This is a genomic window from Lentzea cavernae (assembly GCF_014653695.1).
Classification (GTDB): Bacteria; Actinomycetota; Actinomycetes; order Mycobacteriales; family Pseudonocardiaceae; genus Lentzea; species Lentzea cavernae.
In genome coordinates this window covers 1-455,393 of the sequence record NZ_BNAR01000005.1, presented here as the reverse complement: position 1 = coordinate 455,393, position 455,393 = coordinate 1, and the positions used below count along the sequence as shown (strand labels likewise).

The 455,393-nt window shown below is 69.1% G+C and carries 428 protein-coding genes, 1 tRNA gene and 6 pseudogenes (1 of these 435 running past the window's edge); 214 read left to right on the top strand and 221 right to left on the bottom strand.

Annotated elements, in window-relative coordinates; genetic code table 11:
* Positions 1–348, top strand: partial view of an NAD(P)H-binding protein gene (locus tag IE307_RS19485; protein ID WP_191299447.1) — the final stretch only. The gene continues 489 nt to the left of window position 1, outside the view; the window shows 348 of its 837 coding nt (coding positions 490–837); its start codon lies off the left edge, out of view; the stop codon is at positions 346–348.
* Positions 349–450: 102 nt separating this feature from the next.
* On the top strand, positions 451–1,365 hold the full coding sequence (locus IE307_RS19480) for a CPBP family intramembrane glutamic endopeptidase (protein ID WP_191299445.1): 915 nt from the start codon (positions 451–453) through the stop codon (positions 1,363–1,365).
* Between the two features lie 44 nt (positions 1,366–1,409).
* Here the strand turns inward: IE307_RS19480 and IE307_RS19475 are convergent, their stop codons facing one another.
* The 8 genes from IE307_RS19475 to IE307_RS19440 all read right to left on the bottom strand — a co-directional run bounded on the left by IE307_RS19475 (position 1,410) and on the right by IE307_RS19440 (position 12,645).
* Complete coding sequence (locus IE307_RS19475) at positions 1,410–4,601, bottom strand: ATP-binding protein (RefSeq protein WP_191299443.1); 3,192 nt, start codon at positions 4,599–4,601, stop codon at positions 1,410–1,412.
* A gap of 2 nt (positions 4,602–4,603) precedes the next feature.
* Entirely contained in the window at positions 4,604–5,587 is a 984-nt protein-coding gene (locus IE307_RS19470) for a hypothetical protein (protein ID WP_191299441.1), read from the bottom strand.
* On the bottom strand, positions 5,584–7,293 hold the full coding sequence (locus IE307_RS19465; protein WP_191299439.1) for a dynamin family protein: 1,710 nt from the start codon (positions 7,291–7,293) through the stop codon (positions 5,584–5,586). Before IE307_RS19465 ends, IE307_RS19470 begins: the two co-directional genes overlap by 4 nt.
* A complete protein-coding gene (locus IE307_RS19460) occupies positions 7,290–9,308 on the bottom strand; it encodes a dynamin family protein (RefSeq protein ID WP_191299437.1) in 2,019 nt (672 codons plus the stop codon). The genes IE307_RS19465 and IE307_RS19460 overlap by 4 nt, the downstream gene beginning before the upstream one ends.
* A 2-nt stretch (positions 9,309–9,310) precedes the next feature.
* Positions 9,311–10,615, bottom strand: coding sequence for a hypothetical protein (locus tag IE307_RS19455; RefSeq protein WP_191299435.1), 1,305 nt, complete (start codon positions 10,613–10,615; stop codon positions 9,311–9,313).
* Positions 10,612–11,124 carry a hypothetical protein gene (locus tag IE307_RS19450; RefSeq protein WP_191299433.1) on the bottom strand — a complete coding sequence of 171 codons (513 nt, stop codon included), beginning with the start codon at positions 11,122–11,124 and terminating at the stop codon, positions 10,612–10,614. The genes IE307_RS19455 and IE307_RS19450 overlap by 4 nt, the downstream gene beginning before the upstream one ends.
* Positions 11,121–11,789 carry a hypothetical protein gene (locus tag IE307_RS19445; protein ID WP_191299431.1) on the bottom strand — a complete coding sequence of 223 codons (669 nt, stop codon included), beginning with the start codon at positions 11,787–11,789 and terminating at the stop codon, positions 11,121–11,123. Before IE307_RS19445 ends, IE307_RS19450 begins: the two co-directional genes overlap by 4 nt.
* A 91-nt stretch (positions 11,790–11,880) precedes the next feature.
* Complete coding sequence (locus IE307_RS19440; RefSeq protein ID WP_191299429.1) at positions 11,881–12,645, bottom strand: RNA polymerase sigma factor; 765 nt, start codon at positions 12,643–12,645, stop codon at positions 11,881–11,883.
* 366 nt (positions 12,646–13,011) lie between these two features.
* Between IE307_RS19440 and IE307_RS19435 the strand changes: the two genes are divergently transcribed.
* From IE307_RS19435 to IE307_RS19415, 5 genes are all read left to right on the top strand, one after another.
* Positions 13,012–13,497 (top strand): hypothetical protein, encoded by a 486-nt coding sequence (locus tag IE307_RS19435; RefSeq protein ID WP_191299427.1) that lies wholly within the window; start codon positions 13,012–13,014, stop codon positions 13,495–13,497.
* Positions 13,494–16,064, top strand: coding sequence for a M56 family metallopeptidase (locus IE307_RS19430; protein WP_191299425.1), 2,571 nt, complete (start codon positions 13,494–13,496; stop codon positions 16,062–16,064). The genes IE307_RS19435 and IE307_RS19430 overlap by 4 nt, the downstream gene beginning before the upstream one ends.
* A gap of 30 nt (positions 16,065–16,094) precedes the next feature.
* The gene (locus tag IE307_RS19425; protein ID WP_191299423.1) at positions 16,095–18,245 is read left to right on the top strand and encodes an ATP-binding protein; all 2,151 of its coding nucleotides are present in this window, start codon (positions 16,095–16,097) and stop codon (positions 18,243–18,245) included.
* A 242-nt stretch (positions 18,246–18,487) separates the two neighbouring features.
* Positions 18,488–18,637 carry a hypothetical protein gene (locus tag IE307_RS19420; RefSeq protein WP_191299421.1) on the top strand — a complete coding sequence of 50 codons (150 nt, stop codon included), beginning with the start codon at positions 18,488–18,490 and terminating at the stop codon, positions 18,635–18,637.
* A complete protein-coding gene (locus IE307_RS19415; RefSeq protein WP_191299419.1) occupies positions 18,597–18,752 on the top strand; it encodes a hypothetical protein in 156 nt (51 codons plus the stop codon). The genes IE307_RS19420 and IE307_RS19415 overlap by 41 nt, the downstream gene beginning before the upstream one ends.
* Here the strand turns inward: IE307_RS19415 and IE307_RS19410 are convergent.
* Positions 18,742–19,371 carry a TetR/AcrR family transcriptional regulator gene (locus IE307_RS19410; protein ID WP_229904870.1) on the bottom strand — a complete coding sequence of 210 codons (630 nt, stop codon included), beginning with the start codon at positions 19,369–19,371 and terminating at the stop codon, positions 18,742–18,744. The genes IE307_RS19415 and IE307_RS19410 overlap by 11 nt on opposite strands.
* 133 nt (positions 19,372–19,504) lie before the next feature.
* Here IE307_RS19410 and IE307_RS19405 point away from each other — a divergent pair, with 133 nt between their 5' ends.
* Positions 19,505–19,942 carry an ester cyclase gene (locus tag IE307_RS19405; RefSeq protein WP_191299417.1) on the top strand — a complete coding sequence of 146 codons (438 nt, stop codon included), beginning with the start codon at positions 19,505–19,507 and terminating at the stop codon, positions 19,940–19,942.
* 3 nt (positions 19,943–19,945) lie between these two features.
* Positions 19,946–20,431: a YkgB family protein gene (locus IE307_RS19400; protein ID WP_191299415.1), complete on the top strand. Its 486-nt coding sequence runs from the start codon at positions 19,946–19,948 to the stop codon at positions 20,429–20,431.
* Positions 20,432–20,436: 5 nt separating this feature from the next.
* Here the strand turns inward: IE307_RS19400 and IE307_RS19395 are convergent, their stop codons facing one another.
* Genes IE307_RS19395 through IE307_RS19385 form a run of 3 tightly spaced genes read right to left on the bottom strand, consistent with a single transcriptional unit; the run spans position 20,437 to position 24,017 of the window.
* Positions 20,437–21,615: a serine hydrolase domain-containing protein gene (locus tag IE307_RS19395; RefSeq protein WP_191299414.1), complete on the bottom strand. Its 1,179-nt coding sequence runs from the start codon at positions 21,613–21,615 to the stop codon at positions 20,437–20,439.
* A gap of 40 nt (positions 21,616–21,655) precedes the next feature.
* Positions 21,656–23,128 carry an MFS transporter gene (locus tag IE307_RS19390; protein WP_191299412.1) on the bottom strand — a complete coding sequence of 491 codons (1,473 nt, stop codon included), beginning with the start codon at positions 23,126–23,128 and terminating at the stop codon, positions 21,656–21,658.
* 43 nt (positions 23,129–23,171) lie between these two features.
* The gene (locus IE307_RS19385) at positions 23,172–24,017 is read right to left on the bottom strand and encodes a class I SAM-dependent methyltransferase (RefSeq protein WP_229904869.1); all 846 of its coding nucleotides are present in this window, start codon (positions 24,015–24,017) and stop codon (positions 23,172–23,174) included.
* A gap of 83 nt (positions 24,018–24,100) precedes the next feature.
* On the opposite strand from IE307_RS19385, the gene IE307_RS19380 reads away from it, so the two are divergent.
* Positions 24,101–24,643, top strand: a complete 543-nt coding sequence (locus IE307_RS19380; RefSeq protein WP_229904868.1) for a helix-turn-helix domain-containing protein — start codon at positions 24,101–24,103, stop codon at positions 24,641–24,643.
* 87 nt (positions 24,644–24,730) lie between these two features.
* Here IE307_RS19380 and IE307_RS19375 read toward each other — a convergent pair whose 3' ends face one another.
* From IE307_RS19375 to IE307_RS19345, 7 genes are all read right to left on the bottom strand, one after another.
* The gene (locus tag IE307_RS19375; protein ID WP_191299408.1) at positions 24,731–25,321 is read right to left on the bottom strand and encodes a TetR/AcrR family transcriptional regulator; all 591 of its coding nucleotides are present in this window, start codon (positions 25,319–25,321) and stop codon (positions 24,731–24,733) included.
* Positions 25,322–25,324: 3 nt separating this feature from the next.
* Positions 25,325–26,860 carry an MFS transporter gene (locus IE307_RS19370; protein ID WP_191299406.1) on the bottom strand — a complete coding sequence of 512 codons (1,536 nt, stop codon included), beginning with the start codon at positions 26,858–26,860 and terminating at the stop codon, positions 25,325–25,327.
* A 215-nt stretch (positions 26,861–27,075) separates the two neighbouring features.
* Positions 27,076–28,365 (bottom strand): CE1 family esterase, encoded by a 1,290-nt coding sequence (locus IE307_RS19365; RefSeq protein ID WP_229904867.1) that lies wholly within the window; start codon positions 28,363–28,365, stop codon positions 27,076–27,078.
* A gap of 46 nt (positions 28,366–28,411) precedes the next feature.
* Positions 28,412–31,258: a glycosyl hydrolase family 95 catalytic domain-containing protein gene (locus IE307_RS19360; RefSeq protein WP_191299404.1), complete on the bottom strand. Its 2,847-nt coding sequence runs from the start codon at positions 31,256–31,258 to the stop codon at positions 28,412–28,414.
* A gap of 25 nt (positions 31,259–31,283) precedes the next feature.
* A complete protein-coding gene (locus tag IE307_RS19355) occupies positions 31,284–32,645 on the bottom strand; it encodes a glycoside hydrolase family 43 protein (RefSeq protein WP_191299402.1) in 1,362 nt (453 codons plus the stop codon).
* Between the two features lie 88 nt (positions 32,646–32,733).
* Positions 32,734–34,068: a glycoside hydrolase family 10 protein gene (locus IE307_RS19350; protein ID WP_191299400.1), complete on the bottom strand. Its 1,335-nt coding sequence runs from the start codon at positions 34,066–34,068 to the stop codon at positions 32,734–32,736.
* 429 nt (positions 34,069–34,497) lie between these two features.
* A complete protein-coding gene (locus IE307_RS19345) occupies positions 34,498–35,334 on the bottom strand; it encodes an enoyl-CoA hydratase/isomerase family protein (RefSeq protein WP_191299398.1) in 837 nt (278 codons plus the stop codon).
* A 91-nt stretch (positions 35,335–35,425) separates the two neighbouring features.
* Between IE307_RS19345 and IE307_RS19340 the strand changes: the two genes are divergently transcribed.
* Positions 35,426–35,815 (top strand): winged helix-turn-helix transcriptional regulator, encoded by a 390-nt coding sequence (locus tag IE307_RS19340; RefSeq protein ID WP_191299396.1) that lies wholly within the window; start codon positions 35,426–35,428, stop codon positions 35,813–35,815.
* On the opposite strand, the gene IE307_RS19335 is transcribed toward IE307_RS19340, so the two are convergent.
* Together IE307_RS19335 and IE307_RS19330 are read right to left on the bottom strand one after the other, a co-directional pair.
* On the bottom strand, positions 35,812–36,813 hold the full coding sequence (locus IE307_RS19335; RefSeq protein WP_191299394.1) for a zinc-dependent alcohol dehydrogenase family protein: 1,002 nt from the start codon (positions 36,811–36,813) through the stop codon (positions 35,812–35,814). The two genes, IE307_RS19340 and IE307_RS19335, sit on opposite strands and share 4 nt — an antisense overlap.
* Positions 36,814–36,902: 89 nt before the next feature.
* On the bottom strand, positions 36,903–37,238 hold the full coding sequence (locus IE307_RS19330) for an ArsR/SmtB family transcription factor (protein WP_229904866.1): 336 nt from the start codon (positions 37,236–37,238) through the stop codon (positions 36,903–36,905).
* Between the two features lie 85 nt (positions 37,239–37,323).
* Between IE307_RS19330 and IE307_RS19325 the strand changes: the two genes are divergently transcribed.
* The gene (locus IE307_RS19325) at positions 37,324–37,509 is read left to right on the top strand and encodes a hypothetical protein (protein ID WP_191299392.1); all 186 of its coding nucleotides are present in this window, start codon (positions 37,324–37,326) and stop codon (positions 37,507–37,509) included.
* Positions 37,510–37,561: 52 nt separating this feature from the next.
* Here the strand turns inward: IE307_RS19325 and IE307_RS19320 are convergent, their stop codons facing one another.
* From IE307_RS19320 to IE307_RS19275, 10 genes are all read right to left on the bottom strand, one after another.
* The gene (locus IE307_RS19320; RefSeq protein ID WP_191299390.1) at positions 37,562–37,963 is read right to left on the bottom strand and encodes a DUF6294 family protein; all 402 of its coding nucleotides are present in this window, start codon (positions 37,961–37,963) and stop codon (positions 37,562–37,564) included.
* Between the two features lie 67 nt (positions 37,964–38,030).
* Complete coding sequence (locus IE307_RS19315; RefSeq protein WP_191299388.1) at positions 38,031–39,848, bottom strand: RiPP maturation radical SAM C-methyltransferase; 1,818 nt, start codon at positions 39,846–39,848, stop codon at positions 38,031–38,033.
* Complete coding sequence (locus IE307_RS19310; protein ID WP_191299386.1) at positions 39,845–40,147, bottom strand: hypothetical protein; 303 nt, start codon at positions 40,145–40,147, stop codon at positions 39,845–39,847. Before IE307_RS19310 ends, IE307_RS19315 begins: the two co-directional genes overlap by 4 nt.
* A 108-nt stretch (positions 40,148–40,255) precedes the next feature.
* Entirely contained in the window at positions 40,256–40,894 is a 639-nt protein-coding gene (locus tag IE307_RS19305; protein WP_191299384.1) for an RICIN domain-containing protein, read from the bottom strand.
* 120 nt (positions 40,895–41,014) lie between these two features.
* Positions 41,015–43,792 carry an AfsR/SARP family transcriptional regulator gene (locus IE307_RS19300; RefSeq protein WP_191299382.1) on the bottom strand — a complete coding sequence of 926 codons (2,778 nt, stop codon included), beginning with the start codon at positions 43,790–43,792 and terminating at the stop codon, positions 41,015–41,017.
* A 278-nt stretch (positions 43,793–44,070) separates the two neighbouring features.
* Positions 44,071–44,298 carry a hypothetical protein gene (locus IE307_RS19295; RefSeq protein ID WP_191299380.1) on the bottom strand — a complete coding sequence of 76 codons (228 nt, stop codon included), beginning with the start codon at positions 44,296–44,298 and terminating at the stop codon, positions 44,071–44,073.
* Positions 44,299–44,532: 234 nt separating this feature from the next.
* Positions 44,533–44,736: a cold-shock protein gene (locus IE307_RS19290; RefSeq protein ID WP_191299378.1), complete on the bottom strand. Its 204-nt coding sequence runs from the start codon at positions 44,734–44,736 to the stop codon at positions 44,533–44,535.
* Complete coding sequence (locus IE307_RS19285) at positions 44,733–45,014, bottom strand: hypothetical protein (protein WP_191299925.1); 282 nt, start codon at positions 45,012–45,014, stop codon at positions 44,733–44,735. Before IE307_RS19285 ends, IE307_RS19290 begins: the two co-directional genes overlap by 4 nt.
* 321 nt (positions 45,015–45,335) lie before the next feature.
* On the bottom strand, positions 45,336–46,376 hold the full coding sequence (locus tag IE307_RS19280; protein ID WP_191299376.1) for a fatty acid desaturase family protein: 1,041 nt from the start codon (positions 46,374–46,376) through the stop codon (positions 45,336–45,338).
* Positions 46,373–47,455: an AI-2E family transporter gene (locus IE307_RS19275; RefSeq protein ID WP_373306022.1), complete on the bottom strand. Its 1,083-nt coding sequence runs from the start codon at positions 47,453–47,455 to the stop codon at positions 46,373–46,375. The genes IE307_RS19280 and IE307_RS19275 overlap by 4 nt, the downstream gene beginning before the upstream one ends.
* Before the next feature lie 307 nt (positions 47,456–47,762).
* On the opposite strand from IE307_RS19275, the gene IE307_RS19270 reads away from it, so the two are divergent.
* Positions 47,763–47,939, top strand: a complete 177-nt coding sequence (locus IE307_RS19270; RefSeq protein WP_191299374.1) for a CsbD family protein — start codon at positions 47,763–47,765, stop codon at positions 47,937–47,939.
* 297 nt (positions 47,940–48,236) lie between these two features.
* Positions 48,237–48,704 carry an STAS domain-containing protein gene (locus IE307_RS19265; RefSeq protein ID WP_191299372.1) on the top strand — a complete coding sequence of 156 codons (468 nt, stop codon included), beginning with the start codon at positions 48,237–48,239 and terminating at the stop codon, positions 48,702–48,704.
* On the opposite strand, the gene IE307_RS19260 is transcribed toward IE307_RS19265, so the two are convergent.
* Positions 48,651–49,391 (bottom strand): GAF and ANTAR domain-containing protein, encoded by a 741-nt coding sequence (locus IE307_RS19260; protein WP_191299370.1) that lies wholly within the window; start codon positions 49,389–49,391, stop codon positions 48,651–48,653. The genes IE307_RS19265 and IE307_RS19260 overlap by 54 nt on opposite strands.
* 476 nt (positions 49,392–49,867) lie before the next feature.
* On the opposite strand from IE307_RS19260, the gene IE307_RS19255 reads away from it, so the two are divergent.
* From IE307_RS19255 to IE307_RS19245, 3 genes are all read left to right on the top strand, one after another.
* A complete protein-coding gene (locus IE307_RS19255) occupies positions 49,868–50,407 on the top strand; it encodes a DUF5994 family protein (RefSeq protein ID WP_191299368.1) in 540 nt (179 codons plus the stop codon).
* A gap of 402 nt (positions 50,408–50,809) precedes the next feature.
* The gene (locus tag IE307_RS19250; protein WP_191299366.1) at positions 50,810–50,974 is read left to right on the top strand and encodes an RGCVC family protein; all 165 of its coding nucleotides are present in this window, start codon (positions 50,810–50,812) and stop codon (positions 50,972–50,974) included.
* Positions 50,971–51,543, top strand: a complete 573-nt coding sequence (locus IE307_RS19245) for a GNAT family N-acetyltransferase (RefSeq protein WP_191299364.1) — start codon at positions 50,971–50,973, stop codon at positions 51,541–51,543. The genes IE307_RS19250 and IE307_RS19245 overlap by 4 nt, the downstream gene beginning before the upstream one ends.
* A 197-nt stretch (positions 51,544–51,740) precedes the next feature.
* Here the strand turns inward: IE307_RS19245 and IE307_RS19240 are convergent, their stop codons facing one another.
* From IE307_RS19240 to IE307_RS19220, 5 genes are all read right to left on the bottom strand, one after another.
* Positions 51,741–53,018 carry a glycosyltransferase gene (locus IE307_RS19240; protein ID WP_229904865.1) on the bottom strand — a complete coding sequence of 426 codons (1,278 nt, stop codon included), beginning with the start codon at positions 53,016–53,018 and terminating at the stop codon, positions 51,741–51,743.
* A gap of 149 nt (positions 53,019–53,167) precedes the next feature.
* Complete coding sequence (locus tag IE307_RS19235; protein WP_191299362.1) at positions 53,168–53,935, bottom strand: GAF and ANTAR domain-containing protein; 768 nt, start codon at positions 53,933–53,935, stop codon at positions 53,168–53,170.
* A 66-nt stretch (positions 53,936–54,001) separates the two neighbouring features.
* Complete coding sequence (locus IE307_RS19230; RefSeq protein WP_191299360.1) at positions 54,002–54,703, bottom strand: GAF and ANTAR domain-containing protein; 702 nt, start codon at positions 54,701–54,703, stop codon at positions 54,002–54,004.
* A gap of 137 nt (positions 54,704–54,840) precedes the next feature.
* Positions 54,841–55,071 carry a DUF2188 domain-containing protein gene (locus IE307_RS19225; protein WP_191299358.1) on the bottom strand — a complete coding sequence of 77 codons (231 nt, stop codon included), beginning with the start codon at positions 55,069–55,071 and terminating at the stop codon, positions 54,841–54,843.
* Between the two features lie 118 nt (positions 55,072–55,189).
* Positions 55,190–56,335: an ATP-grasp domain-containing protein gene (locus IE307_RS19220; RefSeq protein WP_505744280.1), complete on the bottom strand. Its 1,146-nt coding sequence runs from the start codon at positions 56,333–56,335 to the stop codon at positions 55,190–55,192.
* Positions 56,336–56,767: 432 nt separating this feature from the next.
* Here IE307_RS19220 and IE307_RS19215 point away from each other — a divergent pair, with 432 nt between their 5' ends.
* Complete coding sequence (locus IE307_RS19215) at positions 56,768–57,160, top strand: STAS domain-containing protein (protein WP_191299354.1); 393 nt, start codon at positions 56,768–56,770, stop codon at positions 57,158–57,160.
* A gap of 332 nt (positions 57,161–57,492) precedes the next feature.
* Positions 57,493–58,824, top strand: a complete 1,332-nt coding sequence (locus IE307_RS19210) for an FAD-dependent oxidoreductase (RefSeq protein ID WP_191299352.1) — start codon at positions 57,493–57,495, stop codon at positions 58,822–58,824.
* A 13-nt stretch (positions 58,825–58,837) separates the two neighbouring features.
* On the opposite strand, the gene IE307_RS19205 is transcribed toward IE307_RS19210, so the two are convergent.
* Positions 58,838–59,239, bottom strand: coding sequence for an arsenate reductase ArsC (locus tag IE307_RS19205; protein WP_191299350.1), 402 nt, complete (start codon positions 59,237–59,239; stop codon positions 58,838–58,840).
* 95 nt (positions 59,240–59,334) lie between these two features.
* Here IE307_RS19205 and IE307_RS19200 point away from each other — a divergent pair, with 95 nt between their 5' ends.
* Together IE307_RS19200 and arsB are read left to right on the top strand one after the other, a co-directional pair.
* Complete coding sequence (locus IE307_RS19200) at positions 59,335–59,664, top strand: ArsR/SmtB family transcription factor (RefSeq protein ID WP_229904864.1); 330 nt, start codon at positions 59,335–59,337, stop codon at positions 59,662–59,664.
* Between the two features lie 25 nt (positions 59,665–59,689).
* Positions 59,690–60,760: an ACR3 family arsenite efflux transporter gene (gene arsB, locus IE307_RS19195; RefSeq protein WP_308436372.1), complete on the top strand. Its 1,071-nt coding sequence runs from the start codon at positions 59,690–59,692 to the stop codon at positions 60,758–60,760.
* A 77-nt stretch (positions 60,761–60,837) separates the two neighbouring features.
* Here arsB and IE307_RS19190 read toward each other — a convergent pair whose 3' ends face one another.
* On the bottom strand, positions 60,838–63,099 hold the full coding sequence (locus IE307_RS19190; RefSeq protein ID WP_191299345.1) for a hypothetical protein: 2,262 nt from the start codon (positions 63,097–63,099) through the stop codon (positions 60,838–60,840).
* Positions 63,100–63,244: 145 nt separating this feature from the next.
* Positions 63,245–64,279 (bottom strand): LacI family DNA-binding transcriptional regulator, encoded by a 1,035-nt coding sequence (locus IE307_RS19185; RefSeq protein WP_191299342.1) that lies wholly within the window; start codon positions 64,277–64,279, stop codon positions 63,245–63,247.
* 282 nt (positions 64,280–64,561) lie between these two features.
* Between IE307_RS19185 and IE307_RS46845 the strand changes: the two genes are divergently transcribed.
* A complete protein-coding gene (locus IE307_RS46845) occupies positions 64,562–66,079 on the top strand; it encodes a serine/threonine-protein kinase (protein WP_229904863.1) in 1,518 nt (505 codons plus the stop codon).
* On the opposite strand, the gene IE307_RS19175 is transcribed toward IE307_RS46845, so the two are convergent.
* Positions 66,057–67,400 (bottom strand): hypothetical protein, encoded by a 1,344-nt coding sequence (locus tag IE307_RS19175; protein ID WP_191299340.1) that lies wholly within the window; start codon positions 67,398–67,400, stop codon positions 66,057–66,059. The two genes, IE307_RS46845 and IE307_RS19175, sit on opposite strands and share 23 nt — an antisense overlap.
* 43 nt (positions 67,401–67,443) lie before the next feature.
* Here IE307_RS19175 and IE307_RS19170 point away from each other — a divergent pair, with 43 nt between their 5' ends.
* The 3 genes from IE307_RS19170 (at position 67,444) to IE307_RS19160 (ending at position 70,296) form a co-directional block, all read left to right on the top strand.
* Positions 67,444–68,217: a helix-turn-helix transcriptional regulator gene (locus IE307_RS19170; protein WP_191299338.1), complete on the top strand. Its 774-nt coding sequence runs from the start codon at positions 67,444–67,446 to the stop codon at positions 68,215–68,217.
* A gap of 72 nt (positions 68,218–68,289) precedes the next feature.
* The gene (gene trpB / locus IE307_RS19165; RefSeq protein WP_191299336.1) at positions 68,290–69,531 is read left to right on the top strand and encodes a tryptophan synthase subunit beta; all 1,242 of its coding nucleotides are present in this window, start codon (positions 68,290–68,292) and stop codon (positions 69,529–69,531) included.
* A 42-nt stretch (positions 69,532–69,573) separates the two neighbouring features.
* On the top strand, positions 69,574–70,296 hold the full coding sequence (locus IE307_RS19160) for a GNAT family N-acetyltransferase (protein WP_191299334.1): 723 nt from the start codon (positions 69,574–69,576) through the stop codon (positions 70,294–70,296).
* On the opposite strand, the gene IE307_RS19155 is transcribed toward IE307_RS19160, so the two are convergent.
* Positions 70,241–71,413: a hypothetical protein gene (locus IE307_RS19155; protein ID WP_191299332.1), complete on the bottom strand. Its 1,173-nt coding sequence runs from the start codon at positions 71,411–71,413 to the stop codon at positions 70,241–70,243. The two genes, IE307_RS19160 and IE307_RS19155, sit on opposite strands and share 56 nt — an antisense overlap.
* A 215-nt stretch (positions 71,414–71,628) precedes the next feature.
* On the opposite strand from IE307_RS19155, the gene IE307_RS19150 reads away from it, so the two are divergent.
* Complete coding sequence (locus tag IE307_RS19150; protein ID WP_191299330.1) at positions 71,629–71,985, top strand: YciI family protein; 357 nt, start codon at positions 71,629–71,631, stop codon at positions 71,983–71,985.
* Positions 71,982–73,223, top strand: coding sequence for an RNA polymerase sigma factor (locus IE307_RS19145; RefSeq protein WP_191299328.1), 1,242 nt, complete (start codon positions 71,982–71,984; stop codon positions 73,221–73,223). The genes IE307_RS19150 and IE307_RS19145 overlap by 4 nt, the downstream gene beginning before the upstream one ends.
* Before the next feature lie 48 nt (positions 73,224–73,271).
* Here the strand turns inward: IE307_RS19145 and car are convergent, their stop codons facing one another.
* The gene (car, locus tag IE307_RS19140) at positions 73,272–76,781 is read right to left on the bottom strand and encodes a carboxylic acid reductase (RefSeq protein WP_229904862.1); all 3,510 of its coding nucleotides are present in this window, start codon (positions 76,779–76,781) and stop codon (positions 73,272–73,274) included.
* Positions 76,782–77,133: 352 nt separating this feature from the next.
* On the opposite strand from car, the gene IE307_RS46840 reads away from it, so the two are divergent.
* The 4 genes from IE307_RS46840 to IE307_RS19125 all read left to right on the top strand — a co-directional run bounded on the left by IE307_RS46840 (position 77,134) and on the right by IE307_RS19125 (position 81,138).
* Positions 77,134–77,301 carry a hypothetical protein gene (locus IE307_RS46840; protein ID WP_229904915.1) on the top strand — a complete coding sequence of 56 codons (168 nt, stop codon included), beginning with the start codon at positions 77,134–77,136 and terminating at the stop codon, positions 77,299–77,301.
* A 7-nt stretch (positions 77,302–77,308) separates the two neighbouring features.
* Positions 77,309–77,572: an integrase core domain-containing protein gene (locus IE307_RS46835; protein ID WP_229904913.1), complete on the top strand. Its 264-nt coding sequence runs from the start codon at positions 77,309–77,311 to the stop codon at positions 77,570–77,572.
* 141 nt (positions 77,573–77,713) lie between these two features.
* Complete coding sequence (locus IE307_RS19130) at positions 77,714–79,507, top strand: toll/interleukin-1 receptor domain-containing protein (protein ID WP_191299326.1); 1,794 nt, start codon at positions 77,714–77,716, stop codon at positions 79,505–79,507.
* The gene (locus IE307_RS19125; protein ID WP_191299324.1) at positions 79,507–81,138 is read left to right on the top strand and encodes a hypothetical protein; all 1,632 of its coding nucleotides are present in this window, start codon (positions 79,507–79,509) and stop codon (positions 81,136–81,138) included. Before IE307_RS19130 ends, IE307_RS19125 begins: the two co-directional genes overlap by 1 nt.
* A gap of 89 nt (positions 81,139–81,227) precedes the next feature.
* Here the strand turns inward: IE307_RS19125 and IE307_RS47285 are convergent, their stop codons facing one another.
* Together IE307_RS47285 and IE307_RS19120 are read right to left on the bottom strand one after the other, a co-directional pair.
* Positions 81,228–81,353, bottom strand: a complete 126-nt coding sequence (locus tag IE307_RS47285; protein ID WP_268250385.1) for a hypothetical protein — start codon at positions 81,351–81,353, stop codon at positions 81,228–81,230.
* Positions 81,344–81,646, bottom strand: a complete 303-nt coding sequence (locus IE307_RS19120) for a restriction endonuclease (protein ID WP_229904861.1) — start codon at positions 81,644–81,646, stop codon at positions 81,344–81,346. The genes IE307_RS47285 and IE307_RS19120 overlap by 10 nt, the downstream gene beginning before the upstream one ends.
* 596 nt (positions 81,647–82,242) lie before the next feature.
* Here IE307_RS19120 and IE307_RS19115 point away from each other — a divergent pair.
* Together IE307_RS19115 and IE307_RS46830 are read left to right on the top strand one after the other, a co-directional pair.
* Entirely contained in the window at positions 82,243–83,127 is an 885-nt protein-coding gene (locus IE307_RS19115) for a YwqG family protein (protein WP_191299320.1), read from the top strand.
* Positions 83,128–83,136: 9 nt separating this feature from the next.
* On the top strand, positions 83,137–83,532 hold the full coding sequence (locus IE307_RS46830) for a hypothetical protein (protein WP_229904860.1): 396 nt from the start codon (positions 83,137–83,139) through the stop codon (positions 83,530–83,532).
* A 217-nt stretch (positions 83,533–83,749) separates the two neighbouring features.
* On the opposite strand, the gene IE307_RS19105 is transcribed toward IE307_RS46830, so the two are convergent.
* Positions 83,750–84,919: an epoxide hydrolase family protein gene (locus IE307_RS19105; RefSeq protein ID WP_191299318.1), complete on the bottom strand. Its 1,170-nt coding sequence runs from the start codon at positions 84,917–84,919 to the stop codon at positions 83,750–83,752.
* Between the two features lie 458 nt (positions 84,920–85,377).
* Here IE307_RS19105 and IE307_RS19100 point away from each other — a divergent pair, with 458 nt between their 5' ends.
* A complete protein-coding gene (locus IE307_RS19100) occupies positions 85,378–86,685 on the top strand; it encodes a protein kinase domain-containing protein (RefSeq protein ID WP_191299317.1) in 1,308 nt (435 codons plus the stop codon).
* 79 nt (positions 86,686–86,764) lie between these two features.
* Here the strand turns inward: IE307_RS19100 and IE307_RS19095 are convergent, their stop codons facing one another.
* From IE307_RS19095 to IE307_RS19075, 5 genes are read right to left on the bottom strand one after another with little or no spacing between them, the layout of a single operon-like run.
* Entirely contained in the window at positions 86,765–87,052 is a 288-nt protein-coding gene (locus IE307_RS19095; RefSeq protein ID WP_191299316.1) for a muconolactone Delta-isomerase, read from the bottom strand.
* 3 nt (positions 87,053–87,055) lie between these two features.
* Positions 87,056–88,174 carry a muconate/chloromuconate family cycloisomerase gene (locus IE307_RS19090; protein ID WP_191299315.1) on the bottom strand — a complete coding sequence of 373 codons (1,119 nt, stop codon included), beginning with the start codon at positions 88,172–88,174 and terminating at the stop codon, positions 87,056–87,058.
* The gene (catA, locus tag IE307_RS19085; protein ID WP_191299314.1) at positions 88,171–88,998 is read right to left on the bottom strand and encodes a catechol 1,2-dioxygenase; all 828 of its coding nucleotides are present in this window, start codon (positions 88,996–88,998) and stop codon (positions 88,171–88,173) included. The genes IE307_RS19090 and catA overlap by 4 nt, the downstream gene beginning before the upstream one ends.
* An 8-nt stretch (positions 88,999–89,006) precedes the next feature.
* Positions 89,007–90,551 (bottom strand): 4-hydroxyphenylacetate 3-hydroxylase family protein, encoded by a 1,545-nt coding sequence (locus tag IE307_RS19080; protein WP_191299313.1) that lies wholly within the window; start codon positions 90,549–90,551, stop codon positions 89,007–89,009.
* 2 nt (positions 90,552–90,553) lie between these two features.
* Positions 90,554–91,120: a flavin reductase family protein gene (locus tag IE307_RS19075; protein WP_191299312.1), complete on the bottom strand. Its 567-nt coding sequence runs from the start codon at positions 91,118–91,120 to the stop codon at positions 90,554–90,556.
* 110 nt (positions 91,121–91,230) lie between these two features.
* On the opposite strand from IE307_RS19075, the gene IE307_RS19070 reads away from it, so the two are divergent.
* Positions 91,231–92,013 (top strand): IclR family transcriptional regulator domain-containing protein, encoded by a 783-nt coding sequence (locus IE307_RS19070; protein ID WP_191299311.1) that lies wholly within the window; start codon positions 91,231–91,233, stop codon positions 92,011–92,013.
* Between the two features lie 35 nt (positions 92,014–92,048).
* On the opposite strand, the gene IE307_RS19065 is transcribed toward IE307_RS19070, so the two are convergent.
* Together IE307_RS19065 and IE307_RS19060 are read right to left on the bottom strand one after the other, a co-directional pair.
* A complete protein-coding gene (locus IE307_RS19065; RefSeq protein WP_229904912.1) occupies positions 92,049–92,915 on the bottom strand; it encodes an SDR family NAD(P)-dependent oxidoreductase in 867 nt (288 codons plus the stop codon).
* Between the two features lie 17 nt (positions 92,916–92,932).
* Positions 92,933–94,129, bottom strand: coding sequence for a zinc-dependent alcohol dehydrogenase (locus IE307_RS19060; protein WP_191299310.1), 1,197 nt, complete (start codon positions 94,127–94,129; stop codon positions 92,933–92,935).
* A gap of 273 nt (positions 94,130–94,402) precedes the next feature.
* Here IE307_RS19060 and IE307_RS19055 point away from each other — a divergent pair, with 273 nt between their 5' ends.
* The 3 genes from IE307_RS19055 (at position 94,403) to IE307_RS19045 (ending at position 98,969) form a co-directional block, all read left to right on the top strand.
* Entirely contained in the window at positions 94,403–95,155 is a 753-nt protein-coding gene (locus IE307_RS19055; RefSeq protein ID WP_191299309.1) for an alpha/beta fold hydrolase, read from the top strand.
* Positions 95,156–95,334: 179 nt separating this feature from the next.
* Positions 95,335–95,487, top strand: coding sequence for a hypothetical protein (locus IE307_RS19050; protein ID WP_191299308.1), 153 nt, complete (start codon positions 95,335–95,337; stop codon positions 95,485–95,487).
* A 29-nt stretch (positions 95,488–95,516) separates the two neighbouring features.
* On the top strand, positions 95,517–98,969 hold the full coding sequence (locus tag IE307_RS19045) for a CHAT domain-containing protein (protein ID WP_191299307.1): 3,453 nt from the start codon (positions 95,517–95,519) through the stop codon (positions 98,967–98,969).
* Positions 98,970–99,602: 633 nt separating this feature from the next.
* Here IE307_RS19045 and IE307_RS19040 read toward each other — a convergent pair.
* From IE307_RS19040 to IE307_RS19000, 9 genes are all read right to left on the bottom strand, one after another.
* Positions 99,603–100,103 (bottom strand): hypothetical protein, encoded by a 501-nt coding sequence (locus IE307_RS19040; RefSeq protein WP_191299306.1) that lies wholly within the window; start codon positions 100,101–100,103, stop codon positions 99,603–99,605.
* Positions 100,104–100,761: 658 nt separating this feature from the next.
* Positions 100,762–101,970, bottom strand: a complete 1,209-nt coding sequence (locus IE307_RS19035) for an FAD-dependent monooxygenase (RefSeq protein ID WP_191299305.1) — start codon at positions 101,968–101,970, stop codon at positions 100,762–100,764.
* Positions 101,967–103,364 carry an MFS transporter gene (locus IE307_RS19030; RefSeq protein ID WP_191299304.1) on the bottom strand — a complete coding sequence of 466 codons (1,398 nt, stop codon included), beginning with the start codon at positions 103,362–103,364 and terminating at the stop codon, positions 101,967–101,969. Before IE307_RS19030 ends, IE307_RS19035 begins: the two co-directional genes overlap by 4 nt.
* The gene (locus IE307_RS19025; RefSeq protein ID WP_191299303.1) at positions 103,361–104,068 is read right to left on the bottom strand and encodes a YoaK family protein; all 708 of its coding nucleotides are present in this window, start codon (positions 104,066–104,068) and stop codon (positions 103,361–103,363) included. Before IE307_RS19025 ends, IE307_RS19030 begins: the two co-directional genes overlap by 4 nt.
* Positions 104,065–105,870, bottom strand: a complete 1,806-nt coding sequence (locus IE307_RS19020) for a gamma-glutamyltransferase family protein (RefSeq protein WP_191299302.1) — start codon at positions 105,868–105,870, stop codon at positions 104,065–104,067. The genes IE307_RS19025 and IE307_RS19020 overlap by 4 nt, the downstream gene beginning before the upstream one ends.
* Before the next feature lie 16 nt (positions 105,871–105,886).
* Positions 105,887–106,996, bottom strand: coding sequence for a DUF3500 domain-containing protein (locus IE307_RS19015; RefSeq protein WP_191299301.1), 1,110 nt, complete (start codon positions 106,994–106,996; stop codon positions 105,887–105,889).
* A 228-nt stretch (positions 106,997–107,224) separates the two neighbouring features.
* Positions 107,225–107,842 (bottom strand): TetR/AcrR family transcriptional regulator, encoded by a 618-nt coding sequence (locus IE307_RS19010; RefSeq protein ID WP_191299300.1) that lies wholly within the window; start codon positions 107,840–107,842, stop codon positions 107,225–107,227.
* A 47-nt stretch (positions 107,843–107,889) separates the two neighbouring features.
* Entirely contained in the window at positions 107,890–109,035 is a 1,146-nt protein-coding gene (locus IE307_RS19005; protein ID WP_191299299.1) for a pyridoxal phosphate-dependent aminotransferase, read from the bottom strand.
* Positions 109,032–109,691, bottom strand: coding sequence for an RraA family protein (locus IE307_RS19000; protein WP_191299298.1), 660 nt, complete (start codon positions 109,689–109,691; stop codon positions 109,032–109,034). Before IE307_RS19000 ends, IE307_RS19005 begins: the two co-directional genes overlap by 4 nt.
* A 752-nt stretch (positions 109,692–110,443) precedes the next feature.
* Between IE307_RS19000 and IE307_RS47745 the strand changes: the two genes are divergently transcribed.
* Together IE307_RS47745 and IE307_RS18995 are read left to right on the top strand one after the other, a co-directional pair.
* A complete protein-coding gene (locus IE307_RS47745; RefSeq protein WP_505744278.1) occupies positions 110,444–110,572 on the top strand; it encodes a hypothetical protein in 129 nt (42 codons plus the stop codon).
* A gap of 210 nt (positions 110,573–110,782) precedes the next feature.
* Positions 110,783–111,874, top strand: coding sequence for a hypothetical protein (locus IE307_RS18995; RefSeq protein ID WP_191299297.1), 1,092 nt, complete (start codon positions 110,783–110,785; stop codon positions 111,872–111,874).
* Between the two features lie 181 nt (positions 111,875–112,055).
* Here the strand turns inward: IE307_RS18995 and IE307_RS18990 are convergent, their stop codons facing one another.
* Positions 112,056–115,190: an AfsR/SARP family transcriptional regulator gene (locus IE307_RS18990; RefSeq protein ID WP_191299296.1), complete on the bottom strand. Its 3,135-nt coding sequence runs from the start codon at positions 115,188–115,190 to the stop codon at positions 112,056–112,058.
* Positions 115,191–115,332: 142 nt separating this feature from the next.
* Between IE307_RS18990 and IE307_RS18985 the strand changes: the two genes are divergently transcribed.
* From IE307_RS18985 to IE307_RS18960, 6 genes are all read left to right on the top strand, one after another.
* The gene (locus tag IE307_RS18985) at positions 115,333–115,515 is read left to right on the top strand and encodes a hypothetical protein (RefSeq protein WP_191299295.1); all 183 of its coding nucleotides are present in this window, start codon (positions 115,333–115,335) and stop codon (positions 115,513–115,515) included.
* A 72-nt stretch (positions 115,516–115,587) separates the two neighbouring features.
* Positions 115,588–116,148: a peroxiredoxin family protein gene (locus tag IE307_RS18980; protein WP_191299294.1), complete on the top strand. Its 561-nt coding sequence runs from the start codon at positions 115,588–115,590 to the stop codon at positions 116,146–116,148.
* Positions 116,145–118,001 carry an ABC transporter ATP-binding protein gene (locus tag IE307_RS18975; RefSeq protein WP_191299293.1) on the top strand — a complete coding sequence of 619 codons (1,857 nt, stop codon included), beginning with the start codon at positions 116,145–116,147 and terminating at the stop codon, positions 117,999–118,001. Before IE307_RS18980 ends, IE307_RS18975 begins: the two co-directional genes overlap by 4 nt.
* A gap of 12 nt (positions 118,002–118,013) precedes the next feature.
* A complete protein-coding gene (locus IE307_RS18970; protein ID WP_191299292.1) occupies positions 118,014–118,532 on the top strand; it encodes a MauE/DoxX family redox-associated membrane protein in 519 nt (172 codons plus the stop codon).
* A complete protein-coding gene (locus tag IE307_RS18965) occupies positions 118,517–118,978 on the top strand; it encodes a S26 family signal peptidase (RefSeq protein ID WP_229904859.1) in 462 nt (153 codons plus the stop codon). The genes IE307_RS18970 and IE307_RS18965 overlap by 16 nt, the downstream gene beginning before the upstream one ends.
* Before the next feature lie 265 nt (positions 118,979–119,243).
* Positions 119,244–120,458 carry a saccharopine dehydrogenase family protein gene (locus tag IE307_RS18960; RefSeq protein WP_229904858.1) on the top strand — a complete coding sequence of 405 codons (1,215 nt, stop codon included), beginning with the start codon at positions 119,244–119,246 and terminating at the stop codon, positions 120,456–120,458.
* Here the strand turns inward: IE307_RS18960 and IE307_RS18955 are convergent.
* On the bottom strand, positions 120,445–121,476 hold the full coding sequence (locus tag IE307_RS18955; RefSeq protein ID WP_191299291.1) for a hypothetical protein: 1,032 nt from the start codon (positions 121,474–121,476) through the stop codon (positions 120,445–120,447). The genes IE307_RS18960 and IE307_RS18955 overlap by 14 nt on opposite strands.
* Before the next feature lie 99 nt (positions 121,477–121,575).
* Here IE307_RS18955 and IE307_RS47640 point away from each other — a divergent pair.
* From IE307_RS47640 to IE307_RS18940, 3 genes and pseudogenes are all read left to right on the top strand, one after another.
* Positions 121,576–122,696: pseudogene (locus IE307_RS47640) on the top strand (class I SAM-dependent methyltransferase).
* Positions 122,585–124,183, top strand: a complete 1,599-nt coding sequence (locus IE307_RS18945; RefSeq protein ID WP_229904910.1) for a hypothetical protein — start codon at positions 122,585–122,587, stop codon at positions 124,181–124,183. Before IE307_RS47640 ends, IE307_RS18945 begins: the two are co-directional and overlap by 112 nt.
* 1,293 nt (positions 124,184–125,476) lie before the next feature.
* Positions 125,477–126,007, top strand: a complete 531-nt coding sequence (locus IE307_RS18940) for an SbtR family transcriptional regulator (protein WP_229904856.1) — start codon at positions 125,477–125,479, stop codon at positions 126,005–126,007.
* 209 nt (positions 126,008–126,216) lie between these two features.
* Here the strand turns inward: IE307_RS18940 and IE307_RS18935 are convergent, their stop codons facing one another.
* Positions 126,217–126,543 (bottom strand): hypothetical protein, encoded by a 327-nt coding sequence (locus tag IE307_RS18935; RefSeq protein WP_191299289.1) that lies wholly within the window; start codon positions 126,541–126,543, stop codon positions 126,217–126,219.
* Positions 126,544–126,956: 413 nt separating this feature from the next.
* Entirely contained in the window at positions 126,957–127,862 is a 906-nt protein-coding gene (locus IE307_RS18930) for an NAD(P)/FAD-dependent oxidoreductase (protein WP_229904855.1), read from the bottom strand.
* Between the two features lie 319 nt (positions 127,863–128,181).
* On the opposite strand from IE307_RS18930, the gene IE307_RS18925 reads away from it, so the two are divergent.
* Positions 128,182–129,090 carry a recombinase family protein gene (locus IE307_RS18925; RefSeq protein WP_229904854.1) on the top strand — a complete coding sequence of 303 codons (909 nt, stop codon included), beginning with the start codon at positions 128,182–128,184 and terminating at the stop codon, positions 129,088–129,090.
* Positions 129,071–129,742: a potassium channel family protein gene (locus tag IE307_RS18920; protein ID WP_191299288.1), complete on the top strand. Its 672-nt coding sequence runs from the start codon at positions 129,071–129,073 to the stop codon at positions 129,740–129,742. Before IE307_RS18925 ends, IE307_RS18920 begins: the two co-directional genes overlap by 20 nt.
* Positions 129,743–130,581: 839 nt before the next feature.
* Here the strand turns inward: IE307_RS18920 and IE307_RS18915 are convergent.
* Complete coding sequence (locus IE307_RS18915) at positions 130,582–130,884, bottom strand: hypothetical protein (protein ID WP_191299287.1); 303 nt, start codon at positions 130,882–130,884, stop codon at positions 130,582–130,584.
* A 185-nt stretch (positions 130,885–131,069) separates the two neighbouring features.
* Entirely contained in the window at positions 131,070–131,561 is a 492-nt protein-coding gene (locus IE307_RS18910; protein ID WP_191299286.1) for a hypothetical protein, read from the bottom strand.
* A gap of 271 nt (positions 131,562–131,832) precedes the next feature.
* Here IE307_RS18910 and IE307_RS18905 point away from each other — a divergent pair, with 271 nt between their 5' ends.
* The 3 genes from IE307_RS18905 to IE307_RS47635 all read left to right on the top strand — a co-directional run bounded on the left by IE307_RS18905 (position 131,833) and on the right by IE307_RS47635 (position 135,797).
* Positions 131,833–134,673 (top strand): AfsR/SARP family transcriptional regulator, encoded by a 2,841-nt coding sequence (locus IE307_RS18905; protein WP_191299285.1) that lies wholly within the window; start codon positions 131,833–131,835, stop codon positions 134,671–134,673.
* A gap of 498 nt (positions 134,674–135,171) precedes the next feature.
* Positions 135,172–135,624: a hypothetical protein gene (locus tag IE307_RS46815; RefSeq protein ID WP_229904853.1), complete on the top strand. Its 453-nt coding sequence runs from the start codon at positions 135,172–135,174 to the stop codon at positions 135,622–135,624.
* Positions 135,585–135,797 (top strand): integrase core domain-containing protein, encoded by a 213-nt coding sequence (locus IE307_RS47635; protein ID WP_373306021.1) that lies wholly within the window; start codon positions 135,585–135,587, stop codon positions 135,795–135,797. Before IE307_RS46815 ends, IE307_RS47635 begins: the two co-directional genes overlap by 40 nt.
* A 953-nt stretch (positions 135,798–136,750) precedes the next feature.
* Here the strand turns inward: IE307_RS47635 and IE307_RS18895 are convergent.
* From IE307_RS18895 to IE307_RS18880, 4 genes are read right to left on the bottom strand one after another with little or no spacing between them, the layout of a single operon-like run.
* Positions 136,751–137,896 (bottom strand): esterase/lipase family protein, encoded by a 1,146-nt coding sequence (locus tag IE307_RS18895; protein ID WP_191299284.1) that lies wholly within the window; start codon positions 137,894–137,896, stop codon positions 136,751–136,753.
* A 2-nt stretch (positions 137,897–137,898) separates the two neighbouring features.
* Positions 137,899–139,569, bottom strand: coding sequence for a CHAT domain-containing protein (locus IE307_RS18890; protein WP_229904852.1), 1,671 nt, complete (start codon positions 139,567–139,569; stop codon positions 137,899–137,901).
* Complete coding sequence (locus tag IE307_RS18885; RefSeq protein WP_191299282.1) at positions 139,566–140,837, bottom strand: CHAT domain-containing protein; 1,272 nt, start codon at positions 140,835–140,837, stop codon at positions 139,566–139,568. Before IE307_RS18885 ends, IE307_RS18890 begins: the two co-directional genes overlap by 4 nt.
* A gap of 21 nt (positions 140,838–140,858) precedes the next feature.
* Positions 140,859–142,523: an NACHT domain-containing protein gene (locus IE307_RS18880; RefSeq protein WP_229904851.1), complete on the bottom strand. Its 1,665-nt coding sequence runs from the start codon at positions 142,521–142,523 to the stop codon at positions 140,859–140,861.
* A 509-nt stretch (positions 142,524–143,032) separates the two neighbouring features.
* Here IE307_RS18880 and IE307_RS18875 point away from each other — a divergent pair.
* The 6 genes from IE307_RS18875 (at position 143,033) to IE307_RS18850 (ending at position 151,778) form a co-directional block, all read left to right on the top strand.
* Complete coding sequence (locus IE307_RS18875; RefSeq protein ID WP_191299280.1) at positions 143,033–145,024, top strand: ATP-binding protein; 1,992 nt, start codon at positions 143,033–143,035, stop codon at positions 145,022–145,024.
* A gap of 13 nt (positions 145,025–145,037) precedes the next feature.
* Entirely contained in the window at positions 145,038–146,204 is a 1,167-nt protein-coding gene (locus tag IE307_RS18870; protein ID WP_191299279.1) for an SEFIR domain-containing protein, read from the top strand.
* 27 nt (positions 146,205–146,231) lie between these two features.
* Positions 146,232–148,922 (top strand): hypothetical protein, encoded by a 2,691-nt coding sequence (locus IE307_RS18865; protein WP_191299278.1) that lies wholly within the window; start codon positions 146,232–146,234, stop codon positions 148,920–148,922.
* Positions 148,923–149,187: 265 nt separating this feature from the next.
* On the top strand, positions 149,188–150,372 hold the full coding sequence (locus IE307_RS18860; RefSeq protein ID WP_191299277.1) for an ATP-binding protein: 1,185 nt from the start codon (positions 149,188–149,190) through the stop codon (positions 150,370–150,372).
* 533 nt (positions 150,373–150,905) lie between these two features.
* On the top strand, positions 150,906–151,313 hold the full coding sequence (locus IE307_RS46810; protein WP_229904850.1) for an integrase core domain-containing protein: 408 nt from the start codon (positions 150,906–150,908) through the stop codon (positions 151,311–151,313).
* A gap of 249 nt (positions 151,314–151,562) precedes the next feature.
* Complete coding sequence (locus tag IE307_RS18850; RefSeq protein ID WP_308436371.1) at positions 151,563–151,778, top strand: hypothetical protein; 216 nt, start codon at positions 151,563–151,565, stop codon at positions 151,776–151,778.
* Between the two features lie 3 nt (positions 151,779–151,781).
* Here IE307_RS18850 and IE307_RS18845 read toward each other — a convergent pair whose 3' ends face one another.
* Positions 151,782–152,132: a VOC family protein gene (locus tag IE307_RS18845; protein WP_229904909.1), complete on the bottom strand. Its 351-nt coding sequence runs from the start codon at positions 152,130–152,132 to the stop codon at positions 151,782–151,784.
* 139 nt (positions 152,133–152,271) lie between these two features.
* Here IE307_RS18845 and IE307_RS18840 point away from each other — a divergent pair.
* A pseudogene (locus IE307_RS18840) lies at positions 152,272–153,234 on the top strand (IS1634 family transposase); the annotation flags it as partial.
* A gap of 94 nt (positions 153,235–153,328) precedes the next feature.
* Positions 153,329–154,441 carry an integrase core domain-containing protein gene (locus IE307_RS18835; protein WP_229904849.1) on the top strand — a complete coding sequence of 371 codons (1,113 nt, stop codon included), beginning with the start codon at positions 153,329–153,331 and terminating at the stop codon, positions 154,439–154,441.
* 196 nt (positions 154,442–154,637) lie between these two features.
* On the opposite strand, the gene IE307_RS18830 is transcribed toward IE307_RS18835, so the two are convergent.
* Positions 154,638–155,450, bottom strand: coding sequence for a hypothetical protein (locus tag IE307_RS18830; protein ID WP_191299275.1), 813 nt, complete (start codon positions 155,448–155,450; stop codon positions 154,638–154,640).
* A gap of 467 nt (positions 155,451–155,917) precedes the next feature.
* Here IE307_RS18830 and IE307_RS18825 point away from each other — a divergent pair, with 467 nt between their 5' ends.
* The 6 genes from IE307_RS18825 to IE307_RS18800 all read left to right on the top strand — a co-directional run bounded on the left by IE307_RS18825 (position 155,918) and on the right by IE307_RS18800 (position 170,701).
* Complete coding sequence (locus IE307_RS18825; RefSeq protein WP_191299274.1) at positions 155,918–158,851, top strand: NACHT domain-containing protein; 2,934 nt, start codon at positions 155,918–155,920, stop codon at positions 158,849–158,851.
* Positions 158,852–158,988: 137 nt separating this feature from the next.
* Positions 158,989–159,933 (top strand): hypothetical protein, encoded by a 945-nt coding sequence (locus IE307_RS18820; protein ID WP_191299273.1) that lies wholly within the window; start codon positions 158,989–158,991, stop codon positions 159,931–159,933.
* A gap of 320 nt (positions 159,934–160,253) precedes the next feature.
* Entirely contained in the window at positions 160,254–165,449 is a 5,196-nt protein-coding gene (locus IE307_RS18815) for a sacsin N-terminal ATP-binding-like domain-containing protein (RefSeq protein WP_191299272.1), read from the top strand.
* Positions 165,450–166,695: 1,246 nt separating this feature from the next.
* On the top strand, positions 166,696–167,121 hold the full coding sequence (locus IE307_RS18810) for a phosphatase PAP2 family protein (protein ID WP_191299271.1): 426 nt from the start codon (positions 166,696–166,698) through the stop codon (positions 167,119–167,121).
* The gene (locus IE307_RS18805) at positions 167,118–167,267 is read left to right on the top strand and encodes a hypothetical protein (protein WP_191299270.1); all 150 of its coding nucleotides are present in this window, start codon (positions 167,118–167,120) and stop codon (positions 167,265–167,267) included. Before IE307_RS18810 ends, IE307_RS18805 begins: the two co-directional genes overlap by 4 nt.
* Positions 167,268–167,494: 227 nt before the next feature.
* Complete coding sequence (locus IE307_RS18800; RefSeq protein WP_191299269.1) at positions 167,495–170,701, top strand: AfsR/SARP family transcriptional regulator; 3,207 nt, start codon at positions 167,495–167,497, stop codon at positions 170,699–170,701.
* Here IE307_RS18800 and IE307_RS18795 read toward each other — a convergent pair.
* Complete coding sequence (locus IE307_RS18795; protein WP_191299268.1) at positions 170,698–171,786, bottom strand: IS630 family transposase; 1,089 nt, start codon at positions 171,784–171,786, stop codon at positions 170,698–170,700. The genes IE307_RS18800 and IE307_RS18795 overlap by 4 nt on opposite strands.
* Positions 171,787–171,909: 123 nt before the next feature.
* Here IE307_RS18795 and IE307_RS18790 point away from each other — a divergent pair, with 123 nt between their 5' ends.
* Positions 171,910–174,027 carry a tetratricopeptide repeat protein gene (locus IE307_RS18790; RefSeq protein WP_191299267.1) on the top strand — a complete coding sequence of 706 codons (2,118 nt, stop codon included), beginning with the start codon at positions 171,910–171,912 and terminating at the stop codon, positions 174,025–174,027.
* Positions 174,028–174,033: 6 nt separating this feature from the next.
* Here IE307_RS18790 and IE307_RS18785 read toward each other — a convergent pair whose 3' ends face one another.
* From IE307_RS18785 to IE307_RS46800, 4 genes are all read right to left on the bottom strand, one after another.
* The gene (locus IE307_RS18785; RefSeq protein WP_229904848.1) at positions 174,034–175,158 is read right to left on the bottom strand and encodes a HesA/MoeB/ThiF family protein; all 1,125 of its coding nucleotides are present in this window, start codon (positions 175,156–175,158) and stop codon (positions 174,034–174,036) included.
* Positions 175,155–175,310, bottom strand: a complete 156-nt coding sequence (locus tag IE307_RS46805) for a hypothetical protein (RefSeq protein ID WP_229904847.1) — start codon at positions 175,308–175,310, stop codon at positions 175,155–175,157. Before IE307_RS46805 ends, IE307_RS18785 begins: the two co-directional genes overlap by 4 nt.
* A 333-nt stretch (positions 175,311–175,643) precedes the next feature.
* On the bottom strand, positions 175,644–178,037 hold the full coding sequence (locus IE307_RS18780) for an SAV_2336 N-terminal domain-related protein (RefSeq protein ID WP_229904846.1): 2,394 nt from the start codon (positions 178,035–178,037) through the stop codon (positions 175,644–175,646).
* Positions 178,038–178,083: 46 nt separating this feature from the next.
* Entirely contained in the window at positions 178,084–178,254 is a 171-nt protein-coding gene (locus IE307_RS46800; protein WP_229904845.1) for a hypothetical protein, read from the bottom strand.
* Positions 178,255–178,281: 27 nt separating this feature from the next.
* Between IE307_RS46800 and IE307_RS46795 the strand changes: the two genes are divergently transcribed.
* From IE307_RS46795 to IE307_RS18750, 7 genes are all read left to right on the top strand, one after another.
* Entirely contained in the window at positions 178,282–178,485 is a 204-nt protein-coding gene (locus IE307_RS46795; protein WP_229904844.1) for a hypothetical protein, read from the top strand.
* 15 nt (positions 178,486–178,500) lie between these two features.
* The gene (locus tag IE307_RS18775; RefSeq protein ID WP_229904843.1) at positions 178,501–179,613 is read left to right on the top strand and encodes an integrase core domain-containing protein; all 1,113 of its coding nucleotides are present in this window, start codon (positions 178,501–178,503) and stop codon (positions 179,611–179,613) included.
* A gap of 98 nt (positions 179,614–179,711) precedes the next feature.
* On the top strand, positions 179,712–180,290 hold the full coding sequence (locus IE307_RS18770; RefSeq protein ID WP_268250387.1) for a Crp/Fnr family transcriptional regulator: 579 nt from the start codon (positions 179,712–179,714) through the stop codon (positions 180,288–180,290).
* 190 nt (positions 180,291–180,480) lie between these two features.
* Complete coding sequence (locus tag IE307_RS18765; RefSeq protein WP_191299264.1) at positions 180,481–180,801, top strand: hypothetical protein; 321 nt, start codon at positions 180,481–180,483, stop codon at positions 180,799–180,801.
* Positions 180,802–181,090: 289 nt separating this feature from the next.
* The gene (locus tag IE307_RS18760; protein ID WP_191299263.1) at positions 181,091–182,038 is read left to right on the top strand and encodes a hypothetical protein; all 948 of its coding nucleotides are present in this window, start codon (positions 181,091–181,093) and stop codon (positions 182,036–182,038) included.
* 86 nt (positions 182,039–182,124) lie between these two features.
* Positions 182,125–182,340: a hypothetical protein gene (locus IE307_RS46790; protein ID WP_229904841.1), complete on the top strand. Its 216-nt coding sequence runs from the start codon at positions 182,125–182,127 to the stop codon at positions 182,338–182,340.
* A 596-nt stretch (positions 182,341–182,936) separates the two neighbouring features.
* Positions 182,937–183,110 (top strand): hypothetical protein, encoded by a 174-nt coding sequence (locus IE307_RS18750; RefSeq protein WP_191299262.1) that lies wholly within the window; start codon positions 182,937–182,939, stop codon positions 183,108–183,110.
* 70 nt (positions 183,111–183,180) lie between these two features.
* Here the strand turns inward: IE307_RS18750 and IE307_RS18745 are convergent, their stop codons facing one another.
* From IE307_RS18745 to IE307_RS18735, 3 genes are all read right to left on the bottom strand, one after another.
* Positions 183,181–183,870: a DUF7822 domain-containing protein gene (locus IE307_RS18745; protein ID WP_191299261.1), complete on the bottom strand. Its 690-nt coding sequence runs from the start codon at positions 183,868–183,870 to the stop codon at positions 183,181–183,183.
* Positions 183,871–184,819: 949 nt separating this feature from the next.
* Positions 184,820–186,550 (bottom strand): pentapeptide repeat-containing protein, encoded by a 1,731-nt coding sequence (locus IE307_RS18740; RefSeq protein WP_191299260.1) that lies wholly within the window; start codon positions 186,548–186,550, stop codon positions 184,820–184,822.
* 658 nt (positions 186,551–187,208) lie between these two features.
* Positions 187,209–187,400 carry a hypothetical protein gene (locus tag IE307_RS18735; protein WP_191299259.1) on the bottom strand — a complete coding sequence of 64 codons (192 nt, stop codon included), beginning with the start codon at positions 187,398–187,400 and terminating at the stop codon, positions 187,209–187,211.
* Positions 187,401–187,847: 447 nt separating this feature from the next.
* Here IE307_RS18735 and IE307_RS18730 point away from each other — a divergent pair, with 447 nt between their 5' ends.
* Together IE307_RS18730 and IE307_RS18725 are read left to right on the top strand one after the other, a co-directional pair.
* Positions 187,848–188,186, top strand: coding sequence for a hypothetical protein (locus IE307_RS18730; protein ID WP_191299258.1), 339 nt, complete (start codon positions 187,848–187,850; stop codon positions 188,184–188,186).
* A 666-nt stretch (positions 188,187–188,852) separates the two neighbouring features.
* Complete coding sequence (locus IE307_RS18725; protein ID WP_191299257.1) at positions 188,853–189,638, top strand: pentapeptide repeat-containing protein; 786 nt, start codon at positions 188,853–188,855, stop codon at positions 189,636–189,638.
* A 381-nt stretch (positions 189,639–190,019) separates the two neighbouring features.
* Here IE307_RS18725 and IE307_RS18720 read toward each other — a convergent pair whose 3' ends face one another.
* A complete protein-coding gene (locus tag IE307_RS18720) occupies positions 190,020–190,712 on the bottom strand; it encodes an AbiV family abortive infection protein (RefSeq protein WP_191299256.1) in 693 nt (230 codons plus the stop codon).
* A 191-nt stretch (positions 190,713–190,903) separates the two neighbouring features.
* Here IE307_RS18720 and IE307_RS18715 point away from each other — a divergent pair, with 191 nt between their 5' ends.
* The 4 genes from IE307_RS18715 (at position 190,904) to IE307_RS18700 (ending at position 196,667) form a co-directional block, all read left to right on the top strand.
* Positions 190,904–192,082, top strand: coding sequence for a hypothetical protein (locus IE307_RS18715; RefSeq protein WP_191299255.1), 1,179 nt, complete (start codon positions 190,904–190,906; stop codon positions 192,080–192,082).
* Positions 192,083–192,219: 137 nt separating this feature from the next.
* Complete coding sequence (locus tag IE307_RS18710; RefSeq protein WP_191299254.1) at positions 192,220–192,585, top strand: hypothetical protein; 366 nt, start codon at positions 192,220–192,222, stop codon at positions 192,583–192,585.
* Positions 192,586–192,817: 232 nt separating this feature from the next.
* Entirely contained in the window at positions 192,818–194,809 is a 1,992-nt protein-coding gene (locus tag IE307_RS18705) for an ATP-dependent nuclease (protein WP_191299253.1), read from the top strand.
* On the top strand, positions 194,796–196,667 hold the full coding sequence (locus tag IE307_RS18700) for an ATP-dependent helicase (protein WP_191299252.1): 1,872 nt from the start codon (positions 194,796–194,798) through the stop codon (positions 196,665–196,667). Before IE307_RS18705 ends, IE307_RS18700 begins: the two co-directional genes overlap by 14 nt.
* Before the next feature lie 60 nt (positions 196,668–196,727).
* On the opposite strand, the gene IE307_RS18695 is transcribed toward IE307_RS18700, so the two are convergent.
* The 10 genes and pseudogenes from IE307_RS18695 to IE307_RS18660 form a co-directional block, all read right to left on the bottom strand.
* Positions 196,728–201,200 carry an NACHT domain-containing protein gene (locus IE307_RS18695; protein ID WP_191299251.1) on the bottom strand — a complete coding sequence of 1,491 codons (4,473 nt, stop codon included), beginning with the start codon at positions 201,198–201,200 and terminating at the stop codon, positions 196,728–196,730.
* Between the two features lie 407 nt (positions 201,201–201,607).
* A complete protein-coding gene (locus IE307_RS18690) occupies positions 201,608–201,760 on the bottom strand; it encodes a hypothetical protein (RefSeq protein ID WP_191299250.1) in 153 nt (50 codons plus the stop codon).
* A 153-nt stretch (positions 201,761–201,913) separates the two neighbouring features.
* Complete coding sequence (locus IE307_RS18685) at positions 201,914–206,947, bottom strand: hypothetical protein (protein WP_191299249.1); 5,034 nt, start codon at positions 206,945–206,947, stop codon at positions 201,914–201,916.
* Positions 206,948–207,124: 177 nt separating this feature from the next.
* Positions 207,125–208,179, bottom strand: a pseudogene (gene ligD / locus IE307_RS47630) (non-homologous end-joining DNA ligase).
* Positions 208,180–209,079, bottom strand: coding sequence for an ATP-dependent DNA ligase (locus IE307_RS46780; protein WP_229904840.1), 900 nt, complete (start codon positions 209,077–209,079; stop codon positions 208,180–208,182).
* Between the two features lie 61 nt (positions 209,080–209,140).
* Positions 209,141–209,470: a hypothetical protein gene (locus IE307_RS18675; RefSeq protein WP_191299248.1), complete on the bottom strand. Its 330-nt coding sequence runs from the start codon at positions 209,468–209,470 to the stop codon at positions 209,141–209,143.
* Between the two features lie 2 nt (positions 209,471–209,472).
* Positions 209,473–209,604, bottom strand: coding sequence for a hypothetical protein (locus tag IE307_RS47280; protein WP_268250383.1), 132 nt, complete (start codon positions 209,602–209,604; stop codon positions 209,473–209,475).
* A gap of 236 nt (positions 209,605–209,840) precedes the next feature.
* A complete protein-coding gene (locus IE307_RS18670; RefSeq protein ID WP_308436368.1) occupies positions 209,841–210,893 on the bottom strand; it encodes a tyrosine-type recombinase/integrase in 1,053 nt (350 codons plus the stop codon).
* Positions 210,890–211,162 (bottom strand): AbrB/MazE/SpoVT family DNA-binding domain-containing protein, encoded by a 273-nt coding sequence (locus tag IE307_RS18665; protein WP_191299247.1) that lies wholly within the window; start codon positions 211,160–211,162, stop codon positions 210,890–210,892. The genes IE307_RS18670 and IE307_RS18665 overlap by 4 nt, the downstream gene beginning before the upstream one ends.
* A 173-nt stretch (positions 211,163–211,335) precedes the next feature.
* Entirely contained in the window at positions 211,336–211,557 is a 222-nt protein-coding gene (locus tag IE307_RS18660) for a hypothetical protein (protein WP_191299246.1), read from the bottom strand.
* 642 nt (positions 211,558–212,199) lie between these two features.
* Here IE307_RS18660 and IE307_RS18655 point away from each other — a divergent pair.
* Entirely contained in the window at positions 212,200–212,838 is a 639-nt protein-coding gene (locus IE307_RS18655; protein ID WP_229904839.1) for an AAA family ATPase, read from the top strand.
* A gap of 159 nt (positions 212,839–212,997) precedes the next feature.
* Here the strand turns inward: IE307_RS18655 and IE307_RS18650 are convergent, their stop codons facing one another.
* Together IE307_RS18650 and IE307_RS18645 are read right to left on the bottom strand one after the other, a co-directional pair.
* Complete coding sequence (locus IE307_RS18650; RefSeq protein ID WP_191299244.1) at positions 212,998–213,840, bottom strand: DUF5753 domain-containing protein; 843 nt, start codon at positions 213,838–213,840, stop codon at positions 212,998–213,000.
* Between the two features lie 32 nt (positions 213,841–213,872).
* Positions 213,873–214,769: a helix-turn-helix domain-containing protein gene (locus IE307_RS18645; RefSeq protein WP_191299243.1), complete on the bottom strand. Its 897-nt coding sequence runs from the start codon at positions 214,767–214,769 to the stop codon at positions 213,873–213,875.
* A gap of 483 nt (positions 214,770–215,252) precedes the next feature.
* On the opposite strand from IE307_RS18645, the gene IE307_RS18640 reads away from it, so the two are divergent.
* On the top strand, positions 215,253–216,803 hold the full coding sequence (locus IE307_RS18640; protein ID WP_191299242.1) for a transcriptional regulator: 1,551 nt from the start codon (positions 215,253–215,255) through the stop codon (positions 216,801–216,803).
* Here IE307_RS18640 and IE307_RS18635 read toward each other — a convergent pair.
* From IE307_RS18635 to IE307_RS18625, 3 genes are all read right to left on the bottom strand, one after another.
* Entirely contained in the window at positions 216,792–217,142 is a 351-nt protein-coding gene (locus IE307_RS18635) for a signal peptidase I (protein WP_229904838.1), read from the bottom strand. The two genes, IE307_RS18640 and IE307_RS18635, sit on opposite strands and share 12 nt — an antisense overlap.
* Positions 217,139–218,710 (bottom strand): helix-turn-helix domain-containing protein, encoded by a 1,572-nt coding sequence (locus IE307_RS18630; protein WP_191299240.1) that lies wholly within the window; start codon positions 218,708–218,710, stop codon positions 217,139–217,141. The genes IE307_RS18635 and IE307_RS18630 overlap by 4 nt, the downstream gene beginning before the upstream one ends.
* Positions 218,711–218,837: 127 nt before the next feature.
* Positions 218,838–219,221, bottom strand: a complete 384-nt coding sequence (locus tag IE307_RS18625; protein ID WP_191299239.1) for a helix-turn-helix domain-containing protein — start codon at positions 219,219–219,221, stop codon at positions 218,838–218,840.
* Positions 219,222–219,386: 165 nt separating this feature from the next.
* Between IE307_RS18625 and IE307_RS18620 the strand changes: the two genes are divergently transcribed.
* From IE307_RS18620 to IE307_RS18600, 5 genes and pseudogenes are all read left to right on the top strand, one after another.
* The gene (locus IE307_RS18620; protein WP_191299238.1) at positions 219,387–219,575 is read left to right on the top strand and encodes a helix-turn-helix domain-containing protein; all 189 of its coding nucleotides are present in this window, start codon (positions 219,387–219,389) and stop codon (positions 219,573–219,575) included.
* Complete coding sequence (locus IE307_RS18615; RefSeq protein WP_308436367.1) at positions 219,568–219,906, top strand: WhiB family transcriptional regulator; 339 nt, start codon at positions 219,568–219,570, stop codon at positions 219,904–219,906. The genes IE307_RS18620 and IE307_RS18615 overlap by 8 nt, the downstream gene beginning before the upstream one ends.
* Positions 219,903–220,235 carry a hypothetical protein gene (locus IE307_RS18610; protein WP_191299237.1) on the top strand — a complete coding sequence of 111 codons (333 nt, stop codon included), beginning with the start codon at positions 219,903–219,905 and terminating at the stop codon, positions 220,233–220,235. The genes IE307_RS18615 and IE307_RS18610 overlap by 4 nt, the downstream gene beginning before the upstream one ends.
* 8 nt (positions 220,236–220,243) lie before the next feature.
* Positions 220,244–220,810 (top strand): annotated as a pseudogene (locus IE307_RS18605) (hypothetical protein); the annotation flags it as partial.
* Positions 220,807–222,846 carry an FtsK/SpoIIIE domain-containing protein gene (locus IE307_RS18600; protein ID WP_191299236.1) on the top strand — a complete coding sequence of 680 codons (2,040 nt, stop codon included), beginning with the start codon at positions 220,807–220,809 and terminating at the stop codon, positions 222,844–222,846. The pseudogene IE307_RS18605 and the gene IE307_RS18600, both read left to right, overlap by 4 nt.
* A 338-nt stretch (positions 222,847–223,184) precedes the next feature.
* Here the strand turns inward: IE307_RS18600 and IE307_RS18595 are convergent.
* From IE307_RS18595 to IE307_RS18575, 5 genes are all read right to left on the bottom strand, one after another.
* Positions 223,185–223,267: transfer RNA gene (locus tag IE307_RS18595), tRNA-Leu, on the bottom strand.
* Between the two features lie 204 nt (positions 223,268–223,471).
* Positions 223,472–224,077 (bottom strand): response regulator transcription factor, encoded by a 606-nt coding sequence (locus IE307_RS18590; RefSeq protein WP_191299235.1) that lies wholly within the window; start codon positions 224,075–224,077, stop codon positions 223,472–223,474.
* On the bottom strand, positions 224,074–225,216 hold the full coding sequence (locus IE307_RS46775) for a sensor histidine kinase (protein ID WP_229904836.1): 1,143 nt from the start codon (positions 225,214–225,216) through the stop codon (positions 224,074–224,076). Before IE307_RS46775 ends, IE307_RS18590 begins: the two co-directional genes overlap by 4 nt.
* On the bottom strand, positions 225,213–225,920 hold the full coding sequence (locus IE307_RS18580; RefSeq protein WP_191299234.1) for an ABC transporter permease: 708 nt from the start codon (positions 225,918–225,920) through the stop codon (positions 225,213–225,215). The genes IE307_RS46775 and IE307_RS18580 overlap by 4 nt, the downstream gene beginning before the upstream one ends.
* A complete protein-coding gene (locus IE307_RS18575; RefSeq protein WP_191299233.1) occupies positions 225,917–226,801 on the bottom strand; it encodes an ABC transporter ATP-binding protein in 885 nt (294 codons plus the stop codon). The genes IE307_RS18580 and IE307_RS18575 overlap by 4 nt, the downstream gene beginning before the upstream one ends.
* Positions 226,802–226,964: 163 nt before the next feature.
* Between IE307_RS18575 and IE307_RS18570 the strand changes: the two genes are divergently transcribed.
* The 10 genes from IE307_RS18570 (at position 226,965) to IE307_RS18525 (ending at position 235,704) form a co-directional block, all read left to right on the top strand.
* Positions 226,965–227,438: an SRPBCC family protein gene (locus IE307_RS18570; RefSeq protein ID WP_191299232.1), complete on the top strand. Its 474-nt coding sequence runs from the start codon at positions 226,965–226,967 to the stop codon at positions 227,436–227,438.
* Positions 227,439–227,461: 23 nt separating this feature from the next.
* Positions 227,462–228,028 carry a TetR/AcrR family transcriptional regulator gene (locus tag IE307_RS18565; protein ID WP_191299231.1) on the top strand — a complete coding sequence of 189 codons (567 nt, stop codon included), beginning with the start codon at positions 227,462–227,464 and terminating at the stop codon, positions 228,026–228,028.
* Complete coding sequence (locus IE307_RS18560) at positions 228,025–228,687, top strand: GAP family protein (protein ID WP_191299230.1); 663 nt, start codon at positions 228,025–228,027, stop codon at positions 228,685–228,687. Before IE307_RS18565 ends, IE307_RS18560 begins: the two co-directional genes overlap by 4 nt.
* A 58-nt stretch (positions 228,688–228,745) precedes the next feature.
* The gene (locus IE307_RS18555) at positions 228,746–229,903 is read left to right on the top strand and encodes a PucR family transcriptional regulator (protein WP_191299229.1); all 1,158 of its coding nucleotides are present in this window, start codon (positions 228,746–228,748) and stop codon (positions 229,901–229,903) included.
* Positions 229,904–230,046: 143 nt separating this feature from the next.
* Positions 230,047–230,640, top strand: coding sequence for a DUF6801 domain-containing protein (locus tag IE307_RS18550; protein ID WP_191299228.1), 594 nt, complete (start codon positions 230,047–230,049; stop codon positions 230,638–230,640).
* Between the two features lie 27 nt (positions 230,641–230,667).
* Positions 230,668–231,558, top strand: coding sequence for a glutaminase (locus IE307_RS18545; RefSeq protein ID WP_191299227.1), 891 nt, complete (start codon positions 230,668–230,670; stop codon positions 231,556–231,558).
* 19 nt (positions 231,559–231,577) lie between these two features.
* The gene (locus IE307_RS18540; RefSeq protein ID WP_191299226.1) at positions 231,578–232,903 is read left to right on the top strand and encodes a M20/M25/M40 family metallo-hydrolase; all 1,326 of its coding nucleotides are present in this window, start codon (positions 231,578–231,580) and stop codon (positions 232,901–232,903) included.
* A gap of 11 nt (positions 232,904–232,914) precedes the next feature.
* A complete protein-coding gene (locus tag IE307_RS18535; protein WP_191299225.1) occupies positions 232,915–233,697 on the top strand; it encodes an SDR family oxidoreductase in 783 nt (260 codons plus the stop codon).
* 62 nt (positions 233,698–233,759) lie between these two features.
* Positions 233,760–234,593, top strand: a complete 834-nt coding sequence (locus IE307_RS18530) for an alpha/beta fold hydrolase (RefSeq protein ID WP_191299224.1) — start codon at positions 233,760–233,762, stop codon at positions 234,591–234,593.
* Between the two features lie 13 nt (positions 234,594–234,606).
* Complete coding sequence (locus IE307_RS18525) at positions 234,607–235,704, top strand: hypothetical protein (RefSeq protein WP_191299223.1); 1,098 nt, start codon at positions 234,607–234,609, stop codon at positions 235,702–235,704.
* Here IE307_RS18525 and IE307_RS18520 read toward each other — a convergent pair.
* The 3 genes from IE307_RS18520 to IE307_RS18510 form a co-directional block, all read right to left on the bottom strand.
* Positions 235,685–236,128 (bottom strand): hypothetical protein, encoded by a 444-nt coding sequence (locus IE307_RS18520; RefSeq protein ID WP_229904835.1) that lies wholly within the window; start codon positions 236,126–236,128, stop codon positions 235,685–235,687. The genes IE307_RS18525 and IE307_RS18520 overlap by 20 nt on opposite strands.
* A 187-nt stretch (positions 236,129–236,315) precedes the next feature.
* Entirely contained in the window at positions 236,316–239,951 is a 3,636-nt protein-coding gene (locus tag IE307_RS18515; protein ID WP_191299221.1) for an nSTAND1 domain-containing NTPase, read from the bottom strand.
* A 45-nt stretch (positions 239,952–239,996) separates the two neighbouring features.
* Positions 239,997–240,719: a helix-turn-helix domain-containing protein gene (locus IE307_RS18510; RefSeq protein WP_191299220.1), complete on the bottom strand. Its 723-nt coding sequence runs from the start codon at positions 240,717–240,719 to the stop codon at positions 239,997–239,999.
* Positions 240,720–240,788: 69 nt separating this feature from the next.
* On the opposite strand from IE307_RS18510, the gene IE307_RS18505 reads away from it, so the two are divergent.
* A complete protein-coding gene (locus IE307_RS18505; protein WP_191299219.1) occupies positions 240,789–241,721 on the top strand; it encodes an aldo/keto reductase in 933 nt (310 codons plus the stop codon).
* Here the strand turns inward: IE307_RS18505 and IE307_RS18500 are convergent.
* The 3 genes from IE307_RS18500 to IE307_RS18490 all read right to left on the bottom strand — a co-directional run bounded on the left by IE307_RS18500 (position 241,714) and on the right by IE307_RS18490 (position 243,742).
* Positions 241,714–241,926: a DUF5703 family protein gene (locus IE307_RS18500; RefSeq protein ID WP_191299218.1), complete on the bottom strand. Its 213-nt coding sequence runs from the start codon at positions 241,924–241,926 to the stop codon at positions 241,714–241,716. The two genes, IE307_RS18505 and IE307_RS18500, sit on opposite strands and share 8 nt — an antisense overlap.
* The gene (locus tag IE307_RS18495) at positions 241,923–242,579 is read right to left on the bottom strand and encodes a YncE family protein (RefSeq protein WP_191299217.1); all 657 of its coding nucleotides are present in this window, start codon (positions 242,577–242,579) and stop codon (positions 241,923–241,925) included. The genes IE307_RS18500 and IE307_RS18495 overlap by 4 nt, the downstream gene beginning before the upstream one ends.
* 197 nt (positions 242,580–242,776) lie before the next feature.
* Entirely contained in the window at positions 242,777–243,742 is a 966-nt protein-coding gene (locus IE307_RS18490) for an aldo/keto reductase (RefSeq protein ID WP_191299216.1), read from the bottom strand.
* Positions 243,743–243,814: 72 nt separating this feature from the next.
* On the opposite strand from IE307_RS18490, the gene IE307_RS18485 reads away from it, so the two are divergent.
* The 3 genes from IE307_RS18485 to IE307_RS18475 are packed head-to-tail and all read left to right on the top strand — an operon-like array spanning position 243,815 to position 246,391.
* Positions 243,815–244,864 carry an LLM class F420-dependent oxidoreductase gene (locus IE307_RS18485; RefSeq protein WP_191299215.1) on the top strand — a complete coding sequence of 350 codons (1,050 nt, stop codon included), beginning with the start codon at positions 243,815–243,817 and terminating at the stop codon, positions 244,862–244,864.
* On the top strand, positions 244,861–245,688 hold the full coding sequence (locus IE307_RS18480; protein WP_191299214.1) for an undecaprenyl-diphosphate phosphatase: 828 nt from the start codon (positions 244,861–244,863) through the stop codon (positions 245,686–245,688). Before IE307_RS18485 ends, IE307_RS18480 begins: the two co-directional genes overlap by 4 nt.
* Positions 245,689–245,698: 10 nt before the next feature.
* Positions 245,699–246,391, top strand: coding sequence for a histidine phosphatase family protein (locus IE307_RS18475; RefSeq protein ID WP_191299213.1), 693 nt, complete (start codon positions 245,699–245,701; stop codon positions 246,389–246,391).
* Here the strand turns inward: IE307_RS18475 and IE307_RS18470 are convergent.
* Entirely contained in the window at positions 246,363–247,541 is a 1,179-nt protein-coding gene (locus IE307_RS18470) for an RNA polymerase sigma factor (protein WP_229904834.1), read from the bottom strand. The genes IE307_RS18475 and IE307_RS18470 overlap by 29 nt on opposite strands.
* Positions 247,538–247,912, bottom strand: coding sequence for a YciI family protein (locus tag IE307_RS46770; RefSeq protein WP_229904833.1), 375 nt, complete (start codon positions 247,910–247,912; stop codon positions 247,538–247,540). The genes IE307_RS18470 and IE307_RS46770 overlap by 4 nt, the downstream gene beginning before the upstream one ends.
* Before the next feature lie 108 nt (positions 247,913–248,020).
* Here IE307_RS46770 and IE307_RS18465 point away from each other — a divergent pair, with 108 nt between their 5' ends.
* The gene (locus IE307_RS18465; RefSeq protein WP_191299211.1) at positions 248,021–248,470 is read left to right on the top strand and encodes a YybH family protein; all 450 of its coding nucleotides are present in this window, start codon (positions 248,021–248,023) and stop codon (positions 248,468–248,470) included.
* A 423-nt stretch (positions 248,471–248,893) separates the two neighbouring features.
* Here IE307_RS18465 and IE307_RS18460 read toward each other — a convergent pair whose 3' ends face one another.
* The 3 genes from IE307_RS18460 to IE307_RS18450 are packed head-to-tail and all read right to left on the bottom strand — an operon-like array spanning position 248,894 to position 251,479.
* Positions 248,894–250,012, bottom strand: coding sequence for a site-specific integrase (locus IE307_RS18460; protein WP_229904832.1), 1,119 nt, complete (start codon positions 250,010–250,012; stop codon positions 248,894–248,896).
* Positions 250,009–251,055: a threonine aldolase family protein gene (locus IE307_RS18455; protein ID WP_191299210.1), complete on the bottom strand. Its 1,047-nt coding sequence runs from the start codon at positions 251,053–251,055 to the stop codon at positions 250,009–250,011. The genes IE307_RS18460 and IE307_RS18455 overlap by 4 nt, the downstream gene beginning before the upstream one ends.
* A 52-nt stretch (positions 251,056–251,107) precedes the next feature.
* On the bottom strand, positions 251,108–251,479 hold the full coding sequence (locus tag IE307_RS18450; protein WP_191299209.1) for a DUF4180 domain-containing protein: 372 nt from the start codon (positions 251,477–251,479) through the stop codon (positions 251,108–251,110).
* A gap of 213 nt (positions 251,480–251,692) precedes the next feature.
* Between IE307_RS18450 and IE307_RS18445 the strand changes: the two genes are divergently transcribed.
* Together IE307_RS18445 and add are read left to right on the top strand one after the other, a co-directional pair.
* Positions 251,693–252,415, top strand: coding sequence for an alpha/beta hydrolase (locus tag IE307_RS18445; protein WP_191299208.1), 723 nt, complete (start codon positions 251,693–251,695; stop codon positions 252,413–252,415).
* Positions 252,416–252,457: 42 nt separating this feature from the next.
* Positions 252,458–253,486: an adenosine deaminase gene (add, locus tag IE307_RS18440; RefSeq protein WP_191299207.1), complete on the top strand. Its 1,029-nt coding sequence runs from the start codon at positions 252,458–252,460 to the stop codon at positions 253,484–253,486.
* Here the strand turns inward: add and IE307_RS18435 are convergent.
* Together IE307_RS18435 and IE307_RS18430 are read right to left on the bottom strand one after the other, a co-directional pair.
* Positions 253,402–253,740 (bottom strand): hypothetical protein, encoded by a 339-nt coding sequence (locus IE307_RS18435; RefSeq protein WP_191299206.1) that lies wholly within the window; start codon positions 253,738–253,740, stop codon positions 253,402–253,404. The genes add and IE307_RS18435 overlap by 85 nt on opposite strands.
* Positions 253,740–254,300 (bottom strand): DUF4240 domain-containing protein, encoded by a 561-nt coding sequence (locus tag IE307_RS18430; RefSeq protein ID WP_191299205.1) that lies wholly within the window; start codon positions 254,298–254,300, stop codon positions 253,740–253,742. Before IE307_RS18430 ends, IE307_RS18435 begins: the two co-directional genes overlap by 1 nt.
* A gap of 716 nt (positions 254,301–255,016) precedes the next feature.
* Here IE307_RS18430 and hrpA point away from each other — a divergent pair.
* Together hrpA and IE307_RS18420 are read left to right on the top strand one after the other, a co-directional pair.
* Positions 255,017–258,883: an ATP-dependent RNA helicase HrpA gene (hrpA, locus tag IE307_RS18425; RefSeq protein WP_191299204.1), complete on the top strand. Its 3,867-nt coding sequence runs from the start codon at positions 255,017–255,019 to the stop codon at positions 258,881–258,883.
* Positions 258,884–258,929: 46 nt separating this feature from the next.
* Entirely contained in the window at positions 258,930–259,451 is a 522-nt protein-coding gene (locus tag IE307_RS18420; protein ID WP_191299203.1) for a hypothetical protein, read from the top strand.
* Here IE307_RS18420 and IE307_RS18415 read toward each other — a convergent pair.
* The gene (locus tag IE307_RS18415) at positions 259,425–259,817 is read right to left on the bottom strand and encodes a winged helix-turn-helix transcriptional regulator (protein ID WP_191299202.1); all 393 of its coding nucleotides are present in this window, start codon (positions 259,815–259,817) and stop codon (positions 259,425–259,427) included. The genes IE307_RS18420 and IE307_RS18415 overlap by 27 nt on opposite strands.
* On the opposite strand from IE307_RS18415, the gene IE307_RS18410 reads away from it, so the two are divergent.
* A complete protein-coding gene (locus tag IE307_RS18410) occupies positions 259,812–260,147 on the top strand; it encodes a YybH family protein (RefSeq protein WP_191299201.1) in 336 nt (111 codons plus the stop codon). The two genes, IE307_RS18415 and IE307_RS18410, sit on opposite strands and share 6 nt — an antisense overlap.
* Here IE307_RS18410 and IE307_RS18405 read toward each other — a convergent pair.
* Genes IE307_RS18405 through IE307_RS18395 form a run of 3 tightly spaced genes read right to left on the bottom strand, consistent with a single transcriptional unit; the run spans position 260,144 to position 262,947 of the window.
* Positions 260,144–260,908, bottom strand: a complete 765-nt coding sequence (locus tag IE307_RS18405) for an ATP-binding cassette domain-containing protein (RefSeq protein ID WP_191299200.1) — start codon at positions 260,906–260,908, stop codon at positions 260,144–260,146. The two genes, IE307_RS18410 and IE307_RS18405, sit on opposite strands and share 4 nt — an antisense overlap.
* Positions 260,905–261,930, bottom strand: coding sequence for an ABC transporter permease (locus IE307_RS18400; protein WP_191299199.1), 1,026 nt, complete (start codon positions 261,928–261,930; stop codon positions 260,905–260,907). The genes IE307_RS18405 and IE307_RS18400 overlap by 4 nt, the downstream gene beginning before the upstream one ends.
* Before the next feature lie 3 nt (positions 261,931–261,933).
* Positions 261,934–262,947, bottom strand: a complete 1,014-nt coding sequence (locus IE307_RS18395; RefSeq protein WP_191299198.1) for a sugar ABC transporter substrate-binding protein — start codon at positions 262,945–262,947, stop codon at positions 261,934–261,936.
* Between the two features lie 136 nt (positions 262,948–263,083).
* Here IE307_RS18395 and IE307_RS18390 point away from each other — a divergent pair, with 136 nt between their 5' ends.
* Positions 263,084–264,112, top strand: coding sequence for a LacI family DNA-binding transcriptional regulator (locus IE307_RS18390; protein WP_191299197.1), 1,029 nt, complete (start codon positions 263,084–263,086; stop codon positions 264,110–264,112).
* Here IE307_RS18390 and IE307_RS18385 read toward each other — a convergent pair.
* The 8 genes from IE307_RS18385 to IE307_RS18350 all read right to left on the bottom strand — a co-directional run bounded on the left by IE307_RS18385 (position 264,105) and on the right by IE307_RS18350 (position 272,130).
* Positions 264,105–264,872: an alpha/beta hydrolase gene (locus IE307_RS18385; protein WP_191299196.1), complete on the bottom strand. Its 768-nt coding sequence runs from the start codon at positions 264,870–264,872 to the stop codon at positions 264,105–264,107. The two genes, IE307_RS18390 and IE307_RS18385, sit on opposite strands and share 8 nt — an antisense overlap.
* A gap of 6 nt (positions 264,873–264,878) precedes the next feature.
* On the bottom strand, positions 264,879–265,625 hold the full coding sequence (locus IE307_RS18380; RefSeq protein WP_191299195.1) for a dienelactone hydrolase family protein: 747 nt from the start codon (positions 265,623–265,625) through the stop codon (positions 264,879–264,881).
* A gap of 22 nt (positions 265,626–265,647) precedes the next feature.
* Positions 265,648–266,616 carry a PP2C family protein-serine/threonine phosphatase gene (locus IE307_RS18375; protein WP_191299194.1) on the bottom strand — a complete coding sequence of 323 codons (969 nt, stop codon included), beginning with the start codon at positions 266,614–266,616 and terminating at the stop codon, positions 265,648–265,650.
* Entirely contained in the window at positions 266,616–268,748 is a 2,133-nt protein-coding gene (locus IE307_RS18370) for a serine/threonine-protein kinase (RefSeq protein ID WP_191299193.1), read from the bottom strand. Before IE307_RS18370 ends, IE307_RS18375 begins: the two co-directional genes overlap by 1 nt.
* Positions 268,749–268,758: 10 nt before the next feature.
* Positions 268,759–269,715, bottom strand: a complete 957-nt coding sequence (locus IE307_RS18365; protein WP_229904831.1) for a glutamate ABC transporter substrate-binding protein — start codon at positions 269,713–269,715, stop codon at positions 268,759–268,761.
* Positions 269,712–270,950 (bottom strand): GlnX family signal transduction membrane protein, encoded by a 1,239-nt coding sequence (locus tag IE307_RS18360; protein ID WP_229904830.1) that lies wholly within the window; start codon positions 270,948–270,950, stop codon positions 269,712–269,714. Before IE307_RS18360 ends, IE307_RS18365 begins: the two co-directional genes overlap by 4 nt.
* 126 nt (positions 270,951–271,076) lie before the next feature.
* Positions 271,077–271,265, bottom strand: coding sequence for a hypothetical protein (locus IE307_RS18355; RefSeq protein ID WP_191299191.1), 189 nt, complete (start codon positions 271,263–271,265; stop codon positions 271,077–271,079).
* 112 nt (positions 271,266–271,377) lie between these two features.
* On the bottom strand, positions 271,378–272,130 hold the full coding sequence (locus IE307_RS18350; RefSeq protein ID WP_229904829.1) for a TetR/AcrR family transcriptional regulator: 753 nt from the start codon (positions 272,128–272,130) through the stop codon (positions 271,378–271,380).
* 41 nt (positions 272,131–272,171) lie between these two features.
* Here IE307_RS18350 and IE307_RS18345 point away from each other — a divergent pair, with 41 nt between their 5' ends.
* Genes IE307_RS18345 through IE307_RS18330 form a run of 4 tightly spaced genes read left to right on the top strand, consistent with a single transcriptional unit; the run spans position 272,172 to position 276,385 of the window.
* Entirely contained in the window at positions 272,172–274,493 is a 2,322-nt protein-coding gene (locus IE307_RS18345) for a DEAD/DEAH box helicase (RefSeq protein ID WP_191299190.1), read from the top strand.
* Positions 274,490–275,245 carry an SWIM zinc finger family protein gene (locus IE307_RS18340; protein WP_191299189.1) on the top strand — a complete coding sequence of 252 codons (756 nt, stop codon included), beginning with the start codon at positions 274,490–274,492 and terminating at the stop codon, positions 275,243–275,245. Before IE307_RS18345 ends, IE307_RS18340 begins: the two co-directional genes overlap by 4 nt.
* A gap of 17 nt (positions 275,246–275,262) precedes the next feature.
* Positions 275,263–275,781, top strand: coding sequence for a sugar O-acetyltransferase (locus tag IE307_RS18335; protein ID WP_191299817.1), 519 nt, complete (start codon positions 275,263–275,265; stop codon positions 275,779–275,781).
* Entirely contained in the window at positions 275,771–276,385 is a 615-nt protein-coding gene (locus IE307_RS18330; protein WP_229904827.1) for a DUF2238 domain-containing protein, read from the top strand. The genes IE307_RS18335 and IE307_RS18330 overlap by 11 nt, the downstream gene beginning before the upstream one ends.
* A gap of 193 nt (positions 276,386–276,578) precedes the next feature.
* Here IE307_RS18330 and IE307_RS18325 read toward each other — a convergent pair whose 3' ends face one another.
* Together IE307_RS18325 and pip are read right to left on the bottom strand one after the other, a co-directional pair.
* Positions 276,579–277,547, bottom strand: a complete 969-nt coding sequence (locus IE307_RS18325; protein ID WP_191299188.1) for a helix-turn-helix transcriptional regulator — start codon at positions 277,545–277,547, stop codon at positions 276,579–276,581.
* Between the two features lie 30 nt (positions 277,548–277,577).
* Positions 277,578–278,543 carry a prolyl aminopeptidase gene (gene pip / locus IE307_RS18320; protein WP_191299187.1) on the bottom strand — a complete coding sequence of 322 codons (966 nt, stop codon included), beginning with the start codon at positions 278,541–278,543 and terminating at the stop codon, positions 277,578–277,580.
* A 64-nt stretch (positions 278,544–278,607) separates the two neighbouring features.
* On the opposite strand from pip, the gene IE307_RS18315 reads away from it, so the two are divergent.
* Positions 278,608–279,084 carry a hypothetical protein gene (locus IE307_RS18315; RefSeq protein WP_191299186.1) on the top strand — a complete coding sequence of 159 codons (477 nt, stop codon included), beginning with the start codon at positions 278,608–278,610 and terminating at the stop codon, positions 279,082–279,084.
* Between the two features lie 65 nt (positions 279,085–279,149).
* A complete protein-coding gene (locus tag IE307_RS18310) occupies positions 279,150–279,653 on the top strand; it encodes a DUF2087 domain-containing protein (RefSeq protein WP_191299185.1) in 504 nt (167 codons plus the stop codon).
* Here IE307_RS18310 and IE307_RS18305 read toward each other — a convergent pair.
* Both IE307_RS18305 and IE307_RS18300 read right to left on the bottom strand, forming a co-directional pair.
* A pseudogene (locus tag IE307_RS18305) lies at positions 279,635–280,365 on the bottom strand (SDR family oxidoreductase). The gene IE307_RS18310 and the pseudogene IE307_RS18305 overlap by 19 nt on opposite strands.
* Before the next feature lie 488 nt (positions 280,366–280,853).
* The gene (locus IE307_RS18300; protein ID WP_191299184.1) at positions 280,854–281,126 is read right to left on the bottom strand and encodes a hypothetical protein; all 273 of its coding nucleotides are present in this window, start codon (positions 281,124–281,126) and stop codon (positions 280,854–280,856) included.
* Between the two features lie 166 nt (positions 281,127–281,292).
* Here IE307_RS18300 and IE307_RS18295 point away from each other — a divergent pair, with 166 nt between their 5' ends.
* The 4 genes from IE307_RS18295 to IE307_RS18280 all read left to right on the top strand — a co-directional run bounded on the left by IE307_RS18295 (position 281,293) and on the right by IE307_RS18280 (position 284,548).
* The gene (locus IE307_RS18295) at positions 281,293–281,871 is read left to right on the top strand and encodes an RNA polymerase sigma factor (protein WP_191299183.1); all 579 of its coding nucleotides are present in this window, start codon (positions 281,293–281,295) and stop codon (positions 281,869–281,871) included.
* On the top strand, positions 281,868–283,109 hold the full coding sequence (locus IE307_RS18290) for a hypothetical protein (protein WP_191299182.1): 1,242 nt from the start codon (positions 281,868–281,870) through the stop codon (positions 283,107–283,109). The genes IE307_RS18295 and IE307_RS18290 overlap by 4 nt, the downstream gene beginning before the upstream one ends.
* 76 nt (positions 283,110–283,185) lie before the next feature.
* Entirely contained in the window at positions 283,186–283,671 is a 486-nt protein-coding gene (locus IE307_RS18285; protein WP_191299181.1) for a GNAT family N-acetyltransferase, read from the top strand.
* 46 nt (positions 283,672–283,717) lie between these two features.
* A complete protein-coding gene (locus IE307_RS18280; RefSeq protein WP_191299180.1) occupies positions 283,718–284,548 on the top strand; it encodes an SDR family oxidoreductase in 831 nt (276 codons plus the stop codon).
* On the opposite strand, the gene IE307_RS18275 is transcribed toward IE307_RS18280, so the two are convergent.
* A complete protein-coding gene (locus tag IE307_RS18275; RefSeq protein WP_191299179.1) occupies positions 284,549–285,409 on the bottom strand; it encodes a helix-turn-helix domain-containing protein in 861 nt (286 codons plus the stop codon). It lies immediately after the preceding gene.
* A gap of 65 nt (positions 285,410–285,474) precedes the next feature.
* Here IE307_RS18275 and IE307_RS18270 point away from each other — a divergent pair, with 65 nt between their 5' ends.
* The 7 genes from IE307_RS18270 to IE307_RS18240 all read left to right on the top strand — a co-directional run bounded on the left by IE307_RS18270 (position 285,475) and on the right by IE307_RS18240 (position 290,315).
* The gene (locus IE307_RS18270; protein WP_191299178.1) at positions 285,475–286,251 is read left to right on the top strand and encodes an arylamine N-acetyltransferase family protein; all 777 of its coding nucleotides are present in this window, start codon (positions 285,475–285,477) and stop codon (positions 286,249–286,251) included.
* Positions 286,252–286,288: 37 nt separating this feature from the next.
* A complete protein-coding gene (locus IE307_RS18265; RefSeq protein ID WP_191299177.1) occupies positions 286,289–286,798 on the top strand; it encodes a YflT domain-containing protein in 510 nt (169 codons plus the stop codon).
* Positions 286,795–287,016, top strand: a complete 222-nt coding sequence (locus IE307_RS18260) for a hypothetical protein (protein WP_191299176.1) — start codon at positions 286,795–286,797, stop codon at positions 287,014–287,016. Before IE307_RS18265 ends, IE307_RS18260 begins: the two co-directional genes overlap by 4 nt.
* 163 nt (positions 287,017–287,179) lie before the next feature.
* Positions 287,180–287,935, top strand: coding sequence for a TetR/AcrR family transcriptional regulator (locus IE307_RS18255; RefSeq protein WP_191299175.1), 756 nt, complete (start codon positions 287,180–287,182; stop codon positions 287,933–287,935).
* Positions 287,932–288,768 (top strand): NAD(P)H-binding protein, encoded by an 837-nt coding sequence (locus IE307_RS18250; protein WP_191299174.1) that lies wholly within the window; start codon positions 287,932–287,934, stop codon positions 288,766–288,768. The genes IE307_RS18255 and IE307_RS18250 overlap by 4 nt, the downstream gene beginning before the upstream one ends.
* 64 nt (positions 288,769–288,832) lie before the next feature.
* Complete coding sequence (locus IE307_RS18245; RefSeq protein WP_191299173.1) at positions 288,833–289,063, top strand: YciI family protein; 231 nt, start codon at positions 288,833–288,835, stop codon at positions 289,061–289,063.
* A gap of 7 nt (positions 289,064–289,070) precedes the next feature.
* Positions 289,071–290,315 carry an RNA polymerase sigma factor gene (locus IE307_RS18240; RefSeq protein ID WP_191299172.1) on the top strand — a complete coding sequence of 415 codons (1,245 nt, stop codon included), beginning with the start codon at positions 289,071–289,073 and terminating at the stop codon, positions 290,313–290,315.
* Between the two features lie 22 nt (positions 290,316–290,337).
* On the opposite strand, the gene IE307_RS18235 is transcribed toward IE307_RS18240, so the two are convergent.
* Complete coding sequence (locus IE307_RS18235) at positions 290,338–291,348, bottom strand: aldo/keto reductase (RefSeq protein ID WP_191299171.1); 1,011 nt, start codon at positions 291,346–291,348, stop codon at positions 290,338–290,340.
* 72 nt (positions 291,349–291,420) lie between these two features.
* Between IE307_RS18235 and IE307_RS18230 the strand changes: the two genes are divergently transcribed.
* Positions 291,421–292,410 carry an AraC family transcriptional regulator gene (locus tag IE307_RS18230; protein ID WP_191299170.1) on the top strand — a complete coding sequence of 330 codons (990 nt, stop codon included), beginning with the start codon at positions 291,421–291,423 and terminating at the stop codon, positions 292,408–292,410.
* Here IE307_RS18230 and IE307_RS18225 read toward each other — a convergent pair.
* A complete protein-coding gene (locus IE307_RS18225; protein ID WP_191299169.1) occupies positions 292,407–292,997 on the bottom strand; it encodes a LysE family translocator in 591 nt (196 codons plus the stop codon). The two genes, IE307_RS18230 and IE307_RS18225, sit on opposite strands and share 4 nt — an antisense overlap.
* A gap of 123 nt (positions 292,998–293,120) precedes the next feature.
* On the opposite strand from IE307_RS18225, the gene IE307_RS18220 reads away from it, so the two are divergent.
* Complete coding sequence (locus IE307_RS18220; protein ID WP_229904826.1) at positions 293,121–293,543, top strand: VOC family protein; 423 nt, start codon at positions 293,121–293,123, stop codon at positions 293,541–293,543.
* On the opposite strand, the gene IE307_RS18215 is transcribed toward IE307_RS18220, so the two are convergent.
* Positions 293,536–294,306: a helix-turn-helix domain-containing protein gene (locus IE307_RS18215; RefSeq protein WP_191299167.1), complete on the bottom strand. Its 771-nt coding sequence runs from the start codon at positions 294,304–294,306 to the stop codon at positions 293,536–293,538. The genes IE307_RS18220 and IE307_RS18215 overlap by 8 nt on opposite strands.
* 67 nt (positions 294,307–294,373) lie before the next feature.
* Here IE307_RS18215 and IE307_RS18210 point away from each other — a divergent pair, with 67 nt between their 5' ends.
* The 3 genes from IE307_RS18210 (at position 294,374) to IE307_RS18200 (ending at position 298,862) form a co-directional block, all read left to right on the top strand.
* On the top strand, positions 294,374–294,928 hold the full coding sequence (locus IE307_RS18210) for a TIGR03086 family metal-binding protein (RefSeq protein ID WP_191299166.1): 555 nt from the start codon (positions 294,374–294,376) through the stop codon (positions 294,926–294,928).
* Positions 294,929–294,936: 8 nt separating this feature from the next.
* Positions 294,937–295,629 (top strand): aspartate/glutamate racemase family protein, encoded by a 693-nt coding sequence (locus IE307_RS18205; protein ID WP_191299165.1) that lies wholly within the window; start codon positions 294,937–294,939, stop codon positions 295,627–295,629.
* A 95-nt stretch (positions 295,630–295,724) separates the two neighbouring features.
* On the top strand, positions 295,725–298,862 hold the full coding sequence (locus tag IE307_RS18200) for a S8 family peptidase (RefSeq protein WP_191299164.1): 3,138 nt from the start codon (positions 295,725–295,727) through the stop codon (positions 298,860–298,862).
* Between the two features lie 39 nt (positions 298,863–298,901).
* On the opposite strand, the gene IE307_RS18195 is transcribed toward IE307_RS18200, so the two are convergent.
* The 5 genes from IE307_RS18195 to IE307_RS18175 are packed head-to-tail and all read right to left on the bottom strand — an operon-like array spanning position 298,902 to position 302,171.
* Positions 298,902–299,312 (bottom strand): YciI family protein, encoded by a 411-nt coding sequence (locus IE307_RS18195; RefSeq protein WP_229904907.1) that lies wholly within the window; start codon positions 299,310–299,312, stop codon positions 298,902–298,904.
* A 5-nt stretch (positions 299,313–299,317) separates the two neighbouring features.
* Positions 299,318–299,716, bottom strand: coding sequence for a VOC family protein (locus IE307_RS18190; RefSeq protein ID WP_191299162.1), 399 nt, complete (start codon positions 299,714–299,716; stop codon positions 299,318–299,320).
* A gap of 44 nt (positions 299,717–299,760) precedes the next feature.
* Positions 299,761–300,327 (bottom strand): TIGR03086 family metal-binding protein, encoded by a 567-nt coding sequence (locus IE307_RS18185; RefSeq protein ID WP_191299161.1) that lies wholly within the window; start codon positions 300,325–300,327, stop codon positions 299,761–299,763.
* Between the two features lie 4 nt (positions 300,328–300,331).
* Positions 300,332–301,003: an RraA family protein gene (locus IE307_RS18180; protein WP_191299160.1), complete on the bottom strand. Its 672-nt coding sequence runs from the start codon at positions 301,001–301,003 to the stop codon at positions 300,332–300,334.
* 10 nt (positions 301,004–301,013) lie between these two features.
* Complete coding sequence (locus IE307_RS18175) at positions 301,014–302,171, bottom strand: MFS transporter (RefSeq protein ID WP_229904825.1); 1,158 nt, start codon at positions 302,169–302,171, stop codon at positions 301,014–301,016.
* Positions 302,172–302,244: 73 nt separating this feature from the next.
* Between IE307_RS18175 and IE307_RS18170 the strand changes: the two genes are divergently transcribed.
* The 3 genes from IE307_RS18170 to IE307_RS18160 all read left to right on the top strand — a co-directional run bounded on the left by IE307_RS18170 (position 302,245) and on the right by IE307_RS18160 (position 306,980).
* On the top strand, positions 302,245–302,982 hold the full coding sequence (locus IE307_RS18170; protein WP_229904824.1) for a DeoR/GlpR family DNA-binding transcription regulator: 738 nt from the start codon (positions 302,245–302,247) through the stop codon (positions 302,980–302,982).
* Positions 302,979–303,524, top strand: coding sequence for an HAD family hydrolase (locus IE307_RS18165; protein WP_191299158.1), 546 nt, complete (start codon positions 302,979–302,981; stop codon positions 303,522–303,524). The genes IE307_RS18170 and IE307_RS18165 overlap by 4 nt, the downstream gene beginning before the upstream one ends.
* Before the next feature lie 618 nt (positions 303,525–304,142).
* Positions 304,143–306,980 carry an NACHT domain-containing protein gene (locus IE307_RS18160; protein ID WP_191299157.1) on the top strand — a complete coding sequence of 946 codons (2,838 nt, stop codon included), beginning with the start codon at positions 304,143–304,145 and terminating at the stop codon, positions 306,978–306,980.
* 1,088 nt (positions 306,981–308,068) lie between these two features.
* Here IE307_RS18160 and IE307_RS18155 read toward each other — a convergent pair.
* The 7 genes from IE307_RS18155 to IE307_RS18125 all read right to left on the bottom strand — a co-directional run bounded on the left by IE307_RS18155 (position 308,069) and on the right by IE307_RS18125 (position 313,604).
* Positions 308,069–308,605 (bottom strand): vitamin K epoxide reductase family protein, encoded by a 537-nt coding sequence (locus IE307_RS18155; RefSeq protein ID WP_191299156.1) that lies wholly within the window; start codon positions 308,603–308,605, stop codon positions 308,069–308,071.
* Positions 308,602–309,195, bottom strand: coding sequence for a DsbA family protein (locus IE307_RS18150; protein WP_191299155.1), 594 nt, complete (start codon positions 309,193–309,195; stop codon positions 308,602–308,604). Before IE307_RS18150 ends, IE307_RS18155 begins: the two co-directional genes overlap by 4 nt.
* A 51-nt stretch (positions 309,196–309,246) precedes the next feature.
* On the bottom strand, positions 309,247–309,624 hold the full coding sequence (locus IE307_RS18145; protein WP_191299154.1) for a hypothetical protein: 378 nt from the start codon (positions 309,622–309,624) through the stop codon (positions 309,247–309,249).
* Positions 309,625–309,654: 30 nt separating this feature from the next.
* Entirely contained in the window at positions 309,655–311,139 is a 1,485-nt protein-coding gene (locus tag IE307_RS18140; RefSeq protein ID WP_191299811.1) for a carboxylesterase/lipase family protein, read from the bottom strand.
* Between the two features lie 5 nt (positions 311,140–311,144).
* Complete coding sequence (locus IE307_RS18135) at positions 311,145–311,711, bottom strand: TetR/AcrR family transcriptional regulator (protein WP_191299153.1); 567 nt, start codon at positions 311,709–311,711, stop codon at positions 311,145–311,147.
* A 157-nt stretch (positions 311,712–311,868) separates the two neighbouring features.
* On the bottom strand, positions 311,869–312,534 hold the full coding sequence (locus tag IE307_RS18130) for an HAD family hydrolase (RefSeq protein WP_191299152.1): 666 nt from the start codon (positions 312,532–312,534) through the stop codon (positions 311,869–311,871).
* 35 nt (positions 312,535–312,569) lie between these two features.
* Positions 312,570–313,604 carry an NAD(P)-dependent alcohol dehydrogenase gene (locus IE307_RS18125; protein ID WP_191299151.1) on the bottom strand — a complete coding sequence of 345 codons (1,035 nt, stop codon included), beginning with the start codon at positions 313,602–313,604 and terminating at the stop codon, positions 312,570–312,572.
* Between the two features lie 91 nt (positions 313,605–313,695).
* Between IE307_RS18125 and IE307_RS18120 the strand changes: the two genes are divergently transcribed.
* The 3 genes from IE307_RS18120 (at position 313,696) to IE307_RS18110 (ending at position 315,377) form a co-directional block, all read left to right on the top strand.
* The gene (locus IE307_RS18120) at positions 313,696–314,280 is read left to right on the top strand and encodes a TetR/AcrR family transcriptional regulator (protein WP_191299150.1); all 585 of its coding nucleotides are present in this window, start codon (positions 313,696–313,698) and stop codon (positions 314,278–314,280) included.
* A gap of 109 nt (positions 314,281–314,389) precedes the next feature.
* On the top strand, positions 314,390–315,229 hold the full coding sequence (locus IE307_RS18115; protein WP_191299149.1) for a Scr1 family TA system antitoxin-like transcriptional regulator: 840 nt from the start codon (positions 314,390–314,392) through the stop codon (positions 315,227–315,229).
* Positions 315,192–315,377: a DUF397 domain-containing protein gene (locus tag IE307_RS18110; RefSeq protein ID WP_308436366.1), complete on the top strand. Its 186-nt coding sequence runs from the start codon at positions 315,192–315,194 to the stop codon at positions 315,375–315,377. Before IE307_RS18115 ends, IE307_RS18110 begins: the two co-directional genes overlap by 38 nt.
* Here IE307_RS18110 and IE307_RS18105 read toward each other — a convergent pair.
* On the bottom strand, positions 315,352–315,702 hold the full coding sequence (locus IE307_RS18105) for a hypothetical protein (protein ID WP_191299147.1): 351 nt from the start codon (positions 315,700–315,702) through the stop codon (positions 315,352–315,354). The two genes, IE307_RS18110 and IE307_RS18105, sit on opposite strands and share 26 nt — an antisense overlap.
* Entirely contained in the window at positions 315,699–316,823 is a 1,125-nt protein-coding gene (locus IE307_RS18100) for a hypothetical protein (RefSeq protein ID WP_191299146.1), read from the bottom strand. The genes IE307_RS18105 and IE307_RS18100 overlap by 4 nt, the downstream gene beginning before the upstream one ends.
* 133 nt (positions 316,824–316,956) lie before the next feature.
* On the opposite strand from IE307_RS18100, the gene IE307_RS18095 reads away from it, so the two are divergent.
* Positions 316,957–317,133 (top strand): hypothetical protein, encoded by a 177-nt coding sequence (locus tag IE307_RS18095; RefSeq protein ID WP_191299145.1) that lies wholly within the window; start codon positions 316,957–316,959, stop codon positions 317,131–317,133.
* A 3-nt stretch (positions 317,134–317,136) separates the two neighbouring features.
* Here the strand turns inward: IE307_RS18095 and IE307_RS18090 are convergent, their stop codons facing one another.
* Positions 317,137–317,628 carry an FBP domain-containing protein gene (locus IE307_RS18090; protein ID WP_191299144.1) on the bottom strand — a complete coding sequence of 164 codons (492 nt, stop codon included), beginning with the start codon at positions 317,626–317,628 and terminating at the stop codon, positions 317,137–317,139.
* Positions 317,629–317,694: 66 nt separating this feature from the next.
* Here IE307_RS18090 and IE307_RS18085 point away from each other — a divergent pair, with 66 nt between their 5' ends.
* Positions 317,695–318,261: a TetR/AcrR family transcriptional regulator gene (locus IE307_RS18085; RefSeq protein WP_191299143.1), complete on the top strand. Its 567-nt coding sequence runs from the start codon at positions 317,695–317,697 to the stop codon at positions 318,259–318,261.
* Here the strand turns inward: IE307_RS18085 and IE307_RS18080 are convergent.
* On the bottom strand, positions 318,212–318,610 hold the full coding sequence (locus IE307_RS18080; protein WP_191299142.1) for a VOC family protein: 399 nt from the start codon (positions 318,608–318,610) through the stop codon (positions 318,212–318,214). The two genes, IE307_RS18085 and IE307_RS18080, sit on opposite strands and share 50 nt — an antisense overlap.
* Before the next feature lie 62 nt (positions 318,611–318,672).
* Here IE307_RS18080 and IE307_RS18075 point away from each other — a divergent pair, with 62 nt between their 5' ends.
* Together IE307_RS18075 and IE307_RS18070 are read left to right on the top strand one after the other, a co-directional pair.
* Positions 318,673–319,632: a helix-turn-helix transcriptional regulator gene (locus IE307_RS18075; RefSeq protein ID WP_191299141.1), complete on the top strand. Its 960-nt coding sequence runs from the start codon at positions 318,673–318,675 to the stop codon at positions 319,630–319,632.
* On the top strand, positions 319,629–320,372 hold the full coding sequence (locus IE307_RS18070) for a M15 family metallopeptidase (protein ID WP_191299140.1): 744 nt from the start codon (positions 319,629–319,631) through the stop codon (positions 320,370–320,372). Before IE307_RS18075 ends, IE307_RS18070 begins: the two co-directional genes overlap by 4 nt.
* Here IE307_RS18070 and IE307_RS18065 read toward each other — a convergent pair.
* Complete coding sequence (locus tag IE307_RS18065; RefSeq protein WP_191299139.1) at positions 320,345–321,535, bottom strand: epoxide hydrolase family protein; 1,191 nt, start codon at positions 321,533–321,535, stop codon at positions 320,345–320,347. The genes IE307_RS18070 and IE307_RS18065 overlap by 28 nt on opposite strands.
* 16 nt (positions 321,536–321,551) lie before the next feature.
* A complete protein-coding gene (locus IE307_RS18060; RefSeq protein ID WP_191299138.1) occupies positions 321,552–322,730 on the bottom strand; it encodes an FAD-dependent monooxygenase in 1,179 nt (392 codons plus the stop codon).
* 57 nt (positions 322,731–322,787) lie between these two features.
* Between IE307_RS18060 and IE307_RS18055 the strand changes: the two genes are divergently transcribed.
* Complete coding sequence (locus IE307_RS18055) at positions 322,788–323,288, top strand: MarR family winged helix-turn-helix transcriptional regulator (RefSeq protein WP_191299137.1); 501 nt, start codon at positions 322,788–322,790, stop codon at positions 323,286–323,288.
* On the opposite strand, the gene IE307_RS18050 is transcribed toward IE307_RS18055, so the two are convergent.
* Positions 323,269–323,706: an Lrp/AsnC family transcriptional regulator gene (locus IE307_RS18050; protein ID WP_191299136.1), complete on the bottom strand. Its 438-nt coding sequence runs from the start codon at positions 323,704–323,706 to the stop codon at positions 323,269–323,271. The genes IE307_RS18055 and IE307_RS18050 overlap by 20 nt on opposite strands.
* Positions 323,707–323,811: 105 nt before the next feature.
* Here IE307_RS18050 and IE307_RS18045 point away from each other — a divergent pair, with 105 nt between their 5' ends.
* A complete protein-coding gene (locus tag IE307_RS18045) occupies positions 323,812–325,071 on the top strand; it encodes an ArgE/DapE family deacylase (protein ID WP_229904822.1) in 1,260 nt (419 codons plus the stop codon).
* A gap of 5 nt (positions 325,072–325,076) precedes the next feature.
* Here IE307_RS18045 and IE307_RS18040 read toward each other — a convergent pair whose 3' ends face one another.
* From IE307_RS18040 to IE307_RS18030, 3 genes are read right to left on the bottom strand one after another with little or no spacing between them, the layout of a single operon-like run.
* Positions 325,077–325,565, bottom strand: a complete 489-nt coding sequence (locus IE307_RS18040) for a hypothetical protein (RefSeq protein WP_191299135.1) — start codon at positions 325,563–325,565, stop codon at positions 325,077–325,079.
* 33 nt (positions 325,566–325,598) lie between these two features.
* Positions 325,599–325,928, bottom strand: coding sequence for a hypothetical protein (locus IE307_RS18035; RefSeq protein ID WP_191299134.1), 330 nt, complete (start codon positions 325,926–325,928; stop codon positions 325,599–325,601).
* 16 nt (positions 325,929–325,944) lie between these two features.
* Entirely contained in the window at positions 325,945–326,490 is a 546-nt protein-coding gene (locus tag IE307_RS18030) for a DUF6232 family protein (RefSeq protein ID WP_191299133.1), read from the bottom strand.
* A 121-nt stretch (positions 326,491–326,611) separates the two neighbouring features.
* Between IE307_RS18030 and IE307_RS18025 the strand changes: the two genes are divergently transcribed.
* Positions 326,612–328,354 (top strand): sensor histidine kinase, encoded by a 1,743-nt coding sequence (locus tag IE307_RS18025; protein WP_229904821.1) that lies wholly within the window; start codon positions 326,612–326,614, stop codon positions 328,352–328,354.
* The gene (locus IE307_RS18020) at positions 328,351–329,004 is read left to right on the top strand and encodes a LuxR C-terminal-related transcriptional regulator (protein ID WP_229904820.1); all 654 of its coding nucleotides are present in this window, start codon (positions 328,351–328,353) and stop codon (positions 329,002–329,004) included. Before IE307_RS18025 ends, IE307_RS18020 begins: the two co-directional genes overlap by 4 nt.
* Here the strand turns inward: IE307_RS18020 and IE307_RS18015 are convergent.
* Complete coding sequence (locus IE307_RS18015; protein ID WP_191299131.1) at positions 328,986–329,399, bottom strand: response regulator; 414 nt, start codon at positions 329,397–329,399, stop codon at positions 328,986–328,988. The two genes, IE307_RS18020 and IE307_RS18015, sit on opposite strands and share 19 nt — an antisense overlap.
* A 309-nt stretch (positions 329,400–329,708) precedes the next feature.
* Here IE307_RS18015 and IE307_RS18010 point away from each other — a divergent pair, with 309 nt between their 5' ends.
* Positions 329,709–330,683 (top strand): hypothetical protein, encoded by a 975-nt coding sequence (locus IE307_RS18010; RefSeq protein ID WP_191299130.1) that lies wholly within the window; start codon positions 329,709–329,711, stop codon positions 330,681–330,683.
* On the opposite strand, the gene def is transcribed toward IE307_RS18010, so the two are convergent.
* A complete protein-coding gene (def, locus tag IE307_RS18005) occupies positions 330,623–331,201 on the bottom strand; it encodes a peptide deformylase (RefSeq protein WP_191299129.1) in 579 nt (192 codons plus the stop codon). The two genes, IE307_RS18010 and def, sit on opposite strands and share 61 nt — an antisense overlap.
* Positions 331,202–331,248: 47 nt before the next feature.
* On the opposite strand from def, the gene IE307_RS18000 reads away from it, so the two are divergent.
* The 4 genes from IE307_RS18000 to IE307_RS17985 all read left to right on the top strand — a co-directional run bounded on the left by IE307_RS18000 (position 331,249) and on the right by IE307_RS17985 (position 334,153).
* On the top strand, positions 331,249–331,653 hold the full coding sequence (locus tag IE307_RS18000; protein WP_191299128.1) for a winged helix-turn-helix domain-containing protein: 405 nt from the start codon (positions 331,249–331,251) through the stop codon (positions 331,651–331,653).
* A gap of 6 nt (positions 331,654–331,659) precedes the next feature.
* Complete coding sequence (locus IE307_RS17995) at positions 331,660–332,448, top strand: pentapeptide repeat-containing protein (protein WP_191299127.1); 789 nt, start codon at positions 331,660–331,662, stop codon at positions 332,446–332,448.
* A gap of 77 nt (positions 332,449–332,525) precedes the next feature.
* Positions 332,526–333,599, top strand: a complete 1,074-nt coding sequence (locus tag IE307_RS17990; RefSeq protein ID WP_229904819.1) for an agmatine deiminase family protein — start codon at positions 332,526–332,528, stop codon at positions 333,597–333,599.
* A gap of 8 nt (positions 333,600–333,607) precedes the next feature.
* A complete protein-coding gene (locus tag IE307_RS17985; protein WP_191299126.1) occupies positions 333,608–334,153 on the top strand; it encodes a TetR/AcrR family transcriptional regulator in 546 nt (181 codons plus the stop codon).
* Here the strand turns inward: IE307_RS17985 and IE307_RS17980 are convergent.
* Together IE307_RS17980 and IE307_RS17975 are read right to left on the bottom strand one after the other, a co-directional pair.
* Positions 334,150–334,914: an alpha/beta fold hydrolase gene (locus IE307_RS17980; protein ID WP_191299125.1), complete on the bottom strand. Its 765-nt coding sequence runs from the start codon at positions 334,912–334,914 to the stop codon at positions 334,150–334,152. The genes IE307_RS17985 and IE307_RS17980 overlap by 4 nt on opposite strands.
* Before the next feature lie 81 nt (positions 334,915–334,995).
* Positions 334,996–335,451: a hypothetical protein gene (locus IE307_RS17975; protein WP_191299124.1), complete on the bottom strand. Its 456-nt coding sequence runs from the start codon at positions 335,449–335,451 to the stop codon at positions 334,996–334,998.
* 174 nt (positions 335,452–335,625) lie between these two features.
* Between IE307_RS17975 and IE307_RS17970 the strand changes: the two genes are divergently transcribed.
* Entirely contained in the window at positions 335,626–336,540 is a 915-nt protein-coding gene (locus IE307_RS17970) for a sulfite exporter TauE/SafE family protein (RefSeq protein WP_191299123.1), read from the top strand.
* A gap of 159 nt (positions 336,541–336,699) precedes the next feature.
* Here the strand turns inward: IE307_RS17970 and IE307_RS17965 are convergent, their stop codons facing one another.
* Positions 336,700–337,236, bottom strand: a complete 537-nt coding sequence (locus tag IE307_RS17965) for a TetR/AcrR family transcriptional regulator (protein ID WP_191299122.1) — start codon at positions 337,234–337,236, stop codon at positions 336,700–336,702.
* 85 nt (positions 337,237–337,321) lie between these two features.
* Here IE307_RS17965 and IE307_RS17960 point away from each other — a divergent pair, with 85 nt between their 5' ends.
* Complete coding sequence (locus IE307_RS17960; RefSeq protein ID WP_191299121.1) at positions 337,322–338,530, top strand: FAD-dependent monooxygenase; 1,209 nt, start codon at positions 337,322–337,324, stop codon at positions 338,528–338,530.
* Between the two features lie 12 nt (positions 338,531–338,542).
* On the opposite strand, the gene IE307_RS17955 is transcribed toward IE307_RS17960, so the two are convergent.
* A complete protein-coding gene (locus tag IE307_RS17955; RefSeq protein ID WP_191299120.1) occupies positions 338,543–340,204 on the bottom strand; it encodes a M14 family metallopeptidase in 1,662 nt (553 codons plus the stop codon).
* Between the two features lie 105 nt (positions 340,205–340,309).
* Between IE307_RS17955 and IE307_RS17950 the strand changes: the two genes are divergently transcribed.
* The 5 genes and pseudogenes from IE307_RS17950 to IE307_RS17930 form a co-directional block, all read left to right on the top strand.
* Complete coding sequence (locus tag IE307_RS17950) at positions 340,310–341,032, top strand: class I SAM-dependent methyltransferase (RefSeq protein ID WP_191299119.1); 723 nt, start codon at positions 340,310–340,312, stop codon at positions 341,030–341,032.
* 13 nt (positions 341,033–341,045) lie between these two features.
* Entirely contained in the window at positions 341,046–341,636 is a 591-nt protein-coding gene (locus IE307_RS17945; RefSeq protein ID WP_191299118.1) for a DinB family protein, read from the top strand.
* Between the two features lie 5 nt (positions 341,637–341,641).
* Positions 341,642–342,220 carry a DinB family protein gene (locus tag IE307_RS17940; RefSeq protein WP_191299117.1) on the top strand — a complete coding sequence of 193 codons (579 nt, stop codon included), beginning with the start codon at positions 341,642–341,644 and terminating at the stop codon, positions 342,218–342,220.
* 64 nt (positions 342,221–342,284) lie between these two features.
* Positions 342,285–342,860, top strand: coding sequence for a pyridoxamine 5'-phosphate oxidase family protein (locus IE307_RS17935; protein WP_191299116.1), 576 nt, complete (start codon positions 342,285–342,287; stop codon positions 342,858–342,860).
* A 61-nt stretch (positions 342,861–342,921) separates the two neighbouring features.
* Positions 342,922–343,407, top strand: a pseudogene (locus IE307_RS17930) (pyridoxamine 5'-phosphate oxidase family protein); the annotation flags it as partial.
* Here IE307_RS17930 and IE307_RS17925 read toward each other — a convergent pair.
* On the bottom strand, positions 343,399–344,685 hold the full coding sequence (locus IE307_RS17925) for a M20/M25/M40 family metallo-hydrolase (RefSeq protein WP_191299115.1): 1,287 nt from the start codon (positions 344,683–344,685) through the stop codon (positions 343,399–343,401). The pseudogene IE307_RS17930 and the gene IE307_RS17925 overlap by 9 nt on opposite strands.
* Positions 344,686–344,730: 45 nt before the next feature.
* Here IE307_RS17925 and IE307_RS17920 point away from each other — a divergent pair, with 45 nt between their 5' ends.
* Positions 344,731–346,143: a hypothetical protein gene (locus IE307_RS17920; RefSeq protein WP_191299114.1), complete on the top strand. Its 1,413-nt coding sequence runs from the start codon at positions 344,731–344,733 to the stop codon at positions 346,141–346,143.
* On the opposite strand, the gene IE307_RS17915 is transcribed toward IE307_RS17920, so the two are convergent.
* Positions 346,144–346,971 (bottom strand): M55 family metallopeptidase, encoded by an 828-nt coding sequence (locus IE307_RS17915; RefSeq protein WP_191299113.1) that lies wholly within the window; start codon positions 346,969–346,971, stop codon positions 346,144–346,146. It lies immediately after the preceding gene.
* 44 nt (positions 346,972–347,015) lie between these two features.
* On the opposite strand from IE307_RS17915, the gene IE307_RS17910 reads away from it, so the two are divergent.
* From IE307_RS17910 to nikE, 4 genes are read left to right on the top strand one after another with little or no spacing between them, the layout of a single operon-like run.
* Positions 347,016–348,773 (top strand): ABC transporter substrate-binding protein, encoded by a 1,758-nt coding sequence (locus IE307_RS17910; RefSeq protein ID WP_229904818.1) that lies wholly within the window; start codon positions 347,016–347,018, stop codon positions 348,771–348,773.
* Entirely contained in the window at positions 348,774–349,724 is a 951-nt protein-coding gene (locus IE307_RS17905) for an ABC transporter permease (RefSeq protein ID WP_373306020.1), read from the top strand.
* Positions 349,721–350,587, top strand: a complete 867-nt coding sequence (locus IE307_RS17900; RefSeq protein WP_191299112.1) for an ABC transporter permease — start codon at positions 349,721–349,723, stop codon at positions 350,585–350,587. The genes IE307_RS17905 and IE307_RS17900 overlap by 4 nt, the downstream gene beginning before the upstream one ends.
* A 4-nt stretch (positions 350,588–350,591) precedes the next feature.
* Complete coding sequence (gene nikE, locus IE307_RS17895; protein ID WP_191299111.1) at positions 350,592–352,115, top strand: nickel ABC transporter ATP-binding protein NikE; 1,524 nt, start codon at positions 350,592–350,594, stop codon at positions 352,113–352,115.
* 685 nt (positions 352,116–352,800) lie between these two features.
* On the opposite strand, the gene IE307_RS17890 is transcribed toward nikE, so the two are convergent.
* Complete coding sequence (locus IE307_RS17890) at positions 352,801–355,524, bottom strand: AfsR/SARP family transcriptional regulator (RefSeq protein ID WP_191299110.1); 2,724 nt, start codon at positions 355,522–355,524, stop codon at positions 352,801–352,803.
* 161 nt (positions 355,525–355,685) lie between these two features.
* Here IE307_RS17890 and IE307_RS17885 point away from each other — a divergent pair, with 161 nt between their 5' ends.
* Positions 355,686–357,806 carry a vWA domain-containing protein gene (locus tag IE307_RS17885; protein WP_191299109.1) on the top strand — a complete coding sequence of 707 codons (2,121 nt, stop codon included), beginning with the start codon at positions 355,686–355,688 and terminating at the stop codon, positions 357,804–357,806.
* 42 nt (positions 357,807–357,848) lie between these two features.
* On the opposite strand, the gene IE307_RS17880 is transcribed toward IE307_RS17885, so the two are convergent.
* Positions 357,849–358,238, bottom strand: coding sequence for a cupin domain-containing protein (locus tag IE307_RS17880; RefSeq protein ID WP_191299108.1), 390 nt, complete (start codon positions 358,236–358,238; stop codon positions 357,849–357,851).
* A 47-nt stretch (positions 358,239–358,285) separates the two neighbouring features.
* Here IE307_RS17880 and IE307_RS17875 point away from each other — a divergent pair, with 47 nt between their 5' ends.
* Positions 358,286–359,257 (top strand): GlxA family transcriptional regulator, encoded by a 972-nt coding sequence (locus tag IE307_RS17875; RefSeq protein ID WP_191299107.1) that lies wholly within the window; start codon positions 358,286–358,288, stop codon positions 359,255–359,257.
* Here IE307_RS17875 and IE307_RS46765 read toward each other — a convergent pair.
* The 5 genes from IE307_RS46765 to IE307_RS17845 form a co-directional block, all read right to left on the bottom strand.
* Positions 359,235–360,272 carry a GrpB family protein gene (locus IE307_RS46765; RefSeq protein ID WP_229904817.1) on the bottom strand — a complete coding sequence of 346 codons (1,038 nt, stop codon included), beginning with the start codon at positions 360,270–360,272 and terminating at the stop codon, positions 359,235–359,237. The genes IE307_RS17875 and IE307_RS46765 overlap by 23 nt on opposite strands.
* Positions 360,273–360,305: 33 nt before the next feature.
* Positions 360,306–361,178 (bottom strand): non-homologous end-joining DNA ligase, encoded by an 873-nt coding sequence (gene ligD / locus IE307_RS17860; protein WP_191299106.1) that lies wholly within the window; start codon positions 361,176–361,178, stop codon positions 360,306–360,308.
* The gene (gene ligD, locus IE307_RS17855) at positions 361,168–362,610 is read right to left on the bottom strand and encodes a non-homologous end-joining DNA ligase (RefSeq protein ID WP_191299105.1); all 1,443 of its coding nucleotides are present in this window, start codon (positions 362,608–362,610) and stop codon (positions 361,168–361,170) included. The genes ligD (IE307_RS17860) and ligD (IE307_RS17855) overlap by 11 nt, the downstream gene beginning before the upstream one ends.
* Positions 362,611–363,435: a non-homologous end joining protein Ku gene (gene ku, locus IE307_RS17850; RefSeq protein ID WP_189155335.1), complete on the bottom strand. Its 825-nt coding sequence runs from the start codon at positions 363,433–363,435 to the stop codon at positions 362,611–362,613.
* A gap of 129 nt (positions 363,436–363,564) precedes the next feature.
* Positions 363,565–364,542 (bottom strand): tyrosine-type recombinase/integrase, encoded by a 978-nt coding sequence (locus IE307_RS17845; RefSeq protein WP_229904816.1) that lies wholly within the window; start codon positions 364,540–364,542, stop codon positions 363,565–363,567.
* A gap of 601 nt (positions 364,543–365,143) precedes the next feature.
* On the opposite strand from IE307_RS17845, the gene IE307_RS17840 reads away from it, so the two are divergent.
* Complete coding sequence (locus tag IE307_RS17840) at positions 365,144–365,638, top strand: DinB family protein (protein ID WP_191299104.1); 495 nt, start codon at positions 365,144–365,146, stop codon at positions 365,636–365,638.
* 67 nt (positions 365,639–365,705) lie between these two features.
* Entirely contained in the window at positions 365,706–366,503 is a 798-nt protein-coding gene (locus IE307_RS17835; RefSeq protein WP_191299103.1) for an LLM class flavin-dependent oxidoreductase, read from the top strand.
* Here IE307_RS17835 and IE307_RS17830 read toward each other — a convergent pair.
* Together IE307_RS17830 and IE307_RS17825 are read right to left on the bottom strand one after the other, a co-directional pair.
* Positions 366,492–367,052 (bottom strand): TetR/AcrR family transcriptional regulator, encoded by a 561-nt coding sequence (locus IE307_RS17830; RefSeq protein ID WP_191299102.1) that lies wholly within the window; start codon positions 367,050–367,052, stop codon positions 366,492–366,494. The genes IE307_RS17835 and IE307_RS17830 overlap by 12 nt on opposite strands.
* A 9-nt stretch (positions 367,053–367,061) precedes the next feature.
* Positions 367,062–367,928 (bottom strand): SDR family NAD(P)-dependent oxidoreductase, encoded by an 867-nt coding sequence (locus IE307_RS17825; protein WP_191299101.1) that lies wholly within the window; start codon positions 367,926–367,928, stop codon positions 367,062–367,064.
* A gap of 96 nt (positions 367,929–368,024) precedes the next feature.
* On the opposite strand from IE307_RS17825, the gene IE307_RS17820 reads away from it, so the two are divergent.
* Both IE307_RS17820 and IE307_RS17815 read left to right on the top strand, forming a co-directional pair.
* Entirely contained in the window at positions 368,025–368,576 is a 552-nt protein-coding gene (locus IE307_RS17820) for a cadmium resistance transporter (RefSeq protein WP_191299100.1), read from the top strand.
* Positions 368,577–368,605: 29 nt separating this feature from the next.
* Positions 368,606–371,503, top strand: a complete 2,898-nt coding sequence (locus IE307_RS17815; protein WP_191299099.1) for an NACHT domain-containing protein — start codon at positions 368,606–368,608, stop codon at positions 371,501–371,503.
* Here IE307_RS17815 and IE307_RS17810 read toward each other — a convergent pair.
* Complete coding sequence (locus tag IE307_RS17810; RefSeq protein WP_191299098.1) at positions 371,451–371,717, bottom strand: hypothetical protein; 267 nt, start codon at positions 371,715–371,717, stop codon at positions 371,451–371,453. The two genes, IE307_RS17815 and IE307_RS17810, sit on opposite strands and share 53 nt — an antisense overlap.
* Positions 371,718–371,719: 2 nt before the next feature.
* On the bottom strand, positions 371,720–372,664 hold the full coding sequence (locus IE307_RS17805) for a helix-turn-helix transcriptional regulator (RefSeq protein WP_191299097.1): 945 nt from the start codon (positions 372,662–372,664) through the stop codon (positions 371,720–371,722).
* A gap of 90 nt (positions 372,665–372,754) precedes the next feature.
* On the opposite strand from IE307_RS17805, the gene IE307_RS17800 reads away from it, so the two are divergent.
* Entirely contained in the window at positions 372,755–373,504 is a 750-nt protein-coding gene (locus IE307_RS17800; protein WP_191299096.1) for a ZIP family metal transporter, read from the top strand.
* Between the two features lie 40 nt (positions 373,505–373,544).
* Here the strand turns inward: IE307_RS17800 and IE307_RS17795 are convergent, their stop codons facing one another.
* Together IE307_RS17795 and IE307_RS17790 are read right to left on the bottom strand one after the other, a co-directional pair.
* Positions 373,545–374,174 carry a class I SAM-dependent methyltransferase gene (locus IE307_RS17795; RefSeq protein ID WP_191299095.1) on the bottom strand — a complete coding sequence of 210 codons (630 nt, stop codon included), beginning with the start codon at positions 374,172–374,174 and terminating at the stop codon, positions 373,545–373,547.
* Between the two features lie 70 nt (positions 374,175–374,244).
* Entirely contained in the window at positions 374,245–374,943 is a 699-nt protein-coding gene (locus tag IE307_RS17790) for an SDR family oxidoreductase (protein ID WP_191299094.1), read from the bottom strand.
* Between the two features lie 49 nt (positions 374,944–374,992).
* Here IE307_RS17790 and IE307_RS17785 point away from each other — a divergent pair, with 49 nt between their 5' ends.
* Positions 374,993–375,580 (top strand): PadR family transcriptional regulator, encoded by a 588-nt coding sequence (locus tag IE307_RS17785; protein ID WP_191299093.1) that lies wholly within the window; start codon positions 374,993–374,995, stop codon positions 375,578–375,580.
* A complete protein-coding gene (locus IE307_RS17780; protein WP_191299092.1) occupies positions 375,577–375,906 on the top strand; it encodes a hypothetical protein in 330 nt (109 codons plus the stop codon). The genes IE307_RS17785 and IE307_RS17780 overlap by 4 nt, the downstream gene beginning before the upstream one ends.
* Here IE307_RS17780 and IE307_RS17775 read toward each other — a convergent pair.
* On the bottom strand, positions 375,903–376,274 hold the full coding sequence (locus IE307_RS17775) for a DoxX family protein (protein WP_191299091.1): 372 nt from the start codon (positions 376,272–376,274) through the stop codon (positions 375,903–375,905). The genes IE307_RS17780 and IE307_RS17775 overlap by 4 nt on opposite strands.
* Positions 376,275–376,375: 101 nt before the next feature.
* Here IE307_RS17775 and IE307_RS17770 point away from each other — a divergent pair, with 101 nt between their 5' ends.
* Together IE307_RS17770 and IE307_RS17765 are read left to right on the top strand one after the other, a co-directional pair.
* A complete protein-coding gene (locus IE307_RS17770; protein WP_191299090.1) occupies positions 376,376–377,239 on the top strand; it encodes a ferredoxin family protein in 864 nt (287 codons plus the stop codon).
* 137 nt (positions 377,240–377,376) lie between these two features.
* The gene (locus tag IE307_RS17765; protein ID WP_191299089.1) at positions 377,377–377,898 is read left to right on the top strand and encodes an AAA family ATPase; all 522 of its coding nucleotides are present in this window, start codon (positions 377,377–377,379) and stop codon (positions 377,896–377,898) included.
* On the opposite strand, the gene IE307_RS17760 is transcribed toward IE307_RS17765, so the two are convergent.
* Both IE307_RS17760 and IE307_RS17755 read right to left on the bottom strand, forming a co-directional pair.
* The gene (locus IE307_RS17760; protein WP_229904815.1) at positions 377,890–378,501 is read right to left on the bottom strand and encodes a TetR/AcrR family transcriptional regulator; all 612 of its coding nucleotides are present in this window, start codon (positions 378,499–378,501) and stop codon (positions 377,890–377,892) included. The two genes, IE307_RS17765 and IE307_RS17760, sit on opposite strands and share 9 nt — an antisense overlap.
* On the bottom strand, positions 378,488–378,694 hold the full coding sequence (locus tag IE307_RS17755) for a hypothetical protein (RefSeq protein WP_191299088.1): 207 nt from the start codon (positions 378,692–378,694) through the stop codon (positions 378,488–378,490). The genes IE307_RS17760 and IE307_RS17755 overlap by 14 nt, the downstream gene beginning before the upstream one ends.
* A 26-nt stretch (positions 378,695–378,720) precedes the next feature.
* Here IE307_RS17755 and IE307_RS17750 point away from each other — a divergent pair, with 26 nt between their 5' ends.
* Positions 378,721–379,245: a CGNR zinc finger domain-containing protein gene (locus tag IE307_RS17750; protein WP_191299087.1), complete on the top strand. Its 525-nt coding sequence runs from the start codon at positions 378,721–378,723 to the stop codon at positions 379,243–379,245.
* Here the strand turns inward: IE307_RS17750 and IE307_RS17745 are convergent.
* Positions 379,209–379,721: a hypothetical protein gene (locus IE307_RS17745; RefSeq protein ID WP_191299086.1), complete on the bottom strand. Its 513-nt coding sequence runs from the start codon at positions 379,719–379,721 to the stop codon at positions 379,209–379,211. The two genes, IE307_RS17750 and IE307_RS17745, sit on opposite strands and share 37 nt — an antisense overlap.
* 50 nt (positions 379,722–379,771) lie before the next feature.
* On the opposite strand from IE307_RS17745, the gene IE307_RS17740 reads away from it, so the two are divergent.
* Complete coding sequence (locus IE307_RS17740; protein ID WP_191299085.1) at positions 379,772–381,190, top strand: amidase; 1,419 nt, start codon at positions 379,772–379,774, stop codon at positions 381,188–381,190.
* Positions 381,191–381,226: 36 nt separating this feature from the next.
* On the opposite strand, the gene IE307_RS17735 is transcribed toward IE307_RS17740, so the two are convergent.
* The 5 genes from IE307_RS17735 to IE307_RS17715 all read right to left on the bottom strand — a co-directional run bounded on the left by IE307_RS17735 (position 381,227) and on the right by IE307_RS17715 (position 385,977).
* Entirely contained in the window at positions 381,227–382,324 is a 1,098-nt protein-coding gene (locus tag IE307_RS17735; RefSeq protein ID WP_191299084.1) for a hypothetical protein, read from the bottom strand.
* Positions 382,325–382,409: 85 nt separating this feature from the next.
* Complete coding sequence (locus tag IE307_RS17730; protein ID WP_191299083.1) at positions 382,410–383,684, bottom strand: RNA polymerase sigma factor; 1,275 nt, start codon at positions 383,682–383,684, stop codon at positions 382,410–382,412.
* A gap of 27 nt (positions 383,685–383,711) precedes the next feature.
* The gene (locus IE307_RS17725; RefSeq protein WP_191299082.1) at positions 383,712–384,134 is read right to left on the bottom strand and encodes a YciI family protein; all 423 of its coding nucleotides are present in this window, start codon (positions 384,132–384,134) and stop codon (positions 383,712–383,714) included.
* Positions 384,135–384,319: 185 nt separating this feature from the next.
* A complete protein-coding gene (locus IE307_RS17720; RefSeq protein ID WP_373306023.1) occupies positions 384,320–385,516 on the bottom strand; it encodes an SPFH domain-containing protein in 1,197 nt (398 codons plus the stop codon).
* Positions 385,517–385,551: 35 nt separating this feature from the next.
* Entirely contained in the window at positions 385,552–385,977 is a 426-nt protein-coding gene (locus tag IE307_RS17715) for an NfeD family protein (protein ID WP_191299081.1), read from the bottom strand.
* 323 nt (positions 385,978–386,300) lie between these two features.
* Between IE307_RS17715 and IE307_RS17710 the strand changes: the two genes are divergently transcribed.
* Positions 386,301–386,882, top strand: a complete 582-nt coding sequence (locus tag IE307_RS17710) for a dihydrofolate reductase family protein (RefSeq protein WP_191299080.1) — start codon at positions 386,301–386,303, stop codon at positions 386,880–386,882.
* Here IE307_RS17710 and IE307_RS17705 read toward each other — a convergent pair.
* The 6 genes from IE307_RS17705 to IE307_RS17680 all read right to left on the bottom strand — a co-directional run bounded on the left by IE307_RS17705 (position 386,863) and on the right by IE307_RS17680 (position 391,419).
* On the bottom strand, positions 386,863–387,669 hold the full coding sequence (locus tag IE307_RS17705) for a DUF3097 domain-containing protein (RefSeq protein WP_191299079.1): 807 nt from the start codon (positions 387,667–387,669) through the stop codon (positions 386,863–386,865). The genes IE307_RS17710 and IE307_RS17705 overlap by 20 nt on opposite strands.
* 9 nt (positions 387,670–387,678) lie before the next feature.
* The gene (locus IE307_RS17700) at positions 387,679–388,380 is read right to left on the bottom strand and encodes an aminoglycoside phosphotransferase family protein (protein WP_191299078.1); all 702 of its coding nucleotides are present in this window, start codon (positions 388,378–388,380) and stop codon (positions 387,679–387,681) included.
* Between the two features lie 5 nt (positions 388,381–388,385).
* Positions 388,386–388,814, bottom strand: coding sequence for a hypothetical protein (locus IE307_RS17695; RefSeq protein WP_191299077.1), 429 nt, complete (start codon positions 388,812–388,814; stop codon positions 388,386–388,388).
* Between the two features lie 145 nt (positions 388,815–388,959).
* Positions 388,960–389,994 (bottom strand): S66 family peptidase, encoded by a 1,035-nt coding sequence (locus IE307_RS17690; RefSeq protein ID WP_191299076.1) that lies wholly within the window; start codon positions 389,992–389,994, stop codon positions 388,960–388,962.
* Positions 389,995–390,065: 71 nt separating this feature from the next.
* The gene (locus tag IE307_RS17685; RefSeq protein ID WP_191299075.1) at positions 390,066–390,851 is read right to left on the bottom strand and encodes an SCO1664 family protein; all 786 of its coding nucleotides are present in this window, start codon (positions 390,849–390,851) and stop codon (positions 390,066–390,068) included.
* A 1-nt stretch (position 390,852) separates the two neighbouring features.
* On the bottom strand, positions 390,853–391,419 hold the full coding sequence (locus IE307_RS17680) for a DUF3090 domain-containing protein (RefSeq protein WP_191299074.1): 567 nt from the start codon (positions 391,417–391,419) through the stop codon (positions 390,853–390,855).
* A gap of 78 nt (positions 391,420–391,497) precedes the next feature.
* Here IE307_RS17680 and IE307_RS17675 point away from each other — a divergent pair, with 78 nt between their 5' ends.
* The gene (locus tag IE307_RS17675) at positions 391,498–393,384 is read left to right on the top strand and encodes a prolyl oligopeptidase family serine peptidase (RefSeq protein ID WP_191299073.1); all 1,887 of its coding nucleotides are present in this window, start codon (positions 391,498–391,500) and stop codon (positions 393,382–393,384) included.
* Positions 393,381–394,229 (top strand): S66 peptidase family protein, encoded by an 849-nt coding sequence (locus IE307_RS17670; RefSeq protein ID WP_191299072.1) that lies wholly within the window; start codon positions 393,381–393,383, stop codon positions 394,227–394,229. The genes IE307_RS17675 and IE307_RS17670 overlap by 4 nt, the downstream gene beginning before the upstream one ends.
* Here IE307_RS17670 and IE307_RS17665 read toward each other — a convergent pair.
* Positions 394,203–394,751, bottom strand: a complete 549-nt coding sequence (locus tag IE307_RS17665; protein WP_229904813.1) for an HSP18 transcriptional regulator — start codon at positions 394,749–394,751, stop codon at positions 394,203–394,205. The two genes, IE307_RS17670 and IE307_RS17665, sit on opposite strands and share 27 nt — an antisense overlap.
* 104 nt (positions 394,752–394,855) lie before the next feature.
* On the opposite strand from IE307_RS17665, the gene IE307_RS17660 reads away from it, so the two are divergent.
* Genes IE307_RS17660 through IE307_RS17650 form a run of 3 tightly spaced genes read left to right on the top strand, consistent with a single transcriptional unit; the run spans position 394,856 to position 396,423 of the window.
* A complete protein-coding gene (locus tag IE307_RS17660) occupies positions 394,856–395,287 on the top strand; it encodes an Hsp20/alpha crystallin family protein (RefSeq protein ID WP_191299071.1) in 432 nt (143 codons plus the stop codon).
* A gap of 54 nt (positions 395,288–395,341) precedes the next feature.
* Complete coding sequence (locus IE307_RS17655) at positions 395,342–396,055, top strand: poly-gamma-glutamate hydrolase family protein (protein WP_191299070.1); 714 nt, start codon at positions 395,342–395,344, stop codon at positions 396,053–396,055.
* Positions 396,056–396,066: 11 nt separating this feature from the next.
* Positions 396,067–396,423 (top strand): VOC family protein, encoded by a 357-nt coding sequence (locus IE307_RS17650; RefSeq protein ID WP_191299069.1) that lies wholly within the window; start codon positions 396,067–396,069, stop codon positions 396,421–396,423.
* A gap of 160 nt (positions 396,424–396,583) precedes the next feature.
* On the opposite strand, the gene IE307_RS17645 is transcribed toward IE307_RS17650, so the two are convergent.
* From IE307_RS17645 to IE307_RS17630, 4 genes are read right to left on the bottom strand one after another with little or no spacing between them, the layout of a single operon-like run.
* The gene (locus IE307_RS17645; RefSeq protein ID WP_191299068.1) at positions 396,584–397,090 is read right to left on the bottom strand and encodes a GNAT family N-acetyltransferase; all 507 of its coding nucleotides are present in this window, start codon (positions 397,088–397,090) and stop codon (positions 396,584–396,586) included.
* A gap of 4 nt (positions 397,091–397,094) precedes the next feature.
* Positions 397,095–398,306 carry an acyl-CoA dehydrogenase family protein gene (locus tag IE307_RS17640; RefSeq protein ID WP_191299067.1) on the bottom strand — a complete coding sequence of 404 codons (1,212 nt, stop codon included), beginning with the start codon at positions 398,304–398,306 and terminating at the stop codon, positions 397,095–397,097.
* Positions 398,306–399,310: a phosphotransferase family protein gene (locus IE307_RS17635; protein ID WP_191299066.1), complete on the bottom strand. Its 1,005-nt coding sequence runs from the start codon at positions 399,308–399,310 to the stop codon at positions 398,306–398,308. The genes IE307_RS17640 and IE307_RS17635 overlap by 1 nt, the downstream gene beginning before the upstream one ends.
* A complete protein-coding gene (locus IE307_RS17630; RefSeq protein ID WP_229904812.1) occupies positions 399,307–399,963 on the bottom strand; it encodes an HAD family hydrolase in 657 nt (218 codons plus the stop codon). The genes IE307_RS17635 and IE307_RS17630 overlap by 4 nt, the downstream gene beginning before the upstream one ends.
* A gap of 144 nt (positions 399,964–400,107) precedes the next feature.
* Here IE307_RS17630 and IE307_RS17625 point away from each other — a divergent pair, with 144 nt between their 5' ends.
* Together IE307_RS17625 and IE307_RS17620 are read left to right on the top strand one after the other, a co-directional pair.
* The gene (locus IE307_RS17625) at positions 400,108–401,601 is read left to right on the top strand and encodes a carboxylesterase/lipase family protein (RefSeq protein ID WP_191299065.1); all 1,494 of its coding nucleotides are present in this window, start codon (positions 400,108–400,110) and stop codon (positions 401,599–401,601) included.
* A 3-nt stretch (positions 401,602–401,604) separates the two neighbouring features.
* Positions 401,605–402,807 (top strand): MFS transporter, encoded by a 1,203-nt coding sequence (locus IE307_RS17620; protein WP_191299064.1) that lies wholly within the window; start codon positions 401,605–401,607, stop codon positions 402,805–402,807.
* Positions 402,808–402,861: 54 nt separating this feature from the next.
* Here IE307_RS17620 and IE307_RS17615 read toward each other — a convergent pair whose 3' ends face one another.
* Positions 402,862–403,017, bottom strand: a complete 156-nt coding sequence (locus IE307_RS17615; protein WP_191299063.1) for a hypothetical protein — start codon at positions 403,015–403,017, stop codon at positions 402,862–402,864.
* A 150-nt stretch (positions 403,018–403,167) separates the two neighbouring features.
* Here IE307_RS17615 and IE307_RS17610 point away from each other — a divergent pair, with 150 nt between their 5' ends.
* On the top strand, positions 403,168–404,424 hold the full coding sequence (locus IE307_RS17610) for a GGDEF domain-containing protein (RefSeq protein ID WP_229904811.1): 1,257 nt from the start codon (positions 403,168–403,170) through the stop codon (positions 404,422–404,424).
* Between the two features lie 128 nt (positions 404,425–404,552).
* On the opposite strand, the gene IE307_RS17605 is transcribed toward IE307_RS17610, so the two are convergent.
* Positions 404,553–405,395, bottom strand: coding sequence for an alpha/beta fold hydrolase (locus tag IE307_RS17605; protein ID WP_191299061.1), 843 nt, complete (start codon positions 405,393–405,395; stop codon positions 404,553–404,555).
* A 10-nt stretch (positions 405,396–405,405) separates the two neighbouring features.
* Here IE307_RS17605 and IE307_RS17600 point away from each other — a divergent pair, with 10 nt between their 5' ends.
* Complete coding sequence (locus IE307_RS17600; protein ID WP_191299788.1) at positions 405,406–405,870, top strand: PPOX class F420-dependent oxidoreductase; 465 nt, start codon at positions 405,406–405,408, stop codon at positions 405,868–405,870.
* Positions 405,871–405,889: 19 nt separating this feature from the next.
* Positions 405,890–406,279 (top strand): hypothetical protein, encoded by a 390-nt coding sequence (locus IE307_RS17595; protein WP_191299060.1) that lies wholly within the window; start codon positions 405,890–405,892, stop codon positions 406,277–406,279.
* Here the strand turns inward: IE307_RS17595 and IE307_RS17590 are convergent.
* The 3 genes from IE307_RS17590 to IE307_RS17580 all read right to left on the bottom strand — a co-directional run bounded on the left by IE307_RS17590 (position 406,272) and on the right by IE307_RS17580 (position 409,346).
* Positions 406,272–406,880: a VOC family protein gene (locus IE307_RS17590; protein ID WP_191299059.1), complete on the bottom strand. Its 609-nt coding sequence runs from the start codon at positions 406,878–406,880 to the stop codon at positions 406,272–406,274. The two genes, IE307_RS17595 and IE307_RS17590, sit on opposite strands and share 8 nt — an antisense overlap.
* 51 nt (positions 406,881–406,931) lie before the next feature.
* Positions 406,932–408,932 (bottom strand): putative bifunctional diguanylate cyclase/phosphodiesterase, encoded by a 2,001-nt coding sequence (locus IE307_RS17585; RefSeq protein WP_229904810.1) that lies wholly within the window; start codon positions 408,930–408,932, stop codon positions 406,932–406,934.
* Between the two features lie 72 nt (positions 408,933–409,004).
* A complete protein-coding gene (locus IE307_RS17580; RefSeq protein ID WP_030475304.1) occupies positions 409,005–409,346 on the bottom strand; it encodes a hypothetical protein in 342 nt (113 codons plus the stop codon).
* 364 nt (positions 409,347–409,710) lie between these two features.
* On the opposite strand from IE307_RS17580, the gene IE307_RS17575 reads away from it, so the two are divergent.
* Entirely contained in the window at positions 409,711–410,472 is a 762-nt protein-coding gene (locus IE307_RS17575; protein WP_229904809.1) for a glycerophosphodiester phosphodiesterase family protein, read from the top strand.
* 54 nt (positions 410,473–410,526) lie between these two features.
* The gene (locus tag IE307_RS17570; RefSeq protein WP_191299057.1) at positions 410,527–411,939 is read left to right on the top strand and encodes an MFS transporter; all 1,413 of its coding nucleotides are present in this window, start codon (positions 410,527–410,529) and stop codon (positions 411,937–411,939) included.
* Here IE307_RS17570 and IE307_RS17565 read toward each other — a convergent pair.
* Positions 411,936–412,832, bottom strand: coding sequence for a hypothetical protein (locus IE307_RS17565; protein ID WP_191299056.1), 897 nt, complete (start codon positions 412,830–412,832; stop codon positions 411,936–411,938). The two genes, IE307_RS17570 and IE307_RS17565, sit on opposite strands and share 4 nt — an antisense overlap.
* Positions 412,829–413,176 (bottom strand): PadR family transcriptional regulator, encoded by a 348-nt coding sequence (locus tag IE307_RS17560; RefSeq protein WP_229904808.1) that lies wholly within the window; start codon positions 413,174–413,176, stop codon positions 412,829–412,831. Before IE307_RS17560 ends, IE307_RS17565 begins: the two co-directional genes overlap by 4 nt.
* Positions 413,177–413,660: 484 nt before the next feature.
* On the opposite strand from IE307_RS17560, the gene IE307_RS17555 reads away from it, so the two are divergent.
* Both IE307_RS17555 and IE307_RS17550 read left to right on the top strand, forming a co-directional pair.
* Positions 413,661–414,416 carry a thymidine kinase gene (locus tag IE307_RS17555; protein WP_191299055.1) on the top strand — a complete coding sequence of 252 codons (756 nt, stop codon included), beginning with the start codon at positions 413,661–413,663 and terminating at the stop codon, positions 414,414–414,416.
* 238 nt (positions 414,417–414,654) lie between these two features.
* A complete protein-coding gene (locus tag IE307_RS17550) occupies positions 414,655–414,999 on the top strand; it encodes an RNA polymerase-binding protein RbpA (protein ID WP_030466135.1) in 345 nt (114 codons plus the stop codon).
* A 70-nt stretch (positions 415,000–415,069) separates the two neighbouring features.
* Here the strand turns inward: IE307_RS17550 and IE307_RS17545 are convergent, their stop codons facing one another.
* Positions 415,070–415,711: a TVP38/TMEM64 family protein gene (locus IE307_RS17545; protein WP_191299054.1), complete on the bottom strand. Its 642-nt coding sequence runs from the start codon at positions 415,709–415,711 to the stop codon at positions 415,070–415,072.
* A 30-nt stretch (positions 415,712–415,741) separates the two neighbouring features.
* Here IE307_RS17545 and IE307_RS17540 point away from each other — a divergent pair, with 30 nt between their 5' ends.
* Both IE307_RS17540 and IE307_RS17535 read left to right on the top strand, forming a co-directional pair.
* A complete protein-coding gene (locus IE307_RS17540; protein WP_191299053.1) occupies positions 415,742–416,566 on the top strand; it encodes an aldo/keto reductase in 825 nt (274 codons plus the stop codon).
* 202 nt (positions 416,567–416,768) lie between these two features.
* On the top strand, positions 416,769–417,194 hold the full coding sequence (locus tag IE307_RS17535) for an MgtC/SapB family protein (RefSeq protein WP_229904807.1): 426 nt from the start codon (positions 416,769–416,771) through the stop codon (positions 417,192–417,194).
* On the opposite strand, the gene IE307_RS17530 is transcribed toward IE307_RS17535, so the two are convergent.
* From IE307_RS17530 to IE307_RS17520, 3 genes are all read right to left on the bottom strand, one after another.
* Entirely contained in the window at positions 417,191–417,499 is a 309-nt protein-coding gene (locus IE307_RS17530) for a DUF1540 domain-containing protein (protein ID WP_191299052.1), read from the bottom strand. The two genes, IE307_RS17535 and IE307_RS17530, sit on opposite strands and share 4 nt — an antisense overlap.
* A 108-nt stretch (positions 417,500–417,607) precedes the next feature.
* A complete protein-coding gene (locus IE307_RS17525) occupies positions 417,608–418,375 on the bottom strand; it encodes an amino acid ABC transporter ATP-binding protein (RefSeq protein WP_191299051.1) in 768 nt (255 codons plus the stop codon).
* Complete coding sequence (locus IE307_RS17520) at positions 418,372–419,841, bottom strand: ABC transporter substrate-binding protein/permease (RefSeq protein WP_191299050.1); 1,470 nt, start codon at positions 419,839–419,841, stop codon at positions 418,372–418,374. The genes IE307_RS17525 and IE307_RS17520 overlap by 4 nt, the downstream gene beginning before the upstream one ends.
* Before the next feature lie 67 nt (positions 419,842–419,908).
* Here IE307_RS17520 and IE307_RS17515 point away from each other — a divergent pair, with 67 nt between their 5' ends.
* Positions 419,909–420,685, top strand: coding sequence for an alpha/beta fold hydrolase (locus IE307_RS17515; RefSeq protein WP_191299049.1), 777 nt, complete (start codon positions 419,909–419,911; stop codon positions 420,683–420,685).
* Here the strand turns inward: IE307_RS17515 and IE307_RS17510 are convergent.
* The gene (locus IE307_RS17510; RefSeq protein WP_191299048.1) at positions 420,669–421,421 is read right to left on the bottom strand and encodes a class I SAM-dependent methyltransferase; all 753 of its coding nucleotides are present in this window, start codon (positions 421,419–421,421) and stop codon (positions 420,669–420,671) included. The two genes, IE307_RS17515 and IE307_RS17510, sit on opposite strands and share 17 nt — an antisense overlap.
* Positions 421,422–421,521: 100 nt before the next feature.
* Here IE307_RS17510 and IE307_RS17505 point away from each other — a divergent pair, with 100 nt between their 5' ends.
* The 5 genes from IE307_RS17505 to IE307_RS17485 all read left to right on the top strand — a co-directional run bounded on the left by IE307_RS17505 (position 421,522) and on the right by IE307_RS17485 (position 426,180).
* The gene (locus IE307_RS17505) at positions 421,522–422,106 is read left to right on the top strand and encodes an NADPH-dependent F420 reductase (protein ID WP_191299047.1); all 585 of its coding nucleotides are present in this window, start codon (positions 421,522–421,524) and stop codon (positions 422,104–422,106) included.
* Entirely contained in the window at positions 422,103–423,128 is a 1,026-nt protein-coding gene (locus tag IE307_RS17500; protein ID WP_191299046.1) for an LLM class flavin-dependent oxidoreductase, read from the top strand. Before IE307_RS17505 ends, IE307_RS17500 begins: the two co-directional genes overlap by 4 nt.
* Before the next feature lie 120 nt (positions 423,129–423,248).
* Positions 423,249–424,040 carry a glycoside hydrolase family 20 zincin-like fold domain-containing protein gene (locus tag IE307_RS17495; RefSeq protein WP_268250381.1) on the top strand — a complete coding sequence of 264 codons (792 nt, stop codon included), beginning with the start codon at positions 423,249–423,251 and terminating at the stop codon, positions 424,038–424,040.
* Between the two features lie 224 nt (positions 424,041–424,264).
* Positions 424,265–424,954, top strand: coding sequence for a response regulator transcription factor (locus tag IE307_RS17490; protein WP_229904806.1), 690 nt, complete (start codon positions 424,265–424,267; stop codon positions 424,952–424,954).
* Positions 424,951–426,180 carry a sensor histidine kinase gene (locus IE307_RS17485; RefSeq protein ID WP_229904805.1) on the top strand — a complete coding sequence of 410 codons (1,230 nt, stop codon included), beginning with the start codon at positions 424,951–424,953 and terminating at the stop codon, positions 426,178–426,180. The genes IE307_RS17490 and IE307_RS17485 overlap by 4 nt, the downstream gene beginning before the upstream one ends.
* Before the next feature lie 9 nt (positions 426,181–426,189).
* On the opposite strand, the gene IE307_RS17480 is transcribed toward IE307_RS17485, so the two are convergent.
* Positions 426,190–427,683 (bottom strand): aromatic amino acid ammonia-lyase, encoded by a 1,494-nt coding sequence (locus tag IE307_RS17480; RefSeq protein ID WP_191299043.1) that lies wholly within the window; start codon positions 427,681–427,683, stop codon positions 426,190–426,192.
* Between the two features lie 63 nt (positions 427,684–427,746).
* Here IE307_RS17480 and IE307_RS17475 point away from each other — a divergent pair, with 63 nt between their 5' ends.
* From IE307_RS17475 to IE307_RS17450, 6 genes are read left to right on the top strand one after another with little or no spacing between them, the layout of a single operon-like run.
* Complete coding sequence (locus IE307_RS17475) at positions 427,747–429,288, top strand: NAD(P)-binding domain-containing protein (RefSeq protein WP_191299042.1); 1,542 nt, start codon at positions 427,747–427,749, stop codon at positions 429,286–429,288.
* Positions 429,275–430,648 (top strand): class I adenylate-forming enzyme family protein, encoded by a 1,374-nt coding sequence (locus IE307_RS17470; RefSeq protein WP_229904804.1) that lies wholly within the window; start codon positions 429,275–429,277, stop codon positions 430,646–430,648. Before IE307_RS17475 ends, IE307_RS17470 begins: the two co-directional genes overlap by 14 nt.
* Positions 430,649–430,659: 11 nt before the next feature.
* A complete protein-coding gene (locus tag IE307_RS17465; protein WP_191299041.1) occupies positions 430,660–432,210 on the top strand; it encodes an NAD(P)-binding domain-containing protein in 1,551 nt (516 codons plus the stop codon).
* A complete protein-coding gene (locus IE307_RS17460; RefSeq protein ID WP_191299040.1) occupies positions 432,207–433,202 on the top strand; it encodes an alpha-hydroxy acid oxidase in 996 nt (331 codons plus the stop codon). Before IE307_RS17465 ends, IE307_RS17460 begins: the two co-directional genes overlap by 4 nt.
* Complete coding sequence (locus tag IE307_RS17455; RefSeq protein ID WP_229904803.1) at positions 433,196–434,491, top strand: cytochrome P450; 1,296 nt, start codon at positions 433,196–433,198, stop codon at positions 434,489–434,491. The genes IE307_RS17460 and IE307_RS17455 overlap by 7 nt, the downstream gene beginning before the upstream one ends.
* A 17-nt stretch (positions 434,492–434,508) precedes the next feature.
* Entirely contained in the window at positions 434,509–435,786 is a 1,278-nt protein-coding gene (locus IE307_RS17450; RefSeq protein ID WP_191299038.1) for a cation:proton antiporter, read from the top strand.
* Here the strand turns inward: IE307_RS17450 and IE307_RS17445 are convergent.
* Positions 435,758–436,870: a glycosyltransferase gene (locus IE307_RS17445; RefSeq protein WP_191299037.1), complete on the bottom strand. Its 1,113-nt coding sequence runs from the start codon at positions 436,868–436,870 to the stop codon at positions 435,758–435,760. The two genes, IE307_RS17450 and IE307_RS17445, sit on opposite strands and share 29 nt — an antisense overlap.
* Positions 436,871–437,005: 135 nt before the next feature.
* Here IE307_RS17445 and IE307_RS17440 point away from each other — a divergent pair, with 135 nt between their 5' ends.
* From IE307_RS17440 to IE307_RS17430, 3 genes are all read left to right on the top strand, one after another.
* Positions 437,006–438,451 carry a phenylacetate--CoA ligase family protein gene (locus IE307_RS17440; protein WP_191299036.1) on the top strand — a complete coding sequence of 482 codons (1,446 nt, stop codon included), beginning with the start codon at positions 437,006–437,008 and terminating at the stop codon, positions 438,449–438,451.
* 132 nt (positions 438,452–438,583) lie between these two features.
* Positions 438,584–439,012 (top strand): peptidase inhibitor family I36 protein, encoded by a 429-nt coding sequence (locus tag IE307_RS17435; protein ID WP_229904802.1) that lies wholly within the window; start codon positions 438,584–438,586, stop codon positions 439,010–439,012.
* Between the two features lie 181 nt (positions 439,013–439,193).
* Positions 439,194–440,117 carry an ArsR/SmtB family transcription factor gene (locus IE307_RS17430; RefSeq protein ID WP_229904801.1) on the top strand — a complete coding sequence of 308 codons (924 nt, stop codon included), beginning with the start codon at positions 439,194–439,196 and terminating at the stop codon, positions 440,115–440,117.
* Here IE307_RS17430 and lnt read toward each other — a convergent pair.
* The 5 genes from lnt to IE307_RS17405 form a co-directional block, all read right to left on the bottom strand.
* Complete coding sequence (gene lnt / locus IE307_RS17425) at positions 440,094–441,563, bottom strand: apolipoprotein N-acyltransferase (RefSeq protein WP_229904800.1); 1,470 nt, start codon at positions 441,561–441,563, stop codon at positions 440,094–440,096. The two genes, IE307_RS17430 and lnt, sit on opposite strands and share 24 nt — an antisense overlap.
* Positions 441,550–442,962, bottom strand: a complete 1,413-nt coding sequence (gene mptB, locus IE307_RS17420) for a polyprenol phosphomannose-dependent alpha 1,6 mannosyltransferase MptB (RefSeq protein ID WP_191299034.1) — start codon at positions 442,960–442,962, stop codon at positions 441,550–441,552. Before mptB ends, lnt begins: the two co-directional genes overlap by 14 nt.
* Positions 442,963–443,062: 100 nt before the next feature.
* Positions 443,063–444,613, bottom strand: a complete 1,551-nt coding sequence (locus IE307_RS17415) for a sigma-70 family RNA polymerase sigma factor (protein WP_191299033.1) — start codon at positions 444,611–444,613, stop codon at positions 443,063–443,065.
* Between the two features lie 545 nt (positions 444,614–445,158).
* Positions 445,159–445,929, bottom strand: coding sequence for an SDR family NAD(P)-dependent oxidoreductase (locus IE307_RS17410; protein ID WP_191299032.1), 771 nt, complete (start codon positions 445,927–445,929; stop codon positions 445,159–445,161).
* Positions 445,930–445,976: 47 nt separating this feature from the next.
* Positions 445,977–446,558: a TetR/AcrR family transcriptional regulator gene (locus IE307_RS17405; protein WP_191299031.1), complete on the bottom strand. Its 582-nt coding sequence runs from the start codon at positions 446,556–446,558 to the stop codon at positions 445,977–445,979.
* Between the two features lie 53 nt (positions 446,559–446,611).
* Between IE307_RS17405 and IE307_RS17400 the strand changes: the two genes are divergently transcribed.
* Positions 446,612–447,634 (top strand): alpha/beta hydrolase, encoded by a 1,023-nt coding sequence (locus IE307_RS17400; RefSeq protein ID WP_191299030.1) that lies wholly within the window; start codon positions 446,612–446,614, stop codon positions 447,632–447,634.
* Complete coding sequence (locus IE307_RS17395) at positions 447,631–448,107, top strand: GNAT family N-acetyltransferase (protein ID WP_229904799.1); 477 nt, start codon at positions 447,631–447,633, stop codon at positions 448,105–448,107. The genes IE307_RS17400 and IE307_RS17395 overlap by 4 nt, the downstream gene beginning before the upstream one ends.
* On the opposite strand, the gene IE307_RS17390 is transcribed toward IE307_RS17395, so the two are convergent.
* Positions 448,100–448,939, bottom strand: a complete 840-nt coding sequence (locus IE307_RS17390; protein WP_191299029.1) for a helix-turn-helix transcriptional regulator — start codon at positions 448,937–448,939, stop codon at positions 448,100–448,102. The genes IE307_RS17395 and IE307_RS17390 overlap by 8 nt on opposite strands.
* A gap of 101 nt (positions 448,940–449,040) precedes the next feature.
* On the opposite strand from IE307_RS17390, the gene IE307_RS17385 reads away from it, so the two are divergent.
* Positions 449,041–449,790, top strand: coding sequence for an SDR family oxidoreductase (locus IE307_RS17385; RefSeq protein ID WP_191299028.1), 750 nt, complete (start codon positions 449,041–449,043; stop codon positions 449,788–449,790).
* 1 nt (position 449,791) lies between these two features.
* Here the strand turns inward: IE307_RS17385 and IE307_RS17380 are convergent, their stop codons facing one another.
* Positions 449,792–451,258, bottom strand: coding sequence for an alpha/beta fold hydrolase (locus IE307_RS17380; RefSeq protein WP_191299027.1), 1,467 nt, complete (start codon positions 451,256–451,258; stop codon positions 449,792–449,794).
* Between the two features lie 116 nt (positions 451,259–451,374).
* A complete protein-coding gene (locus IE307_RS17375) occupies positions 451,375–451,872 on the bottom strand; it encodes a PaaI family thioesterase (RefSeq protein ID WP_191299026.1) in 498 nt (165 codons plus the stop codon).
* 85 nt (positions 451,873–451,957) lie between these two features.
* Between IE307_RS17375 and IE307_RS17370 the strand changes: the two genes are divergently transcribed.
* Genes IE307_RS17370 through IE307_RS17360 form a run of 3 tightly spaced genes read left to right on the top strand, consistent with a single transcriptional unit; the run spans position 451,958 to position 455,339 of the window.
* A complete protein-coding gene (locus tag IE307_RS17370; RefSeq protein ID WP_191299025.1) occupies positions 451,958–452,458 on the top strand; it encodes a winged helix-turn-helix transcriptional regulator in 501 nt (166 codons plus the stop codon).
* A gap of 51 nt (positions 452,459–452,509) precedes the next feature.
* Complete coding sequence (locus IE307_RS17365; protein WP_191299024.1) at positions 452,510–453,364, top strand: helix-turn-helix domain-containing protein; 855 nt, start codon at positions 452,510–452,512, stop codon at positions 453,362–453,364.
* A 28-nt stretch (positions 453,365–453,392) separates the two neighbouring features.
* On the top strand, positions 453,393–455,339 hold the full coding sequence (locus IE307_RS17360) for an ATP-binding protein (RefSeq protein WP_229904798.1): 1,947 nt from the start codon (positions 453,393–453,395) through the stop codon (positions 455,337–455,339).
* Positions 455,340–455,393: the final 54 nt, after the last annotated feature.

Genomic DNA, 455,393 nt, shown 5'->3' with positions numbered 1-455,393 from the left:
GACGCCGTGGTCACCGTCCTGACCGAACCAGGCAAGCACGCCGGCAAGACCTACGAACTGACCGGACCGCGGTCCATCACCTTCAGCGAGGCCGTCGAGCTGATCTCGCGCGCCTCCGGCCTCCCCATCGACTACGAGCAGATCTCCCCGGCCGCCTACACCGCGACCCTCGTCGAGGCAGGACTGGCGGAGGCCGACGCCGGCCACGTGACCGCGATGTTCGTCCTGATGGAACGCGGCCTGCTCGCCTCGACGACCGACGACCTGGCCGCCGTGGTGGGACGACCGCCCAGGACCTTCGAGGACTACGTCGTGCGGACCGCAGCCGCCGGAGCGTGGACCCGCTGACCGCTCCACGAGGACGTCCCAACGGGGGTAGAGCGGCCTCCACCCCTAGAACACCACTTCACTCCACTGACTCCCGCAAGATCCATTTCTAGTGTTCCGACCATGACTTCGATCCCAACCGAGGGCCCCGGCCCCGTCGCCAGCAACCGCTGGCAGGCACTGGTCCAGCGGTACCCGCTGATCACGTTCTTCACCCTCGCCAACACCATCAGCTGGCTGGCCTGGCTGCCCTACATCCTGTCGCTGGACGGCTTCGGCGTCCTGCACTTCCGCTACCCGGACCTGCTGATGGGCAACCAGCTCACCGCCATCCTCCCCGGCGCCTACCTCGGCCCGCTCACCGCCGCGTTCACCGTCACCGCCATCACCGAGGGCAGGGAAGGACTCCGGCGTTGGCGCAAGCGCCTCTTCCAGTTCCGCGCCGGCGTCCTCTGGTACGCGTTCGCACTGTTCGCAGTTCCCATCGCGGTCCTGCTGGGCACGCTGGCGGTGAGCGACGCCGAAGGTTTCCAAGTGCCCTCGCTGATGGTGCTCGCCATCTACGTGCCGGCGTTGGTGCTCCAGTTCTTCACCACCGGCCTCGCCGAGGAACCGGGCTGGCGCGACTTCGCCCTCAGCCGCCTGCAGCAGCGCCACCAGCCCATGGTCGCCACGTTCGTCCTCGGCATCCTGTGGATCATCTGGCACCTGCCCCTGTTCCTCACCCCCTGGGGAGGTCCTGACGTCACCGCCGAGACGATCATCCGCTTCGCCGTGCTGGCCATGGAGATGAGCTTCCTGATCACCCTGGTCTACAACAAGGGACGCCAGAGCCTGCCCCTGGTCATGCTGTTGCACTGCTCCATCAACAACTTCCAGTCCGTTGCCTTCTCCGAGTTCTTCCCCGACGCGAGCGACGAACTGCTCTGGGGTCCCGTGCTCGGCCTGGGCTTGCTGGCCCTCGTCGTTGTCGTCGTCACCAAGGGACGCCTGGGCTACACCGGTGACGTCCGCACCAAGATCAAGGCAACGGCATGAGCCCAGGCAGTCCCGGTGGGCGCGCCCGCGCGGGCAGGTCCCGCTCACACATCAGGATCGCGGCAGTCCAACGCGTCGAGCACCTCGCCGATGTCCGTCGGGACGCACGCGGTGAGCAGGCAGCGCAGGTAGGCGTGCGGATCGACGAGCTCGTCGAGGCAGGGCAGCGCGGCCAGCAGGTTCCTGACCCTGGTCTCCACGCTGACGGCCTGGGTGGCCCTGGCCGCGAGGGCGCGGCGCAGTTCAGGCGGTGCCGCACCGGCGAACGGGGTCATCAGGCACGGCGCCGGGCACGAACCGGGGTGACCTTCGAACAGCTCCGCGAGTGCCTTCTGCGTGTCGGCGAACATCTGCCGCGCGTCGTCGTCCAGGGCGGTGAGGTCGAGCCAGGCGAACAGCAACTTCGCCACTCGCCGGCCCGCCCGGTCCTGCGCCAGCGTCTCTCCCGGCCCGGCGGCGCGGCCGAGCAGCGCGGCCCGGCCGCGGAACGCGGTGCCCAGCCAGCGGTGCGACGACTGCGACACCGTGCAGTAGCGGGCCGGCCGGTCGCCGTTCCAGCCCTCCCGCCAGGAGGTCCACCTGCGCCACGCCGTGTCGGCGTCGCCGAGCAGGATCGCGGTGAGGACCGGCGCGATCGCCGCGTCGACGGCGTCCGGCGCGGTGGTCCCCAGTGAACGGCCGACCAGCCGGCACGGATCCGGGCATGCCACGCACGACCCGTTCCTCCAAAATGGACTGCGTTCGAACTCGCGCACCGGAGCGGCGGTCGAGGTGAACTCCAGCAGCGGAACCTGGATCAGCGCTGCCGCGGAGGCACTGTCGTCGTGGAGCACGGCATGTCCCGGCGGCAGCTCCGCCAAGTGATCGCGTTGCGCGTCGGTCAGGTTCATCGACGCTCCCATCAACGCCCTGTCGTCCGGCGCGCTCAGCCGGTGGACGATCTTCACCGTCGAGTTCTTCACCACGTCCGGCACCAGCTTCGTGGGAATCTGGTCGGAGACGATGAACCCCTCGCCGTAGGAGCGCATCTCGGCGAGCAGGTCGGAGAACATCCGCACGGCCTTGGCCTGGCTGTCCGCCTGGTCGGCGCCGCCGGACGACCTCGGTGCCGCCAGCAGCCGGTGCGCCTCCTCGATCAACGTCAGGTGGCGCAGCCGGCGAGTTCCCTGCGCCCGCGCCTCCCCGTACTCCGACAGCAGCGCGAGCAGGAGCGCCATGACGAAGGCCTTCTCCTCGTCGTCGCCGAGGTTGCGCAACTCGATGACACAGGGGTTCTCGAACAGCTCGTGCGCGGCGAGCGAACCCCTGCCGTCGAGCGTGCGTCCCTTGACCCCGACCATCAGGCTGCGCAACCGCGCGCGCAACGCGGCGCCCATGTTCTGGTGGACCTCGGTGCCGTAGCCCTTCTGCGCGAGGATCTCCTCCACCTTGTCGTGCAGGTCGGTCAGGGTCGGAGTCAGCGCGGCGCGGTCGGACGGCGTCGACTGCGCGCCGAGCAGGTCGTTGGCGGAGGAACGCAGGTCCCAGCCCCGGTCGGCGTAGATCGCGAGCATCGCCTCCTCCAGCACGTACGGCATGCCGGGGAACATCGGGAACGCCGCGTTGAACACCGCGCGGAGCAGGTCGATGTGCCGTTGCAGCGGCACCGAGGCGACTGGCGTGAAAGGGTTGAGGCGCAACGGGATTCCCCGGTCCTCGTCACCGATCGTGTAGACGCGGAGCTGACCGGCGAGCCTCGGGTCGGCGGCCAGCTCGCGGTACTCCGCCTTCACCGGCTCGATCACGAGGAACGGCAGACCCGCCGTCTCGTGCGCGCCGAGCAGGATGTTCCGCGCGGTCGTCGACTTGCCGTACCCGGTCATCCCGGTGATGAAAGTGTGCCGGTTCAACGTCTCCAGGCCCAGCGCCACCGGCCCGAGGTCCGCGCCACGGCTGTCTCGCAGCGAGCCGGCCACGACGGCCTCACCGCCGGCCGGCGCCGGGTTGAGCGAGAACTCGGCGGCGCGCCTGACCGGCACCCCCGCGATCTCCCGCTGCGGCAGGGGAAGCACGCCGGCGAGCTCCGCCGAGGTGTGGCAGGTGCGCAGCCCGTCGAACACGTCCCCCAGCGGGTGCCGCAGCTCGTTCACGATCGTGCCACCGGACAGCATCGCCGCCTTGGTCATCCAGTCCGGTGGGGTGGACACCCTGGGCGGCTCGACACCGCCTCCCGACCACATCGCCCGCAGAGCGCCGGTGAGAACATCCACTGTGGAGGGCCGGTCGGCGGCGAGGTAGACCGAAGTCGTCCACGATCCGGTCGAGCGCGCGAGCTCCAGCCGGGCGATGACCCTCGTCAGCAGCGCCTCGCTCGCCTCCGCGTGCGGTTCGGTCAGCTCGATCGTCGTGCTGGTGCCCGCGGACCGGCCTTCCGACCTCTGTTCGGATCCCGGCGTGCCGAGCTCGTCGGTCAGCAACCTGGCGACGCTCGCCGACACCATCCGCGCCAGGGTCTTCTGGGTGGCGGTCAGGCTGGTCCGCTTCACGAACTCCGCGAGCGCGCGCAGTCCGGCGGGCAGCCCGGGGAGGTCGAGCTCCGGCACCTGCCTGGTCTCGGCGCGGCCCGTGCTCTCCCCGCGCGACGCGGAGACGGTCCGGGTCACGAACCGGCGGATCTCCGCCCGCAGTTCGCGGCAGCGGTCCAGCAGCAGGTCCAGTTCGGCCGCGGGCACCGGTTCCGCGACCACCATCACGACGTGGTCCCGCCCCCCGGCGGCATCGGCGAGACGTTCCAGGCCGCCGGTCTGGAGCAGAGCGGGCACGCCGGTCATCACCGCGGTGGCGTTCGCGCCGGACACCGCGTCCGCCAGACCGGGCAGCTCCGTGCCGGAGAGCCTGTGCGGTCCTGCCGCCTCCAGGCCGGGCACGTGCGCCCGCAGGACCCCGAGCAGCATCGCCAGGTGGTCCTCGGTCGACGGCGCCTCCGGCAGCCGCCGCACGCCGGCGAACACCCTGTTCCGACCGCCGGTGCCCTGCCACACCAGGACGAGGCGGTGCCCCGGCTGGTGCATCGCGCTCACCGCGCCGGCGAGATCACCGGAGACCGCGGACATCCCGGTGATCTCGTACAGCACCGGGCGCGCGGGGTCGTGCACGTCCGGGCCGAGGCGCCACCGGCCGGATGGGAAACCGTCGAGGTGACGGCGTTCGAGCGCGGCCAGGACGACGGGGGACACGACGGTGGCGGGTTCGGTCATGATCAGCCTCGCTGCCAGGGTGGAAGCACTGCGGGACGGGGAGAGGCGTCGGTCTCGGGGAGGTCCAGCGGCGCTTCGAAGCGCGCCGCGAACTTCGGCCACCAGGCGGCGCCGATCGCCAGGTCGTCCGCGGGAGAGGCGCTGCGCCAGGCCCGCCCCGCGAGCGGCCAGACCGCACCGGGTCCTCCGAGCACGATCGCCGGCCGATCGGTCGCGCGGGCCACGGCGGCGACGGCGTCCGCGATCACCTCCCGCTCCGGCCACGAGCGGAGCTCGTCCACGCTCACCAGCAACGGCGGCCGGAGCCGGTCGGCGAACGGTCCGGTCCACGCCACCCTGGCACCGTCGGGAGCGGCGGCGACGCGGGAGGCGAAGTCCGCGACGCCGTCGGCGAACGCCTGCGCCGGAACACGGGTTCCGGGTCGGAGCCGGCCCAGCACGTCGGCGGCCATCCGGCGCGTCAGCGGCAGCGCCCCGTCGGCCCGCGCCGCGTGGGTCAGTCGTCGCACGCGCGGAACCGGCCCGGTGCCGAGCAGTTCGTACGCCTGCACGACCGTCGCCGCATCGCCCACCGCCGCCACCACGACGGACTGGGCGGCGCGTGGACGTGCCGCCAGCCAGCGGCACAGCAGCGCGTCCGCCGGATGCACCTGATCCGCCGACACCAGCCCGGCGCCGGCCAGTTCGGTGGCACCGACACGCGTGACGTCGACTGGACGACAAGCTGAGACGACGAGTCGCACGTCCTCGTCCGCGACAGAACCCGCCAGCCCGAGGTGGCCGCTGATCCTGCGGCGGAGGACGTCGGCGAAGTCGTTGTCCCACGGCGTTTCCGGCCAGTCGAGCACGTCGTCGGCGGTGACGGCCCGGTTGTCGTGGGGCAGGTACCTGCGGACGCCGTCGCCCAGCACCGTCGCCTCGCGGCCGTCCCTGACCGCCGCGGCCGTCCGGTGCGCCTCCGGCCCCAGTCCCACGGTGATCGTCACAGTGCCTCCACGAGCGCGTCCTCGGCCGGCCGCGCCAACTGCTCGTCGAACACCAGCAGCGCGTCGAGCCGAGAACGGTCCGATGCCTGGGGCATCCGAGGCGTGCCGCCGGTCTCGCTGAGCGCCGACGTGAACAGTGCGTCGTCCAGAGCCAGTACCCGCGCGGCTTCCCGCTGTCCCGCCTCCCTGGTGGCGGTGGCGACGAGTGCGAGCCGGTTCGCGGTGCTGTTCCTGCCGAACCTGCCCGCGAGCGTGGCGCCCGCCATCGCCCCCGCGGTCGCGCCCGCCGGCCCCGCCACCGCTCCGAGCACGGCGCCGACCGCGCCTCCGAAGATCCGGGCCGTGGCCTGTGATCCGCTGCCCAGTTCGACCTCGAGCAACTGGAGGTCCGGGGCGGCGAGGTCGTACAGCCGTTCGGCCAGCGAGGAGTGCGGGGGGTGCACACCGAACCGAGCGGCGGTGTCGGCGGCCGCGGCCCGGATCTCCGCGGCGAGCGCGCGGACCCGGTCGTCGACGGACTCCCGGATCCTGGAGTCGAGCGCGCGCTGGTAGGAGGCGTCACCGGTGCGGGGCGCCGCCAGGCCGGCCGCGATCTGGTTCACGGACGCCTCGATGTCGTTCCCCGCCGCCTTGACCAGTTCGCTGACGGACTCCTTCAGCACGCGGCGGAGTTCGGCGTGCACGGAGTACGCGGCCATTGCCTCCGCGTAGGCGTTCCGTGCCTCGGACAGACGTGCTTCCGCCTCCCCGATCCTCTGGGCCACCTCGGCGCGCAGAGCGGTGAGCGCGATCAGGGCACGGCCGGCCCGCGCTCGTCGCACCGTCGGCTTCCCCGCCGTGCTCGCCTTCTCGAGCGCGGCCCGGAACTCGTGTCCTCCGAAGGCATCCGGCCGTTGCGCGGCACCTCTCGCCGACACGAAGACGGGCGGTGGGCACGTGATCCCGGCCTCCTCGGCGAACTCCTCCACCCTGGTCTCGTAGAACGACCGCTGCAGGCCTGACCACTCCGCGTCCGGGTCCTCGTCGAGGAAGACGTTGACCACGAACAGCAGACCCCTGTCACCGCACCGGGCAGCGTGGTCCGCGAGGAACAGCTGTTCAGGCTCGGTCAGCGGGTGGACGCTGCTGAGCACCCACACCAGGACGTCCGCGTCGGCGGCGGTCTCCCTCGCGCGTTCGGTCATCGGCGGCTCGTCGTTGATGCCCGGAGAGTCGATCCACCGCACACCGGCCGGAACCACGCCGTCCGCGAGGGTGACGACGACCCGGTCGATCGCGGCGGCGGAGCCGTGCCGGGCCTTGCCGGCGGCGTCGTGCACCGACACCTGGTCGGCGATGGCGGCGGTGTCGAACGGCAGTTTCACCACCTTGCCGCCGGACACCGCCACCACCCGGTCCTCCGGGCCGGACCGGATCACGCACGGCGCCCCGGTGTCCGGCAACCGCCTCGTGGGCAGCAACGTCCGGCCGATCATCGTGTTCAGCAGCGTCGACTTGCCGAAGTTGAAGTGCCCGCCGAACACGACGTGGACCTCGGGCCGTTCGAGCCGTTCGGCGATCTCCGCCAGCCAGGCTCGCCACCGCTCGCCGTCCGCGCCCAGCGCTCGGGCGCATTCGCGCCACGACCTGAGCCGTTCGACGCCGCCGTCGACGTCGACCGCCGCGGCGAGGCGGCGCAGATCGTCCGATGCCTGGACCGCGGTCATCTGACCCCCTGGCGGACTTTGGTGAGCATGCCCTCGAGCGTGGTGAGCCACCGCTTCAGTTCGGTGCGCGCGTCCTCCATCTGCTCGAGCGTGCGGGCGCGCTCGGCCTGGCTGCCGCGGTTCGCCTGGTGGGTGGCGTGGATCTTCTGCTCCTCCGCGGCCAGTGCGGACGAGATCGACTGCCTCATCGGGTCGAGCTTCGCGAACTGCGCGCGCACCACCTTCTCGACTTCGGAGACCGCGACGGGCTCCTGGTCGCGCAGGTCGTCGATCGCCTTCTTCAACGCGTTCTCCTTGACCCGCCGCTCGAGTCCCGCGGCACCGGCGGCCTGGCCGAGGACCGCGGCGGCGACCAGGGCGGCCGGCGCGATGACGGCCAGTCCCGCTCCGGCCGCGCTCAACGCGACCACCGTGCCGATCGCTCCCGCGGCGCCGCCGACCGCGCCGCGCCACCCGCCCGCGCCGCCCGTGACGGCGCCCGCGGCGTTTCCGAAGACCAGGCCGAGCACGGCCGCCGCGGCTCGTTCGACGTTGCCGATCACCGGCTGGTGCGCAGCGGCGTCCACGTTCCTGCCGACGAGCGCGAACTTGATGTTCTCGAGCTCCCGGTCGATCTCGGCCACCTCGCCGGCGATCGTGTCGAACATCCTCGTCATGATCTCGTGCAGTCGTTCCTCGCAGCGCTTGCTGGCCTTCTCCCTGCGCGCCTTGACGAAGTCGTTGATGGCCTGCTCGGCGGCGGCCGAGGTCTTCTTGAGCCTCAACGTGGCCGTGAGGAGGTTCCCGGACTGGATCCTCACCGTGTCGAGGTGGCCCGGGAGGTCGGCGAGGATGCCCCGCTCGCTGGACTGGACGATCTTCTCGAGCTGGGAGACGCCCTGCTCGGTGGCGTGCTCGACGGCGTCGTCGATCCGCTTCGCCCGCTTGTGCAACTCGGCCAGCTTCGGCAGGACCTGCTCGAAGTCGCGCTGGAACTTCGTCTGGTCGGCCCTCGCCGCCACCTCCACCGCCCGGATCTGCTGCTCGACCGCGGCGCACTCCTCGACGGCCTGCGCGCTGAACCGCTGCACGTGCACCTCGAAGCGTTCGTCCAGCAGGAACTGGGCGAGCCTGTCCTCGAACGCGGAGAGTCCGGACCGTTCCACGCCCGCGGGATCACCGCCGTGCCGTGCCTGAGCGGCCCTGCGCGCGTCCACGGGGAAGATGTCGTGGGTCGTGAGGTCCTCGCCCGCCCACGGCTGCGCGACCTCCTGGTACTCGTTGAGGAACTTGTTCCACACCATCGCGCGCATCGGGTCGTCGAGGTGCTCCGGGTCGAAGACGTTCAGCGCCGCGAACACCTTGGTGCCGCCCTCGATGAGCCTGACCGCGGCCACCACCTCCTGCTCTCCCAGCGGGGAGTGGGTGCCGAAGACCACGATGGCCGCGTCGCACCGCGTAGCCGCCTCCTCGGTGATCGCGGTGCGGCGGGGGTTCTCCTCGGTGCCGGGGGAGTCGTAGAGGACGACGCCGTTCTGGCACAACCGCGCCGGGTACCTCAGCTCGAACTCGCGGATGTTCTCGAACCGCGCGGCGTTCTCACGCGAGGTGACCGTGTTGTCGAGCGTGGAGTTCTCCAGGAACTGGCTGAGAGACCACGGCCGGGAGCTGCCGTCCATGTGCCAGGCGGTCACCGCGGGGGTGGTGTCGTACTCGATGCGGGTCAGCACCGCGGTCGCGGGCAGGCGGCCGACGGGCAGCGGCCCGGCGCGACCGTCCAGCGCGGTGGAGTGGGTGACGCCGCCGGTCAGTGCGTTGAGCAGGGTCGACTTGCCGTTGTTGAACCGGCCCATGACGAGGATCTTGAACTTGTCGTCGCGCAGGTTCGCGGCAGTGGTGCACAGCGCGTCCGAGGACTCCTGCATCCCGATCGTGGCCGCCACCTTCGCGAGCGCGAGGATCGCGCTCTCGATCTCCTCCTTGACCGCGGTCCTGCCCTTGAGCCGATCGCCGATCGTGGGGTCGCCGGTGTTCATGATCAGCCTTCTTCCGTCGTCGTGGTGGCGTGGAGGCGCTCGCGGAGCGCCGCGAGCCGGTCGTCGGTTCCCGGGCCGGCGGGGGGCGCGGGGAGGTCGTTCCTGAGTTGGGCGAAGCGCCGCGCGATCTCAGCGCGCAGCTCGGCGGCGTGCGCGTCGACGTCGCGCGCGAGGTCGCCGCGCAACCGGGTGGACAGCTCGGAAAGCGTGCGGCGGAACGCGATTTCGGCGTCACCGTCCGCCCGGAACCGCCTGAGGTGGTGGACGATCAGTCCGATCACGGCACCGGTGGCTCCGCCGAGCAGCGGCGTGGTGATCCGGCGGAGCACCAGTGTCGTGGCTCCGGCCGTGATCAGTCCCAGCGTCGGATCGCGGGAAGGCGTCGGCGGAGCGACGACCTCCTGGGGGAGGTCGGCCTCCGAGAACGCCGGCCGGGTGTGCAGGGCGGTGAGCAGGCCGGTCGCGCCGGGCAGGCCGTCCAGCGAGCGGGTCGCCTTCAGGACCAGGGCATCGGTGTGGTCGACGGCCAGCTGCCGCAGGTCGCCGGTGAGCTGGTCGAGCACCCTCGAGCGTTCGCCCGGCCTGCTCTTCAGCAGGGTGAGCTCGGCCGCGCGGACGGCCATGTCCGCGTTGTCGCGCAACAGGTTCAGCCGGTCGTCGAGAATGGACGCGAGCGCGCGTTCATGGCTTCCGATCTCGCTGAGGAGGTGGACGTGGTCTGCCGCGGGCCGAGCCGGGAGGGCTTCCGCGCGTTTCTCCATGGTGGTGAGCGCGTGGTGCAAACGCAGTCGTGGCAGGGGATCCGGCCGTGGTTCGGTCAGCCATTCGTCGATCTCGGCCGCGTCGCGATGCCAGGTGAGGCAGCCGTTCTCGCGCAGGTCCTGACCTCGCCAGCGTTCGTTGGGCTGGGCGAAGAGCACCCGCCACAACCCTTTGAGCGCCGCGTCGACGTCCTCGGGGGACATGTCGTCGCGCTGGCGCAGCACGAGACACCGCGCGTCGGCCGGAAGCGCGAGCAGGTTCTCGAGCAGGCGCACCTCGTCCAGCGTGAGCGTGGCGCCGAGCTCGACGAACGCGACGATCCGGCTCGCGCTCAGGACCGTCTCCCAGCGGACCGAGGCGAGGGCGGTGGTCCGCACGGGTGCCCGCATCCGTTCCGCGAACTCGGTGGCGTCGGCTCCTGAACCGGTCAGCAGGAGCACGGTCTGGTCGTCGGAGGGCGGAGCACCGCGGAGGAACTCGGAGATGTCCTTCCAGTGGTGGGCCTCCGCGATGGAGATCATGTCGTCGGTGATCGCCTGGGTCATGACGCCTCGCTCTCGTCGAGCCAGCGGAAGAAGGTGGGTACCGCGGCCCGGTACCAGGGCAGCAGCGCGCGGGGCAGAACGGCGACAAGGCACTCGCGCAGCTCTTCACGTTGCCGCGCGGCGACGTTCGTGCCGGCGAAGAACGCCGGCGTCACCTGGTCGAGCAGTTCGCCGGCCACCCGCAGGTCCTCCTCCAGTTCGTCGCCCTGCCGTTCGGTCGCGACGGAGACGGGTGCCGGGTCGGCCGGACCGGAGAGGGGGATGTGCAGGGTGTGTGCGTAGGCGACGAGCACCGGGCGCTCCGCCGTCACCGCCCACCACCGGTCCGGCGCGCTGACCACGGGAGGGGTGCCGCGCGTGCGCGTGGCGGGGCACGCGAAACCCAGGTAGGACGGGGCCGGCCAGGCCGAGGTGGGCAGCGGCACGCTGATCTGGTGACCGAGCGGCACGTCCACGCGGATCGGCGCGGCGAGGAAGGCCCGGCGGACCGCCGGGTAGGAGGAGCTCATCCGAAGATCCCTTCGAGCAGGTCGCCGACCCAGGTCTTGATCACTTCGGTGAAGACCATCTGCGCGCCGGTTTCGAGCCACGAGCGGGACACGACGGCGGTGTCGCCGTAGACGCCGTCCCGTCCGGAGGCGGGATCGTTGAAGTAGAAGCCGCGCAGATCGCCGCTCGCGGGATCGCGGGCCGACGCCGTGAGCGTCAGCGGCAGGTTGGCGGCACCGAACCCCCAGTGGGCCGGTTCGTTCCACCACACGCCGGCGTCGACCGCGATCACGCACCCCCTGCCCTGCTCGGCGTGCGCGGCGAGGTCCTCCAGCGACAGGCCGACCTCGGCCCTGGCGGACACTCCGTTGAGTTCCAGCACCGCGGCCATGCCCGCGACCGAGAGGTCCGAGGCGTCGCGGTAGGGCGTGTCGGCCAGCCGCGCTTCGAGGTCCGCGAACCCGACCGGCCGGTCGAACGCCCGCAGAACGTCCGCACAGCAGCACAGTGCGCTCCTCGCCTCGAAGTCCTCGAAGAAGTCGGTGCGCTGTGCGGTGATCTCGCCGTACACCAGCAGCTCGGACCCGTCCGGCCGCACTTCCAGCCAGGAGGGCACGTCCGCGCCGGCGTCAGCGGAGGGAGGCTCTCCCGCATCGCCCCCGAAGTCCTGTTGCCACCACGTCATGTCCGGTCTCCTCGGTCGTGGATGTCCTTGTCGTGGTGGAAGACCCCGCCCCCGGCGCTCGCATTGCAGCTTCCGCGAACTCTTCCGGTCATCACGACAGATCCATTCGTTCGGCGACGACCGTGCAGGCCCGCCGCAACGCCACGTGCCAGCCACGCCGCCGGTACGTGGGAGCGCGACGCAGGACGATCGCCTCGAACACGTCCCGTTCCGCCGGTGAAAGCCCTTCCGCCTCGAGATAGGCGGCCTCTATCGCTTCCAGACCACCGATGTCGTCGGCCCGATGGCAGAGGAGGTGGACCCGGATCTTCGGCACGGCACGGCTGTGCAGCACCGCGCACGCGGCACCGGTCAGCCCCAGTGGCAGGCCGATCTCGTCCCACGTGACCCCGTCCGCGGCGAGCCGTGCGAGCACCACCTGACTCTCGGCGGGGCTCACCGCGCCTCGCTCTTCGGCGTCGGAGACCACTTCGCTCCACCACGACCCGTCCGCGAAGGTCGGTGCGGGTTCGGAATGGTCGAGAGGCATGATCTCGTCGACCTCTTCCGGTAGCGGAACCTCGTTCTCCCGCCGCTTCGCCTGCTTTCCGCGATAACGTGTTGTCTCGCGTTCGGCAATCTTCATCACCCACGCGGGAAAGACCTCGGGATTCCGCAGGGAATGGAATCCCCGCCACGCCCGCAGTGCCACCACCTGCACGAGGTCATCGGCATCAGCGCTGTTGTCGGTCACGTGCCGGCAGTAGCGCGTGACGGACGTCAGCATCTCTGACCAGGCACGGAAAAAGTCATCGGAAATGCTGATGCCGCCTTTCGCCCCGATCGTTCGGGTGCATGCCAACGTCTCTTCGTTCAAGGGGGAGAACGCGTTACGGGCGGTTCGCGGTTCACGTGGAAAAGGGTCGGTGGCGAATGAAATTCGGTCGAGGTGGAGAGCTGGGTGCGGATCCGGGCTCACCGGTTCGGTTCACTGGCGGCGGGCCTCGCGCCCGACTCGCCGGTCGGGCGACATCGGGCCGTCACCCGACCGGGTGACGCACTGGCCGGTCGCGGGTGGTCGGCTCGGTAATTGTTGCGGGACAACAGAATCCATCGGGAGTCTTGCCACCTGACGGCGAATCTGGCCCACCGCCCGGGCTGCGTAACGGGCCGGTCGCGCCTCGCGACAGAGGGGGCGCTCGGGCACGTGCCCGGTGATCGGTGACCGATGTGGAGGAAGCGCGTGACTCAGTCCGTCGACCAGGAAAGCGTTCGGGCGCTAGCGGTGCGGATCGTCAGCCGGGTGGCACCCGCCGAGCGGGACACCTTCGGTCCGCAGAGCGCGGCCTACTTCGCCGACCCGCAGCGTGCACTGGCCGGAGACCGCGCCGGCAACGATCGGCTGGGCAGCGGCCTCTCCGACTTCGTCGACGTGGTCGTGCCCGTCATCACGCCCGTGGCGCTGGCCGTCGCCACCGACCTCCTCACCCGCGCGGTGCAGAACCACGCCGGGCCCGGACTGAAGCGGATCGGCGGCGCGGTGGGCAGGATGTTCGGCCGCTCAGCGCCGGAAGAGGACCAGGGCCCGATCGCGGAGGTGCCGGCCGACGAACGCTCCGACGCCTGGCGCGCCGTCCACGACCTCGCTCTGGAGCACGGAAAGGACGAGGACCTCGCCCGGCGCATCGCCGACGCCGTCGTGGGCGACGTCGACGAGGACGGCAGATGACCGCGACCGCGGAGCCCCCTGTGCGGGAGCAACACCGCCGCGACGGGCTGCCTGCCGGTACCACGACGCTGTTCGTCCTGCTCATGGCCGCGGTCCTGGCCACCACCTCCACCGTCTTCTTCGGCTTCAACTACTCGATGTCGCAGGTCCACTGGTCGGCGACCACGTGGATGACGCTGGGGCTGTCGCTGGTCATCGCCGGAGCCGGCGTCCACTACCTGCTGCACCCGTGGTGGATGCGCCGTCGCGCCGCACTCGTGGAACTGTCCGAAGAGGACTCACCGGAGCTCCTCGGGGAACTGCGCGGGTTGTGCGAGGTCGCAGGCGTGGCGCGGCCGAGGTTCATGCTCGCGCCCTATGCCACGGAAACCCCGGGGGGACAGGCGTTCGGGAGGCTGGGCGACCGCATGGTCCGCATCGACGCGGGCCTGGTCGCGTTGAGAGGCCTGTCGGCGCCGGCGTTTCGCGCGATCGTGCTCCACGAGCTCGCGCACCTGCGCAACCGCGACGTCGACCTGACCTACTGGACGGTCGCGATCTGGCGCTCGTTCGTCGTGGTCGCGACGCTGCCCATGGCGTGGCAGGTCGTCACGGACCTGGGAACGTGGTGGCACGACGTCCGGGTCGTGCTGTCCCTCACCGTGCTGACATCGCTGATCCTCCTCACCCGCAACGCCGTGCTGCGCTCACGTGAGCTGCACGCCGACGCCCGGCTCGCGGGCTGGGACGACACCGAAGCCGCACAGGCACTCCACCGCGCCGTCGAGCGCCAGGCCGGCCGCAGCGATCGGGCGACGGTGCTCAAGCGGGCCTGGGACGACCACCCGCATCCACGCCGGCGCCTGGAGGTCCTCGACGACCGGACCCTGCTGGCCGGGCCGAGGTCGTGGGAGCTGTTCGCGCTGGGAGTGCTCGCACCGACCCTGTTGGGCAACTTCTACGCGCTGCTCGGCAGCGCGTTGAAAGGAATTCCCGCCCTGGCACCGTTCCTGGTGATCATCCCGGTGTCCGCGGCCCTCGCCGGAGCGGTGACGCTGAGCGTGGTGGGCACCGGGAAGTCGCGCCGGCTGCTCGTCGTCCCGCTGGTGCTGTGCGGGGGATACCTCGTGGGCGAGGCGACCTCGCTGGTGAACAACGCGGGCAGCACCTTCGCGTTGTTCGGGGAGTGGGAGGGCGCGGCGCCGCGCACCGTCGCCGCCGCCATCGGCTCCCTCGTCGTGATGTTCGGCCTGCTCGTCGTGTGGGCGGCCTCGTCCGCGACGGCTCTCGAGGAGGCCGGTCGCGGCGTTCGCGGAGTGGTGGCCGTGGTGTCGGCTGTGGGCGCCGTGGCGCTGGTGCCGTGGCTGACGATCTGGTGGACCCTGCGCTCGGACCCTGCGATGACGCTCTCCAGCGTCGGCGGACGCGGTGGTCCCGCCATGCCGCCGGGGCCGCTGTCGGTCTACGACGACGTCGTGAGCGTGGTGCTGGACCTGTCGACGTTCTTGCGGGACAGCGTTTTCCTGCGCGGCAGTGTGTACGTGCCGGGTGTGGTGCTGGGCCTGGTGCTGCTGTGGCTGGTGCCGCTGGTGATCGCGTGCGGCGCGAAGGCCAACCCGATCGCCGCGGCGGTCCGCAGGGACGTGTGGCGAGTGCTCGCGCTGTCCGTCGCCGCCGGAGCCCTGTGCCTCGTGCTGTACGGCCTGAACCTGCTGGTGCCGCTGCCGGGGGCGGCAGCCCTCGACACGGCGACGTTGGCGGCACAACTGGTGGTCGCGCTGGTGATCCCGCTGGTCACGACGCAGCTGCGGCCACCCCTGGTGTTGATGGGCGTCACACTGGTGGCGACGGTGTCCGCCGTCGTGGCGTGGACGCTGGTGGGCGTGGGGCCCTGCGACGGCTGTGACGACTCGACACTCGCGTCCATCGCGGTGTACTGGCACCACAAGATCGTCTTCGGCGCCGTGGTGGCCGTCCCGGTGCTGCTCGTCGTGGTGGCGCTCATGACCCTCGCCCGCGTTGCGCCGCGCCCGGCCCCGGAGACACCCGCCGGCAGGCTGGGTCCCATCCCACTTGCCGGCTCGTCCACCCTCGTCCTGTGCCTGCTGGTGGCCTCCGTGCTGCCGGGCGCGGGCAACTGGACGCAGTTCGAGCCCGTCGTCACGACGCGCGAGTGCCTGATCGGCACCTGGCGCGAGGTCGAAGGACACCGCACCACCACGTTGAGGGGTACCCCGGTCCCCATCACCACCAAGGGCCAGGTGTGGACCGTCAACGCGGACGGCACCGCCCGGCAGGACTTCGCCCCCGGAGCCGTCCACACGGGCGTGTACGAGGGCCAGGAGATCAGCCTGGCCTTCACCGGCACGGCGAGCTTCCGCTACGAGATGGAGGACGACAAGATCCACCTGCGCGCGACCAGCATCTCCGGCACCCAGACGGTGCGCATCGGCTCCAGACCGGAGCAGACGCGCCCCCTTGACCAGGTGATGTCACCGATGAGCTCGTTGAGCACGCAGTGCGACAAGGACCAGCTGATCGTGTCGGACGGCAACTGGAAGCAGACGTTCGCGAGGGCTCGGAACTGATTCCGGGAGAGTCGAGGCGTTAGGCCGAGGATGGACGACGCGGAAGACGGCGGACCGGAGATACCGGCCGGCTCGGTCGTCAACTCGATGACCGGTAACGCGACCGTCCTCGTTCAGGTCGGAACGGTCGTGGGAAACGTCGTCGTCACCAGCGGGGTTCCGGTGCGCCCCGCACAACTGCCGCGTGTCCCGAAGTTGTTCGTCGGCAGGGAGAACGAGCTGCGGGCGCTGGACGAGGCGCTGTTGGACGGGCAGGACGCGCCCGGCACGGCGGTGATCTCGGCGGTGAACGGAATCGGTGGAATCGGCAAGACCTGCCTCGCGCTGTGCTGGGCCCACCGCAACATCGACCGCTACCCCGATGGACAGCTGTACATCGATCTTCGAGGGTTCGACGCGGTTGCGGCGCCCATGAAGCCCGCAGTCGCCGTGCGTGCTTTCCTGGACGCCTTCCAGATTCCTCCGCAGAGCATTCCGGTGGATCTTCAGGCGCAGGCAGGGCTGTACCGAAGTCTCGTTGCGGGAAAACGGGTTCTGATCGTGCTCGACAACGCTCGCGACAGCGACCAGATCGTCCCTCTGCTCCCCGGAAGTCCCTCGTCATCGGTCCTGATCACGAGCAGGAACAAGCTGCCGGTCCTGACGACGACGTACGAGGCCCGCCGGCTCGATCTGCGCGCTCTCGCCGTCGGTCACGCTCGCGAGTACTTCTCCCGGCAGTGGGGAACAGCCCGCACGGCCGCGAACAGGAGCTCGGTCGAGGCGCTGATCGACTGCTGCGCGGGACTGCCCCTCGCGTTGCGGATCGTTGCGGCACGAGGGCTGACCGCGCCGTCCCGTTCCCTGGAGCTGCTCGCGGAAGAGCTCAGGGTGGAGCGTGATCGACTGAGCGGCTTCGAGATGGAGGACAGCCGGACGGACATCCGGGCTGTGTTCTCGTGGTCGTACCGGGCCCTGCCGCCCGAGGACGCGGCGGTGCTCCGGCGCACCGCACTGCACACAGGGCGGGAGTTCGGCTTCTCCGCGCTGCTGGCCCTGACCGGTGTGCCTTCGCCGCAGTTGCGCAGAACCCTGGGAAGGCTGGAGTCGAACGGTATGCTCGAGGAGGTCGACGACGGGCGATTCACCTGCCACGACCTGCTGCACAGCTACTTCGTCGAACTGGTGCGCGAAGTCGATGACGAGGAGTGTCGGCGGATGGCCCTGGGGCGCCTCTTGGACCACTACCTCTTCACGAGCCTGAACGCCGACCGGAAGCTCAAACCGTTCCGGGGTGCGATCGAGGCCGGCAGCCCTCCCGAGGGTGCGGCGGTCCGCGAGTTCACCGGGTACGAGGACGCTGTCGAGTGGTTCACGGTGGAGTACCCCAACCTCATCTCGGCCGTCACACGTGCCGCCGAGGAAGGAGATCACGACCGCGCATGGCAGCTGGCGTGGTCACTCACCACCTTCTGCGGCCGGTTCGGGCACTGGCGCGACTGGCTCGCGATCCAGCGCACCGCGGTGGAATCGGCCATCGCCGTGGGCAACGAGTCGGCGCAGGCACGGGCCCACCGCGGCATGGGCAACGCCTACTGCCAGCTCCGCGAGTACGACGAGGCCCTCCGTCATCACGAGAGGTCGATGGAGATCTGGCGGCGGACCGGTGACCTCAACGGCATGGCCGGTACGTGCCTTGCCGTGTCCTGGGTGCACGAACAGACCGACGAGCAGGAGAAGCTGCTGGGCTCCGCGGGCCAGGCCGCCGCCCTGTACGAGCAGGTGGGCAACCGGCTCGGGCGCGCCAGGGCGTACAACTACCTCGGGTGGGCTCTCGCGCACGTCGAGAACTATCCCGAAGCCGTGCGGCACTGCCAGGAGGCTCTGGCCGTGCACCAGGCCGTCGGCGACACCGACGCGGAGGCTCACGCGCTCGACAGCCTCAGCTTCGCGTATCTGATGAGCGGTGATCACGCTCGAGCCGTCGAGCACTACCAGAAGTCGGTGGTGTTGTACCGCGACGTCGGTGACCACTACTACGAGGCCGCCACCCTGATGCGGCTCGGCGACGCCTACCGCGCTGCCGGGAACGCGTCGAAGGCCTTGGAGCACTGGGAGCTCGCTCGAACGATGTTGCGCCAGCTGGAACATCCCGATCAGGCCGAGGTGGAAGCCAAGATCGAGGATCTCGGCCAGTCGTGAGCGTCGGACCTGCTGTGGCGCTGCGCCGGTGACCTCGATCGAGTGATCGGCGGTGCCGAGTCGGTCCGGCACGTGTTCGACACCATGCCGTTGATCGCGAAGGCGGTCGGCTCGGACGGTCACCAGTGTGATCCGCTCGGACCTGCGCGAGGAGCGGTTCGGGGCGGCCGTGGTCCTGTTCGCCCGCAGTGCGAGCGCAGGATCTCGGTCAGCGGAGCCAGGCGCGGCCCCGGCTCAAGCTCGTGATCGCGGGCAACGGATCCGAACTGGACCACCTCCAGGCGATCACCCGGCACGACGACCGGATCCTCTCCACTCACCGCGTGGAGGGCGAGGAGAAGACCGTCGCTGATGAACGGCTGCGCCGTCTACCCGCTCCCGACCAAGCCTGAACCGGACTCCGTCGAGACCTTCGGCATCGCGCTGACCGAGAAGATGCTCGCCGGCGGCGGGCCGGTGATCACGACCACCACCTGCCACGGCGAAGACGGCGCCGTCAGCGGGTGAACGACCGGATGTGGTCGAGGGCGGTGTCGAGTGCCACCTGGATGCTGGTCGCGTCCCGCCGCGCCTGCGCCAGCAGGTAGCCGCCCTGCAGCGCGGCGAGCAGGCCCGTGGCCAGGGTGGCCGGATCCGCCTCCTGGGCGAGCGCGCCTGTCTGCCGCATGTGCTGCAGGCCGGTGCGCAGTGCTCCCTCCCACCGGTCGAACCCCCGCGCGATCGCCTGACGGGTGATCTCGGAGGAGTCGGACAGCGCGCTGGCCAGTGAGCCGAGGGGGCAGCCGTGAGCCCCTTTGAGGCTGCGGTTGTGGGCGACGACGGCGTCGCGCCAGCGGGTCAGGCCGTTCATGGAGTCGGCGTTGCGCAGCAGTTCCTCCTGTGCGCCGAGCACCTGCTCGATCTGGAACTCCACGACGGCGTCCACGATCGCGGCCTTGTCGGCGAAGTAGTGGTAGAGCTGCGACCTGCCGGTCCCGCTCACCGCGATGACGTCGTCCAGGCTCGTGCGCTCGACACCCTGCGTGTGCATCAGCTCCGCGGCGGCGCGGACGATGCGCTCCCGTGTGGCGGCGCCCTTCGCGGTGAGGCGCTGCGGCCGGAGTGGTTTGTGTGTCGGCTCCGCCACGCCGTCCTCCTCGACAAAAGATGTACTCGACAGTCCAGAGGAGAATACCGCATCGCAGCTGGAGGGTTCACATGCTTGCGAAAATGTATCGGCTAGTACATTCTTCGGGCATCGACTCCGGAAGGGGAGTGCCGTGGCAGACATCGCCGCAGTCATGCGCCAGTTCCACACGAACTACAACAACAACGAGATCGACAAGAGCCGGGAGCTCGTCGTCGACGACGTGGTCGCCGACATCAACGGCGGAGCGGGGAACGGCGTCAACGGTGTCACCCACCGGGGTCGCGAGGCGTTCATCGCGTGGCTGAAGAGCGACAAGGTCGTCTTCGGCGCGAACAAGCTGACCCATCAGGATTTGCTGGTCCAGGGCAACACCGGCGCGGTGCGCTTCGTCATGGAGGGCACGCACATCGGCCCGATCGTCACGCCGGACGGAGTGGTCGAGCCGACCGGCCGCCGAGTGGTCCTGGAGGTCACCGAGTTCGCTAGCTTCGACGACGCCGGACGGCTCGTCCACGTCCACACCCTCTACAACACCCTCGGCCTGCTGCTCCAGCTCAAGGGGGCTTGAGCCGTGTCCGCACCGCACACCGTCCGAACAGGACTCGCCACCGCCGTCCGGGACCGCGCGGAAACTGCCGGGCAGGCCGTGACGCGGTACGGCCTCGCGCTCGTCGTGGGCTGGATCGGAGCGCTGAAGTTCACCACGTACGAGGCGGAGGCGATCGTCCCGCTCGTCACGCACCACCCGCTCATGAGCTGGGTCTACGACGTCCTCGGCGTCAGCTCGTTCGCCGCGGTCCTGGGCGTGGTGGAGGTCGGGGCGGCGCTGCTCATCGCGCTCCGTCCACTGTGGCCCTTGGTGTCCGCGGCGGGCAGCGCCCTGGCGGTGCTGCTCTTCCTCGGCACGCTGAGCTTCCTGCTCACCACCCCAGGCGTGACCACCGGCGGGTTTCCCTTCCTCTCCGTCGACGGCGGCCAGTTCCTGATCAAGGACGTGGTGCTGCTCGGGGCCGCGCTGTGGACCTTCGGCGAAGCTGTGCGGGCTTCCCGGCGCTGATGCCTTCAGCGGGTGAGGGACTTCCGGAGTGCCGCGGTGAGGCGGTCGGCTCGCTGATCTACGGGGTTCGCCAGCTGGTTGTTGAGGTAGCCGAAGCCGATCTCGGCCTCGGCGTCGGCGAAGCCGAGACCGCCGTTGCCCCCGTCGTGGCCGAACGAGGAGCCGGAGAGCAGGGGACGGCCGGGGTGTCCGCCGACGAGGAATCCGGTGGAGAAGCGGAGTCCGGGCGGCGTGAGCACGCCGGGCCAGCCGGGGCCGCTGGAGCGCGGAGTCAGCGCGTCGGTGATGCTCTCGTCGGTGAGCAGCCTTGGCGTGCCGTCCACAGTGGACACCGCCGCACTGTAGATCTTGGCCAGGGCGTTGGCGGACATGATGCCGTTGGCGGCGGGGATCTCCGCCGCGTGGAATGCGGACGAGTTGTAGTCGCTGGGGCCGTCGTCGAGGAACCGCGCGGGGAGTACCCCGCCCATCGTCACGGACCTCAGGAAGACCGGCATGTTCATCACCTTCTCGACGAGGGCGAGCGCTTCCGGGTCCGTGACCTCGGGTGCGGGGTGGATGCGGGCGACACGGGACTCGGCGGAGCGAGGCAGGCCGATCCAGGCATCGGCCTTCAACGGTGCGGCGAGGTACTCGTCCAGCAACTCGTGGGGCCGCAGGCCGGTGGCGCGCCGGAGGATCTCGCCCGTCAGCCAGCCGAAGGTCAGGGCGTGGTACCCGAAGTCGGTGCCGGGTTCCCAGTGCGGCCGCTGGGCTTCCACGGCGGTGATGACGGGTGTCCAGCGGGCGAGGTCCTCGAACGTCAGGTCGGTGTCGAGGGCGACCAGGCCGGCGCGGTGGGCGAACACGTCGCGGATCGTGGTGCGCTCCTTGCCGTGAGCGCCGAACTCCGGCCACAGGGACGTGACGGGGGCGTCGAAGTCGAGCAGGCCGCGCTGCTGGGCCAGGTGACCGCACAGGGCCATGAGGCCCTTGGTGACGGAGAACCCGACGGCGACGGTGCCGGTGTTCCAGAGGTGTCCGGTGCTGCTGTCGGTGACGCCGCCGTGCAGGTCGACGACCAGTCGGCCGCGGTGGTAGACGGCGAGGGCGGCACCGGTCTCGGTGCCGCGGGTGAAGTTGTCCCTGAAGACGTCGGCGACGGGCCCGAAGCCTTCGTCGGCGAAGCCGTGGATCTCTGTCATGTGCACTCCCACCTGGGTTCGGTGCGGTAGGGACGGGGTGTCAGCTCGGGGAAGGTGCCGCTTGTCGTGAGGTGGGCGCCGCATGACGGCGGTGGAGGAGTGCGGTGATGACCGCGCCGGCCGCGAAGATCCCGGCGGACCACCAGAAGGCGGTGGTGTAGCTCGTGATGGCAGCGCTCGCGCGCGCCGTGGTGTCGGAGGGGTCCTTGCCGGCGAGGTACGCGGCGGCGGCACTGGCGGCGAGGGTGTTGAGCAGGGCGGTGCCGATGGAGCCGCCGACCTGCTGCACGGCGTTGACCGCCGCCGAGGCCACGCCGGCGTCCGCCGCGTCGACGCCGGTGGTCGCCAGTGACATCGAGGCGGGGACGACCGTGCCCAGTCCCGCGCCGAACAGCAGCAGCGGCGGCAGGACGTCGGTGACGTAGCCGGAGGTGAGGCTGATGTTCGTCAGGCCGATCAGACCGGCGGCGGCGAGGAGGAACCCGGCGGGCAGCACCACCCTCGGCCCCAGCCGGGGGACGAGCTTCATCGTGGCGACCTGGGCCATCACCATCATGACGACGATCATCGGCAGGAACGCCAGGCCGGTCTCGACGGGGCTGAAGCCGAGATCGAGCTGCAGGTAGTAGGTGAGGAAGAGCAGGACCCCGAACAGGCCCGCGCCGGTGAGCAGGAGTGTGGTGAAGGAGGCGGCGCGGTTCCGGTCGGTGAGGATGCGCAGCGGCAGCAGGGGGTGCTTCGCACGCGTCTGCCACCAGGTGAACGCTGCCACCAGCAGCACACCAGAGGTGAAAATTCCCCACGTCAGGGGTGAACTCCAGCTGTGCGACTCGGCGTTGGACAGCCCGTAGACGACGGCGAAGAGGCCGGCCGAGATGAGCACGGTGCCGGGCAGGTCCAGCGCGGAGTTCACGGCGTCGCGGGTGTTGCCCAGCAGCTTCCAGCCGCCGACGAGAGCGACGACGCAGAACAGGACGTTCACGTACATCGTCCAGCGCCAGTCGAGGACTTCGGTGAGCGTGCCACCGACGAGAAGGCCGACGACCGTGCCGGAGGCCCCGATCCCGCCGAAGATCCCGAAGGCCTTGGCCCGCTCCCGGGGATCGGTGAACGTCGTGTTCAGCAGGGACAGGGTGGCTGGTGCGAGCAGCGCGGCGAACACGCCCTGCAGCACGCGGGCGGTGATCAGCACGCTGAGGCTGGTCGCCATGCCGCCGAGGACGGACGCGGCGGCGAAGCCCGCGGCACCGAGGAGGAAGGCGGGTTTGCGGCCGAAGAGGTCGGCGAGCCGGCCGGCGAGCAGCAGCAGTGCGGCGAACGACAGCGCGTAGGCCGTGATGACCCACTGCCGGTTGCCGTCGGAGAAGCCGAGCTCCGCCTGGGCCGAGGGCAGGGCGATGTTCACGACGGTGGAGTCCAGGACCACCATCAGCTGGGCGATGCCGATGATCACGAGGATTCGCCAGCGGTGCGGTGGTGCTGCGGGACCAGGGGGCGAGCCGGAACTGGGCATGACGAGACCGTTTCTGGGCGTGAGGGACGAGCGGTTGTCCGGGTCAGGGACGGCGGGCCGCCCAGGTGGTGCGGGTGGTCCGGACGGTGAGGTCGTCGCGTCGCAAGACGCTGTGCGCGCCGTTGTGGTCGAGGACCGCGGCGAGTGCGGCCAGGTCGTCGGCGGGCAGCCGGCCGTCGAGGGCGGAGCGCAGCCTCGTCAGGCACACCTGCGCGTAGCGGGCAGTGGCGGGCGGCAGCGGAGCCGGCAGGTCGATGACGAACGGCCGGGTGGCCTCGAGGACGAATCCCGCGCGCGTCAGGTGCTCGGACCAGTCGTGGGGCGGGTCCGGGTTCAGCGTGGCGTGCACGCGGGCTTCCAGGCCGTGCCGGCCCACGCCGATGTCGTCGGGCAGGAACCGGGGGAAGAAGTCCATCTCGGTGACGGCCAGCAGGCCACCGGGCCGCAGGTTGTCGAACGCCGCGGCCAGCACCCGGCCGGGATCGGTCACGTGGTGCAGTGACGCGGCCGCCCAGATCAGGTCGCTGGTCCGAAGCCGCGGCCAGTCCTGGTCCAGGTCGGCCCAGACGCCCCGGACCCGGCCGGACAGGCCGAGCGCGGTCGCCTTCGACCGCAGCAGGTGGAGCATCTGGGGAGAGAGGTCCACGGCGGTGACGTCGGCCCGCGTGAACCGCCGCGCGAGGGCGAGGGTGCCGGTCCCGGTCCCGCTGCCCAGGTCGGTGATGTGGTCGGGTTCCCGGTCGGACAGTTCGCCCAGCCAGTCGACCAGCTCGGACAGGTAGGTCCGGAGGACCTCGGCGTCCAGGTCCAGGAGTTCGGCCATCGCGATGGTGGCCACGTCGGCTCCGGAGTGGTCCTGGTCGGACGGGCGAGTCTCGGTGCTGTTCATGTTTCGACCGTAACGGCGACTTGCACGGCTCGCATACACTCTTGCATATGACGCAAGAAGGCGATTTGGACAGGGTGGTCCGCATGCGGATCCGGAGCCTGCGGCAGGCACGGGGCTGGTCCTTGGACAACCTCGCTGAGCGCGCCCACATGAGCCCGTCCGGTCTGAGCCGCATCGAGACAGGGCGCCAGCGCATGACCCTCGAGCAGCTGACCGCACTGGCACACGCTCTGACGACCTCGGTCGACGAGTTGGTCGAGGCCGTCAACGACGACGACGTCGTGATCAGGCCCGAGCGCGACGAGCAACGCGGACTGACCACCTGGCTGCTGAGCCGCGGATCCGCGCCCGCCGGTGTCACCGTCGCCAAGATGCGCATCACCGACGAGGCGCACGGACCGGGAGTCGACCAGCTCGGAGTTCACCCCGGGAAGGAGTGGTTCACCGTTCTGTCGGGCACCGTCGCGCTGATCCTCGGCGAGCGCGCCATCCGCGTGGAGACCGGCCAGGCCGCCGAGTTCTCCACCATGACCCCCCACGCCATCAAGGCGCACGGCGGACCGGCGGAGATCCTCGTCATCCTCGACACCGACGGGAAGCGCAGCCACCTCCACCCCACGGCGTGACGTCGGCCGGCTCGCGAGGGGTCCGGCGGTGCCGGGACCGGCGTTCTGCTGCTGAACCGGTGCCCCGCCGTGGGTGTGGCGCGAAGATCAGCCGCGCGGTGGGGCGAGGTGGTCCCACGCGGGGCCGGGCGTCGTGAGCCCGATCAGGAGGGCTTCGAGATCGGTCAGCGGCTTGCGGTCCGGGTGGTGGTGCCAGGCGGGCATGGCGCTGATGCCGTCGGCCGCGGCCGTGATCAGTGCGGTGACGTGGGGCGGGAGGCCGTCGGCGGCGAGGTCGTCGTGCCAGCGGAGGGTGTCCTCGCGGGCGAGCTCGGTGATCTCCGGGACGGTCGCGAGGTGGCTGAGCAGGGGGACCAGGTCCCGGAACTTGCCGGGGTCGTGGGAGAACTCGGCGCTGACCCGGACGTAGGCGCGGGTCAGGCGCCCCGGTGCGACGTCGTCGAGGTCCGCGGCGGCGAGGACGTCGGCGCGGAACCGGTCGAACAGGTCCTGGGCGAGTGCCCGCACGAGGTCGTCCTTGGTGGCGAAGTGGTGCAGGAGACCACCCTTGGACACGCCCGCTTCCTTGGCGATGTGGTCGAGGGTCGCGGAGGTGCCGCGGGCGCGGATGCACGAGCCCGCGGCGTCCAGCAGCACGCGGCGGGTGTCCTCGGGGGTGCGCCCGGCTACACGCGGCATGGACTACTCCTCGGTCGTGGTGGTGGCGCTCTTCCTACCGGAGGGGATGGTGAACCAGGCGATGAGGGCGGCGATCACGGTGATCGCGGCGGCGACGACGGACGTGACCTGCATGGCGGTCGTGAACGCGTCGCGTGCCGCCTCGATCACGCCGGGGCTGTCGCGAACCGTGTTGACCGCCGCGGCCAGGGAGTCCTCCGTGGCCGCGCGGGCGGGGCCGGGCAGGGTGGCGGGCAGGTCCAGCGACGCCCGGTAGACCAGGGTCACCGTCGAGCCGAGCAGGGCGATGCCGAGCGCGCCGCCGAGCTCGAAGGCAGTCTCGGAGATGGCCGAGGCGGCACCGGCGCGTTCGGACGGCACCGCGGAGACCACGGCGTCGACGGTGAGCGTCATCGCCACGCCGATGCCCAGCCCCAGCGGGAGCAGGGCCGCCGCCAGCCACAGGGTGTCGTCGGCGTTCTCCGCGACCGCGACGAGCACCAGGCCGAGCGCGGCGAGCAGCAGGCCCGCTGCCACGGCACGGCCGGTTCCCAGACGGGCCACGAGCACCCCGACCACGGCGACGGCCAGGATGGACGCCACGGTCGTGGGCAGCTCGACCAGCCCGGCGGCCAACGGGCGCAGGCCGCGCACGAGCTGCAGGTACTGGGAGAAGAAGAACAACACGCCCATCAGCGCGAAGATCGCGACGAAGTTGGCCAGCACCGCCCCGCTGAAAGCCTTGTTGGCGAACAGCTCCACGTCGATCAGCGGCGTCTCCAGCCGGCGCTGACGGCGGACGAACAGCACACCCGCGGCCACGCCGACCGCCGTGGCGAGCACCGTCTGGAAGTCCAGGCCGGCGCTGATGGCGTGTTTGACGGCGTAGACCAGCGGGACGATGGCCGTCATCGACATCGCCGCGGACAGCAGGTCGAACCGGCCCGGTCGCGGATTGCGCGACTCCGGCAGGAGGATCGCGCCCGCCACCAGGAACACCAGCACCACGGGCACGTTGATCAGGAATACCGAGCCCCACCAGAAGTGCTCCAGCAGCAGCCCGCCGACCAGCGGCCCCAGCGCCATGCCGCCGGCAGAGGCGGCTGACCAGATCGCGATCGCCTTCGTGCGTTCGGCCTGGTCGGGGAACATGTTGCGGATGATCGACAGCGTGGACGGCATGATCGTCGCTCCGGCCACACCGAGCAGCAGCCGTGCCGCGATCAGCATCTCCGCGTTCGGCGCGAACGCCGCCAGCGCCGACGCGGCACCGAACGCCGCGGTCCCCACCAGCAGCACGCGCTTGCGGCCGAGCCGGTCGGCGAGCGTGCCCGTGGTCACCAGCAGACCCGCCAGCGCCAGCGCGTAGACGTCGCCGATCCACAGGACCTGCGTCAAGCTCGGCGCGAGGTCCGCGGTCAACGACGGGACCGCCAGGTACAGCACCGTGCCGTCGATGGCCAGCAGCAGCATCGAGCCGACCAGCACCACCAACGCCGCCCACCTGCGTCGATGGAGAGCCGGCACCTCCGCCGACGTTTGTGCGTTCCCACGAGTCATGGAGTTATTGTACCGGCTGGACGGTGCAATAAGACGAGTGTGGTGCACCACGGCGGATCAGCGCGCCGGGTCTGCCCGCACCGGCCGTGCCCGCGAGCACGGCCGGTGCCTGCGCCTGGGCGGTACCGGCACCGGAGAGGACCAGTGCGGCCGCCGCGATCAGCGACGACGCTCGTTGTTGGAGTCGCGTCGCACGGGTTTCTCTTCCGTGGTCCTCACGCGGCCGCGCACGTCTTGCCGTTGAGGGCGAACGAGGCCGGGGCGGAGGCGTTGCCGGTGTGGTTCGCCTGGAAGCCGACCGTGATGGACGCGTTGGGCGCGATGTCGGCGTTGTAGGACACGTTCCTGGCCGTCACCTGGCCCGACGCGGGGGAGTAGGTGGCGCCCCAGCCGGAGGTGATGGTCTGGCCGCCGGGCAGGGTGAAGACGAGCGACCAGCCGCTGATCGGCGTCGAGCTCGTGTTCGTGATGGTGATGTTCGAGGTCAGGCCGGTGTTCCAGGCGTTGATCACGTCGCCTACCCGGCAGTCCGCGCCACCCGGCGGGTTCGAGGTCGTGGTCGTCGTGGTGGTGGTCGTGGTCGGGCCGGGACCGCCGTCGAACTGGGTGATGAACTTCCAGGCCTCCCCGGACGTCCAGGTGCGCCAGCCGTCGCCGCCCGAGTCGATCGGGCCCGGGGTGTGGCCGCCGTCGAACGCGGCCCACACCACCGGGTAGCCGGCGCGGCAGCCGCTGAAGGCCGTGACGACGTGCGTCCTGCTGCCGGCCCGCGGTTCCGGCGCGTTCTGCGCGGTGCAGCCGTTGTTGCGGACGAACCGGTCGCGCAGCCCCCGGCCCAGGCCGATGCCCAGGACGTTGTCGCTGATCCCGTGGATGCCAAGGTAGGCGATGGGGTCGCTGCCCCCGCTGCACCCGCTGAGCTCGGCGCCCGAGTAGACGACGACCGCCCGGAACACCTTGGCGCGGGCGCAGGCGAGCGCGTAGGACATGCCGCCGCCGTAGCTGAAGCCACCGGCGTAGCGCTGGGCCGTGTCGACGCACAGGCTGTTGTCCAGCAACCGGACCAGGTCGTCGATGAACGTCAGGTCCTGCCCGCCGGGGTTGGCCCAGCCGTTGCCGTTGCCCTGTGGTGCCACGAAGATCGTGCCGTTGTTCGCGGTGTCGGAGAGCCGGCGCAGGCCGTAGTAGGACCAGTTGTAGCCGTCACCGCCGCCGGAGTCGACGTCGTTCGCGGTGCCGCCGCGCCAGTGCAGGCCGACGAACAACCGGTACTGGCGGTTGTTGTCGTAGCCGGGCGGCACGCGCAGGACGTACGTGCGGTTCTGGCCGCCGCTCGAGATCGTGTGCTGGCCGCTGGCGAGAGCCGGTGCCTTGCCGCACCCCGCCGTGCCCGCCAGGGCACCGACCTGGCCCGGTGCCGTGCCGCCGACGGCGATGCCCGCCGCGCCCAGGAAGGCCACGGCGCCCGCGACCGCCATGGCGAGCACGACCCTACGCCGGGACATGGCGGAACCCCTTGTGCTGCTGGAACATCGTCGTTCCTCCGGTTCGTCACGCTGGTTGGAGTTGGAATCGCTGGTTCTCGGCCCCTCCGGGGGTCCACTGGGAGATCCGGGCGCCGTCGGCGGCCGAGGCCTGCCACACGTCGAGGGCGAGCCCGCTCAGCCGGTTGACCAGGCTGACGACCCCGCCGCCGTGGTCGGTCACGCGCCACTGCTGGGACGTGGCACCGGTGTCGGTCTGCTGGGTGACGTCGGCACCCGTGGCCGTGCCCGCGACCTGGAGCACCAGGCCGCTGTGCCGGGCCCGGACGCGGTGGTACCCGCCGCCGGAGTCGAGGAACTCGAACTGCTGGTTGAGCCCGCCGGTCGGGGACCACTGCTGCACCAGCGCGCCGGGTGCCGTGGACGCACCGCTGATGTCGGCGTACTTCCCGCTGTGCCGGGCGACGAGCCGGTAGGGCACGCCCGGTCGCACCCCCGAACCGGTGCCCTGGCCGGTCGCGCGGTAGGTGTGTCCACCTTGGACGGTGAACTCCACGACGTCGGCCTCGGGTTTCACAGCCGGGACCACGGTGCCGGTGGTCGTGTCGCGCAGCTCGTGGGTGCCGGTGAAGATCCGGTTGCGGACGCGGACCGTGCCGCTGCGGTCCGCGGTGACGGACAGCGTGATCGCGCCGTCGGCCGCCCACGTCGCGCCGACCGTGTACCCGCCGCGCCCGCGCAACCCCGTGACACTGCCCGCCGGCCACGCCGGAGGCAGGGCGGGGAGCACGTGCAGCTCGCCGTTGTGGCTGTGCAGCAGCATCTCCGCGATGCCGGAGGTCGCGCCGAAGTTGCCGTCGATCTGGAACGGCGGGTGCAGGTCGAACATGTTGGGCGCGAGGCGGTCGGTCGTCACCAGGGACCGCAGCAGGTCGTGCGCCCGTGAGCCCTCCTCCAGCCGCGCCCAGTAGTTGATCTTCCAGGCGAGGGACCACCCCGTGCCCGCGTCACCGCGCAGTTCGAGGGTGCGGCGTGCGGCGGTGTGCAGCGCGGGCGTGCCGCGCTTGGTGATCTGGTTGCTCGGGTGCAGGCCGTACAGGTGCGAGACGTGCCGGTGGTTCGGTTCGGTCTCCACCCAGTCGTGCAGCCACTCCACCACGTTGCCGCGGGACCCGACCTTCGTCGGGGCGAGCCGCTGGCGCGCCGACCGCACCTGCGCGCGGAAGTCGGTGTCGACGCCGAGCACCTCGGACGCGCTCGCGCAGCCGTCGAAGAGGTCGCGCAGGATCTGCATGTCCATCGTCGGCCCGGCGCAGACGGATGCGTTGGCGTGGTGGTTGAGTTCCGGCGAGTTCGACGGGTTGGTGACGAGGTACCCGAGGCTCGGCTCGGTGACGAGCGTGTCGAGGAAGAACTGCGCGCATCCCTTGAGCGCCGGGTAGTACGTGCGCAGGAAGTCCACGTCCCCGGTGAAGCGGTAGTGGTCCCAGATCAGCGTGGACAGCCACGCCCCGCCCGTCTGCCACATGCCCGCCGCCGCGAAGTCGACGACCGACGAGCCGCGCCAGGCGTCGGTGTTGTGGTGGGTGACCCAGCCGCGCGCCCCGTACTGGACCTGGGCGGTGCGCGCGCCGGTGACGGTGAGGTCGCCGACCATGCGGAACACGGGCTGGAAGCACTCGCCGAGGTTGGTGGTGTCCGCCGGCCAGTAGTTCATCGGCAGGTTGGCGTTGATCGTGTACTTGGAGTCCCACGACGGCGCCATCTGGTCGTTCCAGATGCCCTGCAGGTTCGCCGGCTGCGTGCCGGGCCGCGACGACGAGATCAGCAGGTAGCGGCCGTACTGGAAGAGCAGCGCGGCGAACTGCGGGTCGGACGTGCTCGCGTGCCGGGAGATCCGGACGTCGGTCGGCTGGTCGGCCGCCGCAGTCCGCCCCACGTCGAGTGTCACGCGTCCGAACAACGCCTGGTGGTCCGCGACGTGCCGCGAGCGCAGGGTGTCAAAGGAGAGGCCCTGCGCGGCGTTCAGGCGGCTGCGGGCGATGCCCTGGTAGTCGCCGTTGACGGTGCGGAAGTCGACGTAGCTGGTGCCGATGGAGATCAGCACGGTGACCGCGTTGGCACCGCTCACCCGCATCGTCCCCGCCGAGCTGCTGACGGAGCCGCCCTCGGCCACCACCCTGGCCAGCGCGAGGAACCGCACGGTGCCCGCGATTCCCCGCTGAGTGCCGGAGATCCCGTCCAGCGCGATGGTCGTGGCGTCCGGGCTGGACGTCGTCGTCCGCTGGGGTGAGCTGAACGACGCGGTGAAGGAGACCGATCCCGACGTCTCCGAGGTCAGGCGCAGAACGATCACCTGGTCGGGTGCGCTGGCGAACACCTCGCGCCGGTGTCGCACACCGTTCATCACGTAACCGACCGCGGCCGTCGCCGTCGTGAGGTCGAGCGTGCGCTGGTACCCACTCGCGGTGCCCGACGGCAGCGCCAGCCGCAGGTCGCCCACCGGCTGGTAGGCGAGCTGGCCTGCCGGACTGCCCAGCATCGTCTGGTCGATCAGCGACTGCGCCTGCGTCCACTGGTTCGAGAACACGAGCTGCCGGATCTGGGCCAGGGACCCGGCGCCCCGCGGGTTGCTGTAGTCGTGCGGGCCCCCTGCCCAGACCGTGTCCTCGTTGAGCTGCAGGCGTTCGGTGTCGGTGTTGCCGAACACCATCGCGCCGAGCCGCCCGTTGCCCACCGGCAGCGCGCGCAGCCAGTCGCTGCCGGCCGGGCGGTCGTACCAGAGCGCGAGGTCGTTCGCCGCCCGCACCTCCTCGGGCGCCGCTGAGGCGGTACCGGTGGTCGTCCACCCGGCCTGCGTCAGCACCACTCCCGCACCCAGCTTCATGAGCTGCCGCCGGTTCAGGTCGGACATGTCGCTCCTTGCGATGAGTGGGGGATCAGGCGGCGAACTGCCACCAGTTCACGTTGAGCAGGTAACCGCTGCCTCCCGCGAACCTGAGGTAGAGGTCACGGGTGCCGGTCAGACCGCTCACCGCGCAGGAGACGGTGGTCCAGTTCTGCCAGCCACCGGTGTTCGGCACCGAGCAGCTGCCGGCGAGAGCACCGGTCGGGCTGCCGGAACGGACCTCGACGGAGCTTCCCGCGACGGTGGACGCGACACGGGCGGTGAAGGTCCTGGCGCCGTTGCCGAAGGCGACGTTCTTCAGCTTCACGTGGTCGCCGTTGTTGAGGTGGCTCAGGTTCATACCGCCCTCGCTGGACGGCTCGGTCTCGACGCCGCTGCTCCACCCGATGGTCTCGCCTTCCTGGCGGACGTAGGGGTTGAGCGTGTCCGCGGCAGGCGGTCCGGCCGTGGTCATGTTCATGGTCGGGATCGTGCCGTCGGAGTTGTAGGTGAACTTCTCGACGGCGACGGAACGGGTGAAGCCACCCCCGCCGGGCAGGGCACCGTTGTGGTAGAAGAAGTACGAGCCGCCCTTGAAGTCGACGATGCCCGGATGGTTCGTGAAACTGCTGCCCTGGGTGGGCATCACGGTGCCGCGGTAGGTCCACGGCCCGGTCGGGCTCGGCGCGGTGGAGTAGGCGATGAACTCCGAGCAGCACTTGGCCGCGAAGACGTTGTAGTACAGGCCGTTGCGCTTGTAGACCCAGGGGCCCTCCTCGTAGAGGGTGGGCCGGTTCGGGTCACCGGTGCGCGTGCCGAACCCCGCGGTGGTCAGCGGGATGCGGTTGACGCCACCGGAGTAGGAGATCATGTCGGCGTTGAGCCGGACGTAGGACAGGTTCGGGTTGCCCCAGTACAGGTAGGCCTGGCCGCCGTCGTCGATCATGACCGTCGTGTCGATCTCACCGTTCTCGACCAGGGGGCGTCCGATGGCGTCGCGGAACGGGCCCGTGGGGCTGTCGCTGACCCCGACGCCGATGGCCGGTCGGCCGGTGGCCTTGGTGACGGCGGGGACGTACCAGTAGAACTTGCCGTTGCGCTCGACCGCCTGCCCGGCCCAGGCGTCCTGCTTGGCCCAGCTGAAGGTCCCGAGGTTCATGGGGGAGCCGTGGTCGGTCCAGTTCACCATGTCGGCGGACGACCAGACCCGCCATTCCTTCATGGTGAACCAGGTCGAGCCGTCCTCGTCGTGTCCTGTGTAGAGGTAGACCCGTCCGTTGTGGACCAACGGCGCCGGGTCGGCTGTGTGGATGTGTTGCACGATCGGGTTGTCCGCTCTCGCCGGGGCGATCACGGTGAGGACCAGCGCCACCACCGCGGCGGCGGTCGTCCAGAACCTTCGTTTCGTGGCCATCGTCGTCTCCCGAGGGCAGGGAGGCTCCGCGGCCCGGGTCGTGTGCCCGGGCCGCGGGAGCCGTCCTCCGGTGGTGTGTGGCGGAACGTCAGGTGGCGGTGCAGGAGGGGGTGAGCCCGGATCCGCTGCCGGTGCCCTGGAATCCGAACTCGGTGGACTGGCCCGCCGGCACGGCGCCGTTGTAGTCCACGTTGGTGAAGGTGACGGAACCGCTGGTGCCGCTGCGGTTGGAGCTCCAGGAGGAGGTGACCGTCCCGTTCGACAGGGTCGTCGCGACCCGCCAGCCGCGCAGGGCGGTGGATCCGGCGGTGACCTCGACCGTGGCGACGAACCCGCCGTCCCACTGGTTCAGCGAGACCGACGCCGTGCAGCCGCCGGGCACGGGGTCGTTGGTCGTGGTGGTCGTCGTGGGACCGGGGCCTCCCGCGTTCAGCGCGTCGAGCACCGCGGTGTACGCGGCCTTCTTGGCGCCGGAACCGTTGAACAGCAAGGGGTTCTCGCCGGTGCGCCACGAGTCGGTGTCGCGGATGCCCCACACGGTGATTCCGGTGCAGGCGCGCACCGCCATGCAGGCCCTCGTCACGGCCCCGTAGGCGTTCGCCTGGTTGCTCCCGGAGATGTCGAGCTCGGTGATCTGCACCTCGACGCCCAGGTCGGCGAAGCGCTGGAGGTTCGCCTGGTAGTCCGACGGCGCGTTGTTGGACAGGTGGGACTGGAAGCCGACGCAGTCGATCGGCACGCCCCGGGCCTTGAAGTCGCGGACCATGTTGTAGATGCCGGTGGACTTCGCGTTGACGCTGTCGGTGTTGTAGTCGTTGTAGCAGAGCTTCGCGGCGGGATCGGCCGCACGGGCCGCGCGGAACGCCGCCTCGATCCAGTCGTTGCCGGTGCGCTGCAGGTTGGAGTCGCGCCGCCCACCGCTGCCGCCGTCGGCGAACGCCTCGTTGACGACGTCCCAGGCGTAGATCTTGCCCCTGTAGTGGGTGGTGACCTGGGTGACGTGGTTCATCATGGCCTGGCGCAGGTCGGAGCCCTCGAGGCGTTGCGCCCAGCCGGGTTCCTGCTGGTGCCACAGCAGGGCGTGCCCGCGGACCCGCTTGCCGTTGCCCACGGCCTGGTTGAGGACGCGGTCACCTCCGGAGTAGTTGAACTGACCGCGGTTGGGCTCGGTCGCGTCCCACTTCATCTCGTTCTCGGCGGTCACCATGGAGAACTCGGTGTTGAGGATGTTCACGTACGTCTGGTCGTTCAGCTTGCCCGCCGCGACCGCGGTGCCGAAGTAGCGGCCCGACTGCGCGGCGGCCGCGCCGAGGGTGGTCGCCGCGCTGGCGGGAGCGGACACGACGAGCACGGCGCCCAGGGCCGCCGCCGCTGCTGTCGACATGATCGGAACGAGTGACACCGACCTCGATGTCAGTTTCATCTTCCACACTTTCACCGGACGTGCCCGGAATGCGGGCGTGATGGGCGCGGCGATCCTGTTCGCGCTGGTGCGCCTCCGTCACCTGCGGTGCGGAGGGAGACGAGTGCTGGCGCGGAATCGTCTTCGGCGGAAATGCGGCATGGTCTGTCCCCTCCCGCATGCGACGGTGAGTGCGCCGGTCAGGAGTGTTGCAGCTCGGTGTTCACGCTCACAAGAAGGCGAACGCGCAGGTCCGGAGAAATGAGCTGAATGGGGGAGGTAAGTGTGGGTGAGTAATGCGCAATCAAGTCGAATGGTGTCGAATTTCATCGAAAGTATTCGAACAAATCGTGCTCGCGTCTGAAGTGAGCGCTAACACTTTTAGCATTCGCACGCGCGGAAAGGGAGCCGGTGAGGTCTTGCCCCGGCTCCCACTGATGCTCGCGACGGTCACCGCGCCCTGAGTCCACCCATGAGTGTCTCGAGGTCGCGTTCGCCCTCCACGGTCTGAGCGCCCGCGGTGAGCGCCTCGCTCATGAGGCGCTGGGCGGCGGGCCGCCCGACCAGCGACGCCCACGCGTCGTTCTCCACGACGAGCCCGGCGCCGAGGTCGGCGGGCGGCAACGTGCGCTTGGCGGCCGCGACCACGCCGTCGGCGAGCCCGGCGATGGTGCGGGCGACCCGGTCGACGTGCGCGTCCAGTTCGGCGGCGGGGACCGCCCGGTTGATCCAGCCGTAGGCGGCCGCGGTCCGGGCGTCGAGGAGCTCGCCGGCGAGGACCAGTTCCAGCGCGCGGTTCCGGCCTGCCCGTTCCCGCAGGTACTGGGTGGCGCCACCGCCGGGAATGATGCCCATGAGCGCCTCGACCTGCCCGAGCCCCGCGGTCTCCTCGGCGGCGAACACGAGGTCCGCCGCCGCCACGAACTCCGCGCCACCACCGCGCGCCTTGCCGGCGAGCTTCACGATCGTGATCTGCGGCTGGTGCCTCAGCAGCTCGCCGGTGGCCTGGAAGACGTTCACGCCCGGCGGGGCGGACGCGGCGAGCTCTTCGAGGAGTTCCCGCTGGTCGAGGATGTGCATGTCCACGTGGGCGAGGAAGAACTCGGGGTTCGCGCTCTCGAACACGATCACCTTCACCCCGGGGTCGTCCCGCACGCCGGTCAGCAGGTCCCGCACTTCGCGCATGGTCGTGGCACCGAGCACGTTCACCGGCGGGTTGTCGAGGACGACGGTCAGCACCCCGTCCCGCAGGCCGGTGCGCAGCGTGGTGAAGTCGCCGAGGGTCATGAGGTCCAGCTCCGTTCCTAGGTATTCAACGCATACCTAGGGTCAGTTCCGCTGCTAGCCTCGTCAAGAACGCACTCTCGCAGAACCAGGGATGCCGGAGGACACCACCGTGGGCGAGCCCGTCGTCTTCAGCGCCGACTGCCCGAGCCGGCCGATCCTGGACCAGATCGCGGACAAGTGGTCGATGATGGCCATGGCGGTGCTGGTGGAGCCGACCCGGTTCAACGAGCTGAAGCGCCGGCTCGACGGCATCACGCAACGGGTGCTCACGCAGACCCTGCGCCGCCTGGAGCGCAACGGGATGATCGTCCGGACCGTCCTGCCGACCTCACCGGTCGGCGTCGTGTACTCCCTGACGCCGATGGGTGAGTCGCTGCGCGAGCCGTTCTGCCACCTCTACGGCTGGACCGTGGAGCACAGCGCGCGGATCCAGGAGTGCCAGCGCGAGTACGACGAGAAGGTGTCCCCGGTCCAGTCCTAGTCGCCGTCGTGGGACACGGTCACGACGATCTTGCCGATGTGGCCGCTCGCCTCCATGTGACGGTGGGCGTCGGCGATCTCCGTGAGGTCGAACGTCCGGTCCACGACGGGCGTGAACGATCCGGTGACGAGGCCCGCGTTGATGAACGCGACGGCGCGGCGCAGGCGTTCGGGATCCCGGCTGATCGAGTGCATCGAGTACGCGCGGCTGGTGAGCTGCGGGTAGCTGCTCGCGTTCGGCAGGGGAGTGGGCCGCGGGTCGAGGGCGCCGTAGACGACCAGGTGACCGCCGGGCGCGATGGCCCGCGCGATGGTCTCGACGCCGGGGCCCGCGATCGGGTCGAACGCCAGACGCACGCCCTCGCCGCCGGTGATCGCCTTGACGCGTGCGGGCAGGTCCTCCTCCCCGGTGACGACGACGTCCGCCGCGCCCGCGTCGAGGAGCCGTTGCCGCTTCGAGGCGTCGCGGGTGGTGGCGATCGGGACCGCGCCGACGTGGCGGGCGATCTGCACGGCCGCCTGCCCGACGCTGCTCGCGGCGGCGCTGATCAGCACGTGGTCGCCGGGCCGGACCTCGCCGGACTCGAACAGCGGCCCGTACGCGGTGATGTAGGCCATCCAGACGGCCGCGGCCTGGACCGCGTCGACGTTCGCCGGGCGGGCGACGACGGCGGAGGCGGGCACGATCACGTGGTCGCCGTAGGTGCCGTAGCGGGTCAGTGAGAATGCGGGCACGACCGCGATCAAGTCGCCTGCGGCGAGGTGCGCCACCCCCGCGCCGACCGCCTCGACCACGCCGGCGGCCTCGTACCCGAGCGTGGCGGGGAAGACCGGCTGTTCGTAGTAGACACCTTCGCGGAACATGACTTCGGCCCGGTTCAGGCCGATCGCGTCCACCCGGATCCGCACCTCGCCCGCGGAGGGCTCGCCCACCTCGACGTCGTGGAGCGTCAACACCTCGGGACCGCCGAGCCGGTCGAACCGCACATGCCTGGCCATGGTGGAGCCGCCCTCCGGGGTCGGGTGTCGCAGTGCCGCTCACCCTGCCCCAAAGTTTGACGGTCGTCAAACTTTGACCACCATCGAAGTCAGGCCTCGGCCTCCGCGGCGGTCACCACGGCGTCCAGCAGGCCGGGGAACCTGGCCTCCAGTTCGTCGGCGCGCAACGAGTTCAGCTTGGTCGTGCCCCGGTAGTGCTGCCGGATCACGCCCGCCTCGCGCAGCACGTTGAAGTGGTGGGTGAGCGTCGAGTCCGACACCGGCGTGTCGAATGAGCCGCACCCCTTGTCGCCGCCCGCTCGCGCCAGCTGGCTCACGACCATGCGCCTTACCGGGTCCGCCAGCGCCTCCAGGACCTGCTGCAACGTGACCTCGGACAGGTCCGGGTGCTCCACGGTCCGCGGGGTGGTGCGGGGGCGTGCCACGGCGACTCCTCACGACTGCGACGACGTTCATGGTACGACCGCCATCGAACCTTCCGGACGTCCCGTCGCCGGTAGCCTTCCTGCCATGAACAGGAAACTGCTGGTCGGGATCGGGATCGTGCTGCTGGTGGTCGGCGGTGTGTGGACCGCGCAGGGACTGGGATATCTGAAGGGCAGTTTCATGACCGGGCAACAGCTGTGGACGACGATCGGGCTGCTGTGCGCCAGTGCCGGCGTCATGATGCTGATTCCGTGGCCCAAGCGGAGGTGAACCGCGTCGGTGGATCGCGCACCCTCCGCTTGGCCCTGTCCGTCCGCTCCGCTCAGCAACTCGAGTACATCTTCAGCGCGGCGATGTCGTCCCACAGCGCCTTGTCGAACGTGGCCAGCGCGCGGAAGCGGTAGTGCTCGCCGTTGCTGGGCATGGTCTTGACGAACTTGCGCCAGTCGCCCTCGACCGGGTGCTCCCCGGCGAGCGAACCGAGGGTCGTGCCGTCGCGGTCGAGCAGGTCGACGTGCCAGATCACCCACGTGCTGTTGTCGTCGCGGCTGACGACCGTCGCGTCGAAGGTCGCCGTCCCGTTGGGGAACAGGATCCACGTGGCACCCCCGAGCATCCTGCGGCCCCTCCTGTGCAGCGGCCCCCAGGTGAACTCCCGCGGGGTCCACCCGGTGAGCCGCTCGGCGGTCGCGTTCGCCGCCTCCGTGATGATGACCGGGTCCATGTCGATCGCCCTTCTGGCCGGTGGTGCCGAGGTTCTTCCGACGCGCGGCCCAGGCGGTGGGTCTTCGTCAACGTCCGGGCGTGGCAGGCAGTGCGAGTGCGATGGCGAGGTCGTCGTCGAGGAACATGAGCCCTCTGCGGGCGAACTCACCGAAGACGTCCACCACCTCGGACACAGGCGCGTCGAGTCCGAGGTCGCGATGAACCGCCCGGGCGGTGCGGGGGCGGTCGACGCAGGCGAGGTAGATGTCGGCGAGAACGTCGTGGAACGTGTACGTCCCTTGACGTTCCGGACGTCCGTCGTAGATCTGCAGGAATCCGGGTGCCGAGCGGTAGAGCAGCACGGGCGGCTGTTCGTTCCAGGCCTCCTCCCACCGCCTGACGGCGTCCTGAACGCCTGAGTAGGCGTCCGGTGCCAGCGCGCTCTCCAGTTCGTAGTCGAAGAAGTAGGCCATCTTCCCGATGTCCACTGTGGACGGGTAGACGTGCTGGTAGCTTGCCTCGGGGCGTTTCCAGGCCAGTGGGAAGCGGGTGAACAACGGGCTGAACCTCTCCAGCCACACGCGGGCCGCACCGGCCGGCGGCTGCAGGTGGGTCAGGTGCGGGATCGCGGCGGCCTGGTCGGCGTAGTCCTGCCCGGTCTCGCCTGGGAAGCCCCAGAGGACGTTCCAGCCGACGGAGATCCCGTAGTAGCGGGCCCAGCGCAGCAGGTTGACGTTCTGGGAGGCGCGGACACCCTTGTCCATCAACGAGAGAACGTGGGAGCTCAGCGACTCCAGGCCGGGTTGCAGCCGGGTGACCCCGGCCGCGGCCAGGGCTTTGACCTGGGGCCGGGTGAGGTTCGCCTTGACCTCGTAGAAGATCTGGTAGTCGCGGCCGCGTTCGGCGAGTGCGGGGAGCAGCTCCTTGAGATAGCCGGGGGCGAGGATGTTGTCGACGGCGTCGAAGCGGAACGTCCGGTACCGCCGTGACTGCTCGTCCAGTTCCGCGAGCACGTGCTTCGGCGACTTGGACCGGAACCGCATGGTCGATCCGTTGAGCCCGCAGAACGTGCAGTGGTGCTTGGCACCCCACCAGCACCCCCGCGCGGACTCGAACGGAAGGGCGACGTGGTCCGTGGGCAGGTTCAGTCGCGCGGCCCGTTCGAAGTACTCGTCGTAGTCCGGAGCCGGCAGGTCGTCGAGCTGCGCGCGGGGTGCCGCGGGAGGGGTGGCGACGACCTGGTTCCCGTCCCGCCGCGCGACTCCGGGTATGACTGACGGATCGTCGCCCGCCTCGATAGCCGCGAGGAGGGCGGGGAACGCCGTGTCCGCCTCGCCGATCACCGCGAAGTCGACGCAGTCGACCGACCGGACCAGCTCCAGGCCCATCTCACCGTCGAAGTTGGCGCCGCCGAAAACGGTCAGCACGCCGGGAGACCGTTCCTTCAGACGCCGCGCGAGCGCGAACGAGGCCGTGTTCTGCTGGAACGTCGAGGTGAACCCGACCAGTTGGACACCTTCGAGCTCGTCCGCGAGCGCGTCCAGGAACGCGGGCACGTCCTGCTCGCGCGTGGCCAGCAGACGCTCGCGCGCCGAGACATCCGGACCGTCCAGGTAGGACAGTCGGTCGGCGAGTTCGTCGAGCAGGAGGCCGTCGGGATCGGGAGCAGCGGCTCCGAACGCCTCGGCGGAGAACAGCCATTCGCCGATCTGCGGCCCTCGGTGGTCCGCCAGCAGGGAGAAGTAGCCGAGCCCGATCCGCTCGGCGAAGTCGAGGCCGGCGTGCAGGGTGCGCACGGGAAAACCGTGCGCACCCGCGATCGCCTTGAGCAGTCCCAGCTGGATGGACGGCCGATCCACTTGCTGGAACGGCATCGACACCAGGGTGGCCGGCCGCGTGCTCATTTGATCAGGTGGCCGATCACTTTGGCGCTGATGAAGACCGGGCCGTCCGAGACCGCCTGGATCAGCTTCGTCCCGGTGCCGGAGTCACCCAGGTCGTAGGCCAGGAGCAGCCCGGCTTCGTCCGCTGTGAAGCAGCCGTCGAAGCCGGTGGTCAGGGGCTGCTGCTTCGTGGAGAAGGCCCAGGCGAGGCCGAGGATGTTGTCGAGCAGCTTCCGCTGCGGCTCGCTGGTGAGCCTCTCCCTGAGCTCCGCCACCTCCTGGCAGAACTTCGTGAGGTCTTCGGGGCTGATCTCGTTCATGGGAACCACCCTCGGGTCGTCGGCTGTCTGCTGTGGACTTGGGGGAGCGGCGCCGGGGCCATCGGCCGGCGTGGGCGGGCCGGCCGATGGCCAACTCAGCGGAAGGAGTCACGGAGCGGTCAGGTACCAGCGCTGGTTGGTCTGCACGTCGCCCAGGCACTGCCACTGCTGGACGGGGATGCCATTGGTGATCGAGCCGGTGCCGCCGGTCACGTCGAGGCACTTCCCGCTGTGCATCGCCGTCAGCTTGTAGATCGTCATTCCGTTGGCGGAGTAGCTGGACAGGTACCACTTCTGGTTGGTCTGGTAGTACCCCAGGCAACCCCACTGCTGCGCCGGGGCACCGTTGTGCACGGCGGCCGTACCGCCCGCGATGTCCAGGCACTTGTTGCTGTGCCGGGCCACCAGGTTGTACACGAACGGGTCGCCGGTCTCCTGGAAGTACCACTGCTGGTTGGTCTGCGCGGGGCCGTAGCAGTCCCAGATGATCGCGCCGGCGCCGTTGCCGGTGGACCCGGTGCCACCTGAGACGTCCAGGCACTTGTTGCTGTTCTGGGCGCGGACGTTGAAGGGGCCGTACACGGCGGCCACCCCGACCCCGCCCGACTTGCCCTGGACACCGCTGCCGGTGTCCGCGGGCGGCGACTGGGCGACGCCGACCGCGCCCGACGCGGACGCGCCCAGAGCGGGGAGCAGAAGGGCGAGCGCACCGGCGACGCCGATGAGGTGAGCTCGGAGATTTCGCATGACTCTCCTTGAAGGCCTGCGGTGGTGGATGTCCAGATCACTGCGTCTGGAGGTGCCACCATGTCGTGCTGATCTGCTCGGCGACCTTGTGGAAACCTTGCGGGGCCCGGCAGCCCCGGATCAGTGGTCCGCGCCGGACTGCCTGCGGTGCACGTGGGCCAGCCGTGCCCGCACCGCGTCGGCCTCGGGGTGGGCGAGTTGGGTGAGGACGTCCTGCGCGCGTTGCCAACCGGCACGGGCGGACGCGACGTCGCCGCGGCTGTGGTGGAGGTCGGCGAGCTCGATCAGTATCCGTGCCTCGGTGACGGGATATCCGTGCCGGTGCAGCAGGCCGGCTGCGGCGCGGTAGCCGGCGACCGCCTGGTCGTCGTCGCCCAGCTGCGCGTGGATGTAGCCGATGCTGTGCAACGTCTGGGCGGCGGCGAGGTGGTCGCCGAGATGTTCCTGCAGTGCGAGAGCTTCGCGGCAGTAGCCGAGTGCGGCCTGGTGCCGGCCGAGCAGGGTGTGGAACCAGCCGACGGCGTTGAGGGACTTCGCCTGCCCGGCCTGGTGCCCGGCGCCGCGGAACAGGTCCAGTGCCCTCTCGGCGCACTCGAGCGCGTCGTCGACGGCCGTCTGACGGTCGAGCAGCCACGCGAGGGAGTAGTGGGCGTAGGCCTGTCCGACGGTGTCGCCCACCGCCCGGTAGAGCTCCAGCGCGGCCCGGAGGTCCCGGCCGGCGTCGGTGTGCCTGCCGAACCAGATGTGGGTGCGGCCCAGTTGACACAGTGCGAAGGCCTGTTTTCGCCCGTCGCCCAGCCGCAGCGCGGCGTCCAGTGCGGCGGAGAGCACTTCCAGCTCGTCGTGCCAGTGCCCCTGCATCTCCAGGAAGAGCTGCACCCAGCGAACGAGGTCCGTCACCTCGCCGTCGAAGGTGGCGTCCTGGTGGACGGCCGTCACGAGGTTGCGGTGCTCGGCCTTGAACCAGGCGAGGGCCTGCTCGCGGCGCAGCATCGGTTCCGGCTCGGCGCCAGGAGGCAGGGGGGCCAGCGGCGGCGGCACCTCGCGGCGCGGACCGAGGAACCCGTCCGCGTGGTAGGCGGTGTGGGAGTAGTGGGCCAGCAGCCGGCGAACCGCCAGTTCCCGTTCAGCCTCCGTCTCCTCGGACTCGGCCAGCTCAGCCGCGTAGGCGCGCAGCAGGTCGTGGCACGTGTAGCGGCCGGGGGAGGGCTCGGAGACCAGGTGCGCCCTGGTGAGTTCGGCGAGCACCGGGCGGGCCTTGCCGGCGGGCAGCGCGGCGAGACTGGCCGCCGCGGGCGTCCCGATCTCGGGACCGGCGTGCAGGCCCAGCAGGCGGAACAGCCTGCCCGCCACCGGAGTCAGGCGGAGGTAGGACCACGAGAACACCGCACGGGGGTCGGTGGCCGAGTCGGCACTGGCGAACTCGTCGAGGCGACCGCGTGCGTCCCGCAACTGCGCGGCCAGCGCGCCGAGGCGGAAGCGGGGATGCCCCGCCGCGCGGGCCGCGACGACGGCCAGCGCCAAGGGGAGACGCGCGCAGAGACCGATGATCTCGCGCACGGCGTCCGGTTCGGCGGCGACGCTGCCAGTGCCCAGGCGGGCCACGAGCATCGCGTGCGACTCGGTGTCGTCGAACAGGCCGACCTCGACCAGGTGAGCACCGGCCACGGCCAGACCGAGCAACTGGTCGCGGCTGGTCACCAGCACCGTGCAGCCGGGGGTGCCGGGCAGCAGGGGACGGACCTGGCCCGCGTCACGCGCGTTGTCCAGCACCACCAGGACCTCCCGCCCGGACAACAGGCTCCGGTACAGCCCGGCCTGTGCCTCCAGGCTGGAGGGGATCCGGTCCTGGGGAACCTCCAGCGCTTCGAGGAACCCGCGCATCGCTTCGGCGGCGGTGACCGGTGACCCCGCCGGGTCGAAGCCCCTGAGGTTCACGTACAGCCGGCCGTCGGGGAAGTGCCGGCTCGCCGCGTGCGCCCAGTGAACGGCCAGCGTGCTCTTGCCGACACCGGCGGTCCCGGACAGCACCACGACCGAGGTCGCCGCCGACCGGCCGTCGAGCAGGGCGTCCAGCCGGCTCAGATCCGCTTCGCGTCCGGCGAACCCCGGCGTGTCGGCGGGGAGCTGCGCGGGAACCGATCTGGGACGGGGACGGCTGGAGGACGGCCGTTCGCGGCGCAGGATTTCGCCGTGCAGCTCCTGCAGCCGCGGGCCGGGCTCGGTACCGAGCTGGTCGGCGAGCCGCTTGCGCACGGTGGCGTACCGGTCGACGGCTTCAGCGCTTCGGCCGGTCTCGTGCAGCGCCCGGATGAGCAGCACCTCCAACGGCTCTGCCAGCGGGTACACCGCGACGAGCTCGGAGATCGTGTCGATCACCGGTTCCGGGCGGCCGAGCCGCAGCTCCACCTCGCCCCAGTGCACGGCCGCGTCGAGCCTCCTGCGGCCCCAGACCTCGCGGACCTGGTCCGGCCAGTCGCCGCAGACACCCGCGAGCGGCGTGCCGCTCCACAGCCGCAACGCCTCGGTCAGCGCCTCCGACCTCTCGGCGTCCGGCAGCCGGGCGTCCCTGCCCTGAACAGCCAGCCGGACGAACCGGTGCAGGTCGACCGCGTCCGGGTCGACCTGCAGGAGGTAGCCGCTGTTGAGCCGGGGGATGCCGGTGGCACCGGCCTGCCTGACCAGCTGCCGGATCCGGCTCAGGTGCGAGTAGAGGACGTTGCGCGCCTGTTCCGGTGGATCCTCGCCCCAGACCCGGTCCACGAGCGTCTCGATCGGGACGGGGTGTCCGGCGTCGATCACCAGAGCCGCCAGCACAGCCTGCTGACGCGGTGCCCCCACGTCGAGCAGCCGCCCCGCCGCCCACACCTGCATCTCCCCGAACAGGCGAAATTCCATGCCACGTGCCCCCTGGTCGTTCACGGTCGCGCACGCCGGCCGGTGCCGGTTAGTCGTGCGCGCCTGAACACCCCATGTTTCTCGCTTGGCCGCGCCGAGGCCATCAGGGCGAGCACTGAATCCGGCCGCGTTCGTTCCCAGTCGGCGCAACACGGGTGGCGGGTCCGGCTCGGCAGGTCCGGCGTCGCCGACCTCCTGGTCCACTTGCGACAGATCCGGCGCGGCACGTGCCGCAGGCGGTGACCTCGGCCGCCGCGAAGAACATCAGGGCCAGCGGCTCAGCGGTTCGAAGACGGGAAGTGGCCGCCGGCGCTGCCCAGGGCGAGCAGATCGGTGTACTGGTCCTGCCACGACCTCTCGGTGGCGAGCAGGTCCGCGAGTCGCTGCACCCACGTCACGTCGACCGGTGAGCCGGCTGCCGCCAGGTGCCGTTCGGTCTCCTCGCGAGCGCTGATCCACTCGGACAACGTGGGACCGAGGGTGGGGCCGCCTTGCGCATCAGTCATGGGACGACAGTACTGCCGCGTGCCACCTGCGGCTGCGGACCGCACCCGTCGTCCGAGGACACCCTTGTTCGTCACCTGACGGTCTTGCAGGAGACCAGCCTGCCCACTGACGCCGATGTGCACGCTCCCGGCGCGGTTCGACAGATCTGTCCGAAGTGGACTGATCCCGACCGGTCCCGCACACGGAAGAAGCGGGCCACCTGGCGGTGGCCCGCTTCCCGATCCCTTGTCCCGTCAGAGAAGCCGGACCGATTTGGCCTGTGGCCCCCGGTCGCCCTGCTGGATCTCGAACTCCACCGCCTGGTTCTCCGGTATGCCCTGGTAGGCGTACTCGTGGACCTCGGAGTGGTGCACGAAGACGTCCGGTCCGCCGTCCTCAGGGGCGATGAAACCGAACCCCTTGCTGCCGTTGAACCACTTCACGGTTCCCTGAGTCATCGAAGTGCTCCCTCGGTCGTCCGGTGCACGCCGAGCGCCGCCGGGAAGGTCAGGTCGATCGGTTCGTCCCGCATCGGATGCGCGGCACGCGGCTGCAGGCCGGACAGGCCCAGCATCGCCAGCAGGTCGAGGCAGTCCTGCGCGTCGTGGCAGTGCTCCGCGACGCGTTGCGCCGCTTGCCGTTGCTGAACGGCTTCCGCTTCGTCGGCGGCGAGCCGGGCTTGAGCGAAGTCGGCCGCGGCACTGCTCGGCCGGCCGATCTGCGTGGTTCGTGTCATGCGAGCACCCACTCGCTCCAGATGATTCGGGAGGGTGAGGGGAAGAACGGGCGATCCGGCGGCAAGCCGGTGCTCCCATCTCCGACCGGACGCGACAGCGCCGAGCCGAGTTGGATCAGGGCCCGCGGCGGCTGGATGCCGGCAACTGGAACCCCAACTGCCGAGGACAGTACTCCATGCGGAACCGGTCTGGTTCCCACCCGTTTCGTGCGCTGCGCCTCGGGTGGTCACGAGCGTCGGGGATGGTTCAGTGCTCCGGCGGAACGCGAGGTGCGGGTACCGGCTCCAGGAACAGGTTCGTCCAGAGTCTCCTCGTGCCGGTCATCGTGCGGTGCCGCGCAGCGGCGCACCAGCGTCGTGCAGGTGACGCAGAACCTCGGCGTACGAACGAATCATGGTCGTTTTGCTGTACGGGATCCCGTGCCGCTCGCAGAAGTTCTCGACGACGGGCTGCGCGTGGCGCAGGTTGGGGCGGGGCATGTGCGGGTAGAGGTGGTGCTCGATCTGGTGGTTGAGTCCGCCGAGCAGCGCGTCGACCCAGCGGCCGCCCGTGACGTTGCGGGAGGTGAGCACCTGCTTGTGGAGGTGGTCGAGGCGTTGTTCGCCGGTGATGATCGGCATTCCCTTGTGGTTGGGAGCGAACGAGCAGCCGAGGTACACGCCCATCAACCCTTGGTGCACCGCGATGAAGACGACGGCCTTGAGCGGGGAGAGGACCACGAAGACCGCCACCAGGTAGGCCACCAGCGGCACGATCTGCAGCGCGGCCTCGCGCCACGGGTTGCGCAGTTCTTTGCGGCACAGGGCGACGATGCCGGAGATCCGCAGCACGGCGGCTTCGGCGAGCAGCAGCGGGAAGAACAGGAACGCCTGGCGCCGGGTGATCCAGGCGTTCAGGCCGCGCTTGCTCCTGGCCTGGGCGCGGCTGAAGGCGAGGGCGTGGATCTCGATGTCGGGATCGTGGTCCTCGTGGTTGGGGTTGGCGTGGTGGCGGTTGTGCTTGGCGACCCACCACTGGTAGCTGATGCCGGTGAGGCTGCCGTGCAGGTGCCCGACCACGTCGTTGTGGCGGTGGCTGCGGAAGATCTGCCGGTGCCCCGCGTCGTGCCCGATGAACGCCAGCTGCGTCGAGGCGAAGGCCAGGGCGACGGCGAGCAGCACCTGCCACCAGGAGTCGCCGAGCCAGGCGAACGTCACCGCGATCGCGCCGAGCAGGACGCCGTTGATCGTCATGCGCAGCGCGTAGTACCCGCGGCGGCGGTCGAGCAGGCCCGCTGCTTTGAGTTCTTTGGTCAGACGGGCGAAATCACTGCCGCGGGGACGGTCCGCCGTCTCCGTCAGCACGTCGTGGGTCGAGGTCATCTACCTGCTCCGGGTGTGGTGTCGGCTTCGGTGTCCAGTCCGGGTTCGTCCGGTCCGGACTCCTCGGGCTGGCTGGTGTGCACGTCGGCGGGTGCCACGTGCTCGTCGGCATCGCTGAGCAGGGAACGGATCGCGGAGTTGAGCACCGCCAGCAGCGGTACCGCGAGCAACGCGCCGGCGATGCCCGCGACGAGGAGTCCGCCCGCGATGGCCAGCACCACCGCCAGGGGGTGCAGCTTCACCGCGCGTCCCAGCAGGAACGGTTGCAGGACATGGCTTTCCAACTGGTTCACCGCGATCACGATGGCCAGGACGATCACCGCGGTCACCGGTCCGTTCGCGACGAGCGCGACGAGGACGGCAACGCCACCCGCCACCACCGCCCCGAAGATCGGGACGAACGCGCCGATGAACACCAGCGCTGCCAGCGGAACCGCCAGGGGTACGCCGAGCACGGCCAGTCCGATGCCGATGCCGAGCGCGTCGACCACGGCGACAGCTCCGGTCGCCCGGACGTAGCTGACGAGCGCGGCGAGACTGCGCCTGCCCGCGACGTCCACCCTGCGGCGGGGGCCGGTGGGGACGGCGCGGAGGAGGAACTGCCAGATCCGCGGTCCGTCGTAGAGGAAGAACGCGAGTGCGAACAGGACGAGCAGCATCTCGACGAGGGTCGTGCCGACTGTCGCGGCCGTGGTGATCGCACTCGACGTGATGCCGGACTGGTTGTCCTGCAACGTTTTCACGAACCGGTCGGCGAACTCGCGCAGCTGCGTCTCGCTGAGGTGCAGCGGGCCGCTGAGGAGCCAGCTGGACACCTTGTCGACGCTGCGGACCAGTTGCGCCGCCAGGTCCGGCACGCCGTTGACGAACGTCGTCACGACGAACGTGAGCAGGCCACCGAACACGGCGAGGCCACCGACGAGCACGACGACCGTCGCGAGACCTCGCGGAAACCGCTTCGACATGAGGAAACCGACCGCCGGGGCGAGCAAGGCCGCCAGCAGCAACGCGATCGCGAGCGGCACCACCAGTGATGCCAGCCTGCCGAAGATGAAGCCGATCACGTAGAGGGAGGCCACCACGACGAGGAAGCGCCAGCCCAGTGCCGCACTGACGCGCAGTACTTCCGGAATCGCTGTCCGCGTCGAAGACGGGTGCCCGCGTTCGGTGGTGACGACGGCTGCACCTCCGGTGCCGGTTGCCGACGCCGGGGTCTGGGGTCATCGGTGAGAGCGGCGGTCGCCCGCACGCCTCGGCATCGGATTCCCCGTCGTGCGGGCAACAAACCCGGAGCGGTTGTGGCGAGTTCGGTGGTTGGGGTTCGCCGGCGGGGGAAGCCGAGGACCGGCGTCCCGCTCGAGATTCGGGTGGGGAGGAAGGAACACCATGGGCACCGACGACAAGTTCGACGCCAAGGCCGACCAGCTCAAGGGCAAGGTCAAGGAAGGCGTCGGCAACGCGACCGACGACACCAGTCTTGAGACCGAGGGCCAGGCCGACCAGGGCAAGGGCCACCTCAAGGAAGGTGTCGAGAAGGTCAAGGACGCGTTCAAGAAGAGCTGACCGGTCTTCTCGCCTTCACGGGAGCGTGCCTCTCAGCGCACGCTCCCTCCGGGCTGTCAGTGGAGCAGGAGGGCGGTCCTCCCGGCACTGGTGCCACGAACTCCGCTGTGCGCCGGACGACGGCCTCGGAGCGGAACCTCGTCCAGTCGTTCGTCCTTCCCCGAAATGTCGACGCCCCCGCGAGCGGCGGAACGGTGACGTGGCCTCGCGCGTGGTCCCACCCGCGTCCCAGAGGTGTAGCGTCGGCAGCACATGCCCTGGACCCCGGCGTCGCGTCAGCCGACGAGGGAGAGTTCCATGGCGCACATCGATCTCATCCTGCCGGTCGGCTCGCGACCCGATGTGCTGAACCTCTGCTCGACCGAACTCCTCAGCGTGTCGACCGAGTCTTCGGGAGCCGTCGTGGTCGCTTTGAGCGGTGAGGTCGACATGACCAACTGCGCCTCACTTCGCGATCAGACCACCGAGCAGCTGTGGTCCACCCACCACCTGGTCCTGGACCTCAGCGGGGTGACCTTCCTCTGCGCCGCCGGCCTCACCTTCCTGGTCGACGTGAGCGCGGCGGCACGACCGCCGGGCACGAGGTTGTGCGTCGTCGCGCGCACCCGCCAGGTGCGGCTGCCCTTGATGATCACCGGCCTGTCGGGGGTCATGGACCTCCACCTCGACGTCGAGGAGGCGCTGGCGTGCCGGCGCGTGACCCCGGCGACGTCACCAGCGGGGCCGCGGCTTGGAGATCCTCGTCAGCCCGGCGACCTCCGGTGACCGCTCGGTGACCTGCCTCGCGACGTCCGCCAGCAGCTGGCCGGTGTTGCGCGCGTAGTTCCGCATGAGCGACAGGGCATCCGCCACCTCGATCTCCAGGCGCTCCATCAGCACGCCCTTGGCCTGCTCGATCAGCACCCGGTCCGACAACGTGGTCTGCAGCTGTTCGGCGACCGGCTGGGCGCGCGAGGCCGCGCGCGCCTGGAAGAGACTGATCGTCGCCACGTTCGAGAAGGACCGAGCCAGGGCCTCGGCCTCGGCGGGCAGTGCGCCGGGCGACATCCGGAACAGGGTCAGCGAACCGATGACCTCGTTCCGCAACCGCATCGGCACCGCGTCGACCGCGGCGAAACCGAGCGGCACGGCCACGGCGGCGAACCGCGACCACCGCGGCGGTCGCGCGCGCAGATCGGGACAACGCACCATCTGTCCCGAGCGGAAGCACTCCTCGGAGGGTCCGTCCCCGCTCTGCGACAGGAGCTCCTCGAGCGGACGGGCCAGATGCGTGGACGCGGCCACCAGTTCGAGCTTCCCGCCGTCGTTCGCGAGCAGGATGCCCGCCGCGTTCACGGGGAGCAGCTCGACGCTGCGCTCGGCCAAGACGTGCAGGAACTCGACGCTGTCGAACCGCTCCACCAATGTGTCGGCCAGTTGCGCGAACGTCTGTGCCACCCGTCGGTCCGACACTCTCATCACCTCGTCCGCGAGACGAGGCACGACCGCCGACCCGAGTTCTCGGGCAGTTCCGCGACCATGCCGAGGATCTGCCGGTGTCGATCAATGCGCGCGTTGCCCACTGGCGTCTCCTCACGAGAGCAGAACGGCCGCGGGGTCCTGGCGGTTCTGCCAGCTTAACGCCGGAACAGTCCGCCCGAACACTCTTCGGATCATTTCGCACAATCGGCGTCAACGACCGGGCGAACCGAGGTGGAAATTCGGCGTCCGAACGGCCGAACAGCTGTCAGCCACGGCACTCGACCCGCCAGCAGCGCTGACGGCAAAGGAAAAGAGGTGGAAATGGCGTGCGGCCCAATCTGCCGGGGGTGTGAAAAAAGTGTAGTGTCAATTCTGCCGAGAACATTTCGTACCTGCGCGGTCAAGCCCAGGTCGTGCTCGGCAGAACCTGAACCGGCCTTTTTCCGGCCGGAGACGGGAGTCCCGGCATGACGTCGGCTCCGCACCAGTCCATCGCCCCTCCGGTCGCCACGGCCGACGAGCAGCCTCGGCACCAGCCGCGTCTGCGGTTGGAACCGAAGGCGCTCAGCACGGGGTATGTCGACGGTGCCTGGTGGCCGCGTTCCCGGGACCTCGCCGCCGAACTGCCGGCGCTGCTCGCGGTGCTGGCAGTTCGGCTGGGGGAGATCCCGCGGGTGAGCTACAACCTGACGGAGTGGGACACCGCGCCGCGCCAGATCGCCGCCGACGGTGTTCGCGTCCGGCTCAGCGGGTTCTGGTCCAGGCCCGCGCACACCGTCGACCTCGTCGCGGGGGACCGGCGCCGCCTCACGCTGCTGGTCGTCCCGCCGGGGACGGAAGCCTCCGCCGCCCACCGCACGATGATGCGCGCCGCCCGGCGCGGCAACTCCGACACCGTCGAGCAGCTGTTCCACGAAGGCGCCCACGGGTCCGATGAGTCCACTGTGGACAGCACGGAGACAGGGGACGGCCGCGTACCCGGGCAAAGGGCGGGAGAAGCCAGATGACCGAATCGGCCTTCGTGTCCGCCTGCGACCGCCGGCTCGAGCTGGTGGAGGACGTGCGGTAACCGGCTCGTGCGCCTGGTGCTGCCTCCAGGGACTGTCCACAGCGCACTATCTCTCCCGTGTGCGGATGTGCCTGACATTCTCGATGTGCTCGCAGTCCGAGCTACCCGGCGCCACCTCCCGCAACGGCTTCGACACAAGGGAAATCGTTGTGTCACAAGGATGACAGGCGTGCGCCCGAGGCGGTACCGCGTCGCCGGAGGCGGCCGATCGGCCGGGAGCCAGGTAGGATGGGGGTTACCGAGGACACGTCGAGCAGCAGCGGTCGAGCTGATGCCGCCTTGGGCGCACCACGCAGCCCGGCACCACCTCCTTCCCGCCCACGCTCATCGGAGTTCTCGCATGCCCACGTCCACACCACAGCTCCTCGACCTCGACGACCAGGCCGAGACCACCGGCGTCTGCGCCGTCTGCCCGCACCAGTGGGCCGAGCACGACGCGCTCGGTGTGCGTTACTGCACGGCCACCACGGTGTCCGCGCTGCCACGCGGCTGCATCTGCTCATGACCGCGAAGACCCTTGTCAGCGAACGGCTGACGCTGCGTCCCTGGCACGTCGACGACGCGCCGGCCGCGCTGGAGATCTACGGGCACGCGGAGGTGACCCGCTGGCTCAGCCCGGAGATGGACCAGGTCGCGGACAAGGCCGCGATGCGGTTGCTGCTGCAGCAGTGGGCCGCCGAAAGCGCCCGTCTGCCCGCCGCGGCGGGCCGGTGGGCGATCGAGCGCACCGCCGACGGCCTGCTGATCGGTGGCGCCGTCCTCCTGCCGCTGCCACCGGGTGAGGAAGATCTGGAGATCGGCTGGCACCTGCGTCCCGACGTGTGGGGCAACGGTTATGCGACCGAGGCGACCCACGTGCTCGCCCGGTGGGCCTTCCAGCACGACGTGAACGAGGTCTTCGCCGTCATCCGTCCCGCCAACACCCGCGCCGCCACCACGATGCGGAACAACGGAATGCACTGGGTGGGGGAGACGACGAAGTACTTCGGTGTCGAACTGCAGGTGTTCCGCCTGCGCCAGGCGGATCTCGATCCGGCAGCGCCCGCGTCGTCGCGCCCGCCGGGCGACGACTGACCGGTACCGCGGACGCTCGGCTCCGCTGCGGCGGCACACCGGCGCACCGAACCCGGCGGTTTCGTGTCCTGAGCGACCCCCCAGATCAACGCGCGCCTCGGCACTCGACGGGCACCCGCGGCCTCACCGACTCGGGCGCGCGGCCTCCGCCGGGCGGAGGACTGCCCGGACACCGCGCACGTGCGCGAGCCGCGCCGTCACGCCGGAGCCGAACCCGTTCGCGCGCGTGCGGACCGCAGCCCGGCGACGGGAAGCGTCTGCTGGGCGCTCGCCGCGGAGTAGGCGCGCACCAGATCGGAGGCGACGCGGTGCCACGAGTACCGCGCGCGTGCTCTGTCGTGGCCTGCGGCGCTGAGCAACTCCCGGTATGCGCCGTCGGCGAGCAGGGCCCTCAACGCCGTGGCGGCCGCCTGCGGCTTGTCCGGGGGCACCAGCACGCCGGTCAGTCCGTCCACCACGACGTCGACGAGACCACCGACCGCGGTGGCGAGAACCGGGGTACCGCAGGCCATCGCCTCCAGCGCCACCCCGGCGGACGACCGTTGCCTCGGGGTGCACGCCACCACGTCGGCGGACCGCAGCAGCGCGGGCAGCGCGGCGTGCGGCACGTGGCCCGCGAGCACCACACGATCGCCGACACCCACCGAACGAGCCAGCGCGAGCAGCCTCTTCGACTCCGGATCACCGTGCGAGTTCCCGGGCGCGCCACCGGCGATCACCAGCTCCACACCGTCCGCAGTGGACAGCAAGCGGATCAGGTCGTCGAATCCCTTGCGCGGCAAGAGCCTGCCCACCGCCACGATCCTGCGCGGACGACGCCGGCCGGCGGTCTCGGGCCCTGACGAGAACAGGTCGAGGTCGACGCCGGTGGGGACCACGACGAGCTTCGACCGGTCCACGCCCATCCCCATCACGGCGCGCGCTTCCACCGACGAGGTCGCGACGACGCGGGTGGCCTCGTGACCGACGAGCCGCTCCACCGTGCGGCGCTTGGTCGAGTCGGAATCGGTCGCGCGGTGGTCCTGCGGTCGCACCGAACCGAGCGAGTGGAACGTCTGCACGACAGGTGTCCGGCTGCCCCGGACGCTGAGCACGGCCGCGATGCCGGACAGCCAGCCGTGGGCGTGCACGACATCAGGAGGGCGCTCGTTCCAGTCGAGCTCGAGGAACTCGACGAAGTCTCCCGCGTGGGCGAGCACTTCCTCCGGCCCGAGCTTCAAGGCTGGACCGGCCGGCACGTGCACGACGTCGTAACCGTGAGGGGTGTGCACGCGCTGGGGTACGTGGGGGTGGTCGCGCCGGGTGTAGACGACGACCCGGTGACCGAGGGAGGACAACGCGGCGGCGAGTCCTGCGACGTGGCGGCTCAGGCTCCCGGCGGCGGCCACACCCGGTTCGGCCAGGGGACTCGCCTGCTCGGAGATGAGCGCGATCCTCTTGCGCGTGAACGCGATCGACTCGGTGCTGACGCCCACGACGTTCTCCTCACGACGAGGTGACGAGACCGCGGGTCCGGGCGGTTGTTGCCCACCAGCAACCAGATCAGGCTACCCGCACTCCGTCGTTGCGGCACGCGACAGCACCCCTGCGCGCGCCGGCCGGGAAGTCGAAGCGACGGGAGGAGTCACGCGTCAGAAGCAGGACGCCGCACGGCGAGCAGGTCGGCGGGACGCAGTTCTCCGACGACGAGTTCGCGGGCCACATCGGCCAGGCGACGGCCGGCGCTGCGCGCGTAGCTCCGCAAGGCGTTGAACGCCTGCTCCATCTCCAGATCCCCGGCGAACGCCAGCACTCCCTTGGCCTGCTCGATGACGACCCGGCTGTTCAGCGCCGTCTGCAGCTGCTCGGTGACGATCTCACTGCGCCGGATGGCGCGTTCCTGCAGGATGCCGATCGTCGCCGTGTCCGCCAACGCGCGCACGACCAGCATGTCCTCGTCGTTGAGCAACCCGGTGTCGCGGCGGAACAGGTTCAACGTGCCGATGGTCTCGCGGCGCAACCTCATCGGCACCGCGTACACGGAGGCGAACCCCTCCTCGACGGCGAGTGGCGCGAACCTGGGCCAGCGCCTCAGTTCCGTCGACAGGTCCGCGACCAGCACCGGCTCACCGCTGTGCACGCAGTCGAGGCACGGGCCTTCGCTCGCCTGGACCTGGAACAGCTCGAGCATCCGCGTCTGGACGGAGGTGTAGGCCACCACGCGCAAGCCGCCGTGCTGGTCGGACAGCATCAGCCCGGCCGCCGTCGCGTCCAGCAACTGGACGCAGTGCTCGACCAGCCCGTGCAGCAGGTCCACCACGTCGTAGTCGTCGACGAGCGTGTCCGCGAGCTGGACCAGCGCCCGGAGCAACCGCGACTCCCGCTCTGTCGTGGACGGTGCGTTATCGCTCATCACCAGCTCCTGTCATGTTCGTCCGGCGGTCGTGCTGCCAGGACCGTGTTGCCGTCTCGTGCGTGGTCATGTGGCGAGCTCCAGCGGGGACAGCCTGCGGCTCACGATGTCCCTGGCGAGCTCGTCCAGCGACCTGTCCTTTGCGAAGGCGTGGCCCCGCAACCGGGACAGAGCCTCCTCCGCGGAGATGCCGAGGGCTGCGACGAGCATGCCGGTGGCCTGGTGCACCTGTTCACGGCCGGGCGACATCACACCCCGAAGGCCGGCGGTGTCGTCGACCTCGCCCAGGAGCACACCGAGCAGCACGGCCGTCACGACGTCGACCACCTCCAGCGCCACGGTGAGCTCGTCGGCCGAGAGCCAGCCGGGCCGCCTGCGGTAGAGGTCGAGGGCGCCGATGCCGATCGCGCCCGCCTGCAACGGGAACGCGAAGATCGCACCGATGGGCAGCGCGGCGATCGCGGCCGCGAACACCGGCCACTCCAGCACCGACGCCTGCGGCAGGTCGGGAACCAGCACCGGCTTGCGGGTCGAGAACGCCTCGAAGCACGGGCCCTCGCCCAGGGTGAACTGGACGTTCTCGATCTCCGTCGCGATCTCGTCGCTCGCGTACAACGTCTCCCGCTCCCGCGGGCCGCTCATCACCGAGATCGAGGCACCGTCCACCGGCAGCACGTCCACGCACGCGCGGATGACGCGCGCCAGGGCGTCGAGCTCGCTCGTGTTGCCGCGGAGCGCGGCGATCACCGCCGCTCGCGCGGCGCTCACCGACCGAGGCGACCCATCAGGTACGTGCACCTGCGGTCACACCACCGGGCAAAGGCCGGTTGTTCACGGCTGGCACCGGTTTCCTCCACGACATCGGCTGGTTCGACCCGTCCTGGACGGCCGGCCCGGCTGCGGGTTCAGCCCGGGAGAGCGGTGTGGGGGTCGCGGCCACGAGGGTAGACGTCGTGCTCGCTGATCGTGCCGTCACGGTCCCGGATGATGTGGTCCACCGCGTGCACGATCGCCATCTCACGACCATTCGTGGCCGCATCCTTCCTGGTGAGGTGGGTGCTGGACACCTGGTCGCCGCCCTGCACCCTGTTCTTCCACAGGCCGTCTTCGAAGTAGGTCTCGATGTCGCCACGCATGGGCTCGCTCCTGTCGGGTCGCCCGGCCGAGTACCCGTGACGTCGCGCCGCACACCACGTACGACCTCGCGCACTCCGGTGAACCTGTTCGGCAAGGGCTGCCGGGCGTCGCGGCGCCTCAACGGTTGTACATGGCCTCCAGCGCGGAGCGGCGGGTCGTGACGTCGCCGGGATCGTCCCCGAAGACGATCAGGTGCAGGGTGGCCTGCTTGACCGGGTTGTCGGTGCGGCGCGTGTCGTGGCCGCCGGTGACGAGCAGACCTCCGCGGTGCAACGCGGGACGCAGCGCGGCCAGCAGCGCGGCGATCGGCGCCGTGGTGGTGAGTTTGGTGGACTCCGAGGGGCGGTCGAGGGCGTCCGGGCGGACGGTGTGCAGCGCCAGCAACGGGATGGAGCCGCTGGTGATGCGGAAGTTGAGGTCGAGCATGACGAGTCTGCCGTCGTGCGTCTGGGCGCAGTCGAGGCTGCACATGCCGCGGTAACCGACGTCGGCGGCGCGCTGGGCGATCGCGAGGCACTCGGTGAGCAGATCGGCGGGGAGGGGCACGACGAGCCCGAAGCGAGCCCCGGCGTAGACGCCGTGAGCGTCGATGCGCTGGTCGGTGACCGCGAGCAGGCGGGCCTTCCCGTCGGCGGCGACGTAGAGCTGGACGCCCCAGTTGCGGTGGATGTTCAGGTACTCCTCGACGACGACCTCGCTGAGCACGCCGGTGAACGCGGGCAGGGTCACGAGGTCTCCCGCGCGGTGCAGGTAGACGTCGAGGCTGGCGCCGTGGGCGGCGTTGGTGGCGGCTTTGAGGACCCAGGACTTCTCGGCGGGCGTGGCCTCGGCGAGTTCACCGATGGCCACGATCTGGCGGCGTGCCTGGAACCGCGGCTCCACGAAGGTGCTGATGCTGGCCTTGTTGTTGAGGTAGCCGACGAGCTCGGCGCTCTTCACCGAACGTTCGTCGGGGCTCACACCGGCGGGCTGCGGGTATTCCATGGACAGGCGCAGACCGTCGCTGAGGGCTTCGCTGACGCGGGTGGCGAACTCGGCCTCGGTGCGGAACTCCCGCGCGTCGGTGCCCACGGGCAGACCGCCGTCGAGGAGTGTGGCGATCAGGTTGGGCTCGGTACCACCCGCGCTGCTGATGACAGGAGTGCCGGCGGCGACGGCGAGGGGACGGGCGGACAGGACGTCGCGGGTGATCCGGTGCCTGCTCGACGGCACCGCCGGCTCCTGGGCGGGGCGGGCGCAGACGGCGACGTCGGGGCCGTAGATGTCGGTGAGGGTGCGGGGAGCGGCCGTGGCGGGGGTGAGTGCCGGAGCGGTGATGGGAGGTCTCCCTTGTGGGGGTGGTGCAGAGCCCGGTGAAGGGCGTGGGGTGGGCGAACCTTCCGCGAGCGGTGAGACGCCGCCTGGACCAGGCGTCCGCTCTTGGATGAAAAGCGCCTACCGGCATGAACCCGGGGCGATGTGAACCTCAACTGTCTCACGTCTCGCGCATGGGCTGTGTCCGCGACGGTCCCCGGCGGTCCGGCGAGCCTGCGTCGCGGCCGCACGCCCGTTGCCGGACGTGGTTGTGCCCTCGTCCCGTGGCGGGATAGCGTGGGGGACAGGGATTGATCATGCAGAGAGGTTCGTCTACTGGTTCTCCGGGTGGGGCAGCGGCTCGTGTCGGCGCTTTTCACGGTTGGCTGATGGGAGTTCGGAATGGCACACGACTTCGACGAGGCCGCGGACCAACCGGTTCTGCGCACCACTGACCACGACGGCATCGCGGTGGTCGAGATCGCCGGCGAGCTCGACATGAAGACGGCGAAGACCTCGCTCGCGGACGTGCTCCTCGTGCTCGACCAACGCCCCAACGGCATCGTGCTCGACCTCCACTCGGTCACCTTCTTCGGTTCCGCCGGCGTCAGCCTGCTCGTCTCCGTCCAGCAGGAGTCCCGGCGGCAAGGCGTCCCCTTCGGCATCGTCGCGGCGCACAAGGCTGTGACGAGGTCCTTGACCGTGAGCGGCATGGAATCGCGGCTACCGCTGTTTCCTGCCGTGGCCGACGCCGTCGTCGCTCTTCGCGCCTCGTCCGCACCACCGCAGCGCTGACAGGTCCGGCGGGACCGGCCTCCCGACTCGCGTCCACAGTGGACGAAGATCGCGGACTCCCGCCCGGTGGTTCGAGAAGATCGAGGTCTGCAACCTCCAGGGGCCTGCGGCCTCGACCTCCTTGTGCGCCAGGGCTTTGCCGACGCCCCAGGCGCGGAAGTCCGTGCCCGCGTAGGGGAACTTCGGTTTCGAAGGTCGCGTTGCCGGTGGCGACGCCTTCGCCGTGGATGTCATGACTGAAGCATCGACGCGGATCGATGGTTGCATCAATCGATCCCGGTCGATACAGTCCGACCCGTTGATTCGAAATCCTTCGATGCAAGGGGTGTGTCGTGAGCGAGTTGCCGGTCGTCGTGGTGGGTGCCGGACCTGCGGGTTTGTCCGCGGCGGCGCATCTGGTCGAACGAGGGGGGCGGGTGCTCGTTCTGGAGGCAGGTGATCGCGCCGGTGCGGCCGTGTCGCAGTGGAACTACGTCCGGCTCTTCTCGCGGTGGAGCGAGCTCGTCGACCCGGCCGCTGAGCGGATGCTCCTCGCGACGGGGTGGGCACGGCCCGACGGTGACACCTACCCGACGGGTCAGGAGTGGGCCGACCTCTACCTCGCGCCGCTCGCGGAGGTCCTGGGCGACCGGGTGAGGTTCGGTGCTCGGGTTGTCGGTGTCGCTCGGCGCGGGCGCGACCGGGTCGTGGACGCCGGCCGTGAGGACGAGCCGCTGACCGTGCACGTCCGGACCAGCGCGGGTGAGGAGCGCATCGCCGCTCGTGCGGTGATCGACGCCTCCGGCACCTTCGGCTCGCCGAACCCGCTGGGCGGTGACGGTCTGCCGGCGGCGGGGGAGGGCGCCGCGGCCGCGCAGATCAACTACCGCGTGCCCGACCTCGATGCCGAGCGTTCGCGGTACGCGGGCAAGCGGATCGCCGTCGCGGGCAGCGGGCACTCCGCGCTCACCGCGCTGGTCGTGCTGGCGGAGCTGGCCGAGCAGGAGCCCGGCACGAAGGTCGTGTGGTTGTTGCGCCGCGGTGCGGTGGGCAACGTCTTCGGTGGCGGCGAGTCCGACCAGCTGCCCGCGCGCGGTGCTCTGGGGTCGCGGGCCAGGAAGGCGGCCGAGGCCGGGCACATCGACACCGTCACCGGGTTCCGCACCGCCGCGGTCGAACGAGGTGATGGCGGCAAGCTGATCTTGGAGTCGTTCGACGGCCATCGGGTCGGGGACGTGGACGAGATCGTCGTCCTGACCGGGTTCCGGCCGGACCTGTCGTGGCTGTCGGAGGTCCGGCTGGACCTGGACCCGGTGCTGCAGGCCCCGGCGAAGCTCGCGCCGCTGATCGACCCGAACGTCCACTCGTGCGGCACGGTCTACCCGCACGGTGAAACCGAGCTGCGGCACCCGGAACCGGGTGTCTACCTGGTGGGCATGAAGAGCTACGGCCGTGCGCCGACGTTCCTGTCGCTGACGGGCTACGAGCAGGCCCGGTCCGTCGTGGCCGCGATCTCCGGTGACCTCGAGGCGGCCGCGCGGGTCGAGCTCGTGCTGCCCGAGACCGGGGTGTGCGGTGGCGCCGGTGTGTTCGACGCTCCGCAGGAGCAGAAGAACAGTGGTGGCTGCTGCGGAGCTCCGGAGACGGTCGACGTGTCGATCGGTCTCGCGCCCAGCGCACGCTGACACCGCCGGGGCGTCAGTCGAGCAGTTCGGCGACCAGTCCGCGCACGCGGCGGTCGATGTCGTCGCGGATCGGTCGCACGGCGTCGATGCCCTGGCCCGCCGGGTCGTCGAGCTGCCAGTCGAGGTAGCGCTTGCCGGGGAAGACCGGACAGGTGTCGCCGCAGCCCATCGTGATCACGACGTCGGAGGCCTCGACGTCGGCGGTGCTGAGCTTCGAGGGCACCTCGGCGGTGATGTCGAGGCCCCACTCGGCCAGTGCCGCCGCGGCGGCCGGGTTGACCTTCTCAGCCGGTTCGGAACCGGCCGAGCGCACGGCGACGCGGCCCAGGCCGTGGTGCTGCAGCAGTGCGGCGGCCATCTGAGAGCGCCCGGCGTTGTGAACGCAGACGAACAACACCTCGGGGGTCTTGGGCACGGTCATCTCCTGCGCTGTCCCGGATCGGAGTTCTTCGATGCAGATCACACCGCCTGTATCGACATTTGTCAATCCAAGTGGCTATGGTGGTCGTCATGACGAGCCCGGACCAGACGCTGCTCGACGCGACGACGGCCGCACGGCTGTTCAAGGCACTCGGTGACCCGATCCGCGTCGAGCTCGTGGGTCTCGTGCGGCGGACCGAGGGACAGGAGGCGTGCTTCTGCGACCTCGCCGACCAGTTCGACATGCCGCAGTCCTCGCTGAGCCACCACCTCAAGATCCTCGTGCGGGCCGGTGTGCTCAGCCGGGAGCGCCGCGGCACCTGGAGCTGGTACCGCATCGACAACGCCGCCATCGACACCCTCGCGGCCGTCCTCGCGCCGGGCGGCCCGCTGCGCGACGCCAGTGCCTGCTGCGGCTGACGTCCGCCCACGACCAGGAGAACCGTTGAGCACCAAGGAAACCGCGGCACCGGACGTGCTGCACCGACTGTCCTTCCTGGACCGGTTGCTGCCGGTGTGGATCGGTGTCGCCATGGCCGCCGGCCTGCTCCTCGGCCGGTTCGTCCCCGGCCTGCGGGGAGTGCTCGACGCGGTGAAGATCGGTGGGGTGTCGCTGCCGATCGCGCTCGGCCTGCTGCTGATGATGTACCCGGTGCTGGCCAAGGTCCGTTACGACAGGCTCGACACCGTCACCGGCGACCGCCGCACCGTGCTGCTGTCGCTGGTGCTGAACTGGGTGCTCGGCCCCGCGCTGATGTTCGCGCTGGCCTGGATCTTCCTGGCCGACCTGCCCGAGTACCGCACCGGCCTGATCATCGTCGGCCTCGCCCGCTGCATCGCCATGGTCATCATCTGGAACGACCTCGCCTGCGGCGACCGCGAGGCCGCAGCCGTGCTCGTCGCGCTCAACTCCGTCTTCCAGGTCGTGATGTTCGGTGTCCTGGGCTGGTTCTACCTCGAACTGCTGCCCGGCCGGCTCGGCCTGGGCACCGCCTCCGTCGACTTCTCGGCCTGGGAGATCGCCAAGTCGGTGCTCGTCTTCCTCGGCATCCCGCTGCTCGCCGGCTACCTGAGCCGCAGGCTGGGGGAGAGGGCGCGAGGCAGGGACTGGTACGAGACGAGGTTCCTGCCCCGCGTCGGCCCGATCGCGTTGTACGGCCTGCTGTTCACGATCGTCGTCCTGTTCGCGCTGCAGGGCGAGACCATCACGAACCGCCCGCTGGACGTCGTCCGGATCGCACTGCCGCTGCTGGTCTACTTCGCCGTCATGTGGGCCGGTTCGTACGCGCTGGGCAAGGCGTCCGGGCTGTCCTACGAGCGGACCACCACGCTGGCGTTCACCGCGGCGGGCAACAACTTCGAGCTGGCCATCGCCGTCGCGATCGGCGTCTTCGGCGTGACCTCGGGCCAGGCCCTGGCCGGTGTGGTCGGACCGCTGATCGAGGTGCCCGTCCTCGTCGGACTCGTGTACGTCAGCCTCTGGCTGCGCCGCCGCTGGGCCCGCGTCCAGCTCTGACGTTCGTGCTGAACTGAGGCCGCTCACACCTGGCCCGCGGTCTCCGGTGCCGCGAGCCAGGCGCGATCGGTCCAAAGCTAGGCGAGACACCGCCAGCTGTACGGGTCGGCGATCGACGAGGACCGGGCGAAGACGCCCTGCTCGTGCGGGTTCTGACGCTGGCACGCGTCGTCGAGGTCCATCGCCAGCCGCGTGCCGGAACCGGTGACGCAGCGCCAGTCGTGGGCGGTCGTCCCCGCCAGGGTCACGCCGTTCGCGGCGCCGATCGAGGTGCAGTAGCCCTGCAGGTCGAGGCCGCCCTTCTCGGTGAACACCGGTGTCCTGGCAAGGGTCACGGTCACGGAGTTGGTGCCGGCCGGCAGCGAGACGACGCCCTTGGCGCTGTCGACGGTGCCCGCGCTGGCCCCGGCGACGTTGCCCACGAATGCGGGCAGTTCGAACCGCACACCGTTCGCCGGAGCGGAGCCGGTCAGGGTCAGGGTGACGTTCGCCCCGGCGACGCTGATCGACGCGCCCATGCGCCGGGCGCCCGCGATCGGGTAGTTGGCCACGGAGGTGGTGGCCCCGTCGCGCAGCCACTGGTTCGGCACTCCCCGGCCGACGATCACGGTGCCGTCGAGCTTCTCGGCGAGCAACGAGTCGAGCAGCACCTTGGAGGCGTTGGCCTGCCCCCACATGTGCGGGCTGGATCCGCTGCCCGCGGTGCTGTGGGTGCCGGGGGACCAGTTGCTCGTCCCAACGGTCTGGATCCCTTCCCACCAGGAGAACGGAGCGCTCTGGGCGTTCTGGATCAGGTACTGGTAGCCGTGGATCCCCTCGGAGCGGTAGCGGGAGGAGGCCAGACCGGCCGAGCCGTAACCGGCGTTGTAGGAACTGCTCACACCGGGGTAGCCGCCGAAGGTGTGCTTGGGCAGTCCCGAGAGACGGGCGAAGCCGTTGTCGTAGGTGGCGTCGATCAAGTCGATCATCGGCCCGGCCGGGGTGCTGCCCCACAGCTGACCGTCCCACGCCCAGCGGCCGAAGAGGAACATCGAGGCCCAGTTGCCGTTGTTGTTCTGCCCGCAGACGTTGGCGCTGCTGTTGGGAACGTCCATCGCACAAGGCAGATAGGACAGGCCGTTGCTCGAGATCGTGGTGTTCAGCCGTGCGTTGACCGCCCGCAGGAGGGTGTCGTACGTCCGGCCGGCCCACGTCGCCTCGGCGGTCTCGCCGAGGGTGGTGGCGATGTACTTGTAGGTGAGCAGAGCGAGCAACGCCGACTGGTTGTCGACGGTCCAGTAGCCGGTGTGGTCCACCGCGATCGTGGCCTTCATGATCCCGCCGGGGCCGGTGGCGTCGGACTCGATCCGGTGCGCGGTCTGCCTGATCGTCGCGAAGTGGGACCGGACGAAGGCCGCGTCGCCGGTCTTGCGCAGGTACACCGCCCAGGGCCAGTTGTACTTCCATGTGCCGTCCGGGTACATCCGGGTGATGTCGTTCGGATCGTCCTGGGCGATCAGCGTCGGCAGGTAGTCCTTCGCCTTGTTCAGGTCGCCTGCCTCCAGCAGCTGCACCAGCATGCCGACGAGGTCGTGGTTGAAGATGGCGTCGTAGCCGTTCTCGCCCACGTTGAGGCGGTTGCCGTCCTTGACGAGGTTCGTGGTGATGTACCCCGAGCGGTAGGCGTTGGCCAGCTGCGGGTCGGGAACCTGGATCTGCGCGATGTGAGCGAGTTTGCCGTCCCAGTAGGACGTCATGTGCGCGTAGTGCGCGTCGTACCCGCCGGCCGAGGTCAGTTCGGAGGCCGTGGGCCAGGCGTGGCCCTGGCCGAACCGGTCGGCCGCGATCACGAAGTCGAAGTCGGTGGTCTGCCCCGGCTGGACCGTGGTCGACGGCCGCGTGAGCGCGATGGTGCCGCCCGAGGGAGCCGGATCGAGGACGTGGGCGACCGTGTCGTGGTTGACGACCCTGACCCTGGAGTAGATGGCGACGAAGTCCCGGCCGCCGATCGTCACCTTGTCACCGAAGTTGGTGATCGTGACGGTGCTGTTGTCCCGCTCGAACTGCGTGGTCAGGGCGGGGTAGTAGCCCCCGGCGTTGAACCACTGGACACGTCCGGGGTTGTTGTAGATCCCGAACCGGACGGTCGTGTTCGGTCCGGAGTGGACGTCGAAGCTGCCGTCCTTGTGGGTGAGGACGCCGTAGTAGTCGCCCTCCCACCCGATCGAAGCGCTGTCGTGCTGCGTGACCGAGGCCTGGGCCTGTCCCGAGTGCCACGCGGGGGAGCTGCCGGCCAGGGCGAGCGCCACGCTCACGGCTGCGGCCAGCCAGCCGCGCCGCCTTCGACTGTGCCTGTTCATCTCTGGGTTCCTTCCGACGACGCCCTAGCTCGGCGGCGGCCCCAAGGACGTTCTTGGATCGATAAAATCCCGTGTGACGCACACAACCACAGCGTTGTCGGCGGTGTCAATCGAGGAAAGTGGATCGATCCAACCTGGGCGGAGATCAGGCCTGGGGCCGGGAGGAACCACGCACGATCAGCTCCGGCGGGAGCAGCGACGTCACCGGAGTCGTTGTCCCGTCAGGGGAGCAGAGTGCTTCCACGATCCGCCGCCCGACCTCGGGAAGCGGCTGACGGACGCTGGACAGGTCGAGGACCTCCGCTGACGGGGTGTCGTCGTAGCCCACCACCGCCACGTCCTGCCCAGGGGACAGCCCGAGGTCGCGGAAGGCCTGCAGTGCGCCCGCAGCCAACGTGTCCGACGCCGCGACCAGAGCCGTCGGCGCGTCGGGCCTGCCCAGCAGACTGCGCGCCATCCTCGCGCCGCTCAGCCAGGTGTCCTCGCCCCGCACGTCGAGACGGTGGCTGCCCGCCAGCAGGCCGTGCCGGTCCATCGCAGTCACCCACCCCTCGGCGCGATCGTCGCCGACGCGGTGGCCTTCGGGAAAACCGAGGAAACCGATGCTGCGGTGACCGGACTCCGCGAGGTGGTCGACGACCGAGGCGACGCCCCGCGCGTTGTCCACGTCCACCCAGCCGGCATCGGCGGCCCTGCCGAAGCACACGAACGGCACCCGTGCCTCCGTCAAGATCGACGGCCGCGGATCGTCGGGAACCACGTTGTACAGCACGACACCCTCGACCGAACCGGTGCGCACGAGCTGGACGCAGGTGGCCGCCTCGCTCTCCGCGTCGTCCGCCGCGAACAACATCAGATGCCTGCCGGACGCCTGCCCGGCCTCGGCCAGTGCGTGGAGGAAGCGGTCGTGCAGGTGGGCGAGCGAGTGCGAGGAGACGGGCTCGATGCGGCACGCGATCATCCCGGCGGCGCTGGACCGCAACGCCCGCGCCAGCCGGTTCGGCTGGAACCCCAGCTCCGCCACGGCCCGCTGCACGCGTTCCCGCGTCTCCGTGCGCACCTTCGCCGGGGAGTTCATCACGTTGGAGACCGTCTGCTTGGACACCCCCGCCGCCGCGGCGACGTGGGCGATCGTCACCGAGCCGGAACCCTGCCGCGGTGCGGGTCGGTTTCCCGGCATGTCGGTCACCGCAGCACCTCTTCCGCTCGATTTCCCTCATGCTAACGGCCGATCGGATTGGATCGGTAAAACGGAGGGTGAGCAGCGTGTTGTGGCGGATGCGCCAGAGACAACCCTCCGTGGCCAGCGGTCCACGTCAGCTGCGGCGGCTATCACCTGTCAGCAGCAACCGTTCGGTGCGACAAGTACTCGGCGTGGCAATCCGCCGGCCGGCATTCGCCCGACTGGTACGGTACGGCCGGTTGCGCTCCCTCAACGGCGACTCCCCGAAGGACCTGCGAAGTGATCGATCCCGGCAGTGCCACTTCGGCGACGAGGATGTTCGGCCCGTACCGGCTGGAGTCGTTGCTGGGCCGCGGTGGAATGGGCGAGGTCCATCGCGCCTACGACACCGTCAAGGAACGCACTGTCGCCCTGAAGCTCCTGCCGGTCGGCCTGGCCTCCGACACGACCTACCAGGCGCGGTTCCGGCGTGAGTCCCAAGTGGCCGCCCGCTTGCGCGAGCCGCACATCATCCCGATCCACGACTTCGGCGAGATCGACGGCCAGCTGTTCATCGACATGCGCATGGTCGACGGGGTCGACCTGGGCTCCCTGCTCCGCCGCGAGGGGGCACTGGACCCGGCCCGTGCGGTGCACGTAGTCGGGCAGATCGCTGCCGCACTCGACGCCGCGCACGCAGAGAACCTGATCCACCGCGACGTCAAGCCCTCCAACGTGATCGTCGTCGGGACGGGCGCGGACGAGTTCGCCTACCTCATCGACTTCGGCATCGTCCACAACTCACTCGACACCGGCACCGGCGACGCCGCACTCGGCAGCCCCGCGTACACGGCGCCGGAGCGGCTCCAGCCGGTTCCGGCGATGGACGCCTTCCAGCGGGCCGTCGACGTCTACTCCCTGGGCTGCGTGCTCCACGAACTGCTCACCGGACGGCTCGCGTTCCCAGGTGATAACAACATGGCGATGATGTTCGCCCACCTCCAGACCCCGCCGCCGCGGCCGAGCGCCCTGCGCCCGAACCTGCCGCCCGGCCTGGACGACGTCGTGACCCGCGCGCTGGCGAAGAACCCCCGGGACCGCTATCCGAGCGCCGGAGCACTGGCGGCGGCGGCCCGCGCCGCCCTCACGACCTCGCGGCACCCGGCCCCGACCGGCCCCGCGGACGCCACCACGAGGTTGCCGATCCTCGGCCGCCCGGCGGTCGATCCGCGCGGAACCCGAGTGCTGCCGAACGAGGCTCAGCGCCCGCGTCGCGCGCTCGGCGGGTGGCGCGGCTGGGTCGTCACGGCACTCGTCCTGCTGGCCCTGACCGCCTCGGCGATCACCCTGTACCCGTACGTCCGGACCTGGGGACAGCCCGTCTCCTCACCGACCGTCTCGTCGCAGCCCGTCTCGACGTCGTCCGCCGCCACGACGTCCTCCAGCCCGCCGTCGTCCGCCGTGCAGACCACCACGCGCCTGCTGACCATCCCGGCCGGTGGCCCGCTGTTCGGCAACGACGAGGCGCAGGCCAAGGGACCGGCCATCTGCGAGCAGGTGGGCGGCAAGTTCAACGTCGGGTGGTTCACCCCGGGCCAGACCACGGGCGAGTACAGCATGGTGACCTGCGCGTTCGTGTTCGAGCCGACCACTGAGCGCGTGCTCGACGTCGACGCCGGCGGCCTGATCTCGGACGAGGACGACGCCAGGGAGAAGGCGCCGGGCATCTGCGCCAAGGCGGGCGGCACGTGGAACCGCGAGTGGCGCGACGTGGTCGCGGGCAAGTACAGCGTGGTCAACTGCACGTTCGTGTTCTGAGTGCTTCGTTGAGCACGTCGGCGGTGTCCTCCAGCACGGCGACGATCTCGTCGACGCGCAGCCGAACCGCTCCCTCGCGGTCGCCGACCCCGTCGATCCGCGAGCGCAGCCGGTACTGGAGCGTGCCGTCCGGGAGCAGCTCCGCGTCCAGGTCGTTGGTGGTGGGACCCCAGTACGCGAAGTCCGGCGACCGCCCCGCCCGGTAGCGGGCGGCGTCCGTTCGCAGCGAGTGCACGAACTGCGGCACGTACGCCGTGTTGTCGAACGGTGTGACGATGGCGCCGTCCAGCCACACCGTGCAGGTCCGCAGTCGTGCGGCGTCCGGATCGACTGGCCCGATCTCCATCGCGAGGCGCGCCCTGTCGCCGATGAGCAGATCCGTTGCACACCACCGCGACACGTCGGCGTCGAAGTCGAGCGCCGCGGCCACGGCGTCCAACGTGCCCGCGGTCTCGTCCTCCTCCAGCGCGACCGACGCGGGCAGATCGGTGAAGCCCAGGTGTTCCAGCGCGGCACGCAGGTTCTGGTAGTCGGCCGGCAGATCGGGGTGCGTGGTGTACACGCCGATGTTGCGCAGCGCCGGCACGTGCGGCCGGTCCGGGCCGGGCAGCCGGGTGCCGGCCAGGTACACCCGCGCGGCCCTGTGGTGCGGCGCGGCGTAGTCGGCGGGACCCAGTTCCACGGCGAAGCTCTCCCGGTCACCACAGATCCCGGCGGTCCGGACGGCGAAGGCGCCGAGCAGGTCGTCGGCCACGGCACGCCACTGCGCCGGATCCCCGCTGGTGACCCGCGCGAACCCGCTGAGGTCCGCGATGTCGGCCTTCCTGCCGGCCAGGCCCAGCAGGCCGTTGGCGCTGTGGTGGCGCACCAACGACTCCACGTCGAGCATCCCGCGGTGCAACGCCGCCAGCGAGCGTGGAGTGATGGGCAGCCGCCGCAGCGCCAGGGCCGCGTCGATCCGGTCGCCCCAGTGCCCGAAACCTTCGAGCACGGCCGCGACCTCGGACACGTACTCGTCAGAGCCGGTCATCTCACACAGCACCTGCGCGATGCGCACGCGGAAGACACCGTGAGCCGACGGGAGAGCAGACCGCAGCAGGGCGGCCGAGTCCGCCGGCGCACGACCGAGGCGAGCCAGACCGCCCAGCGACTCGACGGCGACGTGGTCGTGCTCGGCGACGCCCGCACGGAGCATCCGTTCCGCGCGCTCCGGCCGGCGCTCGTGCTCGGCTGTCAGAGCGTCGACGTCGGCGCCTTCGTGCCACACCAGGTACGGATCTCCGAACACCTCTCGGCGGAACTCCTGCCACGCATCGCTCACCAGCGTGAGGCTAGCGGCGCGCCGGTGGGGGAGACTCGACGTCGTGACACGAGTCGACTCGATGACGTTCGCGCTCCAGCACGCGGACCTCCTCCGCGCGCGGGCGACGGCGGCGGACTTCGACCCGCACCTGCACGGCACGTACTCGGTCGTGGTCGTCACGAACGGAACAGCGCACATCTGGTCCAGCCGCTGGAACAGGACCGTTCGCGCCGGCGACGTGTTCTTCTTCAACCCGTTCGAGGTGCACGCGGGCAGCGCGGGCGGTCTCGCGCAGTACCACGTCCTCTACCCGTCGGAGGCGTTTCTCGACAGCTGTTCCGCCGCGATCCGGCCGGACGAGATCCGGACCATCCGCACCGAGGTGATGACGCGAAGCCGGACGACCCTCCACCTGGCCGACGCGCTGGCGACGGCCGACGACGCGTCGATCGAGGAGTCCCTCCGCCAGGTGCTGCGGGAATGCGACTTCTCGGTCGAGTCCCCGGTGTCCACCTCGGCGTCGATCGCGCGAACGGTCTGCGACCTCGTCCGGCAGGACGGCCTGCGGTCGACCCGCACGGACGACCTCGCGCGCGAGATCGGGGTCAACCCGAGCCACCTCGTGCGCTCGTTCCGGAAGACGATCGGCATTCCCCCGCAGACCTACGTCCGCCAGGTCCGCGTCGCCCGCGCCCGGGAGCTCATCTGCGCCGGGTTCGAGTTGGACGACGTCGCGCAGATGGCGAACTTCTCCGACCAGCCCCACCTCACCCGCGAGTTCAAGAAGGTGTTCGGCGTGCCGCCGGGGGCGCTCTCCCGTGGCGTGGGCCGCTGAGACGGCGCACATCCTGTTCAAGATTTCGGCGTCCGTCGTGCCTACCGTCGGGTCATCCGAAAGGTGGTCACGATGCCGCACGACACAAGCGCCCACACCGGCCGTTACCCCGACGCCGACGGCTACTACGGAGATTTCGGTGGCAACCACTGGCCCGCACCTCTGGGGCCCGCGTTGGAGGAACTCGCCACCACGTACGAGCAACTGCGGTCGTCACCGGACTTCCGCCACGAGCTGGACACCGTCCGAAGAGGACTGCAGGGCAGGCCGACGCCGGTGCACCACCTGGAGAACCTCTCGGACCAGGTGGGCGGCGCCCAGATCTACGTCAAACGCGAGGACCTCAACCACACCGGCGCGCACAAGATCAACCACTGTGTCGGCTTCGCTCTCCTGGCCAGGAAGATGGGCAAGCGCACGCTGATCGCCGAGACGGGCGCCGGCCAGCACGGCGTCGCACTCGCCAGTGCCGCCGCCCGGTTCGGGCTCGACTGCGAGGTCCACATCGGAGCGATCGACTTCGACAAGGTGAACGCGAACGTGAGCCTCATGCGACTGCTGGGCGCACGGGTGGTTCCGGTTGCGTCCGGCCAGTCGACGCTGAAGGAGGCCAGCGACTCGGCGTTGCAGGCCTACACCGAACAGCACGCCCACGCCCTCTACGCGATCGGTTCGGCCATCGGGCCGCACCCGTTCCCGATGATCGTCCGGGACTTCCAGTCGGTCGTCGGGCAGGAGGCCCGCGCTCAGTTCCTCGCGATCACCGGGGGAGCACTGCCCGACCACGTCGTCGCCTGCGTCGCCGGCGGGTCCAACGCCCTCGGGCTGTACTCCGGTTTCCTGGACGACCCCGAGGTCACCCTGCACGCGGCCGAACCCCTCGGCAAGGGCGCCCGGCTCGGTCAGCACGCGGCCACGCTGACCTTCGGCACCCCGGGAACCCTGCACGGGGCCCGGTCCGTCGTCCTGCAGGAGCACGGCGCGCCCGCCGCGGTGACGTCGATCGCCTCAGGCCTCGCCTACCCCGGTGTCGGCCCCGAGATGGCCATGCTGGCCCAGGCCGGCCGGCTGTCCCTCGACACCGTCTCCGACGACGAAGCGGTCGCCACGTTCCTGCGCGTCGCACGGACGGAGGGCATCATCCCGGCACTGGAGAGCTCGCACGCCCTCGCGTCCGCGATCCGGCTGGCGGCGACGAGGCCGCCTGCCGAGCGCGTGCTGGTCAACCTGTCGGGGCGCGGCGACAAGGACGTCGGCTTCGTGCTGGCCAGGCACGACACGCTCGGGCAGCGTGATCGCGTACCTCCGGTGTGATGTCCTGTTCGGACACCCGACCGCGAGGAGACCTGCCACACCATGAACAGCAGTGGTGACGAACCCACCCCGCCGTCGATCCGGCGACGCGACTGGCGAAGCGTGCCCGAGGCCGAGTACCGGCAGATCAGGCTGCTGTGGGAGGAAGCGTTCCCGCCCGGCGAACGCAGTGCGCACGACACGGTCTCCCGTCGCGACAGCACGTGGCTGTGGACGGCGCACTCCGCCGACGGGCACCTGATCGGGTTCGCCACGGCGCTGCGCCTGTCGTCGTCCGGCGTGGCCTACCTCGAATATCTCGCCGTGTCGCCTTCAGCGCGCGGCACCGGGACAGGTGCCGCGATGCTCTCCGCGATCGCGACCGATCTCCAGGCGGAGCGGACGGTGAACGGGATCGTGCTCGAGGTGGAGGATCCGCTCCGCACACCAGGACGTGATCCACTCTTGGCGCGGCGAGTGGCCTTCTACGAACGGTGGGGCGCGCGGCCGGTGCCGTCGCTGAACGACTACTCCATGCCCGACCTCGCGAACCCCGGTGGACTGGTGCCGATGACCCTGCTGTGGCGAGGAATCCGCGACGAGTCCATGCTCACCCCCGATGGCGTGGCGAAAGTGCTCACTGACCTCTACCGCGGCTATTACGCGCACGCAGCATCGGAAGACCACCTCGAGAACATGCTGGAGCGTGTGACACCTGCTGTCCCGGCCGTCAGCGCAGCAAGGGGGCCAGGTTGCCGATCCGGGCACCGGCCGTCGAGGTCGTGAGGGCACGCAACTGACTGACTACTGTGGACAGTTCGCCGGTGAAGGGATGTGTTGGCCCGTAAAGGACCGGGGCCGGTACTTCGGCGGTCTGGGCGTTGAGATCGGCGACGAGGGCGGCGCTGGTGCTGCCGTTGGGGACGATCCGCAGTGTGTGGTCGAGGATGCTGCCCGGCTCGCCGCCGAAGACGCGGACGCCGGGCAGGACGCCGATCCCGGTGTTCCAGTCCATCGAGTTGCGGACGTTGTCCATTCTCGCGGTGGTGGACTGGGTCACGCCGGCTTTCCTGGAGTGCACGACGGCGACGTTGGGCCGGGTGGTGGTGGCGTTCTCCTTGAACACCATGGCGTACCCACTGGTCTCGGTGGCCGGTGTCCACGGGTACGACGGGATGTTGTAGCCCGCCCGGTACCACTCGGCCGGGCTGCCGTCGCCGTTCAGGCTGAACGCCACGGCGTCGAAGGCGTGGGCCGAGCGCAGGAACGGCAGCCAGTTCTCCAGGTAGAACTCGACGTCGGGCACCACCGAGCCCGACTTCACGATCCTGGGCAGGCGCACGACGCGCCGGATCTGCAGGGCACCCCCGGTGAGCCGGGTGTAGCGGGTGAGCTGGGGCACCGGGTCGGAGCCGGCGAAGTCGGCGTCCAGCTGGGGAAACCACTGCCTGTCGGCGATGGTCCACACGTCCGTGGTGGTGCTGCTGGGCCGTTCGACCGCGACGGTCCGGGAGAACTCCCCGGCGTGGTTGCCGGCCTGGTCGACGTTCCAGCGCTTGTCGGGTGCGGCGGACGTGCCCTGGACGTTCAACGCCCACAGGACGGCCTGCATCACCCGGTCGGTCTCCTCTCCCTGAAAGCTGGGGGAGAGCAGCGCGCGGTAGGTCTCCGGGCAGTACCGCATCTCGCGGACGCAGCCTCCGCCACCGAGGCGGTAGTCGAACTGCTCGGTGTTGTTCCAGTAGGCGCGCTGCCAGATGTCGTTGCCGTAGGTGAAGAACTGCCAGGACCACCCGGACTGGGCGTGGGCACGGCCCAACGGACCGAGGGCGGTCACGGCCAAGGCCGCGGAGGCCGAGGCGAGAAGGTCACGACGGGTGAGAGCGGCTGGACGTCTCGGCACTGGTCCTCCAGGGCACGGGCAGGGATCGACTGCCTGTGACGCTAGGACTGGACCGCGCCACCGGTCGTCAGGAGAACCCCTGACGGACCCCCTGACGTTGTCGGGCAGCGGACCCGACTCCGAATCTCGCCCGGCTGTCGATCCGCCGCCCGCCTCATCCGTCGTAGGGTGGAGGCCACCCGCCGGAGGGGGCCCGTACCCGAGGGACCGAAGACATGGCGAAGTACATGATCCTCATCTACGGCGACGCCGCGCAGTGGGACGCGATGACCGAGGAGCAGTGGCAGGCGCACAACGCGGGCCACGCGGCGTTCGCGGCCAAGGCCGGTACCCGTGTCCTGGACGGCAGGCAGCTCGAGAACACTCCGACGGCCACCTCCCTGCGCGCCGACGTGCACGGCCAGGTCCACACCACGGACGGCCCGTTTCTCGAGACCAAGGAGGGAATCGGCGGCTACTACCTGCTCGAAGCGTCCGACCTCGACGAGGTGCTCGAACTGGCCCAGCTGCTGCCCGAGCTGAACTACACGCACAGCGGTCTCGAGATCCGTCCAGTGGTCGAACGCGGGTGAGCGACACCGGAGATGCCGTGGTCGCGGCGGTGGCCGAGGCCTACCGCCGCGACTGGGCGGTGGTGCTCAGCACGACCGCCCAGCTGACCAGAGACCTCGACCTGGCCGAGGAGCACACCCAGGACGCGTACGCCCAAGCCCTGCAGACGTGGGAGGCGACGGGCATCCCGGACCGGCCGGGCGCCTGGCTGACCACCACCGCCCGCAACCGAGCCCTGGACGCGCTGCGCCGCGACTCGGTGTTCCGCCGCAGAATGCCCCTGCTCGTCACCGACGAGACCACGCGGGGACCGGAAGACGCCCTCGACGACGACCGGCTCCGGCTCATCTTCACCTGCACCCACCCCGCGCTGTCGACCGACGCTCAGGTGGCGCTGACGCTGCGCCTGGTCTGCGGCCTGTCCACCCCCGAGGTGGCCAGGGCGTTCCTGGTACCGCCCGCCACCATGGCGGCTCGCATCACCAGGGCGAAGAAGAAGATTGCCGCCGCCCGCATCCCGTACCGCGTACCGGGCCCCGACCAGCTCGACGAGCGAGTCAGCGCCGTCCTCGAGGTGGTCCACCTCATCTTCACCACCGGCCACACCGCGCCGTTCGGCGCCGACCTGGTGCGCCGCGACCTGACCGACGGCGCCATCGGACTGGCACGCCTGCTGCACCTGCTCATGCCGACCAACGCCGAAACCACCGCACTGCTGGCACTGCTGCTGCTCAACGCGGCGCGCCAGGACACCAGGGAGGCCGACGACGGCCGCCTTCTGCTGCTGTCCGAACAGGACCGGACGCGCTGGGACCGCCGGCTGATCGCCGAAGGCCAGTCGCTGCTGACCGAAGCCCTGCTGCGACGCCCACCCACCCGCTACGCCCTGCAAGCCGCGATCAGCGCCCTGCACGCGGAAGCACCGAGCTGGGCCGACACCGACTGGGAGGAGATCGTCAGCCTCTACGACCTCCTGCTCCAGTTGTGGCCGTCCCCGGTGGTCGAACTCAACCGCGCCGTCGCGATCGGCATGCGCGACGGCCCGCGGGCCGGACTCGACGCGCTGACACCGTTGCTGGCCGACCCGGCGCTCGCCACGTACCACTACCTCAGCGCCACCCGCGCCGACTTCCTGCGCCGGCTGGAGCACTGGCCGCAGGCCGTGACGGCTTACCGGGAGGCGCTGGCCCTCACCGACAACGAGGTCGAACGCACCTTTCTCACCGAGCGTCTGTCCGAAGTGGAACGCAATCTGTGACGCAGCCCATCGCTCCGCAGGCGGGAGGTGTGCGCGGCAGAGCCGGCTCTACAACAGGCGCAGCTGCCGCAGATCGCTGACGTACTTGAGAACCAGCTCTCGGGTGATGTGCGGGATGTCCCCGGACTCGCCCACTTTCTCCTCCCGCACGGCCTCCCGGAACTGGCGGGTGAGTGATGTGCCGTCGCCCGCGGGCTCGGCGGGTGTGCGGTAGGCGTGCAGAAGCGGCAGCAGCGATTGCTGGCGCAGCGCGTCCGGCAGATCGCGCAGCGCGGACTCGAAGCGCTGGCGCCACTCGTCGTAGTCCGCGACCCGCGTGATGGGTTTGCCGGCCTCGACCAGCCAGTCGACGAAGGTGTCCAAGGAGATGCCGTCGTCGTGCGGGTTGAACACGTGATAGGTGCGGTAGCCCTCGGCGTCGCGGGTGCCCAGGACGCCCATTGCCTCTGCGATGAAGTCCACGGGCAGACCGTCGTAGTGCGCTCTGGGCGGTGTGCCGTCCGCGCTGCGGTAGAAGGTCGCCGGGGCGAGACCGGTGGCCAGCAGACTGAGCACCAGCCGGGTGAACATGTCCGGCACGTTCAGCTGACCGGTGAAGCGGCTGTGGGTGAGGATCATGTCCGACCGGAACACCGTCACCGGCAAACCGCACTGTTCGTGCGCCTCCCGCAGCAGCACCTCGCCGGCCCACTTGCTCAGCGAGTAACCGTTGGCGTAGTCGCCGTTGCGGTGGCGCACCGCGCCCATCGTGCGGACGTCGGCGGTTTCCGTGAATTCCCCTGCAGGAACCTGGTTTCCCACACCCACGGTCGACACGTTGACGAACGGCTTGATCCGTTCTGTGAGCGCGAGCCGGATCAGTTCGGCCGTACCGACCACGTTCGGGCCGAACAGGTGCTCGTAGGGCAGCACGTGGTTGACGAGGGCGCCGGGGTGCACGACGGCGTCGACCTCGCCGGCGAGTCGCTGCCAGGTCCTCGCGTCGAGCCCGAGGGAGGGCTCCGCCAGATCACCCGCGAGCACCTCGAGGTGCCCTTCTGCCAGGCCTCGGTAGAGCTCGATCAGCGCGGCGTCGCCCGTGTCGAACGTGGCGTCGAGCCGCTCGCGGGCAGCCTTGTCATCGGCACCGCGCACAACGCACACGAGCTTCCCGCCCGTGCGGGAGAAGCGTTCGAGCCAGTCGAGGCAGAGGAATCGGCCCAGGTACCCCGTCGCTCCGGTGAGCAGCACCACCTGCGGAGGTCCGCTCGGGCGTGGCAGGGCAGGGGCCGCCGCGATCACTTCCCGGTCGAGGAACCGGTCGAGGGTCAGGTCGCCGGCTCGGATCTCGGTCGCCTCCACGCCGTGGATCGACGCGAAGGTGGGCCTCGCAGTGCCGGACGCGCGACGCGCCGCCACGTACGCGGCGATGTCCCGCAAGGTGCCCGACGGACCGAGCAGCATGCCCACCGGGACGTCGATCCGGTAGATCTCGCTGAGCAACGAGGCGAACGAGACGGCGGAGAGCGAGTCGCCTCCGAGATCGGCGAAGCGCGCCTCGCCGTCCAGTTCCGAGCGGCTGTGGCCGAGCATGGCCCGCGCCGCTCTCGCCACCGTCTCGTCGACCGGTTGATCTGGTCCGCCTCGCCGCAACGCGCGCAACTCGTCCGTCTCGCCGCGAGCCAGATCCGCGTAGAGCGCCTCCAGCCTCGCGCCGTAGCGCTCGCGCAGCCGCGGTAGCAGCAGTTTGCGCACATCGGACAGCAGACCGTTCTCCGCGCTGAACGGCTCGGTCTCGACGAGGAAGTCACGGGGGATCTCGTACGGCTCGAGTTCGGCCCTCACCGCGGTCCGCCGCAGTGCCTCGGCGAGGTTCTGCCGCAACGCCTCCGCGTCCCCCGCCTCCCGCACCGCGGCCTCGGCAGGCACGATCACCGCCAGCAGGTACGCCCTGGCACTGCTGCCGTAGACGTAGATCTGCCGGATCAGCGGATCTGCCGTGTACTCCGCTTCGAGCTTGGACAGGGTGACGAACTCGCCCTGCGACAGCTTCTGCACGTTGTTGCGGCGGTCGACGTAGACCAGTTCGTCCGGACCGGTCAGCGCCATGATGTCGCCGGTGCGGTAGAAGCCCTCCGCGTCGAAGACCGACGCGGTCACCTCCGGCCGCTTGAAGTAGCCGGGGAACATCGACTCGGCCTTGAGCAGCAACTCGCCGCGCGGGTGGGGCTGGTCCGTGTGGAAGTAACCGAGTTCGGGGACGTCGACCAGCCGGAAGTCGACCACCGGCGGGCGCAACAGCTTGCCGTTGCGCAGGACCGTGCCGAACTCCGTGGCGCCGTAGCCCAGGGTCAGGGGGCCGCCGAGGCACTCCTCGGCGAACCTCTTCATCTCCGCGGAGATCGGCGCGCTGCCGACCAGCGCTTCGACGACCCGGCCGCCGAGGACTCGGCCGCGCAGGTCCTCTTTAACTGCGGCGTCCAGTTCGCGTTCGTTGGAGAACTCACCCGCGCGCAGCTCCAGCTGACCCTGGTACTCGTGGAAGAGCATGTCGAAGATGCGCGGCACGGCCATCAGTTGCGTCGGCCTGGCCAGGGCGATGTCCTCGAAGAGCGTGGAGAGGTCGCTGCGGGCGGAGAAGTGGACCGTTCCCCCGTTGCCGAAGGTGCCGCTGATGATCGTCCGGCCGAACGCGTGGCTCATCGGCATGTAGCTGACCGTGACCACCGGGAAGGCAGCGGCGGCCCGTTTGCCGCCGGTCCACAGCTTGCGCACCGACTGCTGGGTGTAGATCGCTCCCTTGGGACTGCCCGTGCTGCCCGAGGTGTAGATCAGCGAAGCCAGGGGGTCCTCACCCGGCTCCGGCACGTGCACCGGCAGGGCAGCCCGCTCCCGGTCCCGGCTGAGCACCTGCGCGAAGGTGGTCACCTCGACGCCCGTCCCGGCCAAGCCCTCCTCGAACTCCGCACAGGCGTCGCGTTCGTCGTCGACGCCGGGATCCAGGTCGAAGACCAGAGCGAACCGCGCCCCCTCGGCCTCGCGCAACAGCGCGGCCGCCCTGGGAAGGTGTTCGACGCTCGTGGCGAGGACCAGCGGACGGGTCTCGGCCATGATCTCGTGCAGCTGCGCGATCGCCGAGGTCGGCTGCAGCGGCACCGTCACCGCCCCGAGCCTGATCGCCGCCAGGTCCACCGCCACGTACTCGGCGCTGGTGAACCCGATCGTCGCCACGAAGTCGCCGGCGCCGACGCCTCGAGCCGCCCACTCCGCCGCGAGCGCGCCCGCGTCGGCCCACAACTCACCGTAGCTGCGGGTGACGAAGCCATGCAGCAGCCGCCGGGTGCGGCGGCCGGTCGCTGGATCAGTCACCGTCTCGACCTCCCGCACGGCGACCGCGGGACGGTCGGCGTAGGCGGTCATCAGCCGCTCCACCGTCGTCCCCAGCGCGAGGCCCGGCTCCTGGATCCTCTCCGTGACCGCCGGATCGGGAATGAGGGCGTGCAGTCGCGGATCGTCGGCGAACACCACGTTCCCGAGCTTCGCATTCGCTGATTGCGTGCCCGCGGAATCCACGCTCACTGCTGTCACCACGTCCGTTCGGTAGTCACGAAACCCAGGCGTTCTTCATTCACAGCACCGACAGGTGGTGTAGACGACCACCGCGCGGCGGCCGATGTCAAGATCGATTCGGAGTAAGTCGTGGTCTCACCTCGTGTCCAGTCGACCTGCGGTACCCGACGCCAGCGGTGTGGTGGGGCGGTGGCAGCCCGCGCAACTGCGCGGGCCTTTGCATTTCCTGCGGGCGAATCTGCCGGGCTTGCAGGCGCAACAGCACCGCCCAGCTGTGGAGGACGCGGTGACGACGGCGGTACGCCCTTCCGACACAGGTGGTGTTCCGCCGCCGCATAAGACACCTCCCGGGAAGACCAAGGTGAGCGCCTTCCGCCATAAGACCGGGCAGCAGGACATGCGAAAGAGCACCGAGTTCGGATTCCTGGCTCGTGACAGGGCAGGCCAGTTCACAGCTTCGTTCGATTCCATTCTCGCGGACGTCGGCATCGACGTCCGCGAAGATCCAGCCGCGCCGCCTGTGGGCTAACTGCTACGTGGAACGGTTTGTCGGCACCGTTAGACGCGAGCTCACGGATCGGCTGCTGATCATCGACGAGGTGCACCTGAAGTCGGTGCTCAACCGCTACGTCTCCCACTACAACCATCGGCGACCACACCGAGCCCTGCGCCACGCTGCGCCGCGACCCGATCACCCGGCCGGAGACCCGGGCTGTCGATCCGTGCATCGTCAGCGAGACCGTCTCGGCGTTGATGGCCCTCACGTAATGATTTCGAGTGCGTTTCTCTGCATTTCCTGATGCCCCGGAATAGTGCGCCACTGGTCAAATAGTGGACAGTTCTTGGTGATAGAGGCGATGCGTGGCTTGTTCGCAGTCCCGGTGAGTCATCCTGTCCACCCGCATTCACATCGGTGCGGAGGAATGTGAACAGGAGTCGCGGTGGGTGGAGTGTTCATCAACTACCGCAGCAACGACAGCCGCGTCATGGGCGAGCTGCTCGACCGGGATCTCACCGCGGCGTTCGGCCGGGAGCAGGTCTTCCTGGACTGCTACTCGATCCCGCTCGGCGCGGTGTGGGACCGGGAGCTGCTCTCGCGGGTGCGGGGCTGCCGGGTGCTGCTGGTCGTCATCGACTGCGAATGGCTGACCCTGACGGACCCGACCGGGCTGCGGAGAATCGACGATCCCGCCGACTGGATTCACCGCGAGATCGCCGAGGCATTCGACGCCGGCGTCCGGGTGGTGCCGGTCCTGGTCGACGACACCCCACCTCCGGTCGCGGGAGAGCTGCCCGTCGGCCTGCGCGCACTGGCGAACTGTCAGGGCATGCGGGTCCGTCGCAAGCACACCCGTCAGGACGTCGACGTCCTGATCCAGCGGCTCCGCGAGGTTGAACCCGCACTCGGGGCCAAGCCGGATCCCGTGATCCCGACGATGGTGTCCCACCGCGGCCCAGGGACGACCATCCAGGCGGGCAGGGACATCCGCGACGCGACCGTCGTGCAGGAGGTCGCGCCCGCACACCCGGCAGCCGGGGAGATGGACGGACCGCCGGGAGCAGCGGGCATGAGCTCGCACACGGGCCACGGCACGACGTTCCAAGCGGGCCGGGACATCAAGAAGGTCAGGACGGGGACCTTCCTGAGCGTCCCGATGCCGCGTGCGGTGCGCACCCTGGTAATCACGGTGCTGGTGGCCGTGCTGGCCGCGGGTGCGGTCACCGCCGTGGTGACCTGGGTCCTGCCAGAGCTCGCGCCGACGTACAAGACCATGTTCCTGGTCGACCTGTCCGCGACCGGGGCCGACCCGGCCGCCGTGGCGGAGAGCCGCGACTCGCTGCGGAAGGTGATCGGGAACGCCGGTGACGACGACGCCGTCGCGTTGCGGACCTTCGGCGGCCAGTGCGGGTCCGCCGGCAACACGTCGCAGGTGGTCGGGTTCGGGACGGGTAATGGCACCGACATCAGTGCCGCAATCGACGGTGCCGCGGTGAGTGGGGCGGCGACGCTGGTGCGGGGCCTGATCGGGGCCGCTGAGGACTTCAACGCGCCGTTCTCGCAGAACGCCAAGCAGGTCAACCGGATCGTGGTTGTCACACGCAACGGGATTGACGCCTGCGACGACGACGTCGGCTTCGTCGAGCGGGAGCTCCGCCAGCGGCTGGCCTCCTCCGGCCTCGACGTCGAGTTCCGCTTCGTCGGCTATCGCCTTGCTGACAAGGACAAGTCGGTCTTCGACCGGCTGGCGGCCGGCGCGTCCGCGCCACCACCCGTGCTTGCCCAGGACCCCGCGCAGCTGCAGGCGGCCCTCGACTGGATCGCCAACGTCGAGCCGGTCCTGCGGTCGGCGCGCGACGTCGTGGACACCCTCAATCCGGTGGTCAAGAAGATCGACACCGCGGCCCAGGCCGTCGTCGACGGCAGGCTGGACGTCGCCGACCGCACGCTGTCGGCGATCGAGCCGCCCGCGGCGGACACCGAGTTCGCCAACCTCGAGAGCCGGGCGAAGACGCCGGACGCCGTCGAGGTCCACCGCCGGGCGGCCGAGCTGCGAGACCGGCAGCAGAAAGCGGTGCCTGCCGTGAAGGCACTCCTCGACCTCGCGCGGGTGGGCAAGCCGCTGGGGGCCGAGCTGACGGCGTTCCGCCGCGACGCCGACCTCTACAACAGCGATGTCGACACCCTGAACAAGCTCCTGGCCCGGATGCGGGCCAGCGGTCCTGGAGGGCAGTGATGAAGCGGCGTGCGGTAGCCGTCCCGCTGGTGGTAGTGCTCGTCGTCGCGGCGTGCACAGCGGTGTACTTGGTTCTTTCGGGGCCCGCCCACCGCACCGTGGTGCTGGTCGACACCTCGGAGCCCGGCACCGGGCTCTCCGAACTCGGGGGCGCGGTGCGGTCGGTCGTGGGTAACAGCGGCGACTCCGACGCACTCAGCGTGCGCCGCTTCGGTGGCGAGTGCGGGAGCCCCGACGCCACCGCCGAGATCGCCGACGGCCCGGACCGGGTCGCCCAGGCCGTGGGCGCGCTGTCCCCGTCCGGCAAGGCCACCATGGTCGACGGCGTCAAGGCGGCGATCGACGACTTCCGGGGGCTCCTGACCCGCCGCGGCAGCGTCCGCAACCGGATCATCGTCATCTCCTCGACGGGCGTCGACGCCTGCACGAACGATCCGGACAGCGCGCGGCAGTCCGTTGAGGACCGTCTGACCGAAGCAGGGCTGGACCTGGACATCAGGGTCGTCGGCTTCCGGGTCCCACCGGACCAGAAGGAAGCGCTGGCGAAGTTCGCGTCCGACACCTCGTTCGCCGACAACGCCGACGACCTGGAAATCATCCTCGACCGGCTCGTCGTCCCGAACTCGCCCGACGCGGCCGCGATCAGCGTCAGCGCGCAGCCGGAACCGAGCTACGCGTTCCTGACCGCAACCCGCCTGGGGATCGTGCGCGGGACCGAGGTGGTCGCGGAGACGGCCGTTGCTCTCCCGGAGTCGAGCAGCCTCAGGTATACCGCGGACGGGCGTTTCGTGTTCACCACGACCGAAGCGGGCATCGCCACCCTCGACGTGCTGTCCGGGGTCGCCGGGTCGGTGCCGTGCGGCGGCTGCCGAAACGTGGTGGCCGCAGGCGGAAGCGTCATCAGCTGGCTGGCCGGCAACGTCGTGACCACGCTGAACCTCGCCGACAAGAACGCCAGGCCAGTTCCTGGCACCACCGTCCTGCCCGACCGCAAGGTCGACGACCTCGGTGCGGTCCTGCCACTGCGGATGCTGGCCGGCAAGGACGGGAACAGTCTCGTCGGGGCGCCCGACGGCGTGTCCGCCTATGGTGGACCGGAAACCCTGTACCTCGTCCGCCCGGACGGCCAGGTGGTACCGCTCGGCCTGGCCCGGGGCAACGTTGCCGTCTACAGGTCGGCCTTCTCCTCGGACGGGCGCACCCTGGCATACGTGGCTGCGGCGCACGCGGGCAGCTGTGAGGAGCGGTCATCGGTCCTCCTCGTCGACCTCGCCACGAGCGCCCAGAGCACAACACCCGTCGTGGGTGATCCGAGCGACGACGGATCCGGTGTCGCTGACGTCTGGTACGACAAGGGCGGGACCCTGAACATGATCTACTCGTCGTGGCGCTGCGCGGCCAGCGGTGGCCCGCAGACGACGGTGACCCTTCCCGAGAGTCACTGGCAGCTCGGGAACTCCGAGTGGACAAGGCGAGACGCCCCCAGCAGCGGCCGCCAGGTCGCGCCAGGCTTCCGCGCGGTTCTCGTCCGTCCAACCCCTGACAGCTTCACCCAGCAGCTGTTCTCTGAAGTCAACGGCACCCGGACCAAGATTTCGGACGAAGTGTTCGCCATCGCGGTGCCGAACTGAGGGCGCGGCTTCAGGGCATCGCCGCGGTTCGGTAGGCGCCTGGCGTGTGGCCCATAGTGCGCGCGAACGGCCTTGAAGCCTCACGCGGATCATGGACGGCGGGAGTGGCCGCGGTTCGATGGTGGATTCGGGCGATGCGGGATGCTGATCAACACGTCCTTCCCCAGGTGCTGCTTGATCCGGTGGATCAGCTCTGGACCGTCGATCAGCTCCATGCGGCCATGTTCCATGGCCTTCTTGCGGCAGCCGGATGCGAACCAGGAGGTTTCACGAGAACGCCCCAGCCGGCCTTCTCCTCCATGGCTCCCGCGGGTTCCCGGGCGTGGTTCACGCCGACGACGCGGCTGTACCTCTTGGCCTGGACGATGCTCAGTCCTCCGAAGAGCGGGGTCCTGCGGGCGATGACCGCGTCGTCGCCGTCGTCCTTGCTCTGTTCGGTGGTCCAGCCTTCCGCGCCCCGGGCTTCGAAGATCTGTCGCACCAGGTGCTCGAAGTTGCTCGGTGACATGTCCATCAGGTCGAGGCGGGAGTCCAATGTGGAGACTGCGTCGAGTCCTTCGACGAAGGAGTACTTGCTCAGGTCGAAGTCGAGGATCGTCGGTCAGTTCGCTGCTCAGCGGAGGCGTGACCGTGGTCGACACGGGCGGCAAGCCCGGCATCATGGGCATCGGGCTCATCCCCGTGGGAAAACATGGCTGAAGCTGAACGAAGGAATCCTGCCTCGAACCTCCGCTTCGCGTCGGCCGTCGGGTCGACGCAGATGTCTTCCACGAGGTTCACCTGCCGCGCGGTCATCGAGGACGCTGCGGGGCAACGGGCGCGTGGGCGCTCCGCACGGCCATGAGCGTCGCCAAGCTGACCGGACAGCAGCCGGCATCGCCTACGTCGATCGAGTTCAGGTGACCGATGTGGAGCGGAGTACTGCGGACGGGGCAGCGCGGGCTACTTGGCGAGCCCCTGTCATGAGGCGGCGGAGATCCCGGAAACCGGCATGCGTGTCGGGCCAGATGCGCGGTGAGCATTGCAACCTTGGCCTTGTCTCCAGGCCGACATCGCTTCGGTTCCCGCCAATTTTTTGTCGGTGGTGGATGACACGATGCGGGCATGATCAACGAAAACGAGCGGCTCGGTGTCATCGCTCGACAGGAGTTACCGCACGACATCGCGTCGGCCTGGATTGCCTTGTTCCGTCCCGCCGTCCGGTTCAGGACAGCGGACACGGGTGTACGAGTAGGTCAGCTGGGTGGCGATCCGTCGCTGCCGACCGACATGGAGTGGCCCGCGTGCGAAGCCGGGCCGCTCAACCACATCGCCACGGTGGACTGCGCTGCTCTGCCCCGGCAGTCGCTGGACGTTCCGTTGCCGTCGGCAGGGAGCTTGTTGTTCTTCTACCTCGATGGCAGCTACTCGCCGGACGGGAGTCCTGATCCCCTTGGCCAGGGGGCGCGCCGCGGCCAGCCGGAAGGCGCACGTGTGATCTTCATTCCGGCGGGTGCCGCGGTGCGCGGGCGCCCGACCCCGGCCGGGCTGCGCCGCTACTCCAGCGCCGATCTCACAGCGGAGCCCGTGGTCACGGGGCCCAGCCGTGAACACGTTCTGTTGCACGAGGTCCGGTTGGAGAGCGGCCTGTCCTTGGCCGAAGCCGCCGAGGAGGTCGAGGTCGGCGAAGGAGCGGAGGGCGAGGACGTGTTCACCGAGGTCGTGTACCTGGCCGGCGGGGAAGGACCGCGTCATCAGGTCGGTGGCTACTCCGACCCGATTCAGGGTGCCGCCGAGAGCGAGATCGCGAGTCTGGTGCTGGACGGCGGCTTTCAGAACCCGCGGTTCGCCGCGGAAGCGGCCGAGTGGGTGTTGCTCGCCCAGTTCGGCAGTGATCCCGCCAGGGAGATGCTCTGGGGTGATGTGGGCAGCCTGTACTGGTTGATCCGACGCGACGACCTGGCCGCCGGCCGGTTCGACCTGGCAAGGTTCACGCTGCAGACGGGATGATCGTGGGCCGTGCGCAACCCTGCGGCCGCGTACGGCAGGCGGTCGCGCCAGACGCGGATCATCGCACCGAGCCCGCTCGCGGGTGCCGTCGTCACGATGTTCATCCTGCTTGCCGCAGCACCGGTTGTCCTGTCGCGAAGGTGGTACTGCGTTCCCGCCGTCGAAGCGTTCCTGGCCTGGATCACCATCGGACACACGACGATCACCTTCATCACCGGGGCCAACATGGGCCGCGAGACCGCCCGGCGCCTCGCCGAGCTCGGCCACACCGTCCTGATCGGAGCCCGCGACCGGCAGGGGAGAAGAGGCCGCGGCCGCGCTCGGCGCACGTTACGTCCCATCGACGTGACGGACGACGAGTCAGTTGCCGCAGCTGATATCCCTCGACCGCGAGTGCAGGATTGACGCCGTGGCGGTGTTCGAGACCAACGTCATCGGTGTCGTGCGCACCACGAACCGCGACCGACCTGAACGGCCACAGCGGCTTCCAGGCCGCCACCGAGGGCCCTGGGTGCGGGCTCATGTCCCGCGAAGGCGCGGCCGCCTGGTCCTGAGTCGTCTCCGCGCCGGAAGTTGATCGGCCGCACGCGGGCCGGTCATGTCCTGTGTGGACACCTCACGATCAGGAACTCCGCAGTGACCGGAAGGTCGTCCGAATCTCTTCGGTGAGGACGTCCGGTTGCTCGAGCGCGGCGAAGTGACCGCCGCGTTCGAGCCGGGCGTAGTGCAGCACCGTCTCGTAGCGACGTTCGATCCACCGCCGGGAGGCCTGCACGGCCTCGCCGGGGAAGATGCTGAACCCGGCGGGGACGGGGTTCGGCCGCCCGGCCGGCGAGGCGCCCCCGAAGTCCTCCTCCCAGTACAGCCGGGCGGAGGACGCCGCGGCGTTCGGCAGCCAGTAGAGCATCACGTCGTCGAGGATCTCGTCGCGGTCCAGGACGGCTTCGGGATCGCCACAGCTGTCGGTGACGTCCTGGAAGAGCGTGTAGATCCAGGCGGCGAGCCCGGCCGGTGAGTCCGCGAGCGAGTACCCGATCGTCTGCGGCCGCGTCGCCTGCTCACGGGCGTACGCGCTCTGCCGGTCCTGGTAGTGCTGGGCGCGAGCGATCATCCGGCGCTCTTCCTCGGTCGCCTCGTCCAGTTCCCGCGCGGTGGGGAACACCAGCGGCAGGTTGAAGTGCGCGCCCAGGCACGACTCGGGCGCTGTGCGCGTGATCTGCTCCACGACGGCGGCGCCCCAGTCACCTCCCTGGGCGAAGAAGCTGCCGTAGCCCAGGCGTCGCACGAGGGTGATCCATGCGTGGGCGATGCGCGCGGTGTTCCAGCCGGTCGAGGTCGGCTTGCCGGAGAAACCGAAGCCCGGCATCGAGGGGATCACCAAGTGGAACGCGTCGCGGGCATTGCCTCCGTGTGCGACCGGATCGGTCAACGGGCCCGCGAGGCGGCGGAACTCGAGGATCGAGCCGGGCCAGCCGTGGCACAGCAACAGGGGAACCGCGTGCGGCTCGGCGGACCTGACGTGCAGGAAGTGGATGTCGATCCCGTCGATCGTCGTGCGGAACGAGCCGAGGCCGTTGATGTCCCGCTCGGCGCGCCGCCAGTCGTACCCGCTCGCCCAGTGGTCGCACAGGTCTCTGATCCGGTCCAGCTGCGGCCCCTGGCTGCCATCGGGAACGGTCTCGCGGTCCGGCCACCGGGTCGCGGCGAGGCGGTTCCGCAAGTCCACCAGATCGGCGTCGGGCACGGAGATCGGGAACGGTTGCACCGCGTCGTGGGCAGGCGTGAAGGACACAGGGGTGCTCCGTGGGGCAGGGGGAGGGACGGCACGATCGTAGGCAGAAGTGGAAGAGGAATTCAACTTGGAACTTCTCTTCCACTTGACTGCGGTCGTGTGGCACTACAACGAGCACCGCACCCACCGATCCCTCGCCGCCGCAGCACCCCTTGAGGGCCCGGCCGCAGCCTCCTGAACCCGATCAGATCGAACGCCTCGCCGTGGAACGACGTGACCGTCTTGGGGGAGTCATCCACGAGCACCACCGCGTCGCTCAACCAGCACGGATGCAGTTTCGGCACGCACAGGTGTTCAACGAGCTCGACCACGACCGCGTGCCGCTCGAAAAGTCATCACCGCAGCGTGCTAGCTCATCCCTCCCATGCCGGGAGCGTGCTCGGGTGATCGTGTCCCTGCTGTAGCCCGCGCAAAGTCGAAGGTGGCCGACGGTCGGCTCAGCCAAGTAGCGTCGGCATGTGCCAGAAGAGGGTGAGGTCATCGCCGGGCGGTACCGGCTGGTGTCGTCGATCGGGCAAGGATCCATGGGGGTGGTCTGGCAGGCGCGCGACGAGCAGTTGGACCGCGTGGTCGCGGTCAAGCTGCTCAACACGGACCGGCGGTCCCCGGACGCGGTGGCGCAGATGCTGCGCGAGGGCCGGGTCACCGGTCGGCTGCGGCACCCGCACGCGATCAGCGTGCACGAGGTCGTCGAGCACGACGGCAAGCCCTGTCTGGTGCTGGAATACCTGCCCTCCCGCAGCCTTGCGGCGCTGATCGCCGAACGGGGCGTGCTGTCGCCGGGCGTGGTCGCGGCCGTGGGCAGGCAGGTCGCCGCCGCACTGGCGGCGGCGCACGCAGAGGGCATCGTGCACCGGGACGTCTCGACGTTCAACGTCCTGCTGGCCGAGGACGGCATCGCGAAGATCACCGACTTCGGCATCGCCCGCGCGGTCGGCGAGGGCACGGTGACCGACGCCCGCTTGATCGTCGGCACGCCGGCCTTCCTGGCGCCGGAGGTGGCGGCGGGCGAGGCGGCGACGTTCGCCTCGGACGTGTTCTCCCTCGGCGCGACCCTCTACGCAGCGCTGGAGGGCACGCCGCCGTTCGGTGTGGACGACAACCCCTACGCGCTCCTGCAACGCGTGGTTCGGGGGGAGTTCGAGCCGCCACGGTTGGGAGGCCCGCTCGGCGAGGTGCTCCTGCGCCTCCTGCATCGTGACGCGGCCCAGCGTCCGACGATGGCTGAGGCCCACAAGCTGCTCGCGGCGGTCGCGGAGGGACTGCCGCTGCCCGCTGCGCCCCCGAAGAGCGGGACGCGGATGCTGCTCGCCCGCCGCCACCTGCCACGCCGGGTGATCGCGATGGTCGCCGGTGCGGCCGTCCTGGTCGCCGCCGGTGTTGTGATCGGCACCGTCGTACAGGGCGACCGGCCCAGCAGCAGCGCCCAGACCAACTCCACCACGGTGACGACCACGGTCACGACCGCCTGCGATGCCCGTTACGAGGTGAGCAACTCGTGGCCGGGCGGCTACCAGGTCGAGGTGACCGTGCGCAACACCAGCCCAGGCGGCCTGACCGGCTGGACCATCACGTGGCAGCCGGCTGCGGGCCACACCATCGGCAACCTGTGGAACGGCACCCTGACTCAGAACGAGACCGCGGTGACCGTCACCGACGCCGGACACAACGCCGTGCTCGCTGCCGGGAGAACCACCTCGTTCGGGTTCGTCGCCGCCGGTCCTGAACCCGCTCGCCCGGCCGTGACCTGCTCCACCGCCAACTGAAACATTGGCCTACCGGTCAACGGAAGCGAGGCGCCGGGGCTCCAGGAACGCAGCCACGCCGTGCCTTCGTGAACAACCGTCATGGTTGGGCGGCGAGGTTTGAAGGGTGCGTTGCCAGCGGAGTCACCTGCACCTGCATGAACTCCCACAGCGGTAACGACGACAGGAACGCGTGCAGCTCGTCATGGGTGGGCACGTCGAAGATGCTGATGTTGCTGTACTGCCCGACGACGCGCCACAAGTGCAGCCACACGCCCATCTTCTGCAGCTCCAGCGCCCGGTACTTCTCGGCGCGCACCAACTCTGCACGTCGCTGCGGGTCCAGGTCGTGGGGCAGGGAAACGTCCATCCGCACGTGGAAGAGCACGGGTCACCTCCTGGTGAAGGCCGCGACGGCCGCGGGGTCGAGCTCGATGCCGAGCCCCGGGCCGGTGGGCAGGTGCAGGTCGCCGGCGTCGTAGCGCAGCGGCGTGGCCAGCAGCTCCTCCCGCATGAGCAACGGCCCGAACAGCTCGCTGCCCCACGTCACGGCCGGAGAGGCGCACGCCAGATGCAGCGACGCCGCCGTGCCGACCGGGCTCTCGATCGAGGTGCCGCCGTGACACGGAATGCCCGCCGCGGCGGCGATCGAAGCGATCGCCGCCGTCGCACGCAGCCCACCGGACTTCGTCGTCTTCAACGAGAACACGTCCGCGGCCCGCAAACCCGCCAGCCGCAGCGCATCCGACGGCGTGCGCAGCGACTCGTCCGCCATCACCGGGATCGGCAGCGCGCGGTTGATCTCCGCCAGCCACTCGACCTCGGCACCCGGTACGGGCTGCTCCACCAGCTCGACCCCCGCCTCAGCGAGTGCGGGGAGGTGGCGCAACGAGGTCAGCCGGTCCCAGCGCGCGTTCAGGTCGACCCGCACACCCGCGACACCCCGCAGCTTCTCCGCGATCACGCACACCCTGCGCACGTCGTCCGCCGGGTCCTGCGCGCCCATCTTGAGCTTGAAGCTGCGGTGCCCGGCGTCCAGCTTGGCCATCGCCTCCTCGATGACGACGTCCGCCGGTTCGGTGCCCAGCGCCCACGTCACCGGGATCGACGTCCGCGCGAGCCCGCCGAGCAGCGTGTGCACCGGCACGCCCAGCGACCGGGCCCACGCGTCGTGCAACGCGATCTCGACCGCGGCCTTGGCGTAGAGGTTCGCGTTCACCACGTCGTTGACGGTCTGCAGGATGCCGGCGATGTCGTCGACCCGGCGGCCCAGCAGCAGTGGGGCGATGTACTGGTCGACGACCACCTTCATGGTCTCGACCGACTCACCGCCCCACCAGGGCCCGCCCGGCACGACCCCCTCGCCGAGGCCGACCGCCCCGCCCGCCGTCCGGACGTGGACCAGCAGCACGGGCTGAGCGTCCATCCCGGTGCGGGCGAAGCGGTGCGGCCGGACGAGCGGGACGTCGAGCAGGACGGTGTCCACGCCGTCGATCAGCAGGTCGTTCATGCGGGCTCGAGCACGAAGTCGTACGTCACGCGCTGGTCGGACGGCATGAGCACGAGTTCGGGCTTCACGGCCTCGGCGACATCGCTGTCGACGTACTCACCGCCCGCGAAGTAGAGCTGCGTCGTGATCGGCCGATGTCCCGGCGCCCGCACGATCAGGTGCAGGTGGGCCGGCCGCCACGGGTGCCAGCCGGCCGCGTCGATCAGCTGTCCGGTCGGCCCGTCGGTCGGGATCTGGTACGGCGCGGGCTGCACGGTCGTGATCTCGAACCGGCCCTCGGCGTCGGTGACGACGACCGCGCGCAGGTTGCCGTCCGGGATGCCCGGCGCGAACCCCGAGTAGTAGCCCTCGGAGTCGGCGTGCCAGACGTCGAGTTCCGCACCGGCCAGGGGCTGTCCGGCCAGATCCACCACACGGCCCGAGAACACCAACGGCGAGCCCTGCTCGTCGGCGCGCATCGGCAGAGTCGAGACAGCGGGCAGCGTCACCTGGTCCGGCAGGTAGTACGGCCCGAGGATGCTGCCCTTGGTGCCGTCCTGCGTGCGGGCGGCGACCTCCTCGACGACGTGCTCCACGAACACGTCCAGGAACAACGGCCACTCGCCGCCCTCACCGAGGTCCATCAGCCACTGCTTGGCGGCCTGGAACTCGGGATAGGTCACGTCGTGCTCGCGGATCGCCTCGTGCACGCCTTTAAGTACCGCGGTGGCCACAGTGGACACCCGCTCGGGCGAGACGTCGACAGAAGAACGTGTGGTGGAACGGAAGTTGGCGCTCGCGGACGCGCCGGAATCGGCTGCGGTGGGGGAGTGAACGGCAGTCATCGGGAGGGTCACCTTCCGTTCAGGGAGGTCGCGCCGGGGTTGAACAGGTCGGGAACGGTCCAGCCGTTCAGGTCGTACTCGGCCATGCACTGCTCGGCGAAGCCCTTCATGGAATCGGCCATGCCGGACTGCTGCGCGGCGAACAGCATCTCGGCGCGCACGCCCTCGTGGTTGCCGGAGTAGTTGCGCTCGTAGAGCTCGTGCCGGCCGCCGAACTCGCTGCCGATCGAGTCCCAGATCAGCTTCATCAGCTTCACGCGCTCGACGGCGTCCATGCCGTTCGAGCCGCGCACGTACTTGTCCAGGTACGGCCGCGTCTCGTCGGACATGAAGTCCTTCGCGGACGACGGCAGGTAGATCAGCGCGGAACCCATGTCCTGCATGATGATCTCGCGAATCCGCGGGTAGCCGACCGTCATGAACCACCGGTAGGCGAGGCCGAAGTCCAGGTGCGGCAACACGGCGCCGTCGACCCACTCGTCCGGACGCGCGCACATCGCCTCGGACAGCGCGTGGAACAGGTTGCGCCACCCGATGACCTCGCCGACGCGGGTCTGGATGCCGCGGAAGTCCTTGACACCGGTGGCTTCCACACCCTTCAGCAGCAATCCGGCGATGAAGTCGAGCTTCACCGACAGTCGCGTGACGCCGTGGAACGTGAAGCGGTGCAGGAATCCGGAACCCGGGAAGAACGTGCTGGCCTTCTCGGCATCGCCGTAGATGAACACGTTCTCCCACGGGATCTTCACGCGGTCGAGCACGAAGATCGTGTCGTTCTCGTCGAATCGGGACGACAGCGGGTAGTCGAACGGTCCGGTGGTCTTGTCGACGTTGGCGGCGTAGGAGTTGCGGCAGATCAGCTTCATGCCCGGCGCGCCCATCGGCACCGTGCACACCAACGCGAACTCGCGCTTCTTGATCGGCAGGCCGTAGTGCGCGATGAAGTTGTAGTTCGTGATCGCCGAGCCGGTCGCCACGACCTTCGCGCCCGAGACGATCAGGCCGTCGTCGCGCTCCTCCTCGACGTGCATGAACACGTCGCTGACCTCGTCGGGGTTGCGGTTGCGGTCCACCGGCGGGTTGATGATCGCGTGGTTCCAGTACAGGACCTTCTCCTGCGACTCCTGGTACCAGCGCCGGGCGTTGTCCGCGAACGGGTTGTAGAAGTCCGCGTTGGCGCCCAGCGTGCCGAGGAACGCGGCCTTGTAGTCCGGGCTGCGGCCCATCCAGCCGTAGGTCATCTTCGCCCACTCCGCGATGGCGGCGCGGTCGGCGTAGAGGTCGGCACTGCTGCGGGGCGTGCGGAAGAACGGGTGCGTGAAGCCGCTGCTGCCGGTGTCGGTCGGCGCGGTCAGCACGGCCTGCTTGTCCGGGTCGTGCAGCGCGTCGTAGAGACGCGCGGTCATCCGGACGGAGTTGCGGAACGCCGGGTGCGTGGTGACGTCGCCGACCTTCTCGCCGCCGAGGAAGACCTCGCGTCCGTCCCGGATGGACTCGATGTACTCCTCGCCGGTCATCGGCCGGGTCGTGCGTTGCTGCTGCTGCGTGGTCATGCCTAACCCTTCAGCGTTGAAGTGGTTCGCAGTGGGGCGAAGTCAGTGCCGAACCACCCGATGTCGGGGCAGTCGACCGAGCTCATCCAGTGATCCGCGGTGCGTCCGGCGATCTCGCGGAACGCACCACCGAAGAACAGCAACGGATCGGCGTCGCTGGTGTGCAGGTGCGCGACCTCCCCGATGACGATCAGGTGGTCGCCGCCGTCGTACGTGCGCCAGGGCAGGCACGAGATGGTCGCGGCGGTGCCGAGCAGGACGGGAGCGGTCGGCCCGTCCGCCCAGCGTGGTGCGGGGCGCCCCTGGGGACGGCCCGCGAAGGTCCAGGCCGCGTCGACCTGGTCGGCGGCGAGGACGTTCACGGCGAACGGCTTGCCGTCGAGGAACCGGCAGGCCTTGGACTCGCGGGTCAGCGTGACCTGGCACAGCGCCGGTTCGAGCGAGACGGCCGTGAAGGCGTTGACGGTCGCGCCGTGCGGCTCGCCGTCGTCGTTGCGGCAGGTCACGACCGTGACACCGGTGGCGAACCTGCCGAACCCGTTGCGGATTGTGCGGTGGTCCAAGGCCATCTCCCGCTCCTCCTGTACGCTATGCGTACAGTCTGTACGCTTTGCGGTTACATGAGGGTGCACCGACGTCGCGGAACTGTCAACGGCCGGCGGTGCGGAAGGATGGGGCGATGACGAGCGGGCCGGACGAGCGCGACTTCATCCAGAGCATCGAGCGCGGGTTCGCCGTGCTGCTCGCGTTCGACGAGGAACGAACCACCCCGAACCTGGCCGAACTCGCCGCGGCCACCGGCTTGTCACGCCCTGCCGTGCGCAGGATCCTCCTGACGCTGCAACGGCTCGGGTACGTGCGCAACGAAGGCACGCGGTGGACGCTGACGCCTCGGGTGCTGAGCATCGGGCAGCACTACTCGGCGTCGCACGCGATGATCGAGATCGCGCAGCCGCACCTGCTCGAACTGTCGGCGAAGACCGGCGAGTCGGCATCGCTCGCCGCTCTGGACGGACGGGACGTCGTCTACGTTGCGCGCGTACCGGTGCGACGGATCATGAGCATCAACGTGTCGGTCGGCACCCGCGTCCCGGCCTTCGCGACCTCGATGGGCCGGGTGCTCCTGGCCTGGGCACCGGAGGTCGTGGTCGACGACGTCCTCGCGGCCGGCCTCCCCGCGCTGACCAGGTACACGGTCACCGACGCCGACGCCTTCCGCTCCCGTCTGCGGCAGGTCCGTTCGGACGGGTGGTCCATCGTGGCGGAGGAACTGGAGATCGGCCTGCTCTCGGTGGCCGCACCTGTCCACGACCGCACCGGCGAGGTGGTCGCCGCGCTCGCGTCCTCGACATCCGTGGGGCGGTCATCCGCAGAGGAAGTCCGCGGCGAGGTCGTGCCGCTGCTGCTCGACGCCGCAGAACGGATCAGCGCCGACCTGGGCCACACGACCTCGACGCGGTGACAAGGACGCGTCCCGGCCCACAGTCGCGGAACACGTCACCGCTTGACGGGCCAACGCCCGAAGGCTCTCTCGCCTGTCGCTACCGGTTCGAACACGTTGCCAGTGGTAGGCGAAACGGCCTTCTTCGTCAGTGCGGCAAGACGGAACAGTGGCCCGACCAGCCAGTCGTACAGGCTCGGCAGGCAGCGGAACGCCGAAATGATCAACGGATTGGCCGGGCCGACCGGAACGGAGACGTGTCGTCGAGGCCGGTCGGCCAGGCGGACGATCGCGGCGGCGACTCGGTCGGGACTGAGAACCGGGATCGGTGGCCGTGCCGCGCGACCGGTGTAGTTGGCGGCCTGGTCGTACACCGGCGTGTTGATGCTGCCAGGACTCACGATGCACACGTGCACCCCGCGTTCGTCGCGGGTTTCCTGTTGCAGCGTCCGCAGAATCGCGCGCTGTCCCCATTTGGCGGTGGAGTAGGCGCCCATCTGCGGGACGGTGATCGAGCCGAGCAGGGAGTTCACCGCGATGAACACACCTCTGCGCTGATTGCGCAGGACAGGCAGGACCGCTTGGGCGAGGTGCAGCGTGCCGTGGATCGCGGTGTCGACGACGGTGTTGAACACCTCCGCGGGCATCGACTCCACGGTGCCGTATGCCATCACCGTCGCACTGTGCACCACGACGTCGATGCGGCCGTGCAGGTCCATCGTTTTCGCGACGATCCTGGCGGCACCACCGGAATCGGCGATGTCGTCGACGACGACGTCCACCGCGCCGGCTCCCACCGCGCGGCAAGCCTTCTCGGCGGCGTCCAGAGCCTGGCCGCTGCGGGAGACCAGCACGAGGTACTCCCCGCGAGAGGCGAACGCCGTCGCCGCGGAGAGTCCGATTCCGCTGCTGCCCCCGACCACGAGCACGACCCGCCCGGTCACGGCGTCAACACGACCTTGATGCAGCCATCGCTCTTGGCGCGGAACATCTCGTACCCGCGTGCGGCGTCGGCGAGCGGGAGCCGGTGCGTGGTCAGGTCCAGGGTGCCGAGCGGGTCGGCGGGGTCGAGCACCAGCGGCAGGATGTCGTCGGTCCAGCGGCGCACGTGGGCCTGGCCCATGCGCAGCTGGACGCCGCGGTCGAACATCTCCATCATCGGCATCGCGTCCACCTCGCCGCCGTACACACCGGACACCGACACCGTGCCACCGCGACGCACCCCCTTGATGGCGGCGTGCAGAGCGTCGAGGCGGTCGACGGCCAGCTTGTCGGTCACCTTCTGGGCGAGCGCGTCGGGCAACATCCCGGTGGCCTTCTGCGCCAAGGCGACGAACCCCCCGCCGTGCGCCTCCATGCCGACGGCGTCGATGGTGGCGTCCGGCCCGCGGCCGTCGACCAGCTGGATCAACGCGGCGGCCAGCTCGTCAGGTCCGCCGAACTCGTCGAAGTCGACAGGCTCCGCACCGTGCCGTTCAGCCAGCGCGAGACGCTCGGGAACCCGGTCCACCCCGATGACGCGACCGGCGCCCAGCTGCCGCGCGATCCGGACCGCGAACTGCCCGACCGGTCCGAGACCGAACACGGCGACGGTACCGCCGGGCGGCACGTCGGCGTACCGCACGGCCTGCCACGCCGTCGGCAGGATGTCGGACAGGAACAGGAACTGCTCGTCGGGCGTGCCGTCCGGGACGACGATCGGCCCGAACTGCGCTTGCGGCACCCGGAGGTACTCGGCCTGCCCACCCGGCACCGAACCGTAGAGCGAGGTGTAGCCGAACAGGCTCGCGCCCTTGCCCTCACTGCGAACCTGCGTCGTCTCGCACTGCGCGAACAGGTCGCGCTCGCACATCCAGCAGTGTCCACAGGAGATGTTGAACGGCACCACCACCCGGTCACCCACCTTGAGGTGACCACCGGCCTCGGCACCCACCTCCTCGACGACACCCATCGCCTCGTGACCGAGCACGTCGCCCGGCTTCAGGTAGGGGCCGAGTACCCCGTACAGGTGCAGGTCCGATCCGCAGATGGCGGTCGAGGTGACCCTGACGATCGCGTCGGTCGGTTCCTCGATGCGCGGATCCGGCACATCAACGACCTGGACGTTCTCATTTCCCTGCCACGTCAGCGCTTTCATGACACCCCCTCCGCCGCCGTGGCGGTCAACGCCACACTGCGAACACGTACATCTGCCATTCCGAACGGGACCTGAGGCATGCGGCTGCTCCTGTCGACTGCTCTCTGACAGCAGCGATACCCGGAAAATCGACTCAGAAACGGTTCGGGGGCGTGAACCGACCTGGCATCTCAGGTCCAGCGTCGTTCAGCATGACAGCTGCTCACGTATTCTCCGGTGGTGCAGCTCCTTTTCTGCAATAGCTGAATAGCTAGGGTTCGTATGATGACGGTCATGAAACTCCTGCCCGTCACCGCATCCGGCGCGCAAGTCGCCTACCTCGACGTCGGTGCGACAGACGGACGCGCGAGGGTCTATCTCGGTGGCCTCGGGCTGGCGAGCACCGTCTCGTTCGCGCCGGTCATCGGCCACCCCGTCCTGGCGGGTCGCGGCCGGCACGTGCTGGTCGACCTGCTGGGTAGCGGATGGAGCGACCACGACGACGACTTCTCGTACACGATCGACGAGCACGCAGCCGTTGTCGCAACGGTCATCGAGGCACTCGGCCTCCACAGGACCACGCTGGTCGGACACTCACTCGGCGGATCGATCGCCATCAGCCTGGCGGCACAGCGCCCCGACCTCGTCGGTGAGCTGATCGTGGCCGAGCCGAATCTCGATCCCGGCGTCGGCACCCTGTCAGCGCAGATCGCGAGCTTCGACGAAGACGATTTCGTCGCAAGCGGGATGCACAGCATCATCGACGCGGACGACATGACGACAGGCACGCGGACGTTGCGTCGATGGTCCCCACGCGGCCTGCACCGCACCGCGGTGTCGTTGCTGGCCGAACGGCCAATGACCTTTCGCGCTCAGCTGACCGCGGCATCCATGCCGAAGCGCTACATCTCAGGTGAGCTGAGCGCCGAGAACCTCGACGCTCTGCGCGCGACCGGCAGCGACGTGCGTGTCGTGTCTAACGCCGCACACCTCATGATGGACGACAACCTCGACGGATTCGTGACGCTGCTCGCCGATCCGCTCTGAGACACCCTGCCCAGCCCGTTCGGCGACCGCCGATTGGGCAAACTTGTAGAGCCCACTTTGGTACGGCGACCGCATGTCTGGGTTGCAGAATCACCTGCTGGTGGCACGGCAAGTAGATAAGGCTGGAGAAGTTCATTGGCTTCACCGGCACGCCCTTGAAGTACTTCTCGGCTCTGGGCGTGGCCGACATCAACCTCAACGGCACCGCGGCAACCTGTGACGGCACTACAGCGAGCACCCAGCCCACCGATCGCTTCAACGGTGTGGTGAAGGGTGCCAATTCAAGGCCACTTTCGTTCACACTGGCCGGCGCTACCTGCACGACCGAATAGACGTGTGCGGCCGTCGCTAGTGTGGTGCGGTGGACGACGGTCAAGGCTCGCGTGTGGAGTCCGCGAAGGTTGTCGACACCGTCTCCGGCAACGTGGTGCAGGCCCGCGACGTGGCGGGCAACGTGGTGCAGGCCCGCGACGTGGCGGGCAACCTGGTGCTCAACGTCGGGCAGCAGGCGTCGCCGGTCGCCCGCGTGCCACGGGAACTTCCGCTTGACGTCGCGGACTTCGCTGGCCGCGATGAGGAGCTCGCCGAGCTGGACCGGTTGCGCGAGGATGCTTCCGGCGCGGTGGTGATCTCTGCGGTCTCCGGCACGGCGGGGGTTGGCAAGACCGCTCTCGCTGTGCACTGGGCGCACAGGATCCGAGGCGCGTACCCGGACGGCGACCTCTACATCGACCTGCGGGGATATGACCCGAATCAGCCGGTCAGCCCCGAGGACGCGCTGGGCGAGTTGCTGCGCAGCCTGGTCGGGTCGGCCGAGCCCGTGCCCACGAATCTGTCCGATCGCAGCCGGTTGTTTCGCACGCTGGTGGCCGAACGACGCATGCTGATCGTGCTCGACAATGCGCGCAGTGTCGAGCAGGTGAGGCCGCTGCTGCCGGGGGCGGGCTCGACGTTCGTCGTGGTCACCAGCAGAGACTCGCTCGGTGGGCTGGTGATCCGCGACGGAGCGAGCCGCGTGCACCTCGGGCTGCTCGAACCGGACGAGGCGCTTGGGCTGTTCACATCGCTGGTGGGGGAGCGGGCTCGGTCCGACCCCGAGGCGGCGCAGAGGCTGTGCGAGTGGAGCACGTACCTCCCGCTGGCCCTGCGGATCACCGCAGAGATGGTCAACGCCCGGCCGCACGAGAGCCTGGCCGCGCTGATGGCAGAACTCGCTGGCGCCGATCGCCTCGATCTGATGGAGGCCGGCGACGAGCGGACCGCGGTGCGTACGGTGTTCTCGTGGTCGTACCAGCACCTGAGCCTCGCGGCGGCCAAAGCGTTCCGGTACCTCGCGATCACACCGGGACGAGATGTCGATGCTCGGGCAGTTGCCGCGCTCACCGGCACTGCGGTCGCTGACGCGCGCAAGGCCGTGACGGAGCTGGAGCGCGCGCACTTAGTGCAGCCCGTCGGCAACGGGCGCGTGCGTGCGCACGACCTGTTGCGCTCGTACGCGGCAGATCTGCTGCAACAGATCGATGACGACCGAGATGTGGCTTTGGCTCGGCTGTTCCACTACTACTTGACGGCCGCGTGCCGTGCGGTCGACGCGGCCCTGCCGAACCGCCGGTCGGGCTGGCACATCGATGAGATCGAGACGCCTCGCTTCGCGGACAGCGAGGCCGCCTGGCGCTGGCTGCGTGCCGAGCAGCAGAACCTCGCGGTGATACTCACCTCCGTGGACCCCGTGGCGGAGCCGATCCGGTCGGCTGCCGAACAAGTCCTCGGCCTGCTCGCCCAGCACAGCGGTGACCTTCCCGCTGCGCTCACCCACTTCGAACGAGCCTGGCTGCTGACCCCGGCCGCGGGCCACGCGCTGGTGCTGGATCAGGTCGATACGCTGCTCGCCGCAGGTATGTCGAACAAGGCATCTGTCTATCTCGACAACGTGTTGGACCTCCTGCACGGCGCGCGAACGGCAGACGATCGCCTTATCGCGCAGGTAGAGCACGTGCGTGCTCAGTGCGCGCTCCAGCAGTCAGACTTCAAGCGCGCGAGCGAGGCGGCGCGGGAGGCTGCGATTCGGTTCAGGCGGGTCGGCGACCGGCGGGCGGCCGTGGTCGCGGAGCTGACGGCCTTGCGTGCCGCGATGTCGCTGGCCAGGGCGTGGCCTGATCTGCCTACCGCCAAGCTGCCGGCGTTCGCGGAGAAGCTCGCCTCGCAGCTTCGCGGGGTGGGCCTTGCAGAGGAGTCCGACCACGCGTTGCTGTGGGCAGCCCGGCTTTCAGTGTCGTTCGGGGACGTTGCTGCCGCCCAGCGCTATGTCGAACGCACCGCCGCCCCGCGTGACGGTGCCCCGCTCGACCATGTCGTGTTCCGCTGGCTGGTGAAGGCCGAACTCGCCGCCGAACGGGGCGAGTTCGACGACGCACTGGACTGCGCATCGTGGGGTCTCGACCGTCTGATCGCTGCGTTCGACCGCTACGGCGCAACGGATCTCGTACGCGGCGCAAGGGTGTTCGGCCGTGAGCTGGGCGACCTCGCGGTGCGGATCGCGTTGAAACGAGGTGACAGGCAGGAGCCGGAAGAGGTGCTGACCTGGCTCGAACGCGCCCGCGCGCATCTGCACCGCCATCAGCCGGCGGCCTCACCCGATCCCGCGTTGTCCGAGGCCGTCGACGACTTCATCCGACTCACCCGCACCGTGCAGCAGCAACGGGTGAACGGCCCGGTCGAGGCTGATGCGGTGTTACGGCACGAGATCGCGCTGCAGCGCGTCAGTCACCTCGGGTGGTGGTCAACGACCTGCGTGGGGTCAGATGCGTTGGTCAGTGTGCACGAACTCGCGGATGCTTTGGAGGACAAGGCCTTCGTGTCGTTTGTCGGCACCGGTGACACGCTGGCCGCTCTAGTGGTAGCGGACTGCTCGGAGCACCTGGTCCCCCTCGGATCGTTGTCGGAGATGACCGAGCAGGCCCGCAGGTTGCACTTCGACCTTGCCGCGATGGCGCCAGACCAAGTCCCGAAGCCGGTCGGCAACGTGATCGCCTACTCCGCCCAAAGCCGGTTGGATAGCCTGGACACGCAGTTGGTCCGGCCGTTGCTGCGGATCATCGGTGACCGCGGCCTGGTGGTGGTTCCCATCGGGCCGCTCTACGGAGTTCCGTGGGGCAGCCTTCCGAGCCTGCGCGGGCGTCCCGTCGTGATCGCACCGTCGGCGACGTCGTGGTTCCGCGCTCTGAACAGCGCTCAGGACGTGCGCCTGGGCCCCGCGCTGGTGGTCGTCGGCCCCGGCGTGGGTGCTGCCGCGGAAGATGAACGGCTCGCTCGCCTGCACCCCAGCGCTATCTCGATCGCCAACGACGACGCCTCGCTCGCAACCGTGCGCGATGCCCTGCGAACGTCTGATTTCGTGCACCTCGCATGTCACGGCCGCCACGAGCCCGACAACGCGTTGTTTTCCCGGCTCGAACTGGCCGACGCCCCGCTCCACGCGCACGACTTCGGGCGCCTGGACCGGCCACCCCGGCAGGTCGTGCTTGCCGCGTGCGGATTGGCGTTGAGTGACATCCGGCCCGATGACGAACCCCTCGGGTTCGCCGGAGGACTGCTGAGCGTCGGTACCAGCACCGTCGTGGTGGCGGTGAGCAGTGTTGGTGAACTCGCCGCTCGCGCCGCGATGGAGGAGCTTCACCGCGGCATGCTGGGCGGTCTTGGCGCTGCAGCCGCCTTGGCCGAGGCCGTGGCGGGTGATCCGTTGCGGCGGCCGTTCGTGTGCGTCGGCGCCGACTCGGTGCTCGGTTCGCATCAGGGCAGCATGTTCAGCAGCTAGCCCCGTCTCCGCACATGAGGCCGGGTGGGTTGATCGGGCAGGTCGAGATCCTGTGTGATCGGGGTGGCTTGTTCATCTGGCGACTCGTGCGTTCGAAGCCAAGTTCGTGTTCGTGCGCGGAGAAGTTGCCCGGTCCGGCGAACGTGGTGATCACCGACGTGAGCGTCTATGGCGGGGTGTTGCGGATCGCTGTGCGCTCCATGGTGGGTGGAGCTGAGTGTTCCGGGGGTGTCGCTGGTGAGAGCGGGGTGATGGCAGGTATGCCTGTGGGGTGCCAGAACTCCGCACTCATCCGGTGAGCTGCGGTGATCGGGTTCTTTCGTCCTGAGTGCACGATCGTGGGCATGGCGCTGCGACTGCTGTACCTCGTCTTTGTTCAGCTGGGCGGCTGGGACAGGCCTCATGAGTTGAGCTTCAGACTCTCTGTCGGCGGGGTCGATAGTTGTATTTCTCGGCACCCGCAACCCCGCGGGGCGCCATCACCGCCCGTGGATCGTGCCGCCGGTCGCCGGCGTCGCCGACGACGTGGCGGCCGGACGGCTCGCTGACCGGCTCCTATCGTTGCGCTGGCACAAGTAGAACAGTGCTACGAGTTGAGACGGTTCTATCGTATCGTCGGCTACAGGCCCGACATTAGACGCCGCGGGTCCAAAACTCTTGCGCCGACCCGGTGAACGGCTCCGGATCGCCGGCGAGGAAGAACTCGTCCCACGTCGGACCGTCCGAGAGCTCCCAGTGCTCGACGGCCAGGCCGTCCTTGAAACGCCACGCCCCCATGCCGACGCGGGTCCAGGTCCAGTCGCCGCGCGACGTGCGGAAAGTGCCGTGCACCACGCCGTAGTGGTCGTCGGCGAGGATTTGGTCGAACTGGACGGGTTCCACGTTGGCGTCGGCGAGACCCGCTCGCCGCTTCATGTACCTTCGCATGAAGTCCATTCCGCCGGTCGCCGCCAGGCGAACACCGCCGGTGTGGATCACCATGTCCGGGGACATCTTCTCCATCACCTCGACGGTGTGCTCGTGCAGCCGCTGGATCTTCTCGTCCTCGCTCAGGCCCGGATCGGCCGAGATCGCCGCTCCGCCCCGGTACAGGTCGGCCAGCCACACGGCGTTGGGGTGGGTGTCGGAAAGCAACGTGCGCCTCCTCGGAAGTGAATTATATGAGATAGCCCTATTACTCAGTATCATTTTCTCATTGATGTGATCAGGAGAGCGTCTACAGGCACAATTGGCTCGACACGCCGTGCTCTGCCAGGAAGCCGAGTGGCCCTGCGGCCGTTCGGTGACGTGCTCCCGCCGCCCTTGGCCTGCCTCGGCCGGCAGGACGATGCCGCGGTCCGCCGCCTGCCGCGTGAGTGCGGCTAGCTCGTTGTTCACGTAGCTGGAGCACGCGAAGTGCGCGCCACGCTCCAGACATAGCCGCACCAGCGCGCGGAGCTCCGGCGCGGACACCACGACGTCGTCTTCCCAACGCAGCGGCCAAGGCGCCGTGGCCGAACAGGTGCACGCCTGCGGCGCCGGTGAGGCCGAGCCGTCCCAGGCAGCGTTCGGTCTCCTCCTCGGTGCGTGCCCACAGCCGCATGTCGTGCGACGTCGCCAGCGCCCACAGCCCGCTGCCGGTGGACAGGCCGATGGTCGCGTTCGGCGACAACCCCGCGCAGCATCCGCTCCGGCCCGCGCCCGTGCTCGGTGAGCAGCGCGCCGGTGTCGGCGCCCCCGTGCCACACCATGTACGGGAAAGCCGAACACCTCTCGACGGAACTGTCACCACGTGTCGGCCACCTGCCTGAGGTCAAGATTCTGCCGGGTGTCGCAGGCGTTGTCCGGTCATGGCGAACTCCGGCAACGTGAGAGCCGAGTGGGCGTCGCGTCCCTGCGCCGGAGGCAGGGCGCTGAGACCGCGCAGCCTCTCGTTGCGCCGCTCGAGGTCTTGCGCGGTGGTGGGGAAGAGCGTGGCGCCGCCCTTGCCGACCAGGTCCTGGTTGAGGGTCACGAACTCGCGGGTGCTGTGCTCGTAGCGCCGGAAACCCTCGGCGTGGTCCTGCCCGGCGAGGCTGCCGGCGAGCATGTGCGCGCCGACGAGCGCGAGGCTCGTGCCCTGGCCGGTGAGGAACGACGGCGCGTACGCCGCGTCGCCGACCACCGCGACCCTGCCGGACGACCAGTGCGGCATGCGGATCTGGCTGACCGCGTCGAAGAACAGGTCCTCGGCGCTGCGGAGGGCGGTGAGCATTCCGGGGATCTCCCAGCCCGCGTCCGCGAAGACCGAGCTGACCAGGTCCCGCTGGGCCGCGAGGTCGCCGAACGCGTCGAACGGCGGCTGCGGCAGGGCGAAGTTGAGGAACGCGTGCACCTCGTCGGCGTCCCCGGTGGCGTAGAGCGCGGCCGCCTTGCCTGGCGCGTTCCACATGACGGTCTCGTGGGAGAGGCCGAAGGTGTTGCGCATGGTGAAGATGCCGAAGCAGTAGCCCAGGTACCGGTGGAACTGCTCCTCGGGGCCGAACACCAGCCCGCGGGTGCGGGAGTGCGTGCCGTCCGCGGCCACGACGACGTCGAACGTCCGTGCGGCGCCGCTGTGGAAGGTGACGTCCACGCCGTGGTCGTGCTGGTCGAGGGTCGCGATCGAGTCGTCGAACAGGAACTCCACGTCGTCGCGGACGGCCTCGTGCAGCGCCTCGGTCAGGTCACCGCGCCGCACCTCGAGGTCCCGCCCCTCGACGCCGCCGCTGATGGCGTGGGGGTGCAGCGCGGCGACCCGGCTGCCGTCGCCCTGCAGGAAGGTGATGCGGCGCAGGTCGATGTGGGCCTCCCGCAGCCGGGGCAGGAGCCCCATCCTGCCGAGGACGCCGAGGGCGGTGCCGCGGACGTCGATGGGGTAGCCGCCGCTGCGCGGGGCGCTCGCCTTCTCCACCACGGTGACCGCGTCACCGGCGCGGTGGAGCCAGTACGCGAGGACCGGGCCTGCGACGCTGGCGCCGGAGATCAGGATGGTGCGGGTCATGAGCGGGTTCCTCTTCCAGTGGCGCGGACGACGAGGAGGGACAGTGCGGTGACGGCTCCGGCGAGCACGAAGCCGGTGACGAAGGCGGACTCGGCGGGGACGTCCGAGCCGGGAGGGGTGCCCGCGGTGAGGATCGCGCCGCAGGCCTGGATGCCGACGGCGAAGCCGACCACGCGCGTCACCAGGACCAGGCCGGTGGCGATGCCGGTGTCGCCCTCGTCGACGGACGTGGCGGTGCTGGTCAGCATCGCGGTGATGCACAGGCCGTTGGCGAGCCCGACGAACGCCTTGCCGACGACCAGGTGCCAGACCTCGGTGTGCACGGCGGCCATGGCGAGCAGCCCGACGGTCAGGAACACGGCGCCGGAGGCCACGACGGCACGCGAGCCGAAGCGCCGCGTCGCGAGCCCGCCGAGCGGTCCGGCCAGGGTCGCGGCCACCGCGCCGGGCAGCAGGTAGAAGCCGATCTGGGTGGCGCCGGCGCCGAACCCGTACCCGTCACCGGAGGCGGCGAACAGCTGCGGCACGAGGTAGAGCGCCCCGGAGGTGCCGACGCAGATCACGAACGTCAGCAGGCACGACCTCCACACCGCGGGCTGGGCCAGCATGCCCAGTTCGACCATCGGAGAGGCCGCCCGGCGCTCGACGGCGACCCACCCCGTCGCGAACGCGGCCAGCAGGACGAGCAGTCCGACCAGGACCAGCGGCTGCGACGCCATCTCCGGTGCCAGCGCGAGGACGAGCATGAGCGTGACGAGCGTCAGGCTCAGCAGCGCGAGGCCCGCCCAGTCGATCCCGCCCTCGCGGGGGTGACCCGGCTCGTCGCCCGGCATCAGCTTGCCGAGCAGCGCGGTCGCCGCGATGACGGCGAACGTGGGCAGCGCGAACATCCAGTGCCGGGACAGCTGCTCGGCCACAGGCCCCGCGGACAACATTCCCGCCATCCCGCCGCCCACGAACAGGCCGCTGACGACGCCGATGGCCACTTTGGACCTGTCAGTGGGAAGGTGCTTGCGCACCAGGATGAACGACAGCGGCAGCGCCCCGACCATCGCGCCCTGCAGCACCTGGCCGAGCAGCAGCACGGGCAGGTTGGGTGCCAGCGCCGACACCAGGCCGCCGACGCAGACCACCGCCATCAGCCGGATCAACACGCGTTTGCCGCCGTAGCGGTCGCCGAGCTTGCCCGCGATCGGGGTGACGAGCGCGCCGGTGATCAGCAGCGCGATGCTGAGCAGCGCTCCCTGCGCGGGACTCATGTCCAGTTCGCGTTGCAACAGCGGCAAGGTCGGCGACACCACCGACTCCAGCGCGCCGGTGGCGAGCGCCAGCAGGCCGAGCGCCCAGAGGGCCGACTTCCTCATCGTGGCTGGGGGGACCGGGGTGGTGGTCATGGGCGTCCTCCTGGTCGTTGTGCGGTGACGGGACTTCTCGTCGGGGACGAGGACGATCTGGTGGAGGCGGACACGTGGCCGAACCCGGTGACGGCGAGCACGACCGCCGCCGCCGCGGCGACCGCGAGACTTTCGTGCACGAGGCACAGGGCCGCGCCCGAGGCGGCACCGAGCACGAGGAGCACGACGACGGCCACGCGCCGGCCCGCGCCCTGGCCGCGCGCCGCTCCCAGCCGGGAGTCCGCAGCGAGTCCGGTGAGTGTGGAGGTGACGACCACGGTGGTGACGTCCTTGACGCCCAAGTGGCGGGCCATCGCCGCCTGCGTGCCCATGGCCAGCGCGAGAGAGGACGCCATCACCGCGGAGGCGCTCGTCCCGACGAGGGCCAGGCCGAGCGCGGTGGCGGCCAGCACGATGCCGACGCCGGCCAGCAGTGCCGTGCAGCGGTGGCCCCAGCCCGGCGCGGCGGTCCGCAGCACCCGTCCGCCCGCGGCCGCGCCGGCGAGGAAGAACACGAGCGCCAGGGCCGGACCGAGCACCGGCAGCCCGGTGCCTCCCACGGCCGCCATCCCGAGGATGACCACGTTGCCCGTCATGTTGCCGGCGAAGACCTGGTCCAGGCGCAGGTACCCGACGGCGTCGACGACACCGGTGGAGAAGGTGAGGGCCAGCACCAGGTGCACCGGCGTGACGCGGGCGGTCATCGGCCCGCCGCGTAACCCTGGGCGCCACGGGGGTTCGCCGCCGCTCCGAGGGCGCCGGTGTCCGGATCGCGGGTGACCACCGACAGCCGGCCCTGGCTCCATGGCCCGGACACCGCCACGTCGTGCCCGCGTTCCCGCAGGCCGTCGACGACGGCGGCACCGGCACGCTCCTCGACCACGAGGCTGTCGGGACTCCAGGTCCGTGGCCAGAACGAACTCGGGAACGCCTTGGTGTGAAAGGCGGGCGCGTCGATCGCCTCCTGCGGGCCGAGGCCGAACGCGAGCGTGCGCACCAGGTAGAGCAGTTGCCACTGGTCCTGCTGGTCGCCACCCGGCGTGCCGAGCGCGGCCACCGGGTGCCCGTCGTGCAGCAGCAGCGTCGGGCTCAGCGTCGTGCGGGGCCGCCGTCCCGGCTCCAGGCGCGAGGGGGCGGCGGGGTCGAGCCAGGTCATCTGGAGCCGTGTGCCCAGCGCGAAACCGAGGTCCGGCACCGCGGGCGACGACTGCAGCCAGCCTCCCGACGGCGTCGCGGAGATCATGTTGCCCCACCGGTCGACGACGTCGATGTGGCACGTGTCGCCGCGGGTCTCGCCGGTCTGCTGCACGGTCGGTTCCCCGATCCCGTCCGCGGGCACGGCGTCCTGCGCGGTGACGAGCGGCGGTGTGTACGGCGGGACGCCGATGTCGCCTGACCGGAACGCGGTCGACGCGACCGAGCCGATCAGACCGGCCCGTTCCTCGCTGTAGTCAGGGTGGAGCAGTTGCCGCACAACGGATTGCGCCCGCGCCGGGTCGAGGTGTCCGTAGAACGCCTCGCGGTCCGCCATGGCCAGCTTCACGGCCTCGGTGATCGTGTGGACGCCCTGTGCCGTCGACGGATCGATCTGCTCGTCGTCGAAGTGGTCGAGCAGGCTCAAAGCCTGCAGCAGCACGGGTCCCTGCGACCACAGGCCCGCCTTCGCGACCGTGGTGCCGCGGAACTCCGCGGTGACGGCGGGTTCGAGCGACGGCACGAAGTCGGCGAAGTCGGCGGCGGTGATCACTCCGGCGTGGTCGGTGCCGCTGGAGTGCCGGTGGGGGAGAGCGGCGAACTCGGCCACGGCGTTCGCCACGAAGCCGGTGCGCCAGGCCCTGCGCGTGGAACGGATGCGCGCCGCTCTCGACCCGCCGGTGCCCGCGGCGCACAACCGGCGCAGGGTCCGGGCGTAGGTGGTGTTCACGACGGTCTCGTGCGCACGGGGCACCCGGCCTTCCGGCATCCACAGCGCGTATGAGGTCGGCCAGTGCGTGCGGAAGAGGTTCTCGACGGTCGCCAGGACCCTTGCCAGCTGGGGCACGACCGGAACGCCGTGCTTGGCGTAGTGGATCGCGTAGGCCAGCACCTCGGGCAGGTCCCAGGTGCCGTGCTCGGCGAGCAGCCACAGCCACGAGTCGACGGCGCCCGGAACCGCGGCGGCCAGCGCGCCCGCGCCGGGCACGTGGTCCAGGCCCTCGGCCAGGAAGTGCTCGATCGTCGCCCCGCGCGGTGCGTGGCCCTGGCCCGCCAGCACGACGGGGGACGGGTCGCCCGCGGTGGCGAGCACGGCGACGAGGTCACCGCCCGGCCCGTTGAGGTGCGGTTCGGCCACGTGCAGCACGAAGGCGCCCGCCGTGGCCGCGTCGAAGGCGTTGCCGCCGCGTTCCAGCACGGACTGGGCCGTCGCGGAGGCGAGCCAGTGCGTCGAGGCGCACATGCCGAACGACCCGCGGAGCGTGGGACGCGTGGTGTGCGGGACGGTGTCGGTCTGGTGTGGACCGGCCATGGACGTCGTACTCCGTTCAGGGGTGGTGGGTGGCGTGGTGGGCGGCCAGGACGTCGCCGCCGAAGTCGGCCTCCGGGTCCCGCCACACGGCGTGCGCGTGGTTGGCGCCGCGGTGGACGTTGGTCCACTCGACGAGCAGCCTCGGACCGCGCAGGCGGTAGTAGTGCGGTTCGCCCGCCGCGGTGGAACCGGCCCAGGCGAGGTGCACGGCGTTCAGCGCCGCCGGGTCGTCGTAGCGCGACAGCGGGGAGACGCCGTCCGGGACGCGGCCGAGGTAGGTGCCCAGCAACGCCCGCAGCAGCTCCCGCTGCCCGGTGTCGAGCTCGCTGCCCGGCACGCCCTGAGGCTCCCGCGTGAGGGCCAGCGCCCGCTGGTCGGCGTCGTTCAGGCCGGTGACCGGGTGGTCTGCGCGGTCGGGCACGTGCCCGCCGCGACGCCACAGCTCGCGCCGCCGCAGCACGCGGTCCCCGACCCGGGAGCTGTTGCCCGCCACGACGTCGTTCGGAGCGGTGGGCAGCAACACCGCGCGGGCGGTGAGGTCGGGGTGCAGGGACCGGACCAGCTCACCGGCCAGGTCCTCGGCCGCTCCCAGCGGGCGCAGTGCCGTGCCGCCCAGCAACGGCGACGCGGCCGGGTCGGCGCCGAGGAAGCACGGCGTGGTCGCGACGACCCGCCGGTCCACCACGAGGGTGTTGAGCGAGACGTGGTGGCCGCCGAACCTCCACCCCCACGGCCGCGGCCCGCCGGGCTCGCCGAAGACCCGCAGGTGGTAGAGGCCGGGGTCGCGGGTGCGCTCCCGGCCCCAGTCCACCGAGAAGCCCTCGACGCGGTCGAGGACGTTCTCCAGGCCCAGCACGGTGGCGACGGTGGTGTAACCGGCCTCGGACAGTCCACTCGCGACCAGCCGCATCACCATCCGGTGCTGGGCCGGGCGTTGCTCGTGGAAGGTCAAGCCGCCGTGGTCGGTCGGCGTGTAGAACCACCGAGTCCGTTCGGCCTCGGTCTCGCCGTCGGCGCCCGGTGCCGGCCCGACCGCCACCTCGCGCTGGCCGGGGTCGAGGGAGTCGAGCCACGTGCCGGCCGCCTCCGCCATGCGCTGCGCGACTTCGGCGCTCGCGTCGCTCATGCGTGGGCCACGCGGACGTCCTGGTGGCGTGCGCTCTGCTCGGGAGTGCGCGCGATGAGCGTCCGGAGGGCGAGGTCACTCGCTCGTGTGGTCGCACCGGACATGACGGCTCCTTCGTTCACGGATGGTAACTAGTGTATTGATTGAGATGGTTCTATCAATTGGTGAGCGCGCGGGACTCAAGTCGGGAAACGGATCAGGTGGTGACGTGGGGCCCCGCGGGGACGGTCAGCCGACGCGGGCCCAGCCGCGCAGCGCGCCGCAGAACGCCTCGGTCAGCCGGGTGACGATCTCCCGGCGGGACAGGCTCGTCTCGTTCATGAGGTCCAGGACCTCGCGCGGGTCGTAGATCATGTTGTTGAGGAACAGGGCGTGCTCGAGCATCTTCGTCGGCAGCTCCAGGTCGCCGAGCAACGCCAGCACGGGCTCCGACCAGGCTTTCCGCATGGTCTCGATGATCTCGTTGCCGTTGTGCAGCCGCTCCAGGTAGCCCCGGCGGGACCGCAGCTGCACCAGGGCGGGACCGTGCTCGACCAGCAGGTCCAGCCACTTGTCCACGGTGGCGTCGAAGAGCGGCCTGCCCTGCGCGGTCGACTCGGTGGTGAACTCGTTCAACTCCTCGACGACGCTGAGCACGTACGCCGCGAGCACCTCGTCCAGCGAGGAGTAGTACCTGTAGGCGGTGGCGGGACCGATCTCGGCGCGCGACGCGACGGCTTGCATCGTGAGCTCGTCGGGTGCTTCCCTCGCGAGCTCGCGGACGGCCTCGAAGAGCCGCCGACGGTTGCGCAGGGTGTCGCTGCGCAGCTTGCGCCCGCCTCGCGGGGCGGCCTGCCGATCGGACACGGGCCTCCTGCCCTCGTAGAAGTGCACGCGAAGCCTATCGCCCCCGATCATGGCGGGCCCGGCCGCTCGGGCGCGAGGTGACCGACGATGCGGTTCAGCCCGGTCCGCAGGTCGTCCTCGGAGGCCGCGAACGAGATCCGGATGTGCCCCTCGCCGGACGGCCCGTACTCCGATCCGGCGCGGACCAGCACCTTCCGTGCGGCGAGCGCGCGGGCGACCTCCTCGGACGGGCGGTCGGCGGTGTAGCGGAGGAAGCCGTAGAACGCGCCCTCCGGGGGAACGAGGTGCAGGCCGGGCACTCCCGTGAGGCGCTCGACCACGAGGTCGCGGCGCCGCCGGTACGTCTCGACCATCGCGTCCACGACGCCGTCCGGCAGGGCGAGGGCGGCGAGTGCGGCACGCTGGACGGCGGTGTTCACCGACCCGTTGAGGGTGCGGTGCACGTGCGCCGCCGCGTCCACGACCGCACGCTGCCCGGCCAGGTGGCCGACCCGCCAGCCCGTCATCGCGTACGTCTTGGAGAACGTCTGGACCTGGACCGTCCGGTCCCGCAGCGACTCGACGGCCAGCGCCGACGTCCACTCGTGACCGGGGTAGACCAGCCGGTGATAGGCCTCGTCGCTGACGACCAGCGTGCCGGAGCCGCGGAGCAGCTCGCCGAGCGCCTCCAGCTCCTGCGGGCCGTGCACGACGCCGGTCGGGTTGGACGGGTTCGAGAAGATCATTATGGCGGCACCGGGCAGCGCGGCGGCCAGTGCGCCGAGGTCCCAGTGCAGGTCGGGGCCGAGCGGGACGAAGTCCACGGTGCCGCCCGCGAGGACGACCAGGTCGGCGTAGAGCGAGTAGGCGGGTTCCGGGATGACGACGCGGTCGCCGGGCCCGACCATCGCGAGCACGACCGCCGCCAGCGCGCCGGTGGCGCCGTGGGTGACGACGACGTCGTCCGCGCTCCACGTCCGGCCGGGGTGTTCCGGCAACCGGGACGCGAGCGCGGCACGCAGCTCCGGCAGACCTCTCTGGTCCGCGTAGTGGGTGTCTCCCGCCCGCAGTGCGGCCGCCGCGGCCTCGACGACCGGCGTCGGAGTCGGGAAGTCCGGTTCGCCCATCGCCAGGGACACCGCGCCGGGGGAGGCCTGGCCGAGGGCCGGGCGCCGGGAGAAGCGGCGCAGGTCGTAGACCCGGACGGCGGTCATCGGGCCACCGCCGGGCGACCGGGACGCGCGGCGAGGATGCGCTGCCGCAGCGCCTCTTCCTTCTCGCCGATCCCGTCCAGTGCGTCGACGGCCTCGCGCAGCCGGTGCCGCGGGACGACGACCACGCCGTCGGAGTCGCCGACGACCACGTCACCCGGCGCCACCACCACGCCGCCGACCGCCACCGGGACACCGATCGCGCCGGGTCCGTCCTTGAACGGACCGGCCGGGGTGACCGCCCGCGCGTACACGGCGAGCCCCATGCCGGCCAGCGCCTCGACGTCGCGGACCGCGCCGTCGACCACGGCACCGGTCACCCCGGTGTTCACCATGATCTCGCCGATGAGGTCGCCGACGAGCGCGCGCGTGATGTCGCCGTGGCCGTTGACGACGAGGACGTCGCCGGGCCGCGCCTCGTCGAGCGCCCGGTGGACGGCGAGGTTGTCGCCCGAGCGAACGTCCACCGTCAGGGCGGTGCCGACCAGCGGTGACCGGCCGGCGAACCGTCTGATGCCGCCGTCCAGCACTGTCATCCGCCCGAGCGCGTCCCCGACGTTGGCGGCCGGCACCTCCCCGAGGCGGTGTGTCTCCGCGGCCGCCGGGCGGAGCCAGTCCGGAGCGAGGGACACGCTGTCCGTCGCCGCAGCGATGTACATAGTGGAAGCTCACCTCTTAAATAAGAGAGATCTATCATTCTGGGCGTGACGATAGCGGGTCGGAGGCCGGGGGACAACGGTTCGCGGCGGACTTGTTCGGCGGCGAGCGATCAGGCGGTGGTCGGCGACCGCCGCATCTTGTACCGCCCGAAAAGTCATCGCTTCTCTGAGCGGTGAGGTTGTACTGGCCGCGAGCATGCCTGGGTGATCGGTTCGCTGTTGTGCCAGGTGCTGTGCGGAGCTTCTCGTTCTGCGGCACGAGAATGTTGTGCTTCGTAGGCAGTTGACTGGGCCGGTTTGTTACGAGCCTGCGGACCGGTTCTGGTTCGCGGTGCTGTCGAGATTGGTGCATCGCTCGCGCCGGCAGGAGGTCTTCTCGGTTACCCTGGCACGTTGTTCGGCTGGCACCGCGGGTTCATCGCCCGGAAGTGGGATCACACCGCGCGCCGGCCGTCCCTCAACCGCAGCATCGATCAAGGCGCTCGTGCTCCGACTTGCTGGAGAGAATCCGCGGTGGGGTCATCGGCGGATCCATGGTGAGCTGGTTCGGCTTGGTCATCGCCTGGGGGCCTCGACGGTCTGAGAGATCCTGAACCGCGCGGGCATCGATCCGGCGCCGCGGCGATGCGGCCCGACGTGGCGGGCGTTTCTGACCGCGCAGGCCGAGGGGATCATCGCGGCGGACTTCGGAGCGCGCATTGCGAACGGATCATCGGCAGCATCCGCCGTGAGGTCTCGACCACGTCCTCATCATGGGAGAAGGTCATGCGCGTCAAGTGCTTGCGGCCTACCAGACTCACTACAACGAGCACCGGCCTCACCAGGCCCGACCAGCTACCGCCAGACGTTCACGAACAGACCGGAACGGTGCACGATCTTGACGGCTCTGGCTGTCGCCCCGTCCGCACGCGGATCCTCGGCGGGGTGATCAACGAGTACCGATGTGCAGCTTGAGCTGCAGCGATGACTTTCCGGGCGGTACAAGGTGAACCGGGCCGCGATCTCGTCGGGGGATCGCGGCCCGTTCGGCCATTTGCCCCCGAACAGGCCCGCTGATCGGTAGGCTCGGCCACGCCGGCGAAAGGAGTGTGATGAGCTACTCCACCCCCTTCCTCCGCGACGACGGTTCGTTCCGCAGGAAGCAGAAGGCGGACGAACTCGTCGCCGAGGCCCGTCTCGCCGCCGAGCAGATGCCCGCGCCCGGCAAGGGCAACGAAACCGTTGCCGCACAGCCAGAGCGGCGCGTCGAGAAGTCCGCCACGGTGCCGCCGGTGCTGGAACTCCTGCTCTACCACGAGGAAGGCCGAGCCGCGGCCCGTGCGGCCGGCGACTTCCGGCTGGCGGACCGGGCGTTGGTCGACGTCGTCCACGACCTCGACGTGCTGCTGAACGGCGCGGAGGTCTACCTGGCCCAGCCCGCCGACGCGAGAGCGCGGCAACGCGTGCGCGACGCGGTGCCGCACCTGGTGACGATCTCGGCGGTCGCCGCGATGCCGCTGGGCGAGGTCGCCGGGTTCCTCGGCCTGCCACCGGATCGCGTCGAGACGGTGCTGGACTCGTTGGCCCGGCACGGCGACGTCGATCCCGCGGAACGCCGGGAGGCGCTCCAGCAGCTCCAGTGGTTGCGCGGTCAGTTGCGGCAGGCCGAGCTCACCCACGACCACACGCTGCTGGACCGGATCCTGGCGTTCGTGTCGAAGTTCGTCCTGCTCGGGGTGATCACGCTCGCGGCAGCGGCCGCCGGCGCGTTCGCCGTGAGCGAGTCCGTGGTCAAGGAGGTCGTCAAGACGGCGGTGATCGCGTTGGTCGCGGCGTCGCTGCAGATGAGCTCCGATCACCTGAAAGCCAAACCCGACAAGGGAAAGGAGTTCGTAGCCGCGCGGCAGGCGCACGCCGCGCTGCTCGCGGACCTGAAGTCGGCGGGCGTTCTGTGGGAGGAGCCCGCGTTCGACGGTGAGCACGCGATCATCCGGATCAGACTGGCCGTCCACATGTGCGTCGCGCGCGTCGCGTCGATCCCGCTCGTGTGGAAGGACAAGTGGCACTACTGGGACGCGCTCGACGACGTCACCGCCGCGCTCAAAGCGTCCACTTCGGACGAACTGTCAGTCAAGGTGCGACGCCTCGCCGCGTTGAGGCCGCCCGCACGCGCCCAGAACAAAAGATCAGGGCGCAGGCGCTGACACGAGTTCGTGCGCGATGCCCGCGAGAAGTTCGTAGCTGCCGACGGTCCGCGTGGTCGTGGATCGGCGACGTGATCATCAGCTCGGGCGTCCCGGTCTCGTCGAGCACGGCCTGGAGCTGGCGCCTGACCGCCGCCGGGCCGCCGACGAGCACCCGGCCGTACCGCCCGAGTCCTGACGGTCAGTGCGTGCGGGCATCGCTCAGCCGGGTTGCGATGGTGCGTGCCGTCGTCGCGGCGCGCTCGATGCCTGGACGGTGGCCGGTCGCATTGTGGAGTTCGAGTGCCTCACCCGCGTGCGCCGCGGCCTGTGTGTGGTTGTCCCGCGCCAGTTCGGTCTCGGCGAGGATGATCGCCGCCTTGCCCTGCAGGATCCGGTAGCCGAGCTCCCGCGCCCGGTGGTACGCGCGCTTCGCCGCTTGTGCGGCCTCGTCGTGTTCGGCCAGTGCCAGGTGCGCGTCGGCAAGGCCGACCAGTGCGTCGGTGAGGCCGTAGTGGTACGGCTTCGGGCCGTCGGCCAGGCCGGTGGCCTGCCGGTGGTGCGTGACTGCCGCGCTCGGCTGTCCTGCGCGGACGGCGATCCGGCCGACCGCGTTGAGGATGTCGACCTCGTTCTGGGTGCGGCCCGCGGTGCGCACGAGTGCCAGTGCCTGCTGCCCGAGGTCCTCCGCCCGCGCCAGGCGGCCCTCGGCGGACGCGATTTCGGCCAGCTTGCCGAGGCCCTGCGCCTCGCGGAAGCGCGAGCCCAGCTTCTGCGCCATCGCGAACGTCCGGCTGTACAGCTTCGCCGCGTTGTGGAGGTCACCGTGCAGCCAGGCCGCCCAAGCGAGGCCGGCGAGCGCGTCCAGCTCGCCGAAGACCGAGCCGTTCCGCCTGGCGAGGTCGAGCGCCTCACCGAAGTTGCGCTCCGCCGCGCGGAGGTCGCCCGACTCGCTGTGCATGTGGGCCAGGATCCGCAACGCGTGGACCATCCCCTCCGGTGCCCCTTCGGCACGCCACATCTGAACGGAGCGCTCGCCGTACGCGAGTGCTTCGGCCCGGCGGCCGAGGCCGAGGAGCGCGTGGCTCGCGTTGCCCAGGGCCTTGGCCTCGCCGGGGCGCCAGCCGATGTCGCGGGCGAGCGTGGCCGCTTCCTCGCTGTGGTCGAGGAATCCCTGGTTGTCGCCGGCACTCCAGGACGCCGTGGCGAGGTTGATGTGCATCGCGGCCTGGGCTTGGCGGTCGCCCGCCGCGGTTGCGCCGGAGAGGCCGGCTCGCGCGAACGCCCACCACATGTCGTTGTGGTAGGTGCGGGCGAGGAAGAACCCGCGGGTCGCGTCCGCCAGCCGCCACGCCACCGCCGGCATGCCGTGCGCGGGCGCACTTTCGATGATCGCGCCGAGGTTGGACAGCTCGTTCTCCAGCCAGGTCCACGCGCTCGCGGCCTCCGCGAACACCTCCAGGGCCGCCGGGCCGGACAGCATCGGCACGTGCGGGTAGAGCAGCCGAGCGGCAGCCTCGGTCATCGCCACGTACCAGTCGTACAGGCGCCGCAACGGTTCCCGTCTGTCTGTTTCGGACACCTCGCGGGCGTAGAGCAGGACGAGGTCGTGCAGCCGGTACCGGCCGGGCTCGTGCGACTCCACGAGGTTCGACCGGCCGATGCCGTCGAGCGGCCGGACCACGTCCTCTTGGCGCGCGTCGAGAAGCGCCGCCACGGCGGCCGGCGTGAAGTCCCTGCCGGGGAGGAGGCCGAGGTGTCGGAAGAGGCGGCGTTCGTCGGGCCGCAACGCGTTGTAGGACACGGCGAGGGCGGGCCGGACGGCGGCGCGCGAGTCACCCGCCACCTCGAGCGCCGTGATCGGACCGGCGTCGCGCAGGTCCGCGACGACCGACGCGATGCTCTGGCCTGCGCTTACCCGCAGCTTCCCCGCCGCCAGCCGCAGCGCGAGCGGAAGCCGCCCGCACAGGCCGACGAGCTCGTCCGCCGCCCGCGCCTGCACCGCGACCCGCTCGTGGCCGAGGACGTTCGCCAGCAGCAGCAAGGCCTCCGGCCGGTCGAGCACGTCGAGGCGCAGGCTGTGCGCGCCGTCGACGGCGACGAGACCGGTGAGCTGGTTGCGGCTGGTCACCAACGCCAGACACGAGGGCGTCCCGGGCAACAGCGGCCGGACCTGCTCCTCGTCCGCCGCGTTGTCCAGCAGCACGAGCAGTCGCCGGTCCGCGGTCACCGACCGGTAGAGCGCGGCTTTCTCCTCGTTGTCGACCGGAATGCGCCCCGCCTCGACGTCCAGAGAGCGCAGCAACCGCGCGAGGACCGTGCCGGGATCGGTCGGCGCGTGCCGGGGATCGAAGCCGTGGAGGTCGACGTGGAGCTGACCGTCCGGGAACCGCTCGGCTGCCTGGTGGGACCAGTGCACGGCCAACGCTGTCTTGCCGACACCCGCGGTGCCGTGGATCACCGCCACCACCGCGCCCCGGTTGGCCGTGATCTTGTCCAGCTCGGCGAGATCGGTGTCCCGCCCGGTGAAGGACGCCGCGTCGGCGGGAAGCTGCCGTGGCACCGGGGAGGCCACCGGCACGGACCGGCGCACGGGAAGGGCGTGGTCCTCGCTGGTGAGGATCGTGGCGTGCAGCCGGCGCAGCGCGGGCCCTGGCCGGACACCGAGGTCCTCGTCGAGGCGCGTGCGGATCTCCTGGTAGGCCGCCAGGGCGTCGGCCTGCCGCCCTGCTCCGGACAACGCCCGTATCAGCTGGTGCCAGAACCGCTCGCGGTACGGGTGCTGCGCGGTCAGCGCGGTGAGCTCGCTGATCAGGTCGCCGTGGCCGCCGAGTTCCAGCTCGAGCTCGGTGCGCCGCTCCAGCGCCCGCCACCGCTCCTCGTCGAGCCGGGGCGTCTCGTCGCGCCGCAACGACTCCGACGGCACGTCGGCCAGCGCCGAGCCACGCCACAACGCCAACGCCTGCCGCAGTTCCGCCAGCGCGGCGGCCGGGTCGAGCCGCCCCGCACGATCGACCATGGCACGGAACCGGATCAGGTCGAGCTGGTCGGGTGCGATGTCGATCCGGTAGCCGCTCGGCCGGGTCGTGATCAGGTCCGGGTCACCCAGTGCCTGCCGCAGGCGCATGACGTGCGTCGGCACGGTGGACCGGGCACGGGCCGGCGGCGCGTCTCCCCACAACCGGTCGATGAGCTCGTCCCGCGAGACGGTCTGCCCGGCGCGCAACAACAGCGTCGCGAGCACCACCCGCAGCCGGCCGCTGCCCAGCGGTACTGGCGTCGTCCCGTTGATCGCGGCCAGTTCGCCGAGCAGCCGGAAACTCCACCCTTCGGACAACGTGACCCCCCCGACGCGAGCCTAGCCCCGAGGTCATCGAGATGTCATCGAACTGTGAACGGTGGCCTGGAAGGTGGTCGGCGGCCACGGCGTGACCAGGAAGCGCGCCCTGGTTCCCGTTCCACCAGAAGGGATGTGTCACATGGTTCGTCTGATCGAGAAGCTCGGTGACCGGGTGCTGGCACGAGTGGTGCCGAAGGCGACCGCGGAGGCCGCGCCGCCACCGGGGTGCTGGTGTGACCAGTGCACGGGGGCATGGTCGTTCCGCTGTTGCTGGGTCAGCCCGACCTCGTACGTCTGCACCACCAAGTGCGTGTCCTGCTGATCTGACCCGGCGTCCCCGGCGGTCCGCCCGCCGGGGCGCTGGTCCCACTACCCGAGGACAGGAGGTTCCGCGGTGGCGGTGCTGGTCGTTTCCGTGATGGTGCTGTGCTTTCTCTGCCTGTTCGACCTCGTGCTCACGCTGGGCGTGCTCAGGCGGCTTCGCGACCACGAGACTCGCCTGGAGAAGGCCCCCGACTACGGCGCTCTGGACAACCTGGCGAGCTCGCTCGTGCAGGGTTCACGGCCGGACCCGTTCACCGCGACGACGACCGACGGAGACGTGGTGGCGCTGGACGACCTGGCCGACGGCACTGTGGTGGCGTTCATGTCGCCGCACTGCAAACCGTGTGTCGCCAACCTGCCGAGCTTCGTCGAGCACGTCGGTGTGCTGCCGGAAGGCAGGCGGCAGGTCATCGCGGTGGTGATGGGCGAAGAGGTCGAGGCGAAGCCGATGGCCGCTCGGCTCGAGCCGGTCGCGCAGGTCGTGGTCGAGCACATGAACGGGCCGCTGGCCGCGGCGTTCAAGGTGACCGCGATGCCGGTCATCTTCGTCCTGAAGGGGGACGGGACGGTGGCCGCGACGTCGTACGAGATCAGCCAGCTGCTCGGTCCGATGGCGGCGGTCGTCAAGTGAGCTCGCGGTTCACAGGTGTGGCCGCGGCGGTCGGCCTGGCGTGGCGCGCCGCGCCGGGGCTGTTCGCCGTGTACGTGCCCCTGAACGTGCTCGGCGCGGTCGTCCCGGTTGCCTCCGCGTGGCTGGTCAAGCTCATCCTCGACGCCGTCCTGCGCGGCACGCCGCTGCATCCGCTGCTGTTGCTGGTCGGCATCCTCGCGGTGGTGGGGGTCGTCGCGGGTGTCCTGCCGCAGGTGATCGAGCACGTGCGGGTCGAGGCGGACCGGAGGGTCACGCTGTTGAGCGAGGACCGGCTCTACGGCGCGACCGAGCGGTTCGTCGGGCTCAGCCGGTTCGAGGACCCCCACTTCCAGGACACGCTGCGGGTGGCGCAGGAGTCCGGGCGGTCCGCGCCGAGCAACGTCGTCAACGGGTTCGTCGGAGTCGGCCGGGCGCTGGTGACGATCGCGGGGTTCGTCGGCTCGCTCGCCCTGCTCGACCCGCTCATCACCGCGGTGGTGCTGGCGGCGGGGGTGCCGGCGGTGCTGGCCGAGCGCGCACTCGCTCGCCGGCGCGCGGCGGTGTTCCTCGAGATGAGCCCGTCGATCCGGCGCGAGCTGTTCTACGCCCGGCTGCTCACCGACGTCCGCGCAGCCAAGGAGGTGCGGCTGTTCGGCATCGGCGGGTTCTTCCGGCAGCGGATGCTGGCTGAACGTGTGAGGGCGAACGCGGCGGAACGCCGGGTCGACCGGCACGAGCTGCGGGTGCAGGGCGGGTTGGCGCTGCTGTCCTCGGTGGTGGCCGGCGGGGGTCTCGTGGCGGCGATCGTGGCGGCGAGCCGTGGCCAGCTCTCCGTCGGTGACGTGTCGATGTTCGTCGCGGCCGTCGCCGGGGTGCAGACGTCGCTGTCGATGCTGGTCGGCGCGTACGCGATGGCCAGCAGGTCGCTGGTGATGTTCGAGCACTACCTCGCCCTGCTGCGGTCGGACTCCGACCTGCCGGTCGCGACGTCACCGGTCGAGGTACCCCAGCTACGCGGCGACATAGAGCTCCGTGACGTGTGGTTCCGCTACTCGCCAGCGCATCCGTGGGTGCTGCGTGGGGTGAACATGACCATCCCGGCCGGCGGCGCGGTGGCGGTCGTCGGGCGCAACGGCGCGGGCAAGAGCACCATCGTGAAGCTGCTGTGCCGGTTCTACGACCCGACCCGCGGCTCGGTGCTGTGGGACGGCGTCGACCTGCGCGACATGGCGCCCGCCGACCTGCGGGCGCGGATCGGCGCGGTGTTCCAGGACTTCATGGAGTACGACCTGACCGCCGCCGAGAACGTCGGGGTCGGTGAGGTCGGGTGCCGCGATGACCGTCGCCGGGTCGAGGAGGCGGCGCGGCTGGCCGGCGTGCACGAGACGCTGGCGCGGCTGCCCGCCGGGTACGACACGCTGCTGAGCCGGACGTTCAGCACCGCCGGCTCGGCGTCGGCCGAGTCGGCCGCACTCGCCTGGCTGACCGGCGACGACGAGTCGGGCGTCGGGGTCACGCTGTCGACCGGGCAGTGGCAGCGGCTCGCACTGGCGCGCGGCCTGTTCCGCGGCAGACGGGACCTGCTCATCCTCGACGAGCCGAGCTCGGGTCTCGACCCGGAGGCCGAGCACCAGGTGCACGAGACGCTGCGGTCGTACGCCGCCGACACGACCAGAGTGCTGATCTCGCACCGGCTCGGAGCGACCAGGGACGCCGACCACGTGTTCGTCATCGAGGACGGCGTGGTGTCGGAAGAGGGCTCGCACGCCTCGCTGATCGCGGCCGGTGGCGCGTACGCCCGGCTGTTCGCGTTGCAGGCCAAGGGATATCAGGAGCCGACAGCGGTCGGCTGAGGGGAGTGGGTTGTGTCCGCAGTGGACTTGGCGTGCCGTGGCGTGCTGGTGCTGGTGTTCGCGGCGTCCGCCATCGGGAAGCTGGACGACTTCGGCGGTTTCGTGGCCGCGATCCGAGGGCTGCGGCTGGTGCCCGACGCGTGGCCGCGGCCAGTCGCCCGGCTGGTCGTCGCGGCGGAAGCGACGGCCGCCGGGCTGCTCCTGCTGCCACCTCGTGTCGCGGTCGTCGGCTTCACGCTGGCGATCCTGCTGTGCGCGCTGTTCGCCGTGGTCATCGAGTTGTCGGTGCGCAGGGACATCCGCGTGGCCTGCCCGTGTTTCGGCGCGTCCGCCGACCTGTTGAACCGCAGGCACCTCGCGCGCAACGGTCTCCTGGCGGCCGTGGCAGTCGTCGGGCTGACCGGGGTCGACACCGCGCCGCCGGGGTTCATCGGGGTCCTGGTCGGAGCGGTGACGGCGGTCTTCGTCGCCGCCGTGGTGATCAGGTTCGACGATGTCGCCGAGATCCTCGTGCCTTGGGCGGCGCGATGACCGCCGTGGCGGTGGTGACGGGGATCGTGCTGGGAGGTGTGTTCGGCGTGATCGCACTGAACAGGCGGTTCATGGTGGTCACGGTGGCCGGCCCGAGCATGACCCCCACGCTGCGCGACGGCGACCGGGTGCTGGTACGCCGCTGCGCGATCGACTCGGTGCGGCGCGGCGACATCGTCGTGCTCCTGGGACCGAGGATGCCCGGCCGCGGCGTCGCACCTGCCGACTTCATGGCGGGCGCGACGAACGAAGAACGCACACTGCTGATCAAGCGTGCGGTGGCCGTGCCCGGTGACCCGCTGCCGGGTGACTCGGCCGTCGTCCCCGCAGACGAGATCGTGGTCACCGGCGACAACAAGAACATGAGCTACGACTCCCGGCAGGCCGGCCCGCTGGACGCGCGCGAGGTGCGCGGAGTGGTCGTCCGTCGGCTGACCACGGTCTAGGTGTACTGACCACTGAGGTTGGTGTCTCCGGGCACGGTGTTGCGATGGCATCGGCGCCTGGTCGCCAAGAAGTGGACCTACCCGAATCGGGCTGGTCGACCGCGGGTCGATGAGACCGTCGTGGCGTTGATCGAGCGTATGGCGCGGGAGAGCACGGCCTGCGGTGGGCGCGGCGGTGTGTAGGAGCACGACCGCGTTCCTCCCGAACCGCGCCAAGGCCGACCGACCGGCGCGGTGACCAGAACCTGGGGGCATGCTGACGGTCATGAATCGTGAGCACGACGTCGTCGTCTACGGCGCTACCGGATTCGTTGGGGCGCTGACCGCCGCATACCTGGCCCGGCACGCCCCCGAGGGCGTACGGATCGCGCTGGCCGGACGGTCCGCGGACAAGCTCGCCGCCACCAGGGCCGGGCTGCCTCCGGCGGCGCGGGAGTGGCCGCTGGTCGTCGCTGACTCGGGGGACCCGGTCGCGCTGGCGGCGCTGGCCGCGTCGACGCGGGTGCTCGCCACCACCGTCGGCCCGTATGCGCGTTACGGGCTCCCGGTCGTCGAGGCGTGCGCACGGGCCGGCACGCACTACGCGGATCTGACCGGCGAGGTGTTGTTCGTCCGCGCCGCGATCGACGCCGTGCACGAGCTGGCCCTGGAGTCCGGAGCCCGGATCGTGCATGCCTGCGGCTACGACTCGATCCCGTCCGACCTGGGCATGCTGTTGCTGCACGAGCGGGCCGTGGCCGACGGCGCGGGTCCGCTCACCGACGTGCGGTTGGTGGCCACGGTCCGCGGCGGTTTCAGCGGCGGCACGATCGACTCGCTGCGGGCGCAGATCGAGGCCTACGAGAGCAACCCCGGCCTGCGGCGCGTCGCCGCCGAACCGCATGCGCTCAGTCCCGACCGCGCAGCAGAGCCGACGCCCGCCCAGCCCCGTGACGCGGGGATGCCCTCCCGCGCCGCCGACGGAACCTGGCAGGCGCCGTTCGTCATGGCTCCGTTCAACACCCGCATCGTGCGGCGCAGCAATGCCCTGCTCGATTGGGCCTACGGGCCGGAGCTGCGCTACGGCGAGGTCATGGGCGCGGGGCAGGGCATCACCGGAGCGCTCATGGCGGCCGGTATCACCGGTGGGCTGGCCGGACTGGTCGGCGCTATGTCGGTCAAGCCCGTCCGCGGCCTGCTCGACCGGGTGCTGCCCGCGCCCGGTACCGGGCCCAGCGAACAGGCTCGCGCGAAGGGCTGGTTCCGTTCGGTGCTGCACGCCACCACCAGCTCGGGGCGCCGCTACCGGGCCACAGTCGCCGGACCAGGCGATCCCGGCTACGCCGCCACGGCCGTCATGCTCGGGCAGAGCGCCCTATGCCTGGCCCTCGACGACCTCCTGCAGCGATCCGGCTCGCTCACGCCTGCGACGGCGATGGGCCGGCCTCTGATCGATCGCCTGCGGCTCGCCGGCCACACCTACGACGTCACGGCCGCCTGACCCACGCCACCATGGGGGTTGGATGCTTCTTGCGGCCTCGGGAAGCGTGTCCTAGTCGTGGCACTGAAGCCTCGGACGGATGGTTCTCGGTGTCGATGCGTCTCGCGGGCCTTGAGGGAAGTTGATCAAGGCGGGCACGTCGAGCGTGCTTTGAGTGGCCGTGTGGGAGAACTCTGAGCTGGGGCTGAGGCTGGCGTCCGTCCACTGTGGACGTGGTCGCGTCTTCGCCGAGCACGACCGCTTCGGGCAGGTCCACGAAACCCAGGTGCTCCAACACACCACGCAGGTGGTCGGGAGAAGTGGTGTCCACGCCGATGTTGCGCAGCTTCGGCACGTGCAGCTGGTCCGGTCCGGACAGCCGCACGCCGTTCAGGTGCACCTGAACGGCCCGGAGGTGCGGCGCGGAGTAGTCGGCCGGCCCGAGTTCGACGGCGAAGGTCGCCTGGTCGCAGTGCATTCTGACGGACCGCGCACCGAACGCTCCGAGGAACTCGTCAGCGACCGCACGCCACCGCGCGGGATCCTCGCCGCTGACCGACGCGAAACCCTTGTGCTTCGCGATGTCGCGACCGGGCTTGGTCAGGCCGAGCAGTCCGTTCGCGCAGTGGTAGCGCACCAGGTACTCCTGGTCGAGCACGCCGCGGTGCAACGCCGCCAACGAGCGCGGCGTGCACGGCAGCCGTGGAAGCGCCAGGGCCGTGTCGATCCGTTCGCCCCAGTGCCCGCCACCGCTTTCGAGCACCGCGGCCACCTCGGACACGTACCCGTCGTCACCCGTCATCTCGCACAGCACCTGTGCGGTCCGCACGCGGAAAGTGCCGCTTGCAGACGGAAGTGCGGACCGCAGCACGTCGTCCGCGTCGGACGGTGCACGACCGGCGCGCGCCAGTGCGCCCATCGACTCGACCGCGACGTGATCGCGTTCGGCGACACCGAGGCGCACCATCCGCTCCACCCGCTCCGGTCGGCGCTCGTGCTCGGCGACCAGCGCGCTGACGTCAGCGCCCTCGTGCCGCACCAGGTACGGCTCGCCGAATACCTCAAGACGGAACTCGTGCCACGCTTCGCTCAGCCGCGCGAGGCTAGTGCTTCCCCGATCACCTGACGCCGCCGCGACTTGCTGAGTAGCGTCGCGGACACGGAGAACGGCGGACCCAGCCGGACTGCGCTCATCACCGCGTACGCCCGCGCCTACCACCAGGTCGAAGACCGACCGAAGATCTTCGACTACCCCCTCGCGGCACGTCCGCTCGGCTACGCCCAGGACGAGCTGCCGAGCCTGGGCACGGTCGGGACCGAGCGCCTGAGCGGCGCCATGACGGACCGCCCCCGCCGTCTCTTCTTCGCCTCCAGGACCCGCTTCGCCGAGGACGCCGTCACCGCGGCCGTCGCCGCCGGTGTGCGGCAGGTGGTGGTCCTGAGCGCAGGCCTGGACACCTTCGCCTACCGCAACCCGCACCCAGACCTGCACGTCTTCGAGGTCGACCACCCCGCGACGCAGGCGTGGAAGCGAGAACGCCTTGCCGTGGCGGGAATCGACACCCTCGACACGCTGACGTTCGTGCCGGTCGACTTCGAAACCAGGCGCTGGCACCAGAACCGGATGCCGCCGGGTTCAGCCGGACGCTCCCGGCCACGTTCGTGTGGCTCGGCGTCGTCTACTACCTGACCCCGGAGGCCGCTCACAGCACCCTCGCCTACATCGCGGGCCAGGCGCAGCCGGTCGAGGTGGTCTTCGACTACCTGCGGGCCGCGACCACCGACGCGGAACGTGCTCACCAGCGCCTCCGTGCCGAGCGGCTGGCCGGTGTCGGTGAATCCGTGTTCAGCTACTTCACGCCCGACGGCATCGCCGCGCAGTTGTGGTCACTCGGGTTCACCGGCGTCGAGGACCACCCCGCCGCGGACCTGGTCGTCGGATACCTCGGCGAGTCCGCGGGGGGAACCGTCCCCGGCGCTCGGCCCTCTCCGCATGCTGCGCGCAAGCCGTTGAGGACGGTGTCCATTTTCGGCGCCATTCAGGACATCGTTGAGGATTCGTTCTGCCGCAACGCATCGAGCCGTAGACTCCGACACCCCGATGCCGACGCGGGGGAGGAGAACGGATGCAGGAGCCTTCGGACTCGGTGGAGACCGCAGAGCCTGAGGAGAACGACCCGGCGACGGTCCTGGTGGAGGTACTCCCCGGGGTGGCGGTCTTCGCCGGTGAGGTTCCGCCGGAACTCAAGCTCGACCTGATCGACTTCGGGATCGTGCCGACCGCCGACCGCAGGCAGATCTCCGCGATCCTCGCCTCCATCGGGAACGCGGCGACCGTGACCGACAACGTCGGCACCGCGTTCGCGAGCGTGCAGGGGCTCTACCGGCTGGGCGAGAAGACGCAGGCTCTTCTGAACAACGGTGCAAAGCTCGCCAGCAAGGAGGGCGGTTTCCTCGGCACGGTGATAGGCCGCGGCGGCATGGCTCAGGCCCGCCTCTACCCCGTGACCGCTGTGAGCAAGGCACCGATGCTGGCCTCGGTCGGCCCGGCACTGGCCATGGTGGCGTTGGAGATGATGCTGAACGAGGTCTCGAGCCTCGTCAGGGCCACCCTCGCGGCGACCAACCAGGTCCTCACCACCATCCGCAAAGAGCAGTGGGCCGAGCTGACCGGACTCGTCGCCGCCGTCGACCGCGCGGTCGACCAGGCGCGCGAGATCGAGTCGGTCCCGGCGTCGCTATGGGAGGACGTCGCGGGCAGCGGACCGTTGCTGCGCAAGCAACTAGAGCTCTACCAGGGCAACGTTCGCGACCACGTCCGCCGGGTCGGCCGGGCCGACGCACGCGGCCAGCGCGAGTACCTGCAGGCGAACGCCGAGGCCATCGCCTTCGACGTGCACGCCCTGCTGTCCTCGCTCAACGCGTGGACGGGGTACCACGCGCTCCGCGCCGCACGGGCGAGGGCCGCGGGACGTGAAGACGCCGGCGAGGCGCACTACGCGGAGGTCATCGCCCGCGACACCCAGGCGGAGTTCGACTCGACCCTCGCCGGGATCACGAGCCTCGTCGACGCGCTGGTTCGGGAGCTCCGGATCACCGCCGAACTGCGCGAGCCCGACGCATGGCCGTTGCCAGGCAAGCGGAAGGACGTGAAGGAGGCCCGCGAAGCCTCCGCCCGGCTGCTGCAGTGGATCGAGCCCCTGGCCGACTCCCTGCACCCGCCGGTGGCGCCGCTGGAGACCCCGGACGTCCTCTGCGGACCTCCGTCCCTGGACTCGGGGCCGTACCTGCGCATCCTGCGATGGCTCTTCGAAGACGGCGAGGTCCTGAGCGTCCTCGGTTTCCCCGAGGAATTGGACGACGGTCCGCTGTCGTCGATCGTCGGCGGAGCGATGGGGATGCTGTCCGCGGCGATGGACAAGACCGCGGACAGGACACTGGTCGCCGTCACGGACCGCCGCATCATCCTGGCCAGGACGAACACCTTCCTCGACCAGGCGGAGATCCAGCAGGACATCCCGCTCGACCAGGTGCGCTACGTCCGGGCACCGGCGGCGCAGCCGATGATCGACCTCATCACGCGCGACGAGAACATCCAGTGGCTCTTCCACACCGACGTCGATAGCGCCCAGGTGGACGCGCTTGCCGCCGTGCTCGCCGAGTCGATGACCATCCCGGACACCGAACGCGACGAGCTCCGACAGCGGCGTCCCGCGTCAATCAAGGCGAGCGTGGTCTCGGACTGATCCGCCGCCGGGCTCGAACGCCAGGAGGTAGTGCCGGCCCACGTATCCCGGCATCCGCCGGGTGTTGAGCACGGCGTGCACCAGCGGACCCAGCGTTGTGCGTGCCGAGAAATACGTCCGAGCAGGTCAGTAGACTTCGACGGGTAGCGGTCATCATCCGGCATGATCGCGGCTGTGCTGGTCCGCTTCGCTTACGGTCGTCTTCACGCTTTCGCCGCGCTATGGCTCCTGCGCATGGCCGATCGAGACAAGGACGTCGAGATCCTCGCGCTACGCCACCAGCTTGCGGTCCTGCGACAACAGCACCCTTGCGAGCCCGACTGCAACCCCCTGGGCCTGACCCGGATCGAACGCCTCGCGGTACTCCGACGGAACCGTCTCGGCGGGGGTCCTCCACGAGTATGCGTGGACGTAGTTCTCGGCACGCTCAGCGCTCCCAAGTCGGCTGGAATCGAGGCGTACATTCTGCCTTTGCATTGTCTTTGTGCGCCGTGACCAGGTGCAGGACAACTGCATCCGCATCAAACTCACCTATACCTGCATGACCCAGGTAGGCGCGGCGCGCGCAATCCTGGTCAAGTAGGTATTACTGGCGTAAATGTCTGGAGTAGCGGCTCCGAGGTGAGCCATCAGTTACACCCCTGCGCTCGTTGCGCCGATCGGTCGAAATATCTGTGGTGACCAACCAATGATAGCGGAGGACGAGGATGATTCTGTCGCATCGCATCCACACGGAAGGCTTCAAGATGAGAACCATGCGAACACGAGCGGCTGTCGCGACAAGCTGTGTTCTTGCCGCCGTCTTCGGCTCGATCGTCTTCACAGCGTCGCCGGCGGCAGCTGTTCCTCTGAACTGCGACGCCGCGGTGGCGTCCAACGGAGTTGGCAGTGCCTGGTGCTCGAACGGCACAGGGCAGGTCCGCGTTGCGATCGGATGCGAACGTTGGGGCTGGTGGCAGACGGTCTACGGCCCCTGGGTGGACGTCAACGGCACCTACGCGGCCTCGCACGCGAGCTGCCCGTTCACGTGGGGTATTCGTTGGGCTGGAGTTGGCGGTAGGCGCTGACCGCGTACTGACCGGGGCGCGACTTTGCGTCGGAGGGCCCGTCTCGCTCGGATGATTCCCAGCGGTCGGAATATTTGATGCGGGACTCCGCTTTGCCTGGAAAACGCGCTGGACGATACGTGTCGCAATCTGAGAATCGCTCAGAGTGGCAATCTTCTGTCAGATCAAGCCAGTCGGTACTACGGCCACTCGTGTGCGTAGCCGAGCAAGCCTCGGTGATGAACGATTGAGCGCTGCTGTATGCCGCAGCGGCGCGCTCATCACCGCGGTCTTCGCCGACCGCATGAACATCTACGCCCGCGCTGTCGCCACCGCGCTCGCCGACCCAGACCCCTGGCGTGGCTTCACCGGCTACATCCATGCCGTGTGCGCCATGCAGGCCGCCGGCCGTGGCTTCGCAGAGGTCCTCACCATGACCTTCCCCGCGGCCAAAGCACTCGAAGCCCGCCGCACCGAGGCCTACCACGGCTTCCTCGAGCTCATCACCCGAGCCAAAGCCTCCGGACACCTGCGCGAGGACTTCGACGACCGCGATCTCCCAATCCTGCTCATGGCCAACGCCGGCGTCGTCGCCGCCACCCAGGACGCCGCCCCCGACACTTGGCGCCGCCTCATCGACCACATGCTCCGCTCGTTCGCCGCGCCCACGACCGACATCCCGCCGCTCACCCCACCGCCCGCCGCCGCAGCCCTGTATCGCGCGATGGTCCACCTCGGACGTCCTTCAACCGGGCAACGCGAAAACCCGAACACCTGAGGCAGGCCAGAAGGCGGTCCGAGACTGGAGATGTCTCTGCACATGCCAGCCTCCGGCCAAGCGCAATTCTGTTGACTCAAGCGCTGCCGTCGACAACTTGGATCGGCTGCTTGAACGCTCGCACCAAGAGCATGTGCAACTGCTGCTGGTGAGTGAGCACCTGGTCAAGACGGACTCGATCGGGAAGATCGTGTCCTACGGCCCGGCAGTCATATCGGCATCTCCGACGTTGGCACCGACGCCCGCCGAGCGCGGCTCGTGCTCAACTGCATCGTCGGCACCCTCACCTTCGCCGAGGATCGCGAAGGACTGGAAGCCGCCGGCTTTGAGATCACACCGACCTTCGAGGCCGCAGAAGGCATGTCCTCCGCGATCATGTGCGCCATGAAGCCTTGTACGTGCCGAGAAATATGTTCGTGCAAGTTAACGGGCATCGGTGAGTAGCGCTCATCATCCGGCACGATCGCAGCCGTGCTGGTCCGCTTCGCATGCCTCGCCACCGACTCGCCGTCCTGCGTCGCCAACTCGGCGATCATCGCCCCCGACTGCGAGCTGTGGACAGGGCGTTGCTCGCAACCTTGTTCGTGCCCCTCGCCCGCGCGACGTTATGTCGGCTCCGGTTGCGGTCCCTTGGAAACGTTGCTGAGGTGGCATCGCGACCACATGGCGCGTCGCCACGACCGTGCGAGCGTGAACAGAAGACCTGGACGGCCTCGTGCAGTCGCGTCGGTCCGCCGGGGCGTCCTGCGTTTGGCGGCCGAGAAACCCGTCGTGGGGGTATCGACGTATCCACGGTGAACTTGCGCTCTTGGGGGTCGCGAACGCTACCTCCACCGGTCAGTGCCAGTACATTCTCGCCGCGATCTACCACGCGAGCCGACGCGGATGACTATTACGACAGCCACTGAAGACCGATTCTGGTCGCGGCTGTGCTGGCAGTGGTCACGGCTCACTTGCCGAGCAGGGCGCTGGCCATGGCGCGGCCGGAGAGCCAGGCCGTCTGCACGCGTGGGCGCCCGAACGCATCTCCGCACAGCCACACCTGGCCGTCCCTCGCATACGGGGCGTCGGACGCCTTCTCGGGCTGGGCGTAAGTCCACCGGTGCGTCTCGATCTGCGGGGAGGCGGTGATGCCGAGCAGTTCCCCCACGGCCGCGGCGAGTATCGGACCGGCCTCAGCGGGTGCGTCCAGGTGTTCGGAGGCCAGTTGGGCGGTGGAGTGGGCGACGAGGACCGGTGCGGCGTCGCCGCGGCGGTCACCGTCGTCGCACACGGTGGCGAGTACCGGGTGGTCGTTGACGAACGCACCGTGAAGGCCGTTCCACGAGCGGACCGGATAGGTGAGGACCGCGGCGATCACCGGCTGCCAGCTCTGTGAGGCCGCGGCGGGGACGATCGCCGGCGGCGGCGACAGCTTCAGGGCCTGGGGGCCGGGCATGGCGAGCACCACCGCGTCCGCGCCCTGCGCGACGGATTCGATGGAGACGACCGGAGTAAAGAGGCGGATGTCGAGCCCGTCGGCGAGATCGGCAGCGAGGCTGCGCAGCCCACCGGGAGCTGCCCAACGTACGGGACCGCGCGTGTCCGTGCCCGCGGGGTAGACCCGCAGGGTGTCTGTCCAGGGACGGGCGAGGCCCAGCGCCTGCCAGGACTCGGTCTGCTCTGCGAACGCGGGGTCGTCGGCGACCAGGTAGGCGGCGCCGATGTCCGTGTATCGGCCGTTGATGCGCCGGCTGGCCAACCGCCCGCCCAGGACACGGCCTCGGTCGAGGACACGTACTCGTGCTCCGCCTTCTGTCAGCGCACGTGCGCACGAGAGACCCGCTATATCTGCCCCGACCACGACGACGTCCACGAAAGACACACTAAGTGCCACGCAGTGAGGCCACAGGACGACGGCGCCGCGCCGACCCGCCGCGTCTGCCATCGTCGAAGGCGGCGGTTTCGTCGTCAGCCCGGACGGGTCCCGGCCGGACGTGCAGATCCGCATCGTCCCGGTGACTATGGTCTGCGGCGGCTGGATCCGGTTGTCCAGTAACGGGTTTGCCATCAACTCGACCTTTCTGCGCCCCGAAAGCCGCCAAGGTCGTGTTCGGCTGTTCGGCTGAAGATGGTTCGAGTCGTCGTCACGGCGACGTCGGTCGGAGGTCTCGGTTTGACCGAGGGAGCTGACTGTGGCCACGCTGACGAACGCCGAACTGGTTGCCGCGTTGACCCGGCGTCGTCGTCCAGCGGCACCGCCTGAGGAGCCTGGTCTTCGCTTTGCGTTCTACGGGCGGATGTCGACGAGCGTGTTTCAGGATGTGCAGACGTCTCGTGCGTGGCAGCGCGCCGTGTCGGAGGAGCTGATCGACGGCGTTGGTTCGGTCGTTGCGGAGTTTTTCGACGTGGGTGTGTCGCGACGCTGGCCATGGGAGGACCGTCCCGAAGCGGCGGCGTTGCTGGCCGCAGCAGCGGCCGCAGGTCGTTCCTTCGAAGCAGTGGTTGTGGGGGAGTACGAGAGGGCGTTTCACGGTGATCAGTTCCGAGAGGTTGTGTCAGGGCTGAATGCTTTGGGCGTTGCTGTGTGGTTGCCGAAGGCGGGTGGTCCGGTGGAGTTGGGTAGTCCGGTGCATGAGGCGTTGATGGTGTTGCTGGGCGCTCAGGCACAGCGTGAGGTGGCGCGTGCGCGGCAGCGCGTACTGGCGGCCATGCGGACGCAAGCTCGTGTGCAGGGCCGGTTTCTGGGCGGCCGTCCGCCGTATGGGTATGGGTTTGTTGATGGTGGTCGGCATCCGAATCCGGTGCATGGTCGGTGGGGCCGGCGGGTGCAGGTGTTGGCGCCGGATCTGGTGGCGGCGCCGTGGGTGCGGTGGATGTTCGCCGAGCGTGCTCGTGGTCGGACGGTGGCGTCGTTGGCGCGCGAGCTCAACGAGCGTGGCGTGGTGTGCCCGTCAGGTGCAGACCCCGAGCGAAACGCGCACAGAACGGGGGAACGGTGGATCGTTCGGACCGTGGCGATGATTCTTGAGAATCCGCGCTACACCGGCCGACAAGTATGGAACCGAAGCAGCACGACCGGCCATGGATCTGTTGTCGGATGAACAAGCCTCACGGGTGGTGGTGGTCGGCCTGGGCCGCTTCGGCAGCTCGCTTCCGCTCGAACTCACCGCCCGGGGAACCGAGGTCCTGGGCATCGACTCCAACCCCAAGATCGTCCAGCAGCACGCACACGAGCTCACTCACGCTGTCGTCGCGGACACCACTGACGTGGAGGTGATGAGACAGCTCGGCGTCGACCAGTTCCACCGTGCCGTCGTCGGCATCGGAACGGACCTGGAAGCCAGCATCCTCACCACGTCCTTGCTGGTGGACTTCGAGATTCCTCACATCTGCGCGAAAGCGGTCAGCCGCCAGCACGGCCGCATCCTGGAGCGCATGGGGGCCCATCACGTAGTGCTGCCAGAGCACGAGATGGAGGAGCGTGTCGCTCACCTGGTGACCGGCAGGATGCTGAACTTCATCGAGTTCGAGGACGATTACGCGATGGTCAAGACCCGCGCGCCGGAAGAGGCCGTGGGCATGCCGCTCGATCAGAGCCGTCTGCGATCAAAGTACGGAGCAACGGTGGTCGGCGTGAAACGGCCGGGAGAGGCCTTCACCCACGTCGCCGCCGACACCGTGATCAACCGCGGTGACGTGCTGATCCTGGCCGGCCGGACCTCCGAGGTCGAAAGCGTGGCCGACCTCACCTGAGGTTCTCGGGCTGGTGGGACAGCCAGGCACGCAACCGCGGCAACCACCCCGGCACCTGTACGCGATAAGCCGCGTATCGGTCGCCCAACTGGAGCAGGAGAGAGCTCGGCTGGCTCAGCCCTGGCGAGTACGAGGCCGCCTGGCACGCCGATCAACCCGAGCATCTACCAACCCCGCGTCCCCGACCGGAGCCAGGTATTCACCTCTCCGAGTGCTCGGGGAACCTTAAGCTTCAATCGGCCAGCCTTGGAGCGACTGATGAGCTGCTCGGCGAGCTGCTCGTCCGGACCGGTCTCGGGTTTCGGTCCTCAGCCCTCGCCATGCCCCACATCCTGTCGGCCAACAGGCGCACTCCCTGATCGGGAGTTACACCGTCCGGTTTCCAATCCCGGTTGTAGATCCGTACGTCGGCGGCGAGTGCTTGGCAGCTTGATCAACGAGTATGAACCTGCAGTAGCTTGATTCGCAGGTCAGGCTTTTTAAGCCATGTTTTGACACCCCACAGGCTCGTGAGCGCATTGGAGAAGCCCGCTGGGGTCACGCCTTTGGGAAGAGTTGCCTGCAGAACGACGAGTTGTCGAGTTGGTTCAACGCGAAGGTCGACTTCGTGCGCTTGAGCCAGCTGGAGATGGCGGCCCAGCAATTCTCGCCCATCGGGATGAGGGACTCCCCAACGTGACCAGGGCAGGTCTGAACATCACCGCCCTGCCGTCGATACTGATCGGGCGATTTCGGCACGCGCAGAGCCGTGGCCGTTCACCGATCTCGGCCGACAGCGGCCCAGGTCTCGAGAGTCCCGGACTTCGCTGCCGGCTGGCGGTAGGTGACCGGTGGGGCGGTCAGAAATTGCGCTTTTCCACTGCGACGTTGACGGCCCAATAATCGGGCCTGCAGCCGGCGCTGCTGACATCGAAGAACGGCCTCGCCCAAGGACCGTAGCTCGCGTATGCATTCCCCGAGGACAGCTTGCAGGTCACTTTGACGCGGAAGGCGCCTGTGCCGGACATGCAGTACGCCTGGCCACCATTCGACCATTGCGCGGTCGAGCAGTCTTGCGGATTGGCCTGAGCGCCACCGGCGCTCGCCAGAAGAAGCGCGCTTGTCGCTGTGGCCGTGATGATGCTGGCGGCTATCAATCTCATTTGACCCCCTTTTTTTTTGGATCGCAACGATGTGGCCATCGCCCGATGGGCTTGCACGACTTGGCTGAGGCCGTCGACACGTGCGACATCTGACCGACTCGTGCCGCGCGGTCACCTCGACGTTCGAGGTGACCGGGGGAGCAGGACACGACCAGCCGTCGATTCGCGCTGGCGGGCCAGCCGCATCACGGGTAGTAGACGATGCCTTCGGCGTGGACGTACGGGCCGCCGGTCCCGCGGGTCGGGTTGGCTTCGAACTTGTAGTCCCCGCCGCTGGTGTGCCAGATCAGGTCGTCGGCGCCGTCACAGCCGTTGGCCGTCTTCGTGCCCAGCGTGTACCAGTAGAACCCGTTCCAGCGCCAGAGCGTGAAGTTCATCTTGCTGCACGGGTTGCCTGTGCTTTTGTCGTAGACCTTGTTGACCTTGATATTGGTGTATCCCACCCCCGTAGAGGTCCATTGGCGCGAGAACTGGGAGAAGGACGCCTCGACCCACCAGTCGAACCGGCCAGCCAGGATCCCGACCTCGTCCCCGGTCGTCCGCTCGGTCGAGCCGACGCCGGTCAGCCTGTCTTGGTGCTTGCTGTCGCCTGCGGACGACGACGCAGCCGACGGCGCCGCGAACGCGGTCGTTGCCGAACTCGTCATCCCCAGAACAGTCGCCGCCATCGTGATCATGGCGATCAGGACACGGTGTGCTGTTGGCACGATCTCTCCCTGGACGTGCGTTGTGTTCGGACCGCGAAGGATTCGCTTCCGTGGTCCTGACTGTCGGCTGCCCGTCGTGCGAAAAGCTTGCTTTTTCCTGCTTCGGGCAGGTCAGGCTGGGATGCGGTGCCGCGCTCCCCACCTTGGCGCCGCGAGCGCGCGGCCGATCGTGTGAACTGCCCGTTGATTGCCCGCACCAGGCAGGCCACGCCGCTATCAATGGACGGGGAGGGAGGCGGCCATGGGGGTGGACGTCGGTCTGCTCGGCGAGGTGACCGCACGGGTCGACGGGCGGACGGTAGATCTCGGGCCTGCCAAGAGGCGGTGCGTGCTGGCGGCGCTGGCCGCTGACGCGGGCCGGGTGGTGCCGGCGGATCGGCTGATGGAGCAGGTTTGGGGTGCGGACACGCCGCGGCGCGGGCGGGTGGCCTTGCACAGCCATATCTCGCGGTTGCGACAGGCACTGCTCGGGGCGGCTGGCGTGGAGATCGTCCTGCGCTCCGGCGGCTACGTCTTGATGGTGGACCACGCCGATCAATCGGTGGATCTGCACCGGTTCCGGGATCTGCGCACTCGCGCCCGCGACGCCGACGACGTACAGAGGGTGCGCCTGTTGACCGATGCGGTGGCGTTGTGGCGTGGGGAACCGCTGACCGGCTTGGCCGGACAGTGGGCGGAGGCCGAGCGCGACCGGTTGCGGCAGGAACTGCTGGCAGCCGAGCACGATCTGATCGACGCCCGGCTGCGGATCGGCCAAGGCCAGGAGCTGGTGGTGGAACTCTCGGCGCGCGTCGCGGGATATCCGTTGGACGAGCGGGTGGCTGGGCAGTACCTGCTCGCCTTGCACCATGCCGGGCGGTCGGCGGATGCCTTGGAACACTACCGGCAGCTGCGGGACCGGCTGGTCGAGGAACTCGGTGCCGACCCCGGCGCTCCACTGCAGGAGCTGCATCAGCGGATTCTGACCGCAGACTCCACGCTGTCCATCCGGCCCGGCGGCGGCGTGACCGCGCAGATGGTGGTTCCCCAGCAGTTGCCCGCCGCACCATCGCATTTCACCGGCCGAGAAACCGAGCTCGCCGCGCTGACCGCCAATCTGGACCAGGCAGGGCCGGACCGAACAGTCGTGATCGCGGCGATCGGAGGGACGGGCGGAATCGGCAAGACCTGGTTAGCCCTGGCCTGGGCGCACCTTCACCTGGACCGGTTCTCCGACGGGCAGCTGTTCGTGGACCTGAACGGGTTCAGCCCCGTTCAAGAGCCGATGGCTCCAGAGGTGGCGGTGCGCGGATTCCTCGATGCCCTGGGAGTCGATCCCGGCCGTATTCCGGCCGAACTGCACGCACAAGCGGCCCTATACCGCACCCTGGTCGCGGGCCGACGGGTGTTAGTGGTGTTGGACAACGCCGCCACCGCCGAGCAGGTCATTCCGCTGCTGCCAGGCAGCCCGACCTGCACCGTGCTGGTCACCGGCCGCACCAGGCTCGCCTCGCTGATCGACCGGCATGGCGCCCGCCATCTGCAACTCGACGTGCTCACACCCGACGAGGCCCGTGCCCTCCTGGCTGCGCGCCTCGGTGCCGACCCCGTCGCCGCCGAGCCTGACGCCGTGAACGAGCTGGTCGAGCTGTGCGGAAGTAATCCACTAGCGCTGTCGATCACCGCCCGCGACGCCGCCACCCGCCCCGGTTTCTCACTGGCCGAGGTGGCCGCCGAACTGCGGAAGCTGGGACTGGAGATACTCGACCACGACACCGACCCCGCCGCCAGCCTGCCCGCCGTGTTGTCCTGGTCCCTGCACCGGCTCACCGACGAACACCGCACTGTGTTCGGGTTGCTGGGCATCGCACCCGGCCCCGACATCGCCCTGCCCGGCGTGATCGCCTTGACTGGCCTGTCTCCAGCGCGCGCCCGCAAGGCGCTATCGGCACTGGAGGAGGCATCCCTGTTGGAGCGGCGACCCGGCGACCGGTACGTGATGCACGACCTCGTCCGCGCCTACGCCGCCACCACCGCCAGAGACCTGCCCGACGACATTCCGGACACCGCCCTGGCACGGGTGATGGATTTCTACCTGCACACTGCTTTCACCGCCGACCGCCTCGTGGACCCCGCCCGCCCGCTCATACGACCCGAACCGCCCGCGCCCGGCGTCCACCCGCACCCGCTGCACGACGCCGCCGCCGCGCTGGCCTGGTTGCAGACCGAGCACGCCACCCTACTCGCCACCCAACGCGCCGCCATCGTCCTCGGCCGCCACCAAGTCGTCTGGCACCTCGCCTGGACACTAGACACGTTCCACCTCTGGCGAGGGCATCGGCGCGACACGCTCACCGCGTGGCGGGCCGCGCTGGACGCCGCCCCGCACCTGCCCGACTCCGCTACGCGCAGCTGCGCCCACCGAAACCTGGGCGACGCCTGCTCCCGACTGGGCCTGCACGAGGAGGCCATCGGACACCTGAACCAGGCCCTCACCCTGGCGGTGCACCACAGCGACCCCGCCGAACAGGCACACACCCAGATGGTGCTGGCGCGCGCTTGGGGAGAGCGACGAGAAGACCAGCAGGCTCTAGATCACGCCCGACAAGCCCTCGACCTTCTACGAGCGCTCGGCCAGCCGGTGTGGGAAGCCCACGCGCTCAACGCTGTGGGCTGGTACGCCGCGCGGCTAGGCGAGTTCGACACCGCCCGCGATCACTGCCTTGCCGCCCTCACCCCATTGCGGCACCATCACAATCCTTACGGCGAGGCGACCACTCTGGACAGCCTCGGGCTCATCGCCCACCGCACCGGCGACCACCAGCAGGCCGTCGACAACTATCACCAAGCCCTCGCCCTGTTCCGTACCCTCGACGATGCTTACGAAGTCGCGAACACCCTCGGCAACATCGGCCACCCATACACTGCGCTCGGGCAACACCACCAAGCCCGTCAAGCGTGGCGAGAGGCACTGATGTTGTACCGAGAACAAGGCCGTGACGACGATGCCGAGCGCGTACAACGGCAACTCGACGACCTCGGACCGCACCACGACGCTGCCCAGCCACCACGGTCTCCCGAATCCGTCAACCGACCGAAATGAACTTCAACCGATTCATGGCGTCCTGGCCGGCCGCCCGGTCGATGCGCTGAACCTCTTCTACTCCTGTGCCGCCCGGAAAGTCATCGGTGCTCTGAGCGGTCCGGTTTTCCCAGATGAGAGCATGTCGGGGTGGTCTGTTCGCTGTTATATCGGGTGGTCTGCAAGTTGTTGTCTGTTCCGGCGGTGCTGCTTCGAGGTGAGGCGGCTAAGGATGCGGAGCTTCTTGTGCTGTGGCACGAGAACGAGGTGGTTCGTCGGCAGTTGACCGGGCCCGTTCGTTACGAGCCCGCAGACCGGTTCTGGTTCGCCGCGCTGTAGAGAGTGGTGCTCCGCTCGCGCTGGGAGGAGGTCTTCCCGGTTACCCCTAGCACGTTGCTCGGCTGGTACCGCCGGTTCATCGCCCGGAAGTGGGATCACACCGCGCGCCGGCGTGCCGGACGTCCCTCCCGCAGCAGCGATCAAGACGCTCGTACTCCGACTCGCTAGAGAGAATCCGCGGTGGGGACATCGGCGGATACATGGCGAGCTGCTTCGGCTTGGCCATCGCCTGGGCGCCTCGACGGTCTGGGAGATACTCAACCGCGCGGGCATCGATCCGGCGCCGCGCGGCGATGCGGCCCGACATGGCGCGAGTTTCTGACCGCGCAGGCCGAGGGGATCATCGCGGCGGACTTCTTCCACATCGACACCGCGCTCGGAGCACGCCTGTACGCGCTGGCGTTTCTCGAACACGGCACCAGGCACCTGTACATCACCGGCGTCACCGCGCATCCGACACGGGACTGGACGGTGCAGCAGGCAAGGAACCTGGCCTGCGAGCTCGGGGCGCGGATGGAGTCCCTTCGCTTCCTGCTGCGTGACCGCGACGGCAAGTATGGCGACGCGTTCGACGCCGTATTCGAGGCAGGGAAATGGGGGGTATCGCGAGTGCGCCTCGAGCTCCGCGGATGAACGCGCATTGCGAACGGATCATCGGCAGTATCCGCCGTGAGGTTCTCGACCATATCCTCATCATGGGAGAAGGTCATGCGCATCAAGTCCTCGCGACCTACCAGACTCACTACAACGAGCACCGGCCTCACCAGGCCCGACCAACTACCGCCAGACGTTCAAGGACGCACTAGAACGGTGCACGATTCTCACGGCTCTGGCTGTCGACCTGTCCGCACGCGGGTCCTCGGTGGGGTGATTAACGAGTACCGATATGCGGCTTGAGCTGCAGCGATGACTTTTCGAGCAGCACAGGCCACGACCAGGAGGCCGTCGTGTTCGCGGATGCTCAGCCGCGTGCCCGCGTTCCACTCCAGCGCGGCCGTGACGTGGCGGTCTGCGACTCGGCCGCGCTGGTCGGCGGCGGCCATCCGGTACAAGACGTTGGTCAGCCGGAGTGGTCGCGATACGGGGACAGCGATAAGGGGGAGAGGCTGGCCAGCCGTGCGTGTGGATGTGCCCGGTGTCTTTTCGGAGGTGGTGTCCGGGACGATCGGGCGGATGTAGGAAATCGTCATCGAACGCCACCTGCATGTGGCACGGAAACGCAAAACAGGTGCTCAAGTGGACTTGAGCACCTGCCACGTAGACGTCGCAAATTTGCGACATTTTGGTGTCCGAGGGGGGACTTGACCCCCCACAGGTAGCAAGTGTGCGCAGTTCGTGTGTTCATGCGCTATTGGATAGCTCGAACCCAGTATAGAGGGCCAGTCGGCACTAATCAATCTTTCGGGCTCATCTGTATCGGCTCTAGCAAGAACTTTCGCGGTGACCTGTTCGACCGCGCGCTGATCTGGAACCAGGTCCATCTGCGCCAGGCGTTGCGTGAGTACGAGCGGCACTACAACGAGCACCGCACTACCGATTGCTCGCTGCCGCAGCAGCCTTGCGGGCCCGGCACCAGCCCCTTGGACTTGACCGGATCGAACGCCTCGCGATACTTCGACGGGACCGTCTCGGTGGAGTCCTCCACGAGTATCGGCATGCCGCTTGACTTGAGCGGACATAATTTTCAGCACACACAGAGTGCTCGGCGGCTTGATGAGCAGGTCACGCCTATCAAGCCGTGTTTGGCACCCACAGGCAGTCAGGTGTTGAACAAGCGGTCCATTGCCGTGACCAGTTCGGCCGCATCCCAGTAGTTCGAGTGGGTGTTGGCTCCTTTTGTGTACCTGTGCGGTACCTCGACGTCCACCGGTGGGGTGCCGTCGTGCATCCGGAAGACGTTCGCGGCGAGGAACGACAGCGGATCTGAAGGCTCCCAGAGGTTCGTCCAGCGGTTCACGGTTTCAGGAAGACGCACGACTCCGTCGCCGCCGATCGCTGCGAGTGCCGGACGACGCGGGTCACACAGTTGGAAGAGCGGCCACGGCGAACCGAACGTGATGACGGAGTCCGTCCACAAGGCGGGCGATTCCGGTGCCATGGCGCCGGTGGCGAGGTCGAGCGCGATGGTGGCGCCGAGACTGTGGCCGATGAGGTGTACTCGGTGGGTCGAGTCCGTGCCGAGGAGGGGATCGACCGCTGCGATGACCTCCCGCACCCGGTCGTGGATCTCACGCCACCTCCGTTGGTAGACGATGACGTCGCCGAAGTTGCGTACCACCGCGGGAGCGAGCTTTGTGCGGATCATCTGGTTGACGTTGCTCGCGAAGCTCTTCAGCGCGTCCCCGACCAGCTTGTCAAGGGACTGCATGCGCTGGCGCACGATCTCGCGCACGCGCGTCCTGTCTCGCAGTTCGACCTCGTCGAGCGCTTCGGCGGTGTCCTCGGCCAGCAACCGCCCGATCGCGCGCAGCAGCGCCGGGTCGCTGACCTGGCTCAACCAGAACCGATCCGCGGTCCAGGTGTCTGCCGTGGCCTCCGCGACCGCGTCGGCGGCGTCACCACCTAGCGTCGCCCTGATGCCGGCCTCGATCGCGAGCAACTGCTCCTGCTCGTCCATCTGATCATCCGCCGGCTCAAGCGCGTGCGCGATCGTGAGCGCGAACTGCTCGACGTCATCGTCGTCGGTTTCCGGGATGTCACCGCCGCGGACCTCTTCGGACCGGCGCTGAGTGGGCTTCGGGAGGATGCGCTCGATCCACTGCTCGTGCGCGCCGAAGTCGCCCCAGTAGACCGGGATCAGCTCCCATTTGTCTCCGCACGTGGTGGACAGCTTCGCCACGCGCTCCTTGATGATGTCCGCCGTGCGGTTCGACGTGCCGTGCAGGACGAAGACTGGGGTGGCCATTCTCAGCTGCTTTCGGTGAGTTTCGACTGGGCCGAGCCATAGACGGCGTAGGCGAGCCAGGTCGGGTCGTGGCCGTCTTTGGTTGCGGATCTTGCGGCCAGAGAGGCCGTGCCAAGAGTGGCGCTGGGGGCGATGAGGGCCTCGTAGAATGCTTCGGCGAACCGGCTGGCTGTGCTGGAGCGCACCGCCCAGTTCGTGCCGACGAACGCTCCGGCACCGGCCTGCAAGAACGCGCCGGCCCAGGAATCCTTCTGGGTGTTGATCGGGCTGCCGGAAGTGTTGCAGGCGTTGAAGAACACCAGAGGGCGGCCGGTGTTCGCCAGGTCCTTGTTCTCGTTCACGTCGTAGGGCGTGAAGCCAAGGTCAGCGAGAGGGATGCGGTCCCACGCGTCCGTCGACTTCTCGTTGTGCGCGGCGATGTGCAGCAGGTCGTAGGTCCGTTTGTCGTTGACCAGGCTCTGCAACGGCTTGTAGGTCCGGTACGTGCCCAAGTTCTGCGAACAGTGCTTGAGCACGTTCCGGACGGCGGCGAGTTCCGCCTCCGCGTTCGTGGGTGGGTTCGACGGCAGGACATACGCCGCTCGCCCCACACTCAGCCGCCCGGCCGGCAACACGGCGCCCGCTACCCGCATCAACGGAATGCGCTGGACGATGAACGGTGAGTCGTCGCTCACCTCGGGGCACAGGAGCTCCCACGGGAATTCCTGACTGTCGCCCAGCACGGTGAGGGTGTCGGTTCGTCCGAGCGCGTCGAGAAGATCGCGGCGCAGCTCGTCGGGCACCAGGTGGTCCCACAGCCTCCTGCCGAGGTTCGCTGTCTGCCTGAACTGCGCGGACGCGTCGGCTCGGGCGTTGTTCGCCTGGGCGAGCTTTCCCAGCTCACCGAGCACGAACCCGTGCAGGCTCTGGTCAAGCCGGCATCGGCCCTCCCGTTTCTCCGCGTGTCCGGAGAACACGCGGAGGAAGTACCCGGTGTCGTCGGTGGCGATCTCGAGCGCGAGTCCCTGCGCATCGTGGACGAAGGCGGCGATCGCGGCCTGCTGCCGGGCGGTTCCGGTCACCGGCCCGTCGGCACGCACGTGGACGTCGATGGACAGGCTTTGGACCAGCGTTCCTCCGACGTAGGCCCGGATGATCAGGTCGCAGATGCCCTCCGCAGTGGCCAGCAGCTCGATTTTCGTCGTCACGGCGACCTGCTCGTCAGGGACGAACATGCTGGCCACGTTGCTCCGACTCGGTTGCACCCGACGGCGAGGGCTGGTCTGCACGGTGAGCTCGACCTCCGCGCCTCCGGGAGGCACGGCGAACGGTCGCACCTGCTCCGCGGTGCCGGAATGGGGTCCGATGCTGACATCGAGCGAGAAGGTCTCGCCCACGGGCACGGCCGCGGGGCACTCCGCCATCAGAAACCGTGCGGGCCGGTCGCCTTCTCGTGCCTTATAGACGTCACGGGACGGGGGCCGGTGGGCGTGCTTATGCACCCACCGCTGGACTCGTCCGTCAGACAAGATGCGCCGCAACGCCCGCATGCGGGCGGTACCGGTCCGCTTCGACGCCTCGGCGATCAGTTCACGAAAGTCCGCGGCGTCGCGCGGCGTGACGACGGTGTCGAGTTCGCGTTCGAGCAGCACCACGAGGCCCTGCATCTGTTCGGGATCCACGGACGTGCTCACGCTCCTGTCATGGTGAACGCCGCCCAGTCGCTGATCGCCGACCACGGCCGGTCGTCGGCAGCCGCGTGCCGGCCGACAAGATCACCGAGCACGAGGTCGCCGAACTCCGCCGGCAGCCACTCCGCTTCGTCGTCGAGCGCAGACTCCCAGCTGCCGCTGAACCCCTCGACCGTGACGTCCCGCAGCCAGCGTTGGGTCTCGGCCAGGGCGGCGGCGGGTGGTGTCCCATCGGTCCATCGGCGGTAGAACTCGACCATGTGGATGGCCGAGCTTCGTTGCCGCACTGACCACAGTGTGGCGAGCACTCCTGCGACGCCCGCCTGGACCAGTCCGGTCGGCAGGGAGATGACCTCGTCCGGGAGGTCGAGACCGATCAACGCGGTCTCGCACGCCGACAGCACTGCGAGCCTCGCCGACAGCTTCAGGTCCAACACGCGCGCCAGGGCCAGCACGTCCTGACCGCTGAGCTGGAGGTGGCTGCGCAGCGGCGTGGCGAGTTCGGCGACGCCGTGGCAGCCGAAATGCAGGATCTGCGCGTCGCTCAGCAGATGGACGACCTGTTCCAGGTTCGCGTCGTCGTGCCGCAGAACCGTTCCGCCCGGAAAACGGGCCAACGCTGCTGCGGCCTCCCACTCGGTGTCCGGTAGCGCATCGTGCTCGTGCGGGTTCGGGTTCACGACGCCGAGCAGCCTCGTGCCGGTGATCGCTGCCGCCCGCCGCATGCACTCCCGGTGCGCCTGTGCCTTCGCGGCATACGAGATCGCCGTTCGGTCGACCGCGTGCAGCCGGCCGGTCGGCGTCGAGTCGTCCGGTGTCCAGGCCGCGTGCAGGGGAAGCAATCCGAACTGCCCGCCTGTGACGATGGTGGTGCGGCTCGCTCCTCCGACGGCGTCGAGCACGGGTCCCATCGTGCTGTCCCAGAGCCATCGCGTCACGTCGTCCAGCGCCTGCTCCCAGCGAGATGTTCCCGGTTCGGCACGCGCCGCCTGGTAGGCGTGGAAGTACTGGTGCACCTTCGACCGCAGGTCTGCGGAGGTGACCGGCAGATCGACAGGCGTCGCCGTTCCGTCGAAAACGATCAGGGCGACGCCGGTGGTCTCGGTGGTGGACAGGTAGACGAGCGGGTCGATGGCGCCGGCCGGGGCGATGACGTCGAATCCTGACGGCACCGAGAAGTCTCGGAATTCGGGTGTCCGCTGTATCTCCCGGACGACCTCGTCGAACTCCTCGCGGGCGGCCGCGAGCTCATCGAGTGGTTCCTGGGTCACGCGTGTTGCCCTTCGCGCCTGCTATTCCGCGGTGGCGGACAAACGGTTCTGGAGGCTGGCATGGCGAAATTCGTACATGGGACCGACGCGACGCAGTATCCCCCGTTTGTGCGATTCGACGAGAAATTTTCTGAGTCGGAGCGGAAAACGACCGGTCACAGCGAAATAGGCCCTGGCGACGGCGAACTTCCCCCAGGCGTTGTGCAGGACGCTCCCGGCCACCACGGTGGTGAACAGCGCGGCCGCGGCACCAGGTCCCACCACCGGACTCGAGGCGAGCCCGATCACCACACCGCGGGACGTACCTCGGATGAGTGCCGCGGTCCGGTCAGCTCGCAGCAGCGTCCACGGATCGTGCGCCCTGCGGATGTCGCTGGGCACGTCCAGCCAGGCGTCGAGCAAAACCGCGAGGACGACGCCGGTAACCGCCCAGGCCAGGCCGAGCGGCCCTGCCGACACACCCAGAGCGACAATCACCGCTCCGCCCGCGGCGGTCCAGCCCACCGGGCCCGCCGAACGCAGGACCCGTGATGGACGCGGCGCCGGCGTGAAGCGAAGCCGCAGGGCGAGGAGGGTGCCGCGCAGTCGAAGGCGCACCTCGGCGGGTTCGGTTCGCTGGGGCAGCGTGACGAGGAAGGCGAGCACCGCCACCAGGACCGCGGCGGGCACCGCGACGCCGATTCCAGCGATCAGCGCGACCGTCCAGCCGGTGCACAGGCCGAGCGTCACCGCGACGAGGGCACGCACCGCACGAGGTGCTTCGTGGTGCAACTCCCACCAAGCGAATTCGCGGGAGCCCTGGCGCGACAGCATCGACGCCAGGGCCGTGATCCACCGGCGCGTTTCCTGGTCGCGATCTCTGGGCGATTCAGGTCGGGTGGCCGGGACGAGTGCGTCGAGCAGGTGTTCGGACAGCCGTTCGGCCGTCGGGAACCGGGCCCGGTCGAGCAGTCCGACCGGATCCGCCTGCGTTTCGCTGTAGGCGACACGCGCTAGCGACGCCATCAACGGGGTGGCGAGGACTTCGCGCAGCGGCCCGCCGTCGAGCCTGGCCAACGCGGTGATCACCGGTTCCCACAACGAGGTCCGGTCCGTCGTCGCACGCACCCGGCGAGTCGTGCGCGGCAGGTACTGGGCCAGTGCCTCCACGCTGAGAGGCCGCAACTCCACCACCGCCGCGCCGGTGAGCACGTCGCCGGCGTCGACCAGCGCCTGGTACTCGTCCGTCCTGCAGGTCACCACGATCGGGTCGCCGGCGTGCAGGTCCGCGTTGCACCGGCGGATCGCGAGGTCCCGCAGTTCGGGCGCGATCTCGTCGAGTCCGTCGAGCACGGGCAGGACGTGACCGTTTCCGACCAGCTGGTCCGCGACGGTCCCGGCGCTGCCTCGCCGGGCGCGCAGGGCCGGGTGCTCGATCGCGAGCCGGATCGCCACCCACTCGTGGAACCGTTGTGCCTGGGGGTTCCACGTGGAGGCGGGCAGCAGCACAGGCACCCGTTCGCCGGGCTTCCTGGCATCCAGCAGAGCGACGGTCAGCCGTGTCGCGAGCACTGACTTGCCCGCGCCGGACCCGCCGAGCACGACCAGGCGTCCGGTCGGGATCCGTGCGAAGACCTCGTGCACCCTGTCGATGCCGCCGTCGAGTTCTGGCGGAACGACGGGGCGATCACGCCCGGCGACGTTCACCCAGTGGTCCTGCAGCGGGGATTCAAGCGACTCGGTTCGCCAGGTCACCGGCATGGGCACGGGATCGTGTACCCGGCGGACCGATTCCTCGGCACGCCACTGTGCCCTCAGCACGACGGCGAGTTCGTCGCACAACTCGGAGGCAGAAGGCTCCCTCCCAGAATTCGACATGAGGCGGAAAACAAGTACCGCGGTGATGGTGACCAGCGACACCAGGGCCGCCAAGAGAATGAACAATGTCCCGTCGTGCGGCACGGTGGGGCCTCCTCGAAGCACGCGAGGATCATCTTCGGGCACAGGACCGGCGGATGGGCACCGAATCTGGAGGGTGCGGAATGCGGCAGCTGCACGAGTGGGCGCTCAACCGGTTCGTCCGGACACGATTCCGGTGGCTGCGCTTACTGCTGTTGCGGTGCTTCCCTTCGCTGAACGGTGATGAAGCCGATGTGGCGTTGCGTGAACTTCTTCGGCACTGCGAAGCGGAAGAACAGTGGGACAACGTCCGCCTCGTGGAGCGGATGAGGGCCGTGCTCGCACGCAGCAGGGTGATCGGTGCCTCCGCGGCGATCGCGGAGGCGAAGCTCGTGGACGAGCGCGTGCCGGACCTGCTGGGTACCGCGGAGGAGCTGCTCGCCGAGGCAGAGGGGGATGCGGCGGAGGACCTCGTGCACCGAGCGATGCCCCTGTTGGAAGAGGCCGAGCGGATTGCCGTGGCACCTCACCCGTACCGGCCGATGGTGCTCGCGATGCTCGGCTACGCGTTGTGGCAACTGCATCAGCTCAGAGGCGATGATCAGCACCTGAGAGCGTCCATCGATGTCCTTCAGGAAGCCTACGAGTTGATGGGCGGGCATCCCGTCGTCAGATGCGCCGTGCTGGTGAACTACGCCAACGCGTTGCTGGCTGCGTCGGAAGTCGGTGACGGTGCTGAGGTCGACAGGGTGGCCGGCCTGCTCGACGAGGCGTTGCCGCTCGCGACCGGTCTGGAGCTGGCCAAGGTGTGGAGTGGTCTCGGCCAGGTCGCCCTGGAACGGGCCTTCCGAGCAACGGCACTCGATGGCACGCGTCGCGAGCACGCCGACAACGCGGTGTCGGCGTTCGCCCAGGCCCTCGCTGACGGCGGGGAGGACCAGGACTTCCGCGTGCTCCAGTTGGGCAACCTCGGAGTCGCGTTGACGGAGCGGTTCGTCGCCAATCATGACTCCGTCGAGGACCTGGATCGGGCCGAGACAGCGCTCCGAGAGGCGATCTCCCTCGGGCGGCCGGATTCGGTCGGGACAGTCACCGCACTCGCGACCCTGGCCTCCACGTTGATTGAGCGGTACGGCGTGACGGGTCGTAAGGAGGATTTCGACGAGGCGGATGCGGTGATGTCGGAATTGCTGGAGCAGGCCGACCCTGCGTACGCCCAGTACCCGGACTGGCAGGCGAACGTCGCGCTGCTGAGGCAGATCGGGTTCGAACGTGCGGGCGAGCTCGCCCTGCTGAACGAGGCGATCGACCTGATGGAGTCGGCGATGAGCCACGCCGCGACCCCGGTGGTGAAGGCGAGCAGAGTCGAACAGCTCGCCACGATGCTGCGGGACCGCGCGGTGCGGCGTCGCGACGAGGCGGAGCTGTACCGGGCGGCCGCACTGCACCAGGAGGCCGCGGACACACCAGGACTGTCGGCCGTCCGCCTGACCTCGATGCTGGGCAACCTCGGCGGCATGATGCGCGCCCTTGCTGCCTTGACAGGGATGGAGCGGCATCGTGCCGCGGCGGTGCAGGCTTATAAGGCCGCACTGGCGGCGACCCCGGAACAGGGGGCTGTCCGGGCAGGCCTGCTCGGAAACCTCGCACTGGGGCTGCAGGACCAGTACGACCACGAGCCCGACGAACGGCTGTTGGAGGAGGTGGTGGCGCTGCACCGGGCCGCAGTCGTCATCACGCCAACGTCCTCACCGTCCCGCGCGCTCAGGCTTCACCACCTCGCCGGTGCGCTGCGCCGGGCCTGCGCCATCGGACGAGCGTCGGTGCAGGACACCGTCGGGGTGCATCGGGAGGCGTGCCGATACGGGCAGGAATCGGCGCCGGAGATCGAGCTCCGAGCAGGAGTCGCGTGGATGCGGTGGGCCGAGGACCGGCGTGCATGGGAGGAGATCAGCGAGGCGGACCAGCACGTGCTGGCGTGCACTGAGGTTCTCCTGCATCGCCAGACCTCCCACGAGGACAGGTCCGTCTGGCTGGCACTCGAGACCGAGGCCGGTGCGCTCGCTGCGAGGGCGTTGGTCGAGCGCGGCGACGCGATCGGTGCGGTCGAACGGCTCGAATGGGCGCGCGGGCGTCTGTTCACCACGGAGTTGGCTGCCGCGGACCGAGCGCTCATCGTGGTGGAAGCCGGAGCGCCCGACCTAGCCGCTCGCTATCGAAAGGCCGCGGAACGGCTGCACGAACTGGAGATCGTTGCTCGCCGTCTTCCACTCGGCCGCACCTCGTTCAAGCCTGAGGTCTCGTCCTAGGCTGGGGCGACCGGTGAGACAGGGGGTGGCGATGGTGGGGGCCTCCCGGCCTTCCTCAGCAAGGCCCAGGGTCTTCCTGAGCTACGCGCACGACGACGACCGGCACCGGAACCTTGTGTCGGCGTTTGCGGCGTTCCTCACCCGGAGCGGAGTGGACGTCGACTTCGACATGTGGCTCACGGGTGAGCGTCAGGACTGGTACGCCTGGGCTCTGGACCGCGTCACCACCGCCGACTTCGTGATCGTGGTGGCGTCACCGCGTTACCGCGCGGTGGGGGACGGCACAGCGCCAGGCGAGAAGAACAGGGGAGTGCAAGCGGAAGCGGCTGTGCTGCGCGAGATGCTCTACGCCGACCGGGCTCGCTGGCTGCCCAGGATCCTGCCGGTCGTGCTGCCCGGCAGGGCGCTCGGCGAACTGCCCACGTTCGTGCAGGCGCATTCCGCGTCGCACTTCGCCGTCCGGGAGATGACCGACGCGGGGTTCGAGGAGTTGCTCCGGGTGATCACCGGGCAGCCTCGGCACGTGCGACCGCCGATCGGTGCCGTACCCGCGCTGCCGCCGGACGAACCTGTTGCGCTGACGTGGAATCCATTGCCGTTCCCGCCCGAGGTGCCGTGGTTCGGCGACCTGCACGTCGGAGGACCCGAGCACGCCGCGCTGGAGGTGCACCTGGTCCCCCTCGACGGGGCTGCACGGATTTCGGCCCGGCACCTGGCTAACGCGCCCGACGCACTGACGGATCACGGCATGCGCACGGGGTTGTTCAGCACCGGTGACTCGGTGCGTACATACGGTTCTGCCGCCACGGTCCTGGCGTGGACCCGGTGTGCTGGACTGGCGATGCGCCGCGACGGCGCCCGCTCGGCGTGGGAACTGCTGCCGTTCGCCGACGTGGGCGCGGTTTTCGACGCGGAGTCCGTGTGCGATCAGGTCATTCGGCTGCTCGGCAACCTGAACGGCGTTGATGCCGTCCTGCCGGACGAGGTGGTTCCGGCAGTAGGCCTCGAATCCGTTGGCGTACTGCGAATGGGAAGCACCGCACCTTGGCGGTTCGACCTGCCGGAGCGGGTGCGGCCGCTCGCCGACGAGGTGATCGACTCCCACTGGGTGCTCGCGGACCCGCGAAGTGTGGCGAACGAGTTGGCCTCACGCCTCACCGCCGCGTTGAGAGCGTGGTGACAGCGGGACTGTGATATGGACTCCGCCATGACGCAGTTCGACGAGGAAGACCTGGTCGCGCGCGCCGACCTGGCGCGAACCGAGTTCCTGCGAACGGGGTCGCTCGACCAGGCCGACGAAGCGGTGCGGTTGTGGTCGGAACTGGCTGCTGTGAGGGGCAACGCCGACTACTTCGACGAGCTGGGCTCCGTCCTCCTTGATCGGTACGAGGCAGACAGCGGGCGTGGTGGGCTCCAAGAAGCCCGTGAGGCGTACAAGCGAGCGGTCGCTCTGGACCGCGATCCAGCGCTGCTCAACAACCTCGGCAATTGCCTGCGGGTGTGTTTCCGTGAACTGGGTGACGCTTCCGCGCTGGAGGAAGCACGACTGGTCCTCGAAGAGGCCGTCGAACGGATGCCGCAGTTGGACGAGGACCGCCTGCTGTGCTCGGACAATCTCGCGAACGTGCTGGGCGATGCGTTCAGGTCGGGCGGAGATCCGGACTATCTCGAGCGGGCGATGGCCCTGCACCGGGACGTCGTGGAGACCGCGGCGCCGGAGAACCCGAACGTACCGTTGTTCTGGAACAACCTGGCCACTTGCGCGCAAGAGATGTACGCAGAGACGAAGAACCCGGAGCACCTTAGGACCGCGGTGGAGGGATTCCGCGCCGCCGTGCTTCACGGCGATACGGATACCCGTGAGCACGGGCTTTGGCTGGCCAACCTGGCGAGCGGCTACCACGACCTGCTCGACCACGAGGAAGAGGGCGTCGAGTTCGACGAGGCCATCGCGGTCGCAGAGGAAGCGGTGGGCTGTACAGCGATCTCGGACGTGGACAGGCCGCGCAGGCTGCGGGTGTTGGGTGACGTCCTGCGCCTGAGGTGCGAGCGTGAGGGTGGCCGCGCGGATGGTGATCGCGCCATTGCGGTGTACGAGGAAGCGCGCTTTCGTGCTCGGCCGGGATCGTCGTCGCGGGCCGCCACCGGACACAGCCTGGCGCTCGTCCACGAGTTGCTGCACCAGCGGTTCGGTGTCGTCGAAGGGCTCGACACCGCCTTGGAGGTGCTGGAGGAGGCGACTGAGGACGCGGAGAACTTCCCACCGCTGAAGGCTTTGTGCGCCGACACGCTCGCGACGTTTCTCATCTCGCGCTACGAACGCCTCGGCGCGGTCGAGGACCTGGACCGTGCGATCGACGTCGCCGAACGGAGTGCGGTGGGTGGATCGTTCGAGGGCAGAACGAAGCTCAAGCGCCTGCGCACGGTCGCCGCCGCGTACGCGCACCGGTTCACGGCGACCGGTGACCGCTCCGATCAGGACAGGGCGTTGGAGTTGTTCGAGCGGGCGGCGGCAGCGATCGCGGGCGACGGTCTGCCACGGGGTCCTGAGGGCAGGGCGGCCCTGCACGACCTCGGGGTCATGTTGCGGGACCGGTTCAAGCACTCGGGCGATCAGCACGACATCGACCGGGCCGTCACGTTCCTGCACACGAGTATCGAGCACCTCACCGACGACACGCGGTTGCTCCCGAGAGGTCTCGGCAGTCTCGCGCGCACGCTTTCGGTGCGGTACCAGCGGTTTGGTGCGCTGGAGGACATCGTCGAGGCGCTGGCGGCGCTCGACCGCCTTGATCACCTGGTCGCCGATCATCACCCGGTGCGCGTGGAGTGCCGCGGTGACCGGGCGGGTCTGCTCCACCTCCGATTCGAACGAACGGGCAGCAGCGCCGACCTGGACGCCGCCATCGCCGCCTACGACGACGCCGTGGCGGAGACTCCTGTCGGCGTGGCCGCCAGAGCGGGTCTGCTCAACGACCGAGCCACCTGCCTGCAAGCCCGTTTCCAGCACGGCGGCGACCACAACGATCGCGAGAACGCCGAACGCGCGTTCCGCGAAGCAGCGCGGGCCGTGGCCCCGACGGCGCCGGAACGTGCGATCTACCTGGACAACCTCGCCCTCTGCCATTCCGACCGCTACGACGAACAACGCGAGCCGCGACACCTCGAAGCGGCCATCGACCTGTTCCGGCAGGCGATGGCGCTGCTGCCGGAGTCGGCTCCCGACCGCATGCGTATCGAGGTGAACCTGACCAGCGCGCTGTGGGAACGGTGGTGGCTTTCGGAGAGCACCGAAGGTCTGGACACGATCGTCAGCGCGTTGAGGAGGGCGCTCTCCGCGTTGCCCGCCGGGAGCACCAGCCGGGCGAGAGCCGCCAGCAATCTGGCCGTCGCTCTGGAGGCGCAACGCGGTGTGGGCGGGGAGGCCGACGTTGCCGAGATCGTTGCCCTGCACCGCGCCGCCTGCAAGGCGGGCATGGCGTCGGATCTCGGGTGGTGTCTGCAGGCCGCGCGGAAGTGGGGTCGTGCCGCCGCCGTGCGAGGAGCGTGGCATGAAGCGGCGGAAGCACACGAGTGGGGGCTCGACGCCGCTCGTCGGCTGTTCGCTCTGCAGACGGTCCGCCGGCACAAGGAGGGTTGGTTGAGACAGGCGACCGGCTTCGCCGACGACGTAGTCGTCACGTACCTCAAGCTCGGCCGGGAGACCGCCGCGGTCCAAGTATTGGAGGAAAGCCGGGCACAGATCCTGTCGGAAGCCCTGACCCGCAACAGGATGAGCTCGGAGGCGCTCGCCGCCGCGGGATATCCGGAACTAGCCAGCCGGTACGCCGCTGCGGTCGAGAGGCTTGTCCGGCTGGACGGAGCTTCTCGAGCTGTTCTGGTGGGTCGGCACGGATAGCGGAGGACCGGTTGCTGAGTTGCCGATCAATATGGCCCGCTCAGTATTGTGAGCTGATCAACGTGCGATGTCCCGTGCCGCTGGCCAACCTTGTCGAGTTCGTCGACAGCGGAAGGGGTGCCTCGACGACCACGGCCACGCCGGCTCCGACCAGGGCTCCGCGACGCCGGGATCTGACTGGATCATCATCTTAGTCCGATGCGGACTGTTGTCTTGTCACTTTTGAACCGGGTGGAGTTTCCGCCTGACTGGGAACGAGGGTGCGGTGGATCAGCGGGCCAACTTTTCCGCGGCGACGAAGAAATTGCTTGCCGCACGCGCCGGATATCAGTGCTCCGTGCTCAACTGCGGGCGGCTCACCGTGGGGCCTGGGCCTGGAGCGGCCGATGTGGTCTACACGGGGATGGCAGCGCACATACTGGCGGCGGCGCCGGACGGACCGCGTGGGACCGGTGGCTTGTCAGCCACCGAGCGGAGCTCGGCGGAAAACGGGATCTGGTGCTGCTACGCCCACGGGAAAGCGATCGACACTGATGACGGCCGTCTCTACTCCACCGAGGAGCTGAGGGCGTGGAAGCGACTGCACGAAGCCCGTAAAGCCGCAGAAGTCCACGGAATGGCCGTCGACCGCTTCGGTCTCGTCGAGTCGATTTCGGTCAACTCGGGTCCGGGATGTCTGTCCGGTCGCACCTTCGAGCTCAGCATGCGCAACGTGATCAGCGGCCCCAATGGGAGCGGTAAGACCGTACTGGCAAGGCTGATCGACAGCGTCGCAAATCCTGACCAGGTCGCGGAGATGTCCCGATCGCGCGATGTCGACATCGCGGTCCGCTGGTTTGACCCCGCGACCCATGAGGTCGCCACTACCGGCCGATCAGGCGACGTGAGACACGTACTTGACGGCCAGCGGGTTCCCTACGTGGCTCGCCCCTACAAGACGATCATGTTGCAAAGTCGGCGTGTGCCGACGAGCCTGGTCGCGCTAGCCCAGGTCTTCGATCTCAACGCCACGGCGCTCAAGGCGCTGCTTGAGGAGTTGCCGGCGGTGAGCGACATCGTTAAGGACGTCAGCGTGACCGAATCTGCGGTGAGCTTCGTGATGGACGTGAATGGGCGAACCATCAACTCCACGTCCGACGTGAGGAAACAGCCAAACCACAACTGGTTGCTGCACTTGGAGCTGGCGGTCACTCATGCCAAGCACCACGCACAAGTCGAACCCACGTTCCTGCTTGTGGACGAGTTCCTGGATCACTGCTACCCCGAGCTCCAGCTCTTCGCCTTGGAACGGGTCGGGCGTGCGGCAGAGCACGCTCAGGTCGCGATCATCACCCACTCTCCGACCCTCGTTGGAGAATGCCAGCGAGGCTGGAAGCTGACGATGCTGGAGTCTCAATACGGCCGGCACTCGTTCGGTCGTGATCAGCCGATCGACTTCGAGGTCAACTGACTCCTTCCACGGCCTCACACCGCGCAGTACAGCAGCTGGCCTTTCACGAACTCTGCGCCGACTCCGACTGCTGGTCGGCCCGGACACGGTGCGGCGATGGCATCGTGACCTGGTGAAGCGTCGCCACGTCCAGGCGAGCCGGCGTCGAAGCGTGGCCGTCCGCGGACCGTGGCATCGGTCCGCAGTCTTGTCCTGCGTCTGGCGGCTGAGAACTCCTCGTGGGGCTATCGGCGCATCCACGGACAGCTCGCCCTCCTCGGTGTCACGGTTGCTGCTTCGACTGTGTGGGAGATCCTCAAAGCTGCCTGGCGTCGACCCGGCGCCACGCCGAGCGACCGTCACCTGGGCCGAGTTCCTGCGCTCCCAAGCCGAGGTGGTCCTGGCGATGGGATCTCATCGAAACCGTCACGCTGACCGGCGCACGCCAGTACATCCTCGCCGCCATTCACCACGCCGGTAGGCGCGTGCGCATTCTCGGCGCAACCGCGCACCCAACACACGCGTGGGTGACACAGGCAGTCCGGAATTTCCTGATGGACCTCGAAGACGCCGGCAGCCTCGCACAAGTCAGGTTTCTCATCCGTGATCGTGACGGCAAGTACCCCGCACTGATCGACGAGATCCTCGGCGGCGCCGGGATCGCGACGATTCTGACCGGCGTGCGGATGCCCCGCATGAACGCGATCATGAAACGCTGGGTCAAGTCGCTACGCGGCGAGCTCCTGGACCGCACACTGATCTGGAACGAGGCCCATCTTCGGCACGCGCTGCGTGAGTACGAGCGGCACTACAACCAGCACCGCACCCACCGATCCCTCGCCGCGGCAGCACCCATGCGAGCCCTGCACCAGGCCCTTGGTCCCGACCGGATCGAACGCGTCGAGGTACTCCGACGGGACCGCCTCGGCGGAGTCCTCCACGAGTATCGGCATGCCGCTTGACCTGTGCGGACGTAATTTTCGGCATGCACAACGCGCTGCGTGAGTACGAGCTGCACTACAACGAGCACCGCACTCACCGATCACTCGCCGCCGCAGCACCCTTGCGAGCCCTGCACCAGCCCCTTGGGCCGGACCGGATCGAACGCCTTGCGGTACTCCGACGGGACTGTCTCGGTGGAGTCCTCCACAAGTATCGGCATGCCGCTTGAACTGTGCGGACGTAATTCTCGGCACGCACAAGGTCAACGAATGGATCTCCTGGTCACCGGCGCGCCGGTGACCGTACCCACCGGCTGTTCGGTCTACCTCAAGGAGCTCCATCGCCCGTCTCGGCGGTGGGCGGAGCGCCGGTTCCCGAACATCCGGTTCTGGAACGAGCCCGGCAAGGGCGGCCACTTTGCGGCGTTCGAGCAGCCGGCGTTGTTCGTCGACGAGGTCCGGTCATTCTTCCGGCTGGTCCGCTGATGGTCACCCGTGCTCGGTAAGCGGCTGGCTAAAGATCAACAAGTGCCCGTCGGGTGTCCGTACGTTGAAGTCGCGCATCCCGTAGGGCCGGTCAGCCAGTGGCTCGACGATGTCGGCGCCGCGGGCGCGCAGCTCGTCGTGGCAGGAGTCGACGTCGTCGACGACAACCGTCACCCTGGCCGGGCCGACGCTGCTTTCGGCGTACAGGTGGAACTCGGCGGTGTCGCGGATCACGGCCGCGTAGCTAGGTGGGGTCTCCCAGGTGAATATGGTGTCGAATCCGAGCGTGTCCGTGAAGTACGACCGCGCTGCCTGCACATCTCGGCACGGCAGCACGGGAACCGCCACCCGCATAACCATTCCGTCACCTTACCCTTACCTGACTTTGGCTCAAGATCGCTGATCTTGAGCGGGGTGCTGGCTGTTGAGCTGCGGTTTCGTCGTGTGAACGGCGAAAATCTGCGCACTAGCGGCCGGTTCTAGGCTGTCTCTCGTGGCGTATGTGCGCACGGTGAAGACGGCGTCGGGGGCCAGGGCGGTGCAGATCGTGTACTCCTCGCGTCGCGGGTCGCGGGACATCGAGCACATCGGCTCGGCGCATGACGATGCGGCGTGGAGGCGCTCAAGGCGGTGGCGAGGCAGCGTCTGGCTGTGGGGCAGCCCGAGCTCGACTTTGGCCCGGACTTCGCGGCGTTGCAGGCTGGCAGTGGCGCTGGTGGTGGCACGGATCGTCGAGCCGACCAGCAAGCTGGACAGTTTGCGGGTGGTCGAGGAGGCAGGTTTCGACCCGCTGGCGTACGCGACCCTCAAGCGGCGTTTGCCCGCGTTCGCGAAAAGAGTCCTGGCGGCAGAAGTTGGCCGCGGCGTGCGCCCGCACCGCTGATCTGGGGTCGGCGTCACTGGTTCTCTACGATGTGTCCACCTTGTACTTCGAGACCGATGCCGGGGACGGTTCCGTGAGCCCGGGTTCTCCAAGGAACGCCGCCTGGAGCCGCAGATCACGATCGGGCTGCTCACCGAGGCAAGCGGGTTTCCGTTGATGGTTAACGCGTTTGAGGGCAACCGGGGCGAGACCACTACGATGCTGCCGACCATCCGTGCGTTCATGGATGCCCACCAGCTGGCTGATGTCACGGTCGTGGCCGACGCTGGCATGATCTCTGCGGCCAACCAGCAGGCCATCGAGGCCACGGGGTTGGCGTTCATCCTCGGCGCGCGGATACCCGACGTGCCGTACGTGGTCCAGGCGTGGCGCCAAGAGCAGCCGGATGAGCAGATCCCCGACAGGCACATCTTCATCCAGCCCTGGCCTGCCTGCCCCAAGGACCAGCGCCGCGACCAGATCATCTACTACCGGTACCGGGCGGACCGGGCTCGGCGCACCCTGCACGGCATCGACCAACAGGTCGCCAAGGCCGAGCAGGCCGTCGCCGGCAAAACCGCGGTGCGCACTAATTTGAGCCAAGTCAGGTATTCCGGCGGTTGTGCGTGCCGAGAAATACGTCCGTGCAGGTCAGCAGGCATCGACGTGTTAGCGATCATCGTCCGGCATGATCGCGGCCGTGCTGGTCCGCTTCACCTACTTCGCCGTCTACCATGCCTTCGCCGCGCTATGGCTCCTGCGCATGACCGATCGGGAGAAGGACGTCGAGATCCTCGCGTTATGCCGCCAGATTGCGGTCCTGCACCGGCAACTCGGTGATCAGCGCCCACGATTGCGGCCTGAGGACAGGGCCTTGCTCGCAGCCGTGCTTGTGCCCTTGGCCCGCGCGACGTTGCGTCGGCTCCGGCTCTTGGTCAGCCCGGATACGGTGCTGGGGTGGCATCGCGACTTGATGAAGCGCCGCCATGCCCGCATGAGCGTGAATCGGGCCTCTGGACGTCCGTGCACTGTCGCTTCGATCCGCCGTCTCGTCCTGCGCCTGGCAAGCGAGAACCCCTCGTGGGGGTATCGGCGCATCCACGGTGAACTCGCGCTGCTCGGTGTCGCGATCGCCGCCTCTACGGTGTGGGAGATACTCAAGACTGCCGGCGTCGATCCGGCCCCGCACCGGATGACCGTTACCTGGGCTGACTTCCTGCGTTCGCAGGCTGAGGCGATCCTGGCGATGGACTTCATCGAGACGGTCACGCTGACCGATCAGCGCCAGTACATTCTCGCCGTCATCCACCACACCAGCCGGCGCGTACGCATACTCGGCACCACCGCGCACCCCACCCATGCCTGGGTCACCCAGGCCATCCGCAACCTGCTCATGGACCTCGAAGACACCGGATACCTCGCGCAGATCAAGTTCCTCATTCGTGACCGCGACGCCAAATACCCCGAGTTGATCGACAAGATCCTCGGCACCGCAGGAATCGCGACGGTGCTGACCGGTGTTCGGATGCCCCGCATGAACTCCACCCTTGAACGCTGGGTGAAGACCCTTCGCGCCGAACTGCTGGACCGCACGCTGATCTGGAATGAGGCCCATCTACGGCACGCGCTGCGCGCGTACGAGCGGCACTACAACGAGCACCGAACCCACCGATCACTCGCTGCGGCAGCACCCCTGCGTGCACGGCCCCAGCCTCTTGAACCCGCCCAGATTGAACGCCTCACCATAGATCGACGGGACCGTCTCGGCGGAGTCATCCACGAGTACCACCATGCTGCTTAACCTGCGTGGATGCAGTTTTCGGCACGCACAACCGCAGGCGCACGGATGAAACGAGCCTGGGCTACGTACGTCGCACGCTCGATCCGCACGCACGTCGGATGCGGCACCTTCCGGTCAAGCACCGATACATCCTGCCGTTGAACAAGACCACGCGGTGCTCTGCGCCAGCCCTACCCACGACGAATCGTAAGCGGTCTTACGCGAGCCTCAGGCGTAGTTCTTCATAGCACTGCTTCTTACGTCGCTGGCAAGGGCCGTCGTAGTCGATTACCCCGGCCTTCCTCCACTCCGCGATCCTGCTTGCGGTCACTGCCAGGCTCGTAGCCAGGATCGGCGGGTACTTGTCGAAGCTACGCAGATACTCCACAAGCGGGTTGTCGTCGGGGTTGTCTTCGGAACCGGACTGATAGATGTACATGAGTCCCGGATTTTTACTTTCATTGACGATTGCGTACATCCGGCGGAGGGCCTCCTCTGAGGTGAGTTTCGCCATCTCCTGCGGCTTGTTGCGCTTGCTGACCCTTTTCCAAAATGATTTGGAGACGGGCTTGTCGATTCTGGAGTCGATGCGCGAGAACTTGATAAGAGCGCCGCGCGCTTCCTCGTAGTCCTCCGGCAGGGACTCAAGTCCCTTCAAGTTCACGCCCTCGAAGGCCACGCGAGAGAGCCATATCAGCGCGGGTGAAAGCTGTTTGATGTGTAGTGAGTTCTCCTGGAGAAGATCGATCCCGGCCGAGCCAGTTAGCTCTACTCTCGTCTTGAACGGCTTCCAATCTTTGTCCCAGTCAAAGGGCGGATCATGGCCGAGTTCAGACAGCATCAAGTGGCATCGGTAGTGCCAGATTAGATCGTATGAAGCTAGAACCAAATCGTAGCCGCGTTTCAACGCCTCCGCGCGGCGTTGCTCACTCTGTCCAATGAGATCGAGCTTCTTGGCACGCAAGGTCGCTAGAGCTGCGATGGTAGCGACGATCAGCGCAACCCCACCGGCAATGATCGCGGTCAGCACCTGCATATGATGTCGCATCGACTTCCGCCACTCATGCAATCGGCCACTGTTCAGGGGAAATGTCACTGACATGGAGTAGTGAATTGCACGGCTTGGGCGCTTGTATGGAGGTGGCGCGTGGCGATTACTGGCCGCCCTCCCTCAGGGACCCCTCGGAACCGGAACGCGAAGGGCTACGACTGGACGACCGTCGAAAACACCCCGTGGGCCAGCACCCTGCGAGCCGGCACCAGCCCGTTGGACCTGACCAGATCGAACGCCTCGTGGTACTCCGGCGGGGCCGTCTCGGCCGGACTCCTCCACGAGTATCGGCATGCCGCTTGACCTGTGCGGACGTAATTTTCGGCACGCACACGGCTTGCAGACTGCGCCGCCCGCACTATCAGCATTCGTGGTAACGCATGCGGATCGGCTGCCGAAGGAGTGGTCATCGGCACACGCCGTGTCGGGGGAGGTGCGACCAAGCAGTGCGCAGATGGCTATTCGGATTGGGTTCTGCGGTACTGACCAGTGCCTTAGGGACGTTCATCAACTTGGCTACCGACGCCGACAGCAAGCCGTGGACGTGGTTCGTGGTGGCCGGGGTCACCCTTCTCAGCGGCGCACTCACCGCCTACGCCATGCCCGCCGAGAGCGGCCAGGACGACATTCGGACCTTGCGTGACGTCACCGAAGCCAATCTACGAGCCCTGGCAGACCACAGTGAACTTCCGACTCGTGGTGTTGGCCGATCCCAGGTGAACCGTGCCGAGCTGCAAGAGCTGCTCCGCACTGAGGGCAGCTTCGTGATCACCGGGGAGCCCGGCAGCGGCAAGTCCGGTGCGTTGCACGGGATCGCGGAGCACTTGCGGCGACAGGACGAGGACGTCGTGCTGCTGACGGCCGAGACCCTTGGCGAGGCACCTGGACCGGTGCGTGGCGACGTGACACTGACTCGCCCTGCGCTCGAGTTGCTCAACGGCTGGCAGAGTGAAGGGCGTGGCACGCTGCTGATCGACGGGCTGGACGCATCAAGGCAGGGTTCGCTCACCTGGCTAGCGAACCTTGTCGGCGATTTGAACGGGTCTCGCTGGCGGACCATCGCGACGATGCGCCGCTTCGATCTTCGCTATGCCACGGTGTGGCGCAACGCGTTCGCCGGGGTGCCGATCTCGGCACGTCGCGCACGACGTGACCCGGAACTCCGCGATGTCAGGCACATCGTCCTCGGCGACTTCTCCGTCGAGGACCTCGAACGGCTGGCGGCCGCGGACTCCACTGTCCGGGCGATCGTCGAGCACTCCGACGAGGACTTCCTTCGGCTGGTCAGGAACCCATTCAACCTCAGGCTCGCGTGTCAGCTGCTTCCGGCCGCCGAGCCGGTGACCGCACGCGATCGGCTCGACCTGCTCCAGCGGTACTGGCGCACGCGGGTGCTGGACCAGCCGGACGGCGAGGAACGCGGCCGGGTATTGGGTGCGGTGAGCCAGGAGATGGTGAGGCAGCGGGCGCTGCGGGTGCCGTCGTCGGTCGTGCCGGAGTCGTTACTGGCCGCCCGGCGAGCGGTGCTGCGCGATGGCGTGCTGAGGGAGAGCCAGGCGCGGCTGGCGGTGGGAGGAACAGAGATGCTGGTGTTCTCCCACCACGTCCTGTTCGACTACGCCGTCGCGGCGCTGCTACTGGCCGAGGGCGACCGGTCGCGGCTTCGCGATGCGCTCGACGGGGATCCGAACCTCGTGCTGGTTGCGCGTCCCAGCATCGACCTCCACGTGGCTGCCGTGTGGCACGCCGACCACACTCGGCAGGCGTTCTCGCACGTGATGATCGGCTTGGCCGAAGCGGGTCACAGCATCGCTGGCGTCGCGGCCGCATCCGTGCTGGTGCGCGAAGCACGTCGCAGCGAGGACCTGCGGTGGATGACCGAGCTACCGGCTGGTCCTGAGTACAGCGCGATCATCGGCTGGATCGCGGGAGTGATGAGTGCCGTCGAGGACAGGGTGAAAGAGCACGTTCGTGGCGTAACGACGCTGTGGGCCTCAATCCTGGCCGCCGTGGGAACGAGCCTCGCCAGCGAATTCGACCACGACCTCGCAAGCCAGTCTCTCCGGCTGATGCGCGCCCTGGACGACCTGGAACCGCTCGGGCCGGGCGTTTCCGGGGCCGAGGACCGAGCATCGTTCCTGGTCAGGTTGATGACGGCCGCGCTGCGACAGCCTGCCGAACGCGAATGGTACGGGCAGCAGGTGGCGCGCTACCTGCCACGGACCTTGGGGGTGAGCCCTGAACCGGCGAACGTCCTACGACGCACACTCACCCCGGAGATCATGGGCGGATGGCTCACGCGCTACCTCGACTTCTACGTGGACAACATCGCGCTGATCGCTACAGCGGACGCTCAGTTAGCAGAGGACGTGCTGCTGTCGTCCTGGCGTCTTCATGATGACAGCGAGGCAGTCACACCGGTGTCGCAGGGCGTTGTGGCGATCACGAGCACACGTAAGCAGGATGTCGCGCACCTCAAGTGGTTGATCGGACAGAAGTTCGAGGCATACCTCGCTGCGGTGGGACTTGAGCGAGCTGTTCCGGTGCTGGCCACTGTGACCACTGCCGAGGCGCCGTATCTGCTCACGTCCGCTTCGTCCTATCCGGTGGAGGCAGGGGCGGCCAGCGGTCGTGTCGACGTGGTGGTGGGGTCGCTGAGACACACCGTCTCTCGCGAGTCGCCGACGATCGTGGCCGCTTTCACCGAGGCCATGCGGGCGAGCAAGATGTCCGGCGCCGATGCTGACCGATTCGTGACTGCCGTCGTGCTATCGATCAGGCACCCGGAGGCCTGGAGTGGAGTTCTGCACGCGGCCGCCGAGAACTTCGATGTACTGGGCCGCGCGTTCGTTCCCGCCTTGCTGGCTGGCGGGCTATTCGTCCACTCGGGCACGCGCGAGTCCGCCTGCGCACTTGTGCGGGCCGCGGCATCACGACTCTCGCCGCCGGAACACGGCGTTCTAGTCGCGGCGATCCAGAGTCTTCCTGTAGACGTGGCGGACAACGTTGTCGAGCTAACCGAGGTTGCCGAGCTAACTGTGGTCGCCGAGCAACTCCCGCTCACTGTCGTTGACGTGGATGAAGCAGCGGTGCCGTTGCCTGCACACGCGGTCGACGAAGCGCTCAAACAAGCGATCGACGCAGCAAGCGTCGACGATGCGGAACCACGCTTGGTTGATGCGCTGGAGGCCGAGTTGTGGCGCGCTGTCCACGACGAGCCGGAGGAGTACACCGAAAGCCTCGTCATCTGGGCGGCCGACGTGCTCGTCGCACATCGCCGACCGAAACCCGGTACACCACTGGGCGAGCTCGTCGTCAAGCTCTGCCTGGCGGCCGCGGAGACGACGTCCTCCGAGGACGGAGCGGTGGAACAACAATGATGTCTTGGACCCCCACATCCCGTCGCAGGGCGACATCTGGACTCGTCAACCTGTGGTGCAGCGCGGATTGGCGATCATCAGAGCATGGCGAGAAGATCAGGTACCGCCTGCTGGACGCCTTAGCTGACGGAGACCCAGTGATCCGGTGGTACGCCGCACATGCCGTGGAGTTTCTCGGCGACGGCGAGTCGGAAAGCCTGGAACTTCTCCGCATACGCTTGCTTGCTGAGCGGCATCCTGAGGTGGCGGCGGTGTTGATGCGGCGGATTGCGACGTTCCGGGACTCGTTTTATGAGAGGGTCGACGCCATGCTCACTGCTGTGCTCGACGTCGAGCACTGGCGGACTGTGCTACAGGCGAAAACCGGCGAAGGCCACGACGACCGTGTCGACGCGCTCGGCGATTTGGCGCTATATCTGGCTTTGCGATGGCAGACGCCCACTGCGACCGCACTGGCTCGCAGCTGGTTCGGGTCTCCCTCGGACACCGATGCAGCGATGCAGGTGGTGCGGTTGCTTCAGCCGTGGCTGAGGCTCGGTGACGACTGGGCCCAGGAACGCACTCGTGCGTTCGACCTGCTGAAGCTTGGCGCGGCGGCGCTCGAGCAGTTGCGCGCTACGGATCAGACAGCCCGGTATGTGCACCGGTGTGCCGATGTGTTGGTCTCTGAGATCTACTTCGCGTCAGGTGCGCACACGAACGGTGACGAGCCGGCTCGGGACCCTGATCCCGGGTTCGCCCGCGAGGCGTTCGCCGCGCTGGCTCTGCTGATCGGGTTCAAGAGCCCTTCGACCGTGCACCACGCTGTCGGGACACTGGCGCATCTGGCGCCGGTCGAACCTGCTCGGGCTCTGCATCTGGTCCAGGACTACGTGAAGTCTGGTGACGCCTACACCTACGACCCGATGGCATCGGACGTGGTAATTGAGCTCATCAAACGCTATCTCGCAGAGTTCCGCGACCACCTGACCTCTAACGCCGATCTGCTTACCGCGATTCATTCGTTGCTCGATGCCTTTGTACGCGTTGGCTGGCCTGACGGTGTGGCTCTGACCTACCGGCTGGGTGACGCGTTCCGTTGACGATGTCGGGCTGGCAGCGGTTTCAGTAGTCCAGTCAACGCGAGGAGGCGATTGAAGGCGGGCAATGCGGTCTGCCTGAGAACACGCTATCGCACAGCAACAGCGTGTGGTGGCTGCCTTGACGGCGGGTCGCGGTTCTCGTTGGCGGAGCCAACCGCCCGGCGTTCTGCCGGGCTGAGTGTGTCGCGAGGCTTTGCTGACGTGCGCGCGGGTCTGGGCTGGCAGGCCGGACTGTGAGTAACGCCGTGATGAGTCTTGTCGATGCCTGGTGCGTGGACTCGGCGGATGATCGATCTGTGGACGGAACTGCCTTAAGGGTCTTGGCGCAGGCCGAGAGCGTGGTGCGCCTGTACCTCACGGGAGTGGAGCTCGGCCAGCCCGCTACCCGCGAGCAGAAGGAGTTCATCGAGGGCATCATCGCGTCGGACTACGACGGACGCACGGTCGTTGAGTTGTTGCAGAACGGCCACGATGCGCATGACGCCGATCGCACGGACGGCAAGCTTGAGCTGTTCCTCGATGCGTGTGAAGGCGAGCACGGCGTTCTTTACGTCGCCAACGAGGGCAGTCCTTTGGCGGACCGGGACTTTACCTCGATGTGCCGGGTGGCGATGAGCAGCAAGCGGCCGGATCAGGGCATCGGGAACAAGGGCGTAGGTTTCAAGAGCGTGCTGCAGCTCTCGGAGAGCCCGGAGGTGTACAGCGCCGTTCACGAGGGCGCGGGACGATTCGACGGTTACCGGTTTCGCTTCGCCAGACCAGCCGACTTCGACGACCTCGCGGCCTCGGTGGCTCCGGATCGCGTCGGCTTGGCTGACGAGCTGCGGGAGAACGTCGCCACATTGAAGGTTCCGTTTCCTCTGCCCGACGTGCCGCCCCACGTCGAGGCGTTCGCACAACGTGGTTTCTCGACGGTCGTTCGCTTGCCGATTCGCTCCGTCCACGCGATGGATCGTGCCAAGTCCGAGCTCGTCGAACTGGTCTCTGGGGACGTCCCCTTCCACCTTTTCCTGGAGCGAGTCGGGGAGATCTTGGTCTGGTGGCGTGATGCTGACGGCTCGGAAGACGGACAGCTTCTGACGCGGTCGATCGTGCCGTTGCCCGGCGTGGACGACATCACCGTCGATGAAGCGACGGTCCAGGACGACACGAAGTTCCTGGTGTTGCGGCGAACCATCCCCGAGCCCGCGATAACCGAGGCCATCAAGCGCAGCAGGATCGACGGACGGCTCAGTTCGGGATGGGAGCGCTGGGAGGGAGACGGTGAGGTCAGCGTCGCAGTGCCTCTCGGACAGGCATTGCCACAAGGCCGCCTGTACACGTTCCTCCCGATGGGGCCAGAAGCCTGCGGGCCGCTCCCGGCGTTCGTGAACGCTCCCTTCTTCGCCCGGCTCGATCGACGCAGCCTGAACGAGTCGCTTCCCCTCAACAGCTTCCTGCTCAACGAGGTCGCCCGGCTGTGCGCGGACGCGATCACAGCCGCCTGCAGCGGCGAGCTGGACCTGCCCGACGAGGTACTGCTCGATCTGACGTGCTGGACCGCCCAGGCGCTGCCGCGCTTGAAGGCGGCCTTGGCGGACCATGACGTCGCTCTGGAAGAGTTGCCCGTACTACCGGCGCTGGGCTCGGCGGGAAGGGTCGAGCTGAACGCCGGCTGGCTCTGGAACCTCAGTGGAACGGTGTTCACCGCCGAGGCCGTTGCCGCAGCGGGCGTCGACGAGCTGATACGTCCGGACCTCGGCCCGGAGCGCACCGCCCGGATTAAAGACCTGGCAGCGGGCCTCAATATCCCGATCGTTCCCAGGCAGGGAGAGCTGGCTGAGTTCGCTGGACTTCTCGCAGAGTCCTTTGTCGACCGCAAGGTTGGCCTTGCGGCGTGGGCTGACCTGTACGACGACCTGAGCGCGGCGGTTCCCGACGGAAAGGCGTTGTCCGGTCGGAATGTTCTGATCGGCGAAGACGGCGACCTGCTGGTTGCCGGGGGCGACAGCGGCTCGAGGACTGTGTACTTCGGCCGCGTGCACGGTGAGGGGACTACCGGCGCGGGCCCTCTGTCGGCAGCGGTGCGAGACCGGCTGGCGTTCATGCCTGCTGATGTCCCGTGGCTGAACAGCGATGGCCGACGGCGGCCTGGCCGCGGTTGGCTCGATGCGCAGAACCTCGTCCGCGAGTACCGCACCGACGCCCTGATCGAAGTTGTCGGTCAAGCGATGCGCGGGCCCGAGGACGACGACTCACGGAAGGCCTGCCTGCGGTTCGCCTTTGACGTCTGGCGTGGCGCCGTGCGAGAGATCGCCGCGGAGGTGATGAAGCAGGCCCGCTTGTTGCTCCCCACGACGAGCGGCTGGAGCGAAGCGGGGGAGACCTACTTCGGAACAGGCTGGGAAGGGCCTGCCGCCGACACCGACCGGTTGCTGGCCAGGCTCGTCGCGCGCGGGGGACAGGTGTCGCAGCCGTTGGCGGACATCGCAAGCCACACTTTGGTCTCCCCGCAGGAAGTTCTCAGGTCCCGTGTGGATGGTGACGACCTGCTGAGGTTCGTTGAACTTCTGGGCGCACAGCACGGCCTCGCGCCCCGCTACTTTCCTGCGCGGTCCTTCCTCAGTCCGGGCAACAGCGTGGCGAATCCTCGTACCGCCGGTCACTTCAACGTCGCGATGAGTGAGGCTGATCAAGCGCGGTGGCGAGAAATCGCCGATCGGTGGCCGAAGCGGCAGCCGACCTTCTTCGGAGTTCCGTACTCACCGACAACAGGTGTGGCGGTGCTTCCGGGACAGCGGGACTGGGACAGCTTTGATGACGAGACCCGAAGGTGGTACGCCGAGCTCGTCTTCCGTGGCCTCGACACGTGGCCGGACAAGGCGCTGGAGTTCCACTTCGGACGTTCTTCGGACGGCGTTCAGGTCGCCTGGCCCACCTTCATCGCCGCGTTCCTCGCCACGGTTTCCTGGATGCCGCAGACGACACCCGGCCAGCGCACCACGGTCACCTTGATGCCACTCAGCGAAGCCTGGATGCTGCGCGACGCCGAGACGCCGGACTATCTCCGAGCACAGCCGGCCGCCTTCCGGAACCTCGCCACACCGCGCGTTCTGAAGCGGCTCGCCAAGGTGGGCGCACGATTCTGGGACGATGCCGCGAGCGCCGCTGAGCGCTTGCTCGAGTTGCACGAACTCGTCCACCTTCATGGCGTAGGCACTCGGGGGCAGCTGATGACCGCCGTGCGCAAGGCCTACGAGACGGCGTGGCGCGACCTTTGCAAGAACGGACAGCCGCCACCGCACACCGTTGTGGTGAGTACGCAAGGCCGCTTGGCGCTGACGGACCTGAACGAGGGCGACGAGGTCGTTTATGCCTGCGAGGAAGATGGAACAGCACAGGAGAGACTGCTGCGCCAGGCACCGGTACCGGTGCTCGCGATCCGGGACCGCCGGCTGGCCAGGCGCGTGCGGACACTTCTTCAGGACAAAGGGATCTCGCGGCTGCAAAGCACAGCGGCCGCGAGCATCGAGGTCCTGGTCGATGGTGTCTCCGCGGCCACGGCGCCGTGCCGCCCCCTTCACGAGGTAGGCGGAGATTGGCTGCCGTTGCTGGTGCTTGCGGTCATGGAGTTTCAGTACCAGGGCTTTGCGTCTGTGTCGGCGGAGCAGCTGTCCGAAGCAGCACGACGCTTAGACGCCGTCACCGTGGTGGTCGCCGACTCCGTCAACACCGTTGTCGATGGCCATCATGTGGACGATCGGTCGGGACCCCGCTCGTTTCTGTTGGTCAGCGACGCCTCGGCGCGTGCGGTGGTCGCAGGAGTTGACGGCGCGCGACCGTGGGCGGTCGTGCAGGCCTCCAGCGCGGCCTTGGCAGAGCTCATCGAAATGCCGTTGATCGCGGACAGCATCCGGCTGGCGCTGCTCGACCTGCAGCGCGAGTGCGGGGATCGAACGCCGACGAGGAACGATCTCGCGAGAACTCTCCGAATCGCGCTCGACGATCTGGAAGGACTCGCGCTCCAAAGCTCCGCCGCACGGTCCGACGTCTCGGCGGTTGTTGCTGTTCTGGCATGCATCGACATCGCGGTTGCCGAGGAGTTGCAGGGAATAAGCGCGCCGTTCACGACCCGCGACGAGCTGCACTCCTGGCTTTCGGAACGGACCGAGAAGGCCGAGGCTGTCCTAGAGCTGGCGGAGAAGGGCGACCTCCTGGAGGCCACCCTGTACCTGAACGTGGACCTTTCCGCCGCCAACGCCGGACTCCGCGCCATGGGGCTGCCCGCGCTGCACAACGCCGCCGGACATCAACGGCAGTTTGACGCGTACGTCCAGCAACACCGAGCTGAGCTGCTTGACCGGCTCCGCGACCGCTTCATCCCGACCGCACGTCACGGAGAGTCGCTGGCCGACTACCTCCGTCTTCGAGATCTGCCGGGACTCCGACCGGACGACGCCTGGTTGGACGGCTTCTGGGATGTACCGGCGGATCTGCCCGGGAGGCAGATGGACGCATGGCTCGACGAGGTGTGTCCACAGAATGAAAACGTTCAGGAGGCGTTGCCTCCGGTGAACGATCTGCGCGACGCCGGCCGCCGGACGATCACCAGCGTCATCGGCAACGTCAGAGTTCTCGTCGAAGCATGGCTGCACCGCAACTCCGGCGGCGAAGGACCACGACCAGGGGACGCCGGAACGGTGGTCGAAGCCATGACCTCGGCAGGGCGATTGGACTTCGGCCGACTCAAGCCGCACGACGTTCTCGCGTGGCTGCGAGCCCACACCCGCTGGCCCGCCGCGATGCCGCTTACCACCAGCAGGGCAGACCTCTCCCTGTCAGAACAGGACATCGCCGATGCGGCCGTGAGGTTGCAAAAGGACCGCGACTTCCGCCACCGCGAAGCGACCTACGTGCGTTACGGAGCCCACACCTTCAGCGACGAACCGGCAGACCTGATGAAACTCATCGAGGAGGTGCGCCGGGACATCCCTGACACGGCGTTGGCGGTAGCGGCATCACCGACGACGTTGCTCGTGGCGCCTGCCGCGGGCGGCGCGTCGCAGCCCGGCGGTCGCCGGATCGGCTCGTGGCGCGCGACGAGCGCACCTCCCGAGAAGTTAAGGACGATCGGGCTCGCCGGAGAGGCGTTCGTAGCGGAGTGGCTGCGCCACCGGTTCGGGTTGCCTCCCGAAGACACCTGGGAGTCAGGATTCCGCGCCGACGTGTTCGCAGACGGCAGGGGCGACGACAGCCTCGGCTACGACTTCCGCGTTGCGACACCGGAAACGACCTGGCTGTTCGAGGTCAAGTCCACCACAGATGACGTTCCGCAGCTCGCTTTGGGCGAGTCCGAGGTTCGCAGAGCAGGTGACCTGGCTCCGTACGAGCAGTACCTCATCGTCTTCGTGACGCACGTCCTGGATCCGGCGAGGCGCAGAATCCATGTCCTCCCGAATCCTCTAGAGCCTGGAGGAATGCGCTACTACCGTGTCGCCGGCCGATCAATGCGGCTGCAGTTCGACCTGGGCGACTGAACCGACCACGGCACCGAAGGATGCGGATCGCCGGTACACTTAAGGGTTCTGCTGTTCATCGTTGGGGGTACCGTGGTCGATGAAGGCCGTTCAACTCCGACCACACCAGAAGTCGTCAACAGCGTCATGGGGGTTGTGGGGGCCCTGGTCCAGGCCCACTCCATTCACGGGAGCGTGCACATCCATTCGGTCGCTGAGCCGGGAATCCTCCCGAAGCAGTTGCCTCCGGCACCGGAGCACTTCGTCGGTCGCGTGCACGAGCTGTCGCGGACAAATGTGCGGGCACCCTCGCGGTGGTCGAGGTCGAGCGCGCGTGCGCCCGACTGCTCGCCAACCAGTGGCGCGGCACGGACGCGGCGGCGTTCGACGGTCTCGCCGCCGTGGTGACCCGCGCGGACCGCTGGGCCCGTGCAGGAAGGTGTGGGTGAAGAGTTGGTCAATCAAGTCCGCGAGCAACGCCTGCAGATTCACTATGACGATTACCGTCTTGAAATTCGACCCGCACCACTAATGCTGAAAACTGTGGAACCTGCTCGTCGTTCAGTTCAGCCAGCGCTCGCGTTGGATTGGTGTGTTGGCGTAAAAGTGGCCGAAATATGAATTACCCCACGGGATTCTGGTGAATCCCGTGGGGTAAGAGAATGTCCGAGGGGACTTGAGTCCCCATATGTAGCAAGCTTGCGCAGTTTGTGTGTTCATGCGCTATTGGATAGCTCGAACCTAGTATAGAGGGCCAGTCGACACTAATCAATCTTTCGGGCTGATCTGTTCGACCGCCCGCTGATCTGGAATCAGACCCATCTGCGCCAGGCGTTGCGTGAGTACGAGCGGCGCTACAGCGAGCGCCGAGCCCCCGACCGCTCGCTGGCCTCACCCTATGCAAGGTCGGCCTCTGGCTAGGGAACCCGCTCAGATCGAGCGGGTTGTCATAGACCCGCATGATCTTCTCGGCGGAGTCATCCGCGTGTATCGCCATTTGCCTTGACCTGCATGGACGTAGTTTTCGGCACGCACAACGCGCTGCATGAGTATTAGCAGCACTACAACGAGCACTGCACCCACCGATCCCTCGCCGCCGCAGCACCCTTGCGAGCCCGGCACCCGCCCCTCGGGCCTGACCAGATCGAACGCCTCGCGGCATTCCGACGCGACCATCTCGGCGGAGTCCTCTGCAAGTATCGGCATGCCGCTTGACCTGTGCGGACGTAATTTCCGGCACGCATAGGGCTCCGCGCCGGTCTACGTCGTGCTGTTCACGACCATCGGAGGCTGGTTGCTGTACCGGCGGAGATGGCGCGAGGCGGTGTTCGTCGCCGTCGCGGAAATCGGCGGCGGCCTGCTCAATAGCCTGCTGAAGGCAGTGGTGCACCGCCAACGCCCGGTCGTGGCGGACCCGGTGGCGCACGCGAACGGGCTCAGCTTCCCCAGCGGTCACGCCCAGTCGGCGGCGGTCGCCGCGACAGTGCTGCTCGTCGTCTTCGCGGGCGAGCTCAACCGCACCGGGCAGATCTACCTCTGCGGTCTCGCCGGGCCGGCCGTGGCACTGATCGGGTTCTCCCGCGTCGCACTGTTGGTGCACTACGTCTTCGACGTGCTGGTCGGCTACTGCTCCGGGATCGCCTGGGCGAGTTGCGTGTGGCTGCTGACGCACAGGGCATGGTCGGACCGATGAAGGTCCTCGTGGTCGACGACGCGGCCGGGTTCGCAGCCGCGTTGCGCGACGAGCTGGAAGCCGAGGAACACACCGTCGGCCTCACCGGCGAAGTAGGGGAAGGCTGTGGTTCGCTCGTGTCTACTCTTATGACGTCATCGTTCTGAGCCGGATTCGTGCTCCTGGCTTGGCCTTGAGCCGCAGGCCCTGGAGGTCGGTGCCCTGTTCGTGTGGGTTTCAGAACTCCGCACTCATGCATTGAGCCGCAGTGATCTTGTTCTGTTGTACTCAGGGCATGATTGTGGGCGCCGTGAGGGACGATGGTTCAACAGAATGTCCCAGCAAGCATGCGCAGCACCGGTAACTCCACAGTTCCAGATGAGACCATTCGGTGGTGGTCAGCCGTCGCGACCAGGCTTCCGCAGTGGTGCCCACATTGCGGCACGCTCACTGGCGTCCGAACGATCATCGCGGTCTGCTGGTACGCCGCGACGAGGTACTGGTCCTCGTCAGCCAGCGCGGTTGGTTCCGCAAACAGCACAGCAGCTACGCACGTGGCACTGGAGGGTGTCGAATGGGCTTTCGGTTGTTGGGGCCGGTGGAGATTCGCGACGAGATGGACCGCCTTGTGCCACTGAGAGGCCAGAGGGACCGAGCCCTGCTCGCGCTGCTGTTGCTCAACGCCAACCGCGAGGTTCGGAAGGAATCCTTGGAGTCCGATCTTTGGACTGGTCGGCCGCCGAAGGACGGACTCGCCGACTACATCAAGAGCTTGAGGCGCGTGCTGCGGGAGACGTTCCGAGAGTCCGTGGGCCTGCCGAGGATTCGCGAGGCGAGCAAGCTCGTCGTCGACGAGAGCGAAGTGGATCATCTGCGGTTCCGTGCCCGCCTGGACAGCGCGCGTGGCCATGCCGACCCTGAACATGTCGTGCGTGAGGTCCGTGCGGCTCTGGGGGAGTGGCGGGGAGAGGCTCTTCAGAACCTGAACGACGATGTGGCCTGGGTGGTTGAGCATCGTGCCCACCTCAAGCGTCAGCGCCGAGAGGCCTGGGGGCTGTTGATCCAGGCGGAGCTCGAGTTGGGACGGCACACGCAGGTGCTCGGCGAGATTAGGGAGCCGCTGGCCGACTGGCCGGAGGACGAGGCCCTGGTGTGCTTCTACATGTTGGCGTCCTACCGGGCTGGTAGCCCGTCAGACGCGTTGGAGGCCTATCGGAAGTTCTACGCGAGGCTTCGCGACGAGTCAGGCGTCGAGCCGTCGTTCGCGCTCAGCACCCTGCACCAGCGGATCCTGAGCGCTGATCCCACACTGGACCTGCCCGTCGTCGTCAACTGGCCGGTTGGTGTGGTGGTGAGCCTGCCTCAGCGGCCGTTGTTGCTGGGGCGTGAAGACGACCTCACGGCGCTGCGAGCGTCGCTTTCGCCGGGCTCCTCGACCGATGTTGTCATGGTGAGCACCGCGGTGAGCGGACTGGCTGGTGTCGGTAAGACCACCCTCGCCGTGTTCGTGGCGCACGAGGTGCTGGAGGCTGGCTGGTTCACCGGCGGCGTGCTGTTCCTCGACATGCGCGGATACTCTCCGATCCCCCTGGTCGTGGAGGAGGCGCTGCTCGCTCTGTTGCTGCAGCTAGGCGTGCCATCCGACAGGATTCCGGTCGACGGCCAGGACAGGGAGGTGCGCTACCGCGCCGCGCTGGCCGACCGTACCGCGAAGTGCGAGCGTCTGCTAATCGTCGCGGACAACGTGTCTAGCAGTGAACAGGTGCGCGCGCTCATACCAGGTACCTCTGAACACCGGCTGCTGATCACCACCCGCAACCGGCTGGCTGACCTCGACAACGCTCGCCTGCTGACCGTGGACGTCCTCGCGCCCGCGGACGCGATCGCCGTGCTGGACTTACATCTGCGTTCGGCGTTGCCGGCAGATGTGAGGATCGCTGGCGAAGCGGACGCCGCCGCGGAGGTGGCGCGGTTGTGTGGCTATCTGCCGCTGGCGCTGCGAATCTGCGCGGCGTTGCTGGCTTCCGATCCCGCGCAGCCGGTCGCCGAACTGGCGGAGGAGCTCGAGAGTTCCAGTAGTCGCCTGAGAACACTGGATTACGGCGGCGCGCTCGCCGTACGTGCTGCCTTCGACCTGTCCTACGAACGGCTCACCCCCGAGCAGGCCCGCCTATTCAAGTTGCTGTCCCTGAAGACCGGTCGACATGTCAGCAGCGAAGCGGCGAGCGCATTGGGAGGACTGACATCACGTGACGCGCGTCGACTGCTGCAAGAGCTCCAACGTGCCCACCTGATCGACTCCGCAACGGCACGAGGCTGGTGGAGTTTCCACGATCTGATCGATTTGTATGCCAGCGAACGTGTCAACCAAGAGCACTCGCCGGAAGAGCGTGACGAGGCGTTGGTGCGGCTGCTCGACCACTACTTGAAGGTTTCCCATGCGGCAGCCGACCACCTCGACCGACGCGCGGCGGCCACTGCCAGGTCGGCGCGGTTCGGCGGCCGCGAGCAGGCATTGGCGTGGATGGAGGCCGAGCGGGACGCTTTGGTCGGTGCGGTCGCGCGCGCCCATGAGGGAGGACACAACTGGCTTGCGTATTCGATCGCCGAGCAGATTGATCCGTACTTCGTGCTGAAGAAGCACCCAGCGGATTGGGTTGCGACCCAGCAACTGGCGTTGGCGGCGGCCCGCAAAGAGGGCGACGTCCGCGCGCAGAGTTCGGCTTTGAACAACCTCGGGCACGCGTACCGGTTCACCCGGTCGTTCGACGAGGCCATCGCCTGTCACCTCCAGGCGCTCGCCATCCGAAGGGATACGGGCGACCGCCCCGGCGAGGGAATGACCTTGAACAACCTCGGCATGGCCTACCGGGAGCTTCGTCGGTTCGACGACGCCATCGGTTGTTACCTGCAGGCGATCGACCTTCGCCGCGCGGAGAAGGATCTGCTGGGAGAAGCGACCGCTCTGAACAACCTGGGGGCGTCCTACTGGGCGATCCGAAGATTTGAGGACGCGGTCGAGTGCTACGAGAGCGCTCTAGCGATCCGCGAGAGGACCGCAGATCGCCGAGGCGAGAGCATCACCCTGAACAACCTCGGAGTGGTGTACCGGGAGTTGCTGCGGTGGCACGACGCTGTTGACTGTCTGACCAGGTCTTTGCTGATCCGGCGTGAGGTCGGTGATCCCCAGGGCGAGGGCGACACCCTCAACAACCTGGGCCTGGCCCACCGCGACCTGGGACGGTACGCCGACGCGGTTGGCTGCCACCGGCAGGCGCTGCCTCTCTATGAGCAGTCTTCGGACCGCAGGGGAGAAGGAGTCACTCTCAACCATCTGGGGGTGGCGCTGGCGGCGCTGGAGGAGTTCGACGAAGCGATCGACTGCCATCGCCGATCGCTGGCCGTGCTCTCCGAGATCGGGGATCGGCAGCGGGAAGCGATGGTGATGCGCGAGATCGGGAAGATCCGCCGGACGTTGGGAGATCCGTGCGGGGCGAGGCAGTGGTGGGAGCGCGCGCTAGAGGCGTTGTATGGATTCACCGACGACGGTGTGCGCCACCAGGCGACCGAGATCCGGGCATTGCTGGACGGCCTGACCTAGTGTCCTGAGTCGTTAATTCGCTGGCAGTAGGCGGCGAGGGACTCGAGGATCTGGTCTGCGGTGCGGGTCCAGACGTAGGGCTTGGGGTTGGTGTTCCACTGCTCGATCCAGCTGCGGATGTCCTTCTCCAGTGCGGTGACCGAGCGGTGGACGCCCCGGCGCAGCAGCTTGACGGTGATCTCGGCGAAGAAGCGTTCGACCAGGTTGAGCCAGCTCGAGCTGGTCGGGGTGAAGTGCAGGTGGAAGCGTGGATGCTTGAGCAGCCATGTCCTCACCGCGGGTGTCTTGTGAGTGCTGAGGTTGTCGAGGATGACGTGGACGTCCAGGCCGGCGGGCACGTTGCGGTCGATGGTGCGCAGAAACGCCAGGAACTCCTGGTGCCGGTGACGGCGTTTCACCGCGCTGATCACCTGTCCGGTGGCGATCTCCAGCGCGGCGAACAGGCTGGTGGTGCCGTGCCGGATGTAGTCGAAACTCTGTCGCTCGGGAACCCCGGGCAGCATCGGCAGTACGGGCGCCGAGCGGTCCAGTGCCTGGATTCCGGTTTTCTCGTCCACGCACAACACCACCGCTTTCGCGGGCGGGTCGAGATAGAGGCCGACGACATCGCGGACCTTGTCCACGAACAGCGGATCCTTGCTGATCTTGAAGGTGTCGATTTTGTGCGGCTTGAGGCCGAAGGCCCGCCAGATCCGTGAGACCGCCGACTGCGACATCCCGACCCGTGTGGCCAGTGATCGGGTCGACCAGTGCGTCGCGTTGGCCGGCTTGCTCTCCAGTGTCGTGACCACGATCTGCTCGACCTGATCGTCGGTGATCGTGCGCGGACGGCCCGGCCGCGGTTCGTCCGACAACCCGTCCAACCGGTCGCGCAGGAACCGGGCCCGCCAGGTCGCCACCGTCTGACGGCCCAGGTTCAACCGTTGCGCCACAACGGTGTTCGACTCACCGGTCTCGGCGCATGTCAGCACGATCCGGGCTCGCAACGCCAGCGCCTGCGCGGTCGTTCGCCGACGCGTCCAGCCCTCCAGGACTCGACGCTCGTCATCGGACAAGGTCAGCGGCACCAATTTCGGGTTCGGCACCAGCACAACCTAGTGCTGATGCCGAATTAAAGACTCAGGACACTAGTGCCTCGCTCGTCCGACTGGGTGGAGTCCTGCGGACAGCGGTCGTGTGACGGGTCGCTGCGGTGGAACGTGCAACGTATGAGCGACAAGGGCCGTGTGTGGAACCGGGTCGTCGGCAACGTGACCGGAGCGGTGGTTCAGGTCGAGAGCATCGGCCACCTGGTGCTGCCCACGCCCCGTCCGGCATCGGAAGTGCCCATACCGCGTCAGTTGCCGCGAGTCGCTCGTGACTTCACCGGTCGTGGCGGGGAACTGGCCGCACTCGACGCGTTGCTCGAACCTGAGGGCGACGAACCGGCAGGGCCGGTGGTGGTCGTCGAGGGAATGGCGGGAGTCGGCAAGACTTCTCTAACGGTGTATTGGGCGAGCCGCGCACAGGAGAGGTTTCCTGATGGCACGTTGTTCACGGACCTGTGCGGGCACGGATCAGGCTCACCACTTGACCCGGACGAGGTGCTCGCCGACTTCCTGCTCGCTCTGGGCGTGCCCCCGGACGCCGTGCCGGTGAACGGCGCCGCGCGGGCTGGGCTCTACAGGTCGTTGCTCGCTCAGCGAAGAGTGTTGGTGGTGCTGGACAACGCGGGGTCGGCTGCGCAGGTCCGTCCTCTGCTCCCTGGCTCGCCCGGCTGTGCCGCCGTGGTGACCGCGCGGGGCGGAATGGCTGGCTTGATTGTCAACGACGGTGCCGTTCTGGTGGAGGTCGGGATCTTTTCCGAGCCGGAGGCGGTCGCGTTGGTGCGCCGGATTGTGGGCACGGTCCAGGCGGATCTGGAGCAGAACGCGGTGGCCGTCCTGATCGGACTGTGCGGTCGTCTTCCCCTTGCTCTGCGCATCGCGACCAGCCGGGTGGTGACCCACCGGCGTGGCGCGGTGGAAGGTGTGGTGGCCGAGATTGCCGAAGATCGGTTGGGCGCTCTCGACGTGCCGCATGACGAGCGAAGCGCCGTGCGTACGGTTTTCGACTGGTCGTACGCCAAACTGCCGTCCCGGCATGCGCGGTTGTTTCGGCTGCTGGGCCTGCATCCGGGACCGGAGTTCGGTGTGCACGCCGCCGCTGTCCTGGCGAACGTCGATTACAAGGTCGCGTACCGATGTCTCGAGGCGCTGGTCGACCTGCACCTGATCGAACGGGCGGAGGACTCGAGGCGGTACCGCATGCACGATCTTCTGCACGTATACGCCAGGGAACGCGCGCTTCACGACGAACCTGACTGCGGGACGCCGTTCTCCCATTTGCTCGTCTGGTACGCGGCCACAGCACAGGCCGCCGACGAGGTGGCGTTCCCGGGGCCGTCCCGAGCCAACGTGGACCTTGCTCCGGTCGGCCCGCCTCTCGATCTGCCTGATCGCGCGGTGGCGTTGGCATGGTTGACCTCGGAACGGGCGACGTTGATCGCCGCGCTGTACGAGGCCGCCTCCCTCAGCATCCACCAGCCCGTGATTGCCCTGGCGGCCGCGGTCCGGTTTCTCGCCGTGGCCGGCTCAGGCGCGTTGCCGTTGCGTCTGGAGGCGGAGACGATCGGGGTCGCCGCCGCGCGAGCTCTCGGGGACCGGCAACGGGAGATGGTGCTCTTGTGCCGACGCGGGGACACGTACCAGAACCTCGGGCGTTGGCAGGACGCCGATGCCGACTACGGCCGGGTGCTTGGCATGGCCGAGGCTTCGGATGACTCGATTCGCGTTCTGGAAGCGTTGTGCGGCATCGGGTTGACGTGCAAGCGGCGCGGCAGGTACTTGGAAGCGTGGGAGCGCTACATTCAAGCGTTGCCATTGGCGCGCGGTGCGGGGGAGTGGGCGGAAGCCGTGGTCGAGTGCAACCTGAGTCAGCTCAGCAGTCGGCTCGGTCGTTATCGGCAAGCGTTGAGGCACGCTGACCGGGAGCTGGAACTGCGCAGGCGACTCGCTGATCCTGTCGGTGAGGCTCTGGCCTTGTGCGACGCGGCACTGGCGTGGCAGGGGCTCGGACGTCACGACGCGGTGATCCGGCTTTGCCACGACGCGATCACCCTGTACGAACGGCACGGAGGCGTCGGTGTAGCAATCTCCCTGCCCATGGAGCTCATGGCTTTTTCTCTCGAGAGCACAGGAGAACCTGTCGAGGCGAAGCGTCACCTGAGCGCTGCCGAAGCCATCCTCCGCAGGTTCGGGGATCCGCATGCCGAGGAGTTGCGTACGAGGGCCGATCTGAGGGAATGAGATCATTCAAGCGCTGCGGCCGCAGGTGGGGCAGTCGGGCCTCGGCTCGGCCGGCCCGATCCGGTGGATGTCGTTCAGTGTCACTAGGTTGACGGTGTACTGGCAGTTGGTGGGCAACTCGGGTATTCCCGTGATCGTGGACATCGCGGCGTGCGCGATCAGGTGCCCGGCCATGCCGGCGGTCACGGCGTTGGCGGCGGCGTAGTGCGCGACGCCCGCAGACGGTGACCAGGACGTCCGTGGTGGGAGTGCCGCGAGGCGCTCGCGCTCGGCAGCCCGCCCGCAGTCGTAACAAGGCCCGACGCCAGGCAGGTAGATGCCGACGGTGGGTCGCGGCCCAACATAGCCGCCGTACACCCACGGTGTCCTGGTTGCGTGGCATGCCTGGTTGGCCCACGACCGGATATCCTCGGGCCGATCGGCTGTGAGCACCAGAACGTCGCTGTACGCGGCGAAACGTCGTAGGACATCCACGCCATCAATGGTCGTCTGCTCGCCGGTGACGAGTACGTCGGAGTTGTACTCCCGCAACCGTTCCACAGCAGCGTCCGTTTTGGGCCAGCCGATGTGGCGTTCCGTGTAGAGGACTTGCCGGTTGAGGTCGGACAACTCGACGTGGTCGCGGTCGACGCAGTGCACATGTCCGACACCCGACATCACGAGTGCCAGAGCAGCGGTTGCTCCAGCGCCACCGACTCCGATCACAGTCACCCGTGCGCCCCGCAGCCGGAGCTGCGCTTCCCAGGTCGATCGGAACGAGGTGCGCGTCATCCAACGGATCAGCGAGTGACCGCGACTGTAGCGGTCGCGTTCGCTGTCGCTGAGTCCAGCCGGGTCAGCCTCGTCGGCGTCCTCGAGGTAGCCGGCTGCAGCGAAGAAGCGGACAGCCTTGCGCACATGGCTCTCCGGGTGAGCGGGGAAGCGGGGGACGAGGTTGTTGACCACCTGCTCGACTGTCCTCGAACCGTCGAGAAGCGTCAGCAGCGCCCACAACCAGCCGTCCACGTCACGGACGTCGATTCCGATCCCCTCGATGTCACTGCCGATCCGGACGGTATCGCATCCGTGGCGGACCGGCCGGTGCTCGAACTTGACCCTGGGACGGAGCCTCTCCGCTCCTTCGACGTTCACCCCGACAACCCGTCGCTGCCGCAGAAGCTCAGGTCCCTGCCCACGGCCACGAACGCGATCACCAACTCTGCGTCCTCCTCCGAGGGAACGACCTCGTGCGGTGTCACCGGCCCGTTGGGCCGGTAAAGGGCACATAGTTGGTCAAGCGCCATGTCGTTCATCTCCGTCTCCGGCCTCTCCCTGAAGCCTGGGGTGAGCATCTCCGGCGAGGCGGGACAGAAACCGGGACGCGAACCGGAGGCAACGGACACGTCGTTGCCCCTTGTGGGGGATACAGGCGGACCTTCTGATCGATCCGCCGGACTGTTGGGCGTCGAAGTCAGACGTGCTGTACGCGGTCGACGAGGTGTGCCCAGTCGGCATGAGCCGGAGGCCGAGCCTCGTGACCCTCCGCTCCTCGTGGACGAGCACGGCCGGCCGCCGGTCGCGGGGATCAGACGCGAGGTCTTCGAGCTGTCGCAAATCGGCAGCGCTCAGCCGGAAACTCACCAGCCTGGTCGAGTCGATCTTGGCGATTGCCCACCAGCAGGTGGCCGCAGCGTGGTCACAGCCGATCGAGCGGAACTGCTCCTCGGCAGCGAGTAGGTCGCGCAGCGCTTCCGTCTTCTCGCGGGTGGCGAGATGCAGCTCGGCACGCACCTGGCGGGAACGCGCGACCACCTCGGGGAAATCCGCAGTGGTGATGACTGCCGTGGCGAACTCCTTGCCCTCGTTGTACTTCCGCGCCGCGAGGCACAGACGGGTCTGGAGCACGAGTCCGTCTCGGCGGATGTGCTGAGGATCTCCGCCACAGACTCTTCGAACAGCCTCAGGTACTCACTGATAGGCATACATGTGACCGCGCGCCAGGCTGCGGCCTGCTCGACGGCCAGTGGCAGGTCGCCGAGCTTCTCCGCGAGCACGTTGGCGTCCGTCTCGTCGATGTCCGGGCCGCGCTTGCCGAGCAGTTCGATGCTCTCCTTGCGGTCGAACACCGCGAGTTCCAGTGGCCGGGCGACTCCGGCCCAGTCCGGGTTGCGGGAGGTGATCAGCACTTCGCCGGGACCGTTGGTCGGGAAGAACGGGCGTGCTTCCTCTGGGCTCTCGGCGGCGTCGAAGACGAGCAGCCAGCGGCGGAACGGGCGGTCTACGCGCAGGGCTTCGCGAACGGCGGTGTTCGCCTCGGAGGTGCCGGGGAGGCCGAGTTGGCGGGCCAGTTCGGTGAGGCCGGCGCGGATCTGGGTCGGGCGGGCCGCCTTGATCCACCAGATCAGGTCGTAGTCCTGAAGATGGCGGTAGATGTACTCGGTCGCCATCTGGGTCTTGCCGATACCGCCCATGCCGTGCAGCGCTGACGGGAGCACTGCGGTGGCACCGCCGGCGGTCAGGCGTTTGCCCAGTTGTTCCAGCAGCTCCACGCGGCCGGTGAAGTTCGGGTTTCGCGGCGGGACATTTCCCCAGATGATCGGGGGATCAGCCGACCTTCGCTCGTGAAACGTCCGCGAACTCGAAGCGGGAAGAACCGTCATACCGCTCACCTCGGGGAGGTCGTTGTCGCGCGACCCTGCGAATTGCGCCGCGTCCGATACGGAATGCGCATGTGGTTCGGATGCCGTCGGCTTGCTGGTGCGCTCGGCCGCATCGGGCATTTCCTTGCTCGCCACCCTTGTTGTGCCGGACTTGGTTGTTGAAGCTGGCACGCCGTCGCGCGCCACCGCATTGCTCAGGCGATCCGCGCGCGACAGGTACGGACCCGACAAAGCCCCCATCACCGCACGCTGCAACCCGACCTCTGCGGCGTTCGACGGTGAGGGCACCGGGTCCGGTGCGTTGTCCGGATCCACGATGGCGTCCCTGAGCTTGCTCAGTACCGGAATTCGATCCCCGAATACCGCGGCAGCAGTTTGGACGACGCCCGCGGTTTCGGACCGCCGGGTGCCGTTGAGCAGAAGTTCTCGTACTTTCTCAGGAAAGGTGAAGGTAGAGGGGTCCCCTGGGGACTTGTCATCACCGGAATCCGGAGAGTAGGGCACAACTCCACTAAGGAGCAATTCGCTCAGGTGCTCGGTTTTCGCCTCTGGGACGAATCGATGGCGAATGAGTTTCACGACTTCGGGGTGGGCGGGAACGGCCGCGAGGCGTAGTGCGGGTGGTGAGGCAAGGCTTCTCAACCTGCCGACGTGCTCTTTCGCCGAGAGGTCGCCGTCCGGTGCGGGGGTGGTCTCGCGGGTGGCCAGCGACACCGTGCCGGCGGCCGGGCCGCGGTGGCCCGCGGTGATCAGGCGTGCCCACCACTTCAGGTAGCGAGGTTGCAGTTCGATCACCGGCACGGGCACGGCGCCGGTGCGCAGGTGTGCCTGCGGGTCCCCTTTCAGCCAGGCGTCGGGAAGGTCGTAGGTCCAGCGGCTGTTGGGTCGCATCGCGGCCGGCACGGTGAGGTTGGCGCGGTGCAGCGGTACAGAGCCGCGGCCCCACAACCACTGCGGCAGCAGGTGCAGCACGCTCACGGGCGTGGATCGCGCCCACCGCGCCAGCATCGGGTTGAGCAGGCCTGGCCGCCAGATGCCGTCGACACCGTCCGTGACGAGCAGCATGACCCTGCGGCCGGAGACGTCGAGCACCTCCGCCGGGTCGCGCGCGGGCGCACCATGGGTACCACCGCGCAGCACCAGGACCTCCGTGCCCTCCCCGTCGCGGACGACGTCGACCAAGCGGAACTGGATAGTGCGGAAGGCCTCGAGCCTCGCGAGCATCTCGAGGAACGCGACGACCTCGGGCCGCCACAGCGACATGGAGGGACTGTCGTCCAAGACGACGGTCAGATCGAGCCAACGCTCCGGATACGACCGGGTGATGGGCCACCACGTCCCGGTGTTCGCCATCTGCTCCGCGGTCGCCACCTCGTCCAGGACCGTTGAGCCGTCGCGGAAGGAGGGATCTCGCGCTTCAACGGCCGCAGCGCGCGGAAACACTCCAGCGTTCGGTGAGGGCGGGCGTCACCACGGCGGCCGGCGGGAGCTCCCCGCGTTCCTCGTCGTCGCGGCTCGGCGGGAGGTCGACGGCGTCGCCCGATCTCGGCACCGACTCGGCAACGGGCGTGGTCTCCGGTCCTGGCACGGGTTCGGACTCGGGTTCGCTCGCCGGGTGTTTCCAGCGGAGGTCCTGGCGGGGACGTTGGCGGCGACATCGGTGTCGTTCGACCTGTCGGTGTTCGAGATCTTCGCGCCGTTGTCGGTGGGAGGTACGGTGGTCCTCTCGCCGGACACCGTGCTGGACGTGGTCGAGCTGGATGACCTTGTGCGTGCCGAGAAATACGTCCGTGCAGGTAAGCAGGCATCGACATGCTAGCGATCATCCTCCGGCATGATCGCAGCCGTGCTGGTCCGCTTCACCTACCTCGCCGTATCCCACGCCTTCGCTGCGTTATGGCTGTTGCGCATGAGCGATCGTGAGAAGGACGTCGAGATTCTCGCTCTACGCCATCAGCTTGAGGTCCTGCGCAGACAGCTCGGCGATCAGCGCCCACGACTGAGGTCTGACGACAGGGCGTTGCTTGCTGCCTTCCTCGAGCCCTTAACCCGCGCGGCGTTACGCCGCTTCCGGCTGTTGGTCAGCCCGGACACGGTGCTGAGGTGGCATCGCGACTTGACGAAGGGTCGCCATGCCCGTGCGAACGTGAATCGGGCGCCCGGACGTCCACGCACGGGGGCTTCGATCCGCCTGCTCGTCCTACGGCTGGCGGCCGAGAACCCGTCGTGGGGATATCGACGTATCCACGGTGAACTCGCGCTCCTGGGTGTCGCGGTCGCCGCCTCTACGGTGTGGGAGATCCTCAAGACTGCCGGCGTCGTTCCGGCCCCGCGCCGGACAACCGTTACCTGGGTCGACTTCCTGCGCTCGCAGGCGGAGGCGATCCTGGCGATGGACTTCATCGAGACGGTCACGCTGACCGGCCAGCGCCAGTACATTCTCGCCGTCATCCACCACGCCAGTCGCCGTGTATGGATAGTCGGCACGACCGCGCACCCCACCCATGCCTGGGTCACCCAGGCGATCCGAAACTTGCTCATGGACCTCGAGGACAGCGGATACGTCGCGCAGATCAGGTTCCTCATTCGCGACCGGGACGGCAAGTACTCGGCACTGATCGACGAGATCCTCGGCGGCGCCGGGATCGCGACGATCCTGACCGGCGTCAGGGTGCCCCGCATGAACGCGATCATGGAACGCTGGGTCAAGACGCTGCGCGGCGAGCTTTTAGACCGCACGCTGATCTGGAACGAGGCCCATCTTCGGCGCGCGCTGCGTGAGTACGAGCGGCACTACAACGAGCACCGTACTCACCGATCACTCGCCGCCGCAGCACCCTTGCGAGCCCGGCACCTGCCCCTTGGACCTGGCCGGATCGAACGCCTAGCGGTGCTCCGACGGGACCGTCTCGGTGGAGTCCTCCACGAGTATCGGCATACCGCTTGACCTGTGCGGACGTAATTTTCGGCACGCACAGGGGTGCATGGCCTGGTCACAGTGCGCTGGCAAGGATTCCGAGGTCCACATTGGGCGCCTGGCTTGCCGTGGGTTCGTGGCGCACCTACAAGGCGGGGGAAGTCCTGCTGCGAGAGGGGGAACGAGCCGACAGCGTGCACCTCCTGATTGACGGCTGCGTCAAGGTCGTCAGCGAACCGCCAAAGGGGAGGGCGGCCTTGCTGGCGGTGCGCGGCGGTGGCAGCCTGATCGGCGAACTGGCCGCGTTGAACGGTGATGTCCGCTCGGCGACGGTCGTGGCGTGCAGCCGGAGTCCGGTGTGGACCAGGGAGATCTCGGTTGAGCGCTTCAACGCGGTGCTCGCGGAGGACGGAGCAGCGATGTCCGTTGTCGCCACCGCTGTCACCGGCAAGTTCCGGTCGGCGACGCGCCGCCGGGTGGACATGGCGCAACCACTGGCGCGTCGGTTGGCGAGAGTTCTCGTCGAACTGGTGGAGGAGCACGGGACCGCCCTCAAGCCTGGGGTCTACGTCATCGCCGTGCACTTGACGCAGGTGGAGCTCGGTTCGTTGATCGGCATGGCCGAATCCACCGTGTTCCGGCTCTTCCAGAAGTGGCGCAGACATGGAGTGCTGGAGCCTAGTGCTCCGCATGAAGTGCAGCGATGACTTTCGAGTGGCAGAGGTCCTCAGGTGCGGATAGCCGAACGAGTCGAGGAGCAGGGCGGCGCCGTTGTGTTCATGACTCGACAATCAAATATGCAGTTGATGCTGCAGAACGGGTCTCCCGTTGCCACAGGCTCCTGAATCCTTTGGGTGGGGCACAGGGCATCTGGCGCCATCAAGTAGCATCGCACCCATGGCTGATCTGTGTGTTGTTGGTGTTCCAGTAAAGGATCGAGCAGATCTGGAGGGCCTCGTCCGCAAAATTCCCGGTAGTGGTGATCCGTTTGAGAGTCAATTCTTTGACGGGGTTGCGTTCGTTGAGACGGTGGTTCCGATTGTCTTGTCGGGTGCAGCCTGGTTGACACTTCGGACTTGGATTCAAGCGCGTGCGGAAGTGCGCAAGGCCACGCGAATTTCCTATCGTGGATTTGAGTTCACTGCCGTGAATCCTGCGGATGCAGAGCGTATCTTGAAGGTTATTCTAGAGGCTGAAAAGTCATCCATTGAGGAGTGATGACCAATTCCGGGCGCTGCTTGGCGCCAGATATGGCGATGCCGGTTCAAGTTATGTTGACGATGAGATTTCCCGTAGATATGAAAGATGGGCAAGCCTAATCTGGGAAACGCTCTGCGATATCTGTCAAACGAGGGCAGCTCCGCCTGATATCGAGATACTGCACAGTCATCGCGGATTGCCTTCCCTGCTCAAACTTGGTTCCCGGCGGTGGATGATCTGGGATTCAGGCCTAGGTACAATGTTGGATTGGTTATCTTTTCCGCTCCACTATTTGCAGTCTCCGGCGGTGGTTGAGTCAGTTATTCGTCGTCTGCTTGCTGTTCGTTGCGTGGTTGCAGGAAAGATCCAAGAGGGTGCGAACCAAGTGCTCCTCGCAGACCGGCTTCTGCGTGCTAATCCGATCGACCGATTCCATCAGGACAACTCCGATGCGGAGAGCCGTTTCGAAGATTGGCTGATCACGACGATGCAGGAGATGTTCGCGATCGGACACGAACTTGCGCATCACCTCAATTCCGTAGATCCGTCCGCCTTCAATAATGTGCGCAAACGAATTCTTTTCCTGCTTGCTCATGCGACCCTGGTCGAGGACAATGGGTCCGCTACGAGGATCGAGCATGAAAGTACGAGCTATGACGAAAGGATGCAGCGGGGACGAGACGAGTACGTTTGGTTTCGAAGAGGGGGGAGTACAGGTGAAGCGCCAGAGCCGCATAAATTCGACTTAACCACACGGGCGCGTCAACTATCCTCATCGCTAGCAGCATCAAGTGCGTTGATGGACGAAGTTGTGTGTGACTATATCTCCGCCAGTTGTGTGACTCGTTTTGCGCAAGTCAAACAAAATGGGTGGACGGGGATTATGGGTGCGGCATGCTCAAGTCTTGCTCTGAACAATCTGAGCGTGATCTTGTGGCTTGATAAATGTGTGGTAGCGGGAAGTCGGCTGGATCAGCATTCTGTCAGTATGCGCGAGCGCTGCGAATCATTGGAGATCCTTTCGATACTAGGTCTACCTTCGATGCTGCTCGAATTCAATAATAAGCTGGTGCCAGACGGTCGCGATTTTGCAGATGCGATACATCTCTCTTCCGAGCTATTTCATGCGCGCGTAGGATCAATGCTAGACGTCATTAATTTATTCCCGCCGATTGTCGGCGAAGTTTCGAAAATTGAGGCCGGTGAGGTGCTGGGTCGCGCGACATTTATCCATTTGCGACGTCGGCTAAGTTAGTGCTAGCCAGTGGGGCTCGTAAAGTCGTCGTCGCAAGTGGAAGCCTGCGTGCACAGCCTTTCGGCGGTGGCTGAGATGCTGCCCGGATGATCGTTTCGCTGCTGTATCGAGCGACGTGTGCGCTGCTGTCCGCGCCGGTAGTCCTGCTGCGCCGGGACACCGCCATCGAGGCCGAGCTGCTCGTGCTGCGGCACGAGAACGCGGTGCTGCGCCGACAGCTCAACGGTCCGATCCGCTACGAGCCCGCGGATCGGTTCTGGCTGGCGGCGTTGTCGTCGCTGCTGCCGCGCCACCGCTGGTGAAGTGTCTTTCCTGTCGTCCTTGGGACGCTGCTGGCCTGGCATCGCAGACTGGTCGCCGGGAAGTGGGGACTACACGGCTCGACGCCGGCGAACAGGGCGCCCACTTACTGTGGCCGGGCTCAAGAAGTTGACGCTGCGCTTGGCTCGGGAAAACCCGCTGTGGGGTCACCGCAGAATCCAGGGCGAGCTGGCTCGGCTGGGGCATCGGATCGCACCGTCCACGGTCTGGAAGATCCTGTACGCGGCTGGCATCGACCCGCTCCGCGCCGCACGGGCCCAATCTGGCGCGAGTTCCTCACCGCCCGGGCCGAGGGGATCATCGCTGCGGACTTCTTTCATGTGGATACGATCACCGGCAGACGGCTGTACGCATTGGCGTTCCTCGAGTATCACACCTGCACGCTCCACATCATCGGTGTCACCGCGCATCCGACCGCATAGTGGGCGATCCAGCAGGCCCGTAACCTCGCCGGCGACCTGGAACGACCGGACCGTCTTGGAGTGGTCATCCACGAGTACGCAATGCCGCCTAACCGGCGCGGATGTAGTTCGGCACGCACAGCGTTCCCGGACGGCAGGACCTGGCCCGCCAGTCGGTGCCGCCGTTCCGCGACTCCTTCACCCCGGTGCTCGAGGCCGAGTACGGGAAGGTCGAAGCGGCGTTCGCCGATGTCACCGCCGCGACCGGCGCCTACGGGCCGCTGACCGAGACAGCCCAGGACCCCGTCCAGTGCTCGTGCCCGTGCTGGTGGCGCGGGTGTGCGCGCTGATGTACTTCTGCGCGGTCACCGAGGTCCACCCCACGCCGGCCGGGCACGAGGCCGTCCTGGCCGCCGTGGGTTACTGGTTCGGCTGGTTTGCCGCGTACTCCGCCCGGTTCCACAGAGCGAAGTAGAGGACGTCGGTCCACCAGCTGAGGCCGATCGGGTTCTCGGTCCTGTCGTCACGCGTGTTGTCGAAGTCGTCGGTCAGCACGAGCCCGTGGAACGCGTCCAGCGGCGGCGCAGACCGCTCGGCCGCCGCGGCGGCGAGTACGGCCCCGGCCGCGGCCGCGTCGTCGGGAAGCGCGTCGATGGCGGCGCCGGCCGCCCGGCACAGGCCGAGGTGGCCTTCGATGAGCGCCCGCAGCTCGTCCTCGCCGCTCTCGATCATGGTGTCGAGCTCGATGGTCTCGAGCAGGACGTACCGGTCGCGGTGCTCGTGGAGGAACCGTTCCGCCTCGGCGAGCCCGGCGTGCAGGCCTTCGGCGTTGCTTACGGCGCGCACGGCGGCGGCGAACTTCGCCAGCCGTGCGAACCCGGCGTCGAACTCACCGCTGATGGCGTACAGCGTGGTCTTGCACTCCGGGGGCTCGCCGTCGAACCCGTCGGCGATCAGGGACGCGCACAGCCGGGGATCGCCGGACAGGAGCACCAGGAAGGAGAACGGGATGGCGTAGGGCCATTCCGACAACCCGGAGACCGTCTCCGGCCGATCCTCATAGGACTCCGGCCGGTTGCCGGTGCTGTACAGGTACGAACGGTTCGCCACGACCGGATCCTATGACGGGCCTGAGGCGGGGCTGGACCTGGCCGAGGCAGATGGTCCGGTTCGGTTGCGGGTAGACGCGGGCGTTCTCCGCTTCCTCTGCCCCGCAGGAGTTGGCCCTTGAGGCTGGCAGGATCCATTGATCGAGTAGTTGGTATTCCACGGTGAACCTCACCGGCTGTGATCGCCAGGGGGTGTAGGTCTTCCAGACGCCACCTGCGTCGGCCCAGATTGGGGTGACGTGCTTGCTGTGGAAGCCGAGCGCGTCCGCGATCAAGGGTACCGGTGTCTGGAGGACGAGTTGGGTAGCCCGGCCACTCGGGGGGTTTGTGGAGCCCTATCCGTACATCACACTGAACCGCCGTTCGATGACACCAGCGCGCTCGGCGGCATGAACGGATGTCAGCGGCCGGCTGGTAGCAGGGGATCCGCTTCGCGCCGGCCCTGCTTCATCGTCCGTCGATGTCGCGCCACCAGTGTTCGTCGATGGTCACCTCATTCGACTCGAGCAGGTGGTGCGTCAACTGGTCGACGTCCACGGGTAGTGGGGAACGGCCATTGCCGCGGTGACTTCAGTCGGAAGCCTGACGTTGTGGTCTTCGACGTAGTGGAGGAGCCCATCAGGCCAGACGAAGTTCACGCCATCGGTCAGCTCGGTACTCCCGTTGTCCCGGCCGCAGAAGCGACAGATTGACTTGCCGGCGAAAGCGACGAACACAGTCCCGGAGCGAAGATAGGCGACTGTTCGATCGCGCTGTGCGGCATATGTGACGGATCGACGAACGCCCGGACGTCAGGTCATCCAGGCGAGTGGGGACCGAGCCAGTATCCGATCAGTCGCAGGCTCCGAGTTGTCGTGTTCACCAGGACATCGTGACAGACACCGATCATGAGCAGCCTCGTCGCACGAGCACCCGCAGCGGCATGAGAGTGAGCTGCCGGTCAGGCCTCGTTACGTGGAATTGCGCGTGGCGGACGAGTCTGCCGCCCGCCTAGGCCGCTCGACTAGGCTGAGGCCAGATCTCGTCCAGCCTGGCGGCCATACGCACGACTCGCCGACTTCCGCCTTGGTAAGAGCGTCCGTCATCACCGCGTTATGAGTGAAGGTCGCCTCGTTGAACCACACGCTGCCGGTAAAGGTAGCCCGCCTGAACGATGCAGTGTCGATGAAGGTCGCCTCATTGAACCGCGCCTTGCCGTTGAAGGTCGCCTTGTCGAACCGCGCGTTGCCGGTGAACGTTGCTTGGTCGAACCGTGCGTCGCCTGTGAATGTCACCCCAGCGACCCCTGCGGTCCGGGCGAAGGTCACCTCCTCGAACTCTGCGTTACCAGTGAAGATCACCCCGATGAATCCGGCGTCGTGGGCGAAGGTCGCCTTGTTGAACCGCGCGTCGCGTGCGAAGGTCGCCCCACTGAACCCCACATCCCCAGCGAAGGCCGCCCTGCCGAACCCCGCATCGCCACTGAAGGTCACCTCGTCGAACCATGCGTCGACGATGAATGTCGCCCCGCCGAACGCCGCAGCGCGAGAAAAGGTCGCTCCGACGAACCACGCGGCCCCCCTGAAGGTCGCCCCGCCGAAGCCCGCGTCGCCGGTAAAGGTTGCCCCGCCGAACCATGCCTCGCCGGTGAAGGTCGTCTCGGTGAACCCTGCGGTGCGGGCGAATGTCACCCCAGCGAATCCGGCGTTGCCGTTGAAGATGGCCCCGGTGAACCCTGCGGTGCGGGCGAATGTCACCCCAGCGAACCCGGCGTTGCCGTTGAAGATGGCCCCGGCAAACCCTGCGGTGCGGGCGAATGTCACCTCGTCGAACTCTGCGTCGCCGGTGAAGGTCGCCTCGTCGAACCGTGCGGTGCGAGTAAAGGTTGCCCTGTCGAACCGCGCGTGCCTGACGAAGTGTGCGTTGGTGAAGGTGGCTTGGCGCACCGTGAGCCCGAGGGCGTCGAAGTCGACGAGAGTGGCACCAGTGAGATCCAGGTCGTAGTCCTCACCCCAGTACTGGGGTTGGTCTGTTTGCTCAGCGGTCGGGTCAGAGCTAGGGCATAGGTGGTTAGTGAGGATGCGTTGCGCGGTAAGCCGGACCTCGCGTTCCTGTTGTGACTGTTCGGAGGCGACAACCGGAGGTGGCGAGGTAAGGCTGATGCGGTGTGCGGCCGCAGTGCGAGCGGCGACGCGGCCGGCTGCGGTACTTCGTCGTGCAGCTGCAGACAGTCCCGTCGGGCGGGTGGCAGGCTGCTTAGGTGGCGAGGTGTAGGGGCTGCGCAGATAGGCACAGATCACGTTGATTACTGTCTGGCGCTGGTCAGGGTTGTCCTGGGCGACGCGTTCCAGCGCGTACAACCCGCCGTGGCGGACCGCAGCCTTGTCTGAGCCGAGCTGCTCGACCGCCTTAAGGTAGAGCTCGGTGATCCGCCGTGCTGCTGCGTCGTGTGCGGTGTCGGTGGCGGCCATGCGCTGCACGGCCAGGGACAGCTCGGCCGCGCGTTGACGACGGGCGGCCAGCAGCAACGCGGCGCCGCCGCCGGTGCCAACCAGCAGCGTGGCGGCGGTCCGGACCGCGTCCAATCGGTCCCGTGGTTCAGTTCCGGTGAAGTTCGCCAGCAACAGCACAGCCGCGGTGATACCCAAGGCCAGCAGGACGAGTGCGCCGAGCAGAATCGCCCGCGTTGTCAACGCGGGCATTGCCTCTGCCCCTGGCTCCACCAGAGGACGAGATGACGACTTCGACTGACGCGACCGCAGTACTCCGAGCACGGCAGCACCGACCAGCAGCACTACTGCGATTGGCACCGTCCACCACCGGCCCAGCCACTCCCACGCTGCAGACCACCAAGACCAGGATCGCGCCGTCCACACCGCGACACCCAGACCAACGATGGCGAAGAGCCAGGCCAGCACACCCAGGTTCGCTGGCCTCATCACCCGTGCCAGACGGGCTGCCCGTCTGGCACGGCGAGCAGCTGAGGGCGAAAGCGATTCGGTCGTCACGCACACGGCATCGCTAGCTCACCCACTGTGTTACCATCCACGCGCTCGGCGGCCGAACAGGGACACTGCGCCCGACGATGCACTGCGTGTGCTCGGCGTCCCCTAGGCTCGTGGCCGCTTCCTCCACATCGGAGAACCTGGCGACCGAGAACGACCCTTCGGGAAACGGGAAGCCGTCGAACTGGTGGCTGACCCTGAGCTCGACGGTTCGGGGCTGAGGGCTTCCGCGAGGTGCGGAGCTGCCAGGCGGCCGCCCAGGACCGCGACGTCCGTACACCACACCGGCGCCCTGAAGCGCGACGCTTCCGGCAGGGAGACGGCCGGGGCCATGGGTGCCCGCACTGCCCTTCGGTCAGCGCTGGTCAGCGTGGTGATCGCTCGGGTCCTGAGGGCTGGTGGCGGTTCTGGATCGTGGGCGGGTGACGCCCAGCAAGCCGGCCAGCACCACAGGGCCCGCGCTGAACGCCATAGCGAGCATGACGAGGAAGGTCGGGGCCTCGCGGAACTGGGTGTGTGCGATGAGGAGACCCAGCAGCGCCATCATCGCGGCGATGATCAGGATGACGTGGCAGCAGGAAACGCCACAGTCGCTCGTCGTCGGTCCGGACGCCCTCCCGCGCCGCGTACGCCACACCGCCGTGCAGCCCGATCAGCGCCACGACGGCGATGATCGCCGGCCACTCGAGAGAGCTGAGCGAGGCGCTCAGCAGCACGGTCGACGACAGTGCCGAACAGGGCACGAGCACCACGGGGAACACCACCAGGGACCACGACAGCGGGGTCTTGGGCTGGGCCAACGCAGTCACATATGAGGGAGTGGCAGCTGGACTGGCATGCATGGCGCCACATGCTAGAAGTCCAGGCTCACCCGACACGATCGAGCGACACGTCACCGCGGCGTCGCTCGGGAACCCGCCTCCTGATCGTGCTGCAGGGGCCCGCCGCTCGTCACCACTCAGGCCGCGCCCTGAGCAGGTTCTAGGGTGTCCGAGTGGAGATCGCCGACTTGAGCCCGGACCGGATACATCAGATGGCCGTCTATCTGGCGGACGCCGAAGCGGCACGCCGCACCCGCCACCACGTCACGGTCAAAGAAGAGGACCGGTGGTTCCGCCTGGAGATCGGCGGTCACCTCGCCCGCGTGTTCACCCGCCACACCGCCCAGGAACGCCCCATGCGACGTGGTACCCAGCAGGACACCGAAGGCGCCCGCGCGCGGGTGTTCGTCGACCTGTCCAGCGACCTCCCTGCGTTCTACGTGACGCCACCGGACGTCAAGGTCGGTGAGGTCGAGCAGTATCCCGATCACTGGGACCTGTTCGACAACTGAGCATCAAGCTCACCAAGAGAGTGGGTCGCGGTGTCGCGAGAGCGCGGCTGGAAGCGATGATCGTCCTGTGAACGACGAAAATCCTGCCCCGTCACCCCGGCCGCCGACACCGAGCGCGCTACCCGTCCCAACACCGTCGTCCGTGCGGGAGCCGTTGCGGCCGATCCCTAACAGCACGATCGCGCTGATCTCCGCCGGGATCCTCGTACTCACCGTGGGAGCGGTGCTCGTGCTGTGGTGGCCTGGCACCGCCGGCCTGTCCGGCCAGGCTCTGGTGACCGCCCGATTCGACGCCCTGCGCACCGGGCTGAACATCGGCATCGGCAGCGGCGGGATCTTCGCCCTCTACTTGGCCTGGCGCCGCCAGCACGCCACGGAGGTCGGCCTGATCCAGAAAGAACGCGACCAGGCCGACGTCGCCCGCGCCTACGAACTGCAACGCGAGATCGCCGAACACACCCGCCTAGTCGCCGAAAACACCCGACTGCACGCCGATCGTGTCGCCACGGCCACGGAGAAAGACGCCGCCGACCGCCGAGTCACCGAGCTCACCACCAAAGCCTCCGAACAGCTCGGCTCGGACAAGGCGCCGGTCCGCCTGGCCGGGCTTTACGCACTGGAACGCCTGGCACAGCACAACGAAGATCAGCGCTCCATGGTGATCAGGTGTTGTGCGCCTACCTGCGGATGCCCTTCGAGATCCCTCTCACGTCCGGCGAAGTGGTCCAACTCGGCCCCGACACCGACAGCTACAAGCGCGCGTATGACCGGAACCGCGTGCTTGTGGAGGAACGCGAAGTGCGGCTTACCGCACAACGGATCCTCACCAGCCATCTGCCCGCCGCGGCCGGCAGCAACACGGTGTCCTGGGGTGAGTACGGCTTGGACCTCAGCGGGGCCGTTCTCTTCGATCTGGATCTGTCCGGACGCTGTCTCCATGACGCCGTCTTCCATTCCACGCGCTTCGTCGGGGTGACGCGCTTCGACGACGCGATCTTCGCGGGCGTCGCCAAGTTCGGGCGAGCGCGTTTCGATGGGCTCGCGTTCTTGAAGCGCACGACGTTCCGCTTCGATGTCAGTTTCTACAACGCGCGTTTCATCTCCGGGGCGCGGCTGGCCGGGGCCACGTTCGAAGCGGCGGTGAACTTCACGGAAGCGGTTTTCGGCAACAATCCCGGTCTCAACGCGGCGATCTACAAAGGACACCAGCCCGTGCTCCACGGCGTGACGATCACCGAGCACGGCGAGAACGGCGAGTTCTACATGCCGGTAGAGCCGAGCTTCCCCGCAGGCTGGGAGGTCGTCGATGAGAAGCAGGAAGACGACGGCCGACGACTCCTGCAGACGCTGGGTAGGCATCGGAAACCGGCCAAGAAGGATTCCGGTCCGACGAGCGAAAGCGACACACCCCGCGCCGAGGAAGACCCGCCTGCTTCATCAGCGCCAGCGTGACGCATCCCTATGGTGCGGTCCGGTCCGGTCCGGTCCGGTCCGAGGTCGAGCCCGAGCGCCGGGCAGCAAGCCGGTGCGGTTGGGTCCAGTGCACGCGTTCTGTAGTGATGCCGATGAGGCCGTCGCAGACGGAGGTGGACCACCACTCGAAGACCAGGCCGCGCACACGAGGTGTTGGCAGTGCGGCGGCCGCGTCTGTACGGCCAGCAGTGCGCCGCGCATGTCGAGCCAGTCGAGCGCGGCGACGATGTTCGGATCGGAGGCGAGCTGCTGTCCGACTCGGTTGTCGCTTTGACTGAAACTGGCTCGGACGCGATTGATGTTTCACCTGGCGATTGAGCGGATCATCGACCGCTGCGGCGCGTCTGACGCCGTCGTTGCTCACTGCACTAGGCGGTCCGGTTGCTCCTGGTGGGCGGAATCAGTTCCTGAGGTGGGCAACTCACCCAGTAGGAATCCGCGTGCGAGCCGCAGCGCTTCCTCTGGGACGAGTTCGACCGCTTTGACCGCCAGGTCGACAGCCGCTTGGAACGGTGCGGCGTGGCCCGTAAGTACCTCGGTGATCTTCTCCTCGAACGTGTCGCTCGCCCAGGCCGGCAGCAGAACAACAAGCAACGCACGCGCGCCCTCAAGGACGCTGAGACACTCTGCCTCGGTCACATCGTCGGGACGCTGGATGCTTCCATCCTCGGCCAGATCGACGTAGAGCCCACTCATCTTCCGTTGGTGTCCTTCTGGTGCTTCGCGCATGGCCTGGTCGATCGCGCTGAAGGTTGCAGGCGAAACGTCGGCAGCCAGTACTGCCAGGAGTGCTCGCGCGTTCCCGAGTTTGGTGGCGTGATGTCGGAAGCTCGACCAGAACTCCTTTGCTTCCAAAGCCTCCGTGGTCGCGGCGCCACCGGTCAAGATCATCTTGCCGATCTCTTCCAGAGCCAGGACGCCGAGGGCGTGGGCCCGCGGCCACCGCCGATCGGCGAGCAGCAGCTCTGCATCGGAGACGAGACTGGCCGCATTGAGCAATGCTTCGCGCGCCAGGCAGTAGGCGGTCACTCGTGATGGCAGGCTCAACTGCATCGCATGATGATGCCTGACAAGCTGCTGCTAGGCGACTGAGTTGTGTCTTGGGTCTTCTCGGTAGTGGGTGTGATCGTATTGGCTGCGTACTTGCCTTGTGGCAAGTGTTCGTATGGGATCGTCCGTCGCCGGGAGCGGCGCGCCTGGAATTGATTTGGAGCGTGTGGACGCGGGCGGCAACATGTGTTGACGTGAACCAGGCCATGAGGCTCCCCGCTGAGTCGTTGAGGAAGGCGCAGCTGTCCTTGCGGGCACTGAAGCGCGCGGTGCTGGAGTACTGGTTTGCGACAGTGGAGGACCCGGATTCAGCGCTTCTCGCCGCGACCAGAGCGTGCTGGGAGGTCAACGTCCTCGACGAGGCTGTATTCGAGGCTGTTCACGGGGAGGCTTATCGCAGGCGGCGGGAAGGTCAGTTCGAGGGTCGTACGGTGATGGGACTCGAACTGATCCGCAACTGCGAGACGCACGCACCCATTGCCTTCGAAAGTCTCCTTGTGGTGGACCAGGCGGTCGGTGTCCCTCTTTCAGGTGAACGGGTCAGTGCGATCATGCGGCCCATTTACGCCTGGGCCTTCTTTGGTGATCTTCCTGCCGACTACATCAAGATCACTGGTGACACTACAGCAAAGCGTGTACGTGCGAGAAAGGAAGCGGTGCACGGCTACAGGGCTGGGGTTTCAGGACGCCACGTGATCGAGACGCTGCTTGACGCGATTGCGTTCTTCGAAGGCCTTGATGATCGCTTGCTGGTCGGCGCCGCGCCAGGCGGCACAGCAAGGTTCTTGAGGGTGGCGGACGGGCAGATCTTCCGGACTTTTGGGCTGGAGCGGTTCGCACTTGAACTGCCTGACCTGGCCTGTCGTCCCCAGGAGCGACGCCGCCCAGAGCAACCGGCGGCTGATCGCTACCTTCAGGCGGCCAGGAAGGATGTTGCGAAGAAATCGAAGAAGTTGGTGCCGGCGGCCGAAGCGCGGCAGGTCTTTCACAAGATCATGAATGGGAGCAAGGAAGTCGGGTACAGCGGCTACACCCTCGCTCGCTCGGGATACCGGGCACCTTGGGTCGAGCGAACTGCGCAAATTCACCGTGACATCGAGAACGGTTATCGCTACTACATTATCCCATCGTCGCTCGACAAGATCGACGAAACGATGATCGAATTCGAAACGGCCGGCCAGTTGTCCGATGAGCTGCTGACCGTTGAGCTGCGTGCGAAAGGTCGCGGAGTCGTGGCCGATGTTGGTTGTGGCAAGGACCTGCTAAACGAGCTGAAGGAGTCTTCTGTCGCCGGGTTGAACCACGAGTGGCTTGAGGTACTTGAAAAGTACCCGGACCTGTACTTGAACATGCGTCGGGACGGCGAGAGGTAGAACGCCCCACTTGGCAGCCGTTCTCACAAAGACGCGCAAGCGCGGTTCGGCGGTATGGGCGAGCCGAAGCTGTGCGTGCAGAGAACTACGTCCGTGCAGGTCAGCGGGCATCGGTATGTTGTCGATCATCATCGGGCATGATCGCGGCCGTGCTGGTCCGCTTCGCCTACCTCGCCGTCTCCCGCGCCTTCGCCGCGCTGTGGCTCCTGCGCATGACCGAGCGTGAGAAGGACGTCAAGATTCTCGCGCTACGCCACCAACTCGCGGTCCTGCTCCGGCAACTCGGCGATCAACGCCCACCGTTGCGGTCAGAGGACGGGGCGTTGCTCGCCGCCTTGCTCGTGCCCTTGGCCCGCGCGACGATGCGCCAGATTTACCGCCGTATCCAGGATGAACTGCTCATGCTCAGCCACCGGACGGCCGCGTCGACAACAGCCGAGCGAACAGTCGGTTTGGGTGATTACCTTCTGTCGTATGGTCTCGCTGGTCACAGCGGCTCCTAGGTCTGTTGTCGCTGCGCTCCGTCAGCCGAGCGATGCGTCTGGTCTGACTCCATGCTGATCGTCGGCGTGCCGGTCGCCGCAGAGCAGAATTGTCGCAAAGCGATCACAAATCGCGACCATGGTGTAGCGATCGACGGGCCCGATACGACGTTCCCTCCGCGACGAGTTGCCGCGTGCACCGTGTCTGGTGTCCGAAGACCGAAGCGGAACCTTGCAGTGGGAGAGGGGTCGAATGGTTTTGCACATTTCCCGGGTCGAGGTGCGCAACTTCCGCAACTTCCGACACCTGGTGATCGCCGACTTTCCCGCTCACGCGGTGATCGTTGGCGAGAACGGGGTCGGCAAGTCGAACCTGCTGGAGGCGATCCGGCTAGTGCTCGACCCATCGATGCCAGATTCGCGCCGCATGCTGCGGGAGGACGACATCTGGGAGGGCGATCCGCAAGGCCTAGCCGGCGGGGCTGAAGTGACCGTAACGGTCGACTTGCAGGGGTACGACTCCGACACCGATGCAAAGAGCGTCCTGTCAGCCGCGACCGTGGACTTCGCCCCATACACCGCACGGCTGACCTACCGCTTCGCTCCCCGCACGGAGGTCGAGACCAGTGACAATGGCCTTCAGGTCACCAAACGACCGATGACCACGCAAGACTACGACTTCGTTGCCTTCGCAGGCACGAGCGAAACCAACGATGTGCGTGCTATCCGGCGTGAGGTGGCCGTGCGTGTGTTGCCAGCCCTGCGGGATGCAGAAGGCGATCTGCATAACTGGCGCCGGAGCCCCTTGCGTGACCTTCTCGAACGTTTGCCTCTGGACCCGGCTAATCTGGAGGCCACAGCCTCAGCGATTGCTGCTGCCGTCGACCAGCTCACTAAGGACGGCAATGTCACGAAGCTCCAAGAGCACCTGACGCGGCGGCTGAGCGCCATGCTTGGCCCTCGCCTGGCAGTCCAGCCGACCCTCGGGTTCGCTTCCTCCAAGCCGGACGAACTTATTCGCGCCGTGAGGCTGTTCTTTGACACCGCTCGTCGCAGGGGTATCTCAGACACAAGCCTGGGAAGCGCCAACGTCATTTATCTCGGTCTGCTGTTGGAAGCCCTGAGCCAGCAGCGGTTGGACGAGCAGTTCGTCGCAACGCTCGTAGCCATCGAGGAACCCGAAGCCCACCTTCATGTGAGCCTTCAGCGTCACCTTTTCGGCTACCTCCTGCGTGCCGGGCAGTCCCTCGTGCTTACCACCCACAGTCCTCACATCGCCGCTGTGACCCCGGTCCGGTCGTTCATCGTGTTGCGGGCTACTGAGAACGGCACCGCAGGTGTGAGCACGGCTGCTTTGCCTGTCAGCGACGACGAGGCAGCGGATCTCGAGCGGTACATCGACGTAAGCCGCGCCGAGGTCCTCTTCGCCTCCGCTGTCATCCTGGTGGAGGGGCTGGCTGAGCTGTACATTCTGCCTGCTCTGGCAGCCGCTGCTGGGTTCGACCTCAACGCCTATGGGGTCGTTGTCGCCAGCGCGCACGGAACCGACTTCAAGCCCTACCGCGCTCTTCTCGGTCCAAAGGGACTCGACACCCCGCACGTAATCGTCACTGATGGCGACGCCGTCCCGGACAAGCTCAATCGGAAGGAGGCCGGTCTCAAACGAGGTGCGAACCTCCACCCTGACTCGGCTCGCAGCACCACTCTCCTGGCCCAGATCGGAACGCTTCCTGAGCCTGGTACGTCTGGATACCAGGCTGGCCGTGCTGCCGTTGCCACTGAGCTGGAGGACGTTGGTGTCTACGTCGGTGCCCAGACCTTGGAGACCGATCTGTGCGCGTTGTTCGGCGCGGAGATCATCGCAGCGTTCAAGGAGCTGAGCACGAACGTCACCGCGATCGCAGATGTCACTCTTGGCGTTGCAAACGAGCGGGCCGCGACCGTGGATCGCGAAGTTCGGAAAAAGATGCTCAAACGAATCTCTGCCTTAGGCAAAGGCCGTTTCGCGCAGAGACTTGCCTCACACCTCTCGCGGGCAGATCTGCCGGCGGTTGTTCGTGCGGCAGCCGAGGTCACCAGCAACACCAGTTCCGTAGACGCCCAGTCCTTGCGTCGTCTTGGCACTGCCGCCTACCTCTTCCTTGCCTTGGACAAGATCTCCCAGGTCGCCCGCGAGTCAGCTCTGATCGGAGAGCAACCGGACACACCCGATAACGAGAACCAGGTCAGTGATGCAGGTCAGTGACTCCCTGCTAAGGGAACTCGAACGCCTGCATCCCAAGCAGCGCAAGGCAGTTGTCCATCCTGGCAACGTCGTCCTGCGGGCAGGACCTGGCAGCGGCAAGACACATACGGTCGTAACCCGAATCGCCTACCTGCTTCAGACGCAGATCTCAGCGTTCCGCGGCGTCGCCTGCATCACCTACACAAACGCCGCAGCCGACGAGATCCGCCGCCGTGTCCTCCGAAGTGGCGTACGTGCTGAAGGAAGGATCAGTTGCGCTACCGTCCACGCCTTTTGCCTCAACGAAATTCTCCGCGCGTTTGCTCCACTCACACGGCAACGCGCACCACAGGCGGGACAAGTCCTCAGCGCCACGGCCACCCAGACGCTTCTGCAAAGTTGCTTCGACCAGGCGGGCATCGCTGATCTCGTTGCCCAGTACCGCACTGCCGAAAATACCCGGATTCGCCGAGCCATCGCCTGCAACGAAGCCCTGGACACCTATGACCCACGAGAAGTGGCGGCTGCTCGCCTATACGAGGAAAGGCTCATCGGTCGCGGTGAAGTTGATTTCGAGATCATGGTGGCGCGAGCCTTGAACATCGTGCGCGAGCATGAACCTGTTCGGGACCTCCTTCACGCACGCTTCCCCCACCTCATCGTGGACGAGTATCAAGACCTCGGCGGTGTTCTGCACGAACTCGTCGTCGCTCTCCGCGACCTCGCAGGTATCACTGTCTTCGCGGTTGGTGACACCGATCAATCGGTCTTTGCGTTCAGCGGCGCCGATCCCAGGTACCTGACAGCACTGGCTGAGCGAGACGACTTCTGCGACCTGGACCTCGAAGTCAACTACCGCAGTGGGCAGGACATAATCACCGTCGCCGAAGCGGCTCTTGGAACCTCCCGAGGACGTCGGGCGCGAGACGATGCACCCCCTGGGGATGTCACCCTGAAGAGGGTTGAGGGAGGGCTCGACGAACATGCGCGCCTAGCGTGCGATCTCGTCCAGCAAGCGCAGAGCAAGCAGGTCAACCTTGAACGGATCGCCGTCCTTTACCCCCGGCGCGGCGTGCTCCTCGATGCACTCCTTGCTGAACTAACCAGGCGTCAGGTGAGCTTCCTGCACGAACGGGATGATGTGCTGTCGGCTGGCAGCCTGTCCCGTTTTGTACAACGCTGTGCCAGCCGCGCCGTCACCAACTTCCAGGTCCACGCCGCTCCCGACAGCGAGCGTGTTGGCATGCTGCGCCGAGCCGAAGCGCAGTCGCTTGCCTCGCTGGCTCGCTCTCTCGCCACGCTGCGGACCGACGCTCAGCTCGGACCGCCGACATCGCGACTTTTCTTGCTGCGGGCTCTGCAAACCTGCCTTGACCCGGAGCTGCCGTATCCCGCGGACGCACGCGCTGACACCTGGTTGCAGCAGCTGCGCGCGAATCTTGACCTCGATGCCGTGGCCGAGTCACACCCCGACCAGGACAACATCGGGAGCCTCGACGACCTGGCCGATCTGTGTCAGCTAAGGAACCTCAAGCTGCAGGACCTCGCACAAGGAGAACAGGTGTTGGGCAAGGTCCTTGTCACTACGTATCACTCGGCCAAGGGCCGCGAGTTCAACACGGTGATCCTGCCTGGGTTGCTTGAGGAAATCATCCCGTATGACGTCAATGACCGGGGGAGGTGGCGTCGGCCTACGGAGACGGAACGTGCAGAGCAACGACGCACGTTCTACGTGGCGCTGACCCGCGCAGAGTCGACTCTGCACCTGATCGTCGGCCCTGGCTACTACACGAGGAACGGCTATTGGAGGTCTTCAGGACCGTCAGACTTCGTCGTAGAGATGGCTGAACGCCTCTCTCCCACTACGAACCAGGCCTGATCACACGGGTCTGCGTGGATTCGGCTCTGATTGGCTAGCAATGCAGCGGCTTCGCGATGCTTACCAACTGCGTTCGAGGCTGTCGACTGCCTCTTGGGTGCCAAAGGCGTTCAGCAGCAGCAGGCGGTCGAGGTAGTCGAGAATCTCCCTGCGCGCTTGAGTTCCATGTGTTTGGGCGTACGCGCGCACTAGAAGGTTTGTGACTTGTCGCGAGTCGCCGGCTGCCGCTGTCGCGAAGTTACCGAGCTCGTGGTCGTGGAGATCGAGGAACCGCTTGGCGCAGTGCATGATGAGCGTGTCCACCCTGTCTGGGGCGTCTTCGAGTGTGATGAGTAGTTGGGCCTCGGCGGCCGCGAACGAGGGGGAGTCGATCAACCTGCCGAGCAGGTCGCGGTACTGCCGTAGCGCCTCGCCGCGCAGGTCTACTACGGCGTGTGCGGCAGCACGGCGCACCTCGGGGTTCTCGTCCTTGAACAATGTGCTCAGCGCTGAAGAGACGAGACTCAGGTTGTGGTTGCGAGGCAGGAACGCCGCTGCGACCTCCGCGACGCCAGTGCGGACACTTGGTGTCGGAGAGGCGAGGTGCTTGCGCAACAGTGCATCGTCACCGAGATGCAAAGCCAGCCGTGCAGCAAGCCGACCGCCTGTCTGGCGGACCTCGTCGTATGCAGAGCTGGTCGTGCGTTCCACAATGGAGCGGGTGAGGGCCGCTTCACCTCCGTGCATGATGTAGAGGACCAGGCGCTCGACGTTGTAGACCGCCAAGAGTCGATCGTCGGCATCAATGAGTGTGTTGAATGCGGCGATGGCCTGCGGACGTGCGTGGCGCAACGACGCGCCGACGAGGTGGGCCACACAGGAGCGAACTGCGATGGACGGATCGGCGGCGAGCGCCTGCAGTTGTGGTGCGATGATTGCGGTTCGCCGCCCGTCGGCGTCGTGGATCAGGAGGTCGCCGAGTACTTCGGCCGCTTGACCGCGAGCAACGTTGATGCCGTTGTTGTGGATTTTCTCGGCAGCACCCCGAGAGTTCTGTCCGTCAGCGGATATCGGCCAACGATCTTCGTCTGGTTCGTTGCTGTCGATCGCTAGATCCAGGACCAACTCGATGATGTCGTCAGCGATGTCTGAGTCGACATGTCTTCTTAGCGGCCACGCCAGCCAGCGTTCGGCATCGGGCTGGCCGAGTTGTCTGATGTGGCGAATCGCGTCGCACACCACGGCTGTGTCGACCTGCTCTGCGGTGTTCCCCAGGCCGATCAGCAGGTGGTCTGCGTAGGCCGGGTGCAGGTCGGCGGTGAGCTTGACCGCGAGTTTCGCGTAGCGCAGCGGATCACGAGCTGTCTGAGCCTGGAGTACTGACGCCAGTTCGTGTACTCCGCCGATATGTGTGTCGTAGTCAGCGTGATCGACGTTGTACTTTTTCATCGCTCGCAACCAGTGGTCGTCCCCCATGCGTGCCGCGGCCGACTCGGAGATCGGCGAGACGATTGCGGCCACGTTCACACGGTGAGGACTTTCGGGCTGCTCGGTGGTGAACCTCCGTCGTAGCTCGCCGAGACGTTTGCGGCCGATTTCCGAGAGGCGATGTTCGTCAAGTCCACTTAGGAGGGTGAAGGCGTATCGGCCCGCCTCTGGGGAGCGGGGATCCTCCCAAGGAAGTCGCAGATCCCGTACCCGCGCCTCGACCGCGTCGAAGGTGTCTGGACTCATGTGCGGGCTGACTGCGCTGAGCAACTGTCGCGTGCCCCACATCGAGTTTGAGCCGTAGCCGCATTTGAGGCGGTGCTCGCCTTGGAGCAGGATTTCCCCAGTCCACTCTGCGAAGTGTTGGGGAGATGCACCAAGACCGTGATAGAGCAGTAGCTGTGCGGCACTGTGGACATCCTGCGCGAGCGCCTCGAGAACCGGAGTCAGTGCGTGTACATCCTGTGCTGCGGCTGCCTTGACGGCTCGGATCGATGCCTCGATGAGAGCGTCGTCGAGTTCATGAGGTTCGCTTCCCGGATGCCAGCCTGCGAAGTGGAGGTCGCTGTACGGACGACGGGATTGCGGGTAGCTCGTCAGAGACATGATCCGCAACAAGTGCGGGATGATGTCGGTGCAGAACTTCAGAGGCGCCGCAACCGCTGTACTGGCACAGAACGTAAGCAGTAGGTAGGGCCGTGTGTTGAGCACGGCAACAGCCCCGTCACCCTGGAGACTATCGGTATGCGACATGAGCCAGGCTTCGAGCAGTTCGACCGCCCACCCCGGCTGATGTTCGGGCAGAGAGCGGGCAACGTGCCACAGGTCGAAGTCGTTCACCTCGTAGAGTCCGGTCTGCATGAGCTTGACTACCGCATCGAACAGACGCCGCGAGCGCGACAGATTGGCTGAACTAAGCACCCAGACGACCTCAGCACGAACGTCCTTCTCGTCCAGGTACGGATGCAGTATCTCGGCCACCCGGTCGGGATCCTCGCCTGCTCCTCCAGCCAGGCAGCTGTACGCGTGAACTCTGATCTTGGGATCGTTGCTAGCCAGCCAGGTCTGCAGAGCACCAGCGGTATCCGCTGCGCGGAACCAGCCCGGAGCGTGCAGAACCGCGTACAGCTGTTTGAGAAACGGCGGGTTCTGGTCAATGAGGTGCTCGATCAGAAGTGCCTCGTCGATCGTAGGACGGTCGATGGTCCGGAACAGGCTGAGGACGACGTCCTTGATGTGAAACCGCACCTCTGGGCTACTGAGCACGGCATCGGCCTCGGCGACGAAGCGCTCCGGCTCGTCGTACCTCAGGTGGAGCAGGATCTGCCGTACCTGGGTGCGGCGGAACAGTTCCTGGTGACCCGAGCTGAGGAACGTGACCAGGTCAACACCACGTTCCATCCAGCGGCGGGCGAACGCGTAGTCGAAAAAGGACTCGTGGAAGAACGCCAGCTGCTGGCGGCTGCGAACGAGCACGTGTTCGGAGACCAGGAGCAGCGCGTCCGGCAGTAGGTTCCCGGAATCCAGCGTGTGAGCAGGTGCGGAAAGACGCTGCCGGTCGCTCATGCTGTCAGTGAGGACATCGATCACCTCGACGAACCTGACAGGCCCGCTCGCGCGTGCCCGGCAGTCTGCGAGCTTGCGGTCCCAGTATGCGTCGAACAGATCCTTCGTCGTTCGAAAGGACAGGCCTTCGATCGATGGACCGATCTCCATGAAGAGCTTCAGGTTCAGCGGCGTCCGCAGGAGCTGCTTTTGCTGGTGACCAAGCGACTCAAGGTCTATGTTCGCTGCCTCCAGGACCTGCTGCATGTCGGCCTCGGCCAGTTCAGCGATCTCGACTCGACTGGTCTGCCGTTCACTGGCCAGCTGCCGGATGCGATCATCGTTGTCAAGGTCGAATACGCGACAAGCGAAAATCAGCCGCATCTCGGGGAACGCGTGAGCTTCCCGTACGAGCGCAGCCACTACGTCCATCGCTCCAGGTGCTCGGCCTGAAGCCTTGCTGATGGCGTCGAGCTGATCGATGACGAGAACGCATTTCCGCCCGGCAGCGGCTGTCGCAAGCGTTGCCACTGGTGAACTGCTCAGGGCGAAGCGCTCGCCGAGTTGGCCCGTCGACGCGAACGGCTCTAAACGGTCGAGACGAGCGGCCGCGACAACATGATCATTTTGACGCAGATGACTGATCGCTTGCTGGAGCACCGCCGACTTGCCGCTGCCGGCAACACCCGCTGCAAAGACAATCCGGCAGTCACGCGCCTCAACGGCTGCTGCGATCGTGGCTGCGGCGGCTCTGGGAATGCCCGGCTCGAACAGCTCAGCCTCTACTCCCGCCGTCCAGGTGGCGAGCATCGCGTCAATCTCGCTGCGCGCTGCACTTTGCCTGTTCTCCTTGGACCGACGGATGCCGTGCTCAGCAAGCTTCTCGTCCAGAGTCGCGATGTCGAGCATCTCGCCGATGCTGGTAGCAGCGATCTCGCCCAGTACCAGGGTCATCGGGTGAGGGGGTAGGCCTTGGAGGTACACCTCGGCGAGGGTGACGCAGTGGCTTTTGATGAGCCTTTCGTCAGTCCAGGAGACCTCGATCCGCTGCAGAGCCTGCCATGCTGCGTCTTCGGATCCGAAGTCAGAGTCTGAGGCAAGGCTTGCGAAGGCATCCGTCAGATTCTTGTTGGAGGTCAGGTCGGCGACGAAGGAGACGACGTCGGTTGATCTCACTGCGCGTCCGGCAAGTTCGTCGAGAGTTCGAGCCGGGACCAATGAGACGAAACAGAAGTGTCGACCTTGGCCTGTGTGCTGGGCCGCGTACTTGAGAACGCGTTTCGCCCGTAGTGTCCCAAGCGTCCACTCGTTCGCATCGCCGATCTGACGTTTGAGCTGGTGCAAGCACACCTTGTTGCTGGAGCGGAGAACGAACTCGGCCCCGTCTCCCAGGTCGCCCAGCGCTTCGATCGTGATCGACTCTGCCCGGCCGGCGATAACCTCCAGCATTTGCCAGATGATCCACAAGCCCTCGTAGTAGTTGCCGAGCTTGTCCGACTCTCCACCGGAACGCGGACTCACGGTAACCTCCAGACCCTCCGCGGCCGGTGTCGCCAGCGGTCAGAGATCGCACGATAGCAACGTCGATTGCCGAATCCTGCGATCGACGTCCTGGACGTCTGGGGGGATCGTGTCGCCCCGCGGTGCTGATCGTGCTGCTGACGGTCCTGCTCACCGGGTGGGGCCTGCCCCCACCACGGCAGTGCGACGTCACCGTCCCACCCGCTGCCGCAGGCCAGACGCAGACACTGGAGATCCCCCCGCGTGCAGAGATCCGGCCCAACGAGCCGAGGTGGACCCTCAAACGGGGGTGCGCATCGCGCCCGGCTCAGTCGTCTTCTACGACGCCAGCCAAAACTCACCCAGCAGGCGCCTTGACCGTGATGGGTGGCCGCACGTTCGGCCCCTTGCTGCTCGCCCTGGCACCGCTAGTGATCCGTGCCCGCGTCAAGAGACGGAGGAAGCAGCTGCTCAACGTTCATTCGAAACCCGAACGGGACAAGTACGCCGACGCCCATCTGCATCTGCGCGCCGAGGAAGGTCACGATCGAAGCGGCGTCACGCGCGCTGAGACTGATCATGATGCGATCGTTGTAAGACGAACCAGTACGTGCGGATCGCGCAAGATTCCGCCGATCGCCCCAATGGAGTCACCGTACTGTCTCGTCCGCCGGTTCCAGTGGCGCGGGGCCTCCCCGCCGGGCGGATGAATCTCATGTTGCTGCCTGCGTGGGCTATTCCTCGATGCGTTGCAGTTTGGCCGCGCGGCGATCGCCTGCGGCGGCTAGTCCATCGACCATGCGTCGCCACCGTCGCGCCTGGTCGGGCGTCATGTCCTCGTGGGAGTGGATGTCGGCCAGCCAATCGGTGAGGTACCAGCACCGGTTGGCGAGGGTGTGGTGGGTGTCGTCGGCTAGTTGTTCGGCCCACAGCAGCCCGGTGCCGCGCTGCCAGTCCAGTGAGGCGCATCTGGCCATTTTCGCGAGCGCGTCCAGAGCATCGGGTTCGTGACGGGCCAATGGGATCCAGCGGTCTACGAGGTCGGCGATGGAATCCGGGTGCAACCAGCCTGCGCGGGCATGGGTCAGCGTTGCATCGATGTCGATGTCGCTAACCTCGATCCTAGGAGCGGGCAGTAGCCCTGCGAGCACGTCCTCGCCTCGGTAGCGGCTGGCACGCAGCATGGTGGCGTCACCGATGGCCTGCAGCGCCGTGTCCATGGCGAGGTGCCACACGTCCGGCAAGCAGGGCCTCAGGTCGTCGTCGTAGGTGAACAGCACGGCCAGATCGTCCATGAAGCCGTGCAGGGCGGAGGCGTTGGAGGCGAATCGCCGCACATACCCGGTCAATGGTTCAGTGTTCCCGCCCACGGCCAACTCGACGATCACACGGGCACCCTGCCTGCTGTACCGGTTCTGAAACCGCTTGCGCGCCCAGCGGTCGGTGGCGCGGGCATAGGCGTCCAGCACGACGTCGAGCAGGACGCCTGCTTGGTCTGCGACGCAGCAGTGGCTACGCGACGCGGACGCGACGGCGATCAGCGGCGGGATGAGCGTTATCAGGTAGAGCCGCCTCGTCTCGACCGCGGGCAGCGTCTGCTCGTAGGGGCCGTCGAGCCGAAGACGGCCGCGTATCCCAGTGACAGGGTCTCCGTCGCCAAGACGACAGTCCCGCAGTCCCGCCCGCACCGCCTCCAACGCTGCTACGTGACGGCACACCCCTGGCCACTGATCGGTGTCGCATGGCGCGGACCACACGTGGTGGAGCGCCTGAGCGAACGCGATGCGTGTTTCATGGAATCGGCTCGTGGCGCACTGCTCCAGGGCCGCGAGGATGCCGGGACGATCTAGATCGGTGTCCGGCGATGCCGCGGCCAGTAGCGCTGGCAGGCCGGACGCTGCGGAACGGTCGGCGCCCGCCGGGTAGACGGCGGAGGCGACGTAGTCGTCTCGGGGCGGTGCGGCGGCCGCCCTGATCAGGATGTCCGTCGCCCAGCGGAGGTCCTCGGCCGACACCGACACGTGTGTGCGGACGTGGGCCAAGGCAGCGGCGGCCGCGACGGCGGCGGATGGGTCAAGCCGGTCGAGTCCGGCGTCGGGCAGATTGTTGCCGAAGGACCGTGCGAGGGCGATATCGCTCAGCAGCGTGTCCAACGGCGGAGTGTCCGCTCGCGTGCCGAGGTCGGAGCTTCGTCGGGCGTAGGTGTTCTGCAGACGCATCGCTTCGCTGGCGCGGGCGAACGCCTCTGCTTCGGGCCGCATGTGGGCTGCCAGGTCTTCCGGGTGCGCGTACTGGAGAAACGTGTTTCCCGATTCGTCGGCCTCCAGGTGATAGTTCTGTGGATCGAACGTTGCCGCCCAACCCCGCACCGAGGTGAGGAACCGCTCGGCTTCCTCGCCGCCATCGGAGTCGGCGAGCAGGGCATCGGCGCGACGGATGAGTTCCTCGCCGACGGCAGCAAGCTCCTCCAGTCGGGTGTGGTCACCGGCGAGAGCGGCGCGAATGGTGAGTTCGGCGGCGAGGTCGCGCAGGTTGTCGACGCGGCGGGCACGGCCGACGAGATCTGCGAGGTCTGGACCCTGAACGTGCAGCACTCCCTCTCCGACCGTCCGGGCGACCTCCAGATGCCACACCTCGAGGCTGCACAGCCACGGATCCAGTGAGCGGTCCTCCTGCTCCAGATGGCGTGCGAGGAACCCGACTACCAGACCAGGCATGGCCAGGTTGTTGCACTCGTGCAACAGCAGTTGGGCGACCTGCTCCACCGGTACCCCCGCGATGGCCACGAGCTGATCGGCGAGACGTTCAACGGCCAGCAACGCGCTCACGCACGGGTACGGGCCGTCCGAGGAGCCCCGGTACCAGGCCCACACGGATTCGTCACCGACGCATTCCCGGACACCGATTCCCGGCAGATCCAGTTCTACGCCAGGCAACTCATCCATTGACAACGGGACGGCGTCGTGGTCCGTAGCGCGGCTGCGCACGGCGTGGTCGAGCATCCTGTTGATCATCGCCAGGGTCGGCACCATCCGCGCCATCAACAGATACCAGAATGGACCGTGACTCCAACTGGCTAGCCGGTCGAGGACGCTCGCGCCACCGCGGTGATGCCTGATGCTGCCGGCGCACAGAGATGGCCCTGCCCAGTCGTCCTCGTCCTGCTCGGCGTCGTACCGCTCGATGTAGTAGGACTCCGCCAGCACCAGCAGCAGGTCCGGCTGATGTCGGGCCATTGCCACCGAAGGCCAGGAGCGCTCCACCACAGCATCCAGGCGGGCACCACCATCGGCGGCAATATCCTGCAGAAACGCTGCGACCCGATCATCGAGATCCGGGCCGAGGGTGGACAGAGCCTCCACCGCGAACTCGTCCCAATGGTCAGGCTCGGCCGCCAGGATGCGATCGCGCACCTGCTGCCGAAGCGCGACGGGGCCGCCGTCGGCGACCACCAGCCCACGTAGCCACACCAACACCAGCTCGCGTATGGAACGTCCAAGCTCGTGCGCGATCCGCCCGTCGTCGTCAGCGGCGGTCTCGCCAACACGGTTCCCGCAAAAAGTCGCCTCGACCAGCGGTCCGAGCACCACCGGGTCACCGACTCCGCTGGTGGTGTGACGCTGCATGGCTAGCCGGATCACGGTCCGCAGGGCCGCGTACCGCTCGGCCTGCAACTGCGACCACGTCTGGCTCAGAACCTGCCGCGCCTCGCCCAGGGTGAGCACCGCCTCCCACGGCACGTCCGACCACCGCTGGCCGTGATCGACGGCGATCTGATCGAACTCGGCACGCAGCTGGCGCAACGATTTCGTGATCTCGCGACCGCCCAGCAGTCGGGCCTGGCAGGCGACCCTGGCTGCACGCAGGGCCCAGCGCGGGGCCTGCGCTCGCGACAGGACCTCGAACCCCTCTGTGACCAGAACCCGCACGATGGCCATGTCCCGCACCAGATCACCGGCGAACCGGTCGGCTGGCTGCCAGGCGTCGGTCGCGCCGAGCGGGGCCAGCAGACCGTCCGAGCGCAGTGAAGACAACGCGGCTGCCTCTGGAGCCTTATGATCAGCGTCTGGCAGCAACTCCCGCCGCGCCAGCCCTTGCAGAGCCTGATCGCGGGCCTCGGGCGAGGGTGCTCCCGGCCCCGTCACGCCACCGCGGCGTACCAGGTGGTGCCACACCACAGCGAACAGGCCAGCCTCCGACACCGGCCCGTCCGGTGCGGCGATCTCAGGACCGGCACGCAGCAGCATGTCGACCAGACCGGGTCGGCCCAGCAGCCACATCGCACGCTGATCGTCCGCCCAGCGCTGCAGCTGCGGGAACGCCTCGACCACCTGGGAGATCTCGCCCAGGGTCAACCGCGCGACTTCGTGCTCGACGACCAGTTTTCCATCAGCCTGGCTCCCGCAATCGCGCTGCGCCTCACGTGCGGCGCGCTCAAGCAGGTCGCGGACCGCCCCGAAGCCGTCAGTCCGTGTCACCGCTACTACACCGAACCCGACGCTCATCGCCGCGCGGGCCAGAGCGGACAGCAGGAGGCCGCGCCCTTCCAGCACCGACTCGGCGCCGTCGACCAACAGCAGTCGCCCCGTGCCCACGGCGGCAGCACCCAACACCTGGGCGAGCCGGGCGCCCAGCAGTGCCTCGAGCTCTACTAGTGTCGCGGGCATCTGCCGCAGGTTGAGTAGGGTGACCGCGGCCCCTTGCGTGCGCACTCGCCCTGCTGTTCGCAATGCCAGCGCAGACTTGCCGGCATCCGGCTCGCCGGTGATGACCAGCGCGGAGCTCCGCGACGCGGCTGCGCCCATTGCGGCGACCAGTGCCTCCCCAGCGCTGGGACGAGGCAGCTCCATCGTCGCCCCGGCCCTGGTAAAGCCGAACCTCACCTCGGCGGCGGCCGTCTCCGACAGTGCGTCCAGCACCCGCCACGCCTTGGCAAAGGAGGGCGAGCGATCGACCACTGTCCCAGACAGATCCCGGCGCACCATTTCCCCGGTCACGGTGGCCGCCGCAGGTGCGTAGCGCCGCGACAGCCTTTCCAGCCCGTCGAACAGGGCGTCGGCTCGCGCCAACGACAAGTCCGGTACGACACTGCGCAGGCGAGCGACGGTCACCGTGCGATCGGACTCGTCGGTGCCCTCCAACCGCAACTCCCGCAGCCGCAGCACGTGCAGAAGGCGCCAAGTCAACTCACCGGACGAGGCTTCTGTGCGCACCTTCTCGTCCGCGGTAGCCTGGGCGACCAGCTCGTCAAGATGCTTCAAACGCGTACGAGCAGGGTAGTTGCTGCGGCCAACTTGGTTCACCGCAGCCCGGAACGCCTCCTCGTCAGGTTGCCCGTGCGCGATCACTCCAAGCTCGCCCAGCTGACGCACCGCCGGATTCGGGCTCACCACTGCCAGTCCCAGACGCCAGCGGCCAGCTCGGACCTCGTCCCAGTGGTCGGTGACAACTCGTAGATACGACACCAGCAGGCCCACCGTGGGAGCGTCGCTGGCCGCGAAGCTCGGAGCTCTGCGAACACCGATCGACAACCGTCGCTGCCCACCATCTGGGGTATCGCCCACGACAACCAGGTCGTCCACCGGGCTGAAAGCGCTGGCTTGGAACCGCACTGACACCGGGACTACGTCATCTCCCAGGGCAGGCACCGGGTCGCCCATGAGCAGGTTGGCCAGCAGGGTCGCCCCGAACCGGTGCTCTAGAACGGTGCCGCCGCCACCCGTCGAGTACGGGCTGGCTACTTGGTCGCCTTCACGTCGACTTGCCACCTCTACACCATATGGCGGACCACCGACAGTTATCTGCTTCGCTCGAACGGCGGTGCCAAGGGAGATGTTCGCGCAGTGACTATCTGGCCATTCGCCGAATCGTTGGCCGTGAGCGTGGTGGGAGGGGGTTCTGTGGACGTTCGACCCACGGCGCCACCACTGGCAGATCGTGCCGCGTCAATCAGGTAGTGGCGCTCGCTCCTGCGCCACCATCGCGAAGAGGTCGCCGAGGTCTGCAGTCCGCTTGAGCACGTCATCCGCGGTGAACGTCAACTCGTCCGGCTTGCGGCAGCTGTGAACCTCCGCCCAGGTGACAGGCGTAGCCACGGTCGGCTCGTCATGGTCACGCAGCGAATAGGGAGAGATAGTGGTCTTGGCGATGTTGTTCTGGCTCCAGTCGATGAACACTCTGCCTTCCCGGCGGGCCCTCGACATCGCGGCCGTCACGTGCTGAGGTGTCTCCCGTTCGAACGCCGCCGCGATGGTCTTCGCGTAGGCCGAAGGGATTGTGTGCTGGTCATCTCGACGCCCGCGTAGACCTGAATGCCCTTCGATCCTGATGTTGTGGCCACAGGCGCCAGCCCTTCGGCGACGAGCACCTCGTACAACCGCTCGGCCACGCGGCAGCAGTCGACGACCGTGGTGCCTGGGCCTGGATCGAGGTCGAACACGAGTCGGTCCGGTGGGCTCTGCACGCCGTTCGAAACCGTCCATTGAGGAACGTGGAGTTCGAGTGCGGCGAGGTTCGCGACCCACACGAGTGCGGCGAGCTCCTCCAGCAAGGGATAGCGAACGATCTCGTCGGTGTCGGCTCCGCGCCGGGAACCGCCGCCGCGCAGTCGCACCGTCGGCAGCCAGTCGGGTGTGCTGGCGTCGAGGTTCTTCTGGAAGAACTTCTGCCCGTGGACGCGGTGGGGGAAGCGGACGAACGTGACGGGCCTGTTCGCCAGGTGCGGTAGTAGGACTGGCGCGATGCGGCTGTAGTAGGTGATGACCTCGCTCTTGGTGGTGTCGTCCGGGTACAGGGGCTTGTCCAAGTTGGACAGGGTGAGCGTGCGTCCTCCGGCGTTGACCGTGACACGGCTGCTGAGCTGAGGTGGTTTCGGAGCAAGTGCAGGGGCTGTGGTGTCGCGGTCCGCGTGCAGGCCGCGCCACGCGGTGTGCCGCAGCCGCCCGTCGTCACCGCGGGTGAACTGCCGGAATTGGACCTCGCCAACCAAGGTCGGATCCACTTATCGAGCGCGCACGACGTCCTCACGCGGAGGTGCGGCCGCGAAGGGATGGCCGGCGCGTTCCAACGGCTTGAGTCGGTCGCGCAGTTGGCCGCGTTCTTGCCGGGTGAAGCCGCTGCCGACGTCGCCGATGTAGACCAAGTCGCCTGTGTCTGGGGCGTGTGCACCGAGCAGGAGGCCGCCGACGGTGCCGGTGAAGCCGCTCTGGCCCAGTCGCCAGCCGCACACGATGACCTCGCGGGTCTGCATGGGCGGGTGCTTGCACCAGAAGTCGGGACGTTTGCCCGGTAGGTAGGGGGAGCCGAGGCGCTTGGCGACGAGGCCTTCGTGTCCCTCTGCGGCGACGCGCTCCAGGAGCCGCTGCGGAGTGAGCCGTTCGGCGGCGAGCTCGTCGGAGGTGAACGACGGCACGATGGTGATCCGAAACGGATTCGGCATCGGCAACTCGGTGAGCAGTCGCCGCCGCTGCTCGTACGGCTGGTCGAGGAGGAGTTGGTCGTCGACCAGCAGGAGATTGAACGCCAGGAAGCGGACGGGCACGTCCTCGAACGGGTCGGTGCGCCTGGCGGCGTTGTGCTTCTGGAAGCGGCCTCGGCGTTGCTGCAGCAGGCCGAAGTCGATTTGACCGGCCTCGTTGTAGACCACGACCTCACCGTCGAGCACCGCGGCGCGCCCTCGCAGCGCCGCGGTGAGCACGTCGGTCAGCTCAGCGAACTCGGCAGTGAGGTCGAGGCCGTTGCGGCTCGTCAGCGCTGTCGTTCCGTCGGCGCCGATGCGCATCGCGACGCGGTAGCCGTCGAGCTTGTACTCGTTAGCCCACTGCGGACCCTCCCGCAGGCGGTCGCCGTCGGGCTTGGCCAACATCGGGTCGACCCAAGCGGGAACGGAGTCGTGTGCCACGGCGACCTCCGATCCTGGTGTGTTGCCTGCTCACCAGGAATCCGAAGGTAACCCGAACGGCCTAGCTTCGCCCGCCGGGCCGTTCGCGCAGTCGCAGCACGTGGAACGGCACCAGTTGGTTGACCAGGTGCACCTTCTGCGGGCGGCCGTCTGCGTAGCCGATCTCGTAGTTGACGACGCCGAACCAGTCGCCATCGATGCTCGGAAAGCGGCCGTGAAGCCTGCCGTGGACCTCGCCGGTCATGTCCAGGCCGGTCTCGATCACGTGTCGTGGTGCACCTGCGACACGGGCGAACAGGCGATCCAGCTGGACCCCGACGCTGGTGAGTACAGCCCTCCGGCCGTGGATGGTGTCGCCCTCCCATGTCGTGTACGGAGTGTGGAGCGTCATCTTCACCTGCTCGCGGTCAGTGCACGGTTCGCGCGGCGGAGGGCGAGTTCGAAGTAGCGCTCCTCGGACAGTTCCGCGCTGTCGGGAGCAGGCGCCGTGGCCGCCAGGCGTCGTCGGAGCCGTTGGTCGCGCATGCGAGGCAGCTGATGTGGGCTTCACCATCTTGTACGACCGCGCGGAACTGGGAGTGGCCGAGCGTGTGCCGCCCGAGCTTGCACCTCGCCGGCAAGAGAGCCACCGGTCGTCCGGTCGAGTCGTACCTGTAGGTGAGTGTGCCGTCCATTTGGGACGATTCAAGAAGCTGCCGATCCATGACGCGAGAACCTATCACTGCATTCGTACATATGTTCGATTGGATGCGTGCGGCGTTCTAAGTCCGTCCTATCGAGTCACGACTTGTCGAAGAGAGTTGCCGAGGACTGACGACCGCGAGGGGATGCTCTTCGTTCGTTAGCGCGGCGAGCGCGGTGGCGACCTCTTCGATGGTGGCTCGGACGTAGGTGGTCGTGGTGCCGGCGTCGCTCTTGCCGAAGTGTCCGGCGAACACGCGCGCGACGGCGTACCCGAAGTGCCGCTCGACCCATGTCAGCGTGGTGTAGCGGATCCAGTGGGTGCTCACCTGTTGCGTTGCGACCCAGGGCAGGTGTTTGCCGAGCCGCTGCCATAGGTAGTCGTATCGGCGCCTCGTGATCGGGTCGCCGTTGCGGTAGCGGAGAAGCTGCTCGTTGCCGATGGCGCCACGTTGTTCGCCGAGAACGAGGAGGTGCTTCATCAGGGTTGGCGAGACCGGCTGCCAGCGCACGGTGCCGCCCTTCTCCAGGAGCCTGACGAGACATTGCTCCGGGTCGAGGTCGCAGCGCCGGAGCGCGAGTGCGCCGCCACGACGCGCGGCGGTCTCGGTGTGGAAGCGGAGCAGGACGAGGTCGAGCTCGGGATCGTTGCCGGTCGTGCCGGCGGCTTCGTTGATCTCGCGGAGCCGGTTGTCGGGAAGCGCACGGCGGGTGTTGGCGAGTCGGCGTGGTTTGGCGACGCGTCGCGCTGGGTTGTCGCTTTCGGACATGAGGCGGTCCGCGATCGCGTGCTGGTATAGGCAGCGGGCTGCGGCGATGAGGTGTTCAGCGGCTGAGCGGCCGCCGCGCGAGTTCTTGCGCACGAGGGCGGCTGCCTTGGTTCGCTCGGCGAGCTGCTTGATGTCCAGTGGCGTCGGCTCGTCGAGTGGACGGTCGCCCCACTCGTCGACGATGCGGTTCCAGTACGTCTCGTAGACCCGCAGCGTGCCGGCGGGTACGGCTTTGGACACGCTCTCGACGTACTCACGGACGCTCGGCATCGAGGTCGGTGCAGGTTGGTCGAGCAGTTGTTCCGGCCGGACCCCGAGGCGGTTGAGCAGAAGCCGCACCGCCTCGAGGTCGATGTCGTTCACGGCGACTCTCCGCGCACGTACGCGCGGAGTGCCTGGTCGAGTGCCGCCGTCGTGCACACGACAAGGAGGTCGCGAGCGGCAGAGGTGGTGAGCAGGAGCCCGTCGCCCGCGTGCAGCTGACAGCGGTGCCGGATCGCTGCCGGGAGGCGGATGTGGCCGAGCTTCAACACGGTCGCGGTGCCCGGAGAACGACGGAGCACGATGATCCGGTCGTTGAGCACGGTCGGTTTCAGCGAGGTGCCGGGCAGCCAGTTCAGCAACCTGACCAACGACCTGTCACCCAGACGACCATGGACATCGATGGTGGTGAACGCGTAGCGCGAGGTGCCTCGTCGAACTCGCTCAGGGGGCCGGGCAACGGGCAGCCCGTCAACCCGAGGCGTGCCCGTTGCCCGTTTGGTAGTGCTGGCCGCCTCGAACTCGGCCAGAGCTTCGACGAGGTTCATGCCGCACGCCCTTGAGTCGACGCTTGCGTGACCGCGTGGAAGTCGTCAAGCAGCATCGAGACCGCAAGGGCGGCTTGGTGCGGGACAACGCCGTTGCCGAGGATCCGCAGCTGGTCGACGCGGAGCAGCGGAACGCCTGTGAGCCACCCAGCCGGGAGACCCATGAGGTGCTCGACGAACGCGGGGGACAGCACCGGACCGCCGTGTGCGCCTGGCACGGTCGGATGGGGGACTGCCCGGCCTGCGACGTTCGCCCAGCGAGTTACGACATCGGAGAAGGCACGCCAGTTCGTGTGCGAGGACGGCGGAGTCCGGGACGAGTTGTCCCGGATGACCGCGTTGACTTGGGCATGGAGCCACGTGGTGCTCGCCGACGCGCAGCAAGCATCGCGTTGACGACGTCGTGCAGATTCACCTGGCGACCGAGGGCACGGCGCCGTGCCGGATCGGCGGCGCCGCGGTTATCGAAGCTGCGGCGGTAGGGTCGCGATCGCACCGGACGGGTCCGTGTGGCCGTGCGCTTTGTCACGGTGATTGCAGATGGACACGTGCAGGAGGAGACGCTGGCTGAAATCCTGACGCGATCGGAGATGGCTAGGATGTCATCAGTTTTCCCGACGGAGTTCGCACAGCGGCCTCGAAACCGTGTACTCCCAACATGTGCGGTCTAAATGGCCGGCCGACGTGTCACCGGGTGGCACGGTGTTCCTTCGCGAGAATCCGCTCTGGAACAACTGACCAAAGGACATCTGCTCATGCTCGCCCGCCGTGTGTACATTCCCGCTGAGTCGCTTCCTCGTGGCTCGCGGAGAACGTGGCCGCTTGACGTGCCGTGTGTCGGCCAGTTGGCGGACGAAGGGATGACGTTCGAGCGGCCGGTGACCTTCCTGGTCGGCGAAAATGGCTCCGGCAAGTCCACTCTGGTCGAGGCGTTCGCTGAGGCGTGGGGGCTGGACGTGCAGGGCGGGCGGGCTGGGCGGAAGTACGTCAACGATCGGCCGAAGTCAGAACTCGGCGAGATGGTCAAGTTCGAGACCACCGCGCTCGGTTCCCGGCATCGTGTCGGTCCGCGGACGAAGCGCAAGGGCTATTTCCTGCGCGCGGAGACCGCGTTCGGGTTCATGAACGCGGTGAGCGGCATGAACGGGTACTGGGACGAGGACACGAGCGAGATGAGCCATGGCGAGGGCTTCCTCACCGTGTTCGCCGCTATGTTCCGCGAACCGGGTTTCTACCTGATGGACGAGCCAGAGGCCGCGCTGTCGTTCCAGTCCTGCCTGCGGTTGATGCATTTGATGTACGAGCTGGGCAAGTCGGGGGCGCAGATCATCTGCGCGACCCACTCGCCGATCCTGGCGTCGACACCGGACGCCGACATCATCGAGGTGGGGGAGCACGGCTTCCAGCGATCGAGGTGGGAAGACCTGGCGCTGGTCGATCACTGGCGTCGGTACATGGCGAAGCCGGAGGCCTATCTGCGCTACGTCACCGAGGAGTAGCGGTGCCTGAGGGTGGACTTCTTGAACAGTTGGCTCGCGCGCGTGCTGAGAGAGCCAGGTGCGGCAAGACGGCGGTAGTCATGCACTGCGGACAGCATCTCCCAGGAGTCGGGAAGACTGCGGACACAAGGGTGCCGGGTGGGAACCGTGCACGGCTTCCTATAGACGTGCGGCGGTTTCGGCGATGAACTCCAGTGACTCGTCTTCGTCGAGCGCCAGTTGTCGCAACGCGGAGAACCTGTTGGCCACCTGCTCGACCTCGCCACGAGATTCGAGGTATTCGGAGCGCAAGAAGGTTTCCGTGTAGACCACGTCGTTGTGCTGTCTGTGCGGGAAGCTCATCCATGCGAAGGACAAGTTCATGACGGGGTAGGTTGCGGCCGAGTGCGGCACCACCCGAAGGCTTACTTCGGGACGCACGCTCACCTCGATGAGATGAAGCAGCTGCGCTTTTAGGTCACGCTTGCCGCCGACGAGATGTCGTAGTGCTGCTTCCGGCAACACCGCCTCGACTGCGAGACAATCGGTTCCACTGGCCCGGGATGTCCACGCCTCCCAGATGCGCACGAGTGTCGCGGCATTGGTCGGATCGCACTGCTGGCTCATCGCTGCTGAGTAGTCGGGCAGTCGGAGGACGGTTGGCACGGAGTCCACGGCGAAGGTCCTCAGTCGAGTCGCGTCAGCGAGTAGAGAGGGAAAGTCGTCTGCTGGGTCGAGGTCTGCCGCTTGAGGCTGGCGGAATGTCCGAAGCTCTGCGGCGCGTTGTGTCTGCGACATCACGGCTTGGGACTCAGCCGTGGGCACCTTGTAGATGAAGCCCAGCGCCATGACGTCGAAGACTGCTGAAGGCTGTATCGCGTTCTCCATCATGGACAGCTTGGCGCTGCTGAAGCCGACGCGCCTGCCTGCTTCGAAAAGACTGAGGCCGCGTACGTCTCGCCATGTGGCGAGCTTGCGGCCGACTGCGCGTTCAAGCGCAGTGGCCCGGAAGTCTTTCGGCATGGGCTCGTTCTCATCTCGATGGCTCGCGCCGCTTACTGCACTGGCGGAAAGGGCTCGTCGTCGCGGATCAGGTCCTCTGCGGCATCGAGCTCTTGGAGGCGTACGCATCGGCCGGAGATCAGCCTCGACGACTGGTCCTCGTCGAGGCTGATCTCGTCCAGTGCTCGGACGACGGCTTGATACCCCTTGACTGCGTGTTCGGCTTCGGCGAAGAGGCTGGAGTTCTCCGTCGTGGTCCAGATCAGCGGTTGGTACTTCGGAAACGTGAGCTGAGTGAACGGCCCCGCGATGCCGGCGTGCGCGCCAGCCCACGCGGGCACTATCAAAACCCTGATCCTCGACCAGCTCGCCATGCGCAGAAGGTGGTGAAGCTGGGTGATGTGCTCTTCGCGTCCGCCGACCTCCAGCTCAAGCGCGAGCTCGTGCAGATAGAAGGTGCAGTCGAGGCCGGTGTGGAGCAGCTCCTGCATCTCGTGCAGTACGCACAGCCTGTCGTCCAGTTCGGCTGCGGGTAAGGTGGCCGAAGCAGCTATCAGACGACGTGCGTAGTCATCTGTCTGGAGAAGAGCTGGGATCGCGTGCGGGTGCCAGCTGACCGAGGTCTCGGCCTCGGCAAGGAGCGCCATGGCGGTGCGTGACCGGACTGGTGCGCACCTGCCGTGCGGCTGCCACCAGCCGCCTTCGTCCACGACGGGGAAGAGACTGAGCAGGTGCTCGCGTTCGGCCTCAGGCACTCGGCAGGCGCCTAACACCACCGCGATCTCCAGGAGGGTGACGCCGCCTTTGCCGTTCACCATGTCGGAGACTTTGGCCTCTTGCCAGCCCAGCAGATCGGCGAGCTGTCGGGAGGTCATTCCCGCCTGTGAGATGGCGGCGCGCACCCCTTCGCCGAACTCACGGCCGCGAACCGTGGAGTACCTCTTGGGCATGTTGTAGTTCCTCGGTCTGGTCGGTCGGTGCTGCGCCGAGTGCCTTCTCAGAAAGCTGGTTCTGGCGTCGCTGTGACAGCAGTTCGGAGCGTTGTTCGTTGGTGAGCGAAAACCACATGTCGCCAATCGCTTCAGCTGTGAGGCCGTTCATCCCGACCCGCCTAGTAGTCGTGATGGCGTCGGCGGGCTGCTGCTCGCTTCCACCAGTCGAAGTGGTCGCCGATGATCCAGGTCCATGTCGTCGCCGCTACAAGGCCGAGGATCGCCGTCAGCACGCTCATAGCGGCTCCTCCCGCAGATCGTGGTTAGAGGTGTCCGGTGACGTGTTCGAGGCGGACGCGGAGTCCTCACGTCACCGGACGGTCTGACGAACGCGGATAAGACATGTCAGACTGAAATAAACATCTCATCAGCGCTCGATCAGCGGAACGTCCCGGGAGTGACTTGGGACGACCTGATGCGACCTGAGGGCAAGGAGGAGCGATGCGGGCGTTCCGCACTGTGCTTGAACAGCGAATATGGGATCGCCGGCTGACGTTGGAGGAGTTCGTCCAAGAAGCTGAGTTGTATGCGCGCGAGCATCGCGAACCTGGAACTCTGGGGCTTCGGCACCTTCAGAGACTCGTCGCAGGACGCCGGTCTTCAGGTGAGGCACTCGGGCAGGTGAAGGCGAGTACCGCCCGGTTGCTTGAGAGCATGTTCGGCACATCGGTCGAAGAGCTGCTGGCTCCGCCGACAGAGCGTGGTCCAGCGGGAAGTGCGTCTGAAGCGTCGGTCTATCCGGGCTTGGCAGGTGCGTTCGAATGGCTCGACGTGGCGGCTGGTTGGGTCTCGGGATCGACCGCGGCCAAAGTCGGGGCAGGGCTGGAGCTCGCCGATACAGGGACGGTGCAGACGCAGCGGGCGCGGCAGGGCAGGATCGGCCGACGTGAGGTCGCGGAGGCGGTGAGGGATTACTACCGAACTTCGGACACCTTCGCGATCCGCACCTCAGGTGTGGAGGTTCGGACCAGTGTTCTTACGCGGCCCGAATGGAACGAGCTCCGACTTCCACTTGACGCCGCGAACGAGCGACTAGTCCTCATGACGCGACAGCGCGCGGCATCCACAGTGGACGCAGAAGGCGCGGAGGCGGCTGTTCGGAGGCTTGTGACGGCTGCGGCTCTCGACGTTCGGTTCGCGAACCTGCCGCTGTACCAGTTGGTGCAGATCGACGTCGGCGCACGGGGTATCCGCGGAGTCGTCGATGTTGGGAGTTTCGCCGAATACGCGTTGACGATGGACCTTCTCGAAGGAGAGCTGGCCGATTCGTTCGTCAGTGGTTCCCAACGACCATCTCCGTTGAGGGACAGGTACCTGCCGAACTTGGAGGCCGTGCTCGACGTTGCTGGACGGGTGTGTGCCGGCGGGGTCCTGTCGGTCGTGGCGATCGCTCGGCCGGCGGATCCGTTCCGCGGTGCCGCGGACTACGCGTTGATCGTGCAAACGCGGTCGGAGCGGGTCGTGAACGCCGCCGGAAAGCTGGCGGTCATCCCGAAGGGCTTTCACCAGCCGCTCACCGAACCTCGGGCTGATGTCCGCATCGGTGCCACGCTCCGGCGAGAGCTGGAGGAAGAGTTGTTCGGGCGCGGCGACGTGGATGCGACCGCGGGCGCGTCGCGGGTGATGTCGCCAATGCATCCTGGTCGCTGGTCCGCGCCGATGAAGTGGCTGGAGGCAGAGTCGGGCCGAATGCGGATGGAGTGCACTGGATTCGGCCTGAACCTGGTGAGCGGCAACTACGAGTTCGCGACGCTCGTCGTGATCGAGGACGAGGAGTTCTGGCCCCGGTTCGGCGGGCAGCTCGAGGCGAACTGGGAGGCGTCGGGGTTGACGTTGTACTCGAGCTTGGACAGCGAGCTCATCACCGGCCTGGTGCAGCAGGACGCTTGGAGCAACGAGGGATTGTTCGCGTTGCTCCAAGGAATCCGGCGGTTGCGCGAGATCGGTGGCCCGCGGGTGAGCCTGCCCGACTTCGAGCTGTCAGGTCTGTGACGGCCAGCGAACAGTCATGACGACGGAGTCCGCGAGAGCCTCCCAGGAGTGGTCGACTCCTGGTCCCCACATGATGTAGTCGCCCTGACGGCTCATGGTTTTGCTGCCGTCGGTGGTGTCCACGCGGAAGTTGCCCTCCACCAACAGGACCAGGGTGGTGCGCTGGTCATCTGCGGTCCAGTCAGGACGTTTGTCGCCAGCAAGGTGCGTACCCCACTTCACTTCGACGTCCTTTTGCGAGCGGACGCCGATCGACGGGTCGATGAAGTGTCCGACCAGCCAGCCGCGGGTCTCCGTGCTGTCGTCCGCGGCGTTTCCGGCTTGCCAGTTGGCGGTCACCTGATCTCCCATTCGATCTCTGGCAGGTCTACGCGGGTGCCACCGATCTCTCGGAGGCGGCGCAGGCCCTGCAGAAGGGCGAAGAGCCCTTCGTTGCTCCAAGCTACATCGTTCACGAGTTCTTCCAGCAGCTCTGCGTCACGGCTGGAGTACTGGTGCAGACGGGAGGCTTCCCAGTTGGCCTGGACGTCTCCGCCATAGCGAGTCCAGAACTCCTCGTCCTCGATGATGATGAGGCTGGCGAACTCGAAGTTTCCGCTCACCAGGTTCAGCCCGAAGCCGGTGCACTCCATGCGCAGACGGCCGGGCTCGGCGAGCAGCCACCGCATGGGCTCGGATTGCCGAGTCGGGTGCATGGGGTCTGCGTGCCGTTGCTCGCCGACGGTGTTGTCCACGTCGTCGCGCCCGAACAGCTCCTCTTCCATCTCGCGACGGAGGGTCGCGCCCACCTGTGCGTCGGCGCGGAAGTCTGTCAACGGCTGGTGGAAGCCCTTCGGTATCACGGCGAGGCGGCGAGCGGCGTTGATCACTTGGCCTGAGCGTTCCTGGATGAGCAGCAGATAGTCCGGTTCACTGCGGAACGCGTCTGCGGGGCGGGCGATGGCTGTGAGCGCGAGAGCCCCGCCAGCGCACATCCGGCCGCCGACATCCAGTGCGGATGCGAGGTTCGGCATGTACGTGTCGCGGAGAGGGAGTGAGCGCGGGCGCGTCGGCTGGCCGGTGGTGAGCGCGTCGACCAGCTCGCCTTCGAGCAGGTCCATCGTCACCACGTACCCCACGAAGTCGGTCACGCCCACGGTGCCCGTGAGCTGGTGCTTCCGTATGTCCACGTCGAGCAGCCGGAACAACGGCATGTTGACCATGCGATTTCCCAGGGCCAGCGTTTCGGCCAGCCGCTGTGCGGCGCGGTCTGCGCTCGCCTCGTCCATCGTGATGTTGTCGCCAGGAGTTACGCCGGCGAGCTTCAGCCTGTCGTGCTTCGGGAACAGCGGGCAGTCGAGGTCCAGCCAGTTCGGATGCGTCAGCACGGTTGTCGAGGAAACTGTGTTCATGCCGAACTTCGCGGAATAGCGGCCGTGCCCGGTGGCGGAAGTCCCGTAGTACTCCGCGAGTGCGCGGGCCGTGGCTCGCTGGTCGACGCGTCCGCGGTGAACGCCACGGTCCTGCAAGGCGTGCAGATCGAGGGCTGCGAGGCGTGCGGCTACTTCTCGGCGAGCCGTGCCGGGGTCCCAGCCCGCATGGGTGTCGAGCCAGTTCAGGGCGGCCACGATCGTCGCGTCTTCGCTCAGGCGGAGTTCGGCGTCTGTCGCAGCACCGTCCGGCAGGTTCAGCGGACCGCCGTTGATCAGTTCGTGAAAGCGGTCTGTCACGTCGGTCGGCGCGGTGGCCAGAGCGGTGTCCAACTCACGCTGGAGACCCGAACGCGGTTTGGTTTCCGGTTTCTGGTGCCAAGAGGCCACCGTGCGGACACCGATGCCGAGGTGTTCGGCGAACGCTTCGTGAGTCATGCGTAGTGCTGCCTGCAGGCAGCGCGCAGATTGACCGGTCCACTCGTCGTTCACGCTCATGCTCGCGCCACCCCGGAGCGCAGAACCTGCATTGAACTTGCATTGGACATGCATGGGTTCCGGCGGCTGTTCGCGCTGAAATTGATGCATGGAAATCAGGGCACTCAACCAGCGGAAACGCGCCGGGCTACCTGTTCTCGCGGACTTGCTTCGCCACCGACGCGAGATCCGACTTCAGGTCGTCGAGCCGTTCTGTGATGTCGACCAGGCGCTGTTCGACACTGTCCAAACGCGACCAGAGCGAGTCGCCCGGATCGATGATCGGCTCATCGCGGTCGGGTGTTCGACGGCCGTGCAGCACCGCGTCGAGGTGCGTGGGATGCCAGCCCATGGCTGTGGACAGGGACTCCAGCGTGCGCGGTCCCCGCCGGCGCTCCACCGTGTGGTGCTGGATCTCGCGAACGATCGCTTGGGAGACGTTCGAACGCTCCGCAAGCTCCCGCTGACGCCAGCCCAGCTCTTTCACGCGCTCGTTGATGGCTTTGGCGACTGCCGCCCAATCCTCCGACACGTATTCCTCCGCGCTTTGCCTCAGCGCTGAGATTAGCCGCTTTCTGTTCGTCGGTGACGTGACACGGCGCATTCGACGCCGTGTGCGTTCGAACGCGCGCCTATATGCGCTGAAATCAACAATCTAGAGCTGAATCGTCAGCTCATTCTTGGAAGGTTTATTCCTATGCGTGTTTTCACGTGTTCTGTTCACTCCATCCGCGAGACCGCTTGGGTGCTCGGCGTCAGTCAGTCCGTCGTGTTCCGGGCCATCCGGCTCGGGTTGCTGACGGCTGAGCGCCGCTACGGCCGTCTCGTCATCCCCGGCAGCTCCCTCCGGCGAGTCCTGTCCGACCAAGGGGTCCTCCGTGACTGATCTGAGGCTGGTCGGGATCGCCTGGTCGCTGGATCACCTGCGATGGGTGTCGACCGATGAGATGACCGTCCTCGTTCAGAGCGACGGACTGTGCATGTGGGCGTTCACGGGTGAGCCACCGTGGGTGGATGAGGAACTGACCGATCATGAGTTGGCCCAGCGGCAGTGCGCCGGGTGTCCGGTGCGGGGCGAGTGCTTGGAGTTGGAGTTGCGCACGGCCGGTGCTGAGACGGTCGGGGTGTGGGGTGCGCTGCCGGAGGGCGAGCGGCGCGAGGTTCATCGGCACTGGCTGCAACGCGGTGAACGGGCCGAGAGGGGACCGCGTTCATGAACGCCCTCAGCGTGATGCCCACTCAGGTGCTGGCCGCAGTCGGTGTGTTGCTGGTTCTGGTGTTGGTCTGGCGAGCTGGTTCTCGTCGGGCGAAAGCGGCTGCTGGTGTGGCGCGGACGAGTGTGCGGCTGATGTCTCTGGGTGGGCGGGTTGTCGTGAATGCCATGCTGATCGTGATCGTTCAGTGGGTGGTCATCACGAACCGCGGCGAGGGTTGCTTGCTGTTGGTGGCGCTCGGTGTGCCTGCGTTGCTCGCGTCGTACACGGTGACGAAGGCGCTCACGGTGACCGCGTATGTGCGTCGTCGTCGTGGTGGTGGTCGGAAGTGAGCGAGCCGATCGAGCGGGTCGCCGTGCAGGTGGACCGGTTGTGCTGGACCGGCATTCTGCTGGGGCTGGCGTTCACCATGACCAACGTGCAGCAGTTCGCCGCGGCCGGAGCACCGGTGTGGTCGTTGACGTGGTTCGCGGCCTGGTTGCTGGACCCGATGGTGTCGCTGGTCCTGCTGGCGATCCTGCGAGCGGAGCAGGTGACCGCTCGCAGAGGTGTGCGGCTCGGTGGATGGGTGCGGACGGCGAAGTGGTTCACGCTCGGCGCCACGTATGTCATGAACACCTGGAGTGCGTTCGTGGCCGGGTCCGCAGCGCTCGTGGTTCTGCACTCCGTGCCGCCGCTGGTCGTGTTCGTCGCCGCCGAAGCGGTGACGGAGCTGCGGGACAAGCTGGGCGCTGTGGAGGACGGGGCACCGGTTCCTCGCACGTCGTTCGCGGAGTACCTCGCGGTTGCCCGCAAGGCCCACAAGGCAGGGGAGAAGGTATCGCCGGCGTGGGTTCGCGAGGCCACCGGGTGTTCGCGTGGGTTGTCGTCCAAGCTGGCCGCGACGTTGAACGAGGACCGGCGATGAGCGGCGAGTTGGTCCCTTCCGAGCCGGTGCTCGAGGGCGAGCTGGTGAACGAGCGTGCGGCGCTGGAGGGCACCTGGCGTGGTTCTCGCGTGGTTCTGCCGGCGTTGAGATCGCGGCAGGCTCTGAGGGATGCGGTGAAGGGCGCATCCGCGTGGGCGGTCCGAGTGCCGTTCCGGTGTGCGAGGGCGGTGGGCCGGGGCCTGGTGATCGCGGCACGGGGCTGGCGGAACTGGGTCCGGGTTCGTGACTACCGTGAGGCTGCCGAGCAGTCGGAGAAGCTGGCGGACAAGTTCGTCGAGATCCGTGCGCTGACGTTGTTCCGCTGGAAGGTGACCGCCACCGTGCTGCTGGTCGGTGGCGTGGCTCTCGCGGCCGCGAGGCTCGTGTACGGCGATCTGGCGCTGTGGATTCTGGGAGGCGTCGGCGCGGTCGTCTTGGCAGTCGCCGGCCGGGCGAAGGACGGTGCATCGGGCCGCAAGACCGTTCTCGCGGGGCCGCGGATCCTCATGTGGACGATGGACGCCCAGGTGCTGATCGACGTGTTCCGGGACGCCAAGCTGATCGGGAGAGACGAAACCCTGCGGCTGGTCGAACGGCCGTCCCGACAAGGTGCCGGGTGGGCCGTGACGGTAGACCTGCCCGCTACGCGCAAGGCCGCCGATGTCGTGAAGAACCGGGAGGAGTTGGCGTCCGCGCTGGCGATCGACGAGATCCAGCTCAGCGTGGACCGGGTGCGTGGCGACGGCGGGCATGCCGGTCGCGTGGCGATCTGGGTGGCCGACAAGGATCCGTACGCCTCGGCTCCGGCGCCCACGCCGTTGCTGACAGCGTCGCGGTGGGATGCGTGGAATGCGGTGCCTTTCGGGACGGACGCGCGCGGACGTCGGATCGACCTGCCGCTGGTGTGGACGTCGTTGCTCATCGGCGCGATTCCACGCCAAGGCAAGACGATGGCCGAACGGCTCGCCGTCGCCGGACTCATCCTCGATCCGCACGCACGGCTCTACGTCGCGGACTTCAAGAACGGCAAGGACTGGCGGGCGGCCAAGCAGGTCGCGCATCGGTTCATGGCAGGTGACGACAGCGAGCACGTGTTGATGTTCATGGACTGGCTGGAGGAGCTGGTCGACGACGTGCAGCAGCGCTATCGCCGGATGCAGCACCTGGACGACCTGACATGCCCCGAATCGAAGGTGACGCCGGCCATGTCCAGGGACCAGACGCTCGACATGCCGATCACGGCGTTGATCGTCGACGAAGTCCACATCGCACTGGAAGACCGCACGTCTGTGCTGGTGCAGGGCAAGCGGCTCACGGCGGGCGAGAGGATCGGTGAGCTGCTGACGTGGCTCGCGAAGAAGGCGCCGGCGGCCGGGCTTGTGATGGTGCTCGCCACCCAGCGACCGGACAGCACCACAATCCCGTCGAAACTGCGCGCGGTGCTCGGATCACGGTTCGCGTTGCGGGTCATGGACTGGCGCGACAGCAACATCGTGCTGGGCGACCAGATGAACACCCGCGGCTACGACAGCAGCAGACTGCTCCCTTCGCACAAGGGGGTGGGAATCCTGCGCCCCGACGGCGAGACGCAATCCGGCGCCGACGTCCTGGCGCTGACGGTACGAACGTTCTACATGCCCAACGATGACTGGAGGGTGATCTGCGAACGAGGTCGTGCACTGCGTGAGACCGAAGGAACGTTGACGGGCCACGCCGCTGGACAGGATTCGCGGCTGGTCCGGGATCACGAGGCGGTCGTGACGATGGGCGGTAAGTCTGACAACGGTGGCGACAGGCTGCCGGAGCCGTTGGCATCAGTCGCGCGTTACCTGGGCGACGACCTGAGTGAGCGTGAGTTCATACCCACTGCAGAGTTGGTGAAGGCATTGGATGTCGAGCCCACGACATTCGGTAAAGAGATGGGAGATCTCGGATGCCCTCCCGCGCGCCAGTACGTCCACGACGGAGAGAACACACGACGCGTTCGCGGCTACCTGACGGCGGACATCCGAGCTGCGATTGACGAGTCAGCATGAAGGACGTACGGAGCCTGATGACCTGTCCCACTCGTTCCGTGAGGATCGCTCGGGGGACAGGTCGGTGGGACGGGTTCAAGTAGGCACTTGAACTGCGGCGATGGCTCGATCGCAGGGCACGGGACGGGTGGTCGGGCGGGGCTCGTCTGGTGCGTTTCAGGCACTGCGTCGGCGGTGCGAGCCTCGATTGACCCGTCCCGGGACAGGTGGCGTGAACTGCAGAAACAAGCTTGTCCGACGATGTTCTCGCCGTGGCCTGGAAAGTAAGTTCGGCGAAATCGGCATAATGCAGAAGGCCGGTTGACCAACTGGTCAACCGGCCTTCTGCATTAATTTTGTGTCCGAGGGGGGACTTGAACCCCCACCCCCTTTCGGGGACTAGCACCTCAAGCTAGCGCGTCTGCCATTCCGCCACCCGGACGTATTTAGTTCTGCTGCGGCTCGCGCCGTGGTGTGTGCCTAGATTACATGATCGTCGGTGCATGCCAAAATCGGGGCGTCGTACGTGCATTGGTGCTGGTAGAGGCGCTTGGTATACCTGCGCGAGCAGGGCTTGGTGTGGCAGCCGCAAGATCACCGGGGTCTGGTGGCAAGTGATAAGCGGCGGCGGTCGAGGCGGGGAGGGTTAGATCCAGCCTCGGGCTCGGGCGAAGCGGGCGGCCTCGTGGCGGTTGGAGGCGCCGGTTTTGCCCACGGCTGAGGAGAGGTAGTTGCGGACTGTGCCTGGGGAGAGGGAGGCGCGGCGGGCGATCTCGTCGATCGGGGCGCCCTCTAGGGCTAGCTCTAGGACGTCTGCTTCTCGTGGGGTTAGGGGGCTGTCGCCTGCGCTGATGGCCTCTGCGGCTAGGGCTGGGTCTACGTAGCGGCCGCCTGTGTGGACGGTTCTCACGACTGTGGCTAGTACGTCTGAGGAGACGGTTTTGGGGAGGAAGCCTCGGACGCCTGCTGCCAGTGCTCGTTTGAGGTGGCCTGGGCGGCCGTGGCTGGTGACGATCATGGTGGAGCAGGAAGGTAGTTCGAGGGCTAGGGATTGGGCTACTGAGACGCCGTCCAGGTCTGGCATTTGCAGGTCGATGACGGCTACGTCTGGGCGGACTACTCGGGCGGTTGCCAGGGCTTCTGCGCCGGTGGCTGCTTGGGCCACTACCTCTAGGTCGTCCTCTAGGGAGAGCAGGGCGGCCATGGCGCCTCGGATCAGGTGTTCGTCGTCGGCCAGGAGGATGCGGATCACGGTAGCTCCACGGTCAGGATGAAGCGGTTGGGAGCTTCTGAGGTTGCTGTTACGGAGCCGCCTAGGGCCGCTACGCGTTCGTGCAGGCCTGTTAGGCCGCTGCCGAAGCGGAAGGTGGTTGAGGTGGCGCCGTCGTTGGTCATGGTCAGTACCTTGCCGCGCAACGTGATTGTGCAGGTGCGGGCCTCGCTGTGGCGTAGGACGTTGGTTACGCCCTCGCGCACGGCCCAACCCAGGGCGCCGGCTGGTTCGCCTTCGAAGGTCACGTCGCCTATTACTCGGCAGTCGATGCCTGCGGAGGCGAGCAGGGAGCGGGCGCCTGCTAGTTCTGCTGAGAGGTCGGCTGTGCGGTAGCCGCTCACGACGGCGCGGAGTTCGTCGAGGGAGTCCTGGGCGATTTGGCGGACTTCCAGCATTTCGTTGATGGCGGCGGAGGAGCGGTCTCGGCGGGCTAGTTGGGCTGCCAGGTCTGCTTTCAGGGCTACTGCTGAGAGGTTGCGGCCTACTACGTCGTGCAGGTCGCGGGCGAAGCGGAGGCGTTCCTCGGCTACTGCGAGGTTGGCGCGGACCTCGCGGGAGCGGTCCAGTTCCCAGACTATGCGGAGCATCCAGAGGGTTGAGCGGAACGCGGCTACCAGGAACTGCAGCATGAGGGTCATGAAGAAGGCGTTGCCTGGTGGGGCTGTCAGGAACATCCAGGCGCCGCCGGCCAGGGCGAACAGGACGAGGGTGCGGGGGCGGAGGACGCCGGAGAGAGTGGTGACCGCGATCACCAGGAAGATCACCGTGATGCCGTCGCCGGGGCTGTCGGGCTTGCCCTGCACCGGGTCGGGGTAGGTGAGTTGGCCGGTGACCAGGATTGCGCAGGTGGCGATGAGGTAGGTGGTGAGCAGGCGGCGGGGGAAGGGGCCTCGGCCCAGGTGGTGCTCTATGCCTAAGTGGACCAGGCGGAAGCTGAGGACCACGTAGGCCAGCACCGTCGCCACCAGGATGATCAGGGCGGCGGTGCTGACCTCGTTGGCGAATCCGATGATCAGCAGTGGTGGCAGGAACACGTAGCTGAGGTAGAACGTGTAGCGGACGAAGAGGTCGAACCGTGCCGCGTTGCCGCGCGAGCGCCACCAGCCGAGCAAGGTCACCTCCGCGGGTCCCACCTGAACCACCGCTGCACAGCGTAGGTGCCCAGGCCGATCCACACCGCCAGGACGATCAACGGTTTCAGGACGGGGCCGTCGCCCCAGCCGGCGCGCAGGAGGTCCAGGACCGGTGTCAGGGGCAGGTACTGCAGGACCCGGCCGAGGGCTTCGGGCAGGGCGGAGAGCGGGAACATCAGTCCGGAGCCGAACAGGCACGCCATCAGGACCGGCAGTGAGGTCACCTGGGCCATTTCGACGGTGCGTGTGAAGGCTGAGGACGCGGCTGCGAGCAGTACGAAGACGGCGACGCCACCCAAAACACCTAGCAGCAGGAACCACGGTCGGGACGGCAGTTCGACGCCGGTGATCACCCCGACGACGAGGCAGTAGAGCACCATCTGGCCCAGTGCCACCACGACGGACGGCAGGGACGCGCCTACGAGGATCTCGGGATCTGTCAGTTCGCCTACGCGCAGGCGCTTGAGCACGAGTTCCTCGCGGCGGGCGACGAACGTGGTGACGAGGTTGTAGTACACCGCCATGAGCAGTGCGAAGCCGACGAGGCCGACGACGAGTGGTACGCCCTCGGCGTCCACCGAGATCAGCACCGGCACCAGGAGCAGAGGCAGCAGGAGTGAGTTGAACAGCGCGGTTCGGTTGCGCCAGAACAACTTCAGCTCGGCCTGTCCGATGGCCACGGCCCTCATGCCGCCTCCTCCGCGATCGCCAGGAACGCCTCTTCGAGCGACGCCGAGCGGGCGTCCAAACCGGACAGTTCCACGTTGTTGGCAGCAGCCCACACGAGGAGTTCGTGCAGGGTTGATTGCAGTTCGTTCGTCCGCACGGTGACGCGGCCCGACGAGTCCGCGTCGGCGACGACGGGCAGCGGCACGCCATTGGGCGGCACGAACGAGATGCGCGACGGGTACGCGTTGACCACCTCGGACACCGTTCCCTGGGCGACGATCCGGCCGCGGTGCATGATCGCCAGGCGGTCGGCGAGTTTCTGCGCCTCTTCCAGGTAGTGCGTGGTCAGCAGCACGGTGACGCCGTCGCGCAGCAGCGAGCGGATCAGTTCCCACGTGTTGCGCCGGCTCTCCGGGTCGAGGCCGGTGGTCGGCTCGTCGAGGAACAGCACCTCCGGTTTGCCCAGCAACGCCAGCGCGAGGTCCAGGCGGCGTCGTTCGCCGCCGGAGAGCTGCTTCACCCGCACCGAGGCGCGGTGTGCCAGGTCGACGAGCGTCAACGCCTCCTCGACGGGTCGGGGCGCGGTCAGCGTCCCCGCCCACATCTTCGTCGCCTCGGACACCGTGAGGTCGGGCGGGAAACCGCCTTCCTGCAGCATCACGCCCATCCGCGGGCGCACCGCCGAACGTTCCGCGAACGGGTCGTGGCCGAGCACGCGCACGGACCCCTCAGCCGGACGCGAGAGCCCTTCCACCACCTCCACGGTCGAGGTCTTCCCCGCACCGTTCGTGCCGAGCAGGGCGAACATCTCGCCTCGCTCCACCTCAAAGGACACGCCCCGCACAGCTTCGAAACCTCCGCTGTACCGGCGGGTCAGCCCCCGCACCTCGATCGCTGTCATGACTCAACCATCTCGGGGAACAGCGGCGACCGGCAGTGCGGTCCCACATCAGTTCTCCATGACAGATGTCATGAGGTCGCGCGTGGCAGCCGCCTCATGTCGAATCGCGATCACGGTGTTCGACGTGTGGGTGAGACCCGAACCACGAAGGAGCGTGCAGATCATGGACAGGGAATTCGTCAGCGCGACACTGACGTTCGACGTCCCCGCCGAGCGGGTGTTCGAGGTGCTGGCGGATCCCGCCACGCACGCCGCGATCGACGGCACCGGGTGGGTTCAGGACGTTGTCGACCGCGCGCCGCTGACCGAGGTCGGCCAGGTCTTCCGGATGGCCATGTACCACCCGAACCACCCCGACGGGAACTACGAGACCGCCAACGAGGTCACGGTGGTCGAACCGCCGCGGGCCATCGCCTGGAGGACGGGGTACCGCAAGGACGACGGCGAACTGGGGTTCGGCGGGTGGTTCTGGCGCTACGACATCACCCCGCTCAGCGCACACGAAGCCGAGGTCACGCTGACCTACGACTGGACCGACGTCGGACCGGAGGTCCGCGAGTACCTCGAGTTCCCCATGTTCGGCCCCGACCACCTGGCCGGCTCGCTGCGCAACCTGGCTCGGAGTTGCCAGCGTTAGATTAAGGACGTAATCTCACGGTCGTGCCAAAACACGCGGATCCCGCCGAACGGCGTCAGCAGGTGGTGGCCGCGCTCTACCGGGTGGTCGACGCCGAGGGGCTGGACGCGGCGAGTCTGCCGAGGATCGCCCGGGAGCTGAACGCCACGACGGGCTTGCTGCAGAAGTACTTCCGCAGCAAGGACGAGCTGCTGCTGTTCGCACAGGACCAGCTGGTGGAGGAGCTGACGGCGAGCGTGCAGGCGGTCCTGAACCAGGAGGGGAGCCTCCAGGACCAGCTGTGCGAGGCGTTGTGCGCCATCGCGCTCGTGGATGACGCGCCGCGCGCACGCGTGTGGCTCGCGTTCGCTGCGAGGGCGGCCGCGAATCCCGTGTTGCTCGAACGGCACGTGGAAGGGGCGCGGGTGATCAGGGATCTGTGCCGGAACGTGCTGGAGGCGGCGGGTCTGGACGGCGGGGAAGCCGTCGGGCTCGCGGCCCTGGTCGACGGGGTGACGGCGCAACGGGCGCTGGAGCCCGGGGTGATGACGACGGAGGTGGCGCAGCGGGTGATCGCGCACCACCTCGAACGACTGTGGGGGAGCACGTGACACTGGGACTGGTGGCGGCGCTGGCGGGGCTGGCGCTGCTCGACTCGACGAGCATCGGGACGTTGTTCATCCCGATCTGGCTGATGCTCACGCCGGGGCGGTTGAAGGCGAGCAGGTTCGCCGTCTACCTCGGCACGATCACCGTCTTCTACTTCGTGGTGGGCGTCGGGATCGTGCTCGGCGCCTCGCAGCTGTTCAAGCACTTGGACGGCCAGTTCGTGCTGTGGGCCCAACTGGTGATCGGCGTCTTCCTGTTCGTCGTGAGTTTTCGCTTCGACGGCAAGAAGAAGCTCGACACGGCGAAGTGGCAGCACCGCGCGAACCGGTCGACCGTGGCGCTCGCGGGCGTCGCGGTGCTGGCGGGCGTGGTCGAGCTCGCGACGATGCTGCCGTACCTGGGCGCGATCGGGATGATGAGCGCCGCCGACCTGACCGCGGGGCAGATCGGGCTGCTGCTCGCCGGGTACTGCCTGGTCATGATCCTGCCGGCGCTCCTGCTGCTCGGAGGCAGGCTCGCGCTGCGCGAGAGGATCGAGCCGTTCCTCACGAAGATCAGCACGTGGTTCGCGGAGAAGGGTGCGGGCATGACGGGCTGGATCCTCGGCATCGCCGGGTTCCTGGTTGCACGGGACGCGGTCGCTCGGCTGTTCTTCATGTGAAGCAGTTGGCCCGGTTGGCTGAACGACCGGGTCTCGTTTTACTCCTACACTCGCCAGGATGACTGGGCTGGACGATCCGCGCAGATCGGTCCCGCACGAACTGGCGCCCCTTCTCCGAATGGAAGTGGCGCCCGTTTCGGTGAGCATTTTCGACGCGATCGAAAAAGCCATCCCGGAATACAGCCTGTTTCGCGAGAACGTGGTCGTCGGAATCCGGCAGGCGTTGGTGAAGTTCGTCGACCGCATCGCCGCGCCGGAGTCCGAGCCCGACCCGCACGACGACATCCACCGCAAGCTCGGCGCGTGGGAGTTCAAGTCCGGGCGCAGCCTCGACAGCCTGCAGGCCGCCTACCGGATCGGCGCGCGGGTGGCGTGGCGGCACGTCTGCGGGTTCGCCGAGCAGCGCGAGCTGTCGCTGCGCGAGATGTCGGTGCTCGGCGAGGCGATGATCGCCCACGTCGACGAGCTGGTGAGCCTGTCGGTCGAGGGCTATGCGGCCGCGCAGGCGAGCGCCGCCGGCACGTTGGAACGCAAGCGGCGCAAGCTGATGGAACTGCTCGTCGGCGACCCCGCGAGCAACTGGCAGGCCGTGCTGGACGCGGCGCGGGCGGCGGCGTGGCCGATGCCCGACCGGCTGGCCGCCGTCGCTCTCGAACCCTCCGCCGCGCCTGTGGACGACCTTCCGGCCGACGTCCTGGTCGACCTCGAGGACGCCACGCCGTACCTGCTGGTGCCGAATCCGGCGGCCGACTCCCGCTGGCTGCGCAGGGCCCTGCCAGGCTGGCGGGCGGCGGTCGGCCTGCCCGTGGAACCCAAGGATGCCCGAGCATCGCTGGCCTGCGCACGACGTGTGCTCGCTCTCGCCGGGGCGAAGGTGCTGCCCGACCGACCCGTCCTCGACTGCGCCGACCACCTCGTCGAACTGACCGTGCTCGCCGACGAGTTCCTCGCCCGCCAGCTCGCCGGACGGGCGCTCGCGCCGCTGGCGCCGCTCACCGAACGGCAGCGCACCAAGCTCGCCGAGACCCTGCTGGTGTGGCTGTCGGCCCGCGGCGGCGCCCCCGAGGTCGCCGCCCGGCTGCAGGTGCACCCGCAGACCGTGCGCTACCGCGTGAACCAGTTGGACGAACTGTTCGGCGACCGGATGCACGACGCCGAGGAGCGCTTCACCCTCGAACTCGCCCTGCGCGCGCACTATTTGTTGCAGCGCGACTGACAAATCGCCGGAAGTCATTTCGCACGCGGATGACAAAAGCGTGTTTTTGCTTGCCTCCCGGAATGCGGCGCGGTTACTTTACTGGCGAGTAAAGCAACACCGCCTTCTTGCAGTTCAATGTCGTACTCAGGAGGTCCCTGCAGATGAAGACCGGACTTTTCGCGCGCGCCGCCGCAGTTCTGATGGTCGCCGGAGCGCTGAGCGTGGCAACGGCCGGCACGAGTTCCGCCGCGACCGCCTCGCTGAACATCACGTACTCCTGCCAGTTCTCGATCGCGGGCACGCACGACGTGCCGTCCGTGGTCAGCTCGCCGGACCTGCCGGACTCGGCCGCGGTCGGGGTGCCGACCGCACCGGCCTCGGCGACGGTGACGTCCACCGTGTCCGACGACGTCCGCAACACGCTGTGGTGGATCGGCGGCCGCTCGGTCGACGGCACGCTCACCACGAACATCGCCGTGGACAACGCGGGCAGCGTCCAGAACCTGTCGTCGACGCTGACCATCCCGAACACGCCGGTTCCGAGCTCCGGCACGTTCCAGGTCGTCGCCAGCGGCACCCTGCCCGCACTGACGCTCGCCAACGCCGGCACGACGTCGATCAACCTGGGCACCGCGGACCTCGCCCTGACGCCGCGCTACCAGAACGGCGAGCCGACCTGGATCGGCGTCGTCCACGTCCCGTGCACCGTCAAGGCGGGCCAGGTCACCAAGTTCTACGAGTTCCAGGTGGCGTGACACCCGTCCCGTGATGGGATGGCGGCCATGGAGCTCCAGCAGCTGGTGGACCGCATCGCCGCCGAGGTGACGCCCGGTGGCACCCCGGCCGGCTACATCCCGGCACTGGCCAGGATCGACCCGCACGCCTTCGGCCTCGCCGTCGCGACACTGGACGGCGAGGTCTTCCGCGCGGGGGAGCACTCCAGGCCGTTCTCGATCCAGAGCATCTCCAAGGCGTTCACGCTCGCTCTGGCCCTCGCCGAGAACGACGACGTGTGGACCCGCGTCGGCCGCGAGCCGTCCGGGTCGCCGTTCAACTCGCTGGTGCAGCTCGAGACCGAGCAGGGCATCCCGCGCAACCCGTTCATCAACGCGGGCGCCGTCGTCGTCACCGACCACCTCGGCCTCGGCGCGGCGGACCGCCTCCTCGGGTTCCTGCGACAGGAGAGCGGCAACCCCGCGCTGGACGTCGACCCCGAGGTCGCCAAGTCCGAACTGGACCACAGCGACCGCAACCGCGCGCTCGCCCACTTCATGGCCTCCTACGGCAACATGCGCAACCCCGTCGACGTCGTCGTGAACGAGTACGTGCGGCAGTGCTCGATCGCGATGAGCTGCACGGACCTGGCGAAGGCCACCCTCTTCCTCGCCCGCCACGGAGTGCGCAACGACGGCACCCGGCTGCTCGGCGTCAGCGGTGCCAAGCGCGTCAACGCCGTCATGCTCACGTGCGGCACCTACGACGCCGCCGGCCAGTTCGCCTACCGCGTCGGCCTGCCCGGCAAGAGCGGTGTCGGCGGCGGCATCATCGCCGTCGTCCCCGGGAAGTGCGCGATCTGCGTGTGGAGTCCAGGATTGGACGTGCGCGGCAACTCCGTCGCCGGTGTCGACGCGCTGGACCGTTTCACCACTCTCACGGGCTGGTCGGTGTTCTAGCGGATGGTAGGAAGACGGGGTGAGCACAACGGGGAACGCACTGGCACTGGCTGAAGAAGAGGCCGTCACGCTCGTCAGCGAGCTGATCAGGATCGACACGACGAACACGGGTGATCCCGCGACGGTCGTGGGGGAGCGGAAGGCCGCCGAGTGGGTGGCCGAGAAGCTGTCCGAGGTCGGCTACGAGACCACCTACGTCGAGTCCGGCGCCAAGGGCCGCGGCAACGTCGTCGCACGCCTCGCGGGCGCCGACCCCAGCCGTGGCGCGCTGCTCGTGCACGGCCACCTCGACGTCGTGCCCGCCGACGCCTCGGAGTGGTCGGTGCACCCGTTCTCCGGCGCCGTGCAGGACGGGTACGTCTGGGGCCGCGGCGCGGTCGACATGAAGGACATGGTCGGCATGACGCTGGCCCTGGCCCGGCACTTCAAGCGCGAGAACGTCGTGCCGCCGCGCGACATCGTGTTCGCTTTCCTCGCCGACGAGGAGGCAGGCGGGCTCTACGGCGCGAAGTGGCTGGTGGAGAACCGGCCCGAGCTCTTCGAGGGCGTCACCGAGGCGATCAGCGAGGTCGGCGGTTTCTCGATCACGCTCAAGGACGACGTCCGCGCGTACCTCGTCGAGACCGCCGAGAAGGGCATCCGCTGGCTCAAGCTGCGGGTCAAGGGCACCGCGGGCCACGGCAGCATGATCCACCGCGACAACGCCGTGGCGAAGCTCGCCGCCGCCGTCACCAAGCTCGACCAGCACCAGTGGCCGCTGATCATCCGCCCGTCCGTGCGCGAGTTCCTCGACGGCGTCACCGAGATCACCGGCCTCGAGTTCCCCGACGACGACGTCGAGGGCTCGATCGGCAAGCTCGGCGCGCTGTCGCGGATGATCGGCGCGACGCTGCGCGACACGGCCAACCCGACGATGCTCTCCGCCGGGTACAAGGCGAACGTCATCCCGTCGACCGCCGAGGCCACTGTGGACTGCCGCATCTTGCCGGGCCGCGAGGAGGCGTTCGACCGCGAGCTCGCCGAGCTGCTCGGCCCGGACGTCGAACGCGAGTGGGTCGGCCTGCCGCCGGTCGAGACGACGTTCGACGGCGCCCTGGTGGACGCGATGACGGCGTCGATCATCGCCGAGGACCCCGGCGCCCGCGTGCTGCCCTACATGCTCTCCGGCGGCACGGACGCGAAGTCGTTCCAGCAGCTCGGCATCCGCAACTTCGGCTTCGCGCCGCTGAAGCTGCCCGCCGACCTCGACTTCTCCGGGCTCTTCCACGGCGTGGACGAGCGCGTGCCCGTCGACGCGCTGAAGTTCGGTGTTCGAGTCCTGGACCGTTTCCTGCGCAACAGCTGAGGGAGATCGCCGTGTCCACTGTGGATCTGACCGGTCAGGTCGCGCTCGTCACCGGCGGCGCGGGCGGGATCGGCGCCGCGGTGGTGCGGCGGCTCGCGAAACTCGGTGCGCGGGTGGTGGTGCTCGACCTCGACGCCGCCGGCGCGCACCGGGTCGCGTCCGCGTTCGGCGGTCTCGCCATCGCCGGTGACGTCACCGATCCCGAGACCATGCCCGCGGTCGTGGCGCAGGTCGAGGGGGAGTGCGGACGCCTCGACGTCGTGCACCTCAACGCCGGGATCGGTGGCGGGCAGAGCGGGGTGGACGCCCTGGACGTCGCCCGGTACCGCAGGCTGGTCGGCGTCAACGTCGACCACGTCGTCCACGGGGTCTGCGCCGCGGTTCCGGCGTTGCGCAGGCAGGGCGGCGGGAAGATCGTGATCACGGCGTCGCTGGCCGGACTGACGGCGATGTCGTCCGATCCGCTGTACACGCTGACCAAGCACGCGGTCGTCGGGTACGCGCGGGCCGCGGGCAAGGCGCTGGCAGGCGAGAACATCACGGTCTCCGCGCTGTGCCCCGGTTTCGTCGACACGTTGCTGCTGGGCGCGGCGAAGGAGGAGTTCGACGCCGTCGCGTTCCCGCTGCTGACGCCGTCCGACGTCGCCGAGGCGTTCGAGTCGGTGCTGGCCGGGGGCGGGCCCGGCGAGGCGTGGATCATCCAGCCCGGCGGGAAGGCGTCGCGGTACGAGTTCCGCGGCGTTCCCGGCGTCGGCGGCGGGCAGATGCCGCCGGACGTCGTGCTCGGCATTTAGGGCGTGTCCGGAACCGCGTTGTCTCGTTAGGACGAACAGACGACACGGTGAAAGGACTGCGCATGGTGCTGCTGGAGGACGGGACCGAGCTCAACGTGGTGCGCGCGGGCGATCCCGACGCCCCGGTGACGGTCGTGCTGGCGCACGGCTACGCGCTCGACCACCGCAGCTGGCACAAGGTCGTCGAGCTGCTGAGCCCGGAGTTCCAGGTCATCGCCTACGACCACCGCGGCCACGGCGCGTCCGGGGCCGCGTCCAAGGAGACGGCGACGATCGACCAGCTAGGGGAGGACCTCGGCGAGCTGATCGAACGGGCCGTGCCGCAGGGGCAGGTCGTGGTCGCCGGGCACTCGATGGGCGGCATGGCGGCGCTCGCGATGGCCGAACGCCGGCCGCGGCTGTTCGGGCAGCGGGTGCTGGGCACGGTGTTCGTGTCGACGGCGGCCAGCGGCATGTCCGAGACGACGCTGGCGTGGCCCAAGGCCGTCGGCAAGCTCGTGCGGGAGCTGGAACGGGCGTTCGGGCCGATCGTGCGGGCGGTGCGGGAGAAGATCGAGCCCGCCAAGACCGCCGGGCTGCGGTGGTGGCTCTTCGGTGACGAGCCCACCGACGAGGACGTCGACCTGACCGCGGACATGGTGTGGGGGCACTGGCCGGAGACGGTCGCGCTGTTCCGGCCCGCCGTGGACCGCTACGACCGCGAGGCCGGGTTGATGGTGGCAGGGGAGAAGGCCGTCGTCGCCGTGGTGGGGGACGAGGACCGGCTGGTGCCCGAGGCGGACGCCGTCAAGTTCGGCGGAACGTCGGTCGTGCTGGCCGACGCCGGACATATGCTCCCGTTGGAACGACCGGCGGAGCTCGCGAACCTGATCCGCGAGGTGGCCGCGAAGGCGTAGCAGTGGGGGACCGGTGCAGTACCTGGAACCGCGGACCGACGTGCCCGCGAAGGACGACTGGTCGACCGGTCTGATCCTGCAGGACCTGCGCTGGGGAGCGAAGGCGCTCGGCGGCATCGCGGTCGTGGCGGGCGCCGGCGCGGTGACGTGCTGGCTGCTGCCGTCCACACCGGGCAACGTCGGCGCGTTCGTGGTGCTGGCGCTGATCGCGTTCGTGTGCGGACTGGGCCCGCTGATGTACCGCTCGGAGACCAAGGCCGAGCGGCGCGGCCTGCTCGACGAGCCGTGGCGGCGGGTTCCGGTCCGGGTCGCGGAGAAGCACGACGACGGAACCGACCGGCTGCTCCTCGACGACGGCCTGGTGCTGCGGGGCTGGTTCGAGGACTTCCCGGACATGGCGCTCGAACGGCAGGAGGCCTTCGTCTGCGGCCCGGACGCCGACGGCAAGGCGGTGGTGCGCGTCGCCGGGTTCGCCAAGATGCAGAACGCCAAGGTCGACAGCGGCGCGGAAGAGCATCCCGTCCGCGAACGCGTCGAGCGGCCTCTCGGGCGTCCGCTGGACGACGCCGCCACCGCGAGGGCCTACCGGGGCCTGCGGTGGGGAGTGCGGGCGTGGCTGTGGTCGGCCGTCCCGGCGGGCCTGGGCGCGGTGGTGGTCCTGCTGAGCCTGGTCCCGTTCGCACCGGCCGGGCTCGTGGTCGGCGGGTTGGTGCTGGTCATGGGGCTGCTGGGGATCCACACGTCGGTCGAGATCAGCCGCTGGTACCGCGACGCCGTGAAGGCGGTCGACAACTCCGCGCAGTGGACCCCCGTGGCCATCACGCTGTTCCCGTGGCAGCCCAACCAGCACGTCGCCGGGCTCGCCGAAATGCCCGGCGGGCTCGCCCTGGTGCAGTTCGTGCTCCCGGACCTGAACGTGGTCGCGAACATCGCCGACACGGGCGTCATGTGGATCGCCGGAACGCACGGCGACGTGATCGCCGTGGGCGTGCCGAGGGTGCCGGTGCTGACGTTCGCCGCGGTCCAGCCGGATCGGGACGTCCCGGAGGAAGACCCGATCCCCTGGATCCAGCGGCTCCGCACTCCGGACTTCAGCGGCCTGCCGCGCTAGAGCGGCGCCGTCCCGGCGGCCGGCCGAACAACCGGACGTGCTGGTCGACCAGCCAGTCCTTCAACGGCGCCCACTCCGGGTGGTGGTTGAGCACCAGCAGGCGGTGCATCCACCAGTTCGGGTCGTCGTGGCGGGGGAACGCGGCGAGCCACGCGGCCCGCCCCTCCTCCGTCAACGCCCAGAGGTGGGCCAGCTGGCCCTCGGCGTCCGTGTCGAGCTGGGCGGTGATCCGGCCGTCCTCCGTTTGCCATTCCGCGCGCAGTTCGCGCAGCACGGCCATCGCGCGTTCGTCACCCTCCTCGGCGGTGACGACGACTGTGTGCAGGCCCTGCGACGCGGCTTCGGCGAGCAGGGCACGGGCGGACGTTTCGTCGTGCGGCAGTGCGCTGTGAGCGACCCCGACTTCGTGCGGCACGAGCTCCATGACCCAGAATCTGATCATATCGACAACCGGTTCGGTAAATTTTATTGCTTCAGTGTTGACTGATGTCTCACCTCTGCCCGGCCGGCGCCGCGAGTTGCGCGGACGTTGTTGTACGACGCCCGGACATCGACACCGCACAACCTTTTCCCAGTACAAAAGCGGTGAGAGGAAAGGTGGGGGGTCTTGTTCAGCAGAGAGGCCTCGGCTCGACGCCGGGGAAGTATTGCTCCCAATGACGAGTGGACAGGTGCGCCGAGCTAGTGGCGCACACGCGGGCTGCTGTGGCTTCCACGTCGATGTCCCACACACGGACGGTGCGGTCCGTGCCGGTGGTGGCCAGCGTCCGGTTGTCCGGCGCGAAGGCCACGCCCCAGACCCGTTCCGTGTGACCGTGCAGCACTGCCCGAACCTGGGGGTTTCGGGGATCGCGCACGTCCCACACGCGAACGAGGTCGTCGGTCGTCCCGGCCGCGATGAGGGTGCCGTCGGGGGAGAAGGCGAGGCGCTGCAGCGGCCCGCTGTCGTTGGGGAGGGACCCCAGCTTGCGGGGGTTGGCCGGATCGCTGATGTCGTACAGGGCGCCGCTGCTGCCCTGGTTCGCGAACGCCATGACGTTGCCGTGGATGACGACCGTCATGACCTCCTCGCGGCCCGCCTGGCCGCCGCGGCGGATGGGGTCGAGGTTGTCGTCCGTGCGCAGCGCCGGGTACGCGCGGGGCGAGGAGGGCTTGCTCACGTCCCACAGGTGGAGCTCGCGGCTGCCGTTCGCGATCACGAGCGTGCGGTCGTCCTGGGAGAACTCGATCCGCCACACCGTGTCGGCCTTGGGCACGGCGAAGCTGCCGGTCCTGACCGGGGCGGCCGGGTCGGACACGTCCCAGAGCGCGATCTGGCCCTCGCGTTCGGCGACGGCGAGCGTCTTGCCGTCGTGGCTGAAGTCCGCCGCGGGGATGGAGTCACCGCTCGTGATCCCGCGGCTGATCTCACGGGGCTTGGTGGGATCGCTGACGTCCCACAGGACGTTGGCCACGTGGCTCGTGCCGAACAGCACGTCGCCGGCCGGGTTCACGTCGACAGTGAACGCCTCGTCGTCCGGTGCGAGCCTGGGCAGGGACGTGATCTCCCGGGCGTGCGTGTCCTCCGTCCGCCAGAGCTTGATGGTGCCGTCGTTGGAGGCGGTCGCGAAGAACCGGCCGCGCTGGTCGTACTCGAGCCTCCACACGGTCCACCGGTGGTGGCCGTAGGTGAGGTTGCCGAGGTCGAGGATCCGGACCTCGGGGTCGGTGCTGGCGGTGACCATCCGCCGGGAGTCGGGGCTGAACGCGACCGAGTAGACGGTGTCGGTGTGGCCGGGCAGCGCGTGGGCGAGCTGGATGGCGCGAGGATCGGACACGTCCCAGATCCGGGTCGTCTTGTCGCTCGCGCCGCTGGCGAGGAACCTGCCGTCGGGGGAGAAGGCGATGGTGTGGATCGAGAACACGTGCCCGGTCGCGTGACCGATCTGCGTCGGGTTGCGGGGGTCGGTGACGTCCCACAGCCGCACGTCGCCGTTGTTCGAGCCGGTGGCGAGCACCTTGCCGTCGGGGGAGAAGGCGGTGGCGTCGGACGCCATGAGGCTGGGGAACGGGTTGATCGTGGAGAGCTGGACGCCGGTCGCGAGGTCCCAGAGCTTGATGAGGCCGTCCCACGCCGAGGACGCGACGATGGTGCCGTCGTTGTTGAGCGACATGCTGTGCACGAGCGCGTCGTGCGCCTGGATGGTGCGCACGAGCGAGGCGTGGCCGGAGAGGGACCAGAGCCGGACGGTGCCGTCCTCCCCGGCGCTGACGATCGAGCGCCCGTCCGGGGTGAACTGGACGGCCTCGACCTGCCCCTGGCCACCGGGGATGCGTTCCTTCTCGACGGCCCTGCGCGGGTCGGAGACGTCGAAGAGGCGGATGAACCCGTCCCAGTTCGCCGTGGCGATCGTGCGGCTGTCCGGGCTGAAGGCCATGTGGTGGGTGGCGTTGTCGCCGGCGTGCACGCGGCTGAGCTCCACGGGGTGGTTCGGGTCGCTGACGTCCCACACGATCAGCAGCTCGTCGTCCCCCGCGCTGGCCATGAGCTTGTTGTCCGGGCTGAACAAAGCGTACGACAGCGCGTCGGTGTGTCCGGGCACGACCGTGACCTGGGGTGCCGCGAACGTGCTGAGCACGGCGTCCCTGGTCGCCGGGAGACCGCTGATCCGGTAGGCGGCCAGCCGGAGCCGGCTCGCGAGGCCGGGGTCTCGCGCCTGCACCTCGTTGGCCTCGGCGATGGCCTTCTGCGCGAGGGCATCGGTGCGTTGCTCGGTGGTCTGGCGTTGGGCGCGCACGGCGAACACGAACGAGGCCGTCGCCACGAGCAGCAGCACCGCGAGCAGCGCCACGACCCTGCGGAGGGTGGTGGCGCGGCGCTTCCCGGCGGTCTGCTCGTGTTCGACGGAGGCCTTGCTGGCGTCGAGGAACATCCGCTCCTCGGCGTTGAGGGCCTCGGGCTCGCGCTGGGCCCAGTCGGTGGCCTGGGTGAACGGCACACCGCGGTAGAGCGAGCCGGGGTCTCGCCGGTGTGCCTCCCAGTCGGCCGCGGCGGCGGTGAGCCTGCGGTGCACGCGCAGGTCGTCGCGTGTCTCGGCGAGCCAGTCCCGCAGGCGCGGCCAGCTGCGGATGACCGCTTCGTGGCTGATCTCGACGCTGTCGTCGTCGACGGTGAGGATGCGCGCGCTCGCGAGGTGTTCGACGACCTCGTCCGCCGCGAGTTCGGAGCGCTTGACGCGGCGCTTGGTGTCCTCGGTGCCGTCGCCGGGGTTCACCAGGCGCAGGAACACCTGGCGCGCCTGGGCCCGCTGCTCCTCGTCGAGGCCGGTGAACGCGTGCTCGGCGGTGTTCGCGATGGCGCGGGCGATGCCGCCGCTCTCGTGGTAGCTGCTGAGCGTGAGGGTGTTGCCGCGCTTGCGCCGCCACGTCTCGAGCAGCGCGTGGCTGACGTGGGGGAGCACACCCGGTTCACCCGTGGCGTCGGCGACGAGGCGGGCGACGAGTCCGGTCTCGAGCGCGCAGCCGACCTCGACGGCGGGCTGGGTGATGGCCTTGCGCAGCTCGTCGGTGGTCATGGCGCCGACGAGCACCTGGGCGTCCTCGACCGCTTTCGCCAGGTCGGGGTAGCGGGCGCAGTGGCCGTAGAAGTCGGCGCGCATGCCGATTACGGTCTTGCCCTCGCGCCGGGTGAGCGCGGCGATGAACTCGTCGCGGTGCGGGAGTGCGAAGACCTCTTCGAACTGGTCGACGACCAGCAGCCCGCCGGTGCCGGGGAGCGGATCGGCCGGGGTGATCAGCTCGCCCTCGGTGCGGGTGAGCAGGCCCGCGCGCAGCAGTGAGGACTTGCCCGAGCCCGACGCGCCGATGACCAGCACGGTGTCGTGGTGCTCGAGCTTGCCGAGCAGCTTGCCGACGAGCCGTTCCCGCCCGAAGAAGCGGTCGGCGTCCTCCTCGGTGAACGCCTTGAGGCCCACGTAGGGGGAGGGGCCGGTCTCGGGTTGGGTGTCGCTCTCGCCGATCTCGCGCCAGCGCTTCTCCCACTTCTCCTCGTCGCCACCGCAGGCGCGGACGAACGCGAGGGCCACGGCGAGGCTGGGGAGCCGCTGGCCGCGGGCGGCGTCGGCGAGGGTGCTGGCGGAGTAGTGGCTGAGCCTGCCGAGTTCGCGGTAACCGGGGGAGCCGGCCTTCTCGCGGAGTTTGCGCAGGTCGAACGCGAACTGTTCAACAGGCCCGGCGAACGGGTCGAGCGGTTTTTCCGGGCGAGGCATGCGGGGATTGTTCCATCCGGACGAACCTCTGCTGTCTCTATTGCTTCAGTGTTGACTGAAATAGACCATCAGGCGATGTTCGCCGTCGCCTGACAGGTACAGCGTCTCGAAAGCCAGGAGGTGGGAACCCCAGCGTTCGGTGCCGGTGGCGGGCGGTAGCGACGCGGCGCTCCCGTAGCGGTCGGTGAAGGCGGCGCCGGCGGTGATGGAGAGCTCGAACGCGAGCACGGCGGCGGAGTGATCGCCCAGGTCAGCGGCCGCGCGCAGGGACGCGGCGCGGTCGTCGGCGATCTGCTCCCAGTCGGGGTGGTGGGCCTTGCCCTGAGGGCTGAAGGCGAACCGGACGAGGTTCTGCTCGTCGTCGAGGCCGGAGATCTCGCGGAACCCGCCGGTGCACGCGAGTACGTCGCCCGCGGGGGAGAGGACGGCCGCCGCGGTGGGTTCGAGCGCGTCCAACATCGCCTGCACAGTTGGCCGCAGCGGCGGTGGAGGCGGCGGGGCGCAGTTCGTGTCCGCCTTGATCAGGCGGTAGAGGTGGACGCGCTCGTCCGCGGTCATGGTCAGCGCGTCGGCGAGGGCGGACAGGACCTGGCCGGAGGGGGAGCGGTCGGTACCGCGTTCGAGGCGGGTGAGGTACTCGACGCTGATGCCGGCGCGGTCGGCGAGTTCGCCGCGGCGCAGCCCCGGGGTGCGGCGGCGCTCGGTCGTCGGGGGAGTGGTGGCTTCGCGGCGGGCGCGCAGGAACCGGCCCAGTGCGTTGTCGGCCATGATCGCGGAGTCTAGGGGGACCCTGAGCGGGACTCCCTCGGTTCGCCGTGCGCGGTGATGCTGTGGATCATGCGATACCGACTGTTCGGACGGACCGGCCTGCGCGTCTCGGAGTTGTTGCTGGGCACGATGACGTTGCGGTCCGAGGCCGTGGCGAGGCCCGTGATCGACGCCTACGTGGACGCGGGTGGGAACTTCCTCGACACCGCGTCGGCCTACGGCGAGAGCGAGGAGGTGCTCGGCGCGGTGCTGAGCCGGCGGGACCGGTTCGTGCTGGCGACGAAGTACGCGCTGACGCGGGACCCGGCGGATCCGAACGCGGGCGGCAACCACCGCAAGAACCTGGTCTTGTCTCTGGAGCGGTCGTTGCGGCGGTTGCGCACGGACTACGTGGACGTGCTGTGGGTGCACCTGTGGGACCGGCACACGCCGGTCGAGGAGACGATGCGGGCGCTGGACGACGTGGTGCGGGCGGGGAAGGTGCTCTACGTCGGGGTGTCGGACGCGCCGGCGTGGTTCGTGGCGCGGGCGAACGCGCTGGCGGAGTGGCGTGACTGGACGCCGTTCGCGGGGCTGCAGGTGCCGTACAACCTGCTCAAGCGCGACGTGGAGCGGGAGTTGCTGCCCATGGCGGACGCGCTGGGGCTGACGGTGGCGGCGTGGGCGCCGCTGGCGGCGGGGAAGCTCTCCGGTGGCACGCAACGCTCCGGGCTGCTGTCCGAACGGGAGGAGCGTGCGGCGAGGGCGGTGCGGGAGGTAGCGGATGAGCTGGGGGCGACGCCGGCTCAGGTGGCGCTGGCGTGGCTGCGTTCCTCCGGTGCGCTGCCGCTGGTGGGCGCGCGGACGCCGGAGCAGGTGCTCGACTGCCTGGGTGAGGTGGTGCTGCCGCCGGAAGCGGTCGCGCGCCTGGTGGCGTCGGCCCCGTTCGAGCGGGGCTTTCCGGCGGACTTCGTCGCCGAGTGCGAGCCCGGCGCGTTCGGTTCGGCTGTCGTCGTCAGGTGATGAGGCCTGGCAACAGGGACGCCTGGACCTTGCGGCGGAGCCACATCTTGCGGGAGCCGTCGCTGTAGAGCAGCGTGCGGGACAGTTCCCAGCCCGCGAACTCGGCCTGGATGGCCAGCTGCGTGGTCGCGGTGCGGCGGGAGATGCCGGGCGGCAGACGCAGCGGCCGGTACTCCCAGTCCCCGTCGATCACCCCTTCGGTCATGGTGAGATCACCTGTACCCCTCCGTTGTCGCCGGACGTGACGGTGACGCGCCCGGATTCCTGGTCGACGCTGACGGTGTTGGGCTGACGCACGGTGGGGAACCGGTACTTCTCGGCCGGTTCTCCCGCGGCGACGTCGAGTCCGACGACCTCGTTGCGCTCGGTGAGCGTGATCCACGCGATGTCGCGCTTGCCGTCGTAGGCGATGCCGTAGGGCGTGCCGGGCACGGGGTAGCGCTGGCGCATGATCAGCGGGTTGATCGAGAACGCGATGAACTCGCCGCCGCGGGTGTCGACGACGAGCAGGCGGCCGAAGCGGTCGGGGACGCCGTTGGTGGCGCCGTCACCGGCTCGCAGGCCGGGGCCCCTGGTCTGCGAGCCCTTGTCGTCGGTGGCCATCTCGAACACGGCGCTGCGCAGCCGGTCGAGCTCGACGTTGCGGCCGTTGACCTGGAACTTCAGCGTGGTGTCGCCCTCGGTGAACGTGCCGCCGGGGGTGATCTCACCGGGCGGGGTGCCGTTCTGGGCGGGGGAGTGGGCGGGCTTGGCCGCCTCGAGGACCTCGGCCACCTGCAGCGGGTCCTGCGACCCCTCGCTCTGGCCGCACGCTGCCAGCGTGGCGGTGGTCAGGATCAGAGCAGCGAGCCGGCGCAAGATCGGTTCCCTTCGAGGAAAGTCGTCTTCTCCAGCATCCCTGACGGTCGCCTGTTGGTCACGCAAGGGGTGGGGTGAAACTCGTCCGACCGGCGCAGCATTTATCTCTATAACTTCAGTGTTGACTAAAACTGGTACCTACCGGCAGGCACGTCCCACACGTCGAACAGACCAACAAAGCCAAGAGGAGAGCCCAATCAGGGCATCGGGCGTTCGGGGTAGCCGAGTTCGATGGCGCTGACGTCGTCCAGTGCGGCCCGGATCGCCGGGGGCAGGGTGAGCTGTTCGGCTTCGAGCGAGGCGATGAGCTGGTTGGTGTCGCGGGCGCCGACGACGGGGGCGACGACGCCGGGGCGGTCGCGGACCCAGGCCAGGGCGACGCAGAGCGCGGAGGTGCCGAGGCCTTCCGCCGCGGTGGCGACGGCCTGGACGATCCGGGCGGCGCGGTCGTTGCGGTGCTGTTCGACGTAGCCGGCGAAGTGGGTGGAGGCGCCGCGGGAGTCGGGCGGGGTGCCGTTGCGGTACTTGCCGGTGAGCACGCCGCGGCCCAGGGGAGCCCAGGGGAGCAGGCCGAGTCCGTGGTGCAGGGCGGCGGGGGCGACTTCGCGTTCGATGCCGCGTTCGAGCAGGGAGTACTCGACCTGGGTGGAGATGAGGGGGTAGGTGGTGGGGGTGAGGGCGGCGGTGGCGAGTTGCCAGCCGCTGTAGTTGGAGATGCCGGCGTAGCGGACTTTTCCGGCGGAGATGGCGTGGTCGAGGGCGGAGAGTGATTCCTCGACGGGGACGCCGGCGTCCCAGGCGTGGAGTTGCCAGAGGTCGATGTGGTCGGCGCCGATGCGGCGCAGGGATCCGTCGAGGGCGGACAGGAGGGCGCCGCGGGAGGCGCCTCCGCCGAAGGGGCCTTCGGTGCGGCGGGCGACGGCTTTGGTGGCGAGGACGAGTTCGTCGCGGGAGACGATTTCGCCGAGGAGGGTGCCGAGGATGCGTTCGGCTTCGCCGTCGGAGTAGACGTCGGCGGTGTCGACGAGGGTGCCGCCGGCGTCGGCGAAGGCCATGAGCTGGGTGGCGGCCTCGTCCGGGTCGGTGTCGCGTCCCCACGTCATCGTGCCCAGTGCGGTCCTGGAGACGCGGAGGCCGCTGCGGCCGAGGTATCGCTGTTGCACGTGCGCGATGCTAAGGGGTGATCATCGGGTTGGCCTGGCATTCGGTGTTACTGGCCGGTAGGGTCTCGCTGCGTGAAGCTCGGATTGAACCTCGGATACTGGGGCGCCGGCAACGACGCCGCGAACCTTGAGCTGGCCAAAGAGGCCGACCGTCTCGGCTTTTCGGTGGTGTGGGCCGCGGAGGCCTACGGTTCCGACGCGCCGACGGTGCTCGCGTGGGTGGCCGCGCAGACCGAACGCATCGACGTCGGTAGCGCGATCTTCCAGATCCCGGCGCGGACGCCCGCGATGGCGGCGATGACCGGGGCCACTTTGGACACGTTGTCGGGTGGCCGGTTCCGGATGGGACTGGGTGTGTCGGGTCCGCAGGTGTCGGAGGGCTGGCACGGTGTGCGGTTCGACAAGCCGCTGGCTCGTACGCGTGAGTACGTGGAGATCGTGAAGAAGGCGCTGTCGCGGGAGAAGCTGCGGTTCGAGGGTGAGCACTACACCCTGCCGTTGCCGGATGGCCCGGGCAAGGCGTTGCAGCTCACGGTGCACCCGGTGCGGGAGCAGATTCCGATCTACCTGGCGGCTGTGGGGCCGAAGAACCTGGAGTTGACGGGGGAGATCGCGGACGGGTGGCTGGCGATCTTCTTCTCGCCGGAGTTCTCGGCGGAGTCCCTGGCCAGCGTGAAGGCGGGCCGGGAGAAGGCCGGCAAGACGATGGAGGGTTTCGACGTCGTTCCGACGGTGCCCCTGGTCGTCGGTGAGGACTGGAAGGCGTGTGCTGATCCGGTTCGGGCGTACACGGCGCTGTACGTGGGCGGCATGGGCAGCCGCAAGCAGAACTTCTACAACAACCTGATGGTGCGCATGGGTTTTCCGGCTCAGGCCGAGGAGATCCAGGAGAAGTACCTGTCGCGGGACTACGCGGGGGCGATGGCGGCGATTCCGCTGGAGTTCCTGGACGCGACTGCGTTGCTGGGCCCGAAGGAGCGCATAGCAGACCGGATGCAGGCGCTTGCTGCCGCGGGGGTCACCACGCTGTCCGTTTCGCCGATGCTGCAAGATCTCGAGCAGGGGATCGCGGGCCTTCGCACCGCGGCCGAGGCTCTGGATCTGGCAGGAGTGGGTAGTTGAGCTGGTTGCAGGCTCTGGTCCTCGGACTGGTCCAAGGACTGACGGAATTCCTGCCGATTTCCAGCAGTGCGCACCTGCGCATCACGTCGACGCTGTTCTTCGGCAACGACGCGGGCGCTTCGTTCACCGCGGTCATCCAGCTGGGTACCGAGGTGGCGGTGCTGATCTACTTCGCCAAGGACATCGGGCGCTTCATCAGCGCCTGGTTCCGCGGCCTCTTCTCCGCTGAGGCGCGCAAGGAGAAGGATTACAAGCTCGCCTGGTACGTGATCATCGGTTCCGTGCCGATCTCGGTTCTCGGGTACCTGTTGAAGGACGAGATCCGGACGTCGGCGCGGAACCTGTGGATCACGGCGACGATGCTCGTGGTGTTCGGTCTGCTGCTGGGGTTGGCGGATCATCTGGCGAAGCAGCAGCGTGACGAGTTGCGGATGAAGGACGCGATCGGGATGGGGCTGGCGCAGGCGTTGGCGCTGATCCCAGGTGTGTCGCGGTCGGGTGGCACGTTGACGGCGGGTCTGTTCCTGGGGTTGAACCGGGAGGCGGCGGCGCGGTATTCGTTCCTGCTGGCGATTCCGGCGGTGTTCGGGGCGGGGTTGTTCTCGATTCCGGACGTGCTGGAGCGGTCGGGGACGGGGGTGCAGGCGTCGATCCCGCAGATGGTCGTGGCGACGCTGATCTCGTTCGTGGTGGGGTACGCGACGATCGCGTGGTTGCTGAAGTACGTGTCGAAGCATTCGTACTCGGCGTTCGTGTGGTATCGGTTGATGCTGGGTCTGGTGCTGATGGGGCTGCTGTCGATGGGGTTGCTGCAGCCGATCTAAGGTGGGTGCCGTGGCCACGGTGATCCTGCTCCGACATGCTCGTTCGACTGCCAACGGTTCCGGTGTGCTCGCCGGGAGATCGTCGGGTGTGGGGTTGGACGAGCGCGGGCGGGCTCAGGCGGCGGCTCTGGTGGGTCGTTTGAAGGACGTTCCGGTCAGCGCGGTGGTGTCGTCTCCTCTGCAGAGGTGTGAGGAGACGTTGGCGCCGTTGCTGGCCGATCGGTCGTTGGTGGCCGTGGCGGAGCCGGATCTGTCCGAAGTGGATTACGGGGCGTGGACCGGTAGGGCGTTGAAGGACCTGTACGACGAGCCTTTGTGGAAGGTCGTGCAGCAGCATCCTTCCGCCGCTGTGTTCCCCGATGGTGAGGGTCTGGCGCATGTGCAGGCTCGTGCGGTGGCGGCGGTGCGTGCGCATGACGCGCGTGTGTCCGAGGAGCACGGTCCTGGTGCGGTGTGGGTGTTGTGCTCGCACGGTGATGTGATCAAGGCGGTGCTGGCGGACGCGTTGGGTGTGCACCTGGACGGGTTCCAGCGGATCGTGGTGGATCCGTGTTCGATCTCGGTGGTGCAGTACACGCAGACGCGGCCTTTTGTGTTGCGGACCAACGACAACGGTGGGGACCTGTCGGGTGTGGTGCCGGTGGCGCCCCCGCAGGAGGCGCCGTCGTCGGACGCTACCGTGGGCGGCGCGACCGGAGCCTGAGGTAGCGCTGTTCGGGTGCGCTCAGGGTGAGTGCGGCGGCTTTCTCGTATTCGGTGCGGGCGTTGTCGTGGTCGCCTTGCAGGTCCAGCAGGTGTGCTTTGACGGCGTGCACGCGGTAGTGGTCGAGTTCCAGTGTGGACAGTTCGTCGAGTGCCTGCTGCGGGCCGTGGACCATGGCGAGGGCGACGATGCGGTTGAGGGCGACCATCGGGCCGGGTGCGGTGACGGTGAGCAGGTCGTAGAGGCCGAGGATCTCGTTCCAGTCGGTGTCGTCCGCGGTCGTGGCGTCGGCGTGGACGGCGGCGATGGCGGCCTGTAGTTGGTAGGGGCCGATCTGTGCGGTTTGCAGCGCCGCTTCGATGAGTGCGGTGCCTTCGTTGATCGCGTGGCGGTCCCATCGGGTGCGGTCCTGCTCGGCGAGTGGGATGAGGGCGCCGTGGGGGTCGGTGCGGGCGGGGCGGCGTGCGTCGGTGAGCAGCATCAGCGCGAGCAGTCCGGTGAGCTCTCCGTCGTGTGGTCTGCGTTTGTGCAGTTGACGGGTCAGGCGGAGGGCTTCGGCGGTGAGGTCGACGCGGAGGAGGTCGTCGCCGGAGCTGGCGGTGGAGCCTTCGGTGAAGATCAGGTACAGCACGTGCAGGACGGCCGTGAGGTCCTGGGGTGGGCGGAACTTCGCGCCGGACTGCTTGATCTTCTGCTTGGCGCGGCTGATGCGCTGGGCGACGGTGGCTTCGGGGACGAGGAACGCGCGGGCGATCTCGGCGGTGGTGAGCCCGCCGACCGCGCGCAGCGTGAGGGCGATCTGCGAGGCGGTGGTCAGTGACTCGTGACAGCACAGCGCGAGGATGGTGAGCGTGTCGTCCTGAGCGGGCACCGGGTCGGGTGGGGCGGGGGTGAGGGCGACGACCTTGTCCTCGCGGTGGCGGCGTGCGGTGTCGGCGCGGTACTGCTCGATCCACCGGCGGGACGCGGCGGTGATGAGCCAGCCCTTGGGGTTGTCCGGGACGCCGTCGGCGGGCCATTGCCGTGCGGCGGCGAGCAGGGCTTCCTGCACGGCGTCCTCGCAGACGTCGAACTGGCCGTGGCGGCGTACGAGAACGCCGAGGACCTGCGGCGCGAGTGTGCGCAGCAGGCCCTCCACCTGGGGTGTCACGTGCCGTCGAGCATCGACATGTCCCAGACGGGGCGGACTTCGATGCCGTCGTTGTGGGCGTCGGGCAGGGTGGCGGCGTGGGCGACGACCTCGTCGATGGTGTCGGCCTCGACGAGGTAGAAGCCGGCGAGGTACTCCTTGGCCTCGGCGAACGGTCCGTCGGTGACGACGACCTCGCCGTCGCGGATGCTGACGCCCTTGCCGGTCTCGGGGCCGGGGAGGCCTTCGCTGACGATCAGTTCGCCGGAGGCGCGGAGTTTGGCGGACAGGTCGTAGTGGTCCTGGCCGAACTTCATCTGCTGTTCGTCGGTGAGCTTGTCCCACGCGGCCCGTGACTTCGGGTTGCTGTAGATGAGGATCAGGTACTTCACTTCCGGCCTCCTGGTCGGCTGGCTGCGGAAAAAATCTTCTCACCGCCATGTCGAGACCGCGGGCCGTGTCTCGACATCGGAGTGTCACTTCGAGACGGAGGTTGTGGGATGACCGGAACGCTGGTGCAGGACGAGGTCGCGATCCTGGCGTTGTTCGCCGAGCACGCGGAGGGGTTGCGGTTGCGTGATCCGGCGCGGGTCGTGGCGCGGTACGCGCAGGACGCGGTGACGTGCACGCTGGCGCCGCCGTTGCGCAACACGGGGCTGGACGCGCGTGATCCGGAGGCGGTGGCGGGGTGGATGGCCGGGTTCGACGGGCCGATCACGCTGGAGCACCGCGACCTGGCGGTGGTGGTGTCCGGTGATGTGGCGTTCGTGCACGGGCTGGCGCGGCTGGCCGCGGTGCCGGTCGGGTATCCGGAGGGGTTCTCGATGTGGATGCGCACGACCGTGGGGTTGCAGCGGCGTGAGGGGCGGTGGCTGGTGACGCACGAGCACGATTCGGTGCCGTTCCACATGGACGGGTCGTTCCTGGCGGCGACCGATCTGCGTCCGTGAGGCTGTGCCGAGGTCCGGACCGTGCAGGGGGTCGGTCCGGACCTCGGCGTTCTTGCGGCGGATCCTGAGTGGTCCCGGGGTGGTGGCCGGTCGCGGCGTTACAGGGGCGCCGGGCTGATCACCGGTGGAGCTGCCCGACCATCGTCGATGACCGGGTGTGGTGATCGTATTGCTCTCGGTGCTCGTTTCTGGCCACTCCCAGAGTGCGAGATTGCTTCATGAATTGGACTGACGCGCTGGTCAGCCCACCGCGATTTGGTTGAATTCGGACATGAAACAGCAGCTCACGGGCTGTGGAAACCCGCCGGTAACTTCCGGGCGCGCAGGTGCGTGCGGCGTAACGCGTTGCTGCGTTCGGTTCAGGCCTGCCGGAGGGGATCTTGTTTACAGTTAACCACCCGGCGTGAGACCTGGGTCACAAGATCACAGGCCGAGGCGGGTCACGGCGTTGTCCTCGAGGGGGTTGGCGGTGCGGATGTAGCGGTGCACCGTGCGCGGGTTGGTCCACCGGCCCTGCCGCATGATCTCCCGGTCGCTCGCCCCGCCCAGCGCCGCCTGGGTCGCGAACCCCGCCCGCAGAGAGTGCCCGCCGAACAGCGCCGGGTCCAGGCCCGCGCGTACCGCGTAGCGCTTCACGAGCTCCGCCACGGCGCGTCCCGACATGGCCTTGGCGCCGATGCCGCCGTGCCGGTTCACCACGGGGAACAGGGCGCCCTGCCGCGCGGTCGGCTGGTAGCCGTGGCAGCGGTGCAGGCCGGTCTCGGAGATCTCCCTGCCGCCGAGGACGTCGGCCCAGTCGGCGAACGCGCACACCGGGCACGTCGGGCGCCTGCTGCCGCGCGGCAGGACCACCGACTGCTGGTGCTTGCCGGTCTGGTCGGTCTTGGTCGTGCCCAGCCTGATCAGGAGCAGCGGTTCGTGCGTGCGCGGGTCCACGTCGACCGTGACGTCCTCGAACTCGATGGCCGCGAGCTCGCTGCGCCGCAGGGCGCCGGCGAAGCCGACGAGCAGCAGCAGGGCGTCCCTCGCGCGCGCCGGGCCGTCCTGCGGGCGTTCGTTCAGCAGCGCTTCCAGTGTTTCCAGCAGCACCGGGCGTTTGCGTCGTGGCTGCGTTTTGCGCGTGCGGCGGATACCGCGCAGTGTCAGCCGCACGACGTCGCTGCGCGTCGGGCTCGGCAGGCCGTTCGCGGCGTGCACGGCCGAGATCGCCGCGGACTTGCGTTCCAGCGTCGAGGCGCCGAACGCCGGTGTGCCGTCGGGCTTGACGGTGTCCGCGGCGACCGCCAGGTACACGGCCACGTCGAGCGGGTCGGCCGGCAGCGCCTGGCGGCCCTCGGCCTGGCACCACCCGGCCCACGCGATCCAGTCGGAGCGGTAGGCGCGCACCGTGTTGGGGGACTGGGCGCTGCGCAGGTAGTTGCTCAGCGAGGCGGCTTGCTCGTCGTCGAACCTCTCGCGCACGCTCGCGAGCGCGTCGACGTCGATCAGCACCGAGTGCGAGACCCTGACCAGCGCGTGCTGGACGGGTTCGGGCAGGCTCACATCCGTGATGGTAGTCCCTTGATCAACTCCACCACCTCGTGCGGCGTGAACTCCAGCCCGCTGATCCCCACGCTCACCTCGAAGCTGCACCGGCGCGGGTCCGGGTTCGACCGGGCGTGGAGGAACAGCCTGATCCCGGTCTCCTCCAAGAGGTTCTGGGCGGCCCGCTGGGCGTCGTGGCGCGACATCGGCAGGTGGACGTGGAACAGGGGAGTGGCGGGCACGTCCGGGGTGGTGTGTGCGAAACCGTCGGCGTTGATCGCCTCGGCCACGGCCTGCGCGTGCCGTTTGAACTCGGCCATGCGCGGCAGGTTCGCGTCCAGGCCCATCAACGCGATCGCCGCGAGCGGCCAGGCGTCCACGATCGCGCCGCCCATGCGCCGGCGCCACACCGAGGCCTGCCCGATCGTCTCGGCGTCACCGGCGAGCACCGCCCCGCGCACGCCCTCCAGTCCTTTGTAGAGCGACACGTACACCGTGTCGAACACGGCGGCGATCTCGGCGAGCGTGGCGTCGTAGCCGGTCTGCGCCTCCCACAGCCGCGCACCGTCGCAGTGCGCGGCCGCGCCACTGGCCCTGACCCACTGCGCCTGCGCCGCCAGATCGGCGAACGCGGGCAGGACACCGCCGATGTCGCGTTGGGGCAGCTCGAACACCACCGCCGCGAGCGGTTCGTGCACCGCTTTGAGCTCGTCCAGTCCGAACAGTTCGTTGCGGTCGCCGACGGGGTGGAACCACAGGTCGTGCAGCGCGTTGTAGCCCTGGTTCTCCCACACGTGCAGGTGCGTCTGCGGATGGGCGGCGAACGCGCGCCGGCCCGTGCGTTCGGCGTGCACCCGCAACACCGCCTGCTGCGCCATCGTTCCCGACGGGAAGAACAACGCCGCGGGCTTGCCCAGCAGGCCCGCGACCCGTTGCTCGAGCACCCGCACCGGATCCTCCGGGCGGGTCTCGGGCGTGAGGTACTCGGCGAGCCGGCGCGTGAGCTCGTAGGGCGACTTGCGCGGACCACTGTGCTGCGACAGAGAACGGCGGATGTCCATGCCACCGAGACTAACTATTGCCACTATCTTGCAATAGGGCCGTTCGCCGTGGTCAGGCCGCGTCTTTCAGGCGTGCGTCCAGCTCCGACTCGTCCTGCACGAACCACAACTGGCGGCCCTGGTTCGACTCGTGGACGAAGTCCCGCAACGCCGTGCTCGCCGCCACCTGCTCGGTGATGTCGCCGACCACCGCCACCCGGAACCCGTACTGCTGCAACTTCTGCACCACCGCGCCCGCCACCCGCGTGCGCAGCACGAAGAACTCCTGCGGCAACCGGTCCACCGGCACCACCAGCCACTGCACGTCCTGACCCCACAACGTGCCGATCAGGTCCACAGCGGACTGCTCGTCGGCGATCTTCGGACCATCCGGCGCGCACATCAGCACCGTCGCGCCGTGGCGCGTCTGCACAACATCAGGCATGGCACCGCAACCTAATGGCCGAGCACACCCGGTGTCGCTCCGAATTCCCGCGCGGCCGGTGATCACCGCTTGCTAGGGTCGCCGCACGCGATCGGCCCGAGGAGGTGAGTCCCATCAACGCGGTCACCCCAGATGGGCGCTCCCTCCCCTTCACGGCCTGACGCCGTCCGGCGCGTCGCCACGGGAGCGCTCCAGCCCCGAAAGGCCTCGACCATGCGCTTCACCTCTGCCTCGACGTCCGCCGACGGCACCACCTCCCGCGACTTCGTCCACGACGGCGTCCCCGGCGTCCTGTGGACCCCACCCGGCGAACCGGCCGGGCTGGTGCTCGGCGCCCACGGCGGCGGCCAGCACACACGTTCTCCCGGCGTCGTCGCCCGCGCCCACCGCTGCACCGCCGCCGGACTCGCCGTCGTCACCCTCGACGCCCCCGGCCACGGCGACCGCGCCCGCACCGCCCAGGACGACCGGTTCGCCACCGAGATCCGCGCCCGCATCACCGCGGGCGGTGACGCCGGCGAGCTCGTGGCCTCCTACAACGCCCTGCAGGCCTCACGTGCGATCCCGGAGTGGCAGTCGGTGCTCGACGCCCTGCCCGACTTCGGCGATCGCGCCGGGTTCTGGGGCATGTCCATGGGCGCCGCCATCGGCATCCCGCTCGTCGCCGCCGAACCCCGCGTCCACGCCGCGGTGTTCGGACTGATCGGCGCCACCAACGCGCTCGTGGCGGCCGCGGCGAGCATCACCGTGCCCGTGCGGTTCCTGCTGCAATGGGACGACCGGCTCGTGGCGCGCGACGCCGGGCTCGCGCTGTTCGACGCCTTCGCCACCGCCCGCAAGTCGTTGCACGCCAACCCCGGCGGGCACGGCGACGTCCCCGACCACGAGATCGGCGGCGCCGCCGCGTTCCTCGCCGGTCAGGCCGCCGCCGGGTAATTCCCAGGCGTGCGCGGGCCGGTCTGAGTAGCGTCGCGGGTCATGCGTGATCTCGCGGCGTTGCCCAAGGCCCACCTGCACGTGCACCTCGAAAGCACCGTGCACGCGGACACCGTCGCGGAGCTCGCCGAGCACCACGGGGTCGACGTGCCCGCGGCGCCGGCGGGCACGTTCGACGGGTTCGCGCAGTTCGCCGCGCACAACGGGGCAGTGCGGGACTGCCTGCGGCGAGCCGAGGACTTCCACCGGATCGCGTACGAGTTCTGCGCCGAGGAAGCAGCGCAGGGGACCCGGTACGCCGAGGTCACGTTCACCGCGGCAGCGCACGGAGAACGGCTCGGTGATCCGGACATGCCGCTCGAGGCGGTGTTGTCCGGGCTCGCCGCAGGACAGGCCGCCCACGGCATCGAATGCCGTGTGATCGTGGACCACCCCAGGAAGCGGTCAGTCGCACGGTTTCAGGACTCACTGCGGCTCGCGACCGCACACCCGCAGGTCGTCGCGATCGGGATGGCCGGAGCGGAAGACCACCCGCTCACCCCGTTCACCGCCGTGTTCCGCGCCGCACGAGACGCCGGAATCGGGCTCGTGCACCACGCGGGCGAGTGCTGCGGAGCGCACAGCGTCGCCGAAGCCGTGACCGTCGGGCTCGCCAACCGGATCGGGCACGGGTTCCGCGCACTCGACGACCCGGAAGTCGTCGCCCTGCTGCGCGACCGCGCCATACCGCTCGAAGCCTGCCCGTCGTCCAACGTCGCACTGGGACTGGTCGAATCCGTCTCCTCTCATCCACTGCCACAACTGCTCGACGCCGGGCTGACCATCACGCTCAGCACCGACACCCCCGCCTCCACCGGCACCACGCTCACCGACGAGTACCGGCTGCTGCGCGAGCACCTCGGCCTCGACGACGACGCTCTCGCGCGCATCGCCACCAACGCCGTCGACGCCTCCTTCGCACCCACCGGCACGAAGACCCGGCTGCGTCAGGACATCGCCACCTGGCGAGCCGGCTCGAAGCACACCAGCCCGTGCCGCGACGCCAGCAACGCCACCAGCTCCAGCACCTGACGCCGCCCCGGCCACACCACGTGCACGATCACCGCGTCCACCCCCACCGTCAGCGCCTCCTCCCACGACACCGGCGACGACGGATCCGGCGAGGTCTGCCGCAACTCCCGCACGAACGCCGCCACCGCGGGCTCGAACGCCCCCAACGGCGAGGACCGCAGCTCCGCGTACCGGGCCGCCGCCTCCGGGAACGACGCCGGACCCGGAGCCCGCCACACCACGACATCCACGGGCACATCACCCGGCTCGTCCATCACGCCACCTTCCCGAACAACGCACCCAACCGCGGAATCCGCGCCGAGATCTCCACCGGACTCGCGAAGTCCCACGACTCACCACCCGGATCCGGAGACACCAGCAACTCCAGCCCGCGCGAGGCCAGCACCGCCTCCAGATCCCCGTCGAACGCCTCGGCCGCCACGTAGTCGAGACCCTCCCAGTCCGGCCAGTCCTCATCCGCCCACGCGTGCACACCGCCACGAGACGCCAGCAACCGCACGTGCGGCAGATCGGCCAGCGCGTCCGGCGACGACGCCACCGCCTCGAACACCGCCCGCCCCTGCCCCACCAGCCACGCCTGGAAGTAGAAGAACCCGTCGTCCGAACACAACCCGCCGCAGATCAGATCCGCCGCGTGCCAGTGCGCCCACGTGTCCACCCGGCGACGCACCTCGTCGAGCCGCACCGCGAACTCCACCACCTCACCGGCAGGCAGCGCGGCCAGCGCGACAGTCAGCCGCTCCAGCCGATCGTCCTGGCCGGACGCCCCCGCAGCGGAGGACTCCACCAGGCCCCAGAACGCGTTCAGGTCCATGCCCGGAACGCTAGCGAGGGGGTCTGACAATTTTGGACGCCTCGGGCATCGGTGCAGGTCAGCGGTGTCTCGGCATTGGGGGATGGCGGAGAGGCGGGGTGCTGGGAGGACGGCACCGGTAAGGGAGCGGGGGAAGGCGCGCGGGGCCGGGGTGGGGAGAGTCGAGGAGAGCGGCGGGAGCAGAGGAAGGCGCGGTGCTGGAAGGCGCGGGCGCGGGAAGAGGCGACCGGAAAAAGGGTGGGGGAGATGGGGAGCGGAAAGATGCAGGGGATGGAGGTGAGAGCGGCGGGCTGGGAGATGGGCGAACGGGGAGCCGGAGGGTGGAGGTGCGGAGGCAGGACGGGTGGGGAGAGACGGAGACGAGTGGCGAGAGCAGGGGAGGGAGTGGCGGTGCAGGACGAGGAAGCGGGAAGCGGAACTGAGAGGGTGCGGAACTGAGTGGTAGCGGGGATGTGGAGGGGAGCGGAGACACGGGAAACAGAGGGGAAGAGGGAGACGGAGGGGTGGGCCGGGGAGATGCCGGAGAGGTAGCGGGGGCGAGTTACCGCAGGTGAGTGGCGTGGCGCCGGTCGACGGGCGGAACGGACACCTCGACCACCCCCGGTGACACCGCGGGCCGAGCCACACGCAGGAGTTGCCGATCTCACTCCCCGGTGACGCCCTCGGACGGTTATTGGCGCGAACGATTCGCGCGGCCTGACTATCCTTGAACCCAAATGGACACCCCGCACGCTGAACTGCACAAACGTCTGCCCGAGCTCATGCCGCGTGATCAACGCAGGCTCGCCAGGCGCCTCGACGGCGCACGCCGGGTCAAGGACCCGCTGGCGCGCAGGAAGATCACCGAGGAGATCGCCGCCCAGATCGACGAGGCCGCGCTCAAGGTCGCGCTGCGCAGGGAGTCGGTTCCCAAGATCACGTATCCGGCGGAGCTGCCGGTCAGCCAGCGCAAGGACGACATCAAAGAGCTGATCGCGAACAACCAGGTCGTGATCGTCGCCGGCGAGACCGGGTCCGGCAAGACCACGCAGCTGCCGAAGATCTGCATGGAGCTCGGGCGGGGCATCACCGGTCAGATCGGGCACACCCAGCCGCGGCGCATCGCCGCGCGCACCGTGGCCGAGCGCGTGGCCGAGGAGCTGGGCACCAAGCTCGGTGACACGATCGGGTACAAGGTGCGGTTCACCGACCAGTCCGGTGACGACACCCTGGTCAAGCTCATGACCGACGGCATCCTCCTCGCGGAGATCCAGACCGATCGCGAGCTGAGCCGGTACGACACGATCATCATCGACGAGGCCCACGAACGCAGCCTCAACGTCGACTTCCTGCTCGGCTACCTCAAGCAGCTGTTGCCGCGCCGGCCCGACCTCAAGGTCGTCATCACGAGTGCGACGATCGACCCGCAGCGGTTCAGCGCGCACTTCGAGGACGCCCCGGTCATCGAGGTCTCCGGGCGCACCTACCCCGTGGAGACCCGGTACCGGCCGCTCGAGGAGGACGACGACCAGACCCAGGGGATCATCAACGCCGTCCACGAGCTGCAGGCCCAGGGGCCCGGCGACGTGCTGGTGTTCCTGTCGGGTGAACGGGAGATCCGCGACACCGCCGACGCGCTCAAGGCCGAGGACCTGCGCAACACCGAGATCCTGCCGCTGTACGCGCGGCTCAGCGTCGGTGAGCAGCACCGGGTGTTCCAGCGGCACACCGGGCGGCGGGTCGTGCTGGCCACCAACGTCGCCGAGACCAGCCTCACCGTGCCCGGCATCAAGTACGTCGTCGACCCCGGCAACGCGCGCATCTCCCGCTACAGCCACCGCCTCAAGGTGCAGCGGCTGCCGATCGAGCCGATCTCGCAGGCGAGCGCGAACCAGCGCAAGGGGCGTTGCGGGCGCGTGAGCGAGGGCATCTGCATCCGCCTGTACTCCGAGGAGGACTTCGAGGCACGCCCGGAGTTCACCGACGCGGAGATCCTGCGCACCAACCTGGCGAGCGTCATCCTGCAGATGACCAACATCGGTCTCGGTGACGTGGCGCGGTTCCCGTTCATCGACCCGCCCGACAGCCGCAACATCAACGACGGCATCGGGTTGCTGCAGGAGCTCGGCGCGATCAACGCCGCCGAGAAGAAGCTCACCCCGACGGGGCGCAAGCTCGCCGCGCTGCCCGTGGACCCGCGCCTGGGGCGCATGGTGCTCGAGGCCGACACCACCGGCTGCCTCAAAGAGGTCATGATCATCGCCGCGGCGCTGTCCATCCAGGACCCGCGCGAGAGGCCCGCCGACCAGCAGGAGGCGGCGACCCAGCAGCACGCGAGGTTCGTGGACAAGGAATCGGACTTCGTCACGTTCCTCAACCTGTGGCAGTACCTCAAGGAACAGCAGAAGGAACTGTCCGGCAACCAGTTCCGCAAGCGCTGCAAGGCCGAGTTCCTCAACTACCTGCGCGTGCGCGAGTGGCAGGACATCTACCTGCAGCTGCGGCAGGTCGCCAAGCAAATCGGCATGCACGTCAACGACCAGCCCGGTGACCCGCGCAACATCCACATCGCGTTGCTGTCGGGACTGCTCAGCCACATCGGCGTGAAGGACGTCCTCAAGAAGCAGGCCCCGAACGAGAAACGGCGGCCGCTCACGGAGTTCCTCGGCGCCCGCAACGCCAAGTTCGCGATCTTCCCCGGCTCTGCCCTGGCCAAGAAACCACCGCAGTGGGTGATGGCCGCCGAACTGGTCGAGACCAGCCGCCTGTGGGGGCGCATCGTCGCCAAGATCGAACCCGAGTGGGCCGAGCGCCTCGGTGAGCACGTCGTCAAGCGCCAGTACTCCGAACCGCACTGGGAGACCAAACGCGGCAGCGTCGTCGCGCTGGAGAAGGTGACGCTGTACGGGGTGCCGATCGTGGCCGGCCGCAAGGTCAACTACGGGCGCATCGACCCCGAGCTGTCCCGGGAGCTGTTCCTGCGCCACGCCCTGGTGCAGGGCGAGTGGACCACGCACCACCGGTTCTTCCACACCAACCGGGCGATGCTCGAGGAAGTCGGCGAACTGGAGAACCGGGCGCGCCGCAGGGACATCGTCGTCGACGAGGAGACCCTGTTCGACTTCTACGACAAACGCGTCGCCCCCGAGGTCGTCTCCGCACGGCACTTCGACTCGTGGTGGAAGAAGCAGAAGGACAAGAACCAGCTCACCTTCACCAAGGACATGCTGGTCAACGAACGCGCCGACGTCACCCCGGAGGCCTATCCGGACCAGTGGCGCCAGGGTGAGCTGACGTTGCCGCTGAGCTACCACTTCGAGCCCGGCACGAAGAACGACGGCGTCACCGTGCAGTTGCCGCTGCCCGCGCTCACGACGCTGGACGACGACGCGTTCTCCTGGCAGATCCCCGGCCTGCGCCACGACCTGGTCGTCGCGCTCATCCGGTCGCTGCCCAAACCGATCCGCCGCAACTTCGTTCCCGTCCCCGACGTCGCCACCGCCGTGCTCGCCCGCATCACACCCGGCGAGACCAGCCTGCTCGGCGGCGTCGAACGCGAGCTCAAAGCCCTCACCGGGGTCACCGTGCACCGCGAGGACTGGCAGTTCGACTCGGTCCCGGACCACCTCAAGCTCACGTTCCAGGTCGTCGACGAGCACAACCGCACCCTCGCCGAGGGCAAGGACATCGCGGTGCTCAAGGAGAAGCTGCGCGACGAGGTCCGCGAGTCGCTGTCGCAGGCCGCCGGGCACCTCGAACGCACCGGCCTGACCACCTGGGACTTCGACGCGCTGCCCAGGACCATCGAGCAACGGCAGTCCGGCATCACCGTCACCGCCTACCCGTCGCTGGTCGACCGGGGCGAGACCGCCGCGATCAAGGTCCTCGACACCCCCGGCCGGCAGGCCTACGCGCACCGCCGCGGCGTGCGCAGGCTCCTGCTGCTGGGCATCAACTCACCGGTCAAGCACCTGCAGCGCCACCTCGACAACGCCGCGAAGCTCGCGCTGACCCGCAACCCGCACGGCGGCGTCGCCGCGTTGCTGCAGGACTGCATCACGGCCGCGGTCGACCGGCTCATGGGCGACCCCGCGTGGGACGCCAAGGCCTACGCCGCCCAGCTCAAGAAGGTCCAGGCCGCGCTCAACGACACCACGTGGGTCGTCGTGCAGGAGGTCCGCAAGGTCCTCGAAGCCGCCCACCAGGCCGAACTGGCCCTCAACGGTCTCAAGGGCGCGCCGGACTCGGCCGCCGACATCCGCGCGCACCTCAACTCGTTGGTGTACAAGGGATTCGTCACCCGCACCGGCTACGACCGGCTCCCGGACCTCGTGCGCTACCTCAAGGGCATCGCCCGGCGCATCGAGAAGCTGCCGGAGAACCCGCGCCGCGACCTCGACTGGACCCACCAGGTGCATCAGGTCCACGCCGAGTACCGGGAACTGCGCGCGCAGACCCCCGCCGACGAACCCGCGCCCGAGCTCGACGAGATCCGCTGGATGATCGAGGAACTGCGCCTGTCCTACTTCGCCCAGACCATCAAGACCCGGTACACGATCAGCGACAAGCGCATCTACAAAGCACTCGACGCCGTGCCGCTGTGAGCCGCTACCGTGGAGCATGCACTTCCCCGGGGATTCCACCTGGCAGGTGTCGAGCAGAACCGGCGACACCTTCGCCCTCTACGTTCGTGACGCGCTCGGGCTGAGCACACCCACCGCCGACGCGGTCCCGCCCCTGAACGCGCCGGTCCCGCGCGTGCACGACGTGTACGTGCCGGAGACCTTCGGGCCGGCGTGGGACCGGTGGTGGACCAGGGCGGTGGAGTCCGGCGGCGCCCTCACGGCGCCCAGCCAGTGGCCCGTCGGCCCGCCGGCCCAGCTGCGCGCCGCCTACGACGCCTGGCACCCCGCGCCGACCTCGCCGGGGGAGACGACACGGCGCGACAGGTCCAGGAACGACTTCGGGCTCGCGCTCAAGGAGGCCGTCGGGCAGCTCACCACCGAACTCGGCCACGAGCCCGTCTTCGACCTCAACCTGATCGAGATCCCCGTCCGGGGCCAGTTCTGGCGCCGCACCGCCCGGCGCACGGTGCTCGTGTCCGACGAGCTGCGCTCCTCCCGCAACGTCCTCGCGCCGCTGGAGTCAGTGATCCGCGACCTCGCCCAGTAGAGACTCGTCCAGTAGCGCCTCACCCGTGCGGTAGAGCTGCTCCAGCAACGGCCGCAGCAACAACCCCTTCGCCGTCACTGCGTACGAGGTGCGCACCGGGAAAGCGGGGGAGCGGGTGCACGACACCAACCCCTGCGCCACCAACGACTCCAGCCGTTCCGTGAGCACCTTCGCGCTCAGCGACGGCAACCCCGCCCGCAACCGCGTGAACGACCGCGGCCCCGCCATCAGGTCCCGCAGCACCAGCGTCGCCCACCGGCCGCTGATCGCCGCCAGCGCCACCTCCACCGGGCAGTCCGCGGACGGCCGGTCCCAGGTCACCGTTTGGTGACCCACCTGAGCGGAGGCGACGCTGTCGGCATGCACCCCTCCAGTGTCGCCCACACCTTCGCCGCCGCCTTCAACTCCCGTGACGCGGCCGCGGTCGACGCCGTGTACGAGCCCGCGGGCCTGTTCGTGCCCGAGCCCGGCACCACCGTCACCGGTCTCGCGCGCCGGGAGGCCAACCAGCGGTTCCTCGGGCTGGGCCTGCCCATCGACGTGGCGCCCCGGCACGTCTACGAACACGACGGGATCGCGTTGCTGATCGTGGACTGGAGGATCGGTGAGGTGAGCGGTACCGCCACCGACGTCGCCCGCCGGGGCGGGGACGGCCGGTGGCGATACGTGATCGACAACCCCTTCGGCACCGCCTAACCCGGCGGTTCCATCGCCCCGGTCATGATCGCCACCGCGTCCGACATCGAGATGGACTTCGGGTCCACCACGGCCTTGCGCCGGCCCAGGCGCTGGATGTGGATGCGGTCGGCGACCTCGAACACGTGCGGCATGTTGTGGCTGATCAGGATCACCGGCAGGCCGCGGTCGCGGACCTGCAGCACCAGGTCCAGCACCGCACGGGACTCCCGCACCCCCAGGGCGGCGGTGGGTTCGTCCATGATCACCACCCGGCTGCCGAACGCCGCCGCCCGAGCCACCGCGACCGCCTGGCGCTGACCGCCCGAGAGCGTCTCGACCGCCTGGCCGGGGTTCTGGATCGTCATGATCCCCAGCGCGTCGAGCTGGCGGCGCGCCTCCTCCCGCATGCCGGCGCGGTCGAGCATCCGCAACACCGAGCCCAGCACGCCCTTGCGTCGCCGTTCGCGGCCCAGGAACAGGTTCGAGGCGATGTCGAGCGACGGCGCGACCGCCAGCGACTGGTGCACCGTCTCGATCCCGGCCCGCCGTGCGTCCAGCGGGCTCGGGAACGACACCGGCTGCCCGTCGAGGAAGATCTCGCCCTCGTCCGGCACCACCGCCCCCGACAGGGCCTTGATCAGCGACGACTTGCCCGCCCCGTTGTCGCCGATGACCGCGAGGATCTCGCCCGGCAACAGCTCCAGGTCCGACCCCGCGAGCGCGGTCACCCTGCCGTAGCGCTTGACCAGGCCCGTGGCCCGCAGGATCGGGGCGCTCATGCCTTCACCTTCCTGATCCACTGGTCCAGCGACACCGCCACGATGATCAGCACACCGACCGCCATCGTCTGCCACAGCACGTCCACCCCGGCCAGCGCGAGACCGTTGCGGAACACGCCGACGATCAACGCGCCGATCAGTGACCCCACCACCGCGCCGCGGCCGCCGAACAGCGACGTCCCGCCGATCACGACCGCCGTGATGGAGTCCAGGTTGTCGGTCTGCCCGGCCTGCGGGCTCGCCGAGGCGATCCGGCCGATCAACGTCCACGCCGCCACCGCGTAGATCAGCCCCGCCGTCGCGTACACGCTCAGCAGCACACGGGCCGTGCGGATACCGGACAGGCGCGAGGCCTCCAGGTCGTCGCCGGTGGCGTAGACGTGCCGGCCCCAGGCGGTGTTCTTCAGCACGAACGCCATCGCCGCCACCAGCGCGACCAGCAGGATCGAGCCGTAGGTGATGCGCGTACCGCCGACGGTGAAGGTCTGCCCGGTCCACAGCAGCAACGACGGCATGTCCGTGCCACGGATGGTGGCGCTGCCCGAGTACCAGAGGTTCAGGGCGAAGAACACGTTGAGCGTGCCCAGCGTGACGATGAACGGCGGCAGCTTCAGCCGCGTCACCAGCAGGCCGTTGAGCAGCCCGCACAGGGTGCCCACGGCGAAGCCGAGCAGCAGCGCGGGCAGGCCCGGCAGGCCGGTCTCCGCCGCGACCTTCGCCATCACGATCGAGGTCAGCACCATGATCGCCCCGCACGACAGGTCGATCCCCGCGGTCAGGATCACGATCGTCTGCCCCACCGCGAGCGTGCCCACCACCGCGACCTGCTGCAGGATCAGCGAGATGTTGCCCGGCGTCAGGAACCGCTCCGACAACAGCGCGAACACCACCACCGACACCAGCAGCACCACCGCCGGCCCGATCGTGGCCTGCGCGTGCAACAGGTGCTGCAACCGGGAGAGCACCGAGCGGTCCCGCTGCTCGGGCAGCGGAGCCGAGGGCCGTGCAGCCGTGGCCGTCATGGCTCAGCCCCAGCAGTTCTGCAGGCCGAACGCCGAGTCCTTCGACTCCACGCCGTCCGCGGGCTGGTCGGTGATCAGCGTGACCCCGGTGTCGGTGTTCTGCGGCTTGGACCCGTCCTTCGCGAACTTCGCCACCGCCTCCACCCCGAGCTGCGCCATCTTGAGCGGGTACTGCTGCGAGGTCGCCCCGATCACCCCGGCCTTGACGTTGTTCACACCGGGACAGCCGCCGTCGACCGACACGATCACGACGTCCTTCTCCTTGCCCGCCGCCTTCAACGCCTCGAAGGCACCGGCGGCCGCGGGCTCGTTGATCGTGTAGACGAGGTTGATCGCCGGGTCGCGTTGCAGCAGGTTCTCCATCGCCGTGCGGCCACCGGACGGGTCGCCGTTGGTGACGTCGTGGCCCACGATCCGCGGGTCGGACTCGTCACCGATGCGGTTCTTGTCCTTCACGTCGACACCGAAGCCCTCCAGGAAACCCTGGTCGCGCTGCACGTCCACCGACACCTGGTTCGGGTTGAGGTCGAGCAACGCGATCTTGGCCTGCTTGCCGTCCTTGGCGAACTTCGCCTTCGCCCACTGGCCGATCAGCAGGCCGGCCTTGTAGTTGTCGGTCGCGAACGTCGCGTCCGCCGCGCTCGCCGGCTCCAGCTGGGTGTCCAGGGCGATCACCAGCAGCCCGGCCGCCCGTGCCTTGTCCACCGACGGCACGATCGCCTTGGAGTCGCTCGGTGTGATCAGGATGCCCTTCGCGCCGGACGCGATCAGGTTCTCGATCGCGTCGACTTGTGTCTGGTTGTCGCCGTCCTGCTTGCCCGCGAACGACTGCACCGTGACCCCCGAGGACGACGCCGCCTGCTGCGCGCCCTCCTTCATCTTCACGAAGAACGGGTTCGTGTCCGTCTTCGTCACCAGCCCCACCAGCGTCGACCCGCCACCGGACGAGCCACCACCTCCGCACGCGGTGAGCACGAGCAACGCCGCTGCGCTGAAAACCCCGACCGTCCTGCGCATGACAACTCCTACGTCAACGTTGACGTAACCAGACCTCCGCAGACTCACCGTGAGTAACGGAAGAGCAGCTACGAGTGGACTCAATCGGGTATACCGTTCACGTCATCGTTGACGCAAGAGTCCAAAGGACGTGGCCATGGACCCCGCAGCGGGCAGACGCGAACCCACCATGCGCGACGTCGCCGCCCTGGCGAAGGTCAGTACGAAGACCGTGTCGCGGGTGATCAACGGCCTTCCCGGCGCCGGGGCCGAGGTCGTCCAGCGCGTCCGCGACGCCGCCCGCACGTTGGGCTACCGGCCCAACCTCACCGCCAGCGCCCTGCGCCGCTCCGACCGCCGCAGCGCCACCATCGGCGTGCTGTTCGAGGACCTGTCCAACCCCTTCGACGCCGCCCTGCTGCGCGCCGTGGAGGACCGCGCCCGCCACAGCGGCGTCCTCGTGCTCGCCGGCAGCAGCGAGGACGACCACGCCCTGCAACGCGAACTGCTCGTGTCGCTGTCCGCGCGCCGCGTCGACGGCGTCGTCGTCATGGCCGCGGGCGGGCACCAGGACGCCCTGCAGCACGAACGCCAGCGCGGCACCCCGATGGTGCTCGTCGACCGGCCGCCCACCTTCGGCGGTACCGACTGCGTCACCACCACCAACCGCGACAGCTCCCGCGACGCCGTGCTGCACCTCGCGGCACTGGGTCACCGCGACATCGCGTTCCTCGGCGACCGCCGCACGCTGTGGACCAGCCAGGAGCGCTACACCGGCTACCTGGAGGGCCTCGCCCAGGCCGGGCTCACCCTGCGTGACGCGCTCGTGCGCACCGACCTGCACGGCGAGGACCTCGCCGCGGACGCCACCGCCGCGTTGTTCGGCCTCGACCGGCCGCCCACCGCGTTGTTCACCGCCCAGAACCTCGTCACCGTCGGTGCGATGCGCGTGCTGCGCGAACGCGGCCTGCACCACCGCGTCGCGGTCATCGGCTTCGACGACTTCCCGCTCGCCGACATGCTCGACCCCGGCATCACCGTCGTGCGCCAGGACGTCCCCGGCATCGGCCGCAAGGCCGCCGACCTCGTCCTGGCCCGCATCGACGGCGACACCTCACCGCCCGTGCACGCCGTCGTCCCCGCCGCGCTCGTGCGCCGCGGCTCCGGTGAGATCGCGCCTAGCTGACCGACACCACCGCGTCGATGACCTGCGGGCCCGAGTTGAGCACCGCGTCGTTGTGGTCGGCGCCGCCGATCTCCACCAGCCGCGCCCGTGCCGCCGTCGCCACCTCGCGACTCTGCGCGGGCGGCACCACCGAGTCGGCGCTGCCCAGCAGCACCACCGTCGGAACGTCCACAGCGGACACCCGTTCGAGCACCGGGTACTTGTCCTGCAACAACATCTTCACCGGCAACCACGGGAAGTGGTGCGACCCCGCCGCCGCCAGCGACGTGAACGGCGAACGCAGCACCATGCCCTTGGGTGCCCGGAACGTCGCGAGCTCCGCCGCCACCGCCGCGCCCAGCGACTCACCGAAGTACACGACCGGCCCGTCGATCAAGTCCAGCGCCGCACGCGCGTCGAAGGTGAGGCCCTCCTCCGCGGGCTTGCCCGGGTTGCCGCCGTACCCGCGGTAGTCGAACAGCAGCACCGACAACCCCCTGGCGATCAACCCCTGCGCCAGCGACACCCGCCCCGAGCGGTTGCCGGCGTTGCCGGGGAACACGATGACCGTCGCGGGCGCCTCGGGCAGCTCGAAGTGCCAGCCGCCGAGCACCAGGCCGTCCGCCGTCACCAGCCGGACGTCACGGCCGCCGGGCAGCACCTCGTCCGCCGCGGGCAGCGGACCGGGGGAGGGGAAGTACACGAACTTGCGCTGGAAGGTGAAGACCACGGCGACGATGGTGACAACCACCGCCAGCGCGATCAACACCGCCCTGCGCATCCGGGCTCAGAGCGTGCGGGAGAACAGCGCCAGCAGCTCCGTCCAGTGACGCTCCGCCGCATCCGCGTCGTAGGCGGCGGTGTCGGCCTGGGTGTAGCCGTGGTGCGCGCCCTCGTACACCTCGCACCGGTGCTTCACACCCGCCTCGGTGAGCGCCTGCTCGAGGCGTTCGACCTGCTCAGGTGGCATCGCGGCGTCCTGGTCCGCGTGCGCGAAGTACACCTCGGCGCTGACCTGCCCGGCCAGCAGGTGCGGGCTGTCGTCGGCCTCGGAGGCCAGGTTCGCGCCGTGGAACCCCGCCGCAGCCGCCACCCGGTCCGGGTAGGTGCCCGCCGTGCGCAACGCCAGACCCGCGCCCATGCAGTACCCCGTGACGCCCACCGGCCCGTCCGCGGTCAGCGGCGAGTCGGCGAGGAAACGCAGGTACGCGCCGGCGTCGCTCATCAGCCCCTGCGGGGTCAGCGACCGCAGCATCGGCATGATCTGCTCGAACACCGCGGGACGCGCCGCCGGGTCGATGAACTCCGGCAGCTCGACCACCGGCGCGCGGCCCGCCCGGTAGAACACGTTGGGCACCAGCACCACGTACCCGGCCCGCGCGAGGCGGTCGGCCATCTTCTCCAGGTGCGGGCGCAGGCCGAACGCGTCCATGTAGAACAGCACGGCGGGGAACGGGCCCTCGCCGTCGGGGCGCGCCAGGTAGGCGTCCGCCGTGCCGTCCTCGGTGATCACGTCCACGGTCGTGCCGGGCATGCGGTGGTTCCTCTCGGGTGAACTAGTCGGCCGGTGCGAACGGCACCAGCACGACGGTGATGTTGTCGTGCCCGCCCGCGTCCAGCGCGACCTTCACGAACTCCTCGGGCCCGCACGGCAGCAACGACTGCAGGTCCTCGGGCTCGGACCGGTAGTTGTGCAGCCCGTCCGAACACAGCAGGAACACCCCCGGCGAGGTCGGCTGCAGCGTCACGACCTGCGGCTCCACCCGCCCGGCGTCCGCGCCGATCCACCGCGACAGCACGTGCGCGCGACGGTCCGTGCGCGCCTGCTCCTCGGTCAGCACGCCTTCGGCGACCAGCTGCGCCGCCCACGTGTCGTCCGTCGTGAGCTGCTTCGAGCCCTCGTCCGACAGCCAGTAGGCGCGCGAGTCGCCGACCCAGCCGACCGTCACCGACGACTCCGTGACCAGCGTCGACACGAACGTGCACGACGGCGCCACACCCCGGCCGCCCGGCTCGAGGGGCTCGTCCTCCACCAGCTTCTCCACCGCGGAGCACGACGCGGCGACGGCGTCGACCATGGCCTGCTCCGGGTCCGCGGTGTCGATCAGCGCGTTGAGCAGCACGTCGACCGCGGCGTCGGCGGCGGCCTGCGAGGCCTGCTCCGCGCGTTCGGAGGACGCCACGCCGTCGCAGACCACGGCGGCGACACCCTTGCCCGCCACGTGACCGAACGCCATCGAGTCCTCGTTGCGCGCCCGCCGCTTGCCCCGGTCCGACACACCGGACACCGCGCCCAGCGTGTACTCGACCCGGTCGCGCGCCGAAGGCTGGTGCCGGCCGCACTGGGTGCAGTAGTCCTCGTCATCGATGTCCGGCGACCCGCACAGGATGCACGAGGCCTGCGCGGGACCGGTCGGTCCGCCCAGCGGCGTGCGGCGCACCAGCAGGTTGCGTCCGCACGCCTCGCAGAACCGGTCCTCCGCCGCGACGGGCGCGAAGCACTCCGGGCACTTCAGGGTGTCCATCAAACCAACGTCCTAGGCCTTACCGCGTTCGCGCGGTCCACCAATGCGATCCGTTCCTCCGGCGTGGCCGCGAACCGGGCCAGCGTGCGGTAGCGACGCTCTAAACCCAGCCGAAGCTCGTGTTCGGAGAGTGCACAGTCCAGCACCTTGCCCTCGGCGGCCTGATTGCGGGTCACGTAGTGGTACGCCGCCTCCAGCACCTCCGCCGACAGCTGCGTGTGCGAATGAACGTCGATGTCCAAGGCGTGCAACCGTTCCCCGGCCGCCACCAGGTCCTCCGCGCCGCAGTCGCCGAGCTGTGCGCGCACCGCGGCGATCTGCGCCGGCAGATGTTGTGAAGACGTGTCCGGAACCGACAGCAGCACCTCGACCGCCCGCGCCCGGTCCCCGCACGCCAGCGACACCCGCGCCAGACCGAACGCCGCCGACACGTACGCGTGGTCGGTGCGCCACACCAGCTCGTACCAGGCCGCCGCGGCCGTCAGGTCCCCGACGGCCTCCGCGCACACGCCCAGCGCGAGCTTCGGCGCCGCCTCGCCCGGCACCGCCGAGCACACCGCGTCGAAGAACCCCAGCGCGTCGCCGGGCCGTTCGTCGGTCAGCGCCGCGAGACCGCGGTACCAGTCCGGGCGCCAGTCCTCCGCCGGGTCGAGCTCCGGCTCGTCGAACATCGACGGCGCCGTCAGCGTCCCCAGCTCCCGCAACGCCGCCTGCGTGTCCCCGGACTCGATCAGCACCCGCACGATCCGCAGCCGCACCTCCACCGTCAGCTCCGGCGCCTTGCGCAACCCCTCCGGGTCCGACGTCGTCGCCGTCGCCAGCCACGAGGCCGCGGCGTCGGAGGTGCTCACCGACGGCGCCGGCAACGCCAGCGCCACCTCCCGCAGGTCCAGCGAGCCCTCCACGCCGAACCGGCGGCGTTCCGGCGTGAACTGCCGCGACAACCCCGGCCGCGGCACACCGTCCTCCAGGGCCAGCACCTCGCGCAGCACGCCCGTGAGCTGCTCGGCCATGTCCTCCGCCGAGCAGAACCGCAGCTCCGGGTTCGGGTTCGTCGCCCGCAGCAGCAGCCGGTGGAACGAGGGGTAGCGGCCCAGCAACGGCACCTCGTCGGCCGTGGGCAGCCGGTCCTTGCACTTGCCGCGGAAGTCGAACGGGAAGCTCATCACCGCCAGCGCCCGGCCGACGGTGTAGATGTCGGAGAACACCGACGGCCCGATCGTGCCGATCTCCGGCGCCTGGTAGCCGACCGTGCCGTAGATGGGGGAGTGGTGGTCGTCGACGCGCCGCACCGCCCCCAGGTCGATCAGCTTGAGCTGCTCCTCGGTGTGGATCATGTTGTCCGGCTTGAAGTCGCAGTACAGCAGGCCCACCCCGTGCAGGTAGCCCAGGGCGGGCAGGATCTCCAGCACGTAGGCGATGGCCTGCGCCAGCGGCAGCGCCTCGTCACCGCGGCCCTCCCGGCGCCGGTGCGTGATCATGTCCTTGATCGACTCGCCGCCGACGTACTCCATCACGATGTACTCGACGAGCTTGTCGCTCACCTTGCTCTCGTGGCGGATGAAGTTGTGGATCTTCACGATGTTCGGGTGCTCGACCTCGGCCAGGAACCGCCGCTCCGCCAGCGCCGCCGCCATCGCGTCGGCGTCACCCGAGTCGAGCAGGCCCTTGAGCACCACCCACCGGTCGCTCACCGCGTGGTCCAGCGCCAGGTACAGCCAGCCCAGGCCGCCGTGCGCCAGGCACCCCAGCACCCCGTACTGGTCGTGCAGCACCTCGCCCGGTTCCAGCTTCGGGGTGAACGAGTAGGCGTGACCGCACTGCGGGCAGAAGCCCTCCACCCGGCCCTGCTTGCCGTCCTTGGCGCGCCCGACCTTCTTGCCGCACTTCGAGCAGAACCGCTTGGCCTCCGGGACCTCGGGGTTCTCCAGCACCGCGGTCTTCGGGTCGCGGTAGGGCACCCGCGGCACCTCGACCAGGCCCGCGCCCAGCCGGCCGCGGCTCATCGACCGGGCACTGCCGCGGCGCGCCCGTCCCGACGCCGAGCGCGACACCTCCTGCGACACCGACCAGGGCGCGGTGCCCGGCGCTGTCGACGGCCCCGTCTCGGGCAGGTCCAGTTCTTCGCTCATCTGACGCCCCCTAGTCCCGATAACGCGCGACCGGCGGCGTTGGTGCCGGGCCCAGCGGCGTGAGCCACCGCCCGTAGATCCCGCGCCACGTGCCGTCGGTGCGCATCCGCTCCAGCACGCCGTTGACGAACCGGACCAGGTCCTCCTGCCCCTTCGGGATCCCCACCCCGTAGGACTCGTCGGTGAACCGCGATCCCACCACCTCGGTGTAGGGGTCCTGCGCCGCCAGTCCCGCCAGGATCGTGTCGTCGGTGGAGATCGCGTCCGTCTGCCCCTGCTGCAGCATCACCAGGCAGTCGGTCCAGTTCGGCACGCTCACCGTCGTCTTCGCCCTGGTCACGACGTTGCCCAGCGACGTCGACCCCGACGCCACGCACACCCGTTTGTCCGCGAGGCCCTCCACGCCGGCGATGCCGGAGTTGCGGCGCACCAGCACCCGCTGCCCGGCCTGGTAGTAGACCTGCGAGAAGTCCACGCTCTCCAGCCGCTGGCAAGTGATCGTCATCGTGCGCACCACGACGTCGACCGCGCCGCTTTGCAGCATCGGGATGCGCTCCGCCGCTGTGACGACCTTGAACTGCACCTTCTTCTCGTCGCCGAACACGGCCTTCGCGATCTGCCGCGCCACGTCGACGTCGAAGCCCTCGATCTCGCCGGTGAAGGAGTTGCGGAACCCCATCAGGTACGAGTTCTGGTCTACCCCGGCGATCAACCGGCCGCGCTGCGCGATCTTCGCCATCGTCGACCCGTCGGGCATCTGCCCGGCCTGCGGCAACGCGCCCGGCCGCAGGCTCGCCGTAGCGTCGCACGAGGGCGGTGGGCCCGCCGCGCTGCTCGGCGCCGCCGACACCGTGCTCGCGTCCGCCGGCTGCGGGGCCGCGGCACTGCGCGGCACCACCTCGCTCGGCGCCGGTCCCGCCGAACACGCCCCGAGCAGCAGCACCGCTGCCAGCGCCAGTCGCCTCACCTGTACTCCTTGAGCCGCTGCCACAACCCCATCGCCGCACCCGCCGCGCCGATCACCGCGAGCACCAGCACCCCGACCGCCGTGCCCGACAGCGACACGCGCGCCACCGCCACCTCGTCGCTGAAGTCCTGCCGGGCCTCGGAGATCCCGCGCACCAGCGCCTGGTCCAGCGAGTCGAAGTACGGGTTGCCGATCAACGCCACCGCGTCGTTGTACTGCCCGGCGTCGTCGGCCTCGCGGATGCGCTGGTGCACCTGCTGCCACTGCCGGAACTGCCGCATCGCCTCGGCCGCGGCCTCGGTGTCGTCGAGTTTCACGGCCTGGTCCAGCAGGCCCTCCAGCCGTTGCGAGACCTCGACGAAGTTCTTCTCGTAGGTCTGGCCCGCACCGCGCGCGACCAGCGTCAGCGTCTCCTCGCCCCGTGCGGTGAGCGTCGCGATCCGCGCCTGGGCGAGCACGTCGACCTCGTCCGAGGCCGCCCGCGAGTCCGCCACGTCGTTCATGACCAGCACCGACACCGTCGTCACCCACAACAACGACAACCCCGCGGCCCCGGTCGCCACCAGCAGGCCGACGTTGAGCAGCCGGTTCGTCTTGCGCGTCAGGTACCGCTGCGTGAGCACCAGCGCGATGACCAGCGCCAGCGCCACCCCGACCGAACCCCACGGGAAGCTCGCCTCGTCCTGCGCGCGGGCCACCCGGTCGGTCTCCGCCTGGTACAGCTCCTGCGCCGCGGGCAGCAGCTGCGTGCGCATCAGCCCGGAGGCCTCCCGCAGGTACGCGGCGCCCACGGGGAAGCCCTGCCGGTTGTTCGTGCGCGCCGTCTCGATCAGCCCCGTGTAGACCGGCAGCTGCGCGGCGAGCGTTGCCGTCAGGTCGGGGGAGGAGGCCGTCGCCACCGAGAGCGCCGCCTGCGCCTGCGCGATGTCGGCCTCGTAGCGTTCCCGCAGCTGCGAGGGCTCCAGGCCGCCGGACAGGAACGCGCTGGCCGCCGTCGCGTCCGCGTCCTGCAACGCCCGGTAGACCTCCTGCGCCGCGTGCGCGAGCGGCTCCGACCGCGTCGCCAGGTCCTCCAGCGCCCGTTCCTGGCGGTTCACGCTCCACGTCGTCAGCCACCCGCTCGCGAGGCTCGCGACGACCAGCACCACGACGATCAGGCTCAGCCGTCCCGGGGTCGACCGCGCCAGACCGGTGACGCGGCGCACCAGCGCCTGCCGCGGCTGCGAGTCGATCACCACGAGCGAGCCTCCCGAACGGCGAGTTGATCGGCGTGGCGTAACTGTAGGCACCTCAGTGACACCGCGTCGGAATTAACGACCCATCCCGCGAGACGTCACTCGGCTGTTACCGCTCGTAGCGTCTCAGTAGCCCCGGCGTTCGGCCTCCGCGTGCCACCAGGCAGGCGGGGACGCGCCCGTGACCTGGGAAGAGGGTTGCTCGGGGTGAAGGCCGAGGCGGCGCAGCGCGCAGGGCTGCACGGAGATCGCGATCACACCGGAGCCCGGACGGCACATCAGGTCGACCCGGACCTCGCCTGGGTCGAAGGGCATCCAGTCGATGCCGCGCTCGCGCAGTCAGGCCCGCAGGGCGGCGGAGGAGGTGGGCCTGCCCTTGACGTTGTCGTAGCGCGCGATGCGCACCCAGTCGTCGTTCACGCCGCCATCATGACCTGGACCCGATGAGCCGTGCCACTCCGTTGAGGATCATCTCCAGGCCGAACTCGAACGAGTGCTCGGGGCTGAACGCGCTCTGGTGCGCCTGCCCGACGGCCGCGCCCACCCGTGCCGCCACCGGGTAGCGGGCCGGGTCGAACACGGTCATCAGCACCGGTGCCGCCGCGTCCCACCACTGCTGGTCGGTCAGGCCGGTCTCCTTCTCGGTGACCGCGGCCGCCGTCAGGTCCCGCGCCGAGTTCTGCACGTGCCCGAGCACCACGTTGAGCACCGAGTCCATCTCCACGTCCGACAGGCCCACGCCCTCCAGGCCCCGCAGTTCGAAGTCGTACTTCGCCGCGACCTGCGGGCCCAGCACCGTGCGCGACGGCGCCACCTGCAACAACCACGGGTGCCGCCGGTACAGCGCCAGGTTCTCCGCCGCCACGTACGCGAGGTGCTCGCGCCAGCCGCCGGCCGGTTCGCGCCCGGTCGCGGCCTGCACGGTGTCGACCATGACGTCGACGAGCTCGCCCTTGCCCGGCACGTAGGTGTAGAGCGACATCGTCCCCACGCCCAGCGACTCGGCCACGCGCCGCATCGACAGCGCCCGCAGCCCGTCCGCGTCGGCCAGGGCGATGCCCGCCTGCACGATGCGGTCCACGCTCAGGTCCGGCTTGCCCTTGCGCGACACGCGTTCCTGGGTGCGCCACAGCAACGCCAGCGTCCGCGCCGGGTCACCGCTGCCCGTGTGTTCGATCACGAGCCGGACACTACCGTACCGTATGGTGTACGGTACAGGGTGTGTTCGTGCCCGCCGACCCGCCCAGACTCGGTCAGCTCCGCGGAAAGCCCCTGCTCGAAGCGTTGCCCGAGGCGCTGGCCGAGGACGGCTACTGGGCCGTGGCGGCCGCGACCGCGCTCACGCTGGTCGCCCGCGGCCGGATCGTGCCGGGCGTGACGGCCGCCGGCCACGACACCTGGCGCGTCGGGCCGCTCGACCACGCCGACGAGCTGCACCTGCGCCAGCTCGCCGCGCGCGGCGACTACGAGCTGCTCCGCGCGTTCCTCGACGCCGTCGCCGACACCCTGCCCCGCACCGGCACCGGACCGTTCGCCGGCACCGAGCCCCATGACGTCTCCGGGCTCAAGGCGTGGGCCGACGAGCAGATCACCATCTCCCTGCGCGTGGAGACGACCGACGACCTGCGGTTCCGGGCGATCGTGCAGGTCCGCGCCATCACCGACCCCCACCCGCGCGACGTGCGCGGCTCCGGTCGCGAGCTCGACGCCATCCGCGCGATGAGCCGCGTCGACTGGCCCCCGTTGCAGCGCCTGCTCGACACCGCCGAGCTCACCGACGGCGAGGTCGCCGAACTGCTCGGCACCGGCATCGAGGTCCACTGGCCGCGCGGCGTCGTCGGCGGGCTGTCCGCGAAGGCCGTCATCGGCGAGTCCGGCGGCACGTTCCAGGCCGGCGACCTGCTCACGTTCGACTGGCGGCTCGCCCTGGGCGGGCAGGACCTGACCGAGGCCGAGATGGACCTCGTCGCCGAGGCGTCCCGGCCGGTCGTGCGGCTGCGCGACCAGTGGGTGCTCGTCGACCCGTCACTGCGGAAGAAGGTCCGGCGCCGGCTCAAGCCCCTCAGCGCCGTGCAGGCCGTCACCGCCGCCCTCACCGGCGTCGCGATCATCGACGGCGAACGCGTCGACGTCGTCCCGCACGGCCTCACCGCCGCCATCACCACCGTGCCGGAGTTCCCCCAGCCCGCGGCGCTGAAGGCACAGCTGCGCGACTACCAGCTGCACGGCCTGCGCTGGCTCGCCCACATGACGAGCCTCGGACTCGGTGCCTGTCTGGCCGACGACATGGGCCTGGGCAAGACCATCACCCTCATCGCCCTGCACCTGCACCGCGCCGATCCCCGCCCGACACTCGTCGTCTGCCCGGCCTCGCTGCTGGGCAACTGGGAACGCGAGATCCGCCGCTTCGCCCCCGGCACGCCCGTCACCCGCTACCACGGTCCACACCGGACCCTGCCGCAGGACGGCGTCGTGCTCACCACCTACGGCACCATGCGCCTGGACGCCGAGGCCTTGCGCTGCCACACCTGGGGCATGGTCGTCGCCGACGAGGCTCAGCACGTCAAGAACCCGCACTCCGGCACCGCCAAGGCACTGCGCTCCATCCCCGGCGCCGCCCGCGTCGCGTTGTCCGGCACACCCGTGGAGAACTCGCTCTCGGAACTGTGGGCCGTGCTGGACTGGACCACACCGGGCCTGCTCGGCACGCACCGCGCGTTCCGCACCCGCTGGCCGCGACCCGACGACACCCTCGCCAAACTCGTGCGGCCGTTCCTGCTGCGCCGCCGCAAGTCCGATCCCGGCGTCGCCCCCGAACTGCCCGCCAAGACCGAGACCGACCGGTACGTGTCGCTGTCGGTGGAGCAGGCCGCGCTCTACGAGGCGCTGACCCGCGAGACCCTCGAGCAGATCGCCCACTCCGACGGCATGGCCCGGCGCGGGCTCGTGCTGAAGCTGCTCACCGGCCTCAAGCAGATCTGCAACCACCCGTCGCACTACCTCGGCCACGACTCGCTGCAGGGCACCTCCGGCAAGCTCGACCTGCTCGACGAACTGCTCGCCACGATCGTCGCCGAGGACGGCTCCGCGCTGATCTTCACCCAGTACGTCGGCATGGCCAAACTGCTCGAGAAGCACATCACCCAGCCCACCCGGTTCCTGCACGGCGGCACCCCCGTGCCCCGGCGCGAGCAGATGGTCGACGACTTCCAGAACGGCCGCGCACCCGTGTTCCTGCTCTCGCTCAAGGCCGCCGGCACCGGACTCAACCTCACCCGCGCCGACCACGTCATCCACTTCGACCGCTGGTGGAACCCCGCCGTCGAGGACCAGGCCACCGACCGCGCCTACCGCATCGGCCAGACCAGACCCGTCCAGGTGCACAAGCTCGTCACCGAAGGCACCGTCGAGGAACGCATCGCCGCTCTGCTGCAGGACAAGCGCGACCTCGCCGACGCCGTCCTGCACGGCGGAGAGGCCGCGTTCACCGAACTCACCGACGCCGAACTCGCCGAACTCGTCCAGCTCAGGAGCGCGCCATGACCGCCCGCGGGTTCGCCGCGTTCCCCAAGGTGAAACGCCGCATCGCCACCACCTGGTGGGGCAAGGCCTGGGTGCAGGCCCTCAAGGACACCGCACTCGACACCGGCATGCTCAACCTCGGCCGCCGCTACGCCCACGCCGGCGTCGTCGGCCCCGTCACCGTCAGCCCCGGCCGCCTGCACGCCCAGGTCCACGACGACGACACCGCCTACAGCACCACCGTCAGCGTCCCCGTGCTCTCCGAAGTCCAATGGGGACGGTTCCTCGACCGCGTCGCCGAACACTCCGGCCACATCGCCGCCTTGCTGGACAACGACATGCCCCGCGACCTCGTCCTCGCCGCCGAGGAGTCCGGAGTGGACCTGCTGCCCGGCATCGGCGACCTCGAACCCGACTGCGACTGCGACGGCTGGGAACTGCCCTGCCGCCACGCCGCCGCACTGGCCTTCCAGGTCGGCTGGCTGCTCGACACCGACCCGTTCGTCCTGCTGCTGCTCAAGGGAAAACCGGAACAGGAACTCCTCGACGCGCTGCGCGACCGAGTCGCAGGCCCCGTCGGCACCAGAACACCTGTGGTGGTTTCCCACGAACAAGCAGGTCAACTGCCCGCCCGCCCCGCCGTTCCCGCCACCACACCTGTGGTGCTCGCCGTCGAGCCACCGCCCGGCTTCGAGGCCGCGGACCTCGTGGCGCTGATGGAGATCGCCGCCACCCGCGCCCGCGCCCTGCTTTCCGGCACTCTCGAAGGGTGATCACCGAGAAGCAGAAGATGACGACAGGCCGGCTGTACAAGGACTCCGACCCCGAACTGGTCGCCGAACGCCTCCGCGCCCAAGCCCTGGTGGACGAGTTCAACGCCACCCGCTCCGGCGAGGTCATCTCGACGCTCTTCGGTTCGATCGGCGAAGGCTCCTGGGTCATGCCGCGGTTCCAGTGCGACTACGGCTACCAGATCCACATGGGATCCAACAGCTTCCTCAACTACGACGCCATCCTCATGGACTGCGCCACCATCACCATCGGCGACGACGTCTCCATCGGCCCCCGCGCCCAACTGCTCACCGCCCTGCACCCCCTTGAGGACCACGAGGCCCGCCGCCAGCGCTACGAGTCCGCCGCCCCGATCGTCATCGGCGACAACGTCTGGCTCGGCGGCGGCGTCATCGTCTGCGCCGGTGTCACGATCGGCGACAACGCGGTCATCGGAGCCGGTAGCGTCGTCACGCGCGACATCCCGCCGCGCGTGCTCGCCGTCGGCAATCCCTGCAAGGTGGTCCGTGAGCTCTAAGACGCACGCCGAACCGCTGGTCCTGCTCGGGCTGACGGTCGTTGCCCTGGTCGTGTCCGGGATTGGCCCGTATGACCGTGCCACCTGGTACCTCGAGGTCGCGCCCGTCGTGATCGGCGGGGTGCTGCTGGTGGCGACGTACCGGCGGTTTCGCCTGACACCGCTGCTGTACCGGCTGATCTTCCTGCACGCGCTGGTGTTGCTGTTGGGCGGCCACTACACGTACGCGCGTGTGCCGGCCGGGTTCTGGGTGCAGGACCTCTTCGATCTGGCTCGCAATCACTACGACCGGTTCGCGCACTTCGTGCAGGGGTTCGTGCCGGCGGTGCTCGCCCGGGAGATCCTGGTGCGGCGGTCGCCGTTGCGGCCTGGTGGGTGGTTGTTTTTTGTTGTGGTGTGCGTTTGTTTGGCGTTCAGCGCTACCTATGAGTTGGGAGAGTGGCTGGCGGCGGTGGTCGGGGGTTCGGCCGCGGATGAGTTCCTCGGGACCCAGGGGGATGTGTGGGACACGCAGTGGGACATGTTCATGGCGCTGGTGGGGGCTTTGGTGGCGCAGGTGGTGTTGGGGCGGGTGCATGACCGGGAGCTCGCGCGGGTTGTGTGAGCAGGCCGTCGCGCACGTTGATGGCTTGGTCGTGGGCGGGTCCGGCCGGTCGACGTCGAAGCCGTGGTCCTGGACCCGAGCCACCCCGCCGTCCACGTGCCGTGCAAAGTCGGACGGCACCCCGGCTTCCACCTGTCCACACAGGACCTCCTGCGCCACCCCGACTGCTCCGGCACCACCTGGCGAGGTTCGGTCACCCCAGGTAGATCGACGCCAACCGCCGCACCGCCGCCGTCACCTGCTCCCGCAACTCCACGGGCTCCAGCACCTCGACCTCACCGCCCAGCCGCAGCAACATCCCGGTCGCATGGTCCACGGACTCGATGGGGATCGTCACCCGGAACGAACCGTCCTCGTCCACAACGGACTCCTGAGCGGCCTTCGCCACCACCGGCAGCACGTTCGACGCGAACGACTCCCAACCACGCTCGGACAGCCGGATGACCGCCGAGCCCGTGTACTGCCGGGCCTGGAAGTCCTCCAGCGACTCCGTCCAGTGCGCCGCCAGGTCGAAGCCCTCGGGGCGTGCGAACGACTTGTCCAGCACGGTGGCCGCCTGGATCTGCGACACGCGGTAGGTCGAGATGCGGGTCGAGCCCTGGGCGACCAGGTACCAGCGGCCCGCCTTGAGCACGAGGCCCAGGGGGCGCAGCACGCGTGTCACGTCCTCGGGTGAGCGCCAGCGCCGGTAGCTGACCTCCAGCAGGCGTTCCCGCCACACCGCGTCCGCCACCAGGCCCAGCAACGGTGAGCGTTCCGGGTCGTAGTACCAGGCGGGGGCGTCGAGGTGGAAGCGCGTGGCCATGCGGGAGGCGCGGTCGCGCATCGGGGACGGCAGCGCCGCCATCAGCTTGAGCTGGGCCGCGGAGACCGCGTCGCCGAGGCCCAGGTCTGCTGCCGGGCCCGGCAGGCCTGCGAGGAACAGGGACTCTGCCTCCTGTTCGGTCAGGCCGGTCAGGCGGGTGCGGTAGCCGTCGAGGAGTTGGTAGCCGCCGGACGGGCCGGCGTCGCCGTAGAGGGGGACGCCGGCCGCGTGCAGGGAGTCGACGTCGCGGTAGATGGTGCGCACCGACACCTCCAGCTCGTCGGCCAGGGACTGGGCCGTCATGCGGCCCTTGGCCTGCAGGAGGAGCAGCAACGACACCAGTCGACTCGCGCGCACGTGCACACACTGACACACGGTGTCAGCGGTTCAGCCGCCGAAGCGGTCGGTGGCGGCGACGATCGCCGCTGTCATGCTGCCGCCGCCGTGGCCGGTGTCGTCCAGGACGACGAGTTCGCTCCCGGGCCAGGCCCGGTGCAGTGCCCAGGCCGTGGCGAGCGGGCCGCTGACGTCGTAGCGCCCGTGGATCAGCACGCCGGGGATGCCGTGGAGCCGCCCGATGTCGCGCAGCAGCTGGCCTTCCTCGAGGAAGCAGCCGTGGGACCAGTAGTGGGTCACGAGGCGGGCGAAGGCGAGCTGGAACGACGGCTCCGCCACCGACAGGAACGGTGCTGCGTCGGGGGCCAGCGACATGTGCGTGTCCTCCCACTCGCACCACCGGTGCGCGGCCGCGGCCCTGACCTCGGGGTCGGGATCGTGCAGCAGCCTGGTGTAGGCGGCGGACAGGTCGCCGTCGCGGTCTGCGGAGGGCACGCCGTCGCGGAAGCGTTCCCACTCGCGCGGGAAGACGCGGCCCATGTCGCGGGTGATCCAGTCGGTCTCACTGCGGTCGCCTGCCGTCACGGCCGCGAGCACGAGTTCGGTCACCCGCTCGGGATGCGCCTGCGCGTAGGCGAGGCCGAGCGTGACGCCCCACGAGCCGCCCTCCACGAGCCAGCGCTCGACGCCCAGGTGGACCCGCAGCGCCTCGATGTCGGCGATGAGGTGCGCGGTGGTGTTCGCCGACAGGTCGACCACCGGGTCGGTCGCCGATGGGGTGCTGCGCCCGGCGTTGCGCTGGTCGAACTGGACCACGCGGTAGCGGCTCGGGTCGAACAGGCTCCGCGTCCGCGGAGAGCTGCCGGAGCCGGGACCGCCGTGCAGCACGACGGCCGGCTTGCCCTCGGGGTTGCCCGAGACCTCCCAGTACAGCGAGTGGCCGTCGCCGACCTCCAGGCTGCCCGACTCGTACGGCTCGATCGCGGGATAACGACTGTCCTCGGATGTGCTCGCCATGCGGACATGATCGCCCATCGCATCACTGACGGAAGCTGTCAGGGTTAGCTCATACGTTCGACGCATGGCTTTCTACGAGAAGCAGCTGGCGGTCAAGGAACCGCTGGTCGTCGCGGGCAGACACGTCAAGCGCTACGAGGTGGTCACCCCGGGGCTGGAGATCACCGACGACATCCGCGACGCCGCCTGCGCGTTCCTGCCGCGGATCTACCCGGACTTCGACGACCCGACCCCGCCCGCCACCGTGACGGTCCTGCACCGCAGTGCCGCGGGCATGTACCTCAACGCCTACAACTGGGTCTGGGACAACGTCCTGCACTGCCGCACCGCCGTGTCCGGCGACCAGCCGTTCCTCGGATCGACCGACCCGGACCTCACGCGCTTCACCGTCATCCCCAAGGACCTCATCGGATGTGTCTGGGAGCTCCCGCCGCTGGCCCACGAACGCACCGCGTGGGTCCGGCACGTGCTCGAGCCCGACGCACCGGACTTCGACGGCTACCTCGCCGACGTCATGGCCGAGGGCCTGGTAGGCCGTTGAGCGCGGACTGGCAGGGCGCGGCCTCTCGCTGAAAACCGGTGGACGGCGGCGTTAGGTTCGCAGGCATGACCACTCCGGAATCCGTCGTGCGCGCACTGGCCGAACCCACGAGGCTGCGGGCGTTCGCCGCCGTCGTCCTCGGCGCGGGAACCCTGGCCGACGTCGCCACCGCCTCCGGACTGAAGGTCAAGGACGCCGGCACCGCGCTGCGCAAGCTCCGCGAGGCCGGGCTGGTCGAAGGTGAACCGGCCCGGCCCGCCGACCTCAAACCACTCGCCGCGACCCTCACCGAGGCGATGCCCGCGGACGGGCTCGCGCCGTTCGTGCGGGACGGCAAGCTCGTCTCGTTGCCGGTCGCCCACGAACGCCGCCGCAAGATCCTCGAACACGTCGCCTCGCACGCCTTCACCCCGACGACCTACTACGAGGAGACCGAGATCAACGAGCGGTTGCAGGCTTGGTGCGACGGGGGAGAGCTCGACCACGTCACCATCCGGCGCTACCTCGTCGACCTCGGTCTGCTCGAACGCGGCGGCGGTCTGTACCAGGCTCAGCCCCTGCCGATGTAGGGCATGTTCGTGGCCATCACGGTCATGAACTGCACGTTGGCGTTCAGCGGCAGCTGAGCCTGGTACAGCACGGCATCGGCCACGTGCCGCACGTCGAACGTCGGCTCCGGCCGCGTCTCGAAGTTCGCCTGCAGCACACCGGCGCCCATCCGCTCGGTCATCTCCGTCGCGGCGTTGCCGATGTCGATCTGACCGCACGCGATGCCGAACTCGCGGCCCTCCAGCGACAACGACTTCGTCAGCCCGGTCATCGCGTGCTTGGTCGCGTTGTAGGCGACGGCGTGCGGGCGCGGCACGGACGCCGAGACCGAGCCGTTGTTGATGATCCGGCCACCACCGTGCGTCTTCATCACCTTGAACGCCTCGCGGGCGCACAGGAACGCGCCCGTCAGGTTCACCCCGACGACCTTCTCCCACGCGCTGAGGCTGAACTCCTCGATCGGTGTGGCGCGCACGTTCATACCGGCGTTGTTGAACAACACGTCGACACGGCCGAAGCGCGCGACGACCGTCTCGAACAACGCGACGACCGAGTCCTCACGCGACACATCGGTCGGCACCACGAGCGCGGAGCCGGGAAAGCCCTCTCCGGTCTCGGTCAGCGCGTCCTCGCGCCGGCCGCCAGCGCCACCTGGAACCCCGCCGCCAGCAGGGTTCGCGCCGCCGCGCGCCCCACCCCGGAACCGGCTCCCGTCACGATCGCGACTGCCATCGGTGATCTCCCCTCGATCCAGCGATTGCCCGAAGTGTCCCGTGTGGAGTAAATCCTGGGTGTGGAGTGCGAAGAGGACACCTGCCTGCTCTGCGCGGGGTCCGGAACCATGTCGTGGCAACAACCCGTTCCCGGTCCCGAAGGCCTTGTGCTGCACGAGATGTCGCACCCGTGCCCGCGCGGGTGCTCCGGCTGGTGGAAGCTCCCGCACGGGGAAGGCAGAGGCATCGTCGCAGGCAATGTCGCACGTGCCAACGAGATTCCGGCCGGACCGTCCACGCAGTCCTGATCACCGAGCGTGAACGGTGGGGGTCACCCATTATTGCCAGGAGGGTCCCTGCTTGGCGGCTGCCCCCACTTGGAGTAGAGGCGGACACTGTTCTTTTGTGAAGGAGTGCAGCCGTTGCCTTGGTTCTGGGCTCAACGAGGACCGGACCGCCTGCCGGGTCTGCGGAGGCCTGGGGCAGGTGCCCGACCGCTAGCTGGGCCTATTTCTTCGTCATCAAGGTCGGGCCGAGGATCCGGCGGGCCAACCGCCGGGTCAACGACTTCGGTTCGCGTGCGGCCGCCGCGGTGGCCGTCTTCGGAGCCGCCGTCTTCGGGGCCGCCGGGGTGACCGCCGGTGGACTGACCGCCGCGGGAGGCGGCGTCACCGGAGCGACACCGGGGATGGTCGCCGGGTCCAGTTGCTGGGGCGGGATCTTCGCGAACACCTGGGTCTCGGCCTCGACATTGCCGGGCTGCTGCTGCTCGATCGGCACGCGGAGATCTTGCCATCGGTGTCCCGCACGCCTGGAATGAGGGGCCGCCTGTCGTGCGGGCCGTCACGTTGACGGCGACCCGGCCGGCTGGAGGTGGCTGGTCACGCCACCGGGGTGACGGCCGTCACGCAGCACACCGGGGCATGCCGGCCCCAAGCGGAGTGTGATGACTGAGACGACCGAGCGCGCGAACGTCGGGCCGCCCGACACGCTGCTCTGGGAGCGGATCGCGCAAGGCGACCACGCCGCGTTCACCGAGCTGTTCGAACGCCACGCCGAAGCGGTCTGGAACTACGCCTACCGGCTGACGGCCTCGTGGTCGCAGGCGGAGGACCTGCTCTCCGCGACGTTCCTGACCGCGTGGCGCAAACGCGGAGACGCCCAGCTGGTGCGGGAGTCGGCGCTGCCGTGGCTCTACACGGTGACCGCGAACCGCGCCCGCACCGAGTGGCGGGCCTCGCGCAGAGCGCTGCGGCTGGTCACCAGGCTGACGCCGCAGGACGAACGCGACCACGCCGACGAGGTCGCCGCCCGCGCCGACGCCCAGCGCAGACTGGCCGCGGTGGTGGCCGCCATCGCGACGCTGCCGGCGTCCGAACGCGAGATCGCCCAGCTCTGCCTGCTCGGCGACATGTCCACCGCCGACGCCGCCGCGCTCCTCGGCATCACCGAGTCGAGCGTGCGAGCCCGCGTCTCCCGCACCCGCGCCCGGTTGCGCGACCTGACCCCCGAGGACACCCCGTGATCGACCACATGCCCGAACACCGCACCCTGCCCGACGACGTCCGCATGCGCGCCCGGCAGCGCCTGAGCGAGGGCATGCGCCCCGCCGCCCGCAACGGCCGGCCGCTCCTGATCGCCGCCGGCGTCAGCGCGCTCGCCGCCGGAGCCGTCTTCGCGGGCCAGGTCCTCTACGGCGGCAACGCCGACCCCGCCGCACCGCCCATGCAGCACAACGGCGAGTTCGTCGGCAAGGACCGCGCCGTGGTCAACCACGTCGAGAAGGGCACGGTCGCACCCGACGCACTGGCCCGCTGCACCGCGGCCGCGAAGGAGCACCCGCCCGCGGGCCAGTGGCAGCCGATCGCGACCAGCCGCAAGGACGGCGTGGTGCTGACGGCGTTCCGCGTCGAGGCCGGAGTGTTCTTCTGCGCGAACACCGCCACCACCACGACGATCTCCGCCCCGGACCCGGCCGTGGTCGAGGCCGGGCGGCGCAAGGTGGAGGTCCTGTTCACCACGCCCAACGGCACCATGGCGGGCCTGGTCTCGCCGGACGTGAAGTTCCTGAGCCTGTCGCGGATCTACGAACCGGGGTGGAACAACACCTCACCCGCGCTGGTCGACGGCCTCTTCCTCGCTCCCAGCGGGTACCTCAAAGCCGAGACCGGCACGAAGGCCCTGGTCAACGGCGAGGAGTTCACCGTGCGCGGCGTGCCGAAGCCGACGCCGTCCGTGGCCGACCGCCCGCTGCCGCCCGCGGACCGCAGCACCCCGGAGGCGCGAGGGCTGGCCACCTGCCAGGCCGGCCGCCCGATCCCGGACCCGGACCAGTTCGCGCACGGGGTCACCGCCAAGGTCAGCGCCACCAGCACGATCGTGCTCGGCCGGTTCGGCGACCTGATGGTCTACTGCCTCGACGACGGCGGTGGGCGACGCGGTTTCGTCTACGACCTGCGCGACCCCGACGGGATGGAGATCGTGAACGGCGCGACCGTGGGGTCGATCCGTTCGGCCTACGACTTCGTGCCGCTGGAGGGCGGTGGTTCCGCCAGCACGGGCAGCGCCGCGGCCGGTGTGCTCTTCGACCCGCGCGTCGCGTCCATCACCTACACCGCGCCGGGCTCCGCCGACGTGCCCGCCGTGATCGGCAACGGCACCTTCGTGCTCGCCGCCCCGTTCACCGACGCGCGCCCGGGCGCCCAGGTCGTGGTGCGCGACGCCGGGGGAGCGGTCCTGGAAACGATCACGCCCACCCCCTAGGCGGATCGATCGGTACGGCGGGGTGAGCGGCGCTGAAGGCCGGTAAAGCGGTGGACAGCCAGGCCACGATTCGTCCGTGAGGACCGAACACCTAACGCTGCGCCCCGTCGAGCCGTCCGATGTGGACTCGTTGCGCCACCTGCACGCCGATCCCGAGGTCATGCGGTTCCTCGACCCCGCCCCGGTCGAGGACTACCTCGGCGACGGCTTCCACGCGGCGCACGAGAACGCGACGGGCCGGTTCGTCGGCTGGTTCGAGTTCGGGGGGACCGGCGAGGTCGAGCTCGGCTACCGGCTGCACCGCGCGTTCTGGGGCCTCGGCTACGCCACCGAGGGCGCGAAGGCGCTGATCGAACGCGGGTTCACCAGCGGTGGCGTGCGGCGTGTCGTGGCCACGACCATGGCCGTCAACGCCGGATCGCGGCGGGTGATGGAGAAGTGCGGGCTGCGGTACGTCCGCACCTTCCACGTCGAGTTCCCCGATCCGCTGCCCGGAGCGGAGCACGGAGAGGTCGAGTACGCCCTGACGCACGAGGAGTGGCGCCTGGCCGCTGGGGTGTAATGGCAGTGTCTCCCTCATCCGCGCGCCGGCGGCTTGACTGGTTCTCATGAACAACACCACCAAGACCGTCCTGATCACCGGCGCCTCGAGCGGACTCGGCCGCGCCACCGCGGAGCACTTCCACGCGCAGGGCTGGAACGTCGTCGCGACCATGCGCAGCCCCGAACGCGCATCCGGGCTCACGGCGTCCGACCGCGTCCTGCTCACCCGGCTGGACGTGCAGGACGCCGACTCGATCCGGTCGGCCGTCGACGCCGGCCTCGAGCGGTTCGGGCGCATCGACGTGCTCGTGAACAACGCCGGCTACGGCGCGTACGGACCGCTCGAGGCGACGTCACCGGAGGAGATCCGCCGCCAGTTCGACGTGAACGTGTTCGGGCTGCTGGCCACGACGCAGGCACTGCTGCCGCACTTCCGCGCGAACCGCTCCGGTGTCGTGGTGAATGTGTCGTCGATCGGCGGGCGGATGGCCTTCCCGCTCGGATCGCTCTACCACGGGGCGAAGTTCGCCGTGGAAGGGCTTTCCGAGGCGTTGAGGTACGAACTGGCCGAGATCGGTGTCGCGGTCAAGGTCGTCGAGCCCGGCGGCATGAAGACCGACTTCGGCGGCCGGTCCCTGGCCTTCACCAACGACGAGGAGCTCACCGAGTACCAGCCGCTGGTGCAGAAGGTCCTCGGTGTGCTCGGTCCCCTGGTCGAGAGCGGATCGGCACCCGAACTGGTCGCGGAGGTCGTGCACACCGCCGCGACCGACGGCACCGCGCAGCTGCGCTACGAGGCCGGTCCGGACGCCGTGCAGCTGCTCGGCCTGCGCCGCGCGAGCGACGACGCGTCCTTCTTCACGGCCATCGAGACGCAGTTCTCGCTGCAGAGGTAGTCACCGGCCCTCGTGGGCGGCCTTCGCGGCGTGGCTGCCCAGCATCCGCAGGGAGTCCTCCGCCCTCGACCCGGCCTCGGCGGTGTAGGCCAGCAGGGTCAGGCCGGGGTCCGAGGGCAGGTCCATCGCCTCGTAGGACAGCACGAGGTCGCCGACCACGGGGTGGTGCAGGTCCTTCACACCGGTCCGGTGGAACCGGACGTCGTGCGCCGCCCACCTCGTCCGGAAGTGCTCACTGCTCGCCGAGAGTTCGGCGGTGAGTTCGCCGAGTTCGCGGTCGTCGGGGTTCTTGCTCACCGCGGTGCGCAGGATCGCGACCGTTTCGTCGGCCATCGCCTCCCAGCGCGGGTAGAAACGCGTGCTGCGGGAGTCGAGGAAGGTGTACCGGGCCAGGTTCGACCGGGCGGGATCGCCGAAGACGTCGGAGTACAGCGCCCGGCCGAGGGAATTGGCCGCCAGCACGTCCAGGCGGTCGTTCAGAACGCCGGCCGCGGTGCCGGTCATCGATTCCAGCAGCCGCACCAGGGCCGGGCGGACGGTCCGGACCACCGGCTGGTCGCGCTCGGCGGACGAGCGGCCGGCCGCGCGGGCGAAGTTGCGCAGGTGCGTGCGCTCGGCCTCGTCGAGCCGCAGGGCCCGGGCCAGCGCGTCGAGGACGCTGTCGGACACCCCTCGGAGGTTGCCGCGTTCGAGGCGCTTGTAGTACTCGACGCTGACCCCCGCCAAGGCCGCGACCTCTTCCCGGCGCAACCCCGGTACGCGCCGGCTGCCCGCGTGGAGCAGACCCACGTCGTCCGGGGTCGTTCTCGCACGGCGTGAGGTGAGGAAGTCGCGCACCTCGTCGTGGAGGTTGCTGGTCATGAGCCCGACACTAGACGAGCATGGCCTGAGCTCAGAAGTCGTTGGTCCAGTGTCGGGGGAATGCCATGTGGCAGACGGAATCGGTTGATTTGGGCGCGTACTTCGCGCGCACGGGGGCGTCGGCGTCGAGTTCGCTGACCGAGTTGCACGAAGCGCATGTGCGCGCTATTCCGTTCGAGAACATCGACGTGATGCTCGGCCATGTGCCGTCGCTCGATCTCGGCGACATTCAGGACAAGATGCTGGGACGTCGGCGCGGCGGCTATTGCTACGAGCACCAACTGCTGTTCACGGCCGTGCTGGAACGTCTGGGCCACACCGTCAGCAGGCAGATGAGCCGCGTGATGACCGGCCCGCGCACGCACTTCATCTCCATCGTGGACGACCAGCTCGTCGACGTCGGGTTCGGCGCCGGGATGCTGCACCCGATGCCGCTCGCCGACGGCGCGGTCGTGGACCAGGCCGGCTGGCCGCACCGCCTGCGCCGCGAGGGCGGCCGCTGGGTGCTGGAGAAGCAGGGCGCCGAGGGCTGGGAGCTGCGGCACGCGTTCGAGACCGGCATCGAACAGCGGCCCGTCGACTACGCGGCCGCGAACTACTACGTCGCCACGCACGAGCGTTCGCCGTTCAGTCGCCAGCTCGTCGTCATGCGGCTCGAACCGGGATTGAGCCGCCGATTGGTGGGCACGGAGTTCACCGTCGAGCACGCCGGGGAGAAACCTGAGAATTCTCAGGTGGAAGACCTCGGGAAAACACTGGAATCGCTGGACATCACGCTTACCGACAGGGAGCTGAGTCACATCAGCTCAACTTTGGGAACAGAATCGGGGGCCCGTTCGTAGTACCGGGTGTAGGGATCGCAATTCGGAGGTGTTGGAAATGACCACCGCGACTCCGTTCGCCACGGGAGCGAATTCCACGGGCGTCAACGCACTGCCCACCCCGCCCACCGGCTGGCCCATCGGTTCCTACGGGACCTACGAAGAGGCGCAGCGGGCCGTGGACCACCTGGCGGACAACGACTTCCCGGTCGCGGACGTCACCATCGTCGGCGTCGAGCCGATGATCGTCGAACGCGTCACCGGCCGTCTGACCTGGGGCCGCGTCCTCGGCGCGGGTGCCGCGTCGGGTGCCTGGTTCGGTCTGTTCGTCGGTCTGCTGCTCGGCCTGTTCTCGACCGGCGGCGCACTCGCCCCGATCGTCACGGGCCTGGTCGTCGGTACGGTCTTCGGACTGGCCAGCGCCGCCACGCGCTACGCCGCCACCCGCGGCCGCCGCGACTTCGCCTCGACGACCCAGCTCGTGGCCGGACGCTACGACGTGCTCAGCCACCCGCGCAGCGCCGAACGCGGCAAGGAGATGCTGACGGCGCTGGCCTGGCGCGCATGAGCACCCCGCTGACCGTCGGCGAACTGCGCACCGCCCTCGACGAGATCCGGCGGACCAGCGCCGGGCTGGGCGCCCAGGCCACGAATCTGGCCGCGCGCGCCGAGGACGACCTGGGCCGCGACGTCGCCGAGATCGTGGAGGACCTGCGTGCCGTGGCCCGTCAGCTGAAGGTCGCGCAACTGCTGCTGGAACCGGCCCGCGCCGACCTGGCAGCCTGAAACCCGAGCTCCCACCACAGGAAACGCCGTTCCGATCTTCGGGGCGGCGTTTCCGCTTTGCCGACGGCAAGACGAACCCGGGGAAGACCGTCCTGACCTGGCACCCATTTCCGTACGACATACGGTATTGTTTCCGTATGGCCTACGGAAATGGGGTGGACGGATGGCCGCCGAACGCAGTGGCGGGGGAGACCCGGCCAGGACGCTCGCGCTGCTCTGGCGCAGACCGCCGGAGCCGAAGCCGGTCGGCAGGAAGCCCAAGGTGAGCGTCGACCAGATCGTCACCGCGGCGGTCGCGGTGGCCGACCGCGAAGGGCTCGGCGCGATGTCGATGGCCCGCGTCGCGCAGGAACTGGGCGTCGGCACGATGTCGCTCTACACGCACGTGCCCGGCAAAGCCGAACTGATCGACCTCATGGCCGACACGGTGCTGCAGGAGCGCGACCTCACGCCCGAGGGCGGCTGGCGTGAGCGCGTCAAGCACTACGCCGACCGCACGCGAGCGGTCTACCAGGCACATCCGTGGATGCGGGACGTGTCGATGGTGCGGCCGCCACTCGGACCGGGGCTGATGGACGGCCAGGAGTTCGTGCTGGCCGCGCTCGCCGACTCCGGGCTGGAACCGAGGCAGGTGACCGTCGCGCACGTCGCCGTCGAGGGGTTCGTGCACGGCGCGGCGGCCTCCGAGGTCGACGACCAGCAGCTCGCGGCCACGACCGGCGAGTCCGGCGACTCGTGGTGGGGCGCGCGGCAGGTGTTCTGGGACGACTACTTCGACGTCGAGCGCTACCCGGCGATGACGGCGCTGTGGAACGCCGGCGCCTACGACACCGAGGGCACGCTCGCGGACACCATCACCAGCTCGTTCGACTACGGGCTCGACAAACTGCTCGACGGCATCGAAGGGGGCATGCGATGACGACGCTGGTCACCGGCGCGACGGGCAACGTCGGCCGGCTGGTCGTCCGAGGACTGGCCGGCCACGTCCGGGCCATCACCCGCGACCCGGCCAAGGCGGACTTCCCGCCGGACGTCGAGGTGGTGCGCGCCGACCTCGACGACCCGGACAGCATCCCGTTCGACGGCGTGGAGAAGCTCTACCTGTTCGTGCACCCGCCGACCGCGCAGGACGTGGTCGACCGCGCGGTGCGGGCCGGCGTGCGCAGGATCGTCACGCTGTCCTCGGGCGCGGTGACCTACGGCTACGACAAGACCCACCACCTGCCCGTCGAGCAGGCCGTCGAGGCGTCCGGCGTCGAGTGGACCCACCTGCGGCCGGGCGAGTTCGCGGTCAACAAGATCGACCTCTGGGGTCCGTCGATCCGCGAGGACGGCACGATCGTGCACCCCGAACCGGACGCGCTGGGGCAGCCGATCCACGAGGCCGACATCGCCGACGTGGCGATCAAGGTGCTGCAGGAGGACGGCCACGCCGGCAAGGCCTACGACCTGTCCGGGCCGCCGCAGCTCACCCAGCGGGACATGGCCCGCGACATCGGCGCCGCGATCGGCCGCACGCTCACGTTCCAGGACGTCACCACGGAGGAGGCGCTCGCCTACTGCATGAGCGTCGGCTGGCCGGAGGAGATCGCGCGGTACGTCCTCGGCATCGCCGGGTACGAGGGTGGCGACCCGGACGACTTCGCCGACTACGAGTTCGTCGTGTCACCGGACTACGAGAACCTCACCGGCAGGCCGTACCGGACGTTCGCGCGGTGGGCCCTCGACCACGTGGCGGACTTCCGCGGCTGATCACCGCGTCGATTCCGGACCTCCTCGTTCGACGTCCCCGTGAGAGGGCGAACGAGGAGGTCCGGTGCGGTTCATGGTGTTCGTCAGGAGCACGAGACCGTTGGCGGCGCTGCACGGGGACGCGCTGCGGTGCGCGGGGGTCCTGCTCGACGCCGGAGACCTCGTCCCCGGCGCGTGCGGGGTGTCGGGGTACTGGCTGATCGACGTCCGCGACCACGAGGAGGCGGTGCAGCGGGTGAAGCGCATCGTCCTCCCGGCGTGCGTCGTGGAAATACGTCAGGTGGCTGTGGTCTGATGCCCCCATGGGGGCTACCTCGGTGCACCGCACCGTCGACGCGGTCTGGCGGATGGAGTCGGCGAAGGTCATCGCCGCGCTGGCCAGGTACGTGCGCGACGTCGGCCTCGCCGAGGAGATGGCGCAGGACGCGCTGGTCCAGGCGCTGGAGCAGTGGCCGGAACAGGGCGTCCCGAAGAACCCCGGCGCGTGGCTGATGACGGCGGCGAAACGGCGGGCGATCGACCAGATCCGCAGGCGCGAGAACTTCAACCGCAAGGTCGAGGAGATCGGCCGCGACGTCCAGGAGGCCACGCCGGACGCCTCCGAGGGCATCGAGGACGAGATCGGCGACGACCTCCTGAGCCTCATGTTCACCGCCTGCCACCCCGTCCTGGGCACCGAGGCACGGGTCGCGCTCACGCTCAAGATGCTCGGCGGCCTCAAGACCGAGGAGATCGCCCGCGCGTTCCTGGTCAGCGACGCGACCGTCGCCCAGCGCATCGTGCGGGCCAAGAAGGCCCTCGCCGACGCCGGTGTGCCGTTCGAGGTCCCCGAAGGCCCCGAACTCGCGACCCGGCTGGCCAGCGTCCTCGAGGTGCTCTACCTGATCTTCAACGAGGGCTACTCCGCCACGCAGGGCGACGACTGGCTGCGCCCCGAACTCTGCGCCGAAGCACTGCGCCTGGGCCGCGTGCTCGCCGAGCTCGCGCCCAAGGAAGCCGAGGTCCACGGCCTGGTCGCGCTGATGGAGATCCAGGCCTCCCGCACCAAGGCCCGCACCGGTCCCGGCGGCGAACCCGTGCTGCTGCTGAAGCAGGACCGCGGCCGCTGGGACTGGCTGCTCATCGGCCGCGGACTGAAGGCACTCGAACGCGCCGAAGCGCTCAACCAGCCACCCGGCCCCTACTACCTGCAGGCCGCCCTCGCCGCGTGCCACGCCCGTGCGCGCAAGGCCGAGGACACCGACTGGCAGCGCATCGCCGCCCTCTACCAGGTGCTCGCGCAGATCTCGCCGTCCCCGATCGTCGAGCTCAACCGCGCGGTGGCGTTGTCGATGGCCTTCGGGCCCGCCGCCGGCCTCGCGCTGGTCGACGAGATCGCGGGCGAGAAAGCCTTGCAGGGCTACCACCTGCTGCCCAGCGTGCGGGGCGACTTCCTCGTCAAGCTCGGGCGCACCGCAGAGGCGAAGGCCGAGTTCGAGAAAGCCGCCTCGCTCACCCGCAACGAACGCGAACGCACGCTGCTGCTCGAACGCGCCGCCGCCTGTTAGGCACCCCGCTGCCCGACACTTCTCACGGCTGGGCGAATCGCTTCTTCTCGACCCGTTCGTGCTCGGACCACATCCCGTGGGGGTATCCCAGCTGGGGCGCGCTCACCTCGTCCAGCAGATCGAGCTGCCGGCCCGAGATGTCCAGCTCGCCGGCCGCGAGGTGGGAGGTGAGCTGGTCCACGCTCCTCGGACCGACGATGGGGAGAACCCCCTTCGACATCGACCACCTGAGCGCCACGCGCTCCGGAGTCGTCTCGAGTTCCGCCGCGACGCTCTCGACGGCGTCCAGGACCTTGGCCTTGGCGGGGTCGTCCTCGCGGTGGAGGAACTGGCTGATCGAGCTCTGCGCGCGCCCTGTCGCGCCCCGCCGGTACTTGCCTGTCAGAAGACCGCCGCCGAGAGGCGAGTACCCGAGGACGCTCAGACCGAAGGCGTCCGCCATCGGCACCAGCTCGCGCTCGGCACCCCGCTCCACGAGGCTGTACTCGACCTGGATCGCGAGGGGAGCGGCCCACCCCTGCTGCTGTGCCAGGGTGACTCCCGTCGCCACCCGCCACGCGGGGAAGTTCGAGAGACCGGCGTAGAGGATCTTGCCGGCGCGAATCAGATCGTCGAAGGCCCGCACGATCTCCTCGATGGACGTGGACTCGTCGGCCGCGTGGGCCCAGAACACGTCCACGCGGTCGGTGCCCAGGCGGCGCAAGCTCTGCTCCAGGGACTGGACCATCGCCTTCCGGCTGTTCCCGGTCACGTGCAGGCCGCTGCTCGCGGAAGTGCCCATGGTGAACTTCGTCGCCAGGACCACGTCCTCGCGATCGGCGGAGAGGATGTCGGAGAGCTGTTCCTCAGCCTCTCCCGCCTGGTAGTTGGAAGCGGTGTCGATGAAGTTCCCTCCCGCCTCCCTGTAGGTGTCGTACATCGCCTTCGCCTCGGCGGCGTCCGCGCCATGTCCCCAGCGGGTGCCGAAATTGCCCGTCCCCAGCGACAACTCCGACACCCGCAACCCGGACCTGCCGAGAAATCGGTAACGCATTAGTTTTCTTCGCCCCTCGTGTCGATTCGGCGGGAGCAGGCTTCTCGCACCTGGCAGCTCCCGCCGTCAGACATGATCGTTCCCAGCATCGGGCGTATAGTCCATAACGTGGAGTCCAGTAATCTTTACCGATCGTCCAGGGCTGAGGTCACCCTTGATGCTCACGACCCCTTCCGGGACGCTCTGGCGCTGGCACGGCCTCAGACCGTCGCTCCTGTGCCACTGCGGGCGGCAGCACCGTGGGGCGCCCAGTTCTCACCTTTCCCGCACATCAAGCTCGGTGTGGTCGTGGAAGGCGAGTGCTGGCTGTGCGTCGACGGACTGGAACCCATTTTCCTGAACACGGGCGATTTCTACCTCTTGGGAAATCCACCCCCTTATGGACTCGGGAGCTCCATCGAGGCAGCCCGTGATTCGAGCGGACCTCCGCAGGAGAAAACCGAGGTCTCCGAAGGTGCCGTCACGTACACGTGCAGCGTCGACTTCGAGTTCCGGGATTCCGATTCGTCGACCCTGTTCTCCTCGCTTCCCCCGGCCGTGGTCGTCAAAGCCGACGATGCCGACGGAACGCTGCTCTGGAACATCGCGACCATCCTCGTCCACGAGATGGAGACGCAGAAGGCGGGCAGGTCCCTCGTGCTCGAGCACCTGGCCCAGATCCTCCTGGTGCACATGCTGAGGTCGCACGCCGGTTCGTCCCACGAGCCCCTGGGATGGCTCGCGTCCGTCGCCGATGACGGGATCGGGGCGGCACTGCGGGCCGTGCACGCCGATCCACGCCATCGCTGGACGCTCGAAGAACTCGCGGGAATCGCGATGATGTCGAGGTCGGCCTTCGCCGTGAACTTCAGGAGCAGGGTGGGAAGGCCTCCTCTCGACTACCTCATCGAGTGGCGGATGCAGCTGGCGCGTGCCGCGCTGCGCAGGGAGGACTCGCTCACGGCCATAGCCGAGGCCATCGGATACCAGTCCGAAAGTGCTTTCAGCACCGCTTTTCGACGCGTTGCCGGCATGTCACCACGAGAGTTCCGCGCCGCACTGCACGCGCGGCCGAAACGCTAGGACAAGGCGAGCTTCGCCCCCAGCGCCGCGAACGAGGCAGCGAAGAACCGGCGCAGCCACACGACCACCCGCGGTCGCGCCAGCACGCGGTCACGCATCGACGCCGCGAACACCCCGTACACGGCGAACACCACGAACGTCAGCGCCATGAACACCGCGCTCAGCGTCACCATCTGCCCGAATCCCGTCGCGAACTGCGGCAGGAACGCCACGAAGAAGATGGTGAGCTTCGGGTTGAGCAGGTTGATCAGCACCGCCGACACCACGACCTTGCGCGCCGAGGTCGGCGCGGCGGACGTGTCCACGACCAGATCGCTCTTGTCCCGCAACGTCGCCCACGCCAGGTACACGAGGTACGCGACGCCCAGGTACTTCACGATCTCGAACGCCAGCGCGCTCGCGTGCAGCAACGCCGCGAGGCCGGTGACCGTGGCCAGCACGTGCGGCACGATCCCCAGCGTGCAGCCGAACGCGGCGATCACGCTCGCCTTGCGCCCGTGCGCGAGACCGGCGGACAACGTGTACAGCACCCCGGTGCCGGGAGTGGCGACCGCGATCAACGTCGTGATCAGGAAGGCGAGAGTCATGCCGCTGACTGTGCCGCCAAAGCGGTCCAACCAGGAGAGCCACAAACGGCCCGCGAAACTGGACCACTTCGGACGTCGAGAACGCGTCGGCGGCTCCGTCCCCAGGACATGAGCATCCAGAGCATGCACCACGTCGGAATGACCGTCACCGACCTCGCGGCCGCCGTCGCGTTCTTCGAGGCGCTCGGCATGGAGCTCGAGGGCAAGGCGCACATGGAGGGCGCGTTCGTGGACGGCGTCATCGGACTCGACGGCTCGGTCAGCGAGATCGCGATGATGAAGACCCCGGACGACCGGTACCGGATCGAGTTCAGCCAGTTCCAGGCCCCGCAGAGCATCGACGGCGGCTCACACGCCCCGATCAACGCCCTCGGCCTGCGGCACGTCGCCTTCACCGTCGACGACCTCGACGACACCCTCGCCCGCCTCGAGCCCCACGGCGCCGAGGTCGTCAGGAACGTCGAGACCTACGAGAACCTCCTGCGGACCTGCTACGTGCGCGGACCCGAAGGCATCCTCGTCGAACTGTGCGAGTACCTCACGTGAGAGCGCGCGCGTACGCCGTGGGGGAGACGCCCACAGTCTGCGTGAAGTCCCGCACGAGGTGCGCCTGGTCGCTATAACCGAGGTCGGCGGCCAGGTGAGCCCACTCCACCTCCGACTCGGCACGCTCCAACGCCTCGTGGATGCGATACCGCAGGATCACCCACTTCGGGCTCACCCCGACGTAGTCCGCGAACAGCCGTTGCATCGTCCGCACCGCCACACCGCAGTCCCGCGCGAAGTCCGAGACCCGCCGCACCGACCGGTCGTCCCGGATGCGTTGCACCAGCTCCATCGCCAGCGTCGCCTGCGGATCGGGCACCGGCCCGAGCCCGAGCAGGAACGCGTCGAGCGCGGCCACCCGCTCGTCCTCGTCCTCCACGTCCAGCACCAGCGACGACGGCACGTCGAGCCGAACGTGCCGACCGGTCCACTCCGACACCGGCTCGCTCCGGAACGGCCGGAACCCACCGGGCCGGAACTGCACCCCCGCCACCCGGATCCGACCGTCCAGCACGCGGCTGAACAGCCCCAGCCCCACGCCGGCGATCTCCGGCCGGTCGTGTCCGCGTTCGAAGACGACGTTCACGGACGGATGCGGGACGACGTGCGTGGTGTACGGCGCATCCAGCTCACCGTCGATCAGCCAGTAGTGCTCCAGGTACGGCTGCAGCTCGGGGCACGGCATGCGGCGGCGGAACCGCACGCGGGCGAACAGCTCGCGCGCGTCCACGATCCCCCGAGTGTCGCGGCGCGGTCCCTGCATAAAAGGGAATCCTAGGTTGGCGCGTTTCTTCAAGAACGCCGATACGCCCGGAAATAGGCTCACGACCATGAAGCTCAGCGTTCTGCTCGACCGGGCCCGCGACCACGCACTGCCCGTCATCGCGACCATCTCCGACGACGACCTGACCAAGCCCACCCCGTGCGCCGACTACGACGTCCGCGCCCTGCTCGACCACCTGCTGCACGTCGTCGTCGAGTTCCAGAAGCTCGCGGCGAAGCAGGACGCCGACTTCAGCCACACCCCGTCCTACCCGGACTGGCGCGCTCAGTACCCCGCCGAGACGGCGAAGCTCGTCGAGGCGTGGGGTGAGCCGGGCGCCACCGAGGGCATCGCCGGGAACATGAACCTGCCCGCGCAGACCGTCGGCGGCCTGGCGCTGCTCGACCTCACCATCCACATGTCCGACCTCGCGCAGGCGACCGGGCAGCGCTTCGAGCCCGACCCCGAGGTGTTCGCCGAGGTCGAGGGCCTGGTCGGCCAGATGGGGCCGATGGCCGTCGAGTGGAAGGTGTTCAAGGAGGCCGTCGCGGCACCGGCCGACGCCTCGCCGTTCGAGCGGCTGCTGGCCACCACCGGTCGCGACCCGCGGTGGAGTGCTTGACTGGTGCCATGCTGACGATCGGAATGCTGGGCGGGATGAGCTGGGAGAGCAGCGCGGAGTACTACCGGCTCGCGAACGTGCTCGTGCGCGAACGGGTGGGCGGGCTGCACTCCGCGAAGGTCGTGCTGCACTCCGTCGACTTCGCCGAGATCGAACGCATGCAGGTCGAGGGCCGGTGGGACGACGCGGGCAAGGCGCTGGCCGAGGCCGCCGCGCAGGTGCAGGCGGGTGGGGCCGACTTCCTGCTGATCTGCACGAACACCATGCACAAGGTGTTCGACCAGGTGCAGGCGGCGGTCGACATCCCGGTGATCCACCTCGGGGACACGACGGCGCAGGCGATCACGCGGGCCGGGTTCACCACGGTCGGGCTGCTCGGGACCGGGTTCACCATGGACCAGGCGTTCTACCGCGAACGGCTGGAGGCGCACGGTCTGAAGGTGCTGCTGCCGTCTGAGGAGGACCGTGCGACGGTGCACCGGATCATCTACGACGAGCTGTGTCTCGGCATCGTCCGCGAGCAGTCGCGCCGCGCCTATCAAGACGTGATCGCACGGTTCGAAGGGGCGGAGGGCGTGATTCTCGGGTGTACCGAGATCGAACTGCTGATCTCGCAGGCTGACGTGCCCGTTCCGGTGTTCCCGACCACCCGCCTGCACGTCGAGGCGGCCGTCGAACGGGCCATCCAGACGGTTCTGTGAACGCGTGACGTGATCGCGGCTGCAACGCGGCCACCGTACGAAGTGTCCTAGTCACTGAGGGCTATTCCTTCTTCAGTGAACTAGGGGAGTTCGCGTTGAAACGATCACACATCGCCGCCGGGCTGACGGCTGTCGTGGTTGCCGCCACGGCAGCCGTTCCTGTTTCGGCGGCGCCGCAGGAGAACCAGGTGCACGCCGGCGGGCTGACCACCGAGGTCACGCTCGTCACCGGTGACAAGGTCACCGTCAACAACGGCCGCGTCCAGGCCAGAGGCGCCCAGGGCAGGGAGAACGTCGGGTTCCGCAGCTTCACGGACCCGCGCGGCGACCTGCACGTCGTCCCGCTCGACGCCCAGGCGCGGCTCAACTCCGGCGAGCTCGACGAGCGCCTGTTCGACGTCTCGCTGCTCGCCAGATCCGGCTACGACGACAAGGCGAGCAGGACGATCCCGCTGATCGTGCAGGGGCAGGCGGTCAGCGCGGCGAACGCCGAGTCGTTGCCGAGCATCGGCTCGCACGCGATCACGGTCGGCAAGGACGGCTCGTTCTGGGCCGGTGCCCGGGCGGCGGGCACCGGCAGGATCTGGCTCGACGGCAAGGTCACCGCGTCGCTGGACCGCAGCGCCGCGCAGGTCGGCGCGCCCCAGGCGTGGGAGAAGGGCTTCACCGGCAAGGACGTCACCGTCGCGATCCTCGACACCGGTGTCGACGAGACCCACCCGGACCTCGCGGGCGCCGTCGTGGAGTCGAAGAACTTCTCCGACAGCGACACCACCGACGACCGCCACGGCCACGGCACGCACGTCGCCTCCACCGTGACCGGCGACGGCAAGTACAAGGGCATCGCGCCCGACTCGAAGCTCGTCATCGGCAAGGTGCTCGGCGACTTCGGCGGTGGCCGCGAGAGCGACATCATCGCCGGCATGGAGTGGGCCGCGACCAAGGCCAAGGTCGTCAACATGAGCCTCGGCAGCTCGTGGCCCGATGAGGGCACAGACCCGATGTCGCTCGCGCTCAACCGCATCACCGAGCAGACCGGCTCGCTGTTCGTCGTCGCCGCGGGCAACTCCGGTGGCCCCATCGGCTCGCCCGCCGCCGCCGACGCCGCCCTCACCGTCGGCGCCGTCAACCGCGACGACAGCCTCGCCGAGTTCTCCTCGCGCGGCCCGCGCTGGACGAACAACGCCGTCAAGCCCGACATCACCGCGCCGGGCGTCGACATCGTGGCAGCCAAGGCGAAGAACGGCCAGATCGGCACGCCCGTGGACGAAGGTCACGTCGCGTTGTCCGGCACGTCGATGGCCACCCCGCACGTGGCGGGAGCGGCGGCGATCCTCGCGTCGAAGAACCCAGCGTGGAAGGCCGAGGACATCAAGGCCGCGCTGATGAACACCGCCAAGCCCAACCCGTCTCTGAGCATCTACGAGCAGGGCGCGGGACGTCTCGACGTGGGGCGCGCGGCGTCCGCCGGGGTCTCCACGAACCACGGCAGCTTCTCGCTGGGCACCGCGTTGTGGCCGCACGACGACGACAAGCCCATCACTCAGAAGCTGACCTACCGCAACCACGGCACGTCCGAGGTGACGCTCGACCTGAGCGTCGCCGAGGTCAAGCCCGCGGCCGCCGGGCTGTTCAGCGTCTCGCCGTCGAAGCTCACCATCCCTGCGGGTGGAACGGCCGACGCCACGGTCACGGCGGACACGAAGGCCAACGTGCCGGACGGCGTCTACGGCGCGGTGGTCCTGTCCTCGGACGGCGCGCGCGTGCCGATCGGTGTCGTGAAGGAGGTCGAGAGCTACGACTTGACGCTCAAGTTCCTCGACCACGCCGGCGCACCGTCGCAGTACTACGACTACCGGTTCGTCAGCCTCGACCAGCCGCAGGCGTACTTCCGCTACGACCCGTCCGGCACGCTCGTGCAGCGCCTGCCCAAGGGCAAGTACTTCCTCGACGGCACGATCAGCACGCGGGAGAGCGGCCTGATCACCACGCTCACCGAACCGGCGCTGGACGTCACCGCCGACGCGGAGATCGTGTTCGACGCCCGGAAGGGCAACCAGGTCGGGATCGCGGTCGAGGCGAAGGAGGCGAAGGCCGCCACGGCGGGCCTCGGGTTCCTGATGACCGCGACCTGGGGCCAGACCGGCGGAACGTGGTACCTGAACAACTTCGACTCCGTGCGCGTCCTGCCGTCGAAGACGTCGTGGCCGACGTTCGAGTTCTACGCCGAGTCCGTGCTGGCCAAGCCGGCCGCCGACGGCACCTTCGCCGGAAGCCCGTACCAGTACCACGTGCGGATCGGCGAGAAGACCCGTGTGCCCGCGAACGTCCAACGCTCCGTGAAGGACCGCGAGCTCGCACGCGTCAACTCCGTCACGCACGCACGCGTGCCGGGCTCGATCGGCCAGCGCGACAGCGGCGCCTCCGGCCCGTTGCCGTTGCGGCTCAAGGAGTTCTACACGCCCGGCGTCGAGTGGGACGGTGCGCTGACGGAGTTCACGAAGCTCGGCGAGTACCCGAGCCTCGGTTCCCAGTTCTCGGTCGTGCCCCGCGTGTTCAAGCTCGGCAAGGCCGTCACCGAGCACTGGAACAGCGCCGTCTACGGCCCCGGTGTGCCGCACCAGCCGGGAACCGTGCGCTTCGCCGGACGCGTGGGCAACGTGCTGCGCCTGGACCTGCCGCTGCACAGCGCGCAGAACATGTACGGGTTCAGCACGAACACCGGCCGCACCACCGTCACCGTGGACGGCAAGGTCATCTCCGACCAACCCGAGTCCGGGTACGCCTACATCCCGGACGCACCGGCGGAGAGGAAGCGCTTCACCGTCCACACCGAGGCGACGCGCGACTCGCAGTCGTCGAAGGTCACCGCGGACTGGTCGTTCCACTCGGAGAACGTGCCGGGTGACCAGTACAAGTCGGTGCCGTTGCTGGCCGTGCGGTTCGCGCCGCAGCTCGACGCGAACAACCGCGCCGGACGCGTCGTCACCGTGCCGATCACGGTGGAGCGCAACGGAACGGGCACCGTCACGAACATCAAGGCCCCGGCGGTGCAGGTGTCCTACGACGAGGGCACGACGTGGAAGCCGGTGCCGCTGCGCAAGACGCGGGCGGGCTGGCAGCTCACGCTGGTCCACCCGCACGGCGCCAAGAACGTGTCGTTCAAGGCCCGTGCGGCGGACGCGGGCGGTGACGTCCAGCAGACGATCATCCGCGCGTACGACCTGAAGTGATCCGGTGGTGAGGGGCCGGTGCTCACCGGCCCCTCACCACTACTTCTGGTACGGCGCCAGGGTCTCCGGGTCCACGTCGGGGGCGCTCATGATCGGGTGCACCTCGATCGGCTGGTTGAGCACCTTCCCACCGGGACCGGGGCACGCCGAGGCCTTCCGCGCGATCTCCAGCAGGCGTTCCTCGCTGGCGACGTCGACCACCCAGTACCCGGCGATGACCTCCTTGGACTCCGCGAACGGACCGTCGACCACGACCGGGCCGTCGTCGCCGCCCCGCACCACGAACGTCCGCGCCGGACCGCTGAGCCCCTCGGACTGCAACAGCTCACCGGAGGCGCGCAGCTCGGCGTCCAGGTCGCGCATGTAGGCGATCATGCGGTGCATGTCCTCGTCGGACCAGGCGGCGAGGCCCTCCCAGTCCTCCTGGCTGCCGCCGTAGCTGACCAGCATGTACTTCACTTCCACTCCCCACCTGTCGCGCGGGCCTTGATCTCCTGCACGGCCCAGCTGTTGCCGTCCGGGTCGTCGAAGAAGATGAACGACCCTCCGTCCGCCTCGTTCATGCGCACGATCTCGCCGACCTCGACCCCGCGCTCGACGAGCTGCGCGCGGGCCTTCTCCAGGTCCGACACGACGAGCTGCACGCCCTTCAACGTGCCCGGCTCGCCCTTGACGATGCCCTTGCCCATCACGATCGAGCAGCCCGAGCCGGGCGGGGTGAGCTGCAGGACGCGCGCGTCCTCGCTGAACGTCGTGTCGTGGTCGACGGTGAAGCCGAGCTGCTCGGAGTAGAAGCGCTTCGAGCGGTCGAGATCCGACACCGGCACGACGATGACTTCCAGGGTCCAGTCCATGTTCGTTCCTCTCAGCGGAGCCCTACACGCACCCGTCGAAGTGCTCAGGAACTTTTCGACACGGGGTCGCGGCCCACATACCCGAGCAGCCTGGCCTGCAGCGGAGCGTCCTGCGGCACCGGGACCTCGGCGCCGTAGACCTCGATGCCGGGACCGAACGCGCCGGGTGTGCGGAAGCGTTCCATCAGCTCGGCGGGCACGGAGGTCGCGCCTGCCCAGAGGCGTTCGACGTCTGCGGCCGGGATCGTCTCGTCCTGGCCGGTGGCGCGGGCGAGGTCCCAGCCGTGCAGCACCAGGTCGTCGCTCACGACCTGGTCGACGTGGTCCTCCAGCGTCATCGGACCTGCCGGCGTGCTGACCTCGCTCGTCGCACGGTCCGAGGTGAGCGCGTCGAGGACCTGGCGACGGGCCTCGCGGAAGTCCGTGAGCGGGTCCTCGGTGCGGGGGATCGGATGGCCGAGCATCACGCCGTGCATGTCGATGACGTGGTCGACGACCTCGAGCGCCGTCCACTTCGCACACGGCGACGGATCGGCCCACTGGTCGGAGCGCACGTTCGCGATCTTCTTCTCGAACGCGTCCGCGCGTGCCCTGTACCTGTCCGCGATCATGGCCTCACTCCTCGACGGCGCCGCCGATCCTGCGCAGGTGCTCGCGGAACGTGAGTCCGCTCGCGAGGTACTCGTCGAACCGGAGCTGGCTGCGCAGGGACTCACCCTGCCGCACGCGGTCCGCCTGCGCTCGTTCGACGTCCCGGATGCCGCGCGCCTTCTCGATCAGCGCGTCGACCTCGGAGGCGGGTACGAACAGCACGCCGTCGTCGTCGCCGAACACGACGTCGTCGGCCGTGACGGTCCACTGGTCGACCTGAGCCGTCGAGAGTGCCTCCGGCGCACGGTCGCGCAGGCTCAACGGTCCCGTCGGGTTCGCGCCGAGGCTGAAGACCGGCAGCCCGATCGCGCGGATGTCCTGGGTGTCGCGGTGCAGTCCCCAGACGACCACGCCGGCGAGCCCGGCGTTCCCGGCTTCGAGGACGATCATGTCGCCCACGCAGGCCTCGTCCGTGCGGCCGTCGTTGTCGACGACCAGCACGTCACCGGGTTCGCTGCGTTCAAGGGCCTCCAGGAAGACGTCGACGCTGCCCGCGTGCCGTGCGGGCAGCACGCGGCCGGCGGTCTTCGTGCCGGGGACGACCGGCGCCAGAACGGCCGTGCGTACCGGGATGTTCGCCCGGATGCACGCGTCGGCCAGGTGCGCCGTGGTCAGATCGAGGGTGGTGAGATCCATGCGGGCATTCTTACGCCGAGACCTTCTCCTCGGTGTGTTCCGTGCGCAACACGCCCGCCGAGAACGCCGCGACCAGGCACAGCCCGACGGGCAGCAGGAACGCGATGTTGAGCGGCACGAAGTGCGTCAGCCAGCCGATCACCGCCGGTCCGGCCAGCACGCCGAGGTAACCGAGTCCGGCGACGCGCGAGACGTTGACGCCCGCCGCACCGGGTTCGGCGTGGCCCGCGGCGCTGAAGAGCTGCGGCACCGTGCCAGACAGTCCGATGCCGGCGATCGCCCAGCCCACCAGGGCCAGCCAGATCCACGGCGAGAGCGCCGCCGTCGCGATGCCCGCCGCGCCGATCACCGAACCCCAGCGCAGCACCGCCATCGGCCCGATCTTGGCGCTCACGCGGTCCGCGAGCAGCCGCCCGACCGTCATCGTCGTGGCGAACGCGCCGTAGGCGAGTGCCGCGATCTGCGGCGAGGCGTTCAGGACGTCCTGCAGGTGCAGCACGCTCCAGTCGTTGGCGGCGCCCTCGCTCAGCATCACCAGCAGGGCGAGCACGGCCATGATCCAGATCCGGCGCGGTGCCTTGCGCTTGCCGGTCTGCTCGGCGGCCTGCTCCTCCTTCTCGTTGAGCAGGAAGCGGGCGGTCACGAGGCTGACGACCACACCGAGCACCGCGGCGGCGCCGAGGGTGGTGGCGGGGGAGAGCTCCCAGCTCAGCGTGCGGGCACCGGTCAACGCCGCCGCCACACCGCCGAGCGACCACGTGGCGTGGAACGCCGACATCACCGGACGGTCGTAGTGCCGCTCCACCACCACGGCGTGCGCGTTCATGCTCACGTCGATCAGCCCGTTGCCGAAGCCGAAGATGAGCAGCGCCAGACCGAGCGTCCACTGGTTGACGGCCACACCGGGCAGGAACGCCGTCACGCTGCACACGACACCGGCGATCGGCACGACCAGCTTCACGCCCGCGCGGTCGGTGACCTTGCCGCCGATCCGCATGCCGATGAACGCGCCGAGCCCGAGCAGCAGCAACAGCCGGCCGAGCTCGGCGTGGGATATGCCGGTGCTGTCCTCGACGGTCGGGATGTGCACGAGCCACAGCCCGAGCAGGAACCCGTTGAGGGCGAAGTACGTGAAGGTGGCGGCCCGCGCGGCCCTGAGAGCGTTCACATGCACAAGCTAACGAACGGATGGCGTGTTCGAAAGGTTGAGTTTCGCACATCACTGTTGTTCAATCACGATCGTGTCCCGACTGAAGCAGATCTCCGAGGCGGTCCGCGACGCAGGCTCCCTCGGCGTTGCGGAACTGGCGTCGCTGACCGGCGCCTCCGAGATGACCATCCGCCGCGACCTGGAGGTCCTCGCGGCCCAGGGCGTCCTCGAACGCTACCGGGGCGGCGCCCGCAGCCTGCTGCTGCGCGGCTCCGAACCCCCGTTCGCACTGCGCTCCGATGAGAACATGGACGCCAAGCGGCGCATCGCCACCGTCGTCGCCGACCTGATCGCGGACGGCGAGTCGGTCGTGCTCGACGCCGGCACCACGTGCCTCGAGGTCGCCCGCCTGCTGCACGACCGGCGCGTGACCGTCATGCCGCTGTCGCTGCACTCGGTGAACGCGCTCTCGTCGTCGGCCTCGGTGACGCTCCTGGTCCCCGGCGGCCGCCCCCGCCCCGGCGAACTGGCCCTCACCGGCCCGCTGGCACTGGCGTCGCTGGAGGCGTTGCGCTTCGACACGGCCGTGATCGGCTGCTGCGGCCTGTCCGCCGAACACGGCATGACCGCCTTCGACCTGGAGGACGCCTCGGTGAAACGAGCCGCCATCACCTCGGCCCGCCGCGTCATCGCCGCCGTCGACGCCTCGAAACTGACCCGCACCGCCCTGGCTCACGTGGCCCCGGTGTCCTCTCTGGACGCCGTGGTCACCGACGCGGACGGCGACGACGGCCTGGCCGCCGCGGGCGTCACGGTGGTGACGGCGTGATCGTCCTGTTCGACATGTTCGGCGTCATCGCCCGCGACCAGTCACCCGAGGTCATGGCCACGATGAGCACCTCGCCGGAGTTCTGGGACGCCTACTGGGAGCACCGCCCCGCCTACGACCGCGGCGACGTGACGTCCGACGAGTACTGGGCCCTCGTCGGCCACCCGCCCCTGGTCGAGCAGGACGTGGCGAGCTGGAGCCGCATCGACTACGAGATGGTCGCGCTGCTGCACGAACTGCACAACGCGGGCCGGCGCATCGCGTTGCTGTCCAACATCCCCGAGGACCTCGCCCGGAACTTCGAACGCACCTACGCGTGGCTCGACCTGTTCGAGGTGCGCGCGTTCTCCTGCCGCATCGGCCACGCCAAGCCGGACCGCGCCGCGTTCGAGTTCTGCCGCGACGCGCTGGGCGACGACGACGTCCTGTTCGTGGACGACCGGCTGGAGAACGTGCGGGCCGCCGAACTGGTGGGGATGCGGGGGCACCACTTCACCGGGATCGACGGCCTGCGCACGCTGCTCGGTGTTCGCGTCCAATAATACCTAACATTTGTAGGTAACGAGACCCAGGTGCAGATAGATGAGCCGATAGCAAAGTTAGTCTTCGGCTTGGGGCGGGAGTGGCACTATCGGACACAGGTTGCGATCGCGGTGTTCTGCAAGGTTGTGCTCGGCTGCTCATCGGATCGGCGCTGAACCGCCCCATGGCTCACTACAACCAATGCCGACCACATCAAGCGCGACCGTGCACCCCACCGTAACCTGACTTTCGCTCTCTAAACTTTGCCGCCGTCTCATTGGTCGCCAGCAATCACTCTGCGGCTAAGTGACGAGCAGGAACCTGTGGCAACCCGACAGGCTGCCAATCCCGTCGGTCCGTGCTTTGGTATTCCAGCGGAACAGCACGTCGCCAGGGCACGAGTTGATCTTTAATCACAGCCCCATACCGGTGACCTCGGGGTGTTGTCGATTCTGTGTCGACAAGAATTTTCCTGTTTGAGTCAGAACCGAAAATACTTCGCCAAGTGGAGTTCATGCCCTCGGCGGTTGCGTGTTGGCGGCTCAGTTATAAGAAGCGGCGTCGCCCTTGATCAGGGCGTATTTGAGATAGAGGCATCCTCCTCACAGCACAAGGCCCACCTGGGAGATGATGTAGCGATGGCAGGGATTGAGACGGCCGTCGGTCGGGCAGTGGGCCAAGCTGGAGGAAAGCTCTTTGGGTGGACGAAGGCGCACCAGCAACGCCTGACGCTACGCAAGGATGCGCGGACTATGACTCCAGTTGCGGTTGCAGATGACCTCATCAATCAGCTGGACGGAAAAGAGATTATAGGTTTCGATGGATATTTACGCTCGCCAGCGTTCGAAGAAATCGTCCTTCGGTTTATAGTTGGACGAGTGACGAAACAGGCGCCAAAAAACATCTTCCCTGATACTCGAGAAGCGATTCGCGCCGGTTTGCAGCATTCAACTGGACTGCGCCCTGACCTGCTGCTGACCGCTGCCGATGTAGTCATGGATGCGGTCACTGCGGGTGTGATTTGGTGCATCGACGCAAACAAAATCGTCGAACTTGATTCTGCGGCAGCGGCGGCGTTGGCTCATCGTACAACCGTTGCTGTCTCAAGTTCACGGCTACTTGCACTAGTTGGCCATCTAACGAAAATACACGAGTTCGCAGATCAGATGCGAGCGCAGGTCGCTTCGGTGCATCGCCATATGCGATTGCCTCACTTGGGCACGAGTCGTTCGGTGCCGTACGTTAAACTATATGTGGCTCCGGTTTTGCGTCCGGAACAGGAAGGTTCGCGCGTGCCGGTACTGCGCGAACTGGCGATGCCAGGACAACGTTCGGTGATTCTTGGTGATCCAGGCGCAGGTAAATCCACCCTGGTCGCGAAACTCGCTCATGACATCGCATCCGACCGGGTCGCCGAGGCTGAAGGGAAAGTGCCATTTCTCCTGGTGCTTCGCAACTTCTCGAACGCTTTCCGTAAAGGTGGTGAAGGACTCGCTTTTTACCTCCAGCAAATTTGCGCCGATCCTTACAATCTAACGGTTCCGCCAGGTGCAATTGAATACTTGTTGAGCAGTGGTCGAGCCGTGGTTCTTCTGGACGGACTCGACGAACTCGTAAGTCCGGAGCTGCGAAGTAACGTCGTCCAGCTGGTTGACGGATTCGTGAGCAGGTATTCGCATGTGCCTGTCGTTGTCACCGCTCGATTGATTGGTTACGCCGATGCCCCGCTGGCGTCAGACTCGTTCTCGGTAGGAGTGGTTTACCAAATGACTTCAGGGCAGGTGAAAGAGTATGCCCACAAATGGTTTGCGTTGGACGAAGCCACTCCCGTAAGTGACCGAGGGTCAATGGCTGAGTCTTTTCTCAGGGAGAGCGAGCAGGTCGCTGAGCTGCGAGCGAATCCTCTACTGCTAGCCCTACTGTGTGCCATGTATTCCAGTGAGCATTACATTCCCCGTAATCTTGCTCAGGTCTATGAGCGATGTGCGGTTATGTTGTTTGACCGTTGGGACTCGATGCGCGGAATTGCGATCCCATTGCCCTTTCAGGGGCGTTTGCGCGGGGCAGTACAGCATCTGGCTTGGAAACTTTTCAGTGCGGAAGAATCCGGAAAAGCATTGCCGAGGCGTCGAATCGTGCGATTTCTCGTCGAGCATCTGGTGGCCAAAAAGTTTGATGAGGACGAAGCAATAGGTACTGCGGAGAAATTCCTAGAATTTTGCGCCGGGCGGGCCTGGATTCTTACCGATGTGGGCTCCACAGAAACCGAGCCGAGTTACGGGTTTACCCACCGGACTTTCTTGGAATTCTTTGCCGCCGAGCACCTGGTGCGGACCAATCCGACGGCAGAGCGCCTCTGGAACACTCTGTCGCCACGGGTTTTCGTGGGAGAGTGGGATGTAGTTGCTCAGATTGCATTGCAGCAGCTCGATCGTAACGTCGACGGAGGGGCGGAGGAAGTTCTCCGACTGGTACTTAACGCGATCGAAGAACTCCCAGACCACGCTGTTTTGCTGCGCAGCTTTGCGGCCAGAATTCTTGCCTACATTCAACCTGCATACGATGTGATTCGCGAGGTTGTTGCGGTTGCTGTCCGGTGTGCCGTCGATGGTACACCGGACAGTCGATTCCACTGTTGGGTCGGTAAGTATGCGTTCGATGAGATGCACGCGCGTGACGATGCACTGCACGAACTGATGTATCGCAGCGCACCTGGCAATCTTGAAGCATTGCTGAAAAATGTGGCCGCCGAGCTTGATTCCGAGATTCGCACTGGCAACGAATCCGCTTGGCTGTTGCTATCCAAACTTGATCGGCACCTCATTGGCGCGGACCAGCGTCGTGTACAAGCGTGGAGTGAAATCAAACTACAGCTTCTTGATCGACACAAACGCAAGCTATCCAAATGGCGTAAGAATCGACCCTGGTGGGGGATTGCCGGCAACATCGATCCGGCTCAACTTGTGAAACAGTTTGGCCCGGAGGTCTTATATCTTGCTGATTCAATTCTGACTGGGTCTCAGCCGCCTCTTGTCACACGCCTGGGCAAATTGTCTGGTAGTGGGTTGCAGATTGACTTTTCCTTGCTGGAAAACGCGCTTATTAAAGCACCTCTGCCTTGGATCGATGCGACTCGATGGTACCCTTCCGAAATTCAGGGATTTGCCATTGCTACGCACTGGTTTGGGCAAGTTGTCGCCGCCGCGCCGCTGGGCACCCTGCCGGCCAATGTTCTGGCATTGGTCTTCTTACCTTACTTGGAGCTTCAAGTATCCGGCGCGTCGGACCTGAGACTGCCTGATGTGCCAATCATAAATCACCTTGCTGTCGCCCGTGCGGCCAGCGAGCATCACTCGAAGTTGATGTACTCGATGGCGGAGGGCGGTATTGCTTGGGAGACCCAATCATTCCTCGTCTCATGGGCCCGAAGGGAATTTGACGTGCTTCCATCGCGCCCTATGCCGGAAAACCTTTGATTGCTCACTACGAATTGTCGACCCTGCATTCGAACTTTTGGATATCCTTGTAGTCCAATCTTGCATTTTAAGCGCAGGCGGTGGTTGTAGGTGGTCCGGACGTATTGGTCTGGCTGTTGTCGATGTAAGATTGCGGAAGTCGACGCGGATCATCTAGGATTCGGAGCTTCAGTGAAGTTGGATCGGACAATTATGGTGTTTATGTCGGGCGAAAATCAGATTAAGCCGTGACATAAAGATGTTGATGCAGTTCAGCAATGACTAAATTCCCACGCGATCGACGAGCCGGCCTACGCGCTGGGCTCATAGATTTCCTTAGTCTCTCGTTGGCTGGGTTATCACCGCGTTGCCACCTGGTCGCTCGCAATGCTGCGTGATCAGGTGGCAACGCGGCTCGGTCGCCGCGGACAGCCCGAAGGCTACGGCGGATTCTAAGTGGTTGGCGGCAGATCACGGTCACCGGAAGGCCTCAACAGACCAAGATTTCCCGGTCGGGATGGATCGGATCTTAGGCTCTACGGCCACCCGCCTGACGAGCGCCGGATAATCTGCTTCGTCGAGTTCGGCGCTGAATCTCATGCCCGCACAGGAGAGCCCGGCGATCGAAGTCCAGACTGCTCCGGTTGAGTGCGGCCTGCAACCGGCACGACGACGTAATACACATGCTCGCTGCGCTTATCTAGGCGCCGACAAAATCTTCTGGCTGATTCGTTCTTATAAACGCCAAGGTGAGTTCCTCAACCTATTAAGTCCTCTGAGTACCCGCTGAACGGAGGAGAAGTCGTAGTCGATAATGAGTGACTTCTTGCCGCACAGATACTTCGACGTTCGCAAGTGCGCCGGCGCTAACTAGATCGAGTTGGTGTTCGTGCGACTTATGGCACGTGGCGAACTGGATCGGGGTCAAGTTCGCCACGCTGCGTGCTACTGCGCTTTCATTAGCACCGGCCACCGCAATATGCCAACCAGGACGCCGTGATCACACCTACATCCGATGCCAACGCCCGTGTCAAGCCGAGACCAGCTTCGCCACCAAATCACCCATCTCACCCGGACATGTCACCTGGTCAACGTCACGTAACGCACCACTAGAAGAGCGACGACCAGTAGAACCAGAACGCCTGCAGCACCAGGCCCGCGATCACCAGGTACCACAGGATCAGCACGACGCTGTGGAACTGGAACCCCGGCCGGATGTTGCGCAACGTCGTGTACCAGAAGATCGGGATCGTCACCGCCCACACGACCATGCAGTACGGGCACAGCGCGCCGATGACGTACAGCGACTGGAAGATCAGCCAGTGCACGAACAGCACGCCGAACGTCGTTCCGACCTGCAGCCCGATCCACACCCACGACGGCAGCGACACCCCGGCGAGCAGCAGCACGCCCAGCGTCGTCACCACCGCGAAGCCCGCGATGCCCAGCAGCGGGTTGGGGAACCCGAACAGCTCGGCCTGCGAGGTCTTCATGATCGAGCCGCAGCTCAGCACCGGGTTGATGCTGCACGTCGGCACGTAGAACGGGTCCTTGAGCAGCGCGATCTTCTCGATCGTCAGCACGAACGAGGCGACCAGCCCGACGAACCCGCCGACGGCCAGCACCCAGGCGACGATCCGGTTCACGAGAGCTCCTTCTCGATCGCCTTCTTCAGCGCGTCGTACGAGGGCGCGCCGGTGAACTTGGTGCCGTTGATGAAGAACGTCGGCGTGCCCGTCACCCCGGCCTTGCTGCCCTCGGCCCGCTGCGCCAGCACCCGCTCGCGCAACGCCGAGTCGTCGAGCGCCTTGTCGAACGCGGCCTGGTCGAGCCCGAGCTGCTGGGCGAACCCGGCGAACACCGCCCGCTGCGAGGTCTGCTGGCCACCCCACTCCTGCTGCGCGTCGAACATCAGCCGGAACATCTCGTCCCGCTTGCCCTGCGCCCCCGCGGCCTCGACCGCGACGGCGGCCAGCTCGGCGTTGCGGTGGCTGGGAATGGGGAAGTGCCGCACGTCGAACGTCACGCGCTCGCCGTACTCGGTCTTGAGCCGCTCGACGCCGGGGAAGGCGGCGCGGCACGACGGGCATTCGAGATCGAGGTACTCGACGACGGTCACCCCGCTGCCCGACTGGGGTGCGGCGGTGGTGTCGTTGCGGCTGAACAGGAGGAAACCGGCGACCACCACGGCCACGACGGCGACGATGACCAGGGACAGACGTGCGTTTTTCGACATGGCGGAACTCCACGTGAGGCGAAGGGAAGCGGACCGAACTACGGGTTCGGTCTAGGCGCGCAGCACGCAGAGCTGCGCCAGCCGCACTTCCAGCCGACGTGAAGGGGGAGCCAGGACGGAGGGCAGGCGCACCTGCAGCAGGGCGAACGAGCCGGTTCGCCGCAGCAGGGCGAACCCGATCAGGACCGCCAGCGCCACGACGAGGCAGCAGCCCGCGATGAGGATGCCGTCCAGCAGCGGCGAGCCCGTGCTCGCGTCATCGGCCACGAAGGCCATCGAGGACGTGGCGGATGTCGGGCACTGCGCGGTCCAGGCGAACTCGGTCTCGCACGGGGTGCCCTGCATCATCGCCACGCCGGCTACCAGGGCGAGCACGGCGAAAACCCGCGCGAGATACGCGCGGGTTCGCGAGCTGCGGGTGCCTGGCACGTGATCCAGGGTAGCCACCCGAGGCCTGGGCTAGTTCCAGAACCCCAGCTTGTGCTCGGCCGCGTAGTCGACCGGCCCGATCGCACCCGGCGCCAGCGACTGCACGTACTGCCCCTCCGAGAACCGCGGCCACCCCGGCGACCCACCCCGCGCGAAGTCCGTCCACGCCTTGATCATGTGGTCGGACAGGCTGCGGTCCTGGGCGAAGTCCGCGTCCGGGAACAGGTACTCGATGTCGGACGAGTGGTTGGCGCCGTGCAGCTCGGGCGGGAACGACGGGTCCGTGGCCGCCGCACGGTCAGCGAACTCGAACGCGTAGACGGGCGCCTTCTTCGCGTAGAGCGTGTTCTGCTGGAACGTCGAACGTGCCCACATGCGGTCCGTCAGCAACGCGGCCCACGCCTGCTTAGGTGACGCGAAGGCGCTGAGCGGGTACTCGCGCTCGATCTCGGCCGCGCGGTCGGGGAACGCCTCCCGCACGAGCCGGGAGTAGTCCTCGGCGGACATCGGGTCCGGCCGGAACAGGCCGACGAAGCTGTTGTGCTCGTCGCGCGTCGCCCCGGCCAGGATCGGCACGTCCGCGAACTCGCCCGCCTCCAGCGACTCGGCCGGCAGCTTCGGCAACACCGAGCCGCCGTAGCCGACGGGCTGGAAGATGTTCATGATCTGCGGGTGGTCGAGCAGCTTCTCGGTCGGTAGCTGCCGCAGGCACTCGACGTCCGCGCAGCCGAGTTCGGCGCTGATCGCCGAGCCGATCTCCTGGATCTCCGGCACCGCGCGCCACGCGAGTGACGGCAGCGCCTCCAGGTCCGGGAACCAGGCGCCCTTCGGCACGTCCACCAGAGTGAACGAGCTGTGCATGATCGCCTTGTGGAACAGCGGCTTCTGGTCGATGAGGTGCGCGCCGACGGCCGTGGCGCCGAACGAGACCCCGAACAGCGTCACGTTGCCGGGATCGCCGCCGAAGCCGGCGATGTTGCGTTGGACCCACTCCAAGGCGGCCCGCTGGTCGAGCAGGCCGAACTCACCCGAGTGCTCGAGGCCCGGCAGGCCGAAGCCGCCGAAGACGCCCATGCGGTAGTTGAACGTCACCACGACGACATCGCCTTGGCGCGCGAGGCGTTCCGCGTCGAAATAGTGACCGGCGCCGATCGCTCCGTCGCCGTGCACCCACACCAGCACGGGCTTGCGGCCGTTCACGGACGGTGTCGTGACGTTGGCGAACAGGCAGTCCTCGTTGGTGCTCTTCGTCTCCGAGTAGCTGGAGCCGACCTGCGGGCACGGGCTGCCCGGCTTCGACGCCTCCCGCACCCCGCTCCACGCCGCGGCCCGCACCGGGGGTTCCCAGCGCGCCGCCTGCGCGTACGGGACCCCCTGGAACCGCAGGTGCCCGTCGCGGTGTTCGCCCTTGACCTGCCCGGTGTCGGTCGTGACGACGTCCGACGGCATGGCTTCCCCCTTCCCGCATGCGCTGAGCAGCAGCATTGCGGCGATCAACAACGTGCCCCGACGCACGGTGATCAACTCCTCGTCGCTAGGTCGACGGCCGCGACCAACTCCTGTTCGCAGACGTCGAGATCGAGTGACCCGGACCGCAGCACGACGCCGTTGCGCATCGCGAGGACGAACACCGCCATCACGTCCGGGTCGAACGCGCGGAACTCGCCGGCCTCCTGGCCCTGGCGCAGAAGGGTGGCGAGTGCCGTGTGGTCGGACGCGGCGATGCCTCCGTCCGTCACCGCCGCGTTGGCCCTGATCCGCAGGAACGCCACCATGTCCGCGCGGTGTTCGCGCAGGAAGGCGATGTTGGCGACCAGGAACGCCCGCAGCTCCTCCCGTGCCCCGGCCTGGCCCATCCGCGCGTTCACGAAGTCTTGGAAGCGCTCCAAGACGTCCGCGAACACCACGTCGACGAGTTCCTGCTTGTTCTTGAAGTGGTACGAGATCAGCCCAGTGCTGCTCAGGCCCGCACGCGCCGCGATCGCCTTGAACGACGTCTCGGCGTAGTCCAGTTCCGCGATCGTGGCGATGGCCGCCGCCACGATCTGCGCCCGCCGGGCCTGCTCGGTCACGGACTTTGCTCGCATGAGCAAAATTTAGCACGCCTGAGCAAAACGTGGGTGCGCCAGACCCGACTGTCATGAGCAAGCGGCAGCAGCTTCACCGACGCGCGGTGGTTCATCGGCGCGAAGCTCAAGGCGGTGCTCGACGTTCCCGGTTTCCGCGCCGAGCCGGACGGGAGCGTCAGCCCCGACGAACCAGCCCGATGAGGTGGTCCACGGCCGCGCGCAGGTCGGCGGGCCCGTCGACGGCGATGCCGGAGCCACCGAGCCGGACCAGCGGTGCGATGTCGATGTCCACCCGGTCGCCGACGCTCCACGTCCGCTCCGCCGGCACCCCGCACCGGTCCAGCACCACCTGGAACGCCCCCGGATCGGGCTTCGGCGTGTCGCGGGAGTCCTCGGAGGTGAACACCTGCGTGAAGCCCCCGGTCCCGAGGCCGACCTTGTCGAGGATCGCCGTCATGGCGCCCCTCGTGTTGTTGGTGAGCAGCACGATCGGCACCACCTCGCGGAGCCGGGCGAGGTCGCGGACCACGTCCTCGTCACGCACCAGACCGTCCGCGATGGACAGGTGCGCCTCGCGGTACTCCAGCCACTGCGCGACGTCGAATCCGTTGGCCCGCACGAAGGAGGTCGTCGACGTGCCGGACCAGTTCGTCCGCATCGCCTCCCGCAGCCCGGCCACCTTCTCGTCCGCGTGCGCCTGCGAACTGCCCCGCAACTCCACGAACATCCGGCCGATCACCGCGAGCACCTGCTCCGCGTACGCCTCCTTCGGGTAGAGGGTCCCGTCGAGGTCGAACACGACGAGTCGCGGCGCGGAGCCGTCACCGAGAACGTCGATCATGCGCCCACCCAACCACGTCCCCCACCGCCGAAATCTCAGTCGAGGTCGGACAGGTCGAGCACGAACCGGTAGCGCACGTCACCGCGTTCGAGGCGGTCGAGCGCCTCGTCCACGCGGGCCGACGGGAGGACCTCGACGTCGGCGGTGATGCCGTGCGCGGCGCAGAACTCCAGCATGGCGGCGATGGCGGGAAGCCCGCCGCTGCCACCGGAGCTCAGCTTCTTGCGCCCGACGAGCAGGTCCATCGCCTCCACCGTGATCGTGCCGAGGTGCCCGACCTGGCTCAGCGTCCCGTCGACGGCCACCAGCGCGAGGTAGGGACCGAGGTCGTGGGGCACGGGGATGGTGTCGATCAAGACGTCGAACGAGTCGCGCGCCGCGGCCGTGCTGTCCGGATCGGTGGAGACGACGACGTCACTCGCGCCCAGCCGCAGCGCGTCCTTCGCCCGGTCCGCCGACCGGCTCACGACCGACACCTCGGCACCAAGTGCCGCCGCGAACTTCACCGCGAGATGCCCCAGTCCACCCAGCCCGGCCACCGCGACGCGCGTCCCCGGACCGACGCCCAGCGCTCGCAACGGCTCCCATACGGTGATCCCGGCACACATCAGCGGCGCTGCGGCCGCCGCGTCCAGGCCTGACGGCAGGGGATAGGCGAACTTCTCCCGAACGACGTACTCCCGCGAGAACCCGCCGAGGGTCGGCGTCCCGTCGTGACGGTCCTTGCCTCCGTAGGTGAGCGTGGGGAACTCACGACAGAAGTTCTCCTGGCCCGCCGCGCACATCGAGCACACGCCACAGGAGTCGACGATGTTGCCGACGGCGACGGAATCGCCGACCTGGAACACCGTCACGTCCGGACCCACTTCGCTCACGACGCCCGTGAACTCGTGCCCCGGCACCAGGAGGCTCTCGCCGTCGTGGGCGCGCAGGGCGTGCAGATCGGTGTGGCAGACCCCGCAGAAGTCCACGCGCACCGCGATGTCGTCGCGGCGCAGGTCGCGCCGGGGGATCGGCACCTCGCGCAACGAGGTGGTCCCGTCGGCCTGCCAGCCGGTGGTGCTTCGCATGACGCTCCTTCAAACAGACTGTTCGGTCTATTTCAAGCTAGCTCGCTACCGCCGGAAAGTAAACCGACTGTTCTGTCGGTAGAGTGTCGCCATGCCTGACCAGCAGCTGACCGCCCGAGGCGCCGCCACCCGGCAGCGCATCATCGACGTCGCCACCCGCGAGTTCGCCGAACACGGCATCGCCGGAGCCCGCATCGAACGGGTCGTCGCCGCGGCGCGCACCAACAAGGCCCAGCTCTACGCCTACTTCGGCAACAAGGACGGCCTGTTCGACGCGATCTTCTTCGGCTCGCTGGAACGCATCGTCAACGTCGTCCCCATCGACGCCACCGACCTCGCGGACTGGGCGGTCCGCCTGTACGACGAGTACCTGGAGAACCCCGACCTGATCCGGCTCGCCACCTGGGCCCGTCTGGAACGCCGCCCCGCCGGCCACCTGGTCGCCGACACCGACCGGCTCGACGCCACGAAGCTCCAGGCGATCGCGGACGCTCAGGCGGCCGGCCTGGTCCGGGACGGGGAGCCGTTCGACCTGATGGCCATGGTCATCGCGATGTCGATGGCGTGGTCGCCGGTCAGCAACGTCTACGCCGCCACCGCCGACGAGCCCGCCGACACTCACGACCGCCGACGTGATTTCCTGCGCGACAGCGTGCGTCGCGCAGTTGCGCCATAGTTTGGAAAGCCGCCAAACGACATGCTTTCAGGTCGACCTGTGATGAATGGGTGGAGCCAAACGGAATTGCCGCTCTACGTTGTCCCGCATGCCTTTGCGGAGATCAACGGTGCGCGGCCGCGAGTTCGGTGACGCGATACGAGCGCTGCTGCGGGCGGCCGACCTCACCAACCGCGCCGCCGCAGCCCTGTTGGGGTGGCAGGAAGCCAAAGTCTCAGAGCTGATCAACGGCAAGGAGGGCGTGAGCGACCTCGAACTGGCCAAGTTGCTGGGGCTGTTGCGCACTCCGCCCGAAGAGTTCGACCACCTGATGGCGCTCCACCACGACGCGCACATCAGAGATTGGCTGCAGCCGACTGGTTCCGGTGTGCCAGATCGGGCTCGCACGCTGCGAGAACACGAGAAGATCGCGTTGGACATCACCAGCTGGTCGATGAACGTGGTCCACGGCCTCCTGCAGGTGCCCGACTACACCTTCCACCTGGCCAACTCGGCGGTGAACGTGAAGGACGTCCCGGCAGTGGTCCGCACGCGGTCGGATCGACAGCAGTCAGTTCTCGACGGCCACCGCGCGATCACCATCTTCATGCACGAACACGCACTCCGGCTTCCAGTCGGCGATGCCGCTGTGATGGCTGAACAGCGCCACCACCTGCTTCGCCTCTCCGTGCGTCCCTACCTCACCATTCGCTTGATTCCGACGTCGGCGGGACCGCACGCGGGCATTGCCGGGGACTTCGACCTGCTCAAGTTCAAGAAGATCCCGCCCATCGTCTACTTGGAGAGCCACGGCGCTAACGTCTTCCTCGAAGATCAGTCCTCTGTTGAGCTCTACGAGAACGTCGTCAAGTCACTCGGACGGACGGCGTTGGACGAGAAGCGATCGAGGAAGCTGATCACTGACATCATCGGTGAGGAGGCTCGTGGTGAGCAGGTGGCGCAAGAGTAGTTACAGCGCTAACGACGGCAACTGCGTCGAGGTGGGCCGTGGCATCGGCATCCGGGACAGCAAGTCCCCCTTCGTCGAGCTGCCCCTCACGGCCGGCCAGTGGGCACCGCTGCTGCGCCTGGTCAGGACTCGTCCCACGGAGAGGTGACGGAGTCGTCCCACTCGTCGTCGAGCGGCAGCCGCGGACGCACGGGCTCCGGCAGCACGGGCGGGTCGAGGATGCTCGCCGCGACGGCGAGCGTCTGCTGTGCCTCCGCGAGTTCCTGCGGCGAGATCGACCGCATGACCTGTTCTCCCTCGGCGGCCGCGGCGGCGAAGAGGTCGCGGTAGGCGAGGCTTCCCGCCGCGGCGGCCATGGTCATCCGGCCGGACAGCACCTCCTGCGCCATCTCGCCGGCCGGCTGGCCCGGGGCCGACCGGACGACGTGGCGCAGCAGCGCCTCCCGCAGGCGCCGCTCGTCGACGCCGGTCACAGCGGTGATCCCGGGGAGAGCAGCATCCGGGGCGGGCGGACGTCGCGCAGGCGGCCGAACTCGACGCCCTTGACCAGTCCGACGACGCCCGCGGCCCGGTCCTTGGCCTTGCCCCACAAGGCCATCGCCTCGCTGACCAGTTGGAGGATCTGGGAGGTGTAGTAGGTGATGATCGCGATGAGGGCGGCGCGCTGGTACCTGCTGGTGATCCGCAACCCCATGGTGGCGATGAGCCAGGCGCTGGCGGCCTCGGCGAGTGAGGCGGCTATCGCGGCCAGCGCCTCGTTGAACTTCTGCGCCGCCTGGACGCCGGCCTCGTAGTGCTCGGCGAGCTTCGCGCAGATCGGAGCGAAGTCGCTGACCGAGCGGGCGAGTTCGGCGAGGTACTGCCTGGCCTCGTCGGAGGCGTTGCCACGCCACACGGACTCGGTGTCGGCGCCCGCACGGCCGATGTTCGCGCCGATCTGCTCGCAGGCCGCGCCGACCTGCCGCCACACCGTGACGCAGCGGTGGTAGGCGACCCAGTCGCCGCTGAGCCAGCGCACCATCGCCTCGAACGGGTCGGCGCCGGTCACCTGGATGCAGACTCCGCGGAGTCCGGCGGCCGGGCTGAAGACGTCCGACGACGGGTCGTACTGGAAGAGCGGTCCGTCGTCGGAGGGGCGTTCGGGTTGTTTGAAGTGGTCGGACGGCTCGGCGGTGTCGCTGAAGGCCGGGCCGCGGCGCGCGGCGTCGTAGCGGCTGAAGTCGGGTCTGGGCGAGGAGGGGTCGAGGCCGCGGAACACGCGGTCCATCGCCTCACGTCCGGCCGCGTCCTCGCGGGCGTAGGCGTCGGCGGTCTGCGTGACGGCCTTGGCGACGCCGCGTCCGCGGACGGCGATCGCCTCCATGGCGCCGCGCACGACGTCGTAGGCGTGTTCGTGCGACGCCATGGTGTCGAGCAGTACGCCCTCTTCGGGCAGGGTCAGGTCCGCGTACTTCTCGACGTGGCGCTTCCCGGCGGCTCCGTCGTCGCCGGCGCGCTGCAGTTGGTCGGAGAGTTTCCCCAGTGAGGCCGGCGATTCCAGGTAGAACGCGTCCACCTCTCCAGTGGACCAGCGGACGCGGGGCGTGGCGATCACGCGTGCGGCCCAACCGGTTGAGCCGGGCCGGTCGCGACCCGCCGATCGTTGGGTTTAGGGGGAATTGCCGCCCGAACGACCGTTTCGAGGTGCATCCTTGTCACGACGACCTCAGAGCCGAGGACTGATGACCATGACGAGTGCGACCGCGGCCTCCCGCCACAACTGGGAGTCCGACCTGGAGCGGTACCGGACCAGGGCGGTCCAGGTGCTCGACAAGCACCTGCCCGCGACCTCCGGCTGCACCGAGTGCGGCGACCCGTGGCCCTGCGCCCGCGCGTGCTCGGCCGAGCTGGTCCTCGAGCTCTGACGCCTACGAGTTCACCCGGTCGAGGAACGCGCCGACCCCGGTGATCATCCGTTTGACCTGCTCGTCGAGCGTGATCGACTCCTTGAACCGCGAGCCGGGTCCCGCGCTCCTCTTACCGCGCAGGTACAGCGGGCACGCCAGGTCGGCGCACACGTAGACGCCGACCGTGTTGCCCATCTGCCCGGACTTGCCCGCCTTGCGGGCGCTCATCAGCGACACGCCGTCCCCGGAGTGCGTGGTCAGGCACCACGAGCACATCGTCTTGCGCGCCCGCCCGGCCTGCGCCGCCCTGCGCAGCGCGATGCCGGTGAGCCTCCCGTCGAGCTCGACCACCAGGTACGAGCGGTCGGGCGCGGCCGGGTCGGTCCAGCCGAGGAAGTCCAGGTCGTCCCACGGCCGGTCGCCCAGATCCTTGGGCACGTGCATGCGCTTCGCCTCGCCCTTGGTGGAATTGACGAAGGACGCGCGTATGTCGTGTTCGGTCAACGGCTTCATGACCAGGACGCTAGGCTTACCTAGAGGTCCTAGGCAAATGATTATGGACCCTAGGAAGGGTGACGGATGGCACGTGCGGGGCTCACGGCCGACCGCCTCACGCAGGCGGCGGCGGACCTGGCGGACGAGGTCGGCTTCGAGAACGTGACGGTGTCCGCCCTCGCCCGCCACTTCGGCGTGAAGGACGCCTCGCTCTACTCGCACATCCGCAACGCCCACGACCTGCGCGTCCGCCTCGCGGTCCTGGCGCTGGCCGAACTGGCAGACCGGGTGGCGGAGGCGATCGCGGGCCGTTCGGGCAAGGAGGCCCTGGTCGCGTTCGCCAACGCCTACCGCGCGTACGCCCGCGAGCACCCCGGCCGCTACTCAGCGACGCAGATGGCTCTCGACCCGGACGCGGCCGCCGACAGCGCTGCCGGCAGGCACGCCGAGATGACCCGCGCGATCCTGCGCGGCTACGACCTGTGGGAGCCCGAGCAGACCGACGCCGTGCGGCTGCTGCACAGCACGTTCCACGGGTACGTCTCGCTCGAGCGCGCGGGGGCGTTCCACCGCCACCCGCGCGGGGTCGAGGCGTCGTGGATCAGAGCGCTGGACGCGCTGGACTCGGTGCTGCGGGCGTGGCCGGCCTGAAGAAGTTGACGAGGTTGCCGTCGGGGTCGCGGACCAGCAGCGACCGGTTGCCCCACGGCATCGTGGTGGGTTCCTGCACGACCTCGGCGCCGGTCAGCTTCTCGTGCACGCCCTCCACGTCGTCGACCAGGAATTCGATGATGACGCTGCGGTTGGCGGATGCCTCGGCCGAGCCGGCGGCGAACAGCGCGACGGTGCGGGTGCTGCCGATCGCGAGGGTGGCCGACGGCGTCCTGAGCTCGGCGAAGTCCTCGTTGGCCCAGGTCGCCTCGACGCCGGTGGCGCGTTCGTAGAAGCCGGCGAGGCGGGCGACGTCGGCGGTGATGATGCGGATCGATGCGAAGTCCATGACCGCACGCTAGAAGCGATACCGGACAGAACTCGCCCGGTATGTGCGGGAGAATTCCACTCATGCCCCGGCCCGTTGCTCGTGTGCTCTCGCTGTTGGAGCTCCTCCAGTCAGGAGGCGTCCGGACCGTGGCCGAACTCGCGCAGCGGCTCGACGTGGACGAGCGCACGGTGCGCCGGTACGTCGACCACCTGCACGACCTCGACGTGCCGGTCGAGTCGGTGCGCGGCCGCTACGGCGGGTACCGGCTCGCACCCGGCTACCGGATGCCGCCGTTGATGCTCAGCGACGACGAGGCGCTCGCCGTGCTGCTCGGCCTGGTCGCCGGACGGCGATCAGGACTGGTCACAGGTGCCGCGAGTGAGACGGCGGCGGCGAAGATCCGCCGGGTGCTGCCCGCACGGCTCGGCGGCAGGCTCGACGCGGTGCTCGGGTCGCTCGCCTTCACCACCGCGGCCGGTGAGCCCGCGGCACCGGACGCCGCGGTCCTGCTCGCGATCGCCGACGCGGTGACCCACCACCGGCCGGTCTCCGTCCGGTACACCGCGGCCGACGGCCGGCGCAGCGAACGCACGCTGCACCCGTACGGGCTCGTCGCCCACTCGGGCCGGTGGTACGTGACGGGCACCGATCCCGCGCTCGGCGAGGACCGCACGTTCCGCTTGGACCGCATCGCCACGGCCAGGACGCTGCCCGGTTCGTTCGACCCACCCGCGGAACTCGACCCGGCGCAGCGCGTGCTGACCGGGCTCGCCACCGCCCCGCACCGGCACGAGGTGACACTGCGGATCCAGGGGACCACCACGCAGATCCGCACCCGGCTGCCCGCGAGCGTCGCGGTGGTCGAGCCGGACACCGAAGGCTGGTCGCGCGTCGTACTCCGAGTGGAACGGCTCGACTGGCTGCCCGGAGTGCTCGCGTCGCTGGACCTGCCGTTCGTCATCGATCGACCGGACGAACTTCGCACTCTCGTGATTGCTCTGGCGGAACGACTCCGGAAGTCGGCCACGCTGCTTGGATGAGGTCCATGCGAGCCCTGCTGCTCTCCCTGTTCCTGACCGCGTCGTTCGCGATGCCCGCCCACGCCACCAGCGGTTTCGTGGTGCTGAGCGATGTCGTCCCGACCATCCGGCACGACATCCGCTACTTCACCGCGCACAACTTCGTCGGCACCCGGATCGACGGCTACCGCGCGCCCTTGTGCATCCTCACCAGGCAGGCCGCGAAGGCGTTGCGCACCGTGCAGCGCGCGATGCTCGAGCAGGGCTACACGCTCAAGGTCTACGACTGCTACCGCCCGCAGCGCGCCGTCGACCACTTCGTGCGGTGGGCCCGCGACCTCACCGACCAGCGGATGAAGCCCGAGTTCTACCCGCGCGTCGACAAGACGCGGTTGTTCGAGGACGGCTACATCGCGGAGAAGTCCGGCCACAGCCGCGGCTCCACGCTCGACGTGACGATCGTGAAGCTGCCCCCGCGGTGGCAGCGGCCGTACGTGCCGGGGGAGCGGCTGGTGGACTGCGCCGCGCCGAACCGGTTCCCCGACAACACCGTCGACATGGCCACCGGGTACGACTGCTTCGACACGCTCTCGCACACCGACGACCCGCGCGTGACCGGGCAGGCGCGGGAGAACCGTCAGTTGCTCAAGGCGGCGATGGCGCGGGCGGGGTTCCGCAACCTGCCTGAGGAGTGGTGGCACTTCACGCTCAACGACGAGCCGTTCCCCGACACCTACTTCGACTTCCCCGTCGCGCGCTGAAAGGTGCGGCGCAGGTCGCTCACCCACGCGTCGGGGTTCTCCCACGGGATGAAGTGACCGCCGTGCTCGTGGGCGTTCACGTTGACGTGGTTGAAGTAGCCGGCCATCGGGCCGGAGGTGAACGCCTCGACGCGGTCGGCGGCGGTGTGGATGCCGGGCGGGTTCTCGTAGGTGACGAACGTGAGCCCGACCGGTGCCTCCACGACCGGCGTGCGGTCGTGCGACGGCGTCCACGGGTGGCGGTTGGCGTTGGCGTAGTAGCGCATCGACGTGGCGATCGAGTTGTTCACCCAGTAGATCGTCGCGTGGGTGAGCAGGTCGTCGCGGGTGAAGACGGACTCGAGGTCGCCGTCGCTCCACGAGTTCCAGCGCTGCAGCAGCCAGGCGAGCAGGCCCGCTGGCGAGTCGCTCAGGCCGTGGGCGAGGGTGGCGCCGTCGAGCATGTGCGCTGTGAGGTGGGGCGCCCAGCGGTGGTCGAGTTCGATCGTGCGGGCGCGGAGGTCCGGGTCGTCGGGCAGCGGGCGGTTGCGGGCGAAGTCCCAGGCCCGGTCGCCGGTGAAGAAGTCGAGCGGCAGGCCCGAGCCGATGTGGATGCCGTGCAACGAATCCGCGTACTTGTGGCCGAGCTGGCTGGAGACCAGTCCGCCGATGTCGCAACCCGCGGCGGCGTACTTGTCGTGGCCGAGTGTCTCGGTCATCAGTGTGTGCCAGAGGTCGGCGACCTTCCAGAAGTTGACGTCCGGGAAACCGGTGAGCGGGCCGGGGAAGCCGAAGCCGGGCAGCGACGGCACGATGACGTCGAACTCGTCGGCAAGCGGGCCGACGACCTTCGACCAGTGCCAGAACGTCCACGGCCAGCCGTGGGTGAGGATCAGCGGGATCGGCCGCGGGCCCCGGCCGGGGGTGCGCATGAAGTGCACCGGGACGCCCGCGACGACCACCTCGTAGTGCTCGTGGGCGTTGATGGCGGCTTCGGCCCTGCGCCAGTCGAAGCCGTCGCGCCAGTACGAGACCAACTCGCTGAGGTAGCTCGCCGGGACGCCGTAGGACCAGTCCTCGTTGCCCTCGTCCACCGGCGGGCGGGTGGAGCTCAGACGGGCGCGCAGGTCGTCGAGGACTTCGTCGGACACGTGGATAGGCGTGGGCTCCAGGGGGAAGGTCACGCCTCGACGATAGTGATCACGCCCCCTGGGAGTGGGCGGCCACGAGAGGCGGAAGAGTCCTGTCCGTGGCCGCGACCTGGGTGAACTTCGCCGTCAGCGGGGACAGCAGGCGCGAGGTCATGGCCTTGTCGGCCAGCCGGCGTAGGCGCAGCCCGAGCCGGGTGCGGGGGTAGGCGACCCGCACGAGCCAGCGCGGGAAGTTCTGCACGTCGTCGACGAGCGGCCGCATCCACTCCTCGTAGGCGACCAGTCCGTTCTCGATCCCGTGCTCCAGGCTCGCTGCCAACACGTACCCGCTCACCAGGGCGAGCGAGGCGCCGCCTCCGCCCATCGGGGTCACGCACCAGGCGGCGTCACCGGCGAGGCACACCCGCCCGCGGTGCCATACGGGCATGCGGATCTGGGTGAGCTGGTCGACGTAGACGTCGGCGGAGGTGTCGAGCCCGTCGAGCACGCGCCGCGCCTCCCACCCCGCGTCGGCGAAGCGGTCCCGCATCTCGGCCAGGGCGTCCGCGCGGTCGAGGCGGGTGACGTCGGCGCTCGTGACGGCGAGCATGGCGCGGGTGGTGCCGTGGTTGTCGGGGCGGAGGTGGACCTGCCGGCCTCCGGTGGTGGTGAGCCAGCGCCACCGGCTGTCGTCGGAGGCCGTGCGGGGGATCGTGCCGAAGACCATGGCGATGCCGAGGTCGCGGCGGTCGACCAGGTCGCCGAAGAGCCGGTCGCGCGTGGCCGAACGCACTCCCTCGGCGACGACCAGCAGGTCGGCGTTCAGGACGCGGCCCGAGGAGGTGGTGACGACCTCGTCGGACACCTCGGCGACGGTCTCGCCGTAGCTGATCTCGACTCCCGCGGGCAGGTGCTCCAGGATCGTGCGGGCGAAGTCGCCGCGCAGCACCTCGAACTCGGCGGTGGCGCCGTCCGGTCCGCCGGAGGGCAGTTCGGCGAGCACCCGGCCCCGTTCGTCGACGAAGACCGTGCCCGTCTCGGTGGTGTTCTGCGCCTTCACGGCCCCGGTCAGCCCCATGCGGTCGAGCACCTCGCGGGCCACGCCGCGGACGTCGACGTTCTGCCCGCCGTCGCGGAACTCCCCGGCCCGTTCCAGCACGGTCACCTCCCAGCCCGTGCGCCGCAGCCAGAACGCGGCCGAGAGACCGGCGATGCTCGCGCCGGAGATCACCGCGTGTCGTGCACCCATCTGAACTCCCCTGTCAGTAGCTTTGCAGCAAAGCTACTTTGAGACAAAGGCACCTGCATGACAGACGACCCGTTGATCGCCGACTGGACGCCGGAGCAGATCGCCGTGATGCACCACCTGCGCGACTGGGTGGTCGACTTCGGCGAGCTCAACCAGCACCTCGCCGCCTGGATGCGGCTGCCGGGAGCCGACGCCAACGCCCTGGGCCAGATCATCTGGGCCGCCGAGGCGGACACCCCGCTGTCCCCGGCCCGGCTGTCGAAGCAGATCGGCATGACCACGGGCGCGACCACCATTCTGCTCAACCGCCTCGAAGCGGCAGGCCACGTCCAGCGCACGAGGGAGAGCACCGACCGCCGCCGCGTCACCCTGCGCCCCACGCCGGCCGCCCGTGATCGCGCCCGCCAGTTCCTCGGCCTTGCCGGCACCGAGATCGCGCACGTCCTGCGCACGACTCCGCCGGCCGAGCTCAGCACCGTCGCGGCGTTCCTGGCGCGGATGACCGCGGCCGCCGACGTGGCCACCCTGCGCCTGGGTCTCACAGACGCGGACGGGTGAGCAACCGGGACAGCACGATCGCGCTCTCGGTCCGCTCCACGGGAGCCGTCGAGCGCACCCGCTGGATGGCCTGCTCCAGGTGCGGGATGTCCCTGGCGAGCATGTACAGCATCGCGTCGGCGGCACCGGAGACCGTGCACGCCTCGATGACCTCGGGAATGTCCTCGAGCGCCTTCGTCAGCTGGGCCGGCGTGGGGTTGCCCGTGCAGTAGATCTCGACGAACGCCTCGGTGTGCCACGCCATGGCCTGCGGGTCCACCACCGCGCTGAAGCCGCGGATCGCCCCGGTCGCGACCAGCCGGTCCAGACGCCTCTTGGCCGCGGACGGCGACAACCCGGCCGCCTTGCCGATCTCGGCGTACGTGGCACGGGCGTCACGCAGCACGCACCGGATGATCGCCTCGTCGATGGAATCCATCCGCAAATAATCGTCGTGGAGCCTGGATCTTTGCAAAGAATTCAGGGTTGAACGCCGTTCCTGACGATTGTTGGGTGTGGTCGCGCGAACCTAGTCTCACGCCTCGTGACGATCAACGATGTCGAGGCCGCGGCACTGGCCGCAGTGGACGAGGCGGCCATCGGCCGGCTCCTGGTGGACCTCCTCGAGGTCCCGAGCGTGACCGGCAGCGCCGCGGAGTCCGAACTGCAGCACGTGCTGGCCGGACACCTCGAGCGGCTGGACCTCGACGTCGACCTGTGGCCGATGGACCTGGACGAGGTCCGCGCCCACGAGGACTTCCCCGGCGGCGAAGCACCGCGCACCGAGGCCTGGGGCCTGGTCGGCGGCACGCGGCGCAACGACGGCCCGACGCTGATCCTGCAGGGCCACGTCGACGTCGTCCCGCCCGGCGACCTCGCGCAGTGGAAGGGCGACCCGTTCAGCCCGCGCGTCGACGGGGACGTCGTGCACGGACGAGGCGCGTGCGACATGAAGGCCGGTGTCGTGGCGATCCTCGCCGCACTGGCCGCGATCCGCGCCGCCGAGGTGACGCTGCGGGGCCAGGTGTCCGCGCACTTCGTCGTCAGCGAGGAGGACGGCGGCCTCGGCGCGTTCGGCACCCTGCGACGCGGCCACACCGGCGACGCCTGCATCATCACCGAACCGACCAGCGGCGCACTCATGGTCGCCAACGCGGGCGCGCTCACGTTCCGCATCGAGGTCCCCGGCAAGGCCACACACGGCAGCACCCGCTACGCCGGCGTCAGCGCCATCGACGCCTACCTGCCGATCCACGCCGCCCTCGCGCGTCTGGAGACCCGCCGCAACGCCGACGCCGATGCGCTGATGGCCTCCTGGGCGGTGCCGTACCCGTTGTCCGTTGGCACTGTTTCCGCAGGTGACTGGGCCAGTAGCGTGCCCGATCTGCTGGTGGCCGAGGGTCGGCTGGGAGTGGCGCTGGGGGAGGACCCGGCTGCGGCTCGGGCCGATCTGGACGCGTGCGTGGCCGAGGCCTGTGCGGCGGATCCGTGGTTGCGGGCGCACCCCGCCGTGGTGTCGTGGCCTGGTGGTCAGTTCGCGAGCGGGCGGTTGGCCGCGGGGCATCCGCTCGCGGACCTGGTCGGTGGCGCGCACGCCGATGTCACCCGGACCGCGCGGCCTGCCGAGCAGGGTGCACCTTATGGCAGTGATCTGCGGTTGTACGCGGGGGCGGGGATTCCGACCCTGCAGTACGGGCCCGGTGACGTCCGGCTGGCGCACGGTCCTCAGGAGCAGGTTCCGTTGAGCGAGGTCGTCACCGTCACGCGGGCCCTGGTCCTGGCCACCCTGCGCTCAGTCGGCTGATCGCCTCAACGAGGGTCTTCCACCGACACACCCGCGGTGACCTCCCACTCACCGGTCGAGGACGCGCTCCCCTCGACGTGGTACTCGACACCGCTGCTGTTGGTCATTCCGTCGTAGAGGGTGTCCAGGTGGAAGTGGAAACTGCCCGCACCGGAGAGCATGCCCGTGCCCGCCGCCAGTGCTTTGCCCTTCGCCGTGTAGACGACCAGGCCCACCCGGTTGGCCGACGTGGGCTCGCTCCGCACCTCCCACTCCTCGCCCACGCAACTGATACAACGGGCGAGTACTCCGTCGACTCGGCTGAGGAGATTCTTCCGCTGGTCCGCCGGTCCGGCGGAGAACGATCGCTCGACGAAGACCGACATCCAGTACTTGTCCAGGATTCGAAGGGCGAACCCCTCTCGCCGGTCGAAGCCGTCTCCCCAGGACTCCGGCGGATCGATGTCCGGGGGGATGTGATCGGTGGACGTCAGCTCGTCGTGGACTCTGGGCATGATGTGATCTCCTCCTCGAACGTCGGGTTCTCCTCAGGCACGGCCCAGCAGCGCGACGATCAGCAACCCCACGCCGTCCTTCACCGCGGCGAGCACCGCGTCCTTCGCACCACCGAGCACCGCCTTGCCCAGCGCCGACAACCGGCTCCGGTTCGACTCGACCTCCGCCACCACCGCGGCGGGGTCGTTCACCTGACCCTGCGGGCCGACCGCCCCGGTGCGGGTGAGGTGCTCGATGAACGCCCGCAGCTCGGCGATCGCGGCGTTGACGTCCGCGGTGCTCGCCCCCGAGGAGTTGTTGACGGTCATCTCGCTTCTGGACCCGGTCTGCTTGTACTGGCTGCCGTGCACGGTGTCGCCCATGTCGGTCCCCCGCTGGTCAGTTGTTGATGGTCATCCGGCTGCCGGACCCGGTCTGCTTCGTCTGGTTGCCGAGGACCAGGTCCCCGTGGACCTCCACGACGTGCTCGCGGGTCGGCGGTTTCTCGATGGCGTTGACGATCTCCGCCTCGATGCGGTGCAGTTCGGCGAGGTCGGTGCCGGACAGCGCCGTGTACTGGGTGCCTGACGCCTCCAGCAGCAAGGCGTAGTGCTTGCGGCGCAACAGAAGGCGGTAGAGGAACAGCAGCACGAAGTACGCGGTCGACACGCCGAACAGTGCCATCGCGCCCATCAGGAGCTGGGTGGTCAGCGCGCGGCCGCCGACGCCGAGCGCGGGCACCAGCACCACGATCGCCCCGGACACCAGCGCGAACAGCACCAGCAGCACGGCGATCGCCTTCACCGGGTACGAGGTGGCGAGCCTGCCGCCCCACCTGACCTCGAGGGTCTGCACCCTGGAGATGTTCGCCAGCGGGTACACCTGATGCCCGATGCGGACCGTCCGGGGGTTGATCCGGATCTCGGCGACCTTGTCCCGTGCCATGTCCTCGACGGTAGGAGCGCGGTCCTGCCGCGACATCGGGGCCTGCACTGAGAAACGTCCCCTGTCACACAGCTCGCCGTTCCGACGACTACACGGGTGGGAGGGTTGCCGGGGAGGCGTGGTGGAACTGGTGGGCGGGGCGCCGGTGCGCACCCGGCTCCGCCCTGCGCCGCTGATCGGGACGCTCGCCGCGGTCGGTGCGTGCTGGGGTGCGCTGGTGCTGGTGGTGACCGCGTCCGGGCAGCACGAGGGGTCGACCGGGATCGCGTTCTCCGCCGCGGTGGGCGGGGGTTACCTGGTGGCCGGGGTGATCGCGGCCTACCGCAGGCCGGAGGTGCCGGCCGTCCGGATCGGCCTGCTGATGGTGCTGATCGGGATCGGCTGGTTCGCCGAGGACGTGCAGATCTCGGTGGATCCCGTGGTGCACACGGTGGGTCTGCTGCTGCGGTCGGCGTCCGCCGGGTTCCTCGTGCACCTGCTGCTCGCCTACCCGGACGGCGTGCTGCGCACCGGTGTGGACCGGGTGCTCACCGCGGTCTCCTACACGGCGGTGTTCGTGCTCATCCCGGTGAGCACGCTGAGCTTCGACACGCTGATCCCGAACCTGCTGCTGGTGTGGCCGTCGCCGTACGGAGTGGTCGCCAGGGCCGTGGACGGCGTCCAGTTCGTGATCGGCGCGGCCGTGACGGCGGTGCTGGTGCGGCGCTGGGTGACGTCGAGCCGGCCCGCTCGGCGTGTTCTCGCACCGCTGTTCGCCGTCGGGTTGTTCGGCGGGTCCACGTCGGTGCTCGACGCCCTGCTGGGCACCGAGATCTCCTGGCACCACGACGTGCTGGTCGGCATGACCCGTGCGGCGATGCTCGCGTTGCCGCTGGCGTTCCTCAGCGGTGTGTGGCGCGTGCGGCTGGGACGGACGTCGGTGGCGAACCTGCTGGCACGCATGCCCGGTTCGCCGCCGGGGCGGTTGCGCGCACTGCTGGCGCAGGCGCTGGGCGATCCGTCGTTGCAGGTCGGCTACCACCGGCCGGAGCACGGTGACTACGTCGACGCCGACGGACGGCCGGTGCCGCTGGACCGCGCGTTCACCCCGGTCGACCGGGGTGGGCGGCGCGTGGCGGTGCTCGTGCACGACCCGGCGCTGCAGGACGACCACCACGTGCTGCTCGCCGTCGCCTCCGCCGCGGCCCTGGAACTGGACAACCAGCGCCTGGCCGCGGAGGTCCGCGCCCAGCTGGCCGAGGTCAAGGCGTCCAGGGCCAGGATCGTTGCGGCCGGGGACGAACAGCGCAGGCGGGTGGAACGGGACCTGCACGACGGCGCCCAGCAACGGCTGGTCACGGCCGCGCTCACCCTGCGCCTGGCACGGCAGCGGCTGGTCGCCGGTGCGGACGCCGAACTGGACGAGCTGCTGCGCCGCAGTGCCGGCAGCCTCGAGGAGGCGCTCGCCGAGCTGCGTGAACTGGCGCGCGGCATCCACCCGTCGGTGCTCAGCGACCTCGGGCTGAAGCCGGCGTTGCGCGCGCTGGCCGCCCGTTCACCGCAACCGGTCGAGCTGGTCGAGGCCGACCTGCCGGACCTGTCCGAGCTGGTCGCGGCCACCGCGTACTACGTGGCGGCGGAGTCGGTGACCAACGCGCTCAAACACGCGTCCGCCGACCACATCCGCATCGAGGTCGACGTCCGCGACAGCGCGTTGCGGCTGGCCGTGGTCGACGATGGGACGGGTGGCGCCGACCCTGCTCGCGGCACCGGGCTGACCGGCCTGCGCGACCGGGTCTCCGCCGTGGACGGGGTGCTGACGGTGCGCGGAGAACCCGGCACGGGCACCTCGGTCATCGCACTGCTCCCGTTGGAGCGGCCGTGACCGGGCTCGGGGTGGTGATCGCCGACGACGCACGGCTGTTCCGCAGCGCTCTCGCCGAGTTGCTGACGAACGCGGGCTGCCGCATCCTCGCCGAGGTCGGTGACGCGGACGCGCTGCTCGCCGCGGTCGAGGCCAACGTCCCGGACCTCGCGGTGGTCGACATCAGGATGCCGCCACGACACCACCTCGAAGGCCTGCACGCCGCCGTGCGCATCCGCACGAGCCGACCCTCGGTCGGAGTGCTGCTCTTGTCGCAGTACCTGGAGGTCTCGCACCTGACCGAGCTGGTCGGCGACGTCACCCGCGGCGTCGGGTACCTGCTGAAGGACCGGGCGTCCGGCGGTGACTTCCTCAACGCGGTGCACCGCGTCGCCGCCGGTGGCTGCGCGTTCGACCCGGACGTGGTGTCGGCGATGCTGGCCGGTCCCCGGCGACGTGACCTGCTCGACGGGCTGACCGCGCGTGAGCTCGAGGTGCTGGCCCTGATGGCGCAGGGCAGGTCGAACCAGGCGATCGCCGCCGAGCTCAGCCTCACCGGCAAGACCGTGGAAACCCACGTGCGCAACATCTTCCAGCGCCTCACCCTGCCCATCGAGTCGGGCCACCACCGCCGGGTGCTCGCAGTGCTGGCCTACCTCAGGTCCCGCTGATCGGTCCGCTCGGCGAGAACGGTGGCCAGCGCCTCCGCGGACAGCTGGGACTTGGACAGGAACCCGACGGCGGGGGAGCGGCGCACGGCGTCCTCGTACTGGCCGGCCTCGCGCACCGAGCAGAACACGATCGCGGCCCGTGGCACCGCCGCCTGCAGATCGGCGCACGCGCTGATGCCGTCGCGGTCGGGCAGCCCGATGTCCAGCAACACCACGTCAGGGCCGGTGGCGGCCGCGGTGGTCAGCGCCGCGGCGATCGACCCGGCCTCGCCGACGACCCTGAAGCGCCCCTGCTCCAGCAGTGCTCTGGCCACAGCTCGGAACGACGCGTTGTCATCCACGATCAGCACGTCGTCCACCGCACCGAGCATGACCGGCCGGTGCCACACCCGCATCAGGGCTGACCCCTAACCAGATCCCGGCTAGATCTGACCGCCGATAATGTTTACTTATCGGCGGCCAGGATTTTCATGCCCGATAGAGTAGCGTTGCGTTGGATAACGTTAGTGCACACGTAATTCTGCTACGATATCCGCGTGGAGACGAGCTGCAACTTCCCCGGCTGTGAGCGCCCCGTTTTTCGAGGTGGCGGGCCTGGCAGACCCTCGGAGTACTGCGATCTGCCGGAGCACACGCGCTGGCGGGCGTGGAGGGAGCGGCAGCGGCTGGCGGAAACCCCCGAGCAAAACCTGGAGGTCGTCACCGTGACGAATCTTCCTAGGGTCTCCGGTACCGCCAAGATCAGGGCTGAAGAGCTCCTCGACCGCTTCCGAGTGCTCTCGGAACAGATGACCCAGACGCTCGGCAGGGCCGTCGGCGAGCTGAACGCCATGGCGGACCCGAGTGTCGCCGAGAGCCAGATCCAGGCCGCCGAGGCCGAGGCCGCACGCCGGGTCGCGGAGGCGCAGGCGGAAGTGGCCTCCGCCGAACGCCGCCGGCACGACGCGGAGCAGGCGCGCAAGGTGGCCGAGGAGACCACCGAGCAGGCGGTGCGTGCGGCGGAGGAAGCCGACGACGCCGTGGACACGGCGGTGACGGAACGGGACGAGGCCCGGGAGGCCGCGCGGGCCGCCGCCGAGCGGGCCGAGGCCGAGATCGCCGAGGTCAGGGTGCAGGCGTCGGCGTTGATCGAGGAGATCCGGGCCGAGGCGGACGAGAAGGTGCGCCTGGCATCAGAGGCGGCGGAGCAGGCGAAGGCCGACGCGGTGAAGCACGCCGAGCAGGCGCGGCGGCAGGCGGCCAAGGAGATCGAACAGGCCCGTGCCCAGGCCGCGCAGGAGGTCGAGCAGTCACGCGCGGAGGCTCAGGCGGTGGCCGAGCAGGCCAAGGCCGAGGCGTCGGTGGCGGTCGAGGGTGCGGACCAGGTCCGGCAGGAGGCGGCGGAGACCGTCAGCCGGGCCGCGAAGGCACGGGACCAGGCGGTGGTGCGCGCCGAACGCGCGGAGCAGGCCGCGGCGGACGCCCGTGTCGAGCTGGAGCGGGCGCGCGGTGAGTTCGAGGCGCGGTTCGCGCAGGTCAGGCAGGAGAGTGCGGAGCAGGTCGCGGCGGTGCGGCAGACGCTCGCCGTGGTGGAGGACGCGCGCGCTCAGACGTTGACCCGTGCCGAGCGCGCCGAGCGTCAGCTGGACGAGGCCGCGGAGGAACTGCGGGCGGCGCGGCGGGCGAACACCTCGTCCTGAGAGGCGGCCATCTCCCTGAGCACGGACTTGCGTTCGCGCTGGGTGAGCCGGTCGAGGTAGAGCCGGCCGTGGAGGTGGTCGGTCTCGTGTTGCAGGCAGCGGGCGAAGTAGCCCCTGCCCTCGACGACGATCGGGGTGCCGTCCTTGTCCTGGCCGCGCACGACGGCGCGGTCAGGGCGGGCGACCACGCGGTACGGGCCCGGCACCGACAGGCAGCCCTCGGGTTCCTCGAGCAGTGTGCGCTGGTCAGGGGGCAGGTCGTCCAGCACGGGGTTGAGGATGTGGCCGACGTGGTGGGTGCCCCATTCGTCGGTCATGTCCCACACGAACAGCTGCAGGTCGACACCGACCTGGTTCGCGGCGATGGCGGCGCCCTTGGCCATGTGGTTGGTGGCGAACATGTCGTCGATCAGCTGGGTGAGCTCGGGGGTGCCGAACTCGGTGGCCGCTCGGCAGCGGCGGGCCAGGACCTCTTCGCCCACGACGGTGATGCGGCGTGGTGAACCTCGATGAGACATACTTTGCAAAGTAGCAGTCTTTGCAAAGTATTCGGTAGGGTGGTGCCATGTCCCGACGGCCGCTTCCCGACCACCCCGTGCGCATCGCGTTGCTGGACCTGCTGGCCGAGCACGGCACGCTGACCTCCACCCAGGCCGCCGCGCGCCTGGGGCAGAGTTCCGGTCTGTGCTCGTTCCACCTGCGCAAACTCGCCGAGCTCGGGCTGATCGAGGAGGCGCCGCACCAGGGCGGCAAGGCGCGTCCGTGGCAACTGCGCTGGGAGACCGAGGGCGAGCAGGTGGCGGACGAGTCGTTCAGCACGGTCGTGCACGTGACACCGCAGGAGATGGCGGAGATCAGCGCGTCGATCCGGCGGCTGCTGTTCCGCTACCGCGACCGGGGCACGCGTCCGGCCGGCGCGGTAGCGGTCACCGCGGAGGTCAAGTTGCTCAGCGGTGACCCAGTACGCTGACCGGCGATGGACGAGTTGAAAGGCGACTGCGCCAACTGCTTCGGGTTGTGCTGCGTCGCACTGCCGTTCGCGAAGTCAGCCGACTTCGCCGCCACCAAGGACGCGGGCACACCCTGCCGGAACCTGCTGGCCGACCACCGGTGCGGCATCCACGACCAGCTGCGGCCGAAGGGCTACGCCGGCTGCACCGTCTACGACTGCTTCGGCGCGGGCCAGCGGGTGTCGCAGACCGTGTTCGGCGGCGTCGACTGGCGCACCGCGGGACGCCAGCAGATGTTCGCGGTGTTCCCCCTGGTCAGGCAGCTGCACGAACTGCTCTGGTACCTCGCCGAAGCCCACCGCCTCGACCCGCATGACGACCTCGCCGCCGCGTTCGCCGAGGTGGAGCAGCACACCGTCGCCACCCCGGACGCCATCCTCACGCTCGACGTCGCGGAGGTCCGGGCGAAGGTGAACGTCCTGCTGCTGCGCACCAGCGAGCGGCTGCGGACCAGCGCGAAGTCCTACCGGGGCGCCGACCTGATCGGTGCGCGGCTGCGGAACAAGAACTTGAGCAGCGCGGACTTCCGGGGCGCGTACCTGATCGGCGCGGACCTCACGAACTCCGACCTGGCACGGGCGGACATGATCGGTGCCGACCTGCGGGGCGCCGATCTGTCGGGGGCGGACTTGAGCACGTGCCTGTTCCTGACGCAGCCGCAGGTCAACGCGGCGCGGGGCAACGCCCGGACGAAGCTGCCCGCCGCGTTGTCGCGGCCCGCGCACTGGACCGCGGAGCCCACCCGCCGTCGCTGACGAACACGCGAATCACGCGGGGCTGGCCTGCGCCTACGGGTTTGACTGAAAATTCAGTCAGGAGCTAGGGTGCGGACGTGAACAGGCGCAACTTCGTGCAGTCGGCGGCGGCCACCATCAGCGGCCTGCTCACCGGCTGCACGCCCGAGGGCAGCACCACGAGTGCCGCCAAGTCGTGGGTGATGCCCGAAGAGGGCGAACCGCACCGCCGGACGTGGATGGCGTTCGCGGCCAGCGAGCGGATCTGGGGCCGCGACCTGCTGCCCCGGGTGAGGCGTGACCAGGCGACGATCGCGACCACGATCGCCCGGTTCGAGCCGGTGTCGATGCTGGTCAGGACCGAGGACCTCGACCTGGCCCGTCAGCTGATGCCGGGGATCGAGCTGGTGACCGCGGAGCTGGACGACCTGTGGATGCGCGACACCGGACCGGTGTTCGTGCGCGGCGGGGGCGCTGTCGACTTCAACTTCTCCGGCTGGGGCGGCAAGCAGGAGCACCGCCGCGACGCGGAGGTCGCCGGGTTCGTGGCCGGTCGGGCCGGTGTGGAGCGGGTGCGCACGGATCTGGTGCTGGAGGGTGGTGCGCTGGAGGTCGACGGGGAGGGCACGGCGATCATCACCGAGAGCTGCGTGCTCAACTCCAACCGCAACCCGGGCTGGACGAAGAGCGAGGTCGAACAGGAGCTCGCCCACCTGCTGGGCATCAGGAAGGTGATCTGGTTGCCGGGCATCGCCGGGCGCGACATCACCGACGGGCACACCGACTTCTACGCGCGGTTCGCCGGGCCCGGTGTGGTGGTGGCGGGGCTGGACAACGACCCCGAGTCGTTCGACCACGAGGTGACGCGCCGGCATCTGGAGGTCCTGCGCGGCGCGACCGATGCGGCGGGCAGGTCGTTGCGGGTCGAGGTGCTGCAGGGGCCGGGGACGGTGCGGGTGCGGGATGAGGACTTCGCGGCCGGGTACGTCAACTTCTACGTGTGCAACGGTGCGGTCGTCGGGCCGGAGTTCGGTGACGTGCGGGCGGACGCGGCGGCGAAGGCGACGCTGGAGAGGCTGTTCCCCGGACGGGTGGTGGTGCAGATCAACATCGACGGGATCGCGTCGGGCGGTGGCGGCATCCACTGCACCACGCAACAGGAACCGAGGTGAGGGCGCCGATGTCGGAGCGCAGGACGCAGATGCTCGAGGCCGCGGTGCGGGTGATCGCGCAGGACGGTGTGCGCGGGTTGCGCGTGGAGAAGCTCGCGGCCGAGGCCGGGGTGTCGACGGCGTTGATCTACTACCACTTCAAGGACAGGGCAGGGATCCTGCGGGCCGCGCTGGAGCACGTGAACCACCGCGCGCAGACCTACACCGGTGAGGTGACGTCGGACGATCCGCGCACGCAGGTGGAGCAGATGCTGCTGGCCGAGCTGCAGGACACCGACGTCGTGCGGGAGACCAGCGTCGCGTGGGGTGAGCTGCGGGCCAGCGCGGCCTTCCACCCCGAGCTGCGCGCGACGTTGCTGAGCACCACCGAGGCGTGGAACGCCGACGTGGAGACCCTGGTGCGGCAGGCGAATCCGGACCTCGACGCGGCGGCGGCCGCCGAACGGCTCACCGCGCTGGTCGAGGGGCTGAGCGAGCGCTGGCACAGCGGCTCGCTGACCCTGGGCCGCGCGCGGGAGCTGCTAGCGGGTGCGGTCGAGCGGGAGCTGGGTTAGACCGACAGGCGCTGCTGGGCGACGGCGCGCGCGAAGCCCTCGACGTTGTCGATCATGATGTTGTGGCCGGTGTTCGGCACGGAGACGAGCTGCACGCCGGCGCCGGCGAGTTCGCGGCCGCCGCTGGGCGGTGCGTCCTCGGGGTAGAGGAAGACGCGCGGGATCTCCAGTTCCAGCAACAGCTTGCGCATCGTCGGGGACGTGCCGCGCACGAGGTCGACGGCGCTGCGGTAGAGGGCTTCGCGGCCGGCCATGCGCATGGTGGCGGCCCAGTGCGGGCCGACGTCGCGCAGCACGCGGTCGAAGCCGTGGGCGAGGAAGTCGGCCTCGCTGTAGGCGGCGACGCCGCGGCTGCCGGGAGCGCCGAGGGACGGGCTGACCGGGTCGATGGTGGGGTCGACGAGCACGAGCGAGCGCACCATCTCGGGGTGGCGCGCGGCGAGCACGATGGCGACGGCACCGCCCATGCCGTGGCCGATGATCTCGCAGCGGCGCAGCCCGATCTTGGCCAGCGACACGGCGAGGGCGTCCGCGTGGCCCTCGAGCGAGTAGGCGAACCCGCTGGGCCTGTCGCTGATGCCGAAGCCGAGCATGTCCACCATCAGGCTGCGGCGCCCGGCCAGCAGCGGGTGCGCGACCGCCTCTGCGTAGTAGGGCGCCGACGAGGCGCCCAGTCCGTGCAGGTAGACGCGTGCCGGTGTGGCACCCGGCACTTCGACCCAGCGGATCCGGACCCCAGGTCTGATCTCGACGGCGCGCATGTCTCTCCCGGCGGTAATCGGTGTGCGGACCCTACATCGCGCCCAGGCTGCCCGAGAGCGGTTTCGAGAGTCCGTTCTCATCTAGTCGACGAGCCGCGCGGACACCACTGCGAGCAGCAGCGTCACGGCGGTGAAAACGAAGGTGTAGCCGAATCCTATGGCGGCGTGCAGAGGGCGTGATCGCGCTCCCTCGCACAGTTCGAGTTGCCAGTACGCGGCGCCGAGGCCGAGAACGAGCCAGGGCAGCACGATCACCGCCGGCACCGGTCCGCCCAGCAGAGCGCTGACCGCGAACGGTGTGGCGGCGGTGAGCAGGCCCGTGCCGATCGCCAGCGTCCGCGGTCGTGCGGCGGGTTCGCCGGACACGCGCGCGGCCGCTGCCGCGATCACCGCCGCGAGGACGGTGGCGGTGATCATCGTGCCGAGCAGCCAGGCGCTTTCGGGGGCGCCGGAGGTGAGGGGCACGAGGGCGAGGGCGATCAGCAGGACGACGGCGACGGGTGTCAGCGGGAGCACCCAGGCGCGGCGAAGGGCCATCGCGTGATGTTCGTCCACCCGAGCGCCGGCCGACAGCGACCGAACGGCGCATTAACGCGCCCCGGGGTGCACTGGCAACACCTCTGACACCGACTGTTCCGGCATGTGGTCGCCGTTGGCCGATCCCGTTCGGGTGCGGATGATGACCAGCACCTCGACGGATTGGACGCCGGCATGCGACAACTGATCCTCCTCGCGTTGGTGGGCCTGGGCGCCCAGCTCGTCGACGGCAGCCTCGGCATGGCCTACGGCGTGACCTCGACGACGCTGCTGCTGGCGATCGGCACCAATCCCGCGGCGGCGTCGGCGACGGTGCACCTGGCGGAGATCGGCACGACGCTGGCGTCCGGGTTCTCGCACTGGCGCTTCGGCAACGTCGACTGGAAGGTCGTCGCGAAGATCGGCATCCCGGGCGCGGTGGGCGCGTTCGCGGGGGCGACGTTCCTGTCGAGCCTGTCCACCGAGGTCGCCGCGCCGATCATGTCGCTGGTGCTGCTGACGCTCGGCCTGTACGTGCTGATCCGGTTCACGACGTTCGGGCTGCCCAAGACCAACCTGGGCAAGCCGCTGCGCAAGAGGTTCCTCGCGCCGCTGGGCCTGGTCGCCGGGTTCGTCGACTCGACCGGCGGCGGTGGCTGGGGCCCGGTCGGCACGCCCGCGATCCTCGCCAGCGGCCGGTTGGAGCCGCGCAAGACGATCGGGTCGATCGACACCAGCGAGTTCCTCGTCGCCGTGGCCGCCAGCATCGGCTTCATCGTCGGCATCGGCAACGAGGGCGTGAACTACTCGTGGGTGCTCGCGCTGCTGGCGGGCGGCCTGATCGCCGCGCCGATCGCGGCGTGGCTGGTGCGGCACATCCCGCCGCGCGTGCTCGGCTCGGCGGTCGGTGGCGTGATCATCCTGACCAACGTCCGCACCCTGCTGCGCAGCGACTGGATCGACGCGAGCGACGCGGTGAAGTGGCCGATCTACGGGCTGATCTACGTGGTGTGGGCGGCGGCGCTGGCGTACTCGATCCAGCAGTACCGCGCGAACCGCGACCTGGAGCGCGAGGTCGTGGCGGAGGCGGACAAGGCGGAGAAGGTCTAGGCGCTGTCCTGTAAGTTCGTTCGGTGAGAGGGGCGGGCGAGAGTCCCGGAGGCGGTGCCGCCGCCACGCCCTCATACCGGGCGTATTCGGGCGTTGCGGCGGTGCCGCCTCTGGGGCCCTCGGCCGCCACTGTCGCCCAACGAGCTTGCAGGACAGCGCCTAGTCGACTCCGAGGGCTGCGCACGCGGCGTTGACGGTCGCGGTGCGCAGCTCGTCGAAGGGCGCGTCGGGGAACTGCATGGTGCAGTCCTGCATGCCGCCGAACGCCAGCACGGCGCGTGCCTGCTGTTCCAGGGGGGCCGCAGGACCGACGACGACGTCGGTGAGCCGCCCGCGCCAGGCGAGGACGACGTCGATCAGGCCGAGTTCGGCGAGCGTGGTCATCTCGGTGAGCAGCAGCAACATGTCCTTGCGGTGGCGGTGGTGGAAGTCGAAGAACCCCTCCATCACCTCACGGGGGGTGACGCCGGCGCGTTGCTCGATGCGGGTCAGGAAGTTCTCGCCGTCCTCGAGCAGTGGCGTGACGATGCTGCGCACCAGCTCGTCGCGTGAGGCGAAGTGGTAATACAGCGCCGGCTTGGTGATGCCGAGGTGGTCGGCGATCTCCTGCAGGCTGGTCTGCTGCACGCCCTGGCGGACGAACAGCTCGCGCGCGGTCTGCAGGATGCGCTGCTTGGTGTCGGAGTGACGGGCCACGGTCAAATCTTACTTAACGATCGGTAAGCCGCAGTGCTAGAGTCACCGCCGGGGACTTACTGACCGTTAAGTAAGGGGGATTGACGTGCGGATACTCGTTTCCGGCGCCAGCATCGCGGGGCCGGTGCTCGCCTACTGGCTGACCCGGTACGGGCACGAGGTCACGGTGGTCGAACGTTCGCCGGCGCTGCGCAAGACCGGCGGGCACGCGGTCGACCTGTTCAAGCCCGCCATGGACATCTCCGAGCGCATGGGCGTGCTGCCGCGCGTCGAGGCGCTCGCGACCGGCACCGAACGCATCTCGATGCTGCGGGAGGGCACCCGCAGACCGGTGCGCGGTGACGTCACGAAGATCTTCGCGGCCGCGTCGGACCGGCACGTCGAGGTCATGCGCGACGACCTGAGCGAGATCTACTTCGACGCCACGCGCGAGGACGTCGAGTACGTGTTCGGCGACTCGATCACCTCTGTGGGCCAGGACGGCGAGGTGACGTTCGAGGGCGGTGCGCCGCGGCGGTTCGACCTGGTGATCGGGGCGGACGGGCTGCACTCGAACGTGCGGCGGCTGGTGTTCGGCGAGGTCGAGAAGACGTTCGTGGGCGCCTATCTGGCCGTGGTGTCGGTACCGCGGGAGGTGGGTTCGCCGGGCGAGATGACCGGGCACATCGGGCCGGGGCGCAGTGCGGCGGTCTACGGGGCGCGGCACCTGGACGACGCGCGGGCGGTGTTCCTGTTCCGCTCACCGGAGCTGTCCTATCACCACCGCGACGTCGCACGGCAGAAGGAATTGCTGCGGGAGGCGTTCGCGGGGCTGCACCCGCAGGTCGAGGAGTGGATGTCGCACCTGGACTCCGGCAGGGCGTTCTACTTCGACTCGATCACGCAGCTGCGGGAGGACACCTGGTCACGGGGACGGGTGGCGCTGGTCGGCGACGCGGCCTACTGCCCCGGTCCGGCGATCGGCGGCAGCACGAGCCTGGCCGTGGTCGGCGCGTACGTGCTCGCCGGTGAGCTGGCGGGTTCGGATCATCAGGCGGCGTTCGCGCGGTACGAGAACGAGATGCGCGGTCTCGTGCACACCAGCCGCGAGTTCGCGCTCGGGTTCGCGAAGACGCTGATCCCGGCCACTCGTGCCGGGGTGTGGGGGCTGACGTTCGGGATGCGGGTGTTCACGGCGTTGCCGTCGTGGCTCGCGGTGCGGCTGGCGAAGCTGAACACCGGCGGCGTGCGGATGTACGACTCGGTGCGGGTGAAGGACTACGAGGCTCAGGACGCCGGTACCCCGGCGCCCTGAGCGCTCAGCCGGCTAGAACTGCAGGCTCCACTTGTCGAGGAACCCGGTGTCCTGGTTGGCGTTGTCGTTGACCCGCAGCTGCCAGTTGCCGTTGGCGACCTCGCTGGAGGCGTTGACGGTGTAGGTGGTGTTGATGTTGTCCGTGCCGCCGCCCGCGCGGTTGTGCAGGACGTAGACCGTGCCGTCGGGAGCGATCAGGTCCACCTTCAGGTCGCCCTGGTAGGTGTGCTTGATGTCCACGGCGACCTTGAGCGTCGACGGGGCGTTACCCGTGACGCCGGAGACCGCGATCGGCGAGTTGACGGTGGTGTTGTCGCGGATCTGGAAGTCCGCGGCGTTCTCGAAGAACTTGCCGCCGGGGTCGGGCGGGTTCACGCCGCAGTACTGCGCTTCCTTGCCGATGGCCTCGTAGGGGCAGTCGGCGCGTTCGAGCAGCTGCAGCACGGCCTCCTTGTTGCGGGAGGTCTGCGCCGGGATCACCTCGTCGGGCGGGTAGAAGCCGCCACCGCCGGCGCTGCCGGGGTACATCTCGAAGGTGTAGGCGAAGACACCCTGCGTGCCCCACAGCCAGTCCGGGATCGACCCGTCGGTGATGTACAGGTCGCTGGACTGCTCGGGGGTGTAGCCGTTGCTCGACGCCATCGACTGGCCGATGGTGGCGAACGTGTCGCGCTGGTCCTGGGTCAGGCCCGGCGCGATGTCGTCGTAGGTCCAGCCCCACGGCCACAGGATGAGCTCGCTGTAGGTGTGGAAGTCGATCGACGCGCTGATCTGCTGCTTGCCGCCGACGTTGCGGCCGCGCACGAAGTCGGCCACGACCTTCACCTCGGGCGCGGACTCCGCGCTCGGCCCGCGGTAGGTCTCGGAGCCGGTGCTGCCGCTGGAACCGCCGCAGCAGCCCCACTTGTAGCCCCAGTTGCGGTTGAGGTCGGTGCCGACGTTGGCCGAACCGGCGTTGGGCTGCCGGTTCTTGCGCCACGACCGGTAGGTGCCGGTCGCGATGTCGTACTCGCCGCCGTCGGGGTTGACGTCCGGGATGATCCAGATCTCGCGGGTGTCCACGAGGCCCTTGATGCGCGCGTCGGACGCGTACTGGGTCGTGAACTGGTTGATCAGGTAGAGCGCCATCTCGACGGTGAGGTGCTCACGGGCGTGCTGGTGGTGCGTGAACAGCACCTCCGGCTCGTTCTCGTCGACGCCGACGTTGTCGCTGATCTTGAGGGCGACGATGTCGCGGTTCTCGTAGGACTTGCCGATGACCTGCTTGCTGATCAGGTTCGGGTACGCCGCGACGGCGTTGTTGATCGCCGTCGTCATCTCGGCGTAGTTGTGGTAGTTCGAGTCCGCGGCGGGGAAGTCGAACGGGCCGACCGCCGAGTTCGCCTCCAGCCGCTTGGGCAGCTCGGTGACCTCGAACCCCTGTGCCCGCAGGCTCTTCGCCTCGCGCCCGGTCGCGGTGACCACGACGATGCCGTGTTCCTCGATCGAGTCGATCGCGGCACCGGACTTGGCGAGCTTGGAGCGCTGCTCAGCGGTGCGGACGTTGCTGACCTGGTAGTTCGTCGACGTTTCCTCGGCGCCGGGTGCCGCGCCGGTGGGCACGCCTCCCATGGCGAACACGACGCTCGCGGCGACGGTGACCCCGATCAGGGGTCTGAGATGGCTCTTTCGCATGCAGGGCAACCCTTTCGGACCACGTGCAGGGACATGGCTCCGCAATGTTTAGTCCGTGTGAAGGCTCACTGTCAGCCCGCCATTCGTATGGGGTTGGCTGGTGGGATGACGCGCTACGACGCCGTGGAGGCCGCCTCCTACCGGGTGGCCCGGGAGATTCCGGTCGAGGCGCTGGCGCCGTGGCGGGACGCGGTGGAGCCGTACCTGCGGCCGGATCGCGTGGTGCTGGACCTGGGCGCGGGGACGGGGTTGTTCGTGCGGGCGTTCGCCGCGTGGTTCCCCGAGGTGCCGGTGGTGGCGGTGGAGCCGTCGGCGGACATGCGGGCGGCGTCGGGGCTGCCGATGCTGGCCGGGGACGCGTGCGCGGTGCCGTTGCCGGACTCGTCGGTGGACGTGGTGTGGATGTCGACGGTGATCCACCACGTGCGGGACCTGCCCGCCGCCGGGCGTGAGCTGCGGCGGGTGCTGCGGCCGGGTGGCGTGGTGGTGCTGCGGTCGTTGTTCCGCGAGCGGCACGGCGGGATCGGGTTGTTCCGGTTCTTCCCCGAGGCGGTGCGCGGGCTGCCCGGGTTTCCGACGGTGCGGGAGGTGGCGCAGGGCCTGGGGTTCGCGGTGGAGCGGCTGGAGGCGGTCCCTCAGGTGACGGCGTCGTCGTTGGCGGACAAGGCTTCTACGGTGCGCCAGGAGGCGGACACGCTGCTGCGGTCGCTGACGGTGGAGGAGTTCGAGGCGGGACGGGAGCGGTTGCGGGCGGCGGCCGCGGTCGAGTCCGGGCCGGTGGTGGATCACCTGGATCTGCTGGTGCTCAGAACTGTCGGTGCCGTCTGAGACGCTTCTCGGTGTGGACGAGAAGACGCTGCTGCACTGGTACCTGAACTCGGCGCGCACCGCGCTGCTGTGGAAGCTCGAGGGCCTCTCGGAGTACGACGTGCGCCGCCCGCTGACGCCGACGGGCACGAACCTGCTCGGGTTGGTGAAGCACGCGGCCGGGGTGGAGCTCAACTACTTCGGGCGCGTGTTCGACCGGCCGTTCCCCGAGCCGCCGCGGTGGTCGACGGCGGAGGCGTTACCGGCGTCGGACATGTACGCCGACGTGGACGAGTCGCGGGAGTCGGTCGTCGCGTTCTACGAGCGCGTGCGGGAGTTCGCCGACGCGACGATCGCGGCGGTGCCGCTGGACGGGCCCGGTCTGGTGTCGTGGTGGTCGGAGGGCCGGCGCGAGGTGACGTTGCGCCACGTCCTGGTCCAGGTGTCGATCGAGCTGCACCGCCACGCCGGGCACGCGGACGTGGTGCGGGAGCTGATCGACGGCGCGGTCGGCATGCAGGACGGCAACTCGAACATGCCGCCGGTGGAGCCGTCGTGGTGGGCGGGGCACCACGCCCGGCTGGAGGAAATCGCCGCCGCGTCGAGCCGGGCTCTGCAAGGGTGACGGCCATGGCCTCCGACCCGAAAGCCGACCTGCACCGCTACCTCAAGACCGCCCGCGAGTCGTTCCTGTGGAAGCTCGAGGGCCTCTCGGAGTACGACGTGCGCCGCCCGCTGACCCCGACGGGCACGAACCTGCTGGGCCTGGCCAAGCACCTGGCCGGGGTGGAGGCGGGGTACTTCGGCGACTGCCTGGGCCGCCCGTTCCCGGAGACGCTGCCGTTCGACGTCGACGCCGACCCGAACTCGGACATGTTCGCCACCGCGCAGGAGTCCCGCGAGTCCGTGCTGGGGTTGTTCGCGCGGGCGACGGCGTTCGCCGACACGAGCATCGAGGAGCTGCCGCTGGACGCGCCGGGGGTCGTGCCGTGGTGGCCCGAGGAGCGCAAGTACGTGACGTTGCACCTGCTGCTGGTGCACGAGATCGCCGAGGTGAACCGGCACGCCGGGCACGCGGACATCCTGCGCGAGGGGCTCGACGGCGTGGCCGGGTTGCGGTCGGGCAACTCGAACCTGCCCGACCAGGACTGGCAGGCGCACTGGGACCGGGTGGAACTGGAGGCGCGCACGGCGGCCGGTCTGGCGTGACGGGGCCGTTCACGGGCTGGAATCGTGGCTGACAGGGCGGCTGGAACGATCAATACTGCGGAGCATGGGTAAGGAATACGAGCGCATCGAACCGCGGCTGTGGAAGTTCATCGAGGAGCAGAAGGTGTTCTTCGTGGCCACCGCGCCGCTGACGGGCGACGGGCACGTCAACCTCTCGCCCAAGGGCCGGCAGGGCACGCTGCGGATCCTCGACGACCGCACGGTGGCCTATCTCGACTTCGGCGGCAGCCACGCCGAGACGATCGCGCACCTGCGGGAGAACGGCCGCATCACGCTGATGTGGTGCGCGTTCGAGGGCCCGCCCAACATCGTGCGCGTCCACGGCCGCGGTGAGCCGGTGTTCCGCGACGACCCGCGCTTCGCCGGGCTGGTGGCGGGGTTCGGGGAGGCCGACGGGCCTGCGGTGCGGGCGGTGGTGGTGGTGACGGCGGAGCTGATCAGCGACACGTGCGGGTACGCGGTGCCGTTCATGGACTACCGCTCGGAGCGCGACCTGCACGCGGACTACTTCGGCCGCAAGAGCGACGAGGAGTTCCGCGAGTACACGAACAAGAAGCCGTACAACAACGCGAGCATCGACGGTCTGCCCGCGATGCCGCTGCCGTTGCCTCCCCGCTAGGAGAAAACTTCGGCGCGTGATGTCGAGAACGGCGGGGCGGCTCCGTCCCACGGGCATGACGATGACGCGCAGCGAGATCACCGAGGTCCTGAACCGGCCGCACAGCAGGGAGTTGCTGCACCGCGACCTGTGCCGGCTGGCGTACGTGGCCAAGGACGGCACACCGCGGTCGATTCCGATCGCGTTCGCCTGGAACGGCGAGCAGCTCGTGCTGTGCACGTCCACGAACGCCCCGAAGCTGCACGCGCTGCGGGCCAACCCCGCGGTGGCGCTGACGATCGACACCGAGGTGCACCCGCCGAAGATCCTGCTGATCCGCGGCACCGTCGAGCTCGACGTGGTCGACGGCATCCCGGACGAGTACCTGCAGATCAACGGCAGCTACGAGATGACGGCGCGGCAGCGGGTCGAGTGGGAGCGGGAGGTCCGCTCGCTCTACGACGGCATGGTGCGGATCGTGGTGACGCCGACGTGGGCGAAGCTGATCGACTTCGAGACGACGCTGCCCAGCGCGGTGCAGGAACTCGTCGAGCGCCGGTCAGCTCGACAGGAAGCGGTCCAGCACCCGCACGCCGAACTCCAGGCCGGCGACGGGGACGCGTTCGTCGACGCCGTGCGCCATGGCCCGGTAGTCGAAGCCCGCGGGCAGCTGCAGCGGTGAGAAGCCGTAGCAGTGGATGCCCAACCGGCTGAAGGCCTTGGCGTCGGTGCCGCCGCCCAGGCAGTAGGGCACGACGTGGGCGGCGGGGTCCTCGTCGCACAGGGCGTCGGCCATCGCGGCGAACCACGGTGTGTCGATCGGGGCCTCGACGGGCGGCTGGTGTTCGAGGAACTCCCGTGTCACGCCCGGCGAGAGCAGCGAGTCGATGTCGGCGACGAGCTCGTCGACGGTGCCGGGCAGGGTGCGGACGTCGAGCTGGGCGGTGGCGGTGCCGGGGATGACGTTGACCTTGTACCCGGCGGACAGCATCGTCGGCGTGGTCGAGCAGCGCACGGTGTTCTCCACCAGCTTCGCCGCGGGACCGAGCCGGGCCAGCGTGCCGTCGACGTCGTCGAGGTCGACCTCCACCCCGAGCGCCTTGCCCACGCCCACGAGGAACGCCTCGACGGTCGGGGTGAGCCGCACCGGGTGCTGGAACGCCGCGATCCGCGCCAGCGACGTGACCAGCGCGGTCACCGCGTTCTGGTCGTTGCGCCGCGACCCGTGCCCGGCGCGCCCGGTGGCGGTGAGCGTCATGTGCGAGGTGCCGCGCTCGGCGGTGCCGACCGGGTACAGGCGCACCCCGTCGACGTCGTAGGAGAACGCGCCGGACTCGCTGATCGCCGCCTGCACCCCGGCGAAGTGCGCGGCGTGGTGCTCCACGAGCCAATGCGCCCCGTAAGCGCCCTGGTCCTCCTCGTCGGCGACGAACGCCAGTACGACGTCACGGCGCGGACGGCGGCCCTCGGTGTGCCAGCGGTGCAGCACCGCCAGGGTCATCGCGGCCATGTCCTTCATGTCCACCGCGCCCCGGCCGTGCACGAACCCGTCGCGGACCTCCCCGGCGAACGGGTCGAAGCTCCACTCGGCCGGGTCGGCGGGCACCACGTCGAGGTGCGACTGCACCAGCACCGCGGGCAGCGACGGGTCGGTGCCGTGCACGCGCGCGAGGACGTTGGTGCGCCGTGGCGCCGGTTCGAGCAACGTGGGCGGCACACCGTTGTCGTGCAGAATCGCCGCGACGTGCTCGGCGGCCTCCCGCTCGCCCGCGGAGTCGCCACCGCCGCGGTTGGTGGTGTCGAAGCGGATGAGCTGCGCGCACACCTGCGCGACGTCGAGCGCCATGATTTCACCGTATCCGTCGCGGTGGTGTGGAATCGTCGCGGGCCTGTGCCGACCGACTGGGGGACACCGGTGCACCTGCAGGAGGCCCTGGAAGGGCTCGCTCTCAACCCGGCGCTGCCCGAGGACTTGATCCGTCGCCTGATCGCCCACCGCGCGGCGCCGCGTGAGCTCGGGACGCGGCCGGACCTCACACCCGGGCTGATCGACGAGATGATCACGACCGGCCGGCGCCCGGTGCTGCGCTCGCTGGCGGCGAACGACGGCCTGCCCGGCGCGGTCAGGCTCCGCCTGGCGGCCCATCCCGACGTCTCCGTGCGGGCGGGCCTGGCGATGAGCCGCGGTCAGGACGTGTCAGCCGAGGCGTTCGAGTTGCTGCTGACCGATGCCGAACCGGTGGTCCGCGAGTTCCTCGCCGGGAACGACGCGGTGCCCGGCGACCTGCGAGCACGTCTCGCCGAGGACCCGAGCGCCCAGGTCAGGGCGGCACTGGGCAGCCGATGGCCTGCCGCGCCCGAGCACGTGCGGCGCGCCCTGCTGACCGACGCCGACGACAGCGTCCGTGAGGCGGCGTGCTCGGCGCACCACCCGGCACCGCCGCCCGACCTGGTTCCCGCCCTGCTCGCCGATCCGGTCACCAGGGCCGGGGTGGTCCGCCACCTCACCCTCGACGCCTCGACGGCGCTGCGCCTGTCCCAGGACCCCGACGCGGACGTGCGGGTGGAGGTGGCCCGGCACCCGCGGCTGCCGCCCGCGCTGCGCGACGCGCTCGGCGCGGATGCGAACCCGCGGGTCAGGGTCGGGGTCTTCGGGCGGCAGGACACCCCCGAACCGCTGCGTGCCGCCATCCACGCCCATGTCAGCGCCGCACCGCTGGACGTCGACGAGGAACAGTTCGAACGGGCGGTGGCGGCCGGGGAACTGCAGATGTTGCGCCTGGACTGGGTGCGCGCCGACCCGGTGCGCCACGCCGGCTCCCCGTACGCGTGTTTCCGCGCGTCGGTGGCCTCCAGCACCGTGCCGCTGCCCCCGGAGGTGGTCGCCCGGCTGCTCGCCGACGACGAGATCGAGGTCCGCTGGGCGATGGCCAAGAGCGCCCCGCACCTGGCGGACGTGGAGCGCATGGACCGCGAGTTCGATCCCGCGGACACGAACTACGCCCCGTGGCGCCCGGCGGACATGTGGACGTTCCCCGCATCGGTGCTGCGCCGGTTCGCCACCGACCCGGATCCGCGGATGCGGTGCCTGGCGCCGCGCGACCCGGATCTGCCCGCTGGCATCGCCGCCCGGCTGGCCGCCGATCCCGACGCCGCGGTGCGCCACGCGGTGGCCGGCCACCCGAACCTGCCCGAGCAGGCGCTGATCGCGTTGCTCGACGACCCCGACGAGCGGACCGTGCGCGCGGCCGCGGGGTCGCCGCGGTTGCCGAGGCGGGAGATGCGACGGTTGGTGGAGCTGTGATCAGCCGTAGACGTCCTCCATGGCCGCGCCCGCGATGTGCGTGACCACTTTGAACGCCTTCATGGCCGCGGTCATCGACGTGGCGTCGAACCCGACGCGCTGCACGCCGACCAGCTCCACGGTCGGCACGATCGCGGCGGCCTCGGCGAGGTGCGAGGCGTCGAACTCCACCTCGATCCGGTGCGGTGCCACGACAGCCTCGGCCCGTCCCGCGGACGCCATCGCCGCGGTGGAGGCGGCGGTGATCTGCGATGAGGTCACGGCGGGTGGCAGGCACACGGCGGCGTAGCGCGACACGCACTCCTTGACCGCGACCGTCCACGCCGAGGCCGCGTAGGTCGCGGCGTCGGCGCAGGTGAGGTCGTCGCCGGTCACGAGCAGCACGGGAACGCCGTGTTCGGCGGCCAGTGCGGCGTTGAGGCGGCCCTCGGAGGCGAGGACGCCGTCGAGCCACACGCCGGTGATGGAGTTCTCCATGTAGGTGTGGGCGAGCACGCCGCGGGTGCCCGCGGCTGTGTGGTAGCCGAGGAAGACCACTCCGTCCACATCGGAGTCGACGCCCTGCATCATCGACAGCGGTTTGTGGCGGCCGGTGAGCAGCCGTGCCGCGTCGTGGAGGTCTTCGAGCAGGAGGTTGCGCTGCGAGGAGTGCGCCTCGTTGACGAGGACCTGCTCCGCTCCGCCCGCGACCAGGCCCGTCACGCAGGCGTTGACGTCCGCCGTGAACAGGCGCCGGAACCGTTGCCACTGCTCGGTACCGGGCACGACGTCCCCGGTCCAGGTGACTCCGGTGGCGCCTTCCATGTCCGCCGAGATCATGATCCGCACATCTCGGTAAGTTAGCGGCGGGCTGCTGGGGAAGAGGGGTTTTCGTGCGGGTGAAGTTGTGCGCGTCGCTTGCCGTGGCAACGACGCTGGGGGTGGCGGCACCTCCGGCTACGGCACAGGCGCCGGTCGTGCTGAAGGTCGCGATCGTGCAGCAGATCGACTCGATGAACCCGTTCCTCGCGGTGTTCCAGTCGAGCACCGAGATCGGCCGGCTGATGTACGACTACCTGACCGCCTACACCGCGGCGGACCAGACGGTGACCGAGGGCCTCGCGAACAAGTGGGAACCCTCGGCGGACAAGCTCACGTGGACCTTCACCGTGCCGCAGGGCAAGAAGTGGTCCGACGGGCAGGCGATCACCGCGCACGACGTCGCGTTCACCTACAACCTGATGCTGACCGACGAGATCGCGCGGACCGCGAACGGCGGGTTCGTCACGAACTTCCGCGACGTCACCGCGCCCGATGACCGCACCGTCGTCATCCGGACCAAGACGCCGCAGGTGACGATGCTGGCCCTGGACGTCCCGATCGTGCCCAGGCACGTGTGGGAGAAGGTCGGCAGCATCAACGACTACCGCAACGACGAGGTGCCGGTCGTGGGCTCCGGGCCGTTCGTGCTCGCCGAGCACGTGCCGGGGCAGTTCATCAAGCTCAAGGCCAACAAGGGGTACTGGCGGGGCGCGCCGAAGTTCGACGAGCTGCACTTCGTGTACTTCCAGAACTCCGACGCCGCGGTGCAGGCGCTGGGCAAGGGCGAGATCGACCTGGTCAACCGGATGGCGCCGGCGCAGTTCGACTCGCTGCAGGGCAGGGCCGGGGTCACCCGCAACAAGGCCCAGGGCCGCCGCTTCACCGAGCTGATGATCAACCCCGGCGCGCAGACCCGCACCGGCGTGCCGATCGGGGACGGCGCCCCCGCGCTCGCGGACGTCCGGGTCCGCCGGGCCATCGCGCAGGCGATCGACCTCGACGCGCTCGTGGCGCGGGTGAACCTCGGGTACGCGGACAAGGGCGCGGGGCTGGTGCCGCCGGTGTTCGGCAAGTGGCACTGGCAGCCGGGCGAGTCCGAGCGGCGCCGGTTCGACCCCGCCGCGGCCAACGCCGCACTCGACGCCGCCGGACATCCCCGCAAGGCCGACGGCACCCGCTTTTCGCTGCGGCTGATCGGACGCGCCGGACGCGCGTACGACGAGCAGGCCAGCGAGTACCTCAAGCGCTCGATGAGCGACATCGGCATCACCCTGGACGTGCGGCTGGTGTCGGACAACCAGCTCAACGAGGCCACCACCGCGGCGACCTACGACCTGGCGTTCTCCGGCTGGTCGACCAACATCGACCCGGACTTCGTGCTGGGCCTGCACACCTGCGCGCAACGTCCCGGCGCGGACGGCAAGGGCGGCACCACCGACACGTACTTCTGCGACGAGACCTACGACAGGCTCTACGCCCAGCAGCTCTCGGAGTTCGACGAGGGCAAGCGCGTGGAGATCGTCAAGCAGATGCAGGCCCGCTTCTACGACCAGGTGCCCGCGGTGGTGCTGGCCTACGACAACGCGCTGGAGGCCTACCGGTCCGACCACTTCGCGAGGTTCACGACCCAGCCCGCGCAGGGCGGCGTGATCATGGCGCAGAACGGCATGTGGGGCTACTACGGCGCCGAACCGGCCGGGCGCACCGCGCAGGCGCGGGGCAGCCGGTGGGCCGGGCTCGCGATCGGCGGCGCGCTGATCGGCGGGCTGGCGCTGGTGGTGGTCGTGATGGCACGGCGGCGCGGTGCCACGGCCGGGGAGCGCGAGTAGGTGCGTCTGGCCGGTCGGTTCGGTGGTGCCGCGCTCAGCCTGCTGATGGTCGCGGTGCTGGGCTTCTTCCTGTTCCGGGTGGTGCCGGGCGATCCCGTGGTGTCGATGACGCGGGGCCGCCCGGTCACCGCGGAGATGCAGGCCGCGTTGCGCGCGCAGTTCGGCCTGGACCGCCCGCTGCACGAGCAGTTCTGGACCTACCTGACCTCGCTGCTGCGCGGCGACCTCGGGACGTCGTTCACGTTCCGCCGTCCCGTCGCGGAGGTGATCCTCGACCGGGTGGGGCCGACGGTGCTGCTGGTCGGCACGGCGACGCTGATCGCGGTGCTGCTGGGGCTGTGGCTGGGGGTGCGGGCGGCGTGGCGTCGTGACTCGGCGTTCGACCGGGTCACGACGGGGGTGTCGCTGACGTTGTGGGCGGTGCCGACGTTCTGGCTGGGCATGCTGCTGATGATGGTGACCGGGGACCTGTTCCCGTCGCGGGGCATGCGCGACACCGACACGGCGCCGGACTTGCTGTCCCAGGCCCTCGACGTCGGGCACCACCTGGTGCTGCCGTCGCTCACGCTGGTCGCGGTGGTGTGCGCGGAGTACGCGCTGGTGATGCGGTCCTCGCTGCTCGAGGAGATGCACGCCCCCTACCTGACGACGGCGCGGGCGAAGGGGCTGCGCGACGACCTGGTGCGGCGCCGGCACGCGGTGCCCAACGCGGTGCTGCCGGCGATCACGCTGGTGTTCCTGCGGTTCGGGCTGGTGGTGGCGGGGGCGATCACGACGGAGACGGTGTTCTCCTGGCCGGGTCTGGGGCTGTTGTTCCACGACGCGCTGACCGGCCCGGACTACTTCCTGCTGCAGGGGCTGCTGGTCGTGACGGCGGGCGCGGTCGTGGTGATGAACCTGCTGGCCGACCTGCTGCACGGGGTCCTGGATCCACGGGTGGGGGTCGTATGAGCTTCGCCGACGGGGTGCGCACGGGCCGGGGCGGCGCGGCGGGGGCCTTCCTGGCGCACAGGACCGGTGTGGCGGGCGCGGTGGCTCTGGCCGTGGCCGCGCTCGTCGCCGTCCTCGCGCCGCTGTTCATCCCCGCGGACGCCCTCGACGTCACCCGCGTGACGGCGCAGGCGTGGCAGCCGCCGGGTGCGGGTCACTGGCTGGGCACCGATCACACCGGGCGTTCGGTGGCGTTGCTGATGGCGCAGGGCACGGGCACGTCGTTGTTCGTCGGGCTGACGGCAGCGGTGCTCTCGGTCGGCATCGGCACGTTCGCCGGTGTGGTGAGCGGTCATTTCGGTGGTCTGCTCGCGGGGGCGTTGCTGCGGGTCACGGACTTCTTCCTGGTGCTGCCCGCGCTGGTGCTGGCGATCGCGTTGTCGACGGTGCTGCCGCGCGGCCTGGGCACGATCATCCTCGCGATCGGGCTGACGAGCTGGCCTTCGACGGCGCGGATGGTGCGGGCGCAGACGCTGACGATCGAGGCCCGCCCGTTCGTGGAACGCGCACGGGCGCTCGGTGGTGGCCACGCCCATGTCATCGGCCGGCACGTGCTGCCGTCGGTGGTGCCGCTGGTGCTGGTCAACGCGACCCTGTCGGTGGCGTCGGCGATCGTGGCGGAGTCGACGCTGGCGTTTCTGGGGCTGGGGGATCCGACGCGGATCTCGTGGGGAGCGATGCTGCACCAGGCGCAGCTGCACGGGGCGGTGCCGCAGCGGGCGTGGTGGTTCCTGCTGCCGCCGGGCCTGGCGATCGTGGTCGTGGTGCTGGCGTTCACGCTCGTCGGGCGGGCGCTCGAAGCCGTCGTGACGCCGAAGAGGTGACCGGGTGCTGGAGTTGAACAACCTCACCGTGCACTACGGGCACAAGCGCGTCGTGCACGACGTGAGCCTGTCGCTGGCCCCCGGTCAGACGCTCGGGCTGGCGGGCGAGTCGGGGTCGGGCAAGTCGACGGTGGCGATGTCGGTGCTGCGGCTGCTGCCCAGGTCCGCGCGCGTGGAGGGCGAGGTCCTGCTCGACGGCGAGGACGTGGCGGCGATGTCGTGGGGCCGGTTGCGGGCGGTGCGGTGGGCGTCGGCGTCGATCGTGTTCCAGGGAGCGATGCACTCGCTCAACCCCGTGCACCGCGTCGGCGAGCAGATCGCCGAGCCGATGCGGCTGCACGGCACCCCCGGCAGGGTCACGGAGTTGCTGGAGCAGGTGGAGCTGCCGCGCGACAAGGCCCGGGCCTACCCGCACGAGCTCTCCGGCGGGCAGAAGCAGCGGGTGATGATCGCGATGGCGCTGGCGTGCGGGCCGCGGCTGGTCGTCGCGGACGAACCGACCACCGCGCTGGACGTGGTGGTGCAGGAGCAGGTGCTGGCGTTGATGACGCGGCTGGTCGCCGAGCAGGACCTCGGCCTGCTGATGATCAGCCACGACCTGTCGGTGCTCGCGCGGACCTGCGAGGACATCGCGGTGATGCAGGGCGGTGAGCTGGTCGAACGCGGCCGCACCCGTGAGGTGATCGCGAACCCGCGGCATCCGCACACGGCGGCGCTGACGGCGGCGTTCCCGGTGATCGGTGACCCGGCGCACCGCTGGAGCGACCCCGCGCCCGCACCGGAGCCGCTGCTGCGGGTGCGGGACCTGGTCGTGGACTACGGCCGCACGCGCGCGGTCGACGGCGTGGACCTGACGATCGGGCGGGGCGAGATCGTGGCGCTCGTCGGGCAGTCCGGCTCCGGCAAAACGACACTGGCTCGTACCATAATGGGGCTGCGGGCACCGTCCTCCGGTCGGGTGATCTTCGACGGCGTGGAGGTGGGCCGGGGGAGCAGGGCGATCAAGGCGTTCCGCCGCCAGGTGCAGCTCGTGCTGCAAGATCCTTCCAGTGCCCTGAACCCCCGGCACACGGTGTTCGACGCGGTCGCCGAGGGACTGCGCGTGCACGGTGTTCCCGGCGACCACGAAGCCCTGGTCACGGCCGCTGTGGAACGGGCGGAGCTGCGTCCGGCGAGCCTGTACCTCGACGCCCTGCCGCACGAGCTGTCCGGGGGTCAGCAGCAGCGCGTGGTGATCGCCGGCGCCCTGGTGCTGCAGCCCCGTCTGCTGCTCGCCGACGAGCCCGTCGCCTCCCTGGACGCCTCGGTGCGCGGCGAGATCGTGGCGCTGCTGCTCCGGTTGCGCGCGGAACTGGGCCTTGCTTCATTGCTCATCACGCACGACCTAGGGCTGGCGTGGCAGATCGCCGACCGGGTGGCGGTGATGCACCAGGGGAAAATCGTGGAACAAGGCCCAGTCGGACAAGTCCTCCTCACCCCGTCTCACGACTACACCCGCGCCCTGCTGCGCGCGGTGCCCCAGGTCTGAGAAGTGATCCCGATCGAACACGCCCGCTACCGGGCCTCGCTGACGCCTGCCGAGATCGGGCGGGGCGGGGCCGGCGGCTGGGTGGACGTCGGCGAGGTGCCGGCGCTGGCATCACTGGCGTGGCACGACCTGGGCTGCCCGCCCGGGGTGCTGGGCGAACTCGCGCGGGCGAGCGAACCGGGGCACGTGCTCGAGCTGTGCCGGATCCTGGCCTCGACCTCCCGCGCCGACACCGCCGCCGTGTGGCGCTACCTGGCCGCGGACTTCGACCGCACCGGGCAGCGCTCCGACGGCCGGCAGCGGTTCCTGCTCGACCGCGCGCAACGCGGTGACGGCGTCGACTGGCACAACTACGCGGCGGTGATGGGCATCGCCCGCCCCGAGGAGGTCGACGCGGCGTTCGACCGCGGCGAGGACATGGTCGGTGTGGCGGTGATCGGCCTGGCGATGTCGCACCCGGACCCGTGGGCCGCGGCGCGGCGGGTCGCGCGGGCGCTGGACCACAACCGCATCGAGGTGCGCCGCCAGGGCGCCACGGCGCTGGCGCACGTGGCCCGCATCCACGGGGTGGTGTCGCGGGAGTGCCTTCAGGTGCTGCGCCGTCATCCCGACGAGGTGGCCGAGGACGACCTGTGGACGTTCGTCGCCCACCGCAGGCTGCCCGTGTGGTTGTGGTGGCGGCGGATCAGGGCGCGGGCAACGCGGCGAGTTCCGCGCGCACGACGGTCTCGGTTACGCGGTCGCGCTGCCCCGCGGCCCGGCGCAGCGCCTCCTCGTAGTGCCGGCGGGCCGACACGGGGTCGCCTTCGTCCTTCGCGATCCGGCCGCGTTGCAGGGCGATGTGGCAGCGCATCTGGTCGGGCCCGTACCAGCCGCCGGGACACAGCTCCCACGCCCGGTCGCACTCGGCGCGGGCGGTCGCGTGGTCACCGGTGACGCGGGCGAGCTCGGCCAGGCCGAGGTGGGCGCCCGCCTGCGCGGACGGTGCCCCCGCCCGCCGCGCCAGGTCGAGTGAGGCGAGGAAGTCCGTCCTGGCCCCGTCGGGGTCGCCCGCGGCGAGCCTGGCCTGGGCCCGTCCCGCGACGGCCTCCGCGGTGTCCTCGGTGGCGCCGAGCTCGGCGAGCAGACCGCGGGCCCGTTCGACGTGGGCCAGCGCGTTCGCGGGGTCGCCGTCGGCCAGGGCGATCTCGCCGAGCTGGTTGAACGCCAGCGCCGCGCCCCACCGGTCACCGACCTCGGTGAACGCCGCCGCGCCGCGCCGCAGCAGGTCCCGGCCGGTGTCCGGGTCGCCTTCCATGCGGGCCACCAGGCCGTCGCCGACCAGGGTGAGCGCCGCGCTCCACGGCTCGTCGTTGAGCAGCCGGGTGCGGCGGTGCCACACCTGCGAGTCGTCGGCCGGCGCACCCAGCGCCATGCCCCACATCAGGGTCATGATCGGGTAGCGCGGCGGGGAGTCGAACGTGGCGAGCAGGGCGTCGGCCTGGCGGATGCGGGCGCTCTGGTCGCCGGTGGCGGCGGGCCAGGCGATCAGCAGGCACAGCGTGTAGGCCTGTTCGCGGCCCGGCGGCGGGGTTTCACCGCAGGCGCGCAGCACGGCGTCGGCCTGCTGGGCGGCTTCGGTGCGCAGCCCGCGGCACCAGTAGTAGGTGGCCAGGGCGGCGACGAGCTCGAGGGCGAGATCGAGGTCGTGCGCGGTCGCCCAGGCCACGGCGGCGACGAGGTTGTCGTGATCGGCGGCGAGCCGGGCGAGCCACTGGATCTGCTCGTGGGCGCGCAGGTGCGGTTCGGCCTCCTGAGCGCGTTGCAGGAACCAGCGGGCGTGCGCGGCTGCGAGGTCCGGGGCGTGGGAGGCGCAGAACGCGCGGATGGTGTCGAGCATCCGGTAGCGGTCGTCGACGACCTCGACCAGTGACTTGTCCGCCAACGATGTCAGGGTGTCCACGTCGGACTCGCACACGGTCGTGACGGCGTGCAGGGTCGCGCCGCCGCAGAACACGGTGAAGCGGGCGGCGAGGTCGCGTTCGGCGTCGGTGAGCAGCTCCCAACTCCACTCCACGACGGCGTGCAGCGTGCGGTGCCGGGGCGCGGCGGTGCGGCTTCCCCTGGACAGCAACCGGAACCGGTCGTCGAGCCGTGCGGTGATCTCGGCCAGCGGCAGGGTGCGCACGCGGGCGGCGGCCAGTTCGATGGCCAGCGCGATCCCGTCCAGGCGCCGGCACACCTCGGCGACGAGGCCGGGGTCGGCCCGGAACCCCGGCCTCACCGCCTGCGCCCGGTCCAGGAACAGCCGGGTGGCGGCGTCGGGGTCCAGCGCGGTGACCGGGCTGAGGGTCTCGCCGGTGATGCCCAGGGGCTCCCGGCTCGTCGCGAGCACCCGCACGTCCGGGCAGCTCGTGAGGACGCCGCCGAGCACGCGGGCCGCCTCGTCGACGACGTGCTCGCAGTTGTCGACCACCAGCACCACCTCGCGCACCGCCAGCGCGGCGCGCAGCCGTTCCTCGGCACCGACCGGCCCGGCCGCGAGCAACCCGGCCTCCCGCACGCCGATCCCGTCGAGCAGCGCCCGCACGACGTCGGTCGTGGCGCTGAGGTCGACGAACGCCACCTCACCGGCCTCGCGGTGCGCGACCTCGACAGCGAGCCGGGTCTTGCCCGTGCCACCGGGCCCGATGAGCGTGACCAGGCGGCTCTCCCGCAGCCACTTCGCCACCCGCCGCAAGTCGTCCTCGCGCCCGACGAAGCTGGTGAGCTGCGCGGGCACACCCCGGTGCGGCGCCCGTGCCCGCAGCACCTCCAGGTGCGCGGCGGCCAGCACGGGGGAGGGGTCGACACCGAGCTCGTCGGCCAGCAGCGCACGGCCGCGCGCGAACACCTCCAGCGCCTCGCTCTGCCGGCCCTCGCGCTGCAGCGACCGCATCAGCGCCGCCCGCACGTCCTCGCGCAACGGGTGCTGCGCCACGAGGTCGCGCAGGAGCTCTTCGGTCCCGCCCGACACCGCGCAGCTGATGAGCAGCTCCGCCAGGTGCTGCCGCGCGACCTGCGCGAACGGTGCGTCCACGTCGGCCAGGGCGGGCCCGCGCCACAACCCGAGCGCCTCGGCGGCCCGTCCGGCGCGCAGCAACTCGGCACACCGCAGGTGGTCCACCTCGGACGGTTCCGCGACCAGCCGGTAGCCCGCCGGGTGGTGCTCGACCACCACACCCGCGACCGCACGCCGCAACCGGGAGACCTGGGACTGCAGCGCGTTCGCCGCACCAGCGGGCGGCCGCGCGTACAAGCCGCCGATCAGCTGGTCGTGGCCCACGATCCGCCCAGCGTCGAGCACGAGCATCGCCAGCAACGCCCGCTGCCGCGGCGCAGCGACCTCCACACCGTCGACCAGCACCGGACCGAGCACCCCGAACTTCACAGGACGTGATTGTTCCCGAGTCCGGCCACCCACGAGAGCGGAACGGGCACTGGTCCGAATAGGTCGACTATCGATGCATCTCGGTGACCCCCGGTATCTGACCGGCCACGTGCGGTCTCCTTCGGTTCGGTCGGGGACGGAACTGATTCGAGCGGAGAACCATGAGACCCAGCATCACGGTAGGCGCCGCGCTCGCGGCCACCGTGGCACTCGCCATCCCTGCGCACGCGGCCGTCGACAACCTGCCCGGCGGCACCAGCATCGAGGTGACCATCACCGGCCCGGCGAACAACGCCGTGGTCGTACCGGGCCCGGTCACCGTCACCGGCAAGGCCTCGATCGGCAAGGGCGCCGCCGTCGTGGACACCGCGCTGACCTACGTGATCGACGTGTCCGGCTCCACCCAGACGGTCGTGGCCGCGGGCTGCGGCGGCGACCAGAACGGCGACGGCCAGCCCGCCTCGATCCTGGACTGCGAGATCGCCGCGGCCAGGGCCGTCAACGCCAAGGCCGCCGTCCCGAACACCGTCGTCGGCAGCGTCGGCGCCGCCGTGTTCGGCTCCGGCGGGGCGTCGGTGGACGTCAGCCCGGACGCAGGCGACCAGAAGGTCACCGCGCCCACCGCCGACGTCAACGGCAACGGCAACGACATCTCCGAAGTGCTCGGCAGCGTGCGCTTCGGCGGCGTCGGGAAGTTCACCGACCGCAGCGTGAGCACCGGCACCGACTACGCACAGGGCCTGACGGCCGGTCTGGCCTCGGCCACCGCGGCGCAGCAGCAGCGCAAGCTCATGATCTTCCTGTCCGACGGCACCGGCTCCGGTTCCGTCGACGCCCTGCTGCAGCAGGCCGTGAACGCCGGCGTCAAGATCTTCACCTTCGCCGTGTCCAACGGTTCCGCCTGCGGCGCGGCCAACGCCGCCAGCTCGTTGCGCAAGATCGCCGAGACCACCGGCGGCACCTGCACCGAGGTCCCGGACGTCTCGCAGCTGCCCGACGTCGTGCCCGGTGTCATCGCCTCCAAGCTCACCGGCCTGACGCTCAAGGTCAACGGTGGTGCGGACATCCCGATCACCTCGATCACCCCCGGCCTGCCCCAGGACGGCCCGGCGACCGTCGACTACACCGTGAACACCCCGGCCCTGACCGCCGGCACCCACCAGCTCTGCGTCACCGCGAACGGCACCGACGGCGGCGGAGCCGGTGACGTGACCGAGTGCGTCACCGTCAAGGTCAACGCCCCACCGGTCGTCAAGCCCGGCGGCCCCTACGCCGGGCAGGAAGGCACCGACGTCGGCCTCGCCGGCACCGTCACCGACCCCGACGGCCCGTCCCTGAGCACCGCCTGGACCGCCACCGCGCAGTCCGGTGTCGACGCGGGCGCGACCTGCTCGTTCGGCAACGCCGCCGCCCAGACCACCACGGTCAAGTGCACCGATGACGGCGTGTGGGAGCTCAAGCTGACCGCGAACGACGGCGTCAACCCGACCGTCACCGCGACCACCACGCTCACGCTGAGCAACGTCGCCCCGCAGGTCACCCTCAGCGCCGACAAGACGCTCGTCACCCGCGGCACCACGGTGAACTTCACCGCGCCGTTCACCGACATCGCCACCAACGACAAGCACACCTGCACCCTGAACTTCGACGACGGCAGCCCGGTCGTCAACGGCACCGTCACCCAGGGCCCGGGCTCCGGCACCTGCAAGGCCGCACGCACGTTCACCGCCCTGGGCGCACACACCGTCCTGGTCACCGTGACCGACGATGACGGCGCCGCCGCCACCGCGGTCGTGAAGGTCGTCGTCTACCTGCGCGGTGAGGCGTGGGCGCTCAACGCGACAGGCCTGATCAACGTCGCCAAGACCCCGCACGCCCAGTGCCCGCCCAACGAGGACAAGACCGTCGCCGCGATCAACGTGCTGGGCCTGGCCTCGGTCAACGCCCTGCACGCGGACTGCACCCTCGACGCGAACACCGGCCGCACCGTGGCCAGCGCACGGGTGGAGGGAGCCTCACTGCTCGGAGGAGCCATCACGCTCAACGCCATCGAGGCCACGTGCGTCAGTGACGGCAACGGCGTCACCGGCTCGTCGAAGGTCGGCACGCTCAACGGCCAGCCCATCGGCACCGGCCCCGTCACCGTCGGCGTCCCCGGTGTCGCGACCGTGCACCTCAACGAGACCGCGACCGGACCGAACGGCCAGCTGATCCAGAACGCCGTCCGGGTCCGCACGCTGCTCGGCCAGGAGATCGTCCTGTCGGCCTGCCGCCTGGGCTGACCCGCTGAAAGGTGCTGGGGAGGCCCGCGCTCCTCCCCAGCATCACAGCGCGTGCCCGACGGTCGCGTCCACGTGAGCCGGCACCTCCTCGTGCCGGTCGCCCACGGTCAGCGTGCCGGTGGGCTCGAACAACAGGATCCGCGCGCCGTGCGGAGCCGACGGCTTGTGGAACACACCGCGCGGCACGGTGAACACGTCACCTTTCGCGAGCACGACCGTGCGCTCACCCCCGGCCTCCCGCAGACCGATGTGCAGCTCACCGTCCAGCACGAGGAAGAACTCGTCGGTGTCGTCGTGGACGTGCCAGACGTAGTCGCCCTTCACCTTCGTGACGCGCACGTCGTAGTCGTTGACGCGGGTGACGATCCGCGGGCTCCACAGGGCGTCGAACGAGGCCAGGGCGTCGTCCAGGGCAATAGGGTTCATGCACATCAGCCTCGCCGCTGTCGCCGCGCGGGTGTGAGTGCTAGGAATCGCACATGCCGCAAGAATCCTCGCACCGCGTCGTCGTGATCGTCGACGAGAACTCCAACCCCTTCGAACTCGGCTGCGCCACCGAGGTCTTCGGCCTGCACCGCCCCGAACTCGGCGGCCACCTCTACGACTTCCGCCTCTGCTCACCCGAACCCGCGACGCTGATGCGCGACGGGTTCTTCACCCTCACCGGCGTCGCCGGCCTGCACGCCACCGACCACGCCGACACCCTCATCGTCCCCAACCGCCCCGACGTCGACACACCCCGCCGCCCCGAGGTCCTCGACGCCATCCGCCGCGCCCACACCCGCGGCGCACGACTCGTCGGGTTCTGCAGCGGCGCCTTCACCCTCGCCGAAGCCGGAGTCCTCGACGGCCGCCGCGCCACCGCCCACTGGCAGTGGGCCGACGACTTCCGCACCCGCTTCCCCCAGGTCGACCTGCGACCCGACGTGCTGTTCGTCGACGACGGCGACATCCTCACCTCCGCCGGCAGCGCCGCCGCCCTCGACCTCGGCCTGCACCTCGTGCGCCGCGACCACGGAGCCGAGATCGCCAACTCCGTCAGCCGCCGCCTCGTCTTCGCCGCCCACCGCGACGGCGGCCAGCGCCAGTTCGTCGAACGCCCCGTGCCCGCCCTGCGCGACGAGTCCCTCGCGCCCCTGCTCGCCTGGGCCCAGCACCACCTCGACACCGCGCTCACCGTCACCTCGCTGGCCGCCCGCGCCGCCGTCAGCCCGGCCACGCTGCACCGCCGCTTCCAGGCACAACTCGGGACCACACCGCTGGCGTGGCTCACCGCCGAACGCGTCACCCTGGCGTGCCGGCTCATCGAACTGGGGGAGCGGCGCTTCGACGTCGTCGCCCGCCGCACCGGCCTGGGCACCGCCGCGAACCTCCGTGCGCTGATGCGCCGCGAAACCGGCCTGACCCCCTCGGACTACCGGCGCCGGTTCAGCCCAGCGCCCGCAGGATGATCCGCTCCACCACCCGCGTCTTCGCGTCCGCGTAGTCCTGCACCCGCTCCCACGTCCGGGCCGCGAGCTCCCGCTTCGTGCGCTCGTACTCCTCCCGATCCGCCGGGTGCGACCGCAGCCGATCGCGGAAGGCCAGCATGCGATCGAGCTCCTCGGAGCGGGGGGAGAACACGTGCAGGTTCACGTCCGGCTCCGTGCCCTTGAACAACCGGTGCTCGTGCCAGCCCCGCTCACGCAACCGGAAGAAGTACCCCGCCGCCACCAACGCCGGTACGTACGCGTCCTCATCGCTCGAATCCGGCACCACGAGCAGGATGTCGATCAACGGCTTCGCCGCCAGCCCCGGCACCGACGTCGACCCCACGTGCTCCAGCCGCACCACCACATCACCCAGCGCGGCCCGGATCTTCGCCTCCTCGACCGCGTACCACCGCGGCCACTGCGGGTCGTAGTCCCGCAACACCACCGACGCGTTGAGCGGCGGCGTCTCCGTCACGAACTCCACGTCGTCCGACGGCAACCGCCACTGCAGATAGGCACGCTCGAGGATCTCCAGCACCACCGCGTTCTTCGCGTCCGCGTAGTCCTGCACCCGCTCCCACTCCCGCGCCACCAACGCCCGCTTCGTCGACGCGTACAGCTCACGGTCCTCCGGGGTCGCCCGCAGCCAGTCCCGGAACATCAGATGCCGCCGCACCTGAGCACACCCACGCCGGAACACGTGCAGGTTGACGTTCGTGTCCGGCCCCTTGAGGACCCGGTGGTCGTGCCAGTCGTCCTCCCGCACCACCACCCGGTACCCGGCCGCCTCCAACCCCGGCACGTACGACCCCTCGTCCACCGGGTCCTCGACCACCAGCATCAGGTCGATCACCGGCTTCGCGCACAACCCCGGCACCGACGTCGACCCCACGTGCTCCAGCACCGCACCCGGCACCGCGCCCAGGACCCGCTCCCGTTCACGCTCGTACAACCCGGGCCACGCCTCGTCGTACTCGGCAAGCTCGATGATCACGGCAGACCCCCTCGTAGGCAGTCGGCCAGAATATCAACTCCCGAACAGGTCACCCGCCGAAGCAACCCGCTCCAGCACCTCGTCCGCGAGGAACAACAGGTCCTCCACGACCTCGCAGTCCTCGACCTCGTCCCACGTCACCGGCGCCGACACCGCCGGACGCTCCCGGGCCCGCAACGAGTACGGCGCCACCGTCGTCTTCGCCGTGTTGTTCTGCGACCAGTCGATGAGCACCTTCCCGGTGCGCTGCGCCTTCGCCATCGTCGACACGACCAGCTCCGGATGCTCCTGCGCCAACCGCTGCGCCACCGCCTTCGCGTACTCCGACGTGTCCTTCGCCGGCGCGTACGCGTACACCTGCATCCCCTTGTTGCCCGACGTCTTCGCCCAGCAGTCCACACCGTCGTCGTCGAGCACCACCCGGATCCGCTCCGCCACCCGCGCGCACTCCACGATCGTCGCCGGCGCACCCGGATCCAGGTCGAACACCAGCAGATCAGGATCCCGCTTGCCCCCACGCGGCCCCACCGTCCACTGCGGCACGTGCAACTCCAGCGCCGCCAGGTTCGCCAGCCACACCAACGTCGCCAACTCGTCCACCATCACGTAGTTGACCGTCTCGTTGCCCTTCGTGCTGCCCGGCGACTCCAGCCGCATCGTGCGCACCCAGTCAGGACGGTGCTCCGGCGCGTTCTTCTCGAAGAACCACTTCCCGTCCACCCCGTTGGGGAAGCGCTTGAGCGTCACCGGACGGTCCTTGAGGTGGGGGAGCAGCACCGGCGCGATCCGGGTGTAGTAATCGATCACCTCACCCTTGGTGAACCCGAACCCCGGATACAGCACCTTGTCCAGGTTCGTCAGCTTCACCACCCGGTCCTCGACCCGTACGGTCGCGTCACTGCTCAACCCGACGCACCTCCCCAGGAGTCTTGTCCGGCCGCAAACCCCGCCACGCCGGAAACCGCATCCGCCCGTCCGGCGTCCACTGCCGGAACACCACCTCGGCCACCAACTCCGGCTCCACCCACTTCGCGCCCCTCGACCGCTCCCGCGGCATCTCCGTCACGAACGGCGACGACCTGCGCGCCAACGCCTTCAACCGCGGCGTCAGCACCGCCAGCTCCGCGTCGTTGAACCCCGTGCCCACCGACCCCGCGAACGCCAGCCCGCCATCACGCGGGATACCCAGCAACAACGCGCCGATCACCCCCGCACGCTTGCCTTCACCCATCCGCCAGCCACCGATCACCACCTCCTGCGCCATCAGATCGGTGATCTTGCGCCACACCGGCGACCGCGTCCCGGGCTGATACGGCGAATCCAGCCGCTTCGCGACCACCCCCTCCAACCCCTGCTCACGACTCGCCGCCAGCACCGCCGCACCGTCCTCGTCGTAGGACGGGGGAGTCATCCAGTGCGAACCCCTCAGATCCAGCTCCCGCAACAACTCACGACGCTGCCGAAAAGGCAGGGACAACGTCGACGTGCCGTCCAGGTGCAACAGGTCGAACAACAGCAACGTCACCGGGTACTGACGCGCCGCCCGGCGCGCCGCCTCCGACTTCGTCACGTGCATCCGGTTCTGCAACGCGCTGAAACTCGGCCGGCCGTTCTGCAACGCGACGATCTCCCCGTCCAGCAGAGCCTCCGTCGCCCCCAGCTGCTCACCCACGCCCTGCAGTTCGGGGTACGCGACCGTGATGTCGTTGCCCAGACGCGACCACGCCTGCACCCGGCCACCCTCCACCCGCAGGATCGCCCGCACACCGTCCCACTTGAACTCGTACGCCCAGAGATCATCACCGTCCTGGGGGAGAGGCCCCGGCACCGCCAGCATCGGCTTGACCTGCTCCGGCAGCACCTCCCAGTCCGGACGCGCCGCGGCATGACGCCGCTTCACCATCCAGTTCTTCCCGTCCTTGCCCGACCGGAAGAACACGAACTGCCCCTGCACACGCTGCCCGTGCAAGACCACGTCGACCTCGCGGTCCGACCACTTCACCGTCTCGTAGCGGCCGCGGTCCCACAGGAACATCTCGCCGCCGCCGTACTCACCCTTCGGGATCTCCCCGGAGAACTCCGCGTACTCCAGCGGATGGTCCTCGGTGTGCACCGCGAGCCGCACCACATCCGTCGTCGGCGGCAACCCCTTCGGCACCGCCCACGACACCAGAACACCACCACGCTCCAACCGCACGTCCCAATGCAGGCTGCTCGCGTGATGCTCCTGGATCACGAACGTGTCATCGTCACCACGCGGAAGATCCCCAGCACCCGGAACGGGCTCCGGCGTCCTGGCCGGATCCCGCTTGCGCCGGTACTCGCCGAGCCCGGCCATCTACGCCGACGAGGCCTTCTTCTTCGGCGCGGACTTCTTCTCCGCACCCTTCCGCCCGGCCTTCGCCTTCTCCACACTGCGCTCCAGGGCCGTCATCAGATCGATGACATCACCCTTCTCCTCGGCCTCCGGCTGCTCGGGCAACTCCGCACCCTCCGCCTTCGCCGCGATCACCTTCTCCAACGCGTCCCGGTAGTCGTCGGTGAACGTGTCCGGATCGAAGTCACCCGCCATCGACTCCACCAGCGACGTCGCCATCTTCAACTCCTGCGGCCGCACCTCGACGTCCTGATCGAGGAAGTCGAACTCCGCCTTGCGGATCTCATCCGGCCACAACATCGTGTGCATCACCAGCACGTCGTCCCGCGCCCGAATCGTCGCAAGAGTCTCCTTCTGCCGGATCGTGATCTTCACGACCGCCAGCTGACCCGTCTTCACCAGCGCGTCCCGCAGCAACACGTACGGACGCGCCGCCGCCTTGTCCGGCTCCAGGTAATACGTCTTCTGGAAGTAGATCGGATCGATCTCCTCCGCCGGCACGAACTCCAGGACGTCGATCGACTTGTCGGTCTTCACCGGCAACTTCTCGAAGTCCTCGTTCTCCATGATCACCATCCGGCCGTCGTCCAACTCGTAGCCCTTGGTGATCTCCGAATACTCGACCTCTTCACCGCACACCGAACAGACGCGCTTGTACTTGATGCGCCCGCCGTCCTCCCGGTGCACCTGGTTGAAACGGAAGTCGTGCTCCTCGACAGCCGTGTAGAGGCGCACGGCGATCGTCACCAACCCGAAGGAGATGGCCCCACGCCACACGGATCTCATTCTCATTGGGTACCCCTGAAATGCGGTTTTCGCACTCTCAGGTCACCCACTCGGCCTAACGATCCGGCAACTGGGCAACCCCCGGCCTGCACGTCACAGCCCAGCGTCCCGCACCACGCTCGAGCACCGCTACATGTCCTTCAACGCCCGATACGTCCGATTGCTCGCCACCGCGGCCCGCCGCTCCCGCGCCGTCGCCTCGATGTAGTTCTGACTCGTCGCCAAACTCGCATGCCCCAGCAACGCCATGATCTCGCTCGCCGACGCCCCGTCCTCCGCCAGCCTCGTCGCGAACGTGTGCCGCAACGCGTGCAGATTCGCCCCCGTCGGCACCCGGTCGTTCAACCCCGCCCACCGAAAACACGACTTCACCAGGTACTCCAGCCCACCCCGCCCGATCGGCTCACCGTGCCGATCCCTCAGCAACGCGCTCTCACGATCGAACCGCCCCTGCGGAAAACGCTGCCGGCAGCTCTTCAGGTACGCGTCCACGATCCGCTCCATCGGCGGCTCGATCGGAACACTCCGATCCCGGTTGCCCTTGCCCTTCACGTGCAACCGCCGCTCACCTTCACGCCCCACCACGCTCGCCAGCGTCAACGTGCGCATCTCGGCACTGCGCAAACCCGCGACCAGCCCCAGCGCGATCACCAGCACGTCGCGCTCAGGCCACGGGTCACGACCCTTCCGCGCACCCTCCGCCGCGGCCGTGAGCAACTGCTCCGGCGTGTCCTCACCCCGCAGCGGCTTGGGGACCAGGGGAGGCGTCTTGGGACGGGCGATGGCGCCCATCGGGTTGCCGGCGATGAGGTCCTCGGCCACGCAGAACGTCAGGAACTGGTTCCAGGTGGACCAGGCCCGCAGCACGGAGCTCTTGGCGTGGGTGTCCGCGAACAACCCGAAAGCCTGACGCAGGTGGGCCCCGGTGAGGTGGCCGATGGTGAGGTCCTCGACGGGGGAGGAGAGGGCCTCGGCCAGGAGTGCGTTCACGCCGGAGAGATCTCGCCGGTAGGCGGCCGTTGTGTGCGGCGAGTCCTTGCGAGTCCGGCGGGCGAGGAAGAAGGCGTCCTGGGCGGCGAGCACGTGCATATGGATCTTGTACCGCACACCACCGACAATCCCGTGCACTGTGCTGGATAATGGCGATTATGCATGAAATGTCCGTTTCGCCGGGTTTCCGGCCGCCGGACGAAGGCTCTGGACCAGGTGGCGTCACTTGTCGGGGATCGTGAGCGTAATGGCGCCCCGCCACGTACGTCTCACTGACGACACGTCGGTGTCGACCGCGCTCCGACATCGCCGTGGATCTGATGTTGTGGCGTCTGCAAGCGCAGCTGGCCTGCCCGCCGGGTGCGGCTTGCAGACGCGCCAACACGGCCGTTGCGGCCCCTTCTGAAGCGATCTTCGCAGGTCGCCGTTTTGCCGATAATCTACATTATGTCAAGTAACGTGGATTCGGCCCTTCCCTTCGCGGCTTTCCCATCACCCTGTGGGCCGTGTCAGTGACGCGTGCCGCTGTGAGACGGCGCGCGCTCTTGCCTGGGCACCGTTCTGACGGCCGCTGCGGTCGGCTGCGCGATCCGTTGTCGTCGTTCGATGTTCTCAGGGCGTCGCTGAGCGAGCCGCTCCTGCCGCATCCAAGACTTCGAGGTGTTTCGTCACCGTGGCGTTAGAGCGCCTTCTGGCTTCACTGCCATGCTCTGCGGTCATGATCGATGACTTCGCCAAGGAGTACCTGCACGGCGATTTGCGTGAGCTGCGCGAGGTGATGGTGTGGAAGCTCGACGGGTTGCCGGAGGCTGACGTCCGGCGTCCGCTCACCGCGTCCGGGACGAACCTGCTGGGGTTGGTGAAGCACCTGGCGTTGTCGGAGTCCCGGTACTTCGGTGAGGTGTTCGGGCGACCGTTTCCCGAGCCGATGCCGCGCTGGGACGACCTGGCGGCGCGTGGGCTGGACATGCGGGCGGATGAGTCGGAGTCGCGTGAGGAGATCGTTGGTCGTTATCGGCGTGTGTGGGTGCACTCGGATGCGACGATCTCTTCTCTTGCGGTGGACTCCCCTGGTCATGTGCCGTGGTGGCCGCGTCCGGACGTGAAGCTGTTCAACGTTCTGGTGCACGTGCTGACGGAGACGGCCCGGCATGCAGGGCATGCGGACATCCTGCGGGAGCAGACCGACGGCGCGACCGGCGAGGGGCGCTAGTCCCCCGGTTTTGCCTGGTCAGGGCTTCGCAGATGATCTTGTCGGGGGTGCTTGCAACACTCGGGGCATGCGATACGCCCTGTACGTTCCCGGTTTCGGTCCGTCGCTCGGTGATCCGTCCGTGCTGGTGTCGCTCGCCGTGGAGGCGGAGGCGGCGGGGTGGGACGGGTTCTTCCTGTGGGATCACGTGGTGGTGCCCGGTGATCCCGTGGTGGCGGACGTCTGGGTGACGCTGGGTGCGGTGGCGGCGCGGACGTCGAGGGTGCGGCTGGGTCCGTTGGTGACGTCGCTGGGGCGTCGGCGGCCGTGGAAGGTGGCGTTGGAGGCGTCGACCTTGCAGCGGTTGTCGGGTGGGCGGTTGGTGCTCGGGGTGGGTGCGGGTGTGCCGCAGGACTTCTCCCCCTTCGGCGAGCGGGTGTCGCGTGCGGAGGCGATGTCGGAGGGGGTCGGGTTGGTGCGGGCGTTGTTGTCGGGCGCTGAGGTGGAGCACCGGGGTTCGGTGTTCGAGGTGTCGGGTGTGCGGTTCGCGCCGGTGGAGGTGCCGATCTGGGTGGGTGGCGCGTGGCCGCGGTCGGTGCCGTTCCGTGCGGCGGAGCATGCGGCGGGTGTGGTGCCGGCGACGTTCGGGCCTGACGGGTTGGTGGTGCTCTCCCCCGCGGACGCCGCTCGGTTGAAGGCGGACTTCGTGGCGTCGGGTGGTCCGTCGGACGGTGATGTCGTGCTGTGGGGTGGGCCGGTGTTACCGGCGGAGGTGGCGGAGTACGAGGCCGCGGGTGTGACGTGGATGTTGACCGATGGTGGGGCTGAGGGGTTGGAGGAGTTGCGGGCTTTTGTGGCGGCCGGTCCCCCGCGTTCAGGCGTGTAGGCCTCGGAGCAGGGTGTCGAGGTAGCGGCGTGCGGCGTGGTGCCGGTGGGTGGGGTCGGTGCTGTGGACGTAGGTGGCGTAGCTGATGCCGCACATGAGTGGGACGAGGTCGGCGTCCTGGACGTCGGTGCGGACGGCGCCGGCGTCGCGGGCGCGGGCGAGCAGTTTGGCTCCGGTGGCGAGGATCTGCGTCTTGAGTTCGGTGGTTCGCGGTAGGACGTCGTGCGCGGCGGCGGCGACTTTGACGAGTGCGGGGTCGGTGACCTGGCCTTCGACGAGCAGGGTGAGGTAGTCGGCGAAGGCGGTCCAGGGGTCGTCGTGCGCGAGTGCTTCTTCGCCTTGGGTGACGAGTGCTTCGAGGCAGGGGGTGGCGACGGTCTCGAGGAGTGCCTCGGGCGTCGGGAAGTGGCGGTAGACGGTGCCGACGCCGAGTCCTGCGCGTCGGGCGACGTCGTTGAGCTGCAGCGGGGTGCCTTCGTCGACGAGTTCTCTGGCGACGGTGAGGATGTGCTCCCAGTTGCGGGCGGCGTCCTTTCGCTGCGGCGTCATGCCACCAGCCTAATTGGATACGCCATCCGGAACGTGGACGAGTGGTGCGTGCCTCTCGCTGAGCGCGCGCACGGCGTGTTGGACACGTGGGTCGGTGGCGGCGCGGTGGGGTGTGACGGGTGTGGTGTGCGGTCCGATGACCGTTCCGGAGGCGAGTGTGGCGTCGGTGGCGGCGCGGATCGAGGACCGGGCCGCCGTGGTCGCGGGTCCGGAGGTCGAGCGTTCGAACGTGCGGCGGACCAGTGGCCACAGCAGTCGCAGTGCGGGCGAGACGATCTCGGGGTCGGTGAGGGTGCCGTCGGTCATGGCGGTGGCGGCGGCGCCGGGGTCCGCGGCGAGCACGGAGATGGTCTTGTGCCGTTGGGCGAGGTCGAGGGTGTAGGCGAGGTTCGCGAGCTTGGCGCGCCCGTACCAGTGGAAGGCGTAGTAGTCGCCGGGCGGCTCCACCGCGTCGAAAGCCTTCTTGGCCGTGACGATCGCGCGGGAGGTCACGTTGACGACGCGTCCGGTCAGCACGGGCAGGAGCGATTCGGTGAGCAGGTAGGGCGAGAGGTGGTTGACGACGAAGGAGGCTTCGACGCCGTCGATCTGGGTGTGGTCGTGGAACATGGCGCCGACGTTGTTGATCAGCAGGGCCAGTTCCCCTTCGCCGGCGATGAGCGCGGCGAGCGTTCGGACCTCGTCGAGCGAGGCGAGGTCGGCTTGCAGGAACCGTGCGGTCTCCCCTCCCCTGGCGTTGATCCTCTCGACGGCCTTCGCGCCGCGTTCGGCGTTGCGCCCGACAACGGTGACGGCATACCCGGCGTCGGCCAGCCCGAGGGCCGTTTCGAGCCCGATGCCGCCGGTCCCCGCGGTGATGACTGCCTTGCGCGTCATGACACTCCTCAATCCGGATAGCTCATCCACTTGTTGTCGCCGACGCTAGCACACATGCGGATGACCTATCCGTTTGTGGTGGGCGAGAATGCCGCCGTGGATCCAGGGGTGATCGGCCAGGCCGCGGGCATGTTCGCGGTCACCAACGTCGACGACCTCGTGCTGCTCGCGCTCTTCTTCGCGCGGGCGAAGTCCCCGTGGCAGGTCGTGACCGGCCAATACCTCGGCTTCACCGGCATCCTGGCGGTGGCCGTGGTCGGCGCCCTGGGAGCCTCCCTGCTCCCCGAACACTTCCGCCCGTGGCTGGGCCTCATCCCCCTGGCCCTCGGCCTCAAGGCCGCCTGGTCGCTGTGGCGCGGCCCGGACGACGAGGACACCCCGGACACCGCTCCCAGCGTCCTCGCGATGGCCGGCGTGACCCTGGCCAACGGCGGCGACAACATCGGCGTCTACGTCCCGGTCTTCGCCGTCGCGGACTCCCTGTGGGTCTACGTCGCGGTGTTCCTGCTCCTCGTCGGTGTGTGGTGCCTGGCGGGCTGGTTCCTGGCCTCCCGCCCGGTGGTGGCCCGCGCCCTGGCCAAGTGGGGACACATCGCCCTGCCCGTCGTGCTGATCGCCATTGGTCTGTTGGTGTTGTTCTCCGGATGACCGTGCCGTCGGTCCGGTAGACATTTCGGGTGCGAAGGACCTACAGCTACAACGAGGCCGTCAAGATCCTCGGCGGCCGAGACCACCCGGTCATCGCCGCGATGGACAAGGTCCTGGGCGGCGCGCTGCTCCTGGGCTCGCTGGGCATGTGGCAGGTGCTGGACCTCTTCGACGCCAAGCCCGACTTCGTGCGCCTGAGCAACGAGCTCCTCACCAGCCTCTCCGCGAAGCGCCGGGGCGTCAGCCGCTACACCCGCACCCAGCGGCTGCACGCCGCTCACGCGGTTCTGGTGATGACGGCGTTCTTCGAGGCCTACGAAGAACAGCAGTTCACCGTGAAGCTCACCCCGGAGGACCGCGAACTCGTCGCCCGGTTCAACCCGTGGGAGCTGGAGCTGCCGCTTCCCTTGTCGAGTTACCCGTACGAGGTCAACCTCGCCGTTTTGGAAGGTCTGTACGGGCAGCTCGCCGACAGTCTGCTGGAGGCTGTCAGGGGCCTGTCGTACTGGGACCGCCTCAACGACACCGGCAAGGACCGCCTGCGCGGCGCCCTGAGGCATGCGGAGATGCGCGCGCTGGAGCGGTACCAGGAACTCGTGGCGCAGCTCGCTGCCGAGTACCCAGAGATCCGGTTCTGGTTCGCGGTCGACGAAGGCCGTGCGGGCCGCAAGGCGCTCGCGCGGCTGGAGGACGTCCTGCGCGAGACCACCACCGACCTGACGCCGCAGCTGCGGCTCACCGAGCTGGCAGGCGCCTACCGGGGAGCGCTGCGCCGGCCGTTGGTGAAGGCGGCCGACGTACCGGACGGCGTGCGGATCCCGACCCTGGCCGACGCCTACGTCGATCCGAGGTTCCAGCTGGGGACCGAGGGTGACCGGGCGTTCGCCCCATCGTTGCTCTCGACGTGGGACGAGGTGCCCGTCCGCGACGACCTGTACGCGTACCTGGCCGGTTTCCTGACGTCACCGGAGGCCTTGTCGGCGCCGTTGCTGGTGCTCGGTGACCCCGGGTCGGGAAAGTCGCTGCTCACCGAAATGCTCGCGGCGCGGTTGCCCGCGTCGGATTTCGCCGTGGTGCGAGTGGAGCTCCGGTGTACGCCCGCCGGGCGCGGCCTGGAGGAGCAGATCGAGCACGGCCTGCACACCTTGTTGCACGAGCGGTTGAGCTGGGCGGAGTTCTGCCGCACGACCGGCGGGGCACTGCCTTTGGTCGTACTGGACGGCTTCGACGAACTGTTGCAGGCGACCGGGGTGAGCCAGAGCCGGTACCTGATGACGATCGCCGACTTCCAGCAGCGACTGGAGGACATGGGCAGGCCGGCGTTGTTCCTCGTGACGAGCCGACTGAGCGTGTGTGCCGGACTTGAGCTGCCTGACGCGACGAACGTGGTGCGGTTGATGCCGTTCGACGAAGGCCAGGTGCGTGCCTGGCTGGACGTGTGGAACGCGGTCAATCGCCCCCTGCCCGCCGAGACTGCGCTGCGGTATCCGGACCTCGCCTCCCAGCCGCTGCTGCTGTTGATGCTGGCTTTGTACGACGCGGTGGACAGCTCGTTCCAGCGCGATCACCTCGGCCTGAGCCGCGGCCAGTTGTACGGGCGGCTTCTCGCTCTGTTCGCGGAGCGCGAGGTCACCAAAAACGAGGCCGGCCGGACCGAGGTCCATCTCGCCGAGGACATCGAGTTCGAGCTGGACAGGTTGTCGGTGGTAGCGCTCGCGATGTTCAACCGCGGCGTGCAGTGGGTCGCCGAACACGAGGTGACCGCGGACCTGGCCCAGTTGCTCGAGGTCGATTCCCCGGAGCGGTTGAAGGGAACGCACACTCCCCTGTCTGCCGGCGAGACGGTGCTGGGACGCTTCTTCTTCATGCAACGCACGGAGGCCGTTCGCGAGGACCGAACCACGCTGCGGACCTACGAGTTCCTGCACGCGACGTTCGGCGAGTACCTCGTGGCCCGCTTTGTGTGGGACAGGCTGACGGAGCTGCGCCAGGAAGACGAGGCGCGGTCCAAGCGGAAGGTGACGGCGGATGACGTCGAGCTGTACTCGGTGTTGTCGTTCGCCGCGCTGACGTCAAGCAAACCGGTACTGGACTTCCTGCGCGAGTTCGCCAAGGACTCTCACCGGGAGGGGCTGTCCGACCTCGTGTCACGGCTGTTCGCAGGGCGGGAGGAGTCGCGGACCTCGCGCGGCCGATACCTGCCCTCCTCGCTGGCCGACACGGTGCGAGACGCGAAGTACTCGCTGAACCTGGTCGTGCTGGCTTTGATACTGCGCGGAAAGTGCTACTCCGACGACCTCGGGCTGAGCGTCGACGACTGGCGCCGACTCACCCTGTTCTGGAAGTCACGGCTGCCGTCGAGTGAGTGGGCGAGCGTAGTGCTTTGGTTTTGGGTGGAGCGCGACGCCGAGCGCCACTTCTCAGTGAGCCTGAGCAACCGAGACCGCGAAGTCCACGCCCAGTGGCTGCTGATGTCGGAGCCGTATGTGACGTTGGACGAGGTTGCCGTGACGTTGCGAGACGCGGTGACGCCATTGGTGTCCCAGCACGGCATCGAGGTGGCTGCGGCGCTGATCAACCTATGGGCAACTCCAGCCGATAAGTGCCGCCCCGCGCTCCAACGCCTCTATGAAGCAACCGGCGGAAGTCTTGTGTTCTCACATGAGTACTTCGTAAGACTAGGCATTGGGGGCAATGACGCCGAGCTGCTGGAGCAGTTCGAACGACGGATCGGTATTTCGGACACCTTGGATGAGCTGGAAAGCCACTTAAGGTTGCATGAGCGCGGAGTCGAGCTCTCCCCTTACAGCAACCTTAAAATTCTACTCAAACATCTCGACGAATTCGGCTATATGGAACTAAGGCCCGATCTCGTCAAGCGGGCCAGGCGGGCGGCGGAGGAGCTGGGTGTCCAGTTGAAGTGGTGAGTTCGGCGGCCAACGCCGCCAACTCCCCCTCGCTCAGGTCCCTCTCCCCCACCCTCCCCAGCAACTCACTGCGCGAGCACACCACGACAGCCCCCGGCCGCCGCCCGAGATCCGCGGCGGCCACGATCTCGGTGGTCCCGTTGTGCACGACCAGGATCGGGTCGGGCGTGTCGGTGTAGAGCAGGCGCTCGATGTCCCGTCCGGTGATGGCCATGCTCAGTCTTGTACGGCGCGGGCGTAGCGGGCCGCAAGAGAGCGAACGTGTGCCACGAGTTCGGGGGGTGAGGTGACCTCGAAGTCGAGGTCGAGCATGCCGATCCACACGGCGAGGGTTTCGACGGAGTCGGAGCCGGTCACGAACACGCACGTGGTGTCGTCGACGGCTTCGACGGTGCCGATGGCGGTGGAGATGCGGGCGGCGACGACGTCGGCGGGTGCGTGGACGAGGATGCGGGCTTGGACGCGCCAGGCGGCTTGGCTGGCGCGGGAGGCGACGTAGGTGGTGGCGTCGAAGTCGCGTGGGGTGAAGCGGGGGCCGTACGGGGGCTGGGGCGGGGTGATGCGGTCTACGCGGAAGCTGCGCCAGTCCTGCTTGTCGGCGTCCCAGGCGACGAGGTACCAGCGGCGGCCCCAGTTGACGAGGCGGTGTGGTTCGACGCGGCGGCGGGTCGACTCACCGTCGTGGGAGTGGTAGTCGAAGCGCAGGGTGTCGCTGTCGCGGCAGGCGGCGGCGAGGACGGACAGCAGTTCGGGGTCCAGGGCGGGGGCCGGGTGGTCGCGGGGGACGGACTCGATCTGCTGGAGTGCGGAGACGCGGTGGCGCAGCCGGGAGGGCAGGACCTGTTCGAGCTTGAGCAGCGCTCGCAGGGAGACTTCTTCCAGGCCGGTGACGGCGTTGGTGCGCAGGGCGGCGGCGACGGCCACGGCTTCGTTGTCGTCGAGCAGCAGGGGTGGGAGTTCGGCGCCGGCGCCGAGGCGGTAGCCGCCGAACGAGCCCGTGGTGGCGTTGACCGGGTAGCCGAGTTCGCGCAGGCGGTCGACGTCGCGGCGGACGGTGCGGGGGCTGATCTGCAGTTCGTCGGCCAGTTCGCTGCCCTGCCAGTCGCGGCGTGACTGCAGCAGGGCGAGCAGGCGCAGCAGGCGCGCCGAGGTTTCCAGCATGGACGAACACTTTAGGACAGGGTGTGGCCTTAACGCGCGAACGGGCGGGCGTGGAGGTGTACCGGATGAAGATCGGGGACATCCCGGGGCATGCCACAGTGGGTCGAAGCGGGCGTGTGGGGGTTGGCGGGCGGTGGGGCGCTCGTGGTGGGCGCGCTGGTCGCCTGGTTCGTCCGGGTTCCCCGGGACGTGGTCGCGGTGGTGATGGCGTTCGGTGCCGGGGTGCTGATCGCGGCGGCGTCGTTCGAGCTGGTGGACGAGGCGGAGAAGACCGGTGGACTGCTCGCGACCGCCTGCGGGTTCCTGGGCGGGGCCGTGGCGTACGTGCTGGCCAACGTCCTGCTGGCGCGGCGTGGGGCGCGGCACCGCAAGCGCAGCAGTGACCAGCCCAGTGAGTCCGAGCAGGCCGGTAGCGGCACGGCGATCGCGGTCGGCGCGCTGCTCGACGGTGTGCCCGAGTCGGTGGTGCTGGGGGTGTCGTTGCTCAGCGGCGGCGGGATCGGGGTGGCGATGCTGGCGGCGGTGGTCATCTCGAACGTGCCGGAGGGCCTGTCCAGCGTCGCCGGCATGAAGCAGGCGGGCCGCAGGCCCGGCTACGTGTTCGGGGTGTGGGGTGCGATCGCGGTGGCGAGCGGGCTGTCCGCGGCGCTGGGCAACCTGCTGCTCGACGGGGCGTCTCCGCAGCTGATCGCGGTGATCACGGCGGTGGCGGCGGGGGCGATCCTGGCGATGGTCGCGGACACGATGATCCCCGAGGCCTTCGAGCGCGCCCGCCTCTACACCGGGCTGTGCACCACCGCCGGGTTCCTGACGGCGTTCGTGGTGGAACGCCTCGGCTAGGTGCTGGTCGCTCGCCCGCGCCTCGCACCGAACGAACGCGCTAAGCCCGCCAGACGGTGGCGCTGCGCGTCTCGGTGCTCTCCAGCGTCAACGGCACCGGCACCTCGTAGCGGGCCAGCGCGGTGAACCGGTCGCGCGGCAGGTGCGCGCGGTCGGGGTCCCCGAGCAGCACCAGCGCACCCCGCGCGGCGGCCCGGACGAGGAACGGCAGCACGAGCGCGGTGACCTCGGAGTCGTAGAACACGTCCCCCGCGAGCACGACGTCGGCGCCGTGGGCGTCGCTGTCGAGCTGGTCGCCGTCCAGGGTGCTCACGGTGACGCCGTTGGCCGCGGCGTTGAGCTGCACGGCGGCGAGCGCCATCGGGTCGATGTCGTTCGCGGTGACCGAGTCGGCGCCGGCCAGGGCCGCGGCGATGGCGACGAGGCCGGAGCCGGACGCGAGGTCGAACACCTTCTTGTCGCGCACCAGGCCGGAGTGGTCGAGCAGGTGCCGTGCCAGGGCTTGGCCGCCCGCCCACGGGAACGCCCAGAACGGCGGCTGGTCGTGATGCGTGCGCTCCCACAGGTCCATCGCCTCGACCGCGCCGTGCAGGGACACCTCCGGCACCAGCGGCACGGGGGCCAGCGTCGTGTTGGCGAGCACGAAGTCGGTGAGCGTGGGCGCGGACATGACGGAGAAGCCTACGGGCAGCCCGGAGCGCGGTCGCAGAGGCGAAAGGCCGCAGTTCACCTACCGCGGTTCACATGCCGCCGGCCACCCGCAGGATCGCGCCCGTGGTGTAGGAGGCCTCCGCGGAGAGCAGCCAGGCGATGGCGTTCGCGATCTCGTCGGTCTCGCCGGGGCGGCCCAGCGGGATGCGGGAGGCGACGCGGTCCGGGCGGTCGGGCACGCCGGACAGGCGGTGGATGTCGGTGCGCACGGTGCCGGGCTGCACGCAGTTGACGCGGATCCCCTGCGGCGCGAGTTCCTTGGCCAGGCCGATCGTCAGCGCGTCCACGGCGGCCTTGGTGGCGGCGTAGTGCACGTACTCCCCCGGGCTGCCCAGCGTCGCCGCGCCCGAGGACACGTTCACGATGGCGCCGCGGGTCATCCGCCGGGCCGCCTCCCTGGCCACGAACAGCGCGCCGACGACGTTGACGTCCACCACGCGCCGCAGGTCCTCGGTGCGCAGCTGGGCCAGCGGGCCCGCCGGGGAGGTGATGCCGGCGTTGTTGACCACGCCGGTGACGTCGTCGCCCGCCGCGTCGAACAGGCGCGCCACGTCGGCCTCGTCGGAGGTGTCGGCCCGCACGGCGAGCACTCCCAGCTCGGACTCCAGTGCCCGCGCCTGTTCTTCGGCCTGCCGGTAGCTGATCACGACCCGGTGCCCGTCGCGCACGAGCCTGCGCGCGGTCGCGGCACCGATACCCCGGCTTCCCCCGGTGATCACCGTTGTCATGCCGCCCACCCTAACCCCTATACTCGGTGCCGGATATACGGGAGCGGATATGACGTTCAAGCGCACGAACCCCCTGGCCCTCGCGGTGCTGGCGCTGCTGTCGGAGCGGCCCATGCACCCCTACGAGATGGCGCAGACCATGCGGGAACGCCACCAGGAGGAGGTCATCAAGCTCAACTACGGCTCCCTCTACACCGTGGTCGACTCGCTGCACAAACATGAGCTGATCACCGCGAGCGCCGTGCAGAAGGCAGGCAACCGTCCCGAGCGCACCGTCTACTCCGTCACCGAGGCGGGCACGGCGGAGCTGCACGACTGGCTGCGCGAGCTCATCGCCGTCCCCGCCCGCGAGTACCCGCGCTTCGAGGCCGGGATCTCCCTGGTCGGCCTGCTGCCCCCCGAGGACGCGCTCACCCTCGTGCGGCAACGCGAAGCCGCCGTGGCCGAGCAGCTCACCGCCCTGGCGGTGCTGCTGGAGAGGCTCGCCGGCATGGGACTGCCGCAGCTCGCGTGGATCGAACTCGACTACCGGATGGCCATGTTGCGCGCCGAACGCGCCTGGCTGTCCTGGTTCGCCGCCGCCACAGCCGACGGGACCGTCGGCGGTCACGACTCCTGGGAGGAACGGCACCGATGAGACTGCTCTTCGAAGTCACCGGCGTGGTGCACGCGCCGATGGAGGTCGTGCGCGCACGGATGTTCGCCGACGCCGGCGAGTCCGGCCCGCACCGGCTCGTGGACCGCGAACAGGGCGTGATCGCCTACTGGGGCGACTGGTGGTATCGCGGCGAGGACTCGCTGCACTTCCATCCCGACGGCACCCTGCTGCGCCACCGCGTGCACAACATCGCCCGGCAGGGCAACTGGGCGCCCTACCTGGCGAACAAGCTGTTCATCGGCTACCGCGCCAAGCTGGAGGCGGCCATGAGAGAGCGGGTGCGGCTCTTCGAGACTCCGGACTAGAGCTGCCCGAAGCGCACGACGGCGACGAACACCGCCAGCGCGCACAGCACGACGTTGACCGGCACCGTGGCCTTCTCGCCACGCCGCAGGTGCGTGATCGCCGCACCGATCTGCACCACCGCGAGGCCGAGCGCGGCGATCGGGGTCAGGACCGGTGCGACGCCGGTCAGCCACGGCAGCACCAGCCCCAGCGCGCCCGCGACCTCCACCGCGCCGATGCCCTTGACCTGTCCCGCGGTGAAGTCGCCGACCCACGACAGGCGCGGTTCGGTCAGCAGATCCTGTTTCGGCTTGGCCAGCTTGGTGAAGCCCGCCGTCAGGTACAGGGCGGCCAGCACGCCCGACACGATCCACACCGCGACGTTCATGGACGGAGAACCCAGTGGCCCGACCGGCGATGTCCTACATCACACCCGACCGGGTAAGGGTGTCCTTAGTCCTCACCCGATTGGCCGTATAGAGTGTGCAGATGAGGTGCTCGATACTCTCCGACTTCGCGGGTGAACCGCTGGCCGGCACGGCCGCGACCGCGACGGCGTGGCTGTGCCTGGAGCAGTCCGGCCCCTGGGGCCGCGACGCCCTCACGGAGAGCCATCTCGACCCCGAGCTGGGCGCGGAGCTGCAGCGCCGCGCCGACGGCACCGGGGTGCGCATCCTGCTGATCCGCCGCCCCGGCAAGCACGCCGACCACCACGTCCCCGCACGCCGGCGCCTGTACCTGGCCTCGACGAAACCGGGCGCCTCGTGGCTGGAGCAGGCCGACCTGACCTCCCCGGAGGAGGCCCTCGAGCTCGACTTCGCGGCGCTGGGCGCGGGCCGTTCCACCGCGTTCGGCACGCCGGTCGACGACCCGTTGCTGCTGGTCTGCACCAACAGCAAACGCGACGTGTGCTGCGCGCTGTACGGCCGCCCGATCGCCACGGCGCTGAACCTGTGGGAGTGCACCCACACCGGCGGGCACCGCTTCGCGCCCACCGGTGTGCTGCTGCCCACCGGTCACCTGTACGGACGACTCGACCACCAGTTGGCTCAGCGCGTCGTCACGGAGGGCATCGTCGCCGACCGGTGCCGGGGCCGGTCCTGCTTCACCCCGCGGGGGCAGGTCGCCGAGGTCGCCGTGCGGCAGCAGATCGGTGAGACCCGCGACGTGCTCACCGTCATCGCCGAGACCGAGGACTCCGCGACCGTGCGGCACGCCGACGGCCGCGAGTGGCGGGTCGTGCTGACCGAGAAGGACGTGCCGCCGCGTCCCGCGAGCTGCGGCAAGTCACCGGACGTGGCGATCGCGCTGGTGGCGACCGCCATCGACGAACTGGTCACCATCTGCCGCTAGACCCCGTCCACGACAGCCGCGTCCGAGGGCCCAGAGGCGGCATCTCCCCGCAACGCCCGAACACGTCCGGTGTGAGGGCGCCGTCTCCGCGACTCCCGTCGAACGGGCCCGCGGGACGGGGCCCTAGGCTCGGCCGGGTGCCCAGGCTGATCCATCTGAACGGTCCCACCGGCGTCGGCAAGTCGACGATCGCCGCCCGCTACGCCGCCGACCACCCCCGCACCCTCAACCTCGACGCCGACGAGATCGTCCGGCTGGTCGGCGCCTGGGAGGACGACTTCTCCGGCGCGGTCAACCTGGTGCGCCCGCTGGCGATCACCATGGCGACCACGCACCTGAAGTCCGGCAACGACGTCGTCATGCCGCAGCTGATCACCGACCGGGGCCAGAGCGCCGCGTTCGCCCAGGCCGCGGCGTCGGTCGGCGCGGGCTACGTGGAGTTCGTGCTGCTGGCCTCCCCCGATGCGACGATCGAGCGCTACCGGCGGCGCGAGCACCACATCGACCGGGCCGTCGAGGACATGGGCGGTGTCACGGTCATCCGCCGCATCCACGAGCACCTCGCCGCCTACCTCACGCCCGAGTCCGTGCTCGTCGACACCGAGGGCGCCGACGTCGAGCAGACCTACAAGGCGCTGCTGGCGGCCTTGTCAGCCTGACTGCGCGGAGCTGTGCGGAGGCGGGCCGGGGTTGGGCGCCGTCGCGGAGAACACGCCGATGCCCAGGGCGTAGGGGTCGTCGAGGCCGACGGTCTTCAGGGTCTCGGTCGGCAGGGCGAGCAACGAGATCGCCACGCCCAGGAAGTAGGCGTCGAGCAGGCCGGTGTCGCGCACGGTCGCGGGCAGGCCCGCGGCCTGTTGCAGGGCGGCGGCGGCTTCGGCGTTGGCCAGCACCATGCCCGACAGCGCCTCCCGCACCCCGGGGCGGCGCACGGCCTCGAGGTAGAGCTCGACCATCGCGAGCATCTGGGTGGGGTCGTCGGCGACCGCGCGGCGCAGCAGGGCCGGGTAGAGCTCGGCGACGTCGGTGGCGCTGATGTCGGCCGGGGTCGTCTCGCGCAGGCGTTGCACGGCGGCGCGGTGCAACGCGGTCATGCGGGCGGCGCAGGCGGTGAGGATCGCCTCGCGGGTCGGGAAGTAGTTCTTGGTGGTGCCGATCGGGACGCCGGCCTCGCGGTCGATCGCCCGGTGGGTCAGGCCACGGCCGCCTTCCACCGCGAGGATCTGGATCGCGGTGTCGCACAGCAGGTCACGACGGCTCACGGTCCGGGACACTAGCAAGATCACCGCTGACCTGCGTGATCGGGGCGAACGCGCTGGTCCCGGCGGTGGCGGCGACCACTCCGCGTTCGAGCACGAGCAGCAGCCCGCACACGCAGCGCAGGTAGGCGACGGCGCCGTGGCGGGAGACGGTGGCGGGGGCGGGCCAGTGGCAGGCGGGGCAGGTGGCGATCATGACTCCCAGCGTGATGTCATGGTCTAGTGCATTTCAACCCTTACGGCGGGGCGGCGGCGGAGCTCGCCGCGAAGCTCGTCAACGCCGACCCGGCGCTGCCCCTGCTCGACGTGCTGAAATCGTCGGACTACAAGCCGCTGGGCTCCCTCGACGCACGTCAGGAACGTGACGTACGAGACTGGGTCGAGCGGCTGCGGCAGGTGTTCCGCCACCCCACCGTCGAACTGCTCAACGACCTGCTCGCCCAGTCCTCGACCACGCACTACATCTCCACCCACGACGGCCGCGCCCCGCACCTGCACTACGCCCGTGAGGACGCGCCGACCGACGTGCGCGTGAAGGCCTACACGGCGGCGGGCCTGGCGGCGTTGTTCTGCGAGGACGCCGGGCGCATCGGTTCGTGCGGCCGCGACGGCTGCGACACGGTGTTCGTCGACACCAGCCGCAACGGTATGAGGCGCTTTTGCTCCACCAAGTGCGCCAACCGCGTCGCCGTCGCGAACCACCGCAGCCGTCAGCCGGTCACGTTGAGCAGCCGCCGCGGCCAGTAGTCGTCGGTCGTGGAGATCCCGTAGCGCAGCAGGCGGTAGCTGGTGCCGTAGGTGCTGCGCTGCTCGTAGGCGAGGTAGGCGGTCTTGTACGGGTCGGCCCACTTGTCGAAGATGACGACGTGCCGTCCCTCGGCGGTGGCGCCCTCGGTGTTGACGATGATGTCGCCCCACCGCAGCTCGGCCATCGAGATCGACTTCGAGTGCAGGTGGTCGGCCAGGTCGGTGGTGATCTTGCCCGGCGCGTCGATCCGCGCGGCCATCGACACATAACCGGAGCAGTCCTGGCGGTAGTTCTGGAACCGGTCCTGCATGCTGTAGGGCACCGGGCCGCCTCCCGGACCGGCTGTCAGCCAGGACTTGGCCCGGTTGATCAGCTCGGCTCGGGAGACCTGCGGGTAGGCGTGCGCGGGCAACGACGACACCAGGGTCGTGCTGAGCGCGACCAGGACCGCGGCGGCCATCGCGAGGACTCTCATGCGTGCAACTCCCATTCCGTAGATCAGCAGTGGGCGCTTAGGGTCGGTTCATGGAGCTGACGGAGCTGTGTTTCGCCGGGGTCGCCAGGCAGGCGCGAGCCGTGCGGAACGGCGAGGTGAGCGCCCGCGACCTCGTCGCAGAGCACCTGCGCCGCATCGAGCGGATCGATCCGCGACTGGGCGCGTTCCGGCTGGTCTTCGCCGAGCAGGCCCTCGAGCAGGCCGCCGCTCTCGACGGCCGCGCGGACGAGGACCTGCCGCTGCGGGGCGTGCCGATCGCGGTCAAGGAGGACATCGCGCTCGCCGGGCTGCCCACCACGAAGGGCACCAACGCCGCCCGCACCCCGCAGCCGGCCGACTCCGCGATCGTCACCCGGCTGCGCGCCGCCGGAGCGGTGATCATCGGCCGCACCCGCATGCCCGAACTGGGCCTGTGGCCGTTCACCGAGAGCTCCTGGGCGGGTCCGACGCGCAACCCGTGGTCGCTGACCCACTCGCCGGGCGGCTCCAGCGGCGGTTCGGCGGCCGCGGTCGCGGCGGGACTGGCCGCGGCGGCGATCGGCACCGACGGCGCCGGCTCGATCCGCATCCCCTGCGCGGTGACGGGCCTGTTCGGGCTCAAGCCCCAGCGCGGCCGCGTGTCCCTCGCCCCGGAGCCGCAGATGTGGGGCGGGCTCGTCGTGGCGGGGCCGATCACCCGCACGGTGGCCGACTGGGCGCTGGTCGCCGACCAGGTCCACGGTGCCGCGCCCGGTGACGCGCACGTCGCCCACCCGCCGCGCACGAGCTTCACCGAGGCCGCGCGCACGGATCCGGGCAGGCTGCGGATCGGGGTGTCGCTGCGGCCGTGGGGTCCGGGCATCGCGATCGCCGACGAGGTCCGCGACGCCGTGCAGGACACCGCCGCGCTGCTCACCGACCTGGGCCACGACGTGGTGCGCCTGGACCCGCCGATGCGCGACATCACCGCCTCCACCCAGTTCGCCGCCCGCTACCTGCACAACGCCCACCTCGCACGTGCCGGCATGGAGTTCCCGGACCTGGTGGAGCCGCGCACCCGCGCGGTCGGGGAACTGGGCCGCCGCATCCCGCGCGGCGCGGTGCGGTGGGCGGCCAGGGACGACGCGACGCTCACCGCGTACGCGAACCGGATCTTCGCCTCGGTCGACGTGCTGCTCACCCCGGCGCTGACCCGCCCGCCGATCCGCGTGGGCGAGTGGGACGGGCGCAACGTCGTGACGGCGCTGCTCGCGGCGGCGCAGTACACGACGTTCCTGCCGTTGTGGAACATCGTCGGCAACCCCGCCGCCTGCGTTCCGGCGGGCCGCACGTCGGCGGGCCTGCCGCTGGCGGTGCAGCTCGTGGGCCGCCAGCACGACGAGTGCACGCTGCTGTCGGTGTCCGCCCAGCTGGAGCGCGCCCGGCCGTGGGCGGACCGAATCCCCTCCGGCCTCGGTCATGCGAACTAGGATATTACGAGTACGGACTATCCGAATCGGAAACGGTCAGAATCCGCGGCGGGCCAACTCGTCGAGCAGTTCCCGGTCGGCCACGTGCCGCGACTTGATGTGGTCCAGGTAGTCGGCGAACGCGTCGGGCTGCAGACCGCGCAGTTGCGCCAGCCATTCCACGAGCAGCTCCTGCTCCTCGATCCCCCGCCGGGCCAGCTCCACCTCGACGATGCGCCGGTAGACCTCGACGGCGAGGCGGCCGCCGTCCTGCACGAGGTGGTGCACCAGCTCCGCGCGCAACGGCGGCCACTCGTCGGTGTGCACTACCAGCGCCCGTGCCTTGAGGTAGAGGTCGAGGTTCGGGCGGGCGAAGAACGCCTCCCGGCACACCTGCACGGCCTGCTGCGGCGCGCCCCGGCGCAGGTGCTCCTCCACCGCGAGGTCGATCAGCCGCAGCGCCGCGCCCCGGCCGCCCACGGCGCGCAGCCCGCGCTCCACCCACTGCAGTGCCTCGTCCGAGCGGCCGTTGTCGCGCAGCACGGTCGCGACCTGCAGGTAGTGCCAGCCCGAGGACAGGTCCTTGGACAGCACGAGCAGCTGCAGGTCGACGTCCTCGGTGTACTCGGCGAGCTCCTCCATGACGCGCAGCAACGCCCAGCGGGCCCGGTCGTAGCGGCCGGTCTGCCCGAACCCGATCACCGGCAGCGGCTCGAACAACGCCACCGCCCGCTCGCGGTAGCGGGCGAGACCGTCGTCGTCGAGCGCGGCGGCGTAGGCGGACAGGCTGACGTCGGGGGCGTCGGGGTGCTCGAGCTGCAGGTCGAGCAGCCAGTCGGCCAGGCGCACCGGCTCCGGGCGGGTCTGGGCGCACGCGCGGGCGTGCGTGCTCAGGACGCGGTGGGCGAGCTCGGCCAGTTCGACGCGGTGCCGGCGGCTGGTCGCGACGCCGTCGGCCAGCTGGGTGACGATCTGCTCGATCAACGCCACCAGCCGCGGTCCGGGATCGGTGACGAGCAGCGACTGCAGTTCGACCGACACCGCGGTCAGCGCCTGCCAGCGGGCGGGCCACCCGAGCTCGCCACCGGGCTCACCGCCGGGCTCGCCCTCGCCCTCGACGAGCGCGGAGGCCACGGTGGCGGGCAGCGAGTCCATTCACAACATCATTCACGCGTCACCCGGTCGAGTGCCACCGAAGTCGCCCTAACGGATTTAAGGTTCACCCCGCGTGGTCAGATGCCTACAGTTCGGCCAGCTTCCGGGTCAGCACGGTCCGTTCGCGTTCGTTGCCGCACAGGCGTATGGCCAGCTCCAGGGCGGTGCGGGCCTCGTCGAGACGGCCGAGGCGGCGCAGCAACTCCCCGCGCACGCCCGGTAGCTGGTGGGAGTCCTTGAACGCCTCGCTGGAGGCCAGGGAGTCGACGATCGGCAGCGCCGCGGCCGGGCCCTGGGCCATCGACACGGCGACCGCGCGGTTGAGGTCCACGACCGGGGACGGGGCGAGGCGGCCCAGGCCGTCGTACAGGGCGACGATGCGCCCCCAGTCGGTCTGCTCGACCGAGGACGCCAGCGCGTGGCACTCGGCGATCGCGGCCTGCAGCCCGTAGTAGCCGTAACCGCGCCCGGCGTCGGTGGCCTTGGCCAGGGCGGCACGGCCGCGGGCGATGGCGGAGCGGTCCCAGCGGCGCCGGTCCTGGTCTTGCAGCAGCACGGTCTCCCCGTCGGGGCCGCGGCGGGCGGGGAACCGGGCCGCGGTGAGCTCCAGCAGTGCCAGCAGGCTGTGGACCTCGGGTTCCTCGGGCATCAGCCGCGACAGGATCCGCGCGAGCCGCTGCGCCTCCCCCGCCAGGTCGAAGCGGATGACCTCCTCACCGGAACTGGCCGACGAGCCCTCGGTGAAGATCAGGTAGACCACGCTCAGCACCTGGGCCAGGCGGGCGGGGCGTTCGTTGACCGGCGGCACCTCGAACGGCACACCGGCGGCGCCGAGGGTCTTCTTCGCGCGGGTGATGCGGGCCTGCACGGTCGCCGTGGGCACCAGGAACGCCCGTGCGATCTCGTCGCTGGTCAGACCGCCGATCACGCGCAACGTCAGCGCGACCCCGGCCTCGCGTGAGAGCACCGGGTGGCACGAGGTGAACATCAGGGCGAGGGTGTCGTCGTCGATCTGGTCGGGGTCCCACAGCACCTCGTCGGGTGCGGGGCCGGGATCGGCGCCGGTGAGCGCGCCGCCCTCGGGCAGGTGGTGGGCCATCGCCGCGTACTTCTCGTCGCGGGCGCTGCGGCGGCGGAACGCGTCGATCGCGCGGCGCCGCCCGACGGTGAGCAGCCAGCCCGCCGGGTTGTTCGGGACGCCTTCGCGCGGCCACGTCACCAGCGCCTCGGCCAGTGCCTCCTGCGCCAGGTCCTCGGCCAGGGCGAAGTCGCCGGTGTAGCGGGTGAGCGCACCGATGATCCTGGCGGAGTCGATGCGCCACACCGCGGCTACGGCCTTGCGTCCCGTGGGGTCGCTCATGCGCCTATGAGATCAGAGCCGACCCGGTCACAGCTGACCGGTGGACTCGCGCCAGGCCCGTTCCTTCTTGATCCACTCGTTGTCCTGCGGGAACTCGTCGATCGTGGGGACGCGGCGGATCTCGGTCTTGAACCCGGCGGCGGTCATCGGGGTGCGCTTGGCCCACTCGATCGCGTCCTGGATGGTGGGGACGTTGATCAGGTAGAAGCCGTTGAACAGCTCCTTGGTCTCCCCGTACGGGCCGTCGGTGACGACCGGCGGTTCGGAGGAGAAGTCGACGACCACGCCTTCCTCGGCGGGCGCGAGGCCCTCGGCGGCGACGAGGACGCCGGCGTTGATGAGCTCCTCGTTGAACTTGCCGACGGTCTCGAGCATCTGGTCGAAGTCGATCTCACCGAGGTTGCCCCAGGCCTCGTCGGAACTCACGCGCCAGATCAGCATGAACTTCATGGTCGATGTCTCCCGCTTGGTGTCAGGTCCCTTGTGGACCCTTTCACGCCTAGGTCGAACGGGCGGCACGTTCGATCGACACACGACCCGGAATTTTCCTGAACTTTCTGTTTCACCTGCTCAGACAGCCGAGCGGCCCACCCCGGTGATCGGGATGGGCCGCTCGGGACCTGTGTCGCGCCGGGTCAGACCGGCTCGCCGGGCTGGTGCAGCGACCGGGGCTGCTCCGCCTCGAGCTCCGGCACCGGGGAGGCCGCGCCGACCGGGCGGGGCGGGGTGCCCAGCGGGCTGGGGACCTCCTGACGGGCCACCGCCTCCGCGGCGGCGACGGCTTCGGCGACCTTCGGGTCGGACTTGAGGTCGAACCAGGCGGCGACCGACTCGTCCTCGTCCTCGGGCCGGGGCCGCTCGGTGTCGTCGGCCGGCGGCTCGTAGCGGAAGACGCCGTCGTCACCGGGCGCGCCGAGCATGCGGGCGAACCCCTCGAGGGCCTTGCCGTAGTCGGACGGGATCATCCAGACCTTGTTCGCGTCGCCCTGGGCCATCTGCGGCAGCGTTTGCAGGTACTGGTACGCCAGCACCTCCGGGGTGGGCTTGCCGTCCTTGATCGCGGCGAAGACCTTCTCGATGGCCTTGGCCTGACCTTGGGCCTGCAGGTAGCGGGCGGCGCGTTCACCCTGTGCGCGCAGGATCTGCGACTGCCGCTCACCCTCCGCGGACAGGATCGCCGCCTGCTTGCCGCCCTCGGCGGCGAGGATCTGCGACTGCTTCTGGCCCTCGGCGGTCTTGATCGAGGACTCCCGCTGGCCCTCGGCGGTGAGGATCATGGCGCGCTTCTCGCGGTCGGCGCGCATCTGCTTCTCCATCGAGTCCTGGATGGAGGGCGGCGGGTCGATCGACTTGAGCTCGACGCGGGCCACGCGCAGGCCCCAGCGGCCGGTGGCCTCGTCCAGGACGCCGCGCAGCTGACCGTTGATGTGGTCACGCGAGGTCAGCGTCTCCTCCAGGCTCATGCCACCGACGAGGTTGCGCAGCGTGGTGATGGTGAGCTGCTCGACACCGACGATGTAGTTGGAGATCTCGTACACCGCGGACCGCGGCTCGGTGACCTGGAAGTACACGACGGTGTCGATCGAGACGGTGAGGTTGTCCTGGGTGATCACCGGCTGCGGCGGGAACGACACGACCTGCTCGCGCAGGTCGATGCGGGCGCGCACCTTGTCGATGAACGGGACCATGATGTTCAGGCCGGGTGCCGCGGTGGTGCGGTAGCGGCCGAGACGTTCGATGACGGCGGCCTGCGCCTGCGGGATGACCAGCACGGACTTGACGGCGATGGTCAGCACGAAGATCGCGATGACGGCGGCGATCACAGCGGTGATCGGGTCCAACTCGGTTCACACCCTCCTGGGGGCGCTCACACCGCGGCTATCACCACGGCGACGGCGCCCGAGATCTCGACAACGGTGACGGCTTCGCCTTCTTCGACCACGGACCCGTCGAGGGTGCGCGCGCTCCAGGTGTCGCCGCCGATCTTGACCTGCCCGCCGTGCTCGGTCACCTGCGTCACCGCGGTGGCCCGGCTGCCCAGCAGTGCCTCGTGGTGCATCCGGACGTTCGACCCGAGCTGCAGCCGTTTCTTGAGCAGCGGCCGGGCCGTGACGATCAGGCCCAGCGACGTGGCCGCGAAGACGAGCACGCTCACCAGGTCCGCGGCGCCCACCGCGGACACACCGGCCGCGGCCAGCGCGGCGGCGCCGAGCATGACCAGCACGAAGTCACCTGAGAGAACTTCGGCGACGACGAGCAGTATCCCGACGATCAGCCAGATCAGCGCGGCCATGAGCCCATACATACACCAACGGGGACGCCTCGAACGCGAGATTCACCGTGCTGGGCCCCGGACCGTGACGAAATCGATCAACGGGAGATGAATCGGGCGGGGCAGGCGTGGTGCTCGTGCCGCGCTCCGCCGCCGAGCAGGCCGGACCCGATGCCGCGGTGGCCGCTCACCGGCAACCGGTCCCGCACCACGGAAGCGCACGGCGTGAGGACGCGCCGTGCCGCACCCCGGGTGGCGGCGAAATCGTTCGGCCGGGGGTGTCGAAACCGGGTGTCGCCGTTCGTGTGGGCGGTGACAACGGTCTTCTCCCGAGAGGTGCAGTGATGCGTTCCATCTCCGCGACGATGTTCGTGACGCTCGACGGTGTGGTGCAGGGCTTCGGCCGTCCCGACGAGGACACCCGCGGTGGTTTCGCCCACGGCGGGTGGGGTGCGGCGTACAACGACGAGGTGCTGGCCGCCGAGATGGGCAAGGGCATGGCGCAGAGTGGCGCCATGCTGTTCGGGCGCCGCACGTGGCAGGACTTCATCACCGTGTGGTCCTCGGCCACCGACGGCAACCCGTTCACCGCGCACATGAACGCCGCCCGCAAGTACGTGGTGTCGGCGAGCCTGGACTCCGCCGGGGCGTGGGAGAACTCGGTGCTGCTGCGTTCGACCGGTGATGTCGCCGCGCTCGAGGGCGATCTGTCGATCATCGGCAGCGCGGCGCTGGTGCGGTCGCTGCACGCGGCCGGGCTGCTCGACCACTACACGCTGGTGATCCACCCGCTGACGCTGGGCGGCGGCACGCGCCTGTTCGACGACCCGGCGCCGCGCACGGAGTTCGAGCTGACCGGCAGCGTGACGACGCCGAAGGGTGTGATCGTCGCGCACTACACGCGGGTCAGTCCTGGGGCACGGTGACGAAGTCGATGAGGCGTTCGACGGCGCCGAGCAGGTCGGACTCGATGTCCTTGTAGCTGCTGACCGAGTTCAGCACCCGCTGCCAGCCCTCCCACGTCTCGCCCCAGCCCAGCTGCGCGCAGACGCCGGTCTTCCAGTCGACGCCGCGCGGGATCACCGGCCACGCCCTGATCTTGACGACCTGCGGCTTCACGGCCTGCCAGATGTCGACGTAGGGGTGGCCGGTGACCAGCACGTTCGAGTCGGTGACCTGCTCGACGACGCGCGCTTCCTTGGAGTTCGCGACGAGGTGGTCGACCAGGACGCCGAGGCGGCGGTGCGGGGCGGTGCCGAACTCGGTGATCAGCCGCGGGAGGTCGTCGACGCCGTGCAGGGGTTCCACGACGATGCCTTCGACGCGCAGGTCGTGGCCCCAGACGCGTTCGACGAGCTCGGCGTCGTGTTTGCCCTCGACCCAGATGCGGCTGGCCTTCGCGGTCTGCGCCCGCAGGCCCTCGACCTTGACCGAGCCGGACGCGGTGATCTTCGCCTTCTGCGGCGCGGGCATGGGTTTGACGAGGGTGACGGGCTTGCCGTCGAGGAGGAACCCGGCGGGGTTGAGCGGGAACAGCCGGCGCCGGCCGTGGCGGTCCTCGAGCACGACCTGGCCGTACTCGAACTTCACGACGGCTCCGCAGAAGCCGCTGGCGGGGTCCTCGACGACGAGGCCGGGTTCGGCCGTGATCTCGGGGACCTTCTTGCGCTTGGGCGTGGAGAGGACGTCGCGGCCGTAGTCGTGGGAACGCACCCGCGAACCCTAACCGTAGAACGGTTCGAAGGCGGTGAGCCACTCGTGGACGCGGTCGAGGTCGACGTCGGCGCCGTGCAGGTCGTAGCCGCCGTGCACGAAGTCCATCCAGTCCACCGCCGGGTCGCCGACGCAGGCGCGCGGATCGATGGCGACCGGGCCCGCGGGGCCTTGCAGGACGTTGCCGGGGTGCAGGTCGCCGTGCAGCAGCACGGGCGCGATGTCGTCCTCGGCGAGTGTGCGGGCACGGCGGTGTTCGGTGGCGTAGTAGGTGCCGGTGCGGCGGGTGAGCACGGTCTCGAACAGGAAGTCGACGCGGGCGGTGAGCGGCGGGAAGCCCGTGGGGTCCGCCTGGTGCAGGTGCGGGACGACCTTCGCGGGGTCGCGGGCGGGGGTGCCGGGGTCGACGGTCTGCAGCAGCAGTGCGCCGCGGGTCAGGTCGGTGTCGAGCAGGCCGACCATCGCCGGGGTGCCGGCCCAGGCGGTGAGCGCGCGGGCCTCGTGCGCGGCGATGGCGTGCTCGGGGGTGAGTTTGAGGACCGCGGTGGTGCACAGGAACGTGGTGCCGGTGCCGCCGGGCACGTGCCGCACGACGGTGAGGTCCCAGTGGTCGGTGAGGGTGGCGAGCAGGTCGGGCAGTGCGTCGATCCAGGCGGTGACGCCGGTGCCGAACCGGCGGACCAGGCGGGCTCTGGCGTCCTCGTCGATCACTCGGCTCAGGGTAGCGAGTTCGCGGCGGACTGGCGGCGGTGCTGGTAGTCGGCCAGGGCCGGGCGCCACAGCGCGTTGGCGTCGAAGCAGGTGGACAGCAGGCGCAGGTCGGCGCCGTCACCGGCGATGGCGACCTTGCCGCCGATCACCCACCGGTTGACCGGCAGCAGCGGCACCGGCCAGCCGGCGACGACGAGCCGGTCGCACACCAGGCGCTGCAGCCGTCCGCCGTCGGTGTCCACGACGACGGCGGGGGTGTCGAGGTCGAAGTCGCGGACGGTGGCGAGCGGGTGGCGGCGCACACCGGCGTCGGCGAGCGCGGCGGTGCCGGGGCCGATCAGGTCGACGGGCCCGAACCGGCGGGCCAGGCACCGCGCCGCCCGCGCGCCGAGTCCGGCCGCGCCCACCACGACGATCCGTTCGAAAGAGCTCATGTCACCGTGTCCCGCATTCACAATCCGACTGTTTGTGCAGGTCAGCACGCCTCACAGAAGATAGGGGCACGGTGATCGGCACGTCAAACCCCCGCTGCGGCGCTGATTCGATGGGCACCGAACGGATCTCCGATGACGGCCACGCTCAGTAGGTGACGGTGATCGTGCGTGCGGGGCCGTCGACCTCGATGGTGCCGCCGACGGGGATGACGACCTGCGGGTCGGTGTGGCCGAGGTCGACGTCGAACACGATCATGGTCTCGGGCGCGTACTCGGAGAACGCCCGCAGGACCGCCTCGCGCTGGGCGGTGGTGTGGGCGGCGCGGTCGGTGTCCTGGTCGGTGAAGAACCAGGCCTTGGCACGGCCGACGAGCACGGCGGGGAACCGGTGCAGCAGGCCGCGTTCGCCCATGTTGCGCAGGATCCGGTAGACCTCGGTCGCCGAGGGCATCTCCTCGCTGGTCTCGAAGAACAGCACGCGGCCGTCGTGGTGGCCGGGGTCGCCGATCTCCCGGCCGGCCATCATCAGCCACGACAGGATCTCGAGGTTGCCGCCCCACGACGGGCCTGTGACGGTCGTGCCGGGCCGGTGCCAGATCCAGCCGCCGCTGGGTTCGAGGACGGGTTCGGTCGTGAAGGTCTCCGGGTCCTCCCAGGGGCTGTCCTTGTCGCCGTAGGCGTGCGACTCGGTCAGCCGGTACGGCCCCGGTGTGAACAGGGCGGCCCGCAGCGAGGCGGCGGTGGTGGGGTGCATGGCGCCGGGCCGTCCGAACTGGACCATGACGCTGCCGCCGTAGAAGCCGACGATGCCGCGGTTGCGCAGCCAGGTGAGCAGGTTGGTGTTGTCGCTGTGCCCGAAGAACGGCTTGGGGTTGGCCGTGATCAGCTCGGCGTCCAGGTGCGGCAGGACGGTGATCTGGTCGTCGCCGCCGATGGTCGCGATGACCGCCTTGATCGACGGGTCGGCGAACGCGGCGTGCAGGTCCTCGGCACGCTCCCGCGGCGTCGCGCCGAGCTTGCGGGTGGCCGGGTACTCGACGGGGACGAGCCCGAACTCGGTCTCCAGGCGCCGCAGGCCCAGTTCGTGGGGCAGGGGGAACAGGCCCGGCAGGCCCGCGGCCGGGGAGACGATCGCGACCCGGTCACCGGGCCGGGGCTTGGGCGGGTTGATCAACGACATGGGTGCCGAGCGTAGTGACGCCCAGCTGTGCGACGGGTGCGTTCACCGGTGCCGGACCGGCATCACAGCACCTAGAACGCGGGCCAGGGGATCGCGGGCCAGTCGCCGGAGGGCTCCGGGTACACGCCGGCGGCGAGCAGTTTGTCCACGCGCTCCCCCACGGCCCGGACCTCGGCGCGGGTCAGGTGCTCGTGCAGCGTCTCGCCCAGGTCGGAGTCCAGTGAGGACCGCAGCCGCCGCAGCGAGTCGACGACGCGGTCGGGCAGGGGTTCGCGGGCCCAGCCCCACAGCACGGTGCGGAGTTTGGGTTCGGTGTGCAGGCAGATGCCGTGGTCGACGCCGTGGACGGAGCCGTCGAGGGCGTGCAGGACGTGCCCGCCCTTGCGGTCGGCGTTGTTGACGACGACGTCGAAGGCGGACATCTCGGCGATGCGCGGGTGGTCGGCGTGCACGAGCACGGCGGGGTCGCCGAAGCGGTCGTGGGCGTGGAAGACGGGGATCCAGCCGGGTTTGACGTCGTCGACGCCGATGATGTCGACGAGTTCGTCCTCTTCGCGGGTGTCGACCCAGAGCTGGACCATGCCGCTGCCGAACGGGCCGGGGCGCAGCACGGTGGGCGGCACGACGCCGAAGGACGCGGCGGAGATCAGGTAGGTGGCCACCTCGCGGCCGGCGAGCGTGCCGTCGGGGAAGTCCCACAGCGGCCGTTCGCCCCGCACGGGTTTGTAGACGCACTGGGCGTCGACGCCGTCCAACGAGATCTTGCAGAACAAGGTGGCGTTGGAGGCGTCGACCAGGCGTCCTTCGACCTCGATGCGGCCGTGTTCGAGCAACTGCAGGGCCGCGGAGGTGTCCACGTCAGTCTTCTTCGGTGCGGCGGTAGCCGTTCTGCCGCGGGCAGATGTGGCCGTCCGCGTCGAGCGGTTCGGCGCACAGGGGGCAGGGTTTGCGCCCGGCGTTGATGACGCGGTCGGCGCGTTCGGCGAAGGCACGGGCGGCGGAGGGCGACAGGAAGACCCGCACGGCGTCGGGGCCTTCCTCGGTGTCGTCGAGCACGACGGCCTCGTCGACCTCCTCCTCGGAGATCGCGAGGAGCTCGATGACGACCGCCTTGGACTCGGCGTCCCAGCCCAGTCCCATGGTGCCGACCCGGAACTCCTCCTCGACGGGGACGTCGAGGGGCTGCGTGTCGAGGTCGTCGGGCGGGGCGTCCTCGGGGACGTCGGTGCCGAAGCGGCGGTGCACCTCCTCGAGCAACGAGCCGATGCGCTCGGCGAGGACCTGGACCTGCTGCTTTTCCAGGGCGACGCTGATCAACCTGCTCTGCTCTGAGGCCTGCAGGTAGAAGGTGCGGTCGCCGGGCTGCCCGACGGTTCCTGCGATGAACCGGTCGGGTGCGCGGAATACGTGAATGACGCGAGCCATGGCAGATACGACCCTAGGCCACGCGGAGATCGTCGGCAGGTCCTCCCCCATCAAACACTCCGCGTATAGGGTCGCGTTGTGGTGAAGATCGCTTCGTACGGGACCTGGACCTCGCCGATCAGCGCCGGCGACACCTCGAAGCCGGGGGGTGGGTTCCAGTGGGCCGACCTGCACGGTGAGCGGGTGTGGTGGGCGGAGAGCCGGCCCGCCGAGGGCGGCAGGGTGGCGCTGGTGCGCGACGGCGCAGAGGTGCTGCCGGCGCCGTGGAACGCCCGCAACCGGGTGCACGAGTACGGCGGCCGCCCGTTCGTGGTGCTCGCCGAGGACCGGGTGGCGTTCACCCATTGGGCTGATCAGCGGGTCTACGTGTTCAACCCCGACGCTCCCGAGCCCACGCCGCTGACCCCGGAGCCGGAGCGCCACCACGGGATCCGGTACTCGGACCTGTCGGCGGGCCCGGACGGCGAGGTGTGGTGCGTGCGGGAGTCCGTCACCGGTGACGCGCGCACGGACGTGCGCCGCGACCTGGTGGCGATCACCCGCGACGGCGAGATCCGCGTGCTGGGCGCGTCGCACCACTTCATGACGGGCCCGAAGATCAGCCCGGACGGCACGAAGGTGGCGTGGATCGGCTGGGACCACCCGCGGATGCCGTGGGACGGCACCGAGCTGTGCGTCGCCGACCTCGGCTCGGACGAGCACCGGGTGGTGGCGGGGTCGGCGACCGAGGCGGTGTGCCAGTTCGAGTGGGAGGGCGACTCGCTGCTCGCGCTGACCGACCCGGACGGCTGGTGGAACCTGTTCCGCGTCTCCCCCGACGGCACGCGCGCGAACCTGGCGCCGTGCGAGGAGGAGCTGGGCGGTCCGATGTGGCGGCTGGGCAACCGCTGGTTCGCGACGCTGTCGCCGGGCCGGTACCTGGTGGTGCGCTCCGGGCACCTGGCGGTGCTCGACGAGCGTTCGGCGACGGTGACCGACGTGCAGACCGACCTGCCGACGTGGGCGGCGGACCTGTCGGTGCGCGACGGTGTGGTGATCTGCGGCGCGGCGGGGCCGACGTCGGACTTCGCCGTGGTGCGCCTGGACCTGTCCAACGGGGAGCTGACCTACCTGACCGGCGGGCAGCAGTCACCGGAGGCGGCGTACCTGCCGGTACCGGTGGAGCGCGTGTTCGGTGAGATCCCCGCGTACGTGTACGCGCCGACGAACCCGGACTTCGCCGGACCGGAGGACGAGCTTCCGCCGTACGTGGTGCACGTGCACGGCGGGCCGACGGGGCGTGCGCTGCCCAAGCTCGACACGGACATCGCGTACTTCACCAGCCGCGGCATCGGCGTGGTGGCGGTCAACTACGGCGGCTCGACCGGCTACGGGCGGGCGTTCCGGGAGCGGCTGCGCGAGCAGTGGGGTGTCGTGGACGTGGAGGACTGCGCGTTCGTGGCCCAGCAGCTCGCGAAGGAGGGCACGGCGGACCCGGCGCGGCTGGGCATCCGCGGCGGCTCGGCGGGCGGCTGGACGTCGGCGGCGTCGCTGACCTCGACCGACGTGTACCGGTGCGGCATGGTGGCGTTCCCGATCCTGGACCTCGCGGGGTGGACCTCGGAGGGCGGCGAGACGCACGACTTCGAGTCGCGCTACGTCGAGGGCCTGGTCGGCACGCTGCCCGGGGCGGCGGACCGCTACCGGGACCGTTCTCCCTCGCGCAAGGCGCGGTCGGTGTCGGGGCCGGTGCTGCTGCTGCAGGGCCTGGAGGACGAGATCTGCCCGCCGGAGCAGGCCGACCGGTTCGCCGCGGACCTGGCCGGGTCGGGCATCCCGCACGCCTACCTCACCTTCGCCGGTGAGCAGCACGGCTTCCGGATGGCCGAGAACATCAAGGCGGCGCTGGAGGCGGAGCTGTCGTTCTACGGCCAGGCGTTCGGGTTCGTCCCGCCCGGCGTGCCGGTGCTGGACCTGTCGCAGTGACCGTGCTGTGCGCCGGGGACCGGGTCGCGCTGGTGTCCCCGGCAGGTCCCGCCCTGCCCTCGAGGCTCGCCGCGGGAGCGCAGGTGCTGCGCTCGTGGGGCCTGGAGGTCACCACACCTGTGGTGGCGCCGTGGTCGTTGCCGTATCTCGCGGGCTCTGACCGGGCACGGGCCGAGGAGTTCGTGTCGGGCTGGTGCTCGGACGTGGCGGCGGTGTTCTGCGTGCGCGGCGGGTACGGGTGTCTGCGGATGACCGACCTCGTGCCGTGGAAGGAGCTGCCGGCGCGGGTGTTCGTGGGCTCGTCGGACGTGACGGTGCTGCACACCGAGCTCAACGCGGTCGGGCAGCCGACGGTGTTCGGGCCGATGCCGGGCACCGCGGACTTCGTCGACGACCCCCTGGCCCAGGCACGGCTGCGCGCGGTGCTCTTCGACGGTGTGAGGTCGTGGAGCGCCGGCACGACGGTGGTGCCGGGGTCGGCGCGGGGGGTGCTCACGGGCGGGAACGTGGCGTTGCTCGCGGCGTCGGTGGGCGGGCCCCGGTGGGCGCCGCCGCCACCGGGGTCGATCGCGTTGCTCGAGGACGTCGGCGAGGAGGCCTACCGGCTGGACCGGCTGCTGACGCAGTTGCTGCGGGCGGGCTGGTTCGCGCCGGTGTCGGGGATCGTGCTGGGGTCGTGGACGGACTGCGGTGACGTGTCCGCGGTGCTGACCGACCGCCTGTCGGGGCTGGGCGTGCCGGTTCTGGGCGAGTTCGGGTTCGGGCACTGCGCGGGGTCGTGGTCGTTGCCCCTGGGAGTGACCGCCGAGCTGGACGCCTCAGCCGGGACGGTGACGCTGGCGTAGCGCGTCGGTGCGCAACCGGTCGGTCTGCTGGCCGATCCCGGCGATCTGCTCGGCCAGGCCCGGTTGCCCGTCGCGCAGTCCCTCCTCGGCCCGTGCGAGCGGGGTGAGCAGTTCCGCGGCGTCGTTGCCGCCCAGCGCCTGCTGCACGGCGTCGTCGTGCGGGCCGACCCGGGCGGCCAGTCCTCGCAGCACGCGCGCGTTGCGCTGCGCCCAGGCGGCGACGGCCTTGTCCCCGGCGCGCCGGTCGCGTTCGGCCTGCACGCGTTCGTCCCCGGTGCCGGTGTCGTCGGTGCGCCGCACGCGCAGGTAGCGCTTCTCGGCGGCCTGCCTGCTGGCGACGCCCAGCGCCGGGGCGAGCTCGGCCCAGCTCGTGCCGAGCTCGCGGGCGGCCTCGATGAGCTGCGGCTCCCATCCGGACAGCTCGTCGCGCAGCTGCCGCAGCAGCATCAGCGCCGCGAGGACCTCGGTGGCGTCGCCGGGTGAGGCGGCCGCGGCGCGGACCGCGTCGTAGTCGTTCGTCATGTCATCCTCCCGATGACGCGAGGGACTTGTCATCGTTCCGACGACATGTTACAACAGTGGGGCAGCGCATTGACAGTCCTACGAGAGATGAGTGGAGGTGTCAGATGTTGATGCGCACTGACCCGTTCCGTGAGTTCGACCGGCTGACGCAGCAGGTGCTGGGGTCGGCGGGCACGTGGTCGCGTCCCACGGCGATGCCGATGGACGCCTACCGCGACGGTGACGAGTTCGTGGTGGCCTTCGACCTGCCCGGGGTGGCGCCCGACGCGATCGACCTCGACGTCGAGCGCAACGTGCTGACGGTGAAGGCCGAGCGCCGGCCGGTGGGCAAGGACGTGGAGATGCAGGTGTCGGAACGGCCGCTGGGCGTGTTCTCCCGGCAGTTGTTCCTCGGTGACGCGCTCGACTCCGACCGCATCGACGCGAAGTACGACGCGGGTGTGCTGACGCTGCGGATCCCGGTCGCGGAACGCGCGAAGCCCCGCAAGATCTCGATCTCCGCAGGCGAGGACGCGCCGCGGCAGATCAACGCCTGATGCGCCTGGCGGGCGGCAGCCGTCCGGGTGACGCCGGGTAGGCTTCCGCCCGCCATGAGACCGCATCCCCAGTGGTCGGCGCTGGACGTGTACGCGTCCAACTCCGATCTCTACGCCGATCCCCGACTGGTGGAACGGGAGGATTACCGGCGTCGCTTCAAGCGTCACCGCCCCCGCACCCCCTCGGTCGTTCTCGCCCCGCACGGCGGCGGCATCGAGGTCGGCACCTCGGAACTGTGCCTGGCGATCGCCGGTTACCACCCGTCCACGCGCGTGCCGATCGGGCAGACGCACGACTACTGGATGTTCGAGGGCCTGCGCACCGCCGCGAACGACGAGCTGCACGTCACCTCGTCCAACTGCGACGACCGCGTGGCCCGCCAACTGGTCTCCGGCGCCCGCCACGCCCTGGGCCTGCACGGCTGCACCGCCGCGGCGGCGGGCCTGGAGGACCACGACCGGGCCGTGCTGGTCGGCGGCCGTGACGCGCTGCTGCGCCTGGAGCTGCTGACGCGGCTGCGGCGGGCGGGTTTTCACACGATCGACGCGGTCGACCACCCGGTGCTGGGCGGTTTCGACCGGGCGAACATCGCCAACCGCACCCGTTCGCGGCAGGGGGCGCAGCTGGAGCTGACCACTCCCCTGCGCACCGCGATGTTCTCGGAGAACTCGCGCTCGGACCGGCGGCACACGACTACCGAGGTGTTCTGGGACTTCGTGCACGCCTGCCGGGCAGCTCTCGGGGCACGTGAGGCGCTGAACAACTAGCGTCGGGCCTCATGCGCCTCACGTCGGTCACGGTCGGCACGTCCCAGCCCGTCGCGCTCGCCGCGTTCTACGCCCGTCTGCTGGGCGGGACGGTGACGGCGGCGGACGAGGGCTGGGCGCAGGTGCGGACACCGGGCGGGCTGACGGTGAACCTCGAGCTGGAACGTGAGTTCCGGCGGCCGGTGTGGCCGAGCGAACCCGGAGCGCCGGTGGCCACGCAGCACCTCGACATAGAGGTCGACGACCTGGACGCGGCGGTGGAGCACGCGCTGGCGTGCGGGGCGGTGCTCGCGCAGGTGCAGCCGCAGGACGACGTCCGGGTCCTGTTCGACCCGGACGGTCACCCGTTCTGCCTGTTCCTGGGCTAGGTGCTGTCTTGCGAGTTCGTTGGGCGACAGCGGCGGCCGAGGGCCCCGGAGACGGCACCGCCGCAACGCCCGGATACGGCCCGGTATGAGGGCGTGGCGGCGGCACCGTCTCCGGGTCGCTCGCCCGCGCCTCTCATCGAACGAACTCGCAAGACAGCACCTAGACGCGCTGCCCGAGCACCCGGCCGGGCCAGGTGCCGTCGCGCGCGGTGAAGGTGCCCAGGGACGTGAAGCCCTGCTGCTCGTAGTAGGCGACGAGGCGGTGGTCGTCGCCGTCGTAGCAGTCGACGCGCACGAGGCCGACCCCGGCGGCGCGGGCCTCGGTGAGGGCGTGGTCGAGCAGCGCCGCGCCGACGCCGCGTCCGGTGAACGCGCGGGCGGTGACCAGGAGCAGCACGTAGTGCTCGGGTTCGGCGACGGGCGGTACGTAGTCGACGGGGGTGGTGGAGGTGACGATCACGCCCGCCGCCTGTCCGTCGACGGTGGCGAGCCAGAGGGTGCTGGTGGTGGCGTAGGCGGTGAAGCGCTCGACGGCGGCCGGGACACCGGAGAAGTGCTCTGTCCCCCACTGCCCGGTGCGCCCCTGCGAGGCGAGCCAGTCCTGAGCGTCGTCCAACATGTGCAGGATCGTCGGGACGTCGGCCGGCCCGCCTCGCGTGATGTCCATGCGTCTACAGGTACTTCTTGAGCTCGCGCTTGGCCAGCGACATGCGGTGGACCTCGTCGGGGCCGTCGGCCAGGCGCAGGGTGCGGGCGGCGGCCCAGAGCTCGGCGAGCGGGGTGTCCTGGCTGACGCCGCCGGCGCCGTGGGCCTGGATGGCCTTGTCGAGGACCCATTCGGTCATCAGCGGGGTGCCGATCTTGATGGCCTGGATCTCGGTGTGGGCGCCCTTGTTGCCGACGGTGTCCATGAGCCACGCGGTCTTGAGCACGAGCAGGCGGGCCTGTTCGATGCGCACGCGCGCCTCGGCGATCCACTCCTGCACGACGCCCTGGGTGGCGATGGGCTTGCCGAACGCGACACGCGACACCGCGCGGCGGCACATGAGCTCCAGGGCGCGTTCGGCCATGCCGATCAGGCGCATGCAGTGGTGGATGCGGCCGGGGCCCAGGCGGGCCTGGGCGATGGCGAAGCCCTCGCCCTCACCGGCGATCAGGTTCGTCGCGGGGACGCGGACGTCGTCGAAGACGATCTCGGCGTGGCCGCCGTGGGCGTGGTCGCCGTAGCCGAAGACGCGCATCTCGCGCTCGATGGTGACGCCGGGGGTGTCGCGGGGCACGAGGATCTGGGACTGCTGGCGGTGGCGGTCGGCGTCGGGGTCGGTCTTGCCCATGACGATGAAGATGGCGCAGTTGGGGTTCATGGCGCCCGAGGACCACCACTTGCGGCCGTTGATGACGTAGTCGTCGCCGTCGCGTTCGATGCGGGTGGCGATGTTGGTGGCGTCGGAGGAGGCGACGTCGGGTTCGGTCATGCAGAACGCGGAGCGGATCTCGCCGTCGAGCAGGGGCTGCAGCCACTGCTTCTTCTGCTCGTCGGTGCCGAACATGGTGAGCACTTCCATGTTGCCGGTGTCCGGCGCGGCGCAGTTGAGCGCCTCGGGGGCGAGGTGGGGGCTGCGGCCGGTGATCTCCGCGAGCGGCGCGTACTGCAGGTTCGTGAGGCCGCCGCCGTGCTCGGCGTCCGGCAGGAACAGGTTCCACAGGCCTTGGCGGCGGGCCTCGGCCTTGAGCTCCTGCAGGACCGGCTGGCGCTGCCAGGGGTCGGTGGCGTCGTGCAGTTGCTGTTCGAGGACCGCTTCGGCCGGGTAGACGTGTTCGTCCATGAACGTGAGGAGCTTGGTGCGCAGTTCCTCGGTCTTGGCGTCGTAGGCGAAGTCCATTAGAGCTCCTTGTGGGCGGCGGCGAGTCCCTGCCGAACGAGGGGAACGGTGAACGCGCCGAGCTTCTCGAAGCCGGCGCCGACGGTCTTGCCGCTGGCGAAGCGGAAGTGGATGCCCTCGACGATGACGGCGAGCTTGAAGTAGCCGAAGGCGATGTACCAGCCCAGGCCGGAGGTGTCGGTGCCGGTGCGGGCGGTGTAGCGGGCGACGAGCTCGTCGGCGGTGAGGAACCCGGGCAGGGAGGTGACGCCGCCGGTGATGGGGTCGTTGTCGGAGCCCAGGCCCGCCCAGTAGACGTAGAGCAGGCCGAGGTCGGCGAGCGGGTCGCCGAGGGTGGCCATCTCCCAGTCCAGCACGGCGCTGATCTCGAGGGGGTCCTGGGTGACCAGTGCGTTGTCGAGGCGGTAGTCGCCGTGGATGATCGTGGCGCGCGCCGAGTCGGGGACGGTGGCGGCGAGCTTGTCGCGCAGTTCCTCGATGCCGGGCAGCTCCCGGCTGCGGGAGGCGTCGAGCTGCTTGCCCCACCGCTTGACCTGCCGGGCCAGGAACCCCTCCGGCCGGCCGAAGTCGCCCAGTCCGACGGAGTCGGGGTCGACGGAGTGCAGGTCGGCGAGCACGTCGACCAGGCGCTCGGAGAGCGTGCGGGCCTGCTCGGGGGTGATCCACGGGCACTGGGAGCGTTCGCGCAGGGCGGCGCCGGGCATCTCCTGCATGAGGTAGAACGGCGCGCCGATGACGGAGGTGTCCTCGACGAGGCGGTGGGCGCCCGGCACCGGCACGGAGGTGTCGGCCAGGGCGGAGATGACCCGGAACTCCCGTGCCATGTCGTGCGCGGTCGCGAGGACGTGCCCGAGCGGCGGGCGGCGCAGCACCCAGGTCTGCGTGCCGTCGCTGACGCGGTAGGTGAGGTTGGAGCGGCCGCCGCGGAACAGCTCGCCGGTGAGCGGGCCCGTGCCCAGGTGCGTGGCCAGTGCCTGCAGGTCGAGGCCGGGAAGGTCGGTCACAGGTTCACTCCGAGGGTGGCGAGGTGGGCGCGGGTGCTCTCGGCGCCGGTGTGCCGCAGCGCGTGCATGCCGACGGCCTGGGCGGCTTCGACGTTGATCGGCGCGTCGTCGAAGAACACCGCGCGCCCGGCGGGGACGCCGATGAGCTCCAGGGTGTGGTGGTAGATGCGCTCGTCGGGTTTGCGCAGGCCGATGCGGCCGCTGATGACGACGGTGTCGAACAGCTCGAGCAGCAGGTCCTTCGGGTAGCCCTCGCCCCAGCTGTTGGACAGCAGCGCGGTGTGCAGGCCGCAGGCGCGGGCCTTGCGGACGAGCTCGACCATCGCCGGGTCGGGCGTGGCACCGCCGAACATGCGCTTGAGCAGCCCGTTCCCGTCGATCGCCGCGCCGGTGGTGGTGATCAGCTCGGCGGCCAGCAGCCGTTCGAACTCGGGCACCGTGAGCTCGCCGGTCTCCAGGCGGAACACGGGGTTGTCCGGGAGCGCGTCGCGGCTGAGCCACTCGCGCATGATGCGGCCGTAGACGTCGCGGTCGATGGCCTCGGCGTGGATCCAGGCGCCGACGAACTCGGGCACGGACACGGTCATGACGCCGCCCCAGTCGAACACCAGCGCGTCGACCTCGGGCTGCTGCGGAAGCGTTGAGTCACCCACGGAACGGAGGGTACCGACCGGTCGGTATGTGGGCAACCGGTGAGCGTCGCGTCCTACTTTCGATGGACTCCCCCAGTCCTCTTTATCCGGTTTCCCGCCCTGCCGCACCTCGCTACGTTCGAACCCGAAAGGGGGACGACGACGATGAGAAGGATTGTGACGGCGGCAGTGGCCGCCCTGATGGCGAGTGCGGTGCTGGTGAGCCCCGCCGCGGCGGCGGGCAGTGGCGCGGTGGTACGCACGGACAAGGGCGCCGTGCGCGGAACGGTGGGCGAGCAGGTGCGGACGTTCGGGAACATCCCGTTCGCCGCGCCCCCGGTCGGCGAGAACCGGTGGCGCGACCCGCGGCCCGCCCGGCCGTGGCAGGGGGTGCGGGACGCGACGGCACCCGCGCCGACGTGCGCGCAGAACTCCCAGCTCGGACAACCCGCGTCCGACGTCGAGGACTGCCTGTACCTCAACGTGACGACCCCGGCCCGCGGCACGCACAGGCCACGGCCGGTGATGGTGTGGATCCACGGCGGCGGGTTCACCGCCGGAGGCGCGTCGATGTACGACGCGACCTGGCTGGCGGCGAACAACGACGCCGTCGTGGTCACCGTGAACTACCGGCTCGGCGTGTTCGGGTTCTTCGGGCACCCCGGCCTGCCCGGTTCGGGGACGTTCGGGCTCGCCGACCAGCAGGCGGCACTGAAGTGGGTGCAGCGCAACGCACGGGCGTTCGGCGGCGACGCGCGCAACGTGACGGTCTTCGGCGAGTCCGCGGGCGGGCTGAGCATCTGCGCGCAGCTGGCCTCACCACGCGCGGCCGGGCTGTTCGCCAAGGCGATCATCCAGTCCGGACCGTGCGGGCTGACGCTGCCCTCGTTCACCGCGCCCGGCGAGTTCACCGGCGTGTGGCGCTCACGCACCGACACGGAGAACGCCGGTACCGGCGCGCTCGGCTGCGCCGACCTGACGTGTCTGCGGGCCAAGCCGGTGTCCGATCTGCTCACGGTGCACGAGCAGTTCGCGTCACCGTCGTTCGACACCGCGCTGCTGCCGACCGACCCGGCCCTCGCACAACGCACCGGCCGTGTGCACCGGGTACCGACGCTGGTCGGCTCGACGCACGACGAGATGACGTTGTTCGCGCCGTTGTTCTTCCCGCAGCCGATTCCCGAGACCGCCTACGGCGACCAGCTCGCCTGGCTGTTCGGGCCCAACGCCGGCCAGATCGCCGCCCGATACCCGGTCAACGGCAACGGTGACGCCCGCGACGAGATCGCCCAGCTGCTGACCGACCGGTCGTGGGCGTGCACGACGCAGACCACACGCGAGGAACTGGGCAGGCACACACGGGTCTCGGGCTACGAGTTCTCCGACCCGGACGTGCCGATGATCTTCCCCGGCTTCCCGCCGTTCCCCGAGTACGGCGCCTACCACGGCTCCGAGCTGCTGATGCTCTTCGACATGGGCCAGACCCTCACCCCCACCCAGCGGGCGGTGTCGGACTACATGATCTCGGCGTGGGGCCGGTTCGCCCGCACCGGCGATCCGGGGTGGCGCGCCCCGGTGCAGTCGCTGGCACCCGGTGCGATCAGGGGCACCGACTTCGCCCTCGATCACCAGTGCGGGTTCTGGTCGTCCATCCTGTAGCGCATGCCCGGCTACCGCGGACTCGCCCGCGATCGCGAGTTCCGCGCCCTGTTCGTGGCGCACGTGGTGTCGGTGGCCGGGGACCAGTTCGCGAGGGTCGCGCTGACGGTGCACGTCTACGACCGCACCGCCAGCGCGGGCCTCACCGCGCTGACCTACGCGCTGACGTTCCTGCCCGACCTGCTCGGCGGCCCGCTGCTCTCGGGGATCGCCGACCGGTTCGCCCGCCGCAATGTCATGGTGGCCGCCGACGTCGTGCGCGCGGCACTGCTGTCGCTGATGGCTGTACCGGGACTGCCGTTGTGGGCACTGGCTGCGCTGCTGGTCGCCGTGCAACTCGCGGGAGCCCCGCACGGGGCGGCGAGGGCGGCGCTGCTGCCCCACATCCTGCCCGACGAGCGCTACCCGCTCGGCCAGGCCGTCCTCAACACCGTCACCCAGGCCGCGCAGGTCGCCGGGTTCCTCGGCGGCGGCGTGCTCGTCGCGACCCTGGGACCGAGCCCGGTACTGGTCGCCGACGGGGTCACGTTCGCGGTCTCGGCACTGCTGGTCGGACTGTTCCTGCTGGACCGGCCGGCGCCGGCCCACCCCCACGTGCGGGCCTGGCCCGCCGACCTGGTCGGCGGCGCGAGACTCGTGTGGGGCGAGCGGCGGCTGCGCGCCCTGGTCGCACTGGCCTGCGTCTCCGGGTTCTACATCACCGCCGAGGCCCTCGCCGCCCCGCTGGCCGCCCAGCTCGGCGCCGGTCCCGCCGGAGTCGGGGCGATCTTCGGCGTCGTGTCCGCCGGCACGGCGGTGGGCATGGTCGTGCTGGCCCGCGTACCGGCGGAGCGGGGGCTGCGGTGGATGCCCGCGCTGTCGGTCGCCTCGTGCGCGGTGCTGCTGCCGATGGCGTTCGGCCCGGGTCTGGTGTGGACGCTGGTGCTGCTCGGGCTCTCCGGCGCGGCCAGCGGCTACCAGCTGCTCGCGAACGCGACGTTCGTGCGGTCGGTGCCCGACGCGACGCGCGGGCAGGCGTTCGGACTGGCCGTCACCGCCCTGCGGGTCTCCCAGGGCCTGGGGATCGCCGCGGCCGGGGCGGCCGCGCACTTCTGGCCCGTGCACCACGTCATCGCCGCCGTCGCCGGGGTGGGCACGATCGCCGCCGCGGGCGCCGGGTGGCAGTGGACACGGGCGTCCACACAGGCCCGACGACCGTCACGGTGACGGCGGAGGGCGCCGGGCGGGCACCCTCCCGCGTCACCACGAACGCACAGGGACTCAGACGGTCCAGTCGGTCGACGCGAACGTCCAGTCCGTCGACGACACGAACGTCCAGTCGGTCGAACCGGAGGCGAAGGTCCAGTCCGTCGACGTCGCGAAGGTCCAGTCAGTGGAGGTGAAAGTCCAGTCGGTGGACAGCGCGCGGTTCATCATGACCGTCTCCTTGTGGGAATGCGGGGTGTGCGAAGAGGGGTGAAAAGCGAGGTGTGCTCGGGGGTGAGGTCCCCCACATGGAGCCACGACTTCCCGTGACCCGATAGCTACAGTGGTTTGTTCCTGATGGTGTTCGGTGGGGGTGGCAGCGTGCCTTGGCTCGACCCGCGCCGGTGGAAGTTATGGTCCCTTCCTCCTGTCGTGCTGACCTACGTCGTGACGATTGCCGTGCTCGCGGCACTCGTCACGCTCGCGACCGCACGGCTTACCCCTGTCGAGGTGCGCCACTGGGTCTGGTTCGCGGCACTCACCGCGGCAGCGCTGATCCACCTCGAAGCGGCGCGCGGAATAGAACGCATCCGCGAAATCTCCTCTGAGGGCGTCCCTCACGCGCAGATGCAATCGGTGTGGCAATTCGCGGGCGTGCTCGTTCTCCCGATGCCACTGGTCGTCCTGATGGTCGTGACCATCTACCTGCACGCGTGGCTGCGGGTGTACAAGCGCCGGGCCGTTCTCTACCGGAAACTGTTCTCCGCCGCCACTGTCGTACTTGGCTGTGCCGCAGCGCAATGGGTGCTGCACATGTTCTCGGCCTCACACCCGTCCGACCTGGACGGTCCACGAGGACTCATCGCCCTCGTCATCGCCGGATTCCTCTACTGGTTCGTCAACTACGCCCTGGTCGTGGGCGCGATCATCATGACCAACCCCGCCAACCCGCTCAAGACCGCGCTCGGCCACGCCTCCGACGTCCTCATCGTCACCGCGTCCGTCGGCCTCGGCTCCGGCATCGCCATCATCGCCACCGCCCGCCCGTGGCTCTCCCCGATCCTGCTGCTCACCGTCCTGGCCCTGCACATGGGACTGCTGCTGCCCCAGTTCCGCGTCGCCGCCCGCACCGACAGCAAGACCGGCCTGGTCGACGCCACCTTCTGGCACGACGTCGCCGAACGCGAGATCGCCCGAGCCCGCCGCCTCGTCTCCACCGTCGGCGTCCTCATCCTCGACCTCGACCACTTCAAGCAGATCAACGACACCTACGGCCACCTCGCCGGCGACCGCGTCCTGCGCGCCGTCGCCGACACCCTCAGACACGCCGTCCGCTCCTACGACCTCGTCGGACGCTTCGGCGGCGAGGAGTTCGCCGTCCTGCTCCCCGGCGTCGGCACCGCCGAAGTCCGCGCCACCGCCGAACGCATCCGCTTCGACATCGCCCGCCTCGAGATCGAGGTCGTCGACCGCTCCGGCGAGCCCCGCGTCATCACCGGCCTCACCGGCTCCGTCGGCGCCGCGGTGTTCCCCGACACCGCCCTCGAACTCAGCCCCCTGCTGCTCGCCGCCGACGAGGCCCTCTACCAGGCCAAGAACAACGGCCGCGACCGCGTCGCCACCGCCGCCGCCCGCTGACCCGCACCTACGGCGACAGCGACCGGGGGAGACGGCACCGCCGCACCAGGCGAGCACGCCGGGAACGAGACCGCGAGGGCCGGCACCGCCACTCCTCGGACGGATCCGCCGGACACCACCCGGTCCCCCTAGTCGGCCAGGAACGCCTCGATCCGCCGCGCGACCTGCTCCGGCTCCTCCACCCACGGGTAGTGCCCCACACCGTCGTGCACCGTCAGCGTCGAGTCCGGGAACAGGTCCGCCAGCTCCACGCACCGCCGCACCGGCGAGATCGGGTCCTCCGAGCACGCGTACACCAGCACCGGGTGGCCGAAGTCCGCCAGCGCCCGCCGCAGCACACCCGGCACGAACGCACCCTCGGCGTTGTAGCCCAGCGCCACCTCGTACTTCCACTGCCCGAGCTCGGCCCGCGCGTGCGCCTGCGCCCGCTCGTCCCACCGCGCGTACAGCAACGGCGAGGCCGCCACCCGGTTCTCCACCGAGTCGTCACCCGCCGCGTTGCGCTCCAGCGCCGTCGTCGCCGCCTCGAACCACGGCCGATCGGCCCGCGCGGCCAGGAACGCGTCCCAGTCGCTCTGCTCCGGCGACAACCCCACGCTGCGCAACGCCGGCGTCAGCAGCACCAGCCGCCCGACGCGGTCCGGGAAGTCCGCCGCGTACCCCATCGCGATGCCCGCGCCCGCCGAGTGACCGAGCACGTCCACCACGTCCAGGCCCAGGTGCCGGCGCAGCGCCTCCACGTCCCGCACCAGCATGTCCCGGCGGTAGGTGAACGGGTCCGCGGGCTCGGCCGACTCCCCCGTACCCCGGTTGTCCAGGACCACCAGCCGCCGCGACGCGTCCAGGCCACCGAGCGTCTCCAGGTACTCCGACGCCCGCCCGGGACCACCCGCCAGCACGAGCAGAGGGGGCCCCTCGCCCAGCTCCCGGTAGGCGAGTTCAGTGCCGTCGAACGAGGTGAAGCGTGCCATGCTGGACATCATGCCGAAGATCGCCACCGCGGACGTCGTCGACCGGCCGCAGCTGCTCGAGTTCCTCTCCACCCGCCACCACGGCCTCCTCATCACCCACCGCGGCAGCACCGGCGGACTGCAGGTCTCCCCCGTCTCCTGCGGCGTCGACTCCCAGGGCCGCGTCGTCGTCGCGACCTACCCCCAGCGCGCCAAGGTCCGCAACGCCCGCCGCACCCCGGCCGTCACCCTCTGCGTGCTCTCCGACGACTTCAACGGCCCCTACGTCCAGATCGACGGCACCGCCGAAGTCCTCGACCTGCCCGAAGCCCTCGAGGACTTCGTCGAGTACTACCGCTGCATCGCGGGCGAGCACCCCGACTGGGACGAGTACCGCGCCGCCATGCTCCGCCAGGGCAAGTCCCTCATCCGCGTCACCATCACCGGCTGGGGCCCCATCGCCACCGGCGGCTTCCCGCCCGAACTGGAGCAGTGACCCGCGGGTGAAGCTCTGGATGAAAATCGTCCTGTGGGCCTACATCGCGTTCAACCTGCTCCAGGCCGTCGTGCTCACCCTCGACCCCGCACTCACCGACCGCGCCTACCTCGGCGGCGAGATGACCCCCACCCGCGCGTTCCAGTGGTACGCCGTCGCCGGATACCACGTCCTGATCATCGCCGTCACGGTCATCGCCATGGGACTGCAGCGGGCGAAGGACCGGCGCAAGATCATCGTCGTCAACGCCCTGATGTACCTGTTCTGGGACGCCGGCTCACAACTCGCCTACTGGGGCCGCGAGATCGGCATGGCCACCAGCGACCTGTTCATCAACTCCGGCGTCAGCACCGCCACCGCCCTGATCCTGCTCGCGGTGGCGTGGTTCGACCGCGACACCACTAGCTAGCCCACGCACCGCCCCAGCCCGCGGGCTTCTCCAGCACCACGCACGCACCACCACGCGGCCCCTCGATCGACGCGATCCGTCCCGTTGGCACGGTCGTCGGCTCCAGCAGCACACGACCGTCCAACTCGGACACCCGCGCACACACCGCCGCCACGTCCTCCACCGCGAAGTACACCTGCCAGCCCTCCGCACGCGACGTCACCAGACGCCCCGCCACAGCACGCGGATCACCATGACGCGCCGAGGTGAACAACACGAAGTCCTCCGCGCCGGACCTGCTCTCCCAGCCCAACTCCGACACCCAGTACTCGTCCCGCGGCGCCGACGTCATCAACTCCGCCCAGCACGGCTCACCAGCGCGCGGCGGCGGCGCCCACGGACCGTGCAACACCCGCCCGGAGTCCACAGAGGAGTTGCCCACCAACTCCCGCGGCTCATCACCGCCGAAGAACACCCGCCAACCCCGGTCCCCCGCCACGACCTGAGCCGCGAGCCGATCACCCACCCAGCCCGAGAACGACCCACCGGGCTCCGCGATCACCGTCCACCCGAGAACCCCGGCGAAGAAGTCCACCGACAACTCGGGCTCGGCAACGCTCAACTCAAGACGACGAACACCACAAGACGACACGGACATCCCATCGGGCGGGGATCAGGAGCGCGCACCATCCTCTGCGCCCACCACCTGAGACGACAATGCGCCATTCGGCGGCATGCGCTCCGCGCTCACCACGTCACTCAACGGCACCGGCCGACCGAGGTGGAAACCCTGCCCCACCCGCACCCCGAGCCCCTTCAAAGCGTCCACCTGAGACGGACGCTCCACCCACTCCGCCACCGCCGACAACCCCAGCCCGTTCGCGATCTGCACGATCCCCGACACCAGCACCGCGTCCGCGTCGTTGGTCTCGATGCCCTTCACGAACTCACCGTCGATCTTGATACCCGTGATCGGCAAGTGCTTCAGGTGCACGAACGACCCGAACCCCGAACCGAAGTCGTCCAGAGTGATCCGGCACCCGAAACTCCGCAGCTGCGTCGCCAGCGTCACCGCCGCGTCCAGGTTCGTCACCGCCGCCGTCTCCGTGATCTCCAACCCCAACCGGCCCGGCGCCACCCCCGCAGACCCCAGCTTGTCGAGCACGAAATCACCGAAGTCCGGATCCTCCAACGTCCGCCCCGACACGTTCACGTTGAACCGCAACCGCGGATCCGGCTGCGCCACCAACGCGTCGATCGCCGTCGTCAACACCCACCGGTCCACCTCCAGGATCAGGTTCGACCGCTCCGCCACCGGCAGGAAGTCCGCAGGACCCAGATACGGCTCCTGCCCGTCCTCCAACCGCAACAACAACTCGTGCCCCAGCGTCTGACCCGACGTCAGCTCCACCATCGGCATCCCGTACAGCGCCAGACCACCACCCGACAGCGCCGCCCGCAGCCGGTCCAGCACACTGACCCGCTTCACCGTGTCCGCGTAGTGGTTCGGCTCGTACACCGTCACCCGGTCCCGGCCCGCCGCCTTCGACGCGTACAGCGCCAAATCCGCGTTCGCCAGCACCAACTCCCACGAATCACCCGGACCGAACTCCGCCAGACCCGTGCTCACCGTGATCCGCGCAGGAGTACCGATACCGGCGAGCGGAAAACCCGCCACCGCGTCCCGCAGCCCATCAGCCACCTCGGACGCGTCCTTCGGCGACGCACCCGGCAACACCACCGCGAACTCGTCACCACCCAGACGAGCGATCAACCTGTCACCCAGACGGGACTGCAACGCCGACGCCAGCATCCGCATCACCCGGTCACCCACCGCATGACCGCGCAGATCGTTGACGTCCTTGAAGTTGTCCAGGTCCAGCACCAGAAGAGCACCCGAACCGTTGTTCGCCAGCTCCTGCTCCAGAGCACGCGTCAACGCCCTGCGGTTCGGCAGACCCGTCAACGGATCCTGCTCCGCCATCCGCACCAGCTCGTCGTGCACACGACTCGACTGCGTCACGTCGTGCGCCGTCCCCAAAGCCCTCAACGGCGTGCCGTCGTCCCCCACGACGACCTCACCGAAGCACTCGAACACCCGCTCCTTGCCGTCCGGCCGCAACATCCGATGCGTGTACGTGAACACCGAACCCGACTTCAGCGCCGCGTCCAGCGTCTCCTCGATCATCGGCAGATCGTCCGGGTGCACCAGCTGCGAATACATCTGGAAGTCGAACGCCGTCCCCGGCGGAAACCCGAACATCTCCAGCAACGTGTCCGACCACGTCACCCGGTCCTCGCGGATCAACCACTCCCACGTGCCCATCCGCCCCAACGCCTGAGCACGCCGAAGAGCGTCCGCCTCCTGCGTCACCGTCAACTCACGATCACGCCACGACGACACGTCCACGACCTCGTACATCAGGTCGTCACCCAGCTTCGAGCACCGCACCTCGAGCCACCTCGGCCCCGGCACCAGCACTTCCCGCACCGGCGCCGGCACCTCGGGCACCCCCGGCAGCAACGCGGGCAACGACCGCCCGTACGCCTGCTCCACCGGAACCCCCAGCACAGCACCCAACGCGCGGTTGCACCACAACAGGTTCCCGCGCGAATCCGTCACGGCATAGCCGACACCCGCCCGGTCCAGCACCGTGCGGCAGTAGGAGGTCACGCGCGTCATGATCGTCCGATCACCGGACGTAAGCAACCCGCTACGCCGGTCAGTTCGCTGTTGTGCGAACGGCTACCGCAGCCGCTCCAAACCCTTCGCCGACTCCACCAGCTCCGCCGCCAGCTTCCTCAGCTCCTCGTTCTCCGCCCCGTCCTGCGCCGCGGTCACCACGTCCTCCGCGGCACACCGCAGCTGGAACAACCTGTCCTGCAGGTCCGCCAGCTCCGCGGTGCTCAACACCACCGCGTCCTCCGGCAGACCACCCCGCTGCAACGCCGCCCTGCGCTCGTACGCACGCTGACGACACGGCTGCGCGCAATAACGCCTCGGCCGGCCGATCCGCCCACTCCCCGGCAACCGCCTCCCGCACCACGCGCAGTGCCTGGGCTCATCCGCCTCCATGGAGCGCTCCATGGCGCGCGACGGTAGCGAATCGCGGTGGGTGGTCTCCAGCGACGCGCCAGAAAGCCCGACCTTCGTAGGGAACCGGACACTACCCGCAGAGCCTTTCGCACCGCTTTCGGGTGGGATCGGGGTCGAGCCGGTGTACCGCGTGGTTTGGCTTCCGCTCAGATCTCGTCGAACGCTTCAGGAGCCTGCTGCCATCCACAGGACGAGTCCCCAGGTTCCTTGCGGGTGTCTGTGGTGAGCGAACGCTGGTTCAGATGGCCGACAGGCCTGATTTCAGGTCACACTGAAGCAATAGAGAAGAACGCGACAGTGTGTCGCCACCCACTGTCCACTCCTGAGCCACCACCAACAGGCAGACTCACGTCACGTGACCCACCCCTACCTCGCAGGCCCGCGCCCCCGCGCCTTCGCCCACCGCGGCTGGCACGTCGACGACCTCACCGGCATGGAGAACTCCCTGAGCTCCTTCCGCCGGGCCGTGCAGGAGGGCTACCGCTACATCGAGACCGACGTCCACGCCACCTCCGACGGCCACGTCGTCGTGCACCACGACCACACCCTCGACCGCACCACCGACGGCCGGGGTGTCGTCTCGGACCTCCCCTGGACTGAGGTGCGGCGCGCCAACGTCGGCGGCCGCGAACCCATCGCCCGCCTCGCCGACGTGCTCGAGGAGCTCCCCGACACGTTCTTCAACATCGACGTCAAGTCCGAGAGCGCCGTCGAACCGATCGTCACCCTGCTGCGCAAGGCCAAGTCCCTGCACCGCGTCTGCCTCGCGAGCTTCTCCGACAACCGCCTCGCCCGCCTGCGCAAGATCGCCGGACCCGAACTGCTGACGTCCATGGGACCCCGCTCCGCCGGCGCGCTCTGGGCCGCCGGACGCGTCCCGCTCGCCGGGCTCGCCGTCCGCGGCCAGGTCGCCCAGGTCCCCGTCAGCCAGGGACGCCTGCACATCGTCGACCGCCGCTTCGTCCAGGCCGCCCACCGCAGGTCCCTCGAAGTGCACGTCTGGACCATCGACGACGAGGCCGACATGCGCGCGCTCCTCGATCTCGGAGTCGACGGGCTCGTGACCGACCGGCCGGACGTCCTGCGCGAAGTTCTCCGGTCCCGGAACAGCTGGTAACAGGTTGGGCAGTCGATCAATGGACGTGAGGGCGGACAAGTACAGTCCGCCGTCATGAAGAGCAAGGGCGACGACGCCGCCGACGCCGACAACGCCGGGCGCCGCAAGAAGGAACAACGCGGCTGGGTCTGGTACGACGTGGCGAACTCCGTGTTCCCCACGTCCGTGATCACCGTCTTCCTCTCGCTGTACCTCACGAGCATCGCGACCAACGCCGCCAAGGCCGACACCGCGCTCAACGGGGCCAACCCGTGCGCGAACGACAACGCCTTCGCCAACTGCGACGTCACGATCCTCGGACTGCAGTTCCCCTCCGGCTCGCTGTGGGGCTACCTGCTCTCCATCGCCACCGTCGTGCAGGTCCTCGTGCTGCCCGTCATGGGCGCCATCGCCGACCGCACCCAGAACAAGAAGAAGATGCTCGGCTTCTTCGCCTTCACCGGCTCCGCGGCCACCATCGCGCTCGCCGCCGTCGAAGGCACCAACTGGAAGCTCGGCGTCGTCTTCTTCATCCTCGCCAACATCTGCTACGGCTCCAGCGTCGTCGTCTACTACGCCTTCCTGCCCGAAATCGCGACACCCGACGAACGCGACGCCGTCTCCAGCCGCGGCTGGGCCTTCGGCTACCTCGGCGGCGGCGTCGCCCTCGCGATCCAGCTCGGCATCACCCTGTCCGCCGACTCCCTGGGCATCTCCTCCGGCGACGCCGCGCGCATCGCGTTCGTCATCTCCGGCATCTGGTGGGCCGCCTTCACGATCATCCCGCTGCGCGCCCTCACCGAGCACCAGCGCCCGCACGGCGGCGAGCAGGGCGCCTCGGTGATCTCCGCCGGCTTCAAGGAACTCGGCACGACCCTGAGGCAGGCCAAGGCCTTCCCGCTCACCCTCGCGTTCCTCGGCACCTACCTGATCTACACCGACGGCATCGCCACCGTCGCCAACGTCTCCGCCCAGTACGGCAGCGTCGAGCTCAAGTTCGACCAGCAGACGCTGATCACCGTGATCCTCATCGTCCAGTTCGTCGCCTTCATCGGCGGCGTCCTGCACGGCTACGTCGCCAAGCGCGTCGGCGCCAAGAAGACGATCCTCGGCTCACTGGTCGTGTGGATCGTCGTGATCACCGCGGCGTTCTTCGTCGAGGCGGGCGACGAGACGTCGTTCTACCTCGTCGCCGCGGGCATCGGCATCGTGCTCGGCGGCACGAACGCCCTGTCCCGCAGCCTGTTCAGCCAGATGGTCCCGCCCGGACGCGAAGCCCAGTACTTCTCGCTCTACGAGGTCGGCGAGCGCTCCACCAGCTGGCTCGGCCCGCTGGTGTTCGCCGGCGTCGGCCAGGCCACCGGCAGCCTGCGGCCCGCCATCCTCGCCCTGATCATCTTCTTCGTCGCCGGCTTCGTCCTGCTGATCTTCGTGCCGGTCCGCCGGGCCATCAAGGCCGTGGGCAACAAGGAACCCGTGCTCGTCTAGCCCATCTGTGGCGCCGCTTTCGGGCGGCGCCACACCGGTGCCACGGCCGCGACCGCGAGCAGCGCCGCCAGCACACCGACCGGCATCAGGTAGCTGTGCGACGGCACCACGACGAACAGCAACGGCACCAACTGCGCCAGTGCGAACAACGACAACGCACGCCCCAGCACCCCGTCACCGCGCACGAACACCGCCACGCGCAACACCAGGGTGAGCACCGCGATCGTCTGCATCCCGGTCCCCCCGGAGAACCCGCCGACCACCCCGAGCAGCAACGCTCCCCCGCCCCACCACAGCAGCCTGCGGGCAGGCGGGATCGGCGCCTCCCGGTGGAAACCCAGACACAGGCACACGAACGTCACCAGCAACGGGAACTGGAACACGCCCCAGACCAGCACGTACCCGGGATCCCCCGTCGCCGTCACCGACACCACCACCAGCGACAACGGCACCGCCGCCACCACTTTCGCGAGTGTGCGCCACCCGATCAGCAGTGCCGCGAACGCCACCACCGGTGCCAGTTCCAGCACCCGCCACCACGGCTGCGGCGACTGGAACGGACGACCGAGCCCGACCACGACCGTCACGACCATGTTCATCGCGTAGAACATGCCGAGCAACAACCCGAGCATCCCCAGCGCGCGCACGACCTCGCCGCGCCGCGCGACCTTCGACGGCACGCTCGTGAGCGCCGCCCCGGCCGCGAGGTGCGTGCGCACCGCGAGCGCGAGCACCGCCCCCGTCTCCCCCCACCCCGGCCAGCTGTGCTCCAGGTCGAGGTCGTCGTCGCGTTCGGCCAGGAAGATCCCGACCATCTCCTCCTCGCGGTCCCGCCGGTACCAGCGGGGCAACACCTTCAGCAGCGTGCGGTAGCGCCGCTCCAGATTCCTCATGCCCGACCCGCCCATGCCTGGACGCCCCTCCCCCTCAGCACCGCGGTCGCCGCCCGCACGTTCGCGCTCAGCCTGGCGACCTCCGCCTGCAACGCCCGCACACCGGAGTCGGTGAGCTTGTAGTAGCGCCGCAGCCGCCCCTGGTGCACCTCTTCCCGGTCGCGCTCGGCGAGCCCGTCCGCCACCAACCGGTCCAGCACCCCGTACAGCGTGCCGACCCTCAACACCATCCGCCCCTCCGACAACTGCTCCACCGCCTGCACGATCGCGTAGCCGTGCAACGGCTCCTCCGCCAGCGCGGTGAGCACGAGGAACGTCTGCTCGGACATGACCCGACCACTCATGTTGCTGAATATATCGCGGCGCGAGCTATATTGGGAAGCGGACCAACCGAAGTGGCTCTATTTAGTCAACACTGAAGATATAGGGATCTTCAGATATCCCGCCGCTCGCACCGATGACCGTCGGGCGTTCGGCCCATGGGCCGGCGTCACGCATGCCCGGCTTGCCGCCCGCGCGCCCCTCCACCTCCGGCACGCCCCCTGCCCCACGATCAGCGGGTTCACCGCCGAGCCCGCCCACTCGCCCAGGCGCGGCGTCCTTGTTCGTGAGGTCCGCTCCCCTCCCCCGACCGGACCTCCGCCGGAGCGCGAGAATCAGTCCACACTGAAACTATCGAGCGATTCGATCCCAGAGGAGGTTTAGAGGGCCCTCTCAGCGGCTATGTCGTCGCGAAACAGCAGGTCGCACTCGAAGGGGCGGACGATGGCGAGGGACAGACCGTGGGGATTCCTCATGATCGGGATCCAGGCACTAGGGTGACCCGCCGTGGACGCCCTTCCCGATCCGACAGACGCCCTCTCCGCTGTACCTGTCGCTGGTTCCCGGCGCTCGACGCCGGTGGTCGGGCACCTGAAGTTCTTCTTCGGTCCGATGGACTGCGGCAAGTCGACGCTCGCGTTGCAGATCGACCACAACAACTCACGTCAAGGCCGGCGCGGGCTGCTGCTGGTGCGGCACGACCGGTCGGGGCGCCCGCAGATCTCGAGCCGCATCGGCATCACGCGCGCGGCCGCGGAGATCCGCGACGACGATCTCCGCCAGATGGTGCGGTCGGAGTGGGCCGAGGGCCGGCGGGTGGACTACCTGATCGTGGACGAGGCGCAGTTCCTGTCCCCCGGTCAGGTGGAGCAGCTGGCGGAGCTCGCGGACGACGTCCAGGTGGACGTGTACTGCTTCGGGCTGGCCACGGACTTCCGCGGCGAGATGTTCCCCGGATCGCAGCGGCTGTTCGAACTCGCCGACGAGCTGAAGGCGATCCAGGTCGAGGTCCTGTGCTGGTGCGGGGTGCCGGGTCGGTTCAACGCACGGGTGCGGGCCGGTCAGGTGATCCGCGCGGGAGACACCGTCCTGGTCGCCGACACCAAAACGGACACGGAACAGCATCGATCGGGTACGGAGAGCAACGGTGTAACCGACACCACGGAAACTACCGTCCGTTACCAGGTGCTCTGCAGGCGTCACTTTCGGTTGGGCGACCTAGGCCCTGACGTCGCACAAAGTGGTCAGCTTCGGTTGGCATAACCGACTACCCACGGCCGCCGCTGGGCCATTAGAGTGATGCATGAGCGCAGGAGCTTGATAACGCGTCACGATCCTGCGGCGATCGCATCCATTAGTAGGAAGCCTTCGTTGACGAGTGAACGACGTCACTGTGGGCGACCATGAGAGCGAACCGGAAACAAACGGAGCAATCCGGGCGTTGCACACGGTGAGCAAGCAGCCTGGGCCCCGGCCCTGAGCCGAGCGAAAGGACACCGCCATGGCCGACCGCGTTTTGCGTGGAAGCCGGCTCGGAGCAGTCAGCTACGAGACCGACCGCAACCACGATCTCGCTCCGCGCCGGGCAGCGCGGTACGCCTGCCCGAAGGGACACGACTTCGAGGTCCCCTTCTCCGACGACGCCGAGTTGCCGCCGACCTGGGAATGCCGTCTCCACGGCACCGAGTCGAAGATCATCGACGGTGTCGAGCCGGAGGTGAAGAAGGTCAAGCCGCCGCGCACGCACTGGGACATGCTCCTGGAGCGCCGGTCGATCCCCGAGCTCGAGGAGCTGCTCGACGAGCGCCTCGAAGAGCTTCGCGGACGCCGTACCCGCACGGCCTGATCCACCGCAGACGCGTCAAGCCGTCCCGGTCTCCCGCCGGGGCGGCTTTTTGCGTGCCCCGGGAAGGCGCCTAGGAGGCCCGTGCGGCCGTTGTGATCAAGTTCCGGCCCCACCACACCCCCACGGCCGCCAGCACCGCCCAGATCGACAACGCGACGATCGAACGCGGTGAGCCGAGATCGCTCAGGGCGTCGCCCAGCACCGCGGCGAGCACCGCCGAGGGCACCAGGCCCAGCGCCGTGCCGAGGGCGAAGTGCGCGCCCCGCACCGACGTGACCCCCGCGCCGTAGTTCGCCAGCGCGAACGGCAGGACCGGCAGCAACCTGATCACGAGCGTCGCCTCGACCCCGCGCCGCGCGAAGACCCGTTCGAGCACCTGCAGCCGCTCCCCGAGCCAGCCCTCGACCGTCTCGCGGCCGAGCCGGCGGGCGACCGCGAACGCGATCATCGCGCCCGCCGTGAACCCCGCGATCGCGAGCGCGCTCCCCCACCCCACGCCGAACAGCAACCCCGCCGCCGTGGCGAGCACCGGCTTCGGGAAGAACACCGCCGTTCCGAGCGCGCACACCACCACGAACACGACCGGCGCCGCACTCCCCGCACCGTCCACCAGTGCGCGGAGTTCTGTCCCGTCGGGCAGGTCCACGAGCTGCGCCGCGATCGCCAGGGCGACGACGAGCAGCACGAGGAGGATCAGGCCCGCACGTCGCATCAGACCAACGTACCCGGCAAGCTGGAGCGCATGACCGTGCTGCTCCCCTCCGGCGAGACCGTCCCCGCGCTCGGCATGGGCACCTGGATGATGGCCGAGCGCCCCGGCAGGCGCGCCGAGGAGATCACCGCCCTGCGCACCGGCCTGGACCTGGGCCTGTCGCTCATCGACACGGCCGAGATGTACGGCTCCGGCGCGTCCGAGGAACTCGTGGGCGAAGCGGTGGCCGGTCGGCGCGACGAGGTGTTCCTCGTGTCGAAGGTGCTGCCGTCCCACGCCTCCGCGGCCGGAGTGGTGCGCGCCTGCGAGGCGTCGCTGCGCCGCCTGGGCACCGACCGCCTCGACCTGTACCTGCTGCACTGGCGCGGCACCGTGCCGTTCGCGCAGACCCTGGACGGCTTCGCGGCGCTGCTGGACGCAGGCAAGATCCGGCACTGGGGCGTCAGCAACCTCGACCTGGACGACATGCGCGAGCTGACGGCGCTGCCGGGCTCCTGCCAGACCAACCAGATCCTCTACAACCTCACCCGCCGCGGCCCCGAGCACGACCTGCTGCCGTGGCACGCCTCCACGGGCGTCCCGGTGATGGCCTACTCCCCCGTCGAACAGGGCAGGCTGCTGGACTCCCCCGCCCTCGCCTCCGTCGCCGCACGGCACGACGCCACGCCCGCCCAGGTCGCGCTGGCGTGGGTGCTGCGGCTGCCCCAGGTCTGCGCGATCCCGAAGGCGGGCACGGTCGAGCACGTGCGGGACAACGCGCGGGCGGTGGAGCTGAGTCTGACGACCGAGGACCTGGCCGAGTTGGACCGGGCCTTCCCTCCGCCGGACGGCCCCTCGCCGCTCGAGATGCTCTAGTTCGCCTGGGAATGAGACGCCCGTCCCACTCCCACCCCGGCCTCACGCCCGTCTCGGTACCGTGACCAGGTCCGACCGCAGACAACAGGAAGCGAGGTGAGCGACACATGCCAGGCCACAGTAGCCAGCAGAGGTCGACCCACCTCGCACGCTCGAGTTCTGGCGTGTGACGCACACCCCTGCACATAAGGGGAGTCACACGATGCACGTCTTCGACATGACACTGCGCATCGCCGAGAGCATGGGCCTCGGCGCGTTGATCGGGTTCGAACGGCAGTACCGCTCGCGCATGGCGGGGCTGCGGACCAACGCCCTCGTGGCGGTGGGTGCCGCGTTGTTCGTCCTGCTGTCCGCGCAGGGGTTCGACGGTCAGGGTGACCCGACGCGCGTCGCCGCGCAGGTGGTGTCCGGGATCGGGTTCCTCGGCGCGGGCGTGATCCTGCGCGACGGGTTGTCGGTCCGCGGACTGAACACCGCGGCCACGCTGTGGTGCGCGGCCGCGGTGGGGTCCTTGGCGGGTGCCGGGCTGCACGTCGTCGCGGCGGCCGGCACCGTGGCGATCATCGCGGTCAACGTCGGCCTGCGAGAGCTGGGCCGGGCCGTCGACCGCAAGGACGACGAGGGCTAATGCGGCTGGTACGTCAGGCAGTTGGCGTGGTGGTCGCCTTCGCCCTGGCCCACTCGCACGCTCTGCGCCGTGCACTCCAGCGAGGCGTTGTGCACGCAGTCGGTGCGCGAACAGGCGCCGACCTGGGCGACGACCTTGTCCAGGCCGCCCTTCGTGCCCAGCGGGATGAACGTGCCGCAGTCCGCCGCGCCGTTGTCGCCGCGGACGGTGATCGCGAAGGCGTGGCAGCCGTCGTGGTTGTAAGAGCAGTCGCTCACGGTGCAATCGTGGACTGCGGGCATCGCCGGGTTCTCGAGAGTGGTCATGTCCGCTCCTGACGTGGTGGGAAAGGTTCGGTAATCCGGACCATGCCACCACGTCAGGAAGCGCGCAATTCGAGAAGTGATTAGGCGAGCCTATCCTCAAGAATCATTTCAGCCGTGGTCCAGAACGCGCCGCAGGAACTTCCGGGTGCGTTCTTCTCGCGGATCACCGATGACCTGACCAGGCGTTCCGTGCTCCACGATCACGCCTCCGTCGAGGAACAACACCTGGTCGGCGACGCGTTCGGCGAACCGGATCTCGTGCGTGACGACGACCGTGGTCCACCCTTCCGAGGCGAGGTCTTTGATCACGGCGAGCACCTCTCCCACCAGTTCGGGGTCGAGTGCGGAAGTGGGTTCGTCGAACAACACCACACGAGGTTTCAAAGCGAGCGCACGGGCAATACCTACTCGTTGCTGCTGTCCACCGGAAAGTTGATACGGGTACGAATCAGCTTTGTCCGCGAGGCCCACTTGGTCGAGCAGCGACCGCGCCTCCGCCACGACCTCGTCCACCGGGCGCTTCTGGGCGACGACCGGGCCCTCGGTCAGGTTCTGCAGGACCGTGCGGTGCGGGAAGAGGTTGTGAGACTGGAAGACCATGCCGCTCTGCGCACGCAGGCGCGCGCCCTCGGCCCGTCCCGCCTTGCCCGGCGGCAGAGCGGAGAAGTCCACCGAGACGTCGTCGATGCGCACGACGCCGCTGTCCGGGGTGTCGAGGACGTTCAGCGAGCGCAGCAGGGTGGTCTTGCCGGAGCCGGACGGTCCCAGCAGCACGGTGGAGGTGCCGCGCTCGGAGGCGAAGTCGATGCCGCGCAGCACGTCCAGCGAGCCGAAGGACTTCTTGAGCCCCGTGACCTCGATGCGGATGTCGGTCATGCGATCACGTACCTGTTCAGCCTGGTCTCCAGTCGTTTCTGCCCGGCGGACAACGCCACGCAGATCACCCAGTAGTAGAGCCCCGCGAACGCGTAGAGGGCGAGGAACTCGTTGCTCTCGGCCGCGGCCAGCTGGGACTCGCGGAAGAGCTCGGTCAGCAGCACGACCGAGCCGAGCGAGGTGTCCTTGAGCAGCGACAGCAGCGTGTTCGACAGCGGCGGCACGGCGGTGCGGGCGGCTTGCGGCAGCACGATGCGGCGCAACGTCTGCGCGTAGCCGAAGCCGATGGTCGAGGCGGCCTCGAACTGGCCGCGCGGCACGGACAGGATGGCGGAGCGGATCACCTCGGCCGCGTAGCCGGCGACGTTCAGCGAGAACGCGACGACGGCGGCGGTGAACGGCGGGAACTTCAGGCCTATCTGCGGCAGGCCGTAGAACACGATGAACAGCTGCAGGAGCAACGGCGTGCCGCGGATGATGGAGATGAACGCCCGTGCGAGCCCCGACAGCACCTTGTACGGCGAGATGCGGGCCAGGGCCACCAGCAGCGCCAGGACCAGGCCGATCGCGAACGACAGCGCGGTCAGCGGGATGGTGACCTTGACCAGGCCGACGAACATCGGCCACGCCGTCGAGGCGAGGATGTCCCCCGTGCTGCGCGGACCGCGTCCTTCCGACAGGTCGGCGGCGCCACCGTCCTGAACGGACACGTCGGCCTTGAAGTACTTTTGGGAGATGCCGCGCAACGTGCCGTCGGCCTTGAGCGCGTCGATCGCCTGGTTCGCCTGCGACAGCAGCGCCGAGTCGGCCTGGCGCAGCGCCAGGACCTGCTCGCTGCCGGCCTGACCGGCGTCGCCCGCGATCTCGACGTCCTTCGAGCCGGTGGTGGCGAGGTAGTCGAGGACGGCGATGTTGTCGTTGACGATCGCGTCGACGCGGCCCTGCTGCAGCAGCGCGGCGGCCTGCGCGAAGCCCTCGACCGCCTCGACGTTCGCACCGGCCTCGCGGGCGACCTTGGCCCAGTTGCTGGTGCTGGACTGGGCGGTGGTCTTGCCGCTGAGATCGGCGATGGACTTGATCCGGTCGTCACCGGTCCGGCGGACGATCACGCCGCGCGAGTAGGTGTAGGTGCTGGACAAGCCGTACTTGGCGGCGCGTTCGGGGTTGCGCGAGACCTGGTTCGCGATGAGGTCGATCCGCGACGCGTCGAGGGCGGGGAAGATCGCGTCCCACTGGGTCTCGACGAACTCGAGCCGCCAGCCCGCCTTCGCGGCGATCGCCTTGACGACCTCTATGTCGTAACCGGTCAGTTCCTGCGTTTGGGGATCGTGGAAGGAGAACGGCGGATAGGTGCCCTCCGTGCCCACGCGGACCAGCGGAGGTTGCTCTTGTTGCGCGTTCGCCGGTGCGGGGACGACGATCAACAGCAGCAGGAGCAGCACCGCGCCCCTGAACACTTGTCGCATCCGGGCAGGGTATTGGCAACCGGGCGGGCGGTGCTGAAGATCCACTATGCGGGACGGGGTGTACGGCATGGCGACGGTGACCACGGCGGACGGGCAGCTGGTGTCGTACGCGGACCACGGCGGGGACGGCCCGGTGGTCGTGCTGCTGCACAGCTTCCTGATGGACGCGTCGATGTGGGCACCGCAGGTGGCGGCGTTCGGCGACCGCTTCCGGCTCGTCGCGATCGACGAGCGCGGGCACGGTGCCACGCCCGCGACCGCGCCGTTCGACCACTGGGACGTCGCCCGCGACGCGCTCGCGGTGCTGGACTCCCTGGGCGTCGACCGCGCTGCGGTCATCGGCACGAGCCAGGGCGGGTTCGTCGCGCTGCGGATGGCGTTGCTGGCCCCGCGGCGCGTCACGGCACTCGCGTTGCTGGGCACGTCCGGCGAGACCGAGGACGAGCAGATCTCCGCCGCCTACCAGCAACTGGCCGAGGTGTGGATCGCGCAGGGGCCGGAGACGGTGACCGAGGCCGTCGCGAAGATCTGCCTGGGCGAGTACGACCCGTCGGACTGGACGCCCAAGTGGGGTGCGATCGAGCCGGAACGGCTGCGGCTGATCATGAACGCCCTGGTCGGCCGCGAAGGCGTGCTGGACCGGCTCCCGGAGATCGGTGCGCCCGCGCTCGTGCTGCACGGCACCGCCGACCTCGCCTACCCCGTCGCGAAGGCCGAGGCACTCGTCGCCGCGCTGCCCGAGGCCGAACTGGTCCTCGTCGAGGGCGGCGCGCACTTCCTGAGCCTCACGCACGCCGCCGACGTGAACCCGCACCTGGAGCGGTTCCTCAGCGCGCCCCTCTGACGGCCCACGCCTTGGCGGTCAGCTCGATCGGGCCCTGCTCCGGGAGACGGGAGCGGAGCAGGTCGCGCACGGCGTTGAGTTGCTCGGGCGGCAACGTGGCCGCGTAGGCGGGCGCCGCGCCCGTGCCGCCGAGGAACGGCTCCCAGAAGTCGGCGAAGTCGCGGAACACCGTGGGCACGACGATGCCCGTCACCTCGACGTCGCGCAGCCCCGCCCCGGTCCACAACGCGCGCAACGGCTCTGCGCCGCTCACCGTGCTGAACCGCCGGCCCTCGTCGTGCGCCGCGGCGGCGGGGTCGACGTCCGTCGCGGCGTCCCAGAACAGCCGCATCATCTGCATGCCGCTCGTGTAGTCCCACAGGTACGAACCCACGTACGGGGCAGCGCGGGCGAACTCCCCCACCGCCGCGGCCGCGTCGGGCACGAACGTGAGCACGAGCCCGCTCACCACGACGTCGGCGTTCCGCCCGCCCAGGTCGGTGGCGTCGCCGACGGCGAACCTCGCGTCCGGGACGCGGGCGCGGGCGACTTCGAGGAACCCTTCCGACGGGTCGACACCGACGACCGCGGCCGGGTGCGCGTGTGCGAGCACGGCCTCGGTCAGCGCGCCCGTGCCGCAGCCGACGTCGAGCCACGTCCGGCCGGGCGGAACGTCGAGCCGGCGCAGGAACTCCGCCGCCACGGGCCGGCTCCACCGGCCGACGTAGCGCTCGTACGCGTCACCGAGAGCCCACATGCGTCGACGGTAACCCAGCTCACACGCACCCCCGCCGGAATAAACGGGGGCTGGTCCGGTTAAGGTGGATGACACATCAACTAGCGAGGTCGGGTGTGCTGTGAAGATCGCTGTTCTGGGTGCGGGCCACGTCGGTCCCGTCATCGCGCGCCTCGCCCTGGCGGCGGGGTACGAGGTGACCATCGCGGGGTCCGGTGCCCCGTCGCGGATCGAGATGATCACCGAGTTCCTCGCGCCCGGAGCCGTCGCGCTCACGGCCGCCGACGCGGTCGCGGACGCGGAACTCGTCGTGCTGGCCATCCCGTGGCACCGCTTCTCCTCCCTCGAGCCGGGGATGTTCGCGGGCAAGGTCGTGATCGACTCGATGAACCACTGGCCTCCCGCGGAGCAACCGCTCGGCACGAGCGAGGAGGTGGCCGCGCGGCTGGTGGGCGCGGCCGTCGTCAAGACCCTCAACCACGTCGCCTACCAGGACATGGAACCCGCCGCCGGTCGTGCCGTCGGCCTGGCCGGTGACTCGCCGGCCGCGCTGCAGGCCGTCGTGGAGTTCCTGGCGCGCATCGGGTTCGACCCGGTGCCGGTGGGGTCCCTGGCCGCGGGACGGCTGCTGGAACCCGGCAGCCCGCTGTTCGGCGTCGCGGCCCGCAGGCAGGAAATCGAGAACTTCGTGAAGGAGCAGTCATGAGCACCACCACCTTCGGCCTCGACACGTTCGGCGACGTCACCCAGGACGCCTCGGGCACCCCGCTGACGCACGCCCAGACCATCCGCAACCTCGTCGAGCAGGGCGTGCTGGCCGACCAGGTCGGCCTCGACTTCTTCGGCATCGGCGAGCACCACACCCCGGACATGCCGCTGTCGGCCGCCGACGTGGTGCTGGCCGCGATCGCCGCCCGCACGTCGTCGATTCACCTCGGCTCGGCCGTGACGGTGCTCAGCTCGGACGACCCGGTGCGCGTGTACCAGCGCTTCTCGACCCTGAACGCCCTGTCGGACGGGCGCGCGGAGGTCATCCTGGGCCGCGGGTCCAGTGTGGACTCGTTCCCGTTGTTCGGCTTCGACCTCGCGGACTACGAGGACCTGTTCGAGGAGAAGACGCACCTGTTCGCCGAGCTGCTCAAGGGCGGCAAGATCACCTGGGAGGGCAAGACCCGCGCGGCGCTGCACGAGCAGGACGTCGTGCCGTACACCGAGCCGTTCCCGACGTGGATCGGCGTCGGCGGCAGCCCGCAGTCCGTGGTGCGCGCGGCGTCGTACGGGTTCTCGCTGATGCTCGCGATCATCGGCGGCCACCCCGCCCGGTTCGCGCCGTTCTCGGAGCTCTACAAGCACGCGCTGGAGAAGTTCGGCCGCGACCCGCTGCCGATCGGCATCCACTCCCCCGGCCACGTGGCGGAGACCGACGAGCAGGCCAGGGAGGAGTTCTGGCCGCACTACCTCGACGTGATCGGCCGGCTGGGCAAGACCCGCGGGTTCGCCACGCCGACGCCGGAGTCGTACGCGCACGAGGTGGGACCGCACGGCGCGTTGTTCGTGGGGTCGCCGGAGACGGTCGCGGAGAAGATGGCGCGCACCATGAAGAAGCTCGACGCGAGCCGGTTCGACCTGAAGTACGGGATCGGCGGGCTGTCGCACGAGTCGCTGCTGCGGACCATCGAGCTGTACGGGACGAAGGTCGTGCCGCTGGTGCGCGACATGCTCGCCTGAGGTGGCGCGGCCCTCCGGACATCGGTGTGATCAGCACGACAGGCCTCGGAACCCCGTTCCGGGGCCTGTCCCCGGAACTCAGCTGGTACACCCAGCGTTAGCTCGCTGGAGAGGAAACCGGTGATTGTTCCCATGCCCACGAGCGCGCCCCGTCGCACGGGCTCGTTCGTACTGACCGAAGACGTGACCGTCCGGGTGACCGGGCAGGCGCGCACGGCGGCCGCGTTGCTGCGCGAGCACATCTTCCGGCAGACCGGTTACCTGCTGGCGGAGTCGCCCGACGGCATGCTGATGGTGTCGCACGACCCGGCCATGCGCGGGCTCGGCCCCGAGGGGTACGCGCTGCTGGTCAGCAACGACGCCGTGATGCTCCGCGCCGGCACGCAGGCAGGGCTGCGGCACGGCGTGCAGTCGTTCCGGCAGCTGATGACCAACGACGGCGCGGTCCGCGCGGCCGACGTGCGCGACTCCCCCGCGTTCGCCTGGCGCGGTGTGTCGAGCGCGCTGCTGGCGCCGGCCGAGATGCGCAAGGCCATCGACAGGATGGCCACCTACAAGCTCAACGTCCTGCACGTCTTCCCCGACGGGGACCCCGACGCGCTGCGCGACCTCGTCGAGTACGGCCGCGACCACGGCATCACCGTCGTGCCCGAGCTCAGCCCGGCGACGGTCGAGCTGCTCGACCTGTTCCCGAGCCGCTGGGTGCACATCGGCACCGCCACGCTGACGACGAAGTTCGCCGGTCTGCTGGAGCGCCACGGCAAGCTCCCGGTGCGGTGGCACGACGGCAGCACGGCGGTCCTGGGCCCGCACGGCAAGCTCGCCGAGGGCGACGACGGCCTGCGCGCCGTCGCGACCGCGGGCTGGGTCGGCGAGCTGCGCACCACCTCCGCCGTCGCACCCGCCTGGTAGCCGCGTTCACAGTCATCACGCGATCGCAGGTCACGCGATGACTCCGTTTCACATGTGGAAGTTTGCTCGACGGGCCTCCACGCGCGCATTTGCCGCATGTCCCGGGGATTCCGCTGCACCTGGCCTTGTGGGCACGACTGTGAATTTCCCGGTGCCTGTCCATTGGCTGTTGCACGGCCTTGATGACCTGGTCCGACACTGCCGGGGCGTGCATTGTGGTTGCCGTGCGGGCCTCTTCGAAGATCCGGCCGGACCACCCCTTCCGGTTGCTGCTCGTCGACGACGACAGGGAGCTGGTGGAGCTCCTCGCCGCGGTGCTGCGCGGCGAGGGCTACGACGTCGACGTCGCCCTGGACGGGCAACGCGGACTGCACCTCGCCCTCACCCGGCCCTACGACGTGGTGGTCATCGACCGCGGCCTGCCGGTGATCGACGGGCTGGACCTGTTGTCCCGGTTGCGTTCCCGGTCCGTGCGGACGCAGGCGCTGATGCTCACCGCGATGGGCTCGGTGCGCGACAGGATCGACGGCCTCGACGCCGGCGCGGACGACTACCTGACGAAACCGTTCGACCTGGGTGAGCTGATAGCCCGGCTGCGAGCACTGTGCCGCCGCGCCGCGGAACTGGCCGCCGTCCTGCGGATCGGCGCCGGGCGCCTGGAGCTCGAGCAACACCAGGTCGTGCTGCCCGACGGCGAGAAGATCCCGCTCACCACCAGGGAGTTCGCCCTCCTGCGCGTGCTCGCAACACATCCCGAGACCGTGCACACGCGGTCGGCGTTGCGGCGCACGGTGTTCCAGGACGCGCCTTCGCAATCCATTGTGGACACCTACGTGCACTACCTGCGGACCAAGGTCGGCCGTTCGGTCGTGCAGACGGTTCAGGGGATCGGCTACCGGTTGGGGGCGCTGTGAGGGCGTGGGCCGAGGCGGAGCACACGGAGGTCCGGCGGGCGCGGCTGCGCGTGAGCGTGCTGGTGGGCGTGGCGATCACGCTGATGATCACGTTCGTGGGCGTCATCGCCTACGCCGTCGTGGCACACGCACAGGAAACCCAGGTGTCGCGCGAACTCCGCTACAACGCCGTCTACGGCGTGCCGGGCATCGCGCCCCGATGCGCGTGGGTGTTCGTCCTGGAGGACGGCGAACTGCACCTCGGCCCACTGGAGGTGCCGGCCGGGTTCCCCCTGCGCGACGACCTCAGGACGGTGCACTCGTCGGGGTCGGCGATCTCCCGCGACGTGACCGCGAACGGCACCGAGTACCGCGTCCTCACCACTTCCGGTGCCGACGGCACGACGGTGCAGGCGGTGTTCGACATGCGCTACCAAATCTCCGACCGCACACACCTGCTGCAAGCACTGGCGATCGCCTTGGCCGCGGGCCTGCTGGTGGCAGGGCTGATCGGCCTGACCGTCGGCCGCCGCACCGTCGCCCCCTGGGCGGAAGCGCTGGCCCGCCAACGCCGGTTCGTCACCGACGCGAGCCACGAACTGCGGACCCCGATCGCCCGCGCCCACCTGCGCGCCCAACTGCTCGCCGCCGGTCTGCCCGCCGACCAGCGCACCGACCTCGACGCCCTGGCCAAGTCGATCCGCGGCCTCGCCGACGTGGTCGACGACCTGCTCGCCTCCGCCCAGCTACATGGCCGTCCCTCCCAGCCCGTCGACCTGGCGGACGTGGCGGAGGCCGCGGTGGTGGGCGAGACCGAGCGTGCCGCCGAGCGCCGGATCACGGTGTCGCTCGAGCACCCCGGGCATCCGGTGGTGGTGCTCGGGATCGAGACCGGGTTGCGGCGCGCGGTCGACGAGCTGCTGGCCAACGCCGTGCGGCACACGCCGGAGGGCGGGCGGATCTCGGTGAGCGTGCGGGCTTCGTCCGGCCAGGTGGAGCTGGTGGTCGCGGACACCGGCCCGGGGTTCGAGCCGGGTGAGGCGGAGCGGTTGTTCGAACGGTTGCACCGCAGTGGTCGTGAGGGACGGTTCGGGCTGGGGCTCGCGTTGGTGCGGGAGATCGTGAGCGGGCACGGCGGAACTGTCGAGGCGGTGGGGACGCCCGGGGTGGGGGCCCGGTTCACGATGCGGCTGCCGGTGGCGGAGTCCGGGGTGGTGCGGGAGCAGATGACCAGCGTCGGGCTGTGAGCGGGGTGCTCACCACTCCCCTGCGACCACCTCCGCGGCCACCCGCACGTCGACGTCCAACGGCCGATCCGGATCCACCGGCTCGATCACCGCCGCCAGCGCGTCCAGCAATGCCGCGCATCGGGGCGCGGTGGGCCGCCGCCCACCCACGTACACGGCCTGCCGCAACCCCAGGGCGAGCGACCCGCACAGCAACCGCAGCAGCTCCGCCAGGTCGTAGGCGCGCAGGGCGGCCTGGGTCCCGAACGGCACCACGTCCTGGTTGTGCAGGTTGGTGGGCAGGCTCTGGGTGCTGGCCGGCAGGACACCGCGTCTGATCTCCGCGACGAACGCCGTGGTGGCGAGCTGGACGCCCTGCAGGCCGTGTTGCTGACCGGGACCGGCGGCGAGCATCGGGGGCAGGCCCGTGTTGCGGGCCGGGTCGACGAGCAGGTCGAGCTGGCGTTCGGCCAGGTTGCCGAGGGAGGCCGTGACCATGGCGAGGACGTCGGCGGCGAAGGCGGCGGGCTGGCCGAAGAAGTTGCCGCCGTGCGCGACGAGGTCGTCGCCGGGGAAGAACAGGGGGTTGTCGCTGACACCGCCCAGGTCGGCCGAGACCACGCTGTCCACGTAGGACAGTGCGTCCTCGGCGGCTCCCAGGAGCTGGGGTGAGCAGCGGATGCTGTAGGGCTCCTGCAGGGCGCGCAGGCCGCTGGGGGTGGTGCCCTCCAGCGTGGAGCGCATCCACGATGCCACCGTCACGGCGCCGGAGTGGCCGAACGCGGAGATCAGGCGCGGGTCCAGGAATCCGGGGTCGGCGCCCACGACGTCCACCAGCAGGCAGGTGAGGTCGGCGAGTGCGCGGTGGGACGAGCGGATCGACGACAGCGCGAGGGCGGTGGCGGCGGTGGTCACCGAGGTGCCGTTGACCAGCGCCAGGGCGTCGCGGCCGTCGAGCACCAACGGTTCCAAGCCGGCGGACGCCAGCGCCTCCGAGGCGGGCAGCCGCACGCCGTCCAGGTACGCGTGACCGCGGCCGCGCAGGGCCTGGGCGGCGTAGGCCAGCGGGATGAGGTCGCCGCTGGCGCCGACGGAGCCGTAGCGCGGCACGGCCGGGACGAACGAGGAGGCGAACATCGCGGAGAGGCCGGAGACGACGTGCGCGGACACACCCGACAGGCCCTGGGCCAGCGACCAGGTGCGGACCAGCAGGGCGGCGCGGGTGATGTCGAGGGGCAGGTCGGGGCCTTGGCCCGCGCCGAGGTGTGCGAGGGTGTTGTCGCACTGGTCGGCTTCCGAGGACCGGCCCGCGAAGCCCACGAGGGCGCCGAATCCGGTCTTGGCGCCGTACACCGGGCGTTCGTCGTCGGCCAGCACCGTGCGCAGGTACGCGCGGCCGCGTTCGACGCGGTCCAGCACCGCGGAACCGACGAGCACCGGTAAGGGTGCGGCGGCGCGCAGCAGGTGTGCCGGGGTCAGGGGCGAACCGAGGTCCACGGACGTGTCTGAGGCGGTCGTGGTCACCTGACGGACGGTAGGCAGCCGATCTCAGAAAGCTCTGAGATGGCGTGGGTAGCTTCCCCGTCCATGGCGTACGACTACCTGATCATCGGCGCGGGACCGGCCGGTTTGCAGCTCGCCGCACTGCTCGAGCGCGACGGTCGCGACTACGCCGTCCTCGAGCGCGGCAGCGGGGCCGGCACGTTCTTCACCCGCTACCCGCGGCACCGCAAGCTCATCTCCATCAACAAGGTCCACACCGGGTTCACCGACCCCGAGCAGCGGATGCGGATGGACTGGAACTCGCTGCTGCTCGACGACCCAGCCCTGCTGTTCACCCGCTACACGCCCAAGTACTTCCCCGACGCCGACGACATCGTCCGCTACTTCCAGGACTGCGCGAACGGCCTGAACGTCCAGTACGACATCGATGTCACCAGCATCTCCCGCGACGACGACGGATTCGTCGTCCAGGCCGCTGAGAAGACCTGGCACGCGAAGAACCTGGTGATGGCCACCGGCGTCTCCCAGCTCCACGTGCCGGACATCCCCGGCATCGAGCACGCCGAGCGCTACGACACGTTCGACACGGACCCCGAGTCGTTCACCGACCAGCGGGTGCTCGTGATCGGCAAGGGCAACTCGGGCTTCGAGACCGCGGACGCCCTGGTCGAGCACGCGGCCGTCATCCACGTCGCCGGACCGCACTCGGTGAAGCTCGCCTGGCAGACGCACTACGTCGGGCACCTGCGGGCGGTGAACAACAACTTCCTCGACACCTATCAGCTCAAGAGCGAGAACGCGGTCATCGACGGCACGATCGAACGCATCGACCCCAGGCCCGAGGGCGGGTTCCGGATCCAGTTCCGGTACGCGCGCACGGTCGAGAAGGTGCGCGAACTGGAGTACGACCGGATCATCGCGTGCACCGGGTTCCGGTTCGACGCCTCGATGTTCGCCGGGGACGCCAGGCCGGCGCTGATCATCAAGGACCGGTTCCCCGAGCAGACCCCGGCGTTCGAGTCGACGAACGTCCCGGGCCTGTACTTCGCGGGCACGATCACGCAGTCGCGCGACTTCAAGAAGTCGACCAGCGGGTTCATCCACGGCTTCCGCTACGGCGCCCGCGCGCTGCACCGCGTCCTGAGCGCCCGCAACCACGGCACTGCGTGGCAGGGCGCGGATCTGGAGCTCTCGCCGGAGGCGATCAGCGACGCGGTCATCGCCAGGGTGAACACGTCCTCGTGCCTGTGGCAGCAGTTCGCGGTCATGGGCGACGTGGTGAGCGTCGACGGCGAGACCGCGCGGTACTCGGAGGAGGTGCCGGTCGCCTACGTGGCGGACGGTGGCCTCGGGCCCGCCGAGCACCGGTTCGTCGCGACGCTGGAGTACGGGCCCGACCACGACACCGTGGACCCGTTCGACATCAGCATCCCGCGCGTCGCCGAGAACGACGCCGTCAACGCGGCCGACGCGAGCTACCTGCACCCGGTCGTCCGCTACTACCGCGACGGCGACCTGACCGCGACCCACCACCTGGCCGAGAACCTGGAGAACCACTGGGACGTGCCGGAGGTGCACCAGCAGCCGCTCGTGGTGTTCGTGAAGGAATGCCTTGCCGGCGCGTGAGACCGAGCCGTTCCCGCGCGCGGTGCTCGACGTGCTCGGCGCCGCCGCGGACCGGCCCGTGTTCGAGCACGGCACCCGCGTGGTGACCGGCGCGGAACTGCTCGACCTGGTCGCACGGATCGCGACCGGGTTGCGCGCCAAGGGGATCGGGCCCGGTGACGGGCTCGCGCTCCTGCAGGGCGTGAACCCGGAGGCGTTCGCGACGATCCTCGCGGGCCACGTGGTGGGCGCGCGGGTGGCAGGGGTGCGGCCGGGGCTGACAGATGCCCAGGTCGAACACCTGCTGAGCCTGGACGTCACGCTCACGATCACCGACGCGGACGTCCCGGACCTCCTGCGGTCCACGCCGGAACCGCCGCGGTGCGACGGGCGTCCCGGCGACGTCGCCCGGCTCATCCACACCAGCGGCAGCACCGGCGCGCCCAAGGCGTGCGCGCAGACCTACGCGGCCATGACCGGCGCCTGGGCCGCCCGTCCGGACGCCTGGCCTCCCGCGGTCCGGGAGCTGGCGACCCGGCTGGGCCGCTACCTGGTGTTCGGTTCGCTGTCGAGCCAGGTGATGTTCGAGTACGCGGTGCTGACCCTCACCGCCGGGGGCACCGTCGTGGTCGCCGGCGACCCGGCCGACGCGATCACGAGGCTCGAGGCCACGGCACGCGTGATCACCGTGCCCGGTCTGGCGAAGCTCGTCGCCGCCCAGAAGAGCGACCCCGCCGACCTGTCGACGTTGCGGGCACTGCTGGTCTCGGGCTCTCCCCTGACGCCCGAACGCCACCGCGAAGCCCTCGACGTCCTCGGGCCGGTGCTCTTCCACGGCTACGGCCAGACCGAGACCGGCATGATCTCGATGGCCACACCCGGCGATCCCGTCGGCACGGTGGGACGACCGCCGGTCGACGTGGAGGTCCGCGACGGCGAGCTGTACGTCCGCACACCCGGACAGGCCAGCGGCTACTGGGGAAATCCCGGGGAGTCCGCCGAGGTGTTCGTGGACGGCTGGGTCCGCACCCGCGACCTCGGCCGGTTCGACGAGGCCGGGTACCTGCGCCTCACCGGCCGGGCGAGGGACGTCGTGATCGTCAACGCGAACCTGCACTACATCGGCCCGATCGAGCAGGTGCTCGCCGAGCACCCGGACGTCGCCGAGGCCTACGTCGTGGCGGTGCCGGACGACGAGACCGGCGAGGCCGTGCACGCGTTCGTGGTCCCGAAAGCCGACCGCGTCCCACCACTGCGCGAGATCCAGGAGCTCGTCAGCGGACGGCTCGGTGCGGCCTGTGCGCCGAGCCGTCTCACCGCCATCTCCGAACCTCCCGTCGCCCCCAGCGGCAAACCCGACAAGCGCCACCTCATCGCGTGAAGGAGAACGTCGTGTCCAGCGAGGTAACGACCGAGTGTCTCGTGATCGGCGCCGGCCCGGCGGGGTTGCAGGCGTCCTACCTGCTGCACCGGGCAGGGCGTGACCACCTGGTGCTGGAGTCCGGGCAGGCCGCGGGGACGTTCTTCACCCGCTTCCCCCGGCACCGGCAGCTGATCTCCATCAACAAGGTGTACACGGGCTGGGACGACCCGGAGCTGAACCTGCGCGTCGACTGGAACTCGTTGCTGTCCGACGATCCCGAGCTGCTGTTCACCGGCTACACCCCGCGCTACTTCCCCACCGCCGACGACATGGTCCGCTACCTCGGCGACTTCGCGGTCAAGAACGACCTCCCGGTCCGCTACGACACCAGGGTCGTCTCGGTCACGCGGCCGGACGACTTCGTGGTGCGCGACCAGCACGGCGGCACCTACCGTGCGAAGAGGATCATCGTCGCGACCGGCGTCTCGCAGCCGTACGTGCCTGACATCGACGGCGTCGAGCACGCCGAGCACTACTACGACGTGTCCGTCGACCCGCAGGACTTCACGAACAAGAGGGTGCTGATCATCGGGCGCGGCAACTCGGCGTTCGAAACGGCCGACGCGCTGATGGAGACCACGTCGGTCATCCACGTCGCCGGGCCGGGGTCGTTGAAGCTCGCGTGGCAGACGCACTTCGTCGGGCACCTGCGCGCGGTGAACAACAACTTCCTCGACACCTACCAGCTCAAGTCGCAGAACGCGTTGCTGGACGGGCACATCAAGGGCATCCGCCGCGACGGAGACGCCTACCTCGTCAAAGTCAGCTTCCAGCGCGTCAACGAGGTGATCAAGGAGATCCGCTACGACCGGGTGATCCTCGCGACCGGGTTCCGGTTCGACGCCTCGATCTTCGCGCCCGAGTGCCGCCCGCAGCTCACGATCAAGTCCCGCTTCCCGGACCAGACCGCGGCGTGGGAGTCGGTGAACGTCCCCGACCTGTTCTTCGCGGGCACGATCACGCAGATGCGCGACTTCAAGAAGTCGACCAGCGGGTTCATCCACGGCTTCCGCTATGGCGTCCGCGCGCTTCACCGCATCGCCGAACAGCGCTACCACGGCGTCGACTGGCCCAGCCGCTCCGTCGAGCCCGCGGCGGACGCCGTGACCGAGGCGATCATCGAGCGGGTCAACCGGACCTCCGCGCTGTGGCAGATGTTCGGGTTCCTCGCCGACGTCGTGCTCACCGGGAAGGACGGCTCGGTGCGCTACCTCGAGGAGGTGCCGGTCGCCCACCTGCACGAGGCCGTGGCCCGCGGTGAGTTCGGCGACGTCGAGTCGTACCTGACGGTGACGCTGGAGTACGGCGAGGACCACGACAAGGTCAACCCGTTCGACATCACCGCCGGCCGCACCTCGCAGGACGACACCAGCGGGCTCGACGGCCGCTACCTGCACCCGGTCGTGCGGCGCTTCCGCGCCGGTGAGCTCGTCGACGAGCACCACGTCACCGAGAACCTCGAGAACGAGTGGGACAGCGAGACCGTCCACAGGACACCGTTGCGGGAGTACCTGCGGTGAACCCCCTGCTCGCGGAACTGCACGACAAGGCACGCGCGGTGCTCGACCCCGTCCACCACGACTTCTTCGCGGGCGGGGTCGGTGACGAGGTCGTGCTCGCGGAGAACGAGGCCGCGTTCCGCCGTCTCGCCCTGCTGCCACGGGTGTTGCGGGGCAAGCAGATCAGCGGCGACTTCCCGGTGATGATCTCGCCGACCGCGTTCCACCGCCTCGCCCACCCCGACGGCGAACTGGCCACGGCACGGGCGGCCGGGGACGCCGTGCTGGTGTCGAGCATGGCCTCGACGGTGCCGATCGCCGACGTCGTGGCGGCCGCGAGCGGGCCCGTGTGGTTCCAGCTGTACGTGCAGCCGGACATGGACGTCACGGAAGCCCTGGTGCGCCGGGCGGAACGGGCCGGCTGCGAGGCGGTGGTGGTGACGGTCGACTCCCCCGTGTTCGGACGGCACCGGCGCGACCTCGCGCACGGCTTCCACGACCTGCCAGCAGGTCTGGCGGCGGAGAACATGCGGGACCTCGTCGGCCCCGGTCTGCGCGACATCGAGATGTCACCGCTGGTGTCGTGGGAGCACATCGGCCGGGTGCAGGAGATGACCGCGCTCCCGTTGTGGGTCAAGGGAGTGCTGCACCCGAAGGACGCGATCATCGCCGTGAGGCACGGGGTGGCCGGGATCGTCGTGTCCAACCACGGCGGCCGCCAGCTCGACCTCGTGCCGGCGGCGCTGGACGCGCTGCCCGCCGTGGTCGACGCGGTGGCAGGCAGGGTGCCGGTCGCGTTCGACGGGGGTGTCCGCAGTGGAGGCGACATCGCGCTGGCACTGGCGCTCGGAGCGTCGTCCGCCGGCATCGGCAGGCCGGTGCTGTGGGGGCTGGCGGCGGACGGCGAGCAGGGCGTGCGGCGGGTGCTCGACGTGCTGCGCGACGAGTTCCTGCACGTCCTGACGTTGTGCGGCGGCGAGCTGAGCCGGGACATGGTGGTGACCCGGTGCTGACCTGGTTGCCCGCACGGGTGGTCGCGTTGCGCGCCAAGGTGTTCGAGAAGGTCAACGGGGACAACGCGATCACGTTCCCGAACGACCAGGTCGGCCCCGACCGCTTCCAGGAGCTCTACAGCCACCCCGCCGCGAACGGCCGCAGCAAGGGCGCCGGGCTCTCGGACCTGTTCTGGTACTGGCTCTCCCCCGGCCCCGAGGTGCACCAGGAGCACCTGGAGGCCGGGCCGCGCTACGACGACGTGGCCCGCGCGACCCGCACGTTCCTCGCAGGGCCGAGCGACGCGCTGGCGGCGACCGCCACCCGCTGCACCGCGAAGGTGCTCGACGAGGTGCTCACCGGCCGTGTCACCGCCGTCCGGCTGCGGGACCTGATGATGCCGGTGTGGGCCGAGTACTTCTACGAGCTGGTGTTCGGCGAACCGTGCCCGCGCTACGCGCGTGACCTCGTCGTCGGGCACGCCAACGACGTGGTGACCTCGTTGAAGTGCACGGGTCTGCGCCACCCCGCCCGGCGGGCGCGGCTGACCCGCTACCTGAAGGCACGACTCGCTGACGTTCGGCACCCGCTGCCCGAGACGTTGTCGGAGGCCGAACAGGTGCACTACCTGCAGGGCACCTACTTCAACACCGCCGTCGTGCAGATGGCCGAGGCGATGGCGCACCTGCTGCTCGCGCTGGCCCAGCACCCCGAAGTGGCACGACGGGTCGAGGACGACAGGTACTTCGCCCACGTGCTGGACGAGACGTTCCGGCTCTACCCGTTGTTCGGCATCGCTCACCGCATCACGACCGCCGACATCGTGCTGGACGAGCACACGTCGTTCCCGGCGGGTTCGGTGCTGTGCTTCAACTACCCCGCCTACCACGCCACCGGCTACGACAACCCGCACGAGTTCGACCCCGGCCGCTGGGAGTCCACCGCCGCACGCCACGAGCACCACATCCCGTTCGGCGTCGCCGCCAACCGCCCCTGCCCGGCGTGGAGGCTGTCCCCCATCGTGATGCGCGCGGCCGCCAGGGAGGTCCTGCGGCGCGTCGACCTGCACTCGTCGGTGACGCACACCCGGTCGTTGCCCAGCCGGGGCCCGTGCCTGCTCGTCCGCGACGGCCCGGCGCCCCGGCGGCGTCTGGCCTTCATGCGCGTGCGCGACCGCTGGGAGGACGTCTGGCGCAGCGTCGTCCAGCTCGTGCTCGGCACCGCGATGGTGCTGCACGCCCACCGGCTCCGGCCGGCGGGCCGCTACTTCGACACGCACGACACGCAGGGTTGCCCGGTCCGGCACTGATCCCCAGGAGATGCCCGGTGAACCAGATCCACTTCGCGTTGCAGGTCTTCGCCGCGCTGGCGGTGGTGCTCGTCGCCACCACGCTGTGCGGGCGCCTCGCCATGATGATCAAGCAGCCCAGGGTCGTCGGCGAGATGGTCGCCGGCGTCCTGCTCGGCCCGGCGCTGCTCGGCGCCGTGGCACCCGGCGTGCAGGCCCAGCTCTTCCCCAACGACGTCAAGAGCACCCTCTACGTGCTCAGCACGATCGGCCTGACGTTCTACATGTTCCTCGTCGGGTCCTCTTTGGACCACGGCCTGACCACGGGACCGAACGCGCGCAAGGCGTCCGTGCTGGCCGTCTCCGGCATCGTGCCGACGTTCCTGCTCGGCGCGGGCTGCGCGATGATCTTCTTCGACACGCTGAGCCCCGAGGGATCGAGCCTGTGGGTGTTCATGCTGTTCGTCGGCGGCGCCCTGTCGATCACCGCCTTCCCCATGCTGGCGCGGATCCTGCAGGAACGCGGCATCGCCAACACCCCGATCGGCGGCCTCACGCTCGTCGCGGCGGCGATCGACGACGCGGTGGCGTGGGCGTTCCTCGCGCTGATCATCGCGGTCGGCGCGTCCGGCAGCGCGACCGGAGCGCTGCGCACGATCATCGGCGCGGCGATCTTCGCGGTCGTGATGCTCACGCTGGGCCGCAAGTGGCTCGCCAAGCTCGGCGAACGCGCCGAGAAGGACGGCAAGCTCAGCCGCGACATGATGGCGATCATCCTGCTCATCGTGCTGGTGGCCGGATGGTTCACCGACTGGATCGGCGTGTTCTCCGTCTTCGGCGGGTTCATCACCGGCCTCGCGATGCCGAAGTCGAAGGTCGTCCGCCACGAACTCGAGACCAAGCTCACCGACCTGAACTCCATCCTGCTGCTGCCGGTGTTCTTCGCGTTCAGCGGCCTCAACACCCAGGTCTCGGGCTTCGGTTCGGGCGGCGCGCTGTGGTTCCCGCTCGCGGTGATCATGCTGGCCGCGTTCGCCGGCAAGTACCTGGGCTGCGGGCTCGTCGTGCGCGCCCAGGGCTACTCGTGGCGCTACGCCTCCGCCGTCGGCGGCCTGATGAACGCCCGCGGCCTGATGATCCTGATCTTCATCAACATCGGCCTCGCCTACGAACTGGTGACACCGGAGATGTTCGCGATCCTCGTCGCCGTCGCGATCATCACCACCGCGGCGGCCATGCCGATCTACCGCGCGTCCCTGCCGGACCACCTGGAGGCGTCCGCCGACGTCAAACCCTCCCCCGCACCAGTGCCGTGAGCTGATCCACGACGGAGGCCGGGTCCGGCATCCCCGCGATCTCGGACCTGACCGCCTGCGCCACCTCCCGCGCGGCCGGGTCGTCGAGCAGACTGCCCGCCGCCTCGGTGACGGCGTCGGCGGTGATCTCCTGCCCGACGAGCTTCGCACCCGCACCGGTCTCCGCGAGCACATCGGCGTTGACGAACTGGTCGGCGCCCTGCGGCAGCACCAGTTGCGGCAGCCCTGCCGCCAGGGCGCCGAGCACCGTGCCGGTTCCGCCGTGGTGCACCACGAGATCGGCCCGCCGCAGCACCTCCGCCTGCGGTACGAAACCCGCCACCCGCACGGAGGGCGGGACGTCGTCCAGCGGCGCACCGGGGCCGAGCGCCACCAGGACGGTCACCGGGAGCCGCGCGAGACCGTCGACCGCCTCCCTCAACACCTCCGTCGCGGTGAACGACACCGTGCCGAGAGTCAGGTACACCAACGGTTTCGTGCTGTCGATCTCCGGCATCGGCACGTCCAGGTCGAACGCCGTCGGCCGCATCCGCAGCACCATGGGCAGCGCCGCCACGACCGGGTCGCGCACGGTGTCCGGCCACAGGTCGACCACCACGTCACCGAGCATCAGGTCGGCGGGCTCGGCGCCGTCCCACAACCACGCCATCTCCCCCGCCGCCCTCCGCTGGATCTCGGGCGGCATCGAGCGGCCGATCACGTGCGAGACGAACGGGATCCCGGCGTCCCGCGCGGCTTTCGCGGCGCCGGCGTCGCTCTGCTCGTAGACCACCAGATCGGGCTTGACGGTCGGCAGCAGGGCGGTGAGGTCCTCGACCGTGGCCCGGGGGAGGACGTCCGCGAACATGGTGATCAGCAGCCTCGGGACGTCGGCGCCGCCGTGGCGCCTGCGCGCCTCCTCCTCGGCCTCGGCGACCGAGATGCCGGACGCGTGGGCCTCGAAGCCCAGTTCGCGCACCGTGCCCACGAAGCTCGGACCGGTCGCGAACACGACCTCGTGGCCGGCCTGCCGCGCCGCCCGCGCGAGCGGGACCAGCGGGAACAGGTGGCCGTAGGCGGGGCGGCACGAGAAGAGGATGCGCACCTCGTCAAGGCTAACGATCTTCTGGTTCCCACCGCAGGCAGACGACCCGCGAAGGGTTGTACTTTGGTCAACACTGAAGCAATAGAGACCGTCGTCAACATCAGCTGACCCCGGTCGGCTCGATACGCTCGGGCCATGGACAGCAGCCGCCAGAACCGCGTGCGCCAGGCGTTCGACGACTTCTTCGCGCCGGGCGGGCCGAAGTCGGACAGCTGGGTGCTGGACCTGTTCCAGCACACGGCCGCCACCGTGCCCGCCTACGGGAAGTTGCTGCGGGAGCACGGGATCGAGCCGCGGGAGATCCGGACGTTCGAGGACTTCCAGCGGTTGCCGTTGCTCGAGAAGGCGAACTACCACCAGCGGTACCCGTTGCCGGAGCTGTGCCGCGACGGCGAGCTCAGCGCGTGCGACATGATCGCCGTGTCGTCGGGATCCAGCGGCAGGCCGACGATCTGGCCGCGCGCGCTGGAGGACGAGCTGCACGTGGCGCGCCGGTTCGAGCAGGTGCTGGTCGGCGGATTCCACGCGGACGAGCGCAGAACCCTTGCGGTGGTGTGCTTTCCGCTCGGCACGTGGGTCGGCGGGCTGTTCACGCAGGCGTGCGTGCGGCATCTCGCGGCCAAGGGGTGCCCGATCACGGTGGTGGCGCCGGGCAACAACAAGGCCGAGATCCTGCGGGTGCTGCCGGAGCTGGCGCCGCACTTCGACCAGGTCGTGCTGCTGGGCTACCCGCCGTTCGTGAAGGACGTGGTCGACACGGGCCTCGCGGAGGGCGTCGACTGGCCGGCGCACCGGATCAAGCTCGTGCTGGCCGGTGAGGTGTTCAGCGAGCAGTGGCGTGACCTGGTCTCCCGGCGCGCCGGGATCGCGGACCCGGTCGGTGACGTCGCTTCTCTTTACGGCACAGCGGATTCGGGTGTGCTGGGCAACGAGACCGCGTTGTCGGTGAGCATCCGCAGGTTCTTCGCCGACCGTCCGGACGAGGCGCGGAAGGTCTTCGGCGACTCACGGCTGCCCACGCTCGTGCAGTACGACCCGGCTAGCCGGTTCTTCGAGGTGCACGACGGCACGCTCGTGTTCACGTCGGACGGCGGGATCCCGCTGATCCGCTACCGGATCGCCGACGAGGGCGGGCTCTTCGGGCACGCCGAGCTGCTGGAGTATTGCGCTCGCAACGGGTTCACTCCCCCACCGGGCCCGGAGCTGCCGTTCGTGTTCCTGTTCGGGCGGTCGCTGTTCACGGTGTCGTTCTTCGGGGCGAACGTGTATCCGGAGAACGTGACGGTCGCTCTGGAACAGCCCGGCATCAGCGACACCGTCACGGGCAAGTTCGTGATCGAGTCGGTCGAGGACGAAGATCGCGACCGGTCGTTGCGGATCACCGTGGAGACCGCGCCGGGCGCCACCGCGGACGCGGCGGTGATCGCGGAGGCGGTGCGGGCCCAGCTGCTGCGGCTCAACAGCGAGTTCGCGCACTACGTCCCGGCCGGGCGGCAACTGCCCGAGGTCGTGGTGCGCCCGGTCGGCGATCCGGAGTACTTCCCGGCCGGAGTGAAACACAGGTACACCCGACGATCCTGAAAAGCGCTTTTGCGCCACGGAGCAATAGCTTTTCTCGACTTCCTCTCTCTGCCTACAGTTGGCCCCGGCGGAATTCATTGTGGGTTAGGGAGGAATCCTTTGAGGTTCGTTCGGCGTTTTGTTCTGGCATTGATGCCGCTCGCCATGCTCTTCACCGTGGCGCTCGCGGCCCCGAGCGCTCAGGCGGAGGCTCCTGCCGCCCAGGCTGCCGCCGTCGGCGCGGCGTACGACACCGAGACCGGCCAGGCGCTCGCGGCCTGGGACTGCAACACCGGCAACGTCTGCTTCTGGAACGGCTTCGGCGGCACCGGCGGCCGCTGCCAGTGGGACGTGGCGGACGCGGACTGGACCGCGGGCACCGTGAAGTGCTCCTGGGCCACGACCAAGGAGGTCAAGTCCGTCTACAACCGCGGGACGTCGTCCAACTTCAAGGGCGTCCGGTTCTACCGCAACACCGGCTACAACAACTCGATCGGTTGCACGAAGCAGGGCCAGAAGGGTGACCTCGCCGGCACCTACCAGGTCCGCTCGCACCAGTGGGTCACCGGCGCCTGCGGCTGATCCGCGTCAATAGCGCAGAACCGTGCGCGGGGCAATCGTCCCGCGCACGGTTTTCGTTGGTTTGTTCGGCGGAGTGACACGCCCAGTATCGTTGTGCGCGGTGACCTGGCCTGGGGAGGTTGCTGTGTTGCGCATCCATTTTTCCGATGGCGATCTGGAGCGTACGCAGGTAGCAGAAAGGGTGGATCCGCTCTGGGAAATGGTGTTCAGCTGGCTTCGGCTGACCGAACTGGACAGCGGGTTGTTGTTGCAGCCGTGGCTGCGCGACATCCGGCGCAACGGCGACCGGCAGGTGATCACGTCCGGCGTTCGCATGCTGTCCGTGCTCGCCCCGCTGGGGCCGTACTTCCCGGACTTCCTCACGCCGCCGGAGGGCGCGCAGGGCCTGGGGAGCGCGCTGGCCGCGATCCGGTCCACGCCTCGGCACCGGTTGCGGGAGGAGTTCGGACGGCTGGAGGACGTGCGGCCGGTTCCGGAGTGGACACGGCCGCTCGCGGCGGGCGACGGCGAGTCGTTGCTGGAGCTGTCCGAGGCGCTCACGCGCTACCACCGCGCGGTGGTGGAGCCGTACACCGAGCTGATCGAGGAGGCCGTCGAGACCGATCGCGTGCACCGCAACGGTCTCGCGTGCACCGTGGAGGGCTTGCTGCGGGGCATGTGGCCGTTGATGAACTGGCGGGCGCCGGTGCTGGAGGTCCAGTACGCGTACGACCGCGACCTGCACCTCGGCGGGCGCGGGCTGCGGCTGGTGCCGTCGTACTTCTGCCGCCGCACACCCGTCGCGTTCGCCGATCCCGGGCTGCCGCCGACCGTGGTGTACCCGTTGCACCACGACTGGACGTGGCAACGCCAGCTCGCGAGCGGCCGCCGTGAGCAGGGCGCGCTCGCGGCCTTGCTCGGCAACACCCGCTCGGCGGTGCTGGCCGCCGTCGGAGCCGGGGCCACGACGACCGAGCTGGCGGAACGGCTCGGGGCGTCACCGTCGTCGGTCAGCCGCCACACGACCGTCCTGCGGGAGGCGGGGCTGCTGACGACGGAACGGCAGGGGTTGTCCGTGCTGCACCAGCGAACGCTGCTGGGGTCAGCCCTGCTCGGCAAGAACTGAGGACCGGCGGCGCCTCCACAGCCCCATCGCGCACGCGGCCAGCGCCGCGCCCGTGAGCAGGACGTGGATCGCGCCGCCGAACCTCGTCGCGAACGTGATGTCCGTGCGCAACGGGACGGTGTCCACCATCAGGTCGTCGGTGAACATCCCGGTCGACCGCACGACGCTGCCGTCGGGTCGCACGACCGCGCTCACGCCGCTGATCGCCGCGACCACCACCGCGCGGCCGTGTTCGATCGCGCGCAGGCGGGCCATGCCGAGCTGCTGGTAGGTCATCTCGCCGCGGCCGTACCAGGCGTTGTTCGTGGGCACCACCAGCAGTTGTGCTCCGGCGGCCGCGCTCTCGCGCAGGACGTAGTCGTAGGCGACCTCGTAGCAGATGCCGATGCCCACGCGCGTGCCCGCGATGTCCAGCAGGCCGGGTTCGGTGCCCGCGTCGAGGTCTCCCTGGTCCGCGAACGGCGTGAAGATCCGGGCGAGCGGGCGCAGCGGGATGTGCTCGGCGAACGGCACGAGCTCCTGCTTCGCGTACGACTGTCCCGCCCCGGTCTTCGGATCCCAGGTGATGACGGAGTTCTTGTTGTCGCGCAACGCGCTCACCAGTGTCGGCACGCCGAGGTCGGCGATGGCGGCGTCGAGCACCGGGTCGCGGTCGCCGGTCCTGGTGGCGCTCTCCGGCCACACCACGAGGTCCGGCTTGGGAAGCGCGCCGCCGCGGACCAGCGCGGCCAGTTCGGCGGTCTTGCGCAGGTGGTTGGCGCGCAGGGTGGCGTTCTCGGAGAGCAGGCCGAGACCGAGGTCCGGGGCGTTGCCCTGCACGACCGCCACCGTCCGTTGGCCGGTCTGGGCCTCGACGGAGATCAACGGGGTCACGGCGAGAGAGGCGACGATCGGCACGAGGGCCCACGCACGGGTCCATCGCGGCAGCCAGGCGGCGAGGCCGAAGCCGGTGAAGACCACCGCGAACGTCACGAGCGGCGCGCCCCCGAGCACGGCGAGCCGGGCGAACGGGCCGTCGACCTGTCCGAACGCGACACGGCCCCACGGGAAGCCGTTGAACGGGATCAGGCCGCGCAGGGTCTCCTGCAGCACGAACAGCGTCGTCGCCCACACCGGTGCCCCGGGCAGCCGCGACACCAGCGGGAAGAACGCGCAGACCGCGCAGATGAACAGCGCCATCAACGCGCTGAGCACGAGCCAGGGCCACGGCCCGAAGTCGTTGCCGAGGAAGTGCTGGATCCACCACAGGTGCGGCAGGAAGAACGCCAGGCCGAACACGAACCCGAGACCGGCGCTGCGACGCGCGCCCGCGCCCTTCAGGGCGAGCCACAGCACGACGAACGCGGGAACGGCGAGCCACCAGAGCGTGCGCGGCGGGAAGCTCAGCGCCAGCGCGCCGCCGGCCAGGGCAGCCACGCCGTAGCGGGCGAGATCAGGCTTGCGCAACGGACACCCTCGCCCGGCGCAGGACGAGGTACGCGCCACCGACCAGGGCGATCCCCACGACGTAGGCAGCGACGAGCTCGGGCACGCGGCCGGTGAAGTTGCCCGCGAGCGGCGGCACCAGCAGCGCGAACACCCCGGTGAGCACGGCGACCCTGGTGCGCCACCTCCCCAACGGCAGGCACGCGGCCAGCGGCAGCACCGCCCACAGCAGGTACCACGGCTGGATCACCGGCCCCAGCACCACGATCAGGCTCATCATCATCCCCAGCGCCGTCACCTCGGAGATCCCGCCGCGCAGCTGCCGGTGCACCACCACCGCCACGCCGCACAGGATCAGCACGAACCCCGCGATCCGTGCCGAGGAGATCATCGCCTGACCGCTTTCCTGACCGAACACCGCACCCGCCAGATAACCGGGCCAGTTCGTCGGCGCCATCCAGCTGTTCACCTTGGACGGTGTGCCGAGCGCCTGCACCCAGCCGAACCCGGATCCGCCGGCAAGCGACGTCACGACGGACACCGCGGCGGCGGCCACGACCATGCCGAGGCCCGCGGCGACGAACCGGACCCAGCCACCGCCGAGCCTGCGCGCCAGCGCCGTGCCGACCACCGCGAGCGCCACCAGCGCGGGCAACTTGACCTGCGCTCCCAGCCCGATGAGCACGACACCGGCCGTGTACTGCCACCACTTCAGTTCGGGCAACGCCTGCAACGCGACGACGGTGCCCGACAGCATGAGGCCGAGCATCAGCGCGTCGTTGTGGACACCACCGATGAGGTGCCACAGCACCAACGGGTTCATGACGCCCAGCCACAACGCGATGCGCTCGTTCGTCCTGGTCATCTCCGCGAGCTTCGGCACCGCCCAGACGACGAGCAGCAGGCCCAGCACCGCCGTGAACCGGTGCAGACCGATGCCGAGAACCGGGTGTCCGCCCGTGACCTCGGTGATCGCCCTCTCGACCGTCGTGAACAACGGCCCGTACGGCGACGGCGTCTCACGCCAGTAGACGCCGACGCGTGCCACCGCCTCCGCGCTCGCCCCGGCGGCCGGGCTGACGACGTTGGGGTCGAGACCGTTGGCCGCCACCTCGCCCTGGGCCAGGTAGCTGAACACGTCACCGCTGAACAACGGCGGGGCCACCAGGAGCGGCGCGCACCACCAGGCCAGCGTCCGGCGCAGCCAGGAGGCGTCCGGCCTGGTGCGGCCGAGCAGCGCCCACGTCAGCACGACCAGACCGGCGCCCGCGATCGCGGCCCCCAGTGCCACCGCGCTGCCGGCTCTGACCGCCCACGCACCGGCCGTGAGCAGGAGCGCACCGCCGAAACCCGTCCAGCGCAACAGTTCCGGGGTGTCGGTGGTGACCGCGGTCGGCCAGCGGTAGGTGACGGTCTGCACGGTAGGACAGTGCTATCCGGACAGATCGTCACACGTCCGACTGTGGTCGCGTTCTCCCGTACGACTTCAGGATGATCTTTTCCCGGATTCGGCTCTTCGCTCAACTTCCGGCGAAGTCGTGCGTCATCCACACGGTTCCCTTGGCATCGCGGACCACCACGATGCCGACGCACGTGGACGACTTGCTCAGGATGTTCTTGCGGTGGCCATCGTTCGGCGGCTTCTCGTCGATCATGCCCTGCGTCAGGCCGAGCGCCATCTTGGAGATCGCCTCGACGTTGTCCTTGACCGGCCCGCCCATGCCGACGTTCTCCGCGACCGAACTCCACTTCACGCCGGCCGCGCTGCTGCGCTCGCCGAGGCCGCTCTCGCCGGGGCACTGGTGCGACAGGCCGCAGCCGTTGCTCATCATCGCCCTGGTGTGGCGGTCGGCCGCGGTGACCAGGGCCGGGTCGATCGCCAGCGGGGCCAGTCCGCTCCCGGCCCTGGTCTCGTTGATCAGCGCCAGGACGCGTTCCTCTGGCGTGGCGACGCGAACCGGTTCGGGCGTCGTCGTCGTGGTCGTCGTGGTCGTTGTCGTGGTGGTGGTCGTCGTCGTTGTGGTCGTGGTCTCCGCCGGCTGCGACGAGGACGTGACGAGCGCGAGGCCCTGGGTGGTGTTCGGACCGGCGACGGCGGCCGGCGGATCGGACGGAACCAGCACCATCGCGCCGATCACACCTATCACCCCGCACACGGCCGCCGCCCCGGCCACCGCGAGCACGGGTTTGGCGGCGAGCTTCGCGAACAAGCCCGACGGCTCGGCGAGGTGCGTGGGCGCGATCTCGGCCGCGAGGGCCACGGGCTCGACGTCGGCGAGGTCCTCGAGCAGGCGCGGCAGGTAGGCGGCGGGCACCACGAGCAGCGCGGCACCGGTCAGGATGCGCTCGACCGGCATCGCGTCGTCCACACCGCGCCCGCAACGACCGCACTCGTCGACGTGCCGCAGGAGCCGCTTGCGCCACAACGGGCTCGGCTCACCGTTCCACCCCTGCGCCGCCCGCTCGAGCCCAGCGCACCGCGGCTCCATCGACAACGCGCGCACCAGGTGCCGAATCGTCTCCAGCCGCCCTTTGAGCCTGCTGACCCGCACCGTGACGGCGTGCGCGCCGAGGTCGAGCGCGTCCGTCACCTCTCCCCTGGTCAGCTGCCCGACGCGCTCCAGCGTCCACAACGCCAGCAGCTCCCGGTCGCCGGGATCCAACCAGCGCGCCGCCTCGTCGACCTCCCGGCGCTGCTGCGCGAAGTGCAACCGCGACAACGCCGTCTCGACGAACTCGGCCCCCGGATCAGCCCTGTCGTACTCCTCCAGCGACGCCGGTGCCAGATCACGACGCCGGTAGTGCTCACGAACCTGGTTGATGGTGACGGCCACCAGCCACGACCGGAACCGCTCCGGCTCCCGCAGCGCGTCGAGGCCGCGAATGACGCGGACCATCGTCTCCTGCACCACGTCGTCGACCTCGGAATCGGCGTGCAGCGCCCGACCGGCGACGTTGTAGACCAGCGGCAGGCTACCCGCGACCACGGCGTCCAGCGCCGTCCGATCACCGGCCCGCGCGGCCCGCACCTGCTCCGCGTCCACCTGCCCCAGCCACTCCCGACCCGTCACTTCCGCACCCTTCGCCGAGCTGTGTCCTCTTCGCCATGGGAGACCGGCGAGTCTCACCTCAGGTCACAGAAACAGGGCGGATAGGTGACCGGGGTCACACCGCGGTGGCGGTCACGGGTAGCTGGTGGGCGGTGAGCGGTGGACGGGGGACTGTCGCGGGGTGCGGGCGGGACGCGGGGCGTAGAGCAAGGCGGCGGGCTGGGGTGCTAGCCGGAGGCAAGACGGAGAGGAAGGCGGAGTGCGGGTGAACGAGCAGCGCAGACGACCATGTGGGTGCGGAGGGAGCCAGCGAACCGGGGGCGCCGGGCGGCACGCAGGCCAGGCAAGCGGCATGGCCGTCGACAGGGAGCGAGCCCTTGAGGCCACGCGGGCAGTGGATAAGCGGCGGCCGGACTGGCGACACTGCACCGAGTCAACCTCAAGCTTGATTCGTCCACCTTGACATTGATTTGTCAATGTCAGCCCCACTCGTCCATGTTGACAGCATCGGCGGACAGGCAGGCCAGGCGCGGAGATGACCGCGCCCGCCCACATCCCGCCCAGGATCAAGCCGCGACCACCGCCACCCCGGTCCGCCCGCCATCCACGTCCAGCACGATCCCGTGCACGAACGCCGCCTCCTCCGAGGCCAAATACACAGCCGCCGAAGCGATCGCATCCGGATGCCCCGACCGACCGGCGGGCGTGCCGCGCATCATCCCGTCGGCCTGGCCACGGGTGGTGTCGTCCCAGTCCACCGAGGCGATGACGCCAGGTGAGATGGCGTTGACGCGCACCCCTTGCGGGCCGAACTCCGATGCCCACGCGCGGGTCAGCGTCTCCATGGCGCCCTTGCTGGTGCTGTAGATCGAGCCGCTGGGGACGCCGAGCCTGGTGATCCAGGACCCGAGGTTGATGACCACGCCGCCGCCGGCGCCGATCATGGCGGGGACGAGGGACTGGGTCAGGAAGAACGGGGCCTTCACGTTGACGCCGAAGACGCGGTCGAAGGTGTCCTCGTCGGTGGTCGGGGTGGTGGAGGGCGGGTAGATGCCCGCGTTGTTCACGAGGATGTCGACGTGGCCGCCCAGGAGGGCGGAGGCCTCGGTGGCGAGCGCGTGGCTCAGGGCGGGGGTGCCGTCGAGGTCGGCTCGGACGAAGTCGGCCCTGCCGCCACTGGCGCGGATCTCCTCGAGGACGGCGGCGCCCTTGGTCTTGTCTCGTCCGGAGACGACGACGTGGGCGCCCTCGCGGGCGAAGGCGACCGCGATCGAGCGGCCGATGTTGCTGGTGGAACCGGTGATGAGGGCGGTCCTGCCCTCCAGTCGCTGTGCCATGTCCTCGAAGTTACGAGCACTTTTTTGGACCGGCAAGTCCAAAAAATCTAGCCCCGCAAGTGGTCGACGAGCGTGTCCACGGCGGCTTCCAGGTGGGTGACGCTGCCGGTCGACATGAGCACCAGGACGCCGCCCTGGATGCCTGCGATGAAGGCGGCGGCGACCCGGTCGGCGTCCAGGCCGGCGCGGATCAGGCCGGCTGCCTGCATGTCGCAGATTCCCTTGCGGATGTGGGCCTGCCACTGGTTGAGCAGGGCGCTGGTCACCTCGCGAGCGCCTGGTGTGCTGCCGACCTGCGCCATGAGCGCGCCCAGCGGGCAGTGCCGGCCCTGGGCGCGGTAGCGGGCGACGACTGAGTCGCGCCAGCGTTCCCAGGCGGGCCAGGAGGTGAGCGCGCCGAGGTGCGGCTGTTGGTCGTCGAGCACTCGGTCGGCCTCGTGGCGGGCGACGGCCAGGAAGAGTTCCTCCTTGCCGTCGGGGAAGTAGTGGAAGATCTGGCTCTTGCTGGTGCCGGTGATGGCGCGGATGTCGTCGAGCGTCACGCCCGCGGGCTCGTCGGCGCGCAGGTAGGCCGCGGCGCCCTCGATGATGCGCTGCCTGGTCGCCCGGCCCTTCGTCGTCAGTGCCACCACGCCAGAATAGGTTTTCTGGACCGGGGAGTCCACTGTGGTTGACTGGGTCCATGCTGCCCTGGGATGGACCGCTCGCCGGTCGGCTCGACCGGCACACCGTCGACTCCGCGCTGCTGCGCGGCAACCCGCTCGGGGACCCGCACGAGCGGCCGTTGTGGGTGTACGTGCCGCCGGGCTACGACGAGAGCGATGAGCGCTACCCCACCGTCTACGTGATCCAGGGGTACACCGGGCACCTGCAGATGTGGGCGAACCGGACGCCGTTCCGGCAGCCGTTCATCGAGACGGCCGACGCGGTGTTCGCGAACGGCGCGCCTGGGTGCGTTGTCGTGTACGTCGACGCGTGGACGTCCTACGGCGGTTCGCAGTTCGTCGACTCCCCCGGTACCGGGCGCTACCACTCGTACTTGTGCGACGAGATCGTGCCGTGGGTGGACGAGCACTACCGCACGATCGACAACCGGGAGTCGCGGGCGATCGCGGGCAAGTCGTCGGGCGGGTTCGGGGCGATGATCACGCCGATGCTGCGGCCGGACCTGTTCGGGGCGTTGGCCACGCACGCCGGTGACGCGCTCTACGAGCTCTGCTACCTGGCGGACTTCGGCAAGGCCGCACGGGCGTTGCGCGGTTACGACCACGACGTGCAGAAGTGGTGGACGGACTTCCGTGGCCGGACCGCGTTCACCAAGCCCGAGGACATGGACCTGCTCGGCGTCTTCGGTGCGGCGGCGTGCTTCTCGGCCGCTGACGACGGCACGCCCGAGCTGCCGTTCGACGCGGTCACCGGGGCGCCGAAGCCGGAGGTGTGGCAGCGCTGGCTCGACTGGGACCCGGTGCGCATGGTGGCCGGGCACGCCGACGCGGTCCGGTCGCTCAGGGCCGTGTGGATCGACGCCGGCACGCGGGACGAGTACTTCCTCGACCTCGGCGCCGAGGCGTTCCGCGAGGAGATCGCGCAGGCCGGGCTTCCTGAGGACCGGGTCCACTTCGAACTCTTCGACGCGGGCCACGGCGGGATCGACCACCGATATCCCCTCTCCCTGGCGTGGCTCGCTACTAGGCTGGCTCGATGATCAGTCAGGTGACGCTGCGGGGCCTGGAAGACGCGGACCTGGACGTGCTGTTCGAGTTCATGCGCGATCCCGAGTCGGTGCGGATGGCCGCGTTCACCGCGGAGGACCCGAACGACCGAGGGGCGTTCGACGCGCACATGCGCAAGATCCGGGCGAACCCCGAGACCCTCAACCAGGTGATCCTCGCCGACGGCGTGGTCGTGGGCTCCATCGCGAGCTTCGTGATGGAGGGCGACACCGAGATCACGTACTGGGTCGACCGCGAGGTGTGGGGCCAGGGCGTGGCCGGGCGGGCCGTGGCGCTGCTGCTCGAACAGGTGACGGTGCGGCCACTGCACGCCCGAGTCGCCAGTGACAACACGGCCTCCATGCGCGTGCTCACCAGGGCGGGGTTCAAGCCCGTCGGCACCGACGTCGGCTGGGCGGCGGCGCGGAAGGCGGAGATCGAGGAGACGATCCTCGTCCTCAGCTGACGAACTTCTCCGTGCCCAGCACACCGAGCAGCTGCAGCTTGTCGAACGCCTCGGTGCGCGGGGGCGCGGTGAGCACGAGCAACGCCTGGGTCTGGTCCTCGGTGATCAACGCCTGGCAGTCCACCTCGATCTCGCCGAGCTGCGGGTGGATCAGCACCTTGTGGTCCTCGAACCGCTTCCCCACCTCGTGCCGTTCCCACAGCTCCACGAACTCCGCGCTCTCCTTCTGCAGCGCGCGGACGAGGTCACCGGCCCGGGAGCGCGTGCCCATGGAGGCGTAGGCGGCGCGCAGGTTCGCGACCTGGGTGCGGCTCTGCCGGTCGCGGTCCTGCTCCGGGTAGATCAGCCGTTCGTCCGGGTCGGTGAACCAGCGGTAGATCCCGCTGCGCGCGAGCCCGGTGAAGTGCGACGAGTCGCCGTACAACGCCTCCGCGTACCGGTTCTGCACGAGCACCTCGCCGAGGTTCGACAGGATCAGCGCGGGCGTGTCGTTCAGCCGGTCCAGCACCCGTTGCAACGCGGGCGCGACGTGCGTCGTCGGGGCGCAGCGCGCCGGGGCGTTGCGGCCGGCGACGCGGAACAGGTAGTCGCGTTCGTCGACGGTCAGCCGCAACGCCCTGGCCAGCGAGCCCAGCATCTGCTCGCTGGGCTGCGGACCGCGTTGCTGTTCCAGGCGCGTGTAGTAGTCCGTGGACATCGCCGCCAGCGCCGCGACCTCCTCACGCCGCAGCCCCTGCGCACGCCTGCGCGCACCCGCCGGCAGTCCGACGTCCTCCGGCCGCAGTTCCTCCCTGCGGCGACGCAGGAATCCCGCGAGCTCCACCCGATCCATGCGTTCCAGTATGCGTGCGCCGCGCTCGCGAACCAGGGATCGCCGATCCCCCGATAAGGGCTCTCTGCCGCACCACCGCGAACCGGCAGAAGCTCGGTGCCATGGACATCACCGGCAACACCGTCTTCATCCCCGGCGCCACCAGCGGCATCGGCCTGGCCCTCGCCGTCGCCCTGCGGGAGCGCGGCAACACCGTGGTCGTGGGCGGCCGGCGCACCGAACTGCTCGACCGGATCGCCACCGAGCACCCCGGGATCGAGACCGTCCGCATCGACACCGCCGACCCCGCGAGCATCGAGGCCGCGGCCAAGGACGTCCTCGCGCGCTTCCCGGCGGTCAACGTGCTGATCACCATGGCGGGCATCATGCGCGTCGAGGACTGGCACCGCCCCGAGTCGTTCCTGGAGTCCGCCGAGAGCACCGTCACGACGAACGTCCTCGGCCCGATCCGCCTGATCGCCGCGTTCGTCGAGCACTTCCAGACCCTGCCGAACGCCACGATCATGACCGTCTCGTCCGGACTCGCCTTCACGCCGTTGAAGATCACGCCGAGCTACAACGCGACCAAGGCCGCCATCCACATGCTCAGCGAGTCGTTGCGCCTGCAGCTCGCCGACACCGCGGTGGAGGTCGTGGAGCTCGAGCCGCCGGCCGTGCAGACCGACCTGATCCCCGGCCACGCGGAGAACGAGCAGGCCATGCCCCTCGACGAGTACGTCGCCGAGGTCATGGGCCTCATCGAGACCCAGCCCGGGGCCCGTGAGATCCAGGTCGAGCGCGTGAAGTTCCTGCGCTACGGCGAAGCTCGCGGCGACTACGACCAGGTCGTCGCCGCGGTCAACGCGCACTGAGTCAGGAGACCCCGGGGCAGCTGCCGGAGGAGGTCTCGCCGGTGCGGTAGAACCGGACGGCCTTCTCGGCGCAGCCGGTGAACCACAACGAGCCGTGCGTGCTGTCGTCCACCGTCAGCAGCGCGCCGCCGATCTTGCGCCGCATCTGCTCGGCGAAGAACAGGGGCGTGGTGGTCTCGTACCGGTGCCCGGAGAGCTGCAGAGGGCTGGTCGCCCGCTTCAACTCCCACGGTGTGGCGGGCAACGGCCAGCCCGCGCACCAGTTGCCGTAGCCGTGGCCGTTGCGGAAGAACGGGTACTTCTCCTCGCGGTGCCGCACCTGGCGCCACGCCTCGTCGACGTCCGGGATCTTGCCCTGGTCGTTGCACATCACGGCGCGCTGCATCAGCAGGCCGCCGTACCAGACCGGGGTCAGGCCGAAGCCCTCCAGCTCGGGCTCGTCCCCGGTCAGCGGCGGCGCACCGCCGTCGCGCAGGGCCACGACCGACTCGGCGACCTGCGGCCAGACCGCGCGTTTGTAGGTGAGCATCGTGCGCACCTCACGGCCGGAGTACTCGCGCGGCTTCCCACCGGGCGGGGTCGCGGTGACGGGAGCGGCGTCGAGTTTCGCGACCAGGTCGCTGATCGACGCCGTGACGGCCTGCGCGGTGCCGCCGAGGCCGGCTGTCGCGTCACGTTCGGCGAGCCAGGCGGCGAGGACCTCGTAGTTGGCCTGCTTGGCGGCGCTGGCGCCGAGGTTCATCGTCTCCAGCGCGTAGTCCGCCGGCATCACCGAGTCGAGGAGCATCCGGTCGACGTGGCGGTCGTGGTGGCTGCGGTAGACCGCTCCGAGCGCGGTGCCCCAGGAGATGCCGAAGAAGCTGATCTTCCGCTCGCCCAGGGCGGCACGGATCAGGTCCATGTCGTCGGCGACGGCCCTGGTCGACAGGTTCGTCAGCAGCTCACGGTCGTAGCCGGTGCAACGGGCGTTCGTGCGCGCGTTGCGTTCGTAGTCCTGCCGGAACCGGGCTTCGGGGCTCGCCTTCGGGTCCGGCTCGGGACCGTCGGCCGGCGTGGCCTCGCACTCGACGCCCCCGCTGGCCCCGGTCGCGCGCGGGTCGAACCCGATGAGGTCGTGGTCGGCGTTGAGCTCGGCGAGCTTCGTCCCCAGCATCGAGAACGGCATGCCGATGCCGGGGTTGCCCGGTCCGCCGGGGTTCATCAGCAGCACCCCGCGCCGTTTGCCGGGATCGGTGGCCCTGATGCGGCTGACCGCCAGGTCGATCTTGCGGCCGTGCGGGCGGGAGTGGTCGAGCGGCACGGTGACCGTCGTGCACTCGGTGCGGTCGTCGTCGGGGTACCAGTGCTCCTGGACCTGCCTGCACGGCTGCCAGTTCAGTGTGGACGGTGCCGCCACCGCGGGCGTCGCGGTGACGAGAGGGGCGACGAGCACGGCGACGGCCGCGCAGCGCGTGAGAGCGTTCGACATCTGCCTGCTTCCTGGATCCGGCGAGCGTCGCCAGCGTAGGAAGGCCGTTCGTGCGCGCGGATCGTGCGAGCGGATGATCCGCACGTCCGACCACAGGCTGATCAGAAGGCTCTGGATCAGCTCTTCGCGTGCTGGATCAGGCAGGTGCTCGACGCGGTGGCCAGCAGGCGTCCGGCGCCGTCGACCAGGCGCGCCTCGGCCAGCGCGGTCCGCCTGCCCTGGTGGACAACGGTTCCGACGCAGGTGACCGTGCCCGTGTCCGTCCTGATCGGACGGAGGAAGCGCACGGCCAGGTCGAGGCTCACGTACCCGGTCGCGGCGGGGAGCGTCGAGTGGACGGCGCAGCCCGCCGCCGAGTCGAGCAACGTCGCGTAAACGCCTCCGTGCACCGAGCCGATCGGGTTGTAGTGGAACTCGGCGGGGTCGAGGGCGAACACGACCGACCCCTTGTCGACGGACACCAGGCGTGCGCCGACGAGGACCGCGATCGGCGGAGGCGGCACCTCTCCCGCCGCCACGGCGCGGAGGAAGTCCAGACCGTCGCGTTGCCCGGCCAGCGCCGCGGTCTCCTGTGGATCGGACCAGCTGACGGTCCGGGTGCGCTCGGTCGTCATCGGACCCCTCTCGTAGCGGTGGTCGCCCACCGGACCGGGCGACCGTAGCACGGCAGTTCAGTGAATGAACTACTACAGTGTGGTCATGGCACTGCCCAGCACCTACGCGGACCGCAACTGCTCACTGGCGCGCACGCTGGAGGTCGTCGGCGAGCGGTGGACGTTGCTGATCGTCCGCGACGCCTTCTTCGGCATCCGCCGGTTCGGCGACTTCGCCTCGCAGCTGGGCATCCCGCGCGCCGTCCTGACCAACCGCCTGAAGTTCCTGGTGCAGGAGCAGGTCATGGAACGCGTCGACGGTGAGTACCGGCTCACGGCGAAAGGGCTGGAACTCTGGCCGGTCCTGCGGGCGATGACGGCCTGGGGCGACGAGCACTACTCCCCCGGCGGCGAGAAGCGCACGTTCCGGCACGACGCGGACGGCGGTCTACTCGACGCCGGAAACCGCTGCTGTGCTTGCGGCGCCGTGGTATCCGTGCAGGACGTCCGCACCGAGCCCGGGCCCGGTTTCGAGCCGGGCAACGCCAACCCCGACTCCGTGTCCGCCCTGCTCACCACGCCTCGCCGGCTGCTGGAGCCGCTGTAGCCGCAGTGGACGGTCGAATGCCGCATTCGCTCCATGAGGGACAATCGCGTCATGGCGTTGCAGGATCTCGGCGCGGAGGTGCGCCGGTTGCGCGAGGGCACGGACCCGGCCTCGATCGGGTTGCCGCCCGGCAGCCGGCGGACCCGTGGCGTGCGGCGGGAGGAGCTCGCCGAGCTGGCCGGGGTGTCGGCGGACCACGTGCGGCGGCTGGAACAGGGCCGCCGTCACCCGTCGGCCGCCGTGGTGAACGCGATCGCCCGTGCGTTGCGGTTGAGGCCTGCCGAGTACGAACGGCTGTGCGCGCTGGCCGGGTACATCGCGGTCGACGGGCGGGTGCCGCGTGAGGCCGGATCCGGCGCGATGCGGTTGCTCGAGAGGTTCGCCGACACGCCCGTGTTCCTGACGGACGCGGCGTGGAACGTCGTCGCCGTCAACGGCGCGTGGATGGCGCTCGGAGCAGGAGCGTCGAACCTGCGGCCACGGGACTGGAACGTCGCGTGGCGCACGTTCTCCCACGCCCACCGCGAGATCAGCCGCGCCGACGACGACGCGGCCGCGTTCCGGGCGACGCTCACCGCCCGGCTGCACAGCACGTCCCTGCGCTACCCCGGTGACGAGCAGCTCGCGGAGCTCGTCGACGAGCTGCGGACCACGAGCCGCTCGTTCGACGCCCTGTGGCGTGCGCCCGCGATCGTCGCGCCCTTCGAGAACCGAGCCGTGTTCCGGCATCCGGGCGTGGGTGACATCGCGCTCGACGGCACCCTGCTGGAGGTGCCCGGCGACAACCTCCAGGCGGTGGTGCTCACCGCCGCACCGGGATCGGCCGACGCGGGACGGCTCGGCGAGGTCGTCCGCGCCCGCACCGGGCCCGCCGTCGTCAGGGTGGGACAAGGCGGCCCAGGTTGACCGGTCCGCGAGCGGCGATCCTGGGTCGGTGTTGATCAACGTGGGCCTGGCGGGCCGGTTGGCCGGAGCGCGCGCGGGAGCGTTGGCGGGCAGGGACTTCGAGCGGTCGGTGCTCGACCGGATGCTGTCCGGGGCGGCGGACGCCCCGATCGTCGCGTACGTCCACGGTCCCGGCGGCATCGGCAAGTCCTCGTTGTTGCGCTACGCCGCCGCGCAGGCCGAGCTGGCCGGCCGCGAGGTAGTGCGGGTCGACGCGCGGTTCCTCGACGCGGACCCGCGCCGCCTGGAGGAAGCCGCCGCACCGGCGTGTTTCGAACCCGGCGCGGTGCTCCTGATCGACACCTTCGAGCGCTCCCAGCGACTGGAGTCGTGGCTGCGCGACACCCTCCTGTTCCGGCTCGCGGAGGGGGCGGTCGTCGTGCTCGCGAGCAGGATCGCCCCCGACGCCGGGTGGGCGCTGGATCCCGGTTGGGCGCAGGTGTTCACCGCGCTGGCCCTGCGACCGCTCGACGCCGTCCAGTCCGATTCGCTCCTCGCGGCGCGCAACGTCGCACCGGAGCGCCGCGCCGCGCTCGTCGCCTTCGCGGGTGGCAGCCCGCTCGCCCTGTCCCTCGCCGCCTCGGCCCCGGCCGGAGAACCTGCCGGCGACGTGCTGACCACCCTGGTGGAGCGGCTGGTGGGCAATGTGCCGAGTGGTGTTCACCAACGCGCCCTCGACGTCCTCGCGCAGGCCTACGTCACCCGGGAGGAGCTGCTGCGCGCGGTGCTCGGCGACGAGGACGCCGCGACGGCGTTCTCCTGGCTGCGCCGGCAGCCCTACGTCGAGACCACGCCCCAGGGACTTCTTCCCCACGACGCGGTGCGGTCGACGCTCGCGGCCGATCTGCGGTGGCGCGATCCCGAGCGCTACGAGGAAGTCCGCACGCGCATCTCGGTCGCCTGCCTCAACGCGGTGCGCCGGGTCTCCGAGGCCGACGCCCTGCTGCGCGTCGCGGAGTGGATGTTCCTCTTCCGCGACCAGGCCGGCCAGGCCGACCTCTACGACTGGCGGGCCCATCCCCACGTCGAGGACGCGCCCCTCACCCCCGCCGACGTGCCCGAGGTGCTGCGCATGGCCGACGAGTCCGCTGTCGCGCACTGGGTCCGCCGCCGGCCGGAGGGCTTTCGCGTCTACCGCTCCGAGGGCGAACTGCTGGGGTTCATGGCCGTTCTGCGGCTGGAGGCGCCGTCGCCCGACGACCTGGCGGCTGACCCGGTGGTCGCGGCGCTGTGGGAGCACGTCGAGGCGGCCGCTCCCCTGCGCCAGGGCGAGCACTGGGGTGTCCGCCGCTTCGCGGTGCAGTCCGGCGGACACCAGCGACCGTCACCGCTGATGGACCTCGTCGGCCGGCGCGCCGTGGCGGCCGAGATGCGGACTCCGGGACGGGCGGTGACGTTCACCGTCTTCCACGACGTCGAGCGGTGGCGGCAGCACCTCACCGCCGCCGGGCTGCACGAGGTGGTGGCGGTGGAGGTCGGCGGGATCCGGCAGCACGCCTTCGGCAGGGACTGGCGGCGACAGCCCGTGGAGCGGTGGGTCGAGGACAGGGCCCGTGCCGCCGCACCCCTGGCCCCGTGGGGGCCGAGATCAGCCGATCCCCTGTCGCGCGAGGAGTTCGAGCACGGCGTGTTCGAAGCGCTGCGCACGTGGCGTGCTCCGCGCGAGTTCGCGACCAGCGTCCTGCTGCGGTCGCACCTCGTGCCACCGGACTCGGCCGATCCCGTCACGGACCTGCGCGATGCCATCACGGCGGCCCTCGACGCGCTGAGGGTCGACCCCGCCGGCGTCAAGGCGCACGACGCGCTCGCCGCCACGTACATCTCGGCGTCCGGCACGCACAAGGCGACCGCGCGACGGCTGGGCGTGCCCTACGGCACCTACCGCCGCCACCTCGCCCTGGCCAGGGAACGGCTCGTCGAACACCTCCTGGCCTAGGGCGTGTCCTGCGGATCTTTCTCATGATCGTGTGCAGATGATGGTGTGTGGTCG

What these genes read in the sequence shown, in the direction of transcription:
- IE307_RS19480 (WP_191299445.1), top strand. Translation starts at nt 451, where the DNA reads ATGACTTCGATCCCAACCGAGGGCCCCGGCCCCGTCGCCAGCAACCGC.
- IE307_RS19475 (WP_191299443.1), bottom strand. Translation starts at nt 4,601, where the DNA reads ATGACCGAACCCGCCACCGTCGTGTCCCCCGTCGTCCTGGCCGCGCTC.
- IE307_RS19465 (WP_191299439.1), bottom strand. Translation starts at nt 7,293, where the DNA reads ATGACCGCGGTCCAGGCATCGGACGATCTGCGCCGCCTCGCCGCGGCG.
- IE307_RS19460 (WP_191299437.1), bottom strand. Translation starts at nt 9,308, where the DNA reads ATGAACACCGGCGACCCCACGATCGGCGATCGGCTCAAGGGCAGGACC.
- IE307_RS19455 (WP_191299435.1), bottom strand. Translation starts at nt 10,615, where the DNA reads ATGACCCAGGCGATCACCGACGACATGATCTCCATCGCGGAGGCCCAC.
- IE307_RS19450 (WP_191299433.1), bottom strand. Translation starts at nt 11,124, where the DNA reads ATGAGCTCCTCCTACCCGGCGGTCCGCCGGGCCTTCCTCGCCGCGCCG.
- IE307_RS19445 (WP_191299431.1), bottom strand. Translation starts at nt 11,789, where the DNA reads ATGACGTGGTGGCAACAGGACTTCGGGGGCGATGCGGGAGAGCCTCCC.
- IE307_RS19430 (WP_191299425.1), top strand. Translation starts at nt 13,494, where the DNA reads ATGACCGCGACCGCGGAGCCCCCTGTGCGGGAGCAACACCGCCGCGAC.
- IE307_RS19425 (WP_191299423.1), top strand. Translation starts at nt 16,095, where the DNA reads ATGGACGACGCGGAAGACGGCGGACCGGAGATACCGGCCGGCTCGGTC.
- IE307_RS19415 (WP_191299419.1), top strand. Translation starts at nt 18,597, where the DNA reads ATGAACGGCTGCGCCGTCTACCCGCTCCCGACCAAGCCTGAACCGGAC.
- IE307_RS19395 (WP_191299414.1), bottom strand. Translation starts at nt 21,615, where the DNA reads ATGACAGAGATCCACGGCTTCGCCGACGAAGGCTTCGGGCCCGTCGCC.
- IE307_RS19390 (WP_191299412.1), bottom strand. Translation starts at nt 23,128, where the DNA reads ATGCCCAGTTCCGGCTCGCCCCCTGGTCCCGCAGCACCACCGCACCGC.
- IE307_RS19385 (WP_229904869.1), bottom strand. Translation starts at nt 24,017, where the DNA reads ATGAACAGCACCGAGACTCGCCCGTCCGACCAGGACCACTCCGGAGCC.
- IE307_RS19380 (WP_229904868.1), top strand. Translation starts at nt 24,101, where the DNA reads ATGCGGATCCGGAGCCTGCGGCAGGCACGGGGCTGGTCCTTGGACAAC.
- IE307_RS19375 (WP_191299408.1), bottom strand. Translation starts at nt 25,321, where the DNA reads ATGCCGCGTGTAGCCGGGCGCACCCCCGAGGACACCCGCCGCGTGCTG.
- IE307_RS19370 (WP_191299406.1), bottom strand. Translation starts at nt 26,860, where the DNA reads ATGACTCGTGGGAACGCACAAACGTCGGCGGAGGTGCCGGCTCTCCAT.
- IE307_RS19365 (WP_229904867.1), bottom strand. Translation starts at nt 28,365, where the DNA reads ATGTCCCGGCGTAGGGTCGTGCTCGCCATGGCGGTCGCGGGCGCCGTG.
- IE307_RS19360 (WP_191299404.1), bottom strand. Translation starts at nt 31,258, where the DNA reads ATGTCCGACCTGAACCGGCGGCAGCTCATGAAGCTGGGTGCGGGAGTG.
- IE307_RS19355 (WP_191299402.1), bottom strand. Translation starts at nt 32,645, where the DNA reads ATGGCCACGAAACGAAGGTTCTGGACGACCGCCGCCGCGGTGGTGGCG.
- IE307_RS19350 (WP_191299400.1), bottom strand. Translation starts at nt 34,068, where the DNA reads ATGAAACTGACATCGAGGTCGGTGTCACTCGTTCCGATCATGTCGACA.
- IE307_RS19345 (WP_191299398.1), bottom strand. Translation starts at nt 35,334, where the DNA reads ATGACCCTCGGCGACTTCACCACGCTGCGCACCGGCCTGCGGGACGGG.
- IE307_RS19340 (WP_191299396.1), top strand. Translation starts at nt 35,426, where the DNA reads ATGCCGGAGGACACCACCGTGGGCGAGCCCGTCGTCTTCAGCGCCGAC.
- IE307_RS19335 (WP_191299394.1), bottom strand. Translation starts at nt 36,813, where the DNA reads ATGGCCAGGCATGTGCGGTTCGACCGGCTCGGCGGTCCCGAGGTGTTG.
- IE307_RS19325 (WP_191299392.1), top strand. Translation starts at nt 37,324, where the DNA reads ATGAACAGGAAACTGCTGGTCGGGATCGGGATCGTGCTGCTGGTGGTC.
- IE307_RS19320 (WP_191299390.1), bottom strand. Translation starts at nt 37,963, where the DNA reads ATGGACCCGGTCATCATCACGGAGGCGGCGAACGCGACCGCCGAGCGG.
- IE307_RS19315 (WP_191299388.1), bottom strand. Translation starts at nt 39,848, where the DNA reads ATGAGCACGCGGCCGGCCACCCTGGTGTCGATGCCGTTCCAGCAAGTG.
- IE307_RS19310 (WP_191299386.1), bottom strand. Translation starts at nt 40,147, where the DNA reads ATGAACGAGATCAGCCCCGAAGACCTCACGAAGTTCTGCCAGGAGGTG.
- IE307_RS19305 (WP_191299384.1), bottom strand. Translation starts at nt 40,894, where the DNA reads ATGCGAAATCTCCGAGCTCACCTCATCGGCGTCGCCGGTGCGCTCGCC.
- IE307_RS19300 (WP_191299382.1), bottom strand. Translation starts at nt 43,792, where the DNA reads ATGGAATTTCGCCTGTTCGGGGAGATGCAGGTGTGGGCGGCGGGGCGG.
- IE307_RS19295 (WP_191299380.1), bottom strand. Translation starts at nt 44,298, where the DNA reads ATGACTGATGCGCAAGGCGGCCCCACCCTCGGTCCCACGTTGTCCGAG.
- IE307_RS19290 (WP_191299378.1), bottom strand. Translation starts at nt 44,736, where the DNA reads ATGACTCAGGGAACCGTGAAGTGGTTCAACGGCAGCAAGGGGTTCGGT.
- IE307_RS19285 (WP_191299925.1), bottom strand. Translation starts at nt 45,014, where the DNA reads ATGACACGAACCACGCAGATCGGCCGGCCGAGCAGTGCCGCGGCCGAC.
- IE307_RS19280 (WP_191299376.1), bottom strand. Translation starts at nt 46,376, where the DNA reads ATGACCTCGACCCACGACGTGCTGACGGAGACGGCGGACCGTCCCCGC.
- IE307_RS19270 (WP_191299374.1), top strand. Translation starts at nt 47,763, where the DNA reads ATGGGCACCGACGACAAGTTCGACGCCAAGGCCGACCAGCTCAAGGGC.
- IE307_RS19265 (WP_191299372.1), top strand. Translation starts at nt 48,237, where the DNA reads ATGGCGCACATCGATCTCATCCTGCCGGTCGGCTCGCGACCCGATGTG.
- IE307_RS19255 (WP_191299368.1), top strand. Translation starts at nt 49,868, where the DNA reads ATGACGTCGGCTCCGCACCAGTCCATCGCCCCTCCGGTCGCCACGGCC.
- IE307_RS19250 (WP_191299366.1), top strand. Translation starts at nt 50,810, where the DNA reads ATGCCCACGTCCACACCACAGCTCCTCGACCTCGACGACCAGGCCGAG.
- IE307_RS19245 (WP_191299364.1), top strand. Translation starts at nt 50,971, where the DNA reads ATGACCGCGAAGACCCTTGTCAGCGAACGGCTGACGCTGCGTCCCTGG.
- IE307_RS19235 (WP_191299362.1), bottom strand. Translation starts at nt 53,935, where the DNA reads ATGAGCGATAACGCACCGTCCACGACAGAGCGGGAGTCGCGGTTGCTC.
- IE307_RS19225 (WP_191299358.1), bottom strand. Translation starts at nt 55,071, where the DNA reads ATGCGTGGCGACATCGAGACCTACTTCGAAGACGGCCTGTGGAAGAAC.
- IE307_RS19215 (WP_191299354.1), top strand. Translation starts at nt 56,768, where the DNA reads ATGGCACACGACTTCGACGAGGCCGCGGACCAACCGGTTCTGCGCACC.
- IE307_RS19200 (WP_229904864.1), top strand. Translation starts at nt 59,335, where the DNA reads ATGACGAGCCCGGACCAGACGCTGCTCGACGCGACGACGGCCGCACGG.
- IE307_RS19190 (WP_191299345.1), bottom strand. Translation starts at nt 63,099, where the DNA reads ATGAACAGGCACAGTCGAAGGCGGCGCGGCTGGCTGGCCGCAGCCGTG.
- IE307_RS19185 (WP_191299342.1), bottom strand. Translation starts at nt 64,279, where the DNA reads ATGCCGGGAAACCGACCCGCACCGCGGCAGGGTTCCGGCTCGGTGACG.
- trpB (WP_191299336.1), top strand. Translation starts at nt 68,290, where the DNA reads ATGCCGCACGACACAAGCGCCCACACCGGCCGTTACCCCGACGCCGAC.
- IE307_RS19160 (WP_191299334.1), top strand. Translation starts at nt 69,574, where the DNA reads ATGAACAGCAGTGGTGACGAACCCACCCCGCCGTCGATCCGGCGACGC.
- IE307_RS19150 (WP_191299330.1), top strand. Translation starts at nt 71,629, where the DNA reads ATGGCGAAGTACATGATCCTCATCTACGGCGACGCCGCGCAGTGGGAC.
- IE307_RS19125 (WP_191299324.1), top strand. Translation starts at nt 79,507, where the DNA reads ATGAAGCGGCGTGCGGTAGCCGTCCCGCTGGTGGTAGTGCTCGTCGTC.
- IE307_RS47285 (WP_268250385.1), bottom strand. Translation starts at nt 81,353, where the DNA reads ATGGAGCTGATCGACGGTCCAGAGCTGATCCACCGGATCAAGCAGCAC.
- IE307_RS19120 (WP_229904861.1), bottom strand. Translation starts at nt 81,646, where the DNA reads ATGTCACCGAGCAACTTCGAGCACCTGGTGCGACAGATCTTCGAAGCC.
- IE307_RS19115 (WP_191299320.1), top strand. Translation starts at nt 82,243, where the DNA reads ATGATCAACGAAAACGAGCGGCTCGGTGTCATCGCTCGACAGGAGTTA.
- IE307_RS19090 (WP_191299315.1), bottom strand. Translation starts at nt 88,174, where the DNA reads ATGAACGACCTGCTGATCGACGGCGTGGACACCGTCCTGCTCGACGTC.
- catA (WP_191299314.1), bottom strand. Translation starts at nt 88,998, where the DNA reads ATGACTGCCGTTCACTCCCCCACCGCAGCCGATTCCGGCGCGTCCGCG.
- IE307_RS19080 (WP_191299313.1), bottom strand. Translation starts at nt 90,551, where the DNA reads ATGACCACGCAGCAGCAGCAACGCACGACCCGGCCGATGACCGGCGAG.
- IE307_RS19075 (WP_191299312.1), bottom strand. Translation starts at nt 91,120, where the DNA reads ATGGCCTTGGACCACCGCACAATCCGCAACGGGTTCGGCAGGTTCGCC.
- IE307_RS19070 (WP_191299311.1), top strand. Translation starts at nt 91,231, where the DNA reads ATGACGAGCGGGCCGGACGAGCGCGACTTCATCCAGAGCATCGAGCGC.
- IE307_RS19060 (WP_191299310.1), bottom strand. Translation starts at nt 94,129, where the DNA reads ATGAAAGCGCTGACGTGGCAGGGAAATGAGAACGTCCAGGTCGTTGAT.
- IE307_RS19055 (WP_191299309.1), top strand. Translation starts at nt 94,403, where the DNA reads ATGAAACTCCTGCCCGTCACCGCATCCGGCGCGCAAGTCGCCTACCTC.
- IE307_RS19035 (WP_191299305.1), bottom strand. Translation starts at nt 101,970, where the DNA reads ATGACCCGCACCATCCTGATCTCCGGCGCCAGCGTCGCAGGCCCGGTC.
- IE307_RS19030 (WP_191299304.1), bottom strand. Translation starts at nt 103,364, where the DNA reads ATGACCACCACCCCGGTCCCCCCAGCCACGATGAGGAAGTCGGCCCTC.
- IE307_RS19025 (WP_191299303.1), bottom strand. Translation starts at nt 104,068, where the DNA reads ATGACCGCCCGCGTCACGCCGGTGCACCTGGTGCTGGCCCTCACCTTC.
- IE307_RS19020 (WP_191299302.1), bottom strand. Translation starts at nt 105,870, where the DNA reads ATGGCCGGTCCACACCAGACCGACACCGTCCCGCACACCACGCGTCCC.
- IE307_RS19015 (WP_191299301.1), bottom strand. Translation starts at nt 106,996, where the DNA reads ATGAGCGACGCGAGCGCCGAAGTCGCGCAGCGCATGGCGGAGGCGGCC.
- IE307_RS19005 (WP_191299299.1), bottom strand. Translation starts at nt 109,035, where the DNA reads ATGACCGCCGTCCGGGTCTACGACCTGCGCCGCTTCTCCCGGCGCCCG.
- IE307_RS19000 (WP_191299298.1), bottom strand. Translation starts at nt 109,691, where the DNA reads ATGTACATCGCTGCGGCGACGGACAGCGTGTCCCTCGCTCCGGACTGG.
- IE307_RS47745 (WP_505744278.1), top strand. Translation starts at nt 110,444, where the DNA reads ATGGGAGAAGGTCATGCGCGTCAAGTGCTTGCGGCCTACCAGACTCAC.
- IE307_RS18995 (WP_191299297.1), top strand. Translation starts at nt 110,783, where the DNA reads ATGAGCTACTCCACCCCCTTCCTCCGCGACGACGGTTCGTTCCGCAGG.
- IE307_RS18985 (WP_191299295.1), top strand. Translation starts at nt 115,333, where the DNA reads ATGGTTCGTCTGATCGAGAAGCTCGGTGACCGGGTGCTGGCACGAGTG.
- IE307_RS18960 (WP_229904858.1), top strand. Translation starts at nt 119,244, where the DNA reads ATGAATCGTGAGCACGACGTCGTCGTCTACGGCGCTACCGGATTCGTT.
- IE307_RS18935 (WP_191299289.1), bottom strand. Translation starts at nt 126,543, where the DNA reads ATGATCGCCGAGTTGGCGACGCAGGACGGCGAGTCGGTGGCGAGGCAT.
- IE307_RS18920 (WP_191299288.1), top strand. Translation starts at nt 129,071, where the DNA reads ATGGATCTGTTGTCGGATGAACAAGCCTCACGGGTGGTGGTGGTCGGC.
- IE307_RS18915 (WP_191299287.1), bottom strand. Translation starts at nt 130,884, where the DNA reads ATGAGATTGATAGCCGCCAGCATCATCACGGCCACAGCGACAAGCGCG.
- IE307_RS18910 (WP_191299286.1), bottom strand. Translation starts at nt 131,561, where the DNA reads ATGATCACGATGGCGGCGACTGTTCTGGGGATGACGAGTTCGGCAACG.
- IE307_RS18905 (WP_191299285.1), top strand. Translation starts at nt 131,833, where the DNA reads ATGGGGGTGGACGTCGGTCTGCTCGGCGAGGTGACCGCACGGGTCGAC.
- IE307_RS47635 (WP_373306021.1), top strand. Translation starts at nt 135,585, where the DNA reads ATGGGGGGTATCGCGAGTGCGCCTCGAGCTCCGCGGATGAACGCGCAT.
- IE307_RS18895 (WP_191299284.1), bottom strand. Translation starts at nt 137,896, where the DNA reads ATGGCCACCCCAGTCTTCGTCCTGCACGGCACGTCGAACCGCACGGCG.
- IE307_RS18865 (WP_191299278.1), top strand. Translation starts at nt 146,232, where the DNA reads ATGACGCAGTTCGACGAGGAAGACCTGGTCGCGCGCGCCGACCTGGCG.
- IE307_RS46810 (WP_229904850.1), top strand. Translation starts at nt 150,906, where the DNA reads ATGGACCTCGAAGACGCCGGCAGCCTCGCACAAGTCAGGTTTCTCATC.
- IE307_RS18850 (WP_308436371.1), top strand. Translation starts at nt 151,563, where the DNA reads ATGGATCTCCTGGTCACCGGCGCGCCGGTGACCGTACCCACCGGCTGT.
- IE307_RS18845 (WP_229904909.1), bottom strand. Translation starts at nt 152,132, where the DNA reads ATGCGGGTGGCGGTTCCCGTGCTGCCGTGCCGAGATGTGCAGGCAGCG.
- IE307_RS18835 (WP_229904849.1), top strand. Translation starts at nt 153,329, where the DNA reads ATGATCGCGGCCGTGCTGGTCCGCTTCACCTACTTCGCCGTCTACCAT.
- IE307_RS18805 (WP_191299270.1), top strand. Translation starts at nt 167,118, where the DNA reads ATGAAGGTCCTCGTGGTCGACGACGCGGCCGGGTTCGCAGCCGCGTTG.
- IE307_RS18790 (WP_191299267.1), top strand. Translation starts at nt 171,910, where the DNA reads ATGAGCGACAAGGGCCGTGTGTGGAACCGGGTCGTCGGCAACGTGACC.
- IE307_RS46805 (WP_229904847.1), bottom strand. Translation starts at nt 175,310, where the DNA reads ATGGCGCTTGACCAACTATGTGCCCTTTACCGGCCCAACGGGCCGGTG.
- IE307_RS18775 (WP_229904843.1), top strand. Translation starts at nt 178,501, where the DNA reads ATGATCGCAGCCGTGCTGGTCCGCTTCACCTACCTCGCCGTATCCCAC.
- IE307_RS18765 (WP_191299264.1), top strand. Translation starts at nt 180,481, where the DNA reads ATGGCTGATCTGTGTGTTGTTGGTGTTCCAGTAAAGGATCGAGCAGAT.
- IE307_RS46790 (WP_229904841.1), top strand. Translation starts at nt 182,125, where the DNA reads ATGATCGTTTCGCTGCTGTATCGAGCGACGTGTGCGCTGCTGTCCGCG.
- IE307_RS18740 (WP_191299260.1), bottom strand. Translation starts at nt 186,550, where the DNA reads ATGCCCGCGTTGACAACGCGGGCGATTCTGCTCGGCGCACTCGTCCTG.
- IE307_RS18735 (WP_191299259.1), bottom strand. Translation starts at nt 187,400, where the DNA reads ATGATGGCGCTGCTGGGTCTCCTCATCGCACACACCCAGTTCCGCGAG.
- IE307_RS18720 (WP_191299256.1), bottom strand. Translation starts at nt 190,712, where the DNA reads ATGCAGTTGAGCCTGCCATCACGAGTGACCGCCTACTGCCTGGCGCGC.
- IE307_RS18710 (WP_191299254.1), top strand. Translation starts at nt 192,220, where the DNA reads ATGATCGCGGCCGTGCTGGTCCGCTTCGCCTACCTCGCCGTCTCCCGC.
- IE307_RS18705 (WP_191299253.1), top strand. Translation starts at nt 192,818, where the DNA reads ATGGTTTTGCACATTTCCCGGGTCGAGGTGCGCAACTTCCGCAACTTC.
- IE307_RS18700 (WP_191299252.1), top strand. Translation starts at nt 194,796, where the DNA reads ATGCAGGTCAGTGACTCCCTGCTAAGGGAACTCGAACGCCTGCATCCC.
- IE307_RS18690 (WP_191299250.1), bottom strand. Translation starts at nt 201,760, where the DNA reads ATGATCAGTCTCAGCGCGCGTGACGCCGCTTCGATCGTGACCTTCCTC.
- IE307_RS18675 (WP_191299248.1), bottom strand. Translation starts at nt 209,470, where the DNA reads ATGACGCTCCACACTCCGTACACGACATGGGAGGGCGACACCATCCAC.
- IE307_RS47280 (WP_268250383.1), bottom strand. Translation starts at nt 209,604, where the DNA reads ATGCGCGACCAACGGCTCCGACGACGCCTGGCGGCCACGGCGCCTGCT.
- IE307_RS18655 (WP_229904839.1), top strand. Translation starts at nt 212,200, where the DNA reads ATGACGTTCGAGCGGCCGGTGACCTTCCTGGTCGGCGAAAATGGCTCC.
- IE307_RS18650 (WP_191299244.1), bottom strand. Translation starts at nt 213,840, where the DNA reads ATGCCGAAAGACTTCCGGGCCACTGCGCTTGAACGCGCAGTCGGCCGC.
- IE307_RS18645 (WP_191299243.1), bottom strand. Translation starts at nt 214,769, where the DNA reads ATGCCCAAGAGGTACTCCACGGTTCGCGGCCGTGAGTTCGGCGAAGGG.
- IE307_RS18640 (WP_191299242.1), top strand. Translation starts at nt 215,253, where the DNA reads ATGCGGGCGTTCCGCACTGTGCTTGAACAGCGAATATGGGATCGCCGG.
- IE307_RS18630 (WP_191299240.1), bottom strand. Translation starts at nt 218,710, where the DNA reads ATGAGCGTGAACGACGAGTGGACCGGTCAATCTGCGCGCTGCCTGCAG.
- IE307_RS18620 (WP_191299238.1), top strand. Translation starts at nt 219,387, where the DNA reads ATGCGTGTTTTCACGTGTTCTGTTCACTCCATCCGCGAGACCGCTTGG.
- IE307_RS18610 (WP_191299237.1), top strand. Translation starts at nt 219,903, where the DNA reads ATGAACGCCCTCAGCGTGATGCCCACTCAGGTGCTGGCCGCAGTCGGT.
- IE307_RS18600 (WP_191299236.1), top strand. Translation starts at nt 220,807, where the DNA reads ATGAGCGGCGAGTTGGTCCCTTCCGAGCCGGTGCTCGAGGGCGAGCTG.
- IE307_RS18580 (WP_191299234.1), bottom strand. Translation starts at nt 225,920, where the DNA reads ATGAGGGCCGTGGCCATCGGACAGGCCGAGCTGAAGTTGTTCTGGCGC.
- IE307_RS18575 (WP_191299233.1), bottom strand. Translation starts at nt 226,801, where the DNA reads ATGACAGCGATCGAGGTGCGGGGGCTGACCCGCCGGTACAGCGGAGGT.
- IE307_RS18570 (WP_191299232.1), top strand. Translation starts at nt 226,965, where the DNA reads ATGGACAGGGAATTCGTCAGCGCGACACTGACGTTCGACGTCCCCGCC.
- IE307_RS18555 (WP_191299229.1), top strand. Translation starts at nt 228,746, where the DNA reads ATGACTGGGCTGGACGATCCGCGCAGATCGGTCCCGCACGAACTGGCG.
- IE307_RS18550 (WP_191299228.1), top strand. Translation starts at nt 230,047, where the DNA reads ATGAAGACCGGACTTTTCGCGCGCGCCGCCGCAGTTCTGATGGTCGCC.
- IE307_RS18545 (WP_191299227.1), top strand. Translation starts at nt 230,668, where the DNA reads ATGGAGCTCCAGCAGCTGGTGGACCGCATCGCCGCCGAGGTGACGCCC.
- IE307_RS18530 (WP_191299224.1), top strand. Translation starts at nt 233,760, where the DNA reads ATGGTGCTGCTGGAGGACGGGACCGAGCTCAACGTGGTGCGCGCGGGC.
- IE307_RS18520 (WP_229904835.1), bottom strand. Translation starts at nt 236,128, where the DNA reads ATGGAGCTCGTGCCGCACGAAGTCGGGGTCGCTCACAGCGCACTGCCG.
- IE307_RS18515 (WP_191299221.1), bottom strand. Translation starts at nt 239,951, where the DNA reads ATGCCTCGCCCGGAAAAACCGCTCGACCCGTTCGCCGGGCCTGTTGAA.
- IE307_RS18510 (WP_191299220.1), bottom strand. Translation starts at nt 240,719, where the DNA reads ATGGCCGACAACGCACTGGGCCGGTTCCTGCGCGCCCGCCGCGAAGCC.
- IE307_RS18505 (WP_191299219.1), top strand. Translation starts at nt 240,789, where the DNA reads ATGCGATACCGACTGTTCGGACGGACCGGCCTGCGCGTCTCGGAGTTG.
- IE307_RS18500 (WP_191299218.1), bottom strand. Translation starts at nt 241,926, where the DNA reads ATGACCGAAGGGGTGATCGACGGGGACTGGGAGTACCGGCCGCTGCGT.
- IE307_RS18465 (WP_191299211.1), top strand. Translation starts at nt 248,021, where the DNA reads ATGACCGGAACGCTGGTGCAGGACGAGGTCGCGATCCTGGCGTTGTTC.
- IE307_RS18455 (WP_191299210.1), bottom strand. Translation starts at nt 251,055, where the DNA reads ATGGACATCCGCCGTTCTCTGTCGCAGCACAGTGGTCCGCGCAAGTCG.
- IE307_RS18450 (WP_191299209.1), bottom strand. Translation starts at nt 251,479, where the DNA reads ATGCCTGATGTTGTGCAGACGCGCCACGGCGCGACGGTGCTGATGTGC.
- IE307_RS18445 (WP_191299208.1), top strand. Translation starts at nt 251,693, where the DNA reads ATGCGCTTCACCTCTGCCTCGACGTCCGCCGACGGCACCACCTCCCGC.
- add (WP_191299207.1), top strand. Translation starts at nt 252,458, where the DNA reads ATGCGTGATCTCGCGGCGTTGCCCAAGGCCCACCTGCACGTGCACCTC.
- IE307_RS18435 (WP_191299206.1), bottom strand. Translation starts at nt 253,740, where the DNA reads ATGGACGAGCCGGGTGATGTGCCCGTGGATGTCGTGGTGTGGCGGGCT.
- IE307_RS18430 (WP_191299205.1), bottom strand. Translation starts at nt 254,300, where the DNA reads ATGGACCTGAACGCGTTCTGGGGCCTGGTGGAGTCCTCCGCTGCGGGG.
- hrpA (WP_191299204.1), top strand. Translation starts at nt 255,017, where the DNA reads ATGGACACCCCGCACGCTGAACTGCACAAACGTCTGCCCGAGCTCATG.
- IE307_RS18410 (WP_191299201.1), top strand. Translation starts at nt 259,812, where the DNA reads ATGCACCCCTCCAGTGTCGCCCACACCTTCGCCGCCGCCTTCAACTCC.
- IE307_RS18405 (WP_191299200.1), bottom strand. Translation starts at nt 260,908, where the DNA reads ATGAGCGCCCCGATCCTGCGGGCCACGGGCCTGGTCAAGCGCTACGGC.
- IE307_RS18400 (WP_191299199.1), bottom strand. Translation starts at nt 261,930, where the DNA reads ATGACGGCCACGGCTGCACGGCCCTCGGCTCCGCTGCCCGAGCAGCGG.
- IE307_RS18395 (WP_191299198.1), bottom strand. Translation starts at nt 262,947, where the DNA reads ATGCGCAGGACGGTCGGGGTTTTCAGCGCAGCGGCGTTGCTCGTGCTC.
- IE307_RS18390 (WP_191299197.1), top strand. Translation starts at nt 263,084, where the DNA reads ATGGACCCCGCAGCGGGCAGACGCGAACCCACCATGCGCGACGTCGCC.
- IE307_RS18385 (WP_191299196.1), bottom strand. Translation starts at nt 264,872, where the DNA reads ATGCGCAGGGCGGTGTTGATCGCGCTGGCGGTGGTTGTCACCATCGTC.
- IE307_RS18380 (WP_191299195.1), bottom strand. Translation starts at nt 265,625, where the DNA reads ATGCCCGGCACGACCGTGGACGTGATCACCGAGGACGGCACGGCGGAC.
- IE307_RS18375 (WP_191299194.1), bottom strand. Translation starts at nt 266,616, where the DNA reads ATGGACACCCTGAAGTGCCCGGAGTGCTTCGCGCCCGTCGCGGCGGAG.
- IE307_RS18370 (WP_191299193.1), bottom strand. Translation starts at nt 268,748, where the DNA reads ATGAGCGAAGAACTGGACCTGCCCGAGACGGGGCCGTCGACAGCGCCG.
- IE307_RS18355 (WP_191299191.1), bottom strand. Translation starts at nt 271,265, where the DNA reads ATGCCCTTCGACCCAGGCGAGGTCCGGGTCGACCTGATGTGCCGTCCG.
- IE307_RS18340 (WP_191299189.1), top strand. Translation starts at nt 274,490, where the DNA reads ATGACCGCCCGCGGGTTCGCCGCGTTCCCCAAGGTGAAACGCCGCATC.
- IE307_RS18335 (WP_191299817.1), top strand. Translation starts at nt 275,263, where the DNA reads ATGACGACAGGCCGGCTGTACAAGGACTCCGACCCCGAACTGGTCGCC.
- pip (WP_191299187.1), bottom strand. Translation starts at nt 278,543, where the DNA reads ATGGCGAGCACATCCGAGGACAGTCGTTATCCCGCGATCGAGCCGTAC.
- IE307_RS18315 (WP_191299186.1), top strand. Translation starts at nt 278,608, where the DNA reads ATGGCTTTCTACGAGAAGCAGCTGGCGGTCAAGGAACCGCTGGTCGTC.
- IE307_RS18310 (WP_191299185.1), top strand. Translation starts at nt 279,150, where the DNA reads ATGACCACTCCGGAATCCGTCGTGCGCGCACTGGCCGAACCCACGAGG.
- IE307_RS18295 (WP_191299183.1), top strand. Translation starts at nt 281,293, where the DNA reads ATGACTGAGACGACCGAGCGCGCGAACGTCGGGCCGCCCGACACGCTG.
- IE307_RS18280 (WP_191299180.1), top strand. Translation starts at nt 283,718, where the DNA reads ATGAACAACACCACCAAGACCGTCCTGATCACCGGCGCCTCGAGCGGA.
- IE307_RS18275 (WP_191299179.1), bottom strand. Translation starts at nt 285,409, where the DNA reads ATGACCAGCAACCTCCACGACGAGGTGCGCGACTTCCTCACCTCACGC.
- IE307_RS18270 (WP_191299178.1), top strand. Translation starts at nt 285,475, where the DNA reads ATGTGGCAGACGGAATCGGTTGATTTGGGCGCGTACTTCGCGCGCACG.
- IE307_RS18265 (WP_191299177.1), top strand. Translation starts at nt 286,289, where the DNA reads ATGACCACCGCGACTCCGTTCGCCACGGGAGCGAATTCCACGGGCGTC.
- IE307_RS18260 (WP_191299176.1), top strand. Translation starts at nt 286,795, where the DNA reads ATGAGCACCCCGCTGACCGTCGGCGAACTGCGCACCGCCCTCGACGAG.
- IE307_RS18255 (WP_191299175.1), top strand. Translation starts at nt 287,180, where the DNA reads ATGGCCGCCGAACGCAGTGGCGGGGGAGACCCGGCCAGGACGCTCGCG.
- IE307_RS18250 (WP_191299174.1), top strand. Translation starts at nt 287,932, where the DNA reads ATGACGACGCTGGTCACCGGCGCGACGGGCAACGTCGGCCGGCTGGTC.
- IE307_RS18240 (WP_191299172.1), top strand. Translation starts at nt 289,071, where the DNA reads ATGGGGGCTACCTCGGTGCACCGCACCGTCGACGCGGTCTGGCGGATG.
- IE307_RS18235 (WP_191299171.1), bottom strand. Translation starts at nt 291,348, where the DNA reads ATGCGTTACCGATTTCTCGGCAGGTCCGGGTTGCGGGTGTCGGAGTTG.
- IE307_RS18230 (WP_191299170.1), top strand. Translation starts at nt 291,421, where the DNA reads ATGATCGTTCCCAGCATCGGGCGTATAGTCCATAACGTGGAGTCCAGT.
- IE307_RS18225 (WP_191299169.1), bottom strand. Translation starts at nt 292,997, where the DNA reads ATGACTCTCGCCTTCCTGATCACGACGTTGATCGCGGTCGCCACTCCC.
- IE307_RS18220 (WP_229904826.1), top strand. Translation starts at nt 293,121, where the DNA reads ATGCACCACGTCGGAATGACCGTCACCGACCTCGCGGCCGCCGTCGCG.
- IE307_RS18215 (WP_191299167.1), bottom strand. Translation starts at nt 294,306, where the DNA reads ATGCAGGGACCGCGCCGCGACACTCGGGGGATCGTGGACGCGCGCGAG.
- IE307_RS18210 (WP_191299166.1), top strand. Translation starts at nt 294,374, where the DNA reads ATGAAGCTCAGCGTTCTGCTCGACCGGGCCCGCGACCACGCACTGCCC.
- IE307_RS18205 (WP_191299165.1), top strand. Translation starts at nt 294,937, where the DNA reads ATGCTGACGATCGGAATGCTGGGCGGGATGAGCTGGGAGAGCAGCGCG.
- IE307_RS18195 (WP_229904907.1), bottom strand. Translation starts at nt 299,312, where the DNA reads ATGCTGGTCAGCTACGGCGGCAGCCAGGAGGACTGGGAGGGCCTCGCC.
- IE307_RS18190 (WP_191299162.1), bottom strand. Translation starts at nt 299,716, where the DNA reads ATGGACTGGACCCTGGAAGTCATCGTCGTGCCGGTGTCGGATCTCGAC.
- IE307_RS18185 (WP_191299161.1), bottom strand. Translation starts at nt 300,327, where the DNA reads ATGATCGCGGACAGGTACAGGGCACGCGCGGACGCGTTCGAGAAGAAG.
- IE307_RS18180 (WP_191299160.1), bottom strand. Translation starts at nt 301,003, where the DNA reads ATGGATCTCACCACCCTCGATCTGACCACGGCGCACCTGGCCGACGCG.
- IE307_RS18160 (WP_191299157.1), top strand. Translation starts at nt 304,143, where the DNA reads ATGGCAGGGATTGAGACGGCCGTCGGTCGGGCAGTGGGCCAAGCTGGA.
- IE307_RS18150 (WP_191299155.1), bottom strand. Translation starts at nt 309,195, where the DNA reads ATGTCGAAAAACGCACGTCTGTCCCTGGTCATCGTCGCCGTCGTGGCC.
- IE307_RS18135 (WP_191299153.1), bottom strand. Translation starts at nt 311,711, where the DNA reads ATGCGAGCAAAGTCCGTGACCGAGCAGGCCCGGCGGGCGCAGATCGTG.
- IE307_RS18130 (WP_191299152.1), bottom strand. Translation starts at nt 312,534, where the DNA reads ATGATCGACGTTCTCGGTGACGGCTCCGCGCCGCGACTCGTCGTGTTC.
- IE307_RS18125 (WP_191299151.1), bottom strand. Translation starts at nt 313,604, where the DNA reads ATGCGAAGCACCACCGGCTGGCAGGCCGACGGGACCACCTCGTTGCGC.
- IE307_RS18120 (WP_191299150.1), top strand. Translation starts at nt 313,696, where the DNA reads ATGCCTGACCAGCAGCTGACCGCCCGAGGCGCCGCCACCCGGCAGCGC.
- IE307_RS18095 (WP_191299145.1), top strand. Translation starts at nt 316,957, where the DNA reads ATGACGAGTGCGACCGCGGCCTCCCGCCACAACTGGGAGTCCGACCTG.
- IE307_RS18090 (WP_191299144.1), bottom strand. Translation starts at nt 317,628, where the DNA reads ATGAAGCCGTTGACCGAACACGACATACGCGCGTCCTTCGTCAATTCC.
- IE307_RS18085 (WP_191299143.1), top strand. Translation starts at nt 317,695, where the DNA reads ATGGCACGTGCGGGGCTCACGGCCGACCGCCTCACGCAGGCGGCGGCG.
- IE307_RS18080 (WP_191299142.1), bottom strand. Translation starts at nt 318,610, where the DNA reads ATGGACTTCGCATCGATCCGCATCATCACCGCCGACGTCGCCCGCCTC.
- IE307_RS18075 (WP_191299141.1), top strand. Translation starts at nt 318,673, where the DNA reads ATGCCCCGGCCCGTTGCTCGTGTGCTCTCGCTGTTGGAGCTCCTCCAG.
- IE307_RS18070 (WP_191299140.1), top strand. Translation starts at nt 319,629, where the DNA reads ATGAGGTCCATGCGAGCCCTGCTGCTCTCCCTGTTCCTGACCGCGTCG.
- IE307_RS18060 (WP_191299138.1), bottom strand. Translation starts at nt 322,730, where the DNA reads ATGGGTGCACGACACGCGGTGATCTCCGGCGCGAGCATCGCCGGTCTC.
- IE307_RS18055 (WP_191299137.1), top strand. Translation starts at nt 322,788, where the DNA reads ATGACAGACGACCCGTTGATCGCCGACTGGACGCCGGAGCAGATCGCC.
- IE307_RS18050 (WP_191299136.1), bottom strand. Translation starts at nt 323,706, where the DNA reads ATGGATTCCATCGACGAGGCGATCATCCGGTGCGTGCTGCGTGACGCC.
- IE307_RS18040 (WP_191299135.1), bottom strand. Translation starts at nt 325,565, where the DNA reads ATGCCCAGAGTCCACGACGAGCTGACGTCCACCGATCACATCCCCCCG.
- IE307_RS18035 (WP_191299134.1), bottom strand. Translation starts at nt 325,928, where the DNA reads ATGGGCGACACCGTGCACGGCAGCCAGTACAAGCAGACCGGGTCCAGA.
- IE307_RS18030 (WP_191299133.1), bottom strand. Translation starts at nt 326,490, where the DNA reads ATGGCACGGGACAAGGTCGCCGAGATCCGGATCAACCCCCGGACGGTC.
- IE307_RS18015 (WP_191299131.1), bottom strand. Translation starts at nt 329,399, where the DNA reads ATGCGGGTGTGGCACCGGCCGGTCATGCTCGGTGCGGTGGACGACGTG.
- def (WP_191299129.1), bottom strand. Translation starts at nt 331,201, where the DNA reads ATGTCTCATCGAGGTTCACCACGCCGCATCACCGTCGTGGGCGAAGAG.
- IE307_RS18000 (WP_191299128.1), top strand. Translation starts at nt 331,249, where the DNA reads ATGTCCCGACGGCCGCTTCCCGACCACCCCGTGCGCATCGCGTTGCTG.
- IE307_RS17995 (WP_191299127.1), top strand. Translation starts at nt 331,660, where the DNA reads ATGGACGAGTTGAAAGGCGACTGCGCCAACTGCTTCGGGTTGTGCTGC.
- IE307_RS17985 (WP_191299126.1), top strand. Translation starts at nt 333,608, where the DNA reads ATGTCGGAGCGCAGGACGCAGATGCTCGAGGCCGCGGTGCGGGTGATC.
- IE307_RS17980 (WP_191299125.1), bottom strand. Translation starts at nt 334,914, where the DNA reads ATGCGCGCCGTCGAGATCAGACCTGGGGTCCGGATCCGCTGGGTCGAA.
- IE307_RS17975 (WP_191299124.1), bottom strand. Translation starts at nt 335,451, where the DNA reads ATGGCCCTTCGCCGCGCCTGGGTGCTCCCGCTGACACCCGTCGCCGTC.
- IE307_RS17970 (WP_191299123.1), top strand. Translation starts at nt 335,626, where the DNA reads ATGCGACAACTGATCCTCCTCGCGTTGGTGGGCCTGGGCGCCCAGCTC.
- IE307_RS17955 (WP_191299120.1), bottom strand. Translation starts at nt 340,204, where the DNA reads ATGCGAAAGAGCCATCTCAGACCCCTGATCGGGGTCACCGTCGCCGCG.
- IE307_RS17950 (WP_191299119.1), top strand. Translation starts at nt 340,310, where the DNA reads ATGACGCGCTACGACGCCGTGGAGGCCGCCTCCTACCGGGTGGCCCGG.
- IE307_RS17940 (WP_191299117.1), top strand. Translation starts at nt 341,642, where the DNA reads ATGGCCTCCGACCCGAAAGCCGACCTGCACCGCTACCTCAAGACCGCC.
- IE307_RS17935 (WP_191299116.1), top strand. Translation starts at nt 342,285, where the DNA reads ATGGGTAAGGAATACGAGCGCATCGAACCGCGGCTGTGGAAGTTCATC.
- IE307_RS17925 (WP_191299115.1), bottom strand. Translation starts at nt 344,685, where the DNA reads ATGGCGCTCGACGTCGCGCAGGTGTGCGCGCAGCTCATCCGCTTCGAC.
- IE307_RS17900 (WP_191299112.1), top strand. Translation starts at nt 349,721, where the DNA reads ATGAGCTTCGCCGACGGGGTGCGCACGGGCCGGGGCGGCGCGGCGGGG.
- IE307_RS17885 (WP_191299109.1), top strand. Translation starts at nt 355,686, where the DNA reads ATGAGACCCAGCATCACGGTAGGCGCCGCGCTCGCGGCCACCGTGGCA.
- IE307_RS17880 (WP_191299108.1), bottom strand. Translation starts at nt 358,238, where the DNA reads ATGTGCATGAACCCTATTGCCCTGGACGACGCCCTGGCCTCGTTCGAC.
- IE307_RS17875 (WP_191299107.1), top strand. Translation starts at nt 358,286, where the DNA reads ATGCCGCAAGAATCCTCGCACCGCGTCGTCGTGATCGTCGACGAGAAC.
- ligD (WP_191299105.1), bottom strand. Translation starts at nt 362,610, where the DNA reads ATGGCCGGGCTCGGCGAGTACCGGCGCAAGCGGGATCCGGCCAGGACG.
- ku (WP_189155335.1), bottom strand. Translation starts at nt 363,435, where the DNA reads ATGAGATCCGTGTGGCGTGGGGCCATCTCCTTCGGGTTGGTGACGATC.
- IE307_RS17840 (WP_191299104.1), top strand. Translation starts at nt 365,144, where the DNA reads ATGATCGATGACTTCGCCAAGGAGTACCTGCACGGCGATTTGCGTGAG.
- IE307_RS17835 (WP_191299103.1), top strand. Translation starts at nt 365,706, where the DNA reads ATGCGATACGCCCTGTACGTTCCCGGTTTCGGTCCGTCGCTCGGTGAT.
- IE307_RS17830 (WP_191299102.1), bottom strand. Translation starts at nt 367,052, where the DNA reads ATGACGCCGCAGCGAAAGGACGCCGCCCGCAACTGGGAGCACATCCTC.
- IE307_RS17825 (WP_191299101.1), bottom strand. Translation starts at nt 367,928, where the DNA reads ATGACGCGCAAGGCAGTCATCACCGCGGGGACCGGCGGCATCGGGCTC.
- IE307_RS17810 (WP_191299098.1), bottom strand. Translation starts at nt 371,717, where the DNA reads ATGGCCATCACCGGACGGGACATCGAGCGCCTGCTCTACACCGACACG.
- IE307_RS17805 (WP_191299097.1), bottom strand. Translation starts at nt 372,664, where the DNA reads ATGCTGGAAACCTCGGCGCGCCTGCTGCGCCTGCTCGCCCTGCTGCAG.
- IE307_RS17800 (WP_191299096.1), top strand. Translation starts at nt 372,755, where the DNA reads ATGCCACAGTGGGTCGAAGCGGGCGTGTGGGGGTTGGCGGGCGGTGGG.
- IE307_RS17795 (WP_191299095.1), bottom strand. Translation starts at nt 374,174, where the DNA reads ATGTCCGCGCCCACGCTCACCGACTTCGTGCTCGCCAACACGACGCTG.
- IE307_RS17790 (WP_191299094.1), bottom strand. Translation starts at nt 374,943, where the DNA reads ATGACAACGGTGATCACCGGGGGAAGCCGGGGTATCGGTGCCGCGACC.
- IE307_RS17785 (WP_191299093.1), top strand. Translation starts at nt 374,993, where the DNA reads ATGACGTTCAAGCGCACGAACCCCCTGGCCCTCGCGGTGCTGGCGCTG.
- IE307_RS17780 (WP_191299092.1), top strand. Translation starts at nt 375,577, where the DNA reads ATGAGACTGCTCTTCGAAGTCACCGGCGTGGTGCACGCGCCGATGGAG.
- IE307_RS17775 (WP_191299091.1), bottom strand. Translation starts at nt 376,274, where the DNA reads ATGAACGTCGCGGTGTGGATCGTGTCGGGCGTGCTGGCCGCCCTGTAC.
- IE307_RS17770 (WP_191299090.1), top strand. Translation starts at nt 376,376, where the DNA reads ATGAGGTGCTCGATACTCTCCGACTTCGCGGGTGAACCGCTGGCCGGC.
- IE307_RS17755 (WP_191299088.1), bottom strand. Translation starts at nt 378,694, where the DNA reads ATGATCGCCACCTGCCCCGCCTGCCACTGGCCCGCCCCCGCCACCGTC.
- IE307_RS17745 (WP_191299086.1), bottom strand. Translation starts at nt 379,721, where the DNA reads ATGAGAGTCCTCGCGATGGCCGCCGCGGTCCTGGTCGCGCTCAGCACG.
- IE307_RS17740 (WP_191299085.1), top strand. Translation starts at nt 379,772, where the DNA reads ATGGAGCTGACGGAGCTGTGTTTCGCCGGGGTCGCCAGGCAGGCGCGA.
- IE307_RS17735 (WP_191299084.1), bottom strand. Translation starts at nt 382,324, where the DNA reads ATGGACTCGCTGCCCGCCACCGTGGCCTCCGCGCTCGTCGAGGGCGAG.
- IE307_RS17730 (WP_191299083.1), bottom strand. Translation starts at nt 383,684, where the DNA reads ATGAGCGACCCCACGGGACGCAAGGCCGTAGCCGCGGTGTGGCGCATC.
- IE307_RS17725 (WP_191299082.1), bottom strand. Translation starts at nt 384,134, where the DNA reads ATGAAGTTCATGCTGATCTGGCGCGTGAGTTCCGACGAGGCCTGGGGC.
- IE307_RS17715 (WP_191299081.1), bottom strand. Translation starts at nt 385,977, where the DNA reads ATGGCCGCGCTGATCTGGCTGATCGTCGGGATACTGCTCGTCGTCGCC.
- IE307_RS17710 (WP_191299080.1), top strand. Translation starts at nt 386,301, where the DNA reads ATGCGTTCCATCTCCGCGACGATGTTCGTGACGCTCGACGGTGTGGTG.
- IE307_RS17695 (WP_191299077.1), bottom strand. Translation starts at nt 388,814, where the DNA reads ATGAGCTCTTTCGAACGGATCGTCGTGGTGGGCGCGGCCGGACTCGGC.
- IE307_RS17690 (WP_191299076.1), bottom strand. Translation starts at nt 389,994, where the DNA reads ATGTCGTTGATCAACCCGCCCAAGCCCCGGCCCGGTGACCGGGTCGCG.
- IE307_RS17680 (WP_191299074.1), bottom strand. Translation starts at nt 391,419, where the DNA reads ATGGCTCGCGTCATTCACGTATTCCGCGCACCCGACCGGTTCATCGCA.
- IE307_RS17665 (WP_229904813.1), bottom strand. Translation starts at nt 394,751, where the DNA reads ATGACGAACGACTACGACGCGGTCCGCGCCGCGGCCGCCTCACCCGGC.
- IE307_RS17660 (WP_191299071.1), top strand. Translation starts at nt 394,856, where the DNA reads ATGTTGATGCGCACTGACCCGTTCCGTGAGTTCGACCGGCTGACGCAG.
- IE307_RS17655 (WP_191299070.1), top strand. Translation starts at nt 395,342, where the DNA reads ATGAGACCGCATCCCCAGTGGTCGGCGCTGGACGTGTACGCGTCCAAC.
- IE307_RS17650 (WP_191299069.1), top strand. Translation starts at nt 396,067, where the DNA reads ATGCGCCTCACGTCGGTCACGGTCGGCACGTCCCAGCCCGTCGCGCTC.
- IE307_RS17645 (WP_191299068.1), bottom strand. Translation starts at nt 397,090, where the DNA reads ATGGACATCACGCGAGGCGGGCCGGCCGACGTCCCGACGATCCTGCAC.
- IE307_RS17640 (WP_191299067.1), bottom strand. Translation starts at nt 398,306, where the DNA reads ATGGACTTCGCCTACGACGCCAAGACCGAGGAACTGCGCACCAAGCTC.
- IE307_RS17625 (WP_191299065.1), top strand. Translation starts at nt 400,108, where the DNA reads ATGAGAAGGATTGTGACGGCGGCAGTGGCCGCCCTGATGGCGAGTGCG.
- IE307_RS17620 (WP_191299064.1), top strand. Translation starts at nt 401,605, where the DNA reads ATGCCCGGCTACCGCGGACTCGCCCGCGATCGCGAGTTCCGCGCCCTG.
- IE307_RS17615 (WP_191299063.1), bottom strand. Translation starts at nt 403,017, where the DNA reads ATGATGAACCGCGCGCTGTCCACCGACTGGACTTTCACCTCCACTGAC.
- IE307_RS17605 (WP_191299061.1), bottom strand. Translation starts at nt 405,395, where the DNA reads ATGGCACGCTTCACCTCGTTCGACGGCACTGAACTCGCCTACCGGGAG.
- IE307_RS17600 (WP_191299788.1), top strand. Translation starts at nt 405,406, where the DNA reads ATGCCGAAGATCGCCACCGCGGACGTCGTCGACCGGCCGCAGCTGCTC.
- IE307_RS17595 (WP_191299060.1), top strand. Translation starts at nt 405,890, where the DNA reads ATGAAAATCGTCCTGTGGGCCTACATCGCGTTCAACCTGCTCCAGGCC.
- IE307_RS17580 (WP_030475304.1), bottom strand. Translation starts at nt 409,346, where the DNA reads ATGGAGCGCTCCATGGAGGCGGATGAGCCCAGGCACTGCGCGTGGTGC.
- IE307_RS17570 (WP_191299057.1), top strand. Translation starts at nt 410,527, where the DNA reads ATGAAGAGCAAGGGCGACGACGCCGCCGACGCCGACAACGCCGGGCGC.
- IE307_RS17565 (WP_191299056.1), bottom strand. Translation starts at nt 412,832, where the DNA reads ATGAGGAATCTGGAGCGGCGCTACCGCACGCTGCTGAAGGTGTTGCCC.
- IE307_RS17560 (WP_229904808.1), bottom strand. Translation starts at nt 413,176, where the DNA reads ATGAGTGGTCGGGTCATGTCCGAGCAGACGTTCCTCGTGCTCACCGCG.
- IE307_RS17550 (WP_030466135.1), top strand. Translation starts at nt 414,655, where the DNA reads ATGGCCGACCGCGTTTTGCGTGGAAGCCGGCTCGGAGCAGTCAGCTAC.
- IE307_RS17545 (WP_191299054.1), bottom strand. Translation starts at nt 415,711, where the DNA reads ATGCGACGTGCGGGCCTGATCCTCCTCGTGCTGCTCGTCGTCGCCCTG.
- IE307_RS17540 (WP_191299053.1), top strand. Translation starts at nt 415,742, where the DNA reads ATGACCGTGCTGCTCCCCTCCGGCGAGACCGTCCCCGCGCTCGGCATG.
- IE307_RS17535 (WP_229904807.1), top strand. Translation starts at nt 416,769, where the DNA reads ATGCACGTCTTCGACATGACACTGCGCATCGCCGAGAGCATGGGCCTC.
- IE307_RS17530 (WP_191299052.1), bottom strand. Translation starts at nt 417,499, where the DNA reads ATGACCACTCTCGAGAACCCGGCGATGCCCGCAGTCCACGATTGCACC.
- IE307_RS17525 (WP_191299051.1), bottom strand. Translation starts at nt 418,375, where the DNA reads ATGACCGACATCCGCATCGAGGTCACGGGGCTCAAGAAGTCCTTCGGC.
- IE307_RS17520 (WP_191299050.1), bottom strand. Translation starts at nt 419,841, where the DNA reads ATGCGACAAGTGTTCAGGGGCGCGGTGCTGCTCCTGCTGCTGTTGATC.
- IE307_RS17515 (WP_191299049.1), top strand. Translation starts at nt 419,909, where the DNA reads ATGGCGACGGTGACCACGGCGGACGGGCAGCTGGTGTCGTACGCGGAC.
- IE307_RS17510 (WP_191299048.1), bottom strand. Translation starts at nt 421,421, where the DNA reads ATGTGGGCTCTCGGTGACGCGTACGAGCGCTACGTCGGCCGGTGGAGC.
- IE307_RS17500 (WP_191299046.1), top strand. Translation starts at nt 422,103, where the DNA reads ATGAGCACCACCACCTTCGGCCTCGACACGTTCGGCGACGTCACCCAG.
- IE307_RS17475 (WP_191299042.1), top strand. Translation starts at nt 427,747, where the DNA reads ATGGCGTACGACTACCTGATCATCGGCGCGGGACCGGCCGGTTTGCAG.
- IE307_RS17440 (WP_191299036.1), top strand. Translation starts at nt 437,006, where the DNA reads ATGGACAGCAGCCGCCAGAACCGCGTGCGCCAGGCGTTCGACGACTTC.
- IE307_RS17435 (WP_229904802.1), top strand. Translation starts at nt 438,584, where the DNA reads ATGCCGCTCGCCATGCTCTTCACCGTGGCGCTCGCGGCCCCGAGCGCT.
- IE307_RS17410 (WP_191299032.1), bottom strand. Translation starts at nt 445,929, where the DNA reads ATGGCACAGCGACTGGAGGGCAGGACCGCCCTCATCACCGGTTCCACC.
- IE307_RS17400 (WP_191299030.1), top strand. Translation starts at nt 446,612, where the DNA reads ATGCTGCCCTGGGATGGACCGCTCGCCGGTCGGCTCGACCGGCACACC.
- IE307_RS17395 (WP_229904799.1), top strand. Translation starts at nt 447,631, where the DNA reads ATGATCAGTCAGGTGACGCTGCGGGGCCTGGAAGACGCGGACCTGGAC.
- IE307_RS17390 (WP_191299029.1), bottom strand. Translation starts at nt 448,939, where the DNA reads ATGGATCGGGTGGAGCTCGCGGGATTCCTGCGTCGCCGCAGGGAGGAA.
- IE307_RS17385 (WP_191299028.1), top strand. Translation starts at nt 449,041, where the DNA reads ATGGACATCACCGGCAACACCGTCTTCATCCCCGGCGCCACCAGCGGC.
- IE307_RS17380 (WP_191299027.1), bottom strand. Translation starts at nt 451,258, where the DNA reads ATGTCGAACGCTCTCACGCGCTGCGCGGCCGTCGCCGTGCTCGTCGCC.
- IE307_RS17375 (WP_191299026.1), bottom strand. Translation starts at nt 451,872, where the DNA reads ATGACGACCGAGCGCACCCGGACCGTCAGCTGGTCCGATCCACAGGAG.
- IE307_RS17370 (WP_191299025.1), top strand. Translation starts at nt 451,958, where the DNA reads ATGGCACTGCCCAGCACCTACGCGGACCGCAACTGCTCACTGGCGCGC.
- IE307_RS17365 (WP_191299024.1), top strand. Translation starts at nt 452,510, where the DNA reads ATGGCGTTGCAGGATCTCGGCGCGGAGGTGCGCCGGTTGCGCGAGGGC.